Genomic DNA, 391,229 nt, shown 5'->3' with positions numbered 1-391,229 from the left:
TCCCCGCTTTGACAAATGTCGCTAACCTCATCAAAGGCCGCTTGTGGGGAATTCTAAATGCGATGAGGCATCAAGTCTCAAATGGTTTAGCGGAGGCCCTCAACAGTCGCATAAGAACCATCAGAGTTCGAGCTCATGGCTTTCGTTCAAAAGAGCGATACAAGAACGCCATCATGTTTCATTTTGGAGGGTTAGATTTGGCGCCAACCCACCACAATTAATGAAGGGCCATAAACAACCAGTAAAATATACAGCAACAGATTCAAAGCGTGTTCAGCAATCGTTACATCGGTTAAAAAACGCTTTTTTTCAGTGTGTTACAGAAAAAATTAAGGAAGTTAGAGCAAAAAGGTTCTGCAAACACGTTTTGGGACACAAGTGAGTTACAAAAAAAGCGAGCACCACTCCCGCAGTACTCGCTTCTCTCTGATTTTAGCCTGACGTCAGTTTCTATCCTCAATTGACGTCAAAAACTGACTCTCTGATCCCCACCATCACCTACTCATATTCACTCATTGGCACACACGCACAGAACAAATTACGGTCGCCATATACATCGTCAATACGATTCACTGTAGGCCAGAATTTATTCTGAGCCACACTCGGTAATGGGTACACGGCTGTTTCGCGGCTATAACTGTGCGGCCATTCGCCCATCACATTTTGCTGCGTGTGCGGTGCATTCACCAATGGGTTGTCTTCTAAGCTCCACTCGCCTTTCTCAACTTTCGCAATTTCTTGGCGAATAGCAATGAGGGTGTCGGCAAAACGGTCAAGTTCAACCTTTGCTTCACTTTCAGTGGGCTCCACCATTAACGTGCCCGCCACTGGGAAGCTCATGGTTGGAGAATGGAAGCCGTAGTCGATTAAACGTTTGGCAATGTCCATTTCTGTAATGCCCGACGCTTCTTTGAGTGGGCGAATGTCTAAAATACATTCATGCGCGACTCGGTCATTGCGGCCGGTGTACAACACTGGAAAGTGTTCTTTTAAACGCTGCGTGAGGTAGTTGGCATTTAAAATAGCCACCTCTGTGGCGTGCTTTAAGCCTTGGCTGCCCATCATGGCAATGTATGCCCATGAAATTGGCAAAATGCTGGCCGAGCCATACGGAGCGGCAGAAACAGCGCCGTTGTCTTTGGCTTCGCCGTCCATATCAACCACGGCGTGGCCTGCCACAAACGGGGCAAGGTGTTGTTTCACACCAATTGGGCCCATGCCCGGCCCACCACCGCCATGCGGAATACAAAACGTTTTGTGCAAGTTGAGGTGCGATACGTCTGCCCCAATAAAGCCCGGCGACGTTAAACCCACTTGGGCGTTCATGTTGGCACCGTCGAGGTAAACCTGACCGCCGTTGGCATGAACAATGTCACACACTTCGCGAATGGTTTCTTCGTATACACCGTGGGTAGACGGGTAGGTCACCATGAGGCACGACAATTGGTCGGCCATGCTTTCGGCTTTTTCACGTAAATCATTGAGGTCGATATTGCCGTCTGTATCACATGCAACCACCACAACTTTCATGCTGGCCATTTGTGCCGACGCTGGGTTTGTACCGTGTGCTGATTGCGGAATGAGGCAAATGTTGCGGTGTGCATCTCCACGGCTTTCGTGGTATTTACGAATGGCTAACAAGCCTGCGTACTCGCCCTGTGCGCCTGAGTTTGGCTGCATGAGCAAGGCGTCGTACCCAGTAATGTTGATAAGCCAATCACTCAGCTCGGTCATCATTGCGGTGTAGCCTTTGGCCTGCTCGCGTGGGCAGAATGGGTGTAATTGGCCAAATTCTGGCCAAGTTACAGGAATCATTTCTGCCGTGGCGTTGAGTTTCATGGTGCATGAGCCCAATGAAATCATCGAGTGGTTTAACGATAAGTCTTTGTTCTCAAGACGCTTGATGTAGCGCAGCATCTCGGTTTCTGAGTGGTAGCGATTGAACACCGGATGAGTTAGAAATTCGGTATCGCGTTGCAAGTTTGCTGGGATCACGCCGGCTGCGTCGATCACTTGCTGGTCAAGCACCTGCACAGATGCATTGTGGCTTTCGCCAAGCAACAGATCGAACAGTTCATTCACGTTGGTCGCGGTGGTGGTTTCATCCAGACTGATCCCCACATGACCCGACACATCAAGGCGTAAATTAATGCCACGTGCTTGTGCGGCTTCTATCACGGCAGATTTGTCGTCTACTGCGACCAATACGGTGTCGAACCAACTGCTGTTGGCGAGTTTCAAGCCGCCTTGCTGCAAACCCAACGCCAAAATACTGGTGAGGCGATGAATGCGGTTTGCAATGGTTTTAAGCCCTTGTGGGCCGTGGTAAATGGCGTAAAACGCCGCCATATTGGCCAAGAGCACTTGTGCCGTACAAATGTTGGAGTTGGCTTTTTCGCGGCGAATGTGTTGCTCGCGCGTTTGCATGGCCATGCGCAATGCGACGTTACCGGAAGTGTCTTTAGACACCCCAATAATGCGACCCGGCAATGAACGTTTGTAGGCGTCACGCGTTGCAAAGAACGCTGCATGTGGCCCGCCATAGCCCATGGGTACACCAAAGCGTTGCGCAGAGCCGAGTACTACATCGGCCCCCATTTGGCCTGGAGCTTTGAGCAATACCAAGCTCATAATGTCGGCGGCGACGGCCACAATGCCTTTTTTGGCTTGTACGGCAGCAATCACTTCGGCAAGATCGTTCACCTCACCTGTGGTGCCTGGGTATTGCAGTAATGCACCAAATACATCGTGCTCACCGGCGGTGTTCCACGCGCCCACAATCACATCAAAACCAAAGGCTTCAGCGCGGGTTTTCACCACGTCGATGGTTTGCGGATGAACATGGTCGGCCACAAAATAGGTGTTTGATTTTTTGTTTTTAGACACACGCTTAGCCAGCGCCATGGCTTCGGCTGCGGCGGTTGATTCGTCGAGCAGTGACGCCGATGCGAGATCTAATCCGGTGAGATCCAGTGTCATTTGCTGGAAGTTCAACAGCATTTCTAAGCGGCCTTGGGCAATCTCTGGCTGGTATGGCGTGTAGGCCGTATACCAACCTGGATTTTCCAATACGTTCCGCAAAATCACATGCGGCGTGAACGTGTTGGAATAGCCCATACCAATGTGTGAACGGAACACTTGATTCTGCTGAGCGAGTGACTTGAGGTAAGCCAAGGTTTCTACTTCGGTACGCGCACCACCCATTTGCAAAGGTGCTGGCAAGCGAATATCAGCAGGTACAGTCTGAGTAATGAGTTCATCCAATGAACTTACACCCATAGTCTCCAACATAGCCGACTGCTCTGAAGCGTCTGGCCCTATGTGGCGGCGAATAAAATCCTGCTTTTGTTCTAGTACAGAAAGCGAAACGTTCGTCATGTTACAACCCGTCAAACAGCGTTCACAGATCCCTTTAGCGAGGGATAAAAATGCAAAAACCCCAACCAAATGATTGGGGCTACTTAATGATTTGGTCGAGCGACTTATTCGTCGTCGATTACTTCTTGGTATGCGTCGGCATCAAGGACGTCATCAAGCTCAGCTAAATCAGTTGGCTTAATGCGGAAGAACCACCCGTCACCGAAGGCATCGCTGTTCACAAGCTCTGGAGAATCGTCCAAGCTTTCGTTTACAGCCATGATTTCACCCGACAACGGTGAGTAAACATCCGAAGCAGCTTTCACTGACTCGGCAACGGCAATGTCGTCACCAGCGCTGACTTCTTCGCCCACTTCAGGCAATTCAACGTAAACCATATCACCGAGCAACTCTTGTGCATGTTCGGTAATGCCAATGGTGTATGTGCCGTCTTCTTCTTTGCGAATCCACTCGTGAGAAGCGGTGTATTTCAGCTCTGCAGGAATGCTACTCATGGTTCTTATCCTTTAATCTAGTACTCAATGTGTGTGCTCAGACACGATTTTATCGTCAATGTATTATTCAAATCACGCAGGTGTTTAAACAGCTTTGCCATTACGCACGAATACGGGTTTAACCTGTTTTACTGTAACCCACTTTTTGCGCATTTCCACTTGAACTGTGTCACCGGTATTGGCTGGCACGCGAGCCATTGCAACCGAGTAGCCCAAGGTGGGAGAGAAAGTGCCGCTGGTGATCACACCGCAGGCGTCTTGATCGTCGCCTAAACGCACGGCTTGGCCTGCACGAAGCACGCCTTTTTGTTCCATGATGAGGCCGACCAATACGTCGGTGCCCTCTGCGCGTTGCTGCTCTAATACTGAGCGGCCAACAAAATCACGCGAGGCGGGTTCCCATGCAATAGTCCAGCCCATATTGGCGGCGAGTGGCGAAATTGTTTCGTCCATATCTTGGCCGTATAAATTCATGCCCGCTTCTAACCTCAAGGTGTCACGCGCGCCCAACCCAGCAGGTTTAACGCCAGCAGCCAATAATGCATTCCACAGTGTTCCGGCTTTGTCGGTAGGAACGATAATTTCGTAACCGGCTTCGCCGGTGTAGCCTGTGGTGGCAATGAATAAGTCGTCGGCCTGTATACCAAAAAACACCTTCATGCCGTCAATGGCAGCATTTTGCTCGGCACTGAACACTTCAGCGGCTTTTGCTTTGGCGTTGGGGCCTTGAACGGCAATCATGGCCAGATCGTCACGCTCAGTGAGAGTGGTGTCAAAATCGGCGGCAATTTTCTGCATCCAATTTAAATCTTTTTCACGGGTGGCGGAGTTTACAACCACGCGGTAGTCATCTTCAGTAAAGAAGTAGACGATAAGGTCGTCAATCACGCCGCCTTGTTCATTCAACATACCTGAATAGAGGGCTTTGCCTTTTACTTTGAGCTTGGCGACGTCGTTGGCGAGTAAACGTTGGAGGTAGGCTTGAGCCTGTGGCCCTTTCACATCGACAATGGTCATGTGAGACACGTCAAACATTCCTGCGTCTTGACGCACAACATGGTGTTCTTCAAGCTGAGAGCCATAATGCAGTGGCATGTCCCAACCGTGAAAGTCGACCATTTTTGCGTTGCATTCTAGGTGCTGCGGGTGCAGGGAAGTTTGTTGTGCCATGGGAATTCCTCTAAGCCTTTAAGACGCGCACATGAGCGAGGTCATGTTGATGTTTTATCGAACGCTGTATGGCGCGCGATTATACCCGTGCGACCACTGAACGAGAACCATTCTATGATGAATAATTCTCGTGTTCGTTCATTTTTCATGTAAAGAGAAGTATCCGCTCATGACGTAACGCGCCAAGGGTGGCGTTTTTGCCGTCACTGGCGACTTCTCAATTCAGCGGAGCTTTATACTAGCCCCATGGCTTTTTTGATCAGTTGGGTTTTAATGACGGGCGCTTTGTCCACCAAGTTCATGCCTAAACCAATGAGTGTTTTTAACGGTGCCGGATGCGCTGAAAAGGTAAATTTAATGGCGTCCATCCCGGCAATCATTTCCATGGCTGCGGCTTTACGGGCGCGCTCGTAACCACGCCAATGGTTCACATCACCCAAGTCGAGCACTTCGTCTTGATTCGAGCGATTCGCCAATGCTTGTAATTGCTCTGCCCATGCTTGTGCATCACCAAAGCCCAGATTCACCCCCTGCCCTGCGAGCGGATGAATGGTGTGTGCGGCATCGCCCATGAGCACCAAACGGGGTTTTAACCATTGCCGTGCATAACGCATAGTGAGAGGAATAACGGTAGGCTGGCTGACTAACTCACACACGCCTAAAGTGGCGTCGAACGCTGCGGTAAGTTTTTTGGCGAATGCTGGGTTGTCTAGCGCGCTAATCTCAGTGGCAACCTCTGGCGGCACCGACCACACGATGGAACACAAGTCCGGCTGGTGCAGCGGTAAAAAAGCCAATGGGCCGTGTTCGGTAAACGCTTGACGCGCGCAATGTTCGTGCGGGCGCTGAGTTTTGACGGTGGCAACAATGGCATGATGACCATAATCACGAAATGTAATGGGTAAGCTGGCTTGCTGGCGGCACCAAGAATTTGCGCCATCGGCGGCAACCACTAATTGAGCGCCGAGCATGGTGCCGTCTTCGAGCGTTAACCACGCTTCGCGTTCACCTAAGTTCAGCTGTTGGCACTGTACGTGTTGGAATAGTTGAATATTAGCGTGAGCCTGCGCTTGTTGATGTAACGCCGACGCCACCACATTGTTTTCAACAATATGGCCCAATTCACTGGCCCCGGTTTGGCCTGCTAAGTCTGAGCCTTTGAGCGTGACTTCGCCGGGTTGGTCGGACTGCCAAACATGCATCCACTGAAAAGGCGTGGCGCGCTGGGCTTCAATGCCTTGCCAAGCGCCGAGCTGCGTTAACCAATGCTGACTATTAAGATTAATGGCAGACACGCGGTTAGAAATCGCATCGCTGGCTTTTTGCGGTGCAGGCGCGGCATCAGCCACGGCCACTTGGTAGCCATTATTGGCAGCGCTAAGTGCAGCACTGAGCCCCACCATACCACCGCCTACAACAATAATATCAACGCTGTTCACGAAGCCATTCCTCTGGAGATTGTGATAGTGACGACAGGCCCATTGCTTTTTGAACCAGCCAATTACGAGCCGGAGCAAGGTGCGCCATGGCACTGAGTGCGGCGCTGCGGCCAAGTTGCAAGGGCGCTATGTCGTTTGAGAACACAAGCGCCAATACGTGTGTTGATTCGGCCACACCCACTTGATCGCTCAAGCGCGCCTGTTGGTAAGCGTTAAGTACGTTAAAGTTGCCTACGTCGCCACGTTGTTCTGGGTGCTCGTGCCGTGTTTTGCTCAATTGCATGGCCAGTTCCATGACATCTCGAATGCCCAAATTAAAACCTTGCCCTGCGATGGGGTGCAGCGCATGTGCCGCGTTGCCTAACACGACGGCGCGTGGAAACACAGATTGCTCCACCAGCCGTAATTTCAGTGGATAGCTATTGCGCGTGCCTACCCGCTCAATAAGCCCGCATTGATAGCCCATGGCATGTTGCAGTTGCTGGCTAAATTCATCATCCGACATGGCCAACAATTCGGCCGCTTTTTGTGGCTCGTGCGTCCAAACTAAGGCACGACGATTATCTGGCATGGGCAACAATGCCAGTGGTCCAGACGGCGTAAAGCGTTCAATGGCCCAGTTGTTGTGCGGTTCGTCGGTTTGTACATTGGCGATCACCGCCACATGGCCGTAATCATGCTCGCGGGCACTCACATTCAGCATCTTGCAGGTATCTGAATTTGCGCCTTCTGCCACGACCAGTAGTTGGGTCGTGAGGGTGTCTCCAGATTCCAGCGTGACGGTTCTTAATTGGGTGCGGGAGTCGATGGATGTGGCGCTGATTTTGTTGGGCCGAAACCAAGTTAAATCTAATTCGGCCACGGCATCTTGCAAACATCGGCCTAAAATTCGAGCCGGTAACACCTGTCCAAACTCAGCCAACCCATGCTGTTCGGCATACAACCGGACTTTGCCATAACTGCCTTGATCAGACACATGAATATGGCCAATGGCTGCGCCTTGTTCATGCATGTTATTCCAAAGCCCTAAGGTTTTGAGAATTCGCACCGTCATGGCTGACAAGGCGAATACACGCTCATCAAAATTAGCCGGTTGTTCAGGTGTTGGCTGGTGACTTTCAACAATGGCTATTCGCCAGTTGTGGGCTTTTTGAAGCGCATGAGCCAAACTCAAACCCGCTAAACCGCCACCTGCAATGATGAGGTCAAAGTGAGTATTGGGCTGCGAGTCTGACATTGTGTTTGAATCCATTAAATTTCTGTTTCAGCAGCGGCATGCGCGTTCGCCATGAGCGATTCAATATCGGCTATTTCTTTGGGAACTTGTGCTGTGAAGTTCTCGTAGCCATTTTCAGTAATGAGTAAGTTGTCTTCTATACGAATACCGATATTGTGCCATTTAGGATCAACATCAGCGGTGTCATCAATGTAGATGCCCGGCTCAATGGTGAGCACCATTCCGGGTTCAAAGGCGCGGGTTTGGCGGCCGTCAATCCGTTGGTAGTCGCCTACGTCGTGTACATCTAGCCCCAACCAATGACCAATGCCGTGCATGAAGTACGCACGTTGGGCATTTTGTTCAATGAGTGTGTTGATATCACCGGATAAGATACCAAGGTCCACTAAGCCTTTAACAATGACGGCAATTGCCGCTTGATTGACAGCGTGAAAGTTACTGCCGGGTTTAACCTGCTTAAACGCAGCGTATTGTGCGTCTAACACCAATTGATAGAGCTGGCGTTGGGGTTCTGTAAAAACACCATTCACCGGGAACGTGCGGGTAATATCAGCGGCATAGCCTGCCAATTCGCAGCCCGCGTCGATGAGCACTAATTCGTCATTGGCAATGGCGTCTTGGTTTTCGGTGTAATGTAAGATACAAGCATTGGCACCGCCCCCCACAATTGAACTATAGGCGGGGAAGCGAGCGCCATTGCGCGCAAAGTGATAATGAATTTCAGCTTCGAGTTGATACTCGCCTACACCTGCATGGCTGCTTTGCATGGCACGGCAATGGGCTTGTGCTGATATTTCGCCAGCTTGGCGCATCACATCTAGTTCTGCGGCGTCTTTGATAAGTCGCATTTCGTCGAGCAAAACGCGAATATCGTGCTGTTGCGTGGGGGCAGCCAAGCCTTTTTTCGGATTGTTTCGCAACTCATTCAACAATGCTGAAATGCGCTCATCACAGGCTGGATAAGTGCCTTGGGCATACCACAAAGTTTGCGTACCACTGACAAGTTCACGCAATTTTTCAGGCATTTCAGACAGAGCATAAGCGTGGTCTACAGCCAGCTGCTGCACTGCATTTTCGGCTCCTAAGCGACGCCCTTGCCAAATTTCAGCGAAGCGGTCTTTATCACGACAAAATAGAATACTTTGCTCAACTTCGGTGGCTGTAGCTGGTTTTAACACCAACCATGCATCGGGCTCGTTGAACCCTGAGAGATAGTAGAAATAGCTGTCTTGGCGAAACGCGTATTCAGTATCGCGACTGCGAGTCAGCTCTTGGGCTGCGGGTAAAATTGCAATGCTATGCTCGCCCATTTGTGACAATAGGCGCTGGCGGCGCTGTGCGTAAACATCGATCGGCAAAGATTTCATGGCGGACAACTCGATTTAGTGAAGCGCTGGTTTTTCAGGGGCTTTGTTCGGCGGCAAACCAAATTCGGCAAACGCCATCATGGCGGCAATACGGATGTATTCATGCAGCTCGTTTAAGGCAATATCAGATTCTTCGTCGGGATCTTCTGGCACATCTAATAAGGCAATTTCACTCAAATCACGAATGCATTCTTGCAAGTCTTCGCTGGCATCTTTGAGTTGAGGTTGAGCAATAGAAAAGCCCGCTAAAAAACCCTGAACCCATTGTGTTGTGGCTACAATTTGCTCTTCAAAAGGCGCGCTATCGTCGGGGAGCAATAAACGAAACCCGAGTTGATCGTCCATTAAATTTTCAAGCGTCACGTTACGCATGTCGTCCACAAGGCGCATCACTTCAACGGGCAATGCTTCACCGTTGTTGACAAGGTCCACCAAGCTGGCACGCCACGATTCATCTTCGTGCGCTAAACCACCGCTCAACTGACCCACAATAATGCCGTGAACTTCAGCGGCGTCAGTCAATAAAGATTTGCTATTGAGGGCTTCTGTTAACGCCTCAAATAAACTAGGAGCCTGGTACATACACCGTCCCTCTAAAAAATAGTGTTGATATGCTATCACCACGTACTGTTCGCACCAACCGCACAGAACGAATTAATCAGCTTTTTGACACCCATCGAACCTCTCAAAAGCTGAGATACTTGTGCCCCTCGTTCAGACATTGGTTCGATGCCTTTGAAATTCAATTGACCGATTAATTCAATATTGCACAATAGCAACGATATAGCGTCTACCCTTAGAGAAGGACTAGGACGACCAGCAGGGCCAAATGAGGATGACCAACGAAGAGTTTGAAATTAAGTTGCTTGGGCGTAAGTTCACCATGCGCTGTGCCGAAGAAGAAACTCACGATTTAAGAGAAGCTGCGGCCATTTTAGAGCAAAAACTTGAACAACTCTGTGGCGAGCGCTCTCAACACAATATTGAGCAAATTGCGTTGCTCGCTGCTTTAAATTTGAGCCATGACTTGTTGTTGGAACAACGCCGAAGCGAGGCTTATATTAAGTCAATGGATAGTCGAATCAAAACCTTACAGGCCACAGTTGAACGCGCACTGAACAAGCCTCGGACAATGGTTGACAACGGTTAGAAAACTGCGAACAATAACAGGTGTCAGCAAGGCAACTTGCAGACAGTTACCCTGGGGTGTTGGCCAGCAGGTTAAGTCCCTGAGCCGATAATCTTTCTTTTAGGGATAGCTTCACGTGCTATTGTGCAAGCTCAGACTAAACTGAGAAGCCTGCGGCAAATGATTGTTATTCCGCCTTGAACCATATGGTTCAAGGGCAGACGCCATGCAGCGGCACCTTGGGGCACCTATCTCTTATTCGTTCATCTCGCACAACGTTTCACTCAAACGTCATTATTAAATTCCCGCGCCAATCGCTTTTTCAAAAGATGTGCTGCTCACATGCTTTGTGGCAAACTTCAGATGTACCTTTTGGTTTGGAGCTTTTGTTAAATGACTGACTTAATGGCCACTCGTGCTGCCCTTAGAAAACAATTACGCCAGCAGCGCCAAGGGTTAAGTGCCAAGCAGCAGAGCCTTGCAAGCCATGCATTGCTTGAAAATCTTCAGCAAGTCGATGCTATTAAGCATGCAAATTCGCTTGCAGTGTATCTGGCCGGCGATGGCGAAATTGACTTAGCGCCTCTGATTCATTGGTGCTGGCATGAGCACAAAACACTGACCGTACCGGTACTTCACCCGTTTTCTAAGCATCACCTGCTCTTTTTACGCTACGAGCCAACCACGCCGATGGTTCGCAACTGTTACGGCATCTTCGAACCCCAGCTCAACGTGCTCGATGTGTTGCCCGTGGCACATCTCGATTGCATGGTGTTGCCCTTAGTGGGGTTTGATGATCAAGCCAACCGAATGGGTATGGGAGGCGGCTATTACGACCGCACTTTGGCGTCTTGGCAACAGCAACGCCATGCTAAATCGGCATTAATTGGCGTTGCACACGACTGCCAAAAAGTGGCGAAATTGCCCGTTGCAAATTGGGATGTTCCGCTAGATCAAGTGGTCACACCATCAATAATTATTAAGAATGATCAAAAAGACGTCTAAACGTCTATTCTCAGCGAGCCCACTATTCGGATATAATGCGCGCTCATTGCTTTCAGGTGATCGTTCTTATGACTCAAGATGAACTCAAAAAGGCCGTTGGTTGGGCTGCGTTAGAATACGTGCAAGAAGACACTGTAGTCGGTGTTGGAACAGGCTCTACCGCCAGCCACTTTATTGATGCTTTGGCCACAATCAAGCATAAAATCGAAGGCGCGGTGTCAAGCTCAGACGCCTCGACAGAGAAATTGAAGTCTTATGGTATTCCAGTTTACGAACTCAATGCAGTGGATGAAATTGAGGTTTATGTAGACGGGGCCGATGAAATTAACGAACACATGCACATGATTAAAGGCGGCGGTGCTGCTTTAACCCGCGAAAAAATTATCGCTGCGGTTGCTAAAAAGTTCGTGTGTATTGCTGATGGCAGTAAAAAGGTTGGCATATTGGGAGACTTCCCGCTTCCGGTTGAAGTGATTCCAATGGCACGTAGTTATGTTGCCCGCGAGCTGGTGAAGCTTGGTGGCGATCCGGTATGGCGCGAGGGCGTGATCACCGATAACGGCAATGTGATCTTAGATGTGTACAACCTACAAATCATGGAACCGACCAAGCTCGAGCAGGAAATAAACATGATCACGGGCGTCGTGACCAATGGCCTGTTTGCCCATCGCGGTGCCGACGTATGCCTATTAGGCACGGAAGACGGCGTCGTCACGCTTACTCAATAATCGCAAAACTCAGAGACACCACGATGCAACAATTTTCACTCGATAAAGACAAAATTCGTATTCTTCTTCTTGAAGGCTTACACCCTAGTTCTGTTGAAACCTTCAACAATGCTGGCTACTCAAACATTGAATCGATTGCGACTTCATTGCCAGAAGATGAGCTGATCGAAAAGATCAAAGATGCTCACTTTATTGGTATTCGTTCACGTACCAACCTGACTGAAAAAGTATTGGCTGAAGCGAAAAAGCTGATTGCCGTAGGGTGTTTCTGTATTGGTACCAACCAAGTTGATTTGCAAGCGGCGAAGAAGCGCGGTATTGCAGTATTCAATGCACCTTTCTCGAACACTCGCAGTGTGGCCGAGTTGGTGTTGGGCGAAACCATTATGTTGATGCGTGGCATTCCAGAAAAAAGTGCTAAAGCACATCGCGGGGAATGGCTCAAGAGTGCCGTTGGTAGCTGGGAAGTTCGTGGTAAAACACTGGGTATTATTGGTTACGGCCACATTGGAACTCAGTTAGGTATTTTGGCTGAAACCTTAGGTATGCGCGTGAAGTTCTACGATGTAGAAACCAAGTTGCCGCTGGGTAATGCCACTCAAGTACCTGAAATGAATGATTTGTTGGCTCAAGCCGACGTGATCTCGTTGCATGTACCAGAAACGCTCCAAACCAAAGATATGTTTGGTGCACCACAATTTTCAGCCATGAAAAAAGGCGCTATTTTCATCAACGCTGCTCGCGGCACCGTTGTTGATATTGATGCCTTGGCAGATGCGTTAAACGCGAAGCACATTGGCGGTGCGGCAATCGACGTATTCCCTGTGGAGCCAAAATCAAACAAAGAAGAGTTTGTATCGGCGTTGCGCGGTATCGACAACGTTATTTTGTCGCCGCATGTGGGTGGTAGTACTCAAGAAGCGCAAGAGAACATTGGTATTGAAGTGGCGGGTAAATTAGCTAAATACAGCGACAACGGTTCAACGTTGTCGGCTGTGAATGTTCCAGAAGTATCTTTGCCATTGCACACAGATTGCAGCCGCTTGCTCCATATTCACGAGAACAAGCCTGGTATTTTGACTCAAATTAACTTGGCGTTTGCTGAAAAAGGCGTGAACATCGCAGCGCAATACCTGCAAACCGATGACATGTTGGGTTATGTGGTGATCGACGTTGACACCAAAGATGCTCAAGCTGCGTTAGAGCACTTGAAAACCATTGAAGGCACGATCAAAACGCGTATCCTTCACTAACAGTTGAGTCTTTTAAAAGACCGACCGAAGCCAGTTCCTGTGTGAACTGGCTTTTTTTTGGGCCGTCTCTAACCGTAAAGCTGTAATTGTGCGAATTTGAACAGCGCACATTGCTGCGCTGAATGGCTCATGCAGCGGATTATTTCGAGCTGCATCACAGTCTGATATTTCACTCTTTGTTGATCTGGTCTTACCTGTCAAACTGACTCGCGTTGCCTTAACCGTTTGAGTGCTATGTCTGATCTTCACCAAGAGTCTATTTTTCTGCCCTACCGCAATGGCCATTTGCACATTCGTAAAATCGAATCTGCCAACACAAACGCGGCAAACCCTGTACTCATGCTTCATGGCAGCATGAGCAATGGCCGTGTTTTTTATACCAAGTCGGGCAAGGGGTTAGGCTGTTTTTTAGCGCGCAGAGGTCATCCTGTTTATATTTTAGATGTGTTTGGCAACGGCCAAAGTGAGCCGCGCATTCAAGGCGGGGAGTCATATGGCCAAAGTGAAGTCATTAACGAACAAATACCGCTGATCCACGACTATATTATGGCTCAGCATCACCAAGCCATGCATTGGGTGGGCCATTCGTGGGGCACTATTTTGATGGCAAGCCATTATGCTCGTTATCCGCAACGTCAGCATCAGGTCATCACTTTAAGCGGCTTTGCATCAAAGAAAACTATTTACAGTCAACACCCAAAAAAGCCGCTCTACGTGAACTTAGTTTGGAACCGAATATGTCCTTGGCTCACTAAACGATACGGATTCTTGCCCGCACAACGCTTTAAGTTAGGCATGGACAACGAGACCACGCAATCGCTATTGGACAATGTGAAGTGGGTTAATGGTCAGCCATGGAAAGACCGTGATGGCTTTTGTTATCAATCTGCTGCTCGAAAAACCGCTTGGCCGGCGACATGGTTTTTAGCGGGCAAAGCCGACCATGTGTTGGGCAACCCCGCTGATGTGAAAGCGTTTTTGAAGGATAGCTGTAATCACACCGCCAAATTTACCCTGCTGAGCAAGAAAAATGGCAATCGACATGATTACGACCACACTTCACTGCTCGTTCACCCAGATGCGATGGCCGACCATTTACCTGAGTTTGCACAATGGCTGTCACGCCATAATTGTTGATTGGTTCGCACAATGATCGAATGAAGGTGGATTATTCAAGCCACCTCACTTAAACTTATTTTACTTTGTAAATTATGATTAAGTACCTTGAGTGAACTCACCGACCCGCTTTGTTGCATTAGATGTGTTTCGGGGCCTAACCATTGCAGCGATGATTTTAGTGAATACCCCAGGCTCTTGGGCCCATGTGTATTGGCCGTTGCTCCATTCTGCGTGGCATGGCTGTACGCCCACCGATTTAATCTTCCCGTTCTTCTTGTTCATATTAGGTTCAGCCATGCATTTCTCACGCAAGAAGCTGGAACGACTTACTACGCCGCAAGCGCTGATGAGGTGCGTAAAGCGTGGCACGGTTATTGTTGCAATTGGCGTTGCGCTCAATGTCTATAATTTTTTACTGTTGGATTTAGATCATCTACGCGTCATGGGTGTTTTACAGCGCATCGGACTTTGCTTTATCGCAGCGGGTATTTTAGTGCAATTACTGCCCTTCAAGGGGTTGTATGCTGTATCTGTGGTCATTTTAATTGGCTATCCCATGGTACTCATTCAGGGCAGTTGGCTACCTTGGGGCCTGGAAGGCAATCTTGTTCGTCATGTTGATATGGCCATACTCGGTGAAAAACATATGTGGCAAATGAATGGTGTGACATTTGAGCCCGAAGGGTTGCTCTCTACCATGCCTGCGATTGTGAATGTACTCATAGGTTACGAGGCCACGCGGCGTTTGAGTCAGATGAAATCGCACTTTCAGGGAATTCGATTTTTAATCACAGCCGCCGTGATCTGTTTGTTGCTTGGGTATGCGGTATCTGTGCTTGTTCCTATCAATAAGAGTTTGTGGACTAGCTCGTATGTTCTGGTGTCTTCGGCCATGGCTTTGGCGATACTCGCGTTGTTAATTGGCTTAGTTGACGTAGGGCGAAGCAAGCGGTTTGCGTTTGTATGGCAGGTTTATGGCATGAATCCGTTGTTTGCATACATCATGTCGTGGCTATTGGCGACAAGCTTGTGGGCTATTTCAGTTCAAAGCAATGCCGGCGCAGTCGATTTATACACCTTTTTATGGCAGCAGCTAGCGGGCTTTATGTCGCTAAAGGCGGCTTCTTTATTGTTTGCTGCGATTCAAGTCAGCCTATTTTGGTGTCTGTGCCTTTGGTTGTATCGGCGTCAGATCATCATCAAAATTTAACCTGCTGTGAAGCTAAATAACGCCATAAAAAAGGATGCATCAAGCATCCTTTTTTTTTGTACGCAATAGTCAGTGCTATAGCGGATTGCCTTCTAAGTAAGCTGCAACCCATACCAAGGGGCTATTCCAGTTAATCGCAACTTCTTTAGAACACCATGCTTCTGGCGCGGTTCCAAAAGCTGCATAACGCTTGGCATTTGGGCCGCTATCTGGAGTGGCGTTATCGCAGCCTTTCCAACCGGTGAGTGGACCACCTGCAACCCAGCCTTTCGGGAATGCAACACCTTGGTCACGAAGCAATGAGTAGAAAATGCGGTCATGCAAGTCCACTTCATAGTGGTCTCCGTAACCTGTGATCATGCTTAGGTTAAGCGGATTGTTACCCATGAGGTAATCCATGCCTTGATAGACAGTTTCTAGATACGCGCGATTATCGGTCATGTTGTGGGCATAGCTCACCACCATTAATCGGTTAAGAAACGATGAGTTAGAACCCCAAGGCCATCCTTCATCGGCTTCACCCGCATTCGGGTTGTACACCATTGGGTAACCGCTTTTGCTCAATTGACGTTGCGCTAACTGCGCCGTGGCCACAATATTGCCTTGCAATGTGGCTTGTTCCGCTTCAGATAAGCCCACCGCCTCACGGTGCAACCATAACGTCAGTGAACCTGCTCCTTGCACTTGCTGCCACTGTTGAGAACCACTTGGATCCAAGTTTAAGAAATCTGCTGATTCACGCGTAGCCGCTTCAAAGGTAGCGACCTCTTGCGATTTTAACGCAATGGCCGTGGCCCATAATTCAGCTGAAGCGGCATAACGATCATCAACGACATTCTCATCGTCATAGTCACCACCACCGGTAGAGTCGGGGGTCTCACTGGTGTAGTAGGTGACGGGTAACGTTTCTGCACGCTGCCAAGCATCTTTTGCAACTTGCCATTGGTGCGCAGAATAGGTGGCATCATACGATGCATAAACACGCGCTAGCTGTGCAGCGTTGCGCGCTACGGCATATGTTGCGGCAGTGGAACCGGGCTGCGCATAACGCTCCATTGCGTTTTCAAGATCGATATTGCCTTCAAAACCACTCCAATTTTGGTTGTGAACTTTGTGACTGGCTAGCTGACCTGTGGGTGGCAACATGCCGGCCATAAAAGTTGAACCAAACCGAATTTCATCCAGTAAATCAGGCATTGAATTGCCGCTTTCAGGAATGTTTAAATCACCGTCTTTGTAGTCAATTGCGCCAAATTCATAGGCGTTCAAAAGCGTCCACGCTGTCAGCGCAAAGTTGACTGAATACATGCCAAAATCACCAGCGTCATACCAGGTACCTTTCACATTCAGTCGTGTGTCTTTACCACACCAATCTTGATAGCAAGCAATGCTATCGTCACCGGGGTGAATCGCTTTGCGGGCATAGGCTGGGTTGCTCAAGTATTGCGCTTCAATGGGCTCGCCCATGCGATGCAAATAGAAAAACTTTGCAGCATCGGTATACAAATCTTGATACAGCGCGTCTTCAATTGTGATGTTTCGAGACACTTCGTTTGGTGTGCCTGCATTAATAACAAGATGGTGGAAGCCCGCTTGTTGAACGCTGCTAAAGTCTACTTGATGAATATGTTCACCCGATGCTGCGTCATTGCCAAATACCTTGGTGGTGCCGGATGCCAACACGCGAGTGTCGTTCATTAATTGCCATGTAAGCGATTCAGTCGATTGACTAACAATCGTTGCTCTTTTAAGACCTTTTGAAGGATAACCTTGTTGGTTGACGCGAATTTTGGCGTCCACTAAAGACACTTCATTTGATGCTGGATCGGCTGTTCCACCTGAGCTTCCGCAACCAGCGAGCGCAATGGCAACCGCTGTGCTTAGAAATAATTTTTTGAGAGAGTTGGGAGTCATTCACATCACCTTTAGTGGTTAATTCTAATGTATTTCAAGCGCGCTATTGTTGATATTCGCTATTCACCACAAACTCAATGTAAGCGCTTTCATCAATATAAACATACAAGTTAAAAAATTGAAAACGTTTTCTGGAAAGTCGTGATCTATTTAACTTAAAATCGTTCTACACTCGTCGTTAGAATTCCGCCTAACTTCCAAAAGGAAACACGCAATGAAGTTATCGATTGTACCCGCAGCACTCTTGGCACTTGGCCTTATAATCGGTTTGTGGTGTGTGGCAAATGCACTGCCAGAGGCCGTTTCTAAATACCGCTCATACGACCGGGTAGTGACGGTGAAAGGTCTAGCAGAAAAAGAAGTAGCGGCAGATGTTGTGGTGTGGCCAATTCAGTTCAGTGCTGCCAGCAATGACCTGCAACAGCTCTACCAAGACGTGCAAGACAACGCTGACAAAATTAGAGCTTTTCTGATCCTCAATGGCATTGATGAGGGTGCATTAACCACTGCGCCTCCCGCAATTACAGATAAAAAAGCACAATCTTATGGCAATAACTCCGGCACCGAATTTCGATACAGCGCGATGCAAACGGTAACGGTTTACAGTACTGACGTTGATATCGTTCGCCAAAGCATGAGTAAGCTGTCGGATTTAGGCAAACAAGGTATTACCTTTTTGGGCAACGCTTACAGCACGCAATATTTGTACACCCAACTCAATGCCATCAAACCAGAGATGGTGGAACAGTCCACCAAGAATGCACGTGAAGTTGCGTTAAAATTTGCCGAGGATAGCCAAAGCTCGCTGGGCAAAATAAAGTTGGCGAATCAAGGCCAATTTTCGATCAGCGCACGCGACCACAATAGCCCTCACATTAAAAAGGTTCGCGTGGTTTCAACCGTGCAGTACTACTTGGCAGACTAAATTTAGATGGAAGGCCACAAGCATGATCTCTGTGGCCTTTTTCTACTTACAAGCCCTTGGGATGGCCCGCGAAGAAACGCGCGCCAGATAAAGAAACGCTGCCGTGTTTGTGTTCAGGGTGATGTATTAAATACACATCACGAGTGCCTTTGGCATCTCGTACAAAGGTATCCACCAGCCCATGACGCGCTTTCAGGCGCTGTTCGGTTAACACAATGGTCCCCACAAGCGGGCCGTTGGCGTGATCGAGTCGAATTTCAATTCTGCCATCGATATCAGCCGGTGTGATCGTGGCATCAAAGTAGTAATACCCTGAACCTAACTCGACCTGCGCGAGTTTAATCTGATTTTTGGGGCCAAATGACACGGTGCCAAAGTCTATTTCAAAAGGCTGTTTCACCGTGACCGGAGAAACGCTTTCGAGCGTTTGTTGTACTGGAATAACTCGGCCACCATCTGTGTAATTTAAGCTGTCGATCGACACCGATCGTTGCGTCCAAGTTCCTGGGCCTTTGAATTCATCTTGCCGCCATGATGACAAAGCGGAGGAATGATAAAACAAGTAATCTTGGCCATGAAACTCCACGATACCGCCGTGATTAGATTGGGTGAGTCGCCAAGGCACAACGTCACCTTTTGGCATTAAAGTATCGGTTGGCACACCCACACCAATCTCTTTATTCATGACACCGCCATATGCCAACGGCCCTGTTGGGCTATCGCCCCAAGAGTAATCGAGGTGTGATTTCATTCGCTCTGGATCATCTGGGTTTTGAGGGGAAATAGGCTTTTGATAATGAGTGTGGTAACTGAAGTAATAGCGCCCTTTGCGCTTATGCATCCACGCGGCTTCCATGAAATGATCGGCGCCTACATCGAGTGTTTTAGGCGCTTCTGCTAGTTCAATCATATTGTCTTTTAGGCGCGCATACTTAAGTACGCCATGCACCACGCCATCAACAACATACTGATCACTCCAGTACATGTAAACCTGATCATCATCGTCAATAAATACGGCTGGATCCATGCCCTCACTCATGGGGATCTTGTGTTGAATCACGGTAAATTTTTCATCGGGGGAGTCTGCGACTGCTACGGCAATATAGGTTGTTTTGCCCACCGGCCAACCCGATGGTGGATTTTTGATTTGGCGATGTAAAATATGCACGGGATAAAACAGATAGTACTTACCGTCTCGATACACTAAGTCTGGCGCCCACAATGCCCAGTCATCTACTTTTGGATTTTCTTTTTCAATGACATCGTCAAGGTGAAGTACCGAGCCATGATCGGTCCACTTCGTGAGCTCTGCGCTGGAAAAAGTATGGTACTCGTGCATTGTGCTGTAGTTGCCGCCTTCTTCATGATCCACTGATGTAGCCATCCAGACGCGACCATCGGGCATCACATGGGGTGCAGCATCGGCTGTGTACATATGTTGAATGACCGGATTATTGTAGGGGTAAGGCTTGGTATTGCTATTTGGCTTGCCCGCAACAGCAGACACACTGAAAAGTCCGCCCACCACTACCGTGAGCACGGCTGACTTGAAGTTGAAAATTGTCACTAGAATCCTTAATACATGGCCATTTGAACGGCATCATGCCTTGGCATAGAAGCTCGATGTTAGTCACAGATAAGCGGCTGACCTTGGCCAAATTGGCTAACTATGTCAGCAAATGGTATACATCACATTTTTCAGCATGGAAGCAATCGCGCAGAACACGCGTAAGGTGAACAGTTTGATATAAAAAAGCCGGCGTTACCGGCTCTTTTTCACAAAGATGATTATCGTTTGGCTTTACTGGCCACGTCCATCCATACTGCAAGCAATAAGATGGAGCCTTTCACCACATACTGCCAATACGTGGGTACATCAAGCATGCTCATGCCATTGTCTAGACTTACCATGATAAGCGCGCCCAATACCGCACCAAACACAGTTCCTACGCCACCGGCTAAGCTGGTGCCGCCAATTACACAAGCAGCAATGGCATCGAGTTCGGCCATATTACCAGCAGAAGGCGAGCCTGCACCTAAGCGTGAACTTAAGATCAGAGCGGCAATCGCAACCATCAAACCATTCAGTGCAAATACGCCCATTTTTATGCGTTCAACACTCAAACCCGATAAGCGGCTTGCCTCTAAGTTGCCACCCACTGCATAAACTCGGCGACCAAATGCGGTTTTCTTTGCAATAAACCCCAACACAATCATGAGGCCCGCTAAGATTAACACTGGCGTTGGCACACCCCGATAGTCATTCAACACCAATAACAACACCAGTAGCGCAAGCGCTCCGGCGACTAAACCCAATAACTGTTGCGCCATTGGGCGCACATCGAGCTTGTGCTGTTGACGTTGTGAACGGGTGCGTAGTACCCAGGTGACAAACAATGCAAAGGCAACCGCACCAATCACTAAGCTGATGGTATTCGGCAAGTAACTTTGGCCCATGATGCCCATGGCATCGGAGGTTGGTGCGACGGTTGTACCGCCCGTAATACCGATTAATATGCCACGAAATGCCAGCATACCGGCCAGAGTCACAATGAACGAAGGCACTTTGCGGTACGCCACCCACCAACCATTCCAACTGCCCAATAGCAAGCCTGCAATGAGCGTCACCACGATCGTTAACGGGAGCGGCCAGCCGTACCACACATCAAGAATTGCAGCGACACCACCGAGCAGTCCCATCATGGAGCCGACCGATAGGTCAATTTCAGCCGAGACAATCACAAACACCATACCAATGGCTAGAATGCCAGTGATTGCAGTTTGACGCAGTAAGTTCGAAATATTTCGAGTTGTAAGGTAGTCACCCTCGGTGGCAATGCTAAAGAAGATAGCGATAGCGATAATCGCGCCAACCATGACTAAGGTTTGTAAGTTAATGGCTTTGATTTTTGCCATTATTGAGGAGCTTGCATGAGACATTTTAGTTACCACCTGTTTCCGTAAGCGCGCAATCCATCACTTGTTCTTGAGTCAACTCGTTATTCACAAGGTTGCCTTTTAATTTGCCTTCGTGCATGACCAACACTCGGTCACTGATACCCAAGACTTCGGGCAGTTCAGACGACACCATAATGATCGCCATACCTTGTTTGACGAGCGTAAACATCAATTTGTAAATTTCATATTTGGCACCCACATCGATACCGCGTGTTGGTTCATCTAAAATTAGAACCTTAGGATTGAGCATCAAACATTTCGCAAGAATCGCTTTTTGTTGGTTGCCGCCACTTAAAGAGCGAATTTCTTGCTCTGGCGTGGCTGTCTTGACGGTTAAACGAGCAATTGCACGGTCGATTTCAGCATGCTCTTGGGCTTCATTGAGCTGCCCCATGCAATTGCCAAACGAGGATAGGCTCGCCAGCGTGATGTTTGAACCTACCGACATAATCGGCACAATGCCATGACGCTTGCGATCTTCAGGCACCATGGTAATCCCTTGGTCCATTGCTTCGCGCGGTGTTGATATATCAACCCCTTCGCCATTCATACAAATGTCGATTTGGTAACGAGCAGGGTAACAGCCAAAGATACATTGCATAAGCTCTGTTCGACCAGCTCCGACGAGTCCCGACACGCCTAAAATCTCGCCTTTTCGGATCTCGAACGAGACATCATCAACCAGCTTGATATGTTGATTACTAGCATGCCATGCATTGGCATTGTTCACTTCCAGCAACACCTCTCCAATGTCGTGCTCTTCTCGTGGAAATAACTCTGTGAGCTCTCGTCCAACCATCATGGTGATAATGTCATCTTGGGTTAAGTCAGCGGCAGAACGAGTACCAATATGGTCACCATCTCGAATGACGCATACGCCATCGGAAATCGCTAAAACTTCGTTCAGTTTGTGCGAGATATACACACAACTGACACCTTCCGACTTCAACTGCATCACAATGTTCAGCAAAACTTCAGTTTCGCTTTCAGTGAGTGAGGAGGTTGGCTCATCAAGAATCAAAATTCGTGCATTTTTGCCCAAGGCTTTTGCAATTTCGACTAACTGTTGCTGGCCCACGCCCAATTCTAGAATCGGAGTGTCGGGCGACATAGTGAGACCCACACGCTCCAGCATGGTCTGTGCTTTTTTATACATCTGAGTATGATTTAGCACACCAAATTGGCTGATTTCATCACCTAAAAATAGATTTTCAAGAATGGTTAGCTCTTTAATCAACGCCAATTCTTGGTGAATAATGGCAATGCCTTTTCGTTCGGCATCTTTGATGCCTGAGACTTCATAGGTCTGGCCATCGAGCTTAATCTCTCCCTGATATTCACCCTTCGGATAAATACCAGATAGAACTTTCATTAGTGTTGATTTACCCGATCCATTTTCACCACATAACGAAACCACTTCGCCAGGATTAAGGCACAGATCGACACCATTTAATGCTCTAACACCACTAAATTCTTTAATAATGTCACGCATTTCAAGCATTGCTTGGGACATGAAAACTCCTAGGCGGTGGCTTTGCCGGCCACCGCTACATCAGGCAATATTATTTTTGATATACGTCTGCTTTAGAATGGTAACCGTCAGCAATGATGGTTGCGTCAATGTTGGACTTATCGACCGCAATAGGCTCTAACAGATAAGAAGGCACCGTCTTGAATCCGTTATCGATTTCGGCAGTGGTGTTTAAGGTTTCGCCTTTGGCTAATGCGAATGCAAGTTCAGCTGATTTTTCAGCCAAGTTGCTAATCGGCTTGTAAACCGTCATGGTTTGCGTGCCAGCAACAACGCGGCGTACCGCTGCAATTTCTGCATCTTGACCAGAAATAAGTACTTTTCCAGAGAGACCTTGCGCTTCAAGTGCTTGAATGGCGCCCCCCGCGGTTGAATCATTTGAGGCCACAACTACATCGATGTTGTTGTCGTTTGCTGTCAGCGCATTTTCCATAATTTTTAATGCATTTTCGGCCAACCAAGAATCCACCCATTGATCACCGACAATGTTAATTTTACCCGCATCAACCAATGGCTGAATAACGTTCATTTGGCCCTTTCGGAACAAGTGAGCGTTATTGTCTACAGGCGAACCGCCCATCATAAAGAAATTGCCGTTGTCTTTAATCGAGGTTAAAGCAGTCGCTTGAATTTCACCGACCTTCTCATTATCAAATGACACATAAAGGTCGATGTCAGCATTCTTAATTAAGCGGTCGTACGATATGACTTTAATGCCATCACGTTTGGCTTCTTTTACAACATTGCCAAGCACTTCGCCGTTGTAAGGAATAATGACAAGCACATCAACGCCGCGCGCAATCATATTTTCAATTTGGGAAATTTGAGTCGTTTCATTGCCGTTCGCAGACTGTACATAGACCTTTGCTCCAAGCGCTTCGGCTTTGGCAACAAAGTAGTCCCTGTCTTTTTGCCAACGCTCTAAACGCAGGTCGTCAATCGCCATTCCTATTTTTACTTTTGCCATCACAGGTGAAGATATCAGCGCAATGCAGCCAATCATTACAGATAGTAGTACTCGCATAATTATGTTCCTTGTTAAATGTGGCGAACTGTTGTGCGGGGCAAACATATTCGGGCCTGAATTCAGACTAGAACAGTCAAAAGCTGGAACAATAACGATATTTGTTTTTGAGGTTCATAAAATACATTTACTAGCAAACAATGTGAGCTAAATCGGAATACTGGAAAATGAATAATTTGACTAGCAATTCTATTTAAACCAGACACTTACATTAAATCAACAAATTGCGCTTAACGGTAACATCCGCAAGTTATGGACATGCAATTTTGCCCACGGTAGAAACCGTGGGCGAAGTTATTTAGAAGACATTTACATGGAAAACGTGTTCGATATTTTCTATAGCTTGGATGAGGTCGTCGGTGGGTAAATGTTCCACATCCAGAATGGTATACGCAATTTCGCCACGACTTTTATTGAGCATGTCGATGACGTTGATATCCATGTCTGACAACACAGCTAAAACGGTACTTAATACCTTAGGCACGTTGTCATTGGCAAACGCAATTCGATGCCCTTCTGTACGGCTCAAGTGGATTTCAGGGAAGTTGACGGAATTTTTGATATTGCCGTTCTCCAAGAAGTCCATCAGCTGGCGAGCCGCCATTTGAGCGCAGTTATCTTCCGCTTCACCGGTGCTTGCACCAAGATGAGGTAATAAAATAACCTGCTCTCGACCCATTAGTTGAGCCGACGGAAAATCGCTCACATAACGATGAATTCGACCACTTTCTATCTCAGAAACAATCGCATTTTCTTCGACTATTGTGCCTCTCGCAAAGTTCAAAATGACCAAACCGCGCTTTGCTTGCTCCAAATTTTCTGCATTCAGCATGTTAACGGTATATTCATTGGCAGGCACGTGAACTGTAACAAAGTCACACCGAGCCAATAAAGAAGGCAGATTATCGGCCCTCTCAACCTCTGAAGATAAGCGCCAAGCGGCGTCAACCGACAACACAGGATCATAGCCTACAACCTTCATGCCCAACGCCAATGCAGCATGCGCCACGTTTGCTCCGATTGCGCCTAGGCCTATCACCCCCAAGGTTTTACCCGTGAGTTCAGAGCCCACAAACCGCTTCTTCCCGCCTTCAACCAACTTGTTGAAGTCTTCAATGGCAAGTGATTGGTCTAAGTTCTGACAAAACTCTGCTGCAGTAGATAAGTTGCGCGATGACATTAACATACCCGCCAACACCAGCTCTTTTACCGCATTTGCATTGGCGCCAGGAGTGTTAAACACCACGATGCCTTGCTCTGTACATTGTTCGATTGGAATGTTGTTCACACCCGCACCACAACGTGCAATCGCTTTAACCTTATCAGGAAAAGATTCCTGATGAAGGTTGTGGCTGCGTAACATAATGGCGTCGGGTTCGCCTACGACGCTATCAACGTGGTAACTATCTGAAGGGAACAGCGATAGACCTGTTGGGCTAATCGCGTTGTAAGTTCGAATTGAGTGCATCCTTGAATTCCTTAATATCCGTTAAATGAAAACTAGGCTGTGGTCACTTCTGCATAAGCCCACGCTAACCAAGGCATTAATGCTTCTAAGTCACTCGCTTCGACCGTTGCTCCACACCAAACTCGAAGGCCTGCAGGCGCATCGCGATAAGCACCAATATCTAAGGCAACACCTTCTTGGCCCAGCAATTTAACCAAAGCTTTCACTTGATCGGCTGTCGCATCCAGCGTTAAACACACCGATGTATTTGAACGCGTTTGTTCGGTTTGAGCCAAAAAGCTAATCCAGTCATGCGCCGCAACAAACTGCTCAATGACGGCTAGGTTTTGCTTTGATTTTGCAATCGACGCTGGCGCGCCGCCAATGCTGTCCACCCAATTCAGAGCATCAAGACAGTCAGCCACACACAACATGGAAGGCGTATTGATTGTGGCGCCTTCAAAAATGCCTTCGATTAACTTGCCACCTTTGGCCAAACGGAAAATCTTAGGTAAAGCGCGTGGAGGCTGGTAAGACTCAAGACGAGCAACGGCTTTAGGACTTAAAATAAGAACTCCATGCGCCCCTTCGCCACCCAGAACTTTCTGCCAGCTAAAGGTGATCACATCGAGCTTGTCCCACTGCATATCCATTGCAAATACAGCCGACGTTGCATCACAAATAGACAAGCCTGTGCGCTCATCACTAATCCAGTCGGCATTCGGAACACATACGCCTGACGTGGTGCCATTCCATGTGAAGATCATGTCGTTGTCTGGGTTAGCTTGATTAAAGTCGGGCAGCTCGCCGTAATCAGCGGTGTAGCTGTTCGATTCGATTTTGAGTTGTTTGGTTACATCGGTTAACCATTCTTTACCGAATGATTCCCATGCAAAGACATCCACCGGGCGCTCGCCTAGCATCGACCACATCACCATTTCCATGGCACCTGTATCAGATGCTGGAACAATGCCCACACGGTAGTCATCGGGTAGTCCTAACAAAGCTTTTGTTTTATCGATCGTTTCTTGAAGTGCGCTCTTACCAATCGCTGAGCGATGAGAGCGACCTAAAGTCGACAGATCGAGCTGACTAACATCATAGCCAGGACGTTTCGCACATGGGCCAGAAGAAAAATTAGGGTTCGCTGGTTTTAAATCAGGTTTAGCCATCAGGTACTCCGCTGAAATCGCTGCCTTTCGAGATCACGCTTAAAAGGCGTGGTTGCTACGAGAAGGATATTGATGAAAAGTTCGCCGATTATAGGAGGGATCAAACTGCAATTACACTGACCTAACGCATTTTTTTGCACTTACATCGCATAATTATTCGGCAGTCGAATTTTGAAAGCTGCGTTTGTTTAAGTTCCAGTACCGAATTGAACAAATTCGTATGCGCTGGAACTCAGGCTGCTACTGATATAGCTCGTTAATGACGTTGGCCAATATACTAATGCCTTCAATCACTTGTTTCTCAGGAGCTGCATATGACAATCGCATGCATTGATATTTATGCGGCCATGGCTCGGTTAACCCTGGGAAGAAGTGCTCGCCAGCCACCAACAGCAATCCTTTATCTTTAAGCAAACGATAGAGCATTCGGCTCGTGACCGGAAGTTCATCAAACCAAAGCCATAAGAAAATCGCTCCTTCGGGTTTGTGGATCCGAAAACGCTCATCGGGAATGGCTTGTTTCAACCAGTCTGCAACCTGCTGAGCTCTAGACTGATAGTAGGTTTTGACCACTTCATTGCTTAACCGGAGCATGTCGCCATTGCGTACCCAGTTTTGCGCTATGATGGGCCCTGCGCTGCCCGGAGCCAAGCCCATTATGGCATTGAGATTATTCACCGCTTTGATGACCTCCGGACGAGCAACAACAATGCCGCATCGCGCGCCCGGCAGACCTAACTTTGACAGACTCAAACACAGAATGATGTTGTCATTCCAAATGGGTTGAACTGACTCAAACAAAATATTTGGAAACGGCGCCCCATAGGCATTGTCGATAATAAGCGGGATTTGATGCGAACGACACGCTTGGTCCAGCACCGCTAGCTCATCGTCAGTCACCACGTTGCCCGATGGATTGGTTGGCCGAGACACGCACACCACTCCAATGGATTCATCCAGTTCAAGCGCGTTAAAATCTGGGTGATACTTAAATTCTCGATTCGGAAGCAGTTCAATGCGGGGCTTGACGGTGCAAAACAGGCCCTCTTCAACCCCCAAATCGCCATAACCAATATACTCAGGGCACACAGGTAACATGACGCGCTTTCTGACGCCATCTGATGTGGTGCCCGCAAACAGATTCATCAAATAGAAAAATGCACTTTGGCTGCCATTCGTGAGGGCGATATGGTCGGGCGTCACCGGCGTTCCGTAGTAGTCGGTTAACACATCTGCAAGTGCCAATCGAAAGCTGTCTTTGCCTTGTGGACCGTCATAATTCATCAGCGACTGAACTAGGCTACCATCTTCCATTCGAGCCTGTAATTCAGCGTCTATCGCATCGGCGATATCAGGAATTTGAGCGGGGTTCCCACCTCCCAACATCAACATTCCTGGGGTTTGAACCCCTTCATTCAGATCATCCATTAATTCGGTAATGGCGGCATGCTGAAGAAATTTTTCTGCAAACTTTGAGTGCATTCGACACGGCTACTTAGTAAAAGGCATTTATTTAGCATACTCCTACCCTGTAAAATGCCAAACCAAATCAGGTTTATTGTGCTTTGATAAGAAAGCTAAATTTATCTTGTGCATACTAATGCCGATCGCTCGCCCCAACATGGAACCCACGATGAAACGAGAACTAGCCATTGAATTTTCACGCGTCACAGAAGCCGCAGCATTAGCTGCTTACCAGTGGCTCGGACGCGGCGACAAGAACAAAGCCGATGATGCGGCCGTAAAGGCCATGCGAATAATGCTCAACGACGTTGAGATTGATGGCGAAATTGTCATCGGTGAAGGGGAAATTGACGAAGCGCCCATGCTCTATATTGGCGAAAAAGTAGGGAAAGGCGGCGATGGCGTTGATATTGCGGTCGATCCCATCGAAGGCACTCGAATGACCGCTATGGGTCAAGGCAATGCCTTGGCAGTGATGGCCGTTGCGGAAAAAGGTAGTTTCCTCAAAGCGCCCGACATGTACATGGAAAAGCTCGTTGTAGGGCCGGGAGCTAAAGGGGCCATCGATCTGAACAAGTCGATTGTCGAAAATATTGAGAATGTATCAAAGGCATTAAACAAGCCATTATCGGACATTACGGTCGCTATGCTGGCGAAGCCACGTCACGATGCTCTTGTCAAAGAGCTTCACAAAATGGGCTGCCGTGTTTTCTCAGAGCCCGATGGAGATGTTGCTCTGTCGATTCTCACCTGTATGCCCAACAGCGAAGTAGATGTGATGTACACCGTAGGCGGAGCACCTGAGGGTGTTGTATCGGCCGGAGTGATTCGCGCAATGGACGGTGATATGCAAGGCCGTTTAATGCTCCGCACAGAAGCCAAAGGCGACACTGAAGAGAATCGTATCTTAGCCAGCTGGGAAGTTGAACGTTGTCGCGACATGGGCGTCACGCCAAATGTTGTGCTCACACTTGAAGAAATGGTACGTACCGATAAAGTGGTATTTGCCGCAACGGGCATCACCAAAGGCGAACTCCTTGGTGGCGTCACGCGCAATGGCAACCTTGCCGAAACCGAAACACTGCTGATTCGAGGCCGCTCTCGGACGGTTCGCCGTATTCAATCGATTCATCAGCTCGATAAAAAGTCGGCCGATCTTCATCCCTTTATTCTGTAGTGAGTTCCACCTTCATTTGACACGCTTCATAGAAGCGCTGAAAAGCGCTTCTGTTTTCTCAACACCAAAACCTATTTGTTCAACCCTTCGAGTTATTCAAGAGTTTCAGCTGCTGTGATCTGCTCTATTTCACACTTTGGCAGATTGATATTTTTCGTGCTTGTCTCGTAATCCCCTTAGATAGCAAGGTTATGCTCAAATATAGAGTCTAGGCTCTAGGCTTCTGCCATATAAATTTAATCATTTGACCTCCTTCCATTTAAAAACCCAACTATTATTGTGGATAAAAATTAAGCAGCTGTATCACGCTTAGAACAAGAAAATCCAACAAGGAAGCCAGACTATGACGATTCGTGTGATACGCGCGTGTTTCGCAATACTATGTATGTTTGCGATACCGTTAAGCTATGCAGCTGCTCCCAAAGCCCAAAGTATGGGCGCATTTGCAGCCCTTTCAGATGAAAGTAAACAGTGCGCGACCTGCCATAAAGATTTAAACCCAGGCCTGTATCAACAATGGGGTAAGTCAAAACACTATGGCGCTAACGTTGGGTGTTACGAATGTCACCAGGCCGACCCTTCCGACAAAGACGCTATTAAGCACGAAAACTTCCATATCTCGGTGATTGTCTCTCCCAAAGATTGTTCGAATTGCCACGAAGCAGAAGTCGAAGAATTTTCTAAAAGTCATCACGCAAAAGCAGGCCAAATCCTCGGTTCGTTGGACAATTTTTTAGCTGAAGTAGTAGAAGGAGCAATGGTTTTTAATGGCCAGTCTCCTGCTGCTGTGTCTGGCTGTTGGCAGTGTCACGGTACAGAAATTAAAGTACTCGAAAATGGCGATCTTGACCCCACCACTTGGCCCAATACAGGGATTGGTAGGTTAAACCCCGATGGTTCGGTAGGCGCATGTAGTGCATGTCACCAGCGTCATGAGTTCTCGCTGAAGCAAGCTCGCCGCCCAGAAGCCTGTGGCAAATGTCACTTAGGCCCTGACCATCCACAAAAAGAAATTTATGAAGAATCTAAACACGGTATTAATTTCTTTGCTCACGTGGATGAAATGAACCTCAGCTCGCCTAAATGGATCCCCGGCGAAGATTATAATTCAGCCCCTACCTGTGCCACTTGTCACATGAGTGCTACACGCGACCTACCCATCACACATGACGTGGGCGACCGGATCAGCTGGACGCTGCGCCCTGCGATTTCTGAGAAAGTTGATGCTTCAGCCATTGCGGCGGGTAAAAAAGTAAAACCTTGGGAAGAGCGCAGAGCAGACATGAAAAATGTTTGTACGTCATGTCATACAAGCCCTTGGGTTGAAAACTTCTACGAGCAATTCGATAACTTAGTCATTCTTTACAATGATAAATTTGCTCGCCCCGGTAAGGCATTGATGGATGTACTGACCAAGCATGAATTGCTCACAGCCGCTCAGTTCGATGAAGAAATTGAATGGACTTGGTTTTACTTATGGCATCACGAAGGACGTAGAGCGCGCCATGGCGCAGCGATGATGGCACCTGACTATGTTCAGTGGCACGGCATGTATGAAGTTGCGGAACGTTTTTACATTGAGCTCATTCCGCAGTATCGCGAGATTGTTGAACATGCTGAAAAAGAGGGTAAAACCGAAGCTGCTGCGGAAGCGAATAAAGTGCTCGAAGAAATACTGAGTCGCCCTGAACACGCATGGTTCTCAGGCAATGAACCAGACTCAGTGAAAGCGGCTCGTCTCAAAGCACAGAAAGACTTCAAGGCTCGCTACTCTAGTGATTCGAAGTAACCGCTGACTCAGGACGAAGCTTATGAGCGATCAAAAGAGTCGGTTTTGGACCCCAACAAAAGCCAAGTGGTTGCTGGGGATTCCAATTGGCGGTTTTGTGTTTGCAGTGTTAGGTGCCATTGGCCTTGGCATCTTCCATTTCACCATTGAAGCGAGTAGCACCAATGCGTTTTGTTATTCATGCCATGTGGGGATGGATACCATTGTGGAAGAGTATGAGGCATCGCCACATTATTTAAATCGTCACGGTGTTAAAGCAGATTGCGCAGACTGCCATGTTTCCAAAGAGTTTATACCTAAAATGGAAACCAAGATCATGGCCATTGCCGATGTTTATTACCAACTCATTGGCACCATCAACCTCGATAACTTCGAACAAGAGAGAGAGCGTTTGGCACAAAAAGTGTGGGACGAAATGAAGGCAAATGACTCTCGAGAATGCAGGAGTTGTCACGACGTCAATCGCTGGGATATTGCCGCAGCCCCGACTCGTATTAAAGTCAACCATCAGGCCGCAATGAACGGTCAAAAAACCTGTATTGATTGCCATGCGGGTATCGCTCATAAACTACCGGTTAAACAAATATCTGCGCGATCTGCCGCCAAGTAATTAACGTCTTAATTGTCTCAACAGTCAGTCCCTATGGGGGCTGGCCAGCCCGATAACACTTTATTTTTTTCGTTACAAATTAATATTCCTTGTCGGACTTGTTTAACGCCCACAATACTGGCAACATGGCTTTACACCCTGAATATAGATCCATGGATGGCGCTGTACTGTGAATCAATTAAAAATCCCAAAAACTAGAACAGAATTCGTAATTGCACATCTGCGTGAACGAATTTTGTCAGGTGAACTACCCGCTGGGGCAGCCTTAAGACAAGCTGCTTTGGCTGATTATATGGGCGTCAGCCGAATTCCGATTCGAGAAGCATTACTTCAACTTGAAGCCGAAGGCCTTGTTGAATTTGAGCCACACAAAGGCGCAACTGTCGCCTCTATGACACAATCGCAAGTTGACGAATTATTTGAACTCCGAGCCTTAATCGAATGCGATTTGCTTAAACGCGCTATTCCATTTATGACCCAAGACGATATTCTCGCTGCCGAACAGCACCTCGACGTCATGGAACAGTCTTGGCATAAAGATGATGCCATTGCAATTTGGAGCGACATGAATATGGAGTTTCATAACCGTTTGTATCGTGCTGCAAACCGCCCAGACACGATGGAAATGGTACGAAGTTTAAATCATCAATCGGGTCGATACGTGCGAATGAATTTACTACTCACCGGTGCCAAACCGCGTTCAGAGAGTGAGCATCGCCAATTAGTCACGCTTTGTAAGGAAGGACAATCCACAGAAGCATGCGCTTTGCTGAAAAGACACATACTCGACTCTGCAACAGAAATTAAAAAACTAATTAACCAATAATTAAAACAAACCGATTTTTCAAACTTTTTGTTAACGTTCCTCAATTCTCAATATGTGATTCCGTTCATCTTTTGAACCCTTGGTAGCCTAGATATTTCCTCAACGCTACTCAGATCACAGCTCGTCTGACCATTTGATCTAGGCTTAGCTCATTCGATTTACAAAGAGTGAAGAGCGCAAATATGATGAACAGCAAGGAATTTGACCAGTTGCTACAGCATGTCATAGGGCAGGTAGAGCGGATTTCAGACCAACTGGATCGTCACGCCATTGAAGATATGAACCCTTCCAAATCTCCAGCGCTGAACACTCGCCCTAAATTGTTTGTCATTGAAGGTGGAAAATCAGCCCGAAATGAAGGGCTGATTTAAAGCATTTTAAGTCAATAGTTTTTTAGCCTGTTACATCTTGTTCAAGATCAGCCAACAAGCCTTGTATCGCACTTCCGAGCAAGGCTGGACTATGACGAGCCACTCCCGTTGAATCATCCAATAGTGGTAACTCTCTAAGATCACAACGTTGTTCTAATGCTTTTCTCTGCTTGAGTTCAACAAATTCAGCTCGTTGTTCAGCATAGCGCGCTAATGCTTCGTCACTCGGCCGCACGTTGTTGTAGAACACACCGTCGAGTTCACTGCCCATGTAACGTTCAACCGACGCTATGTAGTCATCCAATGCATAGTTTTGAGTCTCACCAAATTTGGTCATAATATTACTGATGAAATACTTTTTAGCTTTGGCATATGCCAGTGCTTCGGTAAGCCCCTCCACTAATAAATTCGGGACAATACTGGTGTACAAGTCTCCCGGCCCGAGTAAGATCACATCGGCATTAATAATGGCATCGATCACCGGCAAGTGAACCGTAACATCCTCGCCATGATGCGGCACCAGAAAAACTTTTGAGATGTTGGCACGTTCTAAATGACGAGGCACATCAATTGCCGCTTCGCCGAACACTCGGTTGCCATTCGCCAGCTCTGCCACTAAGGTGACTTTATCGGTGGTCACCGGAAGAATATTCCCTTTGACGTTGAGAATTTCTGCTAGAGCCTGAATACCATCAGGAAACGAACCCGCGTACTCACTGAGCATCGTCAGTAACATATTTCCGGCATTGTGATCTTTGAGTCGTTCACTACTCGAAAAGCGACGCAATAAAATGTCGATGGCAACATCACGGTGAGGCGACAAAGCCAATATACACTTCAGCACATCGCCTGGTGGCAATGCGCCGAGCTCGCCTCGAAGAATACCTGTACTGCCGCCACTATCGGCCATAGAAACAATTGCAGTGGTGGTCACACCGGGGAGATCTCGAATGCCAGACAATAAAGTGTACTGGCCGCTTCCACCACCAATGGTGACAATTGATTTGGGTTTTACTCGCATACAAACTTCAAAGTTCTACGGGCTCGCACGATGTAAGCCATTGAGCCTAAATGGTAGCGTGAATTGTGTTGATTATCTTCATTGAACTGTCAGATATTCCAATAAAATCAAAATGAGTGCCGAGTTTGAGAGCACGACCACACACGCTTTTCGCTAGACAGCGAAAAATGCCTCTTTCATACTATGCCATGTAAATCAATGACACGGGATTGTTAGGCGTGGAGCATTTTTCAAACATACTCGACAGAGCTGCAGAGCGTAAAGGTGGAGAACAGCACCTTTCAGCATTGCTCAGTTCCCCACTGGATAATAAACAGGTCGCTTTATTACCTGATGATCGATGCTTGGCTGAAATCACCAAGGTGGTGTTTCAGTCCGGATTCGCGTGGCGTGTCATTGAGCACAAATGGGCTGGCTTTGAAGAAGCATTTTGGAAATTTGATGCTAACAAATTGGTCTTGTTGGATGATTCCCATTTACAACGCCTGCTACAAGACACTCGCATTGTTCGCAATGGCCAAAAAATTCGAACCGTGCCACTGAATGCTCAACTGATTCTAGATTGCCAACGTGAATATGGCAGTTTTGGCGCATTTATCGCGCAATGGCCCGAGCAAGATATTATTGGGCTTTGGACTTATTTGAAGAAGCATGGCGCTCGACTCGGCGGGAATTCAGCCTCCTATATATTACGACGGCTCGGTAAAGATACCTTCGTGCTCAGTAAAGATGTCAATGCTTTGCTCATTGCTCACGACATCATCGACAAGCCAGCCACCTCAAAAACTGCACTCAAAGCCGTTCAACACACCTTTAATGAATGGCAACAACAAAGCGGTCTTTCGCTGACTCAAATTAGTCAAATCGTGGCACTTTCGGTGGGCAATAACGACCGACAAGTGGCTTAACTACGAAGCTGTGACGATCTCCTCCAGCACATTAATTTCTCAATTGTTTGAAGTGATTCAAACCTCTTTTATATCTAATCAGTCAAGTATAAAACACGCTTTGAACTCTATTGAGGCCAAATTAGACCTTCAAATTAACCGAATATCTTGGCATTCTCTGATTTAAGTTTAACTTAATCACTTAACTTTGACCTACAGCTCGAACCTACCTGTTGGGCACATGTTAATATTTTCGCCGTTTGAGCATTTATACGCAAAGTAGAGCCTCAGGTGCCATTGAACAAACGACGACATTCGGAGCTTTAAGCTCCCATCACTCTCGTTCATCATTGTTATAACCTATTGGCGGTAGAAGGATTATGTATACAAATTTGGATGAACAAGCACTAATGGCCGACGACCAACTAGTGACTTCAGAGACAATATTAGACGAACTGAATACGCTTCGCTCACTGGTACCAGAAGTAGAAACACTGTCTCGTAAATACACCAATTTGAATCGCCTACAGGAAGCACTGTTTACGATTGCCGAGCTATCTGGCCGAAATCTAGAGCTGGATCTATTCTATAAAGGGTTGCACAAAATCGTCGCCAACCTGCTCTACGCCGAAAACTTCTATATTGGCCTTAAAAGCCAAAACAGCAACTTACGCATCGCCTATCTTGCCGACCGATATGACGATGGCAAGCATGTCAACGTAAGCTCTGAACGCCTTGAAAAAAGCATGACCGGATACTTGATTCAACATCAGGAGCCGGTGTTGGCAGACCGAGAACAATTCAAATCTCTCGTAGAGAGTGGCGCAATTATCCAAATGGGATCGGCTCCTGAGTTTTTATTAGGCGCCCCCATGATCTCTCAGAAAGAATGTATTGGTGTCGTGGTCGTTCAAAGTTACGATCCAGAAAAAGGGTACGACACCCAAGACATGCAAGTGTTGGAATTCGTGGCCCATCATCTAGCGCAGAGTATTGAGCGCGCCCATTACCGCGACAGCCTTGAAAAACGCGTTTCACAGCGCACCCATGAGCTGACACAGTCAAACATAGAGCTGCACAAAGAAATTCAAGAGCGCCAGCGCTCAGAGCAACTGCAACGCGCCTTATTCCATATTAGCGAAATGGCTCATGAGGCCGTTCACATGGACGAGTTTTATCAAGCTCTACATGATGTAGTGTCTCACCTCACTCAAGCCACAAATATGTACGTGGCTCTTTTAGATTCGGACAGTGGCGAACTTTGTTTCCCGTACCGAGTGGATGAAATCGACTCAAAACCAGCTCCACGACTGCTAGGAAAAGGCTTAACCGAATACATCATGTCACGCGGCACTCCAATGCTGTTGTCCAATTCCGAAATTAAAGATCTCGAAAACTCAGGTAAAGTAGAAAAGCTAGGCACGCGCAGCGAGTCTTGGCTTGGCGCCCCGTTAATTGGCGATGAAGGCATCATCGGTGCAATTGTGCTGCAAAGTTATAGCAAAGACTTTCATTACAAAAAACGCGATTTAGAGTTGGTTACGTTCGTTTCTCGTCACCTCACCAGCACATTAATGCGTAAACAAGCGCGTGAAGGGCTGGAAGAACAAGTTCGCGCTCGTACCCATGAATTAGAGCAAGAAATTAGTGAACGCCGTCGCATTGAGCGCAAACTAAAACATGACGCCAGTCATGACTCACTGACGGGTTTACCGAACCGTACCATTTTCTTAGAGCGTTTGGGTGAGGCATTTACTCGCGCTCGGCGCTACCGCCAATCTGATTTTGCCGTGTTGTTCTTAGATCTAGACCGGTTCAAGCTGGTGAACGACAGCCTTGGGCATATGTCGGGCGACGAGCTACTCAAGAAAACCTCGTCGCGGATTCGACGGTGTTTACGAGGCCGTGACTTAATTGCGCGTTTAGGTGGCGATGAATTTGCTATTTTACTCGAACCCATGCGCTCTGAAGAAGATGCAGTTCGACTCGCTCAACGCATTAGTGCATCGTTCGATCAACCTTTCTTTGTGGAAGGCGAACGAATCTTTACCGGTACCAGTATTGGTATTGCCTTGGGCAGCGAACGCTACCAAGAGCCAGAGGAAATGCTCCGTGATGCAGACTCTGCGATGTATCGCGCGAAAGCCGAGGGCCGACGTCGATTTGTTTTATTTGACGCAAGCATGCACGAAGAAGCCACACGAGCCTTGAAGTTAGAGAACGAACTCCGGGTTGCAATTGATCGCAATCAATTTGAAGTTTTCTATCAGCCTATTTTGGCGTCTGGCACTCGCAAACCTATGGCTGTAGAGGCACTGGTTCGCTGGCAACACCCTACTGACGGTTTAGTGTTTCCAGGTAGTTTCATTGATTTAGCGACTGAAATTGGTTTTGTACGAGAAATCGATTGGTACGTACTAAATCAAGCTTGCTATCAACTCGCTGAGTGGCGACAAAGTCATTCAGAACTGTCTGATTTGTCGGTGACAGTGAATCTATCAAGCGAGCATTTCTCTCAAACTGAGTTGCCTGAGCAAATTTCCAATATCTTGGAGGTCACCGGCTTACCGGCCAGCGCTTTGAGAATTGAGATCACTGAACACGCCTTACTCTCTGACGAACCACAAGTCCACACGGTATTAAATGAACTCAATGGTTTGGGCATTCAGTTAATGATGGATGACTTTGGTACCGGCTACTCATCATTGGGCTACCTGCACCGCTTCCCTATCACTGGATTGAAAATTGATCGTAGCTTCGTCACGAATATGCTGAATCAAAGTGAGCATCAAGCCATCGTCAGAACCGTGAAGGCATTGGCCGAAAACTTGGGCTTGTCTTTAGTGGCCGAAGGCATTGAAGATGAAGACACTATGGTGCTGCTAGAACAAATGGAATGTGAGTTCTTACAAGGCTTTCATATAAGCCGCCCAACCAACAAAGACACCATTTTGGAATGGCTATTGGCACACACTCAATAGCCGCCTTGCTGGTCTGCTTGGTTGCCTGAAAGACTTATATTTTTCAATTTCGAATCTATTTCGACGTTTTTTGTGGTTTCACTTGCAACATAAAGCTTGGCATAAGAGAAAAATGCTCCGAAAAGAATGCCAATCCGCATCAGTGATTGAGGCGTTAAGGCGTCGCATTTACGTCAATCTGACCTTGCGCTTGTTTTATATACAAATTCTGTAATTTAGTTACAGGTTTTTTATGACAGCCCAATAATAATTGATTTAGATCAAACTACAACCCATTTTGAGTGTGCTAAAAATACACCTTAATGTTTATGTGTGTTTTGGAGAAAGCAGATGATTGGTATTCAAATTACCCAGGCGGACAAGTCTGACTTGGTGAATTCTTTTTGGTTGTTGGATGAGTCTAACAAACAAGCTCGCTGCTTGTGTGCGAAAGCTGATTTCAGTGAAGATGATGTAGTTGATGTAAGTGCGCTTGGCCAATTCGAATATCGTGAGATTCCAGTGGAAGCTCCAGCAATTCGTGAAGGTGGTCAGCATTTGAACGTCAACGTGTTAACGAGAGAAACGCTTGAAGATGCCGTTGAGAATCCTGAAAAGTATCCTCAACTAACTATTCGCGTATCTGGCTATGCAGTTCGATTCAACTCGCTAACAGCCGAACAGCAACGCGATGTAATTACACGTACGTTTACTCAAAAATTGTAAACTCAGCGTTAGCTCGATCAAACCGTTCATCATTGATGAGCGGTTTTTTTTGGCCTCAATTTAGCATTTTCACTGCCGTCGATAGAATTTCTCTGAGCCACTGATGCGCAGAGTGAGCCGACATTGAGCGATGCCAAATCAATTGACTTTCCAACGCTTCAAAGTCGTAAGGCGGCTTGAGTAATTGCAATTCAAAAGCATCTTGATATTGCCGAGCAAACTCTTGTGGCACAAATCCCAAGTATTCAGAACGACTACACATTGCCATCAACCCCATCACAGAAGAGAATTCGCACATCATTTTGCGGTTAGGAATACGTTGCTTACTCAGAAAGTTGACCACATGAAGATCTGAGCGACGCATTCTCAAGCCTACATGTGCTTCACTCAAGTACTCCGATTGAGAAATTCGCCCCTGAATTCGAGGATGATGGCGGCTTGCAATTACAACACCTTGATGGCGAAGCATGGCCTGCTGCTGAAATGCACTTGGAATGCGAGGAAAAAGATCTAACGCAGCGTCGACCTTCTGGCGACTCAAATCATCGTAAATACGTTGTTCGATGGGTGGGGTTTCTCGAAATTCTACGCGGCACTGGGTTGCTTGGGTGAGTTCAGCCACAATAGGCGCAAGCATCAACATCATAACTTCATTCGAGTACACCACAAACGTTCGCTGCGTTTGGTCGGGTTGAAAATGCTGTTGATTAGCTACAACGGCTTCGACAGTTGCTAACGAATCTTTAATTTGAGAGGCGAATTCGTCCGCAAATGCCGTGGGTTTAATGCCGCGTCCTTCGCGCAAAAACAGTACTTCCCCCAGCTCAATTTTCAGTCGAATCATAGCGTTGCTGACTGATGACTGATTCAGATCTAAATGTTCGGCGGCTTTCGACATCGATTGGTATTGGTACACATTTAAAAAGATACGCAGCAAATTCAAATCAAACTGTTCTGACGTCTTCTTCATAGCCCCTCCGATTCATTTATAAATCAAATGTATTATATTCAATATAGATAATTATTAAATGATTAAGCCTTTTTATACTGATCTCATTGAAACAAACACTCGTTTTGTGTTGGGTAAATCTTTGAGGCCGAGATCAATTATGAAACATTCAATCATCGCTTTTTCAGTCGCTACAATCGTTGGGGTTCACCTTGTTCCACAATCTGCCGTCGCTCACGGTGATGGAGAAATGGAGTTTGCCCCAATCGTATTAAATTACGATGGAAAACCAGCATCTGAGCATACAATCAACGCCAATAAGCAGGTGGCTGAAACGCTTAATTGGGATGATCGCACTGCATTTGAGCTGGATGCCAAGGGCCTCATTGCGACCCTAGACGAAAACACATCGGCTATTATTCGTGATTCATTTGAGTTTATTGGTTCAGATATACCCGACTCGGTAAACCCCTCACTTTATCGCCAAGCTCAGCTCAATCAGCAAGCCAATGGCCTTTATAAAGTGCGTGAAGGTATCTATCAGGTTCGAGGTACCGATCTTTCATCTATGACTTTTATTCGCTCACAAAGCGGCTGGATTGTGTATGACGTACTGCTCACCAAAGAAGCCGCCGCACAATCGCTCGAATTTGCCCTTACAAATTTGCCTGAAGGCGGCGACTTACCGGTTGTGGCTATGATTTATTCACATTCGCATGCCGATCATTTTGGTGGTTCACGTGCGATTCAAGAACGTTTTCCAGATGTGAAAGTCTATGGTCCCAATAACGTCACCGCTGAAGTGGTGGATGAAAATGTATTGGCAGGGAATGCAATGTCTCGTCGCGCGGCTTACCAATATGGCTCAACGCTGCAACGCCATGACCATGGAATTGTTGATGCTGCATTAGCCAAAGGCCTGTCATCAGGTGAGATCACATATGTGAAACCTCACTATACGTTAAACAGTACCCAGAAATTTGAAACACTCACCATCGATGGCCTAGAAATGATTTTTATGGACGCATCCGGTACTGAGGCCGCATCCGAAATGGTGACCTACATTCCGTCTATGAAAGCCCTATGGACGGGCGAGTTGACCTATCATGGCATGCACAATATCTATACGTTGCGCGGGGCAAAAGTACGAGATTCGCTTAAATGGTCACGCGAAATAAATCGCATGGTGACCACTTGGGGAGATGATGTGGAAGTTCTATTTGCGTCTCACTCTGCACCTGTGTGGGGACAAAACGAAGTGAATGAATTCTTAAAATTACAACGAGACAACTATGGCCTTGTGCACAACCAATCGCTTCGCTTAGCCAACCAAGGCGTCGTACTACAAGACATTGGAGATGCTATTTTAGAGACCATTCCAAAGTCGGTATACGATGTGTGGCACACCAATGGCTATCATGGCACATATAGTCACAACGCCCGTGCGGTCTATAACATGTACCTTGGGTATTTTGACATGAACCCAGCCAATTTGAACCCGCTCCCAACCCAACAAGAAGCCACTAAATTTGTCGAGTACATGGGAGGAGCAGATCAAGCCACGGCAAAAGCGAGCCAAGATTTTTCGCAAGGTGAATATCGTTTTGTAGCCACTGCATTGAACAAAGTTTTACTTGCGAATCCTGAGCATGAAGGGGCGCGCCAGTTGCTTGCCGATACTTATGAGCAACTCGGCTATCAAGCGGAAGGAGCTGGTTGGCGCAACATTTACCTCAGCGGTGCACAAGAGCTTCGCTCTGGTATTCAACCAGGAACCCCAAAAACGGCATCTCCCGACGTGTTAAGCGAAATGGATTTAAGCACATTGTTCGACTTCCTTGCTGTACAAGTCGATAGCATTCAAGCGGCCAATCTTGGCACGGTGAGTTTGTCCATTCATGAACAAGATACAAATACGCACCTGTATGTGGAACTTAGCCATGGCAACTTGAATAACATTTATGTGAATCAGGCACAAAAGGCAGACGCTCAGATTAGTTTGAAGCAAAGTGATGTGACTCGGATCGTACTGCAACAAACAGACTTCGATAGTTTAGTTGAGCAAGGCAAAGCTAGTATTTCTGGCGACACTCAAGCACTCAACAAGATATTAGGAACACTGGTGGAGTTTGACCCTGCTTTTGAGATTGTGCCACTGCCAAGCAAGCCACATCAGCACTAGTTCAAATAGCGCTATTCATTCTTCAAGCACCGTTTGCTCATTAGCATTCGGTGCTTTTCTACTTATAAACAACAATTAACTTAGTTTTCTTCCTGCAAAATAGCGTTCAACCCAAGCGACAAATGCAGACAACTTCGCCGATGGATATGGCGATTGCGGATAAAACAAGTAAATCCCCTGCCCTTCAACATACTCATGCTCTAACACTTTTTCTAACATTCCTTGTTCAAGTTCTTGCTCAACAAAGTAGTCGGCAATGCGCACAAGGCCCTCCCCCGCTATCGCTTGCTGTTTAAGGACTTGGTTTTGGTTGTTCACCATCCAACCTTGAGTTGTCACATGGCCTGATCTCAAAGGCCATTGCACCTGATGAGGAGTCGATAAACATACATGCGAGTTTAAGTGGTCTGCCGCTAACGGTTTACCGTGCTTGGCCAAGTATTCGGGCGCAGCCACAATGCAATGTTGATAATCAAACAGATGTCGAGCACGCATATTTTCAGGCGGGTTTCGAGTGGCCCTAAAGCCCAAATCAAAATCAAAATGGTTCAGATCGTAAGTGGTGTAACTTGAGTCGATGATAAACACCATATCGGGATGAAGCTCACGAAAACCACGGCAAATGTCAGTTAAAAAACGCTCAGAGAACATTTTCGGTGCCGTGATCTTAAGCTCCCCTGAAAGGGCATGATGCTCGTTAAAGACCTGTTTTTCTAATGCAATGGCCTGCGTTTTAATCTCTCGTGCTTGTGCATACGCACGTTTACCTTCCGGGGTGAGTCGGACCGAACGCGTGGTACGAATCACCAATGGGCACTGCAATTCCTGTTCAAGGCGCTTGATCTGCTCCGACAAATATCCTTTTGAAATGGAAAGGCTTTTGGCCGCTTGCGTAAAACTAAGCTTCTCAGCCAGTGCCACAAACAACATGAGACGCTCAACACGTTTATGTTGATGCATAACAACAAGCTCCTTCAATCGATTGAACGCACATAAGAACACCAACTGTTTTATATAGAAAACAATGTTTTCATTATTAGCCTATTTTGTTCTTCAAATCTATCCATAGAATGATTCTGGTGTTTTCAACTGTGAGCTATACACCATGATCCCAACACCAACATCTGCACCCAATTTACCACTGAATCAGTATTTACCTGGCGTCAGCCAGCTTGTGTATGGCTGCATGGGGCTGGGCGGAGGGTGGAATCAAAACGCGGTGTCTGATGCTGATCACAAGCAAGCTCGAACGATTATTGAGACCAACTTAAATCAGGGACTCAATCTATTTGACCATGCTGATATCTACACCTTTGGTAAAGCCGAACAGGCCTTTGGGCAAGTACTTACCGAAGATTCGAGCCTACGCTCTCAGATGTATGTTCAATCGAAGTGTGGCATTCGATTTGACGATTCCCAGGGCCCTAAACGATACGATTTTTCTGCGCAGTGGATACAACAATCCGTGGACGGCATATTAGGCCGCCTGAACACCGAATACCTAGATGTATTGATGCTGCACCGTCCTGATCCGCTAATGGAGTTAGACGAACTCGCCAAGGTATTAGAAACACTCAGAGCAAGCGGCAAGGTGAAGTTTTTTGGGGTATCGAATATGAATAGCCACCAAATGCGCTACATTCAATCAGCGCTTTGCGCTCCGCTGGTATGTAACCAACTGGAAATGAGTTTAAACAAATTAGATTGGCTGGAAGACGGAATATTAGTTGGGCATTCCGATGCCCACCGAGTGAACTTTAGCAGTGGCACTCTGGAATATTGCCAAATGAATGGCATTCAGCTGCAAGGTTGGGGCTGTATGGCTCAAGGGTTATTTGGAGAGCAAGGGTTGCATCATGACGCCCCTAGAATTCAACATACATCGCGCTATGTCGCTGAATTGGCGGAACACTACAATGCCAGTGCAGAAGCCATTGTACTGGCATGGCTCATGCGCCACCCTGCGCGCATTCAGCCCGTAGTAGGCACGACCAACGTCAATCGAATTCATGCCTGCCATCAGGCCACCAAATTCACCCTCACTCGCGAACAGTGGTATCAGCTATATCAGTGCGCTCGCGGCGTCGAGTTACCTTAAATGAAAGGAGATTCAAAACAATGATAACTATGTCTCAAGCCCAATTATTGGTCTCGATTGCCTTAGAGATAGCGACCAAGCAAAACGTTGCGATTGCAGTCAGCGTTTGTGATGGTCATGGCGAACTGGTGTGTTTTACCAAAATGGACGGCTGCGGCTTGCCGTCGATCACTCTCGCTCAAAATAAAGCGTACACCTCTGCGCGCGAGCGGCAGCCATGCGGCAACCTCGGCACTTGGGCGCGTGAAACAGGCAAAGATTTGGGCTATTGGACAGACCCGAAAGTCACCGGTTTTAAAGGCGGACTGCCGATCATCAATAATGACGACGTGATTGGCGGCATCGGTGTGAGCGGCTTGAGTGAGGAGGAGGATGAAGCTCTTGCTGAAGAAGTGCTCGGTTTGGCGAATATTTCTTAGCTTAATACGATTCAACAAAGAGCCTGCTCAAGTCGGCTCTTTGTTGGATTTGCTTGATGAACCTCAAAATGGTCGTTCAACTTCACAAAAACGTTTCATTGTTCAGTCAACAAAAACGCCTCTCGCCCTACAACGTCTAAAAATTGGCGGTTATAAATTTTATTATTTCTGAGAAGGTTAAAGCTCACACTCTAATAACCGCTTAAGTTTGCCAAAAACATGACGCTAATTATTGACATGTTGCCCCATAAAACCTTCACCCGAACGTTAACAATTCATACATAATGTTGTTAACTTAGGCGCTGCAAGGCTGAATTACAGGCACCACCACCGCAGCAGACGCGACATCGAGGTTAAAGGATTTCTAACCGTTTATTGAAGTTAAAGGTAGGAATTCCATGAAACAGTTTTTTAAGCAATTCACAATATCGTTCAGTTTGGGCTTCATCGCATTGTCATCAAGTTATGTCAATGCAGGCATGATGATGCTAGACGAAACACAATCTCTCTCTCCGCTCAAGATTTCCACCAGCTTCAAAGAGTTTTACAATTATGGGGGAAAGCAAGACTCAAGCGCATACGCGACGGCCCAAAAATACTCTGCAAACACAGGACTAGAAGCATCCAATCTTATCACCATGTTTCTGGTTGAAGATGTATTTGAGAAACTGGCCTTATTCATTTTAGTGGATGGCCCCGGTGATGGCACTGGCGGCCGCCTCACAATGACCCTCAATTCAGAGGCTGAAAACTCAAATGAGTGGGGCTTTGATTTAATTGACGACCGAGGAGATGAAAAACGAAAAGGCACTGACCTAGATGGTTCTGACAACCAATGGACCGTTGAATGGAAGTGGGCAAAAGCCTTTGCTGACGGTGCTATTTTTAGCGGGTTTGATTCTGAAAATTTAGATTTGGCAATTGACTTTTCCGATGAAAAGTCAATCGATGGCTACCAGTTTTTAAGTTTTGATGAAGGGCAAACACCATTGAACCCTCTGGCTGCATTAGCGCCCCTCAACACAGCATCTAAGGCGACTTATTTCAACACCGATGCATCGCTCCAATTAAGCGTAGTCGATGTACCAGAGCCTGCAGTACTGGCGATTTTCTTAGCCGGCATCGGCTGTATCGCAATACGCCGAAGACGATGACAATGAGTGATCAAAAAGGCCGCTTGCGCGGCCTTTTTACTGACCAGCATGTCACACATGCCGTTCAACCTTATCGATTACAAGCTGCGAAGCTTAGCTTCAACATGAGAAAACTCGGCTGGAATTGTGTCTGATAAGTTTTCTTTCTCTGCAACGTCTGCCAGAGCTTTTGGCAAATCGAGTTTAATCTCTAGAATTCCTTCAACACTTTCGATGAACTTGGCTGGGTGAGCGGTGCATAAAAACAGCCCGTGCTCTCCTTCTTGCAATGACTTTTCGAGCGCACCAAACGCAATGGCACCATGAGGTTCGCACACATAACCGTGTGCATGCATCGCTTTAAGCATCTGCGCTGTTTCTTCATCGGTTGCTCGGTCAGAGCTTAAGTCATCCCAACTAAACTCATTACGACGAACCAGCTCTTCAATGCGAGGCCAGTTATTTGGGGCGCTTACATCCATCGCATTGGAAATAGTCGGAATTGTTGCCTTAGGCGACCATTCACCCGTTTCCAAATAACGCGGCACCGTGTCATTGGCATTAGTTGCTGCAATGAAACGTTTGATGGGCAATCCCATTGCGCGAGCCAACACACCTGCGGTTAAGTTACCGAAGTTACCGCTTGGCACACTAATCACTAACTCATCCCGCTTGTCTTTTGGCACTTGCGCGACCGCTTCAAAGTAGTAACAAATCTGCGCCATCAAACGGCTAATATTGATTGAGTTTGCCGAGTTAAGCCCCACAGTTTTACGCAATTCAGCTTGGTCAAACGCATGCTTCACCATGGCTTGGCAATCATCGAACGTGCCTTCCACAGCCAAGGTGTGAATGTTGCCACCCAAAGTGCAGAATAACTGCTCTTGCAGGTGACTGATTTTGCCTTTCGGGTACATCACGACAACATTAATGTTGTCGATACCTGCAAATGCGTGTGCAACCGCAGCACCTGTATCGCCAGATGTAGCCGTTAAAATGGTGATTTTCTCGCCGTCTGACAATTGTTTCAGGCATTGCGCCATGAAACGGCCGCCAAAGTCTTTAAATGCCAACGTTGGGCCATGAAACAATTCTAGTGCGGAAATATTCTCAGTCACGGGTTTTACTGGCGCTTCAAAATCAAACGCGGCAGTCACCATTTCGGCCAAGCGAGCTTTAGGAATTTCATCACCAATCAACGCCGAAAGAATCTCAGTCGAACGAGTGGTTAAGTCCATTTCTAGCAACGCATCAATGTCCTCAAAACGAGGTAAATCAGCGGGAAAAAACAAACCTTGGTTACGACCCAAACCCGTCCGAACGGCTTCTTCGAAATTTACTTTTTGATCGTTTTCTTTGATGTTGTAAAGCTTCATGAGTGAGTTGTCTCCGATTGGATCTCAACGTTCGCTACACCCGCCTCATCAATACGGCAAATGTGACTGAATCCATCTTCATTTTGTAAATAGTGTTTTGCTAGGTAAGCATCGCATTGTTTAGCAACACTAATGTCGTCGCATACTGCAAACAGTGTTGGGCCTGAACCGCTGATACCGACCGCTAACGCTCCGAGTTTTAATAATGCTTGGCGTGCGCTCTCAAAGCCAGGTAATAAGACTTTGCGGTATGGTTCTGCAATCACATCTTCCATCATAGTCACAGCGAGTTTGTCATCTCCGGCATACAGGGCATGCACGAAGTTGGCTAACAGGCGGCCATGCTTTATGATGTCAGCTTTGCTGTAGTGGGCAGGTAAAATAGAGCGAGCTTCAGCCGTAGAAACGGTAATTCCGGGATACGCCGAGCACCAATACCAACTCTTCGGTGATGGCAACGTTGAGCATAGTTTGTGGTCTAATTCAGTCATTAACTGAATGCCGCCCACAAAACACGGGGCAACGTTGTCATAGTGAATCGAGCCCGATATTTGGCCTTCCAAATCGCCCATTAAACGCAGCTGAGCCTCTTCATTTAGCGGTGAGCCAAAGAACTGATTCAGCGCAGCTACCGCCGCAACAATACTTGAGGCACTTGAGCCTAGACCTGAACCAATGGGCAAATTCTTGTGCAGGTGCATTTTTACAGCCCCCACATGAGTGCCTTGCTCCGCCAGTAACGTTTGGATACCAACAAAACAGTCATATAGAATATTCTGCTTGGGATCATCAGGTAGTTTGTGCGCGAAGCGTCCGCTTGCGGTAAGTTCAAACTCGCCGCTAATGCTATCGTCCACTTCCACCACATCGCCCAGCAAAGAACCGTCGATGGGTTTCAGTGCGGCTCCGAGAATATCAAACCCCACACCAAGGTTGCCAATTGAAGCAGGTGCATATACTGCGACAGCCATGATTAAACCTCCTGCTTCCAAGGAAGCGTGCGCAATAGATCAGCAAACACGCCTGCTGCGGTCACCGCTGCGCCCGCGCCATATCCACGCAGCACGTATGGAATAGGTTGGTAATAGCGAGAGTTGAATGCCAAGGCATTTTCACCATCTTTCACCGCAAACAACGGATGCTCAGGTCCCACAGCTTGAATCGACACTTTGCATTTGCCGTTTTCAATGCTGCCAGAGTATCGCAACACCTTACCTTCATCTTTTAATTGGTTCAGCCAGTCAGCGAAAAACGCATCGGCTTGCGGTAAGCGATTCATGAATTCATCAACCGAACCTTCTGAATCAAAGCCTGGCGGCAATGCAGGCTCAACTTCGACATCTTCCATTTCAAGTGGCATTCCGGCTTCACGCGCTAAAATGAGAAGCTTGCGAGCCACATCCATGCCCGACAGGTCTTCACGCGGATCCGGCTCTGTAAAGCCATTCGCGCGAGCTTGTGCTGTCACTTCAGAAAAGGCCATGCCTTCATCGAGTTTGCCAAAAATATAGGACAATGAACCTGAAAGAATTCCAGAAAAGCCTACCAACTCATCTCCTGCATTGAGCAAAGACTGCAGGTTATCAATCACAGGCAAGCCAGCGCCTACGTTGGTGTCGTACAAGAATTGGCGCTTTTTGCGCAACGCTGTTTGACGCAGCGCTTTGTAATATTCGTACGATTCGGTATTGGCTTTCTTATTGGGCGTCACAATGTGGAAGCCAGCGTTCAAGAAGTCTAAATACTGTTTTGCCATCCAATCTGATGAAGTGTTGTCCACCAGCACGGGGTTAATTAATGCATGCTCACGGGCAAAATCACTGACTAATTCAAGGCTGAATTTCTTTTTGCATTCAACCAATTCGCGTTCTTCAAAGCGGTCTAAATCAATGCCGTTTGCTGCTAATTCCATCCCTTTAGAATTGGCGACACCACACACTCGAAGGTCAATATGTTGTTCGCGCAATTTCAGTTGCTGGCGTTTAATTTGACCGAGCAATTCTCCACCCACGACCCCCACACCGACGATAAAGGCATCAATGCGTTGCATGTGGCTGAAGAATGCTGAGTGACATGCACCAATGGCATAGCGAACACGATGCTCAGGCACTACCGCCGAAACCGAACGCTCTGAAGAACCTTGAGCAATAGCAACAACATTCACATCGGCTTGCGCCAGAGCTTGGAAGAAACGCGCCGATACACCGCGATTTTCACGCATGCCATCACCCACTAGGGTGACAATTGCCAGTTGACTCAGTACTTCGATTGGGTCGAGCAGTAAGTTCGCTAATTCGAGTTCAAACTCTTCGCTCAATGCTTTACGCGCGGCCCCAGCATCTTTGCTGCTCAAACAGAAGCTAATGGAATATTCACTGCTGGATTGCGTGATGAGCGCCACTGAGATTCCCGAGCGCGAAATGCATTCGAAAATACGCGATGCCATGCCGACCATGCCCTTCATGCCGGGTCCGGATACACTCATCATGCTCATACCTTCGAGCGAGCTAATCCCTTTCACGGCCTCAGAGGCGTCACTTTTTGAGCTTACCAATGTACCGGCACCATCTGGATTAAAGCTATTTTTAATCAAGCAAGGAATGTGAAATTGAGCAATAGGAGAGACTGTTTTTGGATGTAAAACCTTGGCGCCAAAGTAAGACAACTCCATGGCTTCTTTGTAGCTTAGCTCGTCTACTAAATGAGCGTCTTCTACGAGGCGCGGGTCGCAGTTATACACGCCGTCTACGTCAGTCCAAATTTCGCAGCATTCTGCATCTAAACACGCGGCTAATACAGCTGCTGAATAATCAGAGCCATTGCGCCCCAAAGTCACAATCTCGCCATCTGCATTACCGGCTGTGAACCCAGGCATTAACTGAATGTCATCGGCATTGAGGTTGAGTTCGGCAAAGCGCGGTTTGCTCGATTCAATATCAACCAAAGATTCAAGGTAATCACCTTGAGCAGAGAAAAGTGCAACGGGGTCAAGCACATGGGTTTGATGGCCGCGTGCATCTAGCAATGCTGACATCAACGCAATATTAATGCGTTCGCCCTTCACCAATAAACGCGCTTGAATATCACCTGGGCATTGACGCAACAACGTCACACCGTGCAGCAATTGCTTTAATTCTTCGAGTTCTTTACTCAACAATTGAGTCACTCGAACGTCATCTAGGCTGGGGTAGTCACTCTTTAAAGTGCTGACCATATTCTGAAACGTATTCTCGATATTCGATACAGCGGGTAACGCATCTACGCCATTCACTGTTTTCTCAATTGCACTGACCAAACTGTTGGTCACGCCACCCGGCGCAGACAAAACAACAGCAATACGCCCAACGGACGCCTTATTAATGATGATGCTGGCAGCTCGATTAAACCGCTCTGCATCGGCCAATGATGAGCCTCCAAACTTCAGTACTCGCATCCTGTGACCTCGTTCTCTAGTGCCCTATATACGAAAAAACCCGGACCTTTTCTGGTTCCGGGCTGGGTAACTGACAAAATGACATACGACCTCAGCCCTGCAACCTCGTGGTGCGGGTAATGGTGGTAATTGTAATAACCATCACGGTGCTGAATCGGTGAAACATTGCTGCTCAGTTGCTTTATCAGTTAAATTTTAGGTGCACATAATCCTGTTTAAAGGGGGTAAAAGTCAACTGATTTTTACACCCCTGGCCTTGTTGAATGCAATTTCTGGATTGACAAAACCAACATCAGAAGGTTGTGGACCACACAGCTTCTCTTTTTTTGCTCAAATAAGATGACAAAAATCTGAGCATCGTTCCAATAAGTCGTGTTTTTAGTAGCAGGGTTTAGGCACAAAACGGTCTTCTGGGACGTTTCACCAATGATTTAACGCACAGACTGTTGCAATATATGAGTTTTAGTCGTGTTTGGGTTGCTCGAAACGCTACTTTATCGTTACATTTAATACATTATTTACTGGCATGGAACGCAGGCAACAATGAGCCAGCTTTTTCCAACAATCTATGTGTCGTTTGACGGTTTTCAAAGGCGTCAACTGAAGCAAGATTTACTTCGCGCATTTAATCAGTCAATTCTCAATAAATTGGGGTTCAAATTAAAGTACTCCCCACGTACTGTGGTTGATTTTGGTACGCCTGATACACAACAAGCCGGAGAGTTATGCCGCCAATCGGCTTTGTTTGTTGCCTTACTCGAAGAACAAGCAGGTCACGGCTCTAGACAGCAAATGCTTCATTCCGAATTGGGCTTTGCGTTGCCTGAGGTCGGCACTCATGTTTTATTACTAAGCGACGCCAAAGAGCCAGACATCCCTGCTTCTTTGGGACGAATGTCAGAACATCATGACGGCCACATTGTTCATCTTACTGATGAAGACATTGCTACAGTTATTGTGGCTGAAATGGCCACAGCTCTGACTGCCAACATTCCACACGCCACGCTTGAAGTTCTCAGCGCTGATTATTCGGTATGCGGGTATCAGCTCGAAGAGCCTATCGAAGAGAATTCGGCCAACGCAGCATTGATGGCTGAATTGGTCGTCCCCCAAGAGCCCGTAGGCCACCCCAGTCCAGATTTAGCGAATTTACACCAACATCAAGAATGGGCTTTGCACAGTATTCGTCTAGGGAATGAGACTGGAGCAATGGCGAGCATTAAGCGGAGCCTTGAGTTATACGACAGCGACTTAATGGGCAACTATTGGCGATGCCGGTTACTCAGCGCTATCGCAGAAAAAGATTCGGAGTTTACCGAGTTAGTTAAACGCGCTTCTCTGGTAATTACATCGATTGAGCATTTGGAAGTTGATGCGAATGCATTGATTGCCGAATGCCATTTTTATGTATCTCAAGGGTATGCCGGTCTTAAACAACTAGAGCAATCCATCCAAGCGCTTGAGCAAGCGTTACCATTGGCCACAAATGTTGCGTACTTACATCAGATTGCCTTGCGAACCATGCAACAACTGGCGCAACAGCAATTATCACCTGAACGGTTAGATCCCGCATTACTCAGGGCTAAAAGTGCCTTTATCAGTATGCTGCAAGGAAGTTTGATAGGATATCAACTCTCCACCCAGCAGCTTTTGATGAAAACGCCAAAGGACAAACTCGACATTGTTATTTTGGGCGTGAAACAAGATGTCATGGGTAGCCTTCGCCAACTGTATCAATTTGAGGCGCAGCTCAGAGCGCAATGTGTAGATTGGGAAATCATTGTGCCTGCACCGGTAGCAAGTGAGCTCGGTGCAGACACCATGGCAAAACCAATCTGGAACTTGGTTCATATTGGCCAGCATTCGGCAACAATGCAGCTCACTCTGATTCAACTGTTGTCGCAACACCTGAATCAGATTGATCGACAAGCCCATCAAAGCGAAGTGGATATCAGTGTCATCGAGCAGCAACAACAAGTGTTAGGCACTGCGATACGGGATGTTCAATTCGAGTATCAAGAAGCTTGCAAAGCACGCAAGTTGGGCTGGCTCGGAATCACTATCACCGCAATTTTAATGAGCATTGTTGGCAGCGGTTTCTGGTGGCTTCCATTGCCTCATAGCGCTTTGATAGGCCTACTCAGTGGTGGCATAGTAGCGTTCGCATTACTGGCTGTTTTGCTCACCAAACAATATGGACGCTTGGACGCGGTAGATCAACGCTGCCGTGCACTTGATTCTGAATATGCTCTAGCCGATGACGACTTGCCAGAGCCCAGAGCACAAGAAGGCTGGTTTGACCGCTTATCGGTTCGTCGCGACAAACTCGGCGATAAATGCCGTTTATTGCAGCAAAAAGCAAAGCTATTGCGCTCAAACATAGAAAGCAAAATAACAACGCTTGCAACTGTGCATGTGTCTTTTTCTGATATTACGTTGTCGGCTCTCGGTGGTATTTTCAATGCTTGGCAGCCAGCATCCCTATCCACAAACGTGGTGTGCAAAGTAAATAATGGCGGTGCATTAACGCTGACTGATTCGCTCGAATTGCAATTGCTCAAAGACTCTGAAGTAAATGCACCGCAGTATATTTTGGTCTCACACGATGCGAGTGACAACATCAGCCAAGTTTATTTTGATCAATCACCTAATCCAGCGCACTGCAAACAGCTTCACCTGCTACAAGGAGCGGCGAATAACGAGCAAGTATTCGAGACAATTCATGTGCCCATGCTCAACACTGATGCACCTGTCATGCTGCAAAAGTGGTGTGTAGAAGAAGGTGATGACGTTCAAGCAGAGCAGCTTATTGCTGAGCTCCAGTCTGAAGACATTGTTATTCCATTGCTAGCGACCAAATCGGGCAAGGTAAACCGTCAACTGGCCCCCGAAGGCGATGATCTAATCTCAGATCAAGCCGTACTAGAACTTCAAGTTAGTTAACCGGAAAACCTCATGACCCCAATCAAAGGCTTAGTCCTTGCTGCTCACGGCAGCCGCTTAAAAGCGTCGAATGAAGAAGTAACAGAGTTTACTCAAGTATTAGCTTCGAGTTTAATCGATCAATATAAACACATTGTCCCGGCGTTTTTAGAGCTGGCTAAGCCGAGTATTGAGGACTCGATTGATGCAGCAGTTGCAGCGGGCTGTACTGACATCACAGTGGTGCCCTACTTTTTAGCAGCCGGCCGACACGTACGAGAAGATGTGCCCGAAATCATCGAAGAGCGCCAAAAAGCACACCCTCATGTCACCATTCAAGCCACGCCTCACTTAGGTGTAAGTGAGGCACTTAAGCAAGCAGTTATTCACTTACTGTAACCCTTTATAAACGGAGGTTCCGATGAGTGCCGTACTCAATGAATTGCTAGATCTGCTTAGCCTTGAACGGATTGAGCAAGGTATTTACCGTGGTCAAAGTCAGGACTTAGGATTTCCACAAGTATTTGGCGGTCAAGTCATTGGACAAGCCCTTTCTGCAGCCAAGCAAACGGTGCCAGCGGAACGCTCGATTCACTCATTTCACTCTTACTTCTTACGGCCAGGCGACGCCCGTCGCCCCATCGTTTATGAAGTCGAAACCATTAGAGATGGCAAAAGCTTTTCCGCACGTCGTGTAAGCGCAATACAACATGGCAAGGTGATATTCTACCTAACGGGATCGTTTCAGTTGCCGGAAAACGGGCATACCCACCAAGCCGTGATGCCTGATTGCAAGCAGCCTGATGAGCTCATCTCAGAGCTAGATTTTGCCAGAGCTCATGCCGACAAAATTCCAGCGAAAATACGAGACTATTTTACCTGTGAAATGCCAATCGAGATGCGCCCTGTGGATTTCTACAACCCACTTGCACCTTCACCTACAGAAGGTAGACGCTTGACTTGGATGCGAACTAATGGCGCTCTGCCAGACGACCCTCGCGTTCACAAATACTTGTTAGCTTACGCGTCTGATTTCAACTTTTTACCCACAGCGGGTCAGCCACATGGGGTGTCGTTATTTCAGCCTCATATACGGATGGCAACGATTGACCACAGCATGTGGTTTCACCGTCCTTTCAGAGCTGATGAATGGCTACTGTACGAAGTGGAAAGCCCAAGCGCTTCGAGCGCTCGGGGCTTTGTACAAGGAAGGTTCTTTAATCAACAAGGCGAACTTGTTGCATCAACGGCTCAAGAAGGCTTACTTAGAGATACTCAGTTGAGCGAGTCAGACTGATGTTCGTCAGCCATGCTCTGCATTTCAGGCATGGCCTCATCTTCCATGAGCTCTAAGGTTGTATCACTCTCAAGCTCTTCATAAAATGTCAGCGGCACAGTTGGCGCTGAAGCCTCGTCAAACAGGCGGATACAGTAGTCATCAAGAGACATGATCTGAGGCATTTCAAGGCATAGGCGTTGTTCAATAGAGCGGTGTTTAACTTTAACCCGAGACCCCAAAAATTCAATACTCGACGGCATTGATTCAAGATCACCCGAATGCCTTATCCAATCACTCGCTAAAGCATAGTAGGCTTCGGCCATTAAAGTAGAGCGCAATAGCGCAGCCAAATGACGAATTCGGTCAGTCACAATAGCTCCGCCAAGCAAGTTGTCGTCACTCCACAACTCGACCGACTCAGGCCACTCCTCAGAGGCATCAACTAATGGCTCTATACCCTCGTTTCCTTCACTCAAATCGATTGCTCTGGCATAGGCTTGAGCCAACACATTGGTGGTTTGATTCCGTTGCCAAGTCAAGCTCTGGAATATGGTCGATATTTCCAGCTCCCATCCCATCGCCTTTGTCACACCGTTAAGGTCGACCGCATCAAAAGTGACCAAAGCGTTTGCAAATTCGCGCGCCAATACCTTGCGCATGCTTGCATTGAGCTGCGGCTCATCATCGAGGACTTGCAGATGCTGTGTAGCAATAGGTTTTAATTCGGGTTGTGCTTGTAGCTGAGCCACGACCCAACCCATTTCCATTCTTAAAACGCCTAATAAAACATTACGATACACGGAGACATTGGTGTCGTTAATGTGCACAAGTATGCGAGTAAAGTGTTGGTTAAGTTCGTCAAACGCCTTGTTACGAGCGAGTTCATCGCCATGTGTCATTTGATTAAACAAACGTGCCACATGTAAGCGCACCGCAGACGAAAGCTGAGAAGCAATCACAGGAAATGTTTCGTCTGATCGCTCTGTAGGCCCAACCGGAGCATCTGAGTGCAATAATTGTTCTAACCGAATAATCCAAGCTTGGTTCGTTTCAATATGCTCCTCAATAACTTCGCGCTGCAACGATAAATTGACCAAGCATTCGCGTGTTGCAACTCGGCACGGCATGTTAAAGCGCCATTCAGAGGGGGCTGCGACAATCATTTCAGCATCATCCGATGCGTTACCATAATCGTTCCACCGTTGCTGACCATACGCCATCGCATCACTTTCAATGGGCGCGCCAAACCCAGCTAGTCGAAAGAAGCTTTCGTTGGGTTCAAGCGTCGCCGAATATTCGCGCTGCCAATGTTCACCGGTTTCAGATAACGGAGATTTAAACGTCAGAACAACGAAGACAACCGCCCAACAAAGCAGAATAACGAGGCCACTAATTAACAGTATTTTTTTACGAGAAGTCATCAATATTTATTCAGTATAAGGGGTGTCATTGCGATACATTTGAAGGCGCTCACGGTAACTCACGAGTACATCGTTACCAATTCCTCCTTCACGAAGCAGCATGTTCAGCGCTTTTTGCTGAACCTTTGCAGCTTGTTGAAACAGGCCATTTGCTGCATAAACTGCAGCAAGGGTATCCGTCGACATTGCATCGAGCTGTGAGTGTTGCTGATGAATTTCCATCAATTCCATTGCTTTGTTAGGATCTCGCAATGCTGTCTCTTTGTGCGTGGCTAAAAACCAAGCGATGTCATTGAGCATTTCAGGATCGGTATCATCCATTGCATATTGAAGTAACTGCATTCCCAAAAATGGGTCATAACTGACACCCGCACCTTGAATGTAGCCATACCCCAGCTCACGAATACAGGGCTGATAACCAGAGTTTGCACACTTCGAATACCAAGCCATTGCAGTGACAATTTGCTCTTGTTCTAGGTAGAACTCGGCCATATCAAACTGACCTTGTAAATCATCAGTTGCTGGATTTTCAGGAGGGAGGACTGCTTCAGGCTTTTCAGCACCTGGCTTCATGCCAATCAATCGATCGAGAATAACCATATCATCGGCGCAGCCAACAAGGGCTAGCGCCAATACGACAGGAACAAAAGATTTGAACAAGCTTGTTTCCTATTCTGTAGTAGATTTGAGTGGCCCAACCGCGACCACATCTGGATTTGCGCATGCGCCACAAGAATTACTGTATTCAGCTAAATTGCCGTTCGCGTCGACACCATCGACCGGGGCATATTCCATAGTACAAATTTCAGGGCGAACTTCCGGACACATTTTAAAGCCTTCAGGAATTTGAACACCAGAAGACGCATCAGTCGCTTCCTGACATGCACTTAGCAGAACCACTAACGTCGCACTAATCAGTATTTTTTTCATCTTTTTGATCCCAATAGGTCGATCGAATTAACGAACTTCGTTGCCGCTGTCACGGTTGTTGGATATCGCAGCCAAATTTTCCAGCGTTGTTTGTGCAATATTAGACAACGCTTCCTCAGTTAGAAAGGCTTGGTGCCCAGTAAAAATAACATTGTGACAAGCGGAAAGGCGCCGAAAAACATCATCTTCAATCACTTCATTTGAATGATCACCGAAAAAGAGATGCTCTTCCTCTTCATACACATCTAGTCCAAGTGCTCCGATTTTGCCATTTTTCAACGCTTGAATAGCGGCTACCGCATCCACCAGTGGACCTCGGCTCGTATTGATGACCATGACCTTATCTTTCATTTTAGAAAAGGCTTGGTCGTCCAACAAATGACGGTTATCAGCAGTTAATGGGCAATGCAACGTAATCACATCAGCGCGGGAGAAAATATCATCAAGGCTTGTATATTCAGCACCCAAATCAATGGCGTGCTGGTTTTCATAGGGGTCATAGGCCAACAATTGGCAGCCAAAACCCTTGAGAATGCGGAGTGTGGCAATACCTATTTTTCCAGTCCCTACAACACCAACTACTTTGCCGTGCATGTTAAAGCCCACCAGGCCTTCTAGCGCAAAATTTGCGTCACGCGTGCGTTGATATGCTTTGTGAATTCGGCGATTCAACGTCATCATCAAAGCAACTGCATGCTCAGCAACCGCTTCTGGCGAATAAGCGGGTACTCGAACAATGCTCACATCACAAGCTTTGGCTTGGTCTAAATCAACGTTATTAAACCCTGCACAACGCATTGCAATGGTAGAGACCCCCAAAAGAACAAGCTCTTCAATTACGGGTGCCGAGAGATCATCGTTCACAAACGCGCAAACGGCTTTGCAACCCGTTGCTAATTTAGCAGTATGTAAATTGAGTTGTGTATCAAAAAAAACAAGCTCGACGGGATAATTGGCTTCTAACTGTTCAAAATGGCGAATTTCGTAACTACGAGCGCTAAAAACGGCAACCTTCATTACCTCAACTCCTTACAAGAAAAACACCGTATGGTGTTTAGAAAGACGTGCTTGATGACTGTTCCGTACCATTACTAGTATCTATGTTTTCTGGCAAGGCTAACTCGGGTTTACCAAAATGATAGCCTTGAGCATATTGTACGCCAAGTTCACGCAAACGGTTTGCTATCACTTCACTTTCAACGAACTCTGCGATTAATTTAAAGCCACGGAGTTGCGAAATAGACACTAGAAATTCAAGCAAGGGCGCAACGGCTTCATCGGTTTCCAGCGTGCGGATAAAGCAGCCATCAACCTTGACGTAGTCAAAAGGCAAATTCAGTAGATTATTGACCGAGGAGTAACCAATACCAAAGTCGTCCAGAGCAACTTTGCACCCCAACCCTTTAAGGCGCTCGATATTTTCACGTGTATGTTCAATGTTCTCGAGTGCAGCACTCTCAGTAATTTCGATGACTAATAATTCACCACATCCACTAAATTTGATGCGCTGAAGAATGGTTTCTGTCAATTTCGGGTCAGACATAGAAATACCCGAGATATTCACGGCCAACCGTTCAGGGCGATCTTCTCGTCGAGCCTCCATCAAATGAATAAGCACTTGATTAAGCACCCACTTGTCCAAAACGCCAACATCACGTTGCCGCTCAGCGGCTTGGATCAATGGATAGGCACTGACATACTGTTCCATTTCATTTTGCACTCGCAACAGAATCTCTGAATGGGTCACTTCATTGGTTGCGAGATTAACAATGGGTTGCTTGGCTAGCCCCAGTCGCTGATCGCGAATGGCAGAATGAACTCTGGAGTACATGAAACGCTGTTTGAGCAAATAACCTTCGAGTTCAGAGTCCCGAAGCGATGCATAGCGCCCTTTCCCCTGCGACTTTGAATAATTCAAAGCAACATCGGCTCGCGTCATTAAAGTATCGAAGCTATTGCCATGATCAGGTGCAACCACCACACCAATACTCAAACTCAGTCGATGCAGCATATTTTGACCTGCTAACATCACATGGCGACTTAAAGAGAGAATATTTTCTGCTAATTTTTCTGCTTCTCCCAACTCAGAAGCAATCACGGCCACTGAAAATTCATCGCCGGATAAACGAGCAACAAGGTCTTCAGAAGATGTCATTTGACTCAAAACTTCAGTCAGTTTTATCAGCAGCGCATCACCGGTTTTTTGTCCACTTGAATCATTTACCTCTTTGAAGTCGTCAACATTGATCAACAACAGCGCCACCATGTCTGAGTCTTCGATGGCAGATTCAAGCCGAGTTTTAAATGCTTCTCGGTTCAATAGTCGGGTTAACTTGTCGTGTTCAGCAAGCCAACTCCGCTCATGATAAGCTTTGTATAACGTGGCAGATGCAGCTTCATTTTGAAGGCCTAACATCGCCAATTTGCGCACCACCTGACGCCCTTGTTTAGGTGCCATTTTAGAAGCTCTTGAGAGCAAACCCTGAACTTTGCTAAATGACCCGTCCTGAACTCGACTTAACGCTCGGTGTAATACATTAAAAAATTCACGTTCATTTGATTTTCGAATTCTGTCATTCCAAAGGCCTAAGCCCAATACGAATACAGCAATCATCAATAGTAAAACGTGAATACTCACTTCATTAATCGGGCCTTGCCGAGAAATCGGCTTCCCCATCAAATGAAGCGATAAATTGGGAAGCACTGGCTCATTCGCATGGATATACCCCAACCCAGAGCGACGAAAAAATTCAGTATGTTCTTGTGTTAATGTGCCCGACACAGGCAGTAGATCTAGTGTTCGAAAGCTATCATCGAACATCAACTCAAGTCCATAGTCTCGACTAAAGTGCGAAACCCATTGGTCTAAATCAAGCTCGGCAATAAATTCTCGCATTTGATGGCGAGACACAATAATGAGGCGACAGTCCGGAATACACACCCAGTTCACAGGGTTCAATCGAGTTGGAAGTCGAACGGGCTCCGACAGTGATGAACTAAATTCAATAGGCTGGCCTTTCAGGCGAACCATCATGCCACTGACTCGGAAGCCCCCAAACGCTTGTAACGTGACAGAGTCAAGCCAAGGGCTATCGATCACAGTAGGGGCCGTTTGCTGAAGCAGATCTAAATGCTGATTGGCGAGTGATATATCTTTTCGAAGGATCTCATTGATGAGATTCACCTCTTGGCGATACTGAGTTTCAATTTCTTGATTTGAAGGCACAAGGAATAACGCAGCAAAGACCAGACATATGGTCACTACTAACATTCCCACTTTTCGATATATTCCGCTTTTCACTATGTGCCCAGCCCATATCCTTTCGGCTTCCTCGGCGGTGGCGAGGAGCGCAATCGCCTCTTGGGCAACAGTCCCAATTCGGCATTACTGAGTTCAGTGTAACAGCTTAAACTACGTAGTTCACAATCAAGATGATGCTGTATGCCTGTTTTATTTAAAAAAATACCGGTTTAATCTGGGGCACGCGAATTCAACGAACACGACTGGTAACTCAGCAACAGCTGCTCTAGGGGGATTGGAGGACAAAACAAGTACCCTTGGAGACGATGATTGCCCAACTGCTGCACCAATTTAAGTTGCGTTTCAGTTTCAATACCTTCGACTGTCACATTCAATTTCAGAGCTTCTGCGGCACGAATTAAGCTGTCCATCAAAATACGAACCGTTTCTAACTCAATTTCATCTGTAAAACTTTTGTCGACCTTGAGTGTATTAATGGGAAATGAATTGAGCTGTTTGATCGAAGTATAGCCGGTCCCAAAATCATCAATGGCAAGTGAGATGCCTAGGTTAGACCAATCTTTCATCACTTGAGCCGACACCTGATTCCATTCGAGGTGAAACGTTTCTGTCACCTCAAGCTCAATATTCTTCAGGTATTTTCGATATTGATCGACCTGAGGTCTGAGGAACTCAGTAAAGCCATTATCTTTTAGCTCGGCCGCGGATACATTCACGGACAACACAAAATTGTTGCCAAACTGACCAATTAAGTCGGGCAGTGATGAGAAGCAGTTTTTAATCACCCACCGATCAATAATGCCATATTGGCCGCACGCTTCAGCGATAGGAATAAACTCCGAGGGCATCACTGCACCCAGTTTTTTGGAATCCCAACGAAGTAAAGCCTCTGCACCAACCACGGTACTCAGGTCATCACCACTAAAAACTGGCATGTAACGCAACGAGAGTTCACCTAACAATGATTCGCTACGAAGCGCATTTTCTAAGTCTTTGCGGCGCTGTAAAGAATCCGCCATTTTTTTAGAAAACAATTGATATTGGTTTTTACCATTTTGCTTCGCTTGGTACATTGCAGCGTCAGCGTTAGACAGCAATGTGCCTGCATCAAGCGCGTCTTGTGGATAAGTAGCAATACCGATACTCGCTCGAACTGGCAGGTTGAGATGATCAAGCTTAAAGCCCCCACTGAAGAGCTCAATGATATGGTTTGCAAATCCCTTGGCATGCCAGTTTTCTGACGCTGAAACAACCATAATTGCAAACTCATCACCGGCCAAACGAGCAATACGAATCATCGATGGCATCGCTAATTTGTGTTCATATCGATCCACAATCAGTGACAACTGTTTTGAAAATTTGATCAATAAATCGTCGCCAACACGATGTCCAAAGCGGTCATTTACAAATTTAAAATTGTCTAAATCGATAAATAATAAGGTCGCGGTTAATTGATTAGAATCCGCATATGTTAGACCCGCTTGAACTTGTTGCGCGAAGCTTAAACGATTAGGTAACTTGGTGAGGCTATCGGTCAGTGCGAGTTCATTCGCTTCTGCATGCGCTTGCTTTAACTTTCTGAACATTCGAATGAAGGCATGCTTAAGCGAGTAGAGTTCGCTCACATCATCTGCTTTACTCATCCGAAGTGTATCAAGTTTGTCGGACCGAATTGCTTTCTCTAGCGCTTGAATGGGCGCAACTACCGCAATACGCAGCAGTAATGATGTGATCATGAGCGTGACCAACATAACCCCAGCAAACAGAAACATCACATTGCGCATGACCACTAGCATTTCGTCGGTAAGCAATGCCGATGAAATAAACAGATTCAGATGATGTCCGTCGATCAAAGGCTGACTCAAAATCATACCGGGATTTTCGATCGCCAATTCCGGTTGACGATCAAAAGCAAGCGCTTCGTGACCATATCGCTCAATCACATTATGTATGGCTTGATTGATCATGTAACTCGACAACACTTGAGCAACAATCACGCTGTCTTCGTTTTGTGAAGGCAGTGGAGCTCGTAACGACAATGGGTCGATTCTACTTAATGCAATCATCCTATATTCGCCCTTGGTCGAATATAAGAACACATCTCGCTCCATAGATGAGTCGGCAAACCGCTTAAATAGCATACGCTCTTCGGTTAAGTGCTCAACGAAAGGATCCATGGATGTTTCAACCATGACATTGGTATTGTGCTCAGAGTCCAACACGACCAAAGCGTAATACATGTCTTCGTTGCTCGACATCATTTTAACGATATGTTCGCTAGCCCGTTGACTTGCAAGTGACCAAATTTGTTCTTGAGTGTTTTGGATAAAAGAAACAAACACCGTCGATTGCAACAATGCCTGCTCAACACCAATAAGGTGATCTTGGGACTGTTGTACACTGGCACTAATATTCGCCAACGCATATTCTGCTCGGGCCCTTTCTAAATCTTGAATAGCGTCTTTACGTTGCTGAAAAAACAACAATGCAATCCCGAAGAAAGCGATAAGCAGCGGCGGCAATAAAGCAATGAGAGCGCGTCTACTGAGTGGCATGATATTTCTCCAATGCACTCAAAATTCGACTTCTTAAATTAATAGCTTCTATAGTGGCAGGCTCATATGGCTGAGTTTTTGCCATTTGTTCGGGTGTTAAAAAGATATCAGCGCTCTTTCGATATTCCTCTGTTGTCAGAGGAAGGGCACTCATATTAGGCGTTGCCGTATAGGTGAAATCTGCATTTTTTGCCGCATTTTCAGGGCGTTGAATAAAATTTAAAAATTGTTTTGCCACCCTTTTATTATTCGAATTTTTACCAATCACAAAACAGTCTATCCAACGTAAAGTGCCTTCAGATGGAATTAAATAGTTCCATTCAGGCTGCCCCACCATTGAACTTAGTACATGCTGATCTCCGGAATATGCCAGAGCCACATACAATTCATCAGCCCGTGGGTGACTCTGAATAAAGGTCAATACATAATCTAAGGTGAGTACGTCGGACAACCATTTTTTTGTAAGCTCAAATGCTTCTCGAAGCTCATTCCGATCGTTACTACTTACTGAGTATTTCAATGAAATCAAGGCAGGAATGAGTGTGTCGAACAAATCAACATGTCCACCGATATGCTGACGTAGCTCGGCCGGTGGGTTCAAAAACTTTTGCCAGCTGTTGATGGTTTCAGGATCCACAATATCTGGGCGATAGACAATTCCCAATGTGCCCCAGCTGAATGCCACACCGTAATGAGAGTCGTTTTTCGAGCAAGCTTGTTGAATGTCTGAACTTAAAAAAGTCAAATTTGGGACTTCGTCGGTCGAGATCTCCTCAAGACGATCGCCCGCAGCATATAAGTGCAAGTGTTGTGAATCCATGAGCACAACATCAATCTGACGTCCGGCTTGGGATGCTAAAATTTGGTCACGTATTTCATCTGAATCAAAATACGCCACTTTAACATCTACATCATATTCTAACTCGAAGCGTTCGATCATATCGGTGTCCATATAAGCTTCCCAAGTTAAGATATTGAGAGACTCTTGGGCATTCGATAATGACGGTACTAACAATAAGAAAATGCTGAACAATTGACAGATATGGGATTTCATCCGTGTTATTCCCATGCGCATTGAGCTGCTCCTTTTCACAATTCCATTGACCAGCCCGTAACGCTGAGATTTGATAATAACGAATTAAGCTTCAAGTACCAATTTTTTAGTAGGTTCAGTTATTTGTTTACATTAAAAAAAACGGCTCATAAAGAGCCGTTTTTTAATTTTAAGATTTAGCACTTATGGTTTAAACAACACCGTAACTGAAGCATCAACTTCAGATTCATCGATGTATCCAACAGCACCTGGTGTTGCTGCCACAGCAGCTTTCATTGCAGCCGTTGAGCCTTGCTCTGATGGCGCAGTTGCTTTGCCTGTAAAGACCAAACGCGACCAGTACGACTTGAGCTGTGATTCGCTTTTACCTGTCACTTTACTGTGAAACTCTTGGCGCATTGGGTTGCCGTCTGGCAGTTCCATAATAGTCGCTTGCATACCCCCTGGCAGCGATTTTGACTTTCCTAAGTACAGAGCTTCAGCTTGTTTAGCATTCAAGGCATCACCCGTTGCAGGGTTACCAATCACAACCACACCCGCAAAAGCAGAACCACTTAATAGCATTGAGGCTACTGCCAATAATACTTTCTTATTCATGATCCACTCCTTAGAAAATTACGTCAAAGACAACTGAGTACAATGCAACATCATCAATTTTGATTGCATCCGGCGCAACGACAGGAATCGTACTACCACCACCGACTGGCAAAGCTACGCTATTGGCAGGGAATCCGCCAGATGTGTCACCAAAGTCGTCAACTAGCGTCGCATCAAACTTCACTGCCATACCTGCCGCAAAATCCCAACGCAAACCTAAGCTGTATGACATACGCTCAATATCAGCCGATGAGCGAATACCTGGAATTGGAATTGCGCGCTCATCATCATCTTGAGACTCTAAACCACTCACCATGACGTATGGGGTGAGGTCGTTGTAACGATACCCTGCTGAAACATAGTAAGAATCGGTATCTGGGTACAAGCCATCAACTTCAATGCGGGTCCATTCCCCCATGACCACCCAGTCACCATTGTCCCAACCAGCACCAAAACCTAAGAATGTGCCATCTGCGCCATCAACAATAGAGCTTTCTGATTCTTCTTTAAGCTCGGAGGTTGCATAAGAAGTTCGGAAATTGAAATCAGACCAATCTAACTCTACCGCCAAACCTAGAATATTATCTACATCGGTATCATTTTCTAAGTTGTCAGCTTCAATCGTTGTTTCACCCACAAAAGGTTGAAAAGTTAACGTGGTATCACCTAACGCCACTGGAATACGAAGGTCAAAACCATCGAGTGTTGAAATAGGCAATGATTCATAGACTTCAACAGACGGACGTGCAAATGAATATGCATATCCCACTTCTAAATAGTCAGACAACATGAATACTGGCGCACGCAAGCGACCGCCTCGAGCCGTTACACCATTATCAAACTGATAAGAGACGTAGGCCCACTCAAACTCTGGATCCCAGTCATCTTCGCCACGAGCAACGATTTGAACAACAGCTTGAGCCTTACTGTTAATATCAAATGAAACTTGTAAAGCTGCCATGCTATCGGGCGAGAAATGAACATCATCATCCTTATAACCGGCATAGCCTAAGTCTTCTGATGCTATGCCCATGCCCACAGAGGCGAAGCCATTAATATGAAAGCGATCAAGCGGATCTGCTGACTTCTGCTGAGCCTGTAAAACCGTCACTTGTTGTTCTAATTTTTTAATGCGCTCTTCATCTGAATCGGCAGCAAATGCCGACGTACCTAGCACCGCAGCAGCCACGCCAAGCGCTATCGCATGAACACGTGTTTTCATAATGTGTGTCTCTTATTAGTGTGTACCTAACGAGCCCCAAATACTGGGCTCAATGTTTAAATAAGTGCTAAACCTTGAACTGGTTTGTCACTTCATGAAGCTTATTTGTAACTTCTCGTATCGTTTGGCTCACCTGATCAAGCTCAGATGTGCTTGTTATGGCTTCTCGTGCCATATTATGAATTTCTGAAACGTAGCCTTGGATAAGAACAGATGTTTGATGCTGTTCTTCTGTTGCTGATGCAATTTGGTCATTCACAACCGTAATCGCTGCAACTTTTTCTGTAATTTTATGCAATGACTGCCCGGCTGTGCCTGACTGCTCCACACTGCGGTTGGCCATGCTATTCCCGCGCTGCATCGCATCAACCGCATGCTTAGCGGTGCTTTGTAATTCTTCTAGAACTTGCTGAATTTCGTGGGTCGAGTCTTGTGTTCTTGACGCTAGGGTTCTAACTTCGTCGGCAACAACAGCAAAGCCACGGCCTTGTTCGCCCGCACGAGCTGCCTCGATTGCGGCATTCAGCGCTAATAGATTAGTCTGGTCAGCAATACCTCGTATCGCTTCGAGAATATCCCCCACATTGTTGGTGTAGTTTTCAAGTTTAGTAATGACCTCAGCGGTGGTTTCTACTTCTTTCGCCAAGTCATTAATTGCGTGAATGGTCGAATCCACAACTCCGCTACCAGACTGAGCCTCGTTATCGGCTTCTGTCGCAGCGCCAGAGGCTTCAGCGGCATGGTTTGCAATGTGTCGAACCGACTCAAACATCTCTTGTAACGCTTGACTGGTCTGTTCAATGGCATTTCCCTGTGAGGTAATTTGAGCATTAGTAGAAGCACTAGCCATGGATAATTGTTCGGCTATTTTACTCAGCTCTCCAATGGTCGAGATCGCACTGGTAATATTGCTTTGCATTTTTTCTAGGAACAAGTTGAAGAAGTGAACAAGCTCGGCAAGCTCATCACGCCCCACGTAGTTAATACGAACCGTTAAATCGCCATCTCCTTCTGCAATTTCTTGCAGTGAATGAGTGACTCTAGAAACCGAAGAGCTGATTTGCCCGCTAATTAAATACGTAATGGCAGCAATAAGAATAATCGCAACGACGCCAATCACTAACATCATATCGAGTGTGGCTTGGCCATCTTCTCTGAGTTGATTGACTAAATTATCAAAACCAATTTTTGAGCCATTTTGAAATTCGTCGAGCTCTTTACTCAGTTCTTCAAGCTGCGCAGCCGTTGCTGCGGCTTGCGCTCCAATCTTTGAAAAGTCAGCCGTGCCATCAATCATTGACTGAGCAATATTCCGCGAGGCCACATAATAATCATCGGCGTGTTGCGAGATTTGACTCAGTTCTTGAGCCTTATGGGGAATGGTCTTTTTCTGGCTATCAATTGAGTCTATCAACTGCTTGAATTGCTCATCCGTCACCGCTAGAAAATCTTCATCTGCAATAGTCACTGCAGTATTAAGGCCTTCTGAAATACGATCAAGCTGCACATTATTGAATGATGCCCGTTCCAAAACTGGGTAATAAACATTCTGTACTTCAAGGACTTGTTTGTTAGATGCGTTAATGGATGATGCTCCCATTAATAGCAGACTAATAAATCCAATCAATGCAACGACGCTGATCAAAAGCACTTTTTGACGTATTGACAGGTAATTCAAAAATGACATGCGCAGTACTTCCAGAGTTCAAATTTGTTTTATAAATGTAATTTTCGGCAATTTCTAGAAAAACTTAAGTCATAACGTTTAGTTTTACTCACTAATCAACTGAACTAACGAGTTTTTTAATCAAAAAACTAGTGCCATTTAACTCCTAAAGCATAGCTCAAAAAAACAAACAGCCCAGTAAAACTCCCTTCATATGTGAATCGCCCCGGAATGTTCGCTAATCATTGGATAAAAAAAAGGAGCCAAAGCTCCTTTTCTGTTTTTTCACATTGCGTTAACAACGATTAGGATTTAAATAGCGACTCCACCGACAAGCCATTTTTACCTAGCACATCTCGAAGTCGTCGAAGCGCTTCCACTTGGATTTGGCGAACTCGCTCACGCGTCAAACCAATTTCAGAGCCAACGTCTTCCAAGGTTGACGGCTCATATCCGAGAAGACCAAAGCGTCGAGCTAAGACTTCGCGTTGTTTCGGGTTCAGATCCTCAAGCCACTTCACAATATTTTGTTGCATATCAGAATCTTGTAGGCGTTCTTCAGGCCCACTATCATTCTCATCAGCAATGACATCCAGTAGCGCTTTGTCGTTTCCTCCGCCAATCGGCGTGTCCACTGAGCTGATCTTTTCATTGAGACGCAGCATGCGGCTGACATCTTCAACTGGCTTATCCAGTTTTAAAGCAATTTCTTCTGCTGTTGGCTCGTGATCAAGGCTTTGCGCAAGCTCTCGAGCCGTTCTCAAATACACGTTTAATTCTTTAACCACATGAATGGGCAAGCGAATTGTGCGCGTTTGGTTCATGATGGCGCGTTCTATAGTCTGACGAATCCACCAAGTGGCATATGTTGAAAATCGAAAACCGCGCTCTGGATCGAATTTTTCGACCGCGCGAATTAAACCAAGATTTCCCTCTTCTATGAGGTCAAGAAGAGTGAGGCCTCGATTGTTGTACCTACGAGCAATTTTAACCACTAAGCGCAAGTTACTTTCGATCATGCGTTTGCGCGCTCTTTCATCACCTTTTAAGGCACGGCGGGCAAAGAAGACTTCTTCTTGAGCTGTTAGAAGTGGAGAAAATCCTATTTCACTGAGGTAAAGTTGAGTGGCATCTAAATTTTTCTGTAAATCTTTTTGCGTGACTTTTTCGCTCACTAAAGAGTTACGGCTGTTGGTTCTTTTATTTTTTGGCTGTGCATTGAGTTCTGAAATCATGTCTTCAGAATCAATTTCTGCAATTGGCGTTTCCTGCGTCATCACCTGTCTCCCAAACAGTGTATTCCCTATTATTCATCGCGCTTACCTGCGCTGCAGCATTTTCTAGATTGAGCCTCTACTGGGTAAATACCTCAAAGGATCAACCGGTTGCCCTTTTCGACGAATTTCGAAGTGCAACATCACCTTTTTTGTCCCTGTACTGCCCATATTCGCGACTAGCTGTCCTGCTTTCACCCACTGTCCTTCTGCTACACGAAGACTACTGTTGTGAGCGTAGGCACTGAGAAAATCGTCGGAGTGTTTGATAATGATGAGTTCACCATAACCACGTAATCCGGAACCTGCGTACACCACTTTTCCCTCAGCTGCGGCTGTAATTGCTTGACCAAACTGACCTTCGATATCAATGCCTTTAGACCCGGTTTGAGAAGCTGAGAATTGACTTGTCAACTTCCCTTTTGTGGGCCAGTGCCATTGGACTACCTTCCCAGTCAGCGTTGGTTCGGCTTGAGCAATCGCGCCGTTTTTTTGACCAGCTTGTTTTTGACGATATCCCTGAGACGGTTTGGAGTCAATGGCTTTTTTATGACCATCGTCTACCTTTTTTTGTGTGGCTATCGAACTATTTGAAACTAATGGTTTTTGTTTGAGTCTCGGTGTTTTTTGGGGCGAGGTTTTTAAGTTTAAAGTCTGCCCTTTGTATATTGTATACGGCTTAGGTATATCGTTTATTTCCGCCAACTTACGGTAATCTTGACCGGTCTGCCACGCAATAGAAAACAGTGTATCCCCAGACTGCACCTTGTATTGAGAGCCTGCGATGGTCGCTCGATTATAATCGCTGTAATCTTTTCCAACAGTGCGAACTGGCGCAGGTTTTGTGGGTGTGCTTGAACACGCCACTAGCCCACCGCACACAATTGCCAGAATCAAATTACAAATAATACGCGTCAAGAGACCAACCTAATGTAGCTAATGTTTCACAATGAAATACAGAGCGACCACAGCAACGACAACCAGCCATCCCAAATATTCCACGTATTCACGGAGTTTATCTTCCATCGCTTTGCCGCCCCAAACCATGAGCCCAGCAACCAAGAAGAAACGAAGACCTCGTCCGATAGCCGAGGCAATCATAAATGGCAAAAATGCCATTTGCAGCAATCCTGCGCTCACCGTAAACACTTTATATGGAATGGGTGAAAAGCCAGCCACGAACACAATCCAAACGCCATACTCTTTAAACCATGCCATACCATGTTCAAACTTTTCGGTATACCCCATTGATTCAATTACGGGCGCAACCACAGGTTCAAACAGCAATGCTCCTAACCAATAACCGAACGCCCCTCCTATCACGGACGCAACCGTTGTAATCAATGCAAAGCGCCAAGCTTTCTTCACGTTTGCCAGTGCCATAGGAGCCAACATCACATCGGGTGGAATAGGGAAAATAACGGATTCAGTAAAACTCAAAACTGCAAGATATACAGGTGCCAAGCGATGCTTTGTTTTTTCCATCACCCAATCGTACATCCCTGTGAAAATCTTCATGCTAAATCTCCGGGCACTAATGGTACAAAACGTACCGCCTCTATTTGTTGTTGTTTGATATTGTCGCCATCGCGTTCGAAAACATATAGCTGTTGCTGATCGTCTCCTACGGGAATAACAAGCCTCCCACCATCATTGAGTTGTTCAAGCAATGCTGCTGGCACATCTGTGGCCGCTGCAGTCACAATAATGGCGTCAAAGGGGCCTTTAGTTGACCACCCTTGCCAACCATCACCGTGACGCATCGAGACACCATGAATGTCTAGTTGCGCTAATCTGCGGCGAGCTTGCCACTGTAAAGAAGCTATTCGTTCCACGCTATAAACCTTAAGGCCTAAGGTCGCAAGTACGGCTGTTTGATATCCAGACCCCGTACCAATCTCCAAAATCGACGAAGGTTGCTTATCTGCTAACAACAATTCCGTCATGCGGGCCACGATATACGGTTGAGAGATAGTTTGGCCCTGACCAATCGGTAATGCGGTATTTTCGTAAGCTTTATGCCCAAGCGTTGCCTCAACAAAGCGTTCTCTGGGAATGCTGGCGATCGCTTTTAATACCTGCTGGTCTTTAATGCCTTGCTCGTGCAATAAATTGGCTAAACGTAATCCACTTTTAGACATCATATTCATTTCATTCATGTATTAGCGACAGTCCTTGTGCCCAACGATCAAGTCCCTCAAGCTGATGATGCGCGGTTAAATCAACCTTTATCGGAGAGATTGACACATAGCCTTCTGCAACAGCGTAGAAGTCGGTTCCCTCTCCGGCATCGGCCGTTTCCCCAACAGGACCGAGCCAGAAAATTTCTCGCCCGGCAGGATCTTGAGTTCGTAGCATTTTCTCGGCCCTATGACGACTTCCCAAGCGTGTTACTTTCACGCCTTTGAGTTCCTCGTAAGGTAAATCAGGTACATTCACATTCAAAATTTGATCCGCGTCGAGCGGCACGTCTTTTAACCGCGCAACAATATCTGCGGCAATGCGAGCCGCACTTTCAAAGTGCTTTGGATTGCGACCATACTGCGATACGGCAATTGCTGGCAGCCCCAAAAATCGGCCTTCAGTCGCCGCAGCTACTGTTCCAGAATAAATGACATCATCCCCCAAATTAGCTCCATGGTTAATACCACTGACAACGAGATCCGGCAACGGGTTAAGCAATTCATTAATGGCTAAATGAACACAATCGGTTGGCGTACCTTTGACTGATATAAAACCATTCTCCACTGTTTGGATTCTTAAGGGGTTCTCCAATGTCAGTGAGTTCGATGCCCCGCTACAATTTCTATCGGGTGCAACAACCGTCACCGCCGCGATTTTACTTAATGCAGCGTGCAGCGCTTTAATGCCATCCGCATGCACGCCATCGTCGTTACTAATCAGAATGTGCATGTAATGCTTCTCCAGATATATCTTTATAATCAACTAATTCGCGTAAAATACTGGTGGCAAAGCTACCTGATGGCAAGACAAATCCCACCACAATATCGTTGCCTTCGGCATTGATACTGCACGACTCAGGTTTCAATTGTATGGGTCGGAAGGCCAAACGCGCTCGAACGCTTTTTAAACCTTCGATTAAGGTAGGGTGTTTTGAAGTCACTTCAGCAACAAGCTCTGCATAGTCTGCAACCAATGGGTCTCGCCCTTCTCCCCACAACGGGGCAGTAAGCTGAATGTCGCCCGAATTCAGCCGATCGACCAAATCATCCTCACCCTTTTGTTCAAAAGTACTATTCGAGCCTGATAACATCATGATGTCACCTGGAATCAAACGGTCGAATATACCTTGATCTAAGCGACGGCTAACTATCTCATTGAACATAAGTGAACGAACAGAAGAAATATAAATGCTTTGCAACGGCCGTTTGACACGCTGCCCGGCAAACATCCGTTCAGCTTTGGCAATATTTCCGCCATTAATCCCGAAGCGCTGCTCACCGAAATAGTTAGGTACGCCTTGCACTATGCTATGCCAACGCTGTTCTACCGAGGCGACATCGCTAACATTTCTAAGACGAAGCTCAAATCGATTCGCAGCTAACACCGCTGAGCGCAGCTTTTGGCTGTGTCGCTGCGCTGACAACACGATTACCTCTTCGTCATTTAACAACTCAACATCGGGTGTTTCACGACCCGGCATTTGGACAGAAAACCATTGTTCTGTCACCGCGTGGCGGTCTTTAAGGCCCGCATAACTCACTTGTTTTTCTGGCACTCCAGCCCACTTCGCTAAACGCTTAGCTAAGAACTGGGTGTTCATGCCTTGTTTGCGAATATTCATCCAAACATGCTCGCCTTCGCCGTCAGGCTGAACACGAATCATCTCTTGGACTTTGAAGTCTGCAGGTTCAGTACGAATGTGTGCTGTGTGTTCGGGCTGACCAAACCGGTAAGAAAACTGATTCATCATCGTTGGAGTACTACGACAGCGTGCGCTGCGATCCCTTCTTTTCGGCCGGTGTATCCGAGTTTTTCGGTGGTGGTGGCTTTGACATTAATTTGATTCGATTCCGCTTTTAAATCATCAGCTAAACAGGCTTGCATTGCTTCGATATGCGGTGCCATCTTAGGAGCCTGAGCCACAATCGTGGCATCTAAATTCCCTAAAACATAGCCGCGCTGCTCAGCCAATTCATAACAATGGCGCAACAACTCGCGGCTGTCGGCTCCTTTAAAAGTATCATCCGTATCGGGAAAGTGTCGGCCGATATCACCCAACGCCATTGCTCCGAGTATTGCATCGCATACGGCATGAATCAGCACATCACCATCAGAGTGAGCTATGAGCCCCACCTCGGACTCAATGGCAGTGCCACCGATAATAATGGGACCTTGGCCGCCAAATTTATGAACATCAAAGCCATGACCGATACGAATCATATGAATTCCTGTTGAGTTTTCTGATCCAAATAAAACTTGGCCAGTACTAAATCTTCTGGGTGAGTAATTTTAATATTGTCTGCGTGTCCTTCAACCACAATATGCGACTGATTTGCCCATTCAAATGCAGATGCTTCGTCGGTAATAATGGCTCCGTCAGCGAGACCTTCCGATAACACCTTAGTGAGCGCAGTCGCAGGGAATAACTGAGGAGTTTGAGCATGCCAAAGCTGTTCCCGATCCACAGTATGCTCAACGCGCTCACCAGTCGTGCGCTTCATGGTGTCACGAACAGGAACGGCCAATATGCCTCCAACATGAGCGGTGTTGTTCACTATTTTTTCGATCAGCAAGTTCAAATCGGCCGAACGAAGGCAAGGGCGAGCAGCATCATGCACAAGTACCCAATGTGCATTTAAAAATGTCAGCGCATAGGTTGCGCCGGACAATACCGAATCCGCTCGTTCACAGCCGCCAGACACACGATAAACGGGTTTATCGGATTGCCATTGAATATCATCAAAATATGGGTCGTCATCAGACACTGCAACAACAGCAGCTTGCACTCGGTCATTTTCCAACAAACGCTCAACACTATGTTGAAGCACTGTTTTACCCGCTATTTGTAGATATTGTTTCGGACGGTCAGCTTGCATACGAGCCCCTACACCTGCAGCTGGAACAACTGCAACAATTGGCTCATTCTCTTTCATTATTGGGGGTTCCGGTTGATTGTCGCAGGCGGTAAAACACCTCACCTTGCTGGATCATACCCAGTTCATTTCGCGCTCTCTCTTCGACCGCGTCAGTTCCTGATTTAAGACCATTAATTTCTTGAAGCAGTAATTCGTTTTGTTTCATCAACACTTCATTACTGAGTTTTTGAGATTCAACAGATTCTGACAACTCGACATAGTCAGCGACACTATTGTCACCAAACCATAATCGGTGCTGGAGCAGCAAAAAAATGATTAGCAGTATTGGAGTTACCAGACGCATAGTCACATTCAGTCAGAAAGTCTGTGTGTCATTATGCGGTGTATCGACTATTGTGCCAATAAAAAAAGCCGCCCGAGTTTCCTCGGGCGGCTTTCATGGAACTAAAAAGAGAAGCTTACGCTTGGCCTTTTACTTCTTTCAAACCGTTGAAAGGTGCTTTAGAACCTAAAGCTTCTTCGATACGGATTAATTGGTTGTACTTAGCAACACGATCAGAACGGCTCATAGAACCTGTTTTGATTTGGCCAGCTGCTGTACCTACTGCCAAGTCAGCAATAGTTGCATCTTCAGTTTCACCTGAACGATGAGAGATGACAGCCGTGTAGCCAGCGTCTTTCGCCATTTTGATTGCAGCAAGTGTCTCAGTCAAAGAACCGATTTGGTTGAATTTGATCAAGATAGAGTTAGCCACACCTTTGTCGATACCTTCTTGAAGGATTTTAGTGTTCGTTACGAACAAGTCATCACCGACAAGTTGAAGCTTATCGCCCAACAATTCTGTTTGGTGCTTGAAGCCATCCCAGTCAGATTCGTCTAGACCGTCTTCAATAGAAACGATTGGGAATTGGTTCGCTAAGTCAGCAAGGTAGTGGTTAAACTCTTCTGAAGTGAAGATTTTACCTTCGCCTTTCATATTGTAGTTGCCTGCTTCTTTGTCATAGAACTCAGATGCAGCACAATCCATCGCGAGCGTTACGTCTTTACCTAATACGTAACCTGCTGCTTCAACCGCTTCTTTAATCGCAGCAAGTGCAGCAGCGTTAGACTCTAGGTTAGGGGCGAAGCCACCTTCGTCACCAACTGCAGTGCTCAAGCCTTTTGCTTTTAATACTTTGGCAAGGTTGTGGAATACTTCAGCGCCGATACGCAAACCTTCTTTCAAAGTAGAAGCGCCTACTGGCTGAATCATAAATTCTTGGATATCAACGTTGTTATCTGCATGCTCACCACCATTGATGATGTTCATCATTGGAAGAGGCATAGAGAATTGACCCGCTGTACCGTTCAACTCAGCAATGTGCTCGTATAAAGGCATGCCTTTTGATGCTGCAGCAGCTTTAGCATTCGCCAAAGAAACAGCTAGAATCGCGTTTGCGCCAAATTTAGATTTATTTTCTGTACCATCAAGATCAAGCATAACTTGGTCAACAGCGGCTTGGTCTTTAGCATCTTTACCTACCAAAGCGCCCGCGATTGGGCCATTTACAGCTTCCACTGCTTTAAGAACACCTTTGCCCAAGAAACGAGCTTTATCACCATCACGTAATTCCAACGCTTCGCGCGAACCAGTTGATGCTCCAGATGGCGCTGCTGCCATACCGATAGAGCCATCTGCCAAATGTACTTCAGCTTCTACTGTTGGGTTTCCGCGAGAGTCGATAATTTCACGACCAATGATTTTTACGATGTCAGACATGGTATTTCCTCATGACAATATTTTATGAACTTGAATGTTAAGAACCGCAGCGTCCACTGCGGTTCGAAAATCAGGCGTCCTGAGAGTTTAGTTGGCGTTTTTGATACTCACCAGCCGCTTTAACAAAACCACTAAAAAGTGGATGTCCATCGCGAGGCGTTGAGGTGAATTCCGGGTGGAACTGACACGCAACAAACCAAGGATGCTCAGGTATTTCAATTATCTCTACTAACTTTTTATCTTCGCTCAACCCCGAAAACACTAACCCGGACTCTTTCAGTTGAGGTACAAAGTTGTTATTCACTTCATAACGGTGGCGATGCCGTTCACTTACCGTTGGGCCACCATAAATTTCTGCGGCTTTTGAGCCAGCTTCTAGATGGCAAAGCTGGCCACCTAAACGCATTGTTCCACCTAAATCGGCATCGTTGGCGCGTTGTTCTACATTACCGTCAGCGTCGAGCCATTCAGTAATCAAGCCCACAACAGGTGCTGGACTACTGGGTTCGAACTCGCTTGAATGCGCACCTTCTAGGCCAGCTACATTACGGGCATATTCAATGAGCGCCACTTGCATACCTAAACAAATACCAAGGTATGGAATGCCATTCTCACGGGCAAACTTGGCGGCTTGAATTTTACCTTCAACACCACGTTCGCCGAAACCGCCCGGTACAAGAATCGCGTCGATATTGTCGAGCACTTCTGCGCCTTTGCTTTCAACATCTTGCGAATCAATATACTTGATGGTGACGCTCAAACGATTTTTCAATCCACCGTGCTTTAACGCTTCGTTTACCGACTTATATGCATCTGGCAATGTAATGTATTTGCCTACCATACCAATGGTGATTTCACCCACTGGGTTGGCTTCTTCAAAAATGACCTGTTCCCATTCGCACAAATCGGCTTCGGGTACTTCGATTAAGAAGCGACGACAAATCAATTCATCCAAGCCTTGTGATTTTAACAAGCTTGGGATCTTGTAAATGCTGTCCAAATCTTTCAATGAGACAACTGCGCGCTCTTCAACATTAGTAAAGAGTGCAATTTTGCGACGCTCATTGGCAGGAATGACGCGATCAGAGCGACACACCAGAATATCAGGCTGAATACCAATAGAACGCAGCTCTTTCACCGAGTGCTGAGTTGGCTTGGTCTTGACCTCACCTGCGGCGGCCAAGTATGGCACCAAGGTTAAATGCATGAACATGGCGCGTTCGCGACCCAGTTCTACACCGAGCTGGCGAATTGCTTCGAGGAACGGCAATGACTCAATGTCACCAACTGTCCCGCCCACTTCAACAATCGCAACATCATGGCCTTCACCACCAGCAATCACACGTTCTTTGATGGCGTTAGTGATATGAGGGATAACTTGAATCGTAGCCCCCAAGTAATCGCCGCGACGTTCTTTACGTAACACATCGGCATAAACACGGCCTGTCGTAAAGTTATTGCGCTTTGAAGTTTTGGTGCGAATAAATCGCTCGTAATGGCCTAAATCAAGGTCAGTCTCTGCGCCATCTTCGGTCACAAATACTTCACCATGCTGAGTAGGGCTCATGGTGCCTGGATCGACGTTAATGTACGGATCCAGTTTCATGATCGTCACGTCGAGGCCTCTGGCCTCTAAAACTGCGCCAATCGATGCTGCCGCAATGCCTTTACCTAAGGATGAAACCACCCCACCAGTAACAAAAATATACCGAGTCGTCATGCTGAACCTGGAACAAAATTAGGAGTTATAAGTATGATCAAAGATCACGAAAAGACGGGGCGGCATTATACCAGCGCTACCTGATATAGACAAACTCAGATCACATTTCACCCGTCAGACATCTTGCACGTCAAGTCATAAAACAACCAATTTTCAATGCACGAATCTTAGCTGGGCTAGCGTTACAACTATTTGACTCACCGCAATAAAAGTACATTAATTTGAACTCCGTCATGTTTCTATACTTATAGTGGGCATTGTTAAAATTGGCGTTAATAAAAAGTAACTACTTACATTCACTGCAAGCAGCGTGTTTACCTGCTTCCCAGAGACCTACTTGAATGATTAAAATATAGTCAATGATTAGCAGGAGATCTCACGCTCACGTCAATTAATCAGTCCGTTATTTTGAATCAGCTGCAAAAATCTGAAGAAGATAAATTAGAACAGCAACGTTCAGGCAAAAAATCAATTCTGCTGCAGATGATGCTGCGGGGTTACTGATTGCGAACCGTCTATCGCAGAGCATCAGCGAAGCCGATTTTAGAAGCCAAGGTGCCAGTGACCAAATCAATCTCAAAAACACGAGCGAAGTCTATTTAGAAGGTGCAACCTCTGATGTGTTACGCGCCCAAGAACTCGTCGTACAAAGCACCAACCCGCTATACGACAGTTCCACGTTGCAATCTGAATTGGATTCAATCGTCGATTCGGTCAATCAAACCGCGCAGCAAGTGCTAGGTACCGATACTTTATTGCCAACGTTAAATGTATCGGCGGCCCCTGCTGATAACTTAAAAGCAATAGAAAGTGCAGCACAACATCTAGGCTCGGCAATTTCCCAGTTCGGAGCTGAGAGCAACGGTTTGTCGTCGCAAATTAACACTTATCAGATTCAAATAGAAAACAGCAGTGCCGCCCGAAGCCGCATTGAAGATACTGATTTTGCGCAAAGTACAACTGAGCTAGCGCAGATTAGAACACAACGCGAAACCTTGATAGAACTGCAAAAAGATGAGGACGAGCGCAAAGGCCGTGTCGTCAACCAGTTTATTTAGCGCAGAGCAATTTTAGCTTCATCCCACAGCGCGTCCATCTGTTCCAGACTAGCATTATTGAGAGTCATGCCTTTACGTTTTAGCTGTTGCTCAATATAGCTAAAGCGTTTGTAAAAAGACTGATTACTTGTGCGCAATGCTTGTTCTGGATCGACCTTTTGATGACGAGCGAGGTTCACCACTGAAAACAGCAGATCACCAATTTCAGCTTCAACTCGGTTTGGATCAATAGTCGCTTGCACCAATTCATCTTCAACCTCAGCAAGTTCCTCTCTGATTTTATCCAGAATGGGTTCTACACTGGGCCAATCAAAACCTGTCTTTGCCGCTTTCTTTTGCAACTTTAGCGCGCGAGTCAATGCGGGTAAGCCGACCGTTACAGCGTCTAAGATGGAGTTCTGCGGATCTCCCTTGGCTTCTCGTTCTTGCTGCTTTTGCGCTTCCCAATTCGCATTTACTTGAGCTTCGTTGTCAAAGCTTTTTTCGCCAAATACATGGGGATGACGGCGAACCATTTTTTGGTTAATCCCTTCCACCACATCATCAAAATTAAACAAGCCCTGCTCTTGCGCCATTTGAGCATGGAAAACCACTTGCAACAGCAAATCACCAAGTTCAAGTTTGAGTTCATCCAGATCATTGCGCTCAATGGCATCAGCCACTTCATAGGCTTCTTCAATGGTGTATGGCGCAATGGTGGCAAAATTCTGCTTTATATCCCAAGGGCACCCTGTATTCGGGTCTCGTAATCGAGCCATAATATCTAACAGCTCATTCAATTTGTTCACTTCTGACATCTGCATTCCTTACAAACGACGCGCTTCGATGATGCCATCCAATTGACCAATACGCGACAACATGCGTGACAAGATATCGATATTGTAAATCTCCACGTCCATATCAATGACAGCTGTTTGGTCGGTGGTGTTGGAACGGCTCTTCACTTCCATCACATTAATTTTCTCATTTGCTAATAATGTAGTGATATCGCGCAGCAGCCCACTGCGATCCGCAGCAACAACACGCAGTGTAATGGAATAGCCACCGGAATAGTTTTCACCCCAGCGAACTTCGATCTGGCGTTCTGGGTGCGCCTCAAGTAAGTCTTGAAATTGGTCGCAATCGTCTCGGTGAATCGAAATTCCGCGCCCTTGGGTGATATAACCGACAATGCTATCGCCAGGTACTGGTTGGCAGCAACGAGCAATATTGGTCATCAAGTTTCCAACACCATCGACCAACACTGCGTCTTTGTTTGGCTTCTTATTGGGCGCAACTTGACGCTTTAGCAGCCGCTCAGTTAATTCTTCATCGGTGGGTTTGTGCAATAAACTTTGAAGGTAGTTCAGCACTTGATTAATGCGAATATCACCTGCCCCAACGGCAACTTGAAGCTCTTCGATTTTATTCAGGTTGAAACGTTTGAGAGCCTTATCCAGATGCGATAAGTCGATATTGACCTTGTTAAGTTCAGTTTCTAACAGCTCTTTACCTGCGGCCAAATTCTGATCTCGGTCTTGCAACTTAAACCAATGTTGTACTTTTGCACGCGCTCTAGATGAATTGACATATCCCATATTGGGGTTGAGCCAGTCACGGCTCGGTTTGCCGTTCTTAGCGGTTAAGATCTCGACTCTATCGCCCGTTTGAAGGTGATAAGTGAAAGGTACGATTCGCCCTCCAACCTTAGCTCCGATGCAGGTGTTACCAACTTGGCTATGCACATAGTATGCAAAATCCAATGGTGTTGAGCCTTGTGGTAAATCGACAACATCGCCGTTGGGTGTAAATACATACACGCGATCTTCAAATACTTGGCTTCTAAGATCGTCCACCAAGTTTCCACTCTCGGCAACGTCTTCTTGCCACGCTAAAATCTTGCGGAGCCATGCAATTTTATCTTCAAAACCACTGCGCCCAGAAGATTCGCCTTCTTTGTATTTCCAATGCGCGGCGACACCCAGCTCGGAATCCTCGTGCATTTGGTGCGTTCGAATTTGAATTTCAACTGTTTTACCTTCAGGGCCAACCACAACGGTATGAATTGAGCGATAGCCGTTGGGTTTTGGGGTAGCGACATAATCGTCAAACTCTCGATGAATATGCTGCCAGCTCGTGTGCACTACGCCTAAAGCGCCGTAACAATCTTGAAGCTTGTCCACCAACACTCTGACTGCGCGTACATCAAAAAGCTGCTCAAACGACAGTTTTTTGTTTTGCATCTTTTTCCAGATGCTATAGATGTGTTTAGGCCGCCCTTGTACCTCGCCTTCAATACCTTGACGTTCTAGTGCTGTTTGCAGTGAAGACACAAATTCGGTGATGTAGCGCTCGCGGTCGAGCCGCTTTTCATTCAATTGGCTAGCGATTTGCTTGTAAGTGTTCGGATGCAGGTAGCGAAAGGCGTAATCTTCAAGCTCCCACTTCAGCTGACCAATACCTAAACGGTTTGCCAGCGGTGCATAAATATTAGTGGTTTGACGAGCCACCATTACTCGCGTGTCTTCATCTGAATTCTTGACCGATCGTAAATAGCACACTTGCGATGCAAGCTTAATCACCACTGCACGCACATCTTCGGCCATAGCCAGTAACATGCGGCGAAGGTTATCCACTTGAGCAGCGGAAGCGTCCATACTTTGGCTATGTAGCGTGCTAATCGCATCCATTTTTTCAATGTTTTCGATCAGCGAACAAATGTCAGCACCAAAATTGCCATGAAGCACATCTTCATCAATTAAGCCCCCGTGCACTAAGGGCTCGATCATCGCGGCCAGTAATGTGTCGAGATCCATATGAAGGGTCAGCAGAATTTCAACCATTTCTCGCCCCTGACGAAGCAATTCTTGGCCTCCATCATGACCCGATTGTTCGACTATCTTGACGAGCAAATGGTAGGTTTCGGCAAATTTAAGCTGTTGACGTTCATTCGGCAGGGGAACGCCCGCGAGCCATTCGGCTACGGAGAATTCTGCTGTTTGATGCGCCTTCCGTACTGACACCATGCTGGACTTTCCTTAACAGTGATTACTTTTTTGAGGTCACTTTGCTAAACAATATCATTGATTCGAGATGATGCGTTTGTGGAAACATATCCAAGACACCGGCCTTCACGGCCTCATATCCATGCGACATCAGAATCGCGGCATCTCGAACCAAAGTAGCTGGATTACAGCTCACATAAAGCACTTTATTTGCTTTAGTTTTAGGTAATTGCGTCACGACCTGTTCGGCTCCTGCGCGGGCAGGGTCCATCAAAATCACATCCACCGGTCGCCACCACGCTTGCTGATTCAAAGGCTTTGATAAGTCGGCTTGCGCAAATTTTACGTTTTCAACGCCATTCATTTCTGCATTTTCTATGGCTCGACAAACCATGTCGGTTACTCCCTCAACTCCGATCACAGTCCGGCTATGTTGAGCAAGCGGCAAACTAAAGTTACCAATTCCGCAAAACAGATCCAAGACATGTTCTTCACCGGTGAGTTCAAGCCACTCAATCGCTTGCTGAACCATCTTCGCGTTCACGGCTAAATTACTTTGCACAAAGTCATTTTTAAGATAATTGAGAGTCAGGCCAAATTCGTTGAGTGGATAACTCAATGATGTTTCTTCCGCGAGCCATGTTACTTGGTGTGCTTCAAGCCACGCATCCAATGTTTTCTTGTCGGCTTTGCTCCAAGGAGTCGTTCGGTGCAGCCATATGCCAACGTTTCCCTGACTCAGTTGCACATCAACATGCCCCACTTTAGCTGCTTCATTTAAGCTGCCCAGTAACGATTTAATGGGAGCAATGAGAGCTTGTAATTCAGGCGCAAGTACAATGCATTCAGAAATATTTAAAATTCGGTTGTTCTCTGCATTTCTAAATCCTAGCTTGACTTGCTTGCGACAATCCACGGCAAGCCTTGCTTTGGTTCGATAAGCAATCTGTTGCTCAGACAATACTGGAGCAGCCCACTGACTAACATTAATCTGGCGTTTCTTTAGCAAGCGCTCTAATGCAATTTGTTTATACTCTATTTGACGCTGGGCTTTGAGGTGCTGTAATTGGCAACCTCCACACACCTGATAGTGGCTACACAAAGGTGTGTCGCGCTCATCACTGGGTGTTAACACTTCTTGTAGCGCCGCATGAATTGGCCCCTTTGCCGGAATGTCGGCCGTGACTCGCACGGTATCTCCGGGCAATCCCCCTGCCACAAACACCATTCGTTGCTGCCAGCGCCCTACTCCTTGGCCTTTTAGATCGAGGTCATGAAGGGCGAGATTAAATTGTTTTTGTGGCGCTTTTTTGCGTTCTGCGGGTTTAAAAAACTGAGCCATCTAGATTCTCGTTGGTTAGCAATTGGGCAAATGCCGTTTGCTGTGTCATGATAAGACGTTATTCATAAAATTGTCCCACATTACGCCACCATGACAAAGTACGGTCTGCGAACCTGGATGATATTGCTGACCTTAACGCCAACGATATTGGTTGGGTTATTGCTCGGAAGCTATTTTACTGTATCGCGCTTTCAACAAATAGATGATCAAATCATCGACCAAGGCATCAACCTTATTGAGCCTTTGGCCATTGCCGCCGAGCATGGCTTAGTCACTGATAGCCGCGAACACCTCATGCGCCTGATTGGAGTGACGCATCGCAAGCACTCGCCTGCAATACGCTCAATTACAGTGTTTGATGCCAACCACGATATTTTTGTGGGCTCAAATTTTCACCGCCAGTTTGACACATTACGCCTGACCAAAGGCTCGACAATCCCAACACAAACTTCCGTTAACAAAATAGACGGATTTATTGTTTTACGCGCGCCAATTCTACCAGACGTTGCCCGAGGGAATGGTAAACAGCAGCAACCTGTGGGTTATATTGTGATTCAACTAGACCGCAGCAGCGCTTTACTTGAACAACACCGCACCGCGTTTTACACCTTTTTAATTATTCTTGCAGGCACTGCAATTTGTGTTCTGTTTACCATGCGCTTGGTTGGCAAGGTGACTCAGCCCATCGTAGATATGGTTCAGGTCATCGATAAAATTAGAAAAGGAAAATTAGAAACCCGCTTAGCAGGAAATCACATTGGCGAATTAGAAGACCTGAAAAATGGTATTAATGCCATGGCGGTATCGCTCACCGAGTCGCAATCTGAGTTACAGCACAATATTGAACAAGCCACTGGAGATTTACGAGAAACACTTGAACAAATCGAGATTCAAAACGTTGAATTGGATCTTGCCAAGCGTCGCGCGCAAGAAGCCGCTCGTGTGAAAACAGAATTTTTGGCCAATATGAGCCATGAACTAAGAACACCGCTAAACGGCGTTTTAGGCTTTTCGCGGCAACTGTTAAAAACTCAACTTGGCGGGCCGCAACGCGATCAAGTGTTGACCATTGAAACATCTGCACAAAACCTACTGGGTATCATCAATGACATCCTCGATTTGTCCAAACTCGAAGCTGGCAAACTGACGCTAGAACAAGTGCCGTTTATTCTGCGTGATGCCATTGACGAAACAATGCAAATGCTCGCACCCGCGGCCTATCAAAAATCGCTCGATTTGGCGGTAGTCATTGAAAATGAAGTTCCCGATGATTTACTGGGAGATTCCTTGCGGATTAAGCAGGTCATGACCAACCTGGTGGGTAATGCGATTAAATTTACTAACGCCGGCTCTATTGAAATAGAGGTTCAACTTGAACAAATTCATGGCGATCAATCTTCCATAAAAATCGGCGTGAGAGATACCGGTGTGGGTATTTCTGAAGAGCAACAACAAGCGCTATTCCAAGCCTTTGCACAAGCCGACGCGAGTATCTCACGTCGCTTTGGCGGCACTGGGTTAGGCCTTGTCATTACCAAGCGCCTATTGCAAGAAATGGGGGGAGACATTGGCTTAGAAAGCGCCGTGGGCAAAGGCTCCTATTTCTGGTGTACCTTTACAACTCGAATCAGCCCAATTGCACTAACTGACAACCGCCACCCAGAAGAAATGATTGGTAAGTCTGTGTTGTTGTTTGAACCTCAAGCGCGAGCTATTGAAAGTATTGAAAAGCCGTTGCATGACTGGTTGATGAACGTGACACCATGTCGCAGCAGCGATCAGTGGCTGTCACTGGTTTCTAAAAGTATTCAATATGACTACGTGTTGATGTCGATTGACCACTTCGATCAACAGCAGCTCGAACATGAACTCAATCGTTTATCGCAAATCACTCGTCGAGCCATTCTTATGACGGCTTATTCAGGCAACCATAATCTCGAAAATTTAACCCATTACCGAGATATGCATGTCAATTATTTACTCAAACCAGTGGTGAGCCCGCGCCTCATTGCAGCATTGAAGCATACATTTTCGCAAACAACTGCGATGCATGATGTTGCCGTCTTAGAAAACACGATTGCATCGGTGAGAAAACCAATGAAAGTGCTGGCGGTGGATGATAATCCGGCCAACTTAAAACTCATTGTGACTCTGCTCAAAGAAAAAGTGAGTCAAGTGGCCATGGCCACCAGTGGTGATCAGGCCGTATTGATGGCCCAAAAAGAAAGCTTTGATATCATATTCATGGATATTCAAATGCCCAACACGGATGGTGTGACCGCGACACAGCGCATCCGACAAGACACGTTTAACCGCTCCACTCCTGTTGTGGCTGTGACTGCACACGCATTGCCCGAAGAAAAGGCGTCGTTGCTTTCTAGCGGTATGGATGATTACCTCACCAAGCCCATCGAAGAATCACTGCTCGACAACATTCTAAACCACTGGCATCAAGCACAAAACCAATCAGCTGATGCCTTAACATTTATCAATCATCCGCTTGTAGATTGGCCTCAAGCGTTGATTCAAGCTGGCGGGCGCACTGAGCTTGCCAAAGAAATGTTGTCGCTGCTAATTGCCTCGTTACCCGACTCCCAACGCGCTATTAATCAGGCATGGCTCACTAAAAATCTAGATGAATTAAAAGCTCAAGTACATCGTCTGCACGGAGCGTGTTGCTATGCAGGGGTGCCGCGCCTTAAGCAAGCCGCAGAGCAGCTCGAAACAGAATTGAAAAACAGCAGTGCTGTAAGTGAAGCTGAACCTGAATATTTTGAGTTGGATGATTTGCTTGAGCAACTGATCTCCAACCCGCCAAACGGGCTTCAAGATTCTAAAACAACCGTGGCGAGTGCATGATCTTTTTCGTCAGATAAGCTTAACCAGCAATGCCTAACTCCGGCTTTATCTGCGAGCTGCTTAGCAATTCCAGATAAGGTGAGGACAGGTTGACCGGAATCTTTGTTGTGAACATTGAAATCCTGGAAGCTAACCCCTCCAGCAACGCCTGTGCCCAATGCTTTAGCAGCAGCTTCTTTAGCCGCCCATCGTTTAGCAAGAAAGCGTTCGGGGTTTGAATGCTGGTTAAATATTTCTTGTTCAGAATCGGTTAACACTCGCTTTACGAAGCGCTTGCAGTGATTGCCAGTCACCACCGCTTCGATACGTGAAATTTCAACCAGATCATTCCCTAAACCAATAATAGCCAACCGTCGCGCTCCTAGTGCAATATGAAACTATTTAATCGCCGAGCGCACTCGCGCTTCAACAATGAGTCGCTTCATTGTTTCCACTGCCTCTGGCAAACCTGAGTAGATAGCGCGGGCAATAATAGAATGCCCAATATTGAGCTCTTCGATTTGTGGGATAGCAGCAATAGGCACAACGTTGTGATAATGCAACCCATGCCCAGCATTGACGCACAAGCCAAGATCATCGGCAAACTTTGCGCCATGAGTAATTTTGTTGAGCTCTTGAGCAATAGCCGCGTCACCCACTACATCGGCATAAGCCCCGGTATGCAATTCAATATAAGGAGCTCCCACAGCTTTGGCAGCTTCAATCTGAGCTTCTTCTGCATCGATAAATAATGAAGTTTTAATACCTGCCTCAGCAAGCATTCCTACCACGTCCTGCATACGGCTTTGATGACCTAAAACATCCAGCCCGCCTTCGGTTGTAAGCTCTGCGCGTTTTTCTGGGACTAAACACACAAACTCAGGCTTAATACGAGTTGCAATTGCGACCATTTCATCAGTGGCAGCCATCTCTAAATTCATCCGCGTATTTAGCGTTTGCGCTAAAATTTCAACATCTCGGTCTTGAATATGTCGACGATCTTCGCGTAAATGAATGGTGATGCCATCGGCTCCCGCTTGCTCCGCAAGGCTCGCAGCATGGACCGTATCGGGATAAGCGACCTGTCTTGCCTGACGCAATGTTGCTACGTGATCAATGTTCACGCCTAAGAGAATTTCTTTCACGAATTACCTCGTTTCATCTGTAACCATACATCCCGACTTTTAAGTGGTTTGTCTCCAAGCAATGGAGCAAAACGTTGTCGAGACAAATGTTTTGCGGCTCGAAGAACCGCTTCGTTGCCGTATTCACCCGCTTCAATATGATTCAAATGCCAGCCTTGAATAAAGCCAGCCTGTTGAGTTTCAACTAAGCCGTGAGCGCCGTCCCACGCAAAATATACGTGGTTATCAAACTCCATGTTTGGCAAACCATACCCAAGATAATTTAGCAGTTCATGTTCAAACCGGCGTAATATCACTTCGAATTGAGTGTCTAAAAGAGAAAGAGCCGAAATGCTCGCACCGTAGTGAATAAAAAGCTCAGGAGCAGGTTCTGAGTTATCGAGCAACCGGCTGACTAACTCATTCAGATAAAAACCGGCATATAAATGATCACCCGACAGTTCAAACCCACATTGGCTTGCTTCTGCCTGATGCATTGTGCCCAAGTCTGTTTTGCTCTGCCAGCTCATGATAATGGGTGTAAACGGCTGCAGAATTGCACTTAGGGGGTTTTTCTTGCGACGTAAGCCTCTCGCAACAAGCCTCACCAAGCCATAATCTCGACTCAGCACATCAATTAATGCTGAGTCTTCTCGGTAAGGACGCCGGTTGAGCAGGTAAACCGGCTGCAACTGCGCCCTCAACATTTAGTCTTCGCCGTAACCTAAGCTGCGTAATGCTCGCTCATCGTCGGCCCAACCACTTTTGACCTTGACCCAAATTTGTAAAAACACTTTTTGATCGAACAAACGCTCCATGTCCAAACGCGCGTCGCGGCCAATGACTTTGAGCTTCTCGCCGCCTTTGCCAATCACCATGCGTTTTTGGCCTTCGCGTTCAACCAATACCAATGCATTAATTTCAGCGATGCCTTTTTCGTTCACTACAAAACGCTCGATTTCTACAGTCACGCTGTAGGGCAGTTCATCCCCTGTAAAACGCATCAACTTTTCACGCACAATTTCTGCGGCCATAAAGCGTGAAGAACGGTCAGTGATGTAGTCTTCTGGGAAGAAATGTTCGCACTCAGGAAGGTTGTCTAACACATACGCCATCAAGGTATCGATATTGGTGCCTTTTTCTGCAGAAATAGGCATGATTTGGGCAAACGACATTTGGTCTGATAAACGCTGTAATACTGGCAGCATTGTCGCTTTGTCTTTAATCAAATCAACTTTGTTAATCACAGCAATTACTTTGACGCGTTTGGGTAGCGCACGTAACTTCTGTACGACCATATCATCATCTTCAGTCCACTGATCGCCATCACTCACAAACACAACCATTTCCACATCCGCTAGACCCGACGATGCGGCGCGGTTCATCAAACGGTTAATGGCACGCTTTTCTTCAATATGAAGGCCTGGTGTGTCGACAAACACGACCTGCTTTTCTGCTTCAGTGAAGATCCCCATAATACGGTGGCGGGTGGTTTGCGGTTTTTTGGAGGTAATACTGACTTTTTGACCCAGTACATTGTTCAGTAATGTTGATTTGCCAACATTGGGGCGCCCAACAATTGCAACCATACCTGCGCGTTGGTGTGTCATATTTTTGCCCCTTCGGCATTAAGTGCGTTGATAACCATTTCTGCTGCGGCTTGCTCTGCTTTTCGTCGGCTTGTTCCTTTGGCCACAACTGATGCCATTCCTTGCACCTGACAGCTTACGGTAAATGTTTGATTGTGTGCCTGACCCCGCGTGTCAGTCACAGCGTAGTCGGGTAAATTTAGTTGGCGGCCTTGAAGGTACTCTTGAAGGCGCGTCTTGGCATCTTTCAGTGCAATCGGGCTGATCGTTGTTAACCGTTCTGAATACCAGTTTAAAAGCATTTTTTTTGCGGCTTCGATTCCGGCATCTAAGAACACGGCACCAATAATGGCCTCAACCGCATCGGCTAGAATAGATTCTCGGCGGTGGCCCCCGCTTTTCATTTCTCCGGGGCCCAAACGGACCACCGAGCCTAAGTCAAATTCTCGGCCAATTTCTGCCAGAGTTTTACCTCGTACGAGCGTAGAGCGCATTCGGCTTAAATCGCCTTCGGCATGATCTGGAAATTTTTGATACAGCGCTTCTGCAATGACCATTCCTAACACAGCATCTCCAAGATATTCGAGGCGCTCATTGTGTTGGCTATCGGCACTACGGTGAGTCAACGCTTGCTTGAGCAAGCTTAGTTCAGAAAACTGGTGCCCCAAACGCTTTTGTAGCGGCATTAGTAAATTGGCACTCAATGCCATTACTGGATACTCCCGAGTCGTTCAAAACGAACCCCGGTAGGAATCCAAGCAGGCAACATGGATGATTCTTCACGCTCAAACTCAAAGCTCATCCAAATGAAAACCGCTTTGCCCACCAAATAATGCTCAGGTACAAATCCCCAAAATCGGCTATCGCGAGAATTATCACGGTTATCACCAATCATAAAATAAGAATCGGCTGGAACTTTCCACTCGTCAAGCTGAGTTCCAGCTTGCTTGTAATAATCGTTGATGCGGTCTGGATAAGCAGGGTTCATCAATATTTCATGCCTTGCTTCGCCTAGCTGCTCATTGGCTTTGACCAAGGGGAATGGCCCTTGCAAAAATTCGCTCTGCCCCATCAATTCCATATCAACTGCTTTGTAACTGCCACAATCGGCACTATTGTCACACGCAGGACGAATGTACAGACGCTTATCGCGATAAATCACAGAATCACCGGGAAGACCCACTACACGCTTAATGTAATCCACATTCGGCGCTTCTGGATATTTGAACACCACAATATCGCCACGCTCAGGACTGCCTGTTTCAACCAGTTTACTGCGAACCAATGGATCCCTTAATCCATACGCATACTTTTCAACCAGAATGAAGTCGCCCACTAACAGTGTCGGCATCATTGAGCCTGAAGGGATTTGAAACGGTTCGTATAAAAACGAACGAAGAATCAATACAAAGGCCAACACTGGAAATATTGACACTGAAGTTTCAATCCAGCCGGGTTGCTCTTCCATGTCTTCTTTAACATTGAGAGGCAAGCCTGCATGGGTTTGCGACTCAGCTTTTTCGACCGTCTCGGAGCGTTTTTTGCTCCATACGAAGCGCTCCATTGCCCACACCACACCGGTAATAACCGTGAGTACAAACAGCAATTGCGAAAAATAGGTGGCCATTCAAATATCCTTTTTAGTTGTCCACTTTCAAAATAGCGAGGAATGCTTCTTGTGGTACTTCAACATTGCCAACTTGCTTCATGCGCTTCTTACCTTCTTTTTGCTTGGCAAGTAGCTTTTTCTTACGGCTAATATCACCGCCGTAACATTTCGCAATCACGTTCTTACGCATTTGTTTCACGGTGGTACGTGCAATGATATGTCCGCCAATTGCGGCTTGAATTGCAATATCGAACATTTGACGAGGAATCAGATCTTTCATTTTCTCAACCACCAAACGGCCACGAGACTGAGCGTTGTCTTGGTGACAAATAATCGCTAAAGCATCCACTCGTTCGCTGTTAATCAAAATATCAACACGCACCATTGGCGCTGCATTAAAGAATTTGAAATTATAATCTAAAGACGCGTAACCACGGCTTGTTGACTTGAGTCGGTCGAAGAAATCTAACACCACTTCAGCCATTGGGATTTCGTACGTCAATGCGACTTGCTTGCCGTGATATGCCATATTTTTCTGCACACCGCGTTTCTCAACACACAAGGTAATCACATTGCCTAAGTGTTCTTGCGGAACGAGGATATTTACGTCAGCGATAGGTTCGCGGATCTCGGCAATATTATTTAAAGGCGGCAGTTTAGATGGGCTATCGACCATCTCAATGTCACCACTATTTAGCGCCACTTCGTAAACTACGGTAGGTGCTGTGGTAATCAGTTCAAGGTTATATTCACGCTCAAGACGCTCTTGAATGATTTCCATGTGCAGCAAGCCTAAGAACCCACAACGGAAACCAAAACCAAGCGCACTGGAACTTTCTGGCTCATAAAACAAGGAAGAATCATTGAGGCTTAATTTGCCCAAGGCATCACGAAAGCCTTCGTAATCATCCGAGCTGATTGGGAAAAGGCCTGCATATACTTGCGGTTTAACGCGCTGAAAGCCGGGCAGAGCTGTTTCTGAAGGCTTACGAGTCAGTGTTAAAGTATCACCCACTGGCGCGCCCAAAATGTTTTTCATGCCGCACACAACCCAGCCCACTTCACCGGTTGATAAACCATCGGTATCTGTTTGCTTTGGCGTAAAAATACCGATGCGGTCAACGCCCCAGTCTTGGCCCGTGCTCATCACACGGATCTTGTCACCCTTGCGTAAGGTACCGTGTTTCACTCGAACAAGTGACACAACGCCTAAATACGAATCGAACCATGAATCAATAATCAGGGCTTGAGTTGCATCATCTTCACCGCCAGTCGGAGATGGAATCTCTTTTACAATTCGCTCAAGTACATCTTCAATACCGATACCGGTTTTAGCTGAACATCGCACGGCATCAATCGCATCAATCCCCACAATATCTTCAATTTCTTCAGCCACACGCTCTGGGTCGGCCTGTGGTAAGTCAATCTTGTTCAGAACTGGAACAACTTCCAAGTCCATTTCCATTGCGGTGTAGCAGTTCGCTAGCGTTTGTGCTTCAACGCCCTGCCCTGCGTCCACCACCAGCAATGCACCTTCACACGCGGCCAATGAACGAGATACTTCATAGGAGAAGTCGACGTGGCCTGGCGTATCAATGAAGTTGAGTTGATATATTTCACCGTCGTTTGCGGTGTAATTCAACGTCACACTTTGCGCTTTAATGGTAATACCGCGCTCGCGCTCCAAGTCCATGGAGTCGAGAACTTGTGCTGCCATTTCACGCTCTGAAAGACCTCCACAATATTGAATCAAACGGTCAGACAAAGTCGATTTGCCGTGATCAATGTGGGCAATAATAGAAAAGTTGCGAATGTGCGATTGATTCATTGAGTCTGTAACTATCTGGCTAATGGGAACGTTAAGGGCGCTGATTGTACTGAAAATCAGCGCCGGAGGCTATGTTTGCAAGTATTCAGAAAGTTGATTTAATTTCTGTGGTCACAACTTCAGGGATAACACGCTTAATTCTAGGCTCTAACCATTCTTTTTGATTAAGATTTTGATGCCAAATTCTAGCTATTTTATATCCCAGCCAAGCGCCGCCTGCGGCCCATGCAATGACCGTGATTTCATGCAAGCCTAAGCGCTCAACAAAAAGCCATTGAGCACCGAATGCCAATAGCAACATCGACAGCATTGGCAACACAAACATTAGCCCTGCGGCGGTGAGTAAACCTTGCTCTGGAATCGCAACAACGACCTGAGTCCCCACTTGTAGCTGATCATCATAGGGCAATGACAATTTATGATATCGCGTCTCAAGTGCTCGATTGACCTGTCCATTGCCACATTGCTTGTCCGAACAACTATCACAACTGGATTTGCGCGCAGCTTCGACCACCACCATGCCTGAGCGGCTTTCGACGACCGTTGCGATTGTTTCAATCACGGTTGTTTACCCAGTTTATTGCTGCTTTGCGCTTCGGGGTAAACGCCTTCAGCAATGCGCTTTATTGTTTCAGGTGGCAAAGTACCAATGACCGCGACTTCCATACCATCTTTGGCGATCGTGATGAGATTGGTGGCTCCTTGACTGACAAGTGATTGACCGGGTTTACCATCAATGGCTGCGCCAATGTATATGGAAATTGAGCTAATCCCATCGCTGTACAACTGATAATCAACTAGGTTTTCTGTCATGCCCAGACGATGACGATCTCGGCCGAGTAATTTAAATCCACGAGGGAGGTATCGAGCGGTCCACTTCACCCGTGTAGGTGTGCTTGCTGAGTCGGGTTCAAGGAGCGGCACTGCAGCGGGCATATCAACTTGTGCCAGTTTTTCAATGATAGGGGTTGGCTGTTCAAAGTATTGCGTCGACACAATTTGAACATGTTCCAGTGGTTCACCGCTAGGCGATACTTTATCGGCTCTTAGTAGCATGCCAAGATCGGCATCAAGCCAAACCCACAGGCTATAACGGTCACCATCTTTAGGCTCAATACGAATGAGCTGAGCAGCACGGCCCATCACTCTGTTTCGGCCCCCTAACACAAATGTGTAGCTTTCTTCGAGCGCCTCAATACCCGAAATAAACGCTTGTGGGATTGGACCCACTGAACGCTCTCCGGAAACGGAGTATGGCGGCTCGTCATGCTGGAAATAGGTCACTAAACCACCCCGATGCAGAATTTCACGTTCTGGACCATTCAGGTAATTCACATGGACAATTTCTTCACCATCAATAACACCATGCTCAATCACAACAGGTTCAAAGTGTTGTTGATAAACACGGATCAGCGACAATGAATAATTTGCAGCTTGAAATGTTTGCCCCATACGGAGCAGCCAAGCTTTGGCTGATGGAGTCGTAGCAATATTAGCGTCACCTGCATACACAGGACTGCCAATCGAGAAGAGAAGAACGGTTGCAGCGACGACACACTGCAACCACTTGTTCTTAATGTTCGGCTTGTTGATTTGGTGCCTTAATTTCATCGTGTTGGTTAGCAACATTTCCTTGAAGGTCTGGCTGCTGAATTCTCAGTTGAAGCTCATGGTCTTGGAAATATGCATTAATTCGACGTCGTTGTTCAATCAATCTTTCACGTGCTTCTGCTTGATTTGATGCAGAAGACGTTTGAGGCGCGGCCGCATTTAAGCTCACAGGAGCAGCAGTAACGCCCGCCACAGGCGTAGTATTCAGTACAGGAAGGCGCTGCTCTGGCGACTCATCTCCACTATGTTGCACACCGACAATTGCAACCGCAGCTACAGTTGCAGCAATTGCATATTGCCCTGCCTGACGGAACATACGAACAACTTTACCCGGGACTTTAACGCTTGAGGTGCTTGTCGCCTTGGGCGCCAAAACCGTAGGTTCTTCTGCAATCGCAGCAGAAACACGATCAGCAAAGCTGCTGTCGGCTAAGGTGACATTTTCACCGCGCATCGCATCACTCACTTGATGGTGAGTGGCCCAACGACTCTGTAATTCAGGGTCGGACAACAATGCTTCAATCGCGTCGTCATCCCATTGGTCGTCGGCTAATGCAGATACCTGCTCTAACTTATCAGTCATCATTTCAATGTGCCTGTCATCTTATTCACAATTAACGTTGGAGTAACGGTTCTAAACGTTTCTCAATTGTTTCACGTGCTCTAAAAATTCGGGACCTAACAGTGCCTACTGGGCAATCCATTACGCCGGATATTTCTTCGTAGCTCATGCCTTCTAGCTCGCGCAACGTGATTGCTGTGCGCAAATCCTCGGGTAAGCCATCAATTGTGTCGAACACAACTTTTCTGATTTCATCAGACAATGCTTCCCGTTCAGGAGATGCAACTTCATGCAACACTTCACCACCTTCATAGAACTCAGCATCTTGAGCATCTACATCAGCGGCTGGCGGGCGTCGGCCTTGAGACACCAAGTAATTCTTCGCGCTGTTCACTGCAATTCGATACAACCAAGTGTAGAACGCGCTCTCACCTCGAAATGAACCGAGTGCTCGATAGGCTTTGATAAAAGCTTCTTGCGCAACATCCTGCACTTCATTTGGATTCTTAATGTACCGAGCAATTAAACTATGAACCTTGTGTTGATATTTTGTAACCAACAAATCAAATGCACGTTTATCGCCTTGCTGAACCCGTTCGACCAATTTTTGGTCGAGACTTTGTTCGCTCATTCGAGCCGAATCTCCTGTATAATCCGTAAACTTCAACTTAGTCATCGGCTAAATGGCTTACATGAGTAGACTCAAGCCTTTCGAAAAAGTTCGGATATTTTTGTAAAAAAATTATTATGATTTGAAATTGAGATCTATGTAACGTTACTCAAAGTTCCGCTAACATAACAAGGACACGCTCTTCGCGCCACAAAACACATGAAACAACCTGCTGATTATACCTGTGATGTGCTCATTATCGGAAGTGGAGCCGCCGGTCTCACTGCCGCACTTCGGCTCGCCCACGATGCCAAAGTGATTGTTTTAAGTAAAGGCCCGCTCACCGAGGGTGCGACATACTACGCACAAGGCGGAATCGCGGCGGTGTTTGACGAAACCGACACAGTTGACTCTCATGTCGAAGATACCCTTATTGCCGGCGCTGGACTTTGCGACGCTGACGTTGTCAGATATACCGCATCTAATGCGCGTCAGAGCATTCAATGGCTCATTGATAAAGGAGTTCCATTTGACACCTTTGAAGATGGCAACGGCGAACAAAAGTATCATTTAACGCGCGAGGGAGGCCACAGCCACCGCCGCATTCTTCATGCTGCAGATGCAACCGGAAAAGCGGTTCAAACTACACTCGTTGACGCAGTTCGCAACAATCCAAACATTGAATTGCTCGAACGTTTTAATGCAGTAGACCTCATCACCGGAAATAAACTCGGCCTTTCAGATAACAAAGTACACGGCGCATATATCTGGAACCGCAACCTGGAAAAAGTCGAAACCCTGCGCGCTCGATTCGTTATGTTAGCGACGGGTGGCTCGTCTAAAGTTTATCAATACACCAGTAATCCAGATGTTGCATCCGGCGACGGTATTGCAATGGCATGGAGAGCTGGGTGCCGTGTGGCGAATATGGAATTTAACCAATTTCACCCCACCTGCTTGTATCACCCTGAAGCTCGAAACTTTTTGCTCACCGAAGCATTGCGAGGCGAAGGCGCTCATTTAACACTGCCAAATGGCGAGCGTTTTATGCATCGCTTTGATGAGCGGTTGGAGTTAGCCCCACGTGACATCGTTGCCCGTGCAATTGATTATGAAATGAAACGTTTAGGGGCCGATTGTGTGTATTTAGACATTTCACACAAGCCTGCCGACTTTGTACGCAGCCACTTCCCTACGATTCACAAAAAGCTGCTCTCGCTGGGTATTGATATCACAGAACAACCCATTCCAGTGGTTCCTGCCGCACACTACACCTGCGGCGGCGTAGTTGTAGATATGCGCGGCAAAACCGATGTTGAATCTTTGTATGCTATTGGAGAAGTGAGCTATACCGGCCTACATGGTGCCAACCGAATGGCCAGCAACTCACTGCTTGAATGCGTTGTATTTGCTGAAGCCGCAGCACAAAACATTGTGAAGCACTTGAGTCGTCCTTGCGATTTAATTGACATTCCACCGTGGGACGAGAGCCAAGTTGAATGTTCAGATGAGGAGGTCGTGATCCAGCACAACTGGCATGAATTGCGCCTATTTATGTGGGATTACGTTGGTATCGTCAGAACAGACAAGCGACTCGAACGCGCTTTACGACGCATTCAATTGTTACAACAAGAAATGCATGATTACTATTCAAATTTCAGAGTCGGTAACAATGTATTAGAGTTGAGAAATCTAGTGCAAGTGGCTGAATTAATCGTACGTTGTGCAATGCAGCGCAAAGAAAGTCGTGGCTTACATTACAACTTAGATTACCCAGACAAAGCTGAAAACAGTCAGCCCACCATATTGGTGCCTGGCCCGGTTAATCCAACGCCGCCTTCGCTATAACGGCACGTTGGGTTTGAAGTAGGGCAGTGAGTTCGCTAAAGGCGAGCTCGCTGACACTGTCCCGAGCAATAAAACACCAATACTGCGTTTGGTTGCCTTCTAGAATACGAAAACCGCATCCTAAAGAACTTAAGAAAATTGGACTTTGGAGCACGCCTTGAATGTTAGCATTGGCAACACTAAGGCGCACATCGGTACCGTCCTGAATATCAAGCCGCCCTGAATACGTTTGGAGTTTTCGTTGCAGCTTGTACAAGAGTAAGCCGAGTACGATGACTACCGCAATCGCCACAATCCGCTGACTCAACGCTCCGTAGTAAACGCTACCCATACAACAAAGACTCCCGATTGCAGAAGCAAGCCACAATACCTTGACACTAGCCGTAGAGGGTGAAAACTCAGCGAAGAAGGCTTTTATTGTATGCGACAATCTGCTCTACCATCCATGCTAGGTCTTTGTCTTTACATTCATCATGCCCCATCAACCAAGCAAATAGATCGGGGTCATCGCTTTCTAAAAAGCGTTCAAATATGGTTTTCTGCTCGGGCGTTAATGCAGCAAAACAAGTGTCGAAATAAGGCACCAGAATAACATCCAATTCAAGCATACCGCGACGACATCCCCAACGTAGCCGGGCCGCAGACGCATCAAGTTCTGACATTCAGTTTCACTCCAAACAAACAATTAGATGAGCAGGTAATATAACCCACAAATCGTGCGGCCCCAACCTTCTCTGCTCTTGAAACAAAGACCAATGATCCCCATCTTACAAACATCAACATAAAAGGATTATGCCGCGCATGAGTCAATTATATTCGCTCCCTGAATACGGGGTCATTGAAATCTCTGGTGATGACCGAATTAGCTACTTACAGGGTCAGTTTACCTGCGACATGACCCAACTGGCCGAACTCGGTTCACTGGCGGGCTGTCATTGTGATGCCAAGGGCAAAATGTGGAGTAATTTCGTATTAAGCCAAGATTCTGATCGAATCCTAATGGTATTACGCAAAAGCATTCTGGCACCTTGCTTAGCGGCTCTGCAAAAATTTGCTGTATTCGCCAAAGCAGAGATAAAAGACGTAAGCGACGATTGGCAAGTATCCGGCAGTCTCAGTCCAATTGACCTTGCAGGGGCAATTCAAATTCCAACGGTGGAAAATTGTGCATTAATATTAACTTCGGACTTTATTGCCACCGAAGTGAACAACACAGCTTGGTTTATTCACCACATTGAACAAGTATGGCCAGAATTAGAGCACCCAGACATGGTGTCAGAATTCGTGCCGCAAATGTTAAATCAAGCAGATCTAAACGCGGTTAACTTTAAGAAAGGATGCTACATCGGCCAAGAAACCATTGCTCGAATGCAGTATTTAGGGAAACAAAAGCGAGCAACTTTTTACCTGAAGGGTCCAGGTTGTAATATTCATGCCGGAGACACCGTTGAGGTCAATCGAAATGGCAATTGGCGCAGGGCAGGCCAAGTAGTAAATGCGGTGTCAGGAGAAGATGGCACTCAGCATGTGCTTGCCGTGTTACCGGCTGACTCAGCCACTGACGAGGTATTTAGAGCCGCTGAGAAAGTAAACAGCCAGTTGGCGTTACAAGCGTTGCCCTATCCGTTGTCGACGCTAGAGCAGTCTTAATATTCAATGCCCAATGTACCTCAATGCATTGGGCTTATATCAGTCGCAGGTTGCATCTGCTTGCTCGAATACATGCTTCACATTTGAAATCACCAAAGTATCTATCCATGTTTCGCCTTCCATCGGCGGCATAGGCTCGATTTTTGCCACCAATGTCACTTTTAAAGGCTCTCCTGGCGCGGAACGTTTCTTAGAATACTCCTGCTCCATTGCCAAACCTCCTTGATCTTGAGCAACAGGAAAGCGTTTCCCCGATGCACATTCCTGAAATATTGCCGCATCAGCCATGTAGCGATAGTCTCCGGTAAGGACAAGTTCCGAAGGCTCTGAGATATCAGAGGTTGAAACTCGCGACAACACATACGACACATCCGATTTAATCGGTTGCGCTTGCTGATTTAGCTGCTCCAAATCGCCAGAATCCAACCATCGGTATTGGCGAGATTTACCGTCGCCCTGCCCCAAAATCAATTGTGGGCCGACTTTCTTCCAACTGCCAAATTCTGCCGGAATATCAGGCTTTCCCTCGAACGAGCTCGCCAGCCGGTAGGTATTGTCAGGCTTTAATATCAGTGTTTGTTGTACCACATTGGTTGCACTCGGCAATTGCCCTTTGAATACCATATCTTGTGATGTTTGAACCTGTTTTGCAGGAGATACTTTTTGCAACATCACTGAGTGGCTACTGGGCTGCATAGGATTCACACCATAGTGACGCGTAGTAGTGAATTGCAGTTGGTTATTTGCACTAATCGTAGCCCGAATCGAATACCTGTGGCGTGCGTCTACCTTTGATTTTTTTACCGCCAACACAAAAGGGACCGGAACTTGTCGATTACCCATCAAAATAGTGGTATTTGCCACTAGAGTTGATGGCGCATCTGCGAGCGAAACATCCTCTAGCGTCACTCGAACAACTGATTCAGGAGGCATGGCTATACGCTCTCGGTAAAGCACTTCGCCGCTAATAATAGAAACTTCGCTGTCGGCATTGCGATAAGTACCGGCAAAGTAGTCAGTGCCCGTTAATGTAAGCTGACCGTCTGTAATGGACTCCACATCAATCATGCTTCCTTGGGGTTCAGGATAACGTTCAGTGTTGGTAGACAGGGATAGTTTTTGTGTTTGCGGGTCAAAGCTCCATGCAACTCCTTGCATACTCGCAATACCGATCAGGCTCATATGACCGCCAGCGTGCAATACAAAGCCTTCTTCAATGCCGTTGCGTTCAGTTAACCAAGCACCATGAAGATCAGCCTCAGACGTGGGAACAGGCGTACAGCCTGCGATAGATACGACGACAGCCGCAATAGCAATCCAAATTGCTTTCATTTAATACTCCTTCAATGTTGGAGCCTGCCATGGTTTGGCAGCCCCAACTCAGCACTTTTTATTCGGGCTCTGCTCCAAATACACAATATTTAGCATAGTCCCCACCCTCGTTTGCCGTCCAATCACCCTTTGGTTTTTCTTCCAATGCAGTACACCAATCTTCCGAACCCACTTTAGGGCTACAGGCAGAAAGAAGCGCGACCGAGCTAACAAGAACTATAGATAAGATATATTTCACGAAAAGACTCCACAATTTCATATTGATTAGTGGAGTAAACAAATAGCGGATATTGATTCTAAAGACAAACTCTATAACAAAATTTTTACCATTGAAGCGTTAATGTTTGGTCGACATAGTTAACAATGCCATTGTGCTTCACCAAAAAATCTGTACCGAGAATTCCCACCAAAGGCTCATTCGATTTAATTTTTCGGATATGGTGTAAATCAGTGGTGTAGAACTGAGGGGAGGCAAAAACGGCCATTCCGATCTCAATATCGATGACATCTAAATCATTCATCTTTTGGCGTTTAGCACCCAAACCTGCGAGCTTGACGCGCATCGGTCTAGAATTAATCGCAACGCCTAACTCTTTTGCGGCTCTTTTGTCTAATAGCGAGATACCCGCTGCAGTATCAATGAGCATTGCGGCAGGAGGCATGCCGTTAAAAGAAACTTCAATCACTAGGTGACCACTTTCAGCAAACGAAAAAGGCACTACGACTTCGTCCGCAGCCCAAGCGTTTGAGCACATCAACACAACGAGACCGGCAATATGGCATGCTAGACGCTTTATCATCATAGACCCCCGTGCGATTCCTAGCGGAACAAGTTGACTAAAAATAGTTCACTCAACATTAACTATGTCATACGTTTGTCATCTTCGCCTGCTAAAGGGGATTCATTCGGGATCTAAATCAATGAAAGTGGGATCAGGCTCCGCAAAACCTTACATATATAAAAAAACCGGACATAAGTCCGGTTTTTATTTCAAGCCTGCTAAGGTTTATTGGCGCAGTGCGCGCTCACCTCGAGCAATACCAGCAACACCTGTTCTAACAATTTCAATGATCTCTGTACTCTCTCTAACCGCGCTAATAAACGCGTCTAGTTTTTCGCTTGGCCCTGTCAATTGAACCGTATAAACAGAGTTGGTTACATCGACTATTTGTCCACGGAATATATCTGCTGTGCGCTTGAGCTCTTCACGAATGCTGTTGCCATTGGCTTTGAGTTTAGCCAACATTAATTCGCGCTCAATATGAGCACCGTCAGTCAAGTCTGCCACTTTCAACACATCAACAAGCTTATTCACTTGCTTGGTGATTTGTTCAATCACATGATCATCACCCATGGTGGTGATGGAGATACGTGACAAGGTCGGATCATCGGTTGGCGCAACAGTGAGCGATTCAATGTTGTAACCACGCTGAGAAAAGAGACCCACAATGCGAGACAGTGCGCCTGGCTCATTTTCCAAAAGGATTGAAAGAATACGTCTCATCAGGTGCGCTCCGTTTTTGACAACCACATGTCGTCCATTGATCCAAATTTAATCTGCATTGGATAAACGTGTTCACCTGGGTCGATACGGATATCCATAAACACCAAACGATCTTTCATCGCAAATGCTTCAGTCATTGCCGCTTCGAGTTTGCTCGGATCATCAACACGCATTCCCACATGACCATAAGATTCTGCAAGTTTCACAAAGTCAGGCATTGATTCCATATAAGAATGAGAATGGCGACCCGAATAGAACATTTCTTGCCACTGTTTCACCATGCCTAATGCAGCATTATTCAATGAAATAATTTTCACTGGAATGTTGTACTGCATACAGGTGGATAACTCTTGGATGTTCATTTGAATTGAACCATCACCTGTCACACATGCCACCATTGCATCAGGGTGCGCCATCTGCACCCCCATCGCGGCTGGAAGGCCAAAGCCCATGGTGCCTAAGCCTCCGGAGTTGATCCACTGACGCTGCTTCTTATACTTGTAATACAAGGCCGCAAACATTTGATGCTGGCCTACATCAGATGACACATATGCATCACCTTGAGTCACCTTGTACAAGGTTTCGATAGCAAATTGAGGCTTAATCAACGAGTCTGACGCTTCATACTTCAAGCATTCTTTTGATCGCCACTGTTCAATTTCATCCCACCATGCAGCCAAGGCTTGTGGATCTGGGCGTTCATCGCTTCCGCGAATCAACTCTAAAAATTGATCGAGCACGGTATCAATTGCGCCAACGATAGGAATGTGTGCTCCCACTGTTTTTGAAATGCTAGTCGGGTCGATGTCCACATGCACAATTTGAGCGTCGGGACAGAACTTAGCCACATTGTTGGTCACCCGATCATCAAACCGAGCACCCAGTGCCACAATTAAGTCCGAGTTATGCATCGACTTATTCGCTTCTAACGTACCGTGCATTCCGAGCATGCCAACGAACTGCGGGTGTTCCCCCGACAAAGAGCCAAGCCCCATGAGTGTGTTGGTACACGGCAAATTCAAGGTTTCAACAAATTCAGTCACCTTGTCTTGCGCATCACAGGCGACTGCACCACCACCGACATAAACGATAGGTCGCTTCGCTTCAACAATCGCTTGGAATGCTTTTTTGATTTGACGAGAATGACCGCGGGTTGTCGGGTTGTATGAGCGCATTGAAACTTCTTCTGGAAACTTATAAGGAAATTTCAGCGCTGGATTTTGAATATCTTTGGGCAAGTCAACCACAACTGGTCCAGGCCGTCCGGTAGAAGCAATATAAAAAGCTTTGCGGATGGCTTCTGGAATGTCTTCTGCTTTTTTCACCAAAAAACTGTGTTTTACGATCGGGCGTGAGCAGCCAATCATGTCTGTTTCTTGGAATGCATCGTCGCCGATGAAATGCGTCGGAACTTGTCCTGACAAAACAACCAGCGGAATTGAATCCATGTACGCTGTTGCAATACCAGTAATGGTATTGGTTGCACCTGGACCTGAAGTCACAAGACATGCACCAACTTCACCGGTAGAACGCGCATAGCCATCAGCCATGTGGACTGCGGCCTGTTCATGGCGTACCAACACATGCTCAATGTCACCGTGTTGAAACAGTGCATCATAAATATCGAGAACTGAGCCACCTGGGTAGCCGAATAGATGTTTAATGCCGAGATCTTTGAGGGTTCTTACAACCATCTCGGCGCCTGATAATTGTTCCACTTCAGGGCCTCTTCATAGCAATATCGGGGCAGGTATAACCGTTAATTTTGTCAACCATTATTTTATAATAATTAAGCGGCATAGGGTAAACCTGACTTTACAGGGCAAGAGTGCAGTAAATCAGGGGCTAAAGTCAACTAATTCCCCCATTTTAACAGGGAATAAAGAGTAAAAAATGAAACATTTTTGGTCCTGTTTGAAACACCTGAAATATGGTTGAGAATGCGTCTTACTGGCAATTTCATATCACATAAAAGTGCTGGTCTTATGTGAAAAACAACCTTGCGGTGTTATAAACTGGCGTTTTGCAGCTCACACCAAGTTTTAAACGAGCTGAGATAACAACTAGGTCACCTGAAGTATGTTTTTAGATTCATTTCACCAGCGTCAAAATGATATTGCTCGGATATCGGCTGAGCAGGCATGCGCATTTGCCAAAACTGTTGCCGGCGATTTCAACCCGATCCATGATGCCGACGCAAAACGCTTCTGTGTTCCTGGCGATCTCATGTTCGCTTTGGTTCTGCAAGAATATGGCCTCAGCGAAAACATGACATTCCATTTTGAAGGGATGTTAGGCCCAGATAAGCCCATCGCATTGCCACAACAAACGTCATCTGAAATACTGCTCAAGGATGCTGAATCTGACAAGGTGTACTTGCGTGTAGAACGCTCGGGAGAGTCACGTCCATGCAAGGCGCTTGCCGAAACGTTATCACGCAGTTACGTTGAATTTTCTGGGCACAATTTCCCACACATTTTGGTGCCTTTAATGCGCCAAAACGGCGTTATGATCAATCCTCAACGCCCGCTTGTGATGTACGAGAAAATGTCATTTACCTTGAGCCGATTAGATTTCACCGATCCGGTGCTCACACTCGGGGAAACTACGCTATCAGTGGACGGCAAACGCGGTGATGCCCGGCTTCACTTTGAAATACACTGCAAAGGCGAGCATGTAGGCCACGGCCAGAAAAAACTACTGCTTAGCGGTCTTCGCCCTTTCTGTGCGGATCAGATCCAAAAAATGGAAGATGACTACGAAGCGCGTAAGCAACAATTCGTGAAAAAATAAATTAACGCATCATTTTGACCAACAGCGCGGGTTTAAATAACGCGCGCTCTTGCGAAAACCAAAGACTTCCCTCGAAATCTAAGCACACGGCTTCAACCTGTCCAAAGCCCTTTAAGCTTTTTAGCTCCAATACTTTGTATTCATCACTCAACAGCGCCATAAAAGGCTTAAGTGATGGCAAGCCATTGCTGTTGTAGCCCACCACGACATAACGCTTGCTCGCTTCATCGTAGTGTGCACCTGTGATCATACCGGGCAGATCATCAATTGTTGTCACCGGGGTCGCTTTCTGGTCAGGCTGAACAAGGTTAATTTCATAAACACGCGCGACATTGCTCTGCCAACTCTTTGAAAACACAACAAGCTTATTGCCATTAAAGGCTAAAGATTCAGCATCATAATCATGTGACATCATCGCAAGAGATTCAGTCGGATAGTCCGTGTACTCAAAACGCACTTGCCGGTATAGAGAGGGCTTCACCAAGGACATATCCAGTAGATCATGACGATAAATAGAATACTGCTTCACAAGCCCGCTATTGTTGCCAATGTCAGCGACGTATAAAAAGTCGTTGAATGCAGTCATCGCCTCCCAGTCATTGTTGTTCGCCTGGCTTTTATAACCTGCTAAGACATCACCACGGGCATTAATTTCATAGATAATGGCGGGGTGACCTGAATCATTCACAGTAAAAAGTCGGTCGTTCACACAGGCAAGGCCTGATGTTTCTTGCACTGCTTTAGGCAGCGACATTTGTTCTGTGATGCCGTAGTCCGCCAGCGCCCATTCGGCAGTCCACCCACAAGACGACCACATTGTCACGATGAACCACAGCGTTAGATGGTAAAAACTTGTCACAGAAAAATATCACTCAGCAAAACAGAACTCTTTTTAGATTAGCAGGTTAATTACCAGGAGGAGCACTATCATCCCATCTCTTTCGAGATATAAATTGCTGTACATATAAACAGTGGCTTGGTAGTTTATTAGTCGTTCTATCATCCAACTTGCCAGTGAGGAGAAATCATGGCTGTTGAAACTCGCTACGTCGTCGTGCGCAACGGCGAGGAGGTCAAAACGTTCGTGGACAAGAAATCGGCAGATGAATATGACCGCATGCTTGATATGGCTGCTGCCATGTCTGATCTGGTTCAGGCTTCCGGAGTGAAGCTCAAAGATGATGCATTGGAAGAGCTAGGCGTCTACCTAGCAACTCAACGAGAAGAGGTCCTCTACGCGTTACATGCGAAAAAGCGGCCCGTTGCGAAGAAACCTAAAGCAGAGCCCGAAAACGACGCGTAGTCGCGTCACAATCCGTTCTGTAATACGTTTATACAACAAAGGGCAGCTCATTGAGCTGCCCTTTTTTAATCAAACATTCATTGCAAAAAATCGATTACTTTTTCTTTTTCGCTTTCGCGTTTGGTAAATCCGTAATTGATCCTTCGTAGATCTCAGCAGCAAGGCCTACTGATTCATGAAGTGTTGGATGAGCATGAACCGTCAATGCGATGTCTTCCGCATCACAGCCCATTTCAATGGCCAAACACACTTCGCCAAGCAATTCGCCAGCATTCTTACCGACCATGGCACCACCGATAATACGGTCTGTGTCTTTGTCGAATATCAGCTTCGTCATACCTGACTCAGCATCAGAAGCAATTGCGCGGCCCGAAGCAGCCCAAGGGAAATTAGCTGTTTCGAAGTTAATGCCCTGTTCTTTCGCTTCTTTCTCAGTTAAACCAGCCCAAGCAACTTCTGGATGGGTATAAGCAATGGAAGGAATTAACTTCGGCTCGAAGAAGTGGTTCTTACCTGAGATATTCTCGGCAGCCACATGTCCTTCATGCACACCTTTGTGCGCCAACATAGGTTGACCGACGATGTCGCCAATGGCGTAAATGTTCGGAACATTGGTACGCATTTGCTTGTCAGTGTTAATGAAACCACGCTCATCCACTGCAATACCAGCTTTTTCAGCGTCTAACAATTTACCGTTTGGAGAACGGCCAACAGCAACTAACACTGCATCGTAACGAATCGCTGTATTCGGCGCATTCTTACCTTCAAAGCTAACGTAAATACCGTCATCTTTAGCTTCAACTGCTGTCACTTTAGTTTCGAGCATCAGGTTGAATTTGTTCTTGATTTCACGCGTATAGACTTTGACCATGTCTTTGTCTGCAGCTGGAATCAGTTGATCCATAAATTCAACAACTTCAATATTTGAACCCAATGCATCGTATACCGTACCCATTTCTAGGCCAATAATTCCGCCACCCAAGATCAGCATTTTCTCCGGAACAGTTTCCAGTTTAAGTGCATCTGTTGAGTCCCAAATACGTGGGTCATTGTGTGGAATAAATGGCAATTGAATTGGGCGTGAACCGGCCGCAATAATTGCATTGTCGAAGTTCACAGTAGTGACGCCATCAGGGCCTTCAACATCAATGCTATTGGCACCCGTAAATTTACCGTAGCCATTGACCACTTTAACTTTGCGCATTTTGGCCATGCCAGCTAAGCCGCCGGTCAACTTGCCAATGACTTTGTCTTTCCATACGCGAATTTTGTTGATGTCGGTTTTTGGCTCACCAAATACCACACCATGCTCAGCCATGTGCTTCGCATCTTCGATGACTTCAGCCACGTGAAGTAATGCTTTTGACGGAATACAACCGACATTCAAGCAAACCCCACCGAGAGTCTCGAAACGTTCAATAAGAACTGTTTCCATACCTAAATCAGCGCTTCGGAATGCTGCTGAGTAACCAGCAGGACCTGCACCAACAACCACAACTTGGGTTTTGATTTCGTTGCTCATTGCGACCTCAAATTTAATTTTTATATATCGGCTTTGCCGCTTTCGCCTATCGCGGGTACGAGGCAGTGGCAATATACCTTTTAGCTCACACTAACGTCAAAAGCCGGGCAAGCCCGGCTTCGATCTTGTTATTACATCACGAGTCGGCGGATATCGCTCATCACTTGGTTCAGAGTCGTGATGAAACGAGCACCAGCAGCCCCGTCGATCACGCGGTGATCGTACGACAATGCCAATGGCACCATCAATCGAGGCTGGAACTCTTTACCGTCCCATTTCGGCTTCATCTCTGAACGAGACACACCTAAAATAGCCACATCTGGCGCATTCACAATTGGTGTAAACTGCGTACCACCAATACCACCAAGACTTGAGATAGTGAAACAGCTACCTTGCATGTCAGCCGCAGTGAGCTTACCAGCACGTGCCTTCTTGCTGACTTCACCCAACTCTTTCGACAATTCAACAATGCCTTTTTTATCAACATCACGGAACACTGGCACCACAAGACCGTTCGGCGTATCGACGGCAACACCAATATTGATGTACTTCTTGAGGTATAAATGCTCTCCATCAGGATCCAAAGAGCTGTTAAAACGAGGGTGCTCTTCGAGCGCCTTCGCCGCAGCTTTCATCATGAATGCCAATGGCGTGACCTTGTAGCCCAGATCTTGCTTCGCTGCGATGGCATTTTGCTCTTTGCGGAAAGCTTCTAAATCTGTGATGTCAGCTTCATCAAATTGTGTCACATGTGGAATCGTGACCCAGTTGCGATGCAAGTTCGGGCCTGAAATTTTTTGAATTCGGCTCAGTTCAACCTTTTCAACTTCACCAAACTTGCTGAAATCCACCTTAGGCTGAGCCAATACCGATAGACCACTTCCACCCGATGATGCTGAAGTCTTCGGACGAGACAATTCATATTTTACAAACGCTTGCACGTCTTCTTTGAGAATACGACCTTTGCGACCCGTACCTTTCACCTTGGTCAAATCAACGCCAAATTCACGCGCGACTCGGCGTACTGCAGGTGATGAATGCACCGAAGCAGAGGCTTTTTGGTTAGAACCTGGGTGGAATTCAACCGGTGGCGGTTTGGCAGCTGCTGCAGGAGCTGGCGCAGCTTTCGCTGGCGCAGGTGTTGGAGCGGCTGGCGCTGCGGCTGGAGCAGGCGCTGCTGAGGCGATTGTTTCAACCAGAGCGATTAAAGTCCCTTGAGCAACTTTATCACCCACTGCCACTTTAATTTCTTTCACTGTTCCGGAGAATGGTGCAGGCACTTCCATCGAAGCTTTGTCGCCTTCAACTTCGATTAATCCTTGCTCGGCCTCAACAGTGTCACCTACGGCAACCAAAATCGTCGTGACGTCTACTTCGTCACCACCGATATCTGGCACTTCCACTTCTTTCACTTCAGCGGTAGCAGGTGCTACAGCCGGAGTTTCCGCGGCAAGGGCTTCCACTGGAGCGGCTTCTGCTGGCGCGGATGCAGCGGTTTCTAAACGAACGATCAAGGTCCCTTGAGCAACTTTGTCGCCTGTTTTAACGATGATTTCTTTGACGATACCAGCAAACGGAGCAGGCACTTCCATTGAGGCTTTATCGCCTTCAACTTCGATCAAACCTTGTTCGGCTTCAACTGACTCTCCGACGGTCACTAAAATCGTCGTCACATCAACTTCATCACCACCAATATCTGGTACCAAGATATCCTCAACGGCTCCACCCGCAGCTGGAGCAAGCGCTGGCGCAGCTGCTTCAGTCTCTGCAGGGGCAGGCTCAGCAGCTGGGGTTGCCGCGGCTGCGCTATCTTCAAGTATCACGATTAACGTGCCTTGAGAGATTTTGTCGCCTTGCGCTACTTTAATTTCTTTCACTGTACCTGCAAATGGTGCAGGGATTTCCATAGAGGCTTTATCACCTTCTACTTCGATCAAGCCTTGCTCGGCTTCAACCTGCTCGCCCACCGCAACTAGAATTCCAATGACATCAACGCTATCTGCGCCAACGTCAGGAACTAGGACTTCTTTAAATTCAGCCATCTAAGTTCTCCTTAAGCGTACAGTGAGAAGACTTTGTTCGTGTCTAAGTCGAACTTCGCAATTGCTTCTTGAACAACTTTTGCGTCGATATCGCCTTTCTTAGCCAGTTCACCCAACGCAGCAACAACAACGTATGGCGCACTCACTTCAAAGTGATCACGAAGGTTTTCACGGCTATCTGAACGACCAAAGCCATCGGTACCCAACACTTTGAATGGTGCAGGAACATAGGCGCGAACTTGGTCAGCAAAGATACGCATATAGTCGGTTGCAGCAATCACAGGCACATCGGCTTCGAGCGTCTTTGTAATATAAGGCACTTGCGCTTCATTGCTTGGGTTTAACATGTTGTCACGCTCAACCGCATTCCCGTTACGAGCAAGCTCTGTAAAGCTAGTAACTGAGAACACTTCTGACTGAACACCATATTCTTCTGCAAGAATATCAGCGGCCATACGCACATGGCGCAAGATAGAACCACAACCCAACAATTGAACCTTGGCAGCTGTACCTTTGGCTTTCACGCTGTCGAGTTTATAGATACCGTTGATAATGCCGTCTTCAGCACCTTCTGGCATCGCAGGCTGTACGTAGTTTTCGTTCAATGTAGTGATGTAATAGAACACATCTTCTTGACTGGCACCGTACATGCGTTCCAAACCATTTTGAACAATGACTGCAATTTCATAACCATAGGCTGGATCGTAGGAGATACAGTTTGGAATAGTTGCCGATTGAAGGTGGCTGTGACCATCTTCGTGCTGCAAACCTTCACCATTCAAAGTTGTACGACCCGACGTGCCTCCAATCATGAAACCACGAGCCCGCATATCACCCGCTGCCCACGCCAAGTCGCCAATACGTTGGAAACCGAACATTGAGTAGTAGATGTAGAAAGGAATAGTTGGGGCATCATTCACAGAGTAACTGGTTGCCGCTGCAATCCACGAGCTCATTGCGCCGCCTTCGTTGATTCCTTCTTGCAATACAGCACCGGTTTTGTCTTCGCGGTAGTAAGCAACTTGGTCAGAATCTTGAGGCGTATATTTTTGGCCACCGTGTGCATAAATACCCACTTGGCGGAACAAACCTTCCATACCAAAGGTACGAGCTTCATCTGGAATGATAGGCACAACGCGCTTACCCACGCCTTTGTCTTTCAACAAAGCAGTCATCACACGAAGCAATGCCATCGTGGTTGAAATTTCACGACCATTGGAACCTTGAAGTACGTTATCAAACGCTTTCAATGGTGGAATATCAAGCGACTCACTGAACTTCACTCGACGGCGCGGTAAGTAGCCTTCTAAAGAGGCACGGCGCTCACGCAAGTATTGAATTTCAGGGCTATCTTCTGCTGGCTTGTAGTAAGGCAGTGATTCGATTTCATTATCATCAATTGGAATGTCAAAACGATCACGGAAGTGCTTCACCGCACCCATGTCCATTTTCTTCACGTTGTGCGCAATGTTTTTACCCTCACCGGCATCACCTAAGCCATAACCTTTAACCGTTTTGGCCAAGATTACAGTTGGGCGGCCTTCAGTCGCAACTGCGCGAGCGTAGGCTGCATAAACTTTTGCTGGATCGTGACCACCACGATTCAAGCGCCAAATGTCTTCATCAGACATGTTGGCAACCATTTCAGCTGTTTCTGGGTATTTACCGAAGAATTTCTCACGCGTGTACGCGCCGCCTTTGGCTTTACAGTTTTGGTATTCACCGTCGACTGTTTCTTCCATCAACTGGAGCAATTTACCGGTCGTGTCACGGTTTAACAGAGCATCCCAGTAACGACCCCAGATGACTTTAATGACTTCCCAACCGGCACCACGGAAAGTGCCTTCGAGCTCTTGAATGATTTTGCCGTTACCGCGAACAGGTCCATCCAAACGTTGCAAGTTACAGTTCACAACGAAAATGAGGTTATCGAGACCTTCACGAGTGGCAAGGCCAATGGCACCTAATGATTCTGGCTCATCAATTTCGCCATCACCGAGGAAACACCAAACTTTTTGTGCTGAACAATCTTTGATGCCGCGATCGGTCAAGTACTTGAGGTAGCGAGCTTGATAAATAGCCTGCAATGGACCTAAGCCCATAGATACCGTTGGGAACTGCCAGTAATCAGGCATCAATTTAGGATGCGGGTATGAAGAAAGGCCTTTGCCTTCAACTTCTTGACGGAAGTTATCCATTTGAGACTCGCTCAAACGACCTTCAAGGAAAGAACGGGCATAAATACCTGGGGCAATGTGACCTTGGAAATAGATCAAATCGCCACCGTCTTTATCGTTTGGTGCACGCCAAAAGTGGTTAAAGCCCACATCATATAGTGTCGCACTCGATGCAAACGATGAAATATGACCACCCAAATCTAAGTCTTTCTTAGATGCACGTAGAATTGTCATCAATGCATTCCAGCGAATGTAGCCACGAATCTTACGCTCGAGCTCCATGTTGCCAGGCATTTGAGGCTCTTGCCCCGGTGGAATTGTATTGAGGTAAGCTGTCGTTGCTGTATACGGCATGTGTGCACCGCTACGACGAGCTTTATCAATCAATTGCTCAAGCAAGTAGTGAGCGCGCTCAGTACCTTCTTGCTCTAAGACACCTGCGAGGGCGTCGAGCCATTCCCCAGTTTCTTGGGGATCGACGTCATGCTCAAGATGATCAGACATGCCGTTTTCCTTATGTTCAGTTGATTTAGTTCAGCCTGCGACACGCCCGAATAACGAGGTGCCATCTTGTTATTTATTGCTACTACGAACTCGGCGCAACGAGCGCTCTACTCGAGTAGTTTCCCGGCTTACATCAAGCATTGCTTCCTCGATATAAGCTAGGTGTTCGTGACTGGCTTGACGTGCCAGCTCTGGTTTACGTTCCACTATCATTGCAAGTAAATGGCGACGGTGTTCCGCAACATGACGTTGTGCATCTTCACGCAACATCATTTGAGTTAAATTTTCTTCAATGTTCTGCTGCAACAAGGGCTTTAAACAAAGCATGACTTGCAGCACCACAACATTATGGCTTGCTTCGGCCATTTTTAAATGAAACGCCATGACTGCATTTGCATGCTCGGTCAGGGTTGCTTCAGACAGCTCTACTTGACCAATGCTGTCAATGCATTGAGCGAGCTGCTCATCATCGGTTTCAGTACCACGCACTGCGGCATAGTATGCACAGATACCTTCCAGAGCATGACGAAACTCTAAGAGATCAAATTGCGATTCAGGGTGATGAGCCATTAATTGGAATAGAGGTTCTGCAACACTTTCCCAGCTCGACTCGCTGACAAATGTTCCGCCACCTTGTTTTCGAATCAACAATCCCTTCGCTTCAAGCTTTTGGATGGCTTCGCGCAACGATGGGCGAGACACATTAAACTGAGCGGCAAGCTCACGTTCGGATGGAAGCTTTTCTCCGGGCACAAACACGCCTTCAATGAGCATGCGTTCGAGCTCATCGACAATAGCATCCGCCAAGCGAGGCTGTTTCACCACATTAAATGAGGCGCTTGTTCGTGTCATTAGTGATTCATTCTCTAAATTTAAGCTGCAAATTTCGATTGAAATTAAGGGCAGACAAAATTGGTAATACCATTTTACCGAACAAAAATTTAGCAGAGCCTACGGTGTCTGTCTAGCGATTAAAGTCTCAACAGATGCAAAGTATCGGGGAATTTCCATGATCTCGCGACAATAAAGGCCAAACAACAGGTCTGACCTTTAACAGCGTCGGTTAAGAAATACTGCCATACAATGTCAGGATAGCGATAAAGCTCAGAACAAGCAGTACGTTGCGCTTTGCAACTTCTACGAATTTGGTGACGCTGACCACACACGTGGGGTTCTTTGGATCATCAATGTCTTCAGCCACCAATGAAATACGAATCAAGTGAGACTTAGCACTGTCTTTGGTATTGAATACATTTTCCAACCATACGGGCATCGCTTTACTAAAGTTACCCACAAAGGTTAAACCAAGACTCGCGATCCGAACCGGAATGTAATCCAACCACCCAAGCACCTGATCTGCAATGCTGCGTTGAGGTTGTACTGCTCCTTCAAAATCGGCATCGACTTGAGCATCGTTGCCCTTTTCATCTTGATGCCAATCAACCAAGGTTCTTAATCCAACATAAAACACCACACCCACAGGACCAAAAATAATCAGCCAAAGCATTACTGCGATATAATAGCGATAATTAATCCAAGTGAGAGCTTGGCCGACTCCATATTCGAGCTGCGCGTGTTCTTGCTCTGGTGCAGTCTCAGCTTCGCCTTCAACTTTAGGGGCTACTGCGCCCATTTCTTGCGCAACGATAAAACATGCGGTTTCATCCCCACGACATGCCGCACGTAAGAATTTTTTATAGGCTTGGCGAGCTTGTTGACAGCCCATCGCCAAAATAACAATCAATGTGGTCACAATTAACGACAGTAAACCTAAAAAAGCGCCTTCAATTACATTCAGTAGAAGCGCGACTAGCAGCGCTGGAATAGCAGCAATAATGACCACCCCCAGAGGTTGTTCAAACCATGCTTTACTGCGTCCAATGCGATTCAACGAATTAAAATATTGCGCCAAATAAGTTGAAAACTGCCAATGTTTTGAGGGGACTAAAATACGCTCAATCGCCAGCGCTATAAGTAAGGAAAGCAAAGTCATCAATCAGTATCCGTTAGTAAGGTGCGGAACATGCACCAGTCAAATCCAAATCCTGGGTCCGTTTTGCGCCCATGCGCAATATCAGAGTGACCAACAATAGACCCCAATGTAATACCGGGATAGCAGTCCATCAAGGTTCGAGTCACTGCAATTAGACGCTGGTACTGATCTGATGTAAAGCCACTCTGATCTGTTCCTTCCAGTTCAATACCAATTGAGAAGTCATTGCATGCTGTCTTGCCTTGGAAACTTGAGCTCCCTGCATGCCACGCTCTTAAATTGAATGGCACGTACTGCCGAATTGAGCCGTCTCGCCGAATCACACAATGAGCTGACACCCTAACATTGACTAACTCATGATAGAAATCATGCGATGCGCAATCCAAGGTGCCCATGAACAAGTGGTCGATATCATCACCATCGAAACATCCCGGTGGCAAACTGATATTGTGGATCACGAGTAAATTAGGCTCAGTCCCCAAAGGCCGGGCGTCAAAATGGGGCGAGGGTCGTTGAACGACGTCCCTGAGCCGATATTCTTGATCGAGTTGCATGAGATTCCTCATTAAGCGTCAACTTAGGGTGGCAATGTAGCAACCATTTATTAGCGGCTCAACGCCTTTCAAGGGTGGGCAACCGAACCGACTCCGCGTAAACTGTGGCACACTAAATTTGCAGTGCGATGAGTCCCTAAGATGAACCAAGCCGACATAACTCAATTAGTCCAACAATGTTTAGCGGAAGATTTAAACCTTCTCTCTTCTGATCATGGCGATATATCTGCATCGCTCATCCCTGAAAAAAACGTGAGTGTTGCCCGCATTATTAGCCGAGAGCCTGCTATTTTCTGTGGGATAGAGTGGGGTAATGAAGTTTTTCGCCAGCTTGGCAACAGAGTGATCTTAGATTGGCATGTTAAAGACGGCGACTTCATGGAAGAAAACCAGTGTGTTTGCACATTGTCGGGTCCTTCACGGGATTTGCTGACGGGCGAGCGCACGCTGCTGAACATTGCACAAACTCTATCAGGCACAGCAACCACCACACGCAGCTATGTGGATGTCATTGAGGGAACAGGTGTTCGACTGCTCGACACCCGTAAAACCATTCCAGGAATGCGGAATGCTCAAAAATATGCGGTTGCTTGCGGTGGCGGCGTGAACCATCGCTTTGGCTTGTATGATGCGTTTCTCATCAAAGAAAATCATATTGCTGCAGCCGGTTCCATTCAAGCGGCAGTCTCTCAAGCTAAAACCAGCTTTCCCAGCAAGCCAGTGGAAGTAGAAGTAGAAAACCTAGATGAGCTGCAACAAGCACTTAATGCCGACACCGATCGCATCATGCTCGATAACTTCTCTCTGGATCTAATGCGCGAAGCGGTTGCCATCAATGCCGGCAAAGCTGAACTTGAAGCATCGGGCAACGTCAACCTCACCACCATTCGGCATATTGCTGATACGGGCGTCGATTTTATCTCAGTAGGAGCATTGACCAAGCATATTGCCGCTGTTGACTTCTCAATGAGGTTTACCGATTAGCGCTCAAAAGCGCTGTTTTAACCTGCTTTTAGGCCTCAAAAAAATGGCATATGTCGCATTCTTGGCACTTTGTGGGCACATTTCAAAAAATGTATAAGAAGTTGACACTTTGTTGTTGCAATGGTCATTTTTGCTCCCTAGTATCTTGGAAAACAAAATAATTACGTTTCATCGAATTACAGGGACATATACCATGAATACTCAAAAAGGTTTTACGCTCATTGAATTAATGATTGTTGTTGCGATCATTGGTATTTTGGCAATGGTTGCACTGCCTGCGTATAACTCATACACAGATAAAGCTAAATTTACTGAAGTGACTAATGCCACTGCTGCAGCTAAAACTGCTGTTGAGATTTGTGCTCAAATTACCGGCGCATTGACTGCATGTGGAAATGGTTCGAATGGCGTACCTGCAGCAGTAACAGCTGGTACAGGCACAAGTACAGTGACTGGCGTATCAACATCTTCTGCTGGCGTGATTACTGCAACTGCAAGTGCAGCATCAAATCTTAAGAACGGAACGGCCGCTGCTACATATGTATTGACTCCGACTCAGGACAGCACGACTAAAGCGCTAACATGGTCTTCTGCTTGCACTCCAACAACCCTGTGTTAGTCGCTGACTAAACAATTTACCTGAAAAGCCGCGTATATCGCGGCTTTTTTAGACCTCAAGAATGATATTTAGTGATTCCATTGCCCTTGCAACCTCCCTATAATCGTGAAAATGTCGAATAGTGGTTTGGTTACAAATGGATAAAGCAGCCAAGATTCAAGGCCTCGCGACCCTACTGGTCAGAAAACGGATTGTTGAGGCTGCGGATGCAGTGAGCTTGGTTGAACAAGCTCGAACCAGTAAACGCAACTTTATATCGCTCCTACTCGAGCAAGAATATGTCAGCGGCAAAGCCCTACAGCAAATGTTGGGTGACGAATATGGGATTGCAACCCTTGATCTCGACTCCGTTGCTCTAGATGAAATTGCCGACGAGTACCGCAACGAATCTCTTATCCGAAAACACCATGCACTTCCCCTTTACGTGCAACACGGCGTGCTGTTAGTTGCGGTTGATGATCCGGTCAACATCTCCGCTCTGGAAGATTTCCAATTCAACTTAGGTCGCCGTACTGAAGCGGTATTAGTTGAGCATGACAAGCTTGCCAAAGCCATTGATAAACTGCTCGACACAGGCTTTGATGACATTGATTTAGGCGATATTTCTGACGATGAACTCGCCGGCATGGAGGTTCAAGACACTGAAGCGCAAGACGACGACGCTACCGATGACTCCGACGATGCTCCGATTGTTATTTATATTAACAAATTGTTGATGGACGCTATTCGGAAAGGCGCTTCAGATCTTCACTTTGAACCCTATGAAAAGCGCTATCGAGTGCGCTTTCGTATCGACGGCATTTTACATGAAGTAGCAAGCCCACCTATTTCAATGTCGGGGCGCCTTGCTGCCCGACTCAAAGTGATGGCCAGCCTCGACATAGCAGAGCGAAGAGTACCTCAAGACGGTCGCATCAAACTGAGGATCAGCCGCAGTAAATCCATTGATTTTCGTGTCAGCACCTTGCCTACACTTTGGGGCGAAAAGGTGGTGATGCGAATACTCGACTCCTCCAGCGCACAACTCGGCATTGATTTATTGGGCTACGAACAAGCTCAAAAAGAGCTCTTCATTAACGCGTTAAATCAACCTCAAGGTATGATTCTGGTGACCGGCCCAACCGGTTCGGGTAAAACAGTTTCTTTGTACACCGGTTTAAACATTCTTAACACCGAAGAGCGCAACATTGCAACGGCAGAAGATCCGGTCGAGATTAACTTAAGCGGCATTAACCAAGTACAGATTAACACCCGAGCAGGACTCGACTTTTCATCAGCCTTGAGGGCCTTCTTGCGACAGGATCCTGATGTCGTTATGGTGGGAGAGATTCGAGATTTAGAAACTGCCGAAATTGCCATTAAAGCGTCTCAAACAGGCCACTTGGTATTATCGACATTGCATACGAATTCAGCAGCTGAAACACTCACTCGCCTATTAAATATGGGTGTTCCAGCCTATAACATCGCTAGTTCTGTAACGCTTGTTATTGCACAGCGCCTGGCAAGGCGACTCTGCCCTAAGTGCAAACGCCCCCATGACTTACCGCCTCACGCACTGTTGTCTGAAGGTTTCACTCAAGACGAGATCGACCAAGGGCTCGACATCTTCGAAGCAGTAGGCTGCGATGATTGCACCGGTGGCTATAAGGGGCGTGTGGGTATTTATGAGGTAATGCCCATGTCTGACGACATCGCAAGACTGATTGTTGAAGGCGGCAACTCGCTTCAAATAGCTGACCAGATGCAAATTGAAGGCGTGCATAACTTGCGGCAGTCAGCATTAAATAAAGTTAAGCAAGGCGTCACTTCGTTAGTTGAAGCCTCACGCGTCACAAGTTTTTAGTAGCAGTCCGTTGCTGAGTAAGGAAGAGTGTTAGATGGTCAAAACTCCAGCCAAAAAAGGCCCTCAACTCAATACATTTGAATGGACCGGCATCAATCGCAAAGGCAAACGTGTCAGTGGTGAAACCGTAGGTGCCAATGAGCAAGCCGTTAAGGGGCAGCTTCGTAAACAAGCTATTGCAGTCTCCAAAATAAAGAAAAAAGCCTCCCCGCTATTTTCATTTGGCGGCGGCATAAAAGCCATGGACATTTGCATGGTGACACGCCAAATCGCCACCATGCTGGGGGCAGGAGTACCTTTGGTACAAGCGCTAGAAATCATCGGTAAAGGCAGTGAAAAACCTGCTGTTCGAGTCTTACTAGAAGAAATTCATGGTGAAGTGTCAGCCGGCAACCCTCTGAGTGACACATTGCGCAAACACCCGCGCCACTTTGACGACTTATATTGCGATTTAGTCGCAAGTGGAGAGCAGTCTGGCGCTTTAGATGCCATTTATGACCGTGTGGCAACCTATAAAGAAAAAGCCGAGGCGCTCAAAGCTAAAATCAAAAAAGCGATGATGTACCCTTCAATCGTCGTCGCCGTCGCGATTGCAGTCACAGCCATTTTATTAGTCTTCGTGGTGCCGAGCTTTGAAGAGATTTTTTCTAACTTTGGAGCCGAACTGCCAGCCTTTACCCTGTTTGTGATCGGTTTGTCGAACTGGCTGACCAACAATATCTTACTGGTGGTCATCGCCATTGCTGCGTTTGCATTTGCCTTTCGGCATGCCCACCGTTCGTCACTGAAAGTTCGCGACAATACCGACAAAGCGATTCTCAAACTGCCGGTGGTAGGCAACATCTTAAACCAAGCTGCCGTGGCCCGTTACACGCGCACATTATCCACTACGTTTGCTGCCGGTGTACCTCTAATTGATGCACTGGATTCGGCCGCTGGCGCGTCCGGCAACGCGGTTTATCGAGACGCTATTCGCTCAGTCAAATCAGATGTGTCATCGGGAATCCAATTAAATAGTGCGATGCGTCAGTCTGATATGTTTCCTGATATGGTCAATCAAATGGTCATGATCGGGGAGGAGTCAGGCTCTTTGGACGACATGCTGGCCAAAGTTGCTGGCATTTACGAACAACAAGTGGATGATGCCGTTGATAATTTAAGTGCCTTATTAGAGCCGCTTATTATGGTGGTGATTGGTATTCTTGTTGGCGGTTTGATCGTCTCGATGTACCTCCCTATTTTCCAACTAGGCCAAGTGGTCGGTTAATAATTATGTTTTTTGAAACCATTGCACTACTCGCACAAGACAATCCATATTTGATTGCGGCCCTTAGCTTTGTCTTTGCCGCATTAGTTGGAAGCTTTTTGAACGTTGTGATCTATCGTTTACCCATCATGCAAGAACGCGCATGGCGACAAGAAATGGCCATGGCGAACAATGAAACACCACAACCACTCGAACGCTTTAATTTATTGGTTCCTGCGTCTCGTTGCAGTCACTGCAATACACAGATTAAACCTTGGCATAACTTACCTATATTAGGTTGGTTCATACTCGGTGGTAAATGTGCAAGTTGCCAAGCCCCCTACTCCATTCGATATCCCTTAATTGAGCTGATGACCGCAGCGCTGTCAGTATTAGTGTTGATTCACTTTGATTACAGTGCATATGGATTCGCAGTTGTATTGCTCACTTGGTTTCTGATTTGCTTGACCTTTATCGATGTCGACCATTACTTATTGCCCGACCCTCTCAATTACATGCTGCTTTGGGGGGGGCTTCTCACGCATATCATTTGGAGCCCATTCACTCTCACCGATGGTGTGATTGGCGCCATTGCTGGCTACCTATCACTTTGGACCATCTATTGGGCCTTTAAACTCATTACCGGGAAAGAAGGTATGGGGTATGGCGACTTCAAATTGCTCGCTGCAATTGGCGCATGGCTGGGCTGGCAAATGCTACCTTTAGTGATCTTGCTTTCTAGCTTAGTAGGCGCGGTGATAGGTATCGCCATGATTGTGTTAAAAGGCCGCGACAGTCAGAAACCCATTCCATTTGGCCCCTACCTCGCAATCGCAGGCTGGCTCGCGCTCATGTGGGGCGATGTCATTCTGTCTCAATACCTTCATATGCTGGGGTATTAATGTGTTTATTGTGGGCTTAACGGGCGGCATAGGCAGCGGAAAATCCACTGTCGCCAGTGCATTTCATTCGCTCGGTGCAGGGCTGGTTGATGCTGATATTATCGCCCGTGATGTGGTTGCCCCTGGTACTTTAGGGTTAGCACGTATCCAAGATCAGTTTGGGGACGGCATTCTGAATGACGATGGGACGCTCAATCGATCGAAGCTACGCACGGAAGTATTTGAAGATGAGGGTAAGCGACAATGGCTTAACGACCTTTTACATCCCCTCATTCGCGAACAAATGATTCATCAGTGTCGGCAGCAAACCACGCCATATACTGTTTTAGTCATACCGCTACTGGTTGAAAATCGACTGCAATCGCTTGCCAATCGAATTTTGGTGGTGGATGTAGCTGAGTCAATTCAATTGCAACGGACTATGTCCAGAGACAATGTTTCTGCGCAAGAAGCCCAAGCCATCATGAGACGACAAGCCAGTCGGTGGCAGCGGTTACATGCTGCGGATGACATCATCTCAAATGAAAATATATGGGCAAAGACTGAAAAATCGGTTTTACAGTTGCATCAGCATTACCTAGAATTCGCTAAACAGACCTCATAGGCTCTTTGTCTGTCGCATCCAAACGGAATAAGAATGTCTGAAAGCTTGATATATCAATTTCCCCTGAATGAATCATCTCGTACATACTTGCGTATTGAGCAGCTTTTTCAGCGCTGCATACAAGCAATGGAATTCGATACCGAACAATCGGGGCTCAGTTTCTTTTCATCAATCTTCGATATTCTCGAAGTGCTTGAACGGGCTGACATCCGCCAAGATCTCATCAAAGATCTTGAATCTCAACAAAAAGAAATCGCTCGGTGGGCGCAATATCCCAATGTCGACCAAGCCGCGCTGAAACAGCTCGATCAGTCGATTCAAAAATGCCTCGGCGAATTACGAGGGCAAGTTCGACTCGCGAATTGCCTGAAAGACGATCGCTTTTTATCGGGCATTCGCCAACGATTTAGCATTCCTGGAGGGAATTGCTGCTTCGACGTGCCGCAACTACACCACTGGATAGGCTTGGACGCTGAAACTCGTCAAACAGACATGCATCGCTGGATCAGCACTCTGGACTCCTTACGGGTTTCGATTGCCCTACTGATGCAGCTAGTCCGCGACGGCAAACTATTTAGACCCGCCATAGCGAAAAAAGGCTTTTATCAAGATAGCGCTGAAAATTTGCAGTTATTGCGCATCGACTGCCCAGCGGTTACGGGCGTTTACCCAACCGTTTCAGGTAATAAACATCGGTTTACAGTGCGCTTTATGAGCTTAGATAGCCAAGGCAGCAGCGTGGATCAAGACATCGAATTTAAGTTATCAGTGAGTTGATTTATGAAGGTGAAGTGCCCCAGCTGCCAAACCGAAGTAGTATGGCAAACGAGCAACACATTCCGCCCATTTTGCAGCGAGCGTTGCAAATTGATTGATTTGGGAGAGTGGGCCGATGAGAACAATCGAATCGCAGGTAAGCCCGACCCATCGCAAATGGAAAACATGACCGACGAGGAGTTATTCGCGCTGATGGCGAAAATGCAGGTAGACCCTACTCAAGACTAAGCTTTGACGAAATAGTTTATGGGTTCTAACAAAAAAGCAGCGTATTCACGCTGCCTTTTTGATACTTATATAAACCCATTCTTTCGGCAGCTCTTACAACGAGCTCAAATCACTCACTACGCGCTTGAGTATCTCTTCGTTAGCTTCAGGGAACTCATAGCTAGAAAGCTCTTCTACAGCCACCCAGCGCCCTTCCTGCCCTTCTAAACCCGTTGGTTCACCGGCAAAGTCGCGCACCCAATGAGTATCGAGCTTCACTTGTTTATCGCCATAGTCATGTTGGATCACAACCAGCGGCTGGAACGAATGGCACTCAATACCTATTTCTTCATGAAGCTCTCGGCTAAGAGCTTGAAGCACAGTTTCAGCCCCTTCACATTTACCACCCGGAAATTCCCACTTGCCACCTTGATGCTGGTGACTTGCTCTGCGAGTAATAAATATGTTGCGGTCGCGCTCAATCACACCCACCGCAACATGAACAACTTTCATCGGTTACGACAACTTACCGTGACATTGCTTGTACTTCTTGCCAGAACCACAAGGGCAAGGTTCATTACGGCCCACTTTAGGCTCGTCGCGAATCGTGCCTTGTTTAGGTTTAGCTTGTTCACTGGCTTCAGAAGAACCTTGATACGTCTTAGGCGTAGCTTCTTGCTGCTGTCGGCGTTGCTCTTCAACTTTTTCAACATCTTCCTGAGCTTGCACACGTACTCTGCTCAAGATAGAAATCACGTCAACTTTCAAGGCATCAAGCATATCGCCGAATAAAGCAAAGGATTCGCGCTTATATTCCTGCTTCGGATTCTTCTGCGCATAACCTCGCAAATGAATACCTTGACGCAAATGATCCATCGCCGCTAAGTGATCTTTCCAATGGCTATCGAGACTTTGCAGCATAATGGCTTTTTCAAAGTTTCGAACAACTTGTTCACCTACCATTTCTTCTTTGAGTTTGTAAGCTTCAATGAAGCCACCATGAATACGCTCACGAACACCTTCTTCGTGCAAATCATCTTCATCGTTAAGCCACTGCTGAATGGGTATTTCCAGCGCAAAATCAGATTTCAAGCGCTCTTCAAGGCCTGCAACATCCCACATTTCTTCTAACGACTGGTTAGGAATGTATTGGCTAATAATGCCATCGACCACATCGGTGCGAATATTTGCAACAGCATCTTTAATGTCTTCTGCGTCCATCAGTTCATTACGTTGCGAGTAAATCACCTTACGTTGGTCATTGGCAACATCATCATATTCAAGCAACTGCTTACGCATATCGAAGTTACGAGCTTCAACTTTACGCTGTGCATTCTCAATAGCTTTGCTCAGCCAAGGGTGCTCAATCGCCTCGCCTTTTTCCATGCCGAGCTTCTTCATCATGGAACCCATGCGATCGGATGCGAAAATACGCATCAGTGGATCTTCCAATGATAGATAGAAGCGAGAAGCACCTGGATCACCCTGACGTCCCGAACGGCCCCGCAACTGATTATCAATACGGCGAGATTCGTGACGCTCTGTACCAATGATATGTAAACCACCTGCTGCAATCACCGCATCATGGCGGACCTGCCAATCAGTTTTGATTGTTGCGATTTGTTCTTCGGTCGGTTCATCAAGCGCATCTATTTCTGACTGCCAACTCCCTCCCAACACAATATCAGTACCACGACCGGCCATGTTCGTTGCAATCGTGACCGCGCTAGAACGGCCTGCTTCAGCAACAATTTCGGCTTCTCGCTCATGGAATTTGGCGTTCAATACGTTGTGCTTGATTTTGGCTTTCTTGAGCAAACTAGACAGTAGCTCTGAGGTTTCGATGGTAATCGTACCTACCAATACCGGACGCCCTTTTTCGGTTTGGACTTTAATGTCCTCCGCAATGGCGATGTATTTTTCTTCGGCGGTCAGGTAAACCTGATCGGCCATGTCATCACGAACCATTGGGCGGTTGGTTGGAATCACCACCGTATCGAGCCCATAGATGCTTTGGAATTCAAATGCTTCGGTATCAGCAGTACCGGTCATACCGGATAGTTTGCTGTATAAGCGGAAGTAGTTCTGGAATGTGATGGATGCGAGTGTCTGGTTTTCATTTTGAATGTTCACACCTTCTTTGGCCTCAACCGCTTGGTGTAAACCTTCAGACCAGCGACGCCCCGGCATGGTTCGGCCAGTGTGCTCATCAACAATCACAATTTCATTGTCTGCAACAATGTAATCTACATCTTTCTTAAACAAGGAATGAGCACGAAGGGCTGCGTTCACGTGATGCAACAAGCCAATATTGGCCGCATCATAGAGTGATTCGCCCTCGGCCAACATGCCATTTTCAGACAACAAGCGTTCAATATGTTCTTGGCCTTGTTCAGTTAAGTGAACTTGGCGGCCTTTTTCATCAACCGTAAAGTCACCTACCGCGCGCTCGTCTTCTGAATCATCAGCTTCAGCTTTTTCGAGCTTCGGAATCAGCACATCAATTTTTTTATACGACTCAGAGCTGTCTTCCGCTGGCCCTGAAATAATCAGAGGCGTGCGAGCTTCATCGATCAAAATCGAATCAACCTCATCGATCACAGCAAAAAACAAAGGTCGCTGCACTCGATCTTCAGGACGGAACGCCATGTTGTCGCGAAGATAGTCGAAACCAAATTCGTTATTGGTTCCGTAGGTAATGTCAGAATTGTATGCCGCTTTTTTGGCTTCTTGCGGGATTCCCGACAAGTTAATGCCAACGGTCATGCCTAAGAATTCGAAAAGAGGTGTGTTCCATTCAGCATCGCGCTTTGCCAGATAATCGTTCACTGTGATGACGTGAACACCTTTCCCTGTCAAACCGTTCAAGTAGGCAGCTAACGTCGCGGTGAGAGTTTTACCTTCACCTGTTCTCATCTCTGCGATAGAACAGTTATTGAGTACCATGCCGCCAATCAGCTGCACATCAAAATGACGCATACCAAATACGCGTTTACTGGATTCGCGGACTGTTGCAAAAGCTTCTGGAAGAATCGCCTCAAGCGTTTCTCCGCCCTCTAGGCGGTCTCGGAACTCTTGAGTCTTCTGCTTGAGTTCATCGTCTGAAAGACCTTCAAAGTCTGATTCGATAGCATTGACTTTGGCTGCGACTTTGCGCAATTTTTTTAACGTTCGGTCATTCTTGCTACCAAACAAAGAGGTCATTAATTTTACAAACATGGCTTGCCTAATTATTTTCGTTTTAAACTGGCATCAACGTTGAACGGAATGTGATGCTCGAGTTAGCTGCACGTATTCTGATGACCCAGCATGATGAACGGATCTTCTCTACAGGTAAAGTCTGATATTGGGTCTATTTTCGAAAAATAAAGGGAGAAGGGTTGACCTGCCGGCCATTTTTCAAAACTTCGTAGTGAACATGAGGCCCAGTTGAGCGCCCCGTGCTGCCCATTGAAGCAATGACATCACCTTTTGTGACAACATTTCCAACACTTACCGATAATTTGTCGTTGTGACCATAGCGTGTGGTATACCCCCCCCCGTGGCTCACTTCAACCATATTACCGTAACCCGAGTGGTATCCGGCCCAAGTCACAACACCCGCGGCTGTGACCAATACATCATCACCTGTACGGCCAGCAAAATCGACACCCCAATGACTTGCGCGACGACCTGTAATTGGATCTTTTCGCACCCCAAACCCTGATGACAAAGCGCCAGACCTAACCGGACGACCGGAAAGCCAACTTGCATCTGCCACATCAGACTGCTGTATTAGTACCGATAAAAGTTCGAGCTGTCTTTGTTTATCATCATAATTTGCTACAACATGATCGAGTTTTACCAACAACTCGACAAGTTCTTCTGTACTTAAGGTTGAATCTTCTGTCAGCGGGCCACCCGCAGAGTCTAGAGGGAGTTCTTGTGCATCACTGACGGTGGCAACAATAAACTCCTGCTGATCCACATTGGCCACTTGCGCTAGCTGTTCACTCAGTAAATCTAGTTGAGATGATTTGGCTTGAAGCGTTCCAATGCGGCTTGCAACAATGGCCACCTGAGCGTGAATATTGTTTCGCAGCGCTTCGATGCGTTCCGACTCAAGTTGAGTTTGCGAGATAGCGTGTTGGATCTGATGCTTGAATTGAACGGGCTTTACAAGGTAAGGAGACAACCACCATGGTGCAATCAGAAACGCAATAAGCGTCAGAAAGCCAAACAACAACCCCACCACAGGAAGTTGCCATTTAACTAGCTTCCTGCCGAGATTGAAGGATACAATGACTTTTGTCTGACTCATAAGTTACGTCTTTTATTCCAATGCGTCGTTTTAAACCTATCGCAGTCGATGAATTACTGCAAAATAGTCCGCAACAAATCGGACAGCTATTTGTTCGCTCGCGTCAACTGCAGCAACTACAAAATCGAGTCCGTAAAGCACTCGATGATGAGCTTGCACCGCATTGCCAAGTGATTAGTATGCACCACGGCATACTGACTCTTGAAGTTGACAACCCGGTATGGCAATGGCGTTTGAATATGCACAGAAACGCAATTGTCACCACACTCAGACAACAAGGAATGCTTTCACTTTCTCAAATCGAAAGCAAAGTTTCCCCGAAACACTCTCAAGCTAAAGCAGTCTCCGATTCAGGGTATGTCGTAAATCGAGAAATCACTCAACAGTCGGCTTCAGACTTAAGAGATTTAGCTGAGCGTGTACCAGAGCCGCTAAAATCTAAACTACTAAAACTTGCTGAACATGAAAAAACAAAACCAGCATAACGCTGGTTTTGTCATTTTAAGTTGACCAGGTATTTATGCCAAGCTTGGCACTTGATAACTGATGGGTGAATCTTGTTGTTCGTAACTCACGTACTCCCAGGCCTCGGGATGAGCAAGTAATTCACGGATCAACATGTTGTTCAAAGCATGGCCTGATTTATAGGCTTTTACTTCACCTACAATGCTGTGGCCAGCCATGTACAAATCACCAATGGCATCGAGTATTTTGTGCTTCACAAATTCGTCACGATAACGTAATCCGCCATCGTTTAAAATTTTGTATTCATCGAGGACAATCGCGTTGTCGAGACTGCCTCCCAAGGCCAAATTATTGGCTTGGAGATACTCAATATCACGCATAAAACCAAACGTACGAGCTCGCGAAATTTCTTGCACAAAGTTACAAGCCGACAAATCCAACTCTTTATGTTGAGTGTCTGAGTCGATTGCAGGGTGTGCAAAGTCGATGGAGAAATCGATACGGAAGCCGTTATAGGGTGAGAACTCGGCCCATTTATCGCCATCTTCAATACGAATGGTTTTGGTGATGCGAATAAAACGCTTCGATGCCTGTTGTTCTTCAATGCCCGCTTGCTGCAACAGATATACAAATGGACTAGCACTACCGTCCATAATAGGTATCTCTGGCGCATCGACTTCAACGATTGCGTTATCGATACCCATGCCAGCTAATGCCGCCATCAAATGTTCGACGGTCGATATACGAACGCCTTCATCTGTAACGAGAGCTGTACACAGGGTGGTTTCACGAACAAGTTCTGCTCGTGCGGGAATATCCACAACTGGCTCAAGATCTGTGCGTCGGAACACAATTCCAGTGTTTGCTGGAGCAGGGCGTAAAACGAGCTGCACTTTGTTACCAGAATGCAAACCAATTCCAACTGCTTCAATCACTTGCTTGAGTGTGCGCTGTCTAATCATAGGCTGTATAGACTCCACTTTTACCACTAATAACTGCCGAAGGGCGGGTATTCTACCAGAATTTGTACCATTGCACAAAATCGGTCAAATAACAAACAACTTCAACTTCGGCGTATTAATCCGCTTGCTTACGCAAAAATGCTGGAATATCTAACAATGTTTCATCATTGTGTGCCGGCATTTCAGCTTCCGCTGCATTACTTGTAGCCGCGCCTGCGAACCCACTTGAACCACTCGGAGTACGAGGAGCTTGTGGACGCATGGTTGGCACATCAAGTGATGTTTCAGCAGCAGGTTCAACCAAGGTAATATCAGGCTTGCGCTCTGCCCCTATGCCCGTTGCAACAACGGTCACACGAAGCTCATCAGTCATTTCTGGGTCAATAACCGCACCCACAACAACCGTCGCGTTGTCTGAAGAAAATGCCTTCACCGAATTACCCACAGTGTCGAACTCTTCAATCGTAATATCTAAACCAGCAGTAATATTCACCAGAATGCCGCGGGCACCTGCTAAATCAACATCTTCCAGTAAAGGTGAAGCAATCGCTAACTCAGCCGCTTCTTGAGCACGGTCAGGGCCAGTCGCAACACCGGTGCCCATCATGGCAGTGCCCATTTCAGACATGACTGTTTTGACGTCAGCAAAATCGACGTTAATCAAACCTGAACGAGTAATAAGCTCTGCAATGCCTTGAACCGAACCATATAAAACGTTGTTTGCAGCTTTAAATGCTTCTAACAAAGATGTGCCAGGGCCTAGAACCTTCATTAATTTTTCGTTTGGAATCGTAATCAGTGAGTCAACATGTTTTGCCAGCTCATCAATACCTTGAGCCGCAAAGTTCATGCGTTTCTTACCTTCAAACGGGAATGGTTTAGTAACCACTGCTACCGTCAGGATTCCAAGTTCACGAGCAATCTCGGCAACCACTGGAGCTGCCCCTGTACCCGTGCCACCGCCCATACCACCAGCAATGAAAATCATATCGGCCCCTTCCAACGCTTGTTGGATGGCTTCGCGATCTTCCATTGCCGACTGACGACCGACTTCTGGGTTTGCACCCGCACCTAAACCTTTGGTGATGTTGCCGCCCAGTTGAATTTTGTTGCCCGCACTAGACTTTCGCAGTGCTTGGGCATCGGTATTCGCAACAAGGAATTCTACTCCCTCGATGCTATTTAGCACCATATGCTCAATGGCGTTTCCGCCGCCTCCACCAACGCCGATAACTTTAATTACCGCTTCGTCAGTATGGCTTTCCATAATCTCAAACATGACAGACTCTCCGTCTTTAACGTTCTCACCCTATACTAAAATTCGCCCTTAAACCAGCCATATAGGCGGGTTCCAAGTGACGCTACCCGTTCTGTGCTCGTGCGCTCTCGCGTATTACCCTGTACATCTTCCATACCGTAATGCAATAGGCCAACTGCAGTGGCATAGCCAGGATCACTCACATAGTCATACAATCCTTTTACTTCTTGCGGTTGTCCTAACCGCACTGGCATCTGAAAAATATCTTCCGCTAACTCAGTAGCGCCTTCCATTTTTGCAGTTCCGCCGGTCAACACTACGCCCGCGGCAACCTGATCAGCCAACCCAGATCCTTTCAACTCTTCCAACACCAACTCAAACAACTCGTGGTATCGAGGTTCCACCACTTCAGCCAATGTGTGGCGAGACATGGTACGTGCTGGACGTCCACCTACACTTGCCACTTCAATGGTGTCTTGCATGTTCACTAACTGACGCTGTGCACATGCGTATTGAACCTTAATTTCTTCAGCGTGATTTAGCGGAGTACGGAAGATCTTGGCAATATCACTCGTCACCTGATTACCCGCTACAGGTATCACTGCGGTATGACGAATTGCGCCATTCACATAAACCACTAAATCAATGGTTCCGCCGCCCATATCGACCACGCAAACACCTAATTCTTTTTCATCTTCGGTCAGTACTGAATAGCCTGACGCTAGGGTCGAGAAGATCAATTTGTCGACGTTGAGTCCGCAGCGTTCTACAACCTTTTCAATATTGCGTGCCATATCATTGGCGCACGTAATCAAGTGCACCTTGGCTTCCATACGCATGCCATTCATACCAATAGGGCTTTTGATGTCCTCTTGGCAATCAATTGAAAACTCCTGCGGCAATACATGCAACAAACGTCGTTCGTCCGAAATAGGAATCGATTTTGCTGTATGGATGACGTTGTCGACATCATCCTGTGTGACTTCCTGGCCATTAATCGACACCATGCCATTTTCGTTCTGGCAGCTAATGTGACGTCCTGAAATGCCCAAATAAACAGATGATATCTGACAATCTGCCATCAATTCCGCTTCTTGAACCGCACGTTGAACGCAACGACAAATCGAGTCGAGATCATTAACCCCGCCTTTATCCATGCCGCGTGCTGCGTGATTACCCACGCCAATAATGCTGAGCTTGTCGTCCATCAGGATTTCGCCAACCAGCGCAGTCACCTGCGATGTGCCGATATCCAATCCAACAATGAGCTTGCGTTCGTTACTTTTAGCCATTTGGTGGTGTTAACCCTTGTTCATCTTTAATGGGCCAGCGCACTGCTGCCCCTGTGTCATATCTTAAATCTACATATTCGGGTAACGCTTGCTGCTCTAATTGCAGCGTAGGAAAGAGCATTAAAAAACGCTTGAAACGCAACAACGCTTGCTCTCTTCCCAGTCTCAATTCTATGCCGTTGGCCAGTGTAATGGTCCAACTGTGCCGTGCTGTGATCACCATACTGGCGATTTGAAGCTCGGTGTCTTCGGTCAAGCTTTTCGCTTGAGCCAGCATCTTTAGCGCATCATCAACCAAGCCATCAGACGCGTCTACATGAGGTAGCTCAGACACCAAAGACGTATCTGGCACTTCAAATAAGTCGCCGCCCTGAGTCACCAACCGATGCTGTTGCCAACGCGCTACGGGCACAAACTCCACTACATGCACATCCAGTTGATCCGGCCACTCTTTGCGAATCGACACATGTTTAATCCACGGCAACTCAACAAGGGTTTGCCGAACCCAATTCACATCCAAGCTGGTTAAACTTGGTAGTGGTCCATTGGCCAACAACTTCTGGCGGACCATGTCGTCGGTTACAAATCGCCGTTCGCCATGAATTTGCAAACTCTGAACCGGCAACGCGCCTCGGTCATTCCATACAAATACTGCGCCGTACACTAAATACATCATGCCGACTAATGTGGCGATAAAAAATGCCACACCAAACCAAAACTCCCATTCAGGAAGACTGCGGGCTTCATCGGCTCCGTCGGTCACCCTGTTCTCCATGTCAGACCGTAGCTGCCGCCAAAATCTGCACAACGAGCTGAGGAAACTCAATCCCCTCTGCCTTTGCCGACATCGGCACTAAGCTCTTTTCTGTCATTCCCGGAACCGTATTCGCTTCCAGCAAGTACCAATGCCCTTCATCATCTTTCATTGCATCAACGCGCCCCCAGCCTGCACCATTGAGCGCCTCAAAAGCATGCAATGCGTGTTTTTTCAATGCCTGCTCTTCTTCTGCAGGTAGACCACAAGGGCAAAAGTATTCGGTGCTTTTTGACTGATACTTAGCACTGTAATCGTAGAATTCGTGCGGCGTCTGCATCCGAATCGCAGGTAACGCTCGTCCATTGAGAATGGTAACCGTGTATTCTTGTCCTTGAATCCAACGCTCTACCAGTATTTTGTCGTCAAATTTCAGTGCTTCTGCGATTGCGTCGGCAAGTTCTTGAGGCTTCTCAGCTTTAGCCATTCCAATACTAGACCCCTCACAAGCCGGCTTTACCATGACTTTACCGTCCAGCTGGGCAAGCACTTGCTCTGCACATTGAAGTGACAAAGGCTCTGAGATAATTCGGTAATCAGCCGTGGGCAACTCTAAGGTTTGCCAAATTTGTTTACTGCGGATCTTGTCCATCGCTAATGCAGAGCCTAGCACTCGGCTACCTGTGTATGGTAAGCCAAGCCATTCCAAGGCTCCTTGCATGACGCCGTCTTCACCGCCGCGACCATGAAGCGCAATAAACACGCGTTCGAAGCCGTCATCAATTAAGTTCTGCAGTGGCTGTTCTGAAGGGTCAAACGCATGTGCATCAATCCCTTGCTCTTGCAATGCTTTAAGCACCGCGGCACCGGATTTTAAGGAGACGTCCCGTTCTGCCGAACGTCCGCCTAGCAGCACTGCAACTTTACCGAACTCATGCATCTTCGGAAGTCTCCTCTGCTGTGGCTTTCATAGCGGTTACATTCAATTCCAATTGAGCAAGTTGCTTAGCCAACGCTCCCACACTGCCTGCCCCTTGTGTCAGGACTAAATCTTGATCTGTCATCACATCTGCGAGTACCGCAGGTAACTCCGCTGGGCCACTGACAAAAATAGGGTCAATCTTTCCACGTTGACGGATGGTGCGACATAAAGAACGGCTATCTGCCCCCGCAATGACTTCTTCGCCCGCTGAATAAACATCGAGCAACAGCAATACATCCGCTTGCGATAATACATCGACAAAATCTTCGTACAGATCTCGGGTACGAGTGTAACGGTGAGGTTGATACACCAGAACTAAGCGTCGTTCAGGCCACGCTTGTTTAACCGCCGCTAATGTTGCTGCAACCTCTGTAGGGTGATGCCCATAGTCATCCACCAACATGACCTGCCCAGCCCCGGTATCAAAGTCACCATATTGTTCGAGTCGACGACCAATGCCTTCAAACTTCGTTAGCGCATTTAAAATATGCTCATCGTCTACGCCTTCGTCTGTGGCAATAGCAATAGCAGCAAGTGCATTTTGCACGTTGTGTTGCCCTGCCATATTGAGGCTAACAATCAGGTCGTCGCACCCTTGGCGGTGTAATGTAAATTGGCAACTGGCGCCCTGTTGGCTGTAATTACTGGCTCTCACATCAGCATCTTCACTAAAGCCATACGTCACTACGTGACGCCCTCCTTCGTCACTCAATTCACGTGCCACATCACAGTCAATGCAGATCACGGCAAGGCCGTAAAAAGGTAAATTATGAATAAATTCACGGAAGGTCGCTTTGAGTTTTTCAAAGTCGCCTTGGTAGGTATCCATGTGATCGGCTTCGATATTGGTAATCACTGAAATCATAGGTTGCAAGTGAAGAAAAGACGCGTCACTTTCATCCGCTTCGGCAACCAAGTAACGGCTTTTACCTAGCCGAGCATTAGTCCCGGCACTGTTGAGCAAGCCACCAATAACAAATGTTGGATCCATTGCAGCCTCGGCAAGAATACTTGCTGTGAGGCTTGTTGTTGTGGTTTTACCATGTGTTCCGGCAATCGCAATACCATGTCTAAAACGCATTAACTCAGCGAGCATTTCGGCTCGTCGAACCAAAGGAATTCTGGCTTCTTGCGCAGCGGCAATTTCTGGGTTAGAGGCATCAATTGCGGTGGAGACAACAACCACACTGGCCCCTTCGATATTTTCTGTGGCGTGACCAATAAAGACTTGGACACCCAAACCGCGAAGACGGTTGACCATAGGATTCACAGCAATGTCACTGCCCGTGACGCTGTACCCTTCTCCGGCCAATACTTCTGCGATACCGCCCATGCCAGCACCACCGATGCCAACAAAATGAATACGCTCCACACGACGCATTTCTGGAATTCTAAAATTGTTTTCTGTTGTATTACGCACTATCACGAATTTTCACCTCGATGCTGCACTAAGTCTTGGCAAACTGAGGCAACTCGCTCAGCAGCATCGGTAATCGCAACCCGACGTGCATTTGCAGCCATATGGCGCAAACGTTCGGGCTCTTTCATCATATTTTGTATTTCTGTCGCTAAGCGCTCAGACGTCAATTCTCGCTGGGGCAAAATTAATCCAGCGTCCGCATTCTGCAGCACTTTTGCGTTGGCAGTTTGATGATCATCAACTGCATGAGGCAACGGTACTAATATTGCTGGGCGACCGACTGCAGCTAACTCCGACACAGTCAAAGCACCAGCGCGGCATATTACCAGATCTGCCCATGAATATGCTTGGTCAATTTCATGAATAAAATCGTCAGCGTGTACTGGATTTATGCCAAACGCCTGATATTTATTGAAAACGTCTTCGCCATTATTTTTTCCGGCTTGATGCCAAACGTCTACAGGCCCGTCTTTACGAAGCAAATCAATCGTTTTAGGCACAATGTCATTAAGAATTTTGGCTCCGAGACTACCGCCAACCACTAAAATTCTTAATAATTGCTCGGCGCGTTCAACGGGTGCCTCAATTGCAAATAATTCAGCGCGTACAGGGTTGCCCACACATTGGCCGTCTGCAAAAGCGCCTTCAAACGCCATCATGACTTTGTCGGCAAATTTTGAGACATAGCGATTGGTCATCCCCGCGATGGCATTTTGTTCATGCAAAACAATTGGAATGCCTGCTATTTTTGCGGCCAATGCGCCAGGGCCACTGGCGAATCCACCCATGCCAATGACAACATCGGGTCTCAGCTGTTTGAACAACTGACGCGCCTGTAAAATGGCTTTAAGAATCTTAAAGGGCGCCGTCACTTTGCGAATGAGCCCATTGCCGCGCACACCTTGAATATCGATAAAATGAATCGGATAGCCGTGTCGAGGGACCAATTCAGCTTCCATTCGCTCAGCCGTGCCAAGCCAATCAATTTGCCAGCCTGTATTTTTCAGCACATCAGCAACGGCTAATCCGGGAAAAACATGTCCTCCGGTTCCGCCTGCCATAATCACTGCACGAGGATCTGTCATTTGCGCCGCCCCCCCACAGCTTGAGTGCGAGCCATACGGCCTTCATGATCAATACGTATGACAACAGCAATGGCCATACTTAAAATAATCATCGAGCTGCCGCCGTAACTAACCAAAGGCAAAGTTAACCCCTTGGTGGGCAAAAGGCCTGCGCTAGCCCCCATGTTGACCACACCTTGGAAACACAGCCAAATACCGATACCACTCGCGAAGAAGCCTTCAAAATAACGCTCATCTTGCAATGCTTGTCGACCAATCCATAGTGCTCTGAATACCACTACTGCTAGCAACACTACAACCGCTGTAACGCCAACAAACCCAAGCTCTTCAGCAAGCACGGCAATCACAAAATCGGTATGAGCTTCAGGTAAATAGGCTAGCTTTTGAATACTATTGCCAAGCCCTTCTCCTGTCCAACTGCCGCGCCCAAATGCCATTAAGGACTGAGTAAGCTGATAGCCCGAACCGAACGGGTCTTGCCATGGGTCCCAAAAACTGGTGACGCGACGCAATCGATATGGCGACAAGATGATCAACACGGCCACCGCGGTGGCCCCAGCAATCAGCAACGCAGCAAATTGCCATAATCGAGCTCCGGCAAGAAATAGCATGCCCATGGTTGTCACGAGCATCACTACCACGGTTCCCAAATCGGGTTGCGCAATGAGTAAACATGCAATCACAAAGAACACAAACAATGGCTTGATAAAGCCTTTAATATTCTCTCGGACTTCATCATGGCGACGCACTAAATACCCCGCCAGAAAAGAGAAGAAGAACAGTTTTGCCACTTCCGCAACTTGGATGTTAATCGGCCCTAGCGCTAGCCAACGCGTACTACCGTTCACTTTCTTGCCGACGATAAGCACCGCAATCAACAATACGATAGCGACCACAAGTAAGAAGCCATCTTTGTCATGCCAATGCTTAATCGGGATCTGCAACACCGCACCCGAGATACAAAGCGCCAATCCCATAAAAATAGCGTGACGTATCGCGTAATGATAAGGGTTGCCAAACATGCGCTCCGCCTCAGAGGCAGATGCCGACATGACCATGATCAGCCCTAGACCGAACAAAGCGAATACGCACGTCACTAATAAGCCGTCGTACATCTGCGGTGCTTCAGCGGGTTTAGGTTCTGCTTTTGACAGCCAAGATGGCCACTTAAAATTCCAACTTAAATTTGGCAGCGCCAGTGCAGGCATCTTGAAATTCATCGAGAGACCTCCTGCGCTAATTGTGCAAAGCGATCGCCACGTTCCATATAATTGGAGAACTGATCCAAACTTGCGCATGCTGGCGACAACAGGATCAAATCGCCTTTTTTACCAATTGAAGACGCAATATCCACCGCTTCCTCAAGGTTTCCAACCAAGCGCGCATTTTGGCGTTTGTTGGCTAATTTAATCGCGTCCTTACCAAAACAAATCAATTCATCAACCTGCTCATTGAGGGCACTTCTCATGCTACAAAAGTCGGCCCCTTTGCTATCGCCACCCGCGAGCAATATAAGGCGACCATCATAGCTCCCACTCAAACCGTTTAGGGCTGCAAGTGTGGCCCCTTCGTTGGTTGCCTTGCTATCGTTCACCCAAGTAATGCCATCATGTTGTAGCACTGTTTGGCAGCGATGCGGTAAACCATTGAATTCAACAAGCGCCGCGACGCACTTTTCAATATTGGCTTGAACACCATCAACGCAAGCAAGTGCAGCCAAGGCATTGGCTCGGTTGTGAGCTCCCAGCATTGGCATGTGAATGCACGCAAGAATCTGTGTCTGCCCTTTTGCAAGCCACAGTTCGCCTTGTTGCTCCAACAAGCCCCACTGTTCTGGCTCAGGTTGAGTTAGGCCGAAGCTTGTGGTTCGTTCCAATGTGGACGGTTGCGTCAATGCATCAGCACGATTCCACACCGATACTTGAGCATTGGCGTATATTTCAGCCTTGGTCGTGGCGTAATGTTCAAAGCTGTCGTATCGGTCGAGGTGATCGGGTGATACATTCAAAAAGCATGCAACGCTGGCGCGCAGACTCGATGTCGTCTCAAGCTGAAAGCTCGATAACTCCATCACTAAGACGTCATCATCGGAATCAATCACATCCATTACGGGACGGCCAATATTACCAATCGCGGCGGCTTTCATACCTGCACGGTTCAACATCTCTGTCACCAAAGTAGTGACCGTAGATTTGCCGTTGGATCCAGTAATTGCGATGCGAGGGCGATCATCGAAACGACAAAATAACTCTACATCGCCAATAATCTCAGTCCCATTTAAGGCGGCTTCTTTGAGGGCTGGGTCGGCGATACTCAACCCTGGGCTCACAATGAGCAGCTCACATTGACTCAGAGCTGCAACATGCAACGCACCCAAATGAGTGACAAGAGCCACATCGGCATGTTTCATAATCTGAATTGCCGGATTGGGCAATGTTTGTCGCGTATCAAACAGCATTGGCTGGCAGCTTTGAGCAAGCAGCCAGCGCAGTACCGAGCAGCCTGTCTGCCCCATACCTACAATGCCTATTGTTCCCGACAATTGATTATTCACGACGTCGATTATGTCCTTTAACGTACTTTCAATGTGGCTAAGCCAATCAACACTAAAATTAAGCTGATGATCCAAAAGCGTACAATCACTCGCGGTTCCGGCCAGCCTTTTAATTCATAATGATGATGAATGGGGGCCATTCTAAAGATCCGTTGCCCACGGAGCTTGTATGACCCAACTTGTAAAATGACCGACAAGGTTTCCATAACGAACACGCCGCCCATAATGAACAGCACAAGCTCTTGGCGAACCAAAATAGCTAATGTGCCCAACGCAGCACCGAGGGCCAAAGACCCAACATCCCCCATAAAAACTTGCGCAGGATATGTGTTAAACCAAAGGAATCCCAGACCTGCGCCAACGATAGCAGCACATACGATCACCAGTTCACTGGTTTCTGGAATATAAGGGATGTGTAAGTATGATGAGAAATTAATATTCCCTGTCACATATGCAAAAAAGCCAAATGCAGCAGCAACCATCACGGTCGGCAAAATGGCTAAACCATCCAAACCGTCGGTTAGGTTGACTGCGTTACTGGTGCCTACAATCACAAAATAAGCCAACACCAAATACATGGCCCCAAGCTGAGGCAATACATCTTTCATAAACGGAATAATGAGCACTGTTTCAGCGTCGAGATGTGCCGTTTGATATAAGAAAAATGCTGTGGCTAATGCTGCCACAGATTGCCAAAAGTACTTCCACTTGGCGATCAGGCCTTTAGGGTCTTTTCGCACCACTTTGCGGTAATCATCAACCCAACCAATCGCACCAAAGGTTGTGATCACAAAGATCATGACCCAAATGTAACGGTTTGATAAATCAGCCCACAGCAGCGTGCTAACTAAGATACCAGCCAAGATCAATACACCGCCCATGGTGGGAGTGCCGGCTTTGCTAAAGTGCGATTCAGGCCCGTCGCTACGAACAGTTTGTCCGATTTGCATACGTTGCAAATACGCAATCACTTTTGGCCCCAACATTAACGAGATCGTTAAGCCCGTTAAAATGCTCACAATAACGCGCAAGGTTAAATACGAGAATACGTTGAACCCGCTATAAAATTGAGTGAGCCATTCGGCCATCCAAACTAACATGATGCTTCCTCTTCACCTGTTTGCCATTGCTTAAGCCGCTCTACAACACGCTCCATTGCAGCGCTTCGAGAGCCTTTAACAAGCAAACGCACAGGTTGTTTTTGTTCTGTAATCCATTCGGTCAACTCTGCCATCAAATCTTCAATGTCATAGCTATGACGGCCTTGACCGGAAAATGCTCTTAACGCTTCGTCACTGAGCGCGCCCAAGGTAAACAGAGCATCTATACCTCGTTGTTGGGCGTACTTCCCTACTTCTTCATGGTGCTGTCTAGCCCATGCTCCTAACTCTCCCATGTCACCAAACACCAATACAGTGGTGCGCTTCGACTGGGCTGCAAGTACATCAATAGCGGCTTTCACTGATGCCAAATTAGCATTGTAGGTATCATCAATAACGGTCAATTGAGACGACAATTCATAGCTTTGGAGTCGTCCTTTTACAGAGACTCCCATCTCTAATCCTGCGGCTATCTCAACAATACCAACGCCTAAGACAAAGGCTGAGGCGGCAGCCGCTAACGCATTTTCGATATTGTGTAACCCCGGCATGGGCAAGCAGATATCAATCGACTCATGATGAATACTCAGTACAAACTGGCTGCTGTCATCATCGATATCAATATGGCTCGCTCGAACCTGAGCATTGCTATCACCTTGGCTCGACCACATCAGTTTGATCTTGTCATAAACCAGCGCTTGCCATTGCCCTGCATACGGGCTGTGATAATCAAAAATGGCTGTACCTTGTGGGCCCAAACCTTCAAAAATCTCCGCTTTAGCTGACGCAATACCTTGCTCAGAACCAAAACCTTCTAGATGCGCACCGCCGATATTAGTGATCACCGCTGCATCGGGTTGGACTAAGCGGGTGGTGTAAGCAATTTCATGAGGACCACTTGCGCCTAATTCAACGACAGCATGAGTCATTGATGGCTCTGCACGAAGCAGTGTCAATGGAACCCCAATCTCGTTGTTGAAATTGCCTTGTGTGGATAACACTTGATGATGTTGGCGCAAAATAGCTGCTGTCATCTCTTTCACTGTGGTTTTGCCAGAGCTGCCAGTGATGGCTACAGATGACAGGTCACAATGTTGCAGCAACCACCGACCAAGAGCGCCCAGTGCTTTACGAGTATCGGCGACAATAATCTGTGGGATATCCACGTCAACGGGGCGACTGACAACGACTGCCGCAGCACCATTTTGCGCGACTTGTTCAATATAGTCATGTGCATCAAAACGTTCGCCTGAAAGAGCAATAAACAAATCACCGGTTGCCAGTGAACGACTATCGGTGCAGATGTTGTGAATCGTTAAACCATTCGAAACAGCGAGTTGACCGTGTGTTGCTTCTGCAACTTGTTGGAGCGTCATTTCAATCATGAATTGGCCTCCGATTCCAGCAGATTCACCACCACTTCGCGGTCACTAAAATGAAGTCTCAGATCACCAATCAGCTGATAGCTCTCATGACCTTTTCCGGCAATCAACACAACATCTTGTGCATCGGCTTCTCGAATAGCGGCCTGAATCGCCTGGTGGCGATCGTTGATCACGTGTACATTCTGTTCAGACGAAAAGCCTTTTAAAATATCTTCCGCAATTTTGTGCTGCGACTCAGAGCGCGGGTTATCAGACGTTACGATGATGCGGTCGGCACTCAGTTGTGCAGCTTCGGCCATCAATGGGCGTTTGCCCACATCACGGTCTCCACCACACCCAAACACACACCACAATTGACCTTTGCAATGGAAACGAGCCGCTTTGAGCGCCTCACTTAGAGCGTCCGAGGTATGTGCATAATCAACAATACATACCGGCTGTGTCGGTTGAGAGAAACTTTCCATTCGCCCTGCAACTGGCTTGAGTTGAGCCACCGCATGGGCTACTTCATTCAAGTGAAAACCTGACATCAGCAATGGTCCAATTGAAGCTAAAACGTTGCTGAGGTTGAAACGACCCAACAGCGGAATTGTAACGTCAATTAGACCCCAGCTTGAATCAAGCTTGGCACTAAAACCTGCCGCTTCAGGGCATATTTCAATCAGCGTTAACCAGTGTGGGAAAGAGCGAATTTCAGCACAATTATCAAGCCCATACACAACCGTGGTTTGTGGATCCGCTGAATTGAGTAAACGACGTCCGAATGCATCATCATAATTAATTGTCGATGAACTCAAATTAGGCCAATCAAACAATGCTGCCTTGGCTTCCCCATAGGCTTCCATCGTACCGTGGTAGTCAAGATGATCGCGACTCAAGTTCGTTAATACTGCATGCTTAAATGGCACACTCGCTACTCGGTTTTGCACTAGGCCATGCGAAGAAACTTCCATCGTGACCCAAGATTTACCTTGAACGAATTGCTCAGACAATAAACGATGGACACTGAGCGCATCCGGTGTGGTATTTGGCAATTCAATCAATGCGTTTGTGTCACCGTAACCTAATGTACCAATCACACCCGCTGGAGTTTTCAATAACTTCAGTAAGTTCGCCATGTAGTGACTCACAGATGTTTTGCCATTGGTTCCAGTAATTCCCACTACTGTAGGTGCTCCCGGCGTGACATCGTAAAAACGAGCAGCCACTTCGCCAAGTCGCTCAGGGAGTTGGGTAAGTTCCACCACTGGCACAGACCAATAGTCGTCCACATGGGCTTGTTCGGCGTCGATTAATACTGCGCACGCGCCCTGACAAATTGCCGCTTCAATGAAGTCTCGTCCGTCTAATACATGGCCTCTAAGCGCCACGAATATATCGCCGTGACTTACTTGTCGGCTATCAATAATAAGGTTTCTAGCTTCAACATCTGCCACCCGGGCACTGAGGCCCCAAGGCTTGACAATATCGCGGAGTCGCTTGCTCATTTTAAGACTCCCGCATATTCAGATGTGTCTGCGTCAGGTGGTACGTTCAGGTAGTGCAATGCACCGGCCATGACAGCGGAAAATACCGGTGCAGCCACATCGCCACCATAATACTGGTCACCACCGGGCTCATTAATCACCACAGCAATGGCTAAACGAGGCTGAGAAATAGGAGCGATACCGGCAAAGTCTGCCACGTAATCTTCACCATACCCACCTGCAATTGCTTTTCGGGCTGTACCTGTTTTACCCGCAACACGATACCCCGGTACGCGGGCCTTGAGACCTGTTCCACCTTTTTCGGTCACAGATTCGAGCATATGAACAACTTGCTCGACATAACGACCATCTATAACCCGTTCACCCTCGGGCACTGAGTCACGTTTGATCAACGACAATGGATACTTGATACCGCCTGAACCCAACACTGCATATGCCCGAGCCAATTGAATTGGGGTAATAGTCATGCCATAACCAAATGACAAAGTGGCCAGTTCAAAATCGGACCATTTCCGGCGAATTGACAAAAAGCCATTCGATTCGCCCGGCAACAACGTTTCTGTAGAAGACCCAAAACCGAGCTTGTAAAAGGTATCGATTAAATCATTCGGCTCAGTTGCCAAGGCTAATTTGGTCACACCGATGTTGCTGGATTTCTGCAAAATTTGGCGAACCGTCATCTCACCATAATTTTTGCTATCACGAACAGCTCGACCACCAATGCGCATCCAACCCGGCGATGTATTCACAGTGTCTGTTGCGGTGACCACGTCATTTGCCAAAGCACCTAAAACGACCATAGGTTTCACACTTGAGCCCGGCTCAAACGTGTCGGTAATGGCGCGATTCCGCATGCGGTGTGGCTTACGATCAGCTCGATTATTCGGATTAAATGATGGCGTATTGGCTAATGCTAAGATCTCGCCAGTTTCAACGTCAATAACGACAACAGAGCCTGAAGTGGCTCCGTGATATTCTGTCGCGATTTTGAGCTCTTTATAGGCCAGCGCTTGAATACGCTGATCAATAGAGAGGGTAATATCTCCGGGCTCTTCTCTAGCCTCAATAATTCCCAGCTCTTCAATTGTTCGACCCGTTCGATCTTTTCTAATTTTTCGTTTTTCTGGACTTCCATTTAGCCAATCATTAAAACTTGATTCAATCCCTTCGATGCCTTGCGCATCAATGTTCGTGACACCAATTATATGAGCACTTACTTCTCCTGACGGATAAAACCGCCGTGATTCACTCTTTTGAAATACACCGGGTAATTTCAATTTCTGAACATACTCAGAAATTCCGGGAGTAACCTGCCGTTTAATGTACATGAAGCGTTTTGTGGGCGACGATTCGATTCGCTTAATTAGCGTGTCGCCGTCAATATGCAACACATCCGCAAGTGCTTCCCAGCGACGCTTATCACTGAGGCCTCCACGATCAGCAATAACTTTCGGGTCAACCCAAATTGCTTTTACCGGTACACTCACGGCGAGCTCTTCGCCATTGCGATCGAGAATCGTGCCGCGTTGCAGTTCTGATGTTTTGGTTCTCAGCGAACGCATATCACCTTCACGCTTCAAGCGATCAGGTTCCACCACTTGAATATAAGCTGCGCGACTGAGCAGTGTCACAAACAACAAGCACACCGCACCCACAACAGTGTAAAAGCGCCACTGAATAACCGTGGGCTTGTGCTTGCGCTTGAGTTTAGCTTGGCGGCTCATTGAACATCCACCAAGGTGTTGGCTTTACGAGATGGGCGCACCATACTGTATTGTTTCGTCGCAATGCGTGACACGCGACTGTGTTCCGCTAGCGCGCTTTCTTCAAGCATCAAATGACGCCATTCAATTTCCAGCCTATCGCGTTGCTCTCGCAGCGCATCTGCGTCAGCGGTCAACTGGCGGTTGTCATACGCCAATTGCACAACCCCAAAGGCACTGAACATGACAGCAATAGCCAACGTCCAACGCACTTTGTGCTTCAGTACATCTCTCAACATGAGGCGCACAAGCAGGGGCTGACTCATTCTGCCACCCCCTGCTTCTCCGCTACCCTCAGCACTGAGCTGCGCGCACGGCTATTAGTTTCAATTTCTCGCGCTGAAGGTTTAATCGCTTTGCCTATCGCTTTGAGTGGGCGATGTTGCTGAAGCTGTTCCTCGGTTAAAGGCAAGCCTCGAGGCGGCTCTATCCCTTTACTATGCAAACGAATAAATTGCTTTGAAATACGATCTTCTAATGAATGAAAACTAATGATTGAAAGACGCCCACCGATAGCTAATGCATTTAATGCACCATCAAGCGCTTGATGAATCTCTTCCAATTCAGAATTAATGTATATACGAATGGCCTGAAATGACCGCGTTGCTGGATGCTTGTGACGATCGCGGCTCGGGCTTGCTTTATCAATGAGAGTTGCAAGTTCAGTGGTGCGTGTGATTGGATTTTCATCACGCTCACGCACAATTGCATTGGCAATACGTTTGGCAAAACGCTCTTCACCAAACTCTTTCAACACCCAAGAAATTTCATCGGCTTCTGCAACAGCTAACCAATCAGATGCGCTGCGCCCTGTGCTCGGGTCCATTCGCATGTCGAGTGGGCCGTCGCGCATAAAGCTAAAGCCACGTTCGGCTTGATCAAGTTGCGGTGATGACACGCCCAAATCGAACAACACGCCGTCGACTTGGCCAATAAGTCCGCGCTCTTCTAAATACACTCGCAATTGCGAAAAAGGGCCGTGCTGAATTTCAAATCGAGGGTCGTCTATTTCACTGGCCGTTTGAATTGCTTGAGGGTCGCGATCGATGGCAATTAATCGCCCGTCAGCACCAAGACGTGACAGAATCTCCCGGCTGTGGCCGCCGCGCCCGAAGGTTGCGTCCACATAGGTACCATTTGGTTTAATCGCTAGCGCATCTACAGCTTCGTGTAGGAGTACGGTCACGTGTTCTGCTTCAATCGTCATTTATAGGCTGATATCGAGTAGTTTGTCGCTTAGAGGTTCGTCATCGGCTAACTGAGCCGCCATATCTTCTTCAACCTGAGCCTGCCAATTTTCTTCAGACCAGATTTCAAATTTGTTCGATTGACCAACGAGCATCATCTGTTTTTCCAATGCCGCATGTTTACGAAGTGTTGCAGGAAGTAACAAGCGCCCGTTCTTATCCATGTCGCAATCTGTAGCGTGACCGATCAGCAAACGCTGCAATCGGCGTTCAGCAGGTCGCATTGTTGAGAGTTGTCTGAGCTTGAGTTCGATCGCTTCCCACTCGGGGAGCGGATAAAGGAGCAGGCACGCGGAATTGACGTCAATGGTACATACCAAACGTCCGCCACATTGATTCATCAGTACTTCCCGATAGCGCGACGGTATAGCTAACCGCCCCTTGCTGTCGAGACTGATGGAGTTGGCTCCGCGAAACATCATGCTTCGTTGTTCTCACCTTGTTATGCAGATTACTGATCCACTTTGATCCACTTTTTCCCACAAAATCTAGTTTAGGGACTTGGAACAAGGTCTGTCAAGAACCGATTATCATGAATAACTCTTGTATTCTTGGGCATTTCCGCTAACTCGTTGGTATAGAGAGCAAAGTGGATATTTTAACCAAATTTTAACCAAGTTATGGCTTTGTTAAGGCCATCACACATGCCATTTAAGGCGTGTTAGTAAGCAAGGTGGAGCAAAGTGGGAAAAATTTCTGAGGAACATCAATTTATATTCAGCTCTAAGCAGCGCAATTTTACAAACTGCGTAATAAACTTAGGTTCCCCACCAATATTGAGGTCAACCATGTGAGTGAGCTACTAACAGAACGACAAAAAATGGAGCAAGGCCATGCATACGATGCTTGGGACTCGGAGTTAATGTCGTTGAGACTGAAAGCCAAAAAAGCATGCCATCAATTTAATTTGGCTGACCCTTCCAAAATTAAAGCCCGCATGGCGTTTCTGAACAATATTATAAAGTTTGATGGAAAAGCTTTTGTTGAACCTAACTTTTACTGTGACTATGGCTTCAACATTCATGTGGGCGAGCGCTTTTACGCCAACCACAACTTAACCATTTTGGATGTTTGCACAGTTACGATTGGCTCTGATGTGTTGTTTGGTCCAAATGTGATGATATCCACCGCAACGCATCATGTTGATCCTGCAAAGCGTCATGCCAGCGAATGCGCACTGCCGATTACCATTGGGAATAACGTGTGGCTGGGTGGAAATGTATCCGTCTTGCCTGGGGTTACAATAGGTAATAATAGTGTGATTGGGGCAGGTAGCGTGGTGACCAAGGACATTCCTGAAAATTGCGTAGCCGCAGGAGCCCCCTGTAAATTTATTCGTTCAATTTAACATTGACGATTTATATAGTGTGAGTTTCAGCCATAAAAAAACGCCCGTAAAAACGGGCGTTTTTTGGTAGCAGAGTCTTAAGAATTACTTCTTAGGATGAACTTCTACACGACGGTTTTTAGCACGGTTGTCCTTGCTGTCGTTTGCAACAACAGGGTCTGCCATACCATAACCATGTACGTCTAAGCTCGCCTCAGGAACACCTTCTGAAACCAGTACAGCTCGTGCATTACCTGCGCGGCGCTGTGACAAACGTACGTTGTACTCTTCTGGGCCCACTGAATCAGTGTAACCAGCAACTTCAAGCATTGGCGCTTTGGTTGCTTTCGCTACGCGGGCAATACAAGAAAGAATCGCTTGGCCTTCACCTGAGATTTCAGCTGAATCAAAAGCAAACAATACTGGTGACGCTGTGACAATTTGGTTGTCAGACACGCTGATGTAGCTCTTACATTCTGCTGGCACATTCGCAGCGATGATTAAAGGACAACCTTTGTCGTCAACTTTGATGCCTGCTGGTGTGTTTGGACATTGATCAATGTGATCAGCAACACCGTCGCCATCTGAATCAAGTGGACAACCTTTAGCGTCAACAGTTACGCCTTCAGGAGTGCCTGGACACTGGTCCATTTCATCCGGAACCCCGTCACGATCTTCATCATTCGGATCACATGCAATCGCACCAAAGATAGCACCAAAAACGGCACCTGCTGGCGCTGCAAATCCACCTGAAGATGCTGCACCAGCGGCTGCACCGCCAAGAACTGCGCCACCTAAAGTACAATAACCTATATTCTCACCTGGTTTTTCGCCTGTGCTCGCACAGCCACTTAATACCAGTACGGACGCTGCAAGCATGCTGAGAAGTTTTTTCGCGTTCATACAAACTTTCCTCTGTGTGTAAAAAAACCCCATCGCCCGCAAAGACGGTTTGGAGTTACCTAGCCCGATACGTGAACTGTTTTATTATTAGACCAACTGTTCACCCGTTAACATTAGGCCACAATTGGCTGATACGCCACTTAGTTTACCGAGCTGACTAACCAAAAATCTTTTTCCACCAAGGCTTAACCTCTTGTTCTGAAATAGACGGATTTTTGGCACACTCAATCCTAGCGTCATTTTTTTGTTTGTCCACTGGTAACTGCCTTATATATGGGCATTTTTCAGTCAAAATGTTGCCTTTTTCGTCAAATGGCCGTATTTCAACGTCTACAGGTGGTGTTAATGTTTGCGATAAGGGGCCACGCTGTTGAAGGTAATGTGAGTAAATACTCATTGCCGCAGCGCTGCCAGTCATATGAATGGGACGGTTATCATCACGACCAATCCACACCACGACAACTTCTCGGCCATCAATGCCGATATACCACGCATCTCGATAGTCATTGGTCGACCCCGTTTTTCCGGCCATAACCACATTGGGATACAATGCACCAAGCTTACGTGCGGTTCCGTCTTGCACCACTTGCTGCATGGCATATGTCAGTAAATATGCCAGCGATGGGTCGATGCGCTGAGAGCGTTTAGGCGCGCTAAGTGGCATATACCCTGAATCGGTTTCAATGCTTTCTAATAGATATAGAGGTTGAAAAACACCTTGATCAGCCAAGGTGTTGTATAGCTGAGCTACCTGCCACGGTGTCATTGAAATACTGCCCAGTAAGTCCGACGGATAAAAGCTGCGGTATCGATGACCGGTAAAAGACTCTAAGTCGGCTTTGACATCGGGCAAGCCCACCGACATTCCCAAATTGACGAAAGGTACATTGAGCGACAATTTCAATGCATCGATGGCTGCCACACTGCCACGATACTTTTTGTCAAAATTCTGCGGCTGCCAACGATTTCCTTGGTCATCTCGCATCGATACGGGTCGGTCATTAAGCATGGTGCCAAGCGTGGTTTTATCTTGGCGCTTCAAAGCCGACATCAAAATAAACGGCTTGAGTAATGAACCGATGGGACGATTCGCTTGCCGAATTCGATTAAATCCAGGAAATTGCGGATTACGGTCACTCACCATGGCTTTAATTGCAGCACTGTCGACATCAACCGCAATCATGGCCACTTGCAAATTCGATACATCTTGTCGTTGCTCAAGCTGGGGAATGGTTTGAATAATGGCTTCTTCCATCGCCTTTTGAGACAAGGGATCGATAGTGGTTTGAATGGCTTGAATTTGGCCTCTGTCACTCCGGCTTGCACGAGCCGACAATTCCAAGCCAACAGCAGAGGTTAGAGAAGGACGCGCATTGGTTTGCAACTTCCCTTTCTTCACCACTTTAATCGGCCGCTCGACCATTGCCAAATAGGTGTCAGATGTGATGTCTTGGCGCTCAAGTAAGACTCGCAAAATAAGATCTCTGCGTTGTACTACGTTATCTGGACGCCGCCACGGGTTATAGAGGGATGGACCTTTAACCATGGCCACCAAAATAATCTGCTCATCCAACGCAAGTAAATTCAGCGGCTTACCGAAATAAAATTGACTCGCCGTTGCAAAGCCATGAACAGCCGTTGCGCCACTTTGTCCCAAATAGACTTCGTTAATATAGGCTTCGAGAATTCGGTCTTTGTCATAACGCCACTCAAGTAACAGCGACAGAAAAGCTTCATTGATTTTGCGGGTAATACTGCGCTCGCGCGTCAGTAATAAGTTTTTGGTCAGCTGTTGCGTCAGCGTGCTTCCGCCTTGCACTGTTTTGCCTGCACTAATGTTGGCGATTAGCGCTCGACCGATAGCAATAGGATTCACACCCCAGTGATTGTAAAAATCTCGGTCTTCCACCAGCAACAATAAATCAATCAGCTGTTGAGGCACCTGCTCCAGCGGCACATGAATTCGGTCTTCACGTTCACCAGCCCAAATTTTGTCTAACACACGAGCCGGTAAAGTGAACTGTTCGAGAGACTCGCCAGCATCAAGATCGTCGATGGAGGCGACTCGGTCTTGATCGAAATGCACCATGACATGATGGCGTTGCACTGGTGTTGTTTGCACTGCGTTGTTGAGCATCACCTCAACTTTGCTACTTGAGGCTGAGTATTGATTGGTTCGGCTCGGACGGCTCACCCGCTGGTAGTTTAGGTCATCTAATTCAAGGGTTAAGTCACTGCGAGTCAGACGAACGCCCGGTTTTATTTCCAGAGCTCGTGAATGAATTTCAATCGCTTGGCTTTGCTGTAGGTGCGAGAAAACCGATAGCATTTTGCTATCTAAATAAATCAAGTACCCTACCAATAACGCGCCCAAAGCCACACCAAACTTGAGCACAATCCGCCACCAAGACTGGCCACCCGTAATGGCCTGAAGCACTTTCACTGCAATGTCACTCCATGAGAATTCAGCATTGGCGATCCCTTTTAAGTCTTCGGACGGCGTTTGGTGTATCGAGTCGGTTGCGTATTGGCCGGATCATCTGGCCATACGTGTTTAGGGTAACGCCCTTTCATTTCTTTTTGAACGTCTCGATAACTACCCGCCCAAAATTGCGGCAAGTTTTGAGTTAATTGAATCGGTCGTTTAGCCGGTGACAACAGTTCGAACGTTAGGCGATAATGCCCGCCCGCTAGCTCCACTATCTCATCAAAGCCATACATTTCTTGCATCGGCACTGATATTTTTGCCCCAGACTCTGCATATTCAATATGAACGCTGCGGCCAAGTGGCGTGTCAAAGTGTGTGGGGAACCACTGTGCTAGTTGCTGTTCATGTTGATAACCCAAATAGCTTTTTAAGATTTGGGTTAAGTTCAGCGACTTAAGCTCGTTGACCGTTCGCATGCCTTGCAAGTATGGCAATAGCCATTGCGACAATTCGTTCACTAACGCTGTTTCTGAAAAGTCGGGCCAATGCGCGTGTAGCTGCAACTGCTGCACCAAACGGCTGCGTTCACATAAACTCCGAGCAGCGTCGGTCCACGGCAACAATTTCAGCCCCTTGCGCTCTATATATTTCATTAACGCGTAGGCCAGTTGCTGACCATCAGGCGACGGCAAAGGTTGTTTGCTCAACACAATTGAGCCAAAGCGGCGTTGCGTTTCACCCACCACCTTTTTCTTTTGTTCATCCCAGTAAACGTGGTCGGTAGATTGAATGTGATCCGACAAATGGTGGTTCACATCCTGTTCACTGAGCTTAATGGCGTAGCGAACCCAACCATCAGAATGATGCTCACTAAGCTGATAGTGTAAAACCAGTAACCAAGAGGATTGTGTTAACCCATCATCCATCGGCAATTGTACGCCAGAGCCATTGGCCATAGCGTACTGCTGATTTTGGCGAAGTTTCGCAACGCGATCTGGGAACGACTGCATCATCACAGTAATCAATTCGCTACTGTCGATATTCGATGGCCATAATGAAGTTGAATTGCGTTTATACCATTGCCGCGCTTGTTGCAAAATAGCATTATGGATTGAACCTTTTGAATGCAAAACTTGCTCGATCCGCTGGCTAAACTCAACCCCCACATGACGCCCTTGCAACACATCTTTGCTGTCCAACAACGCGGCAGCAAGGCATGCCAAAGCCAGTGAGTTATCGCTGATTTTAGCGGCATTTACCATCAGGTGAGCCCAACGCGGATGACTGCCTGAACGATGCATGAGTTGCCCATGTGTAGTGAGCGTTCCCTTGTTGTCGATCGCATTCATCCATTTCAATTGAGCCTGCGCTTGCCGCCAATGGCCCACGTTGGGCATGGTAATCCATCGAAGCGCTGTCAGTTCGCTCACGCCCCAATTGGCCAGTTCAAGCGCCAACTGGGTCAAATCTGAATATTCAACCTCAGGCACAATGGTCGGTTGAAAGCTCAGTTGCTGCTGTTCACTCCAAAGTCGGTAACAGTGTCCTTCGGCCACACGCCCTGCTCGGCCTGCTCGTTGCTGAGCCGATGCCAGCGCTATTTGGCGCAACTCTAATCGGCCTGTTGCAGCACTGGCTACAAAACGCATACTGCGCTCAAACCCTGAATCCACCACGACTCTAACGCGTGGCAAAGTAAGGCTGGTTTCGGCGATATTGGTGGAAAAAATGATGCGGCGTTGTTCGGAGTGCTCAAAAATCTTCTGCTGCAACTTTTGCGGCATATCACCGTAAAGTTCAAGTAATTCAAACTGAGTGGCCGTTTCACTGTTGTTTCGAAACTGCTCATGCAGGCGTTTGATTTCGCTCACGCCGGGCAGAAACACTAATATATCGCCCTCACTCTGCTCAGTAATGGCTCGGTTCAGCAAGTTCAAGCATTGAGGCAACCATTGCGTGCGAGTGTCTCTAAGCTGATAGTGACAATGCACCGGAAATTGACGCCCTTCACATGTCACTCGCTGTGCTTCCGGCAGGCAGCGTTGAAAATCATCTACAGCCAAGGTGGCTGACATCATCATTAATCGCAAGTCTTCACGCAGACCTTGCTGCGCATCTAAACATAATGCGAATGCTAAATCGGCATGAAGGTTACGTTCGTGGCACTCATCAAAAATCACCACGTCAAACTCAGCGAGTTCCGGATCGTGTTGTAATATACGGGTCAGAATGCCTTCCGTTACCACTAATAAACGCGTGTTTGCTGAGGATTTCTGGTCTTGCCGAATGCGGTAACCCACTTGCTGGCCAACAGCTTCACCAATTTGAGATGCCATGTAACGTGCCACCGACATTGCCGCTAGACGACGCGGTTCAAGCATAAGAATCGACTTCCCTTCAAAGTGCGGGCTTGCCAGCAGCAGTAAAGGAAGGAGAGTTGATTTCCCTGATCCGGTGGGCGCAGTAAGAATAACGTCTTGGCCGGATGCAAGGTGCTCAATCGTCTGATCGGCAATCGTTTGAACAGGGAGGGTCACGGCATTCCTATCGGTCGGTCAATTTCTAGAGTTGTGCAAATCGCATATGGGCACGATAGTAAACCAAAGCGTTCGTTGCTAACACTAAATCAAACAATCAGATGCAATGGCATTGATCCGCATCTAGCAGTTTGACGCAGCAAAAATTAGAATAGCGGCAGAAATCATTCACATCATCAATTGAGATATCATGAAAATCACATTTTCAGGCGTAGTTGCAGGATTGGCATTGGGCTTTGTTTGCTTTTTAGGCGCAAGTCGAATGACGGTCGATAGTTTTGTCTCCGGCGCAACCACCAGCCGAAGCGATATTCTTCTAAAAGAAATTCGCCACACCCTCGCACTCAAAGAAGCACTGGATGTGAACGACATTGGGTTGGCGCATGACATCATTAAAAGCCAGCTCGTGGCCGACTTGGATGAACTCAAAGGCTATCGGCCTTACGCATCGGACATTCGCAAACAAGAAATTGATGAAGCGTTTGTAAACCTGGCGGCCTATCGTCAACAACTCGATGCCTCAGAAGCAACCGCAGTTGCCAAAGCCAGCTGGCGAGCCACTGATGTTGAAGCCATTTTAGGGCCTGTGGAGCGAGCGCTTGTGAAATCACAACAGGCAAAAAGCAAAGCCGCTAAAGACACACAAGAGTAAATGCCCAGACTATTTGTTGCATTGGCGTTACCTGAATCCATTGAGCAAGCGATTGCTCAATGGCAGCGCACGCATCAGCCAACAGGAACCACCGCCGTTGTAGCAAAGAACTTACACATCACACTGCGTTTTATCGGACAGTGCAGTAACCAGCAAGTGGATGATATCGCATCAGCCTTAGGCGCCATTCAGGTGCCTTCATGGCATCAATCCATTGACAAGATTGGGCGATTCAACACACCGCAAATTGGTTACTTGTGCTCTCGGCACACTTGCTCTGAGCTGATTGCACTCAAAGATGCAGTGCATCTCCAAACTTCCGCATTTGGACGTACTCCCGCTCATCCCAGCTACATTCCACATGTGACTGTGTTTCACCGATTAGCACAACGTATTGACTGGCAAGCGCCCGCGCCCCTATTAAACTGGCGCGTGCGTCACTTTTCATTGTTCGAATCTGCCCATGGCACCTATCAAGAGTTACATCGATGGCCCACACTGTAAAACCAACTCTCAGCTCTGCGACCTTCATCCGACGTTACAAACGCTTTTTAGCTGATGTGGAACTCGCGTCTGGTGAAATGACTATTTACGTGCCCAATACCGGCGCCATGACAAACTGTGGCAGTGCCGGTGACACTGTTTGGTTCAGCACTTCAAGTAATCCAACGCGAAAGTATCAACACACTTGGGAATTGACAGAACGCAACGGACACTTAATCTGCGTCAACACCGCCAGAGCAAATCAATTTGCGGGCGAAGCATTGAGGTCGAACCGGGTTAAAGGCCTAACCGATTACGAGGTGAAACCAGAGGTGAAATACGGGGACAGCAGAATCGATTTTCTGCTCACGCGTGATGAGCAAAAGTGCTATGTCGAGGTTAAGAGCTGCACATTACTTGAAGACGGTCAGGGATACTTTCCTGATACCGTCACTGTACGTGGACAAAAACACTTGAAGGAGTTAACCAAAATTGCCCAAGAAGGGCATCGAGCTGTTTTACTATTTTGCATCCTTCACAGCGGCATCGACTCGGTTTTAGCTGCCCACCATATTGACCCCACATACGCAGTATTGCTCGATAACGCAAAAGCTCAGGGTGTTGAAGTGCTGACCTACAAACCCGATTTAAGAGGCATGTTTGAATATGACACTTCGGCTTAACAGGCCAAGTGCTGCGCGCACAACATTGTTTTACCGATGCCAACGATGACGACCGGCTATCGACTCTGATATGAATGCCGCAGCCGGTACGTATAAACCCTTATTCCCCATAGCAGGGTACGACTAAGCGCCCCACCACATCGTATCCGTTAAGTCGATTATCGGCTTGGAACGAGTAACAGGCGTAACAACGTATCTTGGTCGGGCATGCCAGTCACCTTTAAACCGCTTTGTTGCTGAAAGCGTTTTAGGCCAGCGCGAGTCGCATCATCAAACTCGCCTTTTTTATAGGTATCAACCAGGCTCTTGTGCTGCAGCTTGGCTTGGATTTGTTCAATCACGGCAACGTATATTTGTATTTGAGCGTCGCCGTCTGAAATCACCACGCGCTCAGACTGCTCAGTTAATTTATGGGGTTCAAGTTGCACCACTAAACTTTCAACGGCGGTTGCAAACGGCGCTTGAGGTTGCTTACCACAAAGTAGGTGAAGGGTTTTTACCGTCATATATTGCGTTTGCCAAGGCGTGATATCAAAAGTGTTTGGCGTTACGCGATTGTAGTGACTTAGATACCCATCAACCCAACCAATATACACGTAAAGGTCGTTTTTCTGCCCCTCTACCGCCTTCACAAATTGACTACACGGTTGAAAACCTGCGCCATCCACTGAAAAGCTTCCTTCTGAATCGACCGCCTGCACATTCGTGCTCACTACCATTGCAGAAAGCATCGACAGAAGCCTTAATTTGCTCCATTTCATCACATCATTCCTATCACGTGTCTCATTCTGATCCAAAGAGTATTCGATCCCTCTCAAAATTCACAATTTCATTTCACCGACCTGCAACACAAAAGAAAACTCCATGTTCGTGAAACAACGCATAAAACAATGTTCAAAACAGCGAATTAGCACCGAGAACATCAAATTACTTGGCTTCAAAAGTAGTTGAATCTTTTAAGTCATGTTACTAAAGACAATTGCGGGCGCTCGAAGTTTCTGATATAGATAGCGCCCTAATTATTTCAGTTGATCTGGAATTGGTGTTGCTTATATAGGGGTATGTGGCATGCCTGAGTCTAAAAAAACTACGTCTCTCGGTATCTTAGCGTTAGCAGGGGTTGAACCTTACCAAGCTAAAGCCGACGAAGAATACATGAATACACCGCAACAAAATCACTTTCGTTTGATTTTGGAAGCGTGGCGTCAGCAACTTCGTGAAGAAGTTGACCGCACTAAATCACACATGCAGGACGAAGCTGCAAACTTCCCAGATCCTGTCGATCGCGCAGCTCAGGAAGAAGAGTTCAGTCTTGAACTTCGTACGCGTGACCGTGAGCGTAAACTCATTAAGAAAATTGAGAAAACGTTGCAGCTCATCGAAGAAGATGATTTTGGTTACTGCGATACATGCGGAATTGAAATTGGCATTCGTCGTTTAGAAGCTCGTCCAACTGCCGATCAATGCATCGACTGTAAGACGTTAGCTGAGATTAAAGAAAAGCAGTTAGCGGGTTAATCGATAGGTCACCTAGTGACCCGAGCAACGCAGCTAATGCGCCCACTTGCCACCCGATATTGTGGGCGCTTTGCTCCTTCTCCTTCCGGACCGCTCCACTTCGGCTCTTTAATTGCCGCAGTAGGAAGCTATCTCGACGCTAAAGCTATTGATGGCGAATGGCTTGTGCGTATTGAAGACATCGATCCACCTCGTCAAGTCACTGGGGCTGATACCCAGATCTTAAACGCGCTTGAAGCATTTGGATTGCATTGGGATCAAAGCGTTTTATATCAAAGTACCCATCAGCAAGATTTTCTCGACCGCATTCACCAACTTGTGGCGGATCAACATGCTTACGCATGTGATTGCACGCGCAAGCGAGTGAAATCAATTGGCGGCCATTATGATGGGCATTGCCGCGATCGTCATCTGCCGATTGAAGGTCATGCCGTCCGTTTCAAACATCACCACCGAGTCGACCATTTTCATGACCTTCGTTTAGGGTCGATTGAATTACATCCACCGTGGAATCAAGAAGATTTCATCATCAAACGCCGCGACGGTCTCATCGCCTACCAGCTCGCAGTGGTAATGGACGACTTAAGCCAAGGCGTAAACCATGTGGTGCGGGGCATCGATTTGTTAGAAACAACGGGTTGGCAAATAGCGTTATATCAAAATTTTGAACAACAGCCACCCGCCTATTTACACCTCCCGCTTGCGCTTGATGAACATGGCAATAAACTCAGCAAGCAAAATCATGCCGCGCCAATTAACTGGCAACATCCACAGCCAGAACTTTGCCAAGCGCTGGCCTGTTTGAACCTGCATGTTCCTCAACAATTGCGTCATTCGACCGTAAGTGACATTCTCGACTGGGCAAAAACGCACTGGAACCGAGAAAAACTAGGCGTGAAACGCTCCGTCAATCTTTGATTTCACTAAATTTTTAAGATAGTGCGAACAGATACAAGCCTTTTCGTTCTATTTTGCTGCGAGTTTGCTAAAATTGCGCTTCTTTTAACACGATGAGCCATTAATTTCATGGTACTGAACCGCGTACTCAACCTGTTCCGTCGCAGCGCGACCACAAACACTAGCGACACCGAAGGGCTGCAAGCCACGGTGATCCCGCGTTCCGAGCACGGTATTTCGCGTCAACAACTCAGCCCAAGTGCTTTGAAAGTTATGTACCGCCTCAACAAGCAAGGCTTTGAAGCCTACCTTGTTGGCGGCGGTGTACGCGATTTGTTGTTAGGCCAGCAGCCAAAAGATTTCGATATTGTCACCAACGCCCGCCCAGAGCAGGTCAAAAAGTTGTTTCACAATTGTCGTTTAATTGGCCGCCGCTTCCGACTTGCCCACATTATGTTTGGCCGAGAAATTATCGAAGTTGCCACCATGCGTGGTCACCACGACGACTCCAAGAGCAATCAAGTGTCTAAGCTTGATGATGCCGGCATGATTGTTCGTGACAATGTTTACGGCACTATCGAAGAAGATGCCGAACGCCGCGACTTCACCATCAATGCTATTTACTACAGCATTGCCGACTACTCATTGCTTGATTTTGCCAATGGCATAGATGCCATTAACAATCGCCGCATCGAAATCATCGGAGACCCAGTTGAGCGTTATCGAGAAGATCCGGTCCGAATGATTCGTGCCGTGCGTTTTGCCACCAAACTCGACATGACCATCGAACCTCGCACAGCAGACCCAATTCATGACCTAGCTCACTTGTTGGGCAGTATTCCTGCAGCTCGCCTATTTGACGAAATTTGTAAATTACTTCTGGCCGGTAAAGCCGAAGAAAACTTCCAGATGCTACGCGAATTTGGCTTACTCGAAGCTTTATTCCCTGATTTAGTTACGTTTCTTGACAGCGATGCAACAGAAGCGGATGAGGCCTTTATTCTTGCAGCGCTCCGCAATACGGATGAGCGCGTGAACAACGATCAAAGCGTCACTCCAGCATTTATCTATGCTGCGATGCTGTGGCCATTGGTTGAATTTAATGCGCGAGAGCTGGCCACTGAATCTGAACTCGGACCTTCTGAGGCGTTTCAAATCGCGGCCAGTGAAGTGCTCGACCGCCAGCAAAAACGGACCGCGGTACCAAAACGCTTTAGCCTTGTGTCTCGTGATATCTGGAGCTTGCAATTGCGCTTACCCAACCGCCAAGGCAAACGTGCAGAGAAGCTATCGACTCACCCAAAGATTCGTGCAGCATTCGACTTTTTATTGTTGCGAGGTGAAGTCTACGGTGGCGAGCTAAAACCCCTAGCAGAGTGGTGGCAACAGTACCTCACATCAACGGGCGATAAACGTGCCTCATTGATAAAAGAAGTTGCAGGTTCAGGGTCAGCAGGCAAACGCCCAGGAAGCCGCCGTCGGCGGCGCCGGACTTCGCCTAACAAGCCCAAGAAGGATGCAGAATCATAATGACGCAACGGCAGACTTGCTACATTGGCGTTGGAGCAAATCTTAATCATCCTGTGCAACAAGCTCAAGTTGCCATTGATGCGCTTAAAAAACTAACAAATAGCCGCTTTATTGCGGCTTCTCCTTTGTACTGCAGCAAGCCTCTTGGCCCGACTGATCAGCCCGACTACATTAACGCAGTAGTGGCCATTGAGACGGCCATGGATCCCGAAGGTTTGCTGAATGCCTTGCAGTCCATTGAGCAACAACAGGGCCGACAACGCAAAGACGAACGCTGGGGACCACGGACTTTAGATTTGGACATACTGCTTTTTGGCAACCAAACTATCCACACACCTCGCCTAACAATTCCGCATTACCATATGGGCGAACGGGAGTTTGTCCTTTATCCTCTAGCTGATATTGCTGCCGAACTTGTATTGCCCGACGGCACTCCTTTGCAAACATTGCTCAGCCAATGTCCACGCAACGGTTTGCATCAGCTTGAACATTCGGCCTGATCTGAACGCAATTAGGTTTAACTATGAAAAAAGTATCTGTCGCAAGCCTACTCAAGAAAAAAGAGCAAGGTGAAAAGTTTGCAACTCTCACGGCGTATGATGCCTCATTCGCAAAAATCTTCGACGACTGCGGTATCGACCTGATTCTGATCGGTGACTCGCTGGGCATGGTGTTACAAGGCGAAGACAGCACATTGCCCGTGACCGTCGAACAAATGGCTTACCATACACGCTGTGTCGCCTCTACAGCGAAACGAGCCATGGTTGTTGCCGACATGCCTTTCATGTCCTATGCAACACCTGAACAAACCTATCAAAACGCAGCTCAATTAATGCGAGCAGGCGCTCAAATGGTCAAGATGGAAGGCGGTGAATGGCTCGCTGAAACCATTAGCGGCTTGGTGGATCGCGGTGTACCGGTATGCGGCCACTTGGGACTCACTCCGCAGTCGGTCAACGTATTCGGGGGCTTTAAAATACAAGGCCGTGGTGATGCTGCAGCACGTCAGCTGATCAACTCGGCCATGGAACTAGAAAAAGCTGGGGTTCAACTATTAGTACTTGAGTGTATTCCTGCACCGCTTGCTAAACGCGTGGCTCGCAGCTTAACCATTCCTGTCATTGGTATTGGAGCGGGCCCAGACACCGACGGCCAAATCTTAGTCATGCAAGATATGTTGGGCCTGACCGCAGGCTATGTTCCAAGCTTTTCCAAGAACTATCTCGAAACCACCGGCAATATTCACAAGGCTGTGGCTTTGTACATACAAGAAGTTGAACAAGAGATATTCCCTTCAGCTGAGCAGAGCTTTGACGAATGATTATTTCCGAGCATATTGATGTCATTCGCGAGACTGTGCGTGAATGGAAACAAGAAGGGCTAAAGGTCGGCTTTGTGCCCACTATGGGCAACCTTCATCAAGGTCATCTCACCTTGGTCAAAGAAGCTTTTAAGCACGCCGATCGCGTGGTGGTGAGTATTTTTGTCAATCCAATGCAGTTTAATAACGCGTCAGATTTAGACAATTACCCTCGAACCTTGACCGACGATTGCTCAGCATTAGATAAGGTCGAAACTGACTTAGTGTTCTGCCCCACTCCTGCAATCATGTACCCCAAAGGGCTTGATGCTCAAAGCCAAGTTTCTGTGCCAGGTGTGGCCGATGTACTTGAAGGTGCGATGCGACCGGGGCATTTCACTGGTGTAGCAACCGTTGTGACCATGCTGTTCAATATCGTACAGCCTGACGTTGCCTGTTTTGGTGAAAAAGACTTCCAGCAGCTAGCCGTGATCCGAGCATTTACAAAAGATTTGTGTTTGCCTATCAACATCATCGGCGTACCTACGGTTCGAGAAGACGATGGTCTTGCCATGAGCTCACGCAACGGTTACCTCACCTCAGAGCAGCGCCAAATTGCCCCTCTGCTCGCTCAAGTGATGAAGGGCATCGAGACCGCGGTCCGTGCAGGTGAAAAAAATTACTCAGAGCTGATTGAACACGCGTCACAACAGCTAGATGAACAAGGTTTTAAAACAGACAGCATCGATATCTGCGACGCCAACACGCTTGCACCAGCCAACTCTGACACAACCGAGCATGTTGTTTTAATGGCCGCTTTTTTAGGCAAAGCTAGGCTCATCGACAATATTGTGGTGAATTTGCAGGACTCTATTATTTAGTATATATTCCGCCGTCCGAGGTCTAGTCCATCAACGCAGGCCTCAGCCGATAGATATTTATTGAAGAGTGGGGAGCGCAATGCAAGCGATCATGTTAAAAGGTAAACTTCACCAAGCACGTGTCACACACGCCGAGCTTGAGTATGAAGGTTCCTGTGCGATTGATCAGGACATGTTGGACGCGGCTGGCATTCTCGAGTACGAGCAAATCCAAATTTATAACATTGAAAACGGCGAGCGTTTCACAACGTACGCTATTTCAGGTGAACGTGGATCTCGGATCATTTCAGTCAATGGTGCAGCGGCTCACAAAGCCAGCATTGGTGACCGCGTGATTATCTGTGCATATGTGAGCATGGCAAATGCCGAAGCCACAGCACATAAACCTTCATTGGTTTACTTGGATCAGAACAATGATATTGTTCGCCAGAGCAAAGACATTCCTGTTCAAGTCGCGTAATGCCACAAGCACAATGTGCACATAAAAAAACCAGTCACTCGACTGGTTTTTTTATGTCTGACATTTGAATCAATACGTCTTACAACTGAATAAACTTCCGATATTCCCTCTGAGCTTTGCATTTTTCTATATTATCTTTCCGTTTATTGCTTCGCTCGGAGTATTCTTTGTCATTGAAATTATTTAAATTTTAAAAACAGAGGTCATGTATTTCTGCAAAACAACTCCAATCCGGTCACGATCGTTCAATTCAAACTTGAACGGTCGCTACAGTTCATCTATAGTCTTTGCATCTGTAAGGTTCAAACAGACTGACCTCTTTCAAATATTTGGAGCTTAGACCATGAACAACTTTCAACTACATACCCTCGAAACTGCCCCCGCTGAAAGCAAGCCTCTTTTAGATAAGTCGCTAAAAGCATTTGGCATGATCCCCAATTTACATGCCGTTTTAGCGGAATCTCCGGGGATCTTGGAGGGTTACCAAGTGCTTCATCAGTTGTTTGCCAACTCATCGTTCAATGCCGAAGAACTTACTGTGGTCTGGCAAAGTATTAATGTAGAGCATGGTTGTACCTATTGTGTACCTGCACATACGGGTATTGCGCATTCAATGAAGGTCGATGCCGCGCTTACTGACGCGTTGAGAAATGGTGAACCAATGCCCACTGAGAAGTTACAAGCCCTGCAAGACACCACGCTAGGGATTGTGCGGGGTCGAGGGCGCGTTGACGAAGCTCAAGTTGCAGCATTTTTTGCAGCTGGATACGGGCAACGGCAATTGCTTGAAATCATATTAGGTCTCTCACAAAAAGTGATTAGTAACTACACCAATCACCTTGCTGCTACACCGCTGGATAAGGCATTTGAACAATTCGCGTGGGAAAAAGCATAAGGTTTCTTTGCTGCCATAAAAACCAACCAGAAAGCTGGTTTTTAGCAAAAATTAAATTGAAAGCTCGAAAACAACGAGTGAATACAGGATTAAATGACTATCAATTTTATTGATGGTCAATCACATCTTCTTTTTGTTGGCCTTAATCATGCGTTTGGCCTCTCGTTTAATGCACTCGCGCAACGGGTTTTCCACCGCATCAGTGCGCCAAATAAATGAAAGAGTGCGTTCAATTTCAATCCCGGGTGTCGACAAGGCCACCAGATCTCCTCGCTCAATTGAACTTTCAACGTCCAAATAGGGTAAGCAGCTGAGATACGGGCCGTTTTCAACTAACGATCTCAATACCGCGACGTGTTCGTATTCACGCCACACATCCAAATCATCAATTGCGCCATGCATTGCACTATCAAATATTTTTCGCGTACCCGCCCCAGGTTCTCGAAGCACCCACTTTGCCTGCTCAAGTTGCGACAAACTGACCTCATTGTATTTCGCAAACGGGTGATGTTTCGATGCCACAATCACAAGATGATCATGACACCAGACTTCTTGTTGCAAGCGGCTATCGTCGCAGCGTCCTTCTATAATGCCTAGTTCGTATTGATAATCCCGCACACCGCTAATGACTTTCTCAGTATTTTTAACACCTAACTGCACTCTTAACTCTGGAAATTCATTATCAATATTACTGATAAGTTGTGGCATCAAGTGCACTGCGGCGGTTTGACTCGCTCCTAACGACAGCTCACCGCTTATAATGTGTTGATCATAAAAGCCTAATTCAATTTGTTGCGCGTCAAACAAGAGCTGCTTTGCCTTGGGGCGAAGCCACATGCCCCAATGAGTTAAAACTAAGCGGCGGCCTTGGCGTTCAAACAATGGGCGTCCCAGCATTTTTTCAAGTTGAGATAACGCCATACTGGTAGCTGATTGCGTTAAAGCGAGCTTATCCGCGGCTTGACTAACGCTTCCAGAGCTTGCGACAGAATCAAATACCGCCAATTGCTTGAGTGAATATCTCATATTTTCAGAATCTCTATTCCGTTGAAGATGGCCAGTGATGCGCTATTCATGCTACCGACACTTTAATCAATTTTATTGAATCTTAATCAAAAAATTATCAATTTAACTTGCCATGTTTTTCGGGGTAATTTGGTTTCAGTTTTTCACGAGGACCATCATCAGGGAGCGCTAATGACCTTACAAATCCTCACTTGGCAATTAACGAGCAAGCTCGCTCTATACACACAAGGAGCAAACAACAATGACTGCTAATCGGTCACCACAAGTGCCGCTTCATACTGTAGATAACAATGGTTCATCCGAGCATTTCACGCCAGCTGAAATGATGCAGCAAGCTGAAAAATATGCGTTATCGAAGTCGAGTAAGCCCGCTGCAATGACGCTTGGTTTAGCCGTCATGGCTGGTGTATTCATCGGTTTAGCATTTGTGTTTTATATCACGGTAACAACAGGTGACGACTCGATGAGTTGGGGCCTGAGTCGGTTAGCTGGCGGTATCGCGTTCAGCATGGGACTGATCTTAGTCGTGATATGTGGCGGCGAATTGTTTACCAGCTCGGTATTGAGTTGTATCGCCCGAGCCAACCGTCAAATCACCACGGGCCAAATGCTCAAAGGCTGGGGCAAAGTCTATATTGGAAACTTTATCGGTGCATTAGTGCTTTTAGCACTGGTCACTGCAGCGGGCTTATATCAACTCGACAACGGGCAATGGGGGCTCAATGCCTTAAAAATTGCGCAGCACAAGCTTCACCATGCCCCCATGCAAGCCTTTGCTTTGGGAATTCTATGTAACCTTTTGGTGTGTTTAGCCATTTGGATGACATTTAGTTCAACGCAAATAATGACCAAAGCACTGATTGTGATTTTACCCGTTGCGATGTTTGTCAGTGCTGGATTCGAACACTGTGTAGCCAACATGTTTATGGTGCCTTTAGGAATCGCGATTCACACCTTTGCACCGGCTGATTTTTGGCAGCAAATAGGCGTTCCAGCATCGCAATTTTCGGACCTCACACTGAACAACTTTTTTGTCGCAAACCTAGTCCCAGTGACTTTAGGAAACATCGTTGGTGGCTCAGTTTTGGTCGGCCTAAGTTACTGGAGAATTTACCAGTGGTCGCCTGAAAAAGCTCAGTCAAATACACAATTAACCCCCATCATCACCACAACGAACAACTATTTTTTGGAGTCTCAAATGTTAGATAAAACAATGAAAATCAATCAAATCATGGAAACAAACCCAATCACAGTTACTCCTGAAACATCGATTCAAGTTGCGCTTGATCAATTGCTTGCAATGAATTTGAGCGGAGCACCTGTGGTGGGTCATCAACAACAAGTCGTTGGTTTCTTCTCTGTACAAGACGTGCTGGTCGATCTTTGGTGCACAGACTATATGCCAGAGGCTCACACTCAAGTTCAGCACTTAATGCGCCGTGAAGTTCACACCATTTCAGGCCACGACAATCTACTTCAATTAGCAGAGTACTTAAGTATCGATAAAGACCAAGTTTACCCAACATCAGATGCGGGTATCGCAACGTCTATGAGCACCTTGTCGCTTACCGATAGAGCACGTGAAAGCCATGCAAATCGCCCTCATATGATTCCAGTGGTAGACGGTGAGACTCTGATTGGTGTTGTCACGCGCCAGCATGTCATTAAAGCACTTCGCCCGATTTATGGTGAGCACCTTAATGTGATTGAAGATATTGATCATGTCGAACGCGATATTGCGTAAGTAAACATCTCGTTTTTAAAAGCCAGCAAATTGCTGGCTTTTTTATTTCCGTTTGCCGAACATCAAGTCATTTGATTTTCTTCTATGCTATTTATGCGGCGATAAAATTATAAATCTCAGGTGACACCTCATGGCAGTTTTCGAAATCAAACACCCTTTAGTGCAGCATAAGCTTGGGTTGATGCGAGCAAATGGCATCAGTACTAAGCTATTTCGCGAGTTATGCAGCGAAATTGGCGCTCTCTTAACCTACGAAGCCACACGTAACTTAGAAACAGAAATCATTGAAATTGATGGCTGGCAAGGCACTCCGGTTGCCATTGACAACATCAAAGGTAAAAAAATGACTCTCGTTCCTATTTTGCGCGCAGGATTGGGCATGTTGTCGGGTGTTGAAACCTTATTCCCCAACGCCAAGATTAGTGTGGTTGGCCTATACCGCGACGAAACAACCTTAGAGCCGGTGGCCTACTTCGACAAGGTAGTGCAAGACGTTGAGCAACGTACCGCATTAATCGTTGACCCCATGCTAGCTACCGGCGGAACGCTAATTGCCACTATCGACCTATTAAAATCTAAAGGTTGCACCCAAATCATGGGACTTTTTCTGGTTGCTGCCCCAGAGGGCATTCAGAAACTCGAAGCCGCACACCCTGATGTGGATATTTACGTAGCCTCGGTCGACGAATACCTAAATGAACAAGGTTATATTATCCCCGGATTAGGTGACGCTGGAGACAAAATTTTTGGAACTCGATAACACCTCAACCAAGTTCCAGATGACTTATTTGTCGTAACTTTTCAGTGTTCGCTCAACTGCATAGAAGCCTCAAAGCTGATATGAGTTGGGCTCACTTGCAACCCATTCTATTAAAAGACTAAGGTTTAATTATGTCTCCGTATTCTCCACGAACGGCGATCGTTGGCGCACAAATGTTGTTTGTAGCCTTTGGTGCATTAGTGCTCGTACCGATTCTTACTGGGCTTGATCCCAATGTTGCTTTGTTTACCGCAGGTATTGGCACACTGTTGTTTCAATTGGTCACCAAAGGCCAAGTCCCTATCTTTTTGGCGTCATCATTCGCCTTTATTCCTGCCATTTCACATGGCGTCGCAACATGGGGAATTGCCAGCACAATGTCTGGCTTAATGGCGGCTGGCGTGCTGTACATGTTCCTTAGCGGGCTGGTTGCGATCAAGGGAACACAGATCATTCACCGCATTCTGCCACCGATTGTCGTTGGGCCAGTGATTATGGTGATTGGTTTAAGTCTCGCGCCAGTGGCTGTGCACATGGCACTGGGAAAAACGGGTGACGGTTCAGCTACTTTATTTCCCATTGAGCAAGCTTTGATGGTATCGATGCCAGCGCTCATTGTGACGATTTTGGTGTCTCTTCTGGGCAAAGGCCTGCTGCGTCTGATTCCAATTTTAGCCGGGCTAATCGTAGGTTATTCCATTGCCGTTTTTCAAGGCATGGTAAACTTTGCCCCTATGACGGCCGCACCTTGGTTTGCCATTCCAAATTTCACAACGCCAGAATTTAACTGGGAAGCCATCTTATTCATTGTCCCCATCGCCATCGCTCCAGCAGTCGAGCACATTGGTGATATGGTTGCCATTTCTAATGTCACAGGCAAAGACTTCTTGAAAAAGCCAGGGCTTAAAAAGACCCTGCTTGGGGACGGCATTGCAACAACCGCTGCGTCTCTGTTTGGAGGCCCGCCGAATACAACTTATTCCGAGGTCACAGGGGCTGTAGCTCTCACCCGATCCTTTAATCCTGTGATCATGATTTGGGCCGCTGTATTTGCCATCGCATTATCGTTTTGTGGTAAAAGTGGCGCACTGCTAAGCACTATTCCTACCCCTGTAATGGGTGGAATCATGACGTTATTATTTGGGGCTATCGCATCGGTGGGACTCAATACTTTGGTGAAAGCGGGAGATGACATTAGCGAACCACGAAACCTGACTATTGTAGCGCTCACGCTTGTTTTTGGGTTAGGTGGAATGTTCTTTGAGTTTGGTGATTTCGCGTTACGTGGCATTGCTCTAGCTGCCATACTTGCCATTGTGTTGAATTTAATTCTGCCCAAGGGCTCTACTGAAAAGACTCATTAATCAATCACACAATAAACACAGGTTATTTGCCCCAAAAAAATTGAATGTCGAGTTCAATTTTTATCAAGCAAACATAGTCCGTTATAATCCACGATCGGCGGGGTGACTCACCCCGTCGCTAACCATCACATTCTCCACATCACTGAGTTTTAGCCCGATCAAACAAGCCACATTGTAACCAAATTCATTTGAATTCGAACGCCGTTGATGGTGGGTGTGCACACCACATTTTGAACAAAAATAGTGAGTTGCAACATGAGTATTGAATTGATACCCACTCAGAACATCATGCCCCTTTTCAATGGTTAAATCCGATTGTGCAATTGCGCCCGAAACACTTCCCTTACGGCGGCATATAGAGCAGTTACAGCGCCTCGGATTTTGAATCCCGCAAGGCAAATGCAACCGAAGTTGCACCGCACCACAATGGCAAGCTAGCGTGTACTTTGCGTTGGTGGAAGTATCATACACATCTGTCATTTAGATCTATTTCGCAATCCATTGAGAGCTGCACAATAAGTGCTGATCATCAAATATTTTCCCTTCAAACGTTGAGCCAGCGTTAACGACACCAACACCTTTGGGAGTTCCTGTCATCACCACATCACCATCTTCGAGTGTCATAAAAGTAGCCAAGTCACTGAGTACTGTAGACGGTTGATACATCATTTGTGATACTCCGCCAGATTGCGCCAGCGAACCATCAATCCAAAGCTCTAAACGAAGATCATCAGAAACTGCATTAATGGGTACAAAATTTCCCAGCACTGCTGCTCCGTTAAACGCCTTCGCTCGCTCCCACGGTAACCCCTTTTCTTTAAGGCTACTTTGCAATGTGCGCTTAGTGAGATCCAAACCAAATCCGACGGCTGCGAAACGCCCTTGTTTTACGACAAAGCAAATCTCACCTTCGTAATGCAGAGGCTCTTGATGAACGGCTTGCAACTCATTTGAAATGGCAGAATTGGGTTTCACAAACACCACTGCTTGTTCAGGAATTTCATTGTTAAGCTCTGCAATATGTTCAACATAGTTGCGGCCAATGCACACAATTTTTGACGGAGTCACTGTATTTATTGATGCCTGAGTGATTTGAATTGATTTCAATGGGGACTCCTTTGCAGTGCCCCGGCATGCTGTTTTGTCAGGGCTGGTCATATAACAAACACTTTGTGTAATGGTTTGTAATTCAGTCATTCACATAAATTAAGTAGTGTTTATCGCAGGTCAGGACGTAGACCTGATTTGTGAATGATGACGCTCACTATTCGTTCCAAATCATAAAAGCACATGGATGACATGCACAGCAACTAAATCATCAAAACAATGCAAACTAGGTGTAGATATGAAGGCTCGAACACTAGCATCTTCGCGCTACAAAGCTCTATCCGACGTTTTTTCAGACTCTCTCCCACAATTCGGAGATGCGCTAAAAAACTATAAATCACAATTCATCAACGTCAATGCGTCCGTCATTTCTTTATTGAATTGCGACGAACATATCCATGAAAACAAAGCGACAGAACGCGCTTTTTCTCGTGCACGCTCAGCACTCAAACAATGGTCGGAAAATTCATTGTCTGGTTTGTGGGAAATTTCCGATAGCGCCCATCGCTTTCATCCTTTGGTTCGCCAACACTTAGTCTCGGCTAAAGCACATGCATCAGACTTAATCGAAAATCCAACGCATGAGATGACGCTGAAAAATTTAGCGCAAAACATCTCGAACATTAGTCAACCCATAGGGGCTGTGATTGAGCATTTTCAGAAATCTCTCAATTCAACCATGTTGCATCAACGCGTATTAACAGCCGAACTCTCAGAGCTAAAATCTCAATTGTCCATTGAATTGCTGATGGAGGAATGCGATGTACTCAAAAGCATTCAATCTTTCAAAACAAGAATTCAAAATAGCGCTCAAGTGACGCAACAAATTCAATTGGAAAATAGTGACTCGGCTGTGCTGGGGAAAATTTCTATTTTAGAAGGACATTTACAGCAAGAGGCACCCGGGATAGTCATTTGCTGCTCAATTGGCGGAGCCGAATACCCTATCAGATTAGATTCAGAACATTTGCTGGACCAGATTGAGGCAATCGAAGATAAGGTTCTGGCGGCAACACCGCAAATGATGCAACAAACTCAGTGGCATATTCTAGGCGACACCTACCTCAATTTAATAAATGAGATCTCAATTTTACAGCTGTATTTGAACCAGTGTTATGAGCTTTGGCTTGCATTAGAAAATGATATGCTCGAAGCGTTGGAGCATATCGAACACCTCACCCAAAGAAAGGGTAGCCGTGACTACTGCAAGATATTCTCATACCTACTCGACGCATTAGCTGAGTGGGATCAGGCCTTTGAATACTGCGGTAGCATTCATATCAACTTGCAGTTCTCTCATGCTCCTCTCAACATTGGTTTGTCTGAAACCCGTGCAATTGCGGCCATGAATAGCCATGAAGTAAGCCATGTGAGCAGCCAGTATATTACGCACCAAAGCCGGCTCAACTCCATTGATGTGAAGACTGTAAGCTACCTACAAGACGTTACTCACCTCCAAAAGTAGTATAGGCGTCATTCTGCGCCCCTAAAAAACGCCTCAATAGAGGCGCTGTTTCAATCACTCAGGGCAACATCATTTGCCCTGAATAGACTCTAAGAATGCAGCTGCCAACCAGTCCGGTGCCTGATAGGAGTCCAGCGAGCATGTCACCTGCACACTGGAATGACCCGACTGCCAATACTTGCGTTCAAATGGCGTCATAGGTGCTATTGTCTCGCCCGCTTCTGGATAACGACTGATCGCTGCATTGATGTGGCATGCACTCAATGCTTGAGCAAATTCGTTGATGTAGATGTCCCAATTTGAGCGCACAATCAACTCCCCTCCCAACGCCAAAATGTATGGGAATACTCCAGCCCCATGCCAGCGACGCCCTAAGTGTTCAGACTTTGGCCACGGGTTTGGATACAGCACATATTGTGCCGCCACATTCCAACCTGCACTCCAAGCAAGTCGCCAAAAGTCGTTTAAGTCGGCGCGCATCAAAATATAACGACCTTGCCCCGATTCTTGTAAGCCCTTTCCTATGCGAAGATCTGACTTATCAATACCCACGACTAAGGCATCTGGATGGGCTTCAGCCAATCCTTTGGTGCTTTCACCAACACCACAACAGGCATCAAGAATAATTGGCCCTGTCCATTGTTTGACCTGCTCATTGACTTCATCAAATGCTTGGCGCGTGTGTTCAGCAATTGGCTTTTTGAATGGGTGCGCTAAATGACGCTCCAAACGTTTGAGTAAACCGTCATGACAACCTTCTTGATTACTGACAATTGGTTTTGAATCGCCACTCATTAACTTCTAATTCCTGTGCCGCGCTTGAGCATTCCCATAATCACCGCGAATAAAATCACCGTCATCGCCAAAACCATTAAAATAGAAGGCAATACAGGAATATCACTCACTCCCAAAAAACCATAACGGAATGTGTTCACCATGTAGACCACAGGATTGAGTTTAGACACCCATTGCCAAAATTCAGGCAACATGGAAATGGAGTAAAAAACACCGCCGAGGTAGGTCAATGGCGTTAAAATAAATGTTGGAATAATGCTAATGTCGTCAAATGTTTTAGCAAATAAGGCATTGAACAAACCTCCCAAGGCAAACAACATAGAGGTCATTAAAATCACGAGCACAACAATGGCGAAATTCTGGATATGAATGTCGGTGAAAAACAAAGACACGATGGTCACAATGCTACCCACTAACAAACCACGCGTCATTCCTCCAAGCACATAGCCCAAGACAATCACCCAATTGGGCACAGGCGCAACTAACAACTCTTCAATATTGCGTTGAAATTTGGCTGAGAAAAACGACGAAGCCACATTGGAATACGAACTCGTGATCACACTCATCATGATGAGCCCCGGAACAATATAATCCATGTAGCTAAAGCCGCCCATCTGCCCCACGCGACTACCGATGAGATTCCCAAAAATCACAAAATATAACGTTGTTGTAATGGCTGGCGGTACGAGGGTTTGCACCCAGATCCGTAAGAAGCGAGTGCATTCTTTACGAACAATACTTTGCAGAGCAATCAGATTCACTTGCATACTCATGATTTATTTCGCCCCTGCTCAACCATCGACACAAATAACTCTTCTAACCGATTCGCTTTGTTACGCATACTTAGCACTTGAATCCCTTGCTGGTCCAACTGGGCAAACACGCGGTTCATTCCCATTTCTTTTGCCACATCGACTTCAAGTGACTTGGTACCTACCACCCTGTGTTCGAACCCTTCAAGCACGGCTGCGGTAGCGGCTTGAGACAAGTCTAAAATGAAGGTTTCCATATTGAGCGATGCCAGCAACTCTTGCATGCTGGTATTCACGACGATCTCACCTGAATTAATAATGCCAATATTGCGGCATAACGTTTCAGCTTCTTCTAAATAGTGAGTGGTGAGAATAATGGTTTTACCATCATTATTAATGTCTTTTAAAAAGTCCCACATACCGCGACGAATTTCGATATCTACGCCCGCAGTCGGCTCATCTAAAATCAGCATTTCTGGTTCATGCATCAAGGCTCTAGCAATCATTAAACGGCGTTTCATGCCCCCCGAGAGCTCTCTTGCTCGGTGATGACGTTTGTCGAATAACTCCAATTGAGTCAGGTACTTTTCTGCACGTTCTAGCGCCGTGCGGCGAGGTACTCCGTAGTAACCCGCTTGGTTGACGACGATTTGTTCGAGCGTTTCAAACTGATTGAAGTTAAATTCTTGCGGCACCAGCCCTAAACAGCTTTTCGCTTTTTCTAACGCGGTGTCGATACTATGTCCAAAAATTGAAACCTCACCGGAGGTTTTCGTGACTAATGAGCTTAAAATTCCGATGGTGGTTGATTTACCCGCGCCATTGGGGCCGAGCAATGCGTAGAAGTCACCTTGTTCAACACAAAGATCAACTCCTTTGAGAGCCTGCACACCATTTTCATACGTTTTGGTGAGGCCCCTGATATCAATGGCTTTCATTTAGTGTCCTGTGAGGAGGAAAGTGCCTGTGTGCAAACCACAGGCAGGTGTTGATTTGTTATAGAGGTATGACTTTACCTAAATAAGGTAAATTACGATAGCGCTGGCTATAATCAATTCCATAGCCCACTACGAAGGTGTCTGGCACTTCAAAGCCTGCCCATTTAATATTCACATCTACCTCCCGCCCAGAAGGTTTATCCAGTAATGTACATACTTTTAATGAGCGGGGATTGCGCAATGCAAGCATAGCTAACACTTTGCTCAAGGTATGCCCTGAGTCAACAATGTCTTCTACTAATAAGACGTCAGCGCCTTCTATGTCTTCATCGAGATCTTTGAGTACCTTAACATCTTTGGTTGTACTCATACCGCTGCCATAGCTCGACACTGTCATGAAATCCAACGTCACAGGCTGCTCTATAGCACGTGCTAAGTCGGCAAGAAAAATGACCGAGCCTCTGAGTAATCCCACCAAAATGACATGCTCACTGCCCGCATAGTAGGTGCTGATCTCATCCCCGAGCTCTTTTACCCGAGCCAACAGTGTATCTGCTTCAATCAGTGGCTCAATTTTATGTTCAATCATTTAGATCTCCGCTTTGGTGATAACCCCAGCGAGGCATTAATGTTTGGTCTAGGCCTAAGTGATCTAAGATTCTAGCCACTATAAAATCAACCAAGTCATCAATGCTTTTCGGGTTTTGATAAAATCCGGGTGCCGCCGGCATGATCGTTACCCCCAGTTTAGCGAGGGATAACATGTGCTCCAAATGGATGGGCGAAAAAGGTGTTTCGCGCGGAACGAGAATGAGTTGGCCTCGTTCTTTAATCACCACATCAGCAGCTCTTTCAATTAAATTGTCACTGGAGCCCAAGGCAATTGCAGCCAACGAGCCAGTGCTGCACGGACACACCACCATTTGTTTGGGCGCAGCCGAACCTGATGCAACGGGCGAAAACCACTGCTCTTTGCCAAAGACTTGAATTTGGCCTTCTTTCGCTTTGAAATAGTCCACCAACATGGACGTTGCTCGATCGGGTGACGACGGCAATTTAAATTGGCTTTCGGTGTCGAGCACAACGCGTGCGGCACCTGACACCAAGACAAACACTTGGTGATTTGCGGCCACTAAACACTCCAGCAGTCGCAACCCATAGGGCGCTCCGGAAGCGCCGGTAAAGGCCAGTGTGATGGGTGATTTAAATGAACTCATTGCTGTCTCTCTAACAAAGCTTGCAGAATTTTCTCGTGAATACCGCCAAACCCGCCATTACTCATGACAAGTATGTTGTCTTGTGGCGATGCCATGGCTGTGATCGACTGCACCAAAGCATCAATGTCATCCGCAATATGCGCACTGCAGTTGAGCTCACTTACGAGTTCATCCGTTGACCAGTTCAGTCCTGAAGGCTGAAATAAAAAGACTTGGTCAGCTCCTTGTAAACTGGCAGCCAATGTTTGTTGGTGAACGCCCATCTTCATGGTGTTTGAACGCGGCTCTAAAACGGCAATTAAGCGACCTTCGGTCATATGATTTCTAAGACCTTCAATGGTTGTGGCGATGGCCGTTGGGTGGTGAGCAAAATCATCAAATACTTTGACCCCCGCCACATTGCCTCGCAACTCCATTCGACGCTTGGTATTAATGTAGTCCACCAAACCTGCAGTAGACACATCCGGCGTCACACCAACATGGCGAGCCGCAGCAATGGCCATCACCGCATTGCGCACATTGTGCTCACCCATTAAGTTCCACTTTACAGGCCCGTACCACTGACTTTTATGGCGAACGCTAAAACACGAACCGTCACTTTGTTCCAGCCGGTATCCCCAATCGGAAGCGTCTGCCCCTAAAGATTCCTGTTCGCTCCAACAGCCTTGTTCCAACACACGTTGCAGTGCAGGTTCATCCTCAGGCGCAATGATTCGCCCTGACCCCGGAACAATCCGCACTAAATGGTGAAACTGTCGCTCAATGGCAGCAAGGTCGTCAAAGATATCAGCATGATCAAATTCAAGGTTGTTGAGGATCAAAGTCCGAGGGTGGTAGTGAACAAATTTGGAACGTTTATCGAAAAATGCTGAGTCATATTCATCAGCCTCTACAACAAAAAAAGGCGAGTCGCCTAAGCGCGCAGATAAGCCAAAGTTCTGTGGAATACCGCCAATAAGAAAACCCGGTTTCATACCTGCATACTCCAACAACCAAGCCAGCATGCTGGATGTTGTTGTTTTACCGTGAGTTCCTGATACGGCTAAAACCCAACGGTCTTGCAACAAGTAGCGGTGCAACCACTCGGGGCCAGACATAAAAGGAATGCCCTGATCGAGTACCGCTTCAACGGCCTCATTGCCGCGCGACATGGCGTTGCCAATAACCACTAAATCAGGCTTTGGGTCCAATTGGCTTGGGTCATACCCTTGTGTAAGCTCAATTCCAAGCTCAGTTAATTGAGTCGACATTGGCGGATAGACGTTGGCGTCTGAGCCTGTGACTTGATGGCCAAGCGCCTTCGCCAATGCGGCAACACCGCCCATGAATGTGCCACAAATTCCAAGAATATGAATATGCATGAAGTTAAGTAACCACTTGTTCTAATGAAGTTAGATTCTAACACTGCATGAGCACATCGAATACCGCCAGATTTGTAGCAAATAAAATCGAACACTCGTTTGAAAAGTAATTTAATAACAATTAATTAACTCAACTGTCGAAAAATATGAGATTTGAGTCACAATAAACAAGGTGAATATAAAACTAAAACAATAAAAGCCAATTTCGTAAATTAAAAAGGATCTATTAGTTATGGCAGGAATGACAACGCTGGGCGAATTTATCGTCCAACAACAACACGCTTTTCCACATGCAACCGGTGAACTCTCCTCTCTTATTAGTGCTATCCGTCTTGCAGCAAAAATCGTTAACCGTGAAATCAACCGCGCAGGCCTATCTCCCGACATTATTGGAGCTGCAGGCCAAGAAAATGTGCAGGGTGAAGCCCAACAAAAACTCGATGTATTCGCAAATGACAAGTTTAAAGCCGCACTCGAAGCCCGCGGTGAAGTCTGTGGTATCGCTTCAGAAGAAGAAGATGAATACGTAGCATTTTCTGGAGAACGCGGACGCAACGCCAAATATGTTGTATTAATGGATCCACTTGATGGTTCATCGAATATTGATGTAAACGTTTCTGTCGGTACTATTTTTTCTATTTTCCGCCGCATTACTCCGGTTGGCGAACCTGTGTCAGCAGCAGATTTCCTTCAACCTGGCCGCAACCAAGTTGCAGCAGGCTACGTCATTTATGGCTCCTCAACCATGTTGGTTTACACCACCGGCAATGGCGTAAACGGATTTACCTATGACCCTACGTTGGGCGTATTCGCACTCTCTCATCCAAATTTAACCATGCCCAAAGACGGAAAAATGTACTCCATCAATGAAGGCAACTACATTAAATTTCCAACAGGTGTGAAAAAATATCTGAAATATTGCCAAGAAAACGATGAAGCAACCAGCCGCCCATATACATCACGTTATATTGGTTCACTGGTTTCTGATTTTCATCGCAACATGCTCAAAGGTGGTATTTACATGTACCCCACCACCCAAAGTGCACCGCAAGGTAAACTCCGCCTATTATATGAATGTAACCCAATGGCATTTATTGCAGAGCAAGCAGGCGGCAGCGCTTCTGATGGCTACAGCAGAATCATGGACATCATTCCTACGGAACTTCATCAGCGAGTGCCCTATTTTGTAGGATCGAGCAACATGGTGGCCGACGCGGAACGATTCATGGAAGAGTTCAAAGATTAAACGCATAAGCTGCTGGAATTCAAAACTGTCGCAGCTATAATGCTGCGACATAACCAATGCTTATTTTTCTAGTCAAGGAATCCAACATGAGCCTGAACGATGTACCTGCTGGCAAAGAATTGCCTGATGACATCTATGTGATCATTGAAATCCCAGCAAACGCTGACCCAATTAAATATGAAGTAGACAAAGATAGCGGCGCTTTATTCGTTGACCGTTTGATGACTGCTCCAATGTTTTACCCAGCAAACTACGGTTACGTGAACAAGACATTGTCTTTAGACGGTGACCCAGTTGATGTATTGGTTCAAACACCACACCCACTTCTCGCGGGCTCTGTGATTCGCTGTCGTCCAGTTGGCGTATTGAACATGACTGACGAGTCTGGTGAAGATGCAAAAATCATTGCAGTCCCTCATACAAAAATGAGCAAAGACTACGAAGACATCAAAGATATCGATGATGTTTCAGAGCTTCTTAAAAACCAAATCCAGCACTTCTTCGAGAACTATAAAGCGCTCGAAGCTGGCAAGTGGGTTAAAGTTGAAGGCTGGGCTGACGCAGCCGCTGCTCGTGCAGAAATCTTGGAAAGTGCCAAACGCTACCAAGAAAGCTAAACACTTGAGCGACCTTTGAATACCAAAATGCCGGATATGTATCCGGCATTTTTTATGCGTCAAATTCAGCCTTTCATGTTAATCAACCGCTGCCATAGCTGCTATTTGCTCAACACTCGTCTCTGCATAACGCGCTTTAACTTCAAGTACCTTTGGCAATTGCGACACAAAGACTTTGACCAGTTCTGGGTCAAAATGAGTGCCCGCATCTTTCTCAATCGTGGCAATCGCATCCTCAACTGTCCATGCCTTCTTATACGGGCGTTCAGTAGTAAGAGCATCGAACACATCGGCAATCGCAATAATCCGTCCTTCAATCGGAATGGCTTCACCAGACAGACCATTTGGGTAGCCTGAGCCGTCCCACTTTTCATGGTGAGTCAGCGCAATAACTTTCGCCATCTTCAACAATTCGGAATCGTGCTCGCCGATAATAGTGGCACCAATGACGGGATGAGTTCGCATACTTACCCATTCTTCATCAGTTAGTCTTCCAGGTTTCAACAGAATACGATCTGGAATCCCGATTTTACCAATATCATGCATAGGAGCACTTCCTAGAATAAGTTCGCAGTAGTCCTCTGGCATCTCTAAAGCTTCGGCAATAATACGAGAGTAATGGCTCATACGAACCACGTGCATTCCTGTTTCATTGTCCTTGAATTCCGCTGCTCGACCTAAACGTCGAATGATTTGCATTCGGGTTGACTCAAGTGCTGCGGTTCGTTCAGCGACTAAGTGGTCAAGGTAGCGTTCTTGGTCATAGAGCGACAAGTGAGTCTTCACTCTAGCCTGTACAACCGGAGGGCTTACAGGTTTGGTTATATAGTCCACGGCACCTAACTCAAAGCCATTCGTCTCATCTTCAACTTCACCCTTGGCTGTGACAAAGATGACCGGAATACGATTTGTTTTAGGATTCTCTTTGAGCTTCTTACACACCTCATAGCCGTCCATTTCCGGCATCATAATATCGAGTAATATGATATCTGGAGGAGTCTCTGAATTCGCTAAATCGAGCGCTTTCTGCCCTTTCATAGCCACTTTGACTTTGTACTCAGCCCGCAAAATACCGGCGAGAACATCAACGTTCTCGGGAGTATCATCTACTACAAGTACGGTCTGTTTCACATCTGAATTCATGTCACACCTTTTTCCATATCTGGCTATATCAGGACAGCCACTTGTTTCTAAGTAGCTCGATGGCCTCATCATATTCATAGTGGCTGATCAAATTGATTAAATGCTTCCAGCTATCATCTTTTGGAAATTGGTTGGCCAGTGATTCTGCCAACTCAACAGCGTCAACATCTGATTCTTGTAACAATGACACAAGCTGTTGCAGTTGCTCGGCTGACACCTCTACATCTTGAGATTGCGAGGCCAGATCATCCTGTTGACGTATTCGTTCCAACCAGTAACGAATCGAATCACACACTCCTTTTAATATAGGATCAATCAGCATCAACACATGATCACACCCTTGTTCTGTGATCATGAGCTCTTCGACGTCTCTCCCATAATCCTGTAATACTTCGCACCCTAAGGAACCGCATAAGCCTTTGAAAGTGTGGGCTAATCGTTTCGCTTCTTCCTCTTTTCCTTGTGAAATTAACCCCTGAAAGTCGTTGATAAAACTTTCGTGGTGCTCCACAAAACGAGTTAACAATTTGCTGTAAATTTTGACACTGCCTTGAACGAGAGTAAGCCCGCGGTCAACATCTAATTCAGGGTGCGACGGCCACGCAACATGTGTCAATTCTGGCTTTTCTGCCGACTCCAATGGCTCAATTTCAAGCCATTTCACAATCGTTTTCTGCATGGCACTGACATCGATTGGTTTGGCGATATGGTCGTTCATTCCAGCGGCAATGCAACGTTCTCGGTCTCCCGCCATTGCATTCGCTGTCATGGCTACAATAGGCAGTAATTTGAATTGATCTAGCGTTCGAATTTGGCGCGTCGCTTCGTATCCGTCCATCACTGGCATTTGGCAATCCATTAACACCAGATCATAGGTATTTTCATTGACTGCCGTGAGCGCTTCTTGCCCATTGTTCGCCACATCTACATTCACAAAACCCTGTTGTTCGAGCAGCTCAGTCACCACCTCTTGATTCACTTCATTGTCTTCAACCAACAGCAAACGTTTTGATTTCAGTTGGTCGGTCACGACAAAGTCAGTATTCGATTTCGCTTCAGATACTTCTTTTCGGCCAACCATGAGGTTCATGATGGAGTCGAGTAATGATGAAGGGCTCACTGGCTTGTGCAACATGGTGTGAATACCTAGAGCGGCTAGCTGACTATCAAGCTCTTGATTGCCATATGCCGTGACCATGATGATGTGCAGACCCGATTCTGGCATGAGGTCTTGCAGGCGCGATGCCGTCTCTACGCCATCAATACCGGGCATGCGCCAATCTAATATGACTAAGTCGATATTCGATTTTTCACGCTCATAGATTTCAACGGCATCAAACCCATTGGCCGCACTAAGCACTTTAAAGCCAAAGCTGTCGAGCAGGAGTTGCAGCACTTCTCGGGCAAAATGATTGTCATCAACCACCAGCACGCATTTACCAGAGAGGAGTTTCTTATCTGAGGTATTGATTCGTTCATGGGAGATTTCCCCAAACTGGGCGGTAAATGAGAACTTCGTGCCTCGACCCGGCTGACTTTCCAGCCAAATATCTCCGCCCATGAGCCCACAAATACGTTTGGAAATAGCCAGGCCCAAGCCAGTACCTCCGTACTTGCGAGTTGTAGAAGTGTCCGCTTGAGAGAAGCTTTTGAACAATTTACTGCTCTGCTCAGTTGTCATGCCGATACCGGTGTCTTCCACCATAAACAGTAAAGTGACTTTACCGCTTTCACTCTTCTGCGGTTCAATGCGAATAACAATCTCACCGCGCTTTGTGAATTTAAGCGCATTACTCACTAAATTTGTGAGCACTTGGCCTAGCCTGAGAGGATCTCCTGTCAGTTTTGGAGGTACATCGGGCTGAACGGAGAATAATAACTCCAAACCTTTTTCTTGTGCTTGTGGCCCGAATAGGTCGCTAAGTCGCTCAAGCACCTCATCTAGGCGAAAATCAATCTCTTCCAGCTCCAAATGCCCCGCTTCGACTTTAGAGAAATCTAAAATATCGTTGATAATGGTTAATAGAGCTGTCGATGCATTTTCAATTTTAGATACATAGTTCGACTGTTTACTGTCTAACTTAGTTTGCTGGCATAAGTGCGCCATGCCGATAATCGCATTCATAGGAGTCCGAATTTCATGACTCATATTGGCGAGAAAATCGCTTTTCGCCTTATTGGCTGAATCGGCTTCTTCCTTCGCTTTTTCAAGCTCCGCTGACATTTGTTTGCGCTCGGTAATATCATCCACTGTCATCACTGCAAGCGGCTCATTGGCATCCGAATCAGGCATTAAAGTGACGCAAACATAGCCCACCCGAACGGCACCATCTTTACGCACAAATTCAAATTCATCGAGGATTCGGACTTGTTCGCCACTGAACAATTCGAATAGCTCGCCACTACTTAAGTTATTGGCATCTTTGTGCAGCAGTTCGAGCAAGTGCATACGCGTCAATTCATCAATTGAATAGCCGGTAAAGTCAGCAAACTGCTCATTACAATTAATCAAATTGGCGCGTCTATCAATGTTCGTCATGCCGATACCGGCACTATTAAACAGAGCTCGATAATGCGCTTCGCTGCGGTTGCGCGCTTCGTTTAACTCAATGCGATCACTGATATCATAGATATAACCATTCCACTCTGGACGCTGACCATGAGTAAAGATTGGCATCATGGCTAGCTCTACCCATTTCAACGATCCCGACGGGGGCGTCACTGACAGTTCGAGTCGCAGCGGCGTCATCGTCGTCTTACTGCTGTTCAACCCTTGATACAAGCTTTGCTGATGTGTTGAATCCATCAGTGCTAAAAAGTTATTAAACGATCCGGTTAATTGATCTTTTGGGATCCCCAATGTCTGCAAACTAGAAAGACTAACGAAGGTGAATTGAAAATCGTTTTCAGTGACTTCTCTTAATTGGAAAACAGTGCCAGGCAGAGAATTGGTAATGTTATTGAGCTGCTGCTGCGACTGCTGAATTTGACGCTGAGCTTCTCGTTGCGCAGTAATATCAATGACCGAACCATCAAGATGAATGGCCTCTTCACCTGAATAAGATGCTCGACCTTTTTCTGCGACCCAATGCTCTTTGCCCTTGCGATCCACAATCCGATATTCCACCGAGTAAGGCTCTCTTTTTATGACAGCATCTTCAATAGCAAAGGAGACCAATGGGCTATCTTCAGGGTGAATCACACTTTCAAACGTGCGTATTTTATTGTTGATGAAGTCGCTCGCGGGGTAACCACTAATGAGCTTGATGTGGTCGCTGATGTACTCCATGGTCCAATGCTCATCCAGCGCACAGCGATACACAACGCCAGGTAAATTATTCACCATGGTACGAAAACGAACTTCACTTTCTTTCAAGCGCTCACGCGCGTCATGCTTGTCGGACACATCTCGAATGACGCTCGCCGCCACTCGTTCTCCGGTTGGCGACTGAGGCAACAAGCTTAAACTGACTTCAACTGGAAATTGTTCTCCGCCATTACGTTGGCCATATAGCGTAAGGCCTGCGCCCATTTCTCGCATCACTGGGCGCTGAAAGAAACCACTTCGCATTTGTGGGTGATGCTCTTTGAATCGATCAGGAAGTAACATTTCAATTTTGTTGCCTTCTAACGCTTCGAGTTTATACCCAAAAATAGTCACCGCTCGCTGGTTAGCAAATACAATATTACCTTCCTCATTCACCAGTAAAATGGCATCGGGGGCGGTGTCAATAATGGCGTGGTACCACTCCTCAGAATAGGCGCGTTTCGTCACATCAGTCAGCAGAGCCTCTGCCGCATAATCTCCCTCAGAGCATGCCCTAAGCGTTACATCAAATCGCAACGGATGCCCATCTTGGTGAATCAGTTCTATCTGATGTGCAGGTACAGCCCCCCCTTTAATGGCTTGCTGAATATGGTCAAAATGCTCTGCATTAAAATCACGAGGGCTGGCTGATAGCAGCTTATTATAAGATGCCAGAAACACACTCGCCTCAATGCCCAGCACTTGCGCCACAGAGGAACTAACATTGATAGGAGAGCCGTGCTCATCAAACGTAATATAAACCGCTCCATAACGAAGTGAGTCTACCAACTGGCCAAATCGGTTTGCCCGCTCTGAAGTGAGGTTTTTTTCCCGCTCTTTTAATACAGCAATGACATTTTGAAAATTACGAGCAACAACTCTAAGTTCTTTAGCGCCTTCATCATCAAATTGAATCAAGGTATTGCCCAGTGCCATTTCATTCACTGAATCTTTCAGCCGTGTTAATGGCCGAACCACCCGAGCAGAGGCCCAAATTGAAAACAATATGACGCAAATGCCTACGGTTAACCATTTAATAAGCTCATACCACATATCGCGCTTTGCAACCGCTACAAGCGCATTTTCAGGTACGATCACAATGACATTCCAAGCCCTTCCTTGAATAGGCTCAGAAGCAACATAGTAGTCCACGCCATCAATGGTAATGGACTTATATTCCCAATCATTATTGAGGATTTTAGAAATATATTGATGCGTTAACTCATTGTTGTTGAGTAGCTCTGAAGTTGACTCGGAAAGGTGTTGCTGAATATTGGTATACTTTAAGATCTTACCCTTATCATCAATAAGGAAGGTAGGCTCTTTCGCTTTATCGAGTGTTTGAACGATGGCATCAAGGGCGATGTCGGTGGTCACGACCCCTGCAATTTTGCCGTCCCAATAGAAAGCCCCCGAATAAGTAGTCATCCATATGTTGCCCGCTCCCTCATCAAAATACGGCGCTGTCCAGACCCGAGATTCACTCTGCATGGGCAACGTAAACCAGTCATGAGTACCGTCAGCATAATTGTAGCCATCACGGGCAATATCCATGATTGGGCTGAGCTTATGACCCTCGCGATAAGCGTAAGGCGCATACAATTCATGGTTGGGTAACACACCGGGAACAAATCCAATGGCGGAACCGAATGCATCCTTATTTACTTGTAAATGCCAATAAATAATTTTTTCGATCATGAGTGAGCTAATCTCTCGCCCATGAAGCTCCAAAAACCGAACAACCGAACGATTGAATTTCATTGAAGCTTGGATCTGGTCACTTAAATCTGAAGCAACCGCCTTTGATACGCGCTGCACATACTGACGTTTGTTTTGAACTTCGAGCTGATACTCGCGATATATATTGACAATATCAACGCACAATAGAACTAAACAGACAGGCAGCACGATACAAGCGATAATTCGGCCGCGAAAAGTTTGAGGCATAAAACGCATGAAAGATGTTCCGGTATCATTTCAATAGGGCTACGAATACTCTAGTTCAAAATATTAGAATATGGACAGTTTTCAATCACAAAGCTGTAATTAAATGAGCATGTTAGCCATCAAAATCTACCATGGTTTATGGGTATGGATTATTGGGTCAGACTGGGCATTTGCTGGGGCATCGATTTCAACAAATATTTGTTTATTTTGATATTCATAAGGACGCCAATACTGCCCACCACAGCCATAATATCGATACGGAGAGGCGTACAAATAGCATCCAGCGGGCAACGAGTAAACCCAGTTTAATATGTGTTGCTGGCGCATCGATTCTTGCCATGCATTGTGTTGAATGAGCTCTTTCTTGAGCGCCCACGGATCAAATTCGGGATCCGAGCTTTTTCGAACCACAACTTTGCCTGCCACCGTTGGTGCAGTCACAATCATCAGTATGATGAACATAGTTATTCGCAACATGTCATTTCTACCTTCTAACAACGCTACCCATGTCAGTATGACACAGCAAAACGGTCATCATTCATACACATCATTTTTTAAACTAAACTTAAGAGTTAATACGTGCTGAATGACCGTGTCGATTCTTGACTGTAGCCTCCGGTAGCACTTTGGATACGCGCGATCAGGAGGATCACAACATGTATGAACAACATGGTCCAGTATTCAGTTTGGTGGGGTTTATTTTACTTGCAACCTTAGGTTCATTGCTGTTTAGTGACGTCACACCTACTAGCAACCGCCCCAACGATCGCGAATACCTTTCTGATATTTCAAATATGAGCAGCGTGCCTGCACGATTATGGCAAGACCCTTTCAATGCCTACTACCAAGCTCGAAATAATTCAAATTCCGTGGAACCTTCAGCGTTTACCACCCAAATTGCTAAGGTTGTCAGCCAAAGTCATACGGAGTCATACACTGGCGACAACACAATTGTGCTAGGGGTCATGGTGAGCACTTCACCTTATGCCTCCATTCGGGAACGCCGACGTATTTATCGCTATTCCACCGTGACCGCACTCAACCGCGCTAAATTTACCGCATTAAAAACCGAAGAAATTCAGATGGCGGGAATGAAACATCTAATTCCACCCGCGACATCCCCCAAAGCGGACACAGCCAGTGAACAGTCCGGGACCTTTGTACTTCCCTACGAATGGTATCAGTCAGCGTCAGGGAAGAAAGTACTCTTGCTTTGGCTCGACGAACAACAGTTTTTGTCTGCACCACTGAACGCTATGGCGCAACTCAACGCAAATCTGCAAAGCGCTTTTGGAACGATCCCGCCTAACTCAAAATCTCAGCCTAAGCTTAAGATTATTGGCCCTTCAGACTCCGGAGTATTGCAAACCATGCTGCTTGAGTCTTCCAAGCCCCCCAGTAACCAGTCCAATGCAAATACATCAGTCGTCGAAATTTACTCGCCCTTTGCCACCGTCCCTGCCACCTTGTTCAAAAAAAATGAGCAATCCGAGTATTATTCAAGCGAAGTTGATCTTAAAAATAAGATTGATGCGATAGCGGTGAATCAGGTCAAATTTCGCTTCCATCGAACCATATTAGCCGATTCTGAAATCGCCAAAGCACTGGTCAATGAATTGAAAGTGCGTCGTATTGAAGCCCCCCAAATTGATGACTGTAAAAATCAAAACATTCCCGTCTGCCTGCATCAAAAAGGCACCGTGGTGTTAATTTCTGAGCTCGATACCCAATATGGCCGAGCATTAACCGAGTCATTCAAACAAAACTTCTGTGAAGCCCCAGATCACTGCCCTCAACTCCTTCAGTTTTCATACCTTCGCGGTATTGACGGCATTACCGCAGGGGTGTCAGATGTTTCCACTCCTGAAGAATCAAATGCCAAAAATGAAACAGAATCACTGTTGGCACTGGACGGCGACCGAATGCATCGCGCTACCGGTGCCAGCCAATTTGACTACATCGACCGGCTGGGTAAAGAAATGAGCTTTCGGCATCAGCAATTAGCGCAGCACAATCGCAAAGGTATTGTGGCCATTGGATTGCTCGGAACCGATGTTTATGACCGACTGGTGATTTTAAAAACCCTACGCCACCGATTCCCGCATGCCATTTTCTTCACCTCCGATGCCAATGCACAGTGGTTGCATGCCAAAGACTATCCATGGACCCGCAACCTTATCGTCGCGTCCAGTTATGGACTTAAACTAAACCCGCTGCTACAAAAAGAAGTACCGCCATTTCGCAGCAGTTATCAGTCAGCTGTTTTTGTCTCAACACTGCTTGCTGTCGCCCCACAAGAGCTACCTTTCTCTTGGACATGTGGTTCATCCCCTTGTTCGTCAGATGAGATGGCCGAGAAGTTATTACACTATGTATCCCCCGTGATTTGGGAAGTTGGACGCAAAGGTCCTGTGCGTCTTGTAACACGTAATGAAGCCAATATTACTGATACCCGTGTGCTGAACTATTTGCCCACGCAAAACCAGATCGCAACGCAAATATCGTTCGCCTTGTTTTACGCCATTGTGGTGCTGTTTTTTGGCGGATTTTTGCTCAATTATTGTCAGTTCGATAAACAACACATGTTCCAAAGTTTATGGACTGACCATACCAAACTCGCCACCAGCGTCATCATTTCGTATGCCTTGCTCACAGCCGTTGTCATTGGCGTTAATTTCAAAACGCCAGAACCTTTTAGTTTGGTTGATGGCATTAGCATTTGGCCTGCGATATATCTCAGAGCGGCCTTGTTACTCGCTTGCTGCACGTTTATTGCGAATAGTTTGAACGTACTAAATCGTCACAATCAACGTCTCGAATCAGCATTTCAATTGCCCCGCAAACAACAATCTGCCGACCAGAGCCCGCCGGTCTTGGCGCGATTATTCTTAAATCTCTGGGTGCCTATGTTAATGGTGATCATTTGTGCCGGTCTTATTGCCGTATTTTTAACAACGGAGACTTCCCTTGCGCAATTTAATATTTGGATGCCCATTGCTTCGATAACACTTGCCATATGGGTTGCCACCACTTGGTATAACAAAGTCTCAAGGCTGGCGGACTGGGATACAAAAACCCAATCTGAAAACACATGTACCAAATCAACGGCAACGCATTACTCACTCGACACACTTTGGGCTGACTATCAGCATTACGGTTCCACTTCACAAACCACCATTCGCGTATCCACTAACACTCTAATTTACATTATATTTTTCATGTGTTTGTGGATGCTGTGCTCTGAAAGCCCTCCGCCTTTATTCAGAGGTGGGACATTTTTGGTGATGATGCCGATTATGATTCTAAGCACTATTAGCATGCTCTATGTGCTGTTTTATGTGGTCGATGTGACGCGTCAGTGCCGAATATGGATTCGGGCACTTGGACGTGAATCACTCACTGTTGAAAGCCACAACTTAGAACATTGGAACAGCAAACTGGATACGCCACAATTGCTCACCATCGCCATGACTAAAATTGACCTAATCGGCTGGCGAACCAAGCATGTGAGCCACATGATTTATTTCCCATTTATCGCGATCTTGTTGATGCTGTTATCCACCTCCAACTATTTCGACAACTGGGTATTCCCTACACCGCTGGGCATTATGCTGACCATCAATGTGGGCATTTGCACCATCAACGCATTTCAATTGCGCTCTGCAGCCGAAAAAACGCGGCTTAATATATTACGTTCACTACGACAAGCTGAGATCGCATCCGCTGCCGCAAACGATGCATCGGCCATTCACTCTGAGCAGCTCCAGAAAGTCACCCAAATGATTCAAGCGAGAAACGATGGAGCATTCAGGCCACTGCTACAACAACCGATTGTAAAAGCCTTTATTTTCTTAATTGGCGGTATTGGATTTGCGCTCACGCAATACACCAATATGGGAGGATAAGGCATGGGAGGTAAATGAGCCTTAGAGCGACTTCTGTAAGAGCTTCACTTGCACCGAGCCGTTGCATTCGTCATTCTTAGTCCTCACAGGTCGAAGATGTAAGAATATCTGCCCCATGCCAAACAATAAGATTCATCCGGGAAGCGCAGCAGCAAGCGCGAGAAAAGCATTGAAGAATGCTGGGGTCAGTCTATCAATAGCCCAAACCACATTGCCGCAGCGACTTGAAAAACGCCGAGCTCATCAGCACTTAACTCAGCAAAGTAACATTGAAGCTATTTTAGCCAAAGCGCTCAAACTGTGTGAGCAGTCCACCTCCGATCACGCATTAGATCCCGATTGGTTAACGGCTTTCATCGAGTTTGCAGAACAAACATCAAACCCAGAAATGCAGCGTTTGTGGGCGCTTGTGTTCTCAAAAGAAGCCGCCATGAGCGGCAGTTTTAGCATTCGTAGTATGCGTGCGCTCAAAGACTTAACCCGCAAAGATGCCGACATTTTTCAGCTCGCAGTCACTTTATGCAGCAGAACTCCCGGCGATCGCTCTTTAAAAATCATATTAGGCTGCTACCACCCTCCGACGTGGCGCATGTTCGGACGCAAAGGCCATCAAACCATTAGCCTCAATCGTTTTGGAATGCCCTACTCCAATATTTTGTGGATGATGGAACACGGCTTGGTTTACAACAGTGAACTTGAGACCAGCGCGCTTTCAACAGAAAACGATTATCAACTTAAAATAGGTCAAGATACGTTGTGCTTTCGCCCCAATGTTCAACAACTCAAATTGCGTTACTACCGACTCACGCCAGTCGGTGATGAGTTAGCAAAACTAGTTCTTAACGAAGGACATTCTGGTTACACACAACAACTGATTGAAATGCTCGAAAGCGTTATGTCGCCCATAGAAGCTTAGGTCCCACCGCCTGTGAACCATCAATTTAATGTCGCCACTCTCAACCTTTTTAATTTTGTGGCTCCGCCACTGGCTTGCCACGAATTAGAGAAGATTTACACGCACCAACAATGGCACCAAAAATGCGATTGGACACAACGCCAAATCGACACTTTAATGCCTGATATTTTAGGTTTTCAAGAAATTTTCAGCCCAAATGAATTGGAGCGGCTTTGCATTCAGTCGGGGTTGTCGAACTTCTGTGTGGCCACTGAACAATTACCAAACGATGGTCATGTTTGCCAACATTCAACCGTAGGCCTTGCCACTCGCTTTCAGATCATCAGCTCTAAGGCTGTAGAGCCTACCGCAGAAATTGCAGCGGCGATGGGAGTGCAAGCCCACGAAATATTTAGCCGAAATCCACTATGTGCCACTTTACAGGTTCCTAATTTTGGCCCATTGAGAGTCTACGTCGCGCACCTGAAGTCAGGCCGTAGCAAACTTAATGAATGTCACCAAGTCGTCCTTTCCAAGGCCCAGCAACAACTCGTTGGCAACTGGAATGCAAACGCACAACGCGGGCTGGAAGTGACCGCACTCATCAACGATGTCATGCGCCAGTATCAACACGCCCCTTTACCAACGGTGATCATGGGCGACCTAAATGACTCACTCGATTCAGCGTTATTAAGCTCCCTAAAACAAACATTTGATGCCCAGCGTAACTCAGTGTGGCGCATGCACGACGCATTTGAACTTGCTGCGCAACACTCTGCCGCTGATTGTCATTTAAATCGCAGCCCTTCTTTTTATTGGGGCGCGCAGGGCAATTACCTAGATCAAATATTACTTTCTGCCGAATTTCATCCCGACTGTGAGCACAATTTGGCACATGTCGAACAGGTCATCACGCATGACTCTCATTTAGTTAACTATCGTCCAAGTTGCGACCAACAATGCTCAGATCACGCAGCCATTCAAGCCACTATAGAAATTCGACGATAACGAGTTTCAAACTTGTCCAAAACAGCAATGCTTCATACACTAAAATTCCGCTGATTCTATTGATAAGGACACTTCATGAAACTGATTGGCATGCTCGACTCTCCTTTTGTTCGCAGAGTCGCAATCTCACTTCAATTGCTCGATATTGAGTTTGAACACCTACCATTGTCTGTATTTAGAGACTTTGATCAATTCAAAGCCATCAACCCCGGCGTGAAGGCCCCAACTTTGATCTGCGATGACGGACAAATATTGATGGACTCCACTTTAATTCTTGAATATGCCGAAGCGATTCGCAGTTCGCGACGCTCTTTGATGCCTTCGAGTATCTCAGAAGTGAAGCGCGCGCTTCGAGTGATTGGTTTGGCCATGGTGGCCAATGAAAAAAGTGTTCAGATCTATTACGAAATGCACCTACGCCCCGAAGAAAAACAGCACCAGCCTTGGGTTGAACGAGTGAGTGCCCAGCTTAAAGATGTGTATCAATTACTTGAGAATGAATTGAACGCTAGGCCCATGAGTACCGATCCTCATACGTTAGGGCAAGCAGGCATTACCACCGCAGTAGCGTGGTACTTCACCCAGAACCAAATTCCAGGTTTTATTGATCCCGCCGACTTTCCAGAACTTGCCAGTTATTCCAAGCAGCTAGAGCAACTGGCTGAGTTCAAAGCGGCTTCATTTCACGGCGATGTTTGTGAAGGTGCTCAGTAGCCCCAGCGCTACCCCCTCCGCATTCTCGAAGCAGAGGGCATGCAGCAACACCGTAGATCGCCATACAAAAATGTATTGTTTGGCGGACGCAATAACTAGCCGAATACTTGGGTTTACTTAACTTGCTTCAGATAGATTCTGCATAACATTTTCCTGCAAATACAGAAACAGCCCCGTTTGCAGATTCACATTCCAATATCGCCCCGCCATGGTCAGCAAAAGAGCCCGTTTCGAAAGTTTGGCTAAACCATGCTGTTGCCACGCTTCAAACAACGGTATCAAATGCTCAACCATCGCCACCGTCAGGCTATCGAACGGAAGCTCTCCGGCATCGAGCCCACGTTTAAATGCGGCATCTAATGCTGCGTCCGGATTTGGGGACATAAACATAGCCGGCACACGAACCGGAAGCGTTGAGAGCGAGTTATTTTCATTAGCCTGAGCGTCATACCAGCTCGACAAATCTCGCTTATTCATCATGCCGTAACCGTGAATATTGCCGCCAGCTCCTGAGCCAAAAGGTAAAATCTCGATGCCACTTTTGGCCAAAGAGTTGTATACACTTCGCTCGCGCGTATCGCGACGCCAATGACAACTCGATAACCGCTGCCAGTTCGCTTGTTCTAATGTATTTGCGCCATATCGATACATTTCAGCACGTTGTTGACTGTCGGCTCTGTGCCCAGCAGCAAAACCTTGAATCGGCTTACCCTTGCCTTCAGCCTGCTCGAGACGACTGCCGGGTAAATTGATGAGCTGATACAAATCGACACCATGCACACCTGATGCAATAACATCGGCTAAGTCCTGTTGCCAGATCGTGTCAGTTTGGCCGGGCAACCCAAACATCAAATCAACCACAATGCTTGCCGTTTCATGCAGACTTAAACCATGTAATCGCTCAAGTAAAAGTTCTCGTTCATCCAAGCGCCCTGCGGCTTGTCGCACTTGAGTATTAAAACTTTGCACACCAAATGAAAAGCGATTAAAACCAGACTCCAGTGCACTATTCCACTTGCCATCATCAAAACCATTGAGCCGACCTTCAAGCGTTATTTCAGCGCCATCCACTGTAGGAAACTTTCGAATCATCTGCCCCAATTGATATAAGTCATCAGCCGACATATCGGTGGGAGTTCCTCCGCCCACATACACTGTATCGAATGGTCGACTTTGCACCAACGCCGTATTCGATGCGCGATCGAGCTGCTCACAAAGCGCATTTACATACCGACTGACACGCTGGGGCTGAGCACCATTTTCAAAGAAGTTACAAAAGCTACAACGTTTTCGGCAGAATGGGATATGAATATAAAGCGCACGACGTTGTGCAGACGACGGCATATTCCACCAGTGATGCCACATTTGATGGTCGACCGAGATAGGCATCGAACCTTGACGACCCGCATGAGCCGCATTTTTGATCTTAAATGCATTCTTTAGTGGGTCTGGACTGGCAATACCAGTCATTTCGGGGGTTAACAGCATGATCATTCTCACCAACATTTTAGATGATAATAATAATCAATTCGATTTTTCTGTTTTTGTGTTCGATCAATATAACTCGCAATCGGCACGCATAAAAAACCAGAGCATCTGCTCTGGTTTTTTTACGTCGCGACAATACTTGGGGTTAGGCTGCGTTATGCGCTTTATCTTCAGCAGGTTGCTGCAATCGCATGCTCACCACATCACCGATCACAAGCAATGCCGGCGACTGGATTTGATGCTCGGCAATTGTATCTGCTAGCTGCTGAAGTTCGCATTCAACCACACGTTGCTCGGGCGTACAGCCTTTCTCAATAATCGCAACAGGCGTACTGGCATCGCGCCCATTATCTATGAGTTCTGCGGCAATCTTAGCGGCTTTAAACAGCCCCATGTAGACCACAACCGTGCTATTCGATACTGCCATCTGTTTCCAGTTGGGCGCTTTGCCTTCATTCTTACAAAAGCCGGTGACCACAGTGGCGCTTTGCGCAACATCGCGGTGAGTGAGTGGAATCCCCGCATATGCGGCACAACCTGACGCAGCGGTGATCCCCGGTATCACTTCAACATGATGACCTTGGTCGAGCAAAATTTGCATTTCTTCTGCCCCCCGACCAAAAATAAACGGGTCGCCGCCTTTCAGGCGCAATACGCGTTTACCGGTCGCGGCGACTTTAAGTAGCAACTGATTGGTCGCATCTTGAGTCATGCTGTGTTGTCCTGCTTTTTTGCCAACGCAATAACGCTGACAGCTTGAGGGCAACAACGACAAAATTTGCTCAGAGACTAAGTAATCGAACAATACGATTTCAGCCTGCTGGATTCGAAGTAAAGCATTGATGGTTAGCAATCCAACATCACCCGGCCCAGCCCCCACAAGTGAGATTTGCGCCATTGGTGTTGTTAGATATTGACTGGGTACCTGTAAAACAGTGCTTTGCGAGCCACTTAAAGGCATTAGATACCATCTCCGTCAACGTTTGATTCGTGTAAACCACATTCGCGTTTCAAACCAAAGAAGCGGGTTTCTTCTTCGGTCATGCCAGCTTCAAGCGGACGACTGGTGTGCACATCACCCACAGACACGTAACCTTTGTCCCACAATGGATGGTACGGAAGGTCGTTCTCTTTCAGGTAGTAATGCACATCTTTATTGCTCCAATCAATGATTGGAAGCACTTTAAAACGGTCTTTCACGCGGTCGAGCACAGGTAAACTGTTACGCGTACTCGATTGGCTCCGACGAAGACCGGAATACCAAGTGGAAGCATTCAGCTCTGCCATAGCGCGCTGCATGGGTTCAACTTTGTTCATACGGTTATATTGCTCAATGCCTTCTACACCGTTTTCCCACAAGTTGCCAAATCGCGCTTCTTGCCAAGCAGGGCTCATTTTGTTGCTATAAATCTGCAAATTGAGTTTTAAGCGTTCCGTCAGTTGATCAATAAATTGATAAGTCTCAGGAAACAAATAACCTGTGTCTACCAGCACTACTGGGATGTCGGGCTTTTGCTCAGTCAGCATGTGCAATAACACCGCAGCTTGAATGCCAAAGCTAGACGATAAAACCTGCACCTGCGGCAGATTTTCCAGTGACCAAGTAACACGCTGCTGAGCGGTCATTTTCTCAAGGTCAGCATTAATGCTGGCCAACTGAGATGATTGCTCTGCCGCAGACAATTCCGCAAATACTTTAGACGATTGCGCCAGCATCATGAAAATCCTTCGCTGAGTCGACAACAGGGGCAATAATGCCGGCACGGACCACGAAGTCACCAAAGCGCTCTTCGCCATCACGTTCCTGAAGCCAACGACCAATCAGGCCATCAATGTGCGTGAGGATCTCAGCATCGGTGATGTTTTCCTGATAAAGGCGGGGGATACGCTCACCATTGTGAGTACCGCCGAGATACAAGTTGTACTTGCTTGGGCCTTTGCCCACTAAGCCAATTTCTGCCAACATGGCGCGTCCACAACCGTTTGGACAGCCCGTTACACGAGTAATGATGGACTCTTCAGCCGCTCCGTGTTTTGCCAGCAACCCTTCAATCTGAGTGACAAACTCTGGCAACATCCGTTCAGCTTCGGCCATGGCTAATGGGCACGTTGGGAACGCAACACAAGCCATAGAGCTCAAACGTTGATTGCTCACGCCGTCATCAATCAAACCATGCTCACGAGCAAGCTGTTCAATCGTGTCTTTTTGCTCTGGCGCAACACCGGCAATGACCAAGTTTTGGTTGGCCGTCATGCGAAAATCACCTTGATGAATTTCTGCAATCTTACGCATACCGGTTTTCAGTGGCTTGTTTGGGAAGTCCAAAATTCGACCATTTTCGATAAACACGGTTAAGTGCTGCTTACCGTCAATCCCATCAACCCAACCAAAGCGATCACCACGTTCGGTAAACTCATAAGGGCGAGTCGCCTCAAATTGAACACCTGCGCGACGTTCAACTTCTGCTTTAAATACATCAACACCAACACGTTCAAGCGTGTATTTAGTTTTCGCATTTTTGCGGTTCACTCGGTTGCCCAAGTCACGCTGAGTGGTTACTACAGCGGCGGCAACATCAAGAGTGGCCGACAGTGGGATAAAACCAAACTCGCTCGCTTTGCGCGGATAAGTGGCGTTATCTCCGTGAGTCATGGCCAAGCCACCGCCCACAAGCACGTTAAAACCAATGAGCTTGCCATTGTTTGAAATGGCAATAAAGTTCAAGTCGTTGGCATGAATATCCACATCATTTAAAGGTGGGATGGTCACTGTCGTTTTGAACTTACGTGGCAAGTAGTTCGAACCCAAAATTGGTTCTTCTGTGGTTTCAGCTTTTTCGCCGTTCAACCAAATCTCGGCATAGGCATTTGTCTTAGGTAACAAGTGCTCTGATATTTTAGTCGCCCAGTCATATGCTTCTGCGTGTAATTCAGACTCAACAGGGTTACTCGTACACAGTACGTTACGGTTCACATCACCCGCAGTTGCAATGGAATCAATGCCCATTGCATTTAAGGTTTGATGCATTTCAATCATGTTGCGCTTAAGCACTCCATGAAATTGAAATGTTTGACGCGTTGTCAGACGAATACTGCCGTGAATCGTCTTTTCTTCAGCAAATTTATCAATGCCTAACCACTGGCTGGGTTGAATAATTCCGCCCGGTAAACGTGCACGCAACATCACCGTATGCAAAGGCTCTAGCTTCTGCTTGGCACGCTCTGCACGAATATCACGGTCGTCTTGCTGATACATACCGTGAAAGCGGATCAACTGAAAGTTGTCAGGCCCAAAACCACCGGTGATCGGATCATTTAGCTCTTCTGCAATCGTACCGCGTAAGAAATTGCTCTCGCGCTTCATACGCTCGTTGTCGGCCAAATTACCTTTGACCTTCAATTCTTCGATATTAATGTCGCTCATTAGTACACGTCCCGTTGATAACGCTTCGCCTTACGCAATTCAGTCAGATATTGCTGGGCTTCTTCTTCGCTCTTACCGCCATGCTCTTGCACAATTGTTTGCAGTGCTTCATGAACGTCTTTTGCCATTTGGTTAGCATCGCCACACACGTAGAAGTGCGCACCGCGCTCAAGCCATGCATACACATCTTTGCCTTGTTCGAGCAAACGATGTTGAACGTAAACTTTTTGTTCTTGATCGCGTGAGAACGCCACATCCATGCGCTCGAGAGCACCCGACTTGAGATAACCTTGCCACTCCACTTGATACAAGAAGTCTTGCGTAAAGTGTGGGTTGCCAAAGAACATCCAGCTATTGCCTTCAATGCCGTCGGCATCACGCTGTTGCATGAATGAACGGAACGGTGCAACGCCAGTGCCTGGGCCAACCATAATAATTGGCGTTTCAGGGTTTGCAGGGAGACGGAAGTTGTTGTTTGGCTCAACAAAAACTTTCACCTGTCCACCGTCTTCAAGGCGTTCAGCTAAAAATCCAGATGCGCCCCCCATATGTGGCTTGCCGTGCGCATCGTAACTGACCACGCCCACGGTTAAGTGAACTTCTTCGTCAACTTCAGCCTGACTTGAAGCGATAGAGTACAAACGTGGCGCCATTTTGCGCAATGCGCCGGTTAGCTGCTCAGCGGTTAGCTCTAACGGATAGTCACGAACAATATCGATGATTTGGCGATCTGCAATGTAGTCACGAAGCTGGGTGGCATCTTCGGCCATCGCTTTGAGCTCTGCATTGCCCGTTACTTCTGCCAAACCTTTAATGAAGCCTGGGTAGCTCAGTGTTAACTCATACTCATTAATCAAGGCCGCGCGTAATTCTGCATTGCCTTCGAGTTTGACAAGCGTGAGTAATTCATCGACCAACGCCGCGTCATTCTCAAACCAAACGCCCAGTGCGTCTCCGGCTTGATACTGAAGATCAGAGCCTTCCAAGTCGATTTCGATATGACGAATGTCTTTGATCGAATCTCGGCCTGTAATTTTCTGGTTGGTCAACAAGCTCGCGTTAAACGGGTTTTTCTTGTTGTATTGGCTTTCAGCCGGTGCTGAAACCGCAGCGGTTCCTGCCACTGTAGGAGCTGCCGAGGACGCTGTTAACTCTTTGGCTTTCGCAACAACATCTTCAATCCACGTTGCCGCAGCTTCGTCGTAATCAACATCACAATCAACACGAGGAACAAATGCTTGCGCGCCCAGCTTGCCTAAACGCTCGTCAAAGTCTTTACCCGTTTGGCAGTAAAATTCGTAGCTTGAGTCACCTAACGACAATACCGTGTATTGGGCATCGTTGAGTTTGGGTGCTTTTTTGCTGACCAAGAAACTATGCAACTCTTCAGCATCATCTGGTGGCTCGCCTTCACCATGCGTGGACGCAACAATGGCCAACAGTTTTTCATTTTTGAGCTTGTTAGGCTTGAAATCACCCATGCTAACAACATCGGCGGCTACACCTTGTTCGTCAGCTTTAGCTTTCAGTTGTTTCGCAACGCCTGCGGCGTTACCTGTTTGCGATGCCACTAAAATAGTGAGTTTGAGGCTTTCGCCTGCGGCTGCAACGGGCGCTCCAGCAGGAATAGTTCCGGCACCGGCTTGGCTAAGGGCTGCTAAATAACCGCTAACCCAGCTCATTTGCAGTGGCGACATCTCAGCAAGCGCTTGCTGAAGCTTGCTTAGTTGTTGGTCCGTCAAGGGACTGGTGAGTCCTGGTAATTGCATGGTCTGGCTAACCTTACTTTTATTGAGTGCGATAAGATTAAAGTGTTTTTTAAATAACACAAAAGAATGGATATTGATTTTTATATATCATAATGAAATAAGGCGCTATTTAAGCGCCTTCGCATCAAACATGACCACATCTTTATTTAGAAATGCGCTTCAACACCCAAGTAGGCACCATCATATTTAAGGTCGCCATAGATGTTATCAATGTCGTCAAGTTCGTAATGAGACACGCGGTAGCCTAGCTGAGCGGTTAAATTCAACGCTAAGCTGTCGATGACTTTATAGCCCAGGCCCAATTGCCAATCGAGTAGCTTGCTACCATCATACTTGATGTAGTTAAACTCACCGTATGCTGAAATCCCTGAAAATGGAAATTCAGTACTGGCGGCACCGTAGAACATTGGAATAAATGAGTCGAGTGACTCGCTTCCGGTTTCAACATCCGTCACAAGACGCACATCACCGTCGAGTTGACGCACATTTAAGCCTAAGTCGAGGCTGCCTACATCAAAGTCCAACACTTCGTAGTACATGATGTAATCAATTGTTTTGGCATCAACCACAGCTTTGAATTCAGTTCCGGCAGGAATGACGACACCGCCGATACTGACATCATCAGCAAGTGCATTATTGCCGTCAGCGTCATAATCGGAAAAGCGCAACTTTACGTTTGGAACGAGAGGGAGAGGATGTTCAAACGACACATAGCCTGTCATGGCTGTGTCACCATCGATGTTGTAGTCAGGGAAGTCTTGGGTGACGCCATAGCCACCATCAACAGACTGCGACCAACCTTGAATACCAAATTTGAAGCCAAGCATGTCAGCTTGAGCAACGGGCGCGATCAGGGATAACGCTCCCGCTAAAGTAATTAATGTTTTTATCATTATCTTGTCTCGCAATAATGGCGTCTTGTGCGCCATTAATAGTGTGTGAGCGCAGATAATATCAGCCTTGATTCAATAATTCCCGTAAATCAATCACAGCAGCATTGGCTCGAGAGATATAATTCGCCATCACCAAAGAATGATTGGCTAACATGCCAAAGCCTGAGCCATTCAACACCATAGGGCTCCAAAGTGACGTTTGAGTTGCTTCAAGTTCACGAATAATTTGTTGCAGCCCCACAGTGGCGTTTTTCTTCTTCAGCACCTCTGCAAAATCAACTTCAATACCACGCAGCATAACCATGAGTGCCCAGCTTGTGCCACGCGCTTCATAAAATACATCATCGATTTTCCACCAGCTAGTTTTCACCATTTGTTCGTCTGGCGTTGCCGTGGATTGAGAGCCATGAGTGTCGCCCATCATATCGATGTTTAAGCTGTCGCGTCCTACGCTAGCACTGAGTGCTTGCGACTGAGAGCCCAGACGCTTTTCCACAAACCGGAGCCATTCACTCAGATTATCGGCACGCGTGTAAAACTGAGCCGAGAAATCATTAGGATCGGCCAAGCGCGTTCGGTACGATTTCAAGGCAACAACCGCCTTGGAATATTCGTCTTCAGAAGACGGCAACATCCAGCTTGTGTGTGAAATATTGAGGGATGGGTGAGCCACCGTTAAATCAGGATCTTCAGTCGATTGAGATTGGCTTCGGGCAAAGTCTCGGCGCATGGCCAGAGCCGTATCGCGGGCAATTTCAAGCACGCCAAATTCCCAGCTTGGCATATTGTCCATCAATACGCCCGGCGGCATCACATCGTTACTCAGGTAGCCACCCGGTTTGTTCATGAGCTGATCAACCACTAAAATCAGGCTCGTCGTGGTGGCATACCCCGGCACCATGGAGACTTCTTCTTGCTCTGCGGTGGCACGAGCAACCTCATGCACATCGGGTACATCGGGCTCGCCACTCCACCAAACAGCAATGATATAAAACACCACTGTCAGTGCAGCGATTCCCGATAAGATACTCTTCCAATACGACTTTTCCACGGCAACCCCGAAATAAAAAACAATTAATGATGGTGGTGTTGATGCTGAGACATTAGGTCCTGAACGACAGCCTGAACTTGATGCGTTTGCTCATCGCTAAAGGTTAGCAAAAAGCTGACTGACTCGCCTTCCTTCAATGACTTATTTAATCCAAACAACATAATGTGGTAGCCACCGGGTTGTAACTTCACCGTTTGCTGACCTTGAATTTCAATAGACGCCACGCGTCTCATCTTCATCATTCCATCTTCTTGAATATGATTGTGCAATTCCACTCGTTCAGCCACTTCCGAGCTGGCTGAAATCAACTGTTTGGCGTTCAACGATTTATTTTCAATCGACACAAAAGCAGCTGCATTCGGCACTCCCGGCATAGGAGCTCGGACAATCGCTTCTGAAAATTGTAAATCACAACACGCATAGGCCGATGAGCTCAACAGTAACAAAGCCCCAAACAATAGTTTTTTGATCACAGTTTTTTGCATCCTTTCTTGTGGTTATTGATTCGCCCCTCATACTGGTATGACCAGAGAAGGAGAATCTCATTATGACGTCTGTATTGTCAGCATACCAAGATCATATCCAAACCATCACCCTTTGCCGCCCAGATAAGAAAAATGCCTTAACGATTTCTATGTATCAACAACTTGCGCAACACCTCAATGATGCAGCAAGTGACCCCGGTGTGCGTGTTGTAATGCTATGCGGTGCGGGCGGAAATTTCACCGCAGGCAATGACCTGCAAGAATTTTTAACCACAGAACTTTCCGAAGGCAGCATTCTCGACTTCCTCTCAGTACTGAGCCAATTTCCTAAGCCTATTGTGACCATTGCTGAAGGCGTAGCTATTGGTATTGGCACAACCATTCTATTACATAGTGACCTCATTTTTTGCGCTGAGAACACTCGCCTTCAACTTCCTTTCGCACGACTTGGTTTAGTTCCGGAAGCCGGTTCAAGTCTTTTACTGCCCCAACAAGTGGGCTACGCCAAAGCCGCCGAATGGCTACTGTTGGGTGAACCATTTACTGCCCAACAAGCGCTAGATGCAGGGCTTATTAATACCATTGCTCCGCCAAGCAATATTCACAAGTTAGCACTCACTGCAGCCAAGCATCTCGCTCAAGTACCACCCGAGGCGGTACAAGCCTCCAAAGAATTGTTGAAAGAGCCGATGAAAAAACAAGTCTCCACCACTATTCAACAAGAAGCATCTGTGTTTGCTCAGCGCCTCAAAAGTCAAGAATGCAAACAAGCCATCACAGCTTTCTTTGAGCGTGCGCGATAGCGCTTTTTAAACAACTCCGCGCGATGATCACGCAGGCATCTCATCACTCAAAGAGTCATAAAGTGCACGAAAAAGTAACGTGTCAGGAGATCGCGCGCACGTGCTTGCTTCTCATCAGCCCCATGAATAGATTGAACATTCAAAAAACACACATAACGTCGATTTGAAGGGGTTGCAATGAGAACTCAGCACGATAAAACCAATGAGGATCGGAAATGCCATTATGAGACTGTAAATGGCCAAATTCACAGAGTGCCGGCTCGAATGCATTGTTCTATATAGTGTTTGCTTTGTTCCTTATTACAGAACATGGCTCGTTCAACGAAACTGCCCTACAAAAAGCTAACCGCCTACGTGATAGCGCTCTTTGGCTACAGGCATTAGCAATGCGGCTAAAATGTAACAAGGCAAAGTGATCAAAGGCATACTAAATAACAATACCAGTGCCACAATACGTAACCAGAAACGGCTTAAGCCCCAATTTTCTGCGAACCCAGCAATGACGCCAGCAATTTTGCCTTCCACAGGGCGTCGGCTTAATGTGTTTTCATAGTGACGATGTCTCATCGTTCGATTCCTTAGTTTTCTTTATCATCAAATTTTGCAACTCTCGAAACGGTTGAACTGGTCGATGCTGCCACTGAGTTCAATGTGTCATTGGCTTTGCGCTGAGGCGATTGAGTAGCTGGTAGGCAATCCAAGCCACCAGCCACCCGGCCAAAGGTAAACTCCACCACATCATCAGTTCCATTGGCGATATCATGTTGATTACTCTTTGTCGCCTTCGCTGTCGTCAAGCATGGCCTGAAGTGCTAACCAAGCTTGTTCCAATTGACGCTCAGAGCTCGCTTTGATTTCATCAGCAAGACTGTTCGAAACCTCAGCGGCCATTTCTGATACAACAGTGCTAACTGATGCACTTGTGTCTGAAAAGTCTGAAGCAGCTGCGGTACCCGCGAAGCCAGTTACAAATAAAGCCGAGGCTGCTGCGATAGTGATTTGAATGCGGTTCATGATTGTATTCTCCATAATTTAAATTAGATTCCAGTGAGATTGCTCGGCTTCACTGCGTTACGAGGTATACAATTCAATTGCTGTGCCAAGTTATAAAAATATTTTTAAGCGCTTGTTTTTAGACGACTATTTTTATTTTTGTGGATTTATAGTGAGTAAAGGAGGTGAGGTTTAAAGTGTGACATTGGTCATTTTCACCAATGAGTTAGTGAAAATGACAACGGTGACAAAAGAGTGATGCAGTATCCGACCGGATTAGTCGTAGACCAGTGCCATGGCTTGCTCAACCACTTGAATGGTTTTGCCTTCACCCCGCGCATTTTCACTGAGATAACGGCGCCAAGCCCGAGCACCAGGAACCGCCTGATACAGGCCGAGCATGTGTCGAATAATGCTGTTCAAGCGTGCCCCTTCACTGATCTGAGCTTCCATATACGGCAACATCGCTTGCACGATGTCAGCGCGAGAACGACGTTCTGTTTCTTGCCCAAAAATAAGGGCATCGGCTTCAGCTAATAAATAAGGGTTTTGATACGCTGCCCGCCCCATCATCACGCCATCCACATGTTCTAAATGCTCCAAAGCTTGTGCTAACGTCATCACTCCGCCATTGATAGAAATATGGCAATGGTTGAAATCTTTCTTCAGTTGATACACACGCTCATAGTCCAAAGGAGGTACTTCTCGGTTTTGCTTTGGGCTTAAACCTTGCAGCCAAGCTTTACGTGCATGAACAATAAACACATCGCATCCAGCTTGATTGACCTCCCCCACAAAGTCAGTCATGAACGCATAGCTTTCATGCTCATCAATCCCAATGCGGTGTTTCACGGTCACAGGGATGTCGGCAACTTGCTTCATTGCATCGACGCATTCCGCGACCAACTTAGGCTCTTCCATCAGGCACGCACCAAACCGACCTTTTTGCACGCGATCAGACGGGCAGCCCACGTTCAGGTTAATCTCGGAATAACCTCGTTCGGCGGCAATTTTGGCACACTTCGCCAGATCAACCGGATCACTTCCTCCCAACTGGACGGCAACCGGTTGCTCTAACTCATTGAATTGTAAATAGTCACCTTTGCCAAATAAGATAGCCCCCGTGGTAACCATTTCGGTGTACAACAAAGCATGTTGACTCAACTGACGGTGGAAATAACGGCAATGACGGTCAGTCCAATCGAGCATGGGTGCAATGGAAAGGCGACGCGAGAGAGACATGTTCATAAAAACACCAACATTAAGAGTCAAGATCTAAAACTAAAGCCAAATAACAGACTCGTCGTCGAAATGGCGTTCTGAGGATTTGAGATTTTAGCAGAAAATGAAATGTTTAAAATGATATGCCGACGCTGAATAGCGTCAAGGCTCTGCATGAGCTAAGCCAGTAGGCAGCATCACGCCATAAAGAAGGCTGGTTCAATTCCTAAACCTGCCTTCTTGTTCAATGCGTGACCATTACGGCTCTTCGATTGACCATTGAGTACGGCTGCCTGTCCATTCGTTTGGACCTAGTTCAAACTGGCTGCCATTCTCATGAAAATGCAGTCGAAGTGCACTGGCACGATGAATCAAGCGACCCCACTCACCTTCATCCGAGAATGACCATTCATAGTCTTCACCGCTGCTACCATTACTGAATAGCGATGGAATCGATTTAAGATCGCCATTTTCAATGCCCAACACTTGCCCTGTGGCAACATGAATAAGTCGGAAATAGATACTATCTGTCCACTCAACTTGCCATTGGGCATCTACGCCAAGGTCTGAACTTAAGGTAAAACCGTCAGCTGCGGTGTATCGCAGATTGTTACCCGAAGCAGCATGATTCAAAACCTTAATGCCTTCTGAAATATCAGGTTCAATGAAAACCGGCAATTCGCTATCTGGCACATCTCCAAGTTCACTGAACATAAAACTGCTCTGAGAGTCAGTCACATCATGCGCAGCATAAAGCGGCAACTCACGCCCAGAGTTCAATTCAGTTCGCACCAGTAATCCCATTGATTTTGCGTAAAGCGAGAAACTACCATCAAGATTGTCTATCCAGATAAACTTGGCATCCTCGGTTACCCCTTGGGTGTCTAAGTCGCCACGCAACAGGTCGGGTTCAGTGTACACATAACCATAACGGGCAGGATCTGCTTTCACGTAGTAGCCGTTTTCAGCCTTTAAAGCCACATAACCATCACCGGCATCAACCACGGCAAACTGTTGCAGAGCCAACAAGTTGTTATCAGAATTAGCGGTCAGCGGGCTCAAGCTAACCGGCAATGATACATTCGCTAAAATAGGCGCATAATTGTGCGATGCGGTAATAGTGATGTACTTGCCTATTGGTGCATTGCCCGCAATCGGGGCTTCAATAGCTTTAGGCAAGCTAAAGAAAGTAAATGTATGTTGCAACGTGCGTTCGTCATACTCAAAAAATCCACGCTCATCAATATTGTCAATGAGGTCACCTTCAAGTACTAAGTTATCAAAGTGAATAAATCGGATATAGCCGATGTTATTGCGATCGATATCAACTTCGCTCAAGAAACGATTCGGAATAAAAGGTGTTTGATGTACGGTAAAGTTTTTGTAGGTTTTGTCGCCCAAAACACTCGTGAGATTTTCATTAGGGCCTCGGCGATTATCATCATTCCAAATCCGAACATTAAATATTATGGATTCTTTACCCCACAATTCCATATTCTCGTAGTAGCCGCCTTGGTGGTGTACTAACTGCCCCAGCTGTAAACGAGAGTTAAATACACCGTGGTTACTGCCCGGAGTTGTGGGTTTATTACGCGGGGAGTCAAACACAGTATGATCATAAACTCGACTCTTAGCATCGTTACTATTCACCGCCCAACCTATTTGGAAACTAGGTCCATTGTGCAAGTTGTACGTAACACAATGCTCCATTCGATAGTTCATATGGGTATAGGTGGTGTCGTCGTTGTTGTACATAATAGTGCCGCGATAAAGCACATCATTCACGCTCCCTGATTGATAAGTCGCACCTGCATAACCAATGCTTTTGAGATTTAAAATATCAGCAACGCCGTCTTTGACGGTATGACCCATTCCTCGAGTTACAGCGACCAACCCATCAACCGTTGCTTTTTGTGTTACATCATTAATGTAAATTCGAGCCCCCCAAGACGGGTTTTCCAACCCCCAAATGTTATTCATTGCGCCATTTGGTGTGGTGTGAGCCCACGGAGTGCGGCTTGTGTCATTTTCTTCATCTGCACCGGCCTTGTAGAGCATATCGGTATACATACCTCGGCCCCACAACTTCAGCGGGTGTGATGTATCTTTGATAATAAAAGCGCTGTGGAATAATGAATCGGCAGGCCAAAATACTTCTTCAGCGACATCATTTGCTAGCTTGCCGAAACGGGCATAAGTATTGTTGGGTAAGTGAATCCCCGAACCAAACACCACAAGCTTGCCCCCGTCATACTCCTTGATTTCACCTTCAGGCGCAGAGGCCGGCGCATGATGCATGGGGTTAATATTAATAAATAGCGGCGACTCGATAATGGTACCCGTTCTACCAGGTACTGCGGCGGACCAAGCATTACGGTTCATTGCAATTCGATAATGTTTGGTGTAATCGTCGTTGTCAGCTTCGAGTGTCAGCTCAATCACGCGCTCGCTGATTTGTTCAACTTTTAGAGGAGCGGGTTGAACATCTAAGTCAGCTAAATCGATCGGTCCCGGTAAATTGGCAGTCTCAAGTAGTTCAATACGAACAACGATATCATTACTCGCGTCAAAATGACTCCAGTGTCGTTGATGAACGGTTCGAAGCTCAGAGACGTTTGAATTTGGACCATACAGTCCATAGTCATAGACGTTATGCCCGCCACTAAACATAGGATCATCCACCGGTAAATCGATCCGAAGTTGCGGACGCACTTCATATGTAGGCGACGTTTGAAATGCCTGTGCTGTCCCTAGTTCTTTCACCTGAATAGCGAAAAATGTTGAAATTTGCATCGCATTGCCCAAGCTTGGATCTATGGGTGCTTGCGGTGAAATTTCAGGAAAACTAATACCATCAATGCTGTGGATTTTAGGGGTGCGTATGTCTGGCAACTCGGCGTACACTTCAAACGAATCGTCTTGCCCCACTAAGCGAATTGAGTCGCTGCTGATTGCATCGTTTTCAAATAACGCAACCACTCGGATGTCCTCAGTGTTCCCTGAGCGGTCATAGGAGTCACTACTCCAAGAGGTTGCATCAGCTGGTGCAGTACCGAATGATACCCAGTCGCTTGTTCCTTCAGCACGTTTGTCAATACGATAGCCAACCTCAGCTATGGCATTGTCTTGCCAAAATAACTCCAAAAAATCATAGGGTGCAGGGTTGTAGAAGTGTAACGCCGTGGGCTGGTATTCAAGCCATAACGGATCTGTCATGGTTGTGACAGTAAATACTTCGCTCAGTTGCGCAATAGTTAGCTCTACCGATGCTTGGCTAATGTATTCAGAAGAGGCGGTTAGTAGAACTTTCACCTTGGCGCCATTGGTTGCTTTGCCGGGTGACGATACGACTTCGCCATTGATTTTCAATTGGCAGGAAGTACTGCATGATGTAAGACTCACATCCACTTCGACCCCGTCAGAAAGACCGGTAACGCTCACCTCATCCGATGCGACCACGTCATTGACTTCCGCACCATTCACAGCGCCGAGAATATAATCATCAACCTGTAGATCTGGCGTCACCATCGTCGTCACAGTGAAGGTTTGTGTGAGTTGTGCAATAGTAAGCTCTGCCAATGATTGGCTACTGTACTCAGAAGGAGCGGTTAATAGAATTTTTACCTTGTCGCCATTGGCTACTTTGCCCGGTGACAATACGACTTCGTCATTGATTTGCAATTGGCAAGTGGTACTGCATGATGTAAAAATCACATCCACTTCGACTCCATCTGACAAACCTGAAACCATCACTTCGTTAGACTCTAAACTGTCACCAAGTGCTGCATTATTGAATGCTCCCAGATCATACGCGTCGACAGAATCATCAAGCTCGGATACAGCCGTGACGATGAATCGAGACATTAGCTGAGCAATTCTTAACTCCGCAGATGCTTCCTCGCTCGCAACTGCAGGAGCCATGAGCATTACCTGAACGGTGGTGCCATTGACCGCAACACTAGGAGATGGAACCACTTCACCATTTACTTTTAACTGACAAAACGTTGTGCAAGAACTGAGAGAAACGTCCACTTCTGCGCTCTCGGAAAGGCCTGATACGGTGATAATATTAGAAAAAACATCGGAATGAAGTAGCTCGTTGTTGTGAGGTTCTAAGTTAAAACTGTTGATCTCAAGATCAAGTGGAGCTTCAGGAGTTGAGGTAGAATCCGAGGCCCCCCCACCTCCACATGAAGCAAGTAACAATACCGCCCCCAATGTAAAAGCATACCGTGTCATATTTAATAGCCTGTTGAATGGTTCCGTAACTAACTCTGAGATTAGGGGATAGGCGAACTATCCAAGCACTCTCAAAGCCATTTTGAACATGAAATAAGAATGAGCTGATGCAGCTTATCGCCACTGAACCCCTCTAGTTTTTGTGAATTGAGCCAGAGGTGATGAAGTTCCTCTGGCCCGTTGGAACGGCTTTAAATACCTGTTAATCTCCACAAGGTGCGATCACCTGTCCAAGAGTTAGGCCCGATCACAAAGTTACTTTCATCTTCATGAATATGAAGGCGCAAGCCACTGGAGCGATGAATCAGCCTCCCCCAACCGTCGGCTTCAACTTCAAACTTCCACTCATAGTTAGCACCTGTATTGCTGCTGCTGAAATGTAAAACTGATGCGCCATCTTCCGATCCCAGCACATTGTTGTTTTGCTCACTCACTAGGCGGAACCAATCGCCATCAGTTTTAACTAACTCCCATTTGTTGTAGTTGGCAGTACCTGTATTCAAGCTCACGGTATTAGTTGATGAGTGATAGCGCAGACGCTCTCCAGAGGCTTTATGCTCAAGGAACTTCACACCTTCGGTGACGCCATCAACCGGATCAGAGGTGCTACCAGTAGTGAATTTCTCCCAATTACCCACGCTTTTAGCCGCCGCATATAATGGACGCTCTGGACCGGAATTGGCTTCGGCTTTCACGTACAGCCCCATAGCCTTTGACCAGAGCGCGAAAGTGGAGGAATCAACATCTACCCAAACAAACTTTGCATCATCGGTAATTGCAGTGGTGTCTGTATCGCCTCGGACTTGATCTGGTTCGGTATACACGTAACCATAGCGCTTAGGGTCGGCTTTAATGTAATAACCATTTGGAGCTCTAAGGGCGACATATCCTCCACCGGCATCAACCACATCAAACGTTTGAGAGGCATTTCCCTCGTTTGCCACCAATGGGCTCAAACTCGCAGGTAAAGAGTCGTCAGCTTGAACAAACTTATTATTCACCAGTGCTTTGATCGAAATGGATTCACCAATGGGGGAATTGCCAGATGCCGGCTGATTAACCGCATTGGGCAAACTAAAAAAAGTCAACGTATGTTTAAGCACATACTCGTTGTAATTGAACAAGTCTCTGTCGTCGATATTCGTCAACGCAACACCTTCAAATTTCACATTATCAAAGTGTAAAAAGCGAAGGTAACCGACGTTGTTGTTGGTAGTATCTTCAGAGCCCAAAAGTTGGTTTTGAAAATATGGCAATTCATGGACTTCAAAGTTCTTAAAGGTTTTATCACTGAGCAGACTTGTCATGTCTGTGCCCACTGTATTTTTGTCATTCCACACCTGAAGATTAAACAGGATGACTTCTTTTCCCCAGAATTCGAAGTTTTCGAAGTGTCCACCGATGTGCTGCTCCAGATTTCCTAACTGCAAGCGCGTGTTGAATACACCATGGTTTTTACCGAATTTATCGTCATCACGACGATTCGAACTAAATACCGTATGATCATACACCTTGGCTTTGGCATCTTTGGTATTCACTGACCAACCGAACTGGAAACTTGGTCCATTATGTTCATTAAAGGTAGTGTTGTGCTCCATGGTGTAGTCTTCATGGATGTAAGTGACATCATCATCATTTGCCATCATGTTGCCAAGATAGTAAGTCTTGGAATTGCCACCAGTCTGATAAGTTCCGCCACCGTACCCTACGTCTTTGTGATTCAAGATATCGGCGGTTGCGCTCTTGACCGAAGTTCCCATCCGAGCGCCAATGTTGGTAAAGCCATCAAACGTCACTTTGTGTTCTATATTGCCGCGAGCATGGAAGTGCGAACTCCAAGACGCATCTTCGATGCCCCAAGGGTTATTCGCAATTCCACGTATTCTGGCCCACGGCGTCCGCGATTCATCTGAGCCGGAATAACCAGTATCCGTATCGGGATAGACGATAAACATTTCGTCACTGTAAATAGCGCGCCCCCAGATCTTGGTATCTGCAACAGGTTTGTTAACTAAAAAGCCGTAGTGGAGGTAAGCGTCACCTGGCGCATAAACCTCACGCGCTGTTTCATTCGCGCCATCGCCGTAATGCTGGTAGTTAGAGTTGGGTAGATGAATACCAGAACCTATCGCCACTAGCGTTCCATTATCAAATTCCTTGATCTGTCCTTCAGGCGCAGATGCGGGCGCATGGTGCAGTGGATTTACAAAAATAAAAAGAGGCGATTCGATAATGGTCCCCGCACGATTGGGCACTTCATCGTCCCAAGCCGAGCGGTTCAACGCAATGCGATAGTGACGTGAAAACTCAGTCGCACCTTTGAGCTCTACCTCTAACGTGGTGTTGTTCACCAACCGTGAGCTCAAAGGAGAAGGATGAATTTCTACGTCGCTGATGTTGATTGGGCCCGATAGGCTCGCTGAGTCTAATAATTCGATTTGAACCGTCACATTGTTAGTGGAGTCGAAATTTGTCCAATGCTTTTGATGCAGTGTACGGCCTGCTGCATCGGCGTTTGGGCCATAATAAGAGTAACCATACGGCTTATGTCCGCCGGTATGAGCCGGATCGTTATGGGCTAAACTATTGCGAATTTGAGGCCGTGTTTCATATGTGGGCGATATAATAAGATTGTCACTTGATCCGGCTTCTTTCACTTTAATTTCAAAGAAGGTTGAGACCCGTGTGGCTTTACCTTTTGATGGGTCTGACGGCGTTTGATCTTGAAGCTCACTAAAAGTAACCATCTCACCTGAGGTAACGGACTGCATCATGTGGTTTTGAGGTGAACGAATGCCCGGAACTTCTTTATATACCTCTAATGTGTCATCTGTTCCGACCAGTCGAACAGGCTGGCTGTTCTGATTGCCTGCAGTGCGAACAGCCACTACGCGAATGTCTTTTGTTGGGCCTCGGTTATAATCTATTTTTGTCCATGATGTGCTATTTGCAGGTGCACTTTCTATGTCATACCAAGTGGTCGTGCCTTCATTTCGACGCTGAATTTTAAATTCAGTTTCATCGGTACTATTGTCATCCCAATGGATTTCAATGTAATCATGTGGTGCGGGATTATAAAAGTAAACATTCGATGGCGCCGCTGCATTCGCAGAGAAACACGCCAAAGATACAGCACTTGCCAAAATACATTTGGACAAATTGGATTTAAGGTTGGAATTCATTGTTCCACTCACTGTTATTCGTCAAAGCATACCAACATGGCGGAGCCTCTTACCCCTATGGTAGGAAGCGGCAATGTGCTATTTGGCTCTATTTCCTTGCTGCACTCTTCCCTAAAAGCAGGTGAAATAAGGCCCGTCACTACATCATGCTTCACCTTAGATTAATGAACCTATAGGCCCAACCTTGAGTGCACACATCACATCTAAGGCATAGTTAACCTTTTCATATTAAAAGCTCAGCTATGAAAACCTATAAAAAACAGAGGGAATATTTAGCATCAAGAGAAATAAAAATTTAACCAACAATTTCAGTTAGTTAAACCATAAAAAAGAAGGGTTCGTTTAATTTCATCGGTAAAATTTAGACCTTATTGCCACTCCATATTCGTATCAAAAAAAAACCAGTCCCCCATAAGGTCCTGGTTTTTTTAAGAAATAATGATGAATGTAGGGAGCAGTCGGATTTTAGAACTTTTGGACCTCTTCCGGGCCCGGTTGCACCAATCGAGAATCTAACGGTGTGAAGAATACGTCCCCATCGGATTTCACTGTGAGCTCAAGTGGCACCAAGTATATACCGTCTTTGAACACCGTGTATTTTTTCTTCTCTAACCCTTTCGCTTTGGTGATGGTGTTGAAATCCATGGTTTTTCCATTTTGGAAAGCAGTCGTCCACCATTGACCTTCTCGATCTTGAAACGGTGTTCCATGACCTAAAAAGCGCCCCATATATCGGCGATCGCTGTAGGGGCCTCTAATATCAGTCGCTGTTGCGTAATACATGTTATATGAACCACGACCGATTTTATCGGTACTCCACGCAGTACCGAATATCACATAACGATCGTTAACCTTGGTGAGGTATAAGCCCTCATGTCCCATTTTTCGATTAGCAGGTTTCACTTTAAATTCGTTGTCCGTCAACTCATTAAAGTCTGGCGTCATTTCCACCACAGTATCAACGCGGTGCGTGAGATATACCTTACCATCGTCATCATGAAAGAATGATGGGTCATGCTTATGATCGATGGTTGTCGACAGCTCGGTTTCAACGTACGGCCCTTCTGCTTTATCTGCAACATAAAGCATTGCTTTGCGAACGCTTGTTGTATGCACAATAACCCACTTGTCATTAATAAAGTGAATTTCAGGGGCCCACACTCGAGCATTCCCCTTACCAACTTCATCACTATGTGCTTTAAGACCATCCACCCAAGAAAGATCTCCTAAACGACGAGGTACAGCAAGTAGTTCCCACGATGATAAGTCTTTACTACGCCACAATTCGACCCCCTCGGAAGTCCAATCTTTTTTGCTGCCGCCGCTGAGGTGGTGTCTGCGAGTTCCCGTTAGGTAGTAGTAATCATCCGGGCCGAGATAAATGTATGGGTCTCGGAAAAATTCTCCTTCAAACATGCGGACTGCTTGGTCACGGCTGGCCAACTGTGATGTCACTTTAAAGTCTTTGACGACTCCAATTTCAGCTTTGTTACCGGCCGTTACTGTAATCGGGAGCGCTGCAAGTAATGCTGAACACAACACCCAGTTTTTGATTGTATTTTTGATAGACATAAAGTCCCCTATTCAAGCTGCTCTTCGAACCCCAAAAAATGTCAATTTATTCCGAAAACGCGGGGTTTCTGAGTATTACCCCACATAGAATATCAGCGCCTTTATATAAGAGTTAGCGCTGTATCCTGATGATTTTCGTAATTTTTATTCATGTTCAAACACCCAATAAAAAAACTATTAAACAAAGACTTATACTCCAACAAACTTAAAGCCTTTATAAAATCTCAAATCTCGTTGGTGATTCCTTGTGTTATTTTGATTGAATGTGATGTTCCAGTATGAAGTGTGGAGATAAAAAAGGGCCGCTTGAATGTCTTCAACCGGCCCTTTTTTGTGTGCTAAGTGAGCTCCTTATTGAGACTTCAAATAACTATTGAGCATTCAACAAAAATACGCGTTGCCCCGATTCTTTGGAAACTGCATAAATGTCATTCTTGCCATCATCGCCATCGGCAACTACGAGATAACTTAAATCACCTTCATGAACAATGGCTGAGAACTTGCCAATATCACCTGTATCTGCGGCGTCGATTAACTTGGTTCCAACCGCAACACGCGTAACGTCATCTGCATTGATGTCATGGGCACCATCAAGCACATTGGTTAAATCGAATTGGTAAATCTCGTTCGATGTCACCACATAAGCAGTCTGGTTCATATCATCAACAGCGATACTTTCACCTCCATTTAAAGAGATAGGTGTGCCAGCTGCATCTTCTAACATGATCTGCTTCATCAGGTTTGAAGCCACCACATCCGTATCGTACTGCGTGTAATCGTCAACCTGTTTCAGGATCCAGATACTATTGTCTCCCGTATCAGGAAGGATGTTTCGCGCCGTACTCTTCGCAGCTTTAGTTAAGATAAGGGCGTATTCTTTTTTGCTTGCGTCATCCCCTACACTGTAAACGTCTACAGACTGAGCATCGTTAAATGCAGTTTGCTGTACTCTGGTCGTGTGGCCTGCTTGATACGTTTGCCCTTTACTGTCGGCAACAAAGTCGTAAGAGAACCCACCATCCGCTGCTAGCCAAATAATATGCACTGCCATGCTGCTGTACTTAGAGTCTACGGAACCGGTCATGTAAACACGGTCTCCCGACTCTGGAATAGACGTTTGCGCAGGGTAGCGCGCCACAGTGTTGTTCACCAATGGTTGAGTCGTACTCTGGTCACCCATTAAAGTCGCATCAATACGTTGATCATAACCTGTGGTAAATAAGTAGCTTGTATCAATGTAGTTATTAACCTGCACGGAACGGATATCTTGTCCCAATATGTCCAACTTTTGAGTTGGTTCTTCAATGTTTTCAATGGCACCAACAAGCGGATAGCTATAAACCAATTGATTATCAAGCGATGTAAACCAAAGTATCGGGTCACTGTCTTCATTGGCCGCTTGAACGGATAGATCTGAAATTTCGTTGTCTTCCAACGTCATACCAAGCGGAAATACATCATCAACACTGGTCAATCCCTGAACTTGAACCATAAGCGGAGTCACTTCAGTGACGGTGGTTTTATCAATGAACAATTTATAGGTATTGGTAACGCCTTGTGTGACATCAACGGTTGCAGACCACAAGCCGCCTGAATAGATCACATCAGCCAATTTATTACCATCGGCATCATGAATTTCCATGTTGCTCGAATCGAAAGCAGGAAGAGTAGAGTCACTGCCTTCAACCAAGGTTCCCTCAAGAGTAATTTGATCGCTATCGGTGGCGCTCACCTGCGGCGGGAAAGTAACTGCTGCATCAACTTCAGCAAACAGCACTTTGTCGGTTGTGGTTACCCCATAAGTTGCGGTGTAAACGGCTTCTCGCGTCAAGTCACCAATTGCTACAACCGCATTTTCAGTAGTTTTAGGCGCAGTGGCAGACTCAACGGTTACAATCACTTCATCGCCATTTTTTACAGTGGCGCTGCCATCTTGCAATTGGGTAACGCCATTCACACTTAGCGAGCAATTGCTATCACAATCATCGATGTTAATGTTCGCGATGATCCCATCACCCAAACCACTGATGGTGACAGGCTCAGAAGGCACTGGAGTCTCAAGGTCTGCTTTGTCGATTGTGGCTACAAAGGTCACATCATCAGGGTCAGTGTCTAATCGATTTTTAAAACTAAATGATGTCTGGACACCAAATGAACTTAACCTTGCAGACACAACACTACCGTAGTTAATGTCAGTTTGGATTGCGACTGCAACCTCATCACCATTGCTAACACTACTTCTTGCACCTTCAATTTGTACCACGCCATTGATAACCAATTGACATTGTTCATAAGAGCAATCTGAAAGGACAAGAGATACTCCAACTGCATCATCAAGACCCGAAACAGGAACTGCCGGAGTGACAAAGTCGCTCAATAATTCCAAATTATCGAAGCTTTCAATTGCAATAGGATCCATATATGTGTCGCGCGAGGTCGTGAGTTCAAATTTTTTCTCAACCGCTGAATCACCGCTACCAATCGTCACGTCCACCGCTGTTGTTTGGTTGTACCCACTGGCGGTTGGCAAGGTTATAGTTACAAGACTATTTAGAGATACGACTCCCTTTCCTTCAGGCTGTATCACACCGTCAATGCTCAAGGTACACCCTGTACAATTGGCCAACATAATTTCAACTTCTTGGCCGGGACTCACGCCATACACTCTAAATTCAGTCGAGTACTCAGAGTCAATATGAACAACTTTATCGCCAGTAACGGGTTCTGGAATATCTGCAATTAACGGAAAGTCATCAACCTTGAGGTCTGGCAATGTCATCACCGACGCCGATGCACTTTGACCACCAATATCCACAGTGAAGGCTGCGGTCGCTAAACTCAATTCACTGGCAAGGAAACGAACTGTGACTACGTCACCGTTTTGCACCGTCTCAACAGGTTGGTCATTCACGAGTGCGAAACACGACGTGTCACATGCTGTAAATGTAATAGGCGCGAGCACGCCCTCTCCCAGACCTGATACCGTAAATTCTGTGGTCGCAACAGTACTTTTCGTGGCGACATTGTTGGTCAACGCTTCAATCGCAAAGGGGGCGGCTGTCATGTCGCCTTTTGGCTCCGAGGAGTCCGGTGACGAATTGGAGCTGCTGTTACAGGCAACCAAAGTTGTAAGCGACAACGCTAGCGCTATTTTTTGAGCTAAAATACGTTTTGAATACATAATAAAGTTCCAATAATTCTTAGTGGTTCAGGGCTCTAAACTCAACATCTAAGAGCCCTGAACTTGCTATTACTTGCCAGCCTGTAGAAGGATGACTTGCTCAGCTGTGACAGGGTCGACGGCGAGAATCGCATTGGTATCTGCATCGGCTGCGATGAGATATGGCAATCCACCTTCTTTGACAATGGAAGTACAGCGGTCTCCTTCCAAATTCATCAATACTCGGCCGGTTGCTGTTTGACTGGTTAAATCCAAATCAAACTCCATCAACTCATTTCCACTCAAAGCGTTGCAGACGTAGGCCTTTTCGCGTTCATCATCAATCGCTACACTTGTCGCATCAGTGAGCAGCACTGGCGTGCCATCGTCATACATCAAGTCAAGTTGGAAGGTATTGGTGTTCCCACTCTCATGGGTGGCTTTGTCAGCTTGTTCTACGACCCAGAGTTCATTCGCCCCCGTTGGGTTCAATAAATTTTTGCCTGTTGGAATCGAAGAGGCTGTCAACACAACAGCGTATTCTTTGCGCGCATCAGCTTCACCAGTAGAGAACACATCCACTGAATAAGACATGGTAAACTCATTGCTAACCAGCTTAGTGGCGGTGGTTGGATCTTCCGTTTTATCTGCATTAGTGAAGAACTGACCACCATTGTTTTCATCAAGCCAAATAGCATTGAGAGCGACGTTATTATGCGAGCCGGTATTCAAAGAACCCGACAAATAAACTCTGTCACCGGACTCCGGAATAGCCATTTGATAAGGGTACTTGGTTGAGTTTTTCTCCCACGCAACACCCACAGTATCGGTTACCGTTTCTTCATCATATGTGCCGGGTACTAAGGTCCAATCGATACGGTGACCATAGCCTGAGGTATACACAATTTCCTGAGGTTTAGTTCCAGTCACTAACGGAACCCCTGAATCAGGATCTAGGATGTACTCACCACTTTCATCTACAGCAAGTGTTTCTCCATCTTCCTCTGTTTTATAGAGGATGATTTGCCCTTCTTCATCAGTCGCGTAAATGTTATCAAATGCGTAGTTGTTGACTTGTACGCCTTTAATATCATTGCCCCCTGCAACCTTAAGCGTGTTGGTAAGAGCCAAATCACTTACGGCACTCACCAAGGGGTAGGTATACACAAGGAGCGTATCCATTTCCGCAACATGCAATACAGGTATCGTGCTGCGACCGTCGACAGAAATATCTACGAATGAAGCAAATGTTCCTACCCCTTCAGGAAACTCATCTTCAAATCCGGCTTGCTTTACCAGCCCTACCTCTCCATAACTTTCTTCAGCGAGTGCTGGCCCCAAGTTTGGATATGTTGTGGTGTCAAATTGATTGCTCACCAATTGAAATTGGTAACTTTCATTTTGCGCATTAAGGTCAGATAAATCGATACTCGCAGTCCAAGAAACACCTTCAATGGAATTCATTTCTTCAACATCAACAGCCCATTCCGAATCGGTTCCAACCAGAATGACTTTAAGGTTCGAATCGTTGAACCGGAATAAGTCCGCATCGTCATCTTTATTGGACACCTCTTTCGACAGACTAACCTCTCCACGGAAAGTCACGACTGAAGAATCAGTCGCACTCACTTTTGGAGGAAAAGCGATACTCCCCAGGACAGTTCCTTCGTCAGGATTTGCTTGGTTTCTCACTTTCCAAGCGTAGGTGTACGTTTCCGTTTCAGAAATTTCACCATTTTTATCACCGTCATAAGTCACGGTAAAACCAACATCGGTATACTCTTTCCAACCTATTGGCAGCGGCTCCATTGCACCAGCGACCGTCACACGAAGAGCAAGCGTGTCTCCGGGGTTTAAAATACCGGGTTCAGTAGTAAATTCGCCCCCATTAATTGAATACGAGACACCTTCGGGCACGGTAATGTTCACCGGTACCTGTGTTTCGAAGGGTTGATCGATTTCAATGGTAGAGCCCGGCTCCGGAGCCAAGTCTGCGAACATTTGGTTGGCTGCATCTAAGTCGAAAGAATGAGGGTTTTCAGTGCGGAAGGAAAACATAAACTCTTTCGAGATTTTAGTGCGAATACCGTCTACATCTTCGTAGTGATTCCAAACCAGCTTGCTCACCAAGTCTGTTCCGTAAGCGTCTTCGGGAACACTGACACGCACCATCATCACATCTTCTTGGGCTGCACACTGTCCGTAGTTCACAGAATCGTACATGCCTTCAATGGTGCCGCCCACCATATGGACCTGCGCAACGGGCTCAGTGCGCTCTTGGTAGACAGAATCCCCATCAACCGTGAGTTCGTCGATCAACAATGTGTTGACCGTTGTCATCATCACGTCACCGTTCTCATCCAGCGGTGGATAAAAGTCAAAATTTGATGACTTCACAAACGGCGACATACCTGCCACAACTTCATCAATGTAAAAGATATATGTACTGCCGGTAGTTGCGTTAATAACACCAGTATCATCCTTGGCTGATACCGCAATTTGATCCACGGTGTTCGGAACAATCTTATTCGGTTGCGCTTCAATTTCTTCGGTAAACGGGTCTTCAGGGATTCCACGTTCAAAATTCAACGCACTAAAATTGAAATGCTCTTCATCTGGATACATTCGCATTTCAGTCTGATACGCCAATGTTGTATCAAATACAGGTGTTTGCAACTCAACTTGATCGTAATCCGCATCCGGTGTTGTTGCTTGGAATAGGAACGGACCTCCTGGGTAATCGAGTGCGGCTTCAAAACTCATGCCGTAGCGGTTATTCGGAATACTAAACTGCATGAACATGCGGTCTTCATTAACAACAGAGGTCGCATTTTTAGCCAAGGTTTGATAGTTACCTTCTTTTGGAATCACGATCAACTGAGCTTCATACGTCTCTGCTGGATTTTCAACCAAAAAGAACTCCGAGTTTGGAGAACGATTATCCTCTCCGGGACACATGTCAGGATTAGGAATGCGATCTAAATCAGGGCTGGTCACATTGAAGCCATAATCCGAAAACTGGTCTAATCCAGACACGGTAAAATACGCATCATTGCCAGTGAGATCCTCTCCTTCGGGCAAATCAGCCAGCGCTTGAGGGGTAGGCCAATACTGAACATCTTTTGCGTAACCATCATACAGCAACTCATTTTCGAGTTGAGTCGCGAGGTTAATTGAAAACTCATTGACTTCCAGCTCAATGGTCTCAGCGACTAAACTTTCAATGTTCGCTGCAAACTGTTCTTCTAAATCCGATACCGCTTGCTCCCGGAGGACCTCAATTTCAGCATCTGTTGGCGCTCTGCCATTATCTGCAACAAAATCTTCGATGGCTTTTTCAAGTGCGACTTCTATATTTTGCTCAACATATTCATCCGTCCCGCTTTCGATGAGCTCTGCAATACGGGCATCACTCCCTTCGTCTAATAGCTCTGCATAAGCTTCGACTTCCGGAGTTTTTAGCGTTTCAATGTCTTCGAGCTTCACCAACGAGCGAAAATAAACGCCATTGTCTAAAACGGTTAACGGGTACTCTCCTTTGTTTCCATTTTCGTCTTCCTCACCATATTGCTTCGGTAGACTTTCAGTTTGGAAACTCGTTAAGTCATCAGGAATACCATCAGTGGATTTTGGAACCACGCTATCTTCACTGCTACACGCCACCAGCCCTAACATACACAGAGCACTGCAAATGGCATTTAGTTGAAATTTTTTATTATTCATAATCTTGATCCAATTCTTGATGAGGGGACGAACCCCTCTAAACCTGTGACTATTGCTGCTCGCAAATGTTATCTGTGTCTTTTACAAAAGAAGCGTTGAACTCCATTTTGGTCTTGAGCAAGTAGCTAATATCTCCGTTGAGGGGGTCAATCGTCAGTAGCGCATTATTAGCTTTATCAACCGCAATAATTGCATCTATGCCAGGCTCAATAACCAGATTATGAATTGCTCCCAACGGGATTTGAGACGTTGCTCCATCCACCAGCACTTGATCCAGAATTAACGTCTGAGTTTCAGGAAGGTTGCTGATATTAAACTGGAGAATTCGATTGGTTGATTTCTCGTAGATATAGGCTTTTTGGTAGCGATCGTGGATTGCAATCGCGGTTGCATTGATTAAACGAATAACCAAGCCATTTTTGTCTTTCAGCTTAAGCAATTCCCAACTACGATCTCGATCATAAGAAGGTGTAACCCCTTCCTCGACATCAATAATGTCGACTTTGCGAACCAGTATTTCACCCCAGTTGTCTTCTTGACCAAAAGCGTTATCTTTCAGCGGATCTGCAACATCAAGCGTAATCGCCCATTCATCGTATGATGTGTCTTGAACCATGACTGGTTGAGTCATAAGGTTGCCATCTTCGTCATACATCAACTCGCCACTGCTACTCAGAGCAATTGTCATTACAGGCTCACCATTGTCTTTGAGCTTTTCAATCATCAGCGGTGTGCCGTCAGCATTAGTGGCTAAGGTTTCAAACGTCATCACATCAGAAGCAACACCATTGTTGTACAAGCTGTAGTCGGTATATTCATGACCAATGGCTGGATAATACGCATCTTCCTTATCTTGCCACCAGAAGCCAGACCAAGTGTTTAGTCCCGTTTCAGCATTTGTTTCGGTGAGCATTTCAACCATGCCAAAGAAGCCTTTTTGTTTCGGATCAATCACAGGTAAGCCGAGATAGGTTCTGTCCATCATATTGAAATAGAAGAACCGACCGTTCTTGTCATACGCTGCCGAACGAGCGTTGTCAGTGCGTCCGCTAACATTGACCGTATTGTCTTCTTCTAGCGCCCCCTCGACACCTCCAATGACCAAGTCGTCACTAACATAACGCCACTTTGCACGGTTGTTGTGAATGTGCAGCATCAACCCACCCACATCGGGTTTACCATGGTTAAACTGTATCGCCCCAAAACCATTAGCCACTGACTTATTGGTTTTGACTCGGAAAGCACAGATCGGTGCCGACGCCGTGGCATTGCTGCTAGGCATTGGCATTTGCCAAACGACAGGGGTTTTCAGGTCAATCTCGCCTTTATCGATGTAGGCTGTCGAATCGGTGAAATAAAATCGATTGCTTCTCGAATCTAACGTGATATCACGAAGGTTTTTAATCGCCATCACTGTGACTTGTTCGATTGGGAATGTGGCATCTTCAGGCAAGGTATCTTCACCAATGCGATCAACATCCAACACTTGTGGCAAACTCGTGCCATAAATGGTTTCGCCTTCCCATTCTCGGCTCAAGTTAGACTCTACAACCACCGCAAGGTGATTGGTGGTGTATGCATCGAGTCCATCATATGAAAGCGGTATATCATTGATGTCCCATTCATACACTCCATCTCCAACGTGAATTAGCGCTTCATCGAGTTGAGACAGCTCCATGGTTGAGGAGAAATTTACTTCGCGAACAAGAACTGTATCTGGACCAATTTCTTCGTCTCTAGATGACAGTCGATATACTTTCACTTTTGTAAGCTTCACTTCTTCAGCTGGGGCCATATCGTTAGGCGTGTACAAGTACATGTCTTCCGATATTTCAGCACGGCCACGAAGAGAAATAGTCTCTGCATAAGTCCCAGAATGTGCTAGCGGGTAAGACACCTCAACATCTGGGCCTGGAACATACCAAACAGGGTAAGTTGTGAGGGCAAATGAATCTTCAAACTCAGAATCTCCACTGGAGCCAGCAAAGATCCCGCCTTCAACTTTGACCGAGTATGTTTTCTCATAGTAGGCATCGTTTCCTAAGTCGTCAGGTGCCGGTTCTGGAGGCGTCATACGGAGATAGAGTGTCTGTCCTTGGCGCAAACAAATGGTTTGGTCGTTGTCGTCCAAACAATGGTTCATCGCTACATCTTCAGAGCTACTTAAGATCTCAACATAATCGCTGTCTGTGACTTTGTTGATCGCGTACTCAAGTTTAAAATCAAGCTCATAATGTTCTTTAGAAACGCGAATTGGGAATTGCGTATTAAAACCGCTAAGAGCCGCCATTTGAACTTCAACTGCACGTCCAGGCTTGCGGTATGTTGTATCTTCTGGAAGGTATGTAGGCTGAGGATTTAAGTCACTTTGACGCGTGGCAGTTTGAGCAATGAACTCTGATTCCTTGCCACCGACGTTAAGCACAGCGTGGAATACCTGCCCCCAGATTTGGCTCACTTCTGGAACCTGACCGCCCACATACAAACCTTGTTCATCGTCAGAGATATCTGGCAACTTCAAACGAGTCACAATAGCTGACATTTGTGGCATCTTGGCTTCGCCCGACGTGAAATCATAGCCCGGCATTCCTTCCTCAACGCCACCTACATATTCACGATCTTTGGTATAACTCTGAATGAATTTGTATGACAACAAGTTCCAATCTGTCACATCGGTTGCACCGGGAACAATTTCGCCGTTTTCGTTCAAGTAAGATTCAAGAGGACGAATATCTTCACGACGCTTAATGGTCAAGCCTTCTTCAGCAGAAAGAGGAATGGTAAAACCATCCATGTAAGGCATATCGCCCTCTTCACCAGATGCAGACTCATCGTAGAGGTTTTCTATTTGGCCTTTATCGTTGAGTGAAAAATGTGCAAATAACACGCCATCATAGGCTTTACATGTGGCAACGTCTTCTTCCGGCTCCGTTGGCTCTTCAATTTCACCATCGGTAGGTTCGGTCACTTCATCTTCACCTAATTCTGGATCTGGCTCCGGTGTGGTTGGCAATTCAGCGGTACACGCATAGTACTCCGTTTCTGTGCATAGATAGTCTAAAGCAGGGAACTCGAGTACAGGTTCACCATTCTCATCGAGAACCGGCTCTCCCGTTTCAGGATCTGTCACTGGAACGCCGAGTGATTCATCGCTTTTGTCCAGTTCACATTGAGCCTCGTTCGCTATGACCGCATTCGATGCTGCCAATACTCGAGGATCGAGCTCGGTGGCCGTGACATTTTTAACCGATTGCACATACACATGTGCCAAACCATCCTCACTGAGATCGATAATTGGCAGGCTTTGCATGAGGTACTCATTGTCCGCAGCAATGGGGCTTCCTGTCACTAAACGAGTTGTTCCTTCTCCAACGTAAGCTGTGTCTTCAACAAATCGACTGTTGGTAATGAATTGAACAATCTCTGGTGTGTTGTCGGGGTTTTGATCAATATTTGCCGAGTCAAGCTCTTGTCCACAACCTGAAATCGCAAGTGGTACGCATAGGACTGAAAGGCTCAACCGTGTTCTTTTCATAATAAATTTCATAAATAATTCCTAAACCTGTTCTCTTCCATTCCCGCAATTAAAAGGTGTAGCTTGCGCCCAAACTGTATTGGGTGCCGGTATCGTTGTATTTGGCAGTCAAGTGTTTGGTGCTTTCCTTATCCCCAACATATGTACGCTTGGTTTCACCGGTCACATTGGTCGCTTGGAAATAGACTTTAAATGCGTCGTACTTATAACTCATTGAAATATCTAAAGTATCAAACTCATCATTCCAAACAGGTAACAGCACGCCTTTGTAGCGATAATCCAATTCATCGTCGAGCAAATAAGTTTCTTGGATGCTAATATCAGGGCCTGCGTTACTTTGTCCGGCATACGACTCGTCGCGGTAGTTGTAAGCAGCACGGAAGTTAAAACCGTATTTGTCATAGAACAAAATGAAGTTCACTGAGTTTTCTGAGAGCTTAGGAATCGGTAGCTTGGCACCATCTAATTCGCTATAGCCGGAATCCTGACTACTATCGGTATAGGTGTAGTTCGCCTGCACACCAAAACCATTTAAGAAGCTCGGCAAGTATTCGAAGACATGGCTTGCTCCCAATTCAACGCCATTAATCGTGCCGTCTCCCCCGTTTACCTTTTGCTTAAAGGTAACAGGATCATCTAGCAGACCGTTTCCGTCTCGGTCAGTTGGAGAGAAGTCAGTGAAGAAATTTTCTACAAGGAAATCTGAAAGGTCTTTACGGAAGTAAGCAGCGCTAAAGCTATTAATATCATCCATGTACCATTCCCAAGATGCATCAAAGCTCACGGCTGTTTCTGCTTTGAGCAGAGGGTTACCAATGTTGACGTTCCAAGCTTCGGCATTGTAGTTCAGCGAAGGCGATGTATCTTTTGGTGATGGTCTGTTCATTGATTTGTACATTGCGAAGCGCAAAAACATATCTTCAGTTAAACCAAAGCTGATATTTCCTGAAGGTAAGACGTTGGTGTAGTCCTTTTTGAAAACAACGGGGTCGTATTCATTGACATTGTTTTCGTTGCCTTCATCGGTCGTATATTTAAGGGCTTTGCCAGCCATATCAATGAAATTTGTGACATCAATACCCACGTTCTCGGTACGTGTCCCTACATATCGAACACCGAAATTACCTTTCGCCGGGATGCCGAAAATAAAGTCGGTTTCAAAGTTTCCTTTGAGGTATACCGCCCAGTGGTCTTGCGTATTCTTGTAAGGGTAAGCTTGATCAGGCGAATTGAATGCTACTCCTGGCATATTCAGAATGCCGTCATACTCCTTGTCGCCTGGATACACAAAGCCCGGCTCGGTCGGCGCAGAATACTGGGTGTTACATTGTGATTTTTTAGCGCAATTTCCTTCACGGCCGGGGAAGAAGTAATTCACCATTTCCACCATGCCATCAAAATTTACGTCAGGAGAAATCCATGCCGGTACGTTTTGCGCATTCGACGTATTCCCATTCGGAAAAAAGCTGTCCACTTCATGGGATAGATCATTCAAATAGTTAGGTTGGTTGTATAACCAGCCCATCACCGTTCCCATCCATTCATATGCAGGTGAACGAGTCCCTCCGGCATTTTGTGGGTCACGATAAGTGTTCCAGTCATTATCGTATTCAAGCCACTCTTCTGAGAAGATGGAATGTTGATCAAATTTAAGTGTTGCTACGTCGGTCGTATATTTTTCACGCGTTGTTTCTTTGTTACCGGCATAGGCACCAAATTCAATTTTGGTCAGGAAGCTTTGATCCACATACCAATCAAAATCAATTTGCGCACCGTTTGCGACGTTTTCAGTTTTCTTTTTGTCAGTTTTTACGTTTTTATACTGGTATACCGCTGGGTCCGTTAAAATATCGTCAACAATCCCTTCACGGTAACCAATGGCCTGCACGCCAAACACGGGTAGATCACTGCCTGTTTCGTAATCGTAAAAAACATTATTGTCTGTGAGCACTCCGGTGTAGCTGTTACCATCTTCATCCACACCACCTTGGTCAGGGCCATAGGCTAGTTTGTAGTTCTCAGTTGTTTCTTCTGATCCCGATGTCGAAAGAGCAATTTCCATCTCCAAGTCATCGCTAATGATGTATTCACTCTTAAAGATGTAGGAATATTGTTCAGTGATTTTTTGGTTCGCTTCGAGTTCCATGTTGACGGTTTTTGCACCCGCAGGATAAATAGTTGCGCGTTGCAAAATATATCGCTCAACCGTGTCTGCAGCTTGATAATCTGGGTTTTGCACTGTCCCTACATTGACCAATTCACCGTCAACGGCATCTCGGGTAAATGCTCCCAATACAACAGGACTGTCGTCCCACTCAGAGCCATCTTGATCGCGTGCAATGATGTTGCCTGAATTCGCCGTTGTCACCATCGTCATGCGATCAGTCACAGAGTCCCGAGTTTTCTCCATGTAGTTAGCGGAAATCAGAAATGATAGTCGTTCACTTGGTGCCCATTGAATCGCACCACTGAGACTATCTTGCTCTTCTTCATAACGGTTTTGAGTCAATTTAAGGTTTGTTGGCGCAAACACCGTTTTGCCTTCGAGCATTTGGTTTGGCTCAACTTGGTTGGCTTTTAATGGCCCCCAAGCTGAGTTAAAGGTGTCTGTCTGTTTGAAGGTTTCAGATGTCGTGAATGTAAAGGAACCACCGATTTCCCCGTACTTATCCAAGTCGAACTTGCGACCACCGGCAATCACTAGCTTATGACCATCGTCGTCCGCCAATTCATCTCGGGTCCCTTTAAGGTTCACGTTGAACACAGGCTGTTTGTAACGCAACGGCTCTTTGGTATTCAGACGAATTGTTGCACCAATGGCACCGGCTTTCATATCAGCCATTGGTGTCTTAATCACTTCGATGGAGGAAAACAGAGCAGAGTCAACAGCATCGAAGTTATTAATGCCGTCCTCTCCAGAGTCGGCCATGGACATGCCGTCAATTTCAACCTTGTTTTGGGTTAAACCTCGAACTTGGAAGCCAGAACCTTCACCTGTGTCATCTCGGTCAATTTGAACTCCCGTCACACGCTGAAGCGCTTCGGCGATATTGTTATCCGGAAGTTGACCGATATCTTCCGCGGAAATCGCATCCATAATTTGGTCAGCGCTCTTTTTCAAAAACGCGGCTTCTCGAAGAGAGCTTCGTACACCGGTTACAGAAATTGTTTCAACGTCTTCTGCATTGGCAAGGGATTGCGTCTCTGATTCTTTCGCCTCTTCAGCGGCTTGTAGCTGCGGCGAAATTAGCGAAAGCGCTAAACTTGCCCAGAGACACCTCTGGATTGATCTGGCTATTTTGTGTCTTCTGAACATAACTTCCTCTATGTGTAAATTGAAAATACCAGCGTATAAAAACAGAAAATTCAGCTGTGTTTTGGGAGGTAGATCTCAATGAAAATTTGTTAAGAAATTACTCAGAAATGCTAAGAATTTGTTCGCAAAAACTTCCTAATGAAAACACATAAACAAAATAAACAACTGATTTTATTAGTAAAATATAATTAGGAATAAGCAATTCATTAATGCCCAAGAAATAAATCAACTTAAAAAATCAACAGGCGCACATAAGGCATCAATAATGCAGGTCGTAGAGTGGCACTGAAGTTCTCTAGAACGCGATCAAACCGCCTATAAAAATGGAATAATCGGCTACCCCAACCAAAAGTCAGAGCGGTTGATATATTTTTTGACAAAAAAATTGAACTTTTTTGTGACGCACAATCATCAGCTGTGATGAATTCCACTAAAACCGTTTGAGCTTTGAATCAAACGCAACTCTCATTGGCTCAATAGACGCCTTGCCAATGGAAGAGAGTGAAACAAATGTTTATTTGTCAAGTTATTCGCACGACAAGGCATGAATAATACCCCACGCTGACACCATAAAAAGCGTCAAAAATAGTAAGGCTAAGAGGGCAACATGCCGTACTGAAAGCATGACAAAATTTGGGGGGTTCATTTCTAGAGGGACCGGTTCAATGACAAATTGATAACCGCGTTTTGAAAAGGTTTTAATATAAGTTTCTTTGTCGTCAGCAAACACTTTGCGAAGCACAGAGATTGAGCGTTGCGCGGATTTAGGGGTGACGACCAGGCCTTCCCAAATTTCATCAAGCAACTCTTCAACACTGACAACACGATTTCGATTGCGTATTAAAGTCATTAATACTTGCATAACTTTGGGTTCGAGTTTGTGGTGCGTCTGTTTATAAAAAATTTGATCGTTTTGAGGATAGATAACGAACTGGTTAAGCTGAAATGGCTTGGTCAAATCGGTCATGATACAACCCTAATAAACCCCCAGCTTTGAAGCTGGAAACAACGTTAATAAAGTGAACACTTCACTTTGGCGACTAACATTACCATCCTTAGTCATGCCCGTTTGGACCGATATCATCAAAAACGCTCGCCGATAATAGAGAGCTAAGTGATTCTATTTCCCTAAAAGTTCAAGCCGGTTTGATTGAACAAATTAATTAGTTATCGTTTGCAGCTGTGCCTGTAGACAGCAACAGCTTGCAATAGGTAATACAAGATCCCAGCTGAGACGCGCTGATCTCAGTAAGTATCTCATTCATATTCAAAATCTATTTAATCAATTTAATGCACAAGTCTAATTAATAAAGTTCTAACATGAAACAATTAAAAAATTGATAAACTTCAATATTTTCATGATTAAGTTCTGACCAACGACATCATTTTGGCGTTGATATACAGATTAATCATATTTTAATCTTTGGTTTTACACACCATATAAAAAAAGTAATTTTTAAGTGAACATTGTAATAATCGCAGATGCTAAAGGCTTTTCAAACCAGCCTTTGTAGTAACGTTTGTAGCATGTTTACTAAGAGTAAGACGTCATGAATAAAATGAATTTTCAACAGTTGTGCGTGCTGGGCTTAGCCTCTTTTGTGAATCAAACCACTTTAGCAACAGAAGCACCCCAATTAAAGTATGGCTGGGTTGATGTGTTTAGCACAGAGTTACAGATTCCGGACACCGTTAAGCCAATACTTAATGACCAATGGATGCGCGATACTTTCATTAAACAAGCGCCCGATGGTTACTATTACATGACAGGTACAATCCGCCCTGAGGGCAAGAGTAATGCCAGAGTCAATTCCCCAGGGATCCAGCTGTGGCGTTCAAAAGATATGAAAGACTGGGAAGATCTTGGTTTAGTTTACAACCCAGACCACGATGACTCTTGGCATGGCCGATTAGGGAAAAACAAAGGCAAACGTCACACCGTTTGGGCCCCTGAGATTCACTATATCGAAAGCCAAAAGACCTTCTTTATTATTGCGTGTACGCCATACCCAGAACGTGGCACGTTTGTTCTTCGCAGTACTAGCGGCAAAGCCGAAGGGCCATACATAGATATTGCTGGGAGCCAAGATTCACCGATCATCAATGCGATTGATGGCAGCTTATTTGAAGACGATGACGGCACCGTGTACTTGGTTTCACTGAGTCACAAAATCGCTCGAATGAAAGATGATATGAGTGACGTAGCCGAACCGTTTAAAAAGATAAAACAACAACAATACACGCCTGAACCCAACGTTCTAGAAGGCGCTTATATTGTCAAAGAAGGGGGTCAATATCATTTGATTTTATCGGCTTTTAGCACTGAACTACCTGATGGTAGTTACAACTATCAAGCTGGAAGAAAAGGCAATGTGTATCCGAACAACAAAGAGATGTGGGAACATTTTTACAGTTATGATGTGATTGTCGCGTCGGCCAATTCACCTTACGGGCCATACTCTGAACGGTACACATCGATTGTGGGCGCTGGCCATAATAACTTTTTTAAAGATCAAGATGGTCGTTGGTGGAGCACACACTTTAGCAACCCTTGGAAAACTAAAAATAAACGCAGCTTTCGTGAATTAGCCTCAGCCATTCCGTTGCGAATAGAAGATGGCAAATTTTATCCCGATTTTGAGTATTCTAAAAAGTACTACGGGCCTAACAACTAGCGTTTCAGTTCACTAATGAGCCTTTAAAAAGGCTTGCCATGGCAAGCCTTTTTAAACAAGTGCTTTGAGTTGGCCTTCATTCACTTACTGTTTCGCAATAGAGCCCCAGTTGTTACGAGCTTCATGGAAGAATGAATCCACAAATGAACGCTCAGCCCACTCATTATATTGCACAGCCATAGCTTTCACTCGTTCTGGGTACTTATTCGCAATATTGTTCATCTCTGTGCGGTCAGCTGTCATATCATAAAGCTCCCACGGCTGATAATTGCGCGACACAACCTTCCAATGACCATCTCGAACAGCCCTGTTGCCCTCGTGTTCAAAGAAAATCGGTTCGGCGCGTTTAAACTCGTTTCCCTTGAAAATAGGCAGAAGTGATGCGCCCGACATAGGCAAAATCTCATGCCCATTGAATGTTTTGGGGTACGTGCTTTTTGACAAATCTACCGCTGTAGCCATGACATCAACAACATGCCCAGGAGTTGAGTCAATCGTTCCATTTAAGCTTTTTTCAATGCCATTAGGCCAATGTGCAATCAATGGTGTGGCAATCCCGCCTTCATGCGTAAAGTGTTTAAACAGGGTAAAGGGGGTGTTGTGAACTGTTGCCCAGTTCATCCCAATGAACAAGTTGGATTGTGGCCCCCCCATAGGGCCTTTTCCGCCCATTCGAGCCCTCGGTCCACCTTCCGCACTACTGCCATTGTCTGACAAAAATAGAATGAGTGTATTGTCGAGTTGGTCGGTCTGCTCAAGGTAATGAACAAGCCGCCCCACACTTTGATCCATTCGGCTAACTGCTGCTGCATACACCGCCATTAATTGGTCGTAGCGCTGTTGCTTTTCGAGCGGAAGCTCGTCCCAATGTTGAACTTCAGGCAATTCTTCAGTCAATGCCCATGACTTGTCAATTAAGCCCATTTTAATTTGGCGCTGATAGCGGTCATGGCGAATTTTGTGCCAGCCTTCCATATACTTACCGCGGAATTGTTCAATGTCTTTTTGTGGTGCCATTACAGGAAAATGAGGAGCCACATGAGCTAAATATAGAAAGAATGGCTTGTCTTCTTGCTGGGCTTCTTTGATAAACTTAATGCCAAAATCGGTCCATAAATCAGTGCCATACCAATCCTTTTGACCTAAGACCTCGGCATCGTTCGCAATGGCTTTGCCATTGAGGTGTAATTCAAAATTCTTAGGGTCTTTTTTGTGCATTGATTGATTGGGAAAATAGATTGCACCACGCGGCAAATTCAAACTACGCTGAAAGCCTTCCCCCCAAGGGGTAATGCCACGCTCAAAGCCAAGATGCCATTTGCCCGTCATGGCGGTGAAATAGCCAGCATCGTTCAGTACTTCAGCCATGGTCACGGCTCTGTCATGCAAAATTCCTAACGTGCCTTTGGATTCTTTCTTCACAAATTGAGTGGCTAAGTGACCCATACCAGCCTGATGAGGATACAGACCTGTCAGCAGCGAAGCACGCGTAGGGCTGCATCGTGCAGAGTTGTAAAAGTTCGAAAACCTCAAACCATTCTCTGCCAAGCTATCTAGATGAGGTGTTGGAATCTCTCCCCCATACGAACCAATATCTGACCACCCCATGTCGTCAGCAAGAATAACAACAATATTTGGAGGAGTAGACGCAAGGGCCGCAGTTGCAGATGCTTGGGTACAAACGCCATGTGCGCTTGCAAACATTACGAGAGACATCAAAAAACGATTCATACTCACCTCTTATTTTAAATTGAAGCATAACTTCGCGCAAACAAGGTCATGGGTAAATAGAGCTAAGCTGAGACTTTATATAGGTTTAAATGAGGATAAGGTGAGGATTAAGCAATGCCGCCAAAACACTAAAATCCAACAAGACAGCCAACAAAACACCGCCTAACAAAAACATTTAAAAGAAAAAATAAACAAACATTATCAAATAGTTAAATAACCCCCCCTTCTTGCCAACAGTCGCTTATAATTATTAAGCATGAACACTCAAGCTCACCTGTTGAGCCATTCCCCTAAAACAAAACTCCTATTTAGCGCGCAAGTAAGCCAATGAAATGCGTTCGCTTTTAGCACAGAAAATCATCAGGTAAGAATCTAGAAGGTGATAAATATTGAGAGGCAACAAGGCATGAAAAGAGCATAAAACTATACACATCAAACGTCAAAATGATCGAACCAATAGCAAATTGAAAGGCAGAAAAACTGTGATGCTACACCGCCCGATTGAACCAATCATAGGCATAGGCAAATGTAGCAATGGAGAACAAATAATAAAGAGGTAGCGCCCCTTCCCTTTGCGCTTTACAGTGCAGTTCTTAAACGATTGGTTCGCTTACGCGCGTTGGCTTCGCAGTGTTCTTCTCGTTCTTCTTTGACGAACGCTAATTCTTGCTCAGACAATACTTTGTCCATCGTTTTTTTGCTGGTCAGTTTTACATTTTCCGCTTTTAAAAATTTTTCAGAACCTGCATTTTGCGAATTCATCAGTTCAATGGTGATGCGTGCACTCACACCGCCATCAACATCCGTCACTGACTTTGTCTTATTGTTACGAAGAGAATGACACCAACTTCCACCATTTTTTTGTTTGATCACAAACCCTTCAAACTGTTTTTCCTCGGTCAAAATAGACGCATGATAGAGTGCCATCGCTCTTGCTCGTTCTTGCGTTCCCAGTTCAGCCAATTTTGCGGTAATACGATATTGATTGGGGCCCAACCGCTCTTGAGTTACCCCAAGCGGAAATTGTATGGGGTTTAAGTTAGAAGGATGATCGGTCGTCTTGTTAACCTGGTATGGGACAGGCGTTTGAGTACATCCCGCAGCCAACAAAATGGTTGTCGCCATCAATAATGACAAGCGCATCTTATAAATTCCTTTTTATCGAAAAAAACAACATATAAAATCTAACATATGATGTTTTAACCATCAAATAACAATATGTCAAATTGATTGACTAATCGGCCAAAATGAACATAAGAGACTATTTAATAATAACTTTCTGATTAAATATTGCGATTTCTCGGATCCAAACGCGATTAAGCCGGAGATGACTCCGGCTTACGTTAAACTCAATTCTCAAGTCGTCTTATCGGCGTGTATTTTTCCGTTGCACTCTCAATAATGCGAAGCTAGCCAATAAAAAACATCCGACGCCCGACGGTTCAGAAACAGCATAACTCGGCAAAGGAGCAAGCGAGGCTTCAAAGCCAATTAACTTAAAGCTGTCATCATAAACGTCCAACTCACTGGAGCTATCACCCCAAATGGAATGATATGCGCCCACTAACCAATACTGAGAAGCGTGTTCAGTATCAACACTGAACACGGAGTCTTGTTCGGTAGGTGCTTGGTCAGCACCGTTGTAATTGCCGGTGACTACCCAACCTTTATTCAAGAGCTCGTCCCATGCACTTCCCAACAAGGTGTCTTCTGCATTGCTAGAGCCTTGGTACGACAAAATCGATATATCCGAATCGGAACCTGTGTATCCAGCAATCACGGAATCTAAAATCATGTGCTCTGCAAATGATATAAGCACGTAATCAAAGTCAACATGTGACTCATTATCACCGGGCTGAGCACCTGGAATATTCCCCATAATATTGTCAAATGCGTGCTCAGGGGAATGTTCAACTTCATCCTTGTTCACCAGCCCCCAACCATTATGACCACCATAGTAGTGAAATGCAGCTTGCTCTATTTCTGGATCCCACCACTGTCCATCCGTATCTGACCACCCCGTCATTCGAGCTTGATAGCTCATGGTGTCGTCCATGAACGCTATATCTGTCCAACCCTGCCCACACCAAATGCCATCGGAATCATGAGCAACGCCTTTATCACTGCCGTGGCATGCGGAGGTCATGGTCATGTCCCATGACACAGCATGCACAGACATTGAAAATATAGGCATCAACAGTGCCGCTAAAATCCATTGTGTTGTCAGTTTTAACATGCTTGAAGCGCCTCCATACTTTCCAGAATGTCGATAATTTCTGTAGTTTGTTGTTTGAGTAGTGCTTCATTCGCACGAGTTTCTACATTGAGACGAACCAAAGGTTCAGTGTTGGATTGGCGAAGATTGAAGCGCCATTGCTCGAATTCCATACTCAAGCCATCGGTCTGGTCAATGACAAGTGACGCGTGTTGATAAAAAGCCTTCACTTTTGCGATCGCTTGGTCTGGATTGGCAATCGTTTTATTGATTTCACCCGACGACGGAAAAGCAGCAATTCTCTCTTTCACCATGCTCGATAAAGTTTGTTGTTTAGTGCTCATGAGCTGCATGATGAACAACCAAGGGATCATCCCACTATCGCAATATGAAAAGTCTTTAAAGTAGTGATGAGCACTCATTTCTCCGCCATACACTGCATCTTCACTGCGCATTATATTTTTAATAAAAGCATGCCCAGTTCGGCTCATGACCGCTTTTCCGCCTGCGGCTTCAACCACATCTATGGTGTTCCACGTCAATCGCGGATCATGGATAATCGTGGCTCCTAGATTTTGTTGCAGATACGCCTCCGCCAATAGACCGACGATGTAGTAGCCCTCAATGAATTCACCGTTTTCGTCAAACAGAAAACAGCGATCGAAATCTCCATCCCATGCAACACCCAAATCAGCCCCATGCGCCCTAACCACATCAGCCGTGGCCGCTCGGTTTTGAGGCAATAACGGATTGGGAATTCCGTTGGGAAATGAAGGATCTGGTTTATGATTTACTTTTATGAAAGTCACAGGTACTTGAGCTGCTAAAAATGCCAATTCAATTTGATCAATCACATGTCCTGCCGCGCCATTGCCGGCATTTACCACAATTTTTAATGGTTTTAAGGTGTCGCATTTCACATACGACATTAAGTGGCATACATAGTCTGACAACAACGATGTAGACTTATACGCCCCTCGATAAGTCGGCAATTCAATCGGCTCTGCGCGCCACGGCGCAGCTTGGGCTAGCGCCTGTATTTCAGTGAGCCCGTTGTCACGCCCAATAGGGCGACTGCCCTGAGTCACTAATTTCATGCCGTTGTAGTCTATTGGGTTGTGACTGGCGGTCACTTCGATACCACCATCGACCCCCAAGTGGGATGTAGCAAAGTAAATTTCTTCGGTGCCAGTCATTCCTAAATCGATCACACCAACACCCGCATCCATTAGTCCTCGTGCTAAAGCCAGTTTGAGTTCGTCACTGGTTTCACGCGCGTCGCCTCCCACCACCACGAGCTTGGGTTTCATGACTTGTGCATAGGCACGTCCTATGTCGTATGCAATTTGATTGTTGAGCTCTTCTCCCAACTTTCCTCGAATATCGTAGGCCTTAAAGCATGTCAGCTCTTTCATGTGTCAATCTCACTTTTTGTTTGCGTCGTACCCACTCACGTCAGACACAACCCGAATTGAAACCCATCAATTTATGCGCAAGCCAAAAATATTCTAAGCTTCAATTAGTGTTAACTAGCGCATAAACGTAACCGTTTACATTCCATTTACGTTGATTTTATAAACAAACAATGCAAAATATCAACACATAAATGTAAACGGTTACGTTACAGGGTAATAAAATGAAAATAAGCCTGAAGTCTATTTCTTTGCTGTTCTGCCTTGGCCTGAGTGCACACATTTCAGCCGAAGAAATAGTGCACAACAAAATCAGTAATCAAAAAGATACCTACTTCTTGAACCTCATTAACTTAGCTCTGGAGAAAGCGGCGGATCAAAGCCATTATCAACTTACCGAGTCGGCGTCGTTGATGAATCAAGCCAATCTATTTGAAGCGGTAAAAGGAGGAGATGCATCTATTTTGTGGGCCGGCACACAACCCGAATATGAAGACCAAATGCTCCCCATTCGCGTGCCTCTGCTCAAAGGGCTTCAAGGGCACCGCCTCTTTATTATCAATCGCCTACAGCAGGCTAATTTTTCAAATATCGATTCTGTATCCGACTTAGCCACCTTAAAAGCAGGTCAAGGCCGCTCATGGGGTGACACATCGATTTTACAAAGTAGCGGGTTGAAGGTTGTGACTGCGGTTAAAAAAGAAAGTTTGTTTTATATGGTGGATGGCGGCCGGTTCGACTATTTCCCTCTTGCTGTTCATGAACCTTGGGACGAGATCAGCGATCGCTCTCATTTAAATTTATCAGTGGAAAATGATCTTCTCCTCATTTATCCCATGCCCATGTATTTCTTCGTCAGCAAGTCCAACCCCAAGCTGGCGAAAACACTTGAGGCCGGCCTAAATTCGGCGATTGAAGATGGAAGCTTTGATCAGCTGTTTTATAACACTCACCACATCAAACAAGCGCTCCAAAAATCACAGTTGGCCAATCGGCGCGTGATTCGTATCGACAATCCTCAGCTGGATGCCTTAACTCCTCTCGATCGAAAGGAACTGTGGCTCGATGTGAACAAAGTCATTCATTAATTTAATAACCCTCGCTCCCTCTTGCGACTTTGCCCTTCTTCAATGAAGGGCTTTTTTTGAGTTCGCACTATTGTTTTATTCGCTCTTCATCCATAACGCTTTACCCATTTGCCCAACAACGCCTTGATGATGGGTTTAAAGCTTTATGGACGAATATGTTAACGCCAATGTTTTAGGTCCAACCTTCCCCTCTGGACACTCCTTCTATGGTATTTGCGCCAAGGTCAGCCTTTAGGGTATTCATTGCTATCTTCGCACAAGTCGCTTATTTCAAATTGGCTAATATATCCAACTAGCGCTTGGAGACCCGGGCTTTCATCAATTCGCCGAGTTGTTACGAGCGCGCACATGCACTTTTGGTCGTTTTATATCGACAAAAAAAATCCCGCTCAAGGCGGGACAAAAAAGCTAGAGAAGCTCTGGTCTAACGGGGAAAAGATTGGATATTTGAGGGCGCCGATGCTCCAGACTCATTGAACGCAGTTACGCGGTAGTAATAACGTTTAGATCTTTCACGTGGCATAGGGTCGGCAAACAACACGTCAACCTCGGGATTAAACTGATTCTGACCATCCGAAATACCATCGCCAATGATTTGCCAAGGCCCTTCGGCTTGTGTCGCACGCTCAAACCGGTACCAACGCCCCACAGGAGAGCCCAGCCACTGTAAGTTATTCGGCGTAACAATATCGCGTAAAACGGGCGCTTGTGGCACAGGTAACGGTTTTGCTTTGATCTCACCGTTCATTTGAGCAATGGCAGCTCTTACCACGTCAACGACGGCAATCTCGTCATTACGATAGCCTTCTGCAAAACCCGGTAAATGGTAGCTATAAACATTGCTGCTGCCTTCTTTGTGCCAGTAGAAGCCACCATCATGACGACGCCCCCTAAAGCCCCAAATGAAAGCGCCAGCAGCTTTAGCTCCTTTGTACTCGGAGTGAACCGCCGACTGCATTACAGAATTAAGATGCGAAACAGGTTCTAAACCGAACTCGCCAATAAAATAGACTTTCTTGCCGTTAATATCTTTCAGGTCTTGCTTGACCTGTTCTGGGGTGTTGTTGTGATTGACGGTGTAAAAATGATTCGAAATGATATCTATATTCGGATCATTTTTAGCAAATTCGTTGATCGATAAATAAGTACCATCCATCACCAAATGATTCGAGTCATTTGCCTTAATAAACGCCGATGTAGTGGTCAAAAAAGCTTCCGTCGAACTTTTCAGCTCGTTGCCTGTTTCCCACGCCATGATGGCTTTTTCGTCTTTGTATTTGCGACCAGTGATGGTATTTGTGCGATTGATGACTTGCTCAATAATGTTTAAATATGCTGCGTAAGTTTTACTGTTCACATCATAAAAATCATCTTCATTTTCGCCATAAAAAGCAGCAAGTTGCTCGCGGCCACCCCACCACATCCAATGGTCGATGAAAGGTAAAATTAGACGCAGGCCATGCTTCTCAGACAAAGCAATCATACGGTCATAGTGAACCATGGCTGTCTCATTCAACCTTGGCATTCCATCGCGGCTCTCAGGCGCAAGAATATGAGTTTCTCGATCGCAGGCTTCGTCATACGGAGTCGCCACCGATAGTACGTAGACGCGCATGGCTTTATGGCCCGTTAACACTAATGATTGAATCCAGTTATCTTGCTCGTCGGCGGTGGGCCATTTGAAATATTGTCCCCAACCACGAGGATCAGCTGAACACACGCCTTTAGCGTCATCCTCGATGCGATGTAATTCAGGAGCATGAATCCCAGCAAAGCGGAACTCCTCGCCATTCTCAATAAGGCGGTGCCCGTCTCGTGTGATAAATGAATCAAAAGCATGTGCCATCGGAGCCATCAATAGCGCTCCTAAGACGGCACTTAGTTTAAATGACGCTACGATTTTCATGCAGACTCCTTAGGCACTTCAAATAACTTAATTTTGTCTACTAACTTGCAGATCTCGAGCATGGCTCGGCCGTTATGGTACGGCGCTTTCCAACCACCAGCTTTGTAAATGGTGGGATGATTGGGCTGATCAAGCGTCGATAGCCAATGCCACTCGCCAAATTCTTTATCCATATGGTATTTACAAATGAAATCCCATATCGGTGTATTCACCTCTAAAAATCTTTTTTGCTCCGTCAAATAATACGCATTGAGAAAGCCTACTAAGGCCTCTGCTTGCACCCACCAATGACTCTCTGGGTGTTTAGTTTGGGAGTCTAAGTCGATTTGATCCAACACTTGGCCATGCTCTCCAATCCCCTGTTCTAAGGTGATCTGAGCCATGTTTATCACGGTGGGCGTCAATCGATTAATCAGTTTCTCGTTGTCCAACGCTTCAAGTGCTTCATACAATAGCCAGCTGCATTCAATGTCATGGCCGTATGACCAGAAGGTGGAATGATCTTTCCAATCCATATCTAGGAACAATTTCAAATGATTCGATTCTGCATCAATTATTTGATGTTCGAACACTTCGATCAGATTGCCCAATGCTTCTTCTGTTTTTGAGTCTGGTGCAACAGCATGCAAAGCTGTATACGCCTCCAAAATATGAAGATGGGTATTCATTGTTTTCGGATAGTTTTCGTCTTTCAAGCTCAAACGTACATCGTCTAGCGGCTGCCAAGTTTGGCTTAACGCTTCGACATAACCATTGTTTTGGCGATCTCTGGCATGCAATTCAAGTAACTCAAAGTAGCCTTTCGCGGTTGCAATCGCCGTTTCACTTCCTGTGAGTTTGTAATAAGCAGATAAGGCATATATGGCGAAACCAATGGCATACGTCTGCTTTTTTGTATCAGTGGTTTTACCTTGGTAATTCACCATCCAGATCACGCCTCCGTACTCTGGATCGTCAAAATGAGCCATTAAGTAGTCGTAAGCGCGAGTCGCCACAGCAAGATCGCGCTCAGACTGAGTAAAATGAGCATATTCACTGAAGAACCACAAAATACGGGTATTTTGAATAATGCTCTTCGATGCCATATGAACCGGTTTATTTTTACGATTTAATTCACCTAAAAAGCCACCCCCCTCATGGTCGATCGTATTCTCCGCCCACCAATCCGCAATATTCCTTGCTTCTTGTTGGCATTCGTCACGCCACTTTAGAAGTGGCTTCAAAGAAGAATCAAAACTCATATTTATTGTCCGTTCAGTAAGGCCAAGTTCGCATCGATAAGCTTATTGCGTTCAATGACTGACGCAGCCGAACGTAAACCATCCTTAGGTGTATTCATGCAGTAATCAACCAGTTGTTCAACGGTAGAAGTAGCAACATGCATGCGAGTATCAGATGAAGCGTAGTAAATATTAACTTTGCCATCTTCAGTCACAGTCCAACCGTTACTGAATACGACGTTCGATACGTCACCCACTCGCTCAGCACCTTCGGGGGCAATAAAGTGGCCGCCAGGCTGCTGGGTGATGCGCCAAGGTTGGTGAAGGTCCGTCATAAATGTATATAGAACGTAACGTAAACCTGCCGCGGTATTACGAACACCATGCGCCAAATGCAACCAACCTTGCTCTGTTTTGATCGGAGCTGGGCCTTGCCCATTCTTAATTTCTTTAATGGTGTGATAGACCTTACCATCGACAATCACTTCGCTCTTGATCTCGGCATTTTCCATCGACTCAGACAAGCCCCAACCAATACCGCCGCCACTACCGACACTAATGAAGCCATCTTGTGGACGCGTGTAAAACGCATATTTTCCATCGACAAACTCTGGATGTAGAACCACGTTGCGTTGTTGGCCTGAATACGTCACAAGATCTGCAAGCCTTTCCCAAGTCACCAAATCTTTCGTTCTTGCAATACCGCATTGCGCTTCCGCAGCTGACAAGTCATTGGGGTGCTCTTCGTCTTTGCGCTCGGTACAGAATAATCCGTAAATATAGCCGTCTTCATGCTCTGTAAGACGCATGTCATAGACGTTCGTATCTGGGCGGTCAGTTTCTGGCATGATCACTGGATGTGACCAAAATTTGAAGTTATCAACGCCAGTGTCGCTTTCAGCAACCGCAAAGAAAGACTTACGATCATTACCTTCCACACGCACAACAAGCAGATACTTACCGTCTTTATAAATTGCACCAGAGTTGAGAGTGGCATTAATGCCCTGGCGCTCCATCAAAAATGGATTCGTCGCTTCGTTCAGGTCATACCGCCAATTCACTGGAACATGAGCTGGCGTAATAATAGGAGCCTGCCAACGTTGAAAGATTCCATTGCCTTCTGCTTGAGGCGAATTCTTAGCGGTTAAAAGATTTTCTTGCTGAGCGAACAGCTCTTTAACTAACTTTTTATAATCACTCATTACTGTTTCTCTTTACGTGATATGGCCACATAGTAACCGTTTACATTTTAAATTTTAAAATACTTAAATGTATATCTCGACTTTAGCCGTTTTTGTTTTCTTGCGCGCGACGCGATGTTAATTCGCGATCGACTTTTTCCATGTAGCCGTCGGACAATTTATAAAAAATCATGAATATTGCCGATAACCCCGCGCCTACTGCTGGCAGGAAACTGACCATATAACGCAGGCCTTCTTTGGCTAGTTCAGTTTGTTCGGCATTGGCTTCATAACCAAAGTACGCCAGTGTCCAGCCAGTTAAGGCACCACCGAGGGTCCATCCCATTTTTTGGGAAAATGACGATGACGAAAATATGAGTCCAGTTGAACGGCGCCCAGTTTGATATTCAGAATAGTCCGCGATATCTGCATACATTGACCATAACAACGGAAACACAATTCCAGCACATGCACTTACACCAATCTGCAACAATAAAATGAGCATGACTTCGGAAGCATCGAGGAAAAAGAACAAGCAACTCAATACCGCCGCAAGAAACATGGCGTACATAAAGGTATTGCGCTTACCAATCCGTTCTGAAATAGGCTGCGCCAATAAAACCCCAATAATATTGGCTGCCTGACCAACCACTAAGTAAGCGGTAATCAAACCAACCGACAAACCAAACAACGAAATATCTGGTGCTTGCACAAAATATTTGAAGTAAAAAACTGCCGCTCCATCGCGCATACTGTTGAAAATTAACGTTGCCAACGCTGCTCCCAATAGAATAAACCAAGGCTTGTTACCCATCAGGTTTTTCAAATCGGAGCGCAATGAAGTGGTTTGAGTTTTTGGTGGAGAAACGCGCTCTTTCGTCCAACTAAAGGTGGTATAGAACAACAGTGAGGCGATGCAACCATATACCACCATTGTGAGCATCCAGCCCAATTGCGGATTGTCTTCACCGCTGATACCCGTAAAGAATTGCGTGAGTGGATCCACCAAAACAAACGCGAATATACTGCCAGCAAAGGCAAAGACCATGCGATAGGATGCCAATGAGGTGCGGTCTGAGCTCTTGCTCGACATTACACCTAATAGTGAAGCATAGGGCACATTAACCGCGGTATAAGCCATCATCATGAGTGTGTATGTAATATAGGCATATACCAACTTCCCATCGGCGGTGAAATCTGGCGTGGTAAATGTAAGAACCCCAGCCACTGCGAATGGAATGGCACCCCACAATAAAAACGGACGAAACTTGCCATATTTACTTTGGGTACGATCGGCAATGACACCCATGACAGGATCATTCGCTGTATCCCAGATGCGAGTCAGCAAGAACATTGTGCCTACTGCGGCGGCTGATATACCAAATACATCAGTGTAGAAGATCAACAGGTATACTGAAAACATCTTCCAAAACATAGAAGATGCGAAGTCTCCAAGCCCGTAACCGACCTTCTCTTTAAATCGAAGCTGTTCTGATCCCGTAGTCATAGTCACTCATCTTTACTCGAACTGTTAATTACCGCTTAAACGACACCCGAGCGTTGCTTAAGTCCAATGCCAACACTGCAATCATCATTGCGGCATGGCGGAAGAAACCCTGTTACTCGTTCAAACCATTTTCTATCAATATGAACACTTATAAAATTGAGACAAGCATCACAAAAACATGAAACACACATGATTTTAAATCTGCTCCCCACAAGCCATTACCAAACAAAAGAGAACGACCAAAAAACAATCAAAAACTTATTTAACAATAACTTAACCCAAAAAAACAAAGTAATGTAACCATTTCAATAAAACAACCTTAACCGGTTACATTTTCGTTTTCCAGCGTTTTATATCCTGTAATTTCCAAATTTGTGAGACGAGTGTAATATGTTACATTGACGTCCAGTTAGCTCATATTTAGAGCTGTCATATAAATCATTTGGGAAGGTCTTTGATGTCAAACATCCGCGATGTAGCAAAAGTTGCAGGCGTATCTATCGCAACAGTATCTCGGGCACTTAGCGCTCCGGAAACGGTTTCAAAGGCTAGCTTAAAAAAAGTCCATGACGCTATTGAGCAGGTTCAATACAAACCCAATATGTTGGCTCGAAATTTTAGACGTCATCGCGCATTCAATATCGTTGTACTAGTGCCCAATATGGCCAACACCTTCTTCGCGACTGTTGTACGAGGAATTGAAGATGTAGCGCAACAACACGGTTATGGAGTACTTCTAGGTGACACCCGAGACGTGCTCCAACGTGAGGAAGAGTATCTTAAGCTAGTTGAAACGTCACAAGCTGACGGTGTGATTCAGCTGCGTCCGCACTGGGAAGGAAACTCCATTTTGCCCCGCGACAACATCGTTGCTGTCAGCGCATGTGGTTGTGAAAACACGCCCTACCCCTGCGTTCGCATTGACAATGCAGAGGCATCCAAAACAGCCACAGAGTACCTTATCTCACTCGGACACAAGCGCATTGGAGTCATCACTGGGTTGGCTGACAACCCGCATACGATTGACCGCCTCAAGGGCTACCGAGATGCCATTTCTGAAGCCGGGATTGAATACAACGACATGATGATTGCAGAAGGCGAATTCACCATGTGGTCTGGTTTAAATGCGGCGCGACATTTTATTCGCATGCCCGCAGATGAACGTCCTACTGCAATATTATCGATGAACGATGAAATGGCAATTGGAGCCATCAAAGCTTTTCGAGCGAACAAGATTGATGTACCCAATGATGTCTCGATCATTGGCTTTGATGACATTGAAGTATCGCGCTATACCGAGCCAGCTCTGACAACTATCGCTCAGCCCGCAGAGCAAATTGGAAAGGCTGCGGCAAATATGCTGCTGAAGCTCATTGAAGGCAAAGAGGTTCGACAAACCGACTACGTGTTACCCTTCGAATTTGTGGTTCGCGCCAGCTCAACCCCCGTTAAATAATCACAACCAACGCCAGACATAAAACAAGCCTGGCGTGATCTCTAACACGACTCTTTCACATGATAGTTGAAGATCACAGCAGTAACCGTTTACAATTTAAAAATGTAAACGGTTACCAGACTGTATATAAACACACTAATCGTATTTTGTGAATTTCACATAGGTGATTTACTCAGCATGACTGACTCAACAACAAATCTCGAATACCAGGTCACTCGCTTTCAACGATGGATGTCCACTGAAGCGCTTCCGCTTTGGACCACCGCCGGTATCGACCCACAAACAGGCGCAGTTTATGAACGGCTTGATAATAACGGACACGTTGATACCGCGAGTACTAAACGAGTGCGAGTTCAGGCGCGACAAATGTTTAGCTTCACCACCGCCGAGAGTTTCGGTTGGAGCTCAGGAAACCGTAAGCTCATTAACGATATTTGGCGTTTTACCCGAATTCACGGCTGTCATCCTGAGCACACGCAAACCTATGTGCATTTACTCGATCATTCGGATCAAGTCACCGATGGAAAGCAAGATCTCTACGATCTTGCTTTCCATCTGCTTGCAGCAGGCACGCGCTATCGAGAATTTAAACAACCCCTCGACTTGGAGCATGCTGATCAGCTGTTAAACCATATTGAAAACTATTTTTCTGCGCCAAATGGCGGCTGGTACGAAGGCGATTACGATGCTCCCTATCGTCGTCAAAACCCTCACATGCATCTATTTGAAGCCTTCATGACGCTCTATGAAGCCAGCAATAACGGTAAATGGCTTGCCAAAGCAGGGCAGATATTTTCGCTATTTGAAGGCGTATTTTACGATCATCAACATCAAGTCCTATTGGAATTCTTTGATGACAACTGGACACCGATGACTGTTGATGGTCAAACCATTATTGAACCGGGCCATATGCTTGAATGGGTTTGGCTGCTCGACTGGTACAGCAAACTCACAGGCACCAAGGTCAAACACTTTTGCCAAACGCTTTACCAGCGCGCCTTGCAAATAGGCACCGATCCTAATTCGAGTGTGATTTACGATGCGACAACGCCTGACGGCACCCCCATTGGCAGCACCAAACGAATGTGGCCAATGACGGAGTTAATCAAGGCCAGCTTAGTATTAGCCCAATGGCAACCTAACATTTACGAAGCAGAAGCGGCCAAAGCCATTGACCGATTATTTCATTACTACATTAGCCCTGCGCCGAGCGGTTCGTATATTGATCAACTCGGCAGTGACAATGACGTGATTTCAACCCATGCGCCGGCAAGTACGCTTTACCATTTAATTGTGGCGCTTGCTGAGTCTTGTGAATATTTGTCAAAAAGCGGTTTGGCTTTGTCTAGAAGAGCATAATCATGAAAAAATTTAAGTGGATAGTTGCACTCTTAACGTTCAGCGCTTTGATATTAACGGCTTGCCAGAACAACGCATCAGAGCCACCAGAAGAGAAATTTGTGAGTGTTAAAAATGGCGAATTCTCTCGGCATGGCCAACCTTATCAATTTGTTGGATTTAACTATTGGTATGGGCCACTTCTTGGCGCGTCTAAACAGGGCCAGCAACGACTCATACGAGAGCTCGATGTCATGCAGCAATATGGCATTACTAATTTACGCGTTTTGGTGGGGGCCGACGGAGGTAAAATCGACTCCATGGTGACCCCCGCATTACAATACGAACAAGGTATTTATAACGAAAAACTATTGTATGGACTGGATTTTTTGTTAGCCGAAATGGCAAAGCGCGACATGGTGGCCGTGCTCTATTTAACCAACAATTGGATCTGGTCTGGGGGCTTTGCTCAGTACTTAGAATGGAACGGTTACGGGCCGATTCCAAGCCCATTCCTTCCGCCTTACGACTGGGAAAAATTCCAAAATTACACAGAACAATTCCCTGAGTGTGAGCCTTGCATGGCTGCATTTGAGCGGCATACTCGTTTTATCATCGGCCGGACAAATTCCGTCACAGGCATTCCATATACCGACGACCCAGCAATTATGTCATGGCAATTGGCCAACGAACCAAGAGTTCGAAACCCTCACCACGAAGCCGTATTTAGCGCATGGCTCAACCGTTCAGTGGATCTCATTCAAAGCTTAGACCCCAATCACTTAATCTCGACAGGCGCAGAAGGTGAAGCGGGTACCTATAAAGAAAATCCCGATGCAGCTGGCACGTATGGAGATATAGAAGTTTTCGAACGCGTACATGCCAATCCAAATATTGACTATCTAACAATTCATGTATGGCCTAAAAACTGGTCTTGGTATGACCCCAACAATGAAGTCGAGTCCACTCAGCTAGCCATTAATAATGCGAAGGATTACATTGCTCGGCACTTGATCGTAGCCAAGCAGCAAAAACGCCCCGTGGTATTGTCGGAATTTGGTTTTCCGCGCAACCAAGAAAGTCTATCTCGTGATTCAGATGTCACCTACAGAAACTTGTTTTACCAAGGCGTATTCAGTGAATTGCTCAGCACCGACGATCGTACGTTTGCGGGTGTAAATATCTGGGGATTTGGTGGCGAGGCCAAAGCTGTAGCCGCGCCCAATGGAAAGTGGATGCCAGGTGACGATTTTTCAGGCGATCCACCACAAGAACCGCAAGGCTTAAATTCAGTGTTTTCATCGGATACCAGCACCTTAGAGTTGATCCACAAATTTAATATCGACATGCAACAGCGCTAAGGTTATCTGATGAAAAAGATTGCATCACTCATGTTAATGGCCTGCTGTTGCGCAGGCCCAGCTTTAGCTCTGCAGCCGAACATCGTACTGATTACTGCGGATGATTTAGGCTTCGACGATTTAGCGATTCATGGCAATCCCGTCACGCAAACGCCCCATCTCGACCAGCTTGCTCAGCAGTCGGTGCAATTCTCGGACTTCCAAGTTACCCCCGTGTGCGCAACATCGCGTGCTTCAATGCTCACTGGACGGCACTTTTACAAAACTGGAGTCTCCGGCGTTCACGGCGGTCGAGACTTCATGAAACTAGATGAACTGCTAATTTCAGAGTCACTGAAAGATAATGGCTATGCAACGGGCACATGGGGAAAATGGCATGTGGGTAAAACAGCCGGATACTACCCTTGGGATCGAGGCTTTGACGATGCCTATTATGCCGAGCTCTACGTTCATGAAAATAGTTACGGGCTCCACAATGGCCAAGATGTTCGCCATAAAGCATGGGCTTCCGAGGTGATCACCGATTACGCCATCGACTTTATTGACCGCAACAAAGAGCAACCGTTCTTTGCCTATTTGAGTTTTCTTGCGCCTCACGAACCTTGGCTGTCACCAGAGCAATACGTTGAACCCTATCGAGAAGCTGGATTACGCGAACCTATCGCACAGCTCTACGGCATGATCACTGAAATGGATGCACAAGTTGGACGTTTGATGGCACACCTCGAAAAACGAGGTATTGCCGATGATACTCTAGTGATATTTTTATCTGACAATGGTCCATGGTGGGATTCGAGCAACTTAGGAGCAATGACTCAAGATGAGTGGGCCCAGCGAAACCCAAACCAATACAGTGGCAACAAGGGGCAAAGCTGGCAAAACGGCATTAAGTCACCGCTTTTCATGCGCTGGCAAGGCACCTTTAAACCGGGCACCGTCACTCACCTCACTGATATATCAGATCTAGTCCCTACCCTTCTTGCACTCACTAATACCGCGAGGGATGCGCCAAACCTACCATTAGATGGTGTTAATTTTGCCGCGAGTTTACGCGATGTAGCCCACGCAAAACCATTGACGCGCCAGCACCCGGTGATGATTGCCAGCCACGATGTCATCTCAAACAAACCTTTGTTCAACCAATGGACGCCCATTGATGTAGCTGCGAAAGCCGAAATGCACCCAGAGCAGCAGTGGGTCGCCATTCGCACAGAGCACTATAAATTACTTCAACACGCATCCAATGATCGAGCCGGTTACCCGCAAAGCATCGACAATTACCTATTGGTTGATATGAAAGGTGACCCCAAAGAAGGTTCAAACATCTGGAATGATTCACCTGAAACATCTGCTCAGATGAAATCATTGTTACTCAAGGGCTACCAAGCGATTTTGGATGCACCGAACAGCTTTAAGCCACCGGTTTATCAGATTGCAATGGACGGGGCTGACGTGTCTGTAATCAATGCATTTGGGCCTTCTGCAACATGGGGGAATACGCAGAGCAAAGCGCACCTTTTGAGTGAGATGAAGGCTGCAGGCGATGGTGCACAATATGATATACAGGTGCATGATGCCGGAACTTACAGGCTCTATTTAAAGCAGCGCTCAGCGACATCGAGTGCTGGCATGGTGGTGAAGTTGTCAACCGTTGGTGAACAATCACAAGTCATCACGCAACAGCTTTCTAGCGCAGAAATGCAATCGCTCGGACGCCTCCATTTAGCCCCAGGCATGCAACAGATCAAGCTCGAAGTCGTGCAGAATAATAGCTTCAAACCTTGGGCACAATTGAATGCTTTGCGCCGAATCTACTTAGTCAAAGAGCATAGCAAACGAGGCCCTACAGACCTGCCACTGCCCAACTGACTTAGTACTTGCGACTCTGGATGTAGCCGTTTAGAGTCGCAATATCACAGCCACACAAACAGTGACCTAATTTATGCACTGCCCTAAATGCGCATCGCCGAAATTTGTAAATACCCACAGCATACAATTTGTGTGTGGTGCCTGTTCGTTCGAATATTTTCACAATACGGCTGCCGCGGTTGCCGGAATTATTCAGCATGATGGCGACATATTAATGACCCGGCGCGCAAAGAATCCAGGCTTAGGTAAATGGGATTTGCCTGGTGGTTTTGTTGACCCAAATGAATCCTTAGAGCAAGCCATTGCGCGAGAAGTCCGCGAAGAGTTGGGTATACTCATCAATGATTGGCGTTATTGTGCTTCTGCCCCCAATCAATACCTTTACAAAGACGTGCTGTACAACACGCTCGACACTTTATTTGTTGTGACGTTGGAGCAACGCTCTGACCTCACTTTACAAACGTCTGAAATTACCCAAGCTGCTTGGTTTTCAAGCTCAGAAATACCTCACTCTCAAATTGCTTTTCCTTCCATTAAAGTACTGCTTAACAAATATATGGCCTCTTTATAAGCATCACTTACAATGACGTATTGAGTGATCATTAGGCTATTTTTGATTTGCATGCGCGCAATCTCACTTTCAGCTTATTTGGAGGTTTAAGGCCGTCCCGCTCAATGGTAATCTAAACGCATAATGGCACGACAAATGAACCGTTTCATTTAAGTGCCCAGTTGAACGGTTTGACAGGAAGGTAGGCGTGGCAACAATTCGGGATGTGGCAAAGGAAGCCGGTTTGAGTACAGGTACTATTTCAAAAGCTTTAAGCACTCCAGAGCGAGTATCAGCAAAGAACTTGGCCAAAGTCGAAGCCGCTATTGCGAAGCTCAACTACAAACCCAATATGCTGGCTCAGAAGTTTCGTAGCAATGAGTCTAAAACCATTGTTGTGTTGGTTCCTGATATTGCCAATGTATTCTTTGCCAAAGTGATTAGTGGTATCGAAAACGTGGCTCAGCAATCGGGCTACAGTGTGCTTTTAGGTGACACTAAAGATTCCAGCTCGCGTGAGAAAAGCTTCATTCAAATGGTTGAAACCCGTTTGGCTGACGGCATTATCAACTTACGTCCGCATACGTCCGATTCAGCACTTCCTCAAGAAGGTATTTGTGCAGTCAGTGCAACCAGCAGCGAAAATACCCCTTACCCCAGCGTTCGTATCGACAACGTAGGTGCCAGCGCTGAAGTCGTGAAATACCTATTATCGCTCGGTCACCAGCGCATTGGCGTGATCAGTGGCTTAACTGACAACCCTCACGCTATTGATCGTCTCAAAGGCTACCGCTCAGCATTGGCAGATGCTGATATTCCATACACCCCCGACCTCATCGTTGAAGGTGACTTTAATTATGCATCGGGCTTGAGCGCTGTGGACCAATTTTTGGCCATGAGTGAACCTCCCACCGCCATTTTCTGTATGAATGACGAAATGGCAATTGCCGCAATCAAAGGTATTTCAGATCGAGGGCTCAAGGTGCCTGAGGATATATCCGTCACTGGCTTTGATGATATGGATGTATCGAGTTATTGCCGTCCCCCTTTGACCTCTGTGGCGCAGCCGGCTGAGCAAATTGGCGAGCGCTCTGCCGAAATGATCATCCGAATGTTGCGGCAAAGTGATACTGACGGCCATGAATATGTGATGCCTCACCGCCTCATCATTCGCCAAAGCACTGCGATTGCAAAACTAAATCCTAACGTCAGTTCTATCAAGTAGTCGCCATCAATAGTTCGCTCAATCACCGTACATTACAACCATAAAAAAGGGCTCCCGAGGGAGCCCAACAAGCAAATTCATGCTTGTCCTACATGCGGTACTGAACACCCAGTGACAGCTTACGTTCGTTTAAGTAACGTTTGTCGACTAGATCTTCCCACTGTAAATATTCCTCTTTCACTTCTTCAGTTAAGTTCGTGCCTTGGAACATAACGGTAAAGTGTTCGTTCACGTCATAGCTCACAGATGCATCAATGTAGTTCGTTGGTTTTTCCCAACGTGCAAATTGGTAAGCACCAGAAGTTCGAACCGAGATAAACTTCTTACTACGATAGTTATGCGCAATACGTGCTTGCCATCCATCTTGCTCATACCACAACGCTAGATTAGAAGTGTGCTCTGAGTTGTCTGCCATTGGCAGTTCTTTGCCATAGTAGTCAACTTGGTCACTATCACTTGGTGCATAAGTGTAGTTTGCAGTGACACCAAAACCACCCCAAATACCGGGCAGAGAATCAAACGCTTGCTGGTAACCCAGTTCAACACCTTTGATTGATCCACCTTCACCATTCACTTTCGTTTGTGTTGGCGTTAAGCCAATGAATGTTCCGCTATCGATATCGAAACCACGAACCACGCCATCACTATCAGGCACAGGCAGCATCACTTGCTCTTGGCGAATGAATGACCCCACATCCATGTAGAACAAGCCCAAACTTACGATGCCCGAAGAGTCGAAGTACCACTCCCACGACAAGTCATAGTTGGTTGAACGGTATGGGTCTAAATTGGGATTACCCCCATAATTTGCATCGGTGGCACAGAACACCACCTCATTGCCATTCAAGTATGGCTGACACGCTTTGTTTCGATTGATGGTAACGCCACCCGCCAAATTGCCTGCATCGTGCGTGGTAACCGTTTTATTAAACGCAGCACGAACCTTCATGTCATCTGTAAGCTCTAATGCAAAGTTAATAGCTGGCAAGTAATCATCATAATCACGTGTTGTATTCACAATGTCGCCAATTGGGTTAGGTGAGCCTGGCCCGCCACCAACAATGTAAGTTTGACCATTTACATCATACGTCGTGCCTGAAGTACTCTCGCGCTGATCGATATCAAACTCGGTTTTAACGTAACGAACACCCATGTTACCTGAGTAACCTAAATCGAAGATTTCACCGTCCAAGTTAACTTGAACGTATGCCGATGTTGTTTCTTCGGTCATCTCATAGGTATTGTCGCTGGTGAGCATTTCCACATTTTGCTCGCCATAAACCTCTTCATGAAACTTGGTTGGATCTTTCATCTTCTCTGGGTCAACAACATAAATACTGCCAATGCCGCTTGTGCCTTCGAAGTCATTCAATTGGGTAATTTTTCCAGCGAGTAGCTCGTCAGTAAATGCAATCGGGTCAATATAGGATTCACCGGTCAAAGGCGCGCCAACTTCTGAATCTTTCCAGCGTGCTAAGAATGCATCACCATATTCATTGGTGCGAGGCAATACGCCGTACCAACCTTCTCGAGAGATTTCACGTTCGCCATAGCGCGCGCCCATATCGATAGAGCGGAGATGGTCCATATCAAACTCATAAGAGCCGTCTACGCGGAATGCATCGAGCGTTGCGTCACTGTAGTAACCTTCTAAGTTGGTCGAGGTCAAACTGTAACGGTCCACATTGCTTCCTAAACGCTCTTGGGTCACGCTACCGTCTGCTTCAGTGACAGACATCATCGGCATTGTCCATGCGACGTTGCTGTTTTGATAAGCGAGGTGAACTGGAATTTGGTAGTGAGAATCAACAATCTCAGCGCCATTTTCATCAGTTGCCCACTGACCTTGATAACCCCAAGGATTCACTGGACTTAAACGCTCTCCGCCTTCACCTAAATAGTAGCGGCTGCCTTGCTCACCTGAGTTAAAGTACGCATCAACTGTACTTTTCTGCCAGTCTTCACGGGCTTCACCGTGCACCCAACGAACGCTCGCAGTGAAGTTGGTACCGTTGTCGTAATCCAACTGAACATTGGTATTCAGAGCTTCCTTCTCTGAATAATGAGTTTCTGAATGCGCCATGGTCCGACGAGACTGGAACTCACCACTTTGCATGGTGTTATATGCACCCGGAATAACTTCGTAAACACCATCGTCGTTAATCACGCCATTTTCGTGTGCCGTCGAGCCGCCTTCATCTGGCGTAAACCACCCTGTAACACCCGACCAATCTTGAGAAATATTAATCCCCGAAAGGTATTGATACTCCTCCATTTCGGTGTAGAACACGTCAGATGTGAAGCTGAAATTGTCATTAAAGTTGTGTTGGAACGAACCATTGATTCCTGTACGTTCACGTTCGATGTAGTTATTACTTGCTTGATGCCCTTGGAAAGCATAATAAACGTCATCCAGTGAGCCATTTTTGTTGGCATCCACATTGTCTTGTACGAATGAGGTGGTTTCACTTGCATTAAAGCCCCAATCTTGGCCCGTTGAACCAACGATGTAGTCTGCAAGGTTCGTCTTGTCATGTGATAAGTTCACCGAAAAAGCAGTGTCACTATTAAGGTTAAGCCCTGTAAACAAAGCAAGTTTGGTATCTGTGTCGTCGCCCATAGAACCATCAGATGCTTGTGCCTTACCCACCACAGTCCAGCCTTCGTCCAAATCTAACGGACGTACTGTTTTAAGGTTAATCACACCCGCTAACCCGCCATTGAGCGTTTTTGCTTGTGCTGACTTAATCACTTCTAAGCCATTGACCATAGTCGATGGGATGTCGTCAAAGTTTGGTTGAATGGTGGTAATCGAACCCGCGGAAAGCATTTGCTCGCCGTTTAACGTGGTTGCAACTTGCTGTAAACCGCGAACGCTGACAGATGATCCCTCTCCACCTGAACGATTGATTGAAACACCCGTAATACGCTGCAATGAATCTGCAATGGTGGTATCCGGCAGTTTTCCGATATCTGTAGCCGTAATCGCATCGACCACTTGATCCGCTGCTCGCTTGTCGAGTAGCGATTTTTGCATTGAACCGCGAATACCGCGAACCTGAATTACTTCTGGCTCTTCCTCCAACGCAGCTGGTGCTTGCGCGTCTTGCGCCAAAGCCATGCTTGAATGAGCCGACAGTACAGCTACAACGCTTGCTGTGAGCAGACTGAATTTAAACTTTTTATCTAATTGAGCCATCTTTAAAGCCTCGTTTATTTCCGTCGAGAGTTCCCAATAAGTGGGGCACTCAGTGCATGTGCCCCTCGACGAAATAATTCCTTATTTTATGAGTAGTTCGTGTTTGTTATTCAGCGGCAGCGGCTTCTAATACGACGTGGTCGACGTAGAATTTAGCTGCGGTTGATGTTGCATCCAGCCCTTGGAATCGAACGCCGTATCCAGAGATTTCTGAATAACCAGTGACATCTAACATCAACTCCACTGGCGCACCGTTTACATTGACCGCTGCAGGCCATTGCTCAACTGGCGCATCATCTTTGATCCCTTTCACAAACAGATGAACATTGACATCAGCTCCAGCATCTGCGGCATACGCTGTGAGTTTGAGGGTGGTTACATCATCCTCAAGCTGAAGCGCCGGATACGTTTGCATCACAACATTTTCGGGCGTATCTGAGGCCGTTAGGTCCTTCATAATGCTCATCGAACTTGTGTTATCAACCCCCCAATCTTCTGACGGCGTGATACCTGTTGTTGGAGACCAATTGAGTTGGGCTTCCCACATATCAACTTGTTCGAAGTCTGCATGAATCATGTCGCCTTCAGCGTTGCTAAAGCGCACTTGGTCAGCGAAGAATTTGGCATCTGTTGATGTTGCATCAAAACCTATGAAGCGAATTCCATAGCCGTTTAAAGTGTCGATACTCGTCAAATCAACCGTTAATGTCACATCATCTGCATCCACAGCACCGCTATCGACCCAGTTGTCACCCGCATCTTTAATAAACAGCATCACCTGTGCACTACCGGCATTGAGCGCCGTTGCATCTACGGCAATAGAGTCGTACTCACTGACATCAATACCACCTTCTGGGTAGACTTGAATAATCACATCTGTCGGCTCTGTGACTTCAGTTAAATCACGGAACATGGCAATGGATTGCTGACCCGATGTAGACCACTCTTTGGATGTGGCTAAACCTGGTGCCGGCCCCCAGTTAACTTGGCCTTCAACGTCACCTGTGTTTTCGAAGTCTTGCAAAACAGACATGCCTTCAGCGTTGCCAAGCATCACACTATCGATAAAGAAAGTTGCTTCGGTTGTTGTTCCATCAAGTCCTTGGAAACGAACACCATAGCCAGAGACTTCTTCATAGCCTGTAATATCCAGAGTAAGCTCAACCGGTGCACCGCTTAAGTCAACCGCTGCGGGCCATTGTTCTACCGGGTCACCGTCAACAATACCTTTGACAAACAAGTGCGCGTTAACCGTTGCCCCAGCATTCATGGCATAAGCTGTCACTGTGAGTGTGGTTTGATCGGTAATCGCGATTCCTGGGTAGGTCTGAATGACGACATTTTCAGGAGTGTCTATTGCTGAGATATCTTTAGTGACGCTCAATGATTTATCACCATATTTAGACCACTCAGAACTATAAGTTAAACCTGTTGTAGCGCCCCAATTAACTTGAACCTCGAAGTCTTCAGTTCGATCGAAATTGTTAAGCGTTCCGGCACCTGCTTTGGCAACGCCGCCAGGTAAGTCATCATTATTAACCAGTTCTTTGTAGCCGTAATTGGCAGCAATTACCGCAGGGTCGGTTGCACCTGGACCGTATGTTGGAGGCGTATTCCACTCATCCGTATTCCACGTGATGAAGAAATTCCAGAATGCACCTAACTCATGCATTTTCTCAACATCTGGAATGGTTCCGGTTTCGGTCAGTGCAAGTAACTTCTTACCGTTATGGCGATCTTTTAAGGTTGAGAACTGAGAAATAAATGCGTTTTGGTCGTTCACACCATCGTAGCCGTCGTACCCGACGATATCGACAAATTCATCTCCGGGATACCACTCTTCGCCCAAGCCTTCTGTATTCGTGAATGCCCAAATGAGGTTGTTTAGCCCATGAGTCGTTGTGAAGCGGTCATACATCAGCATCCACAATTCTTTGAATGCATCTGCACCTGCTGCCCCCCACCAGAACCAACCGCCTTCAGCTTCATGGATAGGTCGCCAAATGACTGGAATGCCAGCGTCTTGTAGTTTTTTCAACTCTGCTGCAACAACGTCCATATCAGCAATAAGGTCTGCATATTCAGCACTACTGGTGTCGGCCATTGCTGCGGCCAAATCGAATGTGGTGCCATCTGTGTAGAAGCTACCAATTTCTCCATCGGGGTGCCCTGAAGGTGCTGCCCAATGCCATAATGCAGACAGAACAACATTCTTAGCGGCTTGCTCTGCGAGCATATCTTCTGTCAATGTGCCCGGTGTTTTGCCGTTGTCTGAGCGCGATGTGGAAAAGTCCATATAATCAAAGGCAACAATGGCAGGTGCTGCACCACCGGTTGCGGCAACTACTTTGTTGTATTCGCGCAAACCGGTTTGCGACACTTCACCGTAATTCATGAATTCGGTCTGGCCGGTAATAGTTTTGGCACCATACTCGCTGGCTAAGAATTCCATCAGAGCCACGGCTTCATCGGTTGCATTTTCATTCACTAACGTTGCAGGTACAGGCAATAGTGGCGCATCGCCCGATGATGGCACTAACTTAATTGCATCCACGCGATAGTAGTTCCAACCACAGCAAACAATAACTTCAGTGGTGCCTTCTTCAAATTTAACCGTACCAACGCGAAGCTCTTCCCACTTTCCTGTTTCTTGAAGGTCTAAGGCGTACTCCACTCCGTTCACAGTGACAGTACCTTGCTTGCCACCATAACCTGAGCCAATCGCGTAGTTTAAGTAGAGTGAATAAAGGCCTGCTGAGTCAGCATCCATTTCAACATCAAATACAACTTCAGTGCCCGGCAACATATCTGTGAGGTGAGCATCGCCACTTGCATTGGCGATGAACATTTCATGACCTGATGTTGCAACTTCCAGCCCATCGGTAAACCGAGCATCTTCAGCTTCAAGCGTGATGACTTCATCAGGATCGAACACTGTAATTTTCACGTCATCAGACAAGGGCATTCCGTCGGCGTCTTCAACAACGTTACCGTCAATGTCCAGTGCTTCGATTTTAAATTCGTATGATTCAATGCCGTCGACTTCTTCAACAACAAATGTAAATTCTGGCTGAGTCCAATCAATCCCTTCGAGTGGTTTCCCTGCGGTTTGAGTCCACAGCACTGTCTGGTCAGTGATTGTTCCCACGAGTCGCCCTGACACAGTAATCTCTGCACCCGGCTCAAATTCACCATCTTCGCCTGCAACAACACCCAGTGGTCGTTCTTCAGGGGTGTATTCGTGGTTGTCATTGTTGACACTGCCGTCATCCACACACCCTGTTACGCCACCCATCACCAACGCTGCAGTGAGTAGTGTGACAGATGATTTATCGCCAATATTGAATTTCATTGTTCACCTCAAGGTCGTTTTCTTGTCGCTCGTTCCGGCTGACTAAGAAAATGAACCGGTTCATTTTGTTTCCCTTAAAAAACCGGCACACCTTAAACAAACACAGGCGTAACCGGTTTCGTATCTTTCTCACGACCAACGTTAAACAATGTAAATTGATGTTGCAATCATGTGACGAATGAGCTTTATCAGTTCTTGAGGCGGGTCACGAAAATAGCGTCTTTTGACGTGATCATAATCACATTAATTAAGCCGTTGATGATATTTAAAGATCTAGCGGAGGCTTGCAGTATCAAATAAGATCTCTTTTTACAAAGACTATAACGCATTGTATTTTAACAAATTAAATATTACACCTATCAAAAAAAATAATATTCAAAGATTAACATTCATGTTGGGAAAAATACGGCTATTTGTATTAGAGTTGATTCTTTTCGGCTATGGACAATTCACCACAGCAAGACCGCCTCCCTCATGCCCTGTGTAGGTTTTTCACACAGCTTTAATATGAACAGATTACCAATCACAAACTAATTTTTTCAATGGATACTCTAGCCTAAAACAATAAAAACAAAATATTCAAATAAATCAACAAGATAAGATTAAATAGAACATTTTAAAACAATTTAATAAAAAACATTTCTTGACTATAAAGCGATCAAAACCAAACAACTGTAAACGGTTACAGTTAATATATTTGTGTTTTGATGTGTCTTTGAACGTTCAAAACACACCTTACTAAGGTGGACAAAGCACGTAATTTAGCCGTACTTGATGAATCTAAAGGCATTTCGGTTGAGACTTGGAATTATCGTTCTTACAAAGAAGCATTCAGCCGATTACAAGAAAAACAAGGCGCTTATATTCGTTACTATGCGCCGGGCGAATTACTTGACTTGAGACTCTACGTATACGAAAAAGGCGACCAGCCACTGCTCAAGTTCTCCTTATCATCGGACGGCATTCATTTTGAAGCGATTGATGTCGATAGCCAAAGCTTTGCATCCCCAGAAACGAATTATGACTACCTCACACCTCGTTTGTATCAAGTGGGCTCTGAACACAGGAATTCGCCTTATATCAAAGTTGAATTTACAGATACCGCCGACATTGTTCGAGCTGAAATAGACTATCGATAGCAGCTTGGAGACGTGACAAAAAGCCCCCGTTGAGCTTTGCTCTCCGGGGGCTTTTGCGTTCAATTAGAGCATCTTTAAAGGTATTCTATCTGCACCAATCATTGATTATTTAGGCTCTGATATTGGGCTGAATAATCTTGAATCACATCACATGCAGGTTTGTGTAAATCCAAATGAATAGTGTTGCCTTCAACGTTATTGCCTTGGGCACCTACCCCCGTAATAGCGTATTCGCTGTCGTCGATCACACAGTACATTTGAAAACCATCGTTATTGGCTGACCAACCGCCGGAAAATTCACCATATGGACCACTACACCACTGACAACTTCCCTCAAGCCCATTGCCCCACTCAAGACCACTCAATTGCCAGCTCAACATGCCACCAATGGCATCACTGTTTTGCATTGCAACAGCATACCAATCCGCAAACAAATCCGTCCGCTTAGCCAATCCATCAGCAATCGAGGCCGTTTCATAAGCAGAACCATCCGGTGCCGAATCTGGGCGTTTCACATTTGCCGGCCAACTAAATTCACCAATGTATGAAGGCTTACCAATCTCACGTGCTAACGCAGCAAGCTGCTGAATATTATCAATGGTTTGTTCATCCGTCATATTCCACCATGTTGGATATAAATGCGCACTTACAGCATCGATATTAGGATTATCGTTTAACGCTTTCAACGCCGCGTAATTGTCACCCGAGCCATTAAAACCAAACGATGATTCCATACCAATCGAGATTAATTGTTGTGGGGCTAGGTTTCGAATATGAGCGGCAATATCATCCACCCATCCTGTGAAACCAGAAGCAATACGCGGTTCATTGGCTAATTCCCACATCATGATGGTGGCATCATCCTTGTATTTCACACCGGTAATTTGGTTGGTGTGATTCAACAAGTTGGTAATGAATGCCTTGAACTTGTTACGGCCATCCACGCTTGAATAGCTGCCATAATCAGTAATGCGTCCGAAGTAATCCCATTCATCAGCAAGGCTGAGCACTAACTTCATATCGTACTGTGCAGCAAGCGCTACGTAGTTATCGAACAACTCAAAGCTGCGATCAATAATGGCTTGTTCAGCCGATGTTCGCTGACTTGGGTCTTTCGACAATATGAAGCTATCGCCGCTTTTCATATTAATGCACACTCCATCGTGAGTCCCTTCATCATTACAGAACATCCAAGTTCGAACTGCATTGAGGCCAATGGCTTGTGAACGTTTGAAAAAGTCTTCCGCCATCGCTTCGGGCTTGTACATCAAGTAAAACTGATTTGAACCGTTGAAATACCAAGGTTTACCATTCAAGCTGAATTGCGATCCATTGGTTTGCACAAAAGACCCCGTTTGAGGTGCGCCCACAAACACGCTAACACTATCGGTAATAGAAGTACCTTCCAGTGCCAGATCTATTCGATAGAAACCATCGTCTGTCACCGGCACAACCAGAGGACTAACCCCAGAATAAGCAACCGGAGAGCCACCATTCACTTGATAGCTCACACTTGAAGTTCCATCAAGAACATAGGACACATGAATCGCTTGACCGCTTGGCAACTGAGATCCCGCCACTGGAGAGGTTATTTCTAAGTTCCCCAAAAATTCAATTTCAGCACCCGTGAGCTGTACGTAGCCCCAATGCTGATTCGTGTCTTCTACGCGAATGCCTCCAGTATGCGCACCTTCACTTAGGTACGCTTCAATGGCCACCGTATGACTGGTGTTGGCAGCAGACGTGAAGTCGAATTTGATGCCATCAACAAACGCCTGATTCACTCGGTTGTCATCATTCGGATTCACCACCATTAACGACACGCGATATTGGCCAGCATTAGTTATATTGAAGTCCCATCCAGCAGATGATCCCGCTGAAGTATTTTCAATTTGAATATAGTCTGCTTCGATGCCCACTGGCTGAATCGTGGCCGATGAATTGGCCGCGTCAGCAATGAACAAGGTCGTGACCTCACCTCCCACATCACTTCCGCCGCCAGCATCTCCTCCTGAACCATCTCCGGTATTGCCGCCGGTGTCACCACCTGGGGCGAAATCATTGAAGTATGCAGCCGGAATGTCGACCACGGTTTGTTGAATTCCATGTTGACTATTGACGATATCTTCGCCGTGTTCGGTCAATTGGTATCCGGTGTAGGAATAAGACATATCGAGCATTTCTTGCCCGCTACCATTGCCACGCCACGACCATGCAATCCATCCCAAATCATTGTTTTGACTCTGTTCGAGTATGCGCCAGTGGTCGGTTGTTTTTCCGCCCGCAAAATGATTTGACCGACCGAACTCGCCAATAATCACAGGTAAATTTAAACCTTTAAGATAGTTGATTCGTGTATCAACCTCAGCCGTTGTTGACCACTCATAGTAGCCATGAACCGAAAATATCGTGTTGTTTAATGGATCGGCAGCAAGAACATCCAATGCACCCTCAAAATAGTAAGGACTGTGCCCCCAATCTCCTGCATCAATCACCAAAGGAACATCAATACCGCCTTCTCTGAGTTTTTGCACCGCGGTGATATAAGTGTCACGCCAAACTGTTTGGTTTTGTCCCCACTCATTGGCAACGTTGATCATCAGGTAAGGTTTGTAAGCATCATCGCGAACAACGTCTCCCCAGATTTCAAGCCATTTGCTCACTGCATCTTTATCGGAAACATTTCCGTCGTAAATTGCTTTAGGATCTGAACCACCGGTGATTTGATAGGTATTGGCTTCATCTTCCCAAAACATAGGCATGGCAATCATGCCATGTTCAATGATCTCATCCAGTGCCGCGCGAAGTTGCTCGGCGGTGGTGTCGTCGCGCAATTGCAAACGAACCACGTTGGCGCCGGTCTTAGCGATTTCAGCAATGGATGGAAACTTAGTCGCTGGACTATCTCCATATTGCAAGTTCACCCCTCTCATCACGAATGGAAAACCATCGGCTAAGAAGATGTCATCACCTTGGATATAAATTGTGTCTTTCGCTACACGACTTGGAATGCTATTGGCATCGTTTGGATGACTTCCCGCTGCAATTTCAGCGTTGTCGCCAAAGCCGTCGTTGTCGCTGTCCAGCCAATCCGTTGGATCAACTGGAAACGCATCCACGCTGTCTGCATAACCATCGCCATCAGAGTCTTGTTGTGGTTCTACATCGAGCGCATTCACTTGTGCACCTGTCACAAAGATGTACCCCCACTGGCTGCGGGCATCAACGCCTAAGGTGTGTGAACCTGCTGAGAGCTGTTGAGTAACTGTGTAGCTTCGCGCATCATCATGAGTCTGAGATGCTACGGCTTCAACGTGTCCATCCACGAAAAAGTCATTAACCTTCGAGCCATAAGGAGAACGATACGATATTTCGATCTGATATTCACCTGCACTGGCCAGCTCAAACGTCCACAGAGCGAGACCTTTCTGCAAATTAATTTCAGCATTGGACACCTCTGATCCGTCACTGAGTGATGCAGATTCAGCCGTCAAACTAATCGAATCAACCGGAACAACGGGCGTAACAGGGGGTTCAAGAGGAGGGTCCTCTGGCGGCTCAATCGGCGGCACAACGGGTGTGAAGTCTCCCATAATATTGATCGACAGCGGCGCTGAGCTACCATCGCTAAAAAACACTCGATATTGATGCTGCCCATCGGACAGACTCTCTAAAAATTCATGTTCAATTACCAATTGACCTTGATAATTGTAGTAACCGGTTACACCCTCCAGATACCAAAAGCCTTCATTCGACTGGTAGACTAAATCTACACTCGCATCGATTAAGCTTTGCTTTTGATAATTCACTTGTTGAGGTGAAATGGAACCAGCTTGGGCTGCACCTGATATAGACATATAGCCTATAAAAAGCGGTATCATTGAAGACAATTTTAATTTATTGAATATTTTGGTCATAAAACCTTATTCCTTTCGCATCGTATTTTTCGCATCTTTCAGCTCTTCTTATTACATTCAAGAGACTTCAGCCCAAAGACAAGCTCCCCAAACAAATGTAACCGGTTACCTTTTTGTTTATTATTGTTCCGAATCCATTAATTTGGGGGCGCTAGTTATCGTTGACGATATGGAAGAAGTAAATAATTTAACGAGAACTCAAGTAGGAAATGTGATCGCAGTGCGAAAGTGGATTTCTTCTGTGAGGTCGATCGTGTTACATCCCCAAAAAACGAGACCACCATCAAACAAACAAGAAATAAACATATTAAATACAATGTGTTATATATTTTTCATTCACGCATCCCGTTCACTCGGGAGTTCATTGGAATCGCTCGCTTGTTGCAACAAAAAGGCAGATTCCGGCTCGGTTTGATTGATCAAGCGCTGGACCTTCAAAATTGCATTCAGTGATGCTGCGTTTTTTCGATATGATAGATACACCGGACGCTTCCATTCATCAACGCCTTCCACCGTACGTAATTGCTGAGCTTCAAGAAACGGCTCAACCATCGTTTTGGGAAGGTAGGCTGCGCCGCCTTTTTCTAAGATAAAATCTAACGCAATGCGCCCACTTGATGTCCGTAAAAATGGTGCTGCCATTTGGGCGTGGCGTTCAGCATGTTCGGACGCAAACCGAGTCCCCCAATCTACATACACATAGCGATTTTTGAGCGCATCTTGCTCCAATTGAGCCGATGAATAAACCATGAGCAACTCCAAATCCGACACGTGTTCAGAGATGATGTCATCTGATTTAATCGGATCGAATGTCATGCCAATATCTAATGTTCGCTCAACCAATGCCCTATTTAACAGCCCCGAATTCATAGTTTCTGCGCAGAACGCATAGCCATTAAAGGTGTCGGTCACCACGCTCAGCCAATGCTGTAAAAATGCATCCCAAATGTTTGGGGTACCGGCAATTGTCAGTTGCACCGCATGCGCTTGAGTGAGCTGCAATTCAGATTTTGCTTGGTCTAGGGTTCTCACCATATTTTCGGCATAGGAAATAAGACGCTCACCCGCACTGGTTAACCTAATAGCATTGCGATCACGAACAAACAAAGACGTCTCAAAAAAAGACTCCAATTGTTTAATACGCGCACTCACTGCAGCCTGAGTCAGATAGAGGTTCTCTGCCGCTCGACCAAAGTGCTTTTCCCGCGCAACTTCTAGAAAAGTTTTGAATACTTTAACGTCCATTATCGTCTCTTTTACCCGCCAAACCGCGTCACAAAAACGGTTTGTTGTGACGATTAATATTATTTGTTTTCCATTGAACTGCAATGACTCTAAATTCCACCGCAATTGCTGCCACTCAGCGGCTCATGAAAGCCTGAAAGTCATCATAAGCTCTAGGCCTTCATACGTATCTTGCTCAGCGCATTCGCTTCGCTGATTTAACGTCACTATGACTGATAACCAAATTTATTGTAAAAGGACATCAATATGCGAATTGCTATTTTATCACGCGGCGAAAACTTATATTCAACTCGCCGCTTAAAAGAAGCCGCTGAAGCGCGTGGCCATCAAGTCGATGTAATCGATACTTTGCATTGCTACATGGATATTACCAGCAGCAACCCTACGGTCCGCTATCAAGGTGAGGTACTGCCTCAGTATGACGCAGTGATCCCTCGAATCGGATCATCGATTACATTTTACGGCACAGCGGTTGTGCGCCAATTTGAAATGATGGGTACGTTTTGCATCAACGAGTCTGTCGCGATTAGTCGGTCACGTGACAAACTACGCTCGTTGCAGTTGCTGTCTCGTAGAGGCATTGGCTTGCCACGAACTGGTTTTGCTAGCAAGCCCGATAAGATTCAAGATTTGATTCGCAACGTGGGCGGCGCACCTTTGGTCATTAAATTGCTCGAAGGAACCCAAGGCATTGGTGTTGTATTGGCCGAAACCAACAAAGCTGCGGAAAGCGTGATTGAAGCCTTTATGGGTCTGAAGGCCAATATTCTAGTGCAGGAGTTCATCAAAGAAGCTGGTGGCGCTGACATTCGTTGTTTCGTGGTGGGCGGTAAAGTGATTGCGGCAATGAAGCGCCAAGCTGCGGACGGTGAGTTTCGCTCCAACCTTCATCGAGGTGGCGAAGCTCAGTTGGTGCGGTTAACCAAAGAAGAGCGAGCAACAGCTGTGAATGCTGCCAAAGCAATGGGCTTGAATATGTGTGGTGTGGACATTTTGCAATCCAATAATGGGCCTGTGGTGATGGAGGTCAATTCATCTCCGGGTCTCGAAGGCATCGAAACAGCCACGAAAAAAGATGTGGCTGCATTGGTCATTGAGTTTATTGAGAAGAATGCCAAACCGTTCGCAAACAAAACCAAGGGCATCGGTTGATGAAAAAACCGTTAATCATTGCAGGCGTTGAAATTGAGCAAGGTCAAAGCTGCCAGCTCGAACTGCCAGTTGCAAAACTGTATACCAATACAGAAGTAGCAATCCCGGTTCACGTGATCCGTGCGAAGCGCAGCGGCCCTACGCTTTTTGTCAGTGCTGCGATTCACGGTGACGAGCTCAATGGCATCGAAATCGTTCGGCGTTTGATTAAACAACCGCCACAACTGATCCGCGGCACTTTAATTTTGGTGCCGATGGTAAACGTTTATGGTGTGCTGAACCAAAGTCGATACATGCCAGATAGGCGCGATCTAAATCGTTGTTTTCCTGGCTCGGCACAAGGATCGATGGCGGGCCGTTTAGCGAATATTTTCATTACTGAAATCGTCAAACATTGCGATTACGGCATTGATTTACATACCGGAGCCATTCATCGCTCAAATCTGCCTCAAATTAGAGCCGATTTGGGGGATGAAGAAACCTTGAAAATGGCTGAATCTTTTGGTGTTCCTGTATTGCTAGATTCGACGGTCAGAGACGGTTCACTTCGCGAAGCGGCAGTGCGTCGTGGTGCCAAAGTCCTGCTGTATGAGGCTGGCCAGGCATTGCGGTTTGATGAACTATCGATCCAAATGGGGCTCTCTGGTATTCAAAATGTGTTGTCACAACTGGGACTGGTCAGAAAAAAGCGAGCGCGTAAAAAAATAGAGCCCTTTGTGGCCAACCGGAGCGATTGGACTCGAGCGTCAGCCAGTGGTTTTGTGCATGAATTTGTTCAGCTTGGATCGCAAGTTGAAAAAGGCGAAGTACTAGCTGAAATCAATAGCCCCTTAGGGGAGTTGATCCAACAAGTGGTCTCGAACCGGGCAGGCATCATCATTGGCAAACAGAACATTCCATTGGTGCAAGAAGGCGATGCAATGTTTCATATCGCATATTTTGGAGAGGCCGACGATGATGTATTTGAACATATCGAAATCATGCACGAGCAAGTCATGCCGGTTTCAACATCAATGGCTCGTCCAGAGCCTTAATATTGGAATAAGGAGTTTTTATGAGTCGGATAATGATTGGCAATTTAGAGGCTTGCAATTTACCTGATTTAGGCATTCGAGATCTGCATGTTCGGGTCGATACAGGGGCAAAAACCTCCTCACTCCATGTTGATAACTTGAAAAACATTCGCGTGGCAGGACGTCCTTATGTTGAATTTGATTTGCACCCTGACGCTTACAACTTAGAGCAAACGGTGCATTGCAAGGCACCACTCCATGATTCTAGACGCATCAAGTCATCGAATGGTGAAGTCGAGCAACGTTGTGTGATTAAAACTATGTTCCAGTTGGGCGACAGTCAGTGGCCCATTGAAATCACACTGACAAATCGGCAAGACATGAGTTACTTAATGCTACTTGGGCGCGAAGGTATGGGCGATAAAGTCTACGTTGATCCATCCAGTACGTTTTTGATTAGCTCAGAAGGTTAGAGAGTGTTCAGGATTTGCAGTACAATACGCTATTAGGCCGCTTCTGACGCGGCCTCCTTAGCCCGACTGGAATCTACATGCTCCATAATGATTTGCTGCGTCAATTACGCTACGCCCTTAAATTTAATAATTTAGATGTGATCCACGTATTCAGTTTGATGGACTACGACATCACCAAAGCAGAACTCGATCACTTATTAAAAAAAGAAGATGAAGAGGGCTTTGTGAGTTGTAGAGATCGCACTTTCTCAGCTTTTCTAGATGGCCTCATAATTAAAAACAGAGGTAAACAAGAAGGTCGAGAGCCTCAGTTACTCACCGGCAAAAAACGTTTATCTAACAATGATATTTTACGCAAATTGCGCATTGCATTGCAGCTTCGTGACGATCAGATTTTAGAAGTTTTAGCCTTGGCTGGCTTTACTATGTCGAAGTCAGAACTATCGGCTTTATTCCGCAAACCGGATCATCGCAATTATCAAAAATGTGGCGATCAATTATTGCGAAATTTCGTTCGAGGTTTGGGCTACCAAAGTCATCCGAATCAAAAACAGCGTCCAGAAGACAACGTTCACCCCTGCTGGAAAAAGTAACGGCCTTATTACCTTCAACGATTCTCAATCGAAGCACCACAGCTGCAAGAATCATCATCGCTTGTTGTTGTGGTGATTCGTATGGCCCGCATATTACACCACACAAGCACAGTAAATTGTTGTTGCCCTGAGGCCATTCATCTAAACTTCGTTGTACTAAAATAGGCTGTCACTTCAGTGCGTTCGGCGCATCAGAGCAACCTAAACCCTTTTCTACTTCAGTCACCATTTAGGACGAACAATGGCTCTCAATCTTGGACATCGCTGGCGCACCTTACGGACTTGGCAGCGCCGAACTGCAATCACCTTTGTCGTCTTAGTTCTTTACGTATTACTGACGGGTGTCGTCCTACCTAAATGGGTCAAATGGCAACTCCAAGAGCAATTAGCAGCGCAAACCGGACGTGCTGTATTGGTTGGAGAAACCAGCTTTCATCCCTTTAAGCTGGCTCTCACGGTCAACCAACTCAAAATCCAAGGACAAGATCCCACACAAAACTTCGCAGGGCTAAATCGGATCTACATAGATTTTGAGTTGTGGCCATTGCTCATTGGCGACTTTGATTTCAAAGCCATTGAGCTCGATACCCCATATTTGTACGCACAGCGCGACCACAACGGTACCTTTGACTTTCAAGACATTGTTGATCATCAAGCCGCTCAAGCAGAGTTGTCTCTGGTCCAGGAGTCAAATTCCGCTGACGAAAATGCGTCCATCCCGTCAATCAACATCGGCCATTTCAAAGTCAACCAGGGTCTAATTCACTTTGAAGACCACCTATTTGAACAACAAGACAACGGTAAAATTGCCATTGCTGAAGTCACACCTTTAGGGTTCGAATTATTCAACTTCTCGACCCGTAACAAATCTAAATCAGCCGACGCTAACCACTATAAGATCAATGCGTTGCTGCCCTCTGGAGGCGATTTAGCATGGCAAGGCACCTTGGATGTTGAACAACAAAACATGACCGGAGACTTAGTTGTACGCGGTATTAACTTGGCAAAACTTGCTCCGTTCGTTGAGCCTTACGTAGCATTTGAACTTGAACGTGCAAATCTAGATATTGATACTCACTACTATCTTTCATGGGCCAGCGCGCCAATGGATGTTAGCGTGAGTGAAGGTGTTGTCACACTGTATGATTTTGTTATTTCTGATCCAGTCCAGCAACAGCGTCCAATTCAAGTGGGCCGCTTTGATATAAAAGGTATTGCGCTCGACTTGAACCCGCGCCAAGTTAACATCGAGCAAATAGAACTGGCCGACAGTCAGTTTATTGCCGCCATCAATACTGACGGCCAAATAGACTTAGCCACATTGCTGCAACCGAATGTAACCGCTCACAGCGAAAATATTGCAGAAGATGCTCCACCTCAACCATGGCAATGGGCGCTTAAAGAGCTTCGATTAACCAACATCAATCATGCGATTTCTGAATCTTTTTCAGGCTCAGAATTAAGCCATTCATGGGTGATCGACTCATTTCAACTCACTGGACTTGAGTCTAGCTTTAATCAACCTCTTCAATTACAGATTAGCAGTCAAATCAACGATTCTGCCAAGCTGTCGGTCCAAGGTCCCACTCAGGTGCATTTCAACGCTGAGGAAGTGGCGATTAAAAGTGCACTAAAACTTCAACTTTCGACATTGGACTTGTCGCATTTTGAAACCTTTATCACGCCTTACCTCGATGTCGATTTAGATCAAGGCCTGCTCAACCTTGACGGCGATATTGCATTAAATCTCGAAGCAGGTCGCACCCAACTTACCACCAATATCAATGCTCAAATCGACGATCTCAACATCAATGCTAAAGACACTGAGCTGCTCAGCTGGCAACAACTTAAACTCGATGCCATTGAGCTCAACTTAGCACAACAAGATTTAAAGCTAGAGCATATTCACTTAGCCAAGCCATTTGCCCGAGTTGTGATTGCAGAAGACCGAAGCACCAATATTGGCGACTTAGTCAAATCAACACCACCTGCAGATTCCCCCCAGTCTCAACCCCAGGCTTCATCAGAAAGCGCATCTAAATCATGGACTATTGGCATCGGAGGCTTATCATTTGATGAAGGTGAAGCCTATTTTTCAGATCGTTCACTCACTCCCAAATTTACTACCGCAATTCATCAAATCGCAGGCAGCGTAGGGCAATTTTCATCTGAGCAAACAGAGCCAGCCAAAGTTCATTTAGAAGGAACTGTCGATAAGTACGCTCCGGTCACTCTAGATGGACGCATACAGCCCTTACTTGAAAACCCATTTTTAGATTTAACGCTCGACTTCAAACACATTGAACTTACTTCGTTAAATCCGTATTCAGGCACTTACGCTGGCTACGTGATTGATAAAGGACAATTGTCGATCAATTTAGATTACGAGTTAGACAACAACCAACTCAAGGGCAGCAACCATGTCATTGTGGACCAGCTCGAATTAGGCCGTAAAACCGATAGTATTGATGCAACGTCATTGCCGGTTGCTCTCGCGGTAGCCTTGATGAAAGATGAAAATGGGGTGATTGATTTAGGCTTGGAAGTTTCTGGTAGCGCAGATGACCCGCAATTCAGCATTGGTGCTTTGGTTGCAAAAGCTCTTGGCAATGCCATTAAAAAGATCATCACCTCGCCATTTGCTTTACTGGGCAGTTTAGTGGGGGAAGGCGACCAACTGGATGAGGTGGAATTCGGTTCTGGTATCGCAAAACTCTCAGCCGACAACATGCAGCAGCTCGGTAAATTAGCCGAAGCCTTAAACAGTCGTCCCATGTTGAAGTTGGAAATTCTAGGCCGCGTGAGTGAAGAAGATGATGGGAAAACTATCGCACAGCAAACTTTATTAGAACACGTCAATAAACGCCAAAACACAGGCTTTACCGAATTCACATTAAGCTCTATTAAGCTGTCAGATGAGCAACGCGCAGCCTTCGACGCCCTCACAACAACACTTCCTATCGAGTGGAAAAACCAACAACGCCAGCAGATTGCAGAGCAAATCACGGAACAAACCGATGACGCAGAGCGTGCTCGCCAATCGGAATTAGACGCTCGCTATTATCAGGCACTGTTAACGCCTTATAAAGTCACAAATGCCCAATTAACTGAACTTGCGCTGACACGTGCGCGTGCGATAAAAACATACATGGTAGAACAGGCAAAGCTTGACCCAGCACGCCTTTTTGTACTGCAACCGCACATTGAAAAAAACAGCGCCTCACGAATCACCGTCATGACGCTTAAAGCGGACTAATGGATCCCATAGTCGTCGGCCTTTTTACCGCAGTTTCAACATTGATGGTGCGGCGTTGTGGCAAGATCGAGTATGATGCAAGCCATATTTTGTTGCACTGCGTTTGCCAACCACTTCGACTACAGGATTGATAATCAATGGCTTCACTTAAGCAATTTCTGACGCTGTTTGATCTCGCTGAAGCGGCTAATTATCCAGAGATATCAGAATACCTTGACTGCATTAAGCAGAGCTCCTTTGAACTCAATGATTGGTTGACACAAGGACTACAACAGGTGTTGGGAGATGATCCACGGCTGGGCATCATGCTGCATCCAGCGGTTGTACTTGCAGTCACTCAATTTGCAGTCGCTCGCCACACACAAATTAAGCAAAGTACTTTAGAGCCTATTACGCTGCCTAGCTTCTCGTCTTTAAAGGAAATGGAAGCCGTTCGTCTCAACGAACCACACCATAAATTGCTCAGCCAACTGATCAACCCTGATTTTGATTTTAGCCAACTTAATGCTGTGGATTGGGGCGAGCATGATGGTACAAACTATACAGCCGTTACGCATCCTGCGCCGATCTCAACACAGAGCTCAGCCGTCACTCAGGTAACCTATGGCATGCCGGTGCTCAAACGTCTGGCTTTTTCACTGATAAGTCGAGGTCAGGTTAAATTTCTTCGTAAACTTCCTGCTCTACCACAAGCCAAACGACATGCTGTACTCCGTGAACAGTGGTTTGCATCCCTCGACAAAACTGGCCGCTCACACGATGAGCTAGCCCTCGCTTTATATGTGGTTTTAACCGCCCCCTGTTACATGGCTGAATATGCCGCACAAGCGCTGGTGAATGCCCGGTATTTCAATCAAAAATTGAATGCTTTAGCAACCGGCCCAGAAATGATTCGCAAGCCCGAAATAGCGGCGTTGATTGCCGACGTAAAATATACGGAAAAACCAATTTTTGGCATTCAACACGGTGGCAATGCAGGCCAAATTGACCCGCGCTGGAACGAAATAGCAGAAGAATGTTTTGTCAGTCACTTCGGGACGTGGGGCTACACCATTGCTGAGCATGATGAAGTCATGCCAAACCTTAAGTTATCCACCGTATTCAGTAAGCCACTGTCATTAGTTTCAATGCCCTCAAACGACAAGGTTTTAGTGGTGGTTCAATACATATCAAATCAAATTCAACATGGTTTTCACAGCCCATCTTTCACGCGTCAAACGGGTTCGGTGAAAAGTGCATTGAAAATGATCGGCGATGCCTGCCCCGGTTACAAAATTCATATCCGTTCGCACCCGCTCAACAATAAACAAGACTTAATTGACAATCTCGACCTGGCTCAATACAGCAATATTGAATTTGTTGAAGGTAGTCGCGGTACCATTGCCGAAGACGCCAAACACTATCAGGCCGTGCTGTTTACTACACCTAGTGGGACTGGGCACTCAGAGTGTTTAGACGCAGGCATCCCATTTTTAGTGGTGTGCGAACGCAATGATGTTTGGCTTCGCCCGCAAAACCAAGACGTGTATCAACAGCTCTTGGACTCGAAGATCTGGGTGACGTCCACCGACCAATTAAGCGAGCACGTAGCCAAAGCATTTTTACCATCAGACACCAGCACATCATCTTACCAGACGTTTTATCAACGGTTTGTGGGCGTATCATCGGGTTATTTGAGCCGTTGGATTGCTGCTTTTGCTAAAATACAGACTAAATAGCAATACGGTGGCGCCGTTCCCGCCAACAAATATGGTGCAGAACTGAATTAGGCGTTATTATTTGCCGCAGTTCTTAAGATGAACGTATTGCACCCACTTTAAATTCCAGAAGGTTTCCAAATGCCAGAAGTTTCAGCCGTCATTGTTGCTCGAGCAAACAGCCAAAGAGTTGAAAACAAAGCTCTTCAAGTTCTCAATAAACACACGCTTTTGGCCAATAAGATTCTGCAGTTAAAAGATTGTGAGTGTATCGATCGCGTGATTGTGGGTACAGACTCTGATGCCATTGCTGCTGAAGCCAAAGAATACGGCGCCGAGGTGGTGATTCGTCCTGACTACTATTGTGACGAAAGCGTTGCCTCTGCCAATGAAATGATTGGCAACATGATGGAATTGATCGAGACTGATGTGGTGGTTTGGGCGCACTGCACCAACCCATTTATTCACCCCGACACATACGATGCTGCGGTACAAAAATTCTTAAGCTGCGAAGACGAAGGCTATGATTCTCTGCTATCGGTTATTGAACTGAAAGAGCACCTATGGGGTCCTGACAAGCAGGTACTCAATTACAACCCCTATGCAGAACGCCATACTCTGTCTAAAGACTTGCCCAGCTATTACATGCAAGATGGCGGAATTTTCATTCAACGCCACGCTGACATGAAAGCCAACAGCTACTTTTTTGGTCAAAAGCCTTATCTATTCGAAGTGCCAAAAGATCAGTTCTGCGATATCAATACGCTCGACGACTTAGAACATGCGATTTATCGCTCTAAAAAGAAATAAAACTGCCATTGTTTCAGCATAAAAAAAGCCGCTTTATAGCGGCTTTTTTTATGCATTCTGACATTCTACTCAAGACTTTTCTTCAGCGCATTCAGCCTGTTGTTCTTGGTAGGCGTCATAGATAGCTTCAGCTTCACGGCCAGGGTGAACGTCATTGTAGTTATCCTGCGAAGTCCACATGGGCTTCTTAAGCCATTGTGCAATGAAATCTTCTGATGCGCCCAGTGCCAATGCATTTTCTTCGGTCTGGCGCATTTTACTCAAGCGCACTTTTTCTATATTCGATTTACGAATTCTCACCACCCAGAACCCAACCGTGACGATGGCTGGCACAACCATGGACGATTCGGTGTAAATACATGCGGCCCACATTGCGACTAGAATGAGTACGAATACAAATTCTGTTTTAGTTTTTATCATAGTCATCCCTACTACACTTCGAATGAAAATTAGTATTTTTCAATATTAAACCCTAAGTCACCTCATAATCCGACTAAAAACTGAAGCCTTTCGGATATTGGTGATAGCCGTCAAAATCTTGCTTCCCAAAATCTACGCCCGCAGACCGGGCGATCGCGTACACCGCACACAGGTGAAACATAAAATTTGGAATGGCGTAGCTCAGCAAAAACTCGTGGCCCGGCAAACAAAGTTCAGCATCGCCAGCTTGGGTCAACACAGTTCTTAATTCAAGTTCTTCAAAATGAGTCTCAGGGATGTGCTGAATAAGCGATATGATTCGTTCGATCTCGGCCTGTAATTCACCGAATGTCGTGAGCGTATAATTTAACTCAGGAATCTCAAGATTTGCCGCTGGAAAGCATGTACGAGATGCAAAAGCGATGGTGACACAAACTTGCTGGCGCAACGGAAACATATCATTTGCTAACCGATGCTCAAGAATATTTTCTCTGACTGGACTCGATTTAAGCACATCAAGCATGTGTGCCAACTGATTTAAATAACGAACAAAAGTCGGGACAGGAGAAATTGGCATAGCAAGGCCATCACTTATCGGGCAATGACATGAATACTAGCCAAGCTCATCGCAGAATACGAATGATACCGCACGTCACAGAGCCAACCATAGCTCGCCCTGTGACAGAAAGGCACGCTAATGCTTAGCGTTATCAAGCGATGCTAGGTAAGCGCGCCAACCGCCATGTTGCGAAATATTTTTCGCTTCGGTAATGGCATATCCTTCACAAATGAAGCTGATGACCCAGCGGCCATCATTCAGCTCTACTTTCCCCAAACCCAATGGCTGTGGAATTCCTTGTAAAAAGCTGCCTAGATTTTCAAGCGGCATACGCCACACCTCAACAGCAATGCAGCAACCTGACGTTTCAGCTCTCACTAGACCTGGGCGAAAAGGTGGTCCTCCAGGAAGTGCATAGAGCTGATAGTGAGGCGAAGTTGAGGTGTCTTCTAACAACTCTGCATTGCGTTCAACCAGTTGAGGATTGAGCGGTAGCCCCTGTAAATGAGCACCACATACCGCCAATTCAACCCAATTAGTGTCGGGCTCGATCTCGCAGTTGGTATTCAAACTGATCTGCAATGGTTGGCCTGTAGCCCCCAGAGGCAGATCGTATGCGTGCTGCAATTGGCCGGCTAGGCTCAATAGCTTTCGATCACTGTAAGCTGAAGAGAACAGCGTCACACCAAACGGAAGTCCTGTGCTTTGTATCCCCGCAGGCACTGCGACCGCCGCATAATCCAATAAATTCATAAAGTTGGTGTAGTACCCAACGTTTGAGTTCAACTCGATGGGGTTTTGGTTCACTTCGTCAATGGTGTAAATAGTGCCTGCGGTTGGCGTCATCACAGCATCAACTTTTGCGAGCAACGCATCGCATTCAACTTTATAGGCCTGCAAGCGGTACATGGCCTTAAAGGCGTCAGACGCAGTTTTATCTTCCGCGCCACCTACAATGGTTTGGATCACAGGCAAGCAACGCGATGCATCTTGATTGAAAAAATCTTCAATCGCAGCATATCGCTCTGCGACCCAAGGCCCTTCGTAAAGCAATTTAGCGGCATCAATAAAAGGCTGGAAATCAATCTCAACAAGCTCGGCTCCTTGCTGCTCTAAGACCTTTATCGCCCTCTCAAACAACGCTTCACAGTCATTGTTTCCAAAGAACTTCATTTGATGCGCTTTTGGCACGCCAATTCTTGTACCAGCAAGTGAGTTAGCTGGCTGATAAGCGTCTGCATGATTGTTCGGCAGGTTCGTTCGAGCATAGCAATCAGAAGCATCGTAGTGTGCAGCGACCTGCAATAGTATGTTGAGATCATCGGCGGTGTGAGCAAACAAAGTCACGCAATCAAGGCTTTTACAGGCCGGGACAACGCCCGAACAACTGACGAGTCCTTTAGTTGCTTTCATTCCCAATATGTTGTTGAAAGCAGCAGGCACGCGGCCCGAACCTGCAGTGTCGGTTCCCAGTGAAAAGCATACTTGCGCAGTCGCTACTGCCACGGCACTTCCCGAACTTGAGCCGCCGGAAATATACTCAGCATTATGACTGTTCGAGACCGCCCCCCAAGGGCTACGAGTCCCAACAAGGCCGGTGGCAAATTGGTCCATATTGGTTTTGCCCAAAGGCACTGCACCCGCCGCAATCAATTGCTGCACGACAAATGCTGAATCTTCAGGCTGGTAAGCATACTCTCGGCACCCCGCAGTGGTGGGCAAACCTTGTAAATCGATGTTATCTTTAATTGCAAATGGCACACCGTACAATGGTAAATCATCGGCGGATTTACCCTCTAGAGCACCTAGATAAGCGGCTAAGTCATCATCACTAATAAGGCTAATCCAACTGCAAGTCTGATCCTCGCGTGCGGCATTTAACTGCTGTTTGAGATAAATCTTAGGGCTAACATCATCGCTGCGATAGGCATTTTGCAATGCATCAATAGTAGGGTAAATCATTGTTTAGACTCCAATACAATTAAACGTTGCCCAGCATGCACTTGTGAGCCTGCGAGTTGTTGAACCGTCACTACTGTTCCCGCTTCGGGCGCGAGGACTTCTAACTCCATCTTCATGGCTTCTAATATCATCAGCTTCTGGCCTGCAACTACGGTATCTCCGGGTTCAACCAACACTTGCCAAATGTTGCCCGCGACGTGGCTTTCAACAGCAAATTGTTGATCGTCTAAGGCATCTTCATTGTGTTCCTGTTCAATCAATGCATCGGCTTTAAAGTCAGCTTGACCGGTGTCGATCCAGCGCTGACGCTCGGCTTCAAATGCTTTTTGCTGAGTCGTTTTGAACGCCGCAATCTCATCTTGGTGAACATCGATTTGTGCTTGGTAATCGGCCAGGCTAAATTCGGTGTGTTCGATTTTTACTTCATACTGACCGCGTGGATGTTGCTGTCGAACATCAAGCAATTCGGGCGCTTCAACTTCATAAAACCGAATTTGGTCAAAGAACCGCAAAAGCCAGGGTTTTTCAAACGCTTGGGTGGTGCGGTAGCGATTCCACATTTGCAACGTACGCCCCACAAACTGGTATCCGCCAGGCCCTTCCATGCCGTAAACACAAAGATAGGCGCCACCAATACCCACTGCGTTTTCGGGCGTCCATGTGCGGGCAGGGTTATATTTAGTCGTCACTAATCGATGTCTTGGGTCCATGGGAGTTGCCACAGGAGCGCCCAAGTACACATCGCCAAGCCCCATCACTAAATAGCTGGCATCAAATACAATTCGCTTGACTTCATCGACAGAGTCGAGGCCATTAATGCGACGAATGAATTCGATATTGTCAGGACACCACGGGGCATCTTTTCGAACCACCTCATCGTATTTTTGAATGGCTAAACGTGTTGCTTCGTCATCCCACGACAGCGGTAAGTGGACGATCCTTGCAGGCACTTTCAACTCATCAATATCAGTCAGAGCAGATTCTGATGTTTCCAAGATCGCCAATAAATCGGCCATGGGTAGTTTGAAATTATCATAATGAATTTGTAGCGAACGAATACCCGGAGTGAGTTCGTAAATCCCCTCTACGGCTAAATCTTGCAACGCCAACATGAGAGCATGAACGCGAAAGCGCAGCCGAATATCCAGCACTTGCTCACCGTATTCCACCAGCAAATAATCTTCACCGCTCGGTCTGTAGACCACCTTCTCGCCGTATTTAGACGCCGCAATTTGATGCACAATAGGTGAAACAATAGGCGCATCATTTAATGCCATTTCCGAGAAGCTCAGCGCTTTAAGCGCCTTGCTTTGCGCTTGTTCAGCCTCGGCGGCTTCTTCTATAGATACGGCTTGGAATTTAATGGTGTCACCGGCCTTAAGCTGGCCCATCTTCCACAAGTCGGCTTTGATGATGGTCGCCGGACATACAAAGCCACCCAAACTTGGGCCATCGGGTCCCAAAATGACCGGCATGTCTCCTGTAAAGTCGATGGTTCCCACCGCATAGGCATTGTCGTGAATATTCGACGGATGCAATCCTGCCTCGCCGCCATCAGTTCGGGCCCACTCGGGTTTAGGCCCAATTAATCGAACCCCCGTTCGGCTGGAGTTAAAATGCACCTGCCATGTGGCGTCAAAAAATTCAGAGATATCCTTTTGAGTGAAGAAATCAGGCGCTCCATGCGGCCCATAAATCACTCGAATAGCCCAGTCTTCGGATAACACCGGTGGCTTATCAATAGAATGTCCAGCAACGACTTCAGACTGCTTTAAGACATCAGACTTAGGTAAACGTAACACATCGCCAGCCAACAAAGCACGGCCACTATGCCCACCAAACTGCCCCAGAGTGAATGTCGACTTACTGCCCAAGTAGTCGGGGCACTGCAAACCACCTTTGACCGCAAAATAACTGCGCGCACCAGCCCCAGTCACACGTCCTAACTTCAACGTTTGCCCTGCACCCACATCTGTCACTTGCCACATGGCAACGGTCTTACCGTCCAGCGTGGCTTCCATGTCACTGCCACCTATGACGAATTGCGAGGGCGCATTAAACATCAAGGACGGGCCAGAAATGATCATTTCAAGACCAGCTGCATCATCGCTATTGTTTAACAATCCGTTGATCAGCCGAAAACTCATTGAGTCCATTGGACCCGATGGTGGCACGCCCACATCCCAATACCCAACGCGACCGGGATAATCTTGAATAATGCTTTGAGTACCGCCACTTAATACATCAATGGTGGCAGGTTGATAGGAGAATTCATTGAGGCTTTGAGTCAATACTCGGCCTTGCTGAACCATCTCTGTTGAGAGCAATTGACTGACGTAATCGAGATTGTGTTCAATACCGTAGAGTTCGGTATTGGTCAGTGCCTGCTGAAGGTTATGGAGGGCTGACTGGCGATCGGCAGCATAGCAAATTACTTTTGCCAACATCGGATCAAAAAATGGTGAGACTTCAGTGCCAGATTCAATCCAATGATCAATTCTAAGATAGTTCGGTGCTCTGAAATCATTAATTTTTTCAGGCCATTGAACATGGCTCAAAAGGCCTGCACAAGGTTGAAAATTCTTATTCGCATCTTCAGCATACAAGCGCATCTGAATGGCATGACCCCTAGGGCTGAGAGCTTCTGACAGTTGAGCTAATGGCGGCAATTCTTGTGCCCCAAGCTGTACCATCCATTGCACTAAATCAACGTCGAATATGGCTTCGGTAACACCGTGTTCTACTTGAAGCCGCGTGTTCACTTCTAAAAAGTAGAACTGCTGGGTTTGTTGGTCGAGGACATACTCAACGGTACCGGCATTTCGATAGTTCGCAGTTTGAGTTAATGCAATGGCCGTACTTTGAAGTTTATCGCGTGTTTCGTTGGAAAGGTTCGGAGCTGGCGTTTCTTCAATAACTTTTTGATGACGACGTTGGGCGGAGCAATCTCGCTCACCTAGCGCGATTACTTGACCTTGGCCATCACCAAAAATTTGCACTTCAATGTGACGTGCTTGTTCGATGAATTTTTCTAGGAAAATACCATTATTGCTAAAGTTGTTTTCGCTCAAACGTTTCACCGACTCAAATGCGTTGAGCAAAGCGGACGAATCGTTGCAGCGCTGCATGCCAATACCACCGCCACCGGCTGTACTTTTAAGCATGACCGGATAACCAATACGCTCAGCTTCACTGACGGCTTGCTGAGCATCATTCAATAGATCTGTGCCCGGTAGAAGCGGCACGCTCGCTTGCTGTGCTAATTCACGCGCACTGTGTTTTAAACCAAACACATTCATTTGTTGAGCCGTAGGACCCAAAAACACAATATTCTGTGCTTCACATTGCGCCACAAAATCTGGATTTTCGCTTAAAAATCCGTAACCAGGGTGAATGGCCTCTGCGCCAGACTGGTGGGCGATGGCTAATATCTTGTCTTGGTTTAAATAGGTGTCGGTTGCCCCACCGTCGCCTAGACTGTAGGACTCGTCAGCTTGCGATACATGGAGGCTATCTGCATCAGCATTGCTGTAGATCGCTACGCTGATGACACCCATTTTCTTAAGCGTTCGAATAATACGGCACGCTATGGCACCACGGTTGGCAATGAGAACTTTTGAAAACATCAAATATTACCTAACTATTCGGGTCGTCCCGATTCATTCCACGACTTTGGTTAGGGTCGTCCCTAGTCGCATTTGATGACGTCTAATTCCAGACTAAGATTTCAATAGGCGTTGGATTGTATGCGTTGCATGGATTATTGAGCTGAGGACAATTCGACACCAAGACAATGACATCCATTTGAGCTTTAAGCTCAACGTATTTGCCCGCACCACTAATGCCATCTTCAAACGTCAGGCCACCTTCGGCCGTCACAGGTACATTCATGAAGAAATTGATGTTGTGGGTGATGTCACGCTTGGTCATGCCAAAGTGCTCATTTTGCGCCACTGCCAACAACCAGCTGTCTCGGCAGGCATGCATGCACTTCTTTTCTAAAGCGTATCGAACTGTATTACTTTCTGTGGCGCATGCACCTCCCACCGTGTCATGACGGCCACAGGTGTCTGCCACAATTTCAAGCATTGCGCGCCCTTCATTTGACAGCAATGTAGACCCTGCGGTGAGGTACACATTGCCCTGTTCTCGAATGGTGTCGACGGCACTGTAGCGCTCACTCGGATCGATGGCATTGTAGAACAAGGTATCGGCGGCCTGATTGCCTTCAATGTCTAAAATCCGAATCGTTTGTCCGGCTTTGACCACTTCCATGTAGTAGTCCCCGGCTTTAACTACGTCTGAGCGCACGGCGTGTTCGGCTAACAAATGACTATGTTGAATCATTAAGAAAATCTCCTTTATGCGTGGCTGCAGTAGCGATGGTTGTTTTCAAATCCACGTTCATTTTCAGGACGTGACGTTTTGCATGCGTCATCAGCAAGCACTGGAGCTGATTTACTTAAGCTCATTTCAATCGAGTTGAATGGGTATTCCTCAGCAGAATTCATTGGATGTGGGCAGGTGCTAAGCACGACCAATGTGTCAATCTCAAATCGAAGTGTGATTTGATCGCCCGCTTTGCTGTGATGTTCAACAAACGATAAATTACCTTGCCCATCGGCTTGCACTTTGCTGAACAAATTCAAGTTTGCGGCCAAGTCTCGTTTACCTAGCCCGTACTTTGCCACTTCAACTAACATGCTGTCGTAGCCATTTTGATGCCACTGGTTTCTGTCTTTTTGGTAATCTCTCTGTCCCCACTTTTGCGTCACTTTTTGTTCATTGGCAAGACCACCAACCGTGTCGATCCAGCCGGTATCATCCGCCACAACAGAGCAAAAAATACGCCCCATGTCAGAGTACAAACAATGACCTGTGGTTAATTTGAAAGTGTGTTGGCACTTAAGCGTATCGGGCGCGTTATAACGCTCAAGAGGATTGACTGGATTGTAAAACAGCAGGCTCACATTGGCGCCACCGTTCACATCGATAAAAGTAAGGCTGTGACCTGCGGGGACAACAAGCGACCAATGGCTTGCGCCGGGAATAACATCACTAAAAATTTTCTGGGCCATAGAAATAGTCCTTTCACACACTGACTTGGGTCGTCAGATTGGAAGTTTTTGCAACATGTTGCAGTTGCTCTAAATGCTCTGTTGAATCGTTCGAATGCTCCAAGGGAATGTCAAACGTCACTTGCGCTCCAAATCGTTCGGGGGCTTGAGGGTCGTGTCTGAGTTTGTCGAATACCCATAAACGGCTTCCGAGCTCAAAACCTTCACTCAAATCATGAGTGATCATGAAAACGGTAAGCTGTTGCTCCTTCCAGAGCTCGCTAATTAACCCATGCATGTCTTTGCGAATGCCAGGGTCGAGAGCACCAAAAGGTTCATCCAACAACAAAATACGAGGTTGTTTCAATAGTGCTTGAGCAATCGCTAAGCGTTGTTGCATTCCTCCTGAAAGTTCACTTGGGTATTGATGTGCAGCGTGGCCTAATCCTACCTTTTCAAGCATTGCCATGGCTTTTTCTTTAGCATTTCGTTTTGCACTACCACTGGCTCGCCCGAATAAAAACCCGGTCAGCGAGCGTGCACTAAAATCATCGCCAAGCATGACGTTTTGTAAGGCGGTGAGGTGAGGAAAAACTGAATACTTTTGGAATACGATGCCGCGTTCAACATTGGGTTCGGGATCAAATGGCTGACCGTCCAATAAGATTTGTCCTCGGCTGGCTTGCTCGGTGCCCAACATCAAATTCAAAAATGTAGTTTTACCACAACCCGAAGCGCCCACAATACTTATGAATTCACCCGCATCTACCGACAAATTCAAGCGCTCAAGCACCACGTTGTCGTCATACTCTTTCCACACATTTTTAATTTCAATGATTGGCTTTTTCCGATCACTCATGACGGCCTCCTTGTTCTTTGTGGTACCAAGGAAACGCCAGTATAGACAGGCGTTTGAGTGACCAATCCATGGAAAAGGCTAATAACGTAATCCAAAACACATATGGAAGAATCACATCCATGGCTAAGTAGCGGCGCAACAAGAAGATGCGATATCCCAGACCTTCGGTGGCGGCAATCGCTTCTGCTGCAATTAGAAATAGCCATGCACTGCCCAGCGTTAACCGAACGGCTTCGATTAATCGAGGAAGAGTTTGAGGCAACACGACACGCGCAATAATTTGCCAACTATTACCGCCCAGCGTTTGTGCTTTGATCAGCTGCTCGTTTGGTAGAGAGTCTGTTCGAAGTTGAATATCGCGAATAATAATCGGGCAGATCCCAATCACAATCAGCACCACTTTCGACAACTCACCTAACCCAAATGTAATGAACAAAATGGGCAAAATGGCCATTGGGGGGATTAACGATAGAGCTGTCACTAGCGGAGAAAGAGGCGACCGCATGAACGGGATCATGCCGTTTCCCACACCAATAGCTAAGCCAATTAGTGCACTAATACCAACCCCCATACATAAGCGATGTAAACTCGCTAATGTGTCATTCCACATGAGGTATTCACCGGTACGTTTGCTAGGCTCAAAGCCCATACGAGTGATAGCATCAACAAACGAGCTGAGCGAGGGTAGTAATTTATCACTGGGGTTTTCGGCAAGCCGAGCATCTGACGCAACAATGTAAACCGCAAGCAAAATCACGAATGGCATCAAGCCAAGAACGAGCCGCCCGTAGCGGCCCGGTTGACGATTAATAATGCGTGTCATAAAGACCCCTTAGAGCTGGCCTTTTGCCGCCATTTCCATGTACTCAGAGGTAAAACGCAATTTCACATTGGCGGCATCGCCATACACGCCTGCAGGTGTTTCAATACCGATGAAACCGGCATCTGGCGCACCATCACCTAACAAACCATGTTCGAATGAAAACTCAGATACTTTCTTCATCGTCGCAGTCAGATCTTTACTTTGAGTAAAGGCAACAGCATCGCTAGGGGCATAAAACATTTTGGTCGATGCAAGCTGTGCTTCGTAACCTTTAAGGTCGGTACCTGAAGCTTCAGCCATAAAGGATTTAGCTTTGATTGCGGCATCGTCAGAACCCGACATGGTGGCGAGAATTTCATACCAAGCACCTGTCAGAGCCTTACCCAACTTCGGGTTTGCACTCAGTGTGTCGGTATTCACAACCAATAGATCAATAATTTCACCGGGAATCATAGACGAATCGAACACTTTAGACGTGCTTGGCATGGCCGTGATTTCACTTAGCAATGGATTCCAAGTCGTCACTGATGTCACACCTGCGGTTGTAAATGCAGCCACCAAATCCGCATCAGAGGTGTTCACCACCTTTACGTCACGTTCAGTCATGTTCACCGACTCAAGAGCACGCGCAAGCAAGTAATGAGACACACTTAATTCAACGAGGTTGACCTGCTGGCCCTTAATGTCTTTTAAGGTTTTATCGCCTTTTAAAACAACCCCGTCATTACCATTTGAGAAATCTCCCACAATGAGAGCCGTTGAATCCACTCCACTCGCTGCTGGAATAGTCAAGGCATCCATATTGGTCATTACCGTTGCATCAAATTGTCCTGCTGTGAATTGGTTAATCGATTCAACATAATCATTCACCTGCACCACTTCGATCTTGATGCCGTACTTATCGGCCCACTTGTCGACAATGCCCGATGCGGCACCATAGTCCCAAGGCATCCAACCGACGTAGATAGTCCAAGCTAATTTAAATTCTGTTTGTTCCTGTGCCTGAACGGCTTGCGATGTAAATGCCGTTGCCAACAACGTGGCAGACAATGCAATTACGCGGGTAAACGGACGGATTGCTTTCAACATAATTAACCTCACCTTGGTTATATTTTGGGGTCACATAAAGAAACCTTGGGCACGAGAGATTTAAACCGTAAAGGTCGATCTCCCGGGCTTTTATCCCTCCGTGTGACCTCTTGGTGAGGTTGACAACTCTCGGTCCAGTCGCTCAAATTGCGTTCGCATTGAGCCGGAACCCTAGATGTCCATTAAATCAAATTGTGGTCAACGCCTATGTTAGAAAGCCTGCTGTAATGCGCCTAAACGGCTCAGTCTGACGGTCTTTATTTAACGATATGCGGAGATATTCTCTCTCGGTGCAATGTTGTAAATAAGAGCAAATGCTATGCCAATCAACAATATTCAGGCTCAAAACCCGTTCTAATCAGTATTGCGCGCCATTCACCATCACACGCTCACGTGCACAACTTGCACCAATTAAATCGTAAATCATTGCACAAACGCACCAATAGTGAACACCGCATCAAAATGGTACTTTAGATCAACACAACATAAAGCGCATGCGGTGAGCGTCTATTTCAACTCACCAATTCCGTTACGGTTCAGGCGAGAACCCCGGCGCTAAAGCGAGATTATCAACCCCGAATAAAGCTTCTCGGTGCGCCAACGCTAACTGGCACCCATCTGCCGCCCGTTCAGCATGCCCAGAGCAGTCCACATTCCATTGACGTAACAAATAGCCCGCCAGTGCGGCTCGAACTTCTAACCGCAGCGCGCCGTCTTGCATGCCGTAGTCCATTTCAATCGCTTGGGTATGCGGCAATGAAGGATGAGGAATCAATTTTAGATCAACGATACGATTCCATTGATTGTCGCGCTCTCTATGTTCAACGCTAGAAATAGGCTCGCCCCAAATATGCAATTCGGTAAATCGTGTACATACAAAATCACGAAAAGTCTGGCTCCGCCGATCAAATGCTCTGACATGCCAACGGTGGCCATTGTTGACCAAGCTATGAGGAACAATCTGACGTTCACTCTCACCAGACGAGGTTGATACGTAACGACAAGACACCGCATTTTGATGATGAATTGCTCGCATCAGTGTTGAAATCACCTCAGCATCTGGATGAATCAATCGAATGGCATCAAAACAAGTTTGACTCGGTTGAATGGGGTGCGATAGGCCGTCGCCAAAGCCTCGCGCTAAGCCTGCTAAAACACTCTCTGGATTTTGTTCAAATACCGCTTTAAATTGCGCAGTCCGATGGTAGCTTTTGGTGGTATGCAACAACACCAAATTATCCGGCGCTAATTGCTTATAAGCCGAAAAATCTCGCGTTGCTGCCGCCAACCCGGTTTTGAACCGCTGAATTAAATCAGAACGCGCCACTTCGCCAAAATAATTGAGATTGAAGTCGATAAACGCAAGGCGCTCTTTTTGCGCATGGGAAAGTTGCTCTAAATCCATTGTTATCTCTGTTCATGACATCAGTGACACCAATCTAATCCAAATGCACACCATGATGCAATCATATTGGTGACAACTTTGATTGAAATTTAATCGATATATTGACCTCTGATTCTTTTGCATATTTTTGAAAATACAAATTAAATTCCATTTTGGAAGCTTTGATATCGGTTAAAGCCAGTAAATTCGTCGGATTAATCTACAATGAAACTAGGAGATACTTGATTTCTAACAACTCTCAACGGTTGTCAAAGTGACAAATAAGATTAAAATCAGGACTAGCTCAGTTTAAGCCGTAATAAAACCGCATAGGACACCTAGAATTTCATGAACGCTGAATTCATTAACCCATTTTTGTCATCTCTGCAAAACGTTATATCGACGATGGCTGGAGTGGAACTCAAACCGGGAAAGCCTGGACTTAAACGAGATGAAGTTGCACGCGGTGATGTTTCTGGGCTCATTGGCATGATAGGACAGAAAACAAAAGGCTCGTTCTCTTTGAGTTTAGAAGCGAGTTTAGCACTTGAAATAATGCAACGTATGTTGGGCGAACGCCCTGCTGGAATCACTGATGAAGTCACCGATATGGTAGGTGAAATTACCAATATGGTCACAGGTGGTGCCAAAAACTTATTGAGCGACAAAGGCTTTGATTTCGACATGGCCACTCCAGCCGTCGTATCAGGCCCTGCCCACACCATTACCCACAAAGCGAAAGGCGCAAAGCTTATCGTTCCATTTGAAAGTGACTTCGGCAAAGCGTATTTAGAGATCTGTTTTGATAAATAGTGTTTGGCTGCAAGAAGAGCTGCACTTGAGAGCATACTCTCGCGGCTTTCACCTGATTACTCATGACATTGAACACGCAATAACTGGGCTCAACCAAATTCGAGTTGGGCTTTTACATGTGTTTATTCGCCACAGCTCAGCATCTTTGACCATTAATGAAAATGCCGATCCAACGGTACGCGGTGATTTTGAACGTCACTTCAACCACATGGTTCCGGAAAATGCGCCGTATTATGCGCATACCTATGAAGGCCCGGATGACATGCCCGCGCATTTGAAATCGTCTATTTTAGGTGCCAGCGTCTCGATTCCAATTCGAAATGGCAAACTTGCATTAGGCACATGGCAAGGCATTTACCTGTGCGAACACCGTGATCATGCGAGCGGACGCTCTATGATCATCACCGCTCAAGGTCAAACTTAAGCTAGAATTTGTCAATACCCGCCAGCTTCTGGCGATGGAGTTTGTTCATGTTGCCCGCTCCCGCGATGTACCATTTTCCACTTCCTGAATACCGTCACATTTCAGGTGAAAAACTTGCAATACGCATCCGCATTAGCTCTGGCCATGAGCTTACGTCGGTGCTGCTGCGTACCGAACCAGATAATGAAGAAGCGCTAACCCCCATGGTGTTAGAACTTGATGATGGCCGCTGGCAGTGGTGGTCTGCCAGCGTCAGCATTTCAACTCATGACATTCAATTCATGTATAGCTTCAAGATCCTCAGCCATACTCAGCAGTTTTGGCTCGATGCTGCGGGTGTAACTAAGCGTGCGCCGCTGCGACATCGACAGTTTCGTTGGCTCACATCTAATGTACCTCCGGATTGGATTCCACATCAGGTTTTTTATCAGGTGTTTCCAGATCGTTTTTGCAATGGCGATAGCGCTCTTAATGTAAAAGACAACGAGCGGCTTTATCACGGTACACAACCGGTAAAAGCTATGAACTGGGGCGATCCCATCCTTGATCAAGGCGACCACCTTGCTTTTTATGGCGGCGACCTACCAGGTATTCAGCAAAGCCTCGACTATATTCGCGAACTTGGCGCTACCGCTTTATACCTAAACCCCGTGTTTGACTCGCCAAGTACGCACCGCTACGACACACAAGATTACCTTAACGTTGACCCTCATTTAGGCGGTAACAGCGCGTTGCAAAAGCTGTGTCATGATGTTCATCAGCGTGGTATGAAAATCGTGTTGGATGCAGTTTTCAATCACACATCGGAGAATCATCCTTGGTTTAACCGCTGGTCTGAATCCGATATTGAAGGTGCGTATCAAAACACCGCAGGTGTGAATGCACAGCGCTACTTCTTTTTCGACATTGCTAATCCAGATTCCTATCACTGTTGGAAAGGTGCTCACACATTGCCAACGTTGGACTGGAGCAACGAGCACGTACAAGATTACTTCTGCAATCCCAGCGAAGGTGCCATTCAATATTGGCTTTCAGAACCTTACCACATTGATGGTTGGCGGCTTGATGTGATTCATATGTTGGGCGATGGTGAAGGTGCGCGCAACAACGCAGCACGCATGCAACAAATACGGCACGCAGTCAAAGAAGCGCAACCGAATGCGATGGTGTTAGGTGAACACTTTTTCGAAGCAACACGTTGGCTGCAAGGTGATCAAGAAGACGCGGCGATGAACTACTATGGCTTTGCCACGCCAGTTCGGGCATTTTTCGCATCGCAAGATATAGCTTACCAACCTTGTCAAATTGATGCCGAAGACTTTGATGAATGGTTGACTGACGCGCGGACGCAAATTTCATTTGAGCATCAGTTGTGCCAGTTCAATCTGCTCGACAGTCATGATACGGCTCGTTTTTTCACACTGGTGAACGAGCAGTTCGATGTAATGAAGCAAGCCGTGATGATGTTAATGACCTATCCAGGTGTGCCCAGTATTTACTATGGTGATGAGGTGGGGATGTCTGGCCAGAACGACCCTTATTGCCGTGCATGCTTTGATTGGACTGAACTCAGTTGGAATACAGAACTATTAGACTGGTATAAAACCTGTATCGCGCTTCGACAAAATACACCGGTGTTGCAAACCGGAGCATACGCCACTTTGCACGCCAAAGGTGATGTGTTTATTTTTATTCGGTTTGATGCGCAACACGCCACTGTTATTGCCATCAATAGAGGCGCATCGAGCACCCAACGCCAAGTTACGTTGAGCCAGTGGGATTGCACCCCGAATCGAAAAGAAAAGGTTATAGGGGAAGCTCAATGGCAAGACAACACTATTGAATTACCTGCCTATGGTTGCGCCGTTTGGCATTTAATTCGCTAGCTTTCGAGCACGGCTTTGCATTGTGGCAGCATCGGCGGTGGTGGCTTGGGCTTAGTTGCTTTGGCCGGTTTTTTATTCGGATCAGGCCACCAAGACAGTAACTCATCTCCACAGCCCTCTCCTTCTGGTGGCGGTTTTTGAGGTTTGCAGTCTGCATTTCCTTCAGGGCATTTTAAACGGACATGAAAGTGTGCGTAGTGCCCCCACCAAGGTCTAATTTTTCTCAACCAATCTCGCTTTTTCCAATCACTCTGACACAATTTTTGTTTAATGGTTGGATGCACGAAAATTCGTTCTACGCGATTGTCATCAGCCGCCAACTGGATCATGAGAGCTTGATCTTGAGTCCACTTATCTTCTAATAGTTTGAATTGGTGAACGTCCACAACCGGTAACGACCAAGGTTTTTCTGCCTCTTCTGGCGGCAGTACAGACGTTGACATGCGCATCCATATATCCGCATCAAGTCCAGATTGGTGAGATTTGTGACCCGAGTTAAACCGTCCGCCACGGGGCATTGCCATATCTGCCACTAAGATACGTGGTAATTCTAAACTTGCAGCCCGAAGTCCTAGATCTTGAAGGTAAGAAATCAATTCAGGATGGCCAAAATATCGTTGCCTTTGTGCGCGAATCACCTGATAACCGTTGCCAACTAGAGGTAATGGTTGAGCACCATCAACACATCCATTGGAATAACTACCGATAGAGTTTGGAGATAAAGAGGTAGGTGTACGCACTGACTCCCAAGGTGTGCCTGCTGCATGAGCAAGTGTTGCGCACATGGAAGTCAGTAAAGTCAGCCAAAATAGAACTATTCTGACTGAGGCCATTTGATCTACTCGACGATTGGTTCGAGTTTCAATTCAGGCTTGGTTTGTAATGCAGGAAGTGAGTCTGCGAATTTTTCCAAAAGATTGTCACAACCGCTGGCATTCGGCAGATCTTGCTGCATTTGCATAAATAATTTATGTGATTCTAGTTTTACATAATCCCAATCGATTTCTGAATCAGGCGAATAGCCATTGGTATATGCATAGATTTTCGACAAATCAACAAAGCGCTCAGGATCTAAATCTTGTCCACATTGAGCAATCAAATATTTCGCTTCTGCCGCAATCGGCACCAACTCATCAGCGAGTTGCTTTTCTTCAGCGAATACTGAGGTCGCCGCCAATATCGATACAGCAAATACAAGTGATCTCATTTTTAAAGTCCCTAATTTCAAATACTTCACCAATCTCACACTAAAGCTTAGTTCACTAAAGGTGAAACGACACAGTAACATATTGTTATTTTACGTTGACAATATAGCCTATTTATCTGAACAAAAGCTGAACATGATCAGATGTACCGTAATAAAACCCGTTGTGTCACTGAACAAAACAATTCGTAAGCAATTGTACCGGCACTTGCAGCCACTTCATTCGCCGACAAACCACTGCCCCACAACTCGACATCATCCCCGACTGCTACATCTACGAGTCCAATATCGACAGTGATCATATCCATCGATACTCGGCCCACCAGCGCACAACGCTGCCCATTAATCAAAACGGGGGTTCCATTGGCCGCGTGACGCGGATAACCGTCGCCATAACCAATGGCGACGACGGCAATTCGGGTATTTTTGTCAGAGCTCCAAGTCGCTCCATATCCAACAGTCTCGTTTGCTTTAAGGTTCCTCACGGCCATCACTTTGGAGGTCAAACTCATGACAGGCATTAACTGATGGTCTTCAGCCGAACCATTCAACATCGGACTCGCGCCATACAGCATAATACCCGGACGAACCCATCCCTGATGGCTTTGCTTGTGGGCTACAATCGCGGCAGAGTTTGCAAGAGAAACCTCACCACTTGGGCAGATCGATTTAAACGTCTTGAGTTGCGTATTAAAAGACTTAATTTGAGTGGCCGTCATACCACTACTAAGATCGTCAGCACAGGCAAAATGGGTCATCATGTTCATGTCAGCAAGTACATGTGGTAGCAATTTGAGCTGCTGCAATGCAGGTGTGACGGCTTCCGGTGGAATCCCCAGTCGATGCATACCTGAGTCAACTTTGAGCCAAACACGAATAGGCTGTGACAGTGTTGCTTGAGACAGCGCATCTATTTGCCATTGCTGGTGCACAACAGCTTCGAGCGATAATTCACAAATCAGTGGTAGTTCACGGTCGCAGAAAAAGCCTTCGAGCAACACAATGCGCTGCTTAAAGCCTGCTTTACGAAGAGTCACCGCTTCTTGCAATCGTGCGACACCAAAAGCATCGGCATCGGCCAGAGCCTTTGCAACCTCGACAATACCATGCCCATATGCATTTGCTTTGAGCATCACCATCACAGGGCAATTGGGCACGTATTCACGCACCCGTTGTAAATTGTGCGCTAATGCGGCACGAGAAATGGTGGCGACGGCAACGTGCACGATCAATTAATCCTCAATAAAGCCCGGGCCAACGTGATTATCAAAACGAGAAAATTGGCCTTGAAAAGTAAGTCGTAATCGACCAATTGGACCATTACGCTGTTTGCCGATAATAATCTCCGCAGTACCTTTATCGGGGCTGTCTTCGTTATAAACTTCGTCCCGATAAATGAACATAATCAAATCGGCATCTTGCTCAATCGATCCCGATTCACGCAAGTCAGAGTTTACCGGGCGCTTGTCAGCCCGTTGTTCCAATGAACGGTTCAACTGCGACAATGCCACAACTGGGCACTCTAATTCCTTTGCTAGGGCTTTAAGAGAACGCGATATTTCTGCAATTTCGAGCGTTCTGTTTTCGCTCATCCCCGGCACTTGCATCAGCTGCAAGTAATCCACCATGATCATGCTAATACCGCCATGTTCACGTGCAATACGTCGCGCGCGCGAACGCACATCGGTTGGTGACAGACCCGATGAATCGTCTACATAGAGTTTTCCGCGCTCGACTAACATGCCCATGGTGGCCGAGATACGAGCCCAATCTTCATCTTCGAGTTGACCGGTACGGACTCGTGTTTGATCCACTCGGCTCAGTGAGGCTAGCATCCGCATCATGATCTGATCGGAAGGCATCTCCAATGAATAAATGAGTACGGGTTTGTCTTGGGTTAATGCCGCATGCTCACACAAGTTCATGGCGAATGTGGTTTTACCCATAGATGGGCGCGCGGCAACAATGATTAAATCTGATGGTTGCAAACCCGCCGTCATTTTATTTAAGTCGGTGTAGCCTGTATCAACGCCGGTCACACCATCGTGCGGGTTATTAAATAACTGTTCGATCTTCTCGACAGTTTTGGTCAAAATTGAGGTTAAATTTTGTGGCCCCTCACTGGCATTGGTGCGGCTTTCTGCAATTTTGAAGACCTTGCTTTCGGCCATATCCAACAGCTCTGCTGCTTTTCGGCCTTGGGGATCAAAACCAGCTTCAGCAATCTCATTCGCCACGCCAATCATTTCTCGCATGACGGCGCGCTCTCTTACAATTTCTGCATAAGAGCCCACATTTGAAGCACTAGGTGTGTTTTTGGCAATTTCTGCAATATAAGCAAAACCGCCCACGTTATCGAGATTACCCTCGTTTTCTAAGGATTCAGCCAGAGTCACCAAATCAACCGGACTACCGGTTTCTACCAGACGCGCCATCGTGGCAAAAAGGAGCTGGTGAGGCCGACGGTAAAAGTCCTGTGCCACCACTTTTTCAGATACGCGATCCCATGCTTCGTTGTCGAGCATAATTCCGCCTAACACAGACTGCTCAGCTTCAAGCGAATGCGGTGGAACCTTTAAAGACTCAACCTGCGGATCTTTAGGACGCGTTTTTTGTGGAGGGGTAGCCATAATTCACCTTCTCAATTTGGCCGAACATTATCAGTCAAAGGGGTGTTCATGTCATTCGTTTTTACCAAAGATTTAAGATCTTCTGATGCGATTCGCTCCTACAAAGCAGCTAGTTGAAGCCACGGATTTGGGGTAAACTCCGTTCACGATTCAAAGACTAAGACAAACCCCATGCGAGTAGGTATTATTGGCGCAATGGAGCAGGAAGTCGCCATCCTGCGTGAACAGATTGAACAGTGTGAAACTCATCATTTTGCCGGCAGTACTTTTTATAGTGGCAAGCTCTTGGGGCATGATGTGACCTTGTTACAATGTGGCATAGGAAAAGTAGCCGCAGCCATTGGTACCACGCTGTTACTTGAACGCTTTCAGCCCGATTGTGTCATCAATACAGGTTCGGCCGGCGGATTTGACCAAGCCTTGAACGTGGGTGATGTTGTGATCTCTTCTGAAGTTCGCTACCACGATGCCGATGTCACTGCATTTGGCTATGAAATGGGCCAGCTCCCTAGCCTACCAGCAGCATTTGCGGCAGATTCAAAGCTCATTGCTACAGCAACCCAAACCATTGCACAAATGAATGGTGTTCAAGCTAAAACGGGGCTCATTTGTACCGGCGATATTTTCATGTCGGACCCTGAGCGCGTAGAGCTGTGCCGCAGTCAATTTCCAACCATGATTGCATGTGAAATGGAAGCCGCTGCTATTGCTCATGTATGCTTCAAATTTGACGTGCCTTTTGTCGTCATTCGAGCCTTGTCTGATATTGCCGGTAAAGAGTCATCGGTATCATTCGATGATTTCTTAGAACAAGCCGCAGCGCATTCGTCTCAGTTCATTCTCGCCATGCTGCCTCAATTGAATTAATTCGTGTTATTCGATGATGTCATCCACTTCTTAACCGCCCATCAGACATGGGTGGTGGTCACTATTGCTTTGGTGCTCGAGCGGCTTATTCGCATTCCAGCCGCTTATCACCCTCGGCAGTTATTGCAGGCCTTCGCGCATCGATTGCGTCATAAAGTTCATTTTCCCCATCGCCAAGATCCGCAGCAACAAAAAATCTCCGGTGCATTGGCAACATGCATTACATTGGTTGTATGGGTGCCACTGCCGATGATCATTGTGGAGCTCTCTGAATTTCCAATTTTAACGCAAGCCGTGGTGCTCATGATGTGTTTGCAGTGGCGTAATATGGCACGGCAAATGCTGCAAATTGCCACTTTAGAAGAAGCTCCACAAAAACAATTGCGCAGAACATTGTTAGGTCATTGGCTAGCACGTGATTGTGATTCACTTTCAAGCTTGGGCATTCACAAAGGCGCTATTGAAGGGATTTATTTGCGCAGTTGGCACACGCAACTCGCCCCTATTTTTTGGTTTTGTATCGGTGGTATTGGTGCAGCTTTAATCTATCAAGTTCTGTGGGAAGTAAGTCAGTGCTGGCATCCTCGCCATCAAGATAAATCTTACTTCGGCTGGTTTGCCAAAAAAAGCCGATCGCTCGTCGATTGGCTGCCAGAAATTGTCTGGGGAATGTGGTTGCTGTTATCTGGAGTCGGGCAGCGCAGCGGCCTTGTGCTCAAAGATGGAGCTCGGTTTACATCGCTCCCCAGAGGCATTTTAATTGCGGCGGCAAGTCAGCGTTTACGGATCAATATGGGCGGCCCTGCCTTGTATAATCAAGTGAAGTACAAGCGTCCGCGTATTCATAGTGTTTCCGAACCAAGCGCACGCAATATTGTAAACGCTCTGAGCCATACCTCATTTCACATCACAATGGTGTGCGGTTTGATCTGGTTGCTGGTACTTATAAAGTGGATTTGGTTACTATAGCCGCCGCTTTAACGAACCAGTTAGACTTAAATCATGATGGATTTATCAATTTCGACACCCGCACTCCTATTCCCTGCGGTGTCTCTTTTACTACTTGCGTACACCAATCGATTTTTAACCCTAGCAACTGTCATTCGCGCGTTTTCAGAAGCAGATATGAGCGACGAGCGCATTATTCGCCAAATCGATAATTTTCGAAAACGTATTGAGTTGATCAAGCGGATGCAAGCCTATGCAGTGACGAGTTTCTTTTTGTGTGTGATCTGTATGTTTTGCTTACACTTAGGCTATTCCCACGTTGGTTCTATTATTTTTGCCGTCAGTTTGGTGTTACTTGCCTATTCACTGTTGTTATCAGTGCGTGAGATTCGAATTTCAGCAGAAGCACTGAATATTCATTTGGAAGATATTCAGCGCGAATGCACCCAACACAAAATGTCTAAATAACGAGTTGATTGCCAATGACCTTGTCAGACTTGATATACAGCTTGGATTTATTCGGCGTTGCCGTGTTTGCAATCTCGGGCGCAATGGCTGCTCGTCAAAAACAAATGGATCCATTTGGTGTATTGATTCTGGCAGCCGTTACCGCAATTGGCGGCGGAACTCTGCGAGATGTACTGCTGGGCTTTGACGTATTTTGGATCAGTAACAATACCTACCTCTATGTCATTCTTGTCAGTGCGTTGTTAACCATGCTCTGGCCGCTCGCTCGCGCATGGCAGTATCGAGTACTCACTCTTGCCGATGCTTTTGGCTTAGCGCTCTTTACCATTATGGGAATGGAGCGGGCGATGCAGGCCGAAGTCAGCTCATTGGTTGCCATTGTAATGGGAGTCATGACAGGAGTTGCCGGCGGAATGATTCGAGATATTTTGAGCGGCCAAATACCACTCATTTTACGACGTGAAATCTATGCCACCGCATCACTAATGGGTGCCCTAACCTATTCGGCACTCAGCTATTATTCACTGGATCAGCGCTACGCAATGCTCATTGCAATGGTCGTCATCCTCACCATCCGACTCACTGCAATCCGATGGCAATTAGCACTACCCAACCTCTCTTCGCGATAAATTTATAGCACCGCCTCGCAACTTTAATACACCTTGGCTGTCTGATTTAACATCGATGGGAAAGAGTTGTACTGATGAAAAAATTGGTTTTAATTGCAGGCATATTCGCAGCGCTGATGAGCGCTCACTGTTTTGCCAAGAAGGTCATGGTCATTCGCTATGCCCAAGCACCTGTGCATTCGTTTAATTCTCAATTACAAGAAGCAGAACAAGGCGCGCAAACGTGGGCCAGCGACCCGAAACAAGCGGTTATTCACTTTATTGGTCAACCCAAAGAAAACTTAACATTGCTTGATAGTGATTTGCCGGAATGGGTCACTGTGATGGCGGAAATGCCACAGCCCAATGACGTCGACGCGATGATTTATCATATTGAATTTGATCAGAAGAAACGGCATCCATCGGTGCAATTTTCAGACGTAAAAGTGGCATGGCGCTGCAAAGACCATCCCGATTTCGACGTTAGCTATTGCGATTGAGAATTGCAACGTCAGACGCAAAAAAGCCCAGTATGACACCGGGCTTTTGAACATGATACGCGTATCGCTTACGCGAACGATGCAACCGTAACTTTGGCAAATTTACGCTTACCAACTTGGAACACGGCTTCGGTGCCGGCATTAATCACGGCACGGGTATCTTCTACCTTCTCGCCATCTTGCTTCACTGCACCTTGCTTAACCATTCTCATAGCTTCTGAAGTCGATGCAACTAAACCCGCTTCTTTCAGCAAATTGGCAATCGCAATGCCACCATCTGTCGCTGCAACGGTGACTTCAGCGATATCGTCTGGAATAGCACCTTTTTGGAAGCGTGCGATAAAGGCTTGCTCTGCAGCGTTGGCTGCGTCTTCGTCATGAAAGCGCGCAATAATTTCTTTCGCCAATGCTATTTTCACATCACGCGGGTTTTTACCCGCTTCGATATCGGCTTTCAACTGCCCAATATCAGCCAAGGGTCGGAAACTCAACAACTGATAGTAGCGCCACATTAGATCGTCAGAAATTGACATGATCTTGCCAAACATTTCGTCGGCAGGCTCAGACACTCCAATGTAGTTATGAGCAGACTTGGACATTTTCTTCACACCGTCCAGCCCTTCAAGCAATGGCATTGTGATCACCACTTGAGGTTTTTGACCTGCATCTTTTTGCAGTTCGCGGCCCATCAACAAATTGAATTTTTGGTCTGTGCCACCTAACTCAATATCAGCTTCCAGCGCCACTGAATCGTAACCCTGCAATAACGGGTACATGAATTCATGAATGGCAATCGGTTGACCACCCGTGTAACGCTTTTTAAAATCATCACGTTCAAGCATGCGGGCAACCGTTTGTTTTGCGGCCAAACGAATCATGCCTTCAGCACCTAAATCAGCCAACCACTCAGAGTTAAATACCACTCGAGTTTTAGCTGGATCTAAGATTTTGAACACTTGCTGCTTATAAGTCTCGGCATTCGCCAAAACCTGCTCTTTTGTCAGTGGAGGACGTGTGGAGTTTTTACCCGTTGGGTCGCCCACCATTCCGGTAAAATCACCGATTAAAAAAACAACATCATGGCCTAGTTGCTGGAACTGGCGCATCTTGTTGAGAATAACGGTGTGACCTAAATGGATATCTGGCGCTGTAGGATCCGCTCCAAGTTTAACGATCAACGGCCGACCTAATTTGAGTTTTTCAACCAGTTCAGATTCAACCAGGATTTCCTCTGCACCCCTTTTAATTTCAGCAAGTGCGGTCTCGATGTTGGTCATTAATCGCCCCTTTTTAGACAAAATCGACAAAGTTGGCGGATTGTACTTGAAAAAAACACCTAATATAAGTATCTATTAGCTGTTTAAGGCGAAGTGCCGTGCGCGGAATCATGAAACTACATGGTTCCATATAAACGATAATAAATGAGAAAACGTGATGAAGCGGATGATACTCCGCATACCTTCCAGCCATCGCTGGTTAATATTGGTATGCTCGGCATTCATTCTGACTGGGATGATCTGGCCAACAGAACAGGCCAAAGCAACGCGTAACGCTGAGTCTCTATGGCAACTTGAACTCAACAAACGCTACCCCATTCCAATGGCTATTGATAGCTCGGAAAGTCAGAATGCGATCGCCGTAGAAGAAAATCGGCTGGATTGGCACGTTGAGCGTGTCAAGTCAGGTGATAGCCTCGCGAAGTTATTTCAACGCGCTGGATTCTCAGCTAGAACCTTGCATCACATCATGGCGCTGGGACAACCTGTGAAAGCGCTGAAAAAAATCCATCCCGGTGATCGCATTAGCTTTGCCAAAGGCGCTAATGGCGAATTGCTCGAACTTGCTTACCCGATCAATGAAACGGAAACATTGTTGGTTCAAGCTGCAGGCGATGATTCGTTTTCTGCTAAAACTGACGTCAAACAATTTGAAACCCGAACAGACTACGCCGGCGCCACCATTCGCTCCAATTTCTGGAATGCGGGCATTGAGTCTGGTTTAACACCGAATTTAATTATGTCACTGGCCAATGTGTTTGGTTGGGATATCGATTTTGCATTAGATATTCGCAAGGGCGATAGTTTCAGCGTGATTTATGAAACTCGTTACCTCAATGGTGAGTTCGCAGGCTACGGTGACATCATTGGCGCTGAATTCATCAACCAAGGCGAACGCCACCGTGCTATTCGCAATGTGGACGGCAATTACTTCTCTCCTGATGGTCATGCCATGCGCAAAGCTTTCTTGCGTGCCCCGGTTAACTTTAAATACATCAGTTCTAGTTTTAATCCGCGTCGATTACACCCAGTAACAGGCAAAGTTCGCCCTCACCGAGGTATCGATTATGCAGCTCGTACCGGAACACCAGTATCATCGGCCGGTGATGGTAAAGTCATCAAGTCGGGCTACAGCTCTTTGAACGGCAACTACGTCTTCATTAAACACGGTGAGCGATATGTCACCAAGTACTTGCACTTGCACAAACGTCACGTCAAAACTGGACAACGTGTGAAGCAAGGCATGACGATTGGGACCGTGGGTGCTACGGGCCGCGTCACTGGCGCTCACTTACACTACGAATTCTTGGTTGACGGTGTTCACCGGAATCCAAGAACTGTAAAACTGCCACAGTCGATGCCTATTGCGAAAGCAGATAGAGCCAACTTTCTTAAGCAATCAGAGCTGATCGCACACCAGCTTGATAGCAATCAAAAGATTCTTCTGGCTATGGCCGGAAACGATGAGTAAATACTATATAGGACTCATGACTGGCACCAGCATGGACGGCTTAGACGCTGCGCTGGTGCAGTTTGAAGACCACCAACTGACACTCATCGCAGCAGAAACCTTTCCGCTTCCTGATACGCTCGTTACATTGTGCCAGCGTCTTTGTAATCCCGGTCACGACGATTTAGACAGCTATGGCCGTGCTCATCAATGGCTGGGCGAATTTAGTGCTTCTGCGGTGAATTTGTTACTGCAAAAAGCACAAATTAGTGCATCTGACATCATCGCGATTGGAAGTCATGGTCAAACCGTTCGCCATCGGCCAGACATCGACCATCGCTTTACCTTGCAGCTTGGTGATGCCGCTATTATTGCCGAACTGACCGGAATTGATACCGTGGCCGACTTTCGTAGTATGGATATGGCTGCAGGCGGTCAAGGAGCTCCATTAGTGCCGGCTTTTCATGCCTGGCTCATGGGTGAGCAACAAGAGCCAACGGTTGTATTGAACCTCGGGGGCATAGGCAACCTAACGTACTTGCCAGCTCACAGCGATGCCATTTTTGGGTTTGATACTGGCCCTGGCAATACCCTCATTGACCAATGGTGCCAAGTACACACCGGTCAACCCTATGATGCCAATGGCGACTGGGGACGTTCTGGTCATGTGGATCATGAGCTTTTAGCCAACCTGATGACCGACGAGTACTTTCACCGCCCTGCACCTAAAAGTACGGGGCGCGAGTATTTTAATATGACTTGGCTGAATCAATATTTGTCGGACTTGCAACAGCACAAATCATCAGATGTACAAGCAACCTTACACGCACTGACAGTGCATAGTATTGCTGATGCAATTCGACCGTTAGCGCGCGCCAAGACTCACATTTACGTCTGTGGCGGTGGAGCACATAACGGATTGCTAATGGAACAATTACAAGAATCCATGCCAACGCATCCTGTTGCAACGACTGAACAAATAGGGCTTCATCCTGACTGGGTAGAAGCGGCCTGTTTTGCTTGGCTGGCGCATTGCTACGTAAAGCGTATTCCAGCCAATGTGCCAAAAGTTACCGGAGCACGAGGCTATCGAGTATTAGGCTGCCTGTACCCGAGCCAAAACCTCACAAAGGAATGATTATGAATATCTCTATCACCAAGAGAGTATGGCTGTTCGTTACACTCGTTTTTAGCCTGAGCTCAGCGGTCCAAGCTGCATCACGAGAAGAAATTAATATTAGTTCCCAAGCTGCTCTTGAAAGCCTCTATGCTCAAGATAAAGCGGCCAAAGAACTCGCGGCAAAAGCCAAAGGAATTCTGGTGTTCCCCAGTGTCATCAAAGCAGGGATCGGCCTAGGCGGTGAGTATGGAGAGGGCGTACTCATGGTGAATGGAACACCCACCCAATACTACGCAACAGCAGCAGCTTCAATTGGCTTTCAGCTGGGTGCTCAAGTTAAATCTCAAGTCATCCTATTTATGACACAAGATGCGCTGAATGACTTTAAAAACAGTGAAGGCTGGCGCACAGGTGTTGATGGTAGCGTAGCCATCGCAACTCTAGGCGCAGGCGGCACACTGGACTCGCAAACACTTCAGCAGCCTATTATTGGCTTTATCTATTCCAACAAAGGCTTGATGTACAACCTTAACCTCGAAGGTTCAAAGATCACTAAGATCGATCGCTAGTCAGCTTTCGGAGCTGGTACCTTCCTGCTCCAAAGCATCATCAATATCATTCCAATACACCATTCGTTTTCAGCCGATATATCCGATATAGGCTGATGACGAAGCTCACCACAACGATCGCCATTGCAATCAATGTAAACCAAGTCGTTTGACTATTAAGGTAGCCAATAAATGGCTGCCACTTTTCACTCACATTGCGCTCGCTTCTATCCAGGATCTGGCGTTCATCACTTACCACCAACGCAGCAATTCCACACTTTGCAATACCGCTAACAAAGCTAATTTAACCTGAGTTCCAGATAAAAATTGAAGTAGAAGAGGAACCATTAAGGATTAGCGAATTGATACTTTCTGTGATGTAGCTGACATTTTTCGGCGACTTAACCATCCAGTCCAAACAAGATAGAAAACACACCATGGATGCACTTCACAAATTAGCGCTCCGAGCAATCTAGATTGGGCCAATATTCACAGTCTATTAGCGTTCGGCCAAGTGCGATTAAACTCTAACTTACTTTACCTACTTTTTAGGTATCACTTCAGATCGGCGATACCATTTGGCATTGATAAACGTCAAGCCTTGAGCAACAGGTGGAGACTCCCGCGGATTAAAAGCAAAGGGCAGCCATTCGGCTGCCCACGTTTATAACGGATTCACAGAACTTAACGTTAGTTGCCAATCAACGCAGGAATACCTGGCAGCTGACCAACAATCGCCAGTGAGCCAATACAAACTACAAAGGCCAAACCAGGGATCAGGTACTTATCTTTTGCTGACAGCTCTTTCGCTCGTTCATGATCACCAATCAGGCCCATGTTATCCAGCAGCATCGTGGTTGCCCAACCGAATACAGGATTAACGAAAGCACAGGCGAAGATGCAGATACCTGCACTCAAAGAGTCTTTGTGTTTGTGGATCATCTGCATACCAGCCTCTAGCAATGGCAGAAAAACACCCACTATCAGCGCCACACGCAATACTGGCTCCCACATCGCCAGATCCATTGGGTAACCGAGCACCGCAGCCAAAATACACAGAATACCGGTAAGCAGCGCTCCGCCTGGAATAGGACGCTTGGCGATAGCCGCGGGGATCATATAAGTCCCCCATGATGACGCCAGATTACCGCCTCCAAGGAAAGATCCGACACCCTGACGAATAGAAGCGCCTACCATGGTGTCATCTACATCCATCAGTACGCCTTTTGCTTCTTTTGGATAGTTAAGCTCCTGGAACACTCGGTGGCCCAAATAGTCTGGCGACCACATGGCCACAGCCAGCAGAGCAAAGGGCATGACCGCAATAAAATGGTTCAATGAAGGCCAGCCCAGCTGCCAACCGGTATCTTCGCCCCACCAGTAGAGTGGACTAAAGTGTGGTAACCCCGGCTCAGAAGAGAACGCAAAGTCCGCGCCAAGGCCAAAGGCAACAATACCTGCTAGCGCTGAACACAACGGGATCGCCAACCAGCGCTTACCAATTTTCGCCAAGTAGGCGTACACAAGTACGGTGACGCCAATCACCGCGAAACCGATATAACCCTGATCAGTTGACGATGCCCACGCCTCGGTCTTGTTGATCTGCCCCATGAGGCCAAATGCACCGAGGTAGATCAACAGCCCCCCTCGAACACCGACCCCAGTGAGAGTCATTAATTTCGAGCCCCCTTTGGTGTATGCCAGTATCAAACCAAACACGCACACCATAATACCCAGTGCCAGTGGATGCCCTCCGGCCGCAGCGATGAGCGGAATAAGTGGGATCATCGGACCATGGGTACCCGCCAAGTTAGCATTCGGGTTCAGGATCGCAGAGAACAAAATAACGAATAGAGCACCTGCAATCAGCAATTCATAACGCACGTTTTCAGCCACAAACTCCGGCGACAAACCAAACTCAGCAGCAAATGCCGCAACCATAGCCGCAACCATAACAACTTTACCAATGGTCGCTGCCAGCGCAGGCACCCAATCCTCAATCTCAATACTGTAATCGCGGAATGGTAAGTGAATACCCCACCGGCGAAAACTCATGATCTTAAGATCGTGATTCAAAAACTCCTCACGGCTTTCGAAATCCTGCGCTTTGCGGCGCATATCCCGATAAAACTTCTGCTTATCTTTTGACATCTACTTTCTTCCTCTGCTTTTTGCGGGGCGGTCAAGCAATGCACTAAGATTCCACTTACGCTCTGTATGCCAATCTTCAACCGGCACTAGACGACATCCCAGACGCTACAGAACACCTTTAAGAGCGAGTCGCTTCTCTGTAAAGGGGGAACTCATGGCTGCTTGGTTTACCCGCTGGGGATAAAGGGTGCAATATGAACCCTATGCAAACTGTAATGTTAAAAATTTGTCACAGTGTACGAGTGCTAACAGAAAGTACTTTGATTTAGGTTATTTTGCGGGCAATTGAATTCTGTATTTTATAGAGGTAACGCTGAGATGCTAAGCAGCGCACATTTACCTTGTCACTCTGATTATACTAACAACCCAAAGGCGATGACCTGAGTTCGTAGTGGATAGATATGAAAATTTCCGAACATGCGGAGCATACAGAACAACTGTTTGGCATCCGAGCTGAAGATATCCATAAATGGATTGACGGTTTTTTCGACCACGATGGCTTTGATCATTATCTGCGTCAAGGCAAAATAATGAATTACGATCCCTATGACCATCGCCGCTTTCGCCACTGTAAAGAAGCACTAGAAGAGGCTTATCAAGAGTTCGACGGCAAATATTCCCGCAGCCAAATTAAACACGTGGTTGAAACCCACATCAAAGATGATTATGACGGGTATCTGCCCTCTCGCGCCGACTTTGAAAACGGCACATTTACCGCCAAATATCACGACGCTATTCACACCGAAGAACTCAGTGCAATCCTCGATGCCAAAGAATTAGCCGACTACTTTGATGGCATCAGCGACGATGATTTACCCGGCCAGAGCTTTATCAGTGGCTTTGGTTTTCGTATCGTGATGCCCACCATTTTGGCCATTGTATTGTTTATTACGGCCATTGCATTTGTCATCGTGCCACTGGTGGAAGACTCGATGGAGGGGCAAAAACGGCAAATGATCAAAGAGTTAACCTCGTCCGCAGTAAGCATTATTGAAAGCTATGTGGCCTTGGAGCAACAAGGCGAACTGAGCTTGCAACAAGCCCAGCATAGAGCCTCCAATGAAATAAAGGCCATGCGCTATGGGGATCATAATAAAGACTACTTCTTTATCACCGACATGCACCCACGCATGGTGATGCACCCTTACCGCACCGATCTAAAGGGCCAAGATCTCACCCACTATACCGACAATGGCAATACCGACGGCAAACAAATCTTTGTTGAATTTACCAAGCTAGTAGCAGCTGAGCAGGAAGGTTATCTAGAGTACTTATGGCAGTGGAAAGATGATCCAGATAAAACTGCGGAGAAACTCAGCTATGTCCATGGTATTGAAGCATGGCAATGGATCGTCGGTACGGGTGTTTATTTTGACGACGTGCAAAAAGCAATCGATAAACTCGAACGCGCACTGTTTTCAATTTTCTTTGCAATCGCCTTGGGGCTAGCTGCCATCATGGGCTACGTCATCACCCAGAGCCGCAGCATTGAGCAGCGTAAAAGACGTGCAGAGATAGCACTACATGAAGCGAAAGATCGTTATCGCGCTTTGGTCGAGACCTCCAACGAGGGGTATATCTTAGAAGCGGATGGTGAGATTCTCTACTCAAATAACCGCCTGCATCGCATGATCGGTTATACCTATACAGAACTGAAAACAGACACTATATGGCGTCAGATTCTCCCTGTCGGCCGACAAAATGCCCGCGTATTACACCACCTCGAGCAACTGTTTAGTCATACCGCTGAACCGGGTGAATTTGAAGCACAACTAGAAACTAAAAGTGGTAAGAAGCTCGATATTATCCTCAGCTCTGCAAAACTCTTCTTCTCCGAAAAACACGGCCACGTGATCTCGTTTCGGCCTATCACCCGCAAGATCTATGGCGGCGCCTATGGTTTAGTCAAACAGGTGACCGATTACCAAGGCTTAGCCAGCCGTATCACCGAAGAGATTGAACAAAGCGCCACCCAAGGCCATGTCGTCGAATCTTTGAACCAGATGCCAGATCTGATCCGAGAAATGATTGATGCCGGTTCACGACCAGACAACCTGCGCCGTGCCATCGGCACAGCCTACGATAAAGCGATCTGTCGCTTTATCGATCTCTCGATCAATGAGTTAGGCGAGCCCCCCGTCCCGTTTTCGTTTATCTCGTTTGGCAGTAACGCCAGACACGATATGACGCTATTCTCGGATCAGGACAATGGCATCGTGTTTGAAATGCCCAATGACGCGGACAGCCTGAAGCAAGTCCGCAGATATTTCCTGCACCTAGCTGAACGGGTGTGTGGATTGCTGAACCAAGCAGGCTACAGCTATTGCGAAGGGCTGATCATGGCGACCAACCACCAATGGTGTTTAACCGTAGATGAATGGAAAGCCAATTTCAGTGACTGGATCGAGAACGCTACTCCGAACTCCATTCTTGAATTAAATGTGTTTTTTGATATCCGCGCGACTTATGGCAAAAAAGCATTGGTCACTCAGCTCCAACAGCATATCGTCGAGAAAAATCGTCAACATGAGGAGTTCTTGTCGAACTACGCCAAGAACTGCTTATCGTATAAAGTACCTCTAAGCGCCTCAAATCAGATTAAAACCGAGAACCTCGACGGCGTGGCATCGGTCAACTTGAAAGCGTGCCTACGTCCCATGGAGATCTTTTGTCGCATCTACGCGCTAAAGCATGATATCCGCGAAGCCAACACCATGACTCGATTAAAACAACTGGCCGCAAAACAAGAGATAGACCCAAATACCTTTCGAGAAATGGTCTATATATTCGATCACATCTGGAACTTACGGTTTATGAATCAAATCGTTGAGTACACCGACCTACGCAAAGTAAACGATATATTAGCGATCAACGATCTCACCGAATTGGAACAACAAAACCTGCGTAACGTGCTAATACGAATATCGCTGTTCCATGAAAAGATTCGTCAGGATTTCTTTTGAAGTAGGCACTTTCCTGCTCTAAAGCATCATCAATATCATTCCGATACATCATCCGTTCTCAGCCGATACATCCGATAGAGGCTGATGACGAAGCTCACCGCAACGATCGCCATAGCAATCAATGCAAACCAATTCGTTTGACCATTAAGGTAGTCGACAAACGTTTGCCACTTTTCACCCACATTGCCGTTCACTTCTATCCACGGGCTGACATTCATCACTTGCCACCAAAGCAGTAATTCCGCGCTTTGCACTGCCGCTAACAAAGCCAATTTAGTGCGCGTCCAAAACGGCAAAGCAAGTATGACCGACTGCACCGCAATGTAACCTACAATCACCCACGACAATCCTGTGACATAGCCGCTTAACTCAGTGGAAAAACCAATCGTCCCACCGGCTATCATCAAGGCTTCGCTCCCACCAGTCCAACCGTTCAGTAGCATGACTACAACCGTGTAAGCGATGATGCTGGCGATGGCATCGGAGCGCGAAACGTGGATCCACGAAAAACGCGACTTCAATGGAGGCAATGCGCAGGGAGACCAGCGTCCAAACCAATTGTGCTTCAAAGTGCCGTGTTCAAGCGCCACAAAGACAATAGTCACCGCCGTAAATGTGATACACACGGAGCTAAAGAGTCCCGGCAACGCATCAAAGACTGCGCCAATAACATGATTACGTGTGAAGATTCCGAGTGCAAGAAACACGGCCCAAACACCCAGTGTCGCCAGTATAGAAACCTTAAGTACATGCCGATAATAAGGCAGCAAAGCTTGGCCAATAAAGCTTTGATGCTCTTGATAGCCCGCAGCCATCTCGATAGGCGCAGGAAGCGTGGCTAGCCAATCGTGAACCTCTTGGGCGTTTAGGTCGCGCCCCAATCTTTCTTGCTCTGCTTCAAATTTGTCTTCTAAAATAGACGTTAACTCGTCTGCTACGTCGGCCTTTAATGCAGTCGGCAAGTGCTGTTGTACTGCCGCAATATAGCGTTTTAACACACTCATTGGTTATCTCTCCATCAACGCATTCAGCGCACTATTGGTAGTATTCCATTCATCTTTAAGTATTTGGTACATGGCTTTGCCATCTGCTGAAATGGTGTAGTAGCGCTTTTTACGCCCTTCTCCTTCTCGCCACTCGCTTGATAACAGCCCTTGCTTTTCAAGCCTCCGCACGAGCGGATAAAGCGTGCCTTCATCAATATCAATTCCTGCTGCAATCATTTGTTTTCGCAAAGAATACCCATAGTGTTCTTGATGCAACGAGGCCAATACGGCGAGCACTAAAACGCCACGCCTCAACTCGCCCCGAATCTTGTCTAAACGATCTTCATCCATCCTCATTTCCATATCATTGAATGAGCTAAACACTGTGTAACGTACAGTAACGATACTATGCAACGCACAGTAAAAATCAAGTCGTTTTTTGACTGTTTTTTAATCTAAATTTAAGAGGAAGATATTCAAGCCATAAAAAAAGAGCGCTAATGCACTCTTTTTTATATAAATAACGAATTTGAGGTTATTCGGGAAGATCAAACAAATCGATGTAGTTTTCATCCGTAAGAGGCAAGTCAAAAGACAACACTCGGCGACAGGCTTCAGCCAAACTCGGTGGCAGCACCTCCGGATCGAAGTAATTCAAGCCTTCAATCAAATCTTCGCGCGTACGTGGCGCTTCTGTTTTGGGAATGAGTACATCCACAAAGCTAGCCACTAAGCCATATAAGTCTCGCTCGGCAGGACCTTCTGCAGCCCACAATTCAGGATCTGCATAATTAGCGGCATAGCCACGCATGGCGATGTCGCTGCCTACGGCAAAATTAGCAAGTACGGCTGTTTTTTGATACACCACGATGTTATCTGGGCAAATACTGCCGTGATAAATATCCAAGCTGTGCAAGTACTGTAATGCCGATAGTAATTCAGCAAACCATTTCTTTGGCTGCCCCGGCACAATATATTCTCTAAAGTCGGCCAACGACACGCCTTCAATCCAAGCTCGAGCAATATAAAGAGTATTACTGTCGCGCAACTGAGAAAACTCAATAATATGTTCGACATGCGGGTGATATAAGCATTTCAAACTGTTGTAAACGCTGGCCACGCCCTGCCAATTTTCTTCCACGTTGTAGAACACACTGACTACGCACTCGAACCCACCCTGAAGGTGCATTGCACGCCACTGTTCACTATCATCAGATTGGGTGATCTGCTGAATGAGTCGATATCGGCCGTCGATCACAGAACCTTCGAGTAATGTCTCTGGATTGTGATGTTCTGGCGCAATAGTTTGCTGCATAAGTACTGCTGACAACTCGCTTCTGAGTGCATCCAAGCTGCCCACTCGACCTTTAGATGACTCTCGAAACCATTGGTGAATCGTTGGGTTACCTAAACGTTCCGCAATCAGTAAAAAGCAGGCTGCAAAATGCTGAATATCGTCCGACACAGACAATTGATTTTGTATATCGATGTATTCAACATCGCCTTCTTGATCGATAAACACACAGTTATGTTGCCAATTCGACACCGTATAGCCGCGGCGGTGAATTTGATGCAACGACGTTGCTGCACGACGCAGTAACATTAAGTCTTGTTTAGGTGTTATCACCACATCAGACAATTCCGTCATCGGCTGTCCGCGCGGCATTCGAATTGGCAACACCAGCATATCGCCTTCTTGAATTAAAGGCGCGCAGTGAGGCACGCCGCTACAGCCTGCTAACTCCTGTAATCGAAACAATTCCTCGCGCATCGAATGTTCAAATTTCTCGAATTCTTCACGGCTTTCAAATTCGGCAGGTTGCAATATTTTCAGGATCCAAGGCGCCCTAAAGTGACCCGGAGCGTAATCAGCAGACCAAACTTCAACACCTTGATTAATGAATAAACACTGCTTTTTCTCAAAATCGTGAATACGATTATTACGGCGTTCCATGACCGCGACTTGGCCAATGGTGTCGAGCACAAATTCTTTCTGTTTCTCAGTGACCTTGTGCTTAAATTGCGAGGTAGAACCCCACTCTTTTGTCAATGCGCTGATGATCTGCTCGGGATCAAACACCCCCATCGTGCGATTAGGCTTTTGAACTTCAATGTCTTCGCCCAAGCGCCCAGTCACAAACACCATGCCTTGACACCAAGGCGCATACACACCTGTTGGCACTTTATGTTTAAATTTACCGGCTAAAATTCGCGCCACATAGTTGGCTTTGGACAAGCTGTTATCGACGTTTCGACCATCCAGTGACCATGCATGCACCCCCGCATCAAGAGTGCCTATATAGCCCTTAATATCAACAACATAAACACCCCACTCACCCACAACCAAGGCGTCGACTTCCATTGCTTGGCCCGATGGAGTGGGTACTTCAATGTTGGTGAGCAGTACATAATGCTCTGGCAACTCTTTGGCCAGCTTACTAAAGGCCCAACGCTCGGATTCGTTGACCGGCTCACTAAATTTAATATGGCGTGCCACGTTTAATCTTCCTTGGTACTGATCATTTATGCTGGTGAGTCTAAAAAAGATTGCTGAAGATGAATACCTGTTTCTCAAGTTTTTTACGCTAAACATACAGAAACATGAACTGCCTAAAACACCTGTTAAAATAAGCTTATCAGTGGCAGGAAAGACTTGATTTGTATATGCTTGCCTGCAACGAATCCTGATTAGTCACATCATGTGATCGGACTGCGGAGTCTAGTCTTTCATGCATACACGTCAAGTATCTTCCACCGCACCAAGCGCGCTTAAATTAGCCGTGGTTATTTCCTTCTCCGGAGCCGGTGGCGTTGAGAAAATGGTCATGAATCTGGTTCGTGAGTTTGCAACCCGCCTTGAGTCATTAGATTTACTTGTTATCCGGGGTGCAGGTCCGCATCTGGATAACATTCCAAGCAATGTTAATCTGATCAAGCTTCAGGCTAAACATACGCTCACCGCCATTCCCGAACTTTCTCGTTACATGAAAGACAATCGGCCGGACGCCATTTTAGTGGCCAAAGATCGCGCCGGACGCGCAGTCATCCGCGCACGCACGTTGTCAGGAACATCGCCTCGGGTGGTGATTCGATTAGGCACAAATCTATCTACAGCTCTGCAACAAAAAAATAAGTTTCAAGCTTGGCTTCGAACTTCGCCGATGAAGCGCATTTATCAGAAAGCAGAAGCCGTTGTAGCGGTGTCTGAGGGAGTTCGCCAAGACACGATTGATATCACCCACATTCCTGCGGAGCGCGTAAGCGTCATTCGTAACCCAGTGATCACCGAGCAATTCTATACTCGCACAGAAGGCCCTGCGCCACACGAGTGGCTCAGAGACGACACAATTCCAACTTTCATTGGCGTTGGACGCCTTACCACACAAAAAGGCTTTGATACTTTGATCAGCGCCTTTGCCGAGGTACGGGCGCAATTGCCGGTGCGACTGTTAATCATTGGCGAAGGCGGTTTGCGCGAGAGTTTGCAACAACAAATTGATGAGGCAGAGCTCACCAACGACGTTCAAATGCCCGGTTTCCAAAAAAATGTATTGGACTGGGTCGCACACGCGGATTGCTTTGTATTGTCATCTCGCTGGGAAGGCTCCCCCAACGCTCTCACCGAAGCGCTTGCACTCGGCGTTTCATGCGCCTCGACCCGCTGCCCCAGCGGCCCCAACGAGTTGTTAGATGAAGGCCGATATGGGCCGCTCGTTGAAGTCGATGATGCTCCCGCGTTAGCTAAAGCCATGCTCACCGCATTGCAACAACCATTGCCCTCTGCCACGCTTCAGGCGGCCGTGGATGAGTACCGAGCAACAACCAGTGCTACCCACTATCTGAATTTACTCCAAGGAAACTAACCTATGTGCGGAATCGCAGGTGGAATTTACTGGCAAGGTCAGCCAACGGTCGATGATATTCAGCAAGCCACAACTCGTCTTCATCATCGCGGGCCAGATGAGCAAGGTGTGTTTATTCGTGATCAAGTCGCCTTAGGGCATGCTCGTTTGTCCATTATTGATTTGGCAGGAGGAACCCAACCGTTGCATAGCCCTGACGATCAGTTACATCTGGTCGCCAACGGAGAAGTCTACAATTATATCGAATTAAAACAGCAATCAACACTTCCACCAGGGCTTACGCAATCTGATTCTGAAGCCATCTTGCAAACCTACCGTGAAGACGGGCACACCGGCATAAAACGCTTGAACGGCATGTTTGCATTCGCGTTATACGACCAGGTAGAAAAGACACTGACGCTGGCACGCGATCGCCTTGGTATCAAGCCGCTCTATTACGCGCCCACCGCGCGCGGTCTATTCTTCGCCTCTGAATTAAAAGCTTTATTGCCATTGATTGGCGAACAACCTGAAATTGATCCCAGCGCCTTAAATCAATTCTTGATGCAACAATTTAGCACCGGCCGCGATACTGTTTTTAAACAAATTAAGCGTTTGCAGCCGGGTGAATACTTGGTAGCAAAAGACGGGAGCTATGACGTTAATAGCTACTGGTCAATGCAAGAAGTTGAACAACGAGAATGCACACTTGAGCAGGCCTTCGAAGAGTTTGAACCTTTGTTTGCACAAGTCATGACTGAGCATATGCGAGCAGATGTTCCCTTTGGTTTATTCTTGTCTGGCGGCATTGATTCTTCGATTTTATTGGCTGAATTGGCCAAACTTCACGACAACAAACTTCGCACCTACTCGATTGGTTTCTCTGACACCAAAGAAGCCGACGAACTGGACGCAGCCACCAGCCTAGCCGAACAATTTAATACCGATCATCACGCAATTAGAGTCGGGCGAGATGACCTTTTCGGTCGCATTGTAAAAATGACATGGGCCGCTGATGATCTGATGCGCGACTATGCCAGCCTGCCCACGCTATATTTGGCAGAGCAGGCCGCAAAAGATGTCAAAGTAGTATTTTCGGGCGAAGGGGGTGATGAAGCATTTGCAGGATATCGCCGCTACAAACCGGGCATAGAACGCTGGTTAAAAATGAATGTATTGGGTTCTGGTATTGCTCCCGGAAATCAGTGGCATGCAGGTTCTCACAAGGCGCTTTATGGCAGCCGTTTGCAGCACCAAGACCGCAAAGCTCCTTACATGGTTCTGTGGAATGAAACGCCCAAGCATTGGTCATCAATGAAGCGACGCCAGTATGTCGATTTAAAAGCAGCTCTGGTCGACAATTTGTTTGTAAAAACCGATCGGATGTTAATGGCGCATGGCCTTGAAGGGCGAGTGCCGCTCAGTGATCATCGAATTGTGGAATTTGGAATGTCACTTCCTGATTCACTCAAGTACAACAACAACCGCGGCAAATGGGTATTGCGTCAATGGGCTGAAAAATACTTACCTAAAGATCACCTCAATAAACCAAAACGCGGATTCTACGTGCCCGTTAAAGAATGGTTCGCTGGAGATTTTGTGGATCAGCTCGAACACAAATTACTGACCAACCATGCTGTAGGAGAATGGTTTCGTCCCGCAGGCATCAAAGATATTTTCGCGCGCCAACGCGCCGGTAAGAACTACACCCGAGAAATGTGGAGCCTGATGCAGTTTGCCATCTGGCATCAGCTATTTATTGATGGCGAAGGCGCTGTACCGAGTACGCAAGAAAATCCCCTCGACTGGATTTAAGCGTAGCCGTTATCATTCTTATCTAGGCGCCTCTGGGGCGTCTTTTTTGTGTCTTTGATATAGATAAACAAGCTACCGCTCTGCCTAAAAAGCATTATCCCAACCGAACATGAGTTCGATCATGATCTGCTCTGAATGCTCGCGCAATACTAACTTCCATTCATCATACCTATGATTTAGATCGCATCAGACAGGAGCACTCATGGAATATTCTCTTCGCCCAAAAGGCTGCCATATTTTGGCCAAACCCACGGGTTCTGTATGCAATCTAGATTGCAGTTATTGTTTTTATCTTGAGAAAGACAAACTCTACCCCGATCGTCAGAAAAATTGGCGAATGAACGATGACACCCTCGAAATTTACGTGCAACAATATATTGAAGCACAAGCAGTGGATGGGGTTGAGTTCGCTTGGCAAGGTGGCGAGCCGACTCTCATGGGAATCGACTTTTTTGAACGAGCGCTGCATTTTCAAAAAAGATATGCCAATGGTAAAAACATCCGAAATACCTTACAAACCAATGGTATTAAGCTGGACGATAAATGGTGTGAATTTTTAGCCAAGCATGATTTTTTGGTGGGTATTTCCATCGATGGCCCAGCAGATATACACGATGCATACCGACTTACACGATCCGGAAAAGGCACACATCAGCAAGTAATGGACGCCATTCAATGCATGAAAAAACATGGCGTGGAATTCAATACGTTAACCGTGATTAATGACAAAGTCGCAGCCAACCCAAAGCGGGTGTATGAGTTCTTAAAAACTACTGGCACCAAGTTCTTTCAATTTATTCCATTAGTCGAACGTAGAGCTTGCGAAGCGACGCCTGAAGGGCTTTATCTGGTCAACCCCGAATACTCCCATGAAGCCAATGTGACAAGCTGGTCTGTTCCACCCAAGCAATATGGAATTTTTCTCAGCGAGGTTTTTGATCTCTGGGTTAAACGCGATGTAGGCACCATTTTCGTTCAAATGTTCGATGCCACGCTCGCCGCTTGGTACGGTGAAGCGCCCACGTTATGTGTAACGTCTGAGAATTGCGGACATTCACTCGCCATTGAATCCAACGGTGATCTGTATAACTGCGATCACTACGTGTATCCAGAACACAAACTGGGTAATATTCATAACACCACCATCGACGCGATGAACACCTCTTCCAAAGCCATTGATTTTGGAACCCAAAAATCCATTGATATCAGTGTGGATTGTAAACTCTGTGAATTTCGTTTTGCCTGCCATGGCGGCTGCCCAAAACATCGCTTTTTAACGGCGAGTGATGGCCGCAACAATCGCAATTACCTGTGCGAGGGCTATAAGATTTTCTTTGAGCGAACCGGCCAAGCAATGAAAGAAATGGTAAGACTGCTCCATAGCAATCGTCCACCTTCAGATATTATGGGGCCTGTGACCCAGCAAGTTCGCCGACATGCCAATATTGGCCGAAATTCACCATGTCCATGTGGCAGCGGCAAGAAATACAAGCGTTGCTGCGGGCCTCTGCAAAATTCGCCGCATGAGCACTAAATTACAGCTGCGACTTTTGTTTCAGAGCATTATGTCATTAGAATAAGCGCCTTTAGCCTTGCAGCCGCTCATTTCGGCCGCAACCACTTGTCTCAAGAGCGATTGAATGACTTATATTGTGAAACACTGGCGTGGCGAACTGTCGCTTGCCACTTCTTTCTGGATCAACACAGTTGGGCTAAACGTGATCTTTCGTGCGGTAGAAGCTTTGTTGAGCGAAACTTCTCTCGTCGACGATTCAGTACTCACAGCCCAAATCATATTGGTCTCAACCTTCGTGCATACAGTTGTGGTGTATCCATGGCAAATGATCGGTTTATGGCACAGCGCTCACAATCATATTAAAAACACGCAAAATGCCACATGGCCCAATGTGGTGAAAGTTCTTGTTGTCATCAGCATTATCGGCACAATCGGCAACCTCATGACGAACCATGAGCATCACAAAAACTTGTGGCGCATAGCCGTTTCGAATTCAGCTAAGCCGCTTGATTAACCAAGCCACATCGTTTCAACCTAAGGCCAATTGCGCCACCACGTATTTTTTAAAAGCTTAAGGACAAGGCAACCCCTAAGGTTCTCGCTTTAAACTAAACCTAAACAGTTCTTTAGATTTTCATCACTGAAGAACTTTAATTCGTTTAAACAAACGTTTACCAACCTATTTACTCGCTCTAAATTCTATTTTTTTTTGAGTGGATTGATTCCAATAGGGTGCTGGCTTAACGTTCAAGGACAATTAACGTGGAAACCACTCTATGTTCAATAGAATCATCATCAGCAAAATCTTCAGCGTCACGCTGGCGGTAAACTGTCTTGCCACCTATGCAGCCATTCAAGAGCAAACGACCCAGACGATAGATGTTTTTGAATACCAAAATCCAATCAGCAACGGTATTCGCCCCATGGGCATTCGCGACAGTCAGATATTCAAAGATGGGAATACTTGGTACATGACAGGCACTGATGTGCCTTTTTGGCAGACTGAGAAAAACAAGGCTGATGTTCTGTTTGAAGGAGTTCCTCTGTATAAATCTGAAAACCTTTTGGATTGGGAATTTCTCGACCACATCATTAAACGCCCTTCTAAAGACAAATGGTTTTACCGCCCATTTTGGGCCGCAGAAATTCACAAAATCAACGGTAAATATTACGCAGTATTTAGCTCTGCGAATCGAGACAAAAACATTGGACTCAGCGTTGGCTACGCAGTTGCAAATTCAGTTGAAGGCCCCTACACCATGGTGACCAACGACAAGCCTCTGACCAACGGTAACGACTTAAGTTTCTTCGTCGATGACGATAGCAAAGTATGGGCATTCTGGAATAGAGGGCAAGCATTTGGAATTGGCTTTGCTCAGGTTGACTTAGACACTGCAACCTTTCTAACTGAGCCAAAATCGGCGATTCGCCCCGGCGACATTAGCTATGTTCATGACGAAAATGGCACGGTAGTGATGGAAACTATTGGCAAGGAATCGGTCGTTGGTAGTGGTCGAGAGAAAAAGAAAGTTGATAAATTTCACCATTGGGATTCAGAAGGTATTGAAGGCGCTTACGTTATTAAGCGCAATGACATTTACTACCTATTCTATTCCAGTTGGACTCGCGGATATGAAATAGGCTATGCAACTTCCCGCAAGATTACAGGTCCTTGGACCAAAGCCGATCACAATCCTATTTATGGTAGCCAAAACAAAAGTGTATTGAAGAAAAAGGGAATGGAATTCACAGGTGATCCAGACAATCCGTTCCAAGCGGTTGGGCACAATGAAGTCTTTATCGGACCTGATGGTCGTCACTGGCTGTCGGCACATGGAATTATTAAAGGACAGTCACCTTTTTTAGTGATTGACCCAATTAACTTTGATACGAACGGCAAAATAACCGTTGACGGGCCTACCTATACCAAGCAAACCATTCCTTTGAACGAGTAGTTCATTTGGCTTGAAGTTCACCGAATAAAGAAAAGCCCACACAACGAGGGCATTTCTTCGTGCTCTGAAAGCCAATAGGCATTCCTGCGCATTAAGCGGCTGAATGAATATTTTTGATAGCGGCTTTTTCTGATTGATCCTGCTTCGCTTGTTTCCGTCGTTGTAGCCGCCCACTCACTTTGCTGCCCAGCATTAACAAACACGGCGTTAACACCAACGTGAGAACCGTGGCAAAGGCCAGTCCACCAGCGACTGCTGTCGCTAGTTGAGACCACCACTGGGTAGAGGGGCCACCAAATTGCATGGTGCGCGCCATTAAGTCGATATTAACCTCAAGCACCATCGGCAATAAGCCTAATATCGTTGTGACTGTGGTTAACAGCACGGGTCTTAGGCGTTGTGCGCCTGTCCGTAAAATAGCTTCCGCTGCTGGCATCCCTTTCCGACGCAACACATTGAAGGTATCAATAAGCACAATATTGTTATTAACGACAATACCAGCCAACGCAATCACGCCAATACCTGACATAACAATGCCAAACGGCTTTTGAAAGATTAGCAGTCCTAGCAACACGCCCACGGTGGAAAACACCACGGCACTTAAAATTAAGAATGCTTGATAAAAACTATTAAATTGTGTGACCAAGATAATTGCCATGACAAACAGCGCCACCATAAAGGCATTGCCGAGGAAAGCTTGAGATTCATCTTCTTCTTCGTTTTGACCTTTCACTTCAATGGTCACGCGCGGATCGATGCCTAATTCAGGAAACTTCGCTTCCATTTCGGGCAGCACCAAATTCAGTAAAGCTCCGGGGACTAAGTCGGCACTGACCGTCACGACCCTTTTGCTGTCAACACGACGAATCGAATCCAATTTTTTCTCAGCAGAACGCTCTACAAAATTCGTAATAGGCACTTGCCCTGCGTACGTTTTCACGCGCAAATCATCAAGCCGTCCCAAGTGGCGCTTATCTTCTGGGAAACGCACACGAATATCGAGTTCGTCGTCTACATCGTCTGGACGATACTCTCCGAGCTTTAAGCCATTGGTGACCATTTGGACGGTAGCCCCTAACGAGGTTACATCGGCCCCAAAACGAGCTGCATCAGAGCGGTCCACATTCAGCTGCCATTCAATGCCGGGCTTTGAACCATCATCATCAATGTTGGTGAATTGGCCGTTTTCTGCCAGCGCTAAGCGGACTTTACGAACTGCATCGTTCACCAATTCAGGAAAACGAGAGCTCAATTGCAGCCGCAGATCTTTGCCGCCACCGGGGCCGTTTTCATCTTTGCGAATCTCAATTTCAACACCGGCAAAACGCTCTGTACGCTGACGAACCTCTTCAATAATATCATCGGCTGAACGACGCTGATCCCAGTCGATCAAATTCAGTCGAAAATAGCCGACTTCACCGTTGTTCCCCGTGAGTGAGTACAAGGTTTTAAGCTCCTCCATGTTCACTAACTCGGCTTCGATATCACGCATGAGCGCATCTTTTTCGTAGATCGATAGATCACCATGTGAACGGATATTCATATTCGCACCGGCGGGTTCTACATCGGGAAAGAACTCCATCCCAAGTTCAGAGGCACCGTATGCCGACACCACCGCAATGGCGAACACAATTGCACCGAGCAGAACAAGAAAAGGCCGTTTAATAGCGCTGTTCAAGGTGCGTAAATAAGTACCCGTAAAGCCTTTAATGACCGATATATCACCTTGTTCAGCCAACATTAACTGCTGCTTAGCCGAGGCGCTCACAGGTTTAGCTTTGCCAAAAATAGCACCTAATGCGGGTACGAAAATGAGCGCCATAAACAAACTGGCCGATAAGGTTGCGATCAAGGTAATAGGCAAATATTTCATGAACTCGCCCATAACCCCCGGCCAGAAAATCAATGGGGCAAAGGCTGCCAGTGTAGTAGCTGTTGATGCGGTGATGGGCCAAGCCATTCGTTTGGCGGCCTGCAAATAAGCCTCTTGTTTTGGCATGCCTTCGGACAAACACCGGTCGGCATATTCGGTCACCACAATGGCGCCATCCACCAGCATTCCCACCGCCATTATCAGTGCGAATAGCACCACAATATTAATGGTGAATCCCATCATCGCCAACACCAGAATCCCGGTTAGGAATGAGCCGGGAATCGCCACCCCCACTAATCCAGCGCTGCGCAGCCCCAATACTGCGACGATCACAATAACCACCAGAATAATGGCCGACAGCACATTATTTTGTAGATCATTGAGCATATCGCGGACATCTTTGGATTGGTCTCCGGTGTATTCAACCATTACATTTACCGGCCAATTTTTTTGTTGCTCGGCGACCAGAGCCTTGGTTTTATTCACCGTTTCAATGATGTTTTCGCCCGGCCGTTTCACCACTTCAACCGACACAGTCGGCTCGCCATTTAATCGCGCAAATGTGCTTGGATCTTTGTACGAACGACGAATAGTTGCCACATCGGCGAAAGTAATCACTTTGTCGCCATCAACCTTGATCGGCATTTCCATTACGTCACGCACGGTTTCGAAAATAGAAGGTACTTTCACAGCAAAACTACCTTTGCCGGTATCCATGGTACCTGCGGCGACGAGTCGATTATTGCGTGACACCAGAGTTGCAATATCACCTTGGTCGAGGTTGTAACTTTCCATCAGAAGTGGATCAACAATGATCTCGACAATATCTTCTCGATCACCACCAATCTTGGCCTCCAATACCTCTGACATACCTTCAAGGCGATCTTTTAAATCACGCGCAACCTTAATCAGCGCGCGCTCCGGTACTGGCCCTGCGAGCATCACCGTCACCGCGGGATTTTCTTCGGCCATTTTGACTTCATGTACCGACGGCTCTTCAGTTTCATTCGGCAACTTAGCCTTCGCCAAAGTCACTTTGTCACGTACATCTGCCAGTGCTTCTTTCGGATCGGTACCGGCTAAAAATTCAAGTGTCACAGAGGCTGAGCCTTCACTGGCTCGGGCCGTCATTTCCTTCACCCCTTCAATGGCGCGCAGTTCATTCTCCATAGGGCGAACCAACATACGTTCAGCATCTTCTGGACTAATGCCATCGTGTACCATCGACACATATATATAAGGGATCAGAACATCTGGATTTGCTTCTTTAGGAATGGATACATAAGTGCTTATTCCTGAAACAATCAGCAAAACTAAGACCATCATCACGGTTCGAGTTCGGCTTAAAGCACCTTCAATTATTGCCAACATAGCCGCTTACCTCGCATCGTTTGCAAATACGGCGGTCACTTCGTCGCCCGGCCTTACAAATCCCTGCCCCAGGGTAATGACATCCACTTGCCCGCCAAAGCCTGTAAGCCAAACACCATCATTGTCGGCTTTTATCAGTTCGATGGGCGTGAATTGAACCGTTTTATCGATCACTGATTTAATGCCGAGGTTTCCATCTTCATCTAAGGCCAGCAATGCTGGCGTGACTTTAATAGCGTCCACAGTGGCTAATGGCAACTCGAGTTCGGCACTCATGCCTGCGTATAAGTCGGCGTCGGGGTTTTCAAGCGCTAACTCAAGTCGAAAGGTATTGGTTGCACTGTCGGCAACTTTGGACAAATAACGCACTTTACCTTGTCGTGAATTACCGTCCACAAACAAAGCGGTTCCCTCCAAACCAACTCTGAGCTGAGTGATATCGTGCTGCCCTGCGTCGGCACGAACGATCAGCGGGTTGATGTCGTACATCATGGCGATCGGATCAGCGACTCCCAAATAGTCACCAATTTCAACCAAACGCTCATTCAAAATGCCATCAAATGGCGCGGTAATAACAGTGTGGTCGATATCTAATTGCAGCTCGGCCACATTCGAGCGCGCTTGTTCTAATTGAGCTTCTGATTCGGCCAGCCGAGCCTTACCGGAAAAGCCTTGGCTGCTCAGTCGTTTGGCACCTTGATACTCAATTTCACGTTGTTTGTTTTCAGCCAATGCTTGCTGGAGCTTTTGTTGCCGATCATTCATGGCTAAGCGCACGAGCGGTTGACCCTCTTTGACCCAAGCGCCGCGTTCCGCCATAAGTTCAACCACGCGCCCTGCGGTTTCAGCTCTAAGTGTCGCTTTGCGATTCGGCTCAGTGCGCCCATACAATAAAATGGAGCGAGTCACGGCTTGGGCCGTCATTGATTGCACTTGTACCTTCGGCACTGCAACCGAGCTTTCTTCGGCCTTTGCCACTTCATCTTGTTTTGCTACGCCACTGGCCATCCAGCCAATCAACAAAACGGTCAGAACTAGAGCAACAATCCACGGATGTGCATTTAAAGTGTGAGTAAGGCGAATGTTTCGAGACATGATTTCTATCCTTGAATTGACGCAACGGGCACCAATGGTTTCTACGTACAATAATAGTAAGTGACTTCAAGGTAAAAAAGCGTGTGAAAATGTTACGAGGTATTTGGAAGAGATGGTAAATCAGCAGATTGAGAAACAACAAAGCCAGTACAAAATGCACTGGCTCAACACACTAGGCCGGATCATTTAACAATGCGTTAAACCGAAAAAGACGCACCGCAACCACAAGTCGTAGTCGCATTTGGGTTATTGACAAAGAATCGAGAGCCTTCAAGACCCTCAGTGTAATCAACAATACCGCCGATTAAATATTGCAGGCTCATTGGATCAATCACCAAAGTGACACTTTCTTTTTCAATCGTCGTATCGCCTTCATTCACAGCTTCATCAAAGGTAAAGCCATATTGAAAACCAGAACACCCACCTCCGGTTACGTAAACACGTAACTTCAAGTTTGGGTTCTCTTCTTCTTCGATCAGAGTTTTAACTTTTTGGGCCGCAGTATCAGAAAACTGAATCGGTAACGCGGCGGTATCTGGTTGCGACATACAAACCTCACAGAGTGACAACCGGTGAATTATCTAATACCTGAGTAATTCATTCAAGTATTGGATGATTTATTATCGCCACTTAAAAACCGGCTCTCAACGTAGAGTTCCAATTGTAGCTTTGCGAGACTCGCTCGGTTTTTCGATTTTTCACCTCAAGCACTGCCAATACCTCAAGCCGCTCTGCTTCAAAATCCTCAGGTATTTGCAGCAAGCCTTCAATGGTTTGCAAATACCGAAAGTTGAATTGCAATGCCGAATTATCAGTGACCGTCATAAGCTCCCAGTTATTGAGTTCCGCCGGTATGCCTGAGCGAAACCCTTGTAACGAAAAGCTAATTTGCCCTTCGGCCATGCGACCAAACCGATCGGGTTGAATCAAAGTGACTCGAAAACGATACACGCCGCTGCCATAGGTATCCGATAATCGTAATGAATCGATAATAAGACTGTCACCAAAAGAGCGGTCGCTAAACACCTTTCGGTACAGTTTTAAGTCTTCTTTTAATTCTTGATTTTCAGCAGTTAAGCGAGCCACTTCTGTTTGCGTCCACGACAACTCAGCGTTGGCCATATTTAAGGCCACATCCTTGCTGCCCGATACTTCACGCCATTCTTCGAGCTGCATTCGGGCCAATTGCATTTGTTGTTCGGCGAAATGTCGATAAGCTTCGTGATGTCCATAGAATAAACGCCCAGCGAAAAATCCGAGCATCACACACCCTAAAATGGCAACACAAAATGCCGTTCGCGGCGAGTACCACAACGGAAATTTGAAGAATGCGTGTAACAACTGATGTAACTGCTTAAAAATCCACATAGAATATAGCTAGAATCAATGGAAGACTCGTGACCTTTAATTTTTGGATCAACATGAACAATTTGCTGTATCGCCTTAGGCGTCGACTCGCAATTCCCAGAGCTTCATGGCAAATGGCCGTGTTGGGACTGCTTGGCGGACTTGCAGCTTCGGTGCTGATCGTATCATTTTTATTGTTCATCCAGTTCCTCAAAGATCTTTTTTCTCAATTAATCGTCGAATTTCCTTTCCTTACGCACAATACACCCTTGCTCGGTGCGGTGATTATCCTATTAATTGCCACTTCTTTGGGGCTTAAATACTATCGCCTTGGCATTCCATTTGTCATTTATCGCATTCGCAGCCACAACGGCTCTATGCCTCTTAAGAATACCATTAACCAATTTATTGGCGCCGGCATTTCCGTAGCTAGCGGCTTTGTGGTTGGACGAGAAGGTCCAGCGGTTCATTTAGGGGCAGCTGGCAGTGGCTGGGTTGGCCATTGGTTCAGGCTACCGAACAATGCCATTCGAGTTCTCTCCGCAAGCGGTATCGCAGCTGGCATTGCTGCCACATTTAATACACCACTCGCAGCGGTTATTTTTGTCATGGAAGTGGTGCTAAAAGAATACAAAATGCATATGGCAGTGCCCGTACTGCTGGCTGCAACCTGTGGCGCTATTGTACATGGCTTCGCCTTTGGCGATGGACACGACATCAGCTCAGCAATGTTCGGTCAAGAAGCGCAATTTATGCTGAATTCACTCCCAGCCATTAGTTGGAAGCTTGCAGGTAGCTTGCTCAGCCTAGGTATCACACTTGGCTTACTCTCTGTGATCTTTGGTTTCGCGCTGAACCGGGTGACGACCTTGAGCTATCACATTAGTTTGCGATGGCGCCTGTTGTTAGCTGGAAGTATCACATGTTTATTAACATGGTGGATGCCGGATCTTGGCATAACTGAGATGGAAGCAATCACGATGCAACTTGATGGCAAGCTCGCGGCCTCAACAATCGCAGCATTGTTTTTTGCTAAAATGGTCGCTACCACAGTCGCTTTAGGGTTAGGTATCCCGGGAGGGATTATCGGCCCTTTATACACCTTGGGCGCACTTGCAGCGGGATGCTTTTTAGCGGTAATGAGCAATTACTTCCAATGGGATCCTGCCTTGACTCCTTTATTTTTGATCATTGGTATGGGCAGTATGATGGCGGCTTCTTTGCACGCACCAATGGCCTCGATGATTGCCATTATGGAAGTCACAAACTCGCCTAGTGTGATGGTGCCAGCCATGTTGGTGATGATTCCAGCTCAACTGGTCGTCAGCCAAGTATTCAATATGCCATCGATGTTCGTACAACAAATGAAAATGCAAGGTATGAGCTACGCGCAATCTCCGGTTGTCATGAACTTACAAAAGACCGGGGCTCTGGCGATGATGGAAACCAACTACCAGTGGCTTGATGAAGTAAAGGACTTGCATCAATCAAAAGGGCACTTACTGGCGCGAGAAGAAGGAGAGGAACACGATCGACTATTTTTTATCGACCCCTCAAATGGCGAACGCTGGCGTATGGAAGGGATCGATCAACAATCATCTCTAGCTGTCGCTTATCAACGTTTGCGCCGTGCTCGAAAAGGTGCGGTCTATGTTTATGGTGATTCTAGAGAGCAGTTATTGGGTATTATCAGCTGGCAATTACTGGCACAGTACCTTCATGAAGAAGTCAGCTAACTCGAATTATTAAATTGAAGTGGTCGTGAAGCGAAAGACGGCCTTACATCAATCATCAGCAGTCGTCGGATTCGCATAAGGCCGTAAGACCAAATACGCCATTTATATCTTGTTTTTCATCCTCAACACAGGCGAAATTAAGTTTGCTATAGTGTTGCGCGACAATTTTGTAGCTTTGAAATGCTCAGGAGACAATTCATTATGAGCCGTTCTGAATCTTTATACTCACAGGCCTGCCAATCTATTCCGGGTGGCGTTAATTCACCGGTTCGCGCTTTCAATGGCGTTGGCGGCACTCCTGTTTTCATCGAAAAAGCAGATGGACCATATTTATATGACGTCGATGGAAAACGTTACATCGATTACGTGGGAAGCTGGGGGCCGATGATCATGGGGCACAATCACCCAACGATTCGTGACGCAGTCATTTCGGCAGCCGCCAACGGACTGAGTTACGGTGCTCCAACGGCAATTGAAGTGACCATGGCTGAAGCCATTCGCAATATCATGCCAAACATGGAAAAAGTGCGCATGGTCAACTCAGGTACTGAAGCGACAATGAGCGCAATTCGACTTGCCCGTGGCTTCACCGGTCGCAATAAACTATTGAAGTTTGAAGGCTGTTATCACGGCCATTCGGACAGTTTATTGGTGAAAGCTGGATCTGGCATGCTCACAATGGGCGAACCTACATCACCCGGCGTTCCAGCAGATTTAGCCAAGCACACAATAACCGTCAGCTATAACAATATTGACGAAGTCAAAGCCGTATTTGATGAAGTAGGAAAAGATATTGCGGCCATTATCGTTGAACCTGTTGCAGGAAACATGAACTGTATTCCTCCAGTTGAAGGCTTCCTGGAAGGCCTTCGCCAGATCTGCGATGAGCATGGTTCAGTGTTAATTTTTGATGAAGTTATGACCGGCTTTCGCGTTCACCTAGGTGGCGCTCAAGCACACTACAATGTCGCTCCGGACTTAACCACATTAGGTAAAATTATTGGCGGTGGCATGCCGGTCGGCGCATTTGGCGGCAAAACAGAAATTATGGATTTTATTGCACCCACTGGCCCTGTATATCAAGCTGGCACACTGTCGGGCAACCCTGTTGCTATGGCCGCAGGACTGGCGACATTAGACTTAATTAAAGATCCGAAAGTCCACGCGCAAATTACTCGTAGCACCAAGTATTTAACGCAGGGCTTTGCACAAGCTGCTGCTGAAGCTGGAATTCCACTGGCAACAGTGAATATTGGCGGTATGTTTGGATACTTTTTCACCGATGCAGCGCAAGTGACGAGCTTTGAGCAAGCAACACATTGCAACGTTGAACGTTTCAAAGAGTTTTTCCACTTGATGCTTGAAGAAGGCGTATACCTTGCACCTTCAGCTTATGAGGCAGGTTTTGTTTCATATGCTCACAACCAAGATGTACTCGATGCTACGATAGCAGCAGCCAAATCTGCCATGAAAAAGCTCACACAGTAGGTCAATATTCCACTTTCGAATGATTGATATTTTGCAACATAAAAGCCTAAGCCTTGGGAGATATTCCTAGGGCTTTTTTTATGATTGCCAAGCACTTCTCATAGCCACCATTTAAACGTCAAATTCATAGTGAGGTTGTTGAATTTGTTATAACATTATCTAGAGACTGTACGATGTACACACCCACTCTATTACTGGTGTTCAAAAAGTAACGCATCACTATGATTACGAAAATGACTTCCAACTTAGCTCAAAGCAATGTATTGCTATCATTAAGAGAAGCGTTTATTTCCATTTTGCCGTTCATGATCTTGTTGGCAATGGTTGGATTAATTGAGCAGTTTGCAATTAGTTTTGAGTGGTTTGATATAGGCCAATCAGCCCTATCAATCGTACAAATAGCTAACAATATTCTAGCGCTGCTATTCCCACTTACCATTGTCATTTCGGTGAGTTACTACCTATCCAAAAATTTAGGTTTAAACACGATTTTAGCCACCGTGCTGGCCGTATGTTCCTACATTTTCAATATTAGCTACATGGGCGCGTCAGGGAATCAACTGGCAGTTAATCCGCAAGGGCTGTCTGCATTTTCAATTATCATTCCACTCACCTCAACCTACTTATTTGCGTTCATAGCCCGCATGAAATGGCTGAGTTTTATGAAAGGCGACGATGTAAGTCGATTTTTGACTCGACACATCAATTTGATTCCTTCGTTTGTCATTGTGTTTTTGCTATTGGCCCTTCTGTTACCTTTGCTATTTCAAGGGGTAACTCTGCTGACAGTATCGCTGCACAATAGCGTCAGCGACTTTCCCATGTTTGAACGCCTTATTCTGAGAACAATCACCAGCCATGTTGTCTGGTTATTAGGTGTGCACGGCGACCACATTGCCAACATTGTGGATGGCACCGATATGCTTGAGCAATTTGTAATCGGCGACCTTACAGCTCAAATGTTCTTGAACACCTTTGTGCATCTAGGCGGGGCGGGGGCTACATGGGGTTTGATTTTTGCGTGCTTAATTCACCGCGGTTATTTTCATGAAAAAAATATCGCCAAAATTTCCGCTCCGTTGGCACTCTTTAATATTAATGAGCCACTCATTTACGCCATTCCACTGGTACTCAACGTGTATTTTATCGTGCCGTTTATTATGGCGCCCCTATTCAACCTAACCGCCAGTTATTTTCTTCTTCATACCGGTGTTGTTTCATACTCTGGAAACGAGATCACTTGGATTACCCCTGTATTCTTTAATGGCTGGTTGCTGACAGAAGATATAACAACCATCCTCTACCAAGCCTTTTTGATTGCAGTAAATACTGCGATTTATTTTCCCTTTTTGGCGATGTCGATTAAGCACAACTCCACCGACCAAATTGCCGATCGTTTAAGTCAAACTTTGTCAGTGGCATCCAACCTGGAAAACAATACCGAGTCTTCATTCGTCAACTCACAACGAGAAAACATTTCCTCGCAAGCCGAGCTGAATAAAGTCCTCGACGATATAGAACACGGTTCGCTGAAATTGTTTTATCAACCCAAATTCCAACTTTCTACCGGTTCAGTGTCGGGGTTCGAAGCGCTGATCCGATTGGAGCGAAATAACGGAGATATTGTGGGCCCCTACTTTTTAGAAAAGTTGAGAGCTAATAAGCTCACACATATCATTGACTATTGGGTCGTTGAAAAGCTACATAACGACCTAACGGTTTGGGCTAAAGCAGGCTATCACCCAAAGGTAAGTCTAAATATGGATCCCAATGACTTAACCGAAGCCACTGCTCAGTTCCTCATCGAGAAATTTTCCGAGTTTCCTCATCAAGTAGAAATCGAACTGCTTGAATCGGGTTATGTCGAAAGTTTTAGTCGAATAGAAGCCATTATTAAACGCCTACATCAGCATCGTATTTCAACCGCTATGGATGATTTTGGAACAGGCTATTCTAATATTGCAATGCTGGCCAAAAGCAACGTCGGCACAATCAAATTTGACCAGTCTATGCTGGCAGATATGAGCAATGAAAAATCCAGAACGCTATACCGACAGCTCTCTGTATTATGTAAAGAACTTGGCTTTCATGTCATTGCTGAAGGCGTTGAAGTTCAACAACAAATGGACTTCTTAAAGACGACCGGTGTAGATGAGGTTCAAGGCTGGATTTACGCTAAGGCATTACCATTCGAACAAGCCCACGAGTATGTCACAAGCAGCAAAGCACCGATGAACGTGAAGGGATAATGGTGTTGATACGATGCAATTCGCTAGGTGAGAGCATTCGAGATGCCAAACCATTGATATGACATCTCGAATTAGAAAGGATGGAGTTGGCCGATAAGCCGGGTTCTGTCGTGGATAATCATTCGTCTAGGCCAGCAATCGCTCGCTGGCTCAAGCAGCCTACCCGCCCCCAAACGCGGGCCGCGTCCTTAGGGGCCTATTTGGCCTTGCTCCGGGTGGAGTTTACCTTGCCACAAACTGTTGCCAGTTGTGCGGTGCGCTCTTACCGCACCCTTTCAGCCTTACCTGTTCACTTGCGTGCCATCGGCGGTTTACTCTCTGCTGCACTTGTCGTGAGCTTTCGCTCCCCAGGTGTTACCTGGCACCCTGCCCTTTGGAGCCCGGACTTTCCTCCCCTTCACCGAAGTGAAGCAGCGATTACCTGGCCAACTCCGCGGCGGATTTTACACGGGTCGACGAGTAAACCCAACCGATATCGGCTTTAAGCGCAGATTTAATCCATCATAGCTTTGTAAACAGCGTTCTTTTTTACATTAAATGTTTCAGAGGCAATTGCTGCGGCTTGCTTCGGAGGCATCAATGGTTTGAGCTTAATGGCAAGCTCCAAGGCATGTTCAAATCCAGCATCGGTTGACTCACTGGTACCACTGAGCATAATCACCATTTCGCCTTTTTGGCGCTCTGGCGCCTGCTTAAACCAGTCGATGATCTCAGCAGCCGTGCCACTAATAAAGGTTTCAAAGCGCTTGGTGAGTTCCTTGGCCACTACGATATGGCGATCGTGCCCCATAATTTCAGCCATCGACTCAAGCGTATCAAATACTCGGCGCGGTGATTCATAAAATAGCATTGTTCGAGTTTCATGTTTGAGCGCTTCTAGCTTCTCTTTACGACCTGATGCCTTGGCGGGTAAAAAACCTTCAAAGCAAAAGCGATCCGTCGGCAGGCCAGCGGCACATAATGCAGTAGTGGCAGCGCACGGCCCCGGCAATGGAACGACCTGACATCCAGCGTGTCGAAGTGCATTCACAAGCGGGTAACCGGGGTCTGAAATCAATGGTGTACCTGCATCAGACACCAAAGCAATCGACTCGCCTTTTTGAAGCAAATCCACAAATTGAGAGGAGCGCTGGTTTTCATTATGCAAATGCAGCGAAATACAGCGTGTTTTTATGCCAAAATGGTTAAGTAAATGACGAGTATGGCGCGTATCTTCGGCTGCAATCACGTCAACCTCAGCTAACACCTCTAGTGCTCTTGCGCTAATATCACCTAAGTTACCGATAGGTGTTGGTACAATAAAAAGAATGCCGCTCATAGTTCCGGTTTGTGTACTGGTGATCAGCGGTTTAATATACACCACATTATGCTTTGAGCCTCGATTTTTAAGGAGTGGCTGTGCAACGAACTGGATTCGGATCTGCTTTTTTCAGCGTTATTTTGGCGTGCGTGTTACTAGTAGCTTGTTCAAGCTCTAATAAACCTACCCAAGCAGAACTTAATAGTATTAGCTCGCCACAACAGTGGTTGACGCTTTCAGAACAAGCCAGCGAACCTGAAAAGAGTGAGTACAGGCTCAATGCCGTTCGCTTGTTTATCCGCAACGGACGAATAGATACCGCTCAGCAGGTATTGAACGGTACTCGCCCGACAACGCCCAACTCGCAACAAGAGTGGCACTTGTTACGCGCGCAGGTCTACCTCAGCCAAGGAGACATGACTGCGGCCAAACACGAATTTGAGCGAGTTTCTCAAAACCCTGTGCATGCAAAAATAGCGAATGAATATTACGCCCTTGAAGCAGCCCTTTATCAATCTGAACATCACTATTGGCTCGCAGCTCAATCGTTGTCTCAACAGTTCCCTTTTGCATCCGACAAGCAACAAGCAGGATTGCAAACTCAACTTTGGCAAGCGTTCGACAAAGCGCCAGAAACTGACACAGCCATTTTAAATGACGGCTCGCGCAACGCTGATTTTGATGGCTGGGTCTCGCTTTATAGAATTCTTACGGCAAAAGGTGAACTTGAAACAGTGATTGCGCAGCTTCAAAGCTGGCAGCGACAATATCGAGGACACCCAGGCATATCGATGCTTCCTAGAAACTTAGATTCAGTATTGGCTGACAGCGGCTCTATGCCAGAGTCTATTGCAGTTATTTTGCCACTTAGCGGTAAATTTCAATCACAGGGGTTATCCATCCGCAACGGCATGCTTCATGCCATTCTGAAAGACTACGAAAATAAAACTCAAGTTCGCTTTTATGACAGCGGCCGCAACTCAATCGAATCGATTTACACTGAAATTCAGACCAATGAGCACGATATGATCGTCGGCCCATTACTAAAGAGTAATGTACAAACACTCATAGAGCTTTCCGATCATCAAACTCCGATATTAGCGTTAAACCAAATCGAATCTGGCGTTACGCAAGAAAATGTCAGTTCATTTGCATTGTCGCCCGAACAGGAAGCGCGAAACACCGTCGAGTTCTTGCGCGCCGCTCAAGTCAAGCATCCATTACTGTTGCAGTCCTCGGGCTCTAGCTACCAGCGTATTGGCCGCACATTTGAGCAAGAATGGCGAGCTCTAGACGAGGCCTCCGAAGCAGTGTCTGAAACGCCACAACTAAGCGTCGAGACCATGGGTGCCAGCAATTCTATGCAGAAACAAATGCAACGAATTATGGGGATCACCAGCTCAGAGACCCGCGCTCGGCAACTGGCATCTACTCTGGGTTTGAAACTTGAAAGCGAGCCTCGCAGTCGAGCCGACATCGATGCTATCTATGTGGTCGCAAGTTCACAACAAGCACGCTTATTAAAATCCTTTGTGGATGTCACCGTAAGTCCATTCGCTGCACCGGTAAAAGTAGTTGTCGGGCCGCGATCACACTCCGGCCCACACAGTGAATTTGAAGGCATTTACGTGGGTGATATCGCGATGATTGCCGACAGCGAAAACGTTGGGCTTGTTCAGCAACTTCGCGAGTTATCCCCGCAGTCTGGCTATTCCGACTTTCGCTTATTTGCTATGGGGAACGATGCGCTTGCGCTACTGCCAACGTTATCGGCACTTCGTCATTTGCCCGGATACACAGTGGACGGTTTGACCGGTGCATTAAGCGTAACGCCCAAAGGCGAAGTGGTGACGCACTTTTATTGGGGCCAATACAATAAAGGCGCACTCACGCCTGTGAACGGTTAATTTTTGAAATCTAAAGGCGATTTTTACGAAAGCCTCGCTTGTCAGCACTTGCAGCAAGCAGGGCTTCGTTTAATGCAGTCTCATTTTAAGGCCGGTCGTTGGGAAGTTGATTTAATCATGAAAGACGGCGCTACACTGGTGTTTGTTGAAGTGAAATATCGACGCAACCATTTATACGGTGGTGCAGCAAATGCACTTTCCCATAGTCAGATCAACCGCCTCAGAGGCGCAGCTAGTTATTATCTGCAATCTCACAAATTAAAAGAATATAAGACACAATGTCGGTTTGATCTTGTTGCTATTACCGGCGAGCCACCTCAACAACATATTGAGTGGCTTAAAAATGCCTTTTAACCAAAGAGGACTCTCATGCTAGAGCGTATCAAAGCAAGTTTTACAGAAAGTATTCAGACCAAAATTGCTGCTGCGGAAGCACTTCCAGAAGCCATTAAAGCCGGCGCTGAGATTATGAGCCAAGCGTTGCTCAATGGAAATAAAATCCTTAGCTGTGGGAATGGCGGTTCTGCTGGCGATGCTCAACATTTCTCGTCTGAGTTACTCAATCGTTTTGAAAAAGAACGGCCCGGCTTGCCTGCTATTGCATTGACGACCGACAGCTCCACAGTGACGTCCATCGCCAATGACTATAGCTATGATGAGATATTCTCTAAACAAGTCCGAGCACTTGGACAGCCTGGAGACGTACTACTGGCCATTTCCACCAGTGGTAACAGCCGCAATGTCATCAAAGCGATGGAAGCGGCTGTAAGTCGTGACATGAAGATTGTTGCCCTCACTGGGCGTGACGGTGGCGAGATGGCTGGATTATTAAGCGAAACAGATGTTGAAGTTCGCGTTCCATCGGATCGCACCGCGCGGATTCAAGAGGTTCATTTATTAGCAATCCATTGCCTATGTGACCTAATTGATAATACTCTATTCCCACATATGGAAGACTAACAAAGAGCCTGGAATGATTCGTAGTATTGTAATGGCAACGTCTCTCACGCTATGTGTGGGAGCTTTGCAAGGGTGCGCAGGCATTGTTATCGCCGGCGCTGCTGGCACTGCAATGGTATTGCACGATCGCCGAGACTTCTCAACTCAAGTGGACGACACCGCACTTGAAATGACCGTCACTCACGCTCTTGCGACGAATGAAGGGCTTAAAAATCAAGCTCGGCTGCGCCTCTTTGCAGTCAACAGAAAGATACTCGCAGTGGGTCAAGTCCCGTCGGATTTTTTAAAGTCAGAAGTGGATCGAATTGTTCGCTCTGAAGATGGCGTAACGCAATTTTACAACGAGTTAGAAATTGCTGAGCCCATCCCTTTCTCCATCCGCTCTCACGATAGCTGGCTTTCAACCAAAGTTAGAACAGCTCTCATCTCCGACGAAGAATTCGACTTTACCCGAGTGAAAATTATCACTGAGAATGGTCGTATTTATTTAATGGGGCTTGTGACCCAAAAAGAAGCAGATATGGCCACGGAAATCACACGAAAAGTAAGCGGAGTGAAAGAAGTAGTGAGGGTTTTTGAGTTGGTGACAGAAGAAGAAAAACAACAGGTGCCTCATTAAAGCACCTGTGTTTAGAATGATTACTTCACGACTCGCAATGTAGGTCGTTTCGGTGGTTTTGGTGTATCGTCATCACCATCACCATCGTCTTCGCTCTCTACTGGCGTCATACCCGATGTGACTTCGGCCAATTCAGGAGATTCGGTCGTCTCTGTAAATTCAGAGAATTCCGCACTGCCCTCTTCTTCAACGTTCAGCATTTCTTGGTAAACAGGCTCTGCTTCAAACACTGTACCGGCACCATTCTCTCGGGCATAGATTGCCTTCACTGCCCACATTGGAATGTAGAGCGCATGAGGGGAACCACCAAAACGAGCAGAGCAAGAAACCACGTCATTGGTCATTTGAAGGCCTGTCACAGCATGAGGCGCAATGTTCAGTACGATCTGACCGTTCTGTACAAACTGCAAAGGCACTTCAACATCTGGCTGCTCGGCATCTACCACCAAGTGGGGTGTCAATTCGTTATCTACCAGCCATTCGTAAAATGCACGAAGCAGGTATGGACGACTTGGGGTCATAGTCATTTTCCCTTTAGCAACCCGATGAAATTATCGAGATTAATGCGAGTGAATTTCACGCTCAGCTTCAGTCATCGACGCTTTAAACGATTCACGTTCAAACAAACGCTTCATGTATTCCTTCAGTTCTTTGCTGCCGCGACCAGACAACTCGATGCCAAGTACAGGCAAACGCCACAATAGAGGCGCAAGGAAGCAATCCGTCAAACTAAACTCTTCACTCATGAAGTAAGGCGTTTCGTTGAAGATTGGCGCAATGGCCAATAAGCTTTCACGCAACTCACGACGCGAATCTTCAACGTTCACACCGGTCACAATGTTGTTGAACAGAGAATACCAGTCATGCTCGATACGATGCATCATTAAGCGGCTACGGCCACGTGCAACAGGATAAACCGGCATCAACGGCGGATGCGGAAAACGCTCATCTAAGTATTCAGTAATAATCTGCGCGCGATACAAGACTAAATCACGGTCGACTAATGTTGGAACACTGGTATAAGGGTTTACTTCAGCAAGCTCTTCAGATTGACCTTCCGGCCCCACATAAATCGCTTCAAAAGTGACTCCCTTTTCAGCAAGTACAATGCGAACCTGGTGACTATACAAGTCATCAGCACTAGAAAACAAAGTCATTACAGAACGTTTGTTGGCAGCTACAGCCATGCGTTCCTCCACAATTTATATCGAACCGAAAACAACAAGGGACCCAACGGCCCCCTGCTATCAAAAAAAAGTGTACAAGTGTTTAGTGTACATCTCGCCAAAACTCTTTCTTCAAGAAGTAAGAAATAATCAACAAGATAAACAAGAACCCTAATACCCAATAACCCATGCGTTGACGCTCGAGTGCAATAGGCTCTGCTGAATACTTCAAGAAGTTCACCAAATCGAGAACTGCTCGGTCGTATTCATCCACGCTCATTTCACCAGAACCGTCCGTTTGAATACCAAGATAAACTTGCTTTTCTTCGCCATCAACGAGACGAGTTTCATAGTGTTTAGTCGGAATCCCTTGAAGCTCTTCCAACACATGCGGCATCCCAACACTTGGGAATACAACGTTATTCACACCAAACGGGCGGGTTTCATCTACATAAAAACCACGTAAATAAGTATAAATCCAGTCAGCTCCGCGAACGCGCGAAACCAAGGTTAAATCTGGCGGAGCAGCTCCAAACCACTTTTCGGCTTGGCTGTCCTCAACTGAATTTTCCATCAGCTCGCCAACTTTAACACCCGTCACCACTAAGTGCTCTTGCATCAACGGAATTGGAATACCTAAGTCGGTCGCAACACGCTCATATCGTTGATATTGAGTGCTATGGCAACCAAAACAATAGTTCATAAACAATTTTGCACCACGCTGCAGAGAAGCTTTATCGCTCAAATCAACATTTGCGTGATCAAGAGGAACACTACTACCTGCTGCCAATGCCATTGACGGCATTAGCAAACTCAGAACTAGAATCAATGACTTCATTTAGTGACCCTCTCTGGTACAGGTTTAGTCTGCTCATTCTTACTGTAGAACCACAGGAGTCCAAAGAATGCGAAGTATCCGAATGTAGTGATCTGAGCCAAAATCGTACGACCTGGTGTTGCTGGAATTGCACCCAACACTCCAAGAATAACGAAACAGATAACAAATTGAGACAGGTTGATTTTGTGCCAAATGCTACGGTATCGAATCGATTTCACTGTGCCACGGTCTAACCAAGGTAATAAGAACAACATCACGATCGCTGCTCCCATTGCTACAACACCTAACAACTTGTCAGGAATTGCACGTAGAATCGCGTAGAACGATGTGAAGTACCAAACTGGCGCAATATGCTCAGGCGTCTTCAGCGGGTTTGCAGCTTCAAAGTTCGGTTTTTCTAAGAAATAACCGCCCATTTCTGGGTTGAAGAAGATCACATAGCAGAACAAGATTAAGAAACCTGCAACACCCATAATATCCTTCACCGTGTAGTACGGGTGGAATGGAATGGCGTCTACAATGTCATACTTGTCATAGCGTGAGTGGAACTTGAATTTGCTCTTCTCTGCTTCTGGCACAGAGCCTTTCGGCTTCTTAATATCGACCCCGTCAGGGTTATTCGACCCCACTTCGTGCAGCGCGATAATATGCAAGAACACCAAGATTACAATAACCAATGGCAGAGCAATCACATGCAAGGCAAAGAAACGATTCAAGGTTGCCCCTGAAATCACGTAGTCACCACGAATCCACAGCGTTAAATCATCACCGATGTATGGAATAGCCCCAAACAACGAGATAATAACCTGAGCCCCCCAGAACGACATTTGCCCCCATGGCAACAGGTAGCCCATAAAGGCTTCAGCCATCAGCACAAGGAAAATCAGCATGCCGAACAACCACAGCAACTCACGAGGTTTCTGATAGGAACCGTACATCATGCCACGGAACATGTGTAAATACACCACGACGAAGAATGCAGAAGCGCCTGTAGAGTGCATATATCGCAACAACCAACCGTAATCGACATCACGCATGATGTATTCGATTGAGGCAAACGCACCTTCGCCTGAAGGGTTGTAGTTCATCGTCAACCAGATGCCCGTGACAATCTGATTAACTAAAACCAACATGGCTAAAGAGCCAAAGAAATACCAGAAGTTAAAGTTCTTAGGTGCAGGATACTGAACAACGTGCTTGTTCATCGCTTCCATGAACGGTAAGCGTTTTTCAATCCACTCCATAATGCCGTTCATTATGCAGCTCCCTCTTCAACACCGACCAAGATCGTCGTTTCTTCAACAAAAGTATACGGCGGAATCACCAAGTTCAATGGTGCAGGTACGCCTTGGAAAACTCGACCTGCCATATCAAACTTAGAGCCGTGACATGGACAAAAGAATCCAGACTTAACGCCTTGAACTTGTTCGCCAAAGCTATCCGGCAAGTAAGTCGGAGAACAACCCAGGTGAGTACACAACCCCACAGCCACGAAAATATCGGGCTTTTGCGAACGAAATTCGTTCTGGCAAGACTCAGGTTGTTGAGGCTCTTCAGAACTTGGATCGCGCAACTGTTCACCGATAGCACTTAACTCATCGAGTGTGTTTTGCGTACGTTTAACAACCCATACAGGCTTTCCGCGCCACTCGACGCGAATTAGCTGGCCAGGTTCCAACTTACTAATATCAACTTCTACCGGTGCTCCAGCCGCTTTGGCTTTTGCACTCGGGTTCCAAGATTGAATGAAGGGTACAGCTGCAAACACAGCTCCCGCTCCACCAACCACAGCCGTAGTTGCCGTCAAAAATCGACGACGACCAGAATCAATAGGCGCATTGCTCATGCATGGATCTCCCGTCAGGACTCCACAGTGAATTATTGTTATCAAGTTGTTTCACGCCACTCCAGCACAAAATTACAGAATGATGAGATCAACTTGTTTGAGAAAATCGCGCCAATGTTATAAAAATAGGGCGCGAAACACAAACTGTGTATTAACAGAATAGACAAAAAAAAGCCCAGCGGAAGCTGGGCTTTCTGTGCCAAATTGCACCAAAACTTAACGTTTTGAGAATTGTGGCTTCTTACGTGCTTTGTGTAGACCAACTTTCTTACGCTCAACTTGACGTGCGTCACGTGTAACGTAGCCGGCTTTACGAAGTGCTGGACGCAAGGTTTCATCGTACTCCATAAGAGCGCGAGTGATACCGTGGCGAATTGCACCCGCTTGACCGCTGATACCACCACCTACAACAGTGATGAACAGGTCAAACTTTTCAGTCAATTCAGTTAACTCTAATGGTTGACGAACAACCATACGAGCTGTTTCACGACCGAAGTAAGTGTCCAAAGAACGCTTATTTACTGTGATGTTGCCAGTACCTGGTTTTGCGAATACTCGAGCCGTAGAGCTCTTACGACGACCAGTACCATAATATTGAGTTTCTGCCATTTTCAGTAACCTTAGATATCTAGAACTTGAGGTTGCTGAGCAGCATGTTGATGCTCAGAGCCCGCATACACTTTAAGCTTGCGGAACATTGCGCGACCCAAAGGACCTTTTGGCAACATACCTTTAACAGCTTTTTCGATTACCATTTCTGGTTTACGTGCAATCAACTTCTCAAAGCTAATTTCACGGATACCACCAGGGAAACCGGTGTGCTTGTAGTACATCTTGTTAGCGGCTTTACGGCCAGTAACAGCTACTTTCTCGCAGTTAACAACAACAATATAGTCGCCTGTGTCAACGTGTGGAGTATATTCAGGTTTGTGCTTGCCGCGAAGACGAGTTGCAATCTCAGTCGCTAAACGACCTAGAGTTTTGCCTTCCGCATCGACAACGTACCAGTCGCGTTGGACTGATTCTGGCTTAGCAGTAAAAGTTTTCATTTAAATTTACCTAAAACAATTCAGTTACATACCAGACTTCCAAGGAAGTCCCTTTAACGGTATCCACCCCTTCGAGTGCATAGTCCGTGTATTGGCATTAGTGGGAGCATGCAACAATCGAGCGCGGATTATATAGAAAAGCGTCGGCAAGATCACCTACTTATGGCAATCTATTGAATATTTTTTAGTCTCATGGCCGATGCGCCAACGCTAAAAACTCCTCGCTCTGCATTTCTTGTAATCGAGATAAACAACGCTTGAATTCAAATTCCAATTGCTTACCGGTGTAAAGATCCGCCAATAACGTTTGAGCTGACACCAATAACTTCACTCGCCGATCGTAGAGTTCGTCTATCAATGCAATAAAGCGACGCGCTGCATCATTTTCGGTATCGCTCATTTGAATCACATTGGTGAGCAGCAAGCTATGAAAGCAGCAGGCAAGTTCAATATAGTCGAGCTGGCTCCGAGCAGACTGACACAACTCAGCAAACTCGAACATCACCACATCATCGGCCAACCAACGGCTTTGGATCGAGCGACCTAGCACCTCAACGGCCTGATCAGAACGACCCGCTTCAGGCGATAGCTGATGAAAACGCTCAATCATCGCCTTATCGGCTTTGGCATCATTGGGCACGTAAGTGCACGGTGCAGCGGTTAGCACCCGTAATCGATAATCAATGCCGCTGTCCACATTCATCACATCACAATGTATGTTGAGCAAATCGATAGCAGGTAAAAATCGCGCGCGTTGCAGTCCATTTTTGTATAAGCCATTTGGCTCAATGTTTGATGTGGCTAAAAGCACAACACCACGACTCATTAATCCTTTGAGTAATTCGGCCATCAACATTGCATCTGTGATGTCAGAGACAAAAAACTCATCCACACACAACACACGAGCACGCTTTGAAAAATCTTCGGCAACAAGCTCCATGGGGTTTGACTGACCACTTAGGCCTTTCAACTTTTCATGCACTTGCTGCATCAAGCGATGAAAATGCAACCGTAACTTTTGTTCAAAAGGTAGAGCCTCAAAAAAGGTATCGACCATGTAGGTTTTACCTCGTCCAACGCCCCCCCACAAATACAAACCTCGAATCGCGCTCGGCGGCGTTTTTTTGAACAATCGAGCCATGATCCCTACGTTCGGAGACGGTGCAATAAGTTGTTGATAAAGTGACTCTAATGCTTGCATCGCCTCTGCTTGGGCGGCATCGGGAGAAAATCCGTTGTGAGTCAAATCATGTTGATACTGTTCAAACGGCGACAAAGGCACGACATGTCATCCTGAGCTGGTACAATGGAAGGAATGGTAACACGCACACATATTTGCTGGCATCTCCAAAAATAAGGTTGATTTCAGGCACGAGTGCACCCATAAAGTTAAAGATGTCGTACAAGACGTCAACTGTTTTTGTAATGAGGAGAGTCAAATGAGTTGGATTCCATTCGCATGCGCTTTTGGTGGATTAATTGTTGGTGTCGTAATCGGGCGACTCTGGTTTGGTGGAAGCGTTCAAGGCAGTGCTGTTGACGTTGAACTTCAAAATACGCGCACTGAATTTGATCGTTACAAAACAGAAGTGGCAGAACACCTCAAAGCAACATCAGAGTTAATGCATTCTGCACAACACAACTACGAGAAGCTCTCCGAGCAACTCCAACTCACAAAGTCATTGCTCACAGATGCGCAACCTGACGATGCAGAAAAGCCAGTAACAACAGCTCCGAAAGCCATTGGTGAATTGCCTCCTCGAGACTATGCAGGTTCTGCACACGGTCTCATGAAGCAAGGTGAATCCGTCAGTTAAATAAAAATTGATGAACTTAACGCATTTGACACCATCTACAAAAATAGCGTACTAGCAAATAAGTTGAGGAAATAATCACTATGAAAATACGCCCACTCGTCAGTGCTTTAGTTTTAAGTGTGTCACTGGCAGCACCGATGACTGCAACCGCAGTTTTACCGGTGAGCGTTGATGGACAATCGCTGCCTTCGCTGGCGCCTATGCTGGAAAACGTGACGCCAGCCGTTGTTAATATTTCTGTTGCAGGCACTCAAACGCAACGTCAACGGGTGCCTGAGATTTTTCGCCAGTTTGGCGCTCCTCCAGAGGCCGTCCGCGAGCGCCCATTTAAGGGGTTAGGCTCTGGCGTCATTATTGACGCAAAAGAAGGCTATGTTCTAACCAATCATCATGTCATTAATGAAGCCGATGAAATTACCGTCACTCTGACCGATGGACGCAGTTTTATGGCAACTAAAATTGGTTCAGATGAAGGCACCGATGTGGCGTTGCTGCAAATCGAATCTGATAATCTGACCGCAATCAAAATGGGCGATTCAGACATCCTCCGCGTGGGTGATTTTGCTGTTGCCATCGGCAACCCATTTGGCTTAGGCCAAACGGTCACTTCAGGCATCGTTGGTGCTCTGGCTCGTTCAAGCCTTAATATCGAAAACTACGAGAACTTTATTCAAACCGATGCTGCAATTAACAGCGGTAATTCCGGTGGTGCCTTGGTCAATTTGAACGGTGAATTAATTGGTATCAATACCGCAATTTACGGCCCCAACGGGGGCAACGTGGGGATTGGTTTTGCTATTCCGGTCAACATGGCGAGCAACGTACTCAAGCAGTTACTTGAGCACGGAGAAGTTCACCGTGGCGTATTGGGGGTTACAGGTCGTGACCTAAATTCTGAAGTTGCCAAAGCAATGGATCTTGAGATTCAGCAAGGTGCGTTTGTGAATCAAGTATTTCCAGATACTGCAGCAGCCGACGCGGGCATTGAAGCGGGAGATGTCATTACCACCATCAATGGTAAAAAGGTCAAATCTTTTGGCCAGCTTCGCGCGCAAATAGGTACCATGGGTGCAGGCGCTGAAATAGAGCTAGGTCTGTTACGAGATGGCAAAAATAAAACCGTTTCGGTGAAGTTAGGTGCTGCGGAAGAGCAAGCATTAAATGCAAAAGATGTGCATTCACGTCTAGCCGGTGCAACTCTTGTGAACGCAAGCGACAACACCAAAGGAGTAGAAATCTCTGAAATAGTGAAAAACTCTCCTGCACAACGCATGGGCTTACGCGCTGATGACATCATTATTGGTGTGAACCGAGTTCGCGTGAAATCAGTCAAAGACCTGAAAGATGCATTGGACGAACAAAAAGGGTCAACTGCGCTGCAAGTCATACGTGGTGACGCTCGAATTTACATTTTCATCCGGTAATCTATTCAAGCAATAATTGATATCATCTGTGATTATGGGCGAGCGCAAACTCGCCCATTTTTGTTGAACCTGTTATTCTTCATGCAGATATAAAATAAGTATTGTTGATTATTCGTGCGCGCTATTAGTTATTTGCTCAAAGCTGCTTCAGGCGGCTTGTTACTCGCTGTGATTCTGCTAATCCTGTTTCCAGGGTTGCGCGGCGGAAATACTATTTTTGAGCAATGGCTACCCAAAATTTCCGCCCAACAATCAGGGCCACTATCGCTGGCTACAGCGGTTCGCAAAGCCTCTCCAGCAGTTGTTAACGTCTACTCTCGCTCGCTGCAACGATCTGGATTATGGAGCAATAAAACAGAACTACGTACAAAAGGCTTAGGCTCAGGCGTGATCATGACCGACAAAGGCCACGTGCTAACTAACTCACACGTCATCCAAAATGCCGACCAAATTTTAGTTGCTCTTCAAGATGGCCGTATTTTCACTGCCAAGTTAATCGGCACCGATGTATTTACCGATCTGGCAGTGTTATACATTGAAGACGAAGATTTGCCCGTGATCCCTCAACAGCAAGAGCACCAAGCTGAAGTGGGTGAGTTAGTGCTCGCTATCGGAAACCCATACAACTTAGGCCAAACAATCACACAAGGCATTATCAGTGCCGCCGGCCGCACCGGCATGGCTTCCACCAATTACCAAGATTTATTGCAAACCGATGCTGCTATTAACCGCGGTAACTCCGGTGGTGCACTGGTGAATAGCGAAGGAACGCTCATTGGTATCAATACCGCAGCGTTCCAAGCCGCCAACGAAAGTGACATTTATGGCATTAGCTTTGCTGTACCTTACCCTCTTGCGCACAAGGTAATGACCAGCATTATTAAACACGGCCGGGTCATTCGTGGTTATTTAGGCATAACCGGTGAGAGTGTGAGTTCGACATTGGCTCGGCAGCTTCGGTTAGGTGAGCGTACCGGCATTCTAGTCACGGGTGTTGAAATGGGAGGCCCTGCAGACCAAGCTGGATTGCTCAAAAATGATGTCATGCTAAAAATTGATGGGCGCAATATTCGAGAAGTAAATTTGGCGCTCGACTCGATTGCAGAAAGCCAACCTGGCGAAGTTGTTGATCTCAGCATTCTCAGAAATGGGCAAATACTCAGTATTCCGGTAGTTGTTACGGAGCCACCGTTGCCGGTGGCTCAGAGTCAACCATAGAGCGAAACTAACCCGCCTTATTCGTTGATACGCTCAACAATAGCACCCACACCTTTGAGCTTGTCTTCAATGTGCTCATAGCCGCGGTCTAGGTGATAGATTCGGTCAACCTTGGTTTGCCCTTGAGCAATCAATCCTGCAATCACTAAGCACGCCGATGCGCGCAAGTCTGTGGCCATCACTTCGGCGCCAGAGAGAGCCGCGCTACCCTTGCTAATTGCAGTATGTCCTTTAAGCTCGATAGAAGCTCCCATGCGTTGTAATTCAGGCACATGCATAAAACGATTCTCAAAGATATTCTCTGTGATCATCGCGGTACCTAATGCCACCGCGTTTAACACGGTAAATTGCGCTTGCATATCGGTTGGAAATGCAGGGTAAGGTGCAGTGGTTATATCCACAGCTGTTAGTTGCCGGTCGCGCTGATCGATTTCAATCCAATCATCGCCAAACTCAATGTGTGAGCCAGCTTCGCGGAGTTTTGCTAACACCGAATCTAACAACCGAGGGTCGGTGTGAGTGCATCGAACTTTGCCTCCACTCACGGCTGCTGCAACCAAGAAAGTACCGGTTTCGATACGGTCGGGTTGCACTGCGTATTCTCCCCCCGAAAGCGATTCAACACCTTCAATCACAATACGATCGGTACCTGCGCCACTCACACTTGCGCCCATTTCATTTAAGAACATTGCAAGGTCAACGACTTCCGGTTCACGTGCTGCATTTTCGATAACAGTGACGCCCTCAGCAAGCGTTGCTGCCATCATCAAATTCTCGGTTCCGGTCACACTCACCATATCCATTTGAATGGTTGCGCCTTTGAGACGGCCATCAACCGTTGCATGAATATAACCTTCTGCAACTTCAATGTCGGCTCCCATCAGCTGCAAACCATGCAAATGCAAATTTACCGGACGTGCACCAATGGCACAGCCTCCTGGCAAAGAGACGCGCGCCTGGCCTTGCCGTGCTAAGATTGGCCCTAACGCCAAAATACTTGCGCGCATGGTTTTCACCAGCTCGTAGGGTGCAACATGGCTAGCGATTTGAGGCATCGACAATGACATAGTGTCCGCATCGCGAGTGATGGTTGACCCAAAACCTGTGAGTAATTTCACAGTGGTAGCAATGTCGTTTAAATCTGGTACATTTCGAATAATGACAGGATCAGTACATAAGATAGAGCCGAATAAGATGGGTAAGGCAGCATTTTTTGCGCCTGAGATTTTTACGTCCCCCATTAAAGGGCCATTACCTGTCACTACTAATTTTTGCATGAATTTTCTCGCTCACTCGATTAAAGCATCATGAGCTTGCGCTCGCGCTGCCATTGAGTAGGTGTATATGTTTTGATGGTAAGCGCATGTAATGAACCGTCTGCAATTTGTGCTTGCAACGGTTGATAAATGGCTTGTTGTGCTTTAACTCGCGACAAGCCGTCGAACATTTCGCCCACTGCAATCACTTTATAATGGCTTCCGTCACTTTCAACGTGACAATCAGTTAAGTCTAGCGACTGCTCAAGCAGTGCTTTTATTTCTGCGGGTTCCATTTGATCATCTCGCTTTTAAATCAGAAATTGATATTGCCGCCTAGGCTGGCGACAACATGGTATCTACATTGGATAATTCTGCAAGGTGCAGTAATTGTATTGGGGCATGAGTGAACGACAGTTGAATGTTTTGCAGTTCTGCGTTCATTTTAAGGCGAACAAGCCCCGCTAACCCTGCTCCATCAACGCGATCTACTTGCGACAAGTCAACCACCAAATCGTTGTTAGGAAGCTTGTTCAGGTCGGCCCATATTTTAGGCAGGGTGTGGCGGTCAATATTGCCAATGAGTGTCCAAGCTTGCTCTGAATGTTTGGATAAATTAGTCATTCTGAAAGCCAGAGAGTTCTTCTTCTGCAAGGCCCTTGTTCACTTTTGCATTCAGCTCTGTTGTCACGTAGTCCAAACCATGTTGACGAATAAGTGGTTTGAATTCTTTGTGTTTGGTTTCAACTTGGCTGATCCCTTGAGCGGCTAGATCCCAGACTTTCCAATCACCTGTTTTCTTATTCTCACGGACATAAAAAATGAGCGTAATATCGGGTTTTCCTGCTTCAACGAAACGCGCAGGAATTTGGCCCGGAATTCGAACTTGATCGAACTGAATAACATGACGTGCCGGATCGTACTGCTTAAAAAGAAGTGTAAACGTGCCTACCATGTAGTTTTTAAAGGCATCGGCAAACGCTGCACGCTGCTCTTTTGACGTTTCTCGAATCGCTGGACCAATCACTTTGTACGAAGCCCAGACGTAATCCACATGTGGTAAAAGATCATTCACGACGATGGTTTTGAGTGCATCAGGGTTATCGGCAGGAGAGCCTTCCATTTTTGAAATTTTGTCGAGCGTCTCTGTTGCGACTTGCTGCAACATTGCGGACGGATCTTTGGTGTTCACTTCGGCCACAGCAAACACACTTAAAATACTTAAAATAACAACAGATAACAGACGAACTAAATGCATTTAATCATCACCCTGATTGTATAAAAATTGACCAATCATATCTTCAAGTACCATTGCAGGTTTTGTGTCGTCGATATAATCGCCTTCCTTTAACATAGCAATGTCATCCATCACAAAGCCCGGCGATATGCCAATGTACTGCTCGCCTAACAATCCCGATGTGAGGATTGATGCCGATGAAGTTTCAGCAAGCTGATCGTAGCTAGAGTTAATCCGTAACTCCACAACAGGAGTGTAATATTCTGTTTCAAGGCGAATACTTGCTACACGACCAATGACAACACCGCCAATTTTTACTGGAGCTCGATCTTTCAAACCGCCAATGTTATCAAAGCGCGCAAATACGCTATAAGTGCTTTGCCCCCCAGAGACTCCCCAAGTTGCAACCTTGTAGGATAAAACGGCCAAAGCAGAGATTGCCAACACCACGAATAGTCCAACCGCTATTTCGAGTTTACGTTGCTGTAATTGTTTATTTCTATCCATTACTTAAATATCCAGATTCGCGGCATTAACCAAACATGAGTGCTGTAAGAATAAAATCAAGTCCGAGCACTGTTAACGAAGCCTGTACCACTGTTTCTGTGGTCGCTTTACTAATACCAGCCGAAGTTGGTATTGAATTATAGCCTCTAAAGACGGCTATCCACGTCACCACGACCGCAAACACCACGCTTTTTATTAGCATGCTACCAATGTCTTGCTTCCATTCAACGGCAGCTTGCATCAAAGACCAGTAGCTTCCTATATCCAATCCGAGCCAGTCGACTCCAACCAATTTTCCGCCCCAAATGCCAACCAAAGTAAACGTGATGGCCAGCATTGGCATGCAAATAACCCCCGCCCAAAAGCGCGGAGCAATGATTCTTTTTAATGGGTCGATGGCCATCATTTCTAGGCTGGACAATTGCTCGGTCGCTTTCATCAAGCCTATTTCGGCTGTAAGTGCAGAGCCCGCTCGGCCCGCAAACAGTAGCGCCGTTACAACAGGGCCAAGTTCACGCAACAAACTCAGAGCGACCATAGGCCCAAGGCTTCCCTCTGCACCATAGTCCACCAGTACTTGGTAGCCTTGCAACGCGATGACCATACCAATGAACAAACCCGACACCAGAATAATAAGCAAGGATTGCACGCCCACCACATACATTTGGCGGATTAAGTTGGGCACAAATACGCTCAACTTGGAAATGCCGAAGCACACTTTCAAAAAGGTTAATGTGGCCTTTCCAATCGTGGACAACATACAAAGCGTCCGTGCTCCTATGGCTTGCAACCAATCAAATAGCATTACTAACCATACTCCTTGAGTTGGTGTTCGAGAGAACCTGCCGGATAGTGAAATGGAACAGGCCCGTCTGGATTGCCTTTCAAAAATTGTTGAATTTGCTCTGATGTATCGGCTTGCAATTGCTCTGGCGTTCCCTGACCTATGACCTGCTTGTCGGCCATGATGTAGACGTAATCTGCAATTGAAAGCACTTCATGCACATCATGAGTGACCACAATCGATGTGGTTCCCAATGCTTTGTTGGTGGATTCAATCAAGCTTACTAACACCCCCATGGAAATCGGGTCTTGGCCGGTAAACGGCTCGTCATACATGATCAAGTCAGGATCCATCACTGTTGCGCGCGCTAAAGCGACACGACGCGCCATACCGCCGGATAATTCGTTTGGCATTAAATGAGAGGCTCCACGCAGCCCCACTTGTTCCAACTTCATCATCACTAAGGTATGAATCACTTCTTCGGGCAGTTCAGTGTGTTCTCGCACAGGAAATGCAACATTATCGAACACATCAAGCTCAGTGAACAAGGCACCGCTTTGAAACAACATGCTCATGCGAGTCCGCAGCGCATACAATTCTTTGCGCTTGAGTGCTGGAATATCAACACCATCAAACCATATATGACCGCTATCAGGCTCGAGCTGTCCGCCAATCAAACGCAACAGAGTTGTCTTACCAATGCCACTTGGGCCGAGCACCGCGGTGATTTTACCCTTTGGGATAGTCAGACTAATATTGTCATAGATCAGGCGTTCACCATGGCTGAAATTCAGGTTCTCAATATGGACTAAATGTTCGATGTCCGTGTCGATCATTGGCGCTCTCAAATGCCTCGGTGTTGAAGAAGGGCGAACTATAGCAGAATTGCAGCCATAGCTCACAGGTAATGAAATCAAAATTTCGATGATTGTTATCGAATATGGTGATGTTTTTTACTGCTTTCAATTCGATATAAGATCGCGCAGAATTTACGCCTCTAAATTATATTGGGATATAAATAAAAAAATGTTGCTCGCTACTGCAATGATCATTATCGGCCTCATTCTTCTGGGGTGGTCTGCTGATCGCTTGGTTTACGGCTCTGCTTCAATTGCGCGTAATTTTGGGATTTCACCCTTAATTATCGGCATGACCATCATTGCTATGGGTTCTTCTGCGCCTGAAATGATGGTCTCTGCAACAGCTTCCTTTATGGGACGCCCAGACACTGCCGTTGGCAACGTGCTTGGTTCAAATATCACGAATATTGCGCTCGTATTAGGTGTGACCCTGCTATTCAAGTCACTCTCCATATCCTCAACCATTTTACGCAGAGAAATTCCGCTTCTAATTATAGTGACCGGCCTTTCGGGTTGGATCTTGCACGATGCTTACCTTTCGTTTGTTGAAGGTATCATTTTGCTGCTTGGTTTCATCGGGTTACTCGGCGCTTTACTTCGACTGGGCATGACCAGCCGAGGCGATGACCCATTAGTGCAAGAACAAGCATCGGAAGTGCCCGACGACGTCCCCACAGGAAAAGCTATACTTTGGACCATTGTCGGCTTAATTGTGTTGCCTATCAGTGCCCATATTTTAGTCACCGGCTCAACTGAGGTTGCAAGAGCTTTGGGTATGTCAGATTTAGTCATTGGCCTTACAATTCTAGCCATTGGTACCAGCCTTCCCGAGCTAGCAGCCAGTATTGCAGCGGTCCGCAAAGGTGAAGATGATATGGTCATCGGTAACATTGTTGGATCGAACTTATTCAATATTTTAGCGGTTTTAGGTATTGCCGGCACCATTGCCCCAGCAGAACTTGATCCAGCTGCGTCTGGACGCGATTTATATTCAATGTTGGGTATTACCGGGTTATTAGTGGTGGTAAGTTACGCAGCCGCAAAAGCTAAAGTACTCGGACGCTGGTTCGGTTTTATATTACTTGCCGCATTCATTGCGTATGAGATTTTGCTCTATACATCCGAAGTTAATGTCTAGGATATTTATATGAATAACGATTACATCGCGTGGGCCAAAGAAGTCATTCAAACCGAAGCTGAAGCTGTCAGCGCGCTGGAACATTCATTAGACACTGAGTTTGTTGAAGCCTGTAAATTACTGCTCGCCTGTAAAGGGCGAGTCGTGGTTACGGGCATGGGAAAATCAGGACACATTGGTAACAAAATTGCGGCAACGCTTGCGAGTACAGGCACGCCCGCTTTTTTCGTACACCCTGGTGAAGCCAGTCATGGTGATTTAGGCATGATCACCGCTCAAGATGTTGTCATTGCGATTTCCTATTCAGGAGAAACCGATGAGTTAACCAAGTTGCTGCCCGTGATCAAACGTATTGGCACACAACTGATTGGAATCTCACGTTCCAAAACATCGTCCTTGGGGCAATACTCAGATTGTCACTTGCAAGTGAAGGTCGAGCGCGAAGCCTGCCCGCTCAACTTGGCTCCCACCACAAGCACAACGGCCACATTAGTGCTAGGTGACGCACTGGCCATTGCTCTTTTGCATGCCCGTGGTTTTAGCGCTGAAGATTTTGCATTATCTCATCCAGGCGGAAGTCTGGGCCGTCGCCTGTTGCTCACACTCAAAGAGCTCATGCACGGAGGCGATTCACTTCCTGTGATTCAATCGGGCGAAACGCTCAACTATGCGCTCAAAGAGATGTCTCGTAAACAGCTTGGAATGACTGCCATTGTTGACGCTGACGGGAAGATGATCGGCCTGTTTACAGACGGCGATTTACGACGTGTATTGAATAAAGGTAACGTCGACATTGAATCTGCCATTGATGAAGTGATGACAAAAAATGGCGTCACAGCCCAAGCAGAAATGTTAGCCGCAGAAGCCCTCAAATTGATGGAAGACAAACGAATTAATGGCCTTTTTGTGGTCGACTCTGACGGTCGACCTGTTGGCGCACTTAATATGCAAGATTTACTGCGTTCAGGAGTGCTGTAATGGGCATTTTTCACACCCTTTACGGTTCTTTAGATGGCGCAATTGAAGCACAACTCATACCCATCAAACTTTTAATTTGCGATGTTGACGGCGTTTTTTCAGACGGCCGCATCTATATGGGTAATGATGGAGAAGAACTCAAAACATTTCATACCCGAGACGGTTACGGTGTCAAAGCGCTTCAAGGCACAGGTGTAGATGTCGCTGTGATCACCGGCCGCTCTTCGAACATCGTCTCCGCGCGTATGTCATCGTTAGGAGTCGAGCATCTCTATCAAGGCTGTGATAATAAACTTGAAGCATTTCATCAGATCCTAACCAACACCAAACTCGATGCTCATGAGTGTGCATACATTGGAGACGACCTCATTGACTGGCCCGTCATGGCCGAATGTGGTATGTCGATTTGCGTGGCGGACGGCCACCCTTGGTTGCGCCAACGGGCAAAGTGGACCACACAAACCGCTGGAGGGTTCGGAGCCGTGCGCGAAGTTTGTGATACCATCATGCAAGCACAAGGCACTTTCAACACGACAATGGGACGTAGCATATGAATAGACTGACCTGGGTATCAGGTTTGTTTTTCATCACCTCACTGGTGATCTATGCTTTATTAGATACTGAGGAAAGCGATCCAAAGAAGGCTCTACAATGGGATACCTATGAACCCGATTACATCGCGGAAAACCTATTTAATCGTAATTTTGATAAAACTGGCAAATTAACCAGTACGGTGTTTGGCGAGCGAATGGAATCCTATTCAGCACTCGACATGACCATATTTACTAACCCAGAAGTCACAGTATTTAACGAAGAGTCTGGCGATGACCCCGCTTGGAAAGTCACAGCCAGCGAAGGCAGCTTGTATCAAGCGCTCGATCAATTGCAGCTCAAAGGTTCTGTTACAATTAAAGCAACCGATCCTTTAAGCCAAGTTCAAACAATTACAACACCTTATCTGGTGCTCGAAATTGACTCCAATCAGATGCATACTGATGAGAAAGTCATCGCCCTTGGCCCACACATTGAGATGCAAGGTGTTGGTCTTCAAGCAGATTTAAATAAGCAGGACATAGAAATTCTGCAAGATGTGGAAGCATTTTATGAACAAACTCCAGCGAATTAGTGCCGCAGCATTAATAGCCATATGTCCTTTTTCTTATGCCGTAAAGAGCGACTTCTCTGAACGAGTTGTGATTGAATCAGAGCGGCAAACCATTGATATGAAGTCAAATGTTGTGACGTATATTGGTGATGTCAAAGTGACTCAAGGAACATTGCAGATATTTGCAGATACACTGACTATCTTGAACGCAACCGAAGAAGGCCAACAAGTCTTGGTCGCGAACGGAAAGCCTGCAAATTACAGCCAAATCCTTGATAATGGCAAAGCAATGGATGCTCAAGCGTTGCGAGTTCGATATGAGCTTGGAGAACGTATTTTGTTGCTCACCGGTGAAGCTCAACTAACTCAAGAAGATAGCTTGGTAAAGGGTGACAAGATTCTCTACAACCTTGAACAGCAATTACTCGAAGCAGATAGCAAAGACGATGGCTCTGCTCGCGTGACAACGATCTTCATTCCAGATCAAGTCCAAGAACAACTCGACGACCAAAAGAAATAGTCTGCATGGCATTATTAGAAGCAAAAAATCTCGCAAAGTCTTACAAGCGCCGTCAAGTGGTTAAAGATGTTTCGTTGAAAGTTGAACCAGGGCAAATTGTGGGTCTTCTGGGGCCTAATGGCGCAGGTAAAACCACCACCTTTTATATGGTGGTGGGGCTTGTTCAAGCCGAAAAAGGCATTATTGAGCTCAACGGTGAAGATATTTCCTTGGCGCCCATGCATGAGCGTGCCCGAAAAGGCATCGGCTATTTGCCCCAAGAGTCGTCCATTTTTCGCAAGCTCAGTGTACGCGACAACATTATGGCTATTTTAGAGACGCGCAAAGACCTCTCTACCGAGCAACGAGAGGAAGCTCTCGACTCTTTGCTGGAAGAATTTAATATTGGCCATATTGCCCAAAGCAAAGGCATGAGCCTTTCTGGGGGGGAACGACGCAGAGTTGAAATTGCACGAGCGCTTGCCGCTGAACCCAGTTTTATCTTACTCGATGAGCCTTTTGCCGGTGTCGACCCTATTTCAGTATCGGATATTAAAAAGATCATTGAACACCTCAAAACTCGAGGTTTAGGGATATTAATTACGGATCATAACGTTCGTGAAACACTATCCGTTTGTGAGTACGCTTACATCGTGTCACATGGCGAATTGATTGCGACAGGTTCTCCGGAACAAGTTTTAGCAAATCAACACGTTCGAGATGTGTACTTAGGTGAGCAATTCCAGCTATAGTAGCTTAACGTAACCCACGGATACTGCTCATTTTGCAGCCACCGTTACACAGGAAGAGTCGGAGACTAGATGAAACCATCGCTCCAGCTTAAATTTGGCCAACAGCTGACTATGACGCCGCAATTGCAGCAAGCCATTAGGCTTTTGCAATTGTCGACTTTAGATCTGCAACAGGAAATTCAAGAAGCTTTGGATAGCAATCCACTCCTTGAACAATCCGAAGAAGAAAATTCATCTTCAGCAGATTCAGATGTCAGCTTGGACAGTATTGAAGCAGATAGTAGTACAGTTGATACTGCAGAAGCACTGCAACAAGATTCCATTTCGGAAGAAATGCCTATGGATACAACTTGGGATGAAGTTGTGTCAGCAGCCCCTGTGGCCTCAGCCGCCCCAATGCGTGAGGATGATGAAAGCTTTCAAGGTGAAACCACCGATTCATTGCATGCTCACCTCGAATGGCAGCTTGAATTAACTCCCATGACAGACACAGATCGTGCCATTGCCAGAACTATTCTTGATGGCATTGATGATGCAGGTTATCTCACTGTCACAACAGAAGATATTCTAGAAAGCCAAGGTAATGCAGAAGTTGAATTGGATGAAATTGAAGCCGTTTTAAAACGCATTCAGCTATTTGACCCAATTGGTTCGGGCTCTCGCTCCATCAAAGAATGTTTACTCATTCAATTGCGTCAATTTGGCACCGACACGCCTTGGTTAAAAGAAGCCATGCTAGTGATCAACAACCACATGGACTTACTTGCAAGTCGCGATTACCGCACATTGATGCGCCGAGCGCGACTCAAAGAAGACCAGCTTCGCGAAGTGATGCGCTTGATCCAAAGCCTCAATCCGCGTCCGGGCAGTGCCATTGTGGTCGAAGATAGCCAATACGTCATTCCAGACGTTTCAGTGATGAAGCGCAACGGCGTCTGGCAAGTCGAATTGAATCCAGATGCAGTGCCAAAAATTCGAGTCAATGAGCAGTACGCAGCTATGTCTCGTGGTGCTCGAAACACCTCTGACGGACAATTTATCCGTTCACACATGCAAGAAGCCAAGTGGTTCATTAAAAGCTTAGAAAGCCGTAACGAAACACTTATGAAAGTTTCAAACTGCATTCTGAAACGCCAATACGACTTTTTTGAGTACGGCGATGAAGCCATGAAACCCATGGTTCTCAATGATGTGGCCGAAGAAGTTGGCATGCATGAATCTACTATTTCGCGCGTGACCACGCAGAAGTATATGCACACGCCACGCGGTATATTTGAACTCAAATACTTCTTCTCCAGCCATGTGAGCACTGAAAGTGGTGGCGAATGCTCGTCCACTGCTATTCGCGCATTGATTAAAAAGCTGGTCGCAGCAGAAAACCCGGCAAAGCCATTAAGCGATAGTAAAATGGCTGAGCTACTCTCGGATCAAGGAATTAATGTGGCTCGCCGAACGATTGCTAAATATCGTGAAGCGCTCAATATTCCGCCATCCAACCAAAGAAAAAGTCTTTTGTAACAACAAGTACTGAGTGAGGAAACACGCCTATGCAACTAAACTTAACCGGTCATCATGTTGATATTACTCCTCCTTTACGTGACTATGTCACAGAGAAGCTGGCCAAATTAGAGCGCCACTTCGACAACATCACAAACGTCCATGTGGTGTTGAATGTCGAAAAACTTCGCCAGATTGCAGAAGCAACCGTTCACCTCTCGGGAGCGGAAATATTTGCGAACGCTGAAAGCGAAAGTATGTATGCGGCGATAGACTCGTTAGTCGACAAGCTCGACCGGCAGGTTATTCGCCACAAGGAAAAATTGCAGAAGCATTAATCATGAACATGCGAAGTATCCTGTCCAAGGACTGCACTTTCAGTGCAGTCCAATGTAGTAGCAAAAAGCGAGCACTTGAAATCGTAAGTGAAATCGCAGCGAAGCATCTCCAAGGACTCACCGAAAACGAAATTTTCGAGCGCTTTTTAGCACGCGAAAAACTAGGCAGTACCGGCATTGGAAATGGCATAGCCATTCCGCACGGCAGACTCCCGTCTGACGCCAGCAACGTCGCTATATTGGTTCAATTTGAATCCCCAATCGAATTCGACGCCATTGATAAAAAGCCAGTCGATATTATGTTTGCGATGCTGGTGCCCGAGCAAGACTGCAAACACCATCTCAAAACTCTTGCTTTAGTCGCTGAAAAATTAGGTCAAAAAAATACCTTAAAACAGCTCAGATGTGCCTCTAGTGCTGAAGACCTATATCAGGTTATTATCAACGCATAATCATTTATTAAAGTGCACTCTTACATGAAGCTCACCGTCGTTAGTGGTCGTTCAGGAGCAGGGAAATCTATTGCGCTCAGGGTTCTCGAAGATCTCGGGTACTATTGCGTTGACAATTTACCCATCGAACTTCTGAAGCCTTGGATCACCATGCAGCACAACCAGCACGAGAACGTTGCTGTGAGCTTAGACATGAGGAACTTGCCGAACGATCGTGCTCAGATCGAGCAATTGCTTAAAGTTCTTAAAACAGCCGTTCCCACCACTATTTTATATCTCGATGCCGATGACTCGATTCTATTGCGACGTTATTCTGAAACACGGCGCCGTCACCCGCTTACAAAAAATGAGCTTACACTGGCTGATGCAGTTGCCGCAGAGACATCTTGGTTAGAGCCGGTTCGAGAGCAAGCCGACCTATTTTTAGACACCAGCCACTCCACTATTTACGATTTTAGCGCAACACTTCGCGAACGCTTATCGGGCACATCAAAGGCTCCACTGGTGTTGGTCTTTGAATCATTTGGTTTTAAACACGGCACTCCCAACGATGCTGACTTCGTGTTTGATGTGCGCTTCTTACCCAACCCTTATTGGGAGCCGGGTTTACGTTCATATACCGGCAACGATCAGCCCGTCATTGAATTTTTTGACCAGCACAGCAATGTAGAAGCCTTTATCGCTCAGGTCGAAAGTAATCTCAAAGACTGGCTCCCCCAACTTGAAAAGAATGATCGGAGTTACGTGACCGTGGCAATTGGCTGTACTGGCGGATGCCACCGCTCAGTTCATATCGCCAACCGCCTTGCGGATTTATTTAGATCATCGTATCAGGTGCAACTACGCCATCGTAACCTTCAATATAAAAAGACTTCAGTATGATTTTAACTCGCTCACTGCTCATCCAAAACAAACTCGGGTTGCATGCGCGTGCAGCTACTAAGCTAGCTACTCTCGCACGGGACTATGAGGCAGAAGTCATGATCTCTCATGGTGACAAAAGCGCCTCCGCAGGGAGCGTAATGAGCTTGTTACTACTGCAAACGTGCCAAGGGCAGTCGGTGCAAGTCAGCGCAGAGGGTGATGATGCAGCCGCAGCACTGGACGCAGTCGAGAACCTCATCAACAATTTCTTCGATGAGGGTGAATAATCCCCTCTAATTGGCATACCTTTTGTGTGGCATATCAAGATGATTCGTTTAAACTGTAAGCCTTCTTATGACTCGGTGCGCGGGAATCAATTAATATGCCTCAAATTCTCGAACAAGAACAAACTCACAGCCGTTTAAAGGCTGTTAATGACGCTCTCAATGGCGGCATGTTTGTCCACGTGCGCCGAATGCTTCACTCCCTTCCGGCTTACGATGTTGCACTCTTATTAGAATCATCAACGCCTTCTGCACGTCCTGTTCTCTGGCAATTAATCGATCCAGACCAGCACGGTGAGATCCTTGAAGAGCTAGCGGAAGATATTAAAGACAGCATTATTCGGGAAATGGAGCCCGAACATGTTGCCGAAGCCATCGAAGGTATGGAAAGCGATGATCTCGCTTACGTCCTTGGTAGCCTTCCGGAATCGGTATTTCAGCAAGTCTTAAGCTCGATGGATGAGCAAGACCGTCATCGCGTCGAACAAGCACTCTCTTATGAAGAAGACAGCGCTGGCGCCATGATGAACACGGATGTCATTACCCTGCGCCCAGATGTCTCTGTGGATGTAGTTTTGCGCTATCTTCGGCTGCGCGGCCAGTTGCCAGAAGGCACCGATAAACTCTACGTGGTAGACAAACAAGACAAACTCTTGGGCGAAGTTTCACTCGCACTGCTCGTTAGTAGCCAGTCAGAACTCGAAATTTCGGAGATTCTTGAGGTGGACGTAGCCCCCCTCTCGGCTGAACAGCACGACTCTGAAGTAGCACAACACTTTGAGCGTCACGACCTCATTTCGGCCCCTGTGGTAGACGGCAACGGCTGCCTATTAGGCCGTATTACTGTCGATGACGTCGTTGACGTCATCCGTGAGGACGCAGAGCACTCATTAATGAGCATGGCGGGCCTAGACGATGAAGAAGATACCTTTGCACCGGCTTTAAAAAGTACCAAGCGACGCTCAGTATGGCTTGGCCTAAACGTATGTGCAGCGCTTCTAGCAGCTTCGGTATCGAATATGTTCGAAGATATTTTGTCGCAGCTTGCCACCGTCGCTATTCTCATGACTATTGTGCCGAGCATGGGGGGGGTGGCTGCCAATCAAACCCTTACTCTGGTGATTCGCGGTATCGCTTTAGGTCACGTGGGCGACAGCAACGCCCGCTGGTTATTGGGTAAAGAGGCCCTTGTGGGATTCATGAACGGTATGCTTTGGGCATTTACCCTGGCCGCAGTGGTGACCGTTTGGAAAGGCGATTGGCATTTAGGTGTCGTCATTGCCGTGGCCATGTTTGTCAATATGCTCATGGCCGGCATCGCTGGGGTCATGGTGCCACTAACACTAAAGCGGCTTAAAATTGATCCCGCACTTGCAGGAAGTATGATGGTCACGACATTTACTGACATCATCGGCCTCCTATCATTCTTAGGCACAGCCACCGTCATGTTGCGTTAAATGCAAATTACTCAAGAAGAACGAGATTCGGTTTATAAAACTATTTTTGCGCGCCGTGACGTGCGCAGAGAATTCCTGCCTGACGCCATCCCAGATGATGTATTAAAGCGCGTTTTAACGGCGGCTCATCATGCGCCGAGTGTGGGCTATATGCAGCCGTGGGATTTCGTATTAGTGCGCTCTGACCAAACGAAGGCGCGCATCAAGAGCAGCTACCTTCAAGCGCACCAACAAGCCACCGAAATGTTCGCTTCCGACAAAAAAGAGACCTATCAAAAGCTAAAACTCGAAGGCATTATGGAAGCCCCTTTGGGAATATGCGTTACCTGCGATAGAAGCCGTAATGGCCCGGTTGTGATTGGTACAACAGCTAAGCCCGACATGGACTTGTACAGCACCGTATGTGCCATTCAAAACCTCTGGTTAGCAGCGCGAGCGGAAAATTTAGGGGTGGGATGGGTGAGTATTTTGCATGATGATGTTCTGTACGACACGCTGAATATTCCGCAAGATATTAGTATTGTCGCGTATTTATGCGTGGGTTATGTGTCTCAATTTAATGACAAACCCGAATTGGAAAAACTCGGTTGGTTACCTAGACGCCCCATAGACGACGTCATTCATGTAGACACGTGGCAACCGACTCCCAAAGAGCCTTAAAACTCTTTCAGAGATTTTTGCCAAAATAACGCTTCACCGGCGCCATCTTGTAGCTGATAAGCTTCAAAACCGAACTTTTGGTAAGCATTTTTGGCAGGACCATTTTTCGATAGAACTTCCAACGTTATCTTACAGCAGCCCTTTTTGCGCGCAATTGCCTCCACCTCATCAAGTAACAACTGACTAATTTGTTGGCCTCTATAGTCAGGCACGACCGCTAGATCATGAATATTCACTAAAGGTTGTGCAGCAAATGTTGAAAAGGCTTCGAAACAATTGGCAAAACCTGCTGGCTTTCCATCCACATAAGCCAAGACTGAAAAAGCATAAGGCCTGGATGCAAGCTCTTTGACCAGAGTTAATTTAACGTGCTCAGAGATATCTTCACCACCGCCCATAGGGTCACACGCATAGGCACTAAGAAGCGCGACTAAATCGGCGCCTTGTTGAGCATCCTGATAATCAACTTTTTGCACTTCAACCATGATTACTGACCTGCTATCTGCATTTCTGAAATCAATACCGAACCGGTTTGAATTTGCCCACGGCGGTCCAGATCTGAGCCCACTCGTACAATATTTTTAAACATGTCTTTGAGATTACTCGCAATGGTAATTTCGTGCACAGGGTAAGCCAGTTGGCCGTTTTCCACCCAGAACCCGCTTGCGCCACGTGAATAATCTCCAGTGACAGTATTCACTCCTTGGCCCATCACTTCGGTCACCAACAATCCTGTCCCCATTTCAGCAAGCAAATCATCAAAATCACGGCCACCATGACGTATTAACCAGTTATAAATGCCGCCGGCATGACCTGTATTTTCCATGTTTAACTTGCGCGCAGAATATGCCGACAGTAAGTACGTACTTAGCACTCCTTGCTCAACGACCATTCGATCTTGCGTGGCAACACCTTCAGAATCAAACGGCGCGCTGGCCAGAGCGCAGGGGATCAACGGACGTTCAACAATAGACAGGTGATCAGGCATAATTTGTTCGCCTAATCGGTCTTTCAAGAATGAGGCATTGCGGTACAAATTACCGCCTGAAATAGCAGACACAAGATGACCAAACAGGCCAGATGCTAAATCAGATGCAAAAATGACCGGTACTTTACGTGTACCAAGCTTGCGCGCATTCAACCGGTTTATTGTGCGTTGCGCAGCATGCTCGCCCACTCTTTCTGGCAACCACAAGCGCTCAGCCTGACGGCTGATGGAATAACTGTAGTCGCGCTGCATGTCATCACCCTCTTTGGCGATGGTGACACAACTTAGGCTATGGCGAGTGCTTGGATAACCGGCAATAAAACCATGGCTATTGCCATATAAACGCACCGATTCATGAGAAGAAAACGTTGCGCCATCTGAGTTATTGATGCGCGGATCTGTATCAAAAGCAGCTTGCTCACATCTCATCGCCAATTCAATTGCATTTTCTGGATCAAGTGAACCTGGGTGATAGAGCTGAAGATCAGGTACAGATTCCGGCATTTGCTCTGCGTCGGCAGGTCCACTAAACGGGTCTTCCGAGGTATACTTAGCAATATTGCAGGCCGCATCTACCGCAACTTTCAGTGCTTCCGGGCGCAAGTCTGATGTAGAGGCATTGCCTTTTTTATGGCCAAAGTAAACCGTAATACCCAGCGCACCGTCTCGATTAAATTCGAGTGTTTCGATATTTTGCTTACGAATACTAACGCTAATCCCAGTTTGGCGGCTCATCGCGGCTTCTGCTTGAGAAGCCCCTTTGGATTTAGCATAATTGAGAGTGTCGGCAATGAGCTCTTGAAGCTGTTGCTGTTCAGCAGCAATCGTTTGAGACATGAAGCTTGGGTCCGGAGTCTATTAAAATACGCAAACAAGCATGATACTGCAATTTACCCCTCAGTTGCGAGCACCGAAAGCTCGGAATCGCGACCTTATGGCAGAGCAAGATGACCAAGAAAAAAAAACAAGAAGAACTTCCTGAAGATTTTGTGAGTAAAACTGAGCTAAAACGCCAGTCTGACGAACTTCAAGCACTAGGTATACGCCTCTCACAAATGAACACAAGTGTGCTCGATGAATTGCCATTGGATTATCAATTACGTGATGCCATTGAACTTGCACAACGAATTCGCAATAAACGAGAAGGGTACCGTCGCCAACTTCAATACATTGGCAAGTTAATGCGAAATGTCGACAGTGACGAAATCATTAAAGCGCTAGCAGTGCACGACGCTAAACACGTGAAAGCCAATGCTATCTTTCATCAATTAGAGCTGAAACGCGATCTACTGATCAGTGAAGGCGATGGTGCAATTCAAGCTTGTATCGATGAATTCCCAGGAGCAGACCGCCAACGTTTGCGTCAGCTTGTTCGTTCAGCGCAACGCGAGCAATCTCAGAATAAACCCCCAAAATCAGCACGAGAAATATTTAAATATTTAAGAGAATTACAGGAAAGTGCGGAATAACAAATCGCGCATTGAATAAAAAGCCCCAGTCAGTTTATTGTGACTGGGGCTTTTTATTATCCGCTAGTACCACCAACGGTCAGTTGGTCGACCTTCAAGGTAGGTTGACCAATGCCGACAGGAAGGCTTTGCCCATCTTTACCGCATACGCCTACACCTTCGTCCAGCGCCAAATCATTGCCCACCATGGAAATATGATTCATTGCTGCAGGGCCGGAACCAATGAGAGTTGCACCTTTGACAGGACTCGTCAGCTTACCGTTTTCAATGAGGTAAGCCTCTGATGTAGAGAATACAAATTTACCCGAGGTAATATCCACTTGGCCGCCCGCAAAGTTAGGTGCGTAAATCCCTTTTTCAACTGAACTGATAATATCTTCGGGTGTGCTTTCGCCAGCAAGCATGTAGGTATTTGTCATGCGCGGTAATGGCAAGTGAGCATATGATTCACGTCGGCCATTGCCGGTTAATCTTGCATTCATCAAACCCGCGTTGAGTTTGTCTTGCATATAACCTTGAAGAATCCCGTCTTTAATCAGCACATTATATTGCCCCGGCGTTCCTTCATCATCGACGCTGACTGAACCACGACGTCCAGCTAACGTACCGTCATCAACCACGGTACACAAAGGCGAAGATACTTGTTGCCCTACTTTGCCGCTAAACGCTGAAGAGCCCTTACGATTAAAGTCACCTTCCAAGCCATGTCCTACGGCTTCGTGTAGCAACACGCCAGGCCATCCAGAGCCTAACACCACCGGCATTGTGCCTGCTGGTGCCGCTATCGCGGTTAAGTTGACTTGCGCTTGGCGAATCGCTTCGTGAGCATAGCCCAGTGCTCGCTTATAGCCACGTTTATCCGTTTCAGAGAAATAGTCGTAATTAGTGCGACCGCCACCGCCTGCCGAACCACGTTCTCGCTTGTCGCCATCTTGCATAAGAACCGTACAGTTCATTCGAACTAGGGGCCGAATATCTGCGGCGAGGGTGCCATCGGTCGCCATCACAACCATGCGCTCGTAAACACCACTTAAGCTTACAATCACTTGGGTCACGCGGGTATCGAGCTCACGGGCCTTTGCATCAACTTCACGCAACAACGCGATCTTATCGGCCTCGACCATCGCCGACAACGGGTTTTCTGGCACGTAAATTTTTGCCTGATCAGACGCCAGTGCAACCTTTAACTGGCCTTCATGGCCACACTCTGCGATACCTTTCGCGGTATTAGCTGCTTGGCGCAATGCATCAAGAGTCAATTCATCGGAGTAAGCAAAACCGGTTTTTTCACCCGTCACGGCTCTCACCCCTAAGCCTTGCTCGATATTAAAGCTACCTTCTTTGATGATGCCGTCTTCAAGTACCCAAGATTCGTGATGTGAACCTTGGATAAATATATCTGCAAAATCAATTTTATGGTCATACATGCCACTGAGGCAAGTTTGCAAATCGTCGAGTTCAACATTTGCAGGGGTCAGCATCGCTTGGCTGACTTGTGACACAATTGTCATCAAAATATCCTTTCTACTACGAGCGTTTATGGCTTAACGCAGGTATGGAAGCTCGAACTTGAGCAAGCCGTGCTTTTGATAAAGTTTGGTGAATCATACCAAGTTGAGTGTCCAACTGACCAGAAACCTGACCCCAAGGATCAAGGATCATCGAATGTCCCCAAGTTTCACGGCCATTTTCATGGGTGCCTGACTGATTGGCAGCCACCACATAACATTGATTTTCAATGGCCCGCGCTTGCAATAGAGGCTGCCAGTGCGCCTCACCAGTGATTGCAGTAAACGCGGCAGGCACCACTAACACATCTGCATTTAGGCCCCTAAAATGTTCCGGAAAGCGCAAATCATAGCAAATAGACAAACCTACTTTGAAACCTTCTATCGTCACCGTCACACTCGACTGACCGGGGTATGTGGTATCCGACTCACGATAACTGCCTGTTGAGTCCGAGATATTCACATCAAATAAGTGTCGCTTGTCGTAGCGTGCCGCTTGCATACCTGAAGGGCCGTACACCAAACATGCTTGATAGTGCTTTTTATCATCTTCAGCGATGGGCAGCGAACCTCCAATCAGCCATAATTCATGCAATTTTGCCATTTTTGCTAACCAATCTTGAACATGCCCTTTGCCTGACTGTTCTCGATAAGGTTGACCGGTCGGCGCACCAAAAACTGCAAAACACTCGGGCATCACAACAACTAAAGGGCGAATGCGAGGGAGTTGCTCAAATTGGCTCTCATACCAAGCAAGGTTGTGCTCGATTGAAAAGCCTGAACAAGATTGAATCGCAACCACATCAAGCTGATCAGTCATCTTCATCTCCCACTGTAATCGCAGGTTGCACAGGTATTTCAGGCAACAACACCGGTGAAGGTAGTGGCTCGGAAGTTTGGGCTTCTGGCTGCTGCGATAATGGCTTTGAAGTGCCTGGAGAGACATCATTCACCACCGCTTGAATAGGGGTAGCATTCATCGACACCGCTTCAGATGAGTTTACAGGTGGAGCGGCTGGCTGTTGCAATTCAACCTCTCTACTGCTGCGATCGACTTCGGTGACAATTGGGTTTTCAGTCGTTCCACTCACTTTAAATCGAACTTGAGTCACGACCTCGACAACCGGCTTCATCACAGCATGTAGGGCAAGCACATAAATACCAGTAATTGGGTTGATGGTAAGTCCTGCGAGCAATGGCAAACTACTGGTTAAGTCAGGATGAAATACCACATCATAATCCAGCGTCATCGTCTTTAAATTGGTGGAGCCTGAAATCGTCATATCCCCGGCCACGCCGTCCATTTGAACCTTGTCGCTGGAGACGACCCCGTCCTTGAACTTGAACTCCCCCCTAAATCGATCGTAGAACAGGCCTTTGTCAAACACATCCGAGAAGTCCAACCGCATTTTGCGAACTAAAGAACCAATACTTAGCAAGCTAAATACACGGGCTCCTTTATCAGAGAGTTCTGCAATGTGACCTGATCCAAGTGTCCACTTAAAATGCCCATTGAGTTGCTCGGGTGTCACATCATAAGGCGCTCCGGACCAAGTAAAGTCGAATGAACCATCAGCACTGCTTTGCCGGATCGGTAACTCTTTATTAGGCATCATGGTGGTCATCATAGTTTCAAAGTTTTTGGCCTGCATGACGCCAGTTAGATGTGTTGTTGAACTGTCATCGGTGACAGTCCACTGCCATTCAGAGAGTTTTATTTCGCCCGTGCCCGCTTTAATCCAAGCTTCAGATGCTGTCCAAGTGCCAGCATCTGCGTCCGTACTGCTGTAGAGTCTGACCTCATCAACATAATGTTCTCCAACCTGACACAATCTACAATCGAGTTGTAAGTCAGGAATTGACGCCAAAGTGATCATCGGCGTTTGACTCAGCTCGACGGGTGAACCTATTTCAGTGTGAGGGTCATCGGAGTCGTTTGTTTCATCCTTGGCAGGGGCTTTTTCAGGTGACTGAATCAGCAACTTTGCAGCTGCAAGCTTCACCATCGGCTGTTGACCGTCCAAATAAGTCAAGTCGGCATCTGTGGAATCAGCTTGAATGGCAGCTGTCCAGCCATGGTCGATACGCGATACGCGTGTGTCGACCTTGTTCAGACTCCAATCTCCAATAAACAGTTTATCAAATTGCCAATGTCCGTATTCAAAGGGTAAGGACTTGGCCGAATCAGTTTTAATGGATGCGACGTATTCAATCCAAGGAGCGATATCAAATTGGCTTTGGTGAATATCGAAAGTAATACCAGGAACTCGAATTGCTCCCTGTTGTTCTTGCCCTAGACTCAGCCATACATAATCGCTTGGTTGCTCGCTATTCAAATCCACTTTCCAATCGCCCACGATTAGATCGTTTATGGACATTTGACCATTGAGAATTTGAGTGGGTGAAATCTGCAAATGAACCGTTGTAGGCCAAGCGGTACCTAGAGGTTTTACAAGAGGTTCAGGCAATGCCAAATCAAGCGCGGCTAAGTCAGAGTTTACTGTGATGTGAGTCGTTACACCGCCGTCATCAATGTCGACTTTTACGCCAGCATCCCATTGGACGGAGCCTTCAATGGCAGGCAACTCCAATTCGATTAATTTATTCACGCCTGCGACAGGCCACTGACCGGCGACACTGGCGTTTACTTGGTAAGTTTGAGCGTTAGATGCTCCCGACACATTTAATGTGACAGGTAGTCCCTGATAAGAGCCGCTTAAGTCTTCAATACTAATGGCATCTTGCTGGTAATACACTCGTCCATTCACATCTTCTAGCTGATGTGCAGTTGAACCAGGAATAAACAAATTTGCCTTGTCAAATTGTGCGTAACCAGACACTTTCACATCATCATGATCAAGCGGAATCTCGAGGTGTAGCGGCCCAGAAACAGGCCCTTGAACATTCATCAACTCAAGTGTTTTTCCTACACTATCGGCCAGCATCGACTGGCTCATAACCGCTCGTACCTGACTCGCATTGGCCACGACCGTACCGTCAATTTCAAGCACTGAATCTTCTCGTAAGCCGGGAATCTTGGCCACCAAGTTTTCAACTTTGGCATCGAGCAAATAGGCGGTTTGGCCTACCATGGTCAAATCGCTATTTTCGAACTGCAAGTCAAGATCAAGTGGCTCTAGTGCAGGCCAGTGAGCATCAAACTCGAATCGACTTGCTCGAAGCGGCACATCAACTTGAAATTTGCCATCATGATTAGCAAATGGAAAGTCGCCCAACCGTCCGTGCCAAAGCACCTGCGCACCTTCAATCACACCACTTTGAATCGATGATTTTAAATAATCAGATAAGTCTTGCCCCATCGCTTTGAGTGGAAAGTAATACCAAGCATGTCCCGCTTCGGCCACACTCAGTTCGCCGTATAGATATAGCTCTGGCGACGCCACTTCATCTGTTCTCAGGAGTCCACTGAGTCGAGCCGATAAATCAGTCGCTTCAATATCCAATTGGCTAATATCAATCGCCCAACCTTGCTCAAGGCGCTGCCCATTGACACGTCCGGCAAGACGCTCTAATTCAATATCCTGATAGAAATGCCCCGTTGCCTCTATGACTTGCGCAGGTGCATCTATTTCAAATTGGAATTCGCTTTGATTGGCATACAATTGGCCATCGAGTAGCGAAACCCCCGGCAGGCTCTGAGTTTTATTCCAACCCACATGACGCAAGTCAGCGCTTAGTCTCCAGTCATCGGGACTTGCAAACCACAGCCGAACATCATCAATCGAACCGCTCATAACGCTTGATAGCTCTGACAGAACAGGGTGTGTTAAAGGAGAGAACTCAACCAATGGCAGCAATGTTTTCAGGTCGGCGCGTTCAATTGCCGCCGTAAATACATTATTTTGTTGCTCAAAACGGGCCGTAAAGTCATTCCATTTTAGACCATTGGTTGATGCGTCAAGACCATCGAGCCATGCCTGCCAGCCGCCATGTTCATAGGCATACCCCACAACACCGCTACTGATGACGACCTCGCGAGGTTCGCCTGCTCGATTCCAGTTCAACTTGTTTTCGCCAAACTGCACCGCACCTTGCGTAACACGGTTCCAGTCGAAATCGATCCACGTTTCAAGGTTGATTTTACTGTCGACAATTTCGACTGAGCGATTGAGCCATTGTCGGATAAATGCATGCGCGGAGAGATTTTCAACACTGCCGTAAAAGCGCCCTGTGATATCTTCTGGCGAGTTTCTATGACCTTCAATATCAACAACAAAACCAACTACTTGTTGGTCGTAGCCAAGGATATGTGCGCTGCCTTCCCCACGATGATGATTACCCGAGTTTCGCCAAGATAAGTGTGGCACCACGATGCTGTCTAACTGCTTGGCATCGCGACTTAAATGCATGGTTAAATCATAAAGTTCAAACTCGGTAAAGCGGCTACTTGCCAGTTCCAGCAACAGTAACTGCCACGGTGATGAATTGGTTTCAGGCAAGTCTTCGTTGACCTCAAACGGAGCTAGATCTAATTCTAACCCCTGCATTTGAATTCGCCCGAAACGTAAATTAAATGCCACGAGGGTAGACCACAGATCAACTTTAAACCCCATGCTATTGAGGTGTTTAACCTGATCAGGACCGGAGGTAGGGTCGATATCGACATCATTTAATGTGAGATAGAGCCCAAAGTCTTTCCACTGAACATTAAGATCTGTATATCGGAGCTTGAAATCATAGTTGGCTAAAAACCAATCTTGAATGGGCTTTTTAACATGCTCAGCGTGAGGCGAAAGCACCCTGAGAGCGCTGACAAAAAGCGCCAACATAATGAGTAAGACTATGAATACAAGCCACAATCGATAAAGGCTTGAACGAAGAATTCGCCAAAAGCCCATGCTTACATCATTACCACGTCAAATTTTTCCTGACCGTACATGATCTCGGATTGAACTTTCACTTGCTTACCGATAAAAACTTCGAGTTCAGCCATCGCATGTGACTCATCTTCATCTAAAGCATCGGCCACCGCTGGCGACGCATACACCACAAATTTATCGGCATCATACGCTCGGTTGACGCGTAAAATTTCGCGTAAAATCTCGAAGCAAATGGTCTCTACCGTTTTAAGAGAGCCACGCCCTTTGCAGCATAAACAGGGCTCGCACAAAATATGTTCTAGGCTTTCACGAGTTCGTTTACGTGTCATTTCAACCAAACCTAGTCCAGAAAAACCACTAATTTTAGTTTTAGCATTGTCACGAGATAGCGCCGCTTCAAGGCTCGCCATGACGCGCTCTTTGTGGTCTTCTTGCACCATGTCAATAAAATCAATAATGATGATGCCGCCTAAATTTCTCAGCCTGAGTTGGCGAGCAATAGCTTGAGTCGCTTCGAGGTTTGTATTGAAGATCGTTTCTTCGAGATTCCGGTGACCGACAAAGCCACCCGTATTAATATCTATGGTCGTCATGGCTTCGGTTTGATCAATGATCAAATAACCGCCGGACTTCATTTCAACTTTGCAATCTAATGCCCGTTGAATCTCAGACTCCACTTCATATAAATCGAATAGAGGACGCTCGCCTGGGTAGTATTCAAGAGCACCACTCAACGAAGGTACAAAATCATCTAAAAATACGCTGAGTTGCTCGTGAGTCTGTTTAGAATCAATTTTAATACGGTCAATGCCAGTGCCCACATAATCCCTTAACACTCTAAATGCGAGACTCAAGTCACCGTAGATCATGGTGAGGGGGTGATATTCCTGCCAACGTTTTTGAATTTTGTTCCACAAACGCATCAGAAATGCAGCATCTTGCTCCAACTCGAGCTCTGTAGCATTTTCCGCTGCAGTGCGAATAATGTAACCACCGGATTCATTCACATACTGACTAATGAGATTCTTTAAGCGTTCTTTCTCTTCCTCTGAGTCAATTCGTTGAGACACGCCTACATGCTCTGCACCAGGCATAAAAACCAAATACCGAGAAGGCAATGTAATATCCGTTGTGAGCCGAGCGCCTTTAGTACCCAGTGGATCTTTCACCACTTGCACTACAATTTCTTGGCCTTCTCGAACTAACTCAGCAATGTTGCCAGCTTGGAAGTGTTCTTGCTCAACATCGGCAACACATTCGGTATGAGGCACAATATCGGATGCGTGAAGGAATGCGGCTTTTTCAAGCCCAATATCAACAAACGCTGCTTGCATGCCAGGTAATACTCGGCTCACTTTACCCTTGTAAATATTTCCCACAATGCCGCGTTTGGCTTGGCGTTCGACATGAACTTCTTGTAAGACTCCATTTTCAACGAGGGCAACACGGGTTTCACTGGGAGTGACATTAATGAGGAGCTCAACTCCTACTTGCGAGGAAGAGTGCATTGTTCAGGTCTCCTGAAGCGCTTGAGTCAACAGTTGATGAGTTTGGCACAATGGAAGGCCTACAACCGCACTGTAACTGCCGACAATGCGTTCCACAAAGCAACCTGCCTGCCCTTGAATGCCGTAGCCACCGGCCTTATCACTTGGCTCACCTGAGTCCCAATACGTGTCAATTTCATGCATTGAGAGTGTTCTAAACGTTACATCAGTAATGACGTTTTCAACCCAGTGTCGTTCTTGCTTGACCACTGCAATTGCCGTCATCACCTGGTGGGTTGCTCCTGAAAGCACCGAAAACATGCGCAAAAAATCGTCTTTATCTTTCGGCTTTTCAAATACTAGATTACCACTCACAACAATTGTATCGGAGCCTAACAACCAATGTTCCGGATAAAGCCCAGAGACAGCTTGTGCTTTCTCGAGCGCTAGCCGAGACACATAATCTGCCGGAGACTCATTGTCTAACCGACGCTCTTCAATATCTGCGGCACAGACCTTAAAATCAGCAATAATGTCAGACAATAACTCTTTACGACGCGGGCTCGCTGACGCCAAGACTAATGGCATAGATAAGTTCATTGGGCGCTATCGAATCCTAAAGTGGCGACGTATTCGTCGCATCAGGAAAAAGACCCACGGCCACAGGATAAAGTTAATCAGAACCGCCCACAGTTGTTCCCGATCAAAATCAACATCAATGGCTAAATAGGTCATCCAATATTCAAATAACTTGGCCATTAACGACAACAGAGCAATGATAATTGCCTGTTGCCAAACCGAAAAATTTCTAATTTTCTGAAACTGCAATGCTACTACGTAGATGATCACGCTCATTGCTAACGCATTAGCTCCTAGCACCGAGCCTTTCAGTACATCGAGCATCAAGCCCATTGTGAACGCTGTGCCCACATTGACACGATGAGGTAATGCAAGTCCCCAATAGGCAACGACTAACAATAGCCAATCCGGGCGATACGCTTGCACTAGCTCTGGTAACGGCATCACCGCAAACACAAGCGCAACAAACAAAGTAAAGTATAGAATAACGCGTTCAATCATCCGCTTTCTCCCGCTTCTGTTGACGCATCTGATTCTAGAGTTTCAATCAATTCGCGCGTTTCATCCACTTCATCTGTAGGCCAAATAAGAAGCAAATAACGAAGTCGATCGAGTTCAGCGATTGGCTTTGCAGTAATCTGAGAGAAGGGTAAGCCTTCGTCGGCATTCACGGTATCGACTCGAGCAACCGGATAACCTTCAGGAAAACGCCCGCCCAAACCAGACGTCACAAGAATATCTCCCGTTTGAATATCGGCACTGTGTTGCACATGCTGAAGTTCGAGCTGATCGAGTTGGCCTACACCAACGGCTATGGTGCGAATGTCATTTCGACTGACTCTCACCGGTATCGCGTGGCTAATATCGGCAATAAGCAACACTCGACTCGTAGTAAGACCCACTTCATCAATTTGCCCCACAACGCCATTGTCATCCAACACCGGCTGCCCCACAAATACGCCGCTATCGGATCCTTTATCAATCAGTACTCTATATCGGTAAGGGTCTGTTTCCACCGCTACAATTTCAGCAACGACTTTACGTGTATCCTGCTGTACCGGCGAACCTAAAAGTGCGCGCAAACGGCTGTTTTCACGCTGAAGTTGAGACAATAATTGCAGTTGTCCCGAATGGATATGAGCTTGCTCTTTAAGCTGAAGGTTTTGAAGGCGTAGCACTCTGCGACTGACCAGGTAGTTTTCTGCAGAGCTGAGCATTCGATCCGGCAAGCTCGCCACATAATAAACAGGCGAAACAGCCGTACTAAGATAACCGCGAACTTGCACTACGTAGGCAAAATTTCGATCCAAGTACGCCAGTATAATGGCTGCAAAAACAGCCAAAAATAAGCGAAACTGAAGCGATGGACCTCGCCCAAAAATAGGTTTCATGCGCAGAACAACCGGTTATACTGCTGCATTAATCGTAGGCAAAAACGTCACCACCATGAACGTCGATCATTTCCAGCGCTTTTCCGCCTCCACGAGCAACACATGTTAATGGGTCATCTGCAATCACCACAGGAATTCCTGTTTCTTCCATTAATAAACGGTCGAGATCTTTCAATAACGCTCCGCCGCCGGTCAACACCATGCCACGTTCAGAAATGTCTGAGGCTAGTTCAGGTGGAGATTGTTCCAGCGCCACCATCACCGCAGAAACAATACCCGTTAGCGGCTCTTGCAGGGCTTCCAATATTTCGTTGCTGTTCAGGTTAAAACTACGTGGCACACCTTCAGCAAGGTTACGACCGCGTACTTCAACTTCACAGACTTCTTCGCCAGGGTAAGCAGATCCAATACTGTGTTTGATTCGCTCGGCTGTGGCTTCACCAATTAAGCTGCCATAATTGCGGCGCACATAGTTGATAATTGCTTCGTCAAATTTATCACCGCCAATACGCACCGATGACGAATAGACCACACCATTGAGCGATATAATGGCTACTTCCGTGGTGCCACCTCCAATATCAACCACCATTGAACCGGTGGCTTCAGATACCGGTAAGCCCGCACCAATAGCAGCAGCCATCGGCTCTTCAATTAAATACACTTCACGTGCACCGGCACCCGCGGCTGATTCTTTAATGGCTCGTTTTTCAACTTGAGTGGCGCCACAAGGCACACACACCAAAACACGAGGGCTGGGACGGAAGAAATTATTCGAATGCACTTGCTTAATGAAATGCTGCAGCATCTTTTCAGTCACATAAAAATCGGCAATAACACCGTCTTTCATCGGACGAATTGCGCGGATGTTTCCGGGCGTTCTTCCCAGCATTTGCTTGGCTGCATGACCAACAGCAGCCACACTTTTAGGGCCACCCGCGCGCTCTTGGCGAATAGCAACTACAGATGGTTCATTCAGAACAATGCCCTGCTCTCTAACATAGATGAGGGTATTCGCTGTGCCCAAATCAATGGACAAATCATTGGAAAATATTCCGCGAAACTTTTTTAACATGGATGGGCCCAAAAACATTTAGCTCTCAAATTAAACTTGAGAGGAGTGCTTGATAGTAAATGAGGTTAACTTTACCAATGCCCCACCGCCACGACAAGCGACAGAGCCTTAATAAACGAGTAAAGCAGACATAAAGAGAGAATGAAGTGAAAATCTGGCATGATCATGACGAAAGTTTAGTTTTTGACACTGTTTTTTACAAGAATCTGAGCCTTTACTCAAAAACTGGAAAGACAAAGCATGACTCCTATTGGCAGAAAAATTTTAGAGTTACTCGCACTGAAGCAAATTGCATTTGAACGCATCCAACATGCCCCAGCAGAAACCTGTTTTGATAGCTCGGCATTACGGGGGCACCCTCAGTCGATCGGGGGCAAAAGTATTTTGTTCAAATCCCAGCATGGTTTCGTTATGATCGTATTGGCTGCGCATTTACGAATTGATTCTGGCAAAGTTCGACACTACCTAAAAAGCTCTAAATTGAGATTTGCGTCCAAGGAAGAGTTATTCAATCTAGCGGGTGTTGTGAAAGGTGCATTGCCACCGTTTGGCAACGGTCTGTTGGACATAGAAATGCATTTGGATAGAAGCCTTTGCGATAATCAACATATCGCTTTTAATTGTGGCGTATTGACCGAGTCGGTTGTGTTAAAGATGGAAGACTACCTGTCACTCATCTCGGCTCCGTGGTGTGACTGCGCTGCCACGGAACTCGACACAAGTATTTAAGGCATTACTTCGCGCCGCGTGATCACTCGGTCGCTGCTACGCTGACGCCCAAAAACCGCAACGCCTGAGACCGCTTCATCCAACACGCCTGTATTTCCCCAGTCGTCTTTTAGCCACTCTGGCCAATTCTCTGAAGGCGCGCTTACACCGCCCACACCCATGTAATGCGTGGCATACCCACGACTGTCCGGTGCACTATAGCGCACCCAATAACGCCCCTCATTCGCCACCACCGCATCACCATACGTGCTTAAATTTGAGGTCATCGACACCTCACTTTTACCCGAACCTATCGGGATACCGCTGGCGCTGTTATCCGGTGTAAAACTCATCATATTCAACGTCAAAGCACTGCAACTATCTTTTCCGTTAAATACAAAACCTGAAGATTCGTAACGCTCAAATTCATTTCGAACATGCACTGTTTCGGTATCTGCGCCATACCCATTGCCCACCACTAAGCGACCGAAGTACATAGGCGCCAAAGGCACACCTAACGATGAATTTGAGACGTCAGGCAAGAGCTGAATAGCATCACAGCTACCTGTGCAAGGGTACGTTAGTTCGCTGGCTTCGAAGGTTTCGTCATCCCCACCTTTGAGTGAAAGCCCCAACTCGGCTGTTGTAAACGGACCATTGTCTATCGCCGCGTTAACGCCTTGCCGCTCAACGCCAAAGTTGTCGCTCAAGATCACCACACCATTGACCCACTTAAGCGTGCTACCCAAACCATTCAACCGACCACTTAAGTCAACGTCTGTCACTGCTCGATTAAACAGCCAATAACTCGGGGTTTGTGCCGCAAACTGATAACCTAAACTGTCGGTATCGTAGTTTCTCACCGTCCCATCGTTGGCATTGCGCGCCAAGACTTCATAATCGAGTTGTTGCGCTGTGTGCCCTAAATAGGAAAAGTCTCCAAGCACACAGCTGGCCATGGCCGATGAGCTTTCGAGCTCAAAGTATGCAGGATAAAAACGCCCGATGGTTTGAGCATGAACTTGCGCCCCAGTGCCCGTCCCCAAAAAATCCGCCAGCTCCGCTTCCAGCGTCACACTTCCAACTTCGCTGTACGTCACTTTTGAGAGTGTGGCAAAACCATCACTAAAATCAGCAGGCACCACTGCCATGCCTGCGTTACCATCCACTTGAAAGGTACCCAATTGCCCACCACTGGGAGTGTCTAATGACGGACTAAAACTGATGTCTTCTGAAAAGTTCGGCGTAATACAAGGATCAGATATTAAGCTACAATCGTCGCTCGGCTCACAGTGTTGCATGATCCCCGCGATACTGAGCTCAAACTCTTGGCCTGCTGCCACAAAACCATTCCCAGTCAACGCTGTACCTTCAGGATTGAGCAACGAGCAATCATCATTCGCCACTTTTAATAAACGGATCCCCGCGGGCACGACAACCACCGTTCCTTGTCCTTCAACAAGCGGGGTACTCGGATCGTTACTATCCGCCTCGGATGCATGTAAAGTCAGCCCACCTACGTCTTTATATTTGAATTGACGCACTTGCTCTGACACGCCAGCGTTGAACTCAACTATTTTCGTCAGTGCACCGCTACCATACTCAGGCACGGTATCCACATCATTTTTTAAGCTGCGCACTTGGGTGGCTGGGATCCCCGGGTGAATGTCTTCATATTCAACGGAAAAGTCGATGGACTTGGTCCCCGTATAGCTGTCGTCAGGTACACAGACAGCAGGATCATCGGAGCTTTCAACGGCTGTAATAATGGCGCTAAAGACAGTATTAGCAATAGGGTTTTCTGCTAAAAAGTCTACCGTAAAGCCTTCGGGCACAAATTCAACGTCACTGCCAGTGCCAGTCACACTGCCATCGGAGGCATACAAGGTCACAGGCCCCACCTCGGGATGCCGAAAGCTTAAGGTCACCGTTCCACCATCGTCACTGTCAAAGGCATAAAAGGCGCTGCCATTGTCGCCCCCCGTCCCCGTTAAACTGCCCTGATTGGAAGCTTGAGATTGCCAATTGCCCTTGTTGGTACTGGAGCTGAGCTCAATTGTACCTTCGTAATCAGAGATAAGGTTTCCTGCGTTGAGCATACGAATAGTGACATCGACGGCCTCGCAGGTCAGCGCTTTAGGAGCTGCAGGCACAACTTCAATATCAGTGACTGTGTTGCTATCACAAATATCCGAAAAATCGGCGTTGAGAACATCGGAGTTGTGTATGATCTCGCCATTGAAAGTGTCTACGGAAGTCTCAACCACAGCCAAACCTTCAAATTTAGCCGTACTATTTTGAAGCTCTAATGTTTCGTAATTAGCATCTCTTGCGTCCTGTACTAAAGCACCCCGAATATGGCCGTTAAAAATTTGAACCCGTTTATCAGTGTAAATCACTAAATTTTCTACTGGGTAACTTGTGTCCTTATTGATGCCCGTCGCATTGCTTTGCAACACGATTTGAGCATTTGAATAAAAACGCGTTGTTTGAGACTTCAAAGGGTTACTTGGATCAACGCCTGCAGTTGATAAACCTTCGGTGATTATTTCACCTGATACGATATTAAAGGTTTGCCCTATCCAAATATCTCCCGGAGGGAAAAATACGGTCGAGTCACCACTTTGAACGATGAGTTCTCTGATCTCATACTCCACATACCCTTTAGCGTTAAGATTGGCTCCAGCACCTCCCCAGAAGTACAGGTCGCCACCGTTCATTATGATTTGGTTAAAACGAGACTCTCCATTTTGTCCCAAAATTACGGTTTCGCCCGTATTGACAATAATTGTTCGCCCCCCGGAGGCGACATCACGTAAGGGAATACCATTCGGGCGTATACCAAGCTGGTTTGAAATTTGGCATTGTCCGTCGGGAAAAGCTCCTGGACAAGAACTACCGCTTGTTAAGTCATACAAGATCTCAAAATCAAATTGCTCGCCCGCCGGCGTATTGATCACCTTGGTTCCATTTCTGAATTGCAGAAAGGCGCCAGTGCGAAGACCTTGCAGAGTTTTAGAAAGTACATCTTCGCATGCAACCGCATTTGCCTTGGTGCTCAAAGCAAAAAATAGCAAGCCACAAAGGAGGTAAAATACAAAACGAATATTCACAGAGATAACCCACGCGCTTCAATTTCTATCGCGCGCTCCACAGCAATGCTATCGGCTCCTGCGCTACACGCTCCTACTGCTTGTAGCGTGTAGTAAGAAACTGAATCTTGGCTCACTTGGCTACATGAGATTGAAACAGTACAATTTTTAAGTCCCTGAGCATTGGCAAACGACACGGTCTCATCACTAAAGCACGCCTCTCCTGCACCATTTGATAATGGAAATACTTTCACCATTGCCAACTCTGCACCGCTTTGTGCTGCAAGTAATGCTCGAGTCCCATACACTTCAACAGCCACACTTCGGCCAGCATCGGAAAGAAGTCGAATCAATGACATTGCAAGCAGCGACATCACAATGATGGTGAATAGGGCAATCACTAGGCCTACGCCTTTTTGGCGATTAAGGTTGTTGGAGTAGTTGAATTTCATGACTTAACACCACATCTTCTCCACGCTCAGATAACCGCATGAGCACTGTTATGAGGGAATAAAAGGAATAACTTGACCCGCTTCTTGAAAACATCAATTCTGCTGCGGTATTGCCATAGTTTTGTCCCATCAAAACTGGCGTCAAACGATTAATGTATCGATAGACATTACCTGCATCTAAACAATAGGTTATTTCGCTATGTGTAAGATAAAGGCGTTGCGCTGGCGAGTTCTGCTCAAACTGGACTGCGCTAGAAAACGTCACAACATGGGGCACAACTGACGTATCCACATCACTCACAGTGGCAGCACGGCCATTCGCCACATTAAAGTCGGTATATGACTCAGGAAAGATCACTGCAATATAGCTACTGAGATTATTTGGGAACGTACTGTCGGGCATTACCGTTGCGGTGAGTGAAGCCCCTTTAGGCACAATGGGAGCCTCTAGGTAGGCAAAGGCTGCTTCGGTTGGCCTGAAAGATAGGCAACTTCCTTCGTTCGCACCATTGTCTCCGGTCTCAGAAAACACATCATGAATTCTTGGACTACCGGGAACTGCATCACGCAACTCTCGTGACAACCGCTCCACTAAAAAGCGTCCTGAACCGCTCATCTTTTGGCGGTCCACACCGGCTAAATAGGTTTCAACACCGTACTGAATAAAAACCGTGGAAGATACCGCCAAGATACCTAAGATCATCAACACGATGACAAGCTCCATCAACGTAAATGCTGATTGCACTTGGCGCCCCCTCATTAATAGTTCCCCCGATAAGCCGAGAACACAAACTCTCGTCCCGATGGAACACGAACGATAACATCAATCCTTTTTGCAATATCAATGGCATTGGCGGCACCATCAAATGCTGTCGCATCATGAGATACATCGATACGAACGGCGAAATTTGGATATAAATCACCAATGATTTGGCCCGATGAATTGAGCAGATCATTTCCTGAAATAAAGGCTCCCCCTGTATCAAAATCATCCACATCATTGTAGAGCACACGGTTTGCTTCCTCAGGCCCTAATCCATTGCCGCAGGCCGGCACAACAATTCCGGGAATAACTTCGCTGCACCGCCAACGACTTCCGTCATGATCAGAGTTTTCATCATAAGATTTTGCAAGGATCTCGTTCATCATGGTTTGAGCAAGTTCTGACGCTTTCACATCCATCACTGGATCAACGGTATTTCGTGCCTGAGGCGCAAGCACACCGGTAATGATCAACATAGCAATAGCCATGACCACAATACCGACAACCAACTCTATGAGAGTAAAGCCATTATTGCCTTTACAAAGCATGAATAAAACCCTCCGACTCAATCCTCAATGACTCGGTCGTAGAGCCGGTTATGATCACATCGCAACCACCCGCACAGTCGTCTTGCGGCCGACCTAAGCGGTCAAAGCTTATATTTTTAAGCGAGGACGTGACGGACACAAATGACGTCACATTATCAAGGTAGGTGCTTGGACAAGATCCAGTATCGCGTTGCGACACACCAAAGAAAGAGGGCGTTACAACCAGCATGTGGCATTCACCGCTTACTGAACTCATGGCCGATAATTGCACAGAGCGCAATCGCTCAACCAACTCATCTCGCATTGCAACTTCAGCAAAGCCTTGGCTCGACATAAAGCGAGGGATAACGGTAATCGAAATAATCCCAAGAATAATAATGATGACCACCAACTCAATCACCGTAAAACCAGACGACTGTCTCTGCTTAAAGGCATGTCTCATGATTGGTATTGGCTCCTCGAGAATTGAGTCAAATTCACATATAGGTGTCTTCATATTGTATATCAACACAATGCGTTGGTCGCTGAAAATCAGCACCTAAGTCAACGACGAATCAGGCAACTCGATTACAACTTGGCATTCGGATAGAGATACTTCATGTGTTGGATGGTCGCAGTTGCCTCGGAGTGCATTTGTAAAACAGTGTAACTTCGAATCATATTAATCAGTAACTCAACGCGAGGCTTGCGCTTCATTGCTCCTTGCGCCCACTCTACATATTGCAGCAAGCCTTGCTTATTCGACTCTTTCAGATAAATCGGCAAGGTATAATGCATGATCATATATTCAAGCTGGTACTGCATAACATACGGGTTCACAATGCTCTGCAATGGTTCTAATGTGCGCGTTTCAACAGGCATTTTTACCGTTTCAGTCACTTGCCGGATCGTCCATAGATTGGTCAAGCAGAATATGACCAATAAACTTGATAGGCTCAGTGCCACGCCATTCCAAGCGTTTACAAAACTGACATTCACTATACGCATGTGTTGAAAGTTTTGGTGATGATAAAACACTTCCAGAAAACCCAATAAACTGCATAGTAATAACCAATGGAATGCGGACGCATAAAACGGATATTCCGTAAGTGAATGCAGAACCAAAGGCAACATCAAAGCCGCCAGATATGCGCCGCGAGCTCCCAACACGCAAAGACGCCAAATCACGAATATCGCAAAACTCAAAATTCCAACACAAGGTAGGATTCCACCTTCTACCGCCCAAAACAATATTTCATTGTGTGGGTGCGACAACTTCGAGAGGCCGTAGTCTCCATTTTGCTGGTATAACTCTGCTTGAAAATTCAAATAAGCGACTTCAAAATTTCCATACCCAATTCCGAATAGCCAATGTTCTAAAAACATGTCCCAAACAATAGGCCAGATGACTAAACGAACGCCACCAGAAACAAGCGAAGATTCAACTTCTCGGCGGATAGACTCCTGAAAATCATTGTAAATGACTCCCAAGATGCCACCTAATATGATGAGAAGTAAGCCGCTGAATAGTTGTTTTTTCTTATCGCTTCCGGTACGCCAAGCCACGAAAGCAACCAGCATCAAAGACAGCACTAAGCTCAGTAATGCTGTCCGTGAAAGTAACACGATTAATGTAAAAGACGCGCCCACCAAAACAATCTTTGCAATGAAATCGGAGAGCCTTTGAGTTGTTGATGGTATTGAACTGCCAAAATTGAGTGGCTTTATAAAAGCCGCGACGACACTCACGACTAAAAAAGATGCCATGACATTCGGCTGTTGAAAGCTTCCAACGGGAATAGGAGAATTCCAAACCGTATTGATTGTAATATCCAAAAATGATGCTGCAAAAAGTTGGTAAATGCCAATAAGAACTTGAACGCCCCCCATCACAATCAAAGCATTTAGATACGCATCAATATTCCTAATACTAAGCAGATTCCAAACAAAAAATAGAGTTACCGCACCTAGAATCACCCCGATCATTCGGTAAACGACTTCGACTCCTGCTTCATTTCCCCAAGCCAAAGGGCCAATCAAGGATACGATAAACATGAGATACACAATGGCGTTGTTAGATATCTTGGCATTGGCTTGCGCGCAAATTAAACGACATGAAAAATAGGAAAGGATTGAAAAACAGCACCACACTAAATTGTTAATTGGCAATGCCAGTGAAGAGCCTCCCATGTTGTCGAAAACAGCACTCACTAAACTACTCACAATAAGTAGTATTAGGATTCCGCATGCCACAAAAGTTCCTTTTCTTTGAACTAACTCCATATACCTTTAATAGTTCTCTACTTTGCACTGTTTAATGAGCAAAAAAAAGGCAGCCATATTGGCTGCCTTCAATCGAAGTCAATTTAGCAATCGCCTGCATCTGTTGCATCGAGAGTCAATGTATAAGATGCTCCAGACGTTGCTTCGGTATATGAAATAGAGCAGCTACCACTCGAGTCAGCTCCCTTCGGAAAGAACTTAACAGGGGCCGTTCCTGTAATTTCCCAATCGTCGGCATTCATATTTACTGCTGCAACGATGTCAGCTTCAGCACCTTTTATATAACCATAAACGATATTCACGGTTGCGCCTTGCACATCCACAGTTCCTGTTGGTGCACTTTCAGTTCCATCGATTGCTGCACGGCTGAATACGAGCGAGTTTGCTCCGTCAATTGCGCCTTTCAGTCCTTGAATAGTCGAGAGGCGAGCATCGCCTTGCAAATTAATAAAACGTGGTGCGGCTGTTACGGCAAGGATACCCAAAATAACAATCACTACCACCAATTCGATCAGCGTAAAGCCTTGTTGCTGTCTCATATAGACTACCCTCTACTTTATAGATTTTAGTTGTTAACTAGTTAATATTAACTGATACACGGCCATTCGCCGGATCATATACAAAATTATTTCCAACAGTCGTCGAGCCCGAAGGGTCTTCAATCGCACCATTGGTATTTCGATTCAATGTTTGTACTAAGTAAAAAATGCACAAGTCGGCTGATGTTGTAGCCACAAAATACCGGTTGTTGTTCGCTTCACTTGAATCACTCGTCAAGGTCGCCGGGTTTTGTAAAATTCCGTTCCATACTTTAATACATTTTTCAGATGTCATTGATGCGCTATTGCTGTCACTGGGAGCGTCACCAACGGGGTACCCAGGCGAAACAATGGGCGAATCTTGCGCTTCAGTCAAATATAAACGTATTCCATCGTATACAACACTATTTTTTGAATTGACCTTGGGCCGACCTTCAGCTTCCCATTGTGCTCGAACAAGGCTCACACCCGTAGCAAAACCTCCGGCCATGCCTTCAATATTTGCGATTTGTGCTTCATCAGTTACATCTAGAAAGCGCGGAAGTGCAGTGACGGCCAACAGACCTAAAATAGTCACAACAATCACCAACTCAATCAACGAGAAACCTGACTGCTTGCTACTTTTATCATTTAATATGTTCATCAACTCATGACCGCCTTTCTAATGTCTAACTTCAGTCTAATTGCACAACTTGTTCAAAACAAAAAATTTTTACATCTATTTAATCGGATCAGGGGTGTAATCAAAAAAGTCCCCTGACATACCATAAAACCGACATGCAACGGTCTTACGGTCATCAACTTTTTTAGTGACTACCACCGGACTTACTGGATAACTTCTATTGTTAGGTTCAAAACCCATCACCTGAAACCAAATAGCACCGCAATCTGGCTCGTTATTTAAACCTGCTACCATCGGTCGGCCCGCACGGTTAACCTTAATCTTGCGCCCCTGAATCTCTACAAAGGATACATTCCCTTTCAAGCGAGCTTCAGCAATCACCCCGGCTAACGTGACTCGAAAATCTCTTTCAAGTATGTCTCCAATGGAAGCATCCCACTGACTGCGGCTCTTACTGGTTGTTATACTGATACCGAACACCAGCGCCAACATCAGTACAACACCTACAATCACGAGCAGTAGTCGCCGATTAATACCGTCGACATAATTTTGGCTATCCACTATGACGATCCACGAATGACTCGCATCATGTCCCACATTGGCGTAAAAATACCTAAAGCCAATATAAGCACCATACCTGCGACCACCAAAATAAGTATTGGTTCAATTCTAGCTGTTAAAGACTTTAAGTCGAAATCAACTTCTCTCTCGTAGAAATCAGCGGATTCAAGCAACAGTTCATCAACTTTACCTGTTTCTTCGCCCACCGCGATCATTTGCAAAACTAAAGGAGTAAATAACTCACTGCGCCTACAGGTTCTCAGCAGTGTATCACCGCGCTCAATTTCACGGCGCATCTCAGCTACTTTTACGGCAACCCATGCGTTATCGACGGCACCACCCACCAGCGTAAGCGCTTGGTTAATAGGCACCCCTGCGCGCAACATAATGGCGAAGCTACGACTAAAGCGTTCGAGTGTGGAACGATAGATGATGGAGCCCATAATAGGTAATCGAATTTTCCAGCCATCCCAATTTAATCGGCCCGCTTCAGATTGAACATAACTTCGCGCCCCGACCACCATCAACACTAAACCAATCAGCATCCAGTGCCATTGATTCACAAACAGATCAGACATCCCAATGAGAAAGCGGGTTGGCCAAGGTAATTCAGCATTAAATTTTGCAAACATATCTGCAAATTTAGGAATTACAAAAATATTGAGTACCACTAATGCCAGAGTAATCGCGATGATGACAAAAGTAGGGTAGCGTACTGCTGACTTAATTCGTCGGCGGGTTTCCTGTTCTTTTTGAAGGTACATTGCCAATTGCAAGAATGCTTCATCGAGCTGCCCCGTATTCTCACCTACATGCACCAAACTAATGTACATACGCGTAAACACTTTAGGGTGGCCAGCCATTGCGGTAGATAAGGTTCGGCCGCTTTCGAGTTGTTCCAGCAAGTCATCCAAAGTTTCTTTCATTATTTTGGAGTGGCTCGCTTCGGATAAGCCAGTAATAGCCCCTAGAATTGGAACTCCTGCCTTGGTAAGCGAATACATTTGACGAGAAAATATAACTAGCTCATCTAAGCCAATCTTACTTTCAAAAAGTGCCGAGAGATCGAATGAAGTTCCTGACTCGGAAGCCTCTTCTATCTTTATAGGAATCAATGAGCGACGTAATAGATTATCGGCGGCTGCTGCGGGGGTCACCGCATCAATTTCGCCGCGGACTTCTTGTCCTTCACCATCTCGCGCATGATAACTATATTTGGCCATCGTTAATCACCTTGCTCTGATTCAACGATATATTCAGCTAACCTCAAGACCTCAGAGACCGAGGTAATGCCACGGGCGGCATAATCAAATGCTGCTCGAGCAAGCGGCTGGTAATGGCTACTTTTCTTCGCGGCTTCAGAAAATTCATGCGTATCATCATTGCGCAGCGCTTTAATCATGTCGTCATTCATTTCAAGCCATTCAAACACACCGACCCGGCCACGATGGCCCGTTTGGTGGCATGTTTGACACCCTCGCCCTTTTTGAAATGAGAACTGCTTTATATCGAGATCGTCAGCAATAAATTGCAACCAACTCAACTCATCAGCCGTAGGTTGATAGGGTGCTGTGCAGTTATTACAAACACGCTTCACTAGTCGTTGTGCGATAATCGCCCGCAGAGAGCTCGCCACTAGGTATCCTGGTGCTCCCATATCGAGCAAACGTAAAGCAGAACTAATCGCATCATTGGTGTGCAACGTAGATAATACTAGGTGGCCGGTTAAAGCGCCTCGTAAGCCAATTTCAACCGTTTCATGGTCTCGCATTTCCCCCACCAACAAAACATCCGGATCTTGACGCAACGCGGTTCTTAAAACGTTCGAAAAGGTCAAATCAATTTTGGCATTTACTTGAACTTGGCTAATTCGAGGCAACCGGTATTCCACCGGATCTTCAACCGTAATGATTTTGGTTTCAGCGGTATTCATCTCGCTTAACGCACCATATAAGGTGGTGGTTTTACCGGAACCCGTTGGGCCGGTCACCAAAATCATACCGTGCGGGCGTGTTAATTGCAGCCGAAAACGCTTCATTAGATGAGCAGGCATCCCCGTTTCGTCCATGCTCAAGATACCGGCCGACTGGTCCAATAGACGCATCACGACCGACTCACCATACTGAATAGGCATAGTCGACAAACGCACATCAATGCTATGACCCCGAGCATTCATGTTGAAACGACCGTCTTGAGGCAGTCGTTTTTCCGAAATATCGAGACCCGCAATTAATTTAAGTCGCAACACCAAAGCTGCCGCAATCTTAGCCTGGTCAATAATCTGTTCTTGTAATTGGCCGTCAACTCGCATGCGAATGCGAAGCAGGCCGTTGTCGGGCTCAATATGAATATCCGATGCTTTAACTTGCACCGCATCTTCAAAAATAGATTGCAGCATACGTGCAACCGTGGCTTCACCCTCACTATCATCGGTCACAGAATCAGCAAGGTTGAACTCTTCATTCTCAGAATATTCTTGCCCCAACTGAGATGCATAAGAAGAAATTTCATCGGTACGTCTGTATAGCTGGTCAAACACTTCAAACAGCTGACTTTCTCTTACCACAGCCCATTCTATATCGTATTTGCTGAGTCGATCTTCAAGCGCATCAATAGCGTTCAAATCAGCGGGATCGGCCGTCCCCAAATAAACTTTGTTACCGACTTGATCAAACACCAATGCGCGATAACGTCGAGCCAAAACTTCAGGTAGCAATTGCGCAGTTTTAGGTTGAATGTCCAGACTTTGCAAATCAATAAATGGGACATTGAGCTGTTGCGCTAAAAAGCGCATGAGCTGCTCTTCTGATAACAACCCCATATCAACCAAGGTAGTGCCGAGTTTACGGCCGCTGGCACGTTGTTCAGCCAATGCTTCTGTCAGCTGCTCTTCGGTAATGTTTCCAGCCTGAACAAGTAAATCACCAAGCCGCTGTTTGAGTTGAATCTTAGCCATATTAACGCAGACCTAATGTGTTCAGCCGATGCATGACATATTGTGTTGACGCTGGGCTCAATCCGCCTTTTTCAAGCGCTATTTTGTAACTCGACACTGCATCTTCAATATTTTGAATATTTTCAGCACTAATGGCTCTACCTAACCACCAGCGGCTGGTGCCGGGTTCTCGGTTTGTTAAACCTACATAACTCGCATAGGCCGATTGGTGATCGCCCATTTGGCTGGCAACACCAGCTTTTAACATAAAAAAGCCATCATCTTGAACTTGTGATTCATTCACCGCTTGCAAAGCCAACCAAGCTGCGTTTACATCACCTTGACCTAGCAACAGCTGAGCTTTAATCATGTTCAGTTCTGGTTGACTAGGGGTGACACGCAAGCCCCCGTCAATTTCTTGTAACGCCATTGAGTGGCGCTCTGTCTGGTTGTACAACGCCACGAGCTCAACACGCGCATCAGAATTAGTCGGCTGACGCCTAAGTACCGCTTTGTATCGTGCTTCAGCATCTGCAAAACGACCATTAGCGGAATATTCCCGAGCCTCATTCAATTGAATTTCGATCAGCTCCTTGGCGGTCATACGTTTCTGCACAACTGAAGGTTTGCTCACCACTTTCTCGACTTGTTTTGGCGAGGCAGTTTCTTTGACGATCGGAGCGACTTCAGGAATACGCTCGACCGGCGGAGTCACCTCAACTGCTTCGGTTTGCTCTTTCACCGGCAAGGTTTTACCCGCATTCGCAATCACATCGAAATAGCCCCTTGATGGTGCGGGTATATCTGCTTTTACTTCATCAGTAGCTGCGGGAGGGCGTCCTGAAGCCGAGGTCGGAGCCGTTGCTCCAATGCCATTCGTCGATTCATCAACATTCGGCTTCACAATTGATTCTTCTTGATCTGACTGCGCTTGAGAAGCTTGTTCTAAAGCGATTGTTGGCTGAACCGTTAGTATGGTTTCTCTATTTGTCTCCACATCTGGCGCAAACCAAATCCAATACACCAATACAGCGGCAACCAATAAGGTCACCGTTGGTAGCAATCGTGACAGCCACACCTGAGAGGTGCTTTTTCTGAAATCCGGCTGTTGCGCTTGTTCTGTTGAAGACTTTCGAGATTCCAGATCCTTCAACATTTCATTAATAACGCTCAACTTATACTCCCGATACGAAGGCCAAATAACGAAGCATCTTCGGTATCTCTAATCGCTTTCCAAACTTGTGAAACCGAGGCTTGATGCGAGCCTTTACCAAAGCACAGCATTAAAGTTTTGTGACATATCATATTCACCAAACGCGGCACACCGCGGCTGGCTCGGTAAATAAGACGTGAAGCCATTGAACCAAAAACGGGGGCCCCTTTATAGCCAGCGGCCTGCATTCGATGATGAATATAAGGTTGCACTTCATGAGCATGCAATGCCCGTAATCGACATGAAAAGCTAATTCTCTGGCGTAATTGCCTTAACTCGGGCCGGGCCAAACGCTGATCCAGCTCTGGCTGACCGAACAATACTAGCTGCAATAACTTTTTGCGTTCAGTTTCTAAATTGGTAAAAAGACGAAGGGCTTCCAACCCCTCAGTAGGAATGGCTTGCGCTTCGTCGAGTAATAAAACAACTTGAGATCCAGCTTCATGAAGCTCTATCAACCGTTTTTGAATCACTTGCGACAACTGCTGCTGATTAAGGCTATGGTCTAGATCCAACCTTAATTCCTCAGCCAGTGCCCAACGCATTTCATCCGGATTTAAATAAGGGTTTGGAATATAAGCTGCTTTAATGTTGTCTGGCATTTCATTTAGCAATTTACGACAAACCAGAGTTTTTCCTGTGCCAACTTCACCCACAACCTTGAGCACGCCTTCTCCACTTTCGATCGCAATAAGCAACATGGCCAATGCCTCTTCATGAGGCGGCAATGAACAATAAAGCGACGTATTCGGCGTCAGCGAATACGGCATGTCATTAAGGCCAAAGTGTTGCTGATACATCATTGGTCAAACCGTTTTTGGGCGTCTTTATACCAACTGTCAATGGTTGAATTAGAATCCTTCAAGCTTTGAAGGCCATAGTCGGTTTCAACAATCGTTGGCTTTAACATGATGACCAATTCGCGTTTCTCTTCGTATTCAGTGACGTTAGTAAATAAGCCGCCTAATAAAGGAATATCTCCAAGTACAGGTACCTTTGAAGTAGCCTGCTCACGCAACGTATTCATCAAGCCACCAATCACGACCACATCACCGCTATTAGCTCGGACGATAGTGTCTGTTTCTCGAATATCACTTTTAGCCAGAGGGAGCGCTAAATCCTGATCGAAAATAGAGATGATTTTTGTTTGTTCACTAATCGCAGTGACCGAGGGGTGTACATGCAACAAAATCCCGCCTAAATCATCTATTTGTGGCGTCACATCAAGTGCGATACCCTCGAAGAATGGCGTGAGCTCTACTTCAGGTGTAGTCGACGTTGACGTACCTGTCACCGTAGTGGCAGACACTTCAGTCACAAAATATTCGTCGGAACCGACTTTAATGACCGCTTTTTGGTTGTTTGAAGCTGAAATACGAGGGCTCGACAGTACATTGACATTCCCTTGCGTTTTAAGCAGATCAATCACAGCATTAAAATCGGTACTGAGATAACCAATAGAGAAGATACCACCAATCAAATTGCCAATATCGTTCCCCGGAACACCTTTACCTGCGGTCACGTTGCCTGTCACTGGATTAAACCCAGCGCCCGCTAAACTCTGTGACCCCGCACCAAAACCACTACTGCCAAACGCGCTCCAATCAATGCCCTGCTGGTAACCATCAGACAAGCGTACTTCTAGTATTTTCGCTTCAAGCAAGACCTGTCGTTGAACACGGTTTTGTAATCGATTTACAAAAGTTTCCACTTGCGCCAGTTCAGCCGGCATTGCTCTGACGGTCAGCAAACCCGACTGTGGTGTAGAGATAACTGCTCGACCATCCCCGGTACCAATCATCAGCGCCACCGACGACTGCAATTCTTTCCAAAAATCTGATTCCGATTCGGTTTCAATCATAGTTCCGGCATTGTCAACCGAAGATGAGCCTGACGAAGAACTGCGATTGCTGGAGGAACTGTTTGAGCGATTTGAGCTGCTTCCGCTGCTGTCATTATTGTCATCGCCATCAACCAAGCTCGACGAATTGATCGTCGTTCGAGAACGACCATTTCGTTTGAGCATGAGGTAATCGATGGAAAACGTTTCAGTTCTGAGTTTTGATGGAAATACCTGCAATACATTGCCAGTACGTCGGATATCATATCCATACATAGCTTGTACTACTTCAAGTGCGTCTTGCAGTGATACCTGCTGTAGGTTGAGCGTAATTGCGCCTGTCACATCTGGGTGAATCGCAGCTGAATAAGGCGTTCCTTCCACCAAACTCGCAAAGAAAGTCGCGGCATCAACTTGGTCAGCAGCAATACTAAAGCGCACCTGAGAACGAGACAAACGTTCGGTGATTGTCGTTGGCGCCATAAGCTCTTGCATGACCTCACTGGGCAACACCGGCGGCTTGGCAACTTGTTGTTCAATTTGCTCTGACGCAGTTTCAATCTCTTTTTGAATATCGTCAGGCTGTTTAACCGTTGCCTCACATCCGGCGAGCAAAGTGGCTGTGGCTGCAAACCATATTAGAATTTTAGTTTTGGTAATCGTCATAGCGCGCTTCTGTTATTTTTTAAATGATTTAAACATGGTCAAAGTCACTGTTGTTAAGTCTTGTTTTTCTAGCGTCACTGCAGAAGGAGTAATCGCTAACACTGTATATTCACCAAGAACTTGTCCAACACTCACAATACGCCCATCAATCACTGCGTATTGTCGCGACTCGGATGTCATGATTTGTTGCAACCTTAGTTGTACCTCACCATCCCCGCCTTGGCTTGCAACCTCTCGAAAGCCAATCGGCCGAGTCGGATCCGTCAATTGCATTCGTTCAACGTTTTCATTTGCGGCAATCACCGCAAAAGAGCATAGGTTTAGCAATGTCACCAGCCATAATCTAGACACGAATATAGTCCTTACTGGTACTTAGGGTGTAGAGCTCTATCTTAATTTTAGCGTTTGGATACCCTTCAACCCTGTATTCAAACGCGTCCCAATAGAAACGCCACGGCGAATCTTCGATTTCACGTACCAAACGATAAATTTGAAAAAAATCACCGCGTATATTGAGCTCAATTGAATGTTTGAACATTCCGATACCGGCTTTACTTGTGTCATCCAAGATAGAAAGAGGGTCATTGGAACTTAAAGATAACAGCTGTACATTTTCTACTTTCTGCAACAAGTTTCGGAGTACAGGAAGCATTTGTTCAGGCGTCACCAAGTCAACTGTTAACTCATTGAGCCCACCATCAAGGCGCAGCACTTCTTTTTGTAACTCAGTTAACTGCAGTTTTATGCCTTCATTAGGATCTCGCCGAAGTGCCAGCTTCAGTAACTCAATTTGTTGCACTAAATTTTTGTTGTTGAGGCGAGTCTTGGTTAAATCATCGAGGTTTTGAGCTTTGCTATCCATTGCAGGCCCAAGCAACAAAGCCTGAAGAATAAATACAATCACAAACATACCGGCAACCAATACCATCACCTGTTCTCGGGCGGTCATCACGTTAAATTTGTTTTCTAGCTCCTTCATTCGGCTCATTTTCTATCACCCAACTTTGGTTCCGCATGTAATTCAAAACGATGATATGGAGGCTCTTCAGAAATCGTTACTTTATTAAAAGGGCGGCCCAGTAAATAGCCTTGTTGGCCAACCAGCGTAAGCCACTCAGGAATAATATCGGCCTCAGATGCTAGGCCACTCAGTAGAATATTATCCCGGCTAATAACAATGTTATCCAACCAAATTTTGGGCTCATTCACGACCGAGATATCGGTTAAAAATGACGAATAAGGAAAGCGAACCGAAGCCGCCCCTTCTTGAACGCGTTCCATTAACTTGCGCTTTAGCTCTGCTTCTAACTCAACATCTGCATACATGGCCTTGAGATCAGGTGATACTCGAACTTCTGCTTGAGCCCTTGCGAGTTGTTCATGTTGAGCATTCAATTGACTTTCAACTTGTTTCAGTTTTTTCAGTTGCTCTTCCAAATCAAGTTGCTGCCAATCATAAACACCAAACAACACAACCATTAACAATACACAAAACAACCAAATACGCTTGGCCATTTGAAAATCAAGTAACTTGCGAGGAGGCCTTAAGTCAGTAGAAAGAAGCTGAATGCGTGTTTTCATTTTTGACCCTCTTCTTTCACATCACCTTGGTCAAACAAAATACCAATCAAAGGTAGTAAATTAGAGGCTGTCGGAGCTTGCATTTCTATCGCTCCGGCATGCGAAAAAAATTGAACGTCCACACCCAAATTTGAGCCGATTCGTTCTCGCACAATATGCTGATTTGCACCACCGATAGCGAGCATCACTTTACGGACTGGAGGCTGACGGAGATTGCTTTCAAAATAATCAATAGCGCGTTGAATTTCGAGGCTAACATTATCCACTAAATCGACCATCATTTCGGCCGCTAATCGTGATAAGCCGGCAGTACCTCGTAATCCCCTGGATAGGTATAACTTCTTTTGGAAAACAACGAGAATTTGAAGCTCTTGCTCGGGCTTTTGCCACAGCATAAGCACCGGCACCGCCTCATCATTCAATAAATTGAGAATAGAAAGTTCCTCAATTTGAATACCGTTAACGCTACCTTTGAGGTCCACCTCAAAGAAGCTCACCCACTCTTTGAGCCATTTCTTTTCTGCCGCAACGACAGTGACTCGATCGCTACCGCCCACTTTAGGCATGTCATAGTAATCAAGTTGGATATTGTCTGCAGGTATATTGATGAGATCTTTAACAGACCAAACTAAAGCCGCCGCCACTTCGCTGGCAGGAACCGTTGGTTTATCGATTTGAGTTTGCTGGTAACGTTCCTCTGAAAGGACAAGGGAAACCGCCGGCTTAGAACATCCGTGATTTTCCAGCATCTCTTTCATGGGAGCCAAACAGTTCGCGGGGGAACTTTCAGGAATCACCAATTGCTCAACAAACTTTCCTGATTTAAACAACATAGCTGTTAGCTGGTTCGCCGCTAACCCCACAATGAGATCACCATCTGTACGAGGCTTCATCAGTTTGGCAATCAAATCCATTGTTTTAATACATCACCCTATGGTATTCACAGATACCCCAATTATCAGACATTTACCGGCAAGTGCAACAAATGAATGATTCGCTTATACCAAATATCCACTCACCGCTCATTGCTCGCATTAAATACGGTTTTATTGCGCAACACAATGCACGCATATCGATTTTAAGGGACGATTTGAATCACCCGATAGTGAGCGGCAATAAATTGCGAAAGTTACATTACCCACTTCGCCACGCACAGAGTGAAGGATATTCTGGTGTGATCAGTTTAGGCGGAGCCTATTCTAACCATTTACATGCATTAGCGTACGCTTGCCTTGAACAAAAGTTGAACTGCATAACAGTGGTCAGAGGAGAGCAAACAGCAGAGTTAAATAATACCTTGCGCGATATTGAATCATGGGGAGCTCGGATTCACTTTGTTTCTCGATCGGAATATAAGCATAGGCATCACGCTGAATGGCAAGATCAATTGCTACAGCAACTTACACCCGATCACGCATCATGGATGTTTCTGCCAGAAGGCGGCAGTCACACGCTTTCCATGCAGGGATTCGAAGACATATTTTCTGCTCATACAGAGCATTTTGATTACATAGCTTGCGCCGTTGGAAGCGGAGGCACAACAGCAGGACTCGCATTAGCGATGGCGCCTCACCAACGTTTAATTGCAGTACCCGCCGTGCGAGATTCGCAATTACCGAAACGGGTTAAGCAGCTTATTCAAGACGACTCGGTATTTGAGCGCATCGACTGGCTCACCGGGTATGAATGGGGTGGATTTGCAAAGTTCCCCAATATGCTGGAGCAATTCGTTTTAGAATTTACGCAACAGTCGGGAGTGCTTACCGATCCGGTTTACACATCGAAACTAGTCTACGCCATCAATGACCAACTTCGACTTGGTCAATTTGATCACTCCGATGAAATAATGCTTTATCACAGTGGAGGCCTGCAAGGCTGGCGAGGTTTTCTGCCTAAAGTCAGCCAAGAAATGCGGGACTGTGTCGCGAAGTTTCGCTAAACAAATGCCCTTGCCCGCCATAAATCCCCAAGCTTTTCAGCGTCCGCCATTCTTCCTGGCGCTCAACAGCCAAAGCAAATATTTGGGTTGATGTGTTGTCACAAGCACCGAGAATACTGCGCACAAAAAGCTGGTTTTCACTCCGCTCATCAATATTTCGAATTACGTTGGCATGTAACTTGAGATAATCAATATTGAGGTCTTGAGCATAGTGAGTACTGACAACATTCTGCCCAACTTGGTCAACGGCTAAGGTGCAACCTAACGATTTAAGCTGAGCAAGTATCGGCCCCACTGCGTCTAGATGTTGAGTGAGCTGATACTCTGACACTTCAATAATGAGGTACCTCACTACATCTCTATACTGCATTAAGGTTAACTCCAACCAATGCTCAAATCTGGAATCAATCAAAGCTTCGATCGATAAATTAATGCTACAGCGGACAGGTTGACGCGCCTCATAACGCATTAACTTCAAAAGCTGATGTAATGCAACCCTATCAATCTGGCTCGACATTCCACACTTTTTGGCCATGGGTAAAAACACATGTGCAGGCATGAGATTGCCGCTTTCATCACGCAAACGTAGCAGCATTTCATAGTGGTGTATGTCCATATCAGCAGCAGTGACTACTGGCTGCGATGACAATACAAATGCCTTTCGTCGAATCGCTTCTTCAAGCAATGTTCGCCAACGCACAGAGCCCTTAATTTCGGTGCGTGGTAGGTCATCACGCTGATACATAAACCACGTATTTACTTCTTGAACTTGTGCAGCTCGCAGGGCCATATCAGCTTCTGCCATCAACTGATACGGTTCATTAGTGCTTGCAATATCAGCAATACCAACGTGGTATGCATGCTCTTTGTCAATTTCTGTTGGCAATTGAATATGTTTCAAAAACAACAACAAAGACTTCACTGACCTTTTGGTATCTTCAAGCGATGTGCTGGGCAGCAACACCGTAAAGTCTGCATCGTTTCGACGCGCCATAAAATTGCCTTCATGTTCGTCAAAGACGTTGTGAAGAACCAATGCGATTTGCTTTAAAAATTCCTCACAATCTTGTTTACTGAGTTGCTGACTAAGTTCGTCGTAGCTTCTAAACTGCAACAAAAGCAAATAACCCCCTTGTTCATCTCGAATAGCACTTTCAATCTGGTTATCAAAATACAACCGATTTCCAAGGCCTGTGACCGGGTCAAGAAATGTATTCGAGCGCATAAAGGCATCGAATCTGCTTCGCTCTTTACGGGCGTCTTGTAACTCGTGAACTAGGTAGTCAAGCGCCTGTCGAATAATTCGAGGCCGCTCCACATCGTCACCGCTTGCGATAAGTTCACCTTTAATAAGGCGCTGTGCCCGATGAGAGATGTTATCCACCTCTTTTAGCCGCTTGCGCTGCCAACGCCCTCCCCACCAAGCAGTCAAGATCACCAAGGTGAATGCGATGACTAACGCTAAAGCACTATGCCAACTCAAGTGAGACACGGCATTCGTCTCAGAAAACGCTACTTTAGTCACCATTGCGCCGGTTTTATGGGTCTTAGAAGTCATTTTCAGAGCGTTAGCTCTGGCAGGAACTGGCGCATTGACAGCAATGATTAAATGCCCCTGATACCTAACGGTAAAGTGCTCGACATGCAGTAGTTTGAGATTGATTCGGAGCCATTCTGGAATAATCTTCCATTGCGCTGAGGGAGTTTTAGATTGCGCAAGTACTAAAGCCACTTGCTCACTAATCTCTTTGATACTGCTGTGACGCCGTTGCTGCTCCTGCCAGTGCCAAGACCAGGCCACTCCAGCAATTGCAATCATTACTGCTGAGAAGACACTCGCAATCCACACAATACTTAGTCGCTGGGTAAGCCTCATCCGAAAAGAGACTCCTTTATCAAACAAAAGACCTTTTAAATACTAGATGGCCAGCCAAGCTTGCGCACGAAATTACTGATGGAATTAGATGATTGAGAAACATCGATATCTCTTTGACATGGATAAAATGGGTCGCCAAAAACCACATAATAAATTTTGGCGACCATTTTTAGATTAAAGTTAATGATTTACCACTTTAACATCATCGACCTCAATCGCCCCCGTTACTGAGGCAGGCTTACCATTGGCTAACAGCTGAACACCAACCCGAATCAACTGAGTTATATCAATGGAGTCAGATGCCGACGTTTGCGCATTTTCAATAGTGACTTTAGCCCATCCATCCGCATCAGGAGTCAGTTCTCCAACAGAAACACCGCCGAGATACGCACCCGCATAGCTAGCGTCTGTTAGATAAACTTGATAAAGCATATTGCCGTCGTCGATATAAGCTTGAGGTACCTTCAGCATCAGACTCACATCCACACCACTGGTCATATCGATAGGAGAGGCAGAGAAGTCCACTTCAAAGTTGGTTCCGGTCGAATCATCAGCCCACACTAAATCGACCATCAAAGTCCCATCTTCAGCATTGTGACTCAACGTTGGAACAACATTTTGACCCATATATTCGTTGTAACTCCAACCGATAATATCCGTTGCAAAAGCGCTCACGAACAAAGCGGCTTCTTCCGGATCTGGAGTGGGCTCGCTAACCGCTGCGGCAACCACTTGCACATCATCCACCTCAATCGTTCCTGTAACAGACGCCGCTTTACCAGTTGCCAGCAATTGAACTCCCACTCGAATCAGGTTGATTTGGTCAAATGTATCAGCAATACCGTCACCGGCATTTTCGATAGTGACTGTGGCCCAGCCCTCAGCATCAGGTGAGAGTTCTGCAACAGAAACACCACCAAGAAACGCGGCTGCGTAAGAGCTATCGGTCAAGTACACTTGATATAGCATGTTGCCATCATCAATATAGCCCTGTGGCATTTTCAAGCGCAAAGACACGTTAACACCCTCAGACATATCCACTGGAGTTCCAGAGAAATCGACTTCAAAATTAGTGCCATCTGAATCTGAGGCCCAAGCGACATCCACCGCCAAAGTGCCATCGGTTGCATTATGAGTCAGCGTCGGAACGATGTTTTGCCCCAAATACTCGTTGTAACTCCAGCCTGCAATTCCTGATGCAAAATCTGACGAGAACAGAACCGATGGGTTAGGTGTTTCAGGTACTTCAGGTTCTACAGGAGTTTCAGGCACCTCAGGTTCAATGTATTGCGCTGCCAAGCCATCAGCAAAGCCTTGCAGTGCAGGTTTTGCATTGAACTCTGAATCAAACAACAACGGCCAATCATCATTGCCGTACAAGTAGATGATCCACGAATCCATATCAGCAATTCCCCACACGGTAATACCACCGCGCAATGCCGGAGGAACAGTTTCCATATAGGCTTCAACTATATCGCGATACAGCGCTTTTTGGTTGAGGAGTAAAGGTGCTGAAGCATTATCCTCACTGTTGTTTCCATTCATACGAATATCAACTTCAGTGATTTTAACTTTAAGACCGAGGTCTACTACTTCTTGAAATTGTTCTTTAAGTTTGGCTTTTTTAACACCCACATCAACGTGCATTTGAAAACCAATGCCCGTGATATCGACTCCGTCATCAAGCAGCTCTTGGGCCATCGTGGTGACAGCCGACAACTTACTATCTGACCAATTTAAGTTGTAATCGTTATAGTATAAATCTGCATCTGCATCCGCATTTCGAGCCGCAACAAACGCGTGCTTAATATAATCTTTGCCCATTTTTTGGTACCACAAAGATTCAGCTTCATTGCCACTTTGAAAATTTCGGTAGCTACCGTCGTCTAAGAAGGCTTCATTCACGACGTCCCAACTTTCAAGTTGCCCAACAAAATGACCCGCAACACCAGCGATGTGATCTTCAAGCATTTGTTGCCAACCTGACGCATCACCGTCAAAGTCTTGCATCCACTGCGGCATTTGATTGTGCCAAACCAGAACATGACCATGCACCGACATGCCGTTATTGTTGGCATATGCAATGAGCGCGTCGGCATCTTCAAAGTCGAATTCGCCTTGTGCAGGTCGCATGTACTGCGCCTTCATAATGTTTTCGGCACTCAATTGATTGAAGTGAGTTTCAACAATCGTTTGACGCTCTGTACTATTGAGCAAGCTATTATCTGCATCACCAGCAGGTACAGCCACACCGATAGGGAAATCAGCTAACGCAGATAAATGATCAACATCAACCGCAAGCTCATCATCAAGATTTGTTTTAGAAGAAAAGCTCACTTCATCGATATAGAAGTTTACACCTGCCTCAGGACCTTCAATATAAAGTTGGAAGTCAGTGAGTTCACCGCTGACATTGAGCATGTGAAAACCCGAAATTTCAGTCCAAGCATCATCGGATACTTCTGCTGTGGCCACAGAAATATATTGAGTTCCAGCGTCATCTGTTTGTCGTAAAGACAACTTCACTGATGCGACATCTGCGTTTTCTAAGCGCACTTTTACTGTCGCGTAGTAGTCTGTTCCCTCGGTGACCATGCTAGTCAGATCGTATATAGGCCCTTGCCACGTGTCTGTTCGGTTAGTCGTCAGAAGGCTGGCGGCACCGGCGCTAAATTGAACGTTTGAAAGTGCAAGCGTTACACCACCATTGGGTGCCCAAGGCGAGACATCATCACCTTCAAAATCTTGATTCAAAATTAATTCTACAGGCTCTTCAGGCTCTTCAGGTTCTTCGGGGTCCGTGGGTTCCTCCGGCTCTTCAGGGTCAGTTGGCTCTTCCGGTGTTTCTGGTTCTTCCGGTGTTTCTGGCTGTTCCGGTGTTTCTGGCTGTTCTATTTGCTCATCATCTGGACTTGTGAGTTTGCCATCAACCCCACAACCTCCAATTAAGGCTGCAAGCAATGCCATAGCAACACTTCTTTTGATCGAGACCATTCCTACTCTCCTACTGCTTTTATATGTCTTTGTCCAACAACTCCGTTGGCATGTTTTCCAAGCTTTTCCATCACTGCAGGTCACTCCGCATACAGTTGGGAAGCGAATATGACTCAAGAATGATACCTGGTTAACAAATACTTATAGTCTTATTGACAATCTAGTTAAAGTCACAAAGACTACAACAATTCAAATCAGTGAGGCCGCTCACACGAAAAACGGTGAAATCTTCATTTTTCCGAACGTGTTGAAGCAACAAGCTTGAGGAGTATTTCAAATATGAGAGCAATTTTAAGGCAAGCAACACTAGACGATATTGCGTCTGTTGCTGGCGTATCTCGGGTGACCGTCTCACGTGTTTTGAATGAATCTCCAGATGTGAAAGAAATTACGCGTCAAAAAGTTCAAATGGCCATTGATGCGCTCAGTCAACAACCGTTCACGAAGCCCAGCTCAGACGAATTTAAGCCGCGCCGAAATTTATTGGTGCTGTTATACAGCAGCACTCAATCACACACATCGCTGTCGTTTATTCAATCAGCAATGCAAACGGCTCGTAAACAAGGGTTTGAACTTCATATTGAGGATGTGTCGTTTTGGTCATGCCAAGATGCATCAAGCATTACTCATTGGTGCATTGAACAACGCGCAAGAGGCGTCGTGCTATTACCCCCTTTTAGTGAATCTGAAGAGGCGATGCAACATCTTGCTCAGTATGGAATTTCCGTTGTTCATGTGGAACCCAAAGAAGCAAGCGAGTATTGCCCGCATGTGAGTGTGGACCACCACCAAGCCGGATACTCTTTAACGAAGCGCTTATTAAACCAAGGCATGCGGCATATCGAATTTATCGAAAGCAGCCCGATGAATGCCAAGAATCGTTTATTTTACTTGGGCCATTTAGATGCTGTTCGTCAGCAACCCATCTCTGCACTAAGCCGTCACTTACCAAGCGCTGAATTTCTGAATGCGAATGGCGATTATCAGCGTGCCGAATGCCTACTCAGTGGCGATTCATGGCCCGATGCGCTGATCTGCCAAACATATGGACAAGTTCTGGCAGCCATTCACACCGCTGATAAATTCAATATTGTCATTCCCGAACAACTCAAAGTTATCTATTTGTCGGAAGAACTGGAACTTCCGATTCAAGACGACCGAATTATTCAAGTCTGCAGCCCGTTCCGAAGTTTGGCTGCAGGAGCCGTCGATTTACTTGTGAAGCGTGTGCGTCACAAACTCAATCGGCACGACTATGCTCAATCATTCGAACCCCAAATTTTAACGCCGCAACAGGAGCTTCTGCAGTGATATCCATACGTGAGAAAATTGGTTATGGCCTAGGCGATACCGCCAGTAACCTGGTGTTTCAGATGGTCATTAATTTCATGATGTTTTTCTACACCGATGTATACGGTCTGTCGGCCGCAGCGGTGGGTACATTGATGCTGGTTGTTCGGTTATTTGACGGTGTTACCGATCCCATTATGGGCGGAGTCGCCGACCGAACCAAAACACGTTGGGGAAGCTATCGTCCGTATTTGCTGATCACCAGTATTCCCTATGCAATCTTGGCGGTGATGACCTTTACCACACCGGATTTGTCGGACAACGGTAAATTAGTTTACGCCTACATTACATATGCTTTGTTAATGACAGCCTACACCGCAGTTAACGTGCCATACTCAGCGTTGGGTGGCGTACTTACGAGTAATAACAAAGAACGCACTTCTATTCAGTCTTACCGCTTTGCATTAGCCATGTCGGGCGGCGCACTGGTCTCGGCGTTTACGATGCCAATGGTCGATTACTTTGCTGGCCCTGACGGTGATCGCCAAATGGGGTTCCAGTACGCCATGGGTGTTTTCGCAACGCTCGCATTTTTGTGTTTCGTATTCTGTTTCTTCAGCACCAAAGAGCGTGTGCAACCGAAGATCCCAAAAAATCAGACTTTCTTCAAAGACATTGCATCGTTCAAAGACAACAAGCCATTTATGATGCTTGCCGCTGCCTCGTTCATTCTATTAATTATGACGGCTATGCGTGGTGCAACCACACCTTACTACCTGACGTACTATGTTGGCCGAGAGGACTTGATTTCTCAGTTCCTCACCGCAGGTATGTTGGCATCGATTGCAGGTGCAGTGTCCGTCAATTGGTTTAGCTTGCGCTTCTGCAAAGTTCAATTGGTGAAGTTCGGGTCAATTATGATTACCGTCACGCACCTTGCGCTCTACTATTTACCAAGCTCGCAAATCGAACTGATCTTTGCAGCGTCGATGATTGGCGGCTTTGCCCAAATGTTAGTGGTGCCCATTGTCTTCGCCATGGTGGCTGACACCGCTGATTATGGCGCCCTTAAAACAGGTTCTACCAAGATGGCCATGAGCTACTCGGCACACTTGCTAGTGTTGAAATTTGGCATTGCCTTGGGTGGTGCTGGCGCAGGTTGGATTTTGGCTGGTACTGGGTATGTTGCAAACCAAGAACAAACCGAACTGGCATTAAACGGCATTATGTTTACATACGCCCTCGGCGCTGTCATTACCGGTGTAGTGATGGCCGTTATTTTTCAATTCTATACGCTCACCGACGCCAAGATGGACGAAGTGCACGAAGAATTAGAATCCCCAAAAGCAACAACAAACTGAATAAATGCCAAATAGAATTGTGATTTTATTTAGCACTTGAATGACCGGCGAGCGTCATCGTTTCACCGCATTTCGATTGACGTGACGCCACAAACATTTTTGAGCCTCAACAAGGCACATTGAGTTGGAACTTTGAACATGACTAAGACGATACAAAACCCTATTCTGAAGGGATTTAATCCAGACCCATCTATTTGCAAAAATGGCGATGACTACTACATAGCAACGTCCACATTCGAGTGGTTTCCTGGCGTACAAATCCACCACTCAAAAGATCTGGGCAACTGGGAGCTAGTTGCTCATCCATTAAACCGTACATCACAACTCGACATGAAAGGTCATCCAGATTCATGCGGTGTCTGGGCGCCTTGCCTAACCTTTAGCGATGGTTTATTTCACCTGATCTATACCGATGTGCGTGCTTATCAAGACGACTTCAAAACAGCACACAATTACTTGGTGACTGCTGAAAATATTGAAGGGCCATGGTCTGAACCTATTTTTCTGAATTCGAGCGGATTTGATCCATCACTATTCCATGATGATGATGGCCGAAAGTGGCTCATTAATGTGATTTGGGATCACAGACCTGAGGCGAGCCTAAACCACAATCGCCCCGCTAAAAACTTTGCCGGAATATTGATTCAAGAATACGATCCGCTACAGCAAAAACTAGTGGGTCCAATTAAGAACATCTTCGCGGGTTCAGATTTAGGCTTGGTTGAAGGACCTCACCTCTACAAACGCGACGGCTACTACTACATGTTAACCGCAGAAGGTGGCACATTCGCCTACCACGGTTCTCTATTTGCGCGAAGCAAGAATCTATTTGGCCCCTATGAAATGGACCCTGAAGGCCACTTATTGAATAGTCAGCAAGTGCCATCCAGCCAACTGCGACGCAGTGGCCATGCAGACATGTTAGAGCTAGATAACGGCGACTGCTACTTAGTTCACTTGACCGGTCGACCTTTGCCATATCGTGGCCGCTGTACGCTGGGCCGTGAAACCGCCATTCAAAAGATCGTATGGAATGAGCAAGGCTGGCCTCGACTCGCGCAAGGTCATGTAGGACCGGTTGATGAAATTGAAGGTCCGCACGACGTTGCGCCATCAAACCCATATCAGGTGCAACAGCTCAATTTCGACACCAATACTCTTCCCATTGATTTTCAATCAGTGCGTGTGCCGCTCACAGAAGCAAGCATGAGTCTTAGCGAGCGCCCTGGTTTCTTGCGCTTGAAAGGTAACGAGTGCCCAACCAGTCGCTATGAGCAATCAATGGTTGCCCGACGTCAGCAAGCATTTTGCTACACAGCGACAACGTCAATCGAGTTCAAGCCTGAAAACATTCAACAACTTGCGGGTCTCACGTGTTACTACAATACGGGTAAATTTATTTACCTATACGTAACCCACGATCCAGAGCAAGGACGTGTATTGGAAATCATGATGGCCTGTATGACTGGCTCTATGATTTATCCTATGGGACGTCGTATACCGTTACCTGATGACGGAGAGATTGGACTTCGTGTGGATGTCGATTTTGATGAGTGGAAAGGCGCATGGCGTCATAATGACGGCGACTGGCAGCATTTAGGTGTTCATTTAGATGCCAGTATCCTGTCAGATGAAATTGGTGCAGAAAATTTCACCGGCGCATTTGTTGGAATGGCATGTCATGACATGAGCGGAGCTCGAATTCCGGCCGATTTCAGTCACTTCAGCTATCAAGAGCGTGAATTTAAATCGCGCCAAGAGATTGTTGCAGAATCTTAAAATATCGTATTAAAAAAGCCCGCCTCTAAATGAGCGGGCTTTTTTGTATAAGATTCGATACTTAAAACGATGTCGGATGGTCTTCTTTAAACATCAAAACTAAAACCTTGCTCGGTCAGTTTGCTGTACACGTCTTCGTCAAATTCATACAAGTTAGCCGCGCGATGCGACACTCCTTGCTGTTTTTCATTGCACTGTTTTAACAAATTCATCTTCAACATTTTGCGTCTAAAGTTGGGTTTATCCAGCGTCACTCCCAAAATTGCCTCGTACAATTCTTGCAACTGTAACAACGTGAATTTACGATTCAGTAAGTTAAAACCGATAGGTTCATGCCTAACCTTGTGGCGTAAACGCTTCACCGCAGTTTGAATAATATCGGCATGGTCATAAATCAAATTTGGAAGGTTTGATACTGGCACCCATTGCACATCATTGGTTGAATACCCTGCTGCAATCGCATGGTCGTTCGGGCGAACCAACGCATAAAACGCAGCAGTGATCACTCGTCTGTGCGGCAAACGATTCACACTACTAAAGACATGGAGTTGTTCTAAAAAGATGTCTTCAAGACCCGTTAAGTTATTCAATAACCGGGCCGCTGACTGCTCTACGCTCTCGTTATATCGAACCCAACCTCCGGGTAGCGCCCATTCGCCTGCACTGTCGCCTTCAGAGTGCCGCACTAACAGCACTTTCAAACCATCGTCACTGCATCCAAAAACCACACTATCATTGGTTAATGTGTGAATCACATTGTCCGGTAAGTCAGTTAAACTCCCGTAAAAAAAGACTTTGTCATGATCAGTAACAGTGTCTTGTGAGTCACTCATTCAATACTCCGAATTCGCCGCGAACCAGCATTAACTTGACGTCTAAAAAAAAATTATTGATGCAGTTTATCATAAAACTAACCCCTCTCGATCAAAGCTCATTTTTGAGCAGTTAGCGTGTTCACTTGAAAAAAATGAGACTTCAACATACTTCTTTAACGAAGAAATGAAACATGGATCACAACCTTGTAGTCTTTTTAACCATTAGCTTATTGTCAGGTTGACCACGAAACAATCGTGTGTCAATTTTGTAACATCTGCTGAATACGTTCACAACACCATAATGAGTGTAGCGACCGCAAAGTAGATGTCATAAAAATAAAACTACATCACAAAAATCGAAAAGTTCAAACACCAGGGGGGTGTATGTTCAAAATTCACACTGTAAGCGCGCTCACAGCCGCTATCACCGCAGCCTTAAGTGGTTCTGTATTAGCTCAAGACGCAGC

The 391,229-nt window shown here is 46.4% G+C and carries 329 protein-coding genes, 2 other RNA genes, 2 pseudogenes and 1 riboswitch (1 of these 334 cut by a window edge); of the genes and pseudogenes, 126 read left to right on the top strand and 207 right to left on the bottom strand.

Features of this window, described 5'->3' with window-relative positions; all coding sequences use genetic code 11:
- On the top strand, positions 1-221 hold a 221-nt coding region (locus NAF29_RS04295), incomplete at its 5' end, for a transposase (protein WP_251260244.1).
- Positions 222-498: 277 nt separating this feature from the next.
- On the opposite strand, the gene gcvP is transcribed toward NAF29_RS04295, so the two are convergent.
- The 7 genes from gcvP to NAF29_RS04260 form a co-directional block, all read right to left on the bottom strand.
- A complete protein-coding gene (gene gcvP / locus NAF29_RS04290) occupies positions 499-3,378 on the bottom strand; it encodes an aminomethyl-transferring glycine dehydrogenase (RefSeq protein WP_251260243.1) in 2,880 nt (959 codons plus the stop codon).
- Between the two features lie 104 nt (positions 3,379-3,482).
- On the bottom strand, positions 3,483-3,872 hold the full coding sequence (gene gcvH, locus NAF29_RS04285) for a glycine cleavage system protein GcvH (protein WP_251260242.1): 390 nt from the start codon (positions 3,870-3,872) through the stop codon (positions 3,483-3,485).
- 84 nt (positions 3,873-3,956) lie between these two features.
- Entirely contained in the window at positions 3,957-5,042 is a 1,086-nt protein-coding gene (gene gcvT, locus NAF29_RS04280) for a glycine cleavage system aminomethyltransferase GcvT (RefSeq protein WP_251260241.1), read from the bottom strand.
- Between the two features lie 233 nt (positions 5,043-5,275).
- The gene (locus tag NAF29_RS04275) at positions 5,276-6,481 is read right to left on the bottom strand and encodes an FAD-dependent oxidoreductase (RefSeq protein WP_251260240.1); all 1,206 of its coding nucleotides are present in this window, start codon (positions 6,479-6,481) and stop codon (positions 5,276-5,278) included.
- On the bottom strand, positions 6,468-7,718 hold the full coding sequence (gene ubiH, locus NAF29_RS04270; protein ID WP_251260239.1) for a 2-octaprenyl-6-methoxyphenyl hydroxylase: 1,251 nt from the start codon (positions 7,716-7,718) through the stop codon (positions 6,468-6,470). The genes NAF29_RS04275 and ubiH overlap by 14 nt, the downstream gene beginning before the upstream one ends.
- 14 nt (positions 7,719-7,732) lie before the next feature.
- A complete protein-coding gene (gene pepP / locus NAF29_RS04265; protein WP_251260238.1) occupies positions 7,733-9,085 on the bottom strand; it encodes a Xaa-Pro aminopeptidase in 1,353 nt (450 codons plus the stop codon).
- Positions 9,086-9,100: 15 nt separating this feature from the next.
- Positions 9,101-9,667, bottom strand: coding sequence for a UPF0149 family protein (locus tag NAF29_RS04260; RefSeq protein ID WP_251260237.1), 567 nt, complete (start codon positions 9,665-9,667; stop codon positions 9,101-9,103).
- A 247-nt stretch (positions 9,668-9,914) separates the two neighbouring features.
- On the opposite strand from NAF29_RS04260, the gene NAF29_RS04255 reads away from it, so the two are divergent.
- From NAF29_RS04255 to NAF29_RS04225, 7 genes are all read left to right on the top strand, one after another.
- Positions 9,915-10,235, top strand: coding sequence for a cell division protein ZapA (locus tag NAF29_RS04255; protein WP_251260236.1), 321 nt, complete (start codon positions 9,915-9,917; stop codon positions 10,233-10,235).
- Positions 10,236-10,280: 45 nt separating this feature from the next.
- Positions 10,281-10,464: non-coding RNA, 6S RNA (gene ssrS, locus NAF29_RS04250), on the top strand.
- 143 nt (positions 10,465-10,607) lie between these two features.
- The gene (locus NAF29_RS04245) at positions 10,608-11,219 is read left to right on the top strand and encodes a 5-formyltetrahydrofolate cyclo-ligase (protein ID WP_251260235.1); all 612 of its coding nucleotides are present in this window, start codon (positions 10,608-10,610) and stop codon (positions 11,217-11,219) included.
- A gap of 68 nt (positions 11,220-11,287) precedes the next feature.
- Positions 11,288-11,947 carry a ribose-5-phosphate isomerase RpiA gene (rpiA, locus tag NAF29_RS04240; RefSeq protein WP_251260234.1) on the top strand — a complete coding sequence of 220 codons (660 nt, stop codon included), beginning with the start codon at positions 11,288-11,290 and terminating at the stop codon, positions 11,945-11,947.
- Between the two features lie 23 nt (positions 11,948-11,970).
- Positions 11,971-13,200 carry a phosphoglycerate dehydrogenase gene (gene serA / locus NAF29_RS04235; RefSeq protein WP_251260233.1) on the top strand — a complete coding sequence of 410 codons (1,230 nt, stop codon included), beginning with the start codon at positions 11,971-11,973 and terminating at the stop codon, positions 13,198-13,200.
- A gap of 234 nt (positions 13,201-13,434) precedes the next feature.
- Positions 13,435-14,337, top strand: a complete 903-nt coding sequence (locus NAF29_RS04230; RefSeq protein WP_251260232.1) for an alpha/beta fold hydrolase — start codon at positions 13,435-13,437, stop codon at positions 14,335-14,337.
- A 91-nt stretch (positions 14,338-14,428) separates the two neighbouring features.
- A complete protein-coding gene (locus NAF29_RS04225; RefSeq protein ID WP_251260231.1) occupies positions 14,429-15,529 on the top strand; it encodes an acyltransferase family protein in 1,101 nt (366 codons plus the stop codon).
- 75 nt (positions 15,530-15,604) lie between these two features.
- Here NAF29_RS04225 and NAF29_RS04220 read toward each other — a convergent pair whose 3' ends face one another.
- The gene (locus NAF29_RS04220; RefSeq protein WP_251260230.1) at positions 15,605-17,443 is read right to left on the bottom strand and encodes a glycoside hydrolase family 9 protein; all 1,839 of its coding nucleotides are present in this window, start codon (positions 17,441-17,443) and stop codon (positions 15,605-15,607) included.
- A 214-nt stretch (positions 17,444-17,657) separates the two neighbouring features.
- Here NAF29_RS04220 and NAF29_RS04215 point away from each other — a divergent pair, with 214 nt between their 5' ends.
- Positions 17,658-18,368, top strand: coding sequence for an SIMPL domain-containing protein (locus NAF29_RS04215; RefSeq protein WP_251260229.1), 711 nt, complete (start codon positions 17,658-17,660; stop codon positions 18,366-18,368).
- 46 nt (positions 18,369-18,414) lie between these two features.
- On the opposite strand, the gene NAF29_RS04210 is transcribed toward NAF29_RS04215, so the two are convergent.
- From NAF29_RS04210 to NAF29_RS04180, 7 genes are all read right to left on the bottom strand, one after another.
- Positions 18,415-19,935: a family 43 glycosylhydrolase gene (locus NAF29_RS04210; RefSeq protein WP_251260228.1), complete on the bottom strand. Its 1,521-nt coding sequence runs from the start codon at positions 19,933-19,935 to the stop codon at positions 18,415-18,417.
- A 221-nt stretch (positions 19,936-20,156) separates the two neighbouring features.
- Complete coding sequence (locus NAF29_RS04205) at positions 20,157-21,308, bottom strand: sugar ABC transporter permease (RefSeq protein WP_251260227.1); 1,152 nt, start codon at positions 21,306-21,308, stop codon at positions 20,157-20,159.
- 1 nt (position 21,309) lies between these two features.
- Positions 21,310-22,839, bottom strand: a complete 1,530-nt coding sequence (locus NAF29_RS04200) for a xylose ABC transporter ATP-binding protein (protein WP_251260226.1) — start codon at positions 22,837-22,839, stop codon at positions 21,310-21,312.
- Between the two features lie 49 nt (positions 22,840-22,888).
- Positions 22,889-23,881: a D-xylose ABC transporter substrate-binding protein gene (gene xylF, locus NAF29_RS04195; protein WP_251260225.1), complete on the bottom strand. Its 993-nt coding sequence runs from the start codon at positions 23,879-23,881 to the stop codon at positions 22,889-22,891.
- 298 nt (positions 23,882-24,179) lie between these two features.
- Positions 24,180-25,349, bottom strand: coding sequence for a 3-phosphoglycerate dehydrogenase family protein (locus tag NAF29_RS04190; protein ID WP_251260224.1), 1,170 nt, complete (start codon positions 25,347-25,349; stop codon positions 24,180-24,182).
- A 32-nt stretch (positions 25,350-25,381) separates the two neighbouring features.
- Positions 25,382-26,500: a phosphoserine transaminase gene (locus NAF29_RS04185; protein WP_251260223.1), complete on the bottom strand. Its 1,119-nt coding sequence runs from the start codon at positions 26,498-26,500 to the stop codon at positions 25,382-25,384.
- A 240-nt stretch (positions 26,501-26,740) separates the two neighbouring features.
- Entirely contained in the window at positions 26,741-27,982 is a 1,242-nt protein-coding gene (locus NAF29_RS04180) for a valine--pyruvate transaminase (protein WP_251260222.1), read from the bottom strand.
- 151 nt (positions 27,983-28,133) lie between these two features.
- Here NAF29_RS04180 and glpX point away from each other — a divergent pair, with 151 nt between their 5' ends.
- The 5 genes from glpX (at position 28,134) to NAF29_RS04155 (ending at position 32,737) form a co-directional block, all read left to right on the top strand.
- Positions 28,134-29,141, top strand: a complete 1,008-nt coding sequence (gene glpX / locus NAF29_RS04175) for a class II fructose-bisphosphatase (protein WP_251260221.1) — start codon at positions 28,134-28,136, stop codon at positions 29,139-29,141.
- 343 nt (positions 29,142-29,484) lie between these two features.
- Entirely contained in the window at positions 29,485-30,930 is a 1,446-nt protein-coding gene (locus NAF29_RS04170) for a multiheme c-type cytochrome (protein WP_251260220.1), read from the top strand.
- A gap of 22 nt (positions 30,931-30,952) precedes the next feature.
- Positions 30,953-31,540, top strand: coding sequence for a NapC/NirT family cytochrome c (locus tag NAF29_RS04165; protein ID WP_251260219.1), 588 nt, complete (start codon positions 30,953-30,955; stop codon positions 31,538-31,540).
- A 169-nt stretch (positions 31,541-31,709) separates the two neighbouring features.
- Entirely contained in the window at positions 31,710-32,366 is a 657-nt protein-coding gene (locus tag NAF29_RS04160) for a GntR family transcriptional regulator (RefSeq protein WP_251260218.1), read from the top strand.
- A 182-nt stretch (positions 32,367-32,548) separates the two neighbouring features.
- Positions 32,549-32,737 carry a hypothetical protein gene (locus tag NAF29_RS04155; RefSeq protein ID WP_251260217.1) on the top strand — a complete coding sequence of 63 codons (189 nt, stop codon included), beginning with the start codon at positions 32,549-32,551 and terminating at the stop codon, positions 32,735-32,737.
- Between the two features lie 22 nt (positions 32,738-32,759).
- On the opposite strand, the gene NAF29_RS04150 is transcribed toward NAF29_RS04155, so the two are convergent.
- On the bottom strand, positions 32,760-33,758 hold the full coding sequence (locus tag NAF29_RS04150; RefSeq protein ID WP_251260216.1) for a gluconeogenesis factor YvcK family protein: 999 nt from the start codon (positions 33,756-33,758) through the stop codon (positions 32,760-32,762).
- A 218-nt stretch (positions 33,759-33,976) separates the two neighbouring features.
- Here NAF29_RS04150 and NAF29_RS04145 point away from each other — a divergent pair, with 218 nt between their 5' ends.
- From NAF29_RS04145 to grcA, 3 genes are all read left to right on the top strand, one after another.
- Positions 33,977-34,666, top strand: a complete 690-nt coding sequence (locus NAF29_RS04145) for a DNA-3-methyladenine glycosylase I (RefSeq protein WP_251260215.1) — start codon at positions 33,977-33,979, stop codon at positions 34,664-34,666.
- A gap of 359 nt (positions 34,667-35,025) precedes the next feature.
- Positions 35,026-37,626, top strand: coding sequence for a sensor domain-containing phosphodiesterase (locus NAF29_RS04140; RefSeq protein WP_251260214.1), 2,601 nt, complete (start codon positions 35,026-35,028; stop codon positions 37,624-37,626).
- A gap of 330 nt (positions 37,627-37,956) precedes the next feature.
- Positions 37,957-38,331 (top strand): autonomous glycyl radical cofactor GrcA, encoded by a 375-nt coding sequence (grcA, locus tag NAF29_RS04135; RefSeq protein WP_251260213.1) that lies wholly within the window; start codon positions 37,957-37,959, stop codon positions 38,329-38,331.
- A gap of 55 nt (positions 38,332-38,386) precedes the next feature.
- Here the strand turns inward: grcA and NAF29_RS04130 are convergent, their stop codons facing one another.
- Positions 38,387-39,301, bottom strand: a complete 915-nt coding sequence (locus tag NAF29_RS04130; protein ID WP_251260212.1) for a LysR family transcriptional regulator — start codon at positions 39,299-39,301, stop codon at positions 38,387-38,389.
- 139 nt (positions 39,302-39,440) lie between these two features.
- Here NAF29_RS04130 and NAF29_RS04125 point away from each other — a divergent pair, with 139 nt between their 5' ends.
- Positions 39,441-41,462, top strand: coding sequence for an alkyl/aryl-sulfatase (locus tag NAF29_RS04125; protein ID WP_251260211.1), 2,022 nt, complete (start codon positions 39,441-39,443; stop codon positions 41,460-41,462).
- Between the two features lie 75 nt (positions 41,463-41,537).
- On the opposite strand, the gene NAF29_RS04120 is transcribed toward NAF29_RS04125, so the two are convergent.
- Positions 41,538-42,422: a LysR family transcriptional regulator gene (locus NAF29_RS04120; protein ID WP_251260210.1), complete on the bottom strand. Its 885-nt coding sequence runs from the start codon at positions 42,420-42,422 to the stop codon at positions 41,538-41,540.
- A gap of 145 nt (positions 42,423-42,567) precedes the next feature.
- Here NAF29_RS04120 and NAF29_RS04115 point away from each other — a divergent pair, with 145 nt between their 5' ends.
- The 3 genes from NAF29_RS04115 to NAF29_RS04105 all read left to right on the top strand — a co-directional run bounded on the left by NAF29_RS04115 (position 42,568) and on the right by NAF29_RS04105 (position 45,133).
- The gene (locus tag NAF29_RS04115) at positions 42,568-43,560 is read left to right on the top strand and encodes an aldo/keto reductase (protein WP_251260209.1); all 993 of its coding nucleotides are present in this window, start codon (positions 42,568-42,570) and stop codon (positions 43,558-43,560) included.
- Positions 43,561-43,580: 20 nt separating this feature from the next.
- Positions 43,581-43,979, top strand: a complete 399-nt coding sequence (locus NAF29_RS04110) for a GlcG/HbpS family heme-binding protein (protein ID WP_251260208.1) — start codon at positions 43,581-43,583, stop codon at positions 43,977-43,979.
- Between the two features lie 398 nt (positions 43,980-44,377).
- Positions 44,378-45,133: a PEP-CTERM sorting domain-containing protein gene (locus NAF29_RS04105; RefSeq protein ID WP_251260207.1), complete on the top strand. Its 756-nt coding sequence runs from the start codon at positions 44,378-44,380 to the stop codon at positions 45,131-45,133.
- A gap of 77 nt (positions 45,134-45,210) precedes the next feature.
- On the opposite strand, the gene thrC is transcribed toward NAF29_RS04105, so the two are convergent.
- From thrC to thrA, 3 genes are read right to left on the bottom strand one after another with little or no spacing between them, the layout of a single operon-like run.
- Positions 45,211-46,488: a threonine synthase gene (gene thrC / locus NAF29_RS04100; protein WP_251260206.1), complete on the bottom strand. Its 1,278-nt coding sequence runs from the start codon at positions 46,486-46,488 to the stop codon at positions 45,211-45,213.
- A complete protein-coding gene (gene thrB, locus NAF29_RS04095) occupies positions 46,485-47,459 on the bottom strand; it encodes a homoserine kinase (RefSeq protein WP_251260205.1) in 975 nt (324 codons plus the stop codon). The genes thrC and thrB overlap by 4 nt, the downstream gene beginning before the upstream one ends.
- Before the next feature lie 2 nt (positions 47,460-47,461).
- Entirely contained in the window at positions 47,462-49,921 is a 2,460-nt protein-coding gene (gene thrA, locus NAF29_RS04090; RefSeq protein WP_251260204.1) for a bifunctional aspartate kinase/homoserine dehydrogenase I, read from the bottom strand.
- 543 nt (positions 49,922-50,464) lie between these two features.
- On the opposite strand from thrA, the gene NAF29_RS04085 reads away from it, so the two are divergent.
- Genes NAF29_RS04085 through tesB form a run of 3 tightly spaced genes read left to right on the top strand, consistent with a single transcriptional unit; the run spans position 50,465 to position 54,140 of the window.
- Positions 50,465-52,864, top strand: coding sequence for a lipoyl domain-containing protein (locus NAF29_RS04085; protein WP_251260203.1), 2,400 nt, complete (start codon positions 50,465-50,467; stop codon positions 52,862-52,864).
- A gap of 12 nt (positions 52,865-52,876) precedes the next feature.
- Positions 52,877-53,242, top strand: a complete 366-nt coding sequence (locus NAF29_RS04080) for a sirohydrochlorin chelatase (RefSeq protein WP_251260202.1) — start codon at positions 52,877-52,879, stop codon at positions 53,240-53,242.
- Between the two features lie 22 nt (positions 53,243-53,264).
- Complete coding sequence (gene tesB / locus NAF29_RS04075) at positions 53,265-54,140, top strand: acyl-CoA thioesterase II (protein WP_251260201.1); 876 nt, start codon at positions 53,265-53,267, stop codon at positions 54,138-54,140.
- Here the strand turns inward: tesB and NAF29_RS04070 are convergent.
- From NAF29_RS04070 to pyrG, 21 genes are all read right to left on the bottom strand, one after another.
- Positions 54,119-55,543: a hypothetical protein gene (locus tag NAF29_RS04070; protein WP_251260200.1), complete on the bottom strand. Its 1,425-nt coding sequence runs from the start codon at positions 55,541-55,543 to the stop codon at positions 54,119-54,121. The genes tesB and NAF29_RS04070 overlap by 22 nt on opposite strands.
- A gap of 6 nt (positions 55,544-55,549) precedes the next feature.
- Positions 55,550-56,203: an SEL1-like repeat protein gene (locus NAF29_RS04065; protein WP_251260199.1), complete on the bottom strand. Its 654-nt coding sequence runs from the start codon at positions 56,201-56,203 to the stop codon at positions 55,550-55,552.
- A 9-nt stretch (positions 56,204-56,212) separates the two neighbouring features.
- The gene (locus NAF29_RS04060) at positions 56,213-56,473 is read right to left on the bottom strand and encodes a lipoprotein (RefSeq protein WP_251260198.1); all 261 of its coding nucleotides are present in this window, start codon (positions 56,471-56,473) and stop codon (positions 56,213-56,215) included.
- A 27-nt stretch (positions 56,474-56,500) separates the two neighbouring features.
- Positions 56,501-57,490, bottom strand: coding sequence for a 2-hydroxyacid dehydrogenase (locus tag NAF29_RS04055; RefSeq protein WP_251260197.1), 990 nt, complete (start codon positions 57,488-57,490; stop codon positions 56,501-56,503).
- Positions 57,491-57,527: 37 nt separating this feature from the next.
- Positions 57,528-59,735, bottom strand: coding sequence for a putative bifunctional diguanylate cyclase/phosphodiesterase (locus tag NAF29_RS18380; protein ID WP_251260196.1), 2,208 nt, complete (start codon positions 59,733-59,735; stop codon positions 57,528-57,530).
- Positions 59,736-59,944: 209 nt separating this feature from the next.
- Positions 59,945-62,290, bottom strand: a complete 2,346-nt coding sequence (locus NAF29_RS04045; protein ID WP_251260195.1) for a putative bifunctional diguanylate cyclase/phosphodiesterase — start codon at positions 62,288-62,290, stop codon at positions 59,945-59,947.
- Entirely contained in the window at positions 62,277-63,344 is a 1,068-nt protein-coding gene (locus NAF29_RS04040; RefSeq protein WP_251260194.1) for a polyamine ABC transporter substrate-binding protein, read from the bottom strand. The genes NAF29_RS04045 and NAF29_RS04040 overlap by 14 nt, the downstream gene beginning before the upstream one ends.
- Positions 63,345-63,527: 183 nt before the next feature.
- On the bottom strand, positions 63,528-63,941 hold the full coding sequence (locus NAF29_RS04035) for a phosphate ABC transporter substrate-binding protein (RefSeq protein ID WP_251260193.1): 414 nt from the start codon (positions 63,939-63,941) through the stop codon (positions 63,528-63,530).
- 10 nt (positions 63,942-63,951) lie between these two features.
- The gene (locus NAF29_RS04030) at positions 63,952-65,163 is read right to left on the bottom strand and encodes a porin (protein ID WP_251260192.1); all 1,212 of its coding nucleotides are present in this window, start codon (positions 65,161-65,163) and stop codon (positions 63,952-63,954) included.
- A gap of 67 nt (positions 65,164-65,230) precedes the next feature.
- On the bottom strand, positions 65,231-66,850 hold the full coding sequence (locus NAF29_RS04025) for a methyl-accepting chemotaxis protein (RefSeq protein ID WP_251260191.1): 1,620 nt from the start codon (positions 66,848-66,850) through the stop codon (positions 65,231-65,233).
- A gap of 284 nt (positions 66,851-67,134) precedes the next feature.
- Complete coding sequence (gene rpoS / locus NAF29_RS04020; protein WP_285817556.1) at positions 67,135-68,106, bottom strand: RNA polymerase sigma factor RpoS; 972 nt, start codon at positions 68,104-68,106, stop codon at positions 67,135-67,137.
- Positions 68,107-68,169: 63 nt separating this feature from the next.
- Positions 68,170-69,021 (bottom strand): peptidoglycan DD-metalloendopeptidase family protein, encoded by an 852-nt coding sequence (locus tag NAF29_RS04015; RefSeq protein ID WP_251260190.1) that lies wholly within the window; start codon positions 69,019-69,021, stop codon positions 68,170-68,172.
- An 18-nt stretch (positions 69,022-69,039) separates the two neighbouring features.
- Entirely contained in the window at positions 69,040-69,621 is a 582-nt protein-coding gene (locus tag NAF29_RS04010; RefSeq protein ID WP_251260189.1) for a YqaA family protein, read from the bottom strand.
- A complete protein-coding gene (locus NAF29_RS04005; RefSeq protein ID WP_285817596.1) occupies positions 69,618-70,253 on the bottom strand; it encodes a protein-L-isoaspartate(D-aspartate) O-methyltransferase in 636 nt (211 codons plus the stop codon). The genes NAF29_RS04010 and NAF29_RS04005 overlap by 4 nt, the downstream gene beginning before the upstream one ends.
- A gap of 1 nt (position 70,254) precedes the next feature.
- The gene (gene surE, locus NAF29_RS04000; protein WP_251260188.1) at positions 70,255-71,016 is read right to left on the bottom strand and encodes a 5'/3'-nucleotidase SurE; all 762 of its coding nucleotides are present in this window, start codon (positions 71,014-71,016) and stop codon (positions 70,255-70,257) included.
- The gene (gene truD, locus NAF29_RS03995; RefSeq protein WP_251260187.1) at positions 71,000-72,037 is read right to left on the bottom strand and encodes a tRNA pseudouridine(13) synthase TruD; all 1,038 of its coding nucleotides are present in this window, start codon (positions 72,035-72,037) and stop codon (positions 71,000-71,002) included. The genes surE and truD overlap by 17 nt, the downstream gene beginning before the upstream one ends.
- Positions 72,034-72,507: a 2-C-methyl-D-erythritol 2,4-cyclodiphosphate synthase gene (ispF, locus tag NAF29_RS03990; protein WP_251260186.1), complete on the bottom strand. Its 474-nt coding sequence runs from the start codon at positions 72,505-72,507 to the stop codon at positions 72,034-72,036. The genes truD and ispF overlap by 4 nt, the downstream gene beginning before the upstream one ends.
- Positions 72,504-73,220, bottom strand: a complete 717-nt coding sequence (gene ispD, locus NAF29_RS03985; RefSeq protein ID WP_251260185.1) for a 2-C-methyl-D-erythritol 4-phosphate cytidylyltransferase — start codon at positions 73,218-73,220, stop codon at positions 72,504-72,506. The genes ispF and ispD overlap by 4 nt, the downstream gene beginning before the upstream one ends.
- Positions 73,207-73,506: a cell division protein FtsB gene (gene ftsB, locus NAF29_RS03980; RefSeq protein ID WP_251260184.1), complete on the bottom strand. Its 300-nt coding sequence runs from the start codon at positions 73,504-73,506 to the stop codon at positions 73,207-73,209. Before ftsB ends, ispD begins: the two co-directional genes overlap by 14 nt.
- 115 nt (positions 73,507-73,621) lie before the next feature.
- On the bottom strand, positions 73,622-74,923 hold the full coding sequence (gene eno / locus NAF29_RS03975) for a phosphopyruvate hydratase (protein WP_251260183.1): 1,302 nt from the start codon (positions 74,921-74,923) through the stop codon (positions 73,622-73,624).
- A 70-nt stretch (positions 74,924-74,993) separates the two neighbouring features.
- The gene (gene pyrG / locus NAF29_RS03970; RefSeq protein WP_251260182.1) at positions 74,994-76,643 is read right to left on the bottom strand and encodes a CTP synthase; all 1,650 of its coding nucleotides are present in this window, start codon (positions 76,641-76,643) and stop codon (positions 74,994-74,996) included.
- A gap of 440 nt (positions 76,644-77,083) precedes the next feature.
- On the opposite strand from pyrG, the gene NAF29_RS18375 reads away from it, so the two are divergent.
- Positions 77,084-77,701 (top strand): flagellin, encoded by a 618-nt coding sequence (locus NAF29_RS18375; RefSeq protein WP_349665552.1) that lies wholly within the window; start codon positions 77,084-77,086, stop codon positions 77,699-77,701.
- Here the strand turns inward: NAF29_RS18375 and mazG are convergent.
- Genes mazG through rlmD form a run of 3 tightly spaced genes read right to left on the bottom strand, consistent with a single transcriptional unit; the run spans position 77,698 to position 82,027 of the window.
- Entirely contained in the window at positions 77,698-78,498 is an 801-nt protein-coding gene (gene mazG, locus NAF29_RS03960; protein WP_251260181.1) for a nucleoside triphosphate pyrophosphohydrolase, read from the bottom strand. The genes NAF29_RS18375 and mazG overlap by 4 nt on opposite strands.
- 9 nt (positions 78,499-78,507) lie before the next feature.
- A complete protein-coding gene (gene relA, locus NAF29_RS03955; RefSeq protein WP_251260180.1) occupies positions 78,508-80,706 on the bottom strand; it encodes a GTP diphosphokinase in 2,199 nt (732 codons plus the stop codon).
- Positions 80,707-80,728: 22 nt separating this feature from the next.
- On the bottom strand, positions 80,729-82,027 hold the full coding sequence (rlmD, locus tag NAF29_RS03950) for a 23S rRNA (uracil(1939)-C(5))-methyltransferase RlmD (protein WP_251260179.1): 1,299 nt from the start codon (positions 82,025-82,027) through the stop codon (positions 80,729-80,731).
- Positions 82,028-82,117: 90 nt separating this feature from the next.
- Between rlmD and barA the strand changes: the two genes are divergently transcribed.
- Positions 82,118-84,886: a two-component sensor histidine kinase BarA gene (barA, locus tag NAF29_RS03945; protein ID WP_251260178.1), complete on the top strand. Its 2,769-nt coding sequence runs from the start codon at positions 82,118-82,120 to the stop codon at positions 84,884-84,886.
- Here the strand turns inward: barA and acpS are convergent.
- The 11 genes from acpS to rpoE all read right to left on the bottom strand — a co-directional run bounded on the left by acpS (position 84,853) and on the right by rpoE (position 93,819).
- Entirely contained in the window at positions 84,853-85,236 is a 384-nt protein-coding gene (gene acpS / locus NAF29_RS03940; protein ID WP_251260177.1) for a holo-ACP synthase, read from the bottom strand. The two genes, barA and acpS, sit on opposite strands and share 34 nt — an antisense overlap.
- A 27-nt stretch (positions 85,237-85,263) precedes the next feature.
- Positions 85,264-86,010 (bottom strand): pyridoxine 5'-phosphate synthase, encoded by a 747-nt coding sequence (gene pdxJ / locus NAF29_RS03935; RefSeq protein WP_251260176.1) that lies wholly within the window; start codon positions 86,008-86,010, stop codon positions 85,264-85,266.
- Entirely contained in the window at positions 86,007-86,696 is a 690-nt protein-coding gene (recO, locus tag NAF29_RS03930; RefSeq protein ID WP_251260175.1) for a DNA repair protein RecO, read from the bottom strand. Before recO ends, pdxJ begins: the two co-directional genes overlap by 4 nt.
- The gene (gene era, locus NAF29_RS03925; RefSeq protein ID WP_251260174.1) at positions 86,697-87,599 is read right to left on the bottom strand and encodes a GTPase Era; all 903 of its coding nucleotides are present in this window, start codon (positions 87,597-87,599) and stop codon (positions 86,697-86,699) included. It lies immediately after the preceding gene.
- Positions 87,596-88,288 (bottom strand): ribonuclease III, encoded by a 693-nt coding sequence (gene rnc / locus NAF29_RS03920; RefSeq protein ID WP_251260173.1) that lies wholly within the window; start codon positions 88,286-88,288, stop codon positions 87,596-87,598. The genes era and rnc overlap by 4 nt, the downstream gene beginning before the upstream one ends.
- Positions 88,288-89,205 carry a signal peptidase I gene (gene lepB, locus NAF29_RS03915; protein WP_251260172.1) on the bottom strand — a complete coding sequence of 306 codons (918 nt, stop codon included), beginning with the start codon at positions 89,203-89,205 and terminating at the stop codon, positions 88,288-88,290. Before lepB ends, rnc begins: the two co-directional genes overlap by 1 nt.
- 13 nt (positions 89,206-89,218) lie before the next feature.
- Positions 89,219-91,015, bottom strand: coding sequence for a translation elongation factor 4 (gene lepA / locus NAF29_RS03910; RefSeq protein ID WP_251260171.1), 1,797 nt, complete (start codon positions 91,013-91,015; stop codon positions 89,219-89,221).
- A gap of 85 nt (positions 91,016-91,100) precedes the next feature.
- On the bottom strand, positions 91,101-91,577 hold the full coding sequence (locus NAF29_RS03905) for a SoxR reducing system RseC family protein (RefSeq protein ID WP_251260170.1): 477 nt from the start codon (positions 91,575-91,577) through the stop codon (positions 91,101-91,103).
- On the bottom strand, positions 91,574-92,626 hold the full coding sequence (locus NAF29_RS03900; protein ID WP_251260169.1) for a MucB/RseB C-terminal domain-containing protein: 1,053 nt from the start codon (positions 92,624-92,626) through the stop codon (positions 91,574-91,576). Before NAF29_RS03900 ends, NAF29_RS03905 begins: the two co-directional genes overlap by 4 nt.
- Positions 92,589-93,212 (bottom strand): sigma-E factor negative regulatory protein, encoded by a 624-nt coding sequence (locus NAF29_RS03895; RefSeq protein ID WP_251260168.1) that lies wholly within the window; start codon positions 93,210-93,212, stop codon positions 92,589-92,591. Before NAF29_RS03895 ends, NAF29_RS03900 begins: the two co-directional genes overlap by 38 nt.
- 28 nt (positions 93,213-93,240) lie before the next feature.
- The gene (rpoE, locus tag NAF29_RS03890; protein WP_251260167.1) at positions 93,241-93,819 is read right to left on the bottom strand and encodes an RNA polymerase sigma factor RpoE; all 579 of its coding nucleotides are present in this window, start codon (positions 93,817-93,819) and stop codon (positions 93,241-93,243) included.
- Positions 93,820-94,017: 198 nt separating this feature from the next.
- Between rpoE and nadB the strand changes: the two genes are divergently transcribed.
- On the top strand, positions 94,018-95,646 hold the full coding sequence (nadB, locus tag NAF29_RS03885; protein ID WP_251260166.1) for an L-aspartate oxidase: 1,629 nt from the start codon (positions 94,018-94,020) through the stop codon (positions 95,644-95,646).
- Here the strand turns inward: nadB and NAF29_RS03880 are convergent.
- Entirely contained in the window at positions 95,621-95,977 is a 357-nt protein-coding gene (locus tag NAF29_RS03880) for a hypothetical protein (RefSeq protein WP_251260165.1), read from the bottom strand. The two genes, nadB and NAF29_RS03880, sit on opposite strands and share 26 nt — an antisense overlap.
- 67 nt (positions 95,978-96,044) lie before the next feature.
- On the bottom strand, positions 96,045-96,308 hold the full coding sequence (locus tag NAF29_RS03875; RefSeq protein ID WP_251260164.1) for an FAD assembly factor SdhE: 264 nt from the start codon (positions 96,306-96,308) through the stop codon (positions 96,045-96,047).
- Positions 96,309-96,447: 139 nt separating this feature from the next.
- Here NAF29_RS03875 and ygfZ point away from each other — a divergent pair, with 139 nt between their 5' ends.
- Positions 96,448-97,296: a CAF17-like 4Fe-4S cluster assembly/insertion protein YgfZ gene (ygfZ, locus tag NAF29_RS03870; protein WP_251260163.1), complete on the top strand. Its 849-nt coding sequence runs from the start codon at positions 96,448-96,450 to the stop codon at positions 97,294-97,296.
- 39 nt (positions 97,297-97,335) lie between these two features.
- On the opposite strand, the gene NAF29_RS03865 is transcribed toward ygfZ, so the two are convergent.
- The 5 genes from NAF29_RS03865 to NAF29_RS03845 form a co-directional block, all read right to left on the bottom strand.
- Entirely contained in the window at positions 97,336-98,628 is a 1,293-nt protein-coding gene (locus NAF29_RS03865; protein WP_251260162.1) for a YbaY family lipoprotein, read from the bottom strand.
- Between the two features lie 58 nt (positions 98,629-98,686).
- The gene (locus NAF29_RS03860) at positions 98,687-98,887 is read right to left on the bottom strand and encodes a DUF3012 domain-containing protein (RefSeq protein WP_285817555.1); all 201 of its coding nucleotides are present in this window, start codon (positions 98,885-98,887) and stop codon (positions 98,687-98,689) included.
- Positions 98,888-98,951: 64 nt separating this feature from the next.
- Entirely contained in the window at positions 98,952-99,431 is a 480-nt protein-coding gene (locus tag NAF29_RS03855; RefSeq protein ID WP_251260160.1) for a retropepsin-like aspartic protease, read from the bottom strand.
- 204 nt (positions 99,432-99,635) lie between these two features.
- Positions 99,636-100,133, bottom strand: coding sequence for an acetolactate synthase small subunit (gene ilvN / locus NAF29_RS03850; protein ID WP_251260159.1), 498 nt, complete (start codon positions 100,131-100,133; stop codon positions 99,636-99,638).
- Positions 100,133-101,851, bottom strand: coding sequence for an acetolactate synthase 3 large subunit (locus NAF29_RS03845; protein WP_349665546.1), 1,719 nt, complete (start codon positions 101,849-101,851; stop codon positions 100,133-100,135). The genes ilvN and NAF29_RS03845 overlap by 1 nt, the downstream gene beginning before the upstream one ends.
- A 361-nt stretch (positions 101,852-102,212) precedes the next feature.
- Between NAF29_RS03845 and NAF29_RS03840 the strand changes: the two genes are divergently transcribed.
- Entirely contained in the window at positions 102,213-102,926 is a 714-nt protein-coding gene (locus NAF29_RS03840) for a DUF3581 family protein (RefSeq protein WP_251260158.1), read from the top strand.
- 1 nt (position 102,927) lies between these two features.
- Here NAF29_RS03840 and NAF29_RS03835 read toward each other — a convergent pair whose 3' ends face one another.
- A complete protein-coding gene (locus NAF29_RS03835; RefSeq protein ID WP_251260157.1) occupies positions 102,928-103,749 on the bottom strand; it encodes an SdiA-regulated domain-containing protein in 822 nt (273 codons plus the stop codon).
- Between the two features lie 204 nt (positions 103,750-103,953).
- Here NAF29_RS03835 and NAF29_RS03830 point away from each other — a divergent pair, with 204 nt between their 5' ends.
- Positions 103,954-104,229: a YebG family protein gene (locus tag NAF29_RS03830; RefSeq protein WP_251260156.1), complete on the top strand. Its 276-nt coding sequence runs from the start codon at positions 103,954-103,956 to the stop codon at positions 104,227-104,229.
- A gap of 94 nt (positions 104,230-104,323) precedes the next feature.
- Here NAF29_RS03830 and lpdA read toward each other — a convergent pair whose 3' ends face one another.
- From lpdA to ampD, 6 genes are all read right to left on the bottom strand, one after another.
- On the bottom strand, positions 104,324-105,751 hold the full coding sequence (lpdA, locus tag NAF29_RS03825) for a dihydrolipoyl dehydrogenase (RefSeq protein ID WP_251260155.1): 1,428 nt from the start codon (positions 105,749-105,751) through the stop codon (positions 104,324-104,326).
- Between the two features lie 131 nt (positions 105,752-105,882).
- A complete protein-coding gene (gene aceF, locus NAF29_RS03820) occupies positions 105,883-107,793 on the bottom strand; it encodes a pyruvate dehydrogenase complex dihydrolipoyllysine-residue acetyltransferase (RefSeq protein ID WP_251260154.1) in 1,911 nt (636 codons plus the stop codon).
- 11 nt (positions 107,794-107,804) lie between these two features.
- Positions 107,805-110,474, bottom strand: coding sequence for a pyruvate dehydrogenase (acetyl-transferring), homodimeric type (gene aceE, locus NAF29_RS03815; RefSeq protein WP_251260153.1), 2,670 nt, complete (start codon positions 110,472-110,474; stop codon positions 107,805-107,807).
- A gap of 69 nt (positions 110,475-110,543) precedes the next feature.
- On the bottom strand, positions 110,544-111,326 hold the full coding sequence (gene pdhR, locus NAF29_RS03810; protein WP_251260152.1) for a pyruvate dehydrogenase complex transcriptional repressor PdhR: 783 nt from the start codon (positions 111,324-111,326) through the stop codon (positions 110,544-110,546).
- A 211-nt stretch (positions 111,327-111,537) separates the two neighbouring features.
- Complete coding sequence (gene ampE, locus NAF29_RS03805; protein WP_251260151.1) at positions 111,538-112,467, bottom strand: beta-lactamase regulator AmpE; 930 nt, start codon at positions 112,465-112,467, stop codon at positions 111,538-111,540.
- Positions 112,467-113,021 (bottom strand): 1,6-anhydro-N-acetylmuramyl-L-alanine amidase AmpD, encoded by a 555-nt coding sequence (gene ampD / locus NAF29_RS03800; protein WP_251260150.1) that lies wholly within the window; start codon positions 113,019-113,021, stop codon positions 112,467-112,469. Before ampD ends, ampE begins: the two co-directional genes overlap by 1 nt.
- A gap of 141 nt (positions 113,022-113,162) precedes the next feature.
- On the opposite strand from ampD, the gene nadC reads away from it, so the two are divergent.
- From nadC to yacG, 8 genes are all read left to right on the top strand, one after another.
- On the top strand, positions 113,163-114,005 hold the full coding sequence (gene nadC / locus NAF29_RS03795; RefSeq protein WP_251260149.1) for a carboxylating nicotinate-nucleotide diphosphorylase: 843 nt from the start codon (positions 113,163-113,165) through the stop codon (positions 114,003-114,005).
- A gap of 193 nt (positions 114,006-114,198) precedes the next feature.
- A complete protein-coding gene (locus tag NAF29_RS03790) occupies positions 114,199-114,624 on the top strand; it encodes a pilin (RefSeq protein WP_251260148.1) in 426 nt (141 codons plus the stop codon).
- A gap of 136 nt (positions 114,625-114,760) precedes the next feature.
- Complete coding sequence (gene pilB, locus NAF29_RS03785) at positions 114,761-116,467, top strand: type IV-A pilus assembly ATPase PilB (protein WP_251260147.1); 1,707 nt, start codon at positions 114,761-114,763, stop codon at positions 116,465-116,467.
- 34 nt (positions 116,468-116,501) lie between these two features.
- Positions 116,502-117,734, top strand: a complete 1,233-nt coding sequence (locus NAF29_RS03780) for a type II secretion system F family protein (RefSeq protein WP_251260146.1) — start codon at positions 116,502-116,504, stop codon at positions 117,732-117,734.
- A 5-nt stretch (positions 117,735-117,739) separates the two neighbouring features.
- On the top strand, positions 117,740-118,615 hold the full coding sequence (locus NAF29_RS03775; protein ID WP_251260145.1) for a prepilin peptidase: 876 nt from the start codon (positions 117,740-117,742) through the stop codon (positions 118,613-118,615).
- 1 nt (position 118,616) lies between these two features.
- Positions 118,617-119,219, top strand: coding sequence for a dephospho-CoA kinase (gene coaE / locus NAF29_RS03770; protein WP_251260144.1), 603 nt, complete (start codon positions 118,617-118,619; stop codon positions 119,217-119,219).
- Between the two features lie 33 nt (positions 119,220-119,252).
- Positions 119,253-119,996, top strand: a complete 744-nt coding sequence (gene zapD, locus NAF29_RS03765) for a cell division protein ZapD (protein ID WP_251260143.1) — start codon at positions 119,253-119,255, stop codon at positions 119,994-119,996.
- A gap of 3 nt (positions 119,997-119,999) precedes the next feature.
- A complete protein-coding gene (gene yacG, locus NAF29_RS03760) occupies positions 120,000-120,224 on the top strand; it encodes a DNA gyrase inhibitor YacG (RefSeq protein WP_251260142.1) in 225 nt (74 codons plus the stop codon).
- Positions 120,225-120,317: 93 nt separating this feature from the next.
- Here yacG and mutT read toward each other — a convergent pair whose 3' ends face one another.
- The 3 genes from mutT to NAF29_RS03745 form a co-directional block, all read right to left on the bottom strand.
- Complete coding sequence (gene mutT / locus NAF29_RS03755) at positions 120,318-120,716, bottom strand: 8-oxo-dGTP diphosphatase MutT (RefSeq protein ID WP_251260141.1); 399 nt, start codon at positions 120,714-120,716, stop codon at positions 120,318-120,320.
- A gap of 3 nt (positions 120,717-120,719) precedes the next feature.
- The gene (gene secA / locus NAF29_RS03750; protein WP_251260140.1) at positions 120,720-123,422 is read right to left on the bottom strand and encodes a preprotein translocase subunit SecA; all 2,703 of its coding nucleotides are present in this window, start codon (positions 123,420-123,422) and stop codon (positions 120,720-120,722) included.
- A 133-nt stretch (positions 123,423-123,555) separates the two neighbouring features.
- Complete coding sequence (locus NAF29_RS03745) at positions 123,556-124,503, bottom strand: M23 family metallopeptidase (protein ID WP_251260139.1); 948 nt, start codon at positions 124,501-124,503, stop codon at positions 123,556-123,558.
- Positions 124,504-124,523: 20 nt separating this feature from the next.
- Between NAF29_RS03745 and NAF29_RS03740 the strand changes: the two genes are divergently transcribed.
- Positions 124,524-124,988 (top strand): DUF721 domain-containing protein, encoded by a 465-nt coding sequence (locus NAF29_RS03740; RefSeq protein WP_251260138.1) that lies wholly within the window; start codon positions 124,524-124,526, stop codon positions 124,986-124,988.
- A 33-nt stretch (positions 124,989-125,021) separates the two neighbouring features.
- On the opposite strand, the gene lpxC is transcribed toward NAF29_RS03740, so the two are convergent.
- The 16 genes from lpxC to mraZ all read right to left on the bottom strand — a co-directional run bounded on the left by lpxC (position 125,022) and on the right by mraZ (position 142,676).
- Positions 125,022-125,930 carry a UDP-3-O-acyl-N-acetylglucosamine deacetylase gene (lpxC, locus tag NAF29_RS03735; protein ID WP_251260137.1) on the bottom strand — a complete coding sequence of 303 codons (909 nt, stop codon included), beginning with the start codon at positions 125,928-125,930 and terminating at the stop codon, positions 125,022-125,024.
- Positions 125,931-126,045: 115 nt separating this feature from the next.
- Positions 126,046-127,209, bottom strand: coding sequence for a cell division protein FtsZ (gene ftsZ, locus NAF29_RS03730; RefSeq protein WP_251260136.1), 1,164 nt, complete (start codon positions 127,207-127,209; stop codon positions 126,046-126,048).
- Positions 127,210-127,244: 35 nt separating this feature from the next.
- Complete coding sequence (ftsA, locus tag NAF29_RS03725) at positions 127,245-128,480, bottom strand: cell division protein FtsA (RefSeq protein ID WP_251260135.1); 1,236 nt, start codon at positions 128,478-128,480, stop codon at positions 127,245-127,247.
- Positions 128,473-129,243, bottom strand: a complete 771-nt coding sequence (locus tag NAF29_RS03720; protein WP_251260134.1) for a cell division protein FtsQ/DivIB — start codon at positions 129,241-129,243, stop codon at positions 128,473-128,475. The genes ftsA and NAF29_RS03720 overlap by 8 nt, the downstream gene beginning before the upstream one ends.
- Before the next feature lie 13 nt (positions 129,244-129,256).
- Positions 129,257-130,174: a D-alanine--D-alanine ligase gene (locus NAF29_RS03715; protein WP_251260133.1), complete on the bottom strand. Its 918-nt coding sequence runs from the start codon at positions 130,172-130,174 to the stop codon at positions 129,257-129,259.
- A complete protein-coding gene (murC, locus tag NAF29_RS03710) occupies positions 130,167-131,597 on the bottom strand; it encodes a UDP-N-acetylmuramate--L-alanine ligase (protein WP_251260267.1) in 1,431 nt (476 codons plus the stop codon). Before murC ends, NAF29_RS03715 begins: the two co-directional genes overlap by 8 nt.
- A gap of 41 nt (positions 131,598-131,638) precedes the next feature.
- Complete coding sequence (gene murG / locus NAF29_RS03705) at positions 131,639-132,721, bottom strand: undecaprenyldiphospho-muramoylpentapeptide beta-N-acetylglucosaminyltransferase (RefSeq protein ID WP_251260132.1); 1,083 nt, start codon at positions 132,719-132,721, stop codon at positions 131,639-131,641.
- Complete coding sequence (gene ftsW, locus NAF29_RS03700; protein ID WP_285817553.1) at positions 132,718-133,941, bottom strand: cell division protein FtsW; 1,224 nt, start codon at positions 133,939-133,941, stop codon at positions 132,718-132,720. The genes murG and ftsW overlap by 4 nt, the downstream gene beginning before the upstream one ends.
- Positions 133,938-135,275 carry a UDP-N-acetylmuramoyl-L-alanine--D-glutamate ligase gene (gene murD / locus NAF29_RS03695; RefSeq protein WP_251260131.1) on the bottom strand — a complete coding sequence of 446 codons (1,338 nt, stop codon included), beginning with the start codon at positions 135,273-135,275 and terminating at the stop codon, positions 133,938-133,940. Before murD ends, ftsW begins: the two co-directional genes overlap by 4 nt.
- 17 nt (positions 135,276-135,292) lie before the next feature.
- On the bottom strand, positions 135,293-136,375 hold the full coding sequence (gene mraY / locus NAF29_RS03690; protein WP_251260130.1) for a phospho-N-acetylmuramoyl-pentapeptide-transferase: 1,083 nt from the start codon (positions 136,373-136,375) through the stop codon (positions 135,293-135,295).
- Positions 136,369-137,760 (bottom strand): UDP-N-acetylmuramoyl-tripeptide--D-alanyl-D-alanine ligase, encoded by a 1,392-nt coding sequence (locus tag NAF29_RS03685; protein ID WP_251260129.1) that lies wholly within the window; start codon positions 137,758-137,760, stop codon positions 136,369-136,371. The genes mraY and NAF29_RS03685 overlap by 7 nt, the downstream gene beginning before the upstream one ends.
- The gene (locus tag NAF29_RS03680) at positions 137,757-139,247 is read right to left on the bottom strand and encodes a UDP-N-acetylmuramoyl-L-alanyl-D-glutamate--2,6-diaminopimelate ligase (protein ID WP_251260128.1); all 1,491 of its coding nucleotides are present in this window, start codon (positions 139,245-139,247) and stop codon (positions 137,757-137,759) included. The genes NAF29_RS03685 and NAF29_RS03680 overlap by 4 nt, the downstream gene beginning before the upstream one ends.
- Entirely contained in the window at positions 139,244-140,971 is a 1,728-nt protein-coding gene (locus tag NAF29_RS03675) for a penicillin-binding transpeptidase domain-containing protein (protein ID WP_251260127.1), read from the bottom strand. Before NAF29_RS03675 ends, NAF29_RS03680 begins: the two co-directional genes overlap by 4 nt.
- Complete coding sequence (gene ftsL, locus NAF29_RS03670) at positions 140,968-141,276, bottom strand: cell division protein FtsL (protein ID WP_251260126.1); 309 nt, start codon at positions 141,274-141,276, stop codon at positions 140,968-140,970. The genes NAF29_RS03675 and ftsL overlap by 4 nt, the downstream gene beginning before the upstream one ends.
- A complete protein-coding gene (rsmH, locus tag NAF29_RS03665) occupies positions 141,273-142,217 on the bottom strand; it encodes a 16S rRNA (cytosine(1402)-N(4))-methyltransferase RsmH (protein WP_251260125.1) in 945 nt (314 codons plus the stop codon). Before rsmH ends, ftsL begins: the two co-directional genes overlap by 4 nt.
- Entirely contained in the window at positions 142,218-142,676 is a 459-nt protein-coding gene (gene mraZ, locus NAF29_RS03660) for a division/cell wall cluster transcriptional repressor MraZ (protein WP_251260265.1), read from the bottom strand. It lies immediately after the preceding gene.
- Between the two features lie 401 nt (positions 142,677-143,077).
- Between mraZ and NAF29_RS03655 the strand changes: the two genes are divergently transcribed.
- Positions 143,078-143,605 carry a sugar O-acetyltransferase gene (locus NAF29_RS03655; RefSeq protein WP_251260264.1) on the top strand — a complete coding sequence of 176 codons (528 nt, stop codon included), beginning with the start codon at positions 143,078-143,080 and terminating at the stop codon, positions 143,603-143,605.
- An 84-nt stretch (positions 143,606-143,689) separates the two neighbouring features.
- On the opposite strand, the gene NAF29_RS03650 is transcribed toward NAF29_RS03655, so the two are convergent.
- The 3 genes from NAF29_RS03650 to hrpB form a co-directional block, all read right to left on the bottom strand.
- Positions 143,690-144,487 (bottom strand): OmpA family protein, encoded by a 798-nt coding sequence (locus NAF29_RS03650; RefSeq protein WP_251260124.1) that lies wholly within the window; start codon positions 144,485-144,487, stop codon positions 143,690-143,692.
- 157 nt (positions 144,488-144,644) lie between these two features.
- Positions 144,645-146,930 (bottom strand): penicillin-binding protein 1B, encoded by a 2,286-nt coding sequence (gene mrcB, locus NAF29_RS03645; protein WP_251260123.1) that lies wholly within the window; start codon positions 146,928-146,930, stop codon positions 144,645-144,647.
- Positions 146,931-146,971: 41 nt separating this feature from the next.
- Complete coding sequence (gene hrpB / locus NAF29_RS03640; protein ID WP_251260122.1) at positions 146,972-149,452, bottom strand: ATP-dependent helicase HrpB; 2,481 nt, start codon at positions 149,450-149,452, stop codon at positions 146,972-146,974.
- Between the two features lie 190 nt (positions 149,453-149,642).
- Here hrpB and NAF29_RS03635 point away from each other — a divergent pair, with 190 nt between their 5' ends.
- Genes NAF29_RS03635 through sfsA form a run of 3 tightly spaced genes read left to right on the top strand, consistent with a single transcriptional unit; the run spans position 149,643 to position 151,270 of the window.
- The gene (locus NAF29_RS03635) at positions 149,643-150,104 is read left to right on the top strand and encodes a hypothetical protein (protein WP_251260121.1); all 462 of its coding nucleotides are present in this window, start codon (positions 149,643-149,645) and stop codon (positions 150,102-150,104) included.
- Positions 150,105-150,608, top strand: a complete 504-nt coding sequence (gene thpR / locus NAF29_RS03630) for an RNA 2',3'-cyclic phosphodiesterase (protein WP_251260120.1) — start codon at positions 150,105-150,107, stop codon at positions 150,606-150,608.
- Positions 150,593-151,270 (top strand): DNA/RNA nuclease SfsA, encoded by a 678-nt coding sequence (sfsA, locus tag NAF29_RS03625; RefSeq protein WP_251260119.1) that lies wholly within the window; start codon positions 150,593-150,595, stop codon positions 151,268-151,270. Before thpR ends, sfsA begins: the two co-directional genes overlap by 16 nt.
- 158 nt (positions 151,271-151,428) lie before the next feature.
- Here sfsA and NAF29_RS03620 read toward each other — a convergent pair whose 3' ends face one another.
- A complete protein-coding gene (locus NAF29_RS03620; protein WP_251260118.1) occupies positions 151,429-152,031 on the bottom strand; it encodes a peptidoglycan-binding domain-containing protein in 603 nt (200 codons plus the stop codon).
- 307 nt (positions 152,032-152,338) lie between these two features.
- On the opposite strand from NAF29_RS03620, the gene dksA reads away from it, so the two are divergent.
- From dksA to NAF29_RS03580, 8 genes are all read left to right on the top strand, one after another.
- Positions 152,339-152,788 carry an RNA polymerase-binding protein DksA gene (dksA, locus tag NAF29_RS03615; protein WP_251260117.1) on the top strand — a complete coding sequence of 150 codons (450 nt, stop codon included), beginning with the start codon at positions 152,339-152,341 and terminating at the stop codon, positions 152,786-152,788.
- Positions 152,789-152,803: 15 nt separating this feature from the next.
- Positions 152,804-153,706 (top strand): tRNA glutamyl-Q(34) synthetase GluQRS, encoded by a 903-nt coding sequence (gluQRS, locus tag NAF29_RS03610; protein WP_349665545.1) that lies wholly within the window; start codon positions 152,804-152,806, stop codon positions 153,704-153,706.
- Between the two features lie 192 nt (positions 153,707-153,898).
- The gene (pcnB, locus tag NAF29_RS03605) at positions 153,899-155,215 is read left to right on the top strand and encodes a polynucleotide adenylyltransferase PcnB (protein WP_432763224.1); all 1,317 of its coding nucleotides are present in this window, start codon (positions 153,899-153,901) and stop codon (positions 155,213-155,215) included.
- A complete protein-coding gene (gene folK, locus NAF29_RS03600; protein WP_251260115.1) occupies positions 155,215-155,715 on the top strand; it encodes a 2-amino-4-hydroxy-6-hydroxymethyldihydropteridine diphosphokinase in 501 nt (166 codons plus the stop codon). The genes pcnB and folK overlap by 1 nt, the downstream gene beginning before the upstream one ends.
- Positions 155,716-155,738: 23 nt before the next feature.
- Positions 155,739-156,536 carry a 3-methyl-2-oxobutanoate hydroxymethyltransferase gene (gene panB / locus NAF29_RS03595; RefSeq protein WP_251260114.1) on the top strand — a complete coding sequence of 266 codons (798 nt, stop codon included), beginning with the start codon at positions 155,739-155,741 and terminating at the stop codon, positions 156,534-156,536.
- Positions 156,533-157,396 (top strand): pantoate--beta-alanine ligase, encoded by an 864-nt coding sequence (panC, locus tag NAF29_RS03590; RefSeq protein ID WP_251260113.1) that lies wholly within the window; start codon positions 156,533-156,535, stop codon positions 157,394-157,396. Before panB ends, panC begins: the two co-directional genes overlap by 4 nt.
- A 79-nt stretch (positions 157,397-157,475) precedes the next feature.
- Positions 157,476-157,856 (top strand): aspartate 1-decarboxylase, encoded by a 381-nt coding sequence (gene panD / locus NAF29_RS03585; protein WP_251260112.1) that lies wholly within the window; start codon positions 157,476-157,478, stop codon positions 157,854-157,856.
- 343 nt (positions 157,857-158,199) lie between these two features.
- Entirely contained in the window at positions 158,200-158,751 is a 552-nt protein-coding gene (locus NAF29_RS03580) for a carboxymuconolactone decarboxylase family protein (protein ID WP_251260111.1), read from the top strand.
- A 120-nt stretch (positions 158,752-158,871) separates the two neighbouring features.
- On the opposite strand, the gene NAF29_RS03575 is transcribed toward NAF29_RS03580, so the two are convergent.
- A complete protein-coding gene (locus NAF29_RS03575) occupies positions 158,872-159,777 on the bottom strand; it encodes a LysR substrate-binding domain-containing protein (RefSeq protein ID WP_251260110.1) in 906 nt (301 codons plus the stop codon).
- 241 nt (positions 159,778-160,018) lie between these two features.
- On the opposite strand from NAF29_RS03575, the gene focA reads away from it, so the two are divergent.
- The 3 genes from focA to NAF29_RS03560 all read left to right on the top strand — a co-directional run bounded on the left by focA (position 160,019) and on the right by NAF29_RS03560 (position 163,645).
- Complete coding sequence (gene focA / locus NAF29_RS03570) at positions 160,019-161,521, top strand: formate transporter FocA (protein WP_251260109.1); 1,503 nt, start codon at positions 160,019-160,021, stop codon at positions 161,519-161,521.
- A gap of 130 nt (positions 161,522-161,651) precedes the next feature.
- Positions 161,652-162,281: a uracil phosphoribosyltransferase gene (gene upp / locus NAF29_RS03565; RefSeq protein ID WP_251260108.1), complete on the top strand. Its 630-nt coding sequence runs from the start codon at positions 161,652-161,654 to the stop codon at positions 162,279-162,281.
- 131 nt (positions 162,282-162,412) lie between these two features.
- Positions 162,413-163,645 carry a uracil-xanthine permease family protein gene (locus NAF29_RS03560; protein ID WP_251260107.1) on the top strand — a complete coding sequence of 411 codons (1,233 nt, stop codon included), beginning with the start codon at positions 162,413-162,415 and terminating at the stop codon, positions 163,643-163,645.
- Positions 163,646-163,726: 81 nt separating this feature from the next.
- Here NAF29_RS03560 and NAF29_RS03555 read toward each other — a convergent pair whose 3' ends face one another.
- Positions 163,727-164,125, bottom strand: a complete 399-nt coding sequence (locus tag NAF29_RS03555; RefSeq protein WP_251260106.1) for a GFA family protein — start codon at positions 164,123-164,125, stop codon at positions 163,727-163,729.
- Positions 164,126-164,131: 6 nt separating this feature from the next.
- A complete protein-coding gene (locus NAF29_RS03550) occupies positions 164,132-164,752 on the bottom strand; it encodes a fumarylacetoacetate hydrolase family protein (RefSeq protein ID WP_251260105.1) in 621 nt (206 codons plus the stop codon).
- Positions 164,753-164,990: 238 nt separating this feature from the next.
- On the opposite strand from NAF29_RS03550, the gene NAF29_RS03545 reads away from it, so the two are divergent.
- A complete protein-coding gene (locus NAF29_RS03545; protein ID WP_251260104.1) occupies positions 164,991-166,217 on the top strand; it encodes a hypothetical protein in 1,227 nt (408 codons plus the stop codon).
- A 69-nt stretch (positions 166,218-166,286) separates the two neighbouring features.
- On the opposite strand, the gene trmB is transcribed toward NAF29_RS03545, so the two are convergent.
- Genes trmB through mpl form a run of 6 tightly spaced genes read right to left on the bottom strand, consistent with a single transcriptional unit; the run spans position 166,287 to position 171,280 of the window.
- A complete protein-coding gene (trmB, locus tag NAF29_RS03540) occupies positions 166,287-167,012 on the bottom strand; it encodes a tRNA (guanine(46)-N(7))-methyltransferase TrmB (RefSeq protein ID WP_251260103.1) in 726 nt (241 codons plus the stop codon).
- The gene (locus NAF29_RS03535) at positions 167,012-167,785 is read right to left on the bottom strand and encodes an ABC transporter permease (RefSeq protein ID WP_285817552.1); all 774 of its coding nucleotides are present in this window, start codon (positions 167,783-167,785) and stop codon (positions 167,012-167,014) included. The genes trmB and NAF29_RS03535 overlap by 1 nt, the downstream gene beginning before the upstream one ends.
- Entirely contained in the window at positions 167,782-168,702 is a 921-nt protein-coding gene (locus NAF29_RS03530; RefSeq protein ID WP_251260102.1) for an ABC transporter ATP-binding protein, read from the bottom strand. Before NAF29_RS03530 ends, NAF29_RS03535 begins: the two co-directional genes overlap by 4 nt.
- Positions 168,703-168,760: 58 nt before the next feature.
- Entirely contained in the window at positions 168,761-169,288 is a 528-nt protein-coding gene (gene hpt / locus NAF29_RS03525; protein WP_251260261.1) for a hypoxanthine phosphoribosyltransferase, read from the bottom strand.
- Entirely contained in the window at positions 169,284-169,919 is a 636-nt protein-coding gene (locus tag NAF29_RS03520) for a flavin prenyltransferase UbiX (RefSeq protein ID WP_251260101.1), read from the bottom strand. Before NAF29_RS03520 ends, hpt begins: the two co-directional genes overlap by 5 nt.
- Positions 169,916-171,280, bottom strand: a complete 1,365-nt coding sequence (gene mpl, locus NAF29_RS03515) for a UDP-N-acetylmuramate:L-alanyl-gamma-D-glutamyl-meso-diaminopimelate ligase (RefSeq protein ID WP_251260100.1) — start codon at positions 171,278-171,280, stop codon at positions 169,916-169,918. Before mpl ends, NAF29_RS03520 begins: the two co-directional genes overlap by 4 nt.
- Positions 171,281-171,521: 241 nt before the next feature.
- Between mpl and fbp the strand changes: the two genes are divergently transcribed.
- Positions 171,522-172,526, top strand: coding sequence for a class 1 fructose-bisphosphatase (gene fbp, locus NAF29_RS03510; RefSeq protein ID WP_285817592.1), 1,005 nt, complete (start codon positions 171,522-171,524; stop codon positions 172,524-172,526).
- 86 nt (positions 172,527-172,612) lie between these two features.
- The gene (ppa, locus tag NAF29_RS03505; RefSeq protein ID WP_251260098.1) at positions 172,613-173,143 is read left to right on the top strand and encodes an inorganic diphosphatase; all 531 of its coding nucleotides are present in this window, start codon (positions 172,613-172,615) and stop codon (positions 173,141-173,143) included.
- Between the two features lie 78 nt (positions 173,144-173,221).
- Here ppa and NAF29_RS03500 read toward each other — a convergent pair whose 3' ends face one another.
- From NAF29_RS03500 to NAF29_RS03490, 3 genes are all read right to left on the bottom strand, one after another.
- Positions 173,222-174,286 carry a response regulator gene (locus NAF29_RS03500; protein WP_251260097.1) on the bottom strand — a complete coding sequence of 355 codons (1,065 nt, stop codon included), beginning with the start codon at positions 174,284-174,286 and terminating at the stop codon, positions 173,222-173,224.
- A gap of 28 nt (positions 174,287-174,314) precedes the next feature.
- Positions 174,315-179,549, bottom strand: coding sequence for a PAS domain S-box protein (locus tag NAF29_RS03495; protein WP_251260096.1), 5,235 nt, complete (start codon positions 179,547-179,549; stop codon positions 174,315-174,317).
- Between the two features lie 117 nt (positions 179,550-179,666).
- Entirely contained in the window at positions 179,667-180,017 is a 351-nt protein-coding gene (locus tag NAF29_RS03490) for a hypothetical protein (protein ID WP_251260095.1), read from the bottom strand.
- A 179-nt stretch (positions 180,018-180,196) separates the two neighbouring features.
- On the opposite strand from NAF29_RS03490, the gene NAF29_RS03485 reads away from it, so the two are divergent.
- The 4 genes from NAF29_RS03485 (at position 180,197) to NAF29_RS03470 (ending at position 186,062) form a co-directional block, all read left to right on the top strand.
- The gene (locus NAF29_RS03485; protein ID WP_251260094.1) at positions 180,197-183,445 is read left to right on the top strand and encodes a hypothetical protein; all 3,249 of its coding nucleotides are present in this window, start codon (positions 180,197-180,199) and stop codon (positions 183,443-183,445) included.
- Positions 183,446-183,560: 115 nt separating this feature from the next.
- A complete protein-coding gene (locus NAF29_RS03480) occupies positions 183,561-184,361 on the top strand; it encodes a TIGR03899 family protein (protein ID WP_251260093.1) in 801 nt (266 codons plus the stop codon).
- A 12-nt stretch (positions 184,362-184,373) separates the two neighbouring features.
- Positions 184,374-185,348 carry an endonuclease/exonuclease/phosphatase family protein gene (locus tag NAF29_RS03475; protein WP_251260092.1) on the top strand — a complete coding sequence of 325 codons (975 nt, stop codon included), beginning with the start codon at positions 184,374-184,376 and terminating at the stop codon, positions 185,346-185,348.
- Between the two features lie 75 nt (positions 185,349-185,423).
- Positions 185,424-186,062, top strand: coding sequence for a glutathione S-transferase (locus tag NAF29_RS03470; RefSeq protein ID WP_251260091.1), 639 nt, complete (start codon positions 185,424-185,426; stop codon positions 186,060-186,062).
- 117 nt (positions 186,063-186,179) lie between these two features.
- Here NAF29_RS03470 and hutW read toward each other — a convergent pair whose 3' ends face one another.
- From hutW to NAF29_RS03430, 8 genes are all read right to left on the bottom strand, one after another.
- The gene (gene hutW, locus NAF29_RS03465) at positions 186,180-187,550 is read right to left on the bottom strand and encodes a heme anaerobic degradation radical SAM methyltransferase ChuW/HutW (RefSeq protein WP_251260090.1); all 1,371 of its coding nucleotides are present in this window, start codon (positions 187,548-187,550) and stop codon (positions 186,180-186,182) included.
- A 145-nt stretch (positions 187,551-187,695) separates the two neighbouring features.
- Positions 187,696-188,511, bottom strand: a complete 816-nt coding sequence (gene cobA, locus NAF29_RS03460; protein WP_251260089.1) for a uroporphyrinogen-III C-methyltransferase — start codon at positions 188,509-188,511, stop codon at positions 187,696-187,698.
- Positions 188,511-189,266: a phosphoadenylyl-sulfate reductase gene (locus NAF29_RS03455; protein ID WP_285817591.1), complete on the bottom strand. Its 756-nt coding sequence runs from the start codon at positions 189,264-189,266 to the stop codon at positions 188,511-188,513. The genes cobA and NAF29_RS03455 overlap by 1 nt, the downstream gene beginning before the upstream one ends.
- The gene (cysI, locus tag NAF29_RS03450) at positions 189,247-190,974 is read right to left on the bottom strand and encodes an assimilatory sulfite reductase (NADPH) hemoprotein subunit (protein WP_251260087.1); all 1,728 of its coding nucleotides are present in this window, start codon (positions 190,972-190,974) and stop codon (positions 189,247-189,249) included. Before cysI ends, NAF29_RS03455 begins: the two co-directional genes overlap by 20 nt.
- Positions 190,974-192,743, bottom strand: coding sequence for an assimilatory sulfite reductase (NADPH) flavoprotein subunit (locus NAF29_RS03445; protein ID WP_251260086.1), 1,770 nt, complete (start codon positions 192,741-192,743; stop codon positions 190,974-190,976). The genes cysI and NAF29_RS03445 overlap by 1 nt, the downstream gene beginning before the upstream one ends.
- Positions 192,744-192,889: 146 nt before the next feature.
- Positions 192,890-193,636 (bottom strand): TIGR04219 family outer membrane beta-barrel protein, encoded by a 747-nt coding sequence (locus NAF29_RS03440; RefSeq protein ID WP_251260085.1) that lies wholly within the window; start codon positions 193,634-193,636, stop codon positions 192,890-192,892.
- Between the two features lie 61 nt (positions 193,637-193,697).
- Positions 193,698-194,687 (bottom strand): DUF2333 family protein, encoded by a 990-nt coding sequence (locus NAF29_RS03435; RefSeq protein ID WP_251260084.1) that lies wholly within the window; start codon positions 194,685-194,687, stop codon positions 193,698-193,700.
- 23 nt (positions 194,688-194,710) lie between these two features.
- Positions 194,711-195,160: a copper chaperone PCu(A)C gene (locus NAF29_RS03430; RefSeq protein WP_251260083.1), complete on the bottom strand. Its 450-nt coding sequence runs from the start codon at positions 195,158-195,160 to the stop codon at positions 194,711-194,713.
- A 74-nt stretch (positions 195,161-195,234) separates the two neighbouring features.
- Here NAF29_RS03430 and NAF29_RS03425 point away from each other — a divergent pair, with 74 nt between their 5' ends.
- Positions 195,235-195,975: an enoyl-CoA hydratase-related protein gene (locus NAF29_RS03425; RefSeq protein WP_251260082.1), complete on the top strand. Its 741-nt coding sequence runs from the start codon at positions 195,235-195,237 to the stop codon at positions 195,973-195,975.
- A 342-nt stretch (positions 195,976-196,317) separates the two neighbouring features.
- Here the strand turns inward: NAF29_RS03425 and NAF29_RS03420 are convergent, their stop codons facing one another.
- The 11 genes from NAF29_RS03420 to NAF29_RS03370 form a co-directional block, all read right to left on the bottom strand.
- The gene (locus NAF29_RS03420) at positions 196,318-196,542 is read right to left on the bottom strand and encodes a PspC domain-containing protein (RefSeq protein ID WP_251260081.1); all 225 of its coding nucleotides are present in this window, start codon (positions 196,540-196,542) and stop codon (positions 196,318-196,320) included.
- Positions 196,543-196,743: 201 nt separating this feature from the next.
- Positions 196,744-196,989, bottom strand: coding sequence for a hypothetical protein (locus tag NAF29_RS03415; protein ID WP_251260080.1), 246 nt, complete (start codon positions 196,987-196,989; stop codon positions 196,744-196,746).
- Positions 196,990-197,244: 255 nt separating this feature from the next.
- Positions 197,245-198,216, bottom strand: a complete 972-nt coding sequence (gene dusA / locus NAF29_RS03410; protein ID WP_432763221.1) for a tRNA dihydrouridine(20/20a) synthase DusA — start codon at positions 198,214-198,216, stop codon at positions 197,245-197,247.
- A 231-nt stretch (positions 198,217-198,447) separates the two neighbouring features.
- Entirely contained in the window at positions 198,448-202,428 is a 3,981-nt protein-coding gene (locus tag NAF29_RS03405; RefSeq protein ID WP_251260079.1) for a hypothetical protein, read from the bottom strand.
- Between the two features lie 191 nt (positions 202,429-202,619).
- A complete protein-coding gene (locus tag NAF29_RS03400) occupies positions 202,620-205,610 on the bottom strand; it encodes a hypothetical protein (RefSeq protein ID WP_251260078.1) in 2,991 nt (996 codons plus the stop codon).
- A gap of 465 nt (positions 205,611-206,075) precedes the next feature.
- Positions 206,076-207,182: a family 43 glycosylhydrolase gene (locus NAF29_RS03395; RefSeq protein WP_251260077.1), complete on the bottom strand. Its 1,107-nt coding sequence runs from the start codon at positions 207,180-207,182 to the stop codon at positions 206,076-206,078.
- 370 nt (positions 207,183-207,552) lie between these two features.
- A complete protein-coding gene (locus tag NAF29_RS03390; RefSeq protein ID WP_251260076.1) occupies positions 207,553-210,363 on the bottom strand; it encodes a hypothetical protein in 2,811 nt (936 codons plus the stop codon).
- A 69-nt stretch (positions 210,364-210,432) separates the two neighbouring features.
- The gene (locus NAF29_RS03385) at positions 210,433-214,065 is read right to left on the bottom strand and encodes a hypothetical protein (RefSeq protein WP_251260075.1); all 3,633 of its coding nucleotides are present in this window, start codon (positions 214,063-214,065) and stop codon (positions 210,433-210,435) included.
- Between the two features lie 49 nt (positions 214,066-214,114).
- Positions 214,115-217,612 (bottom strand): hypothetical protein, encoded by a 3,498-nt coding sequence (locus NAF29_RS03380; RefSeq protein ID WP_251260074.1) that lies wholly within the window; start codon positions 217,610-217,612, stop codon positions 214,115-214,117.
- Between the two features lie 37 nt (positions 217,613-217,649).
- Complete coding sequence (locus tag NAF29_RS03375) at positions 217,650-220,916, bottom strand: TonB-dependent receptor (RefSeq protein WP_251260073.1); 3,267 nt, start codon at positions 220,914-220,916, stop codon at positions 217,650-217,652.
- 526 nt (positions 220,917-221,442) lie between these two features.
- Positions 221,443-221,883, bottom strand: a complete 441-nt coding sequence (locus NAF29_RS03370) for a winged helix-turn-helix domain-containing protein (RefSeq protein WP_251260072.1) — start codon at positions 221,881-221,883, stop codon at positions 221,443-221,445.
- A gap of 583 nt (positions 221,884-222,466) precedes the next feature.
- Between NAF29_RS03370 and NAF29_RS03365 the strand changes: the two genes are divergently transcribed.
- Entirely contained in the window at positions 222,467-223,591 is a 1,125-nt protein-coding gene (locus tag NAF29_RS03365) for a family 43 glycosylhydrolase (RefSeq protein WP_251260071.1), read from the top strand.
- Positions 223,592-223,675: 84 nt separating this feature from the next.
- Here the strand turns inward: NAF29_RS03365 and NAF29_RS03360 are convergent, their stop codons facing one another.
- The 4 genes from NAF29_RS03360 to NAF29_RS03345 all read right to left on the bottom strand — a co-directional run bounded on the left by NAF29_RS03360 (position 223,676) and on the right by NAF29_RS03345 (position 228,952).
- A complete protein-coding gene (locus NAF29_RS03360) occupies positions 223,676-225,322 on the bottom strand; it encodes an arylsulfatase (RefSeq protein WP_251260070.1) in 1,647 nt (548 codons plus the stop codon).
- A gap of 579 nt (positions 225,323-225,901) precedes the next feature.
- The gene (locus NAF29_RS03355) at positions 225,902-226,465 is read right to left on the bottom strand and encodes a hypothetical protein (protein WP_251260069.1); all 564 of its coding nucleotides are present in this window, start codon (positions 226,463-226,465) and stop codon (positions 225,902-225,904) included.
- Positions 226,466-226,688: 223 nt separating this feature from the next.
- Positions 226,689-227,558, bottom strand: a complete 870-nt coding sequence (xdp1, locus tag NAF29_RS03350; protein WP_251260068.1) for an exosortase-dependent surface protein XDP1 — start codon at positions 227,556-227,558, stop codon at positions 226,689-226,691.
- A complete protein-coding gene (locus NAF29_RS03345; protein WP_251260067.1) occupies positions 227,552-228,952 on the bottom strand; it encodes a phosphohexomutase domain-containing protein in 1,401 nt (466 codons plus the stop codon). Before NAF29_RS03345 ends, xdp1 begins: the two co-directional genes overlap by 7 nt.
- A gap of 221 nt (positions 228,953-229,173) precedes the next feature.
- Here NAF29_RS03345 and NAF29_RS03340 point away from each other — a divergent pair, with 221 nt between their 5' ends.
- Positions 229,174-230,037 (top strand): type 2 periplasmic-binding domain-containing protein, encoded by an 864-nt coding sequence (locus NAF29_RS03340; protein WP_251260066.1) that lies wholly within the window; start codon positions 229,174-229,176, stop codon positions 230,035-230,037.
- A 424-nt stretch (positions 230,038-230,461) separates the two neighbouring features.
- Here NAF29_RS03340 and NAF29_RS03335 read toward each other — a convergent pair whose 3' ends face one another.
- The 4 genes from NAF29_RS03335 to NAF29_RS03320 all read right to left on the bottom strand — a co-directional run bounded on the left by NAF29_RS03335 (position 230,462) and on the right by NAF29_RS03320 (position 235,851).
- The gene (locus tag NAF29_RS03335; protein WP_251260065.1) at positions 230,462-231,943 is read right to left on the bottom strand and encodes a glycoside hydrolase 5 family protein; all 1,482 of its coding nucleotides are present in this window, start codon (positions 231,941-231,943) and stop codon (positions 230,462-230,464) included.
- Positions 231,940-233,184 carry an AGE family epimerase/isomerase gene (locus tag NAF29_RS03330; protein ID WP_251260064.1) on the bottom strand — a complete coding sequence of 415 codons (1,245 nt, stop codon included), beginning with the start codon at positions 233,182-233,184 and terminating at the stop codon, positions 231,940-231,942. Before NAF29_RS03330 ends, NAF29_RS03335 begins: the two co-directional genes overlap by 4 nt.
- 2 nt (positions 233,185-233,186) lie before the next feature.
- The gene (locus NAF29_RS03325) at positions 233,187-234,365 is read right to left on the bottom strand and encodes a glycoside hydrolase family 130 protein (protein WP_251260063.1); all 1,179 of its coding nucleotides are present in this window, start codon (positions 234,363-234,365) and stop codon (positions 233,187-233,189) included.
- A gap of 82 nt (positions 234,366-234,447) precedes the next feature.
- A complete protein-coding gene (locus NAF29_RS03320) occupies positions 234,448-235,851 on the bottom strand; it encodes an MFS transporter (protein WP_251260062.1) in 1,404 nt (467 codons plus the stop codon).
- Between the two features lie 457 nt (positions 235,852-236,308).
- On the opposite strand from NAF29_RS03320, the gene NAF29_RS03315 reads away from it, so the two are divergent.
- The 6 genes from NAF29_RS03315 (at position 236,309) to NAF29_RS03290 (ending at position 243,650) form a co-directional block, all read left to right on the top strand.
- On the top strand, positions 236,309-237,307 hold the full coding sequence (locus NAF29_RS03315; RefSeq protein ID WP_251260061.1) for a LacI family DNA-binding transcriptional regulator: 999 nt from the start codon (positions 236,309-236,311) through the stop codon (positions 237,305-237,307).
- A gap of 177 nt (positions 237,308-237,484) precedes the next feature.
- A complete protein-coding gene (locus NAF29_RS03310; RefSeq protein ID WP_251260060.1) occupies positions 237,485-238,666 on the top strand; it encodes an AGE family epimerase/isomerase in 1,182 nt (393 codons plus the stop codon).
- A gap of 2 nt (positions 238,667-238,668) precedes the next feature.
- The gene (locus NAF29_RS03305; protein WP_251260059.1) at positions 238,669-240,006 is read left to right on the top strand and encodes a glycoside hydrolase 5 family protein; all 1,338 of its coding nucleotides are present in this window, start codon (positions 238,669-238,671) and stop codon (positions 240,004-240,006) included.
- Between the two features lie 9 nt (positions 240,007-240,015).
- The gene (locus NAF29_RS03300) at positions 240,016-241,875 is read left to right on the top strand and encodes a sulfatase-like hydrolase/transferase (RefSeq protein WP_251260058.1); all 1,860 of its coding nucleotides are present in this window, start codon (positions 240,016-240,018) and stop codon (positions 241,873-241,875) included.
- A 73-nt stretch (positions 241,876-241,948) separates the two neighbouring features.
- Positions 241,949-242,446, top strand: coding sequence for an NUDIX hydrolase (locus tag NAF29_RS03295; protein WP_285817549.1), 498 nt, complete (start codon positions 241,949-241,951; stop codon positions 242,444-242,446).
- Positions 242,447-242,633: 187 nt separating this feature from the next.
- Entirely contained in the window at positions 242,634-243,650 is a 1,017-nt protein-coding gene (locus tag NAF29_RS03290; protein WP_251260056.1) for a LacI family DNA-binding transcriptional regulator, read from the top strand.
- 88 nt (positions 243,651-243,738) lie between these two features.
- Here the strand turns inward: NAF29_RS03290 and NAF29_RS03285 are convergent, their stop codons facing one another.
- Both NAF29_RS03285 and NAF29_RS03280 read right to left on the bottom strand, forming a co-directional pair.
- The gene (locus tag NAF29_RS03285) at positions 243,739-246,849 is read right to left on the bottom strand and encodes a TonB-dependent receptor (RefSeq protein WP_251260055.1); all 3,111 of its coding nucleotides are present in this window, start codon (positions 246,847-246,849) and stop codon (positions 243,739-243,741) included.
- Positions 246,850-246,955: 106 nt separating this feature from the next.
- Positions 246,956-250,201 (bottom strand): glycosyl hydrolase, encoded by a 3,246-nt coding sequence (locus tag NAF29_RS03280; RefSeq protein WP_251260054.1) that lies wholly within the window; start codon positions 250,199-250,201, stop codon positions 246,956-246,958.
- Positions 250,202-250,944: 743 nt separating this feature from the next.
- Here NAF29_RS03280 and NAF29_RS03275 point away from each other — a divergent pair.
- Positions 250,945-251,340 (top strand): hypothetical protein, encoded by a 396-nt coding sequence (locus tag NAF29_RS03275; protein WP_251260053.1) that lies wholly within the window; start codon positions 250,945-250,947, stop codon positions 251,338-251,340.
- 98 nt (positions 251,341-251,438) lie between these two features.
- Here NAF29_RS03275 and NAF29_RS03270 read toward each other — a convergent pair whose 3' ends face one another.
- Positions 251,439-255,257, bottom strand: a complete 3,819-nt coding sequence (locus tag NAF29_RS03270) for a cellulase family glycosylhydrolase (protein ID WP_251260052.1) — start codon at positions 255,255-255,257, stop codon at positions 251,439-251,441.
- A 336-nt stretch (positions 255,258-255,593) separates the two neighbouring features.
- Entirely contained in the window at positions 255,594-256,502 is a 909-nt protein-coding gene (locus NAF29_RS03265; RefSeq protein WP_251260051.1) for a LysR family transcriptional regulator, read from the bottom strand.
- Between the two features lie 246 nt (positions 256,503-256,748).
- Here NAF29_RS03265 and rimK point away from each other — a divergent pair, with 246 nt between their 5' ends.
- The 7 genes from rimK to NAF29_RS03230 all read left to right on the top strand — a co-directional run bounded on the left by rimK (position 256,749) and on the right by NAF29_RS03230 (position 265,496).
- The gene (rimK, locus tag NAF29_RS03260; RefSeq protein ID WP_251260050.1) at positions 256,749-257,654 is read left to right on the top strand and encodes a 30S ribosomal protein S6--L-glutamate ligase; all 906 of its coding nucleotides are present in this window, start codon (positions 256,749-256,751) and stop codon (positions 257,652-257,654) included.
- The gene (locus tag NAF29_RS03255; RefSeq protein ID WP_251260049.1) at positions 257,654-258,688 is read left to right on the top strand and encodes a succinylglutamate desuccinylase/aspartoacylase family protein; all 1,035 of its coding nucleotides are present in this window, start codon (positions 257,654-257,656) and stop codon (positions 258,686-258,688) included. The genes rimK and NAF29_RS03255 overlap by 1 nt, the downstream gene beginning before the upstream one ends.
- 20 nt (positions 258,689-258,708) lie before the next feature.
- On the top strand, positions 258,709-259,140 hold the full coding sequence (locus NAF29_RS03250) for an ATP-dependent zinc protease family protein (protein ID WP_251260048.1): 432 nt from the start codon (positions 258,709-258,711) through the stop codon (positions 259,138-259,140).
- Between the two features lie 77 nt (positions 259,141-259,217).
- On the top strand, positions 259,218-259,733 hold the full coding sequence (locus tag NAF29_RS03245) for a YehS family protein (protein WP_251260047.1): 516 nt from the start codon (positions 259,218-259,220) through the stop codon (positions 259,731-259,733).
- A 241-nt stretch (positions 259,734-259,974) separates the two neighbouring features.
- The gene (locus NAF29_RS03240; protein WP_251260046.1) at positions 259,975-262,989 is read left to right on the top strand and encodes a DUF748 domain-containing protein; all 3,015 of its coding nucleotides are present in this window, start codon (positions 259,975-259,977) and stop codon (positions 262,987-262,989) included.
- A gap of 137 nt (positions 262,990-263,126) precedes the next feature.
- Positions 263,127-264,707, top strand: a complete 1,581-nt coding sequence (locus tag NAF29_RS03235; RefSeq protein ID WP_251260045.1) for a hypothetical protein — start codon at positions 263,127-263,129, stop codon at positions 264,705-264,707.
- Positions 264,708-264,827: 120 nt separating this feature from the next.
- Positions 264,828-265,496: an acylneuraminate cytidylyltransferase family protein gene (locus NAF29_RS03230; RefSeq protein ID WP_251260044.1), complete on the top strand. Its 669-nt coding sequence runs from the start codon at positions 264,828-264,830 to the stop codon at positions 265,494-265,496.
- Positions 265,497-265,565: 69 nt separating this feature from the next.
- Here NAF29_RS03230 and NAF29_RS03225 read toward each other — a convergent pair whose 3' ends face one another.
- From NAF29_RS03225 to NAF29_RS03180, 10 genes are all read right to left on the bottom strand, one after another.
- Positions 265,566-265,916, bottom strand: coding sequence for a hypothetical protein (locus NAF29_RS03225; protein WP_251260043.1), 351 nt, complete (start codon positions 265,914-265,916; stop codon positions 265,566-265,568).
- Between the two features lie 73 nt (positions 265,917-265,989).
- Complete coding sequence (locus tag NAF29_RS03220) at positions 265,990-266,493, bottom strand: DUF1993 family protein (protein WP_251260042.1); 504 nt, start codon at positions 266,491-266,493, stop codon at positions 265,990-265,992.
- A 117-nt stretch (positions 266,494-266,610) separates the two neighbouring features.
- Positions 266,611-268,437, bottom strand: a complete 1,827-nt coding sequence (atzF, locus tag NAF29_RS03215; protein WP_251260041.1) for an allophanate hydrolase — start codon at positions 268,435-268,437, stop codon at positions 266,611-266,613.
- On the bottom strand, positions 268,434-272,063 hold the full coding sequence (uca, locus tag NAF29_RS03210; protein WP_251260040.1) for an urea carboxylase: 3,630 nt from the start codon (positions 272,061-272,063) through the stop codon (positions 268,434-268,436). Before uca ends, atzF begins: the two co-directional genes overlap by 4 nt.
- 82 nt (positions 272,064-272,145) lie before the next feature.
- Positions 272,146-272,784 (bottom strand): urea amidolyase associated protein UAAP2, encoded by a 639-nt coding sequence (locus tag NAF29_RS03205; protein WP_251260039.1) that lies wholly within the window; start codon positions 272,782-272,784, stop codon positions 272,146-272,148.
- 14 nt (positions 272,785-272,798) lie between these two features.
- Entirely contained in the window at positions 272,799-273,515 is a 717-nt protein-coding gene (locus NAF29_RS03200) for an urea amidolyase associated protein UAAP1 (protein ID WP_251260038.1), read from the bottom strand.
- A 13-nt stretch (positions 273,516-273,528) separates the two neighbouring features.
- Entirely contained in the window at positions 273,529-274,353 is an 825-nt protein-coding gene (locus NAF29_RS03195) for an ABC transporter ATP-binding protein (RefSeq protein WP_251260037.1), read from the bottom strand.
- On the bottom strand, positions 274,346-275,176 hold the full coding sequence (locus NAF29_RS03190) for an ABC transporter permease (protein WP_251260036.1): 831 nt from the start codon (positions 275,174-275,176) through the stop codon (positions 274,346-274,348). The genes NAF29_RS03195 and NAF29_RS03190 overlap by 8 nt, the downstream gene beginning before the upstream one ends.
- Positions 275,177-275,185: 9 nt before the next feature.
- Positions 275,186-276,265 carry a putative urea ABC transporter substrate-binding protein gene (locus NAF29_RS03185; protein ID WP_251260035.1) on the bottom strand — a complete coding sequence of 360 codons (1,080 nt, stop codon included), beginning with the start codon at positions 276,263-276,265 and terminating at the stop codon, positions 275,186-275,188.
- Positions 276,266-276,342: 77 nt separating this feature from the next.
- Positions 276,343-276,451, bottom strand: a riboswitch (guanidine-I (ykkC/yxkD leader).
- A 343-nt stretch (positions 276,452-276,794) separates the two neighbouring features.
- Positions 276,795-277,670, bottom strand: coding sequence for a helix-turn-helix transcriptional regulator (locus NAF29_RS03180; protein WP_251260034.1), 876 nt, complete (start codon positions 277,668-277,670; stop codon positions 276,795-276,797).
- 327 nt (positions 277,671-277,997) lie between these two features.
- Between NAF29_RS03180 and NAF29_RS03175 the strand changes: the two genes are divergently transcribed.
- From NAF29_RS03175 to malZ, 3 genes are read left to right on the top strand one after another with little or no spacing between them, the layout of a single operon-like run.
- Positions 277,998-278,462 carry a chemotaxis protein CheX gene (locus NAF29_RS03175; RefSeq protein ID WP_251260033.1) on the top strand — a complete coding sequence of 155 codons (465 nt, stop codon included), beginning with the start codon at positions 277,998-278,000 and terminating at the stop codon, positions 278,460-278,462.
- Positions 278,452-278,886: a secondary thiamine-phosphate synthase enzyme YjbQ gene (locus NAF29_RS03170; protein WP_285817548.1), complete on the top strand. Its 435-nt coding sequence runs from the start codon at positions 278,452-278,454 to the stop codon at positions 278,884-278,886. The genes NAF29_RS03175 and NAF29_RS03170 overlap by 11 nt, the downstream gene beginning before the upstream one ends.
- Positions 278,887-278,933: 47 nt before the next feature.
- Positions 278,934-280,772: a maltodextrin glucosidase gene (gene malZ / locus NAF29_RS03165; protein ID WP_251260032.1), complete on the top strand. Its 1,839-nt coding sequence runs from the start codon at positions 278,934-278,936 to the stop codon at positions 280,770-280,772.
- Here malZ and mepA read toward each other — a convergent pair.
- The 4 genes from mepA to dnaB form a co-directional block, all read right to left on the bottom strand.
- On the bottom strand, positions 280,769-281,605 hold the full coding sequence (mepA, locus tag NAF29_RS03160; RefSeq protein WP_251260031.1) for a penicillin-insensitive murein endopeptidase: 837 nt from the start codon (positions 281,603-281,605) through the stop codon (positions 280,769-280,771). The genes malZ and mepA overlap by 4 nt on opposite strands.
- Positions 281,606-281,610: 5 nt before the next feature.
- The gene (locus NAF29_RS03155) at positions 281,611-281,979 is read right to left on the bottom strand and encodes a hypothetical protein (protein ID WP_251260030.1); all 369 of its coding nucleotides are present in this window, start codon (positions 281,977-281,979) and stop codon (positions 281,611-281,613) included.
- A 137-nt stretch (positions 281,980-282,116) separates the two neighbouring features.
- On the bottom strand, positions 282,117-283,202 hold the full coding sequence (alr, locus tag NAF29_RS03150) for an alanine racemase (RefSeq protein ID WP_251260029.1): 1,086 nt from the start codon (positions 283,200-283,202) through the stop codon (positions 282,117-282,119).
- Between the two features lie 6 nt (positions 283,203-283,208).
- Positions 283,209-284,606, bottom strand: coding sequence for a replicative DNA helicase (gene dnaB / locus NAF29_RS03145; protein ID WP_251260028.1), 1,398 nt, complete (start codon positions 284,604-284,606; stop codon positions 283,209-283,211).
- 171 nt (positions 284,607-284,777) lie between these two features.
- Here dnaB and mtnN point away from each other — a divergent pair, with 171 nt between their 5' ends.
- The 5 genes from mtnN (at position 284,778) to NAF29_RS03120 (ending at position 287,997) form a co-directional block, all read left to right on the top strand.
- A complete protein-coding gene (gene mtnN / locus NAF29_RS03140; RefSeq protein WP_251260027.1) occupies positions 284,778-285,473 on the top strand; it encodes a 5'-methylthioadenosine/S-adenosylhomocysteine nucleosidase in 696 nt (231 codons plus the stop codon).
- Between the two features lie 3 nt (positions 285,474-285,476).
- Positions 285,477-286,442: a cobalamin biosynthesis protein CobD/CbiB gene (locus tag NAF29_RS03135; RefSeq protein WP_251260026.1), complete on the top strand. Its 966-nt coding sequence runs from the start codon at positions 285,477-285,479 to the stop codon at positions 286,440-286,442.
- A 36-nt stretch (positions 286,443-286,478) separates the two neighbouring features.
- The gene (locus NAF29_RS03130) at positions 286,479-286,889 is read left to right on the top strand and encodes a DUF2721 domain-containing protein (RefSeq protein ID WP_285817588.1); all 411 of its coding nucleotides are present in this window, start codon (positions 286,479-286,481) and stop codon (positions 286,887-286,889) included.
- Positions 286,890-286,909: 20 nt separating this feature from the next.
- A complete protein-coding gene (locus NAF29_RS03125; RefSeq protein ID WP_285817587.1) occupies positions 286,910-287,518 on the top strand; it encodes a trimeric intracellular cation channel family protein in 609 nt (202 codons plus the stop codon).
- Between the two features lie 74 nt (positions 287,519-287,592).
- Positions 287,593-287,997: a hypothetical protein gene (locus tag NAF29_RS03120; RefSeq protein WP_251260023.1), complete on the top strand. Its 405-nt coding sequence runs from the start codon at positions 287,593-287,595 to the stop codon at positions 287,995-287,997.
- Positions 287,998-288,065: 68 nt separating this feature from the next.
- Here NAF29_RS03120 and tyrS read toward each other — a convergent pair whose 3' ends face one another.
- Positions 288,066-289,274 carry a tyrosine--tRNA ligase gene (gene tyrS, locus NAF29_RS03115; protein WP_251260022.1) on the bottom strand — a complete coding sequence of 403 codons (1,209 nt, stop codon included), beginning with the start codon at positions 289,272-289,274 and terminating at the stop codon, positions 288,066-288,068.
- Between the two features lie 157 nt (positions 289,275-289,431).
- On the opposite strand from tyrS, the gene NAF29_RS03110 reads away from it, so the two are divergent.
- From NAF29_RS03110 to NAF29_RS03100, 3 genes are read left to right on the top strand one after another with little or no spacing between them, the layout of a single operon-like run.
- Positions 289,432-290,745: a peptidoglycan DD-metalloendopeptidase family protein gene (locus NAF29_RS03110; RefSeq protein WP_251260021.1), complete on the top strand. Its 1,314-nt coding sequence runs from the start codon at positions 289,432-289,434 to the stop codon at positions 290,743-290,745.
- Positions 290,738-291,862 (top strand): anhydro-N-acetylmuramic acid kinase, encoded by a 1,125-nt coding sequence (locus NAF29_RS03105; protein WP_251260020.1) that lies wholly within the window; start codon positions 290,738-290,740, stop codon positions 291,860-291,862. The genes NAF29_RS03110 and NAF29_RS03105 overlap by 8 nt, the downstream gene beginning before the upstream one ends.
- A gap of 2 nt (positions 291,863-291,864) precedes the next feature.
- Positions 291,865-292,413 (top strand): BPSL1445 family SYLF domain-containing lipoprotein, encoded by a 549-nt coding sequence (locus tag NAF29_RS03100; protein ID WP_251260019.1) that lies wholly within the window; start codon positions 291,865-291,867, stop codon positions 292,411-292,413.
- Positions 292,414-293,082: 669 nt separating this feature from the next.
- Here NAF29_RS03100 and NAF29_RS03095 read toward each other — a convergent pair.
- Positions 293,083-294,543: a DUF3360 family protein gene (locus tag NAF29_RS03095; protein ID WP_251260018.1), complete on the bottom strand. Its 1,461-nt coding sequence runs from the start codon at positions 294,541-294,543 to the stop codon at positions 293,083-293,085.
- Positions 294,544-294,944: 401 nt separating this feature from the next.
- Between NAF29_RS03095 and NAF29_RS03090 the strand changes: the two genes are divergently transcribed.
- Complete coding sequence (locus NAF29_RS03090) at positions 294,945-297,506, top strand: DUF294 nucleotidyltransferase-like domain-containing protein (RefSeq protein WP_251260017.1); 2,562 nt, start codon at positions 294,945-294,947, stop codon at positions 297,504-297,506.
- A 35-nt stretch (positions 297,507-297,541) separates the two neighbouring features.
- On the opposite strand, the gene NAF29_RS03085 is transcribed toward NAF29_RS03090, so the two are convergent.
- From NAF29_RS03085 to NAF29_RS03075, 3 genes are all read right to left on the bottom strand, one after another.
- Positions 297,542-298,510, bottom strand: coding sequence for a hypothetical protein (locus tag NAF29_RS03085; RefSeq protein WP_251260016.1), 969 nt, complete (start codon positions 298,508-298,510; stop codon positions 297,542-297,544).
- A gap of 3 nt (positions 298,511-298,513) precedes the next feature.
- A complete protein-coding gene (locus tag NAF29_RS03080) occupies positions 298,514-298,843 on the bottom strand; it encodes a PadR family transcriptional regulator (RefSeq protein WP_251260015.1) in 330 nt (109 codons plus the stop codon).
- Positions 298,844-299,027: 184 nt separating this feature from the next.
- On the bottom strand, positions 299,028-300,989 hold the full coding sequence (locus NAF29_RS03075; protein ID WP_251260014.1) for an NERD domain-containing protein kinase family protein: 1,962 nt from the start codon (positions 300,987-300,989) through the stop codon (positions 299,028-299,030).
- Between the two features lie 232 nt (positions 300,990-301,221).
- On the opposite strand from NAF29_RS03075, the gene NAF29_RS03070 reads away from it, so the two are divergent.
- From NAF29_RS03070 to NAF29_RS03050, 6 genes and pseudogenes are all read left to right on the top strand, one after another.
- The gene (locus NAF29_RS03070; protein ID WP_251260013.1) at positions 301,222-302,355 is read left to right on the top strand and encodes a glycosyltransferase; all 1,134 of its coding nucleotides are present in this window, start codon (positions 301,222-301,224) and stop codon (positions 302,353-302,355) included.
- 3 nt (positions 302,356-302,358) lie between these two features.
- The gene (gene asnB, locus NAF29_RS03065) at positions 302,359-304,149 is read left to right on the top strand and encodes an asparagine synthase (glutamine-hydrolyzing) (protein WP_251260012.1); all 1,791 of its coding nucleotides are present in this window, start codon (positions 302,359-302,361) and stop codon (positions 304,147-304,149) included.
- 202 nt (positions 304,150-304,351) lie between these two features.
- Positions 304,352-305,509 (top strand): annotated as a pseudogene (locus NAF29_RS03060) (anaerobic sulfatase maturase); the annotation flags it as partial.
- Positions 305,510-305,569: 60 nt separating this feature from the next.
- Positions 305,570-305,683, top strand: a pseudogene (locus tag NAF29_RS18465) (SEC-C metal-binding domain-containing protein); the annotation flags it as partial.
- A gap of 106 nt (positions 305,684-305,789) precedes the next feature.
- On the top strand, positions 305,790-306,179 hold the full coding sequence (locus tag NAF29_RS03055; protein WP_251260010.1) for a hypothetical protein: 390 nt from the start codon (positions 305,790-305,792) through the stop codon (positions 306,177-306,179).
- Positions 306,180-306,441: 262 nt separating this feature from the next.
- Positions 306,442-307,620, top strand: a complete 1,179-nt coding sequence (locus NAF29_RS03050; protein WP_251260009.1) for a glycoside hydrolase family 43 protein — start codon at positions 306,442-306,444, stop codon at positions 307,618-307,620.
- Positions 307,621-307,711: 91 nt separating this feature from the next.
- Here NAF29_RS03050 and NAF29_RS03045 read toward each other — a convergent pair whose 3' ends face one another.
- The 4 genes from NAF29_RS03045 to NAF29_RS03030 form a co-directional block, all read right to left on the bottom strand.
- On the bottom strand, positions 307,712-310,864 hold the full coding sequence (locus tag NAF29_RS03045; RefSeq protein ID WP_251260008.1) for an efflux RND transporter permease subunit: 3,153 nt from the start codon (positions 310,862-310,864) through the stop codon (positions 307,712-307,714).
- Between the two features lie 6 nt (positions 310,865-310,870).
- Positions 310,871-311,959, bottom strand: coding sequence for an efflux RND transporter periplasmic adaptor subunit (locus tag NAF29_RS03040; RefSeq protein WP_251260007.1), 1,089 nt, complete (start codon positions 311,957-311,959; stop codon positions 310,871-310,873).
- Positions 311,960-312,156: 197 nt separating this feature from the next.
- Entirely contained in the window at positions 312,157-312,507 is a 351-nt protein-coding gene (gene erpA, locus NAF29_RS03035; protein WP_251260006.1) for an iron-sulfur cluster insertion protein ErpA, read from the bottom strand.
- Between the two features lie 82 nt (positions 312,508-312,589).
- Complete coding sequence (locus tag NAF29_RS03030; RefSeq protein ID WP_251260005.1) at positions 312,590-313,222, bottom strand: DUF6776 family protein; 633 nt, start codon at positions 313,220-313,222, stop codon at positions 312,590-312,592.
- A gap of 134 nt (positions 313,223-313,356) precedes the next feature.
- Here NAF29_RS03030 and NAF29_RS03025 point away from each other — a divergent pair, with 134 nt between their 5' ends.
- The 3 genes from NAF29_RS03025 to NAF29_RS03015 all read left to right on the top strand — a co-directional run bounded on the left by NAF29_RS03025 (position 313,357) and on the right by NAF29_RS03015 (position 318,779).
- A complete protein-coding gene (locus NAF29_RS03025; protein ID WP_251260004.1) occupies positions 313,357-315,042 on the top strand; it encodes a chloride channel protein in 1,686 nt (561 codons plus the stop codon).
- A 201-nt stretch (positions 315,043-315,243) separates the two neighbouring features.
- A complete protein-coding gene (hemL, locus tag NAF29_RS03020) occupies positions 315,244-316,530 on the top strand; it encodes a glutamate-1-semialdehyde 2,1-aminomutase (RefSeq protein WP_251260003.1) in 1,287 nt (428 codons plus the stop codon).
- Positions 316,531-316,763: 233 nt separating this feature from the next.
- Positions 316,764-318,779 (top strand): EAL domain-containing protein, encoded by a 2,016-nt coding sequence (locus tag NAF29_RS03015; RefSeq protein WP_251260002.1) that lies wholly within the window; start codon positions 316,764-316,766, stop codon positions 318,777-318,779.
- A 78-nt stretch (positions 318,780-318,857) separates the two neighbouring features.
- On the opposite strand, the gene rnpB is transcribed toward NAF29_RS03015, so the two are convergent.
- Together rnpB and rsmI are read right to left on the bottom strand one after the other, a co-directional pair.
- An RNA gene (gene rnpB / locus NAF29_RS03010) (RNase P RNA component class A) lies at positions 318,858-319,212 on the bottom strand.
- A 60-nt stretch (positions 319,213-319,272) separates the two neighbouring features.
- A complete protein-coding gene (gene rsmI, locus NAF29_RS03005) occupies positions 319,273-320,097 on the bottom strand; it encodes a 16S rRNA (cytidine(1402)-2'-O)-methyltransferase (protein WP_251260258.1) in 825 nt (274 codons plus the stop codon).
- Between the two features lie 80 nt (positions 320,098-320,177).
- Here rsmI and NAF29_RS03000 point away from each other — a divergent pair, with 80 nt between their 5' ends.
- Genes NAF29_RS03000 through NAF29_RS02985 form a run of 4 tightly spaced genes read left to right on the top strand, consistent with a single transcriptional unit; the run spans position 320,178 to position 323,565 of the window.
- Entirely contained in the window at positions 320,178-321,986 is a 1,809-nt protein-coding gene (locus NAF29_RS03000; RefSeq protein ID WP_251260001.1) for a penicillin-binding protein activator, read from the top strand.
- Between the two features lie 3 nt (positions 321,987-321,989).
- Positions 321,990-322,340, top strand: coding sequence for a YraN family protein (locus NAF29_RS02995; protein ID WP_251260000.1), 351 nt, complete (start codon positions 321,990-321,992; stop codon positions 322,338-322,340).
- 15 nt (positions 322,341-322,355) lie between these two features.
- Positions 322,356-322,946 carry a phosphoheptose isomerase gene (locus NAF29_RS02990; RefSeq protein WP_251259999.1) on the top strand — a complete coding sequence of 197 codons (591 nt, stop codon included), beginning with the start codon at positions 322,356-322,358 and terminating at the stop codon, positions 322,944-322,946.
- Between the two features lie 13 nt (positions 322,947-322,959).
- Positions 322,960-323,565: a BON domain-containing protein gene (locus NAF29_RS02985; protein ID WP_251259998.1), complete on the top strand. Its 606-nt coding sequence runs from the start codon at positions 322,960-322,962 to the stop codon at positions 323,563-323,565.
- 20 nt (positions 323,566-323,585) lie between these two features.
- On the opposite strand, the gene sspB is transcribed toward NAF29_RS02985, so the two are convergent.
- The 8 genes from sspB to zapE all read right to left on the bottom strand — a co-directional run bounded on the left by sspB (position 323,586) and on the right by zapE (position 329,740).
- On the bottom strand, positions 323,586-324,086 hold the full coding sequence (gene sspB, locus NAF29_RS02980) for a ClpXP protease specificity-enhancing factor (protein WP_251259997.1): 501 nt from the start codon (positions 324,084-324,086) through the stop codon (positions 323,586-323,588).
- A gap of 39 nt (positions 324,087-324,125) precedes the next feature.
- Complete coding sequence (sspA, locus tag NAF29_RS02975; RefSeq protein WP_251259996.1) at positions 324,126-324,752, bottom strand: stringent starvation protein SspA; 627 nt, start codon at positions 324,750-324,752, stop codon at positions 324,126-324,128.
- A gap of 82 nt (positions 324,753-324,834) precedes the next feature.
- Positions 324,835-325,569 (bottom strand): cytochrome c1, encoded by a 735-nt coding sequence (locus NAF29_RS02970; RefSeq protein WP_251259995.1) that lies wholly within the window; start codon positions 325,567-325,569, stop codon positions 324,835-324,837.
- Positions 325,566-326,825: a cytochrome b gene (locus NAF29_RS02965; RefSeq protein WP_251259994.1), complete on the bottom strand. Its 1,260-nt coding sequence runs from the start codon at positions 326,823-326,825 to the stop codon at positions 325,566-325,568. The genes NAF29_RS02970 and NAF29_RS02965 overlap by 4 nt, the downstream gene beginning before the upstream one ends.
- On the bottom strand, positions 326,825-327,415 hold the full coding sequence (gene petA, locus NAF29_RS02960) for a ubiquinol-cytochrome c reductase iron-sulfur subunit (protein WP_251259993.1): 591 nt from the start codon (positions 327,413-327,415) through the stop codon (positions 326,825-326,827). Before petA ends, NAF29_RS02965 begins: the two co-directional genes overlap by 1 nt.
- Positions 327,416-327,631: 216 nt before the next feature.
- A complete protein-coding gene (rpsI, locus tag NAF29_RS02955; protein WP_251259992.1) occupies positions 327,632-328,024 on the bottom strand; it encodes a 30S ribosomal protein S9 in 393 nt (130 codons plus the stop codon).
- 11 nt (positions 328,025-328,035) lie between these two features.
- The gene (rplM, locus tag NAF29_RS02950) at positions 328,036-328,464 is read right to left on the bottom strand and encodes a 50S ribosomal protein L13 (protein WP_251259991.1); all 429 of its coding nucleotides are present in this window, start codon (positions 328,462-328,464) and stop codon (positions 328,036-328,038) included.
- Between the two features lie 190 nt (positions 328,465-328,654).
- Positions 328,655-329,740, bottom strand: a complete 1,086-nt coding sequence (gene zapE, locus NAF29_RS02945; protein WP_251260257.1) for a cell division protein ZapE — start codon at positions 329,738-329,740, stop codon at positions 328,655-328,657.
- A gap of 163 nt (positions 329,741-329,903) precedes the next feature.
- On the opposite strand from zapE, the gene NAF29_RS02940 reads away from it, so the two are divergent.
- The 3 genes from NAF29_RS02940 (at position 329,904) to degS (ending at position 332,923) form a co-directional block, all read left to right on the top strand.
- Entirely contained in the window at positions 329,904-330,281 is a 378-nt protein-coding gene (locus NAF29_RS02940) for a Z-ring associated ZapG family protein (protein ID WP_251259990.1), read from the top strand.
- Between the two features lie 80 nt (positions 330,282-330,361).
- Positions 330,362-331,705, top strand: coding sequence for a DegQ family serine endoprotease (locus tag NAF29_RS02935; RefSeq protein WP_251259989.1), 1,344 nt, complete (start codon positions 330,362-330,364; stop codon positions 331,703-331,705).
- 114 nt (positions 331,706-331,819) lie between these two features.
- Positions 331,820-332,923 carry an outer membrane-stress sensor serine endopeptidase DegS gene (gene degS / locus NAF29_RS02930; RefSeq protein WP_251259988.1) on the top strand — a complete coding sequence of 368 codons (1,104 nt, stop codon included), beginning with the start codon at positions 331,820-331,822 and terminating at the stop codon, positions 332,921-332,923.
- A gap of 17 nt (positions 332,924-332,940) precedes the next feature.
- Here the strand turns inward: degS and murA are convergent, their stop codons facing one another.
- Genes murA through NAF29_RS02895 form a run of 7 tightly spaced genes read right to left on the bottom strand, consistent with a single transcriptional unit; the run spans position 332,941 to position 337,528 of the window.
- Positions 332,941-334,200, bottom strand: coding sequence for a UDP-N-acetylglucosamine 1-carboxyvinyltransferase (murA, locus tag NAF29_RS02925; protein ID WP_251259987.1), 1,260 nt, complete (start codon positions 334,198-334,200; stop codon positions 332,941-332,943).
- 20 nt (positions 334,201-334,220) lie between these two features.
- A complete protein-coding gene (locus NAF29_RS02920; RefSeq protein WP_251259986.1) occupies positions 334,221-334,475 on the bottom strand; it encodes a BolA family protein in 255 nt (84 codons plus the stop codon).
- A gap of 40 nt (positions 334,476-334,515) precedes the next feature.
- A complete protein-coding gene (locus tag NAF29_RS02915) occupies positions 334,516-334,803 on the bottom strand; it encodes an STAS domain-containing protein (RefSeq protein WP_251259985.1) in 288 nt (95 codons plus the stop codon).
- Positions 334,796-335,437: an MlaC/ttg2D family ABC transporter substrate-binding protein gene (locus NAF29_RS02910; protein WP_251259984.1), complete on the bottom strand. Its 642-nt coding sequence runs from the start codon at positions 335,435-335,437 to the stop codon at positions 334,796-334,798. The genes NAF29_RS02915 and NAF29_RS02910 overlap by 8 nt, the downstream gene beginning before the upstream one ends.
- Entirely contained in the window at positions 335,438-335,923 is a 486-nt protein-coding gene (gene mlaD, locus NAF29_RS02905) for an outer membrane lipid asymmetry maintenance protein MlaD (RefSeq protein ID WP_251259983.1), read from the bottom strand.
- 25 nt (positions 335,924-335,948) lie between these two features.
- Positions 335,949-336,728: a lipid asymmetry maintenance ABC transporter permease subunit MlaE gene (mlaE, locus tag NAF29_RS02900; RefSeq protein ID WP_251259982.1), complete on the bottom strand. Its 780-nt coding sequence runs from the start codon at positions 336,726-336,728 to the stop codon at positions 335,949-335,951.
- A gap of 2 nt (positions 336,729-336,730) precedes the next feature.
- Positions 336,731-337,528 (bottom strand): ATP-binding cassette domain-containing protein, encoded by a 798-nt coding sequence (locus tag NAF29_RS02895; RefSeq protein ID WP_349665551.1) that lies wholly within the window; start codon positions 337,526-337,528, stop codon positions 336,731-336,733.
- Between the two features lie 205 nt (positions 337,529-337,733).
- Between NAF29_RS02895 and NAF29_RS02890 the strand changes: the two genes are divergently transcribed.
- The 13 genes from NAF29_RS02890 to bluB all read left to right on the top strand — a co-directional run bounded on the left by NAF29_RS02890 (position 337,734) and on the right by bluB (position 347,591).
- Positions 337,734-338,705, top strand: coding sequence for a calcium/sodium antiporter (locus NAF29_RS02890; protein ID WP_251259980.1), 972 nt, complete (start codon positions 337,734-337,736; stop codon positions 338,703-338,705).
- Between the two features lie 9 nt (positions 338,706-338,714).
- The gene (locus NAF29_RS02885; RefSeq protein WP_251259979.1) at positions 338,715-339,683 is read left to right on the top strand and encodes a KpsF/GutQ family sugar-phosphate isomerase; all 969 of its coding nucleotides are present in this window, start codon (positions 338,715-338,717) and stop codon (positions 339,681-339,683) included.
- A complete protein-coding gene (kdsC, locus tag NAF29_RS02880; protein WP_251259978.1) occupies positions 339,683-340,237 on the top strand; it encodes a 3-deoxy-manno-octulosonate-8-phosphatase KdsC in 555 nt (184 codons plus the stop codon). The genes NAF29_RS02885 and kdsC overlap by 1 nt, the downstream gene beginning before the upstream one ends.
- Positions 340,234-340,809, top strand: a complete 576-nt coding sequence (gene lptC, locus NAF29_RS02875; RefSeq protein WP_251259977.1) for an LPS export ABC transporter periplasmic protein LptC — start codon at positions 340,234-340,236, stop codon at positions 340,807-340,809. The genes kdsC and lptC overlap by 4 nt, the downstream gene beginning before the upstream one ends.
- Positions 340,787-341,308 (top strand): lipopolysaccharide transport periplasmic protein LptA, encoded by a 522-nt coding sequence (gene lptA / locus NAF29_RS02870; RefSeq protein ID WP_251259976.1) that lies wholly within the window; start codon positions 340,787-340,789, stop codon positions 341,306-341,308. The genes lptC and lptA overlap by 23 nt, the downstream gene beginning before the upstream one ends.
- Positions 341,309-341,313: 5 nt before the next feature.
- Positions 341,314-342,039 carry an LPS export ABC transporter ATP-binding protein gene (gene lptB, locus NAF29_RS02865; RefSeq protein WP_251259975.1) on the top strand — a complete coding sequence of 242 codons (726 nt, stop codon included), beginning with the start codon at positions 341,314-341,316 and terminating at the stop codon, positions 342,037-342,039.
- A gap of 69 nt (positions 342,040-342,108) precedes the next feature.
- The gene (locus NAF29_RS02860; RefSeq protein WP_251259974.1) at positions 342,109-343,557 is read left to right on the top strand and encodes an RNA polymerase factor sigma-54; all 1,449 of its coding nucleotides are present in this window, start codon (positions 342,109-342,111) and stop codon (positions 343,555-343,557) included.
- A gap of 29 nt (positions 343,558-343,586) precedes the next feature.
- Positions 343,587-343,874, top strand: a complete 288-nt coding sequence (gene hpf / locus NAF29_RS02855) for a ribosome hibernation promoting factor (RefSeq protein WP_251259973.1) — start codon at positions 343,587-343,589, stop codon at positions 343,872-343,874.
- A gap of 2 nt (positions 343,875-343,876) precedes the next feature.
- Entirely contained in the window at positions 343,877-344,326 is a 450-nt protein-coding gene (gene ptsN, locus NAF29_RS02850; RefSeq protein ID WP_251259972.1) for a PTS IIA-like nitrogen regulatory protein PtsN, read from the top strand.
- Between the two features lie 24 nt (positions 344,327-344,350).
- Complete coding sequence (gene rapZ / locus NAF29_RS02845; RefSeq protein WP_251259971.1) at positions 344,351-345,208, top strand: RNase adapter RapZ; 858 nt, start codon at positions 344,351-344,353, stop codon at positions 345,206-345,208.
- A complete protein-coding gene (locus NAF29_RS02840) occupies positions 345,205-345,477 on the top strand; it encodes an HPr family phosphocarrier protein (protein WP_251259970.1) in 273 nt (90 codons plus the stop codon). Before rapZ ends, NAF29_RS02840 begins: the two co-directional genes overlap by 4 nt.
- Before the next feature lie 95 nt (positions 345,478-345,572).
- Positions 345,573-346,931 carry a magnesium transporter gene (mgtE, locus tag NAF29_RS02835; protein WP_251259969.1) on the top strand — a complete coding sequence of 453 codons (1,359 nt, stop codon included), beginning with the start codon at positions 345,573-345,575 and terminating at the stop codon, positions 346,929-346,931.
- Positions 346,932-347,591 carry a 5,6-dimethylbenzimidazole synthase gene (gene bluB, locus NAF29_RS02830; protein ID WP_251259968.1) on the top strand — a complete coding sequence of 220 codons (660 nt, stop codon included), beginning with the start codon at positions 346,932-346,934 and terminating at the stop codon, positions 347,589-347,591.
- Here bluB and NAF29_RS02825 read toward each other — a convergent pair.
- Both NAF29_RS02825 and pmbA read right to left on the bottom strand, forming a co-directional pair.
- Complete coding sequence (locus tag NAF29_RS02825; RefSeq protein WP_251259967.1) at positions 347,588-348,076, bottom strand: GNAT family N-acetyltransferase; 489 nt, start codon at positions 348,074-348,076, stop codon at positions 347,588-347,590. The genes bluB and NAF29_RS02825 overlap by 4 nt on opposite strands.
- Before the next feature lie 2 nt (positions 348,077-348,078).
- A complete protein-coding gene (pmbA, locus tag NAF29_RS02820) occupies positions 348,079-349,416 on the bottom strand; it encodes a metalloprotease PmbA (protein WP_251259966.1) in 1,338 nt (445 codons plus the stop codon).
- 110 nt (positions 349,417-349,526) lie between these two features.
- Between pmbA and yjgA the strand changes: the two genes are divergently transcribed.
- Positions 349,527-350,048 carry a ribosome biogenesis factor YjgA gene (gene yjgA / locus NAF29_RS02815; protein WP_251259965.1) on the top strand — a complete coding sequence of 174 codons (522 nt, stop codon included), beginning with the start codon at positions 349,527-349,529 and terminating at the stop codon, positions 350,046-350,048.
- 56 nt (positions 350,049-350,104) lie between these two features.
- Here yjgA and tldD read toward each other — a convergent pair whose 3' ends face one another.
- The 8 genes from tldD to NAF29_RS02775 are packed head-to-tail and all read right to left on the bottom strand — an operon-like array spanning position 350,105 to position 360,926.
- Positions 350,105-351,559 carry a metalloprotease TldD gene (gene tldD / locus NAF29_RS02810; protein WP_251259964.1) on the bottom strand — a complete coding sequence of 485 codons (1,455 nt, stop codon included), beginning with the start codon at positions 351,557-351,559 and terminating at the stop codon, positions 350,105-350,107.
- A 16-nt stretch (positions 351,560-351,575) separates the two neighbouring features.
- Positions 351,576-352,376, bottom strand: coding sequence for a carbon-nitrogen hydrolase family protein (locus NAF29_RS02805; protein WP_251259963.1), 801 nt, complete (start codon positions 352,374-352,376; stop codon positions 351,576-351,578).
- Positions 352,369-356,415, bottom strand: coding sequence for a YhdP family protein (locus NAF29_RS02800; RefSeq protein ID WP_251259962.1), 4,047 nt, complete (start codon positions 356,413-356,415; stop codon positions 352,369-352,371). Before NAF29_RS02800 ends, NAF29_RS02805 begins: the two co-directional genes overlap by 8 nt.
- A 2-nt stretch (positions 356,416-356,417) precedes the next feature.
- The gene (gene rng / locus NAF29_RS02795) at positions 356,418-357,905 is read right to left on the bottom strand and encodes a ribonuclease G (protein ID WP_251259961.1); all 1,488 of its coding nucleotides are present in this window, start codon (positions 357,903-357,905) and stop codon (positions 356,418-356,420) included.
- A 3-nt stretch (positions 357,906-357,908) separates the two neighbouring features.
- Positions 357,909-358,484: a Maf family protein gene (locus tag NAF29_RS02790; protein WP_251259960.1), complete on the bottom strand. Its 576-nt coding sequence runs from the start codon at positions 358,482-358,484 to the stop codon at positions 357,909-357,911.
- A gap of 6 nt (positions 358,485-358,490) precedes the next feature.
- Positions 358,491-358,964: a rod shape-determining protein MreD gene (gene mreD / locus NAF29_RS02785; protein WP_251259959.1), complete on the bottom strand. Its 474-nt coding sequence runs from the start codon at positions 358,962-358,964 to the stop codon at positions 358,491-358,493.
- Positions 358,961-359,854: a rod shape-determining protein MreC gene (gene mreC, locus NAF29_RS02780; protein WP_251259958.1), complete on the bottom strand. Its 894-nt coding sequence runs from the start codon at positions 359,852-359,854 to the stop codon at positions 358,961-358,963. Before mreC ends, mreD begins: the two co-directional genes overlap by 4 nt.
- Before the next feature lie 28 nt (positions 359,855-359,882).
- Positions 359,883-360,926 carry a rod shape-determining protein gene (locus NAF29_RS02775; RefSeq protein ID WP_251259957.1) on the bottom strand — a complete coding sequence of 348 codons (1,044 nt, stop codon included), beginning with the start codon at positions 360,924-360,926 and terminating at the stop codon, positions 359,883-359,885.
- Between the two features lie 240 nt (positions 360,927-361,166).
- On the opposite strand from NAF29_RS02775, the gene NAF29_RS02770 reads away from it, so the two are divergent.
- Positions 361,167-361,655 (top strand): YbaK/EbsC family protein, encoded by a 489-nt coding sequence (locus tag NAF29_RS02770; protein WP_251259956.1) that lies wholly within the window; start codon positions 361,167-361,169, stop codon positions 361,653-361,655.
- Here NAF29_RS02770 and NAF29_RS02765 read toward each other — a convergent pair.
- From NAF29_RS02765 to NAF29_RS02680, 18 genes are all read right to left on the bottom strand, one after another.
- Complete coding sequence (locus tag NAF29_RS02765; RefSeq protein ID WP_251259955.1) at positions 361,652-364,747, bottom strand: DUF6701 domain-containing protein; 3,096 nt, start codon at positions 364,745-364,747, stop codon at positions 361,652-361,654. The genes NAF29_RS02770 and NAF29_RS02765 overlap by 4 nt on opposite strands.
- The gene (locus NAF29_RS02760) at positions 364,744-365,178 is read right to left on the bottom strand and encodes a hypothetical protein (RefSeq protein ID WP_251259954.1); all 435 of its coding nucleotides are present in this window, start codon (positions 365,176-365,178) and stop codon (positions 364,744-364,746) included. The genes NAF29_RS02765 and NAF29_RS02760 overlap by 4 nt, the downstream gene beginning before the upstream one ends.
- Complete coding sequence (locus NAF29_RS02755; RefSeq protein WP_251259953.1) at positions 365,150-365,923, bottom strand: PilW family protein; 774 nt, start codon at positions 365,921-365,923, stop codon at positions 365,150-365,152. Before NAF29_RS02755 ends, NAF29_RS02760 begins: the two co-directional genes overlap by 29 nt.
- 14 nt (positions 365,924-365,937) lie before the next feature.
- Positions 365,938-366,489 (bottom strand): prepilin-type N-terminal cleavage/methylation domain-containing protein, encoded by a 552-nt coding sequence (locus NAF29_RS02750; RefSeq protein WP_251259952.1) that lies wholly within the window; start codon positions 366,487-366,489, stop codon positions 365,938-365,940.
- Positions 366,479-366,931 (bottom strand): hypothetical protein, encoded by a 453-nt coding sequence (locus tag NAF29_RS02745; RefSeq protein WP_251259951.1) that lies wholly within the window; start codon positions 366,929-366,931, stop codon positions 366,479-366,481. The genes NAF29_RS02750 and NAF29_RS02745 overlap by 11 nt, the downstream gene beginning before the upstream one ends.
- Before the next feature lie 125 nt (positions 366,932-367,056).
- Positions 367,057-368,721: a PglL family O-oligosaccharyltransferase gene (locus NAF29_RS02740; RefSeq protein ID WP_251259950.1), complete on the bottom strand. Its 1,665-nt coding sequence runs from the start codon at positions 368,719-368,721 to the stop codon at positions 367,057-367,059.
- Positions 368,722-368,834: 113 nt separating this feature from the next.
- Positions 368,835-369,290, bottom strand: a complete 456-nt coding sequence (locus NAF29_RS18165) for a prepilin-type N-terminal cleavage/methylation domain-containing protein (RefSeq protein ID WP_285817545.1) — start codon at positions 369,288-369,290, stop codon at positions 368,835-368,837.
- Positions 369,291-369,327: 37 nt separating this feature from the next.
- Positions 369,328-369,933 carry a type II secretion system protein gene (locus NAF29_RS02730; RefSeq protein ID WP_251259949.1) on the bottom strand — a complete coding sequence of 202 codons (606 nt, stop codon included), beginning with the start codon at positions 369,931-369,933 and terminating at the stop codon, positions 369,328-369,330.
- A 75-nt stretch (positions 369,934-370,008) separates the two neighbouring features.
- Positions 370,009-370,473, bottom strand: coding sequence for a hypothetical protein (locus tag NAF29_RS02725; protein WP_251259948.1), 465 nt, complete (start codon positions 370,471-370,473; stop codon positions 370,009-370,011).
- Complete coding sequence (locus NAF29_RS02720) at positions 370,473-371,696, bottom strand: type II secretion system F family protein (RefSeq protein ID WP_251259947.1); 1,224 nt, start codon at positions 371,694-371,696, stop codon at positions 370,473-370,475. The genes NAF29_RS02725 and NAF29_RS02720 overlap by 1 nt, the downstream gene beginning before the upstream one ends.
- A 2-nt stretch (positions 371,697-371,698) precedes the next feature.
- On the bottom strand, positions 371,699-373,429 hold the full coding sequence (locus NAF29_RS02715; protein WP_251259946.1) for a GspE/PulE family protein: 1,731 nt from the start codon (positions 373,427-373,429) through the stop codon (positions 371,699-371,701).
- A gap of 1 nt (position 373,430) precedes the next feature.
- The gene (locus tag NAF29_RS02710; protein ID WP_251259945.1) at positions 373,431-374,582 is read right to left on the bottom strand and encodes a tetratricopeptide repeat protein; all 1,152 of its coding nucleotides are present in this window, start codon (positions 374,580-374,582) and stop codon (positions 373,431-373,433) included.
- Positions 374,579-375,424, bottom strand: a complete 846-nt coding sequence (locus NAF29_RS02705) for an ExeA family protein (RefSeq protein ID WP_251259944.1) — start codon at positions 375,422-375,424, stop codon at positions 374,579-374,581. The genes NAF29_RS02710 and NAF29_RS02705 overlap by 4 nt, the downstream gene beginning before the upstream one ends.
- Positions 375,421-377,127 carry a pilus (MSHA type) biogenesis protein MshL gene (mshL, locus tag NAF29_RS02700; protein WP_251259943.1) on the bottom strand — a complete coding sequence of 569 codons (1,707 nt, stop codon included), beginning with the start codon at positions 377,125-377,127 and terminating at the stop codon, positions 375,421-375,423. Before mshL ends, NAF29_RS02705 begins: the two co-directional genes overlap by 4 nt.
- 12 nt (positions 377,128-377,139) lie before the next feature.
- A complete protein-coding gene (locus NAF29_RS02695; protein WP_251259942.1) occupies positions 377,140-377,478 on the bottom strand; it encodes a hypothetical protein in 339 nt (112 codons plus the stop codon).
- Positions 377,471-378,115, bottom strand: coding sequence for a hypothetical protein (locus tag NAF29_RS02690; RefSeq protein WP_251259941.1), 645 nt, complete (start codon positions 378,113-378,115; stop codon positions 377,471-377,473). Before NAF29_RS02690 ends, NAF29_RS02695 begins: the two co-directional genes overlap by 8 nt.
- Positions 378,112-378,708, bottom strand: coding sequence for a hypothetical protein (locus tag NAF29_RS02685; RefSeq protein ID WP_251259940.1), 597 nt, complete (start codon positions 378,706-378,708; stop codon positions 378,112-378,114). The genes NAF29_RS02690 and NAF29_RS02685 overlap by 4 nt, the downstream gene beginning before the upstream one ends.
- A complete protein-coding gene (locus tag NAF29_RS02680; RefSeq protein ID WP_251259939.1) occupies positions 378,705-379,622 on the bottom strand; it encodes a pilus assembly protein PilM in 918 nt (305 codons plus the stop codon). The genes NAF29_RS02685 and NAF29_RS02680 overlap by 4 nt, the downstream gene beginning before the upstream one ends.
- Before the next feature lie 71 nt (positions 379,623-379,693).
- Here NAF29_RS02680 and NAF29_RS02675 point away from each other — a divergent pair, with 71 nt between their 5' ends.
- Positions 379,694-380,647: a 1-aminocyclopropane-1-carboxylate deaminase/D-cysteine desulfhydrase gene (locus tag NAF29_RS02675; protein WP_251259938.1), complete on the top strand. Its 954-nt coding sequence runs from the start codon at positions 379,694-379,696 to the stop codon at positions 380,645-380,647.
- On the opposite strand, the gene NAF29_RS02670 is transcribed toward NAF29_RS02675, so the two are convergent.
- Complete coding sequence (locus NAF29_RS02670) at positions 380,607-382,523, bottom strand: EAL domain-containing protein (RefSeq protein ID WP_251259937.1); 1,917 nt, start codon at positions 382,521-382,523, stop codon at positions 380,607-380,609. The genes NAF29_RS02675 and NAF29_RS02670 overlap by 41 nt on opposite strands.
- 180 nt (positions 382,524-382,703) lie before the next feature.
- Positions 382,704-385,517 (bottom strand): endo-1,4-beta-xylanase, encoded by a 2,814-nt coding sequence (locus NAF29_RS02665; protein ID WP_251259936.1) that lies wholly within the window; start codon positions 385,515-385,517, stop codon positions 382,704-382,706.
- Positions 385,518-385,796: 279 nt separating this feature from the next.
- Here NAF29_RS02665 and NAF29_RS02660 point away from each other — a divergent pair, with 279 nt between their 5' ends.
- From NAF29_RS02660 to NAF29_RS02650, 3 genes are all read left to right on the top strand, one after another.
- The gene (locus NAF29_RS02660; protein ID WP_251259935.1) at positions 385,797-386,828 is read left to right on the top strand and encodes a LacI family DNA-binding transcriptional regulator; all 1,032 of its coding nucleotides are present in this window, start codon (positions 385,797-385,799) and stop codon (positions 386,826-386,828) included.
- Positions 386,825-388,168 carry an MFS transporter gene (locus NAF29_RS02655; protein WP_251259934.1) on the top strand — a complete coding sequence of 448 codons (1,344 nt, stop codon included), beginning with the start codon at positions 386,825-386,827 and terminating at the stop codon, positions 388,166-388,168. The genes NAF29_RS02660 and NAF29_RS02655 overlap by 4 nt, the downstream gene beginning before the upstream one ends.
- A 138-nt stretch (positions 388,169-388,306) precedes the next feature.
- Positions 388,307-389,947 (top strand): glycoside hydrolase family 43 protein, encoded by a 1,641-nt coding sequence (locus tag NAF29_RS02650; protein ID WP_251259933.1) that lies wholly within the window; start codon positions 388,307-388,309, stop codon positions 389,945-389,947.
- Positions 389,948-390,033: 86 nt separating this feature from the next.
- Here NAF29_RS02650 and NAF29_RS02645 read toward each other — a convergent pair whose 3' ends face one another.
- Positions 390,034-390,780: an NUDIX hydrolase gene (locus NAF29_RS02645; protein WP_251259932.1), complete on the bottom strand. Its 747-nt coding sequence runs from the start codon at positions 390,778-390,780 to the stop codon at positions 390,034-390,036.
- A 366-nt stretch (positions 390,781-391,146) separates the two neighbouring features.
- Here NAF29_RS02645 and NAF29_RS02640 point away from each other — a divergent pair, with 366 nt between their 5' ends.
- A protein-coding gene (locus tag NAF29_RS02640; RefSeq protein WP_251259931.1) for a TonB-dependent receptor crosses the window boundary here: on the top strand, positions 391,147-391,229 show its beginning. 2,455 nt of this gene lie beyond the right edge of the window; the window shows 83 of its 2,538 coding nt (coding positions 1-83); it begins with the start codon at positions 391,147-391,149; the stop codon falls past the right edge of the window.

Source organism: Echinimonas agarilytica, assembly GCF_023703465.1.
GTDB lineage: Bacteria > Pseudomonadota > Gammaproteobacteria > Enterobacterales > Neiellaceae > Echinimonas > Echinimonas agarilytica.
This window is presented reverse-complemented; position numbering and strand designations above follow the sequence as displayed.

What these genes read in the sequence shown, in the direction of transcription:
- gcvP (WP_251260243.1), bottom strand. Translation starts at nt 3,378, where the DNA reads ATGACGAACGTTTCGCTTTCTGTACTAGAACAAAAGCAGGATTTTATT.
- gcvH (WP_251260242.1), bottom strand. Translation starts at nt 3,872, where the DNA reads ATGAGTAGCATTCCTGCAGAGCTGAAATACACCGCTTCTCACGAGTGG.
- gcvT (WP_251260241.1), bottom strand. Translation starts at nt 5,042, where the DNA reads ATGGCACAACAAACTTCCCTGCACCCGCAGCACCTAGAATGCAACGCA.
- ubiH (WP_251260239.1), bottom strand. Translation starts at nt 7,718, where the DNA reads ATGTCAGACTCGCAGCCCAATACTCACTTTGACCTCATCATTGCAGGT.
- pepP (WP_251260238.1), bottom strand. Translation starts at nt 9,085, where the DNA reads ATGAAATCTTTGCCGATCGATGTTTACGCACAGCGCCGCCAGCGCCTA.
- NAF29_RS04260 (WP_251260237.1), bottom strand. Translation starts at nt 9,667, where the DNA reads ATGTACCAGGCTCCTAGTTTATTTGAGGCGTTAACAGAAGCCCTCAAT.
- NAF29_RS04255 (WP_251260236.1), top strand. Translation starts at nt 9,915, where the DNA reads ATGAGGATGACCAACGAAGAGTTTGAAATTAAGTTGCTTGGGCGTAAG.
- NAF29_RS04245 (WP_251260235.1), top strand. Translation starts at nt 10,608, where the DNA reads ATGACTGACTTAATGGCCACTCGTGCTGCCCTTAGAAAACAATTACGC.
- rpiA (WP_251260234.1), top strand. Translation starts at nt 11,288, where the DNA reads ATGACTCAAGATGAACTCAAAAAGGCCGTTGGTTGGGCTGCGTTAGAA.
- serA (WP_251260233.1), top strand. Translation starts at nt 11,971, where the DNA reads ATGCAACAATTTTCACTCGATAAAGACAAAATTCGTATTCTTCTTCTT.
- NAF29_RS04230 (WP_251260232.1), top strand. Translation starts at nt 13,435, where the DNA reads ATGTCTGATCTTCACCAAGAGTCTATTTTTCTGCCCTACCGCAATGGC.
- NAF29_RS04220 (WP_251260230.1), bottom strand. Translation starts at nt 17,443, where the DNA reads ATGACTCCCAACTCTCTCAAAAAATTATTTCTAAGCACAGCGGTTGCC.
- NAF29_RS04215 (WP_251260229.1), top strand. Translation starts at nt 17,658, where the DNA reads ATGAAGTTATCGATTGTACCCGCAGCACTCTTGGCACTTGGCCTTATA.
- NAF29_RS04205 (WP_251260227.1), bottom strand. Translation starts at nt 21,308, where the DNA reads ATGTCTCATGCAAGCTCCTCAATAATGGCAAAAATCAAAGCCATTAAC.
- NAF29_RS04200 (WP_251260226.1), bottom strand. Translation starts at nt 22,839, where the DNA reads ATGTCCCAAGCAATGCTTGAAATGCGTGACATTATTAAAGAATTTAGT.
- xylF (WP_251260225.1), bottom strand. Translation starts at nt 23,881, where the DNA reads ATGCGAGTACTACTATCTGTAATGATTGGCTGCATTGCGCTGATATCT.
- NAF29_RS04190 (WP_251260224.1), bottom strand. Translation starts at nt 25,349, where the DNA reads ATGCACTCAATTCGAACTTACAACGCGATTAGCCCAACAGGTCTATCG.
- NAF29_RS04185 (WP_251260223.1), bottom strand. Translation starts at nt 26,500, where the DNA reads ATGGCTAAACCTGATTTAAAACCAGCGAACCCTAATTTTTCTTCTGGC.
- NAF29_RS04180 (WP_251260222.1), bottom strand. Translation starts at nt 27,982, where the DNA reads ATGCACTCAAAGTTTGCAGAAAAATTTCTTCAGCATGCCGCCATTACC.
- glpX (WP_251260221.1), top strand. Translation starts at nt 28,134, where the DNA reads ATGAAACGAGAACTAGCCATTGAATTTTCACGCGTCACAGAAGCCGCA.
- NAF29_RS04170 (WP_251260220.1), top strand. Translation starts at nt 29,485, where the DNA reads ATGACGATTCGTGTGATACGCGCGTGTTTCGCAATACTATGTATGTTT.
- NAF29_RS04165 (WP_251260219.1), top strand. Translation starts at nt 30,953, where the DNA reads ATGAGCGATCAAAAGAGTCGGTTTTGGACCCCAACAAAAGCCAAGTGG.
- NAF29_RS04155 (WP_251260217.1), top strand. Translation starts at nt 32,549, where the DNA reads ATGATGAACAGCAAGGAATTTGACCAGTTGCTACAGCATGTCATAGGG.
- NAF29_RS04150 (WP_251260216.1), bottom strand. Translation starts at nt 33,758, where the DNA reads ATGCGAGTAAAACCCAAATCAATTGTCACCATTGGTGGTGGAAGCGGC.
- NAF29_RS04140 (WP_251260214.1), top strand. Translation starts at nt 35,026, where the DNA reads ATGTATACAAATTTGGATGAACAAGCACTAATGGCCGACGACCAACTA.
- grcA (WP_251260213.1), top strand. Translation starts at nt 37,957, where the DNA reads ATGATTGGTATTCAAATTACCCAGGCGGACAAGTCTGACTTGGTGAAT.
- NAF29_RS04130 (WP_251260212.1), bottom strand. Translation starts at nt 39,301, where the DNA reads ATGAAGAAGACGTCAGAACAGTTTGATTTGAATTTGCTGCGTATCTTT.
- NAF29_RS04125 (WP_251260211.1), top strand. Translation starts at nt 39,441, where the DNA reads ATGAAACATTCAATCATCGCTTTTTCAGTCGCTACAATCGTTGGGGTT.
- NAF29_RS04120 (WP_251260210.1), bottom strand. Translation starts at nt 42,422, where the DNA reads ATGCATCAACATAAACGTGTTGAGCGTCTCATGTTGTTTGTGGCACTG.
- NAF29_RS04115 (WP_251260209.1), top strand. Translation starts at nt 42,568, where the DNA reads ATGATCCCAACACCAACATCTGCACCCAATTTACCACTGAATCAGTAT.
- NAF29_RS04110 (WP_251260208.1), top strand. Translation starts at nt 43,581, where the DNA reads ATGATAACTATGTCTCAAGCCCAATTATTGGTCTCGATTGCCTTAGAG.
- NAF29_RS04105 (WP_251260207.1), top strand. Translation starts at nt 44,378, where the DNA reads ATGAAACAGTTTTTTAAGCAATTCACAATATCGTTCAGTTTGGGCTTC.
- thrC (WP_251260206.1), bottom strand. Translation starts at nt 46,488, where the DNA reads ATGAAGCTTTACAACATCAAAGAAAACGATCAAAAAGTAAATTTCGAA.
- thrB (WP_251260205.1), bottom strand. Translation starts at nt 47,459, where the DNA reads ATGGCTGTCGCAGTATATGCACCTGCTTCAATTGGCAACCTTGGTGTG.
- thrA (WP_251260204.1), bottom strand. Translation starts at nt 49,921, where the DNA reads ATGCGAGTACTGAAGTTTGGAGGCTCATCATTGGCCGATGCAGAGCGG.
- NAF29_RS04085 (WP_251260203.1), top strand. Translation starts at nt 50,465, where the DNA reads ATGAGCCAGCTTTTTCCAACAATCTATGTGTCGTTTGACGGTTTTCAA.
- NAF29_RS04080 (WP_251260202.1), top strand. Translation starts at nt 52,877, where the DNA reads ATGACCCCAATCAAAGGCTTAGTCCTTGCTGCTCACGGCAGCCGCTTA.
- tesB (WP_251260201.1), top strand. Translation starts at nt 53,265, where the DNA reads ATGAGTGCCGTACTCAATGAATTGCTAGATCTGCTTAGCCTTGAACGG.
- NAF29_RS04070 (WP_251260200.1), bottom strand. Translation starts at nt 55,543, where the DNA reads ATGACTTCTCGTAAAAAAATACTGTTAATTAGTGGCCTCGTTATTCTG.
- NAF29_RS04060 (WP_251260198.1), bottom strand. Translation starts at nt 56,473, where the DNA reads ATGAAAAAAATACTGATTAGTGCGACGTTAGTGGTTCTGCTAAGTGCA.
- NAF29_RS04055 (WP_251260197.1), bottom strand. Translation starts at nt 57,490, where the DNA reads ATGAAGGTTGCCGTTTTTAGCGCTCGTAGTTACGAAATTCGCCATTTT.
- NAF29_RS04045 (WP_251260195.1), bottom strand. Translation starts at nt 62,290, where the DNA reads ATGCCACTCAGTAGACGCGCTCTCATTGCTTTATTGCCGCCGCTGCTT.
- NAF29_RS04040 (WP_251260194.1), bottom strand. Translation starts at nt 63,344, where the DNA reads ATGAAATCCCATATCTGTCAATTGTTCAGCATTTTCTTATTGTTAGTA.
- NAF29_RS04035 (WP_251260193.1), bottom strand. Translation starts at nt 63,941, where the DNA reads ATGAATAAGAAAGTATTATTGGCAGTAGCCTCAATGCTATTAAGTGGT.
- NAF29_RS04030 (WP_251260192.1), bottom strand. Translation starts at nt 65,163, where the DNA reads ATGAAAACACGTGTTCATGCGATAGCGCTTGGCGTGGCTGCTGCGGTG.
- NAF29_RS04025 (WP_251260191.1), bottom strand. Translation starts at nt 66,850, where the DNA reads ATGTCATTTTTGAATTACCTGTCAATACGTCAAAAAGTGCTTTTGATC.
- rpoS (WP_285817556.1), bottom strand. Translation starts at nt 68,106, where the DNA reads ATGACGCAGGAAACGCCAATTGCAGAAATTGATTCTGAAGACATGATT.
- NAF29_RS04010 (WP_251260189.1), bottom strand. Translation starts at nt 69,621, where the DNA reads ATGAAGATTTTCACAGGGATGTACGATTGGGTGATGGAAAAAACAAAG.
- NAF29_RS04005 (WP_285817596.1), bottom strand. Translation starts at nt 70,253, where the DNA reads ATGAATATGATGTCTAAAAGTGGATTACGTTTAGCCAATTTATTGCAC.
- surE (WP_251260188.1), bottom strand. Translation starts at nt 71,016, where the DNA reads ATGCACATTCTGATTAGTAACGACGATGGCGTGCATGCGGATGGCATT.
- truD (WP_251260187.1), bottom strand. Translation starts at nt 72,037, where the DNA reads ATGATGAATCAGTTTTCTTACCGGTTTGGTCAGCCCGAACACACAGCA.
- ispF (WP_251260186.1), bottom strand. Translation starts at nt 72,507, where the DNA reads ATGATTCGTATCGGTCATGGCTTTGATGTTCATAAATTTGGCGGCCAA.
- ispD (WP_251260185.1), bottom strand. Translation starts at nt 73,220, where the DNA reads ATGAAAGAGAATGAGCCAATTGTTGCAGTTGTTCCAGCTGCAGGTGTA.
- ftsB (WP_251260184.1), bottom strand. Translation starts at nt 73,506, where the DNA reads ATGCGTCTGGTAACTCCAATACTGCTAATCATTTTTTTGCTGCTCCAG.
- eno (WP_251260183.1), bottom strand. Translation starts at nt 74,923, where the DNA reads ATGTCTGACATCGTAAAAATCATTGGTCGTGAAATTATCGACTCTCGC.
- pyrG (WP_251260182.1), bottom strand. Translation starts at nt 76,643, where the DNA reads ATGACGACTCGGTATATTTTTGTTACTGGTGGGGTGGTTTCATCCTTA.
- mazG (WP_251260181.1), bottom strand. Translation starts at nt 78,498, where the DNA reads ATGTCAGAAGTGAACAAATTGAATGAGCTGTTAGATATTATGGCTCGA.
- relA (WP_251260180.1), bottom strand. Translation starts at nt 80,706, where the DNA reads ATGGTGTCAGTACGGAAGGCGCATCAAACAGCAGAATTCTCCGTAGCC.
- rlmD (WP_251260179.1), bottom strand. Translation starts at nt 82,027, where the DNA reads ATGGCTCAGTTTTTTAAACCCGCAGAACGCAAAAAAGCGCCACAAAAA.
- barA (WP_251260178.1), top strand. Translation starts at nt 82,118, where the DNA reads ATGACAAAGTACGGTCTGCGAACCTGGATGATATTGCTGACCTTAACG.
- recO (WP_251260175.1), bottom strand. Translation starts at nt 86,696, where the DNA reads ATGTTGAGGGCGCAGTTGCAGCCGGTTTACCTGCTCAACCGGCGTCCT.
- era (WP_251260174.1), bottom strand. Translation starts at nt 87,599, where the DNA reads ATGACACACCAACGCGCAGGTATGGTTGCAATTGTTGGGCGCCCCAAT.
- rnc (WP_251260173.1), bottom strand. Translation starts at nt 88,288, where the DNA reads ATGGCATTGAGTGCCAATTTACTAATGCCGCTACAAAAGCGTTTGGGG.
- lepB (WP_251260172.1), bottom strand. Translation starts at nt 89,205, where the DNA reads ATGGCCACCTATTTTTCGCAATTGCTGTTTGTACTCACGGTTATTACC.
- lepA (WP_251260171.1), bottom strand. Translation starts at nt 91,015, where the DNA reads ATGAATCAATCGCACATTCGCAACTTTTCTATTATTGCCCACATTGAT.
- NAF29_RS03900 (WP_251260169.1), bottom strand. Translation starts at nt 92,626, where the DNA reads ATGAAATTAAGGCACCAAATCAACAAGCCGAACATTAAGAACAAGTGG.
- NAF29_RS03895 (WP_251260168.1), bottom strand. Translation starts at nt 93,212, where the DNA reads ATGATGACTGATAAGTTAGAGCAGGTATCTGCATTAGCCGACGACCAA.
- rpoE (WP_251260167.1), bottom strand. Translation starts at nt 93,819, where the DNA reads ATGAGCGAACAAAGTCTCGACCAAAAATTGGTCGAACGGGTTCAGCAA.
- nadB (WP_251260166.1), top strand. Translation starts at nt 94,018, where the DNA reads ATGAAACAACCTGCTGATTATACCTGTGATGTGCTCATTATCGGAAGT.
- NAF29_RS03880 (WP_251260165.1), bottom strand. Translation starts at nt 95,977, where the DNA reads ATGGGTAGCGTTTACTACGGAGCGTTGAGTCAGCGGATTGTGGCGATT.
- NAF29_RS03875 (WP_251260164.1), bottom strand. Translation starts at nt 96,308, where the DNA reads ATGTCAGAACTTGATGCGTCTGCGGCCCGGCTACGTTGGGGATGTCGT.
- ygfZ (WP_251260163.1), top strand. Translation starts at nt 96,448, where the DNA reads ATGAGTCAATTATATTCGCTCCCTGAATACGGGGTCATTGAAATCTCT.
- NAF29_RS03865 (WP_251260162.1), bottom strand. Translation starts at nt 98,628, where the DNA reads ATGAAAGCAATTTGGATTGCTATTGCGGCTGTCGTCGTATCTATCGCA.
- NAF29_RS03860 (WP_285817555.1), bottom strand. Translation starts at nt 98,887, where the DNA reads ATGAAATTGTGGAGTCTTTTCGTGAAATATATCTTATCTATAGTTCTT.
- NAF29_RS03855 (WP_251260160.1), bottom strand. Translation starts at nt 99,431, where the DNA reads ATGATGATAAAGCGTCTAGCATGCCATATTGCCGGTCTCGTTGTGTTG.
- ilvN (WP_251260159.1), bottom strand. Translation starts at nt 100,133, where the DNA reads ATGAGACGTATTCTTTCAATCCTTTTGGAAAATGAGCCAGGCGCACTG.
- NAF29_RS03840 (WP_251260158.1), top strand. Translation starts at nt 102,213, where the DNA reads ATGTTTTTAGATTCATTTCACCAGCGTCAAAATGATATTGCTCGGATA.
- NAF29_RS03830 (WP_251260156.1), top strand. Translation starts at nt 103,954, where the DNA reads ATGGCTGTTGAAACTCGCTACGTCGTCGTGCGCAACGGCGAGGAGGTC.
- lpdA (WP_251260155.1), bottom strand. Translation starts at nt 105,751, where the DNA reads ATGAGCAACGAAATCAAAACCCAAGTTGTGGTTGTTGGTGCAGGTCCT.
- aceF (WP_251260154.1), bottom strand. Translation starts at nt 107,793, where the DNA reads ATGGCTGAATTTAAAGAAGTCCTAGTTCCTGACGTTGGCGCAGATAGC.
- aceE (WP_251260153.1), bottom strand. Translation starts at nt 110,474, where the DNA reads ATGTCTGATCATCTTGAGCATGACGTCGATCCCCAAGAAACTGGGGAA.
- pdhR (WP_251260152.1), bottom strand. Translation starts at nt 111,326, where the DNA reads ATGACACGAACAAGCGCCTCATTTAATGTGGTGAAACAGCCTCGCTTG.
- ampE (WP_251260151.1), bottom strand. Translation starts at nt 112,467, where the DNA reads ATGACTTTGCTTTCCTTACTTATAGCGCTGGCGATTGAGCGTATTTTA.
- ampD (WP_251260150.1), bottom strand. Translation starts at nt 113,021, where the DNA reads ATGCAACTCGATCAAGAATATCGGCTCAGGGACGTCGTTCAACGACCC.
- nadC (WP_251260149.1), top strand. Translation starts at nt 113,163, where the DNA reads ATGAACCAAGCCGACATAACTCAATTAGTCCAACAATGTTTAGCGGAA.
- NAF29_RS03790 (WP_251260148.1), top strand. Translation starts at nt 114,199, where the DNA reads ATGAATACTCAAAAAGGTTTTACGCTCATTGAATTAATGATTGTTGTT.
- pilB (WP_251260147.1), top strand. Translation starts at nt 114,761, where the DNA reads ATGGATAAAGCAGCCAAGATTCAAGGCCTCGCGACCCTACTGGTCAGA.
- NAF29_RS03780 (WP_251260146.1), top strand. Translation starts at nt 116,502, where the DNA reads ATGGTCAAAACTCCAGCCAAAAAAGGCCCTCAACTCAATACATTTGAA.
- NAF29_RS03775 (WP_251260145.1), top strand. Translation starts at nt 117,740, where the DNA reads ATGTTTTTTGAAACCATTGCACTACTCGCACAAGACAATCCATATTTG.
- zapD (WP_251260143.1), top strand. Translation starts at nt 119,253, where the DNA reads ATGTCTGAAAGCTTGATATATCAATTTCCCCTGAATGAATCATCTCGT.
- yacG (WP_251260142.1), top strand. Translation starts at nt 120,000, where the DNA reads ATGAAGGTGAAGTGCCCCAGCTGCCAAACCGAAGTAGTATGGCAAACG.
- mutT (WP_251260141.1), bottom strand. Translation starts at nt 120,716, where the DNA reads ATGAAAGTTGTTCATGTTGCGGTGGGTGTGATTGAGCGCGACCGCAAC.
- secA (WP_251260140.1), bottom strand. Translation starts at nt 123,422, where the DNA reads ATGTTTGTAAAATTAATGACCTCTTTGTTTGGTAGCAAGAATGACCGA.
- NAF29_RS03745 (WP_251260139.1), bottom strand. Translation starts at nt 124,503, where the DNA reads ATGAGTCAGACAAAAGTCATTGTATCCTTCAATCTCGGCAGGAAGCTA.
- NAF29_RS03740 (WP_251260138.1), top strand. Translation starts at nt 124,524, where the DNA reads ATGCGTCGTTTTAAACCTATCGCAGTCGATGAATTACTGCAAAATAGT.
- lpxC (WP_251260137.1), bottom strand. Translation starts at nt 125,930, where the DNA reads ATGATTAGACAGCGCACACTCAAGCAAGTGATTGAAGCAGTTGGAATT.
- ftsZ (WP_251260136.1), bottom strand. Translation starts at nt 127,209, where the DNA reads ATGTTTGAGATTATGGAAAGCCATACTGACGAAGCGGTAATTAAAGTT.
- ftsA (WP_251260135.1), bottom strand. Translation starts at nt 128,480, where the DNA reads ATGGCTAAAAGTAACGAACGCAAGCTCATTGTTGGATTGGATATCGGC.
- NAF29_RS03715 (WP_251260133.1), bottom strand. Translation starts at nt 130,174, where the DNA reads ATGCATGAGTTCGGTAAAGTTGCAGTGCTGCTAGGCGGACGTTCGGCA.
- murC (WP_251260267.1), bottom strand. Translation starts at nt 131,597, where the DNA reads ATGCGTCGTGTGGAGCGTATTCATTTTGTTGGCATCGGTGGTGCTGGC.
- murG (WP_251260132.1), bottom strand. Translation starts at nt 132,721, where the DNA reads ATGACAGATCCTCGTGCAGTGATTATGGCAGGCGGAACCGGAGGACAT.
- ftsW (WP_285817553.1), bottom strand. Translation starts at nt 133,941, where the DNA reads ATGAATTTCAAGATGCCTGCACTGGCGCTGCCAAATTTAAGTTGGAAT.
- mraY (WP_251260130.1), bottom strand. Translation starts at nt 136,375, where the DNA reads ATGTTAGTTTGGATGGCCGAATGGCTCACTCAATTTTATAGCGGGTTC.
- NAF29_RS03685 (WP_251260129.1), bottom strand. Translation starts at nt 137,760, where the DNA reads ATGATTGAAATGACGCTCCAACAAGTTGCAGAAGCAACACACGGTCAA.
- NAF29_RS03680 (WP_251260128.1), bottom strand. Translation starts at nt 139,247, where the DNA reads ATGAGCAAGCGACTCCGCGATATTGTCAAGCCTTGGGGCCTCAGTGCC.
- NAF29_RS03675 (WP_251260127.1), bottom strand. Translation starts at nt 140,971, where the DNA reads ATGAGCCGCCAAGCTAAACTCAAGCGCAAGCACAAGCCCACGGTTATT.
- ftsL (WP_251260126.1), bottom strand. Translation starts at nt 141,276, where the DNA reads ATGAGTCAGCCCCTGCTTGTGCGCCTCATGTTGAGAGATGTACTGAAG.
- rsmH (WP_251260125.1), bottom strand. Translation starts at nt 142,217, where the DNA reads ATGACGATTGAAGCAGAACACGTGACCGTACTCCTACACGAAGCTGTA.
- mraZ (WP_251260265.1), bottom strand. Translation starts at nt 142,676, where the DNA reads ATGTTTCGCGGAGCCAACTCCATCAGTCTCGACAGCAAGGGGCGGTTA.
- NAF29_RS03655 (WP_251260264.1), top strand. Translation starts at nt 143,078, where the DNA reads ATGGAGCAAGGCCATGCATACGATGCTTGGGACTCGGAGTTAATGTCG.
- NAF29_RS03650 (WP_251260124.1), bottom strand. Translation starts at nt 144,487, where the DNA reads ATGAACGCGAAAAAACTTCTCAGCATGCTTGCAGCGTCCGTACTGGTA.
- NAF29_RS03635 (WP_251260121.1), top strand. Translation starts at nt 149,643, where the DNA reads ATGAAAATCACATTTTCAGGCGTAGTTGCAGGATTGGCATTGGGCTTT.
- thpR (WP_251260120.1), top strand. Translation starts at nt 150,105, where the DNA reads ATGCCCAGACTATTTGTTGCATTGGCGTTACCTGAATCCATTGAGCAA.
- sfsA (WP_251260119.1), top strand. Translation starts at nt 150,593, where the DNA reads ATGGCCCACACTGTAAAACCAACTCTCAGCTCTGCGACCTTCATCCGA.
- NAF29_RS03620 (WP_251260118.1), bottom strand. Translation starts at nt 152,031, where the DNA reads ATGAAATGGAGCAAATTAAGGCTTCTGTCGATGCTTTCTGCAATGGTA.
- dksA (WP_251260117.1), top strand. Translation starts at nt 152,339, where the DNA reads ATGCCTGAGTCTAAAAAAACTACGTCTCTCGGTATCTTAGCGTTAGCA.
- folK (WP_251260115.1), top strand. Translation starts at nt 155,215, where the DNA reads ATGACGCAACGGCAGACTTGCTACATTGGCGTTGGAGCAAATCTTAAT.
- panB (WP_251260114.1), top strand. Translation starts at nt 155,739, where the DNA reads ATGAAAAAAGTATCTGTCGCAAGCCTACTCAAGAAAAAAGAGCAAGGT.
- panC (WP_251260113.1), top strand. Translation starts at nt 156,533, where the DNA reads ATGATTATTTCCGAGCATATTGATGTCATTCGCGAGACTGTGCGTGAA.
- panD (WP_251260112.1), top strand. Translation starts at nt 157,476, where the DNA reads ATGCAAGCGATCATGTTAAAAGGTAAACTTCACCAAGCACGTGTCACA.
- NAF29_RS03580 (WP_251260111.1), top strand. Translation starts at nt 158,200, where the DNA reads ATGAACAACTTTCAACTACATACCCTCGAAACTGCCCCCGCTGAAAGC.
- NAF29_RS03575 (WP_251260110.1), bottom strand. Translation starts at nt 159,777, where the DNA reads ATGAGATATTCACTCAAGCAATTGGCGGTATTTGATTCTGTCGCAAGC.
- focA (WP_251260109.1), top strand. Translation starts at nt 160,019, where the DNA reads ATGACTGCTAATCGGTCACCACAAGTGCCGCTTCATACTGTAGATAAC.
- upp (WP_251260108.1), top strand. Translation starts at nt 161,652, where the DNA reads ATGGCAGTTTTCGAAATCAAACACCCTTTAGTGCAGCATAAGCTTGGG.
- NAF29_RS03560 (WP_251260107.1), top strand. Translation starts at nt 162,413, where the DNA reads ATGTCTCCGTATTCTCCACGAACGGCGATCGTTGGCGCACAAATGTTG.
- NAF29_RS03555 (WP_251260106.1), bottom strand. Translation starts at nt 164,125, where the DNA reads ATGACAGATGTGTATGATACTTCCACCAACGCAAAGTACACGCTAGCT.
- NAF29_RS03545 (WP_251260104.1), top strand. Translation starts at nt 164,991, where the DNA reads ATGAAGGCTCGAACACTAGCATCTTCGCGCTACAAAGCTCTATCCGAC.
- trmB (WP_251260103.1), bottom strand. Translation starts at nt 167,012, where the DNA reads ATGAGTGGCGATTCAAAACCAATTGTCAGTAATCAAGAAGGTTGTCAT.
- NAF29_RS03535 (WP_285817552.1), bottom strand. Translation starts at nt 167,785, where the DNA reads ATGAGTATGCAAGTGAATCTGATTGCTCTGCAAAGTATTGTTCGTAAA.
- NAF29_RS03530 (WP_251260102.1), bottom strand. Translation starts at nt 168,702, where the DNA reads ATGAAAGCCATTGATATCAGGGGCCTCACCAAAACGTATGAAAATGGT.
- NAF29_RS03520 (WP_251260101.1), bottom strand. Translation starts at nt 169,919, where the DNA reads ATGAGTTCATTTAAATCACCCATCACACTGGCCTTTACCGGCGCTTCC.
- mpl (WP_251260100.1), bottom strand. Translation starts at nt 171,280, where the DNA reads ATGCATATTCATATTCTTGGAATTTGTGGCACATTCATGGGCGGTGTT.
- fbp (WP_285817592.1), top strand. Translation starts at nt 171,522, where the DNA reads ATGACAACGCTGGGCGAATTTATCGTCCAACAACAACACGCTTTTCCA.
- ppa (WP_251260098.1), top strand. Translation starts at nt 172,613, where the DNA reads ATGAGCCTGAACGATGTACCTGCTGGCAAAGAATTGCCTGATGACATC.
- NAF29_RS03500 (WP_251260097.1), bottom strand. Translation starts at nt 174,286, where the DNA reads ATGAATTCAGATGTGAAACAGACCGTACTTGTAGTAGATGATACTCCC.
- NAF29_RS03495 (WP_251260096.1), bottom strand. Translation starts at nt 179,549, where the DNA reads ATGCGTTTTATGCCTCAAACTTTTCGCGGCCGAATTATCGCTTGTATC.
- NAF29_RS03490 (WP_251260095.1), bottom strand. Translation starts at nt 180,017, where the DNA reads ATGTTGCGAATAACTATGTTCATCATACTGATGATTGTGACTGCACCA.
- NAF29_RS03485 (WP_251260094.1), top strand. Translation starts at nt 180,197, where the DNA reads ATGTATGAACAACATGGTCCAGTATTCAGTTTGGTGGGGTTTATTTTA.
- NAF29_RS03480 (WP_251260093.1), top strand. Translation starts at nt 183,561, where the DNA reads ATGCCAAACAATAAGATTCATCCGGGAAGCGCAGCAGCAAGCGCGAGA.
- NAF29_RS03470 (WP_251260091.1), top strand. Translation starts at nt 185,424, where the DNA reads ATGAAACTGATTGGCATGCTCGACTCTCCTTTTGTTCGCAGAGTCGCA.
- hutW (WP_251260090.1), bottom strand. Translation starts at nt 187,550, where the DNA reads ATGCTGTTAACCCCCGAAATGACTGGTATTGCCAGTCCAGACCCACTA.
- cobA (WP_251260089.1), bottom strand. Translation starts at nt 188,511, where the DNA reads ATGCCTTTAAGTGGCTCGCAAAGCACTGTTTTACAGGTACCCAGTCAA.
- NAF29_RS03455 (WP_285817591.1), bottom strand. Translation starts at nt 189,266, where the DNA reads ATGCTGGCGCAATCGTCTAAAGTATTTGCGGAATTGTCTGCGGCAGAG.
- cysI (WP_251260087.1), bottom strand. Translation starts at nt 190,974, where the DNA reads ATGAGCGACATTAATATCGAAGAATTGAAGGTCAAAGGTAATTTGGCC.
- NAF29_RS03445 (WP_251260086.1), bottom strand. Translation starts at nt 192,743, where the DNA reads ATGCAATTACCAGGACTCACCAGTCCCTTGACGGACCAACAACTAAGC.
- NAF29_RS03440 (WP_251260085.1), bottom strand. Translation starts at nt 193,636, where the DNA reads ATGATAAAAACATTAATTACTTTAGCGGGAGCGTTATCCCTGATCGCG.
- NAF29_RS03425 (WP_251260082.1), top strand. Translation starts at nt 195,235, where the DNA reads ATGACGTCTGTATTGTCAGCATACCAAGATCATATCCAAACCATCACC.
- NAF29_RS03420 (WP_251260081.1), bottom strand. Translation starts at nt 196,542, where the DNA reads ATGAGACATCGTCACTATGAAAACACATTAAGCCGACGCCCTGTGGAA.
- NAF29_RS03415 (WP_251260080.1), bottom strand. Translation starts at nt 196,989, where the DNA reads ATGAACCGCATTCAAATCACTATCGCAGCAGCCTCGGCTTTATTTGTA.
- dusA (WP_432763221.1), bottom strand. Translation starts at nt 198,216, where the DNA reads ATGAACATGTCTCTCTCGCGTCGCCTTTCCATTGCACCCATGCTCGAT.
- NAF29_RS03405 (WP_251260079.1), bottom strand. Translation starts at nt 202,428, where the DNA reads ATGACACGGTATGCTTTTACATTGGGGGCGGTATTGTTACTTGCTTCA.
- NAF29_RS03400 (WP_251260078.1), bottom strand. Translation starts at nt 205,610, where the DNA reads ATGAATTCCAACCTTAAATCCAATTTGTCCAAATGTATTTTGGCAAGT.
- NAF29_RS03395 (WP_251260077.1), bottom strand. Translation starts at nt 207,182, where the DNA reads ATGTCTATCAAAAATACAATCAAAAACTGGGTGTTGTGTTCAGCATTA.
- NAF29_RS03390 (WP_251260076.1), bottom strand. Translation starts at nt 210,363, where the DNA reads ATGTATTCAAAACGTATTTTAGCTCAAAAAATAGCGCTAGCGTTGTCG.
- NAF29_RS03385 (WP_251260075.1), bottom strand. Translation starts at nt 214,065, where the DNA reads ATGAATAATAAAAAATTTCAACTAAATGCCATTTGCAGTGCTCTGTGT.
- NAF29_RS03380 (WP_251260074.1), bottom strand. Translation starts at nt 217,612, where the DNA reads ATGAAATTTATTATGAAAAGAACACGGTTGAGCCTTTCAGTCCTATGC.
- NAF29_RS03375 (WP_251260073.1), bottom strand. Translation starts at nt 220,916, where the DNA reads ATGTTCAGAAGACACAAAATAGCCAGATCAATCCAGAGGTGTCTCTGG.
- NAF29_RS03370 (WP_251260072.1), bottom strand. Translation starts at nt 221,883, where the DNA reads ATGACCGATTTGACCAAGCCATTTCAGCTTAACCAGTTCGTTATCTAT.
- NAF29_RS03365 (WP_251260071.1), top strand. Translation starts at nt 222,467, where the DNA reads ATGAATAAAATGAATTTTCAACAGTTGTGCGTGCTGGGCTTAGCCTCT.
- NAF29_RS03360 (WP_251260070.1), bottom strand. Translation starts at nt 225,322, where the DNA reads ATGAATCGTTTTTTGATGTCTCTCGTAATGTTTGCAAGCGCACATGGC.
- NAF29_RS03355 (WP_251260069.1), bottom strand. Translation starts at nt 226,465, where the DNA reads ATGCGCTTGTCATTATTGATGGCGACAACCATTTTGTTGGCTGCGGGA.
- xdp1 (WP_251260068.1), bottom strand. Translation starts at nt 227,558, where the DNA reads ATGTTAAAACTGACAACACAATGGATTTTAGCGGCACTGTTGATGCCT.
- NAF29_RS03345 (WP_251260067.1), bottom strand. Translation starts at nt 228,952, where the DNA reads ATGAAAGAGCTGACATGCTTTAAGGCCTACGATATTCGAGGAAAGTTG.
- NAF29_RS03340 (WP_251260066.1), top strand. Translation starts at nt 229,174, where the DNA reads ATGAAAATAAGCCTGAAGTCTATTTCTTTGCTGTTCTGCCTTGGCCTG.
- NAF29_RS03335 (WP_251260065.1), bottom strand. Translation starts at nt 231,943, where the DNA reads ATGAAAATCGTAGCGTCATTTAAACTAAGTGCCGTCTTAGGAGCGCTA.
- NAF29_RS03330 (WP_251260064.1), bottom strand. Translation starts at nt 233,184, where the DNA reads ATGAGTTTTGATTCTTCTTTGAAGCCACTTCTAAAGTGGCGTGACGAA.
- NAF29_RS03325 (WP_251260063.1), bottom strand. Translation starts at nt 234,365, where the DNA reads ATGAGTGATTATAAAAAGTTAGTTAAAGAGCTGTTCGCTCAGCAAGAA.
- NAF29_RS03320 (WP_251260062.1), bottom strand. Translation starts at nt 235,851, where the DNA reads ATGACTACGGGATCAGAACAGCTTCGATTTAAAGAGAAGGTCGGTTAC.
- NAF29_RS03315 (WP_251260061.1), top strand. Translation starts at nt 236,309, where the DNA reads ATGTCAAACATCCGCGATGTAGCAAAAGTTGCAGGCGTATCTATCGCA.
- NAF29_RS03310 (WP_251260060.1), top strand. Translation starts at nt 237,485, where the DNA reads ATGACTGACTCAACAACAAATCTCGAATACCAGGTCACTCGCTTTCAA.
- NAF29_RS03305 (WP_251260059.1), top strand. Translation starts at nt 238,669, where the DNA reads ATGAAAAAATTTAAGTGGATAGTTGCACTCTTAACGTTCAGCGCTTTG.
- NAF29_RS03300 (WP_251260058.1), top strand. Translation starts at nt 240,016, where the DNA reads ATGAAAAAGATTGCATCACTCATGTTAATGGCCTGCTGTTGCGCAGGC.
- NAF29_RS03295 (WP_285817549.1), top strand. Translation starts at nt 241,949, where the DNA reads ATGCACTGCCCTAAATGCGCATCGCCGAAATTTGTAAATACCCACAGC.
- NAF29_RS03285 (WP_251260055.1), bottom strand. Translation starts at nt 246,849, where the DNA reads ATGGCTCAATTAGATAAAAAGTTTAAATTCAGTCTGCTCACAGCAAGC.
- NAF29_RS03280 (WP_251260054.1), bottom strand. Translation starts at nt 250,201, where the DNA reads ATGAAATTCAATATTGGCGATAAATCATCTGTCACACTACTCACTGCA.
- NAF29_RS03270 (WP_251260052.1), bottom strand. Translation starts at nt 255,257, where the DNA reads ATGACCAAAATATTCAATAAATTAAAATTGTCTTCAATGATACCGCTT.
- NAF29_RS03265 (WP_251260051.1), bottom strand. Translation starts at nt 256,502, where the DNA reads ATGGACGTTAAAGTATTCAAAACTTTTCTAGAAGTTGCGCGGGAAAAG.
- rimK (WP_251260050.1), top strand. Translation starts at nt 256,749, where the DNA reads ATGCGAATTGCTATTTTATCACGCGGCGAAAACTTATATTCAACTCGC.
- NAF29_RS03255 (WP_251260049.1), top strand. Translation starts at nt 257,654, where the DNA reads ATGAAAAAACCGTTAATCATTGCAGGCGTTGAAATTGAGCAAGGTCAA.
- NAF29_RS03250 (WP_251260048.1), top strand. Translation starts at nt 258,709, where the DNA reads ATGAGTCGGATAATGATTGGCAATTTAGAGGCTTGCAATTTACCTGAT.
- NAF29_RS03245 (WP_251260047.1), top strand. Translation starts at nt 259,218, where the DNA reads ATGCTCCATAATGATTTGCTGCGTCAATTACGCTACGCCCTTAAATTT.
- NAF29_RS03240 (WP_251260046.1), top strand. Translation starts at nt 259,975, where the DNA reads ATGGCTCTCAATCTTGGACATCGCTGGCGCACCTTACGGACTTGGCAG.
- NAF29_RS03235 (WP_251260045.1), top strand. Translation starts at nt 263,127, where the DNA reads ATGGCTTCACTTAAGCAATTTCTGACGCTGTTTGATCTCGCTGAAGCG.
- NAF29_RS03230 (WP_251260044.1), top strand. Translation starts at nt 264,828, where the DNA reads ATGCCAGAAGTTTCAGCCGTCATTGTTGCTCGAGCAAACAGCCAAAGA.
- NAF29_RS03225 (WP_251260043.1), bottom strand. Translation starts at nt 265,916, where the DNA reads ATGATAAAAACTAAAACAGAATTTGTATTCGTACTCATTCTAGTCGCA.
- NAF29_RS03220 (WP_251260042.1), bottom strand. Translation starts at nt 266,493, where the DNA reads ATGCCAATTTCTCCTGTCCCGACTTTTGTTCGTTATTTAAATCAGTTG.
- atzF (WP_251260041.1), bottom strand. Translation starts at nt 268,437, where the DNA reads ATGATTTACCCTACTATTGATGCATTGCAAAATGCCTATCGCAGCGAT.
- uca (WP_251260040.1), bottom strand. Translation starts at nt 272,063, where the DNA reads ATGTTTTCAAAAGTTCTCATTGCCAACCGTGGTGCCATAGCGTGCCGT.
- NAF29_RS03205 (WP_251260039.1), bottom strand. Translation starts at nt 272,784, where the DNA reads ATGATTCAACATAGTCATTTGTTAGCCGAACACGCCGTGCGCTCAGAC.
- NAF29_RS03200 (WP_251260038.1), bottom strand. Translation starts at nt 273,515, where the DNA reads ATGGCCCAGAAAATTTTTAGTGATGTTATTCCCGGCGCAAGCCATTGG.
- NAF29_RS03195 (WP_251260037.1), bottom strand. Translation starts at nt 274,353, where the DNA reads ATGAGTGATCGGAAAAAGCCAATCATTGAAATTAAAAATGTGTGGAAA.
- NAF29_RS03190 (WP_251260036.1), bottom strand. Translation starts at nt 275,176, where the DNA reads ATGACACGCATTATTAATCGTCAACCGGGCCGCTACGGGCGGCTCGTT.
- NAF29_RS03185 (WP_251260035.1), bottom strand. Translation starts at nt 276,265, where the DNA reads ATGTTGAAAGCAATCCGTCCGTTTACCCGCGTAATTGCATTGTCTGCC.
- NAF29_RS03180 (WP_251260034.1), bottom strand. Translation starts at nt 277,670, where the DNA reads ATGGATTTAGAGCAACTTTCCCATGCGCAAAAAGAGCGCCTTGCGTTT.
- NAF29_RS03175 (WP_251260033.1), top strand. Translation starts at nt 277,998, where the DNA reads ATGAACGCTGAATTCATTAACCCATTTTTGTCATCTCTGCAAAACGTT.
- malZ (WP_251260032.1), top strand. Translation starts at nt 278,934, where the DNA reads ATGTTGCCCGCTCCCGCGATGTACCATTTTCCACTTCCTGAATACCGT.
- mepA (WP_251260031.1), bottom strand. Translation starts at nt 281,605, where the DNA reads ATGGCCTCAGTCAGAATAGTTCTATTTTGGCTGACTTTACTGACTTCC.
- NAF29_RS03155 (WP_251260030.1), bottom strand. Translation starts at nt 281,979, where the DNA reads ATGAGATCACTTGTATTTGCTGTATCGATATTGGCGGCGACCTCAGTA.
- dnaB (WP_251260028.1), bottom strand. Translation starts at nt 284,606, where the DNA reads ATGGCTACCCCTCCACAAAAAACGCGTCCTAAAGATCCGCAGGTTGAG.
- mtnN (WP_251260027.1), top strand. Translation starts at nt 284,778, where the DNA reads ATGCGAGTAGGTATTATTGGCGCAATGGAGCAGGAAGTCGCCATCCTG.
- NAF29_RS03130 (WP_285817588.1), top strand. Translation starts at nt 286,479, where the DNA reads ATGGATTTATCAATTTCGACACCCGCACTCCTATTCCCTGCGGTGTCT.
- NAF29_RS03120 (WP_251260023.1), top strand. Translation starts at nt 287,593, where the DNA reads ATGAAAAAATTGGTTTTAATTGCAGGCATATTCGCAGCGCTGATGAGC.
- tyrS (WP_251260022.1), bottom strand. Translation starts at nt 289,274, where the DNA reads ATGACCAACATCGAGACCGCACTTGCTGAAATTAAAAGGGGTGCAGAG.
- NAF29_RS03110 (WP_251260021.1), top strand. Translation starts at nt 289,432, where the DNA reads ATGAAGCGGATGATACTCCGCATACCTTCCAGCCATCGCTGGTTAATA.
- NAF29_RS03105 (WP_251260020.1), top strand. Translation starts at nt 290,738, where the DNA reads ATGAGTAAATACTATATAGGACTCATGACTGGCACCAGCATGGACGGC.
- NAF29_RS03100 (WP_251260019.1), top strand. Translation starts at nt 291,865, where the DNA reads ATGAATATCTCTATCACCAAGAGAGTATGGCTGTTCGTTACACTCGTT.
- NAF29_RS03095 (WP_251260018.1), bottom strand. Translation starts at nt 294,543, where the DNA reads ATGTCAAAAGATAAGCAGAAGTTTTATCGGGATATGCGCCGCAAAGCG.
- NAF29_RS03090 (WP_251260017.1), top strand. Translation starts at nt 294,945, where the DNA reads ATGAAAATTTCCGAACATGCGGAGCATACAGAACAACTGTTTGGCATC.
- NAF29_RS03085 (WP_251260016.1), bottom strand. Translation starts at nt 298,510, where the DNA reads ATGAGTGTGTTAAAACGCTATATTGCGGCAGTACAACAGCACTTGCCG.
- NAF29_RS03080 (WP_251260015.1), bottom strand. Translation starts at nt 298,843, where the DNA reads ATGGATGAAGATCGTTTAGACAAGATTCGGGGCGAGTTGAGGCGTGGC.
- NAF29_RS03070 (WP_251260013.1), top strand. Translation starts at nt 301,222, where the DNA reads ATGCATACACGTCAAGTATCTTCCACCGCACCAAGCGCGCTTAAATTA.
- asnB (WP_251260012.1), top strand. Translation starts at nt 302,359, where the DNA reads ATGTGCGGAATCGCAGGTGGAATTTACTGGCAAGGTCAGCCAACGGTC.
- NAF29_RS03055 (WP_251260010.1), top strand. Translation starts at nt 305,790, where the DNA reads ATGACTTATATTGTGAAACACTGGCGTGGCGAACTGTCGCTTGCCACT.
- NAF29_RS03050 (WP_251260009.1), top strand. Translation starts at nt 306,442, where the DNA reads ATGTTCAATAGAATCATCATCAGCAAAATCTTCAGCGTCACGCTGGCG.
- NAF29_RS03045 (WP_251260008.1), bottom strand. Translation starts at nt 310,864, where the DNA reads ATGTTGGCAATAATTGAAGGTGCTTTAAGCCGAACTCGAACCGTGATG.
- NAF29_RS03040 (WP_251260007.1), bottom strand. Translation starts at nt 311,959, where the DNA reads ATGTCTCGAAACATTCGCCTTACTCACACTTTAAATGCACATCCGTGG.
- erpA (WP_251260006.1), bottom strand. Translation starts at nt 312,507, where the DNA reads ATGTCGCAACCAGATACCGCCGCGTTACCGATTCAGTTTTCTGATACT.
- NAF29_RS03030 (WP_251260005.1), bottom strand. Translation starts at nt 313,222, where the DNA reads ATGCTCGGATTTTTCGCTGGGCGTTTATTCTATGGACATCACGAAGCT.
- hemL (WP_251260003.1), top strand. Translation starts at nt 315,244, where the DNA reads ATGAGCCGTTCTGAATCTTTATACTCACAGGCCTGCCAATCTATTCCG.
- NAF29_RS03015 (WP_251260002.1), top strand. Translation starts at nt 316,764, where the DNA reads ATGACTTCCAACTTAGCTCAAAGCAATGTATTGCTATCATTAAGAGAA.
- rsmI (WP_251260258.1), bottom strand. Translation starts at nt 320,097, where the DNA reads ATGAGCGGCATTCTTTTTATTGTACCAACACCTATCGGTAACTTAGGT.
- NAF29_RS02990 (WP_251259999.1), top strand. Translation starts at nt 322,356, where the DNA reads ATGCTAGAGCGTATCAAAGCAAGTTTTACAGAAAGTATTCAGACCAAA.
- NAF29_RS02985 (WP_251259998.1), top strand. Translation starts at nt 322,960, where the DNA reads ATGATTCGTAGTATTGTAATGGCAACGTCTCTCACGCTATGTGTGGGA.
- sspB (WP_251259997.1), bottom strand. Translation starts at nt 324,086, where the DNA reads ATGACCCCAAGTCGTCCATACCTGCTTCGTGCATTTTACGAATGGCTG.
- sspA (WP_251259996.1), bottom strand. Translation starts at nt 324,752, where the DNA reads ATGGCTGTAGCTGCCAACAAACGTTCTGTAATGACTTTGTTTTCTAGT.
- NAF29_RS02970 (WP_251259995.1), bottom strand. Translation starts at nt 325,569, where the DNA reads ATGAAGTCATTGATTCTAGTTCTGAGTTTGCTAATGCCGTCAATGGCA.
- NAF29_RS02965 (WP_251259994.1), bottom strand. Translation starts at nt 326,825, where the DNA reads ATGAACGGCATTATGGAGTGGATTGAAAAACGCTTACCGTTCATGGAA.
- petA (WP_251259993.1), bottom strand. Translation starts at nt 327,415, where the DNA reads ATGAGCAATGCGCCTATTGATTCTGGTCGTCGTCGATTTTTGACGGCA.
- rpsI (WP_251259992.1), bottom strand. Translation starts at nt 328,024, where the DNA reads ATGGCAGAAACTCAATATTATGGTACTGGTCGTCGTAAGAGCTCTACG.
- rplM (WP_251259991.1), bottom strand. Translation starts at nt 328,464, where the DNA reads ATGAAAACTTTTACTGCTAAGCCAGAATCAGTCCAACGCGACTGGTAC.
- NAF29_RS02940 (WP_251259990.1), top strand. Translation starts at nt 329,904, where the DNA reads ATGAGTTGGATTCCATTCGCATGCGCTTTTGGTGGATTAATTGTTGGT.
- NAF29_RS02935 (WP_251259989.1), top strand. Translation starts at nt 330,362, where the DNA reads ATGAAAATACGCCCACTCGTCAGTGCTTTAGTTTTAAGTGTGTCACTG.
- murA (WP_251259987.1), bottom strand. Translation starts at nt 334,200, where the DNA reads ATGCAAAAATTAGTAGTGACAGGTAATGGCCCTTTAATGGGGGACGTA.
- NAF29_RS02920 (WP_251259986.1), bottom strand. Translation starts at nt 334,475, where the DNA reads ATGGAACCCGCAGAAATAAAAGCACTGCTTGAGCAGTCGCTAGACTTA.
- NAF29_RS02915 (WP_251259985.1), bottom strand. Translation starts at nt 334,803, where the DNA reads ATGACTAATTTATCCAAACATTCAGAGCAAGCTTGGACACTCATTGGC.
- NAF29_RS02910 (WP_251259984.1), bottom strand. Translation starts at nt 335,437, where the DNA reads ATGCATTTAGTTCGTCTGTTATCTGTTGTTATTTTAAGTATTTTAAGT.
- mlaD (WP_251259983.1), bottom strand. Translation starts at nt 335,923, where the DNA reads ATGGATAGAAATAAACAATTACAGCAACGTAAACTCGAAATAGCGGTT.
- mlaE (WP_251259982.1), bottom strand. Translation starts at nt 336,728, where the DNA reads ATGCTATTTGATTGGTTGCAAGCCATAGGAGCACGGACGCTTTGTATG.
- NAF29_RS02890 (WP_251259980.1), top strand. Translation starts at nt 337,734, where the DNA reads ATGTTGCTCGCTACTGCAATGATCATTATCGGCCTCATTCTTCTGGGG.
- NAF29_RS02885 (WP_251259979.1), top strand. Translation starts at nt 338,715, where the DNA reads ATGAATAACGATTACATCGCGTGGGCCAAAGAAGTCATTCAAACCGAA.
- kdsC (WP_251259978.1), top strand. Translation starts at nt 339,683, where the DNA reads ATGGGCATTTTTCACACCCTTTACGGTTCTTTAGATGGCGCAATTGAA.
- lptC (WP_251259977.1), top strand. Translation starts at nt 340,234, where the DNA reads ATGAATAGACTGACCTGGGTATCAGGTTTGTTTTTCATCACCTCACTG.
- lptA (WP_251259976.1), top strand. Translation starts at nt 340,787, where the DNA reads ATGAACAAACTCCAGCGAATTAGTGCCGCAGCATTAATAGCCATATGT.
- lptB (WP_251259975.1), top strand. Translation starts at nt 341,314, where the DNA reads ATGGCATTATTAGAAGCAAAAAATCTCGCAAAGTCTTACAAGCGCCGT.
- NAF29_RS02860 (WP_251259974.1), top strand. Translation starts at nt 342,109, where the DNA reads ATGAAACCATCGCTCCAGCTTAAATTTGGCCAACAGCTGACTATGACG.
- hpf (WP_251259973.1), top strand. Translation starts at nt 343,587, where the DNA reads ATGCAACTAAACTTAACCGGTCATCATGTTGATATTACTCCTCCTTTA.
- ptsN (WP_251259972.1), top strand. Translation starts at nt 343,877, where the DNA reads ATGAACATGCGAAGTATCCTGTCCAAGGACTGCACTTTCAGTGCAGTC.
- rapZ (WP_251259971.1), top strand. Translation starts at nt 344,351, where the DNA reads ATGAAGCTCACCGTCGTTAGTGGTCGTTCAGGAGCAGGGAAATCTATT.
- NAF29_RS02840 (WP_251259970.1), top strand. Translation starts at nt 345,205, where the DNA reads ATGATTTTAACTCGCTCACTGCTCATCCAAAACAAACTCGGGTTGCAT.
- mgtE (WP_251259969.1), top strand. Translation starts at nt 345,573, where the DNA reads ATGCCTCAAATTCTCGAACAAGAACAAACTCACAGCCGTTTAAAGGCT.
- bluB (WP_251259968.1), top strand. Translation starts at nt 346,932, where the DNA reads ATGCAAATTACTCAAGAAGAACGAGATTCGGTTTATAAAACTATTTTT.
- NAF29_RS02825 (WP_251259967.1), bottom strand. Translation starts at nt 348,076, where the DNA reads ATGGTTGAAGTGCAAAAAGTTGATTATCAGGATGCTCAACAAGGCGCC.
- pmbA (WP_251259966.1), bottom strand. Translation starts at nt 349,416, where the DNA reads ATGTCTCAAACGATTGCTGCTGAACAGCAACAGCTTCAAGAGCTCATT.
- yjgA (WP_251259965.1), top strand. Translation starts at nt 349,527, where the DNA reads ATGACCAAGAAAAAAAAACAAGAAGAACTTCCTGAAGATTTTGTGAGT.
- tldD (WP_251259964.1), bottom strand. Translation starts at nt 351,559, where the DNA reads ATGACAATTGTGTCACAAGTCAGCCAAGCGATGCTGACCCCTGCAAAT.
- NAF29_RS02805 (WP_251259963.1), bottom strand. Translation starts at nt 352,376, where the DNA reads ATGACTGATCAGCTTGATGTGGTTGCGATTCAATCTTGTTCAGGCTTT.
- NAF29_RS02800 (WP_251259962.1), bottom strand. Translation starts at nt 356,415, where the DNA reads ATGGGCTTTTGGCGAATTCTTCGTTCAAGCCTTTATCGATTGTGGCTT.
- rng (WP_251259961.1), bottom strand. Translation starts at nt 357,905, where the DNA reads ATGCACTCTTCCTCGCAAGTAGGAGTTGAGCTCCTCATTAATGTCACT.
- NAF29_RS02790 (WP_251259960.1), bottom strand. Translation starts at nt 358,484, where the DNA reads ATGAACTTATCTATGCCATTAGTCTTGGCGTCAGCGAGCCCGCGTCGT.
- mreD (WP_251259959.1), bottom strand. Translation starts at nt 358,964, where the DNA reads ATGATTGAACGCGTTATTCTATACTTTACTTTGTTTGTTGCGCTTGTG.
- mreC (WP_251259958.1), bottom strand. Translation starts at nt 359,854, where the DNA reads ATGAAACCTATTTTTGGGCGAGGTCCATCGCTTCAGTTTCGCTTATTT.
- NAF29_RS02775 (WP_251259957.1), bottom strand. Translation starts at nt 360,926, where the DNA reads ATGTTAAAAAAGTTTCGCGGAATATTTTCCAATGATTTGTCCATTGAT.
- NAF29_RS02770 (WP_251259956.1), top strand. Translation starts at nt 361,167, where the DNA reads ATGACTCCTATTGGCAGAAAAATTTTAGAGTTACTCGCACTGAAGCAA.
- NAF29_RS02760 (WP_251259954.1), bottom strand. Translation starts at nt 365,178, where the DNA reads ATGAAATTCAACTACTCCAACAACCTTAATCGCCAAAAAGGCGTAGGC.
- NAF29_RS02750 (WP_251259952.1), bottom strand. Translation starts at nt 366,489, where the DNA reads ATGCTTTGTAAAGGCAATAATGGCTTTACTCTCATAGAGTTGGTTGTC.
- NAF29_RS02745 (WP_251259951.1), bottom strand. Translation starts at nt 366,931, where the DNA reads ATGAGACATGCCTTTAAGCAGAGACAGTCGTCTGGTTTTACGGTGATT.
- NAF29_RS18165 (WP_285817545.1), bottom strand. Translation starts at nt 369,290, where the DNA reads ATGAGACAGCAACAAGGCTTTACGCTGATCGAATTGGTGGTAGTGATT.
- NAF29_RS02730 (WP_251259949.1), bottom strand. Translation starts at nt 369,933, where the DNA reads ATGAACATATTAAATGATAAAAGTAGCAAGCAGTCAGGTTTCTCGTTG.
- NAF29_RS02720 (WP_251259947.1), bottom strand. Translation starts at nt 371,696, where the DNA reads ATGGCCAAATATAGTTATCATGCGCGAGATGGTGAAGGACAAGAAGTC.
- NAF29_RS02715 (WP_251259946.1), bottom strand. Translation starts at nt 373,429, where the DNA reads ATGGCTAAGATTCAACTCAAACAGCGGCTTGGTGATTTACTTGTTCAG.
- NAF29_RS02705 (WP_251259944.1), bottom strand. Translation starts at nt 375,424, where the DNA reads ATGATGTATCAGCAACACTTTGGCCTTAATGACATGCCGTATTCGCTG.
- mshL (WP_251259943.1), bottom strand. Translation starts at nt 377,127, where the DNA reads ATGACGATTACCAAAACTAAAATTCTAATATGGTTTGCAGCCACAGCC.
- NAF29_RS02690 (WP_251259941.1), bottom strand. Translation starts at nt 378,115, where the DNA reads ATGAGCCGAATGAAGGAGCTAGAAAACAAATTTAACGTGATGACCGCC.
- NAF29_RS02685 (WP_251259940.1), bottom strand. Translation starts at nt 378,708, where the DNA reads ATGAAAACACGCATTCAGCTTCTTTCTACTGACTTAAGGCCTCCTCGC.
- NAF29_RS02680 (WP_251259939.1), bottom strand. Translation starts at nt 379,622, where the DNA reads ATGGATTTGATTGCCAAACTGATGAAGCCTCGTACAGATGGTGATCTC.
- NAF29_RS02675 (WP_251259938.1), top strand. Translation starts at nt 379,694, where the DNA reads ATGAATGATTCGCTTATACCAAATATCCACTCACCGCTCATTGCTCGC.
- NAF29_RS02670 (WP_251259937.1), bottom strand. Translation starts at nt 382,523, where the DNA reads ATGAGGCTTACCCAGCGACTAAGTATTGTGTGGATTGCGAGTGTCTTC.
- NAF29_RS02665 (WP_251259936.1), bottom strand. Translation starts at nt 385,517, where the DNA reads ATGGTCTCGATCAAAAGAAGTGTTGCTATGGCATTGCTTGCAGCCTTA.
- NAF29_RS02660 (WP_251259935.1), top strand. Translation starts at nt 385,797, where the DNA reads ATGAGAGCAATTTTAAGGCAAGCAACACTAGACGATATTGCGTCTGTT.
- NAF29_RS02650 (WP_251259933.1), top strand. Translation starts at nt 388,307, where the DNA reads ATGACTAAGACGATACAAAACCCTATTCTGAAGGGATTTAATCCAGAC.
- NAF29_RS02645 (WP_251259932.1), bottom strand. Translation starts at nt 390,780, where the DNA reads ATGAGTGACTCACAAGACACTGTTACTGATCATGACAAAGTCTTTTTT.